Genomic DNA, 461373 nt, shown 5'->3' on the forward strand with positions numbered 1-461373 from the left:
GGATTCCGGTGCGCTGCTTGTGCAGCCACTCGCGCAACCCTCCGCCGGCCACCGCCTCGCTGAGCACGCCCGCGCTCACCGTGACACCGGATTCGCCGAGCCTGGCCGCTCCCCCGGCCGCCACCGGGTTGGGATCGGCGACCGCGTACACGACCGCCGAAACCCCCGCGGCCAGAAGGGCATCCACACACGGCGCGGTCCGCCCGTGGTGGTTGCAGGGCTCTAGTGTGACGACCGCGGTGCCGCCCGCCGCCCTGCTGCCGGCGCGGCGCAGCGCCACCACCTCCGCGTGCGGGCCGCCCGGGGGTTGCGTCGACCCGACACCGGCGACTTGCCCGTCGGTATCCAGGATGACCGCGCCCACAGGCGGATTCGGGTAGGTGGCGCCCTTGACCTGCTCGGCCTGATCGATGGCCAGCCGCATGGCGGCCTCGGGGGTCAGCAAGACAGATGCTTGGACGCAGAAGCGGCCTGGCTGCGCAGCGAACGCACCGCCGCGGCCGGATCCTCGGCGCTGTACACGGCGGAACCCGCGACGAAGCAGTCGACGCCGGCCTCCGCCGCGGCGACGATGGTGTCTTCGTTGATACCGCCGTCGATCTCGACCAGCACCGTCAACTCACCGGCGTCGACGAGGCGACGCACGATACCCACCTTCGCCAGCACCTCGGGGATGAACTTCTGCCCGCCGAAACCCGGTTCGACGGACATTACGAGCAAGGTGTCGAACTCCCGCAGGATCTCCAGATAGGGGTCGATCGGGGTGCCGGGCTTCACCGACAACCCGGCTTTGGCGCCTGCCGCACGGATGTCGCGGGCGACGGCGATCGGATCATGGGTCGCTTCGGCGTGGAATGTCACGTTGTGGGCCCCCGCCTCGGCGTACGGCGGCGCCCACCGCTCGGGGTTCTCGATCATCAGGTGGCAGTCCATCGGGATGTCGGTGACCTTCAGCAGGGATTCCACGACGGGCAACCCGAGGGTGAGATTGGGCACGAAGTGGTTGTCCATGACGTCGACGTGCAGCCAGTCCGCGCCGGTGACCGCGGCGGTCTCCTCCGCGAGCCGGGCGAAGTCGGCGGCCAGGATCGACGGTGCGATGAGGGGTTGCGCCATGGTGATCAGGTTACTTGCAGCGCTGCGGCGAACATCGCGTCCGTACCGTGCCGGTGCGGCCAGAGCTGAACGTAGGGACCGTCACCGAGATCGTCGACGGGATCGAACATCGCCCGGGTGTCCAGTGCCGTGACCGGGTGGCGGCGCAGCGCATCGGCGACCACGCCGACGGTCTCGGCCAGATGCGGCGAACACGTCGCGTACAGCACGACACCGCCGGGGCGGGTGAGCCGGATCGCCGACGCCAGCAGTTCGCGCTGCAACCGGGCCAGCACCGGTACGTCACCGGGCTGGCGGCGCCACCGCGCTTCGGGCCGTCGCCGCAGCGCGCCGAGGCCGGTACACGGCGCGTCGACGAGCACCCGGTCGAAGCCGGGTTCCACACCGGGATCGCGGCCGTCGACCCGGAGCACCGTCACGTCGAGGCCGCGGGTGTTCTGCTCGACCAGTTCGGCCCGCCGGGGCGCCGGTTCGATCGCGGTGATCGGGCCAGGGGCGAGTGCGGCCAGCAGCGCCGTCTTGCCGCCCGGACCCGCGCACAGGTCGAGCCAGCGCCCGCCGTCGCCGTCGACGGGAGCCAGGGTCAGCGCGCGGGCCACCAGTTGACTCCCCTCGTCCTGCACCAGGGCACGGCCGTCGCGGACCGGGTCGAGGCGGCCCGGGTCACCGCCGGGCAGGTACACCGCATACGGCGAGTAGCGGCCCACGGTGCCGCCGACCTCGTCGGCGAGTTGCTCGGCGGTGAGCGCACCCGGGCGGGCCGCGAGGTGCACGACGGGGCGCGCGTCGTCGCTGGTGAGCAGTGCGTCGAGTTCACCGGCGCGGGCGCCGAGCGCATCAGTGAACGCCTGCGCGATCCAGCGCGGGTGCGCGTGGGTGAACGCGATGTGCCCGACCGGATCGGTGTCCGCGGGCGGCGCCAGCTCGGCCACCCACGACGCCTCGTCGCGGCCGGCGATCTTGCGCAGCACCCCGTTGACGAATCCTGCTCGCACAGAATCGAATTCGATTCCCGCCTGTTCGACGGTGGTCGACACCGCGGCGTGCGGTTCGACACGGGTGCGCAGCAACTGATAGGCCCCGAGTCGCAGCAGATCGAGCAGCACCGGATCGATCCGGTCCACCGGCCGTCCGGCGGCGCTCGCGATGACTGCGTCGAGCAGACCGCGGCTGCGGCAGGCGCCGTAGGTGAGTTCGGTGGCGAACGCGGCGTCGCGTCCGTCGAGGCCGCGCTCGCTGAGAAGTGCGGGCAGCGCCAGGTTGGCGTAGGCGTCGCGTTCGGATACCGCGCGCAATACGTCGAACGCTGCGCGCCGCGCCGGATCGAGCGGTTTGCGCCGCGGACGATTGCGCTGCGGGCGTTGCGGCGGGCGGGTCACTGCGCGCGCACCGATGCGTCGAGCCGGGCGCCGCGCGCCCAGTCGGCGGCGTTCATGGGTTTCTTACCCGGCGGCTGGACGGTACCGAGACGCACCGGCGCCGAGGCGGTGCCAACGTGCACGGCGTCCTTGGTGGCCCGTATCTCGCCCGGCGCGAGGGGGTCCGCGGGCTCGACGGTGACCGGTCCCACCTTCACCCGCACCTCCCCGACGAACGTCCATGCACCCGGATTCGGGGTGACGGCGCGGATCCGGCGGTCCACCACATGGGCGGGCAGATCCCAGCGGACCCGGGCCTCCTCGACGGTGATCTTCGGTGCGACGGTCACGCCGTCGGCCGGTTGCGGGACCGCCTGCAGGCGGCCGTCGGCGATACCGTCGAGGGTGCTCTCGAGCAGATGCGCGCCGGAATCGGCGAGCCGGGTGAGCAGTTCGCCGGCGGTGTCGGCCGGGCGGATTGTCTCGGTGACGACCCCGTACACCGGACCGGAATCCAGTGCCGGCTCGATGAGGAACGTGGTCGCGCCGGTCACCGAGTCACCCGCGGCGATCGCGGCCTGCACCGGGGCGGCACCCCGCCAGGCGGGCAGCAGCGAGAAGTGCAGGTTGATCCAACCGTGGGCCGGCACGGCCAGCAGTCGTTCCGACAGCAGTGCCCCGTATGCGACGACGGCACAGCAGTCCGGCGCGAGTTCGCGCAGTTCGGCGACGAACTCCTCGGAGTTGGGCTTCGGCGGCCGCAGCACCGGAATGTCGTGGTCGAGCGCCACCTGCGCGACCGGCGACGGCGTGGGCTTGCCGCGCCGGCCGGCCGCCGCATCGGGGCGGGTCAGCACCGCAACCACCTCGTGGCGGGGAGACGCGATCAACCGCTGCAGCGAGGGCAGGGCGGGCTCGGGGGTGCCTGCGAAGACGAGACGCACCGAGACAGTCTAGGGAGCGCTCATCGCGCCGTCTGGTAGTGCTCACGCTCCGACACCCCGGCGGGTCCCGCGGCGAACATCCACGGGATGCTCGCGACGAGCCGGTTCAGGGTGGCGACCGCGTCGTTGTAGTACTGGCGGGCGAAGGCCAACTGTTCTCGGTGTCGGCGAGATTGCGCTACAGGTCTAGGGCGAAGCACGGCCCTCGTCGATATCGGCTCGGCCCGTGGAAGCCCCCGCTCTGCCATACGCATATCGCATGGTTGCGATGCAAAACCGTCAGTTGTGCGCATGAATCGTTAGGGCCATCTTGGAGATGTTCCCGCCGCAAACACAAAGGAGAAATCCAGTGACCCCGTCAGCAGAAGGCGCCATCGGACCCGCGGACGGCGACCTGCATCCCGACCGGAGGCCTGACCACGCCGGGCCCGGCTCGGGACCGGTCTGCCTGGTCACTCAGTTCGCCGCCGTCGACGACTCGGCAGCCCGAAGGCTCCAAAACGAGCTGCGTGCTCTCGCGGCGTCGGTCGTGACCGAGCCCGGTCACCTCAGCTACGAGGTCTTTGCTGACCAGGACGACCCCAAGAACCTCTACGTGATCGAGACCTGGGCCCGCGCCTCAAGCGCACGGCGGCACGAGGACCTCGTGCTCAACAACGGCACCGTGGAGCGGGTGGCCCCGCTTCTGACAGGTGCGCTACAGACGCTGACCCTCCGGCCCATCGCGACCGCCAACCCGACACGAGAGCTGGCATCCGACACAGGTCATGCCGGACTCAACGACGCCGGATTCAACGACGCCGGATTCAACGGCAAGGAAGCTGAATACAAATGAAGACGACAGGACGCACGGTACTGATCACAGGTGCGGGCACCGGCATGGGCCTGGAAGCCGCCAAGCGATTCAGCGCCTTGGGCAGCCACGTCATCATGGTCGCCCGCAACGCGGAGCGCCTGCGCACCGAAGCGGCGCGCCTCCCGGGCGCCGTCACCCTCCCCTGCGACATCTCCGACGCGGGGCAGATCGCGCGCCTGGTGAAGACCGTCGCCGCGGAACACCCGGACCTCGACACGGTGCTGCTGAACGCCGGGGTGACCCACACCTACAAGCTGTTCGGCACCGAGGACGCGGCTGCCCATGCAGAAGTCGAGATGCGGACGAACTACCTTTCGGCCGTCCGTCTGATCGACGGCTTGGTTCCGCTGCTGCGGCAGCAGGCCGCCCCTGCGCTGATCATCACCACCTCCGGAGTCGCCTTCGCCCCGGACATCACCAACCCGACCTATAGCGCAACCAAGGCCGCGCTGCACTCTCTGACCCAGTCGGTCCGTCTACAGCTCGAACGCGACGGTTCGCCGGTCAGCGTTTTCGAGTTCATGGCCCCGCTTGTCGACTCGCCCTTCTCGGCCGGTGTCATCTCGGACCAGAAGGTGTCCGCCTCCGACGCGGTCGCCGAGCTGTTCGACGCATTGGAGCGCGACGAGTTCGAAGTCCACGCCGGTCTGACGAAGGACATCTACGAGGCGCTGCGCACCTCCCCCGACGCAGCAGTGCGCGCCGTGAACGCCGCGACCGGCGGCTGACACCAGCCACTCACTGACACCGGCAATCCTTGCCGACACCCACCACAACCCATCCGGGAGAAGAACATGACCACCTGGCTCATCACTGGAGCATCCCGCGGCATCGGCCGTGAAATAGCCGAGCAGGCCCTGACACGCGGTGACCATGTCGCCGCCACACTGCGCCGCCCCGAGCAGCTCGACGACCTCGCCGACAAGTTCGGCAACCGGCTGTGGCGCGCGCGCCTGGACGTGACGGACAACGCCCAGATCGAGGACGTGATGGCGCAGGCGTTCGCCGAGCACGAGCGCATAGACGTAGTCGTCTCGAACGCCGGTCTCGGTGTCTTCGGCGCCGCAGAGGACCTCACTGACGCGCAGGTCGAGGGCGCGATCGCCACGAACCTGACCGGATCCATCCAGCTCGCCCGCCGTGCGGTTCCGCACCTCCGTGAACAGGGCGGGGGCGTTTTCGTCCAGATGTCGAGCATGGGCGGCCACATCACATTCCCCGGCTTCGCGATCTACCACGCCACCAAGTGGGGAGTGGAGGGGTACTTCGAGGCGCTGGCGGCCGAGATCGAGCCGTTCGGGATCAAGACGGTGCTCGTGGAACCCGGGATGGTGCGGACGGGCTTCTACGACGAGGCCGCGCGGGTCCCGCTCAGCGAGCCCTACCGTGGCGGTCCGGCCGACACTCCCCCGGCCCCGATCGAGGACATGGTCGCCAGCCAGTCCGGTGTCGCCCACGCCGTGATCGAGGCAGCTCTCTCCGGCAACCCACCGTTGCGCCTGCTGCTGAACTCCGACGCCTACGAAACCGTCACCGCCACGGTCCGTGACCGACTCGCGTCCCTGGAGGGTCGGCGGGAGGCCGCCTACGCGGCGGACGCCGAGTACACAGCGCAGCTCAACGTCTGAAACGCCGCCCGCCGGCAGGCCCACGACTGCGTCGGGTTCACCGGTGGCCGTGGCGAACCGGCGGTCGGCGCCGGTGGGCCTCACCCTATGTGCAACGGGTCGATCTGGACACGGGCCGGCTCGGAGTCGTGGCGGGCGCTCAGCACACCGGTCCCCCGCCGCAGGGCCGCCGCCAACGCCAGGCCGCGATCCCGCGGCACCCGCACCAGCATTCGGCTCACCGGGGTGTCGGCCGGAGTGCCGGGCGGTCGCCGGGCACCGACGGGCAGATCGACCGGCCCCAGCGACTCCGCGTCGTCCGGCAGGTCCGCGGTCTCGAGCAGCGCAGTCACCGCGGCGAAGGCGCCGTCCACGGCGGCGATGTGCACGGCCGGCGGCAGTCCCACTTCGGATCTCGAGTCGAGTTCGGATTCGGCGTGCCCGACCGGATCCCACCGGATCAGCGCCTGCACGGTCGGGATCGCCGATTCGGCGACCACGGTGACCACGCCGCCGTCCGCGCGGGAGCGCACCAGCGCGGTGGCCGCCATCCACCGGCGCAGGGTGTCCTCGGCCGCCCGCAGATCCTCACGGCCGAGCAGGGCCCAGCCGTCGAGCAGCAGCGCGGCGCCGTACCCGGCGGCGGGCTCGGGTTCGGCGCCAGGGGTGGCGACCACCAGTGCGGGCTCATCGGCGACGGCTCCCACCATCGCTTCACCACTGGAGGTGATGACTGGTGTCCCCGCGAAGGCACGCCCCAGCTCTTCGGCGGTCCGGCGCGCGCCCACCACCACCGCCCGAACCGACTCCGATCCACAACGGCTGCAACGTAATCCGAGCTCCTCGCGGCCACACCACCGGCACATCGCCGCGCCGTCGCGCTCGAGCAGCGACAAAGGTCCGGTGCAGTGTCTGCAGCGGGCGATGGCCCGGCACCGGGCACACGACAGCGCGGGCAGGTACCCCCGCCGGGGCACCTGCACCAGCACCGGCCGGCCCGCCTGCAGGGCGGTGCGGGCAGCACGCAGCGCCACCGAGGGCAGCCGCGCGGTGCGTGCGGCCGGATCGCGCTCCTGCTCGAAACCGCTGTCCTCCAGGGCGATCACGCGCGGTGCCGCCGCCCGCACCGCCGCGCGAGGGGCGACGAGGTCGTGTGCCCACCGGCTGCGGACCAGCGCCTGGGCTTCCGCGGTGCGCGAGTAGCCCCCGATCAGCGCCGCGCAGCGCAACTGGTGCGCCCGCAGCATGGCCACCTCGCGCGCGTGCGGATACGGGGCGCGCGGTTCGGCGAGGCTGTCGTCACCGTCGTCCCACACGATCACCAGCCCGAGGTCGCACACCGGGGCGAACACCGCACTGCGGGTGCCGATCACGAAGCGCGCGCCGCCGCGCAGCACCGAAAGCCAGCGCCGGTATCGCTGCGACGGGCCGAGCCCGGCGGACAGGGCCACCACCCGCTCGTCGCCGAGGAGTGCGACGGCGGCGGCGTGCAGCACGTCGACGTCACGCTGGTCCGGGACGATCGCCAGCACGCCACGCCCGCTGCCCACCGTGAGCGCCGCGGCCTCTGCGAGCCGATCCGCCCACCGTTCGCCGGGCCGCGCCTGCCACACCGCGCGGGCGGCGCGCCCCTCACCCACCGCGCCGAGGAACTGTTCGGCGCGCGGGTAGGCACGCCAGGCGGTGAGGTCGATCGGCGGCACGCCGACCAGGGGCAGGTCATCGGCAGGTTTCTTCTCCACGCTCGCATGCCGCGGCGGTACCGCCAGACGCAGCACGTCGGGCCGGGTGCCGGCGTAGCGGGCGGCCACTGCGTCGACGAGGCGGCGCACGTCAGGGGTCAGCACCTGCTGTGGCGAGACCACGCGGTCCAGCCAGCCCAGCTTTCCCGGATGGTCGGTCTCGGAGCGCCGCTCGAGCACGAAGGCGTCGACCAACCGGCCGTGGAAGCGCACGCGCACGCGCACGCCGGGCTGCGCGTCATCAGAGCATTCGGCGGGCACCAGGTAGTCGAATTCGCGGTCGAGATGGGGCACCGACAGCATCGGCAGCACGCGCGCGATCGGCTCGTGTTCGGCCGGCTGCCGGGTTTTCGTCACCCGACACCTCTAGCAGACGGCCCGGACACCCGAGCGAAGGGCCGCCAGCGATCAGGACGCGAAGTGCTCCTTGTAGATCTGTCCGTGCACGCCGACGGTGCGGTCGACCACCTGGGAGATGGTGAAGTCGCCCGCGGCGGACAGATAGGCGTAGGCGGTGGCGCGGTCCATCCCGCGGTCGTGCTGCAGATAGTCCAGGGCGTTGACGACCGCGCGGCGCATCGCGACGTCGAGATCGCTGCCCTGCCCGCCGACACCACCGTCCGGATCGGACAGCCCGATCGGTATCCAGGCCTGTTCGGTCTCGGCGAAGGGGTACGTGTAGGCCACGCTCGGCGCGTCGCCGGATCCGGGTTTGCACACGGTGAGCCGGAAGGTGCCGCGAAGCGAGCCCTCCATCGCCGTCAGCGCCACCTCCCCGTCACCCATCGCCATGTGGGGGTCGCCGACGTAGAACAGCGCACCCGGCGCGAACACGGGCAGGTAGAACGTCGACCCGACGCCGAGCAGTTTGATGTCGATGTTGCCGCCGCCGATCGTCGGCGGGATCGAGTTGGCGTTGGGCGCATCGAGGCCGTGGTCCTGCGCGAACGCGACGCCCATCATCCCCATGAACGGGTTGAGCGGGAAGCGCACCGAACCGCCGGTGCCGACGGGCATCACCCCGCGGCCCTGCTCCACCGGGGTGAACACCGAGACGTCACCCCACGTGGTGGGGTCGGGGCGGGACCGCCCGTCGGTGTCCGGCGGGGGCATCACCTCGGCGAGCGATATCCCCGCGGGCGCCGCCTTGTCGGCCGTCATGCCCAGTGCCCCCTTGCCATGGCGGCTCGACACCACGCCGTAGGGCACCCGCGGCGTCGTCTCGAGTGTCTCGATCTTCAGCACGTCACCCGGTTCGGCACCCTCCACGAAGACCGGGCCCGTCACGACGTGCGGGCCGTCCTTGGCGAAGTTGCGGGGAGTTCGGTTGTATTCGGCGGCAATGGCTTTCGCGTCCTCCAGAACATCGGGCTCGCGTACGCCCAGGCCGCCGAAGTACTCGACGGGGTTGCGGCCCTGGTCTTCGAGGATGCCCTCGTGCGACAGCGCGTCGATCGTGATGGTCTGCCCGGACCGCATCCGCAGCACCGGCGTGGCGTGCACGGTCGGCACGAAACCCCACAGCACCTGATCGGGCAACGACGACAGGTAGTGGTCACCGCTGCGGTCACCTTGGCCCGGCTGCAGCACCGGGATCGACGAGTACGGCAGCTCGGCGGTCTCGGCCGACGACGTGTTCCTGGTGCAGGCCGCGACGGCTGCGGCCGCCCCCACACCGACCACTGCCGTCTGGAGAAATCCCCTGCGCCCGAATCCGGATGTTCCGCTCATAGCGCGACGCTAGTGACGCCACGTTTCGGGGTTGTTAGCTCAGGTTTCCCGGCGGTTTACTGCGCGGCCGTTCCGCGCCCGGCAATGCCGTCGCGAGTCGGGCTGGCGGGCCCGGCAAATATCTGTCCACGCGGTCGCGCGGGTGCGGTTACGATCTCTGCAGCCGATCAATGGGCCTTGCCGCCGGAAGGAAGTGGGTTGCTGTGACCGGGAACGATGATTCGATCCGGTTCGGCGGCGCGAACCCACTCGGCCCGGGCGGCCCCGGCCGTCGACAAGAGTCGGAATCCGAGCGGGAGAAGCCGGCGCCACCGCGGCCGACTTTGCCGCAGGAGCAGGCGTGGCCGCCGCCGCACGCGTCCCCTCCTGGAGGCCCGCAACCGTCCTTCAGCGCCAATCAGGCTTCCGCCCCCTCTCTGCTCCACGGCCATTTCCCCGGCCATCCGCCGCCTGTCATCGCTCCGAGGTCGACATCGCCGCGACGCAGTCGCAAACGGATGATCTTGGTCCTCGGAGCGGCGGCCGCTGTGGTGCTGTTGGTGATAGCAGGAATCGTGGTCTTCGCCGCAGGGGAGGACTCCGCTGGCGGTTCCCCCACGGCTGGCGCTGCCGTGCGCGGCTACCTCGAGGCACTGGCGCGAGGCGACGCCGCAGCAGCACTGTCGTTCTCCGACGCCACCGTTCCGGACAGGGCGTTGCTGACAGACGACATCCTCAAGAAACAAATCGAGAAGTATCCGATCACAGACATCAGAATCCTGAGCGACATCGGCAACACTGTTCACGTGGTGGCAGAGTTCGGCGGCAAAAAATCCGATCAGAAGATGACGCTTCCCCAACCGGCGGAAGGCGACGGCTGGAAGCTGGAGTCGGCCGCAATGACGGTCGACTTCGGCAAGAACGAGCTCACCAGCGACACGATGTTGCCGTTCGTGACGGTGTTCGGACACCCCGTCCCGAAAACCGGCAAGGCGTACGCCTTTCCCGGTTGGCTCGACCTCGGTTCCTCCAATCCGAATTTTGACGTCAAGCCGGTCAATGAAGAGCCGCCGTCGCTCGAGCAGATCTGGAGGATGAGTGACGTCGCGGGAGTGCACTTCGACGTCAGCACCGCCGGCGTGGAAGCGGTTCGCAACGCGCTGAAGGTCATGTTCGACAAGTGCGCAGAGTCAAAGCAGCTGGCGCCACCGGATTGCCCGCAGGACACGGGGTCGCGCGCGGACCTCGTCGACGGGACGGCGCAGTGGACCGCACCCACCGACTACGCCGACATCAGCACCGGCTTCCTCGATTCCGCCACCGGCATCGCCTCATTCGACGGCGAGGTGGAGTTCACCGTATCCGTGCAGACCACCTCCGGCCAGCCAGACCACGGACAGATCGGCGAATACGTGTACGGAGATGTCGACCTCACGCAGGCCCCGCCCACGATCAAGCTCGAAAACTAGCGCCGGCCGCCGCACCGAGATGGACGTCGAATGACTCACCCGCCGTACTGGTCCGGGCCCGACCCCGACCGCACTCCTTCGCCGTTCAGGAACCCGGGCTCCGGGGCGCCGTACCCACCACACCATCCCGGGCCTCGATACGGTCCGGCACCGGGCTACCCGGCGGGCGACGGGTTCGGCGGCCCGTATTCGCCGGGTCCGCAACCGCCGCCTCCGACGAAGAGCCGCAGGCCGTTGATCATCACCGCATCCGCAGCCACCGCGGTGGTGCTGGTCATCGTGGTCGTCGCAGCGGTGCTGCTCAACGCCGGCGACGACGAGGGAGGCGCCCCCACGGGCACCCCCGGCGAGGTTGCACGGGCGTATCTGGAGGCGCTCTCACGCGGCGATGCGGAGGCCGCCCTCGCCATGGGCGCCTCCGAGCCCGCGACCTCAGATCTGCTGACCGACGAGATCCTCGAGAGACAACTCGAAATGGCCGCGCTGCGAGATATCGAGATCCTGAGCGAGACGCCCCACAAACAGGGCGACGGAGTCGGGGTGAGGGTCAGCGCGAAGATCGGCGATCAGCGAACCGAGGGACAGATCAATGTGACCCCCGTGAACGGCGAGTGGAAGCTGGAGAGCTCTTTCGTCAACGCACAACCGATGGGTGTCATCGACGACGAGTGGTCGGTCGGTCACGTTATGCGGATATTCGACAAGCCGCTCGACGAGTCCGGCCACTTCTACGCCTTTCCCGGCGCGCTCAGCGTCAGCACCACCAGCCCGTACATCGACGTGAACAAGCCCGCGCCACTCGGATTGGATCTCGGCGGAGTCTTCGGACAGCATCCGGAGTTCAAGTTCTCCTTGAACGAGAAGGGTCGCCCTGCCGCAGAGGAAGCGATGCGCGCGTGGATCAGCAAGTGCTACAGCCCGGTCCCGAAGACACCGGGATGCGCCAAGCTGACGAACTTCGAACCTGAATTTGACTCGGCCACGACCCAATTGACTGGTCCACTGGATCTCCGCGGACTGAAGTACGACTACAACGGCGCCTTCACCTACGTGATGGTCACCGGTACGGTCCCGGACGTACCGTTCTCCATCCGCCAGAACAGTGACGGTCAGACGGTGCCGCTCATCGTGGATCTGTCGGTGGTGAACCGAATCGACATCTCCAAAGAGCCGGCCGTCGTCAACGAGCCACCTCAATGAACGCTCCCGAGAAGAGGAGAACGCCGTGACGAGCACCGGCGGAGACAGCAGGTTCGGCGGGTCCAACCCGATCGGCGGCGGACCCCCGCCGGCTCACCCGGCACCCCATGGCGGAGTTCCGCGGCCGTCGGCACATCCTTCCGGGTTCGAGGCGCCCACCCCCGGCCAGCCCAACTTTGGGTGGTCCCACAGCAGCTACCCTCCTGCCGGTCCTCCGCCGCCACCGCCCTATCCGGCAGTGTCTCCCAAACGGAGGAGAGTATGGCTGACAGTCGGTTTGGTGACCGCGGGCATCGTCGCGCTCGTGGCGACACTGGTCGTCGTATTCTCTCGCGAATCGAGCTCGACCACGGCCGGCGACGCGGTCCGGGGCTACCTCGAGGCGTTGAGCCGGGGCGACGCCGAAGGAGCGTTGTCCTACGCCATCAACCAACCGGCCGACAGAACCTTCCTGACCGACGAGGTGCTGAAGAAGCAGATCGAAGCCAACCCGATCAGCGATGTGCAGATCATCGACTCCACGCCCGAAGGCGATGTCCACGTGCTGGCGACCTTCGGCGACGAGGCGATCGACGAGCAATTGCGTCTCAAGCAGTCCGCGGACGGCACCTGGAAGCTCGAATACGCCACGTATGCCATCGATTTCGAACGGGACAAGGTGAGCTCGGGTACATCGTTGATCGACACCACGACCTTGTTCGGCAAGCCGCTTCCCGAGTCGGGGCGTGCGAACCTGTTCCCCGGGATCGTCGACATCGGCAACTCCAATCCCAACGTCGATACGGAGTTGATCGGAGCAGTGCCCCTTCTCGGCAGCACCATGCAGAACGGTTCCGCCGTAGTCGACTACGGCTTCGAATTCACTGACGCCGGACTCAAAGAGGCGGAGAAGCCGATCCTGGCGTTGATGGCCGAGTGCTCGAAATCCCGACAGCTCGCACCCCCTGACTGTCCCCAGAGCTACATGCACAACCCGTTCCTCATCGACGGGACGGCGACGTGGACACCACCCACGAACACCGACGAGGTGATCGCCAGCGACCTCGGGCCCGACGGCACCTTCACCGTCAGCGGCAGTGTGGACTTCCGCCTGTCAGCGCAGGCGACGAACCCGAGGCTGAGCGTCCAGGATCAGACCGTCACCGTACCGATCCAGGGTGTGGGCAACCTCGCTGTGACACCGGCGACATTCGAACTCAAGAAGGGCTGACCATTGACTGCACCCCACTACGACGACGAAACCGTCATGACGGCAGCCAGCAGGCCGCCGGTGAACAACCGGGCACAGCCCAACGGCTCGGACATGGAGAACGCGCACCGCGCGGTGACCGCCATCGCAGCGGCCTTCGCCACCAAGGTCGTCGGGCAGGAGGATCTACGCGAAACGCTTCTCATCGGCCTGCTGACCGGTGGCCACATCCTCCTCGAAGGGGTACCCGGACTGGCCAAGACGACCGCGGCCCGAGTGATGGCAGACGCGGTCTCCGCTCGATTCAACCGCATCCAGTGCACGCCGGACCTGCTTCCCAGCGACATCCTGGGGACCCAGATCTACGACTCCGACAGCAACTCCTTCGTCGTACAGCTCGGGCCCGTACACGCCAACATCGTGCTGCTCGACGAAATCAACCGTTCCAGCGCGAAGACCCAGAGCGCGATGCTCGAAGCCATGGAGGAGCGCCAGACCACCATCGCCGGCGAAAGCCATCCCATTCCACAGCCGTTCCTGGTCATCGCCACACAGAATCCGGTCGACCAGGAAGGGACCTATCCCTTGTCGGAAGCCCAGACCGACCGGTTCATGCTCAAGGAAGTCCTCCGTTACCCCACACCCAGTGAGGAAGCCGAAGTCATCTTCCGACTCGATGCAGGCCTGTTTGATCGCTCCGAGCCGGAACGGCCGGTGCTCAGCCTTGAGACGATGAAGATACTGCAGCGCCTGACGAAGAATGTGCACCTCGATCCTGTTCTCGTGCACTACATCAGCGAGGTGGTGCACGCGACACGTAACCCTTCCCAGTACCTGCCGCAACACCTCGCCCGGCTCATCGAATACGGCGCAAGCCCGCGCGCGACAATCGCTTTCAGCCGGGCGACTCGCGCAGCCGCTCTGTTGGCGGGCCGAAACCACGTCTTGCCGGATGATATTCGCGATCTCGCCCACAGGGTCCTGCGACATCGGCTGATTCTCGGCTTCGAAGCCGTCAGCGCCGGAGTCAGCACCGATGACATCGTCGACGCCGTCATGCAGTCGGTACGGGTGCCCTGACTCACGCCATGGGCAGACACCTCAACCGCGCCCGAGAGCACTTCGGCGACGACACTCGCGGCATGCTCGAAGGTGGGCACTACGCGATGCTGCACACACGCAGCCTCGAACTCGACGACCTCCGACCGTATGTGCCTGGCGACGAGATCCGCGACATCGACTGGCGCGCATCCGCTCGGTCCGGTGAGGTCCTGGTCAAGAGGTTCGTCACCGAGAAGCACCACAAGATCCTGCTGGTGTGCAACGCCGGACGGGACATGGCAGCGCTGACACCGAGCGGGGAGGTCAAGCGCGATGTCGCCACCGCCGTGATGGGAGCCATCGGCCTGATCGCGATGCGCCGCACCGACGAGATAGGCATGGTCTACGGGGATTCCCGCGGCAGCGTCACCGTACGAAGCCGCCGCGGCGAGAATCACATCGAGGGCATGCTCGAGCAGTTCTATGTGCGTAGCCGAGGCGATGTCGCCACCAGCGGGATCGTCGCCCAGCTCGGCCATGTCGCCACAAGCCATCGCCGTCGGCTGCTCCTGGCTGTCGTCTCCGATGAACCCGACCTCACCCCCGAACTCGATGCCATCGTGAGGAGTTTGACCGGGATCCACGAGATGGTGTGGCTTGCCGTCACCGACATGCCCGCCATAGGGGCTCCGCTCGGCGAACAGGAGGCCTACGACGTCGCGACCGGACGCTTCGTGCCTGACGGCGCCACGCTGGGCCCGCGGGTCATGGCGGCATACCGGGCGGCGGAAAGCCGGCGGGCTGCCGATGTGGATGACTTCTTCCTCACGCGTGGCATCCCCTTCGTCCGGATTGCGGCAAGCACCGAGATTCGCGGCGCCGTAGCGCGACTGGCGGAGGCGTACCGACATGCCGGGAGATGACCTGCTGCGGTTCATCGGAGGTCCACTGCAGCCGTCGTGGTGGTGGATCGCCCTAGCTGCGGTCATCGTCATCACCGCCGGGGCATGGGTGTCGGGGGTGCTCGTGTGGACACTGCCCGTGGAGCGTTTGCGTTCACTGCCCGGCCTGCGCGGAGTACATTCCCGTCTCACCCGCCGGCGCTTCGCCAGGGCGGTCGCGGTCACCACCCAGGCACATCGAGATCGGACGATTTCGGCGGAGCAGGCCGTCGCCCAGTACAGCCGGACGCTGCGCACGTTCCTGTCGATGCGCACCGGCATCAACGCCAGGAAGCTTCACCTCGGAGATCTCGCTGACGGTGAGCTGGCACGGGCCATCCCACTTCTGCGCGCCTTCCACGATGCCCAGTTCAACGGCGACTCCCGTCTCGATGTCACGGCGCTGGGCCGATCGGCGGAGGAGTTGATTCGCACATGGAGCTGAGATGGTGGCCGATCGCCGTCGTCGCCGCCCTACTTCTGGTCGCTGGTGGCGCGGCGGCGTGGCTGATGCCCGTACAACGGTTGCAGCGCCGGCTTCGCCCACTAGCGCACGTCGACCGTCTGACACGGCTGCCCGAATTCGCCCGCGTACACCGCGTTTACCTGGTCTCGATGGCCGTTACGGCCAGCCTGCTGCTGGTGGCGTTGATCGCCGCAGTAGTCGCCGCGGCGCGTCCACAACATCTCGCCGCAGACGATGTCGGTTACGAGGCGGCCCATCCGCTGGACGTGATGCTCTGCATCGGCCAGCCGGTGACCGATCCGACCACCGCCGATCTGTTGCGCTTTTACGCATCGCGGACGGGCTCGTTCACCAGCCAGCAGATCGGTGTCACCTCAACTGACCTGCGGGCAATGCCGATGACACGCGATCGCACCTATGCCGAGCAGCGCCTGCGGTACTTCGCGGATCTGGCGCAGATTCAACAGGATCTCGACACGGGCGGCGATGTCTCCGTCGATGCGCGTCTGGAGCTGGCCAGAGGCATCGAGGCATTCGCCCGCCCCGTCGAGTACGTCGACTATGCCCCCACTCTCGAAGACGTTCTGGCCCTGTGCCTCACCGGGTTCCCCAAGTCGGACGTGCCCAGCGACCACCGTCGACAGCTCGTGTATCTCGGCTACACACAGTTGCGCAGTGCCGACGACAAGCGGCCCTCGCTCTACGACAAGAACCAGGTGAAGGCGATGGCGCAGCGCGGCGGCATCCAACTCAACGCGATATCCCGGGCCGATGTCGCTCAGACCAGTCAGGCGGGGAACGACGCCCTCAGGGACCTCACCGACTCGTCGGGCGGGTTGTTCACGTTGTACAACCCAGCCGGAACGGCGACGACTGACGGTGGCACCGGTCGAGTTCTGGAGGCCGACCTCGACGAGATCGCCGCCAATACACCGCCTGCCGCTGTAGTCGGAGAGTCGACAACCCGCTACCTCGACTTTCCGCAGACCGCAGTGTCTGTCGCCTTGGTCTCGGTCCTCCTCCTGTCGGTGTCGCTGTTGGGGTTGCGGCGATGACCTTCCTTCCTGTTCTGCCCGCAGGCGTGCTCGCTCTGTTCATCGGAATCATCGTCGTGGTGCGGGTCGCCAATCTCTACCGCCTTCTGACTCGCACGGCACCGGGGCGCTACCGGTACGTCGTGCTTCGGTGGTCAGGGTTGACATTCGCCGCGCTGCTGTTGGCGCTCGCTGCGTTTTGTCCCGGCCTCCCGGGAGACGGCGACCAACGACCGGCAACCGCGGAGTCCGCAGAGTACGTTTCGGACATCAACCTCTTCCTTGTGGTCGACCGGTCGGTCACCTCACGCATCCCAGACTATGGTGACGGCGAGCCGAGGATGGCCGGCATCCGCGATGACATCGCCGCTCTGCTCGAGGAGTACCGGGGCGCCCGAGTCGGGCTCATCGGGTTCGCCACCGAGGCGTCGGTGAATTGGCCGCTGTCCCAGGACGAGTGGAGCTTTCAGGCCTATCTCAAGAGCCTCTCGGCGTACGCGCTGACCCCTTACGACGCGTTCTCGTTCATCGATCCGACGGCGGCAGCGGGGGTACTGAGCCAGCAGCTCGAAGTGGCGAAAGCCAACTATCCGAAAGCGAAGAACCTGGTGTTCTACTTCGGTGACGGCGCCGCCGGAACGGAGGTGGAGCCGCGGCCGTTCGACGTACCCACCGATCTCTTCGCCGGTGGCGCCGTGCTGGGCTACGGCACGGTCGCCGGCGGCCCCATTCCGCACAGCTTCGCCAACGGGCGTAAGAACTATCTGGGAGACCCCGCAACTGGCGCGATCGTCCGGTCAGGACTCGACGAGCCGCGACTGCGCAGCATCGCCGAGGCGATGGACGTGCCGTACTTCCGCCGCGAGGCGCGACAGTCGATCACTCCGGTGCTGCCCGCGGTGAACTCGTCGTTCATGTCGGACACCACCGAGCCGACCGGCAGCGATCCGCTGATCGGGCGCACGGAACTGTATTGGGTGTTCGCCCTCATCGCCGCCGGACTGCTGCTTGTGGAAGCCATCCTCACGGTTCGCGAGTACCGGCGTAACCGGATGTCGCGCACCGATTTCACCGCCCGGGACGCACTGCGATGATGTTGCGCAAAGAGCCGATGAGCAGGGTTGTCCCCCGCATTCGTCGTCGCATCGCCGCGTGGTGGAGCCCACCCAGCACCCGGGTACGCACCCGTCGTCGCCTCCTGATCCTGTCCACCCCCATCTTGATCCTTGCCGTGCTCGCGGTGACAGTCATCATCAGGTTCGTCGTCGTGGGACAGGCGGCCGTCGACGCGTTCAACGACCACGACATCGCCGCGCTCCGGGAGAACGTGGAGAAGCTCAGCTTGTTCGGCATCATGGACCCCGCCGCCGTCCGATTCGCCGAAGGGGACACGCTCGTTCTGGAGGGCAGGCTCGTCGAGGCCGAAGTCCGATTCGCCGACGCACTGAATCACAGCGACACCGAATCCTCCTGCGCTATCCGGGTGAATCTCGAACTCGTCCGGGAAACGCTCGCAGACCTCGCCGTAGGCACGGGTCGCCGCGGCGAGGCCGAAGCCCTGTACACCAGTGCTGCAACCGTCGTTGATGACGCACCACAGGGTTGCTTCGCGGATAGCCGTGACCCCATCGAGGAACGCCGCGCGGTCCTGGCCGACACCCGGAACCGGTTGGATCGAAAGATGGCCGCAGTGCGCCAACCGCCACCACCGCCACCTTCGGCGGTCGCCACCGCAACACCCGAACCGCCGCCCGCACCGGGTGCGCCGCCGGCGCCAGGCGTTTTCGCGCCCCAACCACCGCAGCTGCCTCCGATCGGTCAACAGAGCTCCCCCGCGCAAGGAGAGAATCCGCAGCCTCCACTCCCGACGCTGCCCGGCGAGAATCTGCCCGCGCCACCACCGCCTCCCCCATCACCCCCGCCCCCGGACCCGCGTGGCGGAGAGCCGCTGCCAGTGGCTGAACCCGCCACGCCGAATCCACCACGCATCCTCGGACCGGTCGGCCCCGACGGCCTGCCGCTGGGCGACCCCGATGTAGCCGGGCCAGACTTGACCCTTAATCCCGAAGAAGGCGCGCCGATCGACCGGTTGCGCGCACTGCTGGAAAATGCCAACTCATTCGGCGGGCAGCGCGAGTGATCGGGTTTCCCGGCGGTTTACCGCGCGGCCGAAGAAGAAGCCCGCGGTGATCAGCAGCAGCGACGCGGCGTACGCCCACCAGATCGGCACCGCGAGCACCTCGGAGCCGAGCACGAACCGGCCGATGCCGATCATCGCGTCCGACCCCGCGAAGCACACCGCGCCCAGCGCCATCCACGGCGTGGGCAGATCCGCCAGCAGCGCCGCGCACACCATGGCGCCGAGCACGGTGATGTACGCCGTCACCGGGACGGCCATCCCGTCCTCGACCAGCCGCGGCCAGAACCACACCAGCAGCGCCACACACGCTACGACGGTGATCGCGACGGCCACCAGTCTCGGAGTCGACCGGGTGGCTAGCGGGACCAGGGCGGCGAGGAAGCACAGGTGGGCGAGGAGGAACGACGCCAGACCCAGCACGAACGACGGCTCCCACCACGGCATCGCCAGCAGGAAGTCGCCGCCGGCGGAGAACACCAGCGCGGGCACCAGCCAGCGGCGTTCCCGGCGGAACGGATGCCCGGCCGCCGCGACCGCCAACAGCACCGCGGCCAGTGCCTTCACCGCGGGCTGGGCGGCGAACCGGCCGGTCAGCTCCGCCCCCGACGGCAGCCCCAGCGCGGTGGCGATCAGGAACACCCCGTAAGCGGCCGCGACGACCGCCGCGGCAATCCACAACCACACGGTCCGCCGGTGTGCGTACGGTGAGGTCGTGTCTGTCGCTGACGAGAAACCTCCGATCGACGCCATCCTGAGAAAGGTACTGGACGTCGTGCCGTTCCAGCTCTCTGTCGACGAGGGCGTCGACGTGGCTCGCCGGCGGTTCCGGGACCTGCCCCGCCGAGAGATCCTCCCCGAGGTGCGGACGCAGGACCGGCGGATTCCGGGCCCGGCCGGCGACATCCCGATCCGGGTGTACCGGCCTGACACCGACGAGGCCGCACCGCCGGTCGTGGTCTTCTTCCACGGCGGCGGGTTCGCCATGGGCGACCTCGACACCCACGACGGTGAGTGCCGGCGACACGCCGCGACGGCCGGCGCCGTGGTGGTTGCAGTCGACTACCGCCTGGCGCCCGAGCACCCGTATCCCGCGGCGGTCGAGGATGCGTGGGCGGCGCTGACGTGGGTAGCCGGGCACGGCGCCGACCTCGCCGCCGACACGAGCCGGCTGGCGGTGGCCGGCGACTCCGCCGGCGGCAACCTGGCGGCGGTGATGACCCAGCGCGCCCGTGAGCGCGGCGGACCGCCGATCGTCTTCCAGCTGCTGTGGTACCCGGTGACGATGCAGGACCTCTCGCTTCCGTCGGTGCTCGAGAACGCCCACGCGCCGATTCTCGGCCGCGCCGCGATGGTCGGCCTGTCCCGCTGGTATGCCGGCGAGCTGACGGAGCCGGTGCCCGAGTTGGCGCCGGGCCGCGCCACCGATTTCACCGGGTTGCCGCCGGCCTACATCGCCGTGGCGGGCCACGACCCGCTCCGCGACGATGGCATCCGTTACGGCGAATTGCTCACCGCCGCAGGGGTTTCCGTTGAGCTGCACAACGCCGAGACCCTGGTGCACGGCTACCTCGGGTACGCCGGTGTGGTGCCCGAGGCGACGGCTGCGGCCGAACGGGGGTTGGCGGCGCTGCAGCGGGCCCTGCGGGAGGCGACGTGAAGCCCGACCACCACACCTTCATCGTCGGCGCCGGGTTCGCCGGAATCGGCGCGGCGATCGCGCTGGACCGGGCGGGCCTCGGCGACTACCGCATCATCGAGGCGGGTGACGGGCCGGGAGGCACCTGGTACTGGAACACCTATCCGGGCATCGGCGTCGACATCCCGTCGTTCTCCTACCAGTTCTCGTTCGAACAGAGTCCGGACTGGTCTCGCACCTATGCACTGGGCCACGAGTTGCGGTCCTATGCCGAACACTGCGTCGCCAAGTACGGCCTGCGGGACAGGATCCGGTTCGGCACCGAGGTGCACATCGCGACGTTCGACGACGCCGAGGATGTGTGGCGGCTGCGACTGGACTCCGGTGACGAGGTGACCTCGCGGTTTCTGATCAATGCCACCGGTGTGCTGACCGTCCCGAACCTGCCTGACATCGCCGGTGTCGACGCCTTCGCCGGCGCCACGATGCACACCTCGCGGTGGGACCCGCGGGTGGACCTGCGCGGCAGACGGGTCGCAGTCATCGGCACCGGCGCATCGGCCGTCCAGATGATCCCGGAGATCGCGCCGCTCGTCGACCGGCTCCACGTCTTCCAGCGCACGCCGATCTGGTGTTTCCCCAAATTCGACGTCCCGCTGCCCCCGGCACTGCGGGTCACGATGCGCCTGCCCGGCGGAAAAGCGGTGCAGCGGTTACTGAGTCAGGTCTACGTCGAGTTCACCTTCCCCCTCGCCGCGCAGTACTTCACCGTCAACCCGCTCGCCAAACGGATGGACAGGATGGGCCGGGCCTACCTGCGCAAGCAGGTGCGCGATCCGGTCACCCGCGAGAAGCTGACGCCGAACTATGCGGTGGGCTGCAAACGGCCCGGCTTCCACAACACCTACCTGGCGACGTTCAACCGCGACAACGTCCGGCTGGTCACCGCACCGATCGAGAAGATCACCGGCTCAGGGGTCGACACCGTCGACGGCGTGAGCCACGACGTCGACGTGCTGATCCTGGCCACCGGGTTCAAGGTGGCCGACACCGAAGCCCAGACGTTCGCGATCCACGGCACCGACGGCCGATCCCTGGCGCGGTTCTGGGAGACCAACCGGCTGCAGGCCTACGAAGGGGTCAGCGTGCCGGGATTCCCCAACCTGTTCTCGGTGAGCGGACCGTACGGATACGTCGGCTCGTCGTATTTCGCCCTGATCGAGACCCAGACCCGCCACATCATGCGGTGCCTGCGCGAAGCCCGCGACCGCTCGGCCGACCGGGTCGAGGTCGGTCAGGCCGCCAACGACCGCTATTTCGCCGAGATGATGCGCAAGCGGCACCGCCAGATCTTCTGGCAGGACAGCTGCCGCGACGCCAGGAGCTACTACTTCGACCGCAACGGGGACGTGCCGCTACGGCCGGCCAGCACGCTCGAGGCGTACTGGCGCAGCCGGCGGTTCCCTCTCGACGACTATGAGTTCTCGGCCTGACTTCCTCGGCGAGCAGGTAGTGGTGCGGCCTAGATGGCCGTCTTGAGCGCGTCGGCCTTGTCGGTGCGCTCCCACGGCAGGTCGACGTCGGTGCGGCCGAAGTGGCCGTACGCAGCGGTCGGCGCGTAGATCGGGCGCAGCAGATCGAGGTCGCGCACGATGGCGCCCGGCCGCAGGTCGAACACCTCGGTGATGGCCTTCTCGATCTTCGCCGGGTCGACGGTCTCGCTGCCGAAGGTCTCGACGAACAGACCGACCGGGGCGGCCTTGCCGATGGCGTAGGCCACCTGGACCTCGACGCGGTCCGCGAGGCCGGCTGCGACGACGTTCTTTGCCACCCAGCGCATCGCGTACGCGGCCGAGCGGTCCACCTTGGACGGATCCTTGCCGGAGAACGCGCCGCCGCCGTGGCGGGCCCAGCCGCCGTAGGTGTCGACGATGATCTTGCGGCCGGTCAGGCCGGCGTCGCCCATCGGGCCGCCGAGCACGAACTTGCCGGTCGGATTCACCAGCAGCCGGAAGTCGGAGGTGTCCATGGTGTCGTGGTTGAGGTCGCTCAGCACGGTGTTGACGACCTTCTCCCGGATGTCCGGGGTGAGGGTGCCCTCGAGGTCGATGCCCTCGGCGTGCTGCGTGGACAGCACGACGGTGTCCAACCGCACCGGTGTGACGCCGTCGTACTGCACGGTGACCTGCGTCTTGCCGTCGGGCCGCAGGTAGCCGAGCACACCGCTCTTGCGCACCTCGGTGAGCCGGCGGGCCAACCGGTGCGCCAGTGCGATCGGCAGCGGCATCAGCTCGGGTGTGTCCTTGATCGCATAGCCGAACATCAGGCCCTGGTCGCCCGCACCCTGCAGGTCCAGCGGGTCTCCCGCACCCTCGACGCGGGTCTCGTGCGCGGTGTCGACGCCCTGGGCGATATCGGGCGACTGTGCGCCGATGCCGATGTTCACCCCGCAGGTGGTGCCGTCGAAACCCTTGTCCGAGGAGTCGTAGCCGACCTCGAGGATGCGGTGGCGCACGGTGTTGGTGATATCGGCGAACGCCTCTTTCGCCGTGGTGGTCACCTCACCGACGACGTGCACCTGACCGGTGGTGACGAGCGTCTCGACCGCCACACGCGACCGCGGATCCTGTGCCAGCAGCGAGTCGAGCACAGAGTCGCTGATGGCGTCACAGATCTTGTCGGGATGCCCTTCGGTGACCGACTCACTGGTAAACAGCCGACCTTTACTCACGTCTGATCCTCACTCGTATTGGGACTGGCACTGAATTTCCGCATGTTTAGTTAGCCTGTCAAATCGTATCGGCACCCTGTTGCACCCAAGCGCGTGCCGCAGCCGTACGCAACCCTTTGATGCAGCCGAATCCCCCGCCGGTCACCCGTTGCTGTTGTGCAGGAAGGCGACAATCGCGTCAACGATACGGCTGGCCATCAGAGTTTTCGAGCCGTGCTCCAGCGCAGTCTCGGTTCCGTCGGCCGCCAGCAACCAGCCGTCGTTGTTGTCGACCTCGAACGCGCGGTTCTCCCCCACGGCGTTGACCACCAGGAGGTCGGATCCCTTGCGCCGGAACTTCGCGCGGGCGTGGAACAGCACGTCGCCGTTGGCGTCGCCGGTCTCGGCCGCGAATCCGACGATCGCGCGCATGTTCGGCAGCTGACCGTCGGTCCGCAACCGCACCGCGCCGGCGAGGATGTCGTCGGTACGGGTGAGGTCGATGGTGGGCGCGTCCACGTCGGGATCGCTGGACTTCTTGATCTTGTTCGTCGCGACGTGCACCGGCCGGAAGTCGGCGACCGCGGCGGCCATCACCAGGACGTGCGCGCCGGGTGCGTGTTTGGACACCGCGTCGCGCAGCTGGGCAGCCGAGCCGATGTGCACCACATCGACACCGGCAGGGTCGACCAGGCCGACGGTGTTGCCGGCGATCAACGTGACGTCGGCGCCGCGCTGCGCCAGCACCCGCGCCATCGCGTAGCCCTGCTTACCGGAACTGCGGTTGCCGATGAACCGCACCGGATCGATGGATTCCCGGGTTCCGCCCGCGGTGACGAGGACCTTCACGCCGGCCATGTCGTAGGGCAGCGCGTCACCTCGCACCAGCATCAATTGAGCGAGGGTGCTGATCTCCTCGGCCTCGGGCAGCCGGCCCGCGCCGCTGTCGGCGCCGGTGAGCCGTCCGGAGGCGGGTTCGAGCACCACCGCACCGCGGCGCCGCAACGTCGCGACGTTCTCGACGGTCGCGGGGTGGAACCACATCTCGGTGTGCATGGCCGGGGCGAACATCACCGGACAGCGCGCGGTCAGCAGCGTCGCGGTCAGCAGATCGTCGGCCCGCCCGGCGACGGCGCGGGCGAGCAGGTCAGCGGTCGCCGGAGCGACGACCACCAGATCGGCGTCCTGACCGATGCGCACATGCGGCACCTCGTGGACGTCATCCCAGACGCCGGTGTGGACAGGATGGCCGGACAACGCCTCGAAGGTCGCGGCGCCGACGAAGCGCAGCGCCGACTCGGTGGGCAGGACGCGGACGTCGTGACCGGCCTCGGTCAACTGGCGAACCACCGTGCACGCCTTGTACGCGGCGATGCCCCCGGCGACACCGACGATGATCCGCTTGCGGTCCACTCCGCGGCCTGAGCTACTCGCCCTCGGTGTGCTCGAGCAGGTCTTCGTGGATCTCGCGCAGGGAGATCGACAGCGGCTTCTCCTGGAGTCCCGGCTCGACCAGCGGGCCGACGTACTCGAGGATGCCGTCACCGAGCTGGTTGTAGTAATCGTTGATCTGGCGCGCGCGCTTGGCGGCGTAGATCACCAGTGCGTACTTGCTGGACACGCGGTTCAGCAACTCGTCGATGGGTGGGTTGGTGATGCCCAGCGGCGTGTCGTAGGCGCCGGCGGCGGCCGCATCGATGGTCTGGTCCACAGCGGCCAGCTGCGCGTCGGCGTGCGGGGTGCTCACGTAAGAAATCTCCTGGCGATGTGCTCGAGGTGAGAGGTTCACCTCGGCTTGGGGCAGATCAGGCCGGATTCGTGCCGGCAGATGTGTGGCCCACCAGCAAGGATACCAACTCTGAGCAGGCAGATTCCAACTGGCTGTTCACGACGACCACATCGAAGTCGCTCTGAGCAGCCAACTCGGTGCGCGCGGTGGCCAGCCGCCGCGCCATCACCTCCGGCGTTTCGGTGCCGCGACCTACCAGCCGGCCTTCCAGCACCTCCCAACTGGGCGGTGCGAGGAACACCGAGATGACCTCCGGCATGGCCTGCTTGACCGCCTGCGCACCGGCCAGATCGACCTCGATCAGCACCGGCCGTCCCGCCGCGGTGGCCTCGCGCACCGGCTGGGCTGGGGTGCCCGAGCGGTGCAGACCACCGTGGATGTCGGCCCATTCCAGCAGCGCGCCGTCGTCGATGAGCTGCTGGAAGGTCTCGGGGGTGACGAAGGAGTAGTCGACTCCGTCCACCTCACCGGGCCGCGGGGCCCTGGTGGTGGCGGAGACGCTGAAGTACAGGTCGGGGATCCGCTCGCGCAGACAGCGCACGACAGTGGACTTGCCGACGGCGGAGGGGCCGGACAGGACTACGACCCGTCCGACCCCTCGGCCGGTGTTCAACGTGTACGCCCTAGGACTGGTCGAACTTCTCGAGCAGAGCCTTGCGCTGACGATCGCCGAGACCACGCAGGCGGCGGGTCGGGGCGATCTCGAGTTCGGTCATGATCTCCTGCGCCTTGACCTTGCCGACCTTCGGCAACGCCTCCAGCAGCGCGGAGACCTTCATCTTGCCCAAGACCTCATCGGTCTCGGCATCCTTGAGCACCTGCTTGAGATTGGTGCCGCCGCGCTTGAGCCGATCCTTGAGCTCGGCACGGGCTCGACGTGCGGCAGCAGCCTTCTCCAACGCTGCCGCGCGCTGTTCGTCGGTCAACTGGGGAAGGGCCACGGGGTTCCTCCGTCTCTGGCGATTTCTCTGACCATCTTTTTCTGTCTCGGCTGGTAGAACCAGCCAGCGACGACGACCGTACCCACGCATCCTGACGAAAGCTAACCCCACCCCCCGCTTTCACGATCAAAAGCCCAGCGTGTAGTGCTGCGAGTCGATGCTCCGCACGGGCGCGTCGCCGGCCGCCGAATCGGTCGGGAAGCGCCGATCTGCCTGCACAGCAGGGCTTTTGCCGATCCGCGGCGCCGGAAAGCCGCGGCCCCCGGGTCTGAAGTGCGGGTCGAGGGTTCGGCGGAAGCAGTCCGGATCTTAAATTTTCGCTGGTCACGGCGTGTCGGGCGTGTCGAGGCGCGGGCGGACGACATCACCGTGCGACGCGCTGGGCCCACACAGCGCCCGCACACGCTCCCCACACGGCTGGCCCACATCCCGGCCATCGCCTCACCCGGGTGGGGCGACTGTGCAGCGACGGCGCCGGGCGGTCACGCGAGATAATTCAGATCGTCGCGCAACCGCTCGGCGGCGGCGCGCAGCGCGGCGACGTCCGGGCCTGCGCGCAGCACCTCGCGCGACACCGTCGGCAGCAGTTGGCCGGGACGGGCGCCCCCGAGCCCACCGAGCGCCTCCGGCCGCCCTCCCTGGGCGCCGACTCCCGGTACCAGGACGGGCCCGCCCAGAGCGCTCACGTCGGGCGGTGCGGTGACCGTGGCGCCGACGACCACTCCGACCGAGCCGGGGCCGTCGGCAGCGCGGTTGACCGCTGCCGCCGCGTCGACGATCGACTGTGCGACGCTGCGGCCGTCCCGTTCGGCGCGCTGGACGCTCGCGCCCTCCGGATTCGATGTGGCGGCGAGTACGAAGACCCCGCGCCCGTGCGCGGCGGCCGTGTCGAGCAGCGGTTGCAGCGCACCGAAGCCCAGATACGGCGAAGCGGTCACCCCGTCGGCGGCAAGCGGTGAGTCACCCGCCCACGCCTGGGCGTAGGCCGCCATCGTGGAGCCGATGTCCCCGCGCTTGGCGTCGGCCAGCACCAGCACCCCCTCGGCGCGCAGGGCGCCGATGGTGCGTTCAAGCACCGCGAACCCGGCCGAGCCGTACGCCTCGAAGAAGGCCACCTGCGGTTTGACGATCGCAAAGCCCGCGAACGCGCTCACACAGACATCGCAGAACCGGCTCAGACCGTCGACGTCGGCGGACAGCCCCCACGACGTCAGCAGTTCGGGATGCGGGTCGATGCCGGGGCACAGCGGACCGCGGGCCGACACCGCCTCGGACAGCCTCCGGCCAAATCCAGCTCCCGCCCGGCCCACCCCGACGCCCTCCATCGGCTAGTGCTCCAGCTCGCTGTGCAACTCCTGGAGGCTCATCACCCCGATGTCGCCGCGGATGCCCGACTCGATGCCCTGCACCGCGGCCGAGGCGCCCTGCACGGTGGTGATGCACGGGATGTTCATCGACACCGCGGCCGAGCGGATCTCGTAGCCGTCGATGCGGGGTCCGGAGTTTCCGTACGGCGTGTTGATCACCATCGCGACCTCACCGGCGCGGATGGCCTCGACCGCCGACTTCGCCGGCCTGCCCTCACCCGGCTCCTCGAAGTGCTTCCGCACCTCGTCACAGGGGATCCCGTTGCGGCGCAGCATCTCCGCGGTACCTTCGGTGGCGATCACCCGGAAGCCGAGGTCGGCCAGCCGCTTGACGGGGAACACCAGCGACCGCTTGTCGCGGTTGGCCACCGAGACGAAGACGGTGCCCTCCGAGGGCAGCGAACCGTAGGCGGCGGTCTGGCTCTTCGCGAACGCGCTGCCGAAGTCGTGGTCGATGCCCATGACCTCGCCGGTCGACTTCATCTCCGGACCGAGCAGCGAATCGATCTGCGACCCGTCGGCTTTGCGGAACCGGTGGAAGGGCAGGACGGCTTCCTTCACCGCGACGGGAGCGTTGCGCGCGGTGGTCGCGCCGTCACCGGTCGCGTTGAGCACTCCCTCCTCGCGCAGTTGGGCGATGGTGGCGCCCAGCATGATCCGCGCGCACGCCTTGGCCAGCGGCACTGCTGTGGCCTTCGACACGAACGGCACGGTCCGGCTCGCCCGTGGGTTCGCCTCCAGCACGTAGAGCACATCGTCCTTGAGCGCGTACTGCACGTTGAGCAGTCCCACCACCCCGACGCCGTGGGCGATCGCCTCGGTGGCGCGCCGCACCGACTCGATGTCACTGCGGCCCAGTGTCACCGGCGGCAGTGCGCACGCCGAATCGCCGGAGTGGATACCGGCCTCCTCGATGTGCTCCATGATCCCGCCGATGTAGACCTCTGTGCCGTCGCAGAGTGCGTCCACGTCGATCTCGATGGCGTCCTCGAGGAACCGGTCCACCAGGACCGGGTGCTCGGGTGAGAGCTGGGTGGCCCTGGTGATGTAGCCCTCCAGGGTCTGCTCGTCGTAGACGATCTCCATCCCGCGCCCGCCCAGCACGTACGAGGGCCGCACCAGTACGGGGTAGCCGATGTCGGCGGCGATTCGGCGCGCCTGGTCGAACGTGGTGGCCAGACCGAACCGCGGGGCGGGCAGCCCTGCGATGGTGAGCACCTCACCGAACGCGCCGCGGTCCTCGGCCAGGTCGATGGCCTTCGGGCTGGTGCCGACGATGGGTACACCGGCCTTCTCCAGCCGTTCGGCCAGGCCGAGCGGGGTCTGGCCGCCGAGTTGCACGATCGCCCCCGCCACACCGGGTCCGCCTGCGCCGGAGGCGGATTCGGCGTAGTAGATCTCGAGGACGTCTTCGAACGTGAGCGGTTCGAAGTACAACCGGTCGGCGGTGTCGTAGTCGGTGGACACCGTCTCCGGGTTGCAGTTGATCATCACCGTCTCGAAGCCGGCCTCGCTCAGCGTGGTCGCGGCATGGACACAGCTGTAGTCGAATTCGATGCCCTGGCCGATCCGGTTCGGCCCGGAACCCAGGATCAGCACCTTGGGCCGCTCTACCTGCGGCGCGACCTCGGACTCGGCTGCGGGGTCGAGTTCGTAGCTGCTGTAGTGGTAGGGCGTCTTTGCCTCGAACTCGGCGGCGCAGGTGTCGACCGTCTTGAACACCGGGTGGATGCCCAGGCGCTGGCGCAGCGCCCGCACCCCGACCTCACCGGCGAGTTCGGGTCGCAGGGCGGCGATCTGGCGGTCGGACAGCCCGTGGTACTTGGCCCGGCGCAGCAGCGTGCCGTCGAGGACCGGGGCTTCGAGGAGTTCGGCGCGCAGTCCCACCAGCCCGGCGATCTGGTCGACGAACCACGGGTCGACGCCGGATGCTTCCGCGACCTGCTCGACCGACGCCCCGAGCCGCAGCGCGAGTTCGATGTCGTAGAGCCGCCCGTCGGTCGGGGTGCGCAGGCCGTCGAGCACCTCGTCGACGGTGGCGACGGGATCGGGGGCGGTCCAGAAACCGGCGCGGCCGGTCTCCAGCGAGCGCATCACCTTGCCCAGGGCCTCGATGAAGTTGCGGCCCAGCGCCATCGCCTCGCCCACCGACTTCATCGTGGTGGTCAGGGTGTCGTCCGCACCGGGGAACTTCTCGAACGCGAACCGCGGCGCCTTGACGACGACGTAATCCAGTGTCGGCTCGAAGCACGCCGGGGTTTCCTTGGTGATGTCGTTGAGGATCTCGTCGAGGGTGTAGCCGATGGCCAGTTTCGCCGCGATCTTGGCGATCGGGAAGCCTGTCGCCTTGGACGCCAGCGCACTCGAACGCGACACCCGCGGGTTCATCTCGATGACGACGAGGCGGCCGTCGGCCGGGTTCACCGCGAACTGGATGTTGCAGCCGCCGGTGGCCACGCCGACCTCGCGCAGGATCGCGATGCCCAGGTCGCGCATGATCTGGTACTCGCGGTCGGTCAGCGTCATGGCCGGGGCGACGGTCACCGAGTCGCCGGTGTGCACGCCCATCGGGTCGAAGTTCTCGATCGAACACACCACCACCACGTTGTCGTGGCGGTCGCGCATGAGCTCGAGTTCGTATTCCTTCCAACCGAAGATCGATTCCTCGATCAGCACGTTCGCCGACGGAGAAGCCGTGAGCCCGTCGCCTGCCATCCGTTCGACGTCCTCGGCCGAGTACGCCATACCGGATCCGAGACCGCCCATCGTGAACGACGGCCGCACGACGACGGGCAGGCCCAGCTCCTCGACGGTGTCGCGCACCTCGTCCATCGTGAAACACACGCGGGACTTCGCCGACTCCCCGCCCACTTTGGCGACGATGTCCTTGAACCGCTGCCGATCCTCACCGCGCTGGATCGCCTCGAAGTCGGCGCCGATCAGCTCGACGTCGTAGCGTTCGAGCACCCCGTTCTCCGACAGGGCGACCGCGGCGTTGAGTGCGGTCTGCCCGCCGAGGGTGGCCAGCAGCGCGTCGATCTTGTTGCCGCGCTCGGCCTGCTGGGCGATCACCCGCTCGACGAACGCCGGGGTGATCGGTTCGATGTAGGTGAAGTCGGCGTATTCGGGATCGGTCATGATCGTCGCCGGGTTGGAGTTGATCAGTGTGACCGTGAGGCCTTCGGCGCGCAGCACGCGGCAGGCCTGGGTTCCCGAGTAGTCGAATTCGGCGGCCTGTCCGATCAGGATGGGCCCGGAGCCGATGACCAGGATGTGGCGGAGGTCAGTCCGACGCGGCATTACTTCTCCTCACCGCGAGCGCGCGGATTTGTACAGGATTGCGCGGCGTGTCGTGTACAGACACGCACGCTCGCGGGATGAAGGGGGGCGGTCACTTGTCCCCCGCCATCTGGTCGACGAACTGGTCGAACAGGTAGTTGGCATCGTGCGGACCTGCTGCGGCCTCGGGGTGGTACTGCACCGAGAAGGCGCTCCCGTCAACGAGTTTCACGCCTTCGACCACACCGTCGTTGGCACAGGTGTGGCTGACCACGGCCCGGCCGAACGGGGTGTCGAACTCCTCCCCCGCTTCCCCTTCGAGGGCGAACCCGTGGTTCTGCGCGGTGATCGCGACGCGGCCGGTGGAGTGGTCCATCACCGGCACGTTGATGCCGCGGTGCCCGAACACCATCTTGTAGGTGTCCCGGCCCAGCGCCCGGCCAAGGATCTGATTGCCGAAACAGATGCCGAACAACGGGATCCCGGCACCGAGCACCTCGCGGGTGACCGCGACGACATGGTCGGCGGCGGCCGGGTCGCCCGGCCCGTTGGACAGGAACACACCGTCCGGCTTCAGGTCGGCGATCTGCTCGAAGGTGGCCGTGGCCGGCATCACATGGCTGCGGATGCCGCGGCGGGCGAAGTTGCGCGGCGTGTTGGTCTTGATGCCGAGGTCGATCGCCGCGACGGTGAACCGTTGTCCGCCATCGGGTTCCACGACGTACACCGCGTCGGTGCTGACCTGGTCGGCCAGGCTCGCGCCCAGCATGCCCGGTTGGCTGCGAACCCGTTCGAGCAGGTCCGCGGTGTCGGCGAGTGCGTCACCGGAGAAGATCCCCGCCTTCATCGAGCCGCGGGTGCGCAGATGGCGCACCAGCGCGCGGGTGTCGATACCGGCGATGCCCACGATGCCCTGGCGGAGCAGTTCGTCGTCGAGCGTGCCGGTGGCGCGCCAGTTCGACGCACGCGGCGACGGATCACGTACCGCGTACCCGGCGACCCAGATCCTGTTGTCCCGGCTCTCGGCGTCCTCGTGATTCCAGCCCGTGTTACCGATCTGCGGTGCGGTCGCCACCACGATCTGTCCGTAGTAACTCGGGTCGGTGAGAGTCTCCTGGTATCCCGACATCCCGGTCGAGAACACCGCCTCGCCGAGCGTCTGCCCGACGGCGCCGTAGGGCACCCCGGTGAAGACCCGTCCGTCCTCCAGGACGAGCAGGGCCATGCTTGTGTCGATGCGCGATCCGCTTCGCATCTCACTGCCACTCACGCTATTTCCTCCAGCCAGCGGTCGTACTTGGTGCGGTCATCGCCGCGGAATCCGGTGTCGATCTCGGTGCCCGACGGCAGCCGCCATCTGATGGCCAGGATCCCCTCATGGGTAAGGGCCTTACCCACCATGCCACGTTCGGTGCGGATGGCCGTCACTGAAGCCGCCGGGATCCAGATCGGGGTTGCGGCGCTGCGCTGCACCATGATTCCCTCCGGATAGCGGGTCAGTACGGCCTTGGTGCGGAAACCGAGATCACCGACGACGATGCGGTCGTGCCAGTTCGGCGCGAGGGTGCTGCCCACATAGACGCCCTTCATCCCGGGGATGACGGGCTGGCCGACGGTGTCGGGCAGCGGCGGCAGCTGGCCGACGATCTCGACCTGCCGTTCCGCGCGTCTGCGCCATCCGCGCATCATCGCCCGGATCAGCAGCCCGATCACCACGACCACCAGTGCCGCCATGACGAGTGAGGTGACGAGCGTTCCGGTGTTCACGGTGCCGATCCCCCGGTCGCTCCGCTCCTGCCCGCCGGTGCCGATCCCCCGGTCGCTCCGCTCCTGCCCGCCGGTGCCGGGCTCTTCCCGTCGCGGGCAGTGACCTTGCCCCGCAACATCGTCAACGTGACGGCCGCAGGCAGCGTCATCTCCTCGAAGGGCGTGTTGTCCGAACGGCTGGCCAGCTCGGCGCCGCTGACGGTCCAGGTGGCGTCGGGGTCGACGACGGTCAGGTTGGCCGGCTCCCCGACCTCGAGCGGACGGCCCTGATCCGGCAGCCCGACGATGCGTGCCGGGGCCTCGCTCATCACCCGCGCCACGTCGCGCCAGGTCATCAGGCCGGGCTCGACCATCGTCCGCACCACCACCGACAGCGCTGTCTGAAGCCCCAGCATGCCGGGACGGGCGGCAGCGAATTCGCACATCTTCTCGTGGTCGGCGTGCGGGGCGTGGTCGGTGGCCACGCAGTCGATCACCCCGTCGGCCAGCGCCTGACGCAGCGCCTCGGCGTCACCGGCCTCGCGCAGCGGCGGGTTGACCCGGTTGCGGCCGTCGTAGGTGGCCAGCCGGCTGTCGTCGAGCAGCAGGTGGTGCGGGGTGACCTCGGCCGTGATCGCGATGCCGTGTTCCTTGGCCCACCGCAGCAATTCGACGGTGCCCGCGGTGGAGGCGTGGCAGATGTGCACGCGGGCGCCGGCGTCCCGCGCCAGCAGGGCGTCGCGGATGACGATCGACTCTTCGGCCGCCCGCGGCCAGCCCGCCAGCCCGAGGCGTGCCGCGTGGGGACCCTCGTGGGCCACGGCGCCGACGGTCAGCCGGGGTTCCTCGGCATGCTGGGCGATCAGCACGCCCAAACCGGAGGCGTACTCGAGCGCGCGCCGCATGACCAGCGGATCGTCCACGCAGACACCGTCGTCGGAGAACATCCGCACCTGCCCCACACCCGCGGCCATCATGCCCATCTCGGTGAGCTGTCTGCCTCCGAGCCCCATGGTGACGGCGCCGACCGGGTGCACGTCGACCAGCCCGACCTGCTGGCCGCGGTGCCACACGTGGTCGGTGACGACGGGGCTGTCAGCCACCGGTGTGGTGTTGGCCATCGCGAAGACGGCGGTGTAGCCGCCGAGAGCTGCTGCGGCCGAACCGGTTTCGATGTCCTCGGCGTACTCGCGGCCGGGCTCACGCAGGTGGGTGTGCAAATCCACGAACCCGGGCAGCAGGATCTGCCCACCGGCGTCCACCACGTCGGCGTCCTCGGGCACCTCGAGCCCCTCACCCATGCCGGCGATCTGACCGTCCTCGACGAGCACATCGACGGGTTCACCTTCGCCGTAGGGACGCACGCCCCGCAACAGAACACTCATGCGCTGATCGCCTCCTCTTCCGCGCCGACCAGCAGATGGAAGAGCACCGCCATGCGGACGTGCACGCCGTTGGAGACCTGTTGCAGCACCGCGGATTGCGAGGAGTCCGCCACCGACGAGGAGATCTCCATACCGCGCAGCATCGGCCCGGGGTGCAGCACCACCGCGGAGTCCGACAGCTGCGCCTGGCGCTTCTCCGACAGCCCGTACCGCACCGAGTATTCGCGCGCCGACGGGAAGAATCCGCCGTTCATGCGCTCGGCCTGTACCCGCAGCATGAGCACCACATCGGCGGCGGGCAGTTCGGCGTCCAACTCGTGAGACACCGTCACGGGCCACTGGTGCACGCCGACCGGAAGCAGCGTCGGCGGTGCCACCAGCACCACCTCCGCGCCCAATGTGTGCAGCAGCAGCACGTTCGAGCGGGCGACGCGGCTGTGCAGCACGTCACCGACGATCACCACGCGCCGACCCTCGATACCGCCGAGCCGCTGCCGGATGGTCAACGCGTCGAGCAGCGCCTGGGTGGGGTGCTCGTGAGTTCCGTCACCGGCGTTGATCACCGACGGGCCGCCGTGTTCTGTGGCCGTCCAGTCCGCGAGCTGTTGGGCGGCACCTGAGGCCGGATGCCGGATGATCAGCGCATCGGCGCCGGCGGCGCGCAGGGTCAGCGCGGTGTCACGCAACGACTCGCCCTTGGCGACAGAGGAACCCGATGCGCTGACGTTGATCACGTCGGCGCTCATCCACTTGCCCGCGACCTCGAACGACACCCGGGTGCGCGTCGAGTTCTCGTAGAACATCGTGATCACCGTGCGCCCACGCAGTGTCGGGAGCTTCTTGACCTCGCGGCCCAGCAGCGCCTGACTGAACCGGTCGGCGTCGTCGAGGATCGCGGTGGCCTCGTCGCGGCCGAGGTCGGCGGCGGTCAGAAGATGTCGCGTCATCGTTGGGGCCCTCCGTGGGGTGCGATCCAGATGCCGTCGACCTGATCGGTTTCGGCCAGGCGCACCTTGACGTTCTCGGTGCGCGAGGTGGGCACGTTCTTCCCGACGTAGTCGGCGCGCAGCGGCAGCTCGCGGTGGCCGCGGTCGACGAGCACCGCGAGTTGCACGGCGTTCGGGCGGCCCACGTCGCGCAGGGCGTCCAGGGCGGCCCGCACCGAGCGCCCGGTGTAGAGGACGTCGTCGACGAGCACCACCAGCGCGTTGTCGATCCCGCCCGTGGGGATGGAGGTGTCCTCCAGTGGCCGGGGCGGCTTGGAGTCCAGATCGTCGCGGTAAAGCGTGATGTCGAGGGCCCCGTGCCCAACGGTGACGCCGGAGAAGGTCTTGATCTTGTCGGCCAGCCGGGCCGCCAGGGTGACACCGCGCGTCGGAATACCGAGCAGCACCACCCGGGGCGCCGCGGGCCCGCCGTCGAGGGCGGTCTTCTCGATGATCTGGTGCGCGATACGGGAAATGGTGCGGCCCACGTCCGCCGCCGTCATCAGTTCCCGGTCAGGGTTGTCAGGACTGCCCACGCGCGATCCAGACCTCCTTCTCCGCCTCGCCGGACGGATCGTTAAAGGATGTCAAACTGCCGGAAGACTACCACCGCGGCGGCACCGTCTCCGCGCTGGCTAGCCTGGGCAGGTGAATCCGGTAGCGAATTTGGCTGGCAACCAGGCGTCCATCCGTGAAGCGATCGACGCCGGGCTGCTGTCCGGCGCCGTCACGCTGGCGTGGCAGGCAGGCCGGGTGGTGCAGGTGAACGAACTCGGCCACCGCGACGTCAGCGCGCAGCTGCCGATGCAGCGCGACACCATCTTCCGCATCGCCTCCATGACCAAACCGGTCACGGTGGCGGCGGCCATGAGCCTGGTCGAGCAGGGCCGGTTGGCCCTGACCGACTCGGTGACCACGTGGCTGCCTGAGCTGGCCGATATGCAGGTGCTCGACACCCCGGGTGGCCCGCTCGACAGAACCCACCCGGCGCGCAGGCAGATCACCGTCGACGATCTGATGACCCACCGCAGCGGACTGGCCTACTTCTTCTCCGTCACCGGGCCGCTGGCGCGCGCGTACGGCAGGATCTCGGCCAAGCAGAACCCTGATGCGTGGCTCGCCGAGATCGGCGCCCTGCCCCTGCAGCACCAGCCGGGCGAAATGATGACCTACAGCAACGCCACCGATGTGCTCGGCATCCTGCTGGAGCGCATCGAGGGCAAGCCGCTGCAGGAGGTGCTCAGCGAACGCGTCCTCGGGCCGCTGGGAATGGCCGACACCGCATTCTTCGTGGCACCGCAGAACCGCGCGCGGGTCGCGACGATGTACAAGCTCACCAGCGACGACACGCTCAGCCACGATGCCATGGGGCCGCCGCCCACCACCCCGCCGCCGTTCTGCATGGGCGGGGCCAACCTGTTCTCCACCGCCGACGACTATCTGCGCTTCGCCCGGATGCTGCTCGCCGGCGGCGAGACCGACGGGACGCGGGTGCTCTCCGAGGAATCCGTGCAGTTGATGCGCACCGACCGGTTGACCGCCGAGCAGAAGAAGCAGCCGTTCCTGGGCATGCCGTTCTGGCTGGGGCGGGGTTTCGGGCTGAACCTGTCCGTCGTCACCGACCCGGCCAAGTCGCGCCAGCTGTTCGGGCCGGGCGGGCTCGGCACCTTCAGTTGGCCCGGCGCGTACGGCACGTGGTGGCAGGCCGATCCCAGCGCGGACCTGATCCTGGTCTACCTCATCCAGAACCTGCCCAATTTCGGTGCCGACGCGGCCGCGGCGGTCGCGGGCAACACGTCGCTGATGAAACTGCAGTCGGTGCAACCGAAGTTCGTGCGACGCACCTATTCCGCGCTCGGGCTGTGACGGCCACGCCGACCGTCCTGGTCAGCGGCGCCGGGTCACCCGTCCGCGCCGGCCTGCGCGCCGCCGCCGACGGTTCCCCGCACCGCCTGGTCGGCGGCCCGGATCTGCGGCGTCACCAACATCACCTGACCGAGCACGCCGTTGACGAAACCGGGGGAATCGTCGGTGGACAGCTGTTTGGCCAGTTCGACGGCCTCGTCGACCGCGACCGGTTCGGGAACATCGTCGGCGTGCAACAGCTCCCACACCGCCACCCGCAGGATGGCGCGATCCACCGCGGGCAGTCGGTCGAGCGTCCATCCGTGCAGATGCGCCGAGATCAGGTCGTCGATGTGGGCGCGGTGTTCGGTGACGCCGCGTGCGACGGTGACGGTATAGGGGTTCAGCGCTGTCACATCGGGCTGCGTACCCGCCAGCTTGTTGCGCGAGGTGGCGACCTCGGCGGCGGTCAACCCGCGCGCCTCCGCCTCGAACAGGAGGTCGACGGCGCGTTTGCGGGCCTGATGGCGGCCCCGGTCCGGTTTGCGATCAGACATGACTAGGAGTTGACGCGACCCAGGTAGCTGCCGTCGCGGGAGTCGACCTTGAGCTTGTCGCCGGTGTTGATGAACAGCGGGACCTGGATCTCGGCGCCCGTCTCCAGCGTCGCCGGCTTGGTGCCCGCGCTGGAGCGGTCACCCTGCAGGCCCGGCTCTGTCGAGGCCACCAGGAGTTCGACGGTCACCGGCAGTTCCAGGTACAGCGGGGTGCCGTCGTGGAAGGCGATCTGCACCGGCATGCTCTCCAGGAGGAAGCCGGCGAGCCGGCCGACCAGCGACTCCGGCAGCGGGTGCTGTTCGAAATCCTCGGAGTCCATGAACACGAAGTCGGAGCCGTCGCGGTACAGGTAGGTCGCGTCGCGCCGGTCGACGGTTGCGGTCTCCACCTTCACACCGGCGTTGTAGGTCTTGTCGACGACCTTGCCCGACACCACGTTCTTGAGCTTGGTGCGCACGAAGGCCGGGCCCTTACCGGGTTTGACGTGCTGGAACTCGGTGATCTGCCACAGTTGGCCGTCGATTTGCAGGACGAGCCCGTTCTTGAAGTCGGCGGTCGATGCCACGTTGGGTGAATCTCCTAATCGATGATGACCAGTTCCTTGGGGAACCGGGTGAGCAAGTCGGGGGTGTCTGTTCCCGTGCCCGTTTGCCGGTCCCTTTCAGGGCCGACGACCAGCGTGTCCTCGATGCGGACGCCGCCCCGGTCGGGCAGATAGACACCGGGCTCCACGGTCACCACGGAGCCAGCAAGCAGTGTACCGGCGGCCGCGGCGTTGATTCCCGGCGCTTCGTGGATCTGCAGTCCCACCCCGTGCCCGAGGCCGTGACCGAAGTTCTCGGCGTATCCGGCGTCGGCGATGACCTGCCGCGACGCGGCGTCCACTCCCGACAGCGTGACCCCGGCCGCCAGCGCCTCCGTGCCGGCACGCTGTGCGGTGGCGACCAGGTCGTAGATCTCGCGCTGCCAGTCCTGCGCGTGGCCGAGCACGAAGGTACGCGTCATATCCGAGTGATAGCCGCTGACCAGCGCCCCGAAGTCGATCTTCACGAAATCGCCGGTGTTGAGCACGGCATCGGTGGGCCGGTGGTGCGGGATCGCGGAGTTGGCCCCGGCCGCGACGATCGTCTCGAACGACGGGCCGTCGGCGCCGTGGTCGAGCATCAGCGCCTCCAGATCGCGGCGCACCTGCTTCTCGGTCCGGCCCGGCCGCAGGCCGCCGGTGGCGAGCAGATCCGCCAGGGCCGCATCGGCGGCCTCGCACGCCAGCCGCAGGAGCGCGACCTCGCCGGCGTCCTTGATCTCGCGTAACCCCTCGACGGTGCCGGGTGCGCGGACGAGTTCGGTGTCGCCTGCGGCCTTGAGCAGTCCGCGATGGCCGTCGACGGTGACGACGTGGCTCTCGAAGCCGAGACGACGCGCCCCGTCGGCGGCGGCGCGGCCCGCCAGGTAGGAAGCGCAGGCCCGCTCGATGACCACTTCGGCGCCGGGTGACTGGCTGGCAGCCTGGGTTCGGTAGCGGCCGTCGGTGGCCAGCACCGGGGTGGTTTCGGACACGCGGATGAGCAGCGCCGCGTTCGAACCGGTGAACCCGGACAGATATCGGACGTTGACCAGGTCTGTGACCAGCATCGCATCGAGTTCGGCGGCGGCCAGTCGGTCCCGCAGTCGGTCTCTCCGCTGAGAAAGAGTCACAGCCGCTGACGCTACTCGCTACGCTGTTGCGCCATGAGCAAGTGGTTACTGCGCGGACTGGTGTTCGCAGCCCTGATGGTGGTCGTCCGGTTGCTGCAGGGAGCGATGATCAACGCGTGGGAGACCAAGGCGGGGACGATCAGCATCATTCTCGTGGCCGCCTACGCAATCGTGGCGTTCCTGTGGGGGTTCATCGACGGCCGTCAGGACGCCCGGCGCAACCCCGACCCCGACCGCCGCTCGGATCTGGCGATGACATGGCTGTTGGCCGGTCTGTTCGCGGGGATCGTCAGCGGACTGGTCGCCTGGTTCATCGGCATGTTCTACAAGAACCTCTACGTCGAGGGCCTGCTCAACGAGATCACCACGTTCGCGGCGTTCACCGCGCTGCTGACGTTCCTGCTCGCGCTCGCGGGGGTGGCGCTGGGCCGCTGGCTCGTCGACCGCAAGACGCCTGAGCAGGCGCGCCGTCGGGAGGGTGAGGACGACGACCGCACCGACACCGATGTGTTCGCCGCGGTGCGCCCCGGCGGATCGGACGATTCCCCGACCGCCCAGCAGCAGACGTCGCCGGTGGCGACCGAAGCGCCGCCGGAGCAGCGCGCCTAACCCGCGGCGAGGTAGCGCAGCGCCAGCAGGTAGCCCTGCACGCCCAGGCCGACGATCACGCCGGTCGCGACCCCGCTCAGGTACGAGTGGTGCCGGAACTCCTCACGACGGTGCACGTTGGAGATGTGCACTTCGATCAGGGGTGCGCGCAGCTCTGCACAGGCGTCGCGCAGGGCGATCGACGTGTGGGTCAGCGCACCGGCGTTGAGGATGACCGGTTCGCCCGCATCGACCGCCGCATGGATCCAGCCGATCAGTTCGGCTTCGCTGTCGCTCTGGCGCACCGACACCGTCAGTCCGAGCCCGGCCGCCTCCTGCTCGATCATCGACACCAGGTCGGCGTGGGTGGTGCTGCCGTACACGTCGGGTTCGCGACGGCCCAGCCGGCCGAGGTTGGGACCGTTGATCACCCGGACGGCCGGCGCGGCGCTCATCGGTCGCCTCCGATCACCGAGTAGGCCGCGGCAAGCAGCGCCGGGTCGGGCCCCTCGAGCCGGCCCGGTTTCGCCAGGCCGTCGAGCACCACGAACCGCAGCACACCCGAGCGGTTCTTCTTGTCGCCGGCCATGTACTCCAGCAGCTGAGGTAGGGCGTCGGGGTCGTAGCCGACCGGCAGGCCGAGTGCGGTGAGCACCGACCGGTGCCGGTCTGCGGTGTCGTCGTCGAGACGCCCGGCGAGGCGGCCGAGTTCGGCGGCGAACACCAGGCCGACCGACACCGCCGCACCGTGGCGCCACCGGTAGCGCTCGCGGCGCTCGATCGCGTGGGCCAGGGTGTGACCGTAGTTGAGGATCTCGCGCAGCGCCGACTCTTTCTCGTCGGCGGCCACCACCTCGGCCTTGACCGCGATGGCACGCCGGATCAGTTCCGGCAGAACGTCTTTCGCAGGATCGAGGGCGGCTTCGGGGTCGGCCTCGATCAGGTCGAGGATGTGCGGGTCGGCGATGAAGCCGGCTTTGACGATCTCGGCCATTCCGGCGACGATCTCGTTGCGCGGCAACGTGTCCAGGGTTGCGAGATCGATCAGCACCGCCGCGGGCTGATGGAATGCGCCGACGAGGTTCTTGCCCGCATCGGTGTTGATGCCGGTCTTGCCGCCCACCGCGGCGTCGACCATGCCGAGCAGCGTCGTCGGGACGTGGACGATGTCGACGCCGCGCAGCCACGTCGCCGCGACGAATCCGGCAACGTCGGTGGCGGCTCCCCCGCCGAGGCTCACGATCGCGTCCTTGCGCCCCACGCCGATGCGGCCGAGCACCTCCCAGATGAAGCCCACCACCGGCAGGTCCTTACCCGCTTCGGCGTCGGGGATCTCGATGCGATGGGCGTCGATTCCCTTGTCCGCCAGGTGACTTCGAATCGCTTCGGCGGTCACCGCGAGCGTCGGCTGGTGCAGGATCGCCACCTTGTGCCGGCCCTCGAGCAGTCGGCCGAGTTCGCCGAGCAGGCCGGTGCCGATGATCACCGGGTAGGGCGGGTCGACGAGGACGTCGACGGTGACCGGCTCTGTCACGTGTTCTTCTCCATGGTCGTTTCGCTGTCGGCATCCGGCACCCGCTCCGCTCTACGGGCGGCCATCACCGCGGGCGTGGGTGGACCGTCGAACTGCTGCTGTTCTGTGGCTTGTTCTCTCGGCGCACCCTTACGCCACGGCGGGCGGCGACGGCGCCGCGGCCGGTTGGACGGGGCGGCGGGTGTGGCGGGCTCGCCGGGCTTCTCCAGCCGGGTGACGATGAGGCGCACCACCGCGCCGGGGTTGCGCCGGTTGGTGTTGATCCGCATGGTGGCCACCCGCCGGTACAGCGGAACGCGCGCATCCATCAGCGCCTTGTACTTCTCTGCGCGGTCGGGGCCGGCCAGCAGCGGGCGCACGGTGCTGCCGCTCGTCCTGCGCACTCCTTCGGCGGCGCTGATCTCCAGATAGATCACGGTGTGCCCGGCCAGCGCTTCGCGCACACCGGGGGTGGTGACGGCGCCACCGCCGAGCGACAGCACGCCGTCGTGGGTCCCCAACGCCGAGCGGATCACCTCTTCCTCGATGCGGCGGAACTCCTGCTCTCCGTCGTTGGCGAAGATGTCGGCGATGGCGCGCCCGGTGGTCTCCTCGATGGCCGCATCGGTGTCGAGCAGGCTCACGCCCAACGCCTTCGCGAGGCGGCGGCCGATGGTGGACTTGCCCGAACCGGGCAGGCCCACCAGTACCGCCCGCGGCGCCATCAGCCCGACGCCTGCGCCCGCTGCGCCGAGGCGGGCTCCCGCTCGGCCACGGCCCGCAGGTAGGACGCCACGTTGGCGCGGGTCTCGGGCAGCGAGTCGCCCCCGAACTTCTGCAGGGCCGCCCGGGCCACCACCAGCGCCACCATCGTCTCGACGACGACACCCGCGGCGGGCACCGCGCAGACATCGGAGCGCTGGTGGATCGCAACGGCTTCGTCGCCGGTGGCCATGTCGACGGTCGCCAGCGCGCGCGGCACCGTGGAGATGGGTTTCATCGCCGCACGCACGCGCAGCGGTTGACCATTGGTCATCCCGCCCTCGAGTCCGCCCGCGCGGTTCGTCGACCGCATGATGCCGTCGGGTCCCGGGTAGATCTCGTCGTGCGCGACGCTGCCGCGGCGCCGTGCGGTCTCGAAACCGTCGCCGATCTCCACGCCCTTGATGGCCTGGATGCCCATCGCCGCGGCGGCCAGCTGGCTGTCGAGGCGGTCGTCGCCGCTGGTGAAGGAGCCGAGGCCGACCGGCAACCCGGACACCACCACCTCGACCACACCGCCGAGTGTGTCGCCGTCGCGCTTGGCGGCCTCGATCTCGTCGATCATCGACTTCTCTGCCGCCGCGCCGAATGCCCGGACCGGGCTGTCGTCGATCGCGGCCAGGTCGGCCGGTTGCGGCGGCGGGCCGTCGTACGGCGTGGACGCCCCGATGGAGATGACATGCGAGAGCACCTCGACGCCGAGAGCCTGCCGCAGGAAGGACCGAGCCACGGTGCCCGCGGCGACGCGTGCGGCGGTCTCACGGGCGCTCGCCCGCTCGAGCACCGGGCGGGCGTCGTCGAAGCCGTATTTGAGCATTCCGGCGTAGTCGGCGTGGCCGGGCCGGGGTCGGGTCAGCGGCGCGTTTCGGGCGATCTCGGCGAGTTCGGCGGGGTCCACGGGGTCGGCGGCCATCACCGTCTCCCACTTGGGCCACTCGGTGTTGCCGATCTCGATCGCGATGGGGCCGCCGAGCGTGAGGCCGTGCCGGACACCGCCGAGCATCGTGATCTCGTCCTGCTCGAACTTCATCCGGGCGCCGCGGCCGTAACCCAGGCGGCGACGTCTCAGCTGCGCGCCGATGTCCTCGGTCGTCAGAGAGACGCCCGCGACCATGCCCTCGAGCACAGCCACGAGCGCGCGGCCATGGGATTCCCCGGCAGTCGTCCAGCGCAACACGCGTCCCATCTTCCCATGGCCCGCTGTCGGCGACTAAATCCGGCGACCCGGGCGGAACATCGTGCGCGCCGCGCCGGTTGTGCGACCCGTGAAGGCGATCACCTACTCCCGAACGGGAGACAGTTCCGTACTGCAGCTACAAGACCGTCCGGTCCCCGACCCCGGCGCCGGGGAGGTGCGGGTCCGCATCGTGGTCTCCGGCGTCAATCCCACCGACTGGAAACACCGCAAGGGTGCGCCACCCAGCGACGAGCTCGAATTCCCCGAGGTGGTCCCGCATCACGACGGCGCCGGAGTGGTCGACGCCGTCGGCACCGGTGTCTCGGAACTGTCCGTCGGCGACCGGGTGTGGGTGTTCATGGCGCAGCTTCAGCGCCCGGACGGCACGGCACAGGAGTACGTGGTGCTGCCCGTCGCCTCGGTGGTGCCACTGCCCGACGACGTCGGCTTCGACGTGGGTGCAAGCCTCGGAGTCCCCGCGATCACCGCGCACAGGGCTCTCACGGTGGCGGAAGGCTGGCCGTCGCGGCTACGACCCGGAGCGCTGCAGGGAGCAACGGTGCTCGTCGCCGGCGGCGCGGGAGCCGTCGGCCATGCCGCCATCCAACTGGCCCGGTGGGCCGGCGCCCGCGTGATCACGACCGTGAGCACGCCGGAAAAGGAGGCGTTGGCGGCCGCGGCCGGCGCGCACCAGATCGTGAACTACAAGGCGGGCGACACCGCGAAGGCGATCCGGGAGGTGGCCCCCGACGGCGTCGACATCGTCGTGGAGGTGGCGCCGGCACAGAACGCCGCGCTGGATGCGGCGGTGATGTCGAACCGGGCGACGATCGCGATCTACGCCAACGACGGCGGGGACAGCGTCGAACTCGACATCATTCCGAACATGTGGGTCAACGCCCGCTACCAGTTCCTGGTCCTCTACACCGTCGGCGCCGACGCATTGGCCAACGGACGCGACGATGTCGCCTCAGCGGTGCGGGACGGAGCGATGGGCGTCGGCGAGAGCGCGGGGTTGCCGCTGCACTACTTCCCGCTCGAAGAGACCGCGGCCGCCCACGATGCAGTCGAGAGCGGGGTGACCGGCAAGGTGCTCGTTCAGGTGAGCGAATAACGTTCGCGCGCAGCGCCGTTCAGACCACCACCAAGGCGACCGCGACCGCGCTCGCCGCGCACATCGACGGGCCGTGGGGCACCGTGCCCCCGCGCCGCGTCAGCGCCACCAGCGCGCACCCGGCGGTGAGCACGGGCGCCGCCATGGCAGCCAGCAGCCAGACATCGGGACCGAAGGCGCCGGTCAGCCCGCCGACCCCGAGTGCGAGCTTCGCATCACCCGCCCCCATTGCGGCCGGAGCGAGAAGATGCACCGCCGCGTAGAGCACGAACAACGCCGCCGCACCGGCCGCGGCAGGTCCGCCGCAGCCCGCGAAAGCCGCGGCACCCAGCACGACCGCGGCGCCGGGCAGCGTCAGCCAGTTCGGCAGGCGTCGCCGCCGCAGGTCGTACACGCTCAGCGCGACGAGCCAGGCGGCCACTGCACCGAACGCCAACTCCCCCACCGATCGAGGCTAAGCGGTCTGCAGCGCCGCCCTCATCGCCTCTTTGGGTGCGGGCCGGCCGGTGAACTGCTCGACCTGCGCGAAGGCCTGATGCAGCAGCATCTGCAGACCGCAGATCACCCGTCCCCCGGCGGCCTGCACCGCCGCCGCCAACGGCGTGGGCCACGGATCGTAGATCGCATCGAGCAGCACCGGTGCGCCCGCGAGCGTTCCCGCATACCGCTCGGCGACGTCGGCGGGGACGGTGCTGACGACGGTGCCCGCATCTGCAGCCACCCCGGCGAGTTCCGCGGCGTCCAGATGGCACCACTGCGCGGGAACGCCGAGGCGCTCCGCCAGGTCGACCAACGGCGCCGCCCTGGCCTGGCTACGGGCCGCGATCGTGAGCCGGGAGGTGCCGAGTTCGGTCAGCGCGACGACGGCGGCGGGGGCGGTGCCGCCCGAGCCGACCACGAGCGCCGGACCGCTCACCGCGCCGAGCGCGCCTGTGACGCCGTCGACGTCGGTGTTGTCGGCGCGCCACCCTTCGGCGGTGCGCACCAGAGTGTTGGCCGATCCGACCAATTCGGCACGGGCGGTGCGTTCGTCGGCGAAGCGCAGCGCGGCGAACTTGCCCGGCATCGTCACCGACACCCCGACCCACTCCGGGCCGAACCCGCTCACCAGCGCGGGCAGCTGTTCGGCCGTGCACTCGATGCGGTCGTACGTCCAGTCCCAAAGCCCCAGGGCCCGGTAGGCCGCGAGGTGCAGCTGGGGTGAGCGGGAGTGGGCGATCGGCGAACCGAGAACGGCTGCCCTGCGAGCCCTACCTTGCACTGTCGAGGACGCCGTTGCGCTGCGCCAGTTCGATATTGGCCAGGTGCTGGTTGTAGTCCCGGGTGAACACGGTGGTGCCCTGAAGGTCGATGGTGACGAAGTACAGCCAGTCGCCGGCCGCGGGCGTCTCCGCCGCAATGAGCGCCGGCTGGCTCGGCGAGCAGATCGGGGTGGCGGGCAGCCCGGGCCGCACATAGGTGTTCCACGGGGTCAGCTGTGCGCGGTCACCGTCGGTGGTGGCGATCTCGATGCGGTCCAGCGGATAGTTGACCGTCGAGTCGAATTCGAGCGTGCGGTTCTCGGCCAGCCGGTTGTAGATGACGCGGGCGACCTTCGTGAAATCCTCCGGATTGGACTCGCGCTGCACCAGCGACGCGACCGTGAGTACCTGATACGGCGACATGTTCATCGCCGTCGCCGTCTCGAGCAGACCGCCTTGCGCGTACTGGTTTCCGCTCGACCGGATCAGCGTTGCGAGGATGTCCTGCGGCGTCGCCGACGGGTCGATGTTCCACGCGCCCGGGGCGATCAGCCCCTCGATGCGGCGGTGGTCGTCGCCCATTGCCTCGACGGGTTGGACGGCCCACTCGGGCACGGCAAGCGATGCGGGCGTCGCTGTCCCGGCGACCTGCTTGAGTTGGTCGGCCGGCACGCACCGCTGCTGGCCGTCGAGATCCACGCAGGTCGCCTGGGAGATCAGCGTGAAGATCCCTTCGGTGACGGCGTTGGTCTTGACGTCGGAGATGTCGTCGAGCTGTCGCCCTTCGGGGATGACCAGCCTGCCGACCCGGCTCTGCGGATCGGTCAGCCGGTCGACTGCGCTCGCCGCGGGTATCTCGGTGCGCACCTTGTAGAAACCGGGCTGGATCGCGGTCATCCCGGAGTTGCCCGACGCCGCGTCGACGAACGCCTTGACCGTCGCCACGACGTTGTTGTCGTGCAACGTCTGGCCGATGGCCGTCGTCGAGTCGCCGTCGTGCACCTGGATCACCACGTCGCTCACGCCGTCACCGGCGAAGTCGTTGCTGTTGCCGCCGAACATGTTGTGCCACAGCTTCGATCCGAGGAAGACCGCGCCGACCACGACCACGATGAGCAGCCCGAGGGACAGCACACCGGCCGTGCGGCGCTTCTTGCGGCTGCGCTCCAGACGCATCCGGTCCGAACGGCTCATCCCGCGCCGGGGCGGTCCCACCGCCACCGGTTCCGCTCGGTCGTGACGCCAGTCCTCAGCCATGCCCGCCCTCTCCGGGCGCGGCGAGTGCCGCGCGCCGCTGATCCAGCCAGCTCTGCAAAATGCCCACCGCCGCGACCTGGTCGATCATCGCCCGCTGCCCCTTGGCGCGGACGCCGGCCTCGCGCAGCGAACGCTGCGCGGACACGGTGGTGAGTCGTTCGTCGGCCATCCGCACCGGAACCGGTGCGATCCGCCGAGCCAGCGCCTCGGCGACGTCGATGGCGTCGTGGGCCGCAGGCCCGGTGCGATCGGCCAGGGTGCGCGGCAACCCCACGATCACCTCGACCGCCTCGAGGTCGTCCACCAACTGAACCAGTCGGCGGAGGTGGCGGTCCGATCGTTCCCGGCGCACGGTCTCCACCGGGGTGGCCAGCACGCCGTCGGGGTCGCTGCTGGCGACGCCGATCCGTACGCTGCCGACGTCGATCCCGAGGCGCCGTCCGCGGCCCGGGTCGCCCTCTCCGGGGCGGTCCGGGAGGCGGTGATCGTTATCGGTCACGGGAGGTTAGCTCCTGTCGATCTCGGCACGCAGCGCAGCCAATGCCGCGTCGATGCCCGCCGCCCCCTTACCGGAACCCTGCGCCAGATCCGCCTTGCCGCCCCCACGGCCGTTGACCACCGCGCCGAACGGCTTGACCAGTTCGTTCGCCCGCAGCCCGAGGTCCTGGGCGGCCGCGTTGACCGCCACCACGAACGGCACGGTGTCGTTCTCGCCCTCGGCGATCAGCGCGACGACCGCCGGTTCGCTGCCCAGCTTGCCGCGGATGTCGCCGACGAGCGTCCGCAGATCGCCCGCCGACATCCCGCCGGCCATCCGCTGCGCCACGAGTCGGACCTTACCGACATGCTCGGCTCCGGCGACGGCGTTGACCGCCGCCGCGCGCGCATTCGCCAGCCGCATCCTGTCGAGTTCCTTCTCCGCGGCGCGCAGGCGCTCGACGAGGCCGGCCACCCGGGCGGGGACCTCTTCGGACGGCACTTTCAGCGTCGAGGCGAGCCCGGCCATCAGTGCACGCTCCTTGGCCAGGTGCCGGAACGAGTCCAGACCGACGTAGGCCTCGACGCGGCGCACGCCGGAACCGACCGACGACTCACCGAGAATCGTCACCGGGCCGATCTGCGCGGAGTTGCGCACGTGGGTGCCGCCGCACAGTTCCAGCGAGAACGGGCCGCCGATCTCGACCACCCGCACCTCGTCGGGATAGGCCTCGCCGAACAGCGCCATCGCGCCCATCGACTTGGCTTTCTCCAGGTCGGTGGTGAAGCTGTGCACCTCGAAGTCGGCCTCGACGGCCTGGTTGGTCACCTCTTCGATCTGTGAACGCTGGTCTTCGTTCAGCGCGCCCTGCCAGTTGAAATCGAAGCGCAGGTAGCCGGGCCGGTTGAGCGAACCGGCCTGGACCGCGTTCGGGCCGAGGACCTGCCGCAGCGCGGCGTGCACCATGTGGGTGCCGGAGTGGCCCTGGGTGGCGCCGTGGCGCCAGCGCGGGTCGACCGCCGCCACCACGGTGTCGCCTTCGACGAACTCGCCGGATTCGACGGTGGCCCGGTGCACCCACAGCGTCTTGGCGATCTTCTGGACGTCGGAGACCGCGGCCTTGGCGGTTTGCGAGGCCCCGGTTCCGGTGATCGTGCCCTCGTCGGCGATCTGGCCGCCGGATTCTGCGTAGAACGGGCTGCGGTCGAGGACGAGTTCGATGCGGTGCTGGGCGGTGGCGGTGTCGTGGCCGACGACGGGCACCCGCCTGCCGTCGACGAAGATCCCGAGGATCCGCGCCTCGGTGGTCAACTCGTCGAAGCCGGTGAACTGGGTGGGGTGGGTGTCGACCAGATCGCGGTAGGCGGTGAGGTCGGTGTGCGCCTGTTTGCGGGCGGCGGCGTCGGCCTTGGCACGCTGCCGCTGCTCGGCCATCAACCCGCGGAAGCCTTCTTCGTCGACGCTCAGCCCGGCCTCGGCGGCCATCTCGAGGGTGAGTTCGAAGGGGAAGCCGTACGTGTCGTGCAGCGTGAACGCGTCGGTCCCCGACAGCACGGTGGCCCCGGAGGACTTCGTGGTGCGGGCGGCGTCGTCGAACAGCCGCGACCCCGACGCCAGCGTCCGGTTGAACGCGGTCTCCTCGGCGACCGCGATGCGCTGGATGCGGTCGAAGTCCCTGCCCAGCTCGGGATACGACGGACTCATCGCGTCGCGCACGGTCACCATCAGCTCGGCCATGATCGGCTGTTCGACACCGAGCAGCTTGGCGGCCCGGATGATGCGGCGCAGCAGGCGGCGCAGCACGTAGCCGCGTCCCTCGTTACCGGGGCTGACGCCGTCGCCGATGATGATCGCCGCGGTGCGGCTGTGATCGGCGATGATCCGGTAGCGCACGTCGTCGGAGTGGTTGCCGCGCCCGTACCCGCGCGGAGCGATACCGGCGACCAGGTCGATCGCGGGGCGCAGCAGGTCGGTCTCGTAGACGTTGTCCACGTCCTGGAGCAGGCAGGCGACCCGCTCGACACCCATGCCGGTGTCGATGTTCTTGCGGGGCAACGGCCCGAGGATCTCGAAGTCCGATTTCGAGGTGCCCTCACCGCGCTCGTTCTGCATGAACACGAGATTCCAGATCTCGATGTAGCGGTCCTCGTTGGCCTCGGGTCCGCCGTCGATGCCGTATTCCGGTCCGCGGTCGTAGTAGATCTCCGACGACGGGCCGCACGGTCCGGGGATCCCCATCGACCAGTAGTTGTCGGCCATTCCGCGGCGCTGGATGCGCTCCAGCGGCAACCCGGCCACTTCCTGCCAGAGGCTGATGGCTTCGTCGTCGTCGAGATAGACCGTCGCCCAGATCTTTTCGGGATCGAAGCCGTAGCCGCCCTGGTCCTGCGGATTGGTCAGCAGGGTCCAGGCGAATTCGATGGCGCCCTTCTTGAAGTAGTCGCCGAAGGAGAAGTTGCCCGCCATCTGGAAGAACGTGTTGTGCCGGGTGGTGATGCCGACCTCGTCGATGTCGGGCGTCCGGATGCACTTCTGCACGCTGACCGCGCGGTCCCACGGCGGTGTGCGCTGGCCCAGGAAGTAGGGGACGAACTGCACCATGCCGGCGTTGACGAACAGCAGGTTGGGGTCGTCGAGGATCACCGAGGCGCTCGGCACCTCGGTGTGGCCCGCTTTCACGAAGTGATCGAGGAAGCGCTTCCTGATCTCGTGTGTCTGCACGTCTGAGGCATCCTTATCAAGGTCGGGTAATTCGACCGATCTACAGTACCCGCCGCCGTCGTCGCGCCGTAGCGCCGACGACCGTGCTCACGCCGTCAGGAAGCTCAACCGCACCGTACGGCGCGGATTGTCCCGGTTGAGGTCGACGAGCACCACGCTCTGCCACGTCCCCAGCAGCGGTTCGCCGGCCTGCACCGGAACTGTCACCGACGGCGACACCAGTGCGGGGAGCACGTGGTCGGCGCCGTGCCCCGCCGAACCGTGTGAGTGCCGATAGCGGTCGTCGCGCGGGAGCAACCGCTCGAGCGTGTCGAGGAGGTCGTCGTCGGATCCCGACCCGGTCTCGATGAGCGCCACCCCCGCGGTGGCGTGCGGCACGAACACGTTGCACAGGCCGTCCCGGCGCTGCGCGCAGAACGACCGAACGGCATCGGTCAGATCGACGATGCGGTGGCGGGAGGTGTCGACATCGATCACATCGGTGTCCATGGCGCCCAGCGTACGAGCCGCCCCCGCACGCCATTGCCCCGCCCGATCCGGCGGAGGACAGTGAGGGGTGAACCGGTGGCGCCACCGGGGCGCTGCCCGTCACCCGAAAGGGGGTGAGGCTGTGTTCGCACGCACAACCACAATCGAGGCACGGCCGGGCGCCGTGGACGCGGGCATCGCCCACATACGCAACGCCGTGATGCCCGCCCTGCGAGACATGGACGGCTGTGTCGGACTGTCCCTGTTGGTGGATCGTGAATCGCACCGCTGCATCGCGACCACCGCCTGGGAGTCGGCCGAGGCGATGCGCGACGCCGCGGAGCGGGTGCGACCGGTGCGCGAGCGTGCCGCCGAGGTCTTCGGTGGCGCGGCGCTGGTCGAGGAGTGGGAGATCGCGGTGCTGCACCGCGCACACCGGGCGGGTGCCGGGGCCGGGGTGCGGGCGACGTGGCTCAAGGCCCGTCCCGAGCAGTTCGACCAGGCGGTCGCGTTCTACCGTTCCGAGGTGCTGCCCTCGATCGAGGAACTCGCGGGGTTCTGCAGCGCCAGCCTGATGATCGACCGCACGTCCGGGCGGGCCGTTTCCTCGGCGTCGTTCGACACCATGGGGGCGATGAACCGCAACCGGGACCAGGCCCGCTCGCTACGCACCGCCCGCTTGCGCGACCTCGGCGCCGACCAACTCGACGTCGGCGAGTTCGAGCTGGCCATCGCGAGCCTGCGCGTTCCCGAAATGGCCTGACGCCCATGCGATTGACGCGACCGTTTATTGCGGTTCGCGGCCGGGTACCTCCGCTGCACCCACACCTCCTGGAGGAGCCATGACAGTCACCGGCATTATCAGCGCAATCATCATCGGCATCGTCGTCGGTGCCCTCGCACGTCTGTTCCTGCCAGGCAGGCAGAGCATCGGCATGATCGTGACCATCCTGGTCGGCATCGTGTCGGCCCTGATCGGCACAGCGGTCGCCCGCGCCATCGGCATCCCGACCGCGACCCGCGGCGTCGACTGGCTGGAGTTGTTGGTCCAGATCGTCGTCGCCATGGTCGGTGTGGCCCTCGTGGCTGCGCTCATGGGTCGCCGCCGCGGCGGTGCGGTGGGCGGCGGCCGGCGCTCCGGCATGATGCGCTGATCGAGCCCCCGCGAGCCCGGCCGACGCCTGTCGGCCGGGCTTCGCATTGTCGGCGCTTCCCCACAATGCGCTGATTCGGCCGTCCGCTATGACCTCCGCCACCTGGGCGACGAGTCAGGATAGCCTTACTTACCGCCGCGTTGTACTGTGCCTGCGTGACGCCGAGGACTACCCCGACCGCTTCCCGTGAGCACACCCACTGCACATCCAGCGAATGTCTCCAGATTAGCTGCCGACCGTCAGCCAGGATTCGGCGATGAACTCTCTGGCATCGGCGCTGACCGATTCCATGACCGGCGCCGGTACCGATCTCGTGCTGCTCGACCGCGAGAGCGGAGCCTGGCAGCGGTACCCGTGGCCCGAGGTGCACGCGCGGTCGACGAACGTCGCAGCGCGTATCGGCGACACAGACGCGTCGGCCGTCGGCGTCGTCGGCGAACCGACCGTCGAGTTCGTCGCGTCGATCATCGGAGCCTTCCTCGCCGGCCGGGGCGTCTCTGTGCTCCCGGGTCCGGTCCGCGGCGCCGCGGCCGACCAGTGGGCGCACAGCACGCTGGCCCGCTTCGCCGGCGCAGGCGTCAGCCACGTGCTGAGCCAGGGCACCTACCTCGAGCAGCTGCGCGCGGCCGACGCCGTGGCGGTGGTCGACGACATGACGGGGTGGGCCGGGCAGGCACGATCGGGACCGTTCGAGGCGCCGACGCCGTCCGGTGACGTCGCGATCCTGCAGGGAACCGCGGGTTCCACCGGCACGCCTCGCACGGTGCGGTTGTCACCGGATGCCGTGCTGGCGAACCTCACCGGCATCAATGCCCGCACCGAAGTGCGACCGGGCGACGTCGGGTGTTCGTGGCTGCCGCTGTATCACGACATGGGGTTGAGCTTCCTGCTGTCCGGGGCGCTCGCGGGCGTCGAGACCTGGCAGGCCCCCACGACGGCGTTCCAGGCGTCGCCGTTCCGCTGGCTGACCTGGCTCAGCGACAGCCGGGCGAGCATCACCGCGGCACCCAACATGGCGTTCGGCATGATCGGCAAGTACGCGCGCCGCGTCACGGGCGTCGACCTGTCGCACCTTCGCGTCGCGCTCAACGGCGGCGAGCCGGTCGACTGCGAGTTGACCGCACTGTTCGCCACCGAGATGGCGCGCTTCGGCTTCTCCACCGGCGCGTTGGCGCCGTCGTACGGTCTGGCCGAGTCGACATGTGCGGTCACGGTTCCGGCGACCGGCGCCGGGTTGCTCACCGACGAGGTGGCGGTCGTCACCGGCAACGGGCGGTCGGTCCGCAGGCATGCGGTGCTGGGCCACGCGATTGCGGGCATGCAGGTCCGCATCTCGCCCCGCGATGGGGAATCCGGCGTGTCCGGTCGGGACGTCGGCGAGGTCGAGATCCGAGGATCCTCGATGATGTCCGGTTACGTTGGCGACGACCCGCTCGATCCCCGGAGCTGGTTCCCCACCGGCGATCTCGGTTACTTCACCGACGGCGGCCTGGTGGTGTGTGGCCGGGCCAAGGAGCTCATCACAGTGGCCGGACGCAACATCTTCCCCGCCGAGGTGGAGCGCGTGGCCGCCCAGGTGCCGGGGGTACGCGAAGGTGCGGTCGTCGCGGTCGGTACCGGCGAAGGGTCGATCCGGCCGGGTCTGGTGATCACCGCGGAGTTCCGCGGCCCCGACGAGGCCGGCGCGCGCACCGAACTGGTACAGCAGGTGGCGTCTCAGTGCGGTGTGGTGCCCTCGGATGTGGTGTTCGTCAAACCGGGCTCGCTGCCGCGCACGTCGTCGGGCAAGCTGCGCCGCCTGGCGGTCAAGCAGACCCTGGAAGGCGGGTCGTCTCGCTGATCCCGATCCTGTCGTGTAAGCGCGCCAACGGTTTCGGCGACCACCAGTTCCACCGCCCCAGAACCCGCATGAACGCGGGCACCAGCACCATCCGCACCAGCGTGGCGTCGGCGAGCACCGCCAGGCTCAAGCCCAGTCCGAACATCCTCATGAACGACACGTTCGCGGCGATGAGTGCGGCGAAGCTGATCGACATCACCAGCGCGGCCGCGGTGACGACCCGGCCGGTGCGTGCCAACCCGAGCGCGACACTCTCGGTCACGTCGGCCGCGGTGCGCGCGGACGCCAGCCAGAACTCGCGGATCCGCGACATCAGGAACACCTCGTAGTCCATCGACAGCCCGAACGCGATGCAGAACAGCAACACCGGGATGTTGGCGACGAGTGTCCCGGTGGACGTCGTGCCCAGCCCGCCGAGGTGGCCCTCCTGGAAGATCCAGACCATGGCCCCGAACGCCGCGCTGAGCGAGAGCACGTTGAGTGCCAGCGCTTTGAGCGGGAGCACCACGCTGCCCGTCAACAGGAACAGCAGGCAGAACGTGGACAGGGCGATCAGCCCGAGCACGAGCGGCAGGCGCGAGGTGATGGCGGCGACGCTGTCGCGGTTGCTCGGTGCGACGCCGGCCAACTCGACCGACCGGCCGTCGGGTCCGGCCACCGCGTGCAGGGCATCGAGTTGCGCTTCGGACCGATCCGAGAACAGCGGCGCATCGGTGGACACCGTGACGAATGCGCTCCCTTCGCGCACGCCGGTGGCCGCCGTCGGCGGACCGGTCCGCAGTCCGTCCGCATAGGTGCCCGACGGCGCCGACACCGACGACACATCCGCCACGCGTGACAGGTCGGCGGCGTAGCGACTGAGCGCGCTGTCGCTCACCCCGCCCGCGTCGGGGATCACCACGCTGACCGCCGTGGCCGGGTCGCCGGCGAACTCCGTGCGCAACTGGTCACCGACCTCGTGCGCCGACGCCGAGTGCGGCAGGACGCGGTCGTCGGGCAGGCCCCACCGCACCCCGAGGAACGGCACGCCGAGCAGCACCAGCAGCGCGATGCCGGTCAATCCGATCGGCACGGCGCGCCGCATCACGAATTTCGTTGAGCGGTACCAACATTGGCGATCCACCGGCACGGGCGTCGGCTCGGGCCGGCGTAGCAGCCGCCGACCGAACCGCCGCACGTCGAGGGCATCGATGCGATCGCCGAGCACCGCGATCGCCGCCGGGGTGAGCACCAGGGCGGCCAGCGCCGCGAAGACGACCGTCGCCACCCCGGCGTACGCGAACGACTTGAGGAAGTACATCGGGAACAGCACCATCGTGAGCATCGGCAGCGCGACCGTGGTCGCGGAGAACACGACGGTCCGGCCCGCGGTCGCCATCATGCGGGTCAGCGCGGCGTCGCGCCCGGCGCCGGCGGCCAGCTCGTCGCGATAACGGCTCACCATCAACAGCGTGTAGTCGATCGCCAGGGCGAGCCCCATGGCCATGCACAGATTCAGCGCGAAGATCGACACGTCGGTGAAGAACGTGATGAGGTGCAGCACCGCGAGCGATCCGACGATCCCGATCACGCCGACACCCACCGGGACCGCGGCGGCCAGCAGTCCCCCGAACACCCAGACCAGGACCAGGAAGCTGAACGGGATCGCGATCGACTCCATCACCAGCAGGTCTCGCCGGGTCTGGGCGGTGATCTGGTTGTTGACCATCGCGACGCCGCCGGCCCGCACCGTCACGCCGTCGCGGTCGACCCGCTCCCCTCCGATGGCGTCGACGAGTTGTTCGGCGTAGCGGTCGCTATTCGCCTCACCTCCGGTGACTCCGGCGACCACCAGGCCCGTGCGGCCGTCCTCGCTGAACAACTCCCGCGCGGCGGGACCGGTCGCGGTCCACGCGGACGTCACCGACGCGACGTGCGGTGAGCTGCGCAGCGTGTCCACGATCTCGGTGCCCACCGCGCGGGCGGCGTCCGCGGTCGCTCCCCTCGGTGAGGTGACCGTGATGAGCAGCTGGGCGTCCCCCTGGTCGAACCGCTCGGCGAGCAGCGCTGCGGCACGGGAGGATTCGGCCGCAGGGTCCTCGAAACCGCCGGCCGCCAGTTTCCCGGCGACCGGGACCCCGAACACCGCCGCGGCCACCGCTGCCAGCAGTGCGGCCGCGATGATGCGCCGCGGTGCTGCCAGGGAGACGGCGGCGATCCGGGCCAACACGCCACGCTGGGGCACGGCGACATCGTGCCTCATCCCGGCTTCGCATGGTGGCCTACCGACTGTTCCGTCACAGCCGTCGCGTATCCCAGCGCGACGTTCTCGGCGCGGATGCGGACGTTGAGCACCAACACGTTGGCGATGCTGAACACGATCGCGGTGACCCACGCCGAGTGAATCAGCGGTAGCGCCGCCACCTCCGCGACGACCGCGGCGTAGTTGGGATGATGCACCCACCGGTAGGGGCCGCGCCGAACCAACTCGGCGCCGGGGATGACGATCAGCCGCGGGTTCCAGTGCTTGCCGAGCACCGACACACACCACCAGCGGACACCGGTGCTGGCCACCACGACGGCCACCATCGTCCAGCCCAGCCAGGGGATGAAGGGCCGGTGCGCGCCCCAGACCTCGACGATGCACGACACCAGCAGCAGTGTGTGCATGGCCACCATGACCGGATAGTGACCACGCCCGAATTCTCTGCCGCCGTTGGCCATCGACCACTTCGCATTCCGGCGGGCCACCACGAGCTCCAGCAGCCGCTCGACACCGACGGCGAGGATGAACAGGTAATACATGGGCGTTCCTCACCAACTCAGCAGGAGCAGTTCGAAGCTGAACCCGGGACCCATCGCCAGCATGAGCCCCAACGATCCCTCGGCCGGTCGTTCGGCGAGGGTGCGGCCCAGCACGTCGAGCACCGACGCCGACGAGATGTTCCCGTAGTCGCGCAGGGAATCCCAGCTGTGCCGCAGCGCCTCGGCGGGCATGCCGACCGCACCCTGGATCGCTTCGAGCACCTTGGGTCCGCCCGGGTGGCAGACCCACGTGGAGATGTCGGCGGTGGTGAGGCCGTGGTCGGCGAGGAACCGGTCGACCTCGTCGCTGAGGTGATCATCGGCCATCTTCGGCACGTCGCGCGACAGTACGAGTTGGAATCCGCTGGAGCTGATGTTCCAGCCCATGACGTCGGCCGTGCCGGGGAACAGCCTGCTCCGGGTGGCGAGTACGCGCGGTGCGCGATGTCCGTCCGACGAGGCCCGGTCGGCTCCGGTCGCCACGACCGCGGCGGCGCCGTCACCGAACAGACACAGCCCGATCAACGCGGGGATGGACATGTCGTCACGCTGCAGGGTGAGCGAGCACAGTTCCACCGAGAGCAGGACGGCGACGTGGTCGGGGTAGCCCCGCAGATAGTCGTGGACGCGTGCCAGTCCGGCCGCGCCGGCCACGCATCCCAGCCCGAACAGCGGTATGCGTTTCACGTCGGGACGGAATCCCAGGCGGGAACAGATGGTGGCGTCGATGGTCGGCACGGCCACACCGGTGCTCGACACCGCGATGATCGCATCGACCTGGTCGGGTCTGATGCCTGCCGCGTCGAGGGCCGACCGGACGGCGCGTTCACCCAGTTGGTCCGCCACCTCGACGTAGGCAGCGTTGGCTTCGGTGAAGCCGGTCAGCGTCGGATAGCGGTGCAGTGGCAGCGCCAGGCTTCGGTACTCGACGCCGCTGGTGCGGGCGAAGCGGGCGAAGGCGGGGTCGGCGAACTCGGTGAGTTCACGTGCCACCTCCTCCTGGGTGTGTCGGTTGGAGGTGAAGGCCATGGCCGTCCCAGCGATCCGGGGGGCACCCCGGTGGGCTGTGGCGGTGGAACTCACCGGGGCGAAAACTGCGGTATCTGTCATACCCGATCAAACGGCCGCGCTTCGATTTGGATACCCCGTCAACCGCCATCGTGAAATATGAGACAACGGCGGGAAATCAACCTACAGAAGGCGTATAACACCAGTTCACAGATGGTTTCTGGCAGAATTCTTCGAATCTGACAATGGAATTCGCAATGTCACAGAAATGGTGGATTAGCTGAATTGTCACTGCGGACTCGATGGCAGGGAACTGTGCGCTCACGCCTTTCAGTGGGAAATCGACGGCAGCAATGTGTCGAGCCGTTCGTAGCCCTCCGTCATGCCACCTTCCATGCCCGAGCTCAGCAGCGCGTCGCGTGCGTCGGTGTTCGGGCAGATCGAGCGGCCCCGCAGCCTGCTGCGCCGATCACCGAGGTCCTCGAACCACATGAACTCGATGTTGACCATGTCCGGTGCGCCCTCGAACTCGAAGGTCTGGATCACCAGATCGTCGCGCACCGTGTGGAAGACGCCGTTGAACGCATACGTGCCGTTGTCGTCGGAGTGCAGATAGCGGTAGCCGCCGCCGGTGCGGAAATCCCACCGCTCGATGGACATCTCGAGACCGTACGGACCGAGCCACTGCCGGACCAGATCCGGTTCGGCATGCGCGCGAAACAGCGCTGCCACAGGGGCGTCGAAGTCCCGGGTGTAGTCCATGGCCAGTGTGTCCACCGGCGCGACGAGATCGAGTGCCTTGTTCATGTGCGTCCTTCCTGTTGGGTGTCGGCCGTGCCCGCCAGCAGGGCGTCCAGCCGGCGGTAGTTACGTTCGGCGTCGAGGCGGTACCGGTCGATCCACCCGGTCAGCCGCTCGAGGGCGGCGGCGTCGAGATGCACCGGGCGGCGCTGTGCGTCGCGGGTCCGCGTGACCAGACCCGCCTGCTCGAGGACCGAGATATGCCGCGACACCGCTTGTTTGGTGATGGCGAACGGTTCGGCGAGTTCGTTGACCGTGGCAGGCCCCCGCGCCAGCCGGGCGACGATGGCCCGCCGCACCGGATCGGCGAGCGCCATGAAGGCTCGATCCAACCGCTCGTCGACTTCCATAAGTCAACTATATCCTTGATAAACGCTTTTGTTGACTACGACGGTAAGACTCCGCCGCACCCGTGTCAAGGGAACGTCAGCGCCGCTTGCGGATGATGGCGCGCAGCCGTTCGAGGCGACTGCTGATCTCGCGTTCGGCGCCACGGCCGGTGGGCCGGTAGTAATCCACCCCCACGAGTTCGTCAGGTGAATACTGCTGCCGCACAACACCGTCGGGGTGGTCATGGGAGTAGACGTAGCCGACGGCGTTGCCGAGCTTGGCGGCACCGGAATAGTGGCCGTCTCGCAGGTGCGCGGGCACCTGCCCCGCTTTTCCGTTGCGGACGTCGTTCATCGCCGCGCCCAGGGCCGTGGTGACCGCGTTGGACTTCGCGGCGGTGGCCAGATGAACGGTGGCGTGCGCCAAGGTCAGCTGCGCCTCGGGCAATCCGATCAGCTGCACCGTCTGGGCCGCGGCGACCGCGGTGGGCAACGCGGTCGGATCGGCCATGCCGATGTCCTCGCTGGCGAGGATCATCAGTCGGCGCGCGATGAACCGGGGGTCCTCCCCCGCCACCAGCATCCGCGCGAGGTAGTGCAGCGCCGCATCGACGTCCGAACCGCGGACCGATTTGATGAACGCGCTGACGACGTCGTAGTGCTGGTCGCCGTCGCGGTCATAGCGCACGGCGGCCTTGTCGAGGGACTGTTCGACGATGTCCACGGTCACGCGCCCGTCGGCCGCCGCGGCCGACTCGGCCGCGACCTCCAGCGCCGTCAGCGCCCGGCGCGCGTCACCGGCCGACAACTGGACGATGAGATCGACCGCATCGTCGCTGACCTCGACAGTGTCGCCGAGCCCGCGCGGATCGGCGACCGCGCGGCGCACCACCGCGGCGATGTCGTCCGGGGTCAGCGGCTGCAACTGCAGGATCAGCGACCGCGAGAGCAGTGGCGCCACCACCGAGAACGACGGATTCTCGGTGGTCGCCGCGACCAGCAGGACGATGCGGTTCTCCACCGCCGCCAGCAGCGCGTCCTGCTGCGTCTTGGAGAAGCGGTGCACCTCGTCGATGAACAGGACGGTCTGATGGCCCCTGAGGACGCCTTGACGAGCGCTCTCTATGACGGCGCGGACTTCTTTCACCCCCGCCGACAGCGCCGAGAGCGCCTCGAAGCGGCGACCGGTCGCGTGTGAGATCAGCGAGGCCAGCGTGGTCTTGCCGGTGCCGGGCGGACCGTAGAGGATCACCGAGGCGGCCCCGGAGCCCTCCACCAGGCGGCGCAGCGGCGAATTGGGCTTCAGCAGGTGTTCCTGGCCGACCACCTCGTCGAGGCCGGCGGGGCGCATGCGCACCGCCAGCGGTGCGGACGCCGGTGCGCCGGACGCCGGCCCGTCACCCTCACCGGGCAGATCGAAGAGCGAGTCGGACACGTCTTGTGCTTACCACGTCACCGCGACGCGGGCGCCGTCACGAAATCGATGAGCTCCTCGACGCGGCCGATCAGTTCGGGCTCAAGATCCGTCCAGTCGCGGACGCTGCCGCGGATGCGCTGCCACGCCCGGGCGATGTCGGCCTGACTGTCGTGCGGCCAGCCCAGCGCCGCGCACACCCCGTGCTTCCAGTCCACGCCGCGGGGCACCGACGGCCACGCCGCCATGTTCAGCCGGGCCGGTTTCACCGCCTGCCAGATGTCGATGAAGGGGTGCCCGACCACCAGCGTGTGCGCCCCGTACGGGCCGCGGCGCACCGCTTCGGCGATACGCGACTCCTTGGAGCCGGTGACCAGGTGGTCGACCAACACACCGAGCCGGCGACCTGGTCCGGGACGAAACTCTTCGACGATCGCGGTCAGATCGTCCACGCCGCCGAGGTATTCGACGACGACCCCCTCGATGCGCAGGTCGTCACCCCAGACCTGTTCGACGAGTTCGGCGTCGTGGCGACCTTCGACGTAGATGCGGCTCGCCAGCGCCACCTTCGCGCGCGCACCCGCCACGGCGACCGAACCCGAGGCGGTGCGCGCGGCCGCTGCGGGTGCGCGCCGCGGTGCGGTGAGGATCACCGGACGGCCGTCGAGGAGGAAGCCGGGGCCCAGCGGGAACGCCCGAACGCGGCCGTGGCGGTCCTCCAGTTCGACCCGGCCCGTCTCCACGCGCACCACCGCGCCGACGTAACCGGATTGCGCGTCTTCGACCACCATGCCCGCCTCGACGGGTTGCTCGGTGGAGCGCACGCGTTTCGGCGCATGGGGATTGCGGGCCAGCACGTCCCGGCCATAGCGATCGGTCACCGGGTGATCCTAAAGCGTGTCGGTGACGGCGTTCCGGGCCGAAGGTCTCCCCCGCGTGTTGCCCCGGCGCTACCCCTGCTGTTGCTGCTGGGACGCGGTGGAGCTGGCGAGCTTGGTCGGGTCGGCGGTCACCTCGTCGATGACGTTGTGGATGAAGCGCATCTTCTCCAGCACCGGCGGCGGAAGCACGAACGGGTAGAGGTCGTCCCTGCCCATCGACCGGTTCACCATGTTCAACGCCCACGACATCGGCAGCCACATCTCGATGATCGTGTCGAATCCGCTGGGGCCCAGGACCCGTCGCTCGAAGGTGGCTCCTGCCGGGGCGAAACTGAACGCCGCGGCCGTGTCGAGTGTGTCGCGGATGTGCAGATAGTGGGCGAACGTCTCGGCCCAGTCCTCGGCGGGATGCATGGTGGCATACGACGAGACGAAGTTCTCCTCCCACCCGGCGGGGGCACCCTCGCTGTAGTGGCGGTCCAGCGCCTCCTGGTAGTCGAGGTCGGGATCGCCGAACAGGCCGTTGAAGTCCTCGAGATACGTCGGGTTCGGACCGACCAGGCGATAGAAGTAGTAGTGCCCGATCTCGTGGCGGAAGTGGCCGAGCAATGTTCGGTACGGCTCCTCCATCGCGATCCGCAACTGCTCGCGGTGCACGTCGTCGCCCTCGGCGAGGTCGAGCGTGATCACCCCGTTGGCGTGGCCGGTGAACACCTTCTCGTTCTCGCTGGACAGCAGATCGAAGGCCAACCCGTAGTCGGGGTCCTCGTCGCGCCCGATGATCGGCAGTTTGAGCTCGTGCAGTTCGGCGATCAACCGGCGCTTGGCCCGTTCGGCGACGGCGAACGCCCCCAGCGCCTTGGTGTCCGCGTCGTTGGGACGGGTGCGGGTCAGCCCGCAGGCTTCGCACAGCAGCGCGATCGGACCGCGCTCCACGAGCCAGTTGCACTCTGCGAGATGCATGTTCGCGCACAGCTGGTACTGCCGTGCCGACACCGCACCGGACTGGTCGCTGTCCTTGGGCGGAGCGATCACCAGCAGCGCCATATCGTCGAGCGAAAAGCCCAGCGCGCTACCACAATTGAGGCACAGTGAGTTCTCGAACGCCAGCCGCTGCCCACAGTTGGGGCAGTTGAAGTCCCGCATTACCGCACACTCCCCGGCGCCGATTCCAGCGGCGCCACGTCGACGGACACCTCGATCTTGCTGCTCTCGGAATCGGTGTAGATGATGCCGCGCAGTGGCGGGACGTCGGCGTAGTCGCGGCCGATGCCCACCACGACGTACCGCTCGTTCTCCATCTGATCGTTCGTGGGATCCAGCCCGAGCCATTGGTTCTGCGGTGTCCACACCGAGGCCCAGGCATGCGTCGCGTCAATGCCTACCATGCGTTCCTTTCCGGGAGGGGGATCCGTCGCCAGGTAACCCGAGACATAACTGGCGGCCAGACCATTCGCGCGCAGGCAGGCGATCGCCAACCGAGCGAAGTCCTGGCATACCCCTTCGCGCGCCGCCAAAACCTCACTCACCTTGGTCGACACCGTGGTGGAGCCCGAACGGTAGGTGAAGTCACGATGAATGCGCGAGGTCAGGTCGCGCAGTACCTCGATCAGCGGGCGGCCGGGCACGAAACTCGGTGCGGCGTAGTCCCGTACGGCCGGGGTGATCTCCGGCGGCTGCAGGTCGAGGGTGAACTCGGTGGCCAGCGCGCCGTCGGCGCCGACCGGCCGGGAGATCTCCCACGGCGCTCTCGCGGACCCCCCGCCATACACCGTGGCGGGCGGCGGGTCGACTTCGACCACCGATCTGCTGGTGATGCTCAGCGTGCGATGGCGTTCGGTGACATGGAAATACGAGCTGAGGTTGCCGTACGCGTCGCGACTGGTCGAGCTGTCGGCGGCGTCGGGTTCGATCAGCAGTTCGTGGGATAGGCAGCGCTGCCGCGGCGACTCCCGCGGGGTGAGAAAGCCACGGCCGTAGGAGCTGGTGACCACATCGGAATAGCGGTAGACCGTGCGGTGGGTGATCCGGTAGGCGCGGGTCCCCGCCGCGGGCGGCGGATCTGTCATGGCACCATCCGCCGCTCGGCCGGCCCCCACAGCGGCTGCATGCCACCGGGCAGCGACAGATGCGTCGTGGTGATGACGCCCGACAGCGCGCGCAGATCGCGGTGCATCCCGTCGAGCAGGTCGGCCAGTTCCGCCCGGCGACCGTCGGCGGCGACGTCCTCGAGGTCGGCGGGGTCGACCCGGCGCAACCGGGTCGTGAGGTCGTCGACCAGCCGCTCCGGACGCGACGAGCCCGAGGAGCCCGGCAGTGCCCGCAGCCCCTCCCGCAGCCGGTCGAACTGGTAGACCAGCGAGCGCGGATTCCCCGCGTCGAACAACAGCAGTTCCGCCACGGCGGCCACCCGGACCGTGCCCAGCATCCGGCGCCGGTAGATGACCGACGACTCACACGCCACCAGCGTGGATTCGGTGATCGTCTGCTCGGCATCCCGGCTACGCGCCTCCACGAGCGTGGTCCGCAGCAGCCGGGTCAGCCCGAGTCCGCGCTCGATGCGTTTGCCGATGCTCATCATCGTCCAGCCGGCGTCCCGGATCATCGATTCGGCGGCGACACCGGACAGGGCGAGCATCCCGGCCAGCGTCGTGCTGTGCGCCGCCGCCAGGTACGCATCCCCTTCGGTTTTCGACTCCGGTGGGGCGGTCGAGGACCGCAGCACCGCGCGTTCGACGGCGGCCAGCACCATCCAGGTGTCGTTCGACATCTGGTCGCGCACCGACCGCGCCGCCAGCCCGAGCCGTTCGATGGACTGCGCCAGCGACCCGGCGCGGTGGCGGTCCGCGGTGACCGCCCACAGTGTGGTCGGCGCGATCGCGATCATCTCCGCGTAGTCGCCGCCCGCGCCGGTGTCGGTTCCGGTGAGTTCCCCGATGGCGGTGAGCAGGACGGGGACGCATGCACTGCCGTCCATCTCCTGCCGGTAGCGGTACTCGTGATGGCGCTCGCGGGTGACGTTGAGCAGACGTGCGGTGTACTCAGCGCGTTCGGCGTAGCGGCCCAGCCAGAACAGGTCCGACAGCACGCGCGGGGAGCTGACCTCCCGGGTGGGGCTGCCGGTGACCGGTGGCGACAGCGTGGCGACGTCCGGCTCGGGAGCGGTGCGCTCCGCGGTGACCCGTGCGGGTGTACGGATCCAGATGTCCTTGGCGGCAACATTGTTCAGCTTGTACGCGGCGTGTCCCGGCGCCAGGAGGTACCCGAGGCCGCCGATCATCGGGGCGTACCCGCCGCGCTGGGCGACGGTGAACAACCGCATCCCGACGCTGGCCGCCGAGAGACCGTCCCTGCGGTGCACGGTCGGCGCCGAGGAGAACTGCGGCAGCTCCTGGCCCACCCACTGCCATGGGGCCGCGTCGATCCGCGCGACCAGTTCGTCGCGCTGATCTCGCGACAGCGCGGGGCCGACGATGGTGTCCCCGCCCGTCACCGGTTTGACGAGGAGCGAGGCCACGTTGCTCAGCAGATGTGCCCGCTCCAGGTCGATCCCGCTCCAGTAGACCGGCGCGGTCGCGAGTGACGGGGTCTCCCCGAGCAGTTCCCGGGCGAGTTCGGGCAGGAAGCGCAGCAGCCCTGGGCTTTCGAGGATGCCGCTGCCCAGGCTGTTGACCACCGTGACCGCGCCGCGGCGCAGCACCTCGACGAGACCGACCACCCCGAGGCGGGAATCGGCGCGCAGGTCGAGCGGGTCGGCATAGACGGCGTCGACCCGGCGCAGCACCACATCGACCCGTTTGAGCGTGCCGAGCGAACGCATCCACAGCTTGCCGTCGCGCACCACCAGGTCCGGGCTCTCCACCAGCGGGAAGCCCAGCATGCTGGCCAGGTACGCCTGGTCGAACGCGGTTTCGGAGTGGATGCCCGGGCTGAGCACCACCACGACGGGCTCCTCGGCCGATTCGGGCGCCGCGTCGATCAGCGCCAGGCGCAGCGCCTGCGCCCAGGGGGACGCCGGTCGCGGTCCGAGCTGTTCGTAGAGGTCGGGAATCGCGTGGGCGACCACCCGGCGGTCGGCCAGCGCGTAGCCGGCGCCCGACGGCGCCTGGGTCCAGTCCGCGTTGACGCGGAACTCGCCGTCCGCGGTGCGGCTGACATCGCACCCGTGCAGGAAGAGCTGGCGGCGGCCGGGGATCTCGATGCCGCGTGCTGCGCGCAGGTAGCCCGGGTGCGCGAACACCAGTTGCGGCGGCAGCACACCGCTGGTGATCGAGCGCTGGGGCCCGTACAGATCGGTCAGTACCGCGTCCAGCAGCCGGGAGCGTTGCACCAGACCCGATTCCAGCCCGTCCCAATCGTCGGCGGAGACCACCAACGGCAACCCGTCGAGGTGCCACGGACCGGGCGTGGCGCCGTCGTCCTCTCGGGTGACGGCCTCGCCGTGCTGGTCGACGTGGATGTAGGTGATGCCGTCGTTGTCGACGAGGCCGCGCACGACCGCGCGCAACCGGTCCAATCCGCCGCGACCGCGTTCGGCGACACACTGCGCCAGCTCGCGCCACGCGGGCCTGATGTCACCCGCCGGGTCGACGAATTCGTCGTATCCGGTGCCCGCCCCGCCCCGCACGTCGAACAGCGCCTGCTGTGCGCGGGCAGCCCGGTACGCGGCGAGCACGCCGTCGACGTCGAGGGAGGTGGGTTGGGGCGAACCTTCGGTGGACAGGACCATCACCGCAGCACGGTACGCACCCGACGCAGGTCGAGGATGCCCGGTGCGCCGACGTCGGTCGATTGCCGGGCCTGCTTCTCGCGCAGATCCGACAAGTCGATGCGGCCGGTGGTGAATCCGGTGGACTCGAAGCGGCGCCCGCGTCGCGACTCGGCTTCGACGGCGTTGATGGGCGGGGTGTCGTAGGTCCGGCCACCGGGGTGTGCGACGTGGTAGGTGCATCCACCCCGGGATACTCCGGCGGCGGTGTCGACGAGTTCGAACCGCAGGGGTCCGTCGACGGTGATCGTCGGGTGCAGGGCGCTCGGCGGTTGCCAGGCGCGGTAGCGCACCCCACCGACCTGCACATCGGGATTGTCGGTGGCCAGCATGGGGATGGGGTGACCGTTGCAGGTCACCAGGTAGCGGTGCCGGTCGGCCCCGATCAATCGCACCTGGAGCCGCTCGATCGACGAGTCGACGTAGCGGGCGGTGCCGCCGGCGGTGGCCTGTTCGCCGAGGACGTTCCACGGTTCGATGGCGCCCCGCAGTTCGATCTCGACACCGTCGAACACCGCGGCGCCGATCCGGGGGAACCGGAATTCGGTGAATGGGTTCAGCCAGCTGGTGTCGAAGTGGACGTCGTGTGCGCGCAGGTCGGCGGCGACGTCGGCGATGTCGTGAATGAGGAAGTGCGGCAATAGGTATCGGCCGTGCAGGTTGGCGCCGTGACGGATCAGCGGCGCCCGCAGCGGCTCGTCCCAGAACCACGCGACCAGTGATCGCACCAGCAGTGACTGCACCATCGCCATCTGGTAGTGCGGCGGCATCTCGAAACCGCGCAGTTCCAGCAGCCCCAGCCGGCCGCGGGCGCTGTCGGGGCTGTAGAGCTTGTCGATGCAGAACTCGGCGCGGTGGGTGTTGCCCGTGATGTCGGTGAGCAGGTGGCGCAGGGCTCGGTCGGTGACCCACGGAGCGGAGCTTGCGGAGCGACCATGTCCCGGTTGCGCTGCCCCGCCCCCGCAGAGCCGGGCGATCTCGGCGAAGGCGATCTCGAGTTCGTAGAGCGCCTCCGAGCGGCCCTCGTCGACGCGCGGCGCCTGCGAGGTGGTCCCGATGAACCGGCCGGCGAACAGATACGACAGGGCGGGGTGGCGCTGCCAGTAGGTGAGCATCGACACCAGCAGATCGGGACGCCGCAGCATCGGCGAATCCGCCGGGGTCGCGCCGCCGAGCGTGATGTGGTTGCCGCCGCCGGTGCCGCCGTGGGTGCCGTCGACGGCGAACTGTTCGGTGGTCAGCCGGGCCAGCCGGGCCTGCTCGTAGAGCGTCTCCAGTTGGGCGCGCTGTTCGGCGAAACTGCCGGTCGGCGCGACGTTGACCTCGATGACACCGGGGTCGGGCGTGACGGTCATCGTGTGCAGTCGAGGGTCCGTCGGTGGGCCGTAACCCTCGATGACCAGGGGGCAGCCGATCGCCGACGCCGCCGCTTCGATGCGGCCGATGAGGTCGACGAAGTGGTCGAGTTCGTCGGTGGGCGGCAGGAAGACGTAGAGGACGCCGTCGCGCACCTCGGCGACCATGGCCGTCGTCGGCAGCGTTCCGTCGTCCTCGACGGCGGCGTCGGCTTCGTCGGCCTGCGCGAGCGGCCCGCGCCGGGCCAGCGGATCGGCATCGTGGGTGGGTCGAGGCGGTTGCCAGCTGATCGCGTCGAGTGGGAGCCGCAGCCCCGCGGGCGAATCGCCGCCGAGCAGCACGATGCGGCCGCGGCGGAGCCGCCAGTCGGCGCTGGCCCACGCGGCGTCGTCTTCGCGGCGGTGCAGTGGCAGCACGTACGCGGCGGGGTCGGCGACGCTGCGGTCGAGCCTGGCCAGCAGCGCGGCACGGCCCTGCGCGGTGTCGTCGGCCAGATCGTCGTCGGGGTCGACGGCGGGTCCGGCGGGCCGGCGCACCGCGGACGCCAGGCTGCTCAACGGATCCTCGAAGGCCGGGCGCACCTGGGAGCCCGGCAACCCGAGACCGTCGGCGACGGCGTCGAGCAGCTGGCGCGCGGCGCCGGGCTCGGCGGTGTGTGGCCCCGCTGCCCACGGGTCGGCCAGCAGCGACTCGTCGGCCCACAGCGGTTGCCCGTCGGTGCGCCAGTACAGGCCGATCTGCCAGCGCGGCAGCGGTTCTCCGGGGTACCACTTGCCCTGGCTGCGCTGCACCAATCCCTGCGGCGCCCAGACGGATTTCAGCCGGGCGGCCAGCACGGACGCCCGCTCCCGCTTGTCCGGGCCGTCGGCAGCGGTGGTCCACTCGGGGTCGGTGCGGTTGTCGACGGAGACGAAGGTCGGTTCGCCGCCGACGGTCAGGCGGACGTCGGCCTTGGCCAGCCGGTCGTCGACCCGGGCGCCGAGCGCGCAGATCGCGCTCCACGCCGACTCGGTGTAGGGCAGCGTGACGCGCGGATCCTCGTGGACCCGGGTGACGAGGTTCGCGAAATCCAGCGTGGTCTCGCACCGTTCGGTGGCGCCGGTGATCGGCGCGGCGGACTCGGGGTGCGGGGTCGCGGAGAGGGGGATGTGCCCCTCCCCGGCGAACAACCCGGAGGTGGGGTCCAGGCCGATCCATCCGGCGCCGGGGATGTAGACCTCGGTCCAGGCGTGCAGATCGGTGAAGTCGGCGGTCGGTCCGGATGGCCCGTCGAGCGCTTTGACGTCGGAGGTCAGCTGGACGAGGTAGCCGGAGACGAAGCGGGCGGCCAGACCGAGTTGACGCAGGATCGACACCAGCAGCCACGCCGAATCCCGGCACGATCCGAGGCCGCCGCGCAGCGTGTGATCGGGGGTGTGCACGCCTGGTTCGAGGCGCAGGCTGTATCCGACGTCGCCGTTGATCGCCCGGTTGAGCGCGACGAGGAATTGGATGGTGCTGGTGCCGGGTGCGACGGAGAAGTTCTTCACCCACGCCTGCACGAGGTCACCCGGGCCGGTTCCGTCCCCGTATTCGTCGACCGGTTTCAAATACGGTTTGAGGTCCTCGGCCAGCGCCTTGGGGTACTCGAAGCCGACCCGCTCGGCGTAGTCCTCGATGAAGAAGTCGAACGGGTTGATCACCTTCAGGTCGGCGATCAAGCCGACGGTGATCGTCAGCTGCCGGGTGCGATTCGGGAACACCACGCGGGCGACGAAATTGCCGAACGCGTCCTGCTGCCAGTTGATGAAGTGGTCGCTGGGCTCCACCGTCAGCGAGTACGCCTCGATGGGGGTACGGGAGTGCGGCGCCGGACGCAGCCGGATGACGTGCGGATGTACCTCTACCAAACGGTCGAACGTGTAGCTGGTGCGATGCTCCAGCGCCACCTTGATGCCCATCGGATGATCCCATCACACGGCGTACCGGTGCGCACTCCCGCCTGTGCCGGCCGGTCATGTCTGGGCGACGCGCGGGATGAGCGTTCCCCTCGGCCGCAGCACCAGGACCAGAACGCCCGCGATCACGATCCCGACGAGGTTGACGAGCAGCTGCAGCGCCGATTTTCCGGCCACGTCCCACTGGCCGACGGTCGCGGCGACGACGGCGAAACCTGCGGCGGTCACGGTGTAGACCGAGATGAACACCCCGACCAGGCCGGTGGCCTTCGCCGAGACCAGCGAAAGCATGCCCGCCGCGCCGGCCAGCAGCGCGACCGCGAACGAGAGTGGGCCGACGTGGAAGATGAAGTCGACCTCGTCGATGTGCGCGACGGCATCCACGGTCAACCAGCCCACCGCCTTGGCGGCCAGGGTGCACAGCGCGGTGATGCCCATCGCGATCGGGAACCCGACGATCAGCGCCAGCGCGGCGCGCCGTGCGAGGCTGCTTCTGCGCTGCACCACCGCGACCGCCAGCGCCGCCAGGGGGCCGAACTCCGGACCGAGCACCATGGCGCCGACGACGGTGACCGTCGAGTCGGTGACCACGCCGATCGCGGTGAGCAGACACGCCAACGTCAGGAACGTGACGAACGTGACGCTGAGCGCCGCCTCTTCCCGTGTGCGTCCGATCAATTCGTCCCAGATGACGGCGTCGGCCGGATCGCCCTCGGCGTCGTCCTCGGCGCGGTGTGCCCGCGTCGAGAGCACGGTGTCGAGGATCTCGAGGGTGACCGCCCCGCGGCGGTGCACGTCGAGTTCCTTGAGCCGCTTGATGACGTCGTTCGCGCATTCGCGGGCGATGTCGGCGGTGATCTCGTCGCCGGACGGCTCCAGTGACACGCCCGGGTAGAGCAGGATGTTGGCTACGCCGACTTCGCTGCGGAGCACCTCGAGCACCGGTTCCCGCAAATCCTCCGGCGCGACGACCCGCAGATGTAGCACCGCCCGAGACTAACGCCCCCGCGCCAGTCGCATCCCGAGTTCGTCGGGGGGCACCTCATGACCGGCCGCGCAACGGATCTCCACCGTCGCCTCCTCGCCACAACCCTGGTGGGTCAGCCGCAGCCGGCTGTCGTCGATGTGGCGTCGGCCCCACTCGAACAGGGCCCACACCACGGGCATGAAGTCTCGTCCGGCGTCGGTGAGCACGTACTCGTCGCGGCGCCGCTGACCGGGCTCCTGGTAGGGCCTGCGCTCGAGCAGGCCGGCCTCGACCAGTTCGGACAGCCGCGCCGCGGCGGCGGCCTTGGTGACCCCGACCCGCCGCCAGAAGTCGTCGAAGCGGGTGGTGCCGTAGAAGGCCTCGCGCATGAGCAGCATCGTCGTCTTGGTACCCAGCAGCGACATGGTCTTCTCTATCGGGCACTGCCCCACCGCCGACCAGGCGTCACGGTCGGCCAGCGGCCCTTGCAGCACGGCCACGGAATCATCCGCCTTTCTGAGTTGTTCTCACTATACCTAGGTGGTACACAGGTCTAGGTAGAGACAACAATACTCAGAGTGGAGTGGTCATGAGCGGATTCCAAGGTCGCGACGCCGTCATCGTCGGGGCGGTCCGGACACCGATCGGCAAGGGTAAGCCGGGTGGCGGTTTGCACGGAGTGCTGCCGGCCGACCTGCTCGCCCACAGCCTGCGGGAGCTGGTCGCCCGCACCGGGGTCGACCCCGCGCAGATCGACGACGTCATCGCCGGCGCCGTCACCCAGGTCGGCGACCAGGCGGTGAACATCGCGCGCAACGCCCTTCTCGGCGCGGGCTTCCCGGAATCGGTGCCCGGGACCACCGTCGACCGCCAGTGCGGCAGCAGCCAGCAGGCCATCAGCTTCGCCGCGCAGGGCGTGGTCTCCGGTGCGTACGACATCGTGATCGCCGCGGGTGTCGAGTCGATGAGCCGGGTGCCGATGGGCTCGTCGGTGCTGCCGGGCAGCAACCCGTTCGGTGACGACTTCGCCCGCCGCTACCCTGATGGGCTTGTGCCGCAGGGCATTTCGGCTGAGTTGATCGCCGCGAAGTGGGGGCTGTCCCGCACCGCGCTCGACGACTTCTCCGCGGGCAGCCACGAGAAGGCCGCTGCGGCGACGAAGGCGGGCGCCTTCGACAACGAACTCGCCCCGATCGCCGGGCTCACCACCGACGAGATCATCCGCCCCGGCACCACGGTCGACACCCTGGCGGGTCTGAAGCCGGCGTTCTACAACCCCGCCTACGAACAGCGGTTCCCGCAGATCAACTGGGAAATCACCGCGGGCAACTCCTCACCGCTGTCCGACGGCAGCGCCGCGGTGCTGATCACCACGACCGAGGCCGCGCACCGCCTGGGGCTTCGGCCGCTGGCGCGCATCCACACCGCGGTAGCCGTCGGCTCAGATCCGCTCTACATGCTGACCGGAGTCATCCCCGCGACCGAGAAGGTGCTGACCAAGGCGCGTCTGACGCTGGCGGACATCGACCTGTTCGAGGTCAACGAGGCGTTCGCGCCGGTGGTGCTGAGCTGGGCATCTGATATCGGTGGCGGACAACCGGCTTCGATCCTCGCCAAGACCAACGTCAACGGCGGCGCGATCGCGATCGGGCATCCGTTGGGCGCCAGCGGTGTTCGGATCATGACCACGTTGGTCAACGCCCTGGAGCAGCGCGGCGGCCGCTACGGGCTGCAGACGATGTGTGAGGCCGGCGGAATGGCCAACGCCACGATCATCGAGCGGCTTCAGTCGTAGATGACCGCAAGCCCACGGCGCTCCAGATCCGCCAGACCGTCCCGCATGGCTTGGAGTTGCTCGGGGGTGTGCCCGGCCCAGTCGGTGATCTCCCCGACCACCGTGACGGGCTCGCGGGTGCGGTAGGAGCGCGTCGGGTTGCCGGGCAGCTTCTTGTCCGTGACGTTCGGATCGTCCTCGAGCGTGCCTTGCGGTTCGACGACGTAGATGCGCCCGCGCCCGTGGCCTTTTGCGAGCTCCGCGCCCCACACCGCGGCGTCGAGCGTCTGCGTCACGTACACGTGGTTCGAGACGCGTCCTTCTTCGAAGTTCGACGGCCGTCCCGGTGTGAGCAGATCGCCCACCGCAAGGTCGGCCTTGGTCCCGTGCAGGTACGCACCCGACTCGTGCACCTCGAAAGGTTTCGGCACATCAACCCCCATCCGTAGTAGCGGCGTTGACTCCGCGCTCACGGCGCACACCTCTCGCACGTCCTCGCCGTAGGCGCAGAGTCAACCGGTGCGTCCGACCAGACTGACGCATGCGCGCCACCGAATTCACACGCGGGCGAGCTCGAACAGCGGGATGACTCGGTCGGTCTTGGCCTGGTATTCGCCGAACTGCGGCGCCATGTCGACGACGCGTCGGTACAGCGCGTTGCGTTCCTCGAGCGGCAACTCAATCGCTTCGGCGTCGTAGGCCTCGGTGCCGATCTCAACCCGCACCCGCGGCGTCGCGCGCAGGTTGTGCACCCACGCGGGCGCCTTGGGGGCACCGCCGAAAGACCCGGCGATCAGAATCCGGCCGTCGATCTCGAAGTACACCAGCGGCGACACGCGCGGCTGCCCGGACCTGGCGCCGACGGTAGTCAGCAAGACGATGTTATCGTCCTCGAAGAATCCTCCGACCTTGCCGCCGTTGGCCCGGAACTCCTCCACCACCTGGCGGTTCATGTCGTCGAGCGCATTCCGATCGGCCAGCAGTTCATCTGAATTGAATTCGGTCACGACCAGTTCAGACTGCGTCGGCTCGGCTTGTATTCCCGAGCGCGGCGACTGATGTCACACCCGGGTGAGCTCGAACAGCGGGATCTTCCGCGTCGTCTTCTTCTGATACTCGGCGAATGTCGGCGCCAACTCGATGATCTTCGCGTAGGCGGCGTCACGCTCCTCGGGCAACAGCTCGCGCACGTCGACGTCGTAGGCCTCGGTGCCGATCTCGATGTGCGCCTTCGGGTTAGCCCGCACGTTGTGCACCCACGCCGGGTTCTTCGGCCCGCCGGCGTAGGAGCCGACGATGAGCATCCTGCCGTCAACGGTGAGGCAGGCCAGCGGGGACAGCCGCGGCTGACCGGACTTCGCGCCCACGGTGTGCAACAGCAACAGCGTGGCACCCTCGAACGGGCCGCCCACCACCCCGCCGTTGGCCCGGAACTCCTCGACGATGGCCTTGTTGAAGTCGTTGAGCGAGTTCACGTCGGCGATCATCGTGTTCTTGTCCGGTTCTGTCATGCTTCCTCCGACTTCTTGGGCTTCGCGTCGATTCCCGACTCCCGGCGCTGCTGCGGCGTGATCGGCGCGGGCGCACCGGTCAGCGGGTCGACACCGCCGCCGGACTTGGGGAACGCGATGACCTCGCGGATGGAGTCCATCCCGGCCAGCAACGCGGTGATGCGGTCCCAGCCGAACGCGATCCCGCCGTGCGGCGGCGCGCCGAATGTGAAGGCGTCCAACAGGAATCCGAACTTGTCCTGCGCCTCCTCGTGGTCGATGCCCATCATCGCGAACACCCGCTCCTGCACGTCACGGCGATGGATACGGATGGACCCCCCGCCGATCTCGTTGCCGTTGCACACGATGTCGTAGGCGTCGGCCAGCGCACTGCCCGGATCGGTGTCGAACGTCTGCTCCGACTGCGGTTGCGGCGCGGTGAACGCGTGGTGCACCGCGGTCCACGACCCCGAGCCGACCGCGACGTCTCCGGAGGCCGTCGCCTCCTCGGCGGGTTCGAACAGCGGCCAGTCGACCACCCAGGTGAACGCCCACGCGTCCGGATCGATCATGTCGAGGCGTTTGGCGATCTCGATGCGCGCGGCGCCCAGCAGCGCGCGCGACGACTTCGGCGGGCCCGCCGCGAAGAAAATGCAGTCGCCGGGGTTGGCGCCGACGTGCGCGGCCAGCCCGTCGCGTTCTGTGTCGGTGAGGTTCTTGGCGACGGGACCGCCCAGCGTGCCGTCCTCGCCGACCAGCACATAGGCCAGCCCCTTGGCGCCGCGCTGCTTGGCCCACTCCTGCCAGCCGTCGAGTGTGCGCCGCGGCTGGGACGCCCCGCCGGGCATCACGACGGCGCCCACATACGGCGACTGGAACACGCGGAAGGTGGTGTCGGCGAAGAACTCCTGGCACTCGACGAGTTCGAGCCCGAACCGCAGATCGGGCTTGTCCGAACCGAACCGCCGCATGGCCTCGGCGTAGGTGATGCGCGGCAGCGGCGTGGGCAGGTCGTGGCCGATCAGCGCCCACAGCGCCGTGAGGACCTCCTCGGACACGGCCATCACGTCGTCGGCGTCGACGAAGCTCATCTCCATGTCCAGCTGGGTGAACTCGGGCTGGCGGTCGGCGCGGAAATCCTCGTCCCGGTAGCAGCGCGCGATCTGGTAGTACCGCTCCATCCCGGCCACCATGAGCAGCTGCTTGAACAGCTGCGGGCTCTGCGGGAGCGCGTAGAACGACCCGGGCTGCAGGCGCGCGGGCACGAGGAAGTCACGCGCACCCTCGGGGGTGGACCGCGTCATCGTCGGCGTCTCGATCTCGACGAAGTCGTGACGGGCCAGCACGTCGCGGGCGGCGGCGTTCACCTTCGACCGCAGCCGGATCGCGTTGCCCGGGCCTTCGCGGCGCAGGTCGAGGTAGCGGTAGCGCAGCCGCGCTTCCTCGCCGGCTTCCTCGTCGAGCTGGAACGGCAGCGGCGCGCTCTCCCCCAGCACGGTCAGTGTGGTGGCGTTCACCTCGACGCCGCCGGTCGGGATCTCGGGGTTCTCGTTGCCCTCGGGACGGACCTCGACGACACCGTGGACGAGGACACAGAACTCGGCGCGCAGCCGGTGGGCCGCCTCGAGCGCCGCGCCCTCGCGGAACACCACCTGCGAAACCCCGGAGGCGTCACGCAGGTCGATGAAGATGACGCCACCGTGATCGCGCCGGCGCGCCACCCATCCGGCCAGCGTCACGTTCTGACCGGCGTCGGCGGGTCGCAACGATCCGGCGGCATGACTGCGCAGCACAAAAACTCCTGAGAATGGGTGGGGCGGGACAACGGCCACAGTGTAGTGGGGGGTCGCCGGAGGTAGCTTGGGCGGAATGCCCACCCGCATCGCACTCGTCGGGCCCGGCGCGATCGGCGCCACGATCGCCGCCCTGCTGCACGAGGCCGGCCGGCCGGTACTGCTCTGCGGCCGCACCGCCCGCACCTCGCTCGACGTCCGGCCCGACGACCGGGAGCCCATTGTGGTCCCCGGCCCGGTGCACACCGATCCGTCCGATGTGGACGGTCCTGTCGACGTGGTGCTGCTGGCCGTCAAGGACACCCAGAACGAGGCGGTCGCACCCTGGCTGAGCCGGCTGTGTGACGAGCGCACGGTCGTGTGCGCGCTGCAGAACGGCGTCGAGCAGGTCGAACGGGTGGGCCGCTTCTGCCCGGGAGTGACGGTGGTGCCCGCCGCGGTGTGGGTGTCCGCGGAGACGGATCCACAAGGGTTCGTGCACATCCGCACCGGCGTCCGCTTGGTGTTGCCCGACACCGACGCGGCCGCGATGCTCGCCGACGTGCTCAGCACCGACCACCTGACCGTCGAGTGCGAGCCCGACTTCATCACCGAGGCGTGGCGCAAGTTGTTGATGAACGCCGTGGTGGGCCTGATGGTGCTGACCGGCCGCCGGTCGGGGATGTTCCGTCGCGACGACGTCGCCGCCCTGGGTCGCCGATATCTCGGCGAGTGCCTGGCGGTCGCGCGGGCGGACGGGGCCGACCTGGGCGACGAGGTCGTCGAGCAGATCCTCACGATTCTGGTCACCGGGCCACCCGACATCACGACGTCGATGCTCACCGACCGGGAGGCGGGCCGCGCCCTGGAGTGGGACATCCGCAACGGCGTGATCGCCCGCAAGGGCGCCGCGTACGGCATCGCCACACCCGTCAGCGACATCGTCGTGCCGCTGCTCGCCGCGGCAGGCGAGGGGCCCGGCTAGACACCATGGGCTAGCGTGTATGGCCATGCACGCCTGCGAGCGCGTCGACCTGTCCTTCGTCGACTCGGCGCCGTACCGATTCGTCAGCACCGTCGACCTCGCGATCACCCCGGAGCAGGTGTTCGAGGTGCTCGCCGACGCCGAATCGTGGCCGCACTGGGCGACGGTGATCACCAAGGTGACCTGGACGAGCGCCGAACCGCGCGGCATCGGCACGACGCGGACCGTGCACATGCGCGGCGGCATCGTGGGCGACGAAGAATTCCTGGCCTGGGAACCATTCCGGCACATGGCGTTTCGTTTCAACGAGGCGTCGACAGGCAGCATCGCCGCATTCGCCGAGGACTACCGCGTGGTCAAGACCCCTGGCGGCTGTCACCTCACCTGGGTGATGGCGATCAAGCCCAACGGGGTCGCGGCCCGGCTGGGCATGACGCTGGGCCGGCCGGTGATGGGCTGGCTCTTCCAGCGCTTCCTGCACAACCTGCGCCGGTACACCGATCAGCGGTTCGCCCGCTAGTAGATTCCCCTCCAGGCCTGCCGCCGCAGCGCGTCCGGGTCGTCGACCGATTCGTCGCGCAGCGAGCGGATCACCCGGGTGCGCCGGCGAACGGCGTCGTATCGCGGCCAGTCGTCGCGCCACAGCTCGCCGGGCTCCCAGCCCCGCGTCGCGAAATCCAGCCAGGTGCGCTGCATCCTCCGCCCCACCGACGGCAGCACGCGCCGGCCCAGGGGATGCAGTTTGCGGCCGAGATAGGACGCGTAACTGTGCTGGATGTGCACGATCTCGCTGCCGTGGGTGGCGCCCAGGCCCAGGGCGCGCAGCGGCACCGCGGTGTGGTCGAAGCGGTAGACGTGGGTCGCCGCGTGGGCGCTGTAGGCGTCGGCGAACGCCCACGTGGGGGCGCCGAACATGACGTCGGAGCCGATGGCGACGAGGGCTTGGCGCCGTGGATGGCCCGGATATGCGGCGAGGATCCGCTCGCGGGCCCGCGGCGCGCACCTCTCGAACCACGACTCCACACCGGCGGGGGTGGTCGGCAGCATCGGCGGTTTACCCCACGCGAACATGGACGCCTCGTGACTGTTGGTGCCGATGATCAGCGGTACCCGCTGAACGGCCCCGGCGCGCGCCGCCGCGATCGGATGACTCGGCAGCAGGTCGACACCGTGGGTCAGACCGTAGGCGAGCGTTGGCGTTTCGGCGACGCTCTCCAACTGCAGTTGACCGGCGGCCCGGCGCAGCGAACGCTGCGGTGCGGACTTCACCTGATCGATGTCCAGGCCCAGCAGGTCGAGAAAGCGCTGTGCCCTCTCCGCTCGGGTGTTGCGGTCGGCGATGAGGGGAAGCGCCGGGCTCTGTGCGATCGCCCGCGCGAACAACCCGTCCGCGGCGGGGCTGGCGAGCAACGCCAGCACCGACGTCGCACCCGCCGACTCACCGAACACCGTGACGCGGTCGGGGTCGCCGCCGAACGCAGCGATGTTCTTCCGCACCCAGCGCAACGCGGCGAGTTGATCCCGCATTGCGAGGTTGTCGTCGAATCCGTCGCCCAGTGCGCCGAGGTCCAGCCCGCCGAACACTCCGATGCGATAGGTCACGTTGACTACCACGACGTTGCCGTTCGTCGCCAACCGCGATCCGTTGTAGAGCTGGAAGTGGCCCGCCCCGTAGACGAACGCCCCGCCCGGGATCCACACCATCACCGGCAACGCGGCGGTGGTGTCCGGCGACCACACGGTCAGCGTCAGGCACGCCTCGTCGCGGTGCTTCGGATCGTCTCGGCCGCCGCCGACGAACGATTTACCCTGCGGTGGGATCGGTCCGTGTTCGAGCGCGTCGCGCACCCCGGTCCACGGTTCGGCCGGCACAGGCGCAGCGAACCGCAGGTCACCCAGCGGCTGGCGGGCATAGGGGACGCCGCGCCACACCCCGACGCCGCCCTCGCGCGTGCCGCACAACCGCCCGAGCGCGGTGCTCACGACGGTCGAGAACTCAGCGACGGCGGGCACGCCCGAATCGTAGTGTGGGAGGGTGAACACCGGCGCTGGGTCGGCGCCTCACCGAGTGCGGATGGAGCGTGCGATGACCTTCAACGAGGGCATGCAGATCGACACCAGCACCACCTCGAGCAGCGGCGGTCGGCGCGGTGGCGGTCGCGGCATCGCTGTCGGCGGCGGCGTCGGCGGTCTTCTCATCGTGGTCATCGCGCTGTTCCTCGGAGTGGATCCGGGCACCGTGCTACCCCAGCAGCAGGAGATCGGCACCGAGGGTGTCGAGACGCCCGGATTCGACCTGAGTCAGTGCAAGACCGGCGCCGACGCGAACGAGTTCGTGCAGTGCCGGGTGGTGGCGACGGGCAACTCGTTGGACGCCGTGTGGTCTCAGCTGAAGCCGGACTACACCCGCCCCCGGGTGGAGATCTTCAGCGGGAGCGTGGACACCCGCTGCGGGCCGGCCACCAGCGCGGTGGGCCCGTTCTACTGCCCCGCCGATCAGACCGCGTACTTCGACACCGACTTCTTCGACGTGCTCAAGACAGAATTCGGTTCCAGCGGAGGGCCGTTCGCGCAGGAGTACGTGGTGGCGCACGAGTTCGGCCACCATGTCCAGGATCTGCAGGGCACGCTCGCCCGGGCGCAGCAGGATCCGGAGGGCGCCACCGGCGGCGGGGTGCGCACCGAGCTGCAGGCGGACTGCTACGCCGGTGTGTGGGCGCACTACGCCGCGGTCACCACGCAGGAGAGCACCGGAGTCCCGTTTCTGGAACCGTTGACCGACAAGGACATCGCCGACGCGCTGTCGGCCGCTTCGGCCGTCGGCGACGACCGGATCCAGGAAGCCGCCACCGGCCGTGTCAACCCTGAATCGTGGACGCACGGTTCGTCCGAACAGCGGCAGAAGTGGTTCACCGTCGGCTACCAGACCGGCGATCCGACGAAGTGCGACACGTTCGCCACCAACGACCTTGGTTAGGCAGGCCACGGCGGTCGATGCCGTCGCCGAACGCTACCTCGACGCTCTCGCCGCGCTGGATCCCTGCACCGCAACCGAACTCGGCATCTCGGGCGGAGACCGCAACTACGACGAGGACATCACCGACTACTCCCCCGACGCCGTCTCCGCCCGCATGGAAGCCGCGCGGTCGGCGCTCAAGGAACTCGACGCCGTCGTCGCGATGGACGAGTGCGATGCCGTGACCGCCGCCGCGATGCGCGAGCGGCTCGGCGTGCAGATCGAGATCCACGAAGCCGGCCTGGACATCGGTGAACTCAACGTGATCGCCTCGCCCTTGCAGACCATGCGCGACGTGTTCGACCTGATGGCCGCCGACACCGCCGACGACTGGGTGGTGATCGACCGGCGGCTGGCGAAGCTGCCCGACCGGGTCCCTGCCTATGCACAGGCACTGCGTACCGCGGTGGCCGAGGGTCATCCACCGGCGATCAGGCAGGTGCAGCGAGGCGTCGAACAGGCCGCGCAGATCGAGCAGTTGTTCGTCGACATGGTGGCCGGGGCCGCCCCCGACGTGCCGGCGCTGCAGGCCGACCTCGACCGCCACGCCTCCGCCGCCGCGGCGGCCTACCGCGAGCTGGGCCGGGTGCTGCGCGAGGACATCGCCCCGTACGCCCGCGAGCGCGACGCGTTCGGCCGGGACGCCTACCGTCTGATGTCGCGGTCGTTCCTCGGCAGCGCCGTCGACCTCGACGAGACCTACGAGTGGGGCCTCGAACGTCTCAACACCGTTGTGGCCGAACAGGAGACCGTCGCCGAACGGCTGTACCCCGGCGCGGGCGTTGCCGAGACCCTGCGGCGCCTCGACGACGAACCCCGCTATCAGGTGCACGGTACGGACGCACTGCAGGCGTGGATGCAGGATCTTTCGGACCGTGTGGTGGACGCATTGGCCGGCACCCACTTCGACATCGCGCCCGCGCTGCGGAACCTGGAGTGCCGCATCGCCCCGACCCATACCGGCGGCATCTACTACACCGGCCCGTCGGAAGACCTCACCCGTCCGGGCCGGATGTGGTGGTCGGTGCCCGCGGGCACCGACACGTTCCACACCTGGCAGGAGACGACGACGGTGTTCCACGAGGGGGTGCCCGGCCACCACCTCCAGATCGGGCGCGCCGTCGCCCTGGCCGACCAACTCAACCGGTGGCGCCGGCTGGGTTGCTGGGTGTCGGGCCACGGTGAGGGCTGGGCCCTCTACGCCGAGCGGTTGATGGCCGAGCTGGGCTGGCTGGACGACGACGGCACCCGGATGGGCATGCTCGACGCCCAGGGGTTCCGCGCTGCGCGAGTGGCCATCGACATCGGCGTGCACTGTGAACTCACGACTCCTGACGGTGGGATGTGGGACGCCGGGCGGGCGTGGGAGTTTTTGCGCACCCACTGCGCGCAGTCGGAGAAGACCCTGCGTTTCGAACTCGACCGCTACCTCGGCTGGCCGGGGCAGGCCCCGTCGTATGCGGTCGGACAACGCATCTGGCAGCAGTTGCGGGAGACGATGCTCTCGCGGAGCATGCCGCTCCAGGAGTTTCACAGCCGCGCACTGGATCTCGGCGGGCTCCCCCTCGAGGTCCTGAGCGCGGCGCTGCTCGGCGAGTTGCGGTGACCTTGTGAACGGCGACGAGATCGAACCGGACACCAAGGACTGGACCTGGGTGCTGGCGCAGCCCTGTCCGGAGTGCGGTTTCGATGCGGCGTCCGTGGATCCCAGCGAGGTCGAGTCGGCGATCCGCCGAGATGCCGACGAGTGGATCCGCCGGCTCGGGGCGCCGCACGTGACGACCCGCCTCCGTCCGGGGGTGTGGTCGACGCTCGAGTACGGCTGCCACGTGCGCGATGTGCACCGCATCTTCAACGAGCGGGTGACCTCGATGCTCACCCAACACGAACCGCTGTTCGCGAACTGGGACCAGGATCAGGCCGCGCGCGACGGCGACTACGCGGCTCAGGAGCCGGGTGTGGTGGCCGGTGAGCTATTCGATGCCGCGGTCACGGTCGCCGACACGTATGCCTCGGTGCCGGGGGATGCCTGGATGCGACGCGGATTGCGCAGTAACGGCAGTGAATTCACCGTCGCCTCGATCGCGCTGTACCACCTGCACGACATCGTCCACCATGCATGGGACGTCGACGAGCATTGACCACATTGAACACATGTCGCTAATGTGTTCAAATGCGTGCCGATGACCGTCCGGTCTCCCCGGCGCTGCTGGCCGCCACCACCACCACGCTTCGTCGCCTCGGTCCGCGCCAGTTCAGCCTGACCGCGGTCGCCGACGAAGCTGGGGTGTCGCGCGGCACCGTCCACAACGCGCTCGGCAGCCGCGACAACGCGATCCGCACCGCGCTGGACCACCTGGCGTCCGTGTTCATCGAGGCCATGGCCGCGCAGGTCGACCGGCAACAAACTCTTGCCGGCCAGGTGGCTGCCGCGGCGTTGTTGATCTGCGAACACCGGCAGCGCTCGGATTCGGTGACGGCGCGCGGCATCAACGAGAGCATCCTGGTACTGCTGTTGCGCAACACCGGTGACGACCTGATGGCGCGATCGCTGGATCTGTGGCAGCCACTGGTACGCGCCGCGCAGGCTCGCGGCGAGGTGCGCTCAGCCGCCGACCCTGCTCGCGCCAGCGAATGGATCGTGCGGATGCTGCTGAGCTTCGAACTGCTCCCACCGATCGGTGTCAATCTCGACAACCCCCGCGCGGTGCGGAAATTCATCTGCGACCACATCGTCGCCGGACTGGGAGGCCCACCATGAGCGAGCCCGATCACGAAGTCGTCGTCATCGGCGCCGGTCCCGGCGGCATCGCCTCGGCACATCTGTTGCAACAGAACGGGATCGACGACTTCGTCATCCTCGAGCGCAGCCACGACTTCGGCGGCACGTGGCGCGACAACCACTACCCCGGCCTGGCGGTCGACATTCCGACGCTCTGGTACCAGTTGTCGTTCGCCGTCAACCCCGACTGGTCGCGGCTGTTCGCGCCCGGCCCGGAGATCTACGCCTACCTGCGCGACACGGCACAGCGTCTCGGCCTTTACCCGCACCTGCGGTCCCACAGCGATGTGACCCGTCAACAGTGGGACGACACCGCGGGGCTGTGGCGGCTGACGCTGGCGAACGGTGAGGAGGTGACGGCGCGATTCCTGATCAGTTCCGTCGGCGGCTACGTCAACGCCAAACCCCGCGTCGACATCGACGGCATCGACGACTTCGCCGGCACCATCCTGCGCCCGAACGCATGGGATGACGGCTACGACACCCGCGGCAAGCGGGTGGCCGTCATCGGGACCGGGTCGAGTGGCGTTCAGATCGCCGCGGCCCTGTCCGGGCAGGTGGCGAATCTCGATGTCTTCCAGCGCACCCCGGCGTGGGTGCTGCCGAAGGTCGACTTCGACATCTCCGCTTTCATGCGTCGGGTGCTGCGTGTCCCGGGTGTGGTGTCCGCGGTGAACGTCGCCGGTCGGTGCCTGATGGATGCGTTCATGGTGGCGCCGATCGTGCACCTGTTCTCCCGCTTGCCCGACCGGGTGCTGGTACGCGCGATGCCGCTCTACGACGCCTACTGCCGTGCGCTGTACCGGCTGCTGCTGCGCGCGGTGGTACGTGACCCGGCCACCCGCCGGGCGCTGGTGCCGCGCTACGGGATACTGGCCAAGCGGCCCGTCATCTCCAGCAGTTTCCTGCCCGCGCTCAACGATCCCGACACCCACCTGATCACCACGCCGATCGAACGCATCACCTCCGGCGGTGTGCGCACCGTCGACGGAATCGAGCGTCCGGCCGATCTGCTCGTACTGGCCACCGGCTACGAGCTCTGGACCGATCCGGAGACGTACAGGCCGGGGACGGTACTGGGCGGCAACGGGTTCGACCTCGCACAGTACTACCGTGCCCACGGGCTGAGTGCCTATGCGGGCAGTGCGCATCCGCGGCTACCCAATCGGTGGGAGATCGTCGGGCCGCTGGGCTTCGTCGGTTTCGCCTGGCCCGACTTCGTCGAGACCATGGCCGCCCATGCGGTGCGGATGATCGCCGAAGCACGACGCCGGGCCAAGCCGGTCGTCGCGGTCAGCGACGACGCGTTCAACCGGTGGAACGAACGCATGCGCCGCGACGGCCGCGTCGCCCACCTGTACTTCACCGCCTGCAACCCCGGTCTGAACACGTATTTCGTGAACTCTCAGCGCGACACCGTGTACCACCGGCCGCAGACCATCGCCGGTTCTCGACGTTTCGCCCGCCACTCCCCGCTGTCCGATTACGAGTTCGCCGCCCGCCCCGCCTTCGCCGAGGAGCTCACCGCATGACCGCTTCTGACCTTCCTCTCGCCGGCCGCGTGGCGTATGTGACCGGGGCCGCCCGCGGTCAGGGCCGGTCGCACTGCGTCCGACTGGCGCGCGCGGGGGCGGACATCGTCGCGATCGACGCCTGCGCTCCGGTCTGCGACGCCAACGGCTATCCGCCTGCCGATCCGGAGGATCTCACCGAGACCGTGCGCCTGGTCGAAGGCGAGGGCCGCAAGATCCTGGCGCAGCAGATCGACGTGCGCGACGCCGAGGGCCAGCAGCGCGTGGTGGCGGAGGCCGTCGAACAGTTCGGCCGTCTCGACATCGTCGTCGCCAACGCGGGAGTGCTCAACTGGGGCCGGCTCTGGGAGATCTCGCCGCAGCAGTGGCAGGACACCCTCGACGTCAACCTCACCGGGGTGTGGAACACCGTGCGCGCGGTGGTTCCACCGATGATCGCGGCGGGCAACGGCGGATCGATCATCACCATCAGTTCGGCGGCGGGCATCAAGGCCGTGCCGGGTTGCGGTCACTACTGTGCGAGCAAGTTCGGTGTGGTGGGCCTGACCAACTCGCTCGCAATTGAGCTGGGTGAGTTCGGGATTCGCGTGAACTCCGTACACCCGTACGGCACCGACACTCCGATGGGCAACGACACGTCGATGTACCAGGTGTTCGCGGATCACCCCACCTACATCCACAGCTTCTCGCCCGGCGCGCTGCCGACGGACTCGCTGGCGGCGCCGGATCTGATCTCCGACATCGTGGTGTGGCTCGCGAGTGATGCCTCCTCGCTGGTGACCGCAGCCCAGATCCCGGCGGAGAAGGGGTACCTCAAGATCTGAGGTTATCCCCAGCGGCGAATTCGTCCACAGGCTCCGGGTTTTCGCTTCGAGGCGTGTCACACCCCGTCGCTAGAATCGCCAGTATGTTCGATGGTTCGTTACCCGAGATTGGGGCCTTTTCCGCGTTGAGTGACGCGGAGTTGGTGGCGGCCTCTGCCGGGTGGGGACGCGTTGAATCCGCGGCCGCCGCCCGCAAGCTCGCCGCGATGGCCGAAGTGTTCCGCCGCCGCACCGGCATCGAGGACGCCGAAGAGCGGGAGAACTGGTTCATCGACGCCGAAACCTCGGTCCTGAGTGAACTGGCCGCCGCCCACCACATCACCGACCGACTCGCCTCAACCCAAACCCACCGCGGAGTCCTGCTCGCCAACCGATTCCCCAAAGTCGCCGCACTCTTTGAAGCCGGCCTGATCAGCGACCTGTTGATCCGCGCCATCGTCTACCGCACCTACCTGATCACCGACCCCGACGCGATGGCCGCCGTGGATGCCGCCCTGGCCGAGCAGCTCACCTGCTGGGGACCCAAATCGCAGGCCAAGACCGAAGAAGCCATCGACGCCCTGGTCGAAATCCACGACCCCGCCGCCCTGCGCCGCCGCGAACCCGCCACCCACACCCGCGACCTGCAATTCGGCACCATCACCGATGCTGCCGGGATGATGACCGTCTACGCCCGCATGTACAGCCCCGACGGTGTCGCCCTCGAACAACACGTCGAAGACCTGGCCCACACCGTATGCCCCGATGACCCCCGCACCCTCAAAGAACGCCGCAACGACGCCTTCGCCGCCCTGTCCACCGGACAGCCGCTGCGCTGCGAATGCGACAACCCCGACTGCCCCGCCACCACCCCCGACCGCCCCACCCCCACCGTCATCCTCCACCTCATCACCACCGAACAAGCACTCGCCCAAGCGAAACACCACAACGCTGCACAAGAAGACAATGGCGAGCAGCCCGCTGCCGGGTCGGATGGCACTGAGACAGAACCGGCACCTGTCGAGCCGGATAACGCTGCGCGGGAGCAAGAGCGCACTGATGACGGGCCCGTGGAGTCCGCATCGGAAACCTCCCCAGAGTCGGACCCTGTGGAGCCGGGGAACGCCGCTCCCGATCCCGAGGAGTCCGACGTCGCGCCGCAACAGGACTTCTCGGCCGAGTGCAAGCCGGTCGACCTCGAGCCTGCGCCCACACCAAAGCCGTCTCCCACTCCCGCATCGGCGTTCGTCATCGGCGGCGGTGTACTCAGCCCGGTGATCCTGCCCGCGTTCCTCGACCGCGCCAGGATCCGCCAACTCACCCATCCCGGCGACGCTCCCCCCGAACCCCGCTACGAACCCTCCACAGCACTCCAGGACTTCGTGCGCTGCCGCGATCTGACCTGCCGCTTCCCCGGCTGCGACAAACCCGCCTACCTGACCGACATCGACCACACCGTGCCCTATCCCGCCGGCCCGACATGCGCATCCAATCTCAAATGTTTATGCCGAAAACACCACTTACTCAAGACTTTCTGGACCGGCAAAACCGGTTGGCGCGACGAGCAACTGCCCGACGGCACTGTCATCTGGACCGCACCGAGCGGCCAGACCCACATCACCCAACCCGGCAGCGCACTGCTCTTCCCCACCCTGTGCACACCCACCGCGCCAATCCCCAAAACGACCAGCGCGAAAGTGCACACCCCAAACAGCGGCCTCAAGATGCCCAAACGCAGCCGCACCCGCGCCAAAGACCGCGCCTACCGCATCGAACTCGAACGCCGACTCAACGACGCCTTCGTCGCCGAACGCAACAAACCCCCACCGTTCTGACGAAAGCTCGAGATTCACAGCCGGCTCTGCGTGGCGATCGTGTTGTCCGTGGTGCGCAGCGGCCGGATCAACCCGTCCTGGCCGAATGAGGCGATCAGCTCACCGTCTTCGGTGTGCACCGCACCGCGCACGTACGACATGCCCGCCCCCACCTGCGTGCTCTCGTGGGTGTAGAGCAGCCAGCCGTCCCAGCGCACCGGCTCATGGAAACTCACGCTGATCGTCATCGGCGCCGTCGACACCGTCAGGTGCGCCTGCGCGGTCCCGATCCCCTCATGAGCCCGCATCGTCGTCGAAATACCCAGGTGTCCAGTGAAATACGCGATCAGCGCCTTCGCCAGGTCATCGCGCTGCGGGATCGGGTCGTAATGCAGCCAGGCGTGCAGCTCAGGCGGACCGACCTCGTCGGGGCTGTTCACGTCGACGACGTCGACCAACCGCACCTGCCGGCCCACCATCGGCATCTCGGCCTGATGGGCCTCGGCCGGCGGCACCACCGCGGGCCGCGGCAGATGATGACGGATCACATCGCCCGACGGCACGTCGGTGAACACCGTGACGGTGATGCACCGTTTGCCGTTCTGCGACGCCGACACGACCGCGGTGGCCGTCGACCGACCCTCGGAGACGACGTCGATCTCCAGCTCGACCGGCGGGCCGACCACCACCACCCGAGAGAACACCGCATACGCCGAGCGCACCGACTTGTCCGGGAACCGCTTGCCCACCGCCACGATCGCCTGGGCGAGTACTTGGGTGCCCTCGACCACCTGGCGCTCGTCGGCAGCCGCGACGCCGGTCTGCGCGGTGAACCGGTTGTCGCCGGCAGGCTGCGCATCGAACAGGTCGAGCAACATCTCGACCGTCCATGGTCCCTGCGCGGTCTCTTGTTTGGATTCGGTGGTCATATCGTCACGCCCCTGTCCGTGGTCTTCGGTGCACCCTATCGAGAAGCTACATAGCCTTCTGCGAAAGCGGTAACGTCATTCTCATCAAGGGTTGGTCCGACGCGAAAGAGGCCCCATGGCGAAGCCGAACGGGCCGCGTGAGCCGTGCCCGACGACGTCACGTCCCTCGCGCCGGCCCGCTGACCCCCTGCCGAGGCCTCTTCGCCGATGGTAATGTCATTACCGCTGAGCGTTAACGTCACTTCCAGGAGCCGGATATGCCCACCCGCGATCTGTCCTTTCCGGTGTTCGACGCGGACGATCACTTCTGCGAGCCCCACGAGGCGCTGACGCAGTTCCTGCCCGAGCGTCGCAAGGGCGTCATCGACGACATCCCCAACCACACCTTCGAGGTGGTCGCCGGCCACGGTGCGCAGCAGGACTACGTCACACACGCCAGCGGCGGCATCGCCTGACCAGATTCCTTTACGGAAACAGAGAAGAGAACCGCCTCATGACGGAGGTCACTTCCCCGGAGAGCCTGCTGTTCGCCTCGACGGCGCAGGCATTCCTCGAGAAAGAGGCGTCGCTGGCGCGGGTGCGCGAATTGCATTCCACCGGAAAGTCGTTCGAGCCGCAATGGTGGCAGCGCGCCGCCGAACTGGGTTGGGCCAGCCTGCTGGTGCCCGAAGAACTCGGCGGCGGCAGCGTCTCCGGTAACGGGGTCGCCGACCTCGCACTCGTCGCCGAGCAGATCGGCAAGACCGTCGCACCGGGTCCCCTGCACCCGGTGTCGACCGTGTTGGCCGGCCTCGTGGATGCGGACGAACCCGAACGCCACGCCGAACTGATCGAATCGCTCGTCAGCGGTGAGTCGGTGGCCTCGTGGGCGGTCTACCAACCCGGCCACGGATGGTCACCGCACCACCCGGGTGTCACCGCGTCCGCCACCGGATCGGGCTTCCGCCTCGATGGTGTCGCCGACCGCGTGGAGGCCGGAGAGCAGAGTGCTGCAGTGTTGGTGGTGACCCTCTGCGACGGTGCGTTGCGTCAGTTCATCGTCCCGACGGACGCACCGGGTGTGACGGTCGAACCGCAGCGCTCTATCGACCTCGTCAAACGCTACGCCCGCGTGCAGTTCTCCGGTGTCGAGGTCGAGGAGTCGGCGGCGGTGGGAACCGCGGAGCAGACCGCTGTGCTGATCGACAGGCAGAGCCAGATCGCCCAGGTGCTGCAGTGCGCCGAAGTGGTGGGCATCCTCGGCACGGTCGTCGACCTGACCGTGCGATGGGCGTTCGACCGGCATTCGTTCGGCCGGCCACTGGCGTCCTATCAAGCGCTCAAACACCGGTTCGCCGACCTGAAGATCGGCGTGGAGGCGTGCCGGGCGACCACCCGCGCCGCTGTGGCCTCGGTGGCGAACCGGGCACCCGACGCCAACTTCAACGTCAGCGCCGCGAAATCGTATGTCGGCGAACATGCGTCGCCCATGATCCAGGACTGCGTGCAGCTGCACGGCGGCATCGGCGTCACCTGGGAGCACGATCTGCACCTCTACCTTCGGCGCGCGGCGCTGTATCGGTCGATGTCCGGCACCCCCGAGGACCACAATCTGCGCGTCTACGCGCTCACTGAAGAGCTGGAGTCCGCCTCATGACCGAGACGCCCACCCGTGACCAGTTGGCGCCCACCGAGGCCGCCGAGTCGGTCGAGGAGTTCCAGGCCAGGGCCAGGACGTGGCTCGCCGACACCATGCCGCTTATCGACCCGGCCAACCCGCCGGACGCCGATCGCGGCGAGGAAGGGCCGTGGCTGCGCGCCCGGGAGCTGCAGAAGAAGCTGCACGAGGGCGGATTCGCAGGCATCTGTTTCCCCAGGGAGTACGGCGGCCTGGGCCTGTCCATCGCCTATCAGCGGGCATTCGACCAGGAGTCCAAGCCCTACGAATTGCCGATCATCCTGAACACGCCGACGTTCACGATCTGCGCGGCCACCATCCTCGACACCGGCAGCGAGGCGCAGAAACAGCAGCACATCGGCGGCGTGATCCGCGGCGACGAGATCCTGGTGCAGCTGCTTTCGGAGCCCAGCGGCGGCTCGGACCTGGCCGGGGTGATCACGCGGGCGGACCGCCGCGGCGACACGTGGGTGATCAACGGTGCGAAGACCTGGAGCACAAGCGCTTTCGCCGCCGACTACGGGCTCCTGCTGGCGCGCACCGATTGGGATGTGCCCAAACACGAGGGCCTGACGATGTTCCTGGTGCCGCTCGACGCTCCGGGAATCACCATGCGCCGCATCAAACAGGTCGACGGCGGCAACGAATTCTGCGAGGAGTTCTTCGACGATCTGGAGCTGGGTGACGACGCCGTGGTCGGCGAGGTCAACAAGGGCTGGGAAGTAGCGTCACGCCAGCTTTACCACGAGCGGCGCGCGGTCGGTGGCGGCTCCGAATTCGCCAGTGGCATCGGGCCGGAAGGGATGACCGACCAGCCGGTCGACTACGTCGCCCTGCTGGCGGCGACCGGGCAGTCCGACAGCGAGCGCATCCGCGAGATGGCCGGGCGGGCACTGGTCCGGCGCAAAGTGCAGGAGCAACTGATCGACCACGTGTATCACGGTGTGCTCGACGGCACCCTGCCCCCGGCGGCCGGGTCGATCATCCGGATCACCCATGCCGAGTCGATCCAGTTCGAGATCGACACAGCGCTTTCGATCTCCGAGAGTTCGGCGGTGGTGGACGGCGGCGACGGGCTCATCCGATTCGGCGAGCGTTTTCTGTCGCGGCAGACCGCATCCCTGGGCGGCGGCACCACCGAGATCGCCCGCAACATCATCGGCGAACGCGTGCTGGGCTTCCCCCGCGAGCATGCGGCCGACCGCGGCGTGCCGTTCAAGGACGTCAAGCGCAACCATGCCTGACGGAGTCGTCAGAAGAGCGTGGGCTGCACCGGCGCCGCCGCGATCGTGGCCGCCCCGACGAGAGGCTCCGTGCGACGGCGCCCACCGGTGAGCCCGTGTTTCTTCAGCAGGGGCGCAGCGCGGGCGGCCAGCATGTCGCGGTAGTCCGCGGGCAGATAGGCACCACGCCGGTAAAGCGCCCGGTAATCCCCGACCAGCTCGGGATGGGCGCCGGCCAGCCACGACATGAACCAGCCGCGGGTCGAACCGCGCAGGTGGAGCGCGAACACCGTCGCGCTCCGGGCACCGGCCGCGGCGATGTCACCCAGCAGGCTGTCGAGATGTTCCACCGAATCCGTCAGCCGCGGCAGCACCGGCGCCACCATCACGTGACAGTCCAGGCCGGCCTCCCGGATGGCGGCGATCAGGGCGAGCCGCGCCTGCGGTGAGGGGGTGCCCGGTTCGATGTCGCGGTGCAGGTCCGGGTCACCGATCGCGAGCGAGACGGCCACGCTCACCGGCACCCGTTCGGCCGCCTCGGTGATCAAGGGCAGATCCCGGCGCAGCAGTGTGCCTTTGGTCAGGATCGAGAACGGCGTGTGCGAATCCCTCAGCGCGGCGAGGATTCCCGGCATCAGGCCGTAGCGGCCCTCGGCGCGCTGGTAGGGGTCGGTGTTGGTGCCGAGGGCGACGGTCTCCCTGCTCCACGACGGCCGGCGCAACTCCCGACGCAGGACGTCGACGACGTTCGTCTTGACCACGACCTGGGTGTCGAAATCGGTGCCGTTGTCGAAGTCGAGGTATTCGTGGGTGGGGCGGGCGAAGCAGTAGCGGCAGGCGTGCGAGCAGCCTCGGTAGGCGTTGACCGTGTACTGGAAGGGCAGCATCGCCGCGTTCGGCACCTTGTTGAGCGCGGACTTGCACAGCACCTCGTGGAATGTCATCCCCTCGAACTGCGGCGTCCGCACACTGCGCACGAAACCGATGCGCTGCAGGCCGGGCAGCGCTCCGTCGTCGACCTCGACACTCTGACCGGCCCAGCGCATAGCCATATTCGAACGTAGGTTCGAAGTCCTGTCAAGGCCGGGTACGGCCTCGGTTGACGGGTGACCCGCCAACCGTGCTAGCCTGAACGCAGAATGCTCTCTGCATTCGTAGGTAAGTCGAAAGTAATAAAGATGACACAGGGAACCGTTAAATGGTTCAATAGCGAAAAAGGCTTCGGCTTCATCGCTCCCGACGGCGGCTCTGATGACGTCTTCGTCCACTACTCTGAGATCCAAGGCGGCGGTTTCCGCTCGCTCGAGGAGAATCAGCGGGTCGAATTCGAAATCGGACAAGGTGCAAAGGGTCCGCAGGCTACCTCGGTGACCGCGATCTAGCAGATCTCAACGAATTGTGGGCCGCCGGATTTTTCCGGCGGCCCACAGTCGTTTTCAGGAGTCGATCGTCACCGCTTCTTCTCGTCTGGTGCGTCCGAGAATTCCGGATTCTGCACGGGCGGAGACGATTCCTGCGCCGGACTCGGCTCGTTGACCACGGGATGCGAAAAAAGATCGCCGTTATTCATTGGTGAAAACCCTTCAAGAGTTTCTACGGAGCGGCCGTCTTTTCGGCCGGAAAACACCGCTGACGTGAGCGGGTCACCCTCCACCATACCCTCCTCCTCCATCTCGGCGCGGCCGGATCACCGAGCGCGAGCGCGCACCGCGTACCGCTGCCCCCGTCCGACCGCGGGACCACGACACTGTCCAAGGCCCGAGTTGCCAGATATCGAGCTGCGCGTTGACTTTGCCTGCGCACCACCGAGTAGGTGACCAGGTGAGAGCCGCGCTCCGTGGCCGGATCGGCGCTCGCCACGGCCGAACCGGCTCGGATACCCCGTTGAAGCCGCGTCCAGACGCGAGCCGTGCAGGTTAATTTGTTCGTCACACACAGTCATTTGCCAGAAACACCGGCGTCTTAACGTGCCGGTGCGGCACTGCCTCGGTGCCTGCGCGTGCCCGCGCTGTTGACTGACCGAAAGGCCCTCCATGCGACAACCAGGACGCTCCCCGTTCCACAGATCCGCACTTGCTGCGGGAAGTCTGGTGGCCGTGACCGCCATGTTGCTGGCCGGCTGCGGTAGCAAGGCCACCGACACCGATGCGGCGAGCGCCGCGTCCTGCGTGGACACCTCCGGCGCGAACGTCAAGGTGGGTTCGCTCAACTCGCTGTCGGGCACGATGGCGATCTCGGAGGTCACCGTTCGCGACGCCATCAAACTGGCCGTCGACGAGATCAACGGTGCCGGTGGGGTGATGGGCAAGCAGATCCAGCTCATCGGCGAGGACGGCGCTTCCGAGCCGACCGTGTTCGCCGAGAAGGCCGAGAAGCTGATCAGCAGCGACTGTGTCGCCGCCGTGTTCGGCGGCTGGACCTCGTCGAGCCGAAAGGCCATGCTGCCGGTTTTCGAGAGCGCCAATTCGCTGCTCTACTACCCGGTGCAGTACGAGGGACTCGAAGCGTCGAAGAACATCTTCTACACCGGCGCCACCACCAACCAGCAGATCGTGCCTGCGCTGGACTACCTCAAGGAGAAGGGCACAAAATCGCTGTACCTGGTCGGCAGCGACTACGTCTTCCCGCAGACCGCCAACCGCATCATCAAGGCCTACGCCGAGGCCAACGGCATCGAGATCAAGGGCGAGGACTACACGCCGCTGGGCTCGACCGACTTCTCCACCATCGTCAACAAGGTCCGCACGGCCGACGCCGACGCGGTGTTCAACACGCTCAACGGCGATTCCAACGTCGCGTTCTTCCGTGAGTACCGCAACGTGGGCCTCACCCCGCAGGCCATGCCGGTGGTGTCGGTGTCCATCGCCGAAGAAGAGGTCGGCGGCATCGGCGTGCAGAACGTCACCGGTCAGCTGACGGCCTGGAACTACTACCAGACCATCGACACGCCGGTGAACAACGCGTTCGTCGCCGCCTACAAGAAGGCCTACGGCGCCAACAAGCCGACCTCGGATCCGATGGAGGCCGCGTACGTGTCGGTCTACCTGTGGAAGAACACCGTCGAGAAGGCGAAGTCGTTCGACGTCAAGGCCATCCAGGACAACGCAGGCGGCGTGTCGTTCGACGCACCCGAAGGCAAGGTCACGATCGACGGCGAGAATCACCACATCACCAAGACCGCCCGCATCGGTGAGATCCGCCCCGACGGACTGATCTACACCATCTGGGAATCCCCCGGGCCGATCGAGCCGGACCCGTACCTGAAGTCCTACCCGTGGGCCGCCGGACTCTCCAGCTGAGCACGTGGACGTCCTGATCGGGCAGCTGGCAACGGGATTGAGCCTCGGCTCCATCCTGTTGCTGGCTGCGCTCGGACTCTCGCTGACCTTCGGTCAGATGGGAGTCATCAACATGGCCCACGGTGAGTTCATCATGGCCGGCTGCTACACCGCTTATGTGGTGCAGCAGGTGATCTCCAGCGCCGGTGCGTCACTGCTCATCTCGCTGGTGGTCGGGTTCTTCGTCGGCGGCGCGATGGGCGCCTTGCTCGAGGTGACGCTGATCCAGCGGATGTATCACCGCCCGCTCGATACGCTGCTGGTCACCTTCGGTGTCGGCCTGATCCTGCAGCAGATCGCCAGGGACATCTTCGGCGCTCCCGCGGTGAACGTCGTTGCGCCGTCGTGGCTTTCCGGCGGCGTGGAGATCCTCGGCGCGGTGGTGCCCAAGACCCGCATCTTCATCCTGGTGCTCGCCGTCGTGTGCGTCGCGGTGCTGGCCACCGTGCTCAAGACCAGCCCGATGGGCCGACGCATCCGCGCGGTCGTGCAGAACCGCGATCTCGCCGAGACCAGCGGAATCTCGTCGCGCAAGACCGACATCACCACGTTCTTCATCGGGTCGGGTCTGGCCGCGGTGGCCGGGGTCGCGCTGACCCTGATCGGGTCGACCAGCCCGACCACCGGTCAGAGCTTCCTGATCGATGCGTTCCTGGTGGTGGTCGTGGGCGGCCTCGGGCAGATCAAGGGCACCGTCATCGCGGCGCTGGCGCTGGGCTTCCTGAACTCGTTCATCGAGTACAACACCACCGCGTCGCTGGCCAAGGTGATCGTCTTCGTGATCATCGTGATCTTCCTGCAGGTTCGTCCGCAGGGCCTGTTCACCGTTCGGACAAGGAGTCTCGTGTGAGGACACTTCTCGGGCGTTGGCAGACCTGGGCCGGGTTCGCAGTCGCGGCGGTGCTGTTGTTCGCGGTGGCGCCGGCGATCCTGTCGGACTTCCGGCTGGGCCTGCTGGCCAAGTTCCTCTGCTTCGCGATCGTCGCGGTCGGCATCGGCCTGGCCTGGGGTCGCGGCGGCATGCTGGTCCTCGGCCAAGGGGTGTTCTTCGGCCTCGGCGGCTACATGATGGGCATGCACCTCAAGATCTCCGACGCGCAACTGCGCGGAGACGACGTGCCGGACTTCATGCAGATCGCCGGCGTGCGTGAATTGCCCGGCTACTGGGCGCCGTTCACCTCCCCCGCCTTCACGCTGCTGGCGATCGTGCTGATTCCCACCGGCATCGCCGCGGTCCTGGGCTTCGGGGTGTTCAAGCGCCGGGTCAAGGGCGCCTACTTCGCGATCCTGTCGCAGGCTCTCGCCGCGGCGTTGGCGATCCTGCTGGTCGGCCAGACCGGGCTCGGCGGCAGCAACGGGCTGACGAACTTCCGGACCTTCTTCGGGTTCGCCCTCAACGATCCGGTCAACAAGCAGATGCTCTACTTCATCGCCGCGGCCGTGCTGCTGGTCGTGGTCGCGGTGGTGCGGCAGCTGATGCAGAGCCGCTACGGCGAACTGCTGGTCGCGGTGCGTGACGGTGAGGAACGGGTGCGCTTCCTCGGCTACGACCCGGCCAACATCAAGGTGGTGGCCTACACCGTCGCCGCGTTGTTCGCCAGCATCGCCGGTGCGCTGTTCGCACCGATCGTCGGGTTCATGGCGCCGTCACAGGTGGGCATCCTGCCGTCCATCGCGTTCCTCATCGGTGTCGCGATCGGCGGCCGGACCACCCTGCTCGGGCCGGTACTGGGTGCCATCGGCGTCGCGTGGGCGCAGACGCTGTTCTCCGAACGGTTTCCATCGGAGTGGATTTACGCCCAGGGTCTGCTGTTCATCGTCGTCGTCGGCTTCTTCCCCGCCGGCCTGGCCGGGCTCGGCGTCCTGCTCAAGCGACGGCGTGGGCGTAAACCCGAACCGGCAGAACCGGACCCGGACCTGCAGTCAGACCCCGATCCGGACACCCAAAAGGTGGGAGCGCCCACATGACCACCACCCCCGATCTCGAACCGGTCGCCGGCGGCAACGCGGGGATGGGTGCGGAGTATCTCGAAGTGCGCGGTCTCACCGTGGATTTCGACGGCTTCAAGGCGGTCAGCGATGTGGACCTGACACTGTTCCAGGGTGATCTCCGGTTCCTCATCGGGCCCAATGGCGCCGGTAAGACCACGGTCATCGACGCCATCACCGGTCTGGTCGGCGCCGCCGGCTCGGTCAACAAGTCCGGTGTGGAACTGCTCGGCAAGAAGGTGCACCAGATCGCCAAGCTGGGGGTGGGACGGACCTTCCAGACGGCGAGCGTCTTCGAACAGCTCAGCGTGTTGCAGAACCTCGACATCGCCGCCGGTGCCCACCGATCGGCCTGGACCCTGTTGCGCCGCCGGCGTGGGGTGTCGCCGGCGATCGAGGAGGCACTCGAGACCGTCGGGCTCACCGAGATGGCCGACAAACCCGCAGGCGTCCTCGCCCACGGACAGAAGCAGTGGCTGGAGATCGGCATGCTGCTGGTGCAGAACGCCGACGTGCTGCTGCTCGACGAACCCGTTGCGGGGATGAGCACCGAGGAACGCGAAGAGACCGGAAACCTGTTGCGCCGCATCGGTAGTGAGCGCACGGTGGTCGTCGTCGAACACGATATGGACTTCATGCGTGCCTTCGCGACGTCGGTGACCGTGCTCGCCCGCGGACAGGTGATCGCCGAAGGGTCGGTCGCCGAGGTGCAGGCCAACCCCAAGGTGCAAGAGGTGTACCTGGGCACCGCCGCCGCGGGTGCCGACGGCATCGCGGACGAACTCGTCGGAAAAGATGACTGATGCTGGAACTCGTCGACGTTCGCACTGGGTACGGGCGGTCCGAAGTCCTCCACGGCGCGAGCATCGAGGTGCCTCCAGACGGGGTGGCCGCGGTGATGGGCCACAACGGCGCCGGTAAGACCACGCTGCTGCGGGCGGCGGTGGGGTTGCTCAAATGCACTGGCGGACAGGTGAAGTTCGAAGGTGAGAACATCACCAGACTCCGGCCCAGCGCGCGGGTGGCCCGCGGGCTGGCCTATGTGCCGCAGGGTCAGCAGTCGTTCGGTCAGCTGACCACCGCGGAGAACCTCCAGGTGGTCGCCGATGGCCGCAAGAACGGCAAACAGCTGATCGACGAGCAGCTCGATCTGTTCCCCGCGCTCAAGGAACTGCTGACCCGCCGCGCCGGCCTGCTCTCCGGTGGTCAGCGCCAGCAGCTCGCGATCGCCCGCGCACTCATCACCAGCCCGAAATGCCTGATCCTCGACGAACCCACCGAGGGCATTCAGCCGTCCGTTGTCGCCGAGATCGAGGCGGCCATCACCGCTCTGACCGCACGCGGCAACCTCGGCGTCCTGCTCGTCGAACAGCACATCGGCTTCGCGCTGGAATCCGCGCAGCGGTACTACATCCTCGAAGCCGGGCGCATCACGTCGAGCGGCACCGGCGGTTCGGCGTCGGAGGCCGACGTGCGCGCCGCCATGGCCATCTGACTGGGCCCTCGCCTCTCAGAGTTCGAGCGTGACTCCCGCCCCCACTTCGAGCGCCGCTTCATGAATGGCCGACGCGACCGCCATGTCGCACACGGCCATTCCGATGTTGCTGTTGACGATCAGCTGGTCGGGGCTGGTGCGGCCGGGATGGAGACCGGCCAGGACCTCCCCGGTCTCGGCGGTGATCGCGGGGCTACCTCCGGGGTAGTAGCCCATCTCGACGAACAGATCATGCTCATCGGTCGAGTCGACGATGTAGGCGTCCGCGCGATGCGAGATCTCCGGCGCCCAGAACGTGTTCAGGTCACACGGGATGATCGTCTGGCCGGCCGACACCCAAGAGTCCTTTACATGTGACTGCGGCTCGCGCACGACGACCGTGGCCGAGCTGAGCACTTCGCACTCCTTGACGATCTGCTCGATCGACTCCCCGACCCGGATGGGGACAGGGACCTCGCTCTGGATCTCGGCGACCATCTTCTCGGCGACTTCCGGGAATCTGTCGTAGACCACGATCTCTTCCAGCTTGTCCAGGTAGTGGCCGGCGAACAGCACGTGCTCGCGGCCCTGAACGCCCGCGCCGAACATGCCGAACCGGGTTGCGTCCGGGTGCAGCTTCTTGGCCATCAGCACGGTGACGGCCGGCGTCCGCACCGCGGTCAGCCAGCTGCAGTCCATGACGCACACCGGCACCCCGGTCTCGACGTCGTTGACGCACAACAGGCCGGTCGTCTGCGGAAGGTTGAACTCCCGCGGATTCCGCGGATAGCACTCGATCCATTTGGCCCCCACCAGGTTCATCTCCGGCAGATAGGCCGGCATCGCGTGGAAGAACACGTCCTCATACGGATGCACGCCGATCTTGGCCGGCATCTCGTAGCGCTTGTTGCCGTGCTCGACGAGCGACTGGAGAACCTTGTCGAGAATCGACTGCCGGGAGAGGCCGAGCCCGATGACGTCGGACTTGGACAGGTAGAGCAGGTTCTTTCCCTTGACGATGCCGGTCATCTACTTCGGTCCCTTCTCATGGCGAGCTGAGGTCACTTGATTACGGCTTTGCTGGTCTCGGGAGCCCACGCGAGCGAGGCGAGGAAGCCGATCAACGGGAACAGCGCGAGGGATAGCAACGCCAGGTTGATTCCGATGCCGGCGATCAACACCGGCAGCAGGTACGTCGCGATCGCGGCGCCGACGCGGCTCATCGATGCCGAGAAGCCCACCCCTGTAGTGCGGAGTCGGGTCGGGAACATCTCCGACGGGTAGACGAACTGCAGGTTGGACGCGCCGGATGCGACGAACAGATAGACCCCGGTCGCGATGGCGAGCACCGCCAGCGGCGCAGCGGGGAAGATGCCGAGCACCAGCAGGGCCGCGAGCGTGACTCCGAACGTCCAGACGGCCAGGGAGCGCCGCTTGGTCACGGCGACCACCCAGATGAAGATGGCGGCGCCGGCGAGCTGCAGCATGTTCATGATGAAGTCACGTTCGAACCCGGACGGTAGGCCGAGATTGTCCAGAACCGGCGTGATGAAGGTGAAGATCGCAAACAGCGGGCCGACCTGGCACGCCCAGAACAGGCCGCCGTAGGTCGTATTGCGCCAGTGCTCCTTGCTGAACAGCTCGGAGAACTTGCCGGAGGTGACTGCGGGCTCGATCTCGGGCAGCGTCGTCCCGGGCGGAAAGTGCTTGTCGACGATCGTCTGCGCCTCGGCGACGCGGCCCTGCGATTGCAGCCACCGGGGTGATTCGGGCAGCCAGATTCGTGCGACCGCGACGAGGATGGCGGGGATCGCGCTGCTCGCAAGGACCAGCCGCCAGTTGTCCTCGGCCCACGCCAGGCCGACAAAGTTCGCGCCGACGAAGCCGACGAACCAGGTGGTCTGCAGGGTGGACAGCAGCGCCGCGCGGGTGCGTGCGGGCACGAATTCCGATAGCAGCGCCGCACCTACGGCGTACTCGACGCCGATCGCGACGCCGATCAGGATGCGGTAGAGGGTCAGGTCCCATGTGCTGACCGCGACCAGCTGAAGCAGCGACAGGACGATGAAGGCGACGAGGTTCCAGCGGAAGACGACTCGTCGTCCCCAGCGATCGGCGGCCTGTCCCAGGAAGAGGCCGCCGATGAAGATGCCGATCAGGGCGCTGGCGCCCACCAGACCCTGGCTGACCGGTGAGAAGCGCATTTCATCGGTGGCCGCAGTGATCGAACCGCCGACCACACCGAGGATGTACCCGTCGAGCGCTGTCCCGCCCAGGGTGCAGAACGCCGCCAGCGTGTGAAGGCGATTCCATTTGGCGTTGTCCATCGACGTCGCCTCGGCCGCCGTGGGGCTCGAGTCCGAAATCCCCAGGGGGCGCTTCGACATGTGACTCCTTATCGGCGCAAGCCAGTGGTGGCGTCCGCCGTACGACGGGGCTCTGGTGTTGTCCGTCGAGTTTGAGCTGAGTCACACCGTGGAGTCACGCGGCATGCGGAGGAACGTCACACGGTGCCGTACGACACTTGTTGAAACGCGCAGTTCGGGGTGGTGAAAAACCGAATACAGCGGTCCGCGAGGATGGATCCGTGGACGTGAACCTGGTCGACGAGGCACAGGAATTGGTGGACCGTCTTGCGGACCGGCTCAGGCAGTCCGTCGCCGTCGACGATCTCCACGGGAACCTGATCGTGGTCAGCCGCCACTTCGGTGATGCCGACCCCTACCGCGTTCGCTTGATGCTGGACCGCCGTATCCCCCGTGAATACCGCGACTACTTCACCTCCTACACTCGCGACGCCTCGACATCACCGGTCCGGGTTCCCGCCAGGCCGGATCTGTCCCTGACGGCACGGATCGGCTTCCCCATTCGCGGTGAGGCCGGCAACGTCGCGTTCCTGTGGTTGGTGGACCTCGACAAACCCGTGCCGCAGGACCTCATCGAGCGGTATTGCTCGAGACTGGCTCACGTGCTCTCCGCCCGGCGTCGCGACGACGTATCGCTGCCGAACGCGGTTGCGTTGGAACGCCACATTCGTGCGCTGCTGGCCGGAGAGCGTCCTTTCGACCTCCCACCGGAGACCGGCGCCGCCGCCAGGAGCTCCCGATACGTCGCAGTCGCCCATTACGCCGAGACCGCGACGGCGTCGGAACGTCCCGTCATGAGCGCGTTCCGCGACGTCGCGCGGTCGACGGCCGATCTAGGAGTCAGCCTGGTCTGTACGGCGGAACTCGATGGGTGCTCCGTGGCCGTGTACCGGGCCGACGAGCCGGGGGCTGCCGGCTCCGATGCCCGGGAATGGCTACTCGACGAGTGCAGGCGGTCCCTCGGCGGCGCTCCCGGCCGGTTCGGCTGCGGAATCAGCAGGTTCGGCGAATTAGACAGCGTGCGAGAGCTTTTCGCCCGCGCTGCCCAGGCGGCTTTCATCTGCCTGCACCTGTACCACAAGGAGGATGTCGTCGCCTGGGACCAGGTTGCGCCGCTCGCGTCGTTGACCACGCACGACCCGTCGAGCCTCGACGGACGGACCGAGTCGCTGGACTCGTTGCTGCGCGATCCGGAGAGTTTCGCCTTCGTCACGGTGGGTGCGCTGCTGCGATCGGGGCGGAGCCGAAGCCCCGCGGAGATCCTCCACGTACACCGGACAACGCTGCATTACCGTCTGCAACAGATCACCGAGCTGACAGGTTTGGACATGGCCGTTCCGGCTGACCGATTCCTCGGGTTCGCCGTGTGGCTACGCGTCGCCATGCATGCCTCGCCGTTGGAAGAACTGGTGAAGACCCCTGTGTCAGGAAAACAGGTCTGACCGGACCAGGGTGCATACTGCCCGCATGCAAAAGGCGCACTCGTGAAGGCCGTCAGCTGCGAACACGGCACCCTGTCGGTGGTCGACCTGCCCGCCCCGCAGCCGGCGAAAGGCCAGTTGCTGCTCGACGTGCGGCGGTGCGGGATCTGCGGATCCGACCTGCACGCCAAGGACCACTCCGACGAGTTGACCGAAGTCATGAACGGTGTCGGCTATCCGGACTTCATGCGCAGTGACACACCGGTCGTCATGGGCCACGAGTTCTGCGGTGAGGTGGCCGAGCGCGGAAAGGGCGCCGGCAAGGAGTTCAAAGTCGGCGCGCCGGTGGTCTCGTTCCCGCTGGTGCGCGCAGCCGGTGGTGTTCACCTGACCGGGCTCTCCCCCCTGGCGCCCGGCGGCTTCGCCGAGCAGGTGCTCGCCGAGGCCGCGATGAGCTTCGTCATCCCCAACGGGCTCGACCTCGACACCGCCGCGCTGACCGAACCGATGGCCGTAGCCCTGCATGCGGTACGGCGCAGCGAGATCGGAAAGCGCGACGTCGCGATCGTGATCGGCTGCGGCCCCGTCGGCCTCGCGGTGATCTGTCACCTCAAAGCGCTCGGAGTGGGCACGATCGTCGCCAGCGACTTCTCCGCCACCCGGCGGTCCTTGGCGACGCGCTGCGGTGCCCACGTCGTCGTCGACCCGGCCGTCGGATCACCCTACGAGGCGAGTGGTCAGCGAGGCACGATCACCGAGGCTCCGCAACTGTACGAACTCGGCGTCGGCTCCATGGAGAAGCTGCGCCGCGTACCGGGCTGGACACGCCTCTACCGGGCTGCCGAGGCGCTGGGCGCCGCGGGCCCGAAACGGCCGGTCGTGTTCGAGTGCGTGGGCGTGCCCGGCATGATCGACGGCATCGTCGGCGCCGCCCCGCTGCAGTCCCGCGTCATCGTGGTCGGGGTGTGCATGGGCGAGGACCGCCTGCGGCCGGCCATGGCGATCGGCAAGGAGCTCGACCTGCGCTTCGTATTCGGCTACACCCCGCTGGAGTTCCGCGATTCGCTGCACATGCTGGCCGAGGGCAAGGTCGACGCGTCGGCGCTCGTCACGGGCACCGTCGGGCTCGACGGGGTGGCGAACGCCTTTGAGGTGCTGGGCGCCGCCAAGGCACACGCCAAGGTGCTGATCGACCCGCGCAGCACCGCCGCCGCGCTCTAACCCAAGCGCGATACCACCTCTGCGACAACGGCTTCGCGCTCGACTTCGGTCTGCTCGCCGTTCGCGAGGTTCTTCACCTTCACCGCGGCGCCACCCGGGTCGGCGATCAGTGCGATCGACGCCCCCGTCCGGTCGGCCGACTTGAGCGCCGCCTTGAGGCTGCGGTCCCCGTAGGCCACGTCGGCGCGGACGCCGGCCCGGCGCAGATCCGCGGCCAGCACGGCGATGTCGACCTTCGCGTCGGGACCGGACGGGATGCAGTACACGTCGCAGCTGGCCGTCTCCCCCGCGGTCTTGCCTTCGGCCCGCAGCGCCAGCAGTGTGCGGTCGACGCCCAGACCGAAGCCGATGCCGGACACGTCCTGACCGCCCAGTCGGCGCATCAGGCCGTCGTAGCGTCCGCCGCCGCCGATGCCGGATTGCGCGCCGAGTCCGTCGTGCACGAATTCGAATGTGGTCTTCGTGTAGTAGTCCAGACCGCGCACCATGCGCGGGTTGATCACGAACGGCACGCCGAGCGCCTGCAGGTGCACCTGCACCGCCTCGAAATGCGCTTTTGCGCTGTCGGACAGGTGGTCGAGCATCACCGGCGCATCGGCGGTCATCTCCCGCACATGCGGGCGCTTGTCGTCGAGCACACGCAGCGGGTTGATGGTGGCCCGGGTCCGCGTTTCTTCGTCCAGGTCCAACCTGAACAGGAAGTCCTGCAACAGTTCCCGGTACTGCGGCCGGCAGGTGTCATCCCCGAGCGAGGTGAGTTCGAGCCGGAAACCGTCGAGTCCGAGTGACCGGAACCCGGCGTCGGCGATCGCGATCACCTCGGCGTCGAGCGCCGGATCGTCCACGCCGATGGCCTCGATGCCGACCTGCTGCAGTTGGCGGTACCGGCCTGCCTGGGGCCGCTCGTAGCGGAAGAACGGACCGGAGTAGCAGAGCTTGACGGGCAGCGCACCCCGGTCGAGGCGGTGCTGGATCACCGCGCGGATCACCCCGGCGGTGCCTTCGGGGCGCAGCGTGACCGAGCGGTCGCCGCGGTCGGCGAAGGTGTACATCTCCTTTGACACCACGTCCGTCGACTCCCCCACGCCGCGGGCGAACAGCGCGGTGTCCTCGAAGATCGGCAGTTCCACGTCGCCGTATCCGGCCCGGCGCGCGGCCGCCAGCAGCGCGTCGCGGACAGCGACGAACTGCGCCGACTCCGGCGGAAGGTAGTCCGGGACACCTTTGGGCGCCTGGAACGCGGTCTCGGTCACGGAATCAGCCCTTCGAGGAACGGGTTGGTGCGGCGTTCGGTGCCGATCGTGGACTTCGGCCCGTGTCCGGGCAGGACCACGGTGTCGTCGTCGAGCACCAACAGTTTGGTCAGGATCGAGCCGAGAAGATCGCGTCCGCTGCCGCCGGGCAGATCGGTGCGACCGACCGAACTCCGGAACAAGGTGTCCCCGGTCAGCGCGACCGGCGACGTGTCCCCCGCCAGCCGGAACACCACCGACCCGCGGGTGTGGCCCGGCGTGTGGTCGACGGTGACCACCATGCCGCCGAGATCGAGCGTGTCGCCGTCGCGGTCGAGTTCGATCAGCTGGCGCGGCTCCCGGAACAGCGCCCCCAGCAGCATCTGCCCGATTCTGGGGCCGAAGCCCTTGATCGGGTCGGTCAGCATGGGCCGGTCCTCGGGATGGATGTAGGCGGGGCAGCCGTAGGTGTCGGCGACCTTCTGCGCCGACCAGATGTGATCGATGTGTCCGTGGGTCAGCAGCACCGCCGCCGGGGTCAGTCGGTGTTCGTCGAGGACACGGCGCAGCGGCGCCATCGCCCGCTGACCCGGGTCGACGACGATGGCGTCGGACCCCGGTCGCTGGGCCAGCACGTAGCAGTTGCACGCCAACATGCCCGCCGGGAATCCGGTGATCAACACGTATGCCAGTTTCCCATGCCGGTCGCGGTGGCCTTTTCCAGCGGGTCGTTCACCCCACCCTCAGCAAGTTTTGGCACACTCGGTGCCGACCGGACGCGGGTATGACCGCGCAGACGAGGAGGACAGCGGCGGTGCCGACCAACGAACAACGACGCGAGACGGCCAAACGCAAACTCGAACGGCAGCTCGAGCGCCAGGCCGCGCAGGCCCGCAAGCGACGGATCGCGACGATCGTCGGATCCGCCGTAGCCGCGGTCCTCGTGATCGGCGCCATCGTGGCGACCGTCGTCATCAACCGCGACTCGTCGGACACCACGGCGTCGGCGCAGACCCCCACCCCGACCACATCGGGCCCCGCCCAGCCGGCCGCCAACGGTCAGCTGCCCGCGTTCGCACCGCCGGCGGGTCTGGGCGCGGACTGCCAGTACCCGGCGTCCGGCGAGGCGAGCAAGAAGGTCAATGCGCCGCGTACCGGCCAGGTGCCCACCGAACCCGCCGAGGTCAGTGTCAGCATGTCCACCAACCAGGGCAACCTGGGTCTGCTGCTCGACAACGCCAAGGCCCCCTGCACCGTCAACAGCTTCGCCAGCCTGGCTCAGCAGGGTTACTTCAACGACACGCCGTGTCACCGGTTGACCACCAGCCCGACCCTGTCGGTGCTGCAGTGCGGTGACCCGACCGGCAAGGGCACCGGCGGGCCGGGTTACGAGTTCGCCAACGAGTACCCGACGAACCAGTACCAGCAGGACAACCCCGCGCTCCAGGAAGCGGTCCTCTATCCGCGCGGCACCATAGCGATGGCCAATGCCGGGCCGGACACCAACGGCAGCCAGTTCTTCCTGGTCTACCAGGACTCGCAGCTGCCGCCGGGCTACACCGTGTTCGGCAAGATCGACGAGACCGGTCTGGCCACCCTGGACAAGATCGCGCAGGCCGGCGTCGACGGCGGCGGTCAGGACGGTGCGCCGGCCGAGGAGGTCCAGGTCAAGTCGATCCTGCTCGACTGATGAGCTACCCGACGGGGCCCTATCCGCCGCCGCCGGGGTACCCACCCGGATACCCCGGTGCCTATCCGCCGCCACGTTCGACGAACGCGTGGGCCGTCGCGGCGCTCGTGTGCGGATTCCTCTTCGCCCCATTGGGCATCGTGTTCGGCCACCTGTCGCTGTCTCAGATCAAGCGCACCGGCGAGGACGGCCGCGGTCTCGCGCTCGCCGGCCTGATCATCGGCTACGTCATGACGGCGCTGACCATCGTGGTCGTCGTCTTCGGGCTGCTGTTCCTGGTCGCTCTCGCCCAGAGCGTCAGCCAATTGCCCGACGATTCGACCCGGGTCACCGCGGCGCCCGGAGACGCCGGCCGGCTGCCCGCGTTCGTCGCGCCGCGCAATCTGGGCGCGAACTGCCAGTACCCGAAGGGTGACCTCCCTGCCAGCACGCCGGTCACCCCACCGCGCAGCGGGCGCGTGCCGACAGATCCGGCGCAGATCAGCGCCAGCATGTCGACCAGCCAGGGTGACGTCGGACTGCAACTCGACAACGGTAAGTCGCCGTGCACGGTGAACAACTTCGCCAGCCTGGCCCAGCAGGGCTTCTTCGACAACACCACCTGCCACCGGCTCACCACCGCCCGCGCCATGAAGGTGCTGCAGTGCGGCGACCCGACCGGCACCGGCGCGGGCGGACCGGGCTACCGCTTCCCGAACGAATACCCCACGAGCCAGTACCGGTTGTCCGATCCGGGGCTGCGGCGTCCGATCGTCTATCCACGGGGCACGCTGGTGATGGCCAACAACGGCCCCGGCACCAACGGCAGCCAGTTCATGCTCGTCTACGGCGACACGCTCCTGCCGCCGACGTACACGGTGTTCGGGACCGTCGACGCGACCGGCCTGGCGACCATCGACAAGATCGCCGCACGCGGGGTCCCCGGTGGCGGTGACGACGGTGAACCGGCCGCCGAGGTGAGGATCGAATCGCTTCGACTGGACTGAGCGGCGCGGCGCTCGAACTGACGCTGTTGGTGCCGATCCGAATCCGCCACACGCGAATTCGGCGTAATAGTCCGCTATCTCGTCGGCGGCCTGCGTGGCTTCGTCATACGATCCCTCCTCCGGACGGTCCGGCTGCGGGCGCGGCGGTTTCTATCGCGAGTTGGGTGGGCTTTTGCCCGTTGATGCCGTTGAGGTCCATCGGACACGCCGACACCACCACGGCGCAGTCCAGCGCCGCCTCGAACACGACGGCATCGCCGGGCTTGGTCGCCGCCGGTAGCCAGGCCAGCGCACCGCCGTTCCCCACCGGGATGTTCATGAAGATGTTCACCGGCTGCGGTACCTCGGATAACTCGATCTGAAGCGTTTCCAGTGCTTTTCGTAAGTTGTCCGCGCACGATGGATGTCCCGTCAGCCCGTAGCCCCGGTAGCGTTCCGCGTCGCACGCGGCGATCAGCATGTCGTGGATACCGGGTGAGGTGTCCTCCACGAACGCCAGAATGGGTCGGCGTTGGTTGGTGACGAAATGTTCACCGACAGCGGGAAACAGCCGGCTGGTGGCCGTACGGGTGTGCGAGGCGCTCAGATGTTCGGCCGGATCGTCCGCGACGAAGGCGAATACGTCGCCCACCTGACCGCCTTCTACGTCGATCACCCGTATACGGTCGCCCCGTCGCAGGGTCACCGCCCAGCCGGTGCCGGCGGGCACCACCGTTCGTCTCGTCGTGTTCATGGACTCCATGACAGCTATTCAAGCCGCACGGACCGTGGGCGGCCAATGGAAACGCTGACCGCGGTCCGACCCCGCGTCAGTCCAGGATGCGGCGGGCGACGTTGGTGGTGACCAGGTCGAGGAGCTCGTCGCCGCGGCCGGCGAGGATGGTGCGGATGGCGTAGACCGTGAAGCCCTTCGCCTGTTCGGCCGAGATCGCCGGCGGAATCGTCAGTTCCTGACGGGCCACCACGACATCCACCAGCGCCGGGCCGTCGTGGGCCAGGGCGTCGGCGACCGCCTGTTCGAGGTCGCCGGGGTGCTCGACGCGGCGCCCGAACATGCCGAGCGCTTCGGCGACCGCGGCGAAGTCCGGGTTCTTCAGGTCTGTGGCGTAGTTGACGACGCCGGCCGATTTCATCTCCAGTTCGACGAAGTTCAGCGACGAGTTGTTGAACACGATCATCGTGACCGGAAGGTCGTTCTGCAACAGCGTCATGAGCTCGCCGAACAGCATCGCCAGCCCGCCGTCACCGGCCAGCGCGATCACCTGCCTGCCCCGGTCGGCGGTCTGCGCGCCGATCGCGTGGGGTAACGCGCACGCCATCGTCCCGTGGGTGAACGAACCGCTCAGCCGCCGCCGGCCGTTCATCGTCAGATACCGCGCCGCCCAGATCGTCGGGGACCCGACATCGAAGGTGAACACGGCGTCGTCGGCGGCCAACCGGTTCACCACGCCGGCGACGTACTCCGGGCGGATCGGTGTGCGGTCGCGGTCGTTGACCGCCAGCCCGTCCAGCGATCGGCGGGTACGCCGGTAGTGGTTGAGCGACCGGTCAAGATGGGTGCGGTCGGATTTCCCGGCCACCAGCGGCAGCAGCGCCTCAACGGTGTCCTTGACGGTGCCGACGAGCCCCAGATCGACAGGGGTGCGCCGGCCCAGATGACTCCCGCGGATGTCGACCTGAATGACCGTGGCGTCCTCGGGATAGAACTGCGAATACGGGAAGTCCGTGCCCAGCATCAGCAGCAGATCCGCTTCCTTGATCGCCTTGTAGCCCGAGGCGTAGCCGAGCAGCCCGGTCATCCCGACGTCGTACGGATTGTCGTACTCGAGGTGCTCCTTACCGCGGAAGGCGTGCACGATCGGCGACTGCAGGGCCGCGGCGAGCCGCACCACCTCGTCGTGCGCGCCGGCGGTCCCCGCCCCGCCGAGGATCGTCACCCGTGTCGCGGCGTCGAGCAGGTCCGCCGCGCGCCGCAGCGACGCGTCGTCGGGACGGATGACCGAACGGCTGGCCACCACCGGCCGGTTGGTCCACCGCCCCGCCGACAGCCGACTCTGGAAGACCTCACCGGGGACCACCACGACGGCCACCCCGGACTCCTCGACCGCGGCGCGAATGGCCATCTCGAAGATGCGGGGCGCCGATTCGGCGTTGCTGACCAGTTCGCAGTACACGCTGCACTCGCGGAACAGCTCCTGCGGATGCGTCTCCTGGAAGTAGCCGGACCCGATCTCCCCGATCGGGATGTGGGCGGCGACCGCGAGCACGGGCACCCGCGTGCGCTGCGCGTCGTACAGACCGTTGATCAGATGCAGGTTTCCGGGCCCGCAACTCCCCGCGCAGACCGCGAGCTGACCCGTCAGCGCGGCGTCGGCGGTCGCGGCAAACGCCGCGGCCTCCTCGTGGCGTACGTGCTCCCACGTGATGGCCGCGGACCGCCGGATCGCATCGGTGAAGCCGTTGAGGCTGTCGCCGGGCAGGCCGTAGACCCGGCGCACCCCGCTGGCCTCGAGGGTCGAGATGAGGTGCTGCGCGACGGTTGCCACCGGTCAGGCTGCTGAGGTGACGCGGTAGACGTCGAAGACGCCTTCGACGTTGCGCACCACCCGCAGCAGGTAACCCAGGTGTTTGGGGTCGCCCATCTCGAAGGTGAACCGGCTGATCGCCACCCGGTCGTTGGACGTGGTCACCGACGCCGACAGGATGTTGACCTTCTCGTCGGCGAGCACCCGGGTGACGTCGGAGAGCAGCCGGTGCCGGTCGAGCGCCTCGACCTGGATGGCCACCAGGAACACCGACGACGGGGACGGCGCCCACTCCACGTCGATGATGCGTTCGGCCTGATCCTGCAGGGATTCGGCGTTGGTGCAGTCGGTGCGGTGCACGCTGACCCCGCCACCCCGGGTGACGAAGCCCATGATCTGGTCGCCCGGCACCGGCGTGCAGCACTTGGCCAGTTTGGTCAGCACCCCCGGCGCCCCGGGCACCGAGACGCCGGTGTCGTCGGTGCTGCGCTGGCGGACCGGCATGGTGGCCGGGGTGGACCGTTCGGCGAGCTCGTCCTCGGCCGCGTCGTCGCCGCCGAACTGGGCGAGCAGCCGCTGCACGACGTGCCGCGCCGAGACGTGACCCTCGCCCACCGCGGTGTAGAGCGCCGAGACGTCGGCGTAGCGCAGTTCGCGGGCCAGTGCCGCCATCGACTCGCCGTTCATCAAGCGCTGCAACGGAAGTCCGCCCCGGCGCACCTCCCGCCCGATGGCGTCCTTACCGGCTTCGAGCGCCTCCTCGCGGCGTTCCTTGGCGAACCACTGCCGGATCTTGGCCTTCGCACGCGGGGACACCACGAAGCCCTGCCAGTCGCGCGACGGCCCGGCGCCTTGCGCCTTGGAGGTGAAGATCTCGACGACTTCGCCGTTTTCGAGTTTGCGCTCCAAGGCCACCAGCCGGCCGTTGACGCGTGCGCCGATGCAGCGGTGCCCGACCTCGGTGTGCACGGCATAGGCGAAGTCGACCGGCGTCGACCCGGCGGGGAGCGTGATCACGTCACCCTTGGGGGTGAAGACGAAGATCTCCTGAACGGCGAGGTCGTAGCGCAGCGACTCCAGGAACTCGCCGGGGTCGGCGGCCTCCCGCTGCCAGTCGAGGAGTTGGCGCATCCACGCCATGTCGTCGATCTCGGCCGCGGTGTGACCGGCCGGTGAACTGTTGCGGCCCTTGGCTTCTTTGTAGCGCCAGTGCGCGGCGATGCCGTACTCGGCGGTGCGGTGCATATCGCGGGTGCGGAGCTGCACCTCCAGCGGTTTGCCCTCCGGCCCGACGACGGTGGTGTGCAGCGACTGGTAGACGCCGTAGCGGGGCTGGGCGATGTAGTCCTTGAACCGCCCCGCCATGGGTTGCCACAGCGAGTGCACGACGCCGACCGCGGCGTAGCAGTCGCGGATCTCGTCGCACAGGATCCGCACACCCACCAGGTCGTGGATGTCGTCGAAGTCGCGGCCTTTGACGATCATCTTCTGATAGATCGACCAGTAGTGCTTGGGCCTGCCCTCGACAACGGCGTTGATCTTGGACTTGCTCAGCGTGGCGTTGATCTCCGCGCGCACCTTGGCCAGATAGGTGTCGCGCGAGGGGGCCCGGTCGGCGACCAGGCGCACGATCTCGTCGTACTTCTTCGGGTGCAGGATCGCGAAGGACAGGTCTTCGAGTTCCCACTTGACCGTGGCCATACCCAGCCGATGAGCAAGGGGGGCAATGACTTCCAGCGTCTCACGGGCTTTGCGGGCCTGCTTCTCCGGCGGCAGGAACCGCATGGTGCGCATGTTGTGCAGCCGGTCGGCGACCTTGATCACCAGGACGCGCGGATCGCGTGCCATCGCGATGATCATCTTGCGAATGGTCTCGCCCTCGGCGGCGGTGCCCAGCGCCACCTTGTCGAGTTTGGTGACGCCGTCGACCAGATGGCCTACCTCGGCGCCGAATTCTGCGGTCAGCGCGTCGAGGGTGTAGCCGGTGTCCTCGACGGTGTCGTGCAGCAATGCGGCGATCAGCGTGGTGGTGTCCATCCCCAGTTCCGCGAGGATGTTGGCCACCGCCAGCGGATGGGTGATGTACGGGTCACCGGATCGGCGCATCTGATCGGCATGCCGCTGCTCGGCGACCTCGTAGGCGCGCTGCAACAGCGTCAGGTCGGCCTTGGGATAGAACTCCTTGTGCACCGCCACCAGCGGCTCGAGCACGGGGTTGACCGTGCCGCGCTGTGCGGTCATCCGGCGGGCCAGGCGTGCCCGTACGCGCCGCGACGCGCTCGACGATGCCTTCGGAGCGTCGGCCTTCGGAGCGTCGGCCTTCGGAGCGTCGGCCTTGGGAGCGTCCGGCGTCGCGGGTTCGGGGACGTCGACGATCGGCAGCGGTGCGGTGACCGGTCCGGCCGTGGTCGTGTCGTCAGCCATCAGTACACCTCCTCGTCCCCGTGCAGACCTCGAGGATATCCCTCACACCGTGTAGAGGCTGGTGACCGGCAGCGGCTGCACCACGTCACGCCCCCGCAGGGCGGTCAGCTCCAGCACCACCGCGGCGTTGCGCACCGTCGCGCCGCCGCTGGTGAGAAGTCGATGCGTGGCGGCCACCGTACCGCCGGTCGCCAGCACGTCGTCGATGATCACGACGGTGCGCCCGGAGATGTCGAGGCCGTCGGCCGGGATCTCCAGCGTGGCCGAGCCGTATTCGAGGTCGTAGGTCTGCGAGTGCACCGGCGGCGGGAGCTTGCCACCCTTGCGCACCGCCAGGACTCCGGTGCCCAGCCGCAGGGCGACCGCAGCGCCCAGCAGGAAGCCCCGGGCGTCGATGCCGGCCACCAGGTCGACGCCCTCAGCCGTCTCGGCGAGTGCGTCGGTGACCGCCGACAAACCCTCGGCGTCGGCGAGCAGCGGGGTCAGATCCTTGAACTGGACGCCGGGGTGGGGGAAGTCGGCCACCTCGCGCATCAGCGACTCGATCACCTTGCTGATGTCGGTGCCTGTCCCCCGGTCACTTCGTTCCTGCCCGCCGGTCACTGCGACAACCTCCATCGGTCCATGTTCCAGCCTGCACCCCAACGCGTCGGATTGCTGCTCACCGCATACATCTTCGACGAGGTGAGCAGTGTGCGCTGCTGACGGTACAGCGGAAGGGTCGGCATATCCGCCCACAGCATGGGTGCGCCCTCCCCCAGCAGCCGGGCGAGTTCCTTCGGATCCGACGTGACCGCCAGCGCCCCGATGATGCCGTCGATGCGCGGGTTGGAGTATCCGCTCAAGTTGTTGCCGTTCCCGGTGTGCAACGCATAGGCGTCCAACGCCGAGGACCCGGTGGAACCGCTGCCCGGCGCCCCGCCCGTGCTGGCCAGCAGAACGTCGATTTCGTTGGCGCGCAATGTCTGTGGGCTGACGGCCGGACCAGCGGCGTCCACCACGGTGATACCGGCGGGCGTACAGGCCTTGGCGATGGCGCCGACTGTCGCGGCGAGTCTGGCATTGGGGCTCTGGTAGCCGATCCGCACGGTCAGTGGCCGGTTCGCCAGTGCACCCCGGGCGGCAGCGGGATTGGAGACGCCGAACTGGCCGACCTCGGGCGTGGACTCCGCGGCGCTGAAGGCATCCTCGTCGGCCGGGTTGAGCCGTGAGTTCGCGATCGGGACCTCGGCGTTGCGGGCGATGACGTCGCGCGGTGTGCAGAAGGCCAGCGCGCGGCGGGCCGGCGGGGCGGCGAGCGGTCCACGCGGCGCGAAGATCAGTTGTTCGACACCCGCGGACGCGCTGTCGGCGCGGACGTAGTCCTCGGGGAGGTTGAGGATGCCCGACGATCCGGCGGCGATGTCGACCACGTCGTAGGCGCCCTCGTTGACGCGTTCCTGGATGTCGGCACCGCGCGGCCACACCGTGATCCGGTTGGTCACCGGCGGGGTGCCCCACCATTTGTCGTTGGCGACCAACGTGACGGCGCCCTCGCCGGTCACCGAGTCCAGCTTGTACGGGCCCGACGACGGGAACTTCTTCACGTCGACGTCCGGGGTCAGGTTCCAGGTGGTGTTCCAGGCCTCCGCGATGCGCTCGACGGTCGGCTGGTCGCCGGACTGCAGGGCCCCGGTGACGTCGACGCCGAGCTCGTCGGCGAGGATGTGGGAGGGCATGAGCGCTGTGGCGCTGAACAGCTGCCCGAAGTCGACGAGGCCGCGGTCCGGCGCGAACGACACCCGGGCCCGCTTCTGCCCGGGTGCGCAGTCGACCGACGCGATATCGCGGTAGCCACCACGGTTCGCGGCGTCGAACCGCGGAAAACGCCCGGACTGCGACGCCCACGCCAGCACGAGATCGTCACAGGTCACCGGTTTGCCGTCGGAGTAGACCGCCTTGTCGCTGATCTGGTAGTCGAGCACCAGCGGTGCGCGCCCGACGACCGCGATGGTGCCGAAGTCGTGATCGCCGACGATCTGTCCTTCGGGTCCGTGGTAGTTGAACCCTGTCAGCACGCGCGCGAAGGCCTGCGGGCCGCCGGAGGCCGCACCGGCCACGGTGTTGGTGTTGTAGCTGACCAGCGCGCCGTCCACGGCGTAGTCCACCGCGTCGGCGGCGCTGCCCCCGCAGGACGACACCACGGCCGCCGCCAACGACGCGACTACCGCCGCCGCCGCGGCCCGCCGGATCCGAGCAGGCATGCCGCCTACCGGCCCCGGGGGTTGCGCTTACCCGTGGGGCGGCTGGGCCTGCCGGCGGCGGGCCGGGAGGGTTTCGCACCGGGCGCCGGTTTCTCGGCGACGGGGGTGGTCGTCACGGTCGACGCGGTTGAAGCGTTCGACGCGGTCGAGACCTTCTCCGGTTCGTCGTCCTCGAGCGTCTCGGGCGACGCGGCCACGGGAGCGGACCTGCCGCCGGGCTTGCGCCGGTTGAGCACCCGGCGGGTGTGGTCACGCACGAGTGGGGTGCGTTCGCGCAGCGAGACCAGCAGCGGCGTGGCGAAGAAGATCGACGAGTAGGTGCCGACGATGACGCCGACCAGCTGGACGAGCGCGAGGTCCATCAGCGTGCCGACGCCCAACAGCCATACCGCGATGACCATCAGCGCGATGATCGGCAGCACCGAGATCAGGCTGGTGTTGATCGACCGCATGAACGTCTGGTTGACCGCGAGGTTGGCCTGTTCGGCGAATGTTCGACGGGTCGTGTGTTCGAAGCCCTGCGTGTTCTCCTCGACCTTGTCGAACACGATCACCGTGTCGTACAGCGAGAAACCGAGGATGGTGAGCAGACCGATCACCGTGGCGGGGCTCACCTCGAAGCCGACGAGTGAGTACACCCCCGCGGTCACGATCAAGTCGAAGAACAGCGTGACCATCGCCGAGAGCGCCATCCACCGCTCGTACCGAAAGCCGATGTAGAGCGAGGCCAGTACCAGGAACACCCCGAGCGCGATCAGCGCCTTGTCGGTGATCTGCCCGCCCCACGTCTCCGACACCGCCGAATCGCTGATCGCCTGCTCGCTGGGCTGCCCGTTCTCACCCTTGGGCTGGAAGCGGTCGAACAGCGCGGTGCGCAGCTTCGCGGCCTCCTCGTTGGTCAGCGTCTCGGACCGGATCTGAACGGTCGCGGTGTCGCCGCTGCCGACGGTGACCACCGACTCCGGCGCCTTGCCGAGGGTGTCGCTGAAGACGGTCTCCACCTGGGTGACGTCGGCGTTGCCGTTGGCTCCCGCCACGGGCATCGAGACCTTGGTGCCGCCTTCGAAGTCGATCCCGAAGGTGAAGCCGCGAATCAGGATGCTGGCGAGCGCGATCAGGACGATCACGCCGCTGACCGCGTACCACATCTTGCGGCGCCCGATGACCTCGAACGCGCCGGTGCCGGTGTAGAGGCGGACGAAGAATCCGTGCTTGGGCGCCGTCGTCGAGGTCGCTGTCGTCGAGGTCGATGTTGTCGACGGCGCCGTCGTCGAGGTTCCGGTCGCCGGGGTGTGCGATTTGGCCGCCATTGCTATCCCTGTCCCGCGGTCGCGTGCGCGGCCGCCCGTCGTTCGCGCGCGATCTGCTGGACCGCCCCGAGGCCGTTGTACTTCGGCTTGGCCAGCCATGTGGTCTTCGACGCGAGGTACACCAGCGGCCACGTCACCAGGAACACCACGACGACGTCGAGAATGGTCGTGAGCCCGAGAGTGAACGCGAAGCCCTTCACCTGGCCGACGGCCAGGAAGTAGAGCACCGCGGCGGCCAGGAACGTCACGGCATTACCGGACACGATCGTCTTACGCGCTCTGGCCCAACCGCGTGGCACCGCCGACCGGAACGACCGTCCCTCGCGGATCTCGTCCTTGATGCGTTCGAAGAACACGACGAAGGAGTCCGCGGTGGTGCCGATACCGATGATCAGACCGGCGATGCCGGCGAGGTCGAGGGTGTAGTTGATGTAGCGGCCGAGCAGCACGAGGATCGCGAACACCATGGCCCCGGAGGCCACCAGCGACAGGGCGATCAGCGCGCCGAGCATGCGGTAGTAGAGAAGCGAGTACAGCAGCACCGCCGCCAGACCGATGGCACCGGCGATCAGGCCTGCCTTCAGCGATGCGAGTCCCAGTGTGGCCGAGACTGTTTCGGCTTCGGATGATTCGAAGGACAACGGCAGCGAGCCGTACTTGAGGACGTTGGCCAGTTCACGCGCCGAGTCCGCGGTGAACCGCCCGTTGATCTGCGTCCGGCCGCCCGGGATGGCCTCCTGGATCTCGGGGGCGCTCACCACGCGGGAGTCCATCGTGAACGCGGTCTGTGTGCCGACGTTGGCGGCAGTGAAATCGGCCCAGATCTGGGCGGCGTCGCTCTTGAACTCGAGGTCGACGATGTACTCGCCGCGCTGGTTGTCCAGACCCGACGACGCGTTGGCGATCTGCTCACCGTTGATGATCGACTTGTTCAGCAGGTACACCGTCTGCCCGTCGGTCGAGCAGGTGATCAGCGGCAGGTTGGGATCGTCGTTGCCCGCGAGCACGTCGTCCTCACCGCAGCGGGTGGCCTGGAACTGCAGGGCAAGCAGCTGAATCGACGGGTCGTTGCTCTGCCGCAACTGCTTCTCGTCGGCGATGCGCTGCGCGAGGTCGGCACGCTCGTTGGGCAGGCCCGGTGCCGGTGTGGGTGCGGCCGGTCCGCCCGGAGCCGGTGGCGCGGGGGTGGGCGCCGGTGCGGGGTCGGTCGGCGACGGGGCCGGCTGCTGCGGATAGGGCCGGGGTTGCGGGGCGGGCTGCGGGGCCGGCTGGGTGCCGGCCGGCGGTGCCTCGGGCGGGCCCGGCTGGGGCACCATGTCGGGCACCCCCGGCACCCCCGGCACACCGGGTGCGCCGTCCGGCGCCTGCTGCGGCTGTCCGGGGGCCCCTTGTTCGCCGCCCTGCTGCGCGGCCGGTTGCGCCTGCATGGCGTGCACGACCGGCCGGATGTAGAGCCGCGCGGTCTGACCGAGGTTGCGGGCCTCGTTGCCGTCGTTACCCGGAACGGTGATCACGAGGTTGTCGCCGTCGACGACCACCTCGGAACCCGACACCCCGAGCCCGTCGACACGCGCGCTGATGATCTGCTGGGCCTGCGCCAGCGACTCCCGGCTCGGCGGGGAGCCGTCGGGTGTACGCGCGGTCAGGGTGACGCGGGTACCGCCCTGCAGGTCGATTCCGAGCTTCGGGTCAGCCTTCTTGTCACCGGTCAGGAAGACCAGGAGGAAGGCGCCGACCAGAAGCACCAGGAAGAGCGACAGATAGCGGGCAGGATGTACCGGCGCCGAAGACGATGCCACGTTGCTTGGGTCCCCTCGGAGTTCAGTTCGTCAGCACCGCAAAGGCTACGTGCAGCTGCTGAGTGCTTCTGTCAGTCGTCGTGTGGTCAGTCTCGCTTGGAGCGGTCCGGATCGGAGGCCGTCTCCGTGATGGGGCTGTCGAAGATCTCGGTGGGCGTCGAGTCGTCGGCCTCGGGCTCGTCGACGGCCTCGATGCGATCGCGTACGGCCAGCTTCATCCAGGTGGTGACGACGCCGGGGGCGATCTCGAGCAGGACGTCGTCGTCGGTGATGCCGGTGACGGTGCCCTGCAGGCCGGAGGTGGTGTGGACACGGTCACCGATCTGCAGCGATTCGTGCAGATCGATGGTGGCCTGCATGGCCTTCTTCTGGCGGCGCGACGCGAAGAACATGAACGCGCCGAGAATGATGAGAAGGGGAAGGAATACGACCAAGTCCATAACGGCAAGCGCTTTCGTGTCGAGGTATTCGCGGTCACGGCGCCTGGTGATCCCCCCGGAAACAGGCGCCTCGTAGTTGACCAGTGTGCCATTGCCCGGCCCTCGCCCCGGATGCACCGTCGCCTCCGCGGCAGTTAGGCCAGCTCAGCGGAGCCGGTGACCGGGTACGACGCTGCTTCGGCGAGCCCCCGCGCACGGCTGCCCGGACCAGGAGATCGACGCAAATCGCACAAATCGGGTGACGTGGCTGCGCAATCCATAGCTTGACGCGCCTCCCACGGTCGTATCCGGCCGCATGGTGCGGCCCTGCCGACTAGGCTCGTGCGTGCAAGCGCCGCCGCCCCACCATGACGCAGGAGTCCTGACGTGACCACCCTCGAGCAGAGCCGCCACCTCGCCACCGCCATCCCGGGTCCGAAGTCGCAGCAGCTGATCGACCGCAAGGCGGCCGCCGTCTCGCGGGGTGTCGGCACCACCATGCCGGTGTACGCGGCGCGCGCCCAGGGTGGAATCGTCGAGGACGTCGACGGCAACCGGTTCATCGATCTGGGCTCGGGCATCGCGGTCACCACGATCGGCAACGCGGCGCCCCGCGTCGTCGAGGCGGTCGGCGCCCAGGCCGCGCAGTTCACCCACACCTGCTTCATGGTCACGCCATACGAGGGATATGTGGCCGTCGCCGAGGCCCTCAACCGGCTCACACCGGGTAGCGGCGAGAAGCGCACGGCGTTGTTCAACTCGGGTTCCGAGGCGGTCGAGAACGCGATCAAGATCGCGCGGTCCTACACCAAGAAATCGGCCGTGGTGTCCTTCGACCACGCCTACCACGGCCGCACCAACCTGACGATGGCGCTGACCGCCAAGGTGATGCCTTATAAGCACGGGTTCGGGCCGTTCGCCCCGGAGATCTACCGCGCCCCGCTCTCCTACCCGTTCCGCGACGCCGAATTCGGCAAGGAGCTGGCCACCGACGGCGAACTCGCGGCCCGCCGGGCCATCGACGTGATCGACAAGCAGGTGGGCGCGGGCAACCTGGCCGCGGTGATCATCGAGCCGATCCAGGGCGAGGGCGGCTTCATCGTGCCTGCCGACGGGTTCCTGCCCACCCTGCTCGACTGGTGCCGCCGCAACGACGTGGTGTTCATCGCCGACGAGGTGCAGACCGGTTTCGCCCGCACCGGCCGCATGTTCGCATGTGAGCACGAAGGCATCGAGCCGGACCTCATCGTGACCGCCAAGGGCATCGCCGACGGGATGCCGCTGTCGGCGGTGACGGGCCGGGTCGAGATCATGGACTCCCCGCACGTATCCGGCCTCGGCGGCACCTACGGCGGCAATCCCGTCGCGTGCGCGGCGGCGCTGGCCACCATCGAGACCATCGAGTCCGACAACATGGTCGAGCGCGCGGCCGCCATCGAGGCGCTGATGAAGGACCGGCTGGGGCGGCTGCAGGCGGAGGACGACCGCATCGGCGACGTCCGCGGTCGCGGCGCCATGGTGGCCGTCGAGCTCGTGAAGCCGGGCACCACCGAACCGGATGCCGACCTCGCCAAGGCGCTGGCCTCCGGCGCGCACGCCGCCGGCGTCATCGTGCTGACGTGCGGCACGTACGGCAACGTGCTGCGCTTCCTGCCCCCGCTCGCCATCAGCGATGAGCTGCTCATCGAGGGGCTCGACGTGCTGGCCCTTCTGTTGCGGGACCTCTGACTGCGCGCCCTGACTACGCGACCCTGACTACGACTAGGAGCATGCATGACAACGGTCAAGAACTTCATCGGCGGCGAACTCGTCGATTCCGTCGGTGGGGCCACCATGCCGCTGGTCGATCCCAGCACCGGCGAGAAGTACGGCACCGCGCCGGTGTCCAACGAGGCCGACATCGACAACGCCTACGCCGCGGCGTCGACGGCGTTCAAGGACTGGAAGCGCACGACGCCTGCGCAGCGGCAGAAGGCGCTGCTCGACTTCGCCGACGAGGTCGAAAGGAACGCGGAAGGCCTCGTTGCCGCCGAAGGCCGTAACACCGGTAAGCCCAACCACGTGACCATGGCCGAGGAGATCCCGCCCATGGTCGACCAGATCCGGTTCTTCGCCGGGGCGGCCCGCGTCCTCGAGGGCAAGTCGGCCGGTGAGTACATGGAGAACCACACGTCGTGGATCCGCCGGGAACCGGTCGGTGTCATCGGCCAGGTGGCGCCGTGGAACTACCCGATGATGATGGCGATCTGGAAGATCTGCCCGGCCATCGCGGCGGGCAACACTGTCGTCATCAAGCCCAGCGACACCACCCCGGTCACCACGGTGATGCTGGCCGAACTCGCGGCCAAGCATTTGCCACCCGGTGTGCTCAACGTCGTCACCGGGGACCGCGTGACCGGCGCCAACCTGGTCGCCCACCCGACCCCACAGATGGTCGCGATCACCGGGTCGGTCGCCGCCGGCCGGGCTGTCGCGGTCAGCGCGGGCGGCCACCTCAAGCGCACACACCTCGAACTCGGGGGCAAGGCACCGGTGATCGTGTTCGACGACGCAGACATCGCCGCGGCCGCCGAGGGTATCGCCGCGGCGGGCTACTTCAACGCCGGCCAGGACTGCACGGCCGCCACCCGGGTGCTCGCGCCGGCACGGATCGCCTCCGACCTGACCGAAGCCCTTGCCGAACAGGCCAGGGCGGCGACGACGACGTTCGGCAAACCGGCCGACGACGAGGACGCCTGGGTGCCGCCCGTGAACAACGCCAACCAACTCGACCGGGTGTTGGGGTTCTTCGAGGACGTGCCGTCCCACGCCACCGTCGCTGCCGGCGGAAATCGCCAGGGCGACAAGGGTTTCTACGTCACACCGACGGTGGTGGGCGGACTGCTGCAGGACGACCGGATGATCCAGCAGGAAATTTTCGGCCCGGTGATCACGGTGCAGAGCTTCTCCGATGAGGACGAGGCGGTCGCGTGGGCCAACGGCGTCGAGTACGGGCTGGCCTCGTCGGTGTGGACGAAGGACGTCTCGCGGGCGCTACGGGTGTCGGCGGCGCTGGACTTCGGCTGCGTGTGGATCAACACCCACATCCCGCTGGTGGCCGAGATGCCGCACGGCGGGTTCAAATCGTCCGGACACGGTAAGGACCTCTCGATGTACGGCCTGGAGGACTACACCCGCATCAAGCACGTGATGGCCTACATCGGCTGAGACAGCAGAGATCCCGGTCGTCACCCCTCGGGTTTCCCGACGACCGGGATCTCTCTACGACCGCGTCAGTGGTTGGCCATGGGACGGTTACGCCCGCCGCGGAACCGGTCGAGCAGTCCCTGCTTGCGCGTCCGGCCCGGGCCAGGCTGGACGACCTCGGTGGGTGCGCCACCCATCTGCTGCGGACCGGTCTGCGCCACCGACTGCGGGCCGGTCTGCGTCGTCGTCCGTGCACCCATGTGGTGCTCATCGGTGACCAGGGGCCGCTGCGCGTACTGGTCGTGATCGGTCAGCGGTCGCTGTGCGTACTCGACGTCGCGGACACTGCGGACCGACAGGCGGCCGAGTGCGAGCGCGCCGAGGAACACGATCAGCGCACCGAGGCCGTAGAAGTAGGTGAGCTCTAGCCATACCCGCTTGGTGTCGGTCCCGGCCACCGGGGTGCCGGGGTTACCCAGCCCGAGCGGACCGGCCAGTGCGCGACCCACCACGAACCACGCACCCGCGGCGACGGCCAGCCAGCCACCGAGCATGGCGGTGGCACGGTTACGCGAGGTCAGCATCAGCAGACCGCCCGCGACGGCAACCGCGCCGGGCAGCACTTCCAGCCAGCCTCTGGCGTTCGTCCAGGTCCAGGGCTGGTCGGGGGTGAACGCGAAATCGAAGGACGGCCCGAGGAACGGAATGAGCGCACCCCACAGGCCGAGCACGATGAGCAAGAACCCGCTGGCCGCACCGCGGCTGCGCGGGATCCGCATGCGGCCGCCCCGGGGACGGGCCGGACGCTCAGATCCGATCATGTTGCCTCCTCTGTTGTGCGCAACGAGTACCCGACGGCGGGTCCGCGTAATCCGCAGGCGACTCGCCGCCGTTCTCCCAGCGGATTGACAACCGCCCGCCAGCCGGGAATAAGATTAGTTCGGCTAACGTAGTTTTTGGTGTGCGCAGTGTTGCGCCGCCGGTATTCCTGATCGCCCGTTGTGAGGATTCGTCATGTCCACCGAAACCCGTGAAGCGCGCCAACAGCGCCGCATCGCGCAGTTGTACGCCACCGACCCTCAGTTCGCCGCCGCCCGACCCGACCCCCAGGTCAATGCCGCCGCCGACCGGGACGGTGCCCGCCTGCCCGAGGTCATCTCCGCGCTCATGACCGGCTACGCGGATCGACCGGCACTCGGACAGCGCGCCACCGAATTCGTCACCGATCCACAGACCGGCCGCACCGCGATGCGGCTGCTCCCCCGCTTCGACACCATCACCTACCGCGACCTGCACGACCGCGCGAAGGCGCTCACCAACGCCTGGCACGACGATCCCATACGGCCCGGTGACCGTGTCGCCGTGCTGGGCTTCACCAGCGTGGACTACACCACCATCGACATCGCCCTGATCGGGCTCGGTGCGGTGGCGGTGCCGTTGCAGACCAGCGCCGCCGTCGAGTCGCTGCGCCCGATCGTGGCCGAGACCGAGCCCACCCTGATCGCGACCAGCATCGACTATGTCGACGACGCCGCCGAACTGGCGCTCACCGGTCACCGGCCCGCGCGGGTGGTGGTGTTCGACTACCACGAACAAGTCGATGACCAGCGCGAAGCGCTCCAGGCTGCGACGGCGCGGCTGGCCGGCGTGGTCCCGGTCGAGACGCTCGACGACACACTGCGGCGCGGTGTGGAACTGCCCGCCGTCGCACCGCAGGCGGTCGACGAGGCCGATCCGTTGCGGCTGTTGATCTACACGTCGGGCAGCACCGGGGCGCCGAAGGGTGCGATGTATCCCGAGAGCAAGGTCGCCGACATGTGGCGGGTCGCGGCGCGCGCCACCTGGGACGACAACCAGGCGGCGCTGCCGTCGATCAGCCTCAGCTTCATGCCGATGAGCCATGTCATGGGCCGCGGACTGCTGTGCGGTTCGCTCGGCGCCGGCGGCACCGTCTACTTCGCCGCCCGCAGCGATCTGTCCACCTTGCTCGACGATCTGCGCCTGGTGCGCCCCACCCAGCTCGGCTTCGTGCCCAGGATCTGGGACATGCTCTTCCAGGAGTTCGCCGGCGAGGTCGACCGGCGGCTGGCCGAGGGTGGGGACCGCCCCGCCGGCCGCGACGACGTGGAAGCCGCCGTCCTCGCCGAACTGCGCGAGGAACAGCTCGGCGGCCGGTTCGTCTCCGCGATCACCGGTTCCGCGCCGATCTCGCCCGAGATGAAGACGTGGGTCGAGCGCTTGATCGACATGCATCTGATCGAGGGTTACGGCTCCACGGAGGCCGGTTCGGTGTTCGTCGACGGCCACATCCAGCGCCCGCCGGTGCTCGAGTACAAACTCGTCGACGTTCCCGACCTAGGCTACTTCAGCACCGACCGCCCGCACCCGCGCGGTGAGCTGCTCGTCCGGTCCACCCAGATGTTCCCCGGTTACTACAAGCGTCCCGACGTCACCGCCGAGGTGTTCGACGAGGACGGCTTCTACCGCACCGGTGACATCGTCGCCGAACTCGGCCCGGACCAGGTCGAATACCTCGACCGCCGCAACAACGTGCTCAAGCTCGCCCAGGGCGAGTTCGTCGCGGTCTCCAAGCTGGAGGCCGTGTTCGCGGGGTCGCCCCTGGTCCGCCAGATCTACGTGTACGGCAACAGCGCCCGCTCCTACCTGCTGGCCGTCGTGGTGCCGACCGACGACGCGCTCGCCGACCACGACGCCGCATCGCTCAAGAGCGCCATCAGCGCCTCGCTGCAGAACGCCGCGAAGACCGCGGGACTGCAGTCCTACGAGCTCCCGCGCGACTTCCTCGTCGAGACCGAACCGTTCACGCTGGAGAACGGATTGCTCACCGGCATCCGCAAACTGGCGCGCCCGAAGCTGAAGGCGCGCTACGGCGAACGCCTCGAACAGCTCTACGTCGAGCTCGCCGAGGGCCAGGCCGACGAACTGCGCACCCTGCGGCGGGACGGAGACACGCGACCGGTCGCCGAGACGGTCGCCCGCGCCGCGGCCGCGCTGCTCGGCGCCACCGCCGCCGACGTGCACCCGGATTCTCATTTCACCGATCTCGGTGGAGATTCTCTGTCCGCGTTGACCTTCGGCAACCTGCTGCACGAGATCTTCGGCGTCGACGTGCCGGTCGGGGTCATCGTCAGCCCTGCGTCGGACCTGGCGTCGATCGCGGCATACGTCGAGACCGAACGCGCGTCGGCGGGTAAGCGGCCCACGTATGCGTCGGTGCACGGCCGCGAGGCCACCGAGGTCCACGCCCGCGACCTCACGCTGGACAAGTTCATCGATGCCGAAACCCTATCCGCCGCACCGCAACTGGAAGGTCCAGCCGGTGAGGTGCGAACCGTGCTGCTGACGGGCGCCACCGGATTCCTCGGCCGCTACCTCGCCCTGGACTGGCTCGAGCGGATGTCGCTGGTCGGCGGCAAGGTAATCTGCCTGGTGCGCGCCAAGAACGACGAGGCTGCCCGGCAGCGCCTCGACGACACCTTCGACAGCGGCGACCCGAAGCTGCTGGAGCACTACCGGAAGCTGGCCGCCGAGCACCTCGAGGTGCTGGCCGGCGACAAGGGTGAAGCGGATCTCGGTCTTTCGCAACAGGTTTGGCAGCGGCTCGCCGACACCGTCGATCTCATCGTCGACCCGGCGGCCCTGGTCAACCACGTGCTGCCCTACAGCCAACTGTTCGGGCCCAACGCGGTGGGCACCGCGGAGCTGATCCGGCTCGCGCTCACCACCCGCATCAAACCGTTCACCTACGTGTCGACCATCGGCGTCGGCGCCGGTATCGAACCGGGCCGCTTCACCGAGGAGGACGACATCCGGGTGATCAGCCCGACGCGCGTGGTCGACGACAGCTACGCCAACGGCTACGGCAACAGCAAGTGGGCGGGCGAGGTGCTGCTAAGGGAGGCGCACGACCTGTGCGGGCTTCCGGTGGCGGTGTTCCGCTGCGACATGATCCTGGCCGACACCACCTATGCCGGTCAGCTCAACCTGCCCGACATGTTCACCCGCATGATGCTGAGCCTGGTGGCCACCGGTATCGCGCCGAAGTCGTTCTACGTACTCGACGCGGACGGCAACCGCCGGCGGGCCCACTACGACGGGCTGCCCGTCGAGTTCATCGCCGAGGCGATCTCGACGCTCGGCGCGCAGGCGGTGAACGAGTCGGGTAAGGGTTTCGCCACCTACCACGTGATGAACCCCTACGACGACGGCATCGGGCTCGACGAGTTCGTCGACTGGCTCGTCGACGCCGGCTACCGCATCGACCGCATCGACGACTACGCGTCGTGGCTGCAGCGGTTCGAGACCGCGGTGCGGGCGCTGCCCGAGCGCACACGGCAGTACTCGCTGCTACCGCTGCTGCACAACTATCAGCAGCCGGGCTACCCGCTCAATGGCGCGATGGCGCCGACCGACCGGTTCCGCACCGCCGTGCAGGACGCGAAAATCGGCCCGGACAAGGACATCCCGCATGTGAGTCCTGCCGTGATCGTCAAGTACGCCACGGATCTGCAGTTGCTCGGTCTGGTCTGACCCGTGGCGGCGAGGGCGCGACGAAGCGCCGGCGCCGGCACGTCAGTCGAACAACGGAGGTAACACCCGCCTCGGCTCCGACGATGACACTTTCGTGCGGTCCTCACGGGTGGCGGGATCAGGCGTGGCGCTGGCGTTGATGCTCATCGTCGGGACACTGAACAGCGCCTCCACTGCGACAGCGGTGCCATCGGCGTTCCCCGATCTGGACACCTACCCGTCGGTCGACGCGAGCCCCTACCAGGTGTTCGGAGCGCACCCGAGCATGTCGGGCTGGGTGTTCAGCACCCCTTCCGGATTGCGTTGTCAGGCCAGCCTCATCGCGGACCTCGGCGTGTTCTGTACCGGCCCCGTCCCCGGGACGCGCGGCGACGTCGACTACGTGGCCGCCTCACTGACACGGCCAGGAGTGCTCACGCGGTCAGACATCGGCGACCTCGCCGGGGACCCGTTTCCTCTTCTCCCGACCGGGGCGAAAATCGCCGCCGGCAACGGCGTCGAGTGCGCGGTGATCAGCGACGACGGACTCGCGTGCCTGGCGAAGAAACCCGACTCGTGGTCCCCGGACACCCCAGCCCCGCCGGACCGTGAATACGGCGAACACGGATTCGTGGTGCGGGCACAGGGCAGCTGGACCTTCTGACCCACGCCGCGCAGGCGCCGGGTCTCAGTCGAACAGTTCGGCCTGGCCCCGCGCGGTGACACCACTGGGCGGGGTCAGCCCGAGGTGCGTCCAGGCCAACGCGGTGGCGACCCGGCCCCGCGGGGTGCGGGCGATCATGCCGGCGCGCACCAGGAACGGTTCGCACACCTCCTCGACGGTGGTGGCTTCCTCGCCCACCGCGACCGCGAGTGTCGAGACGCCGACCGGACCCCCACCGAAGCTGCGGGTCAACGCCGAGAGCACCGCGCGGTCGAGCCGGTCGAGGCCGAGTTCGTCGACGTCGTAGACCGCCAGGGCCGCCTTGGCGATATCGCGGGTGATGACACCGTCGGCGCGGACCTCGGCGTAGTCGCGGACCCGGCGCAGCAGCCGGTTGGCGATGCGGGGCGTACCGCGGGAGCGACGCGCGATCTCCGCGCCGGCCTCGGTGCCGAGGTGGATCCCGAGGATGCCAGCCGAACGGGTGAGCACCCGTTCCAGTTCGGCCGGCTCGTAGAAGTCCATGTGGGCGGTGAAGCCGAACCGGTCGCGCAGCGGACCGGTGAGTGCACCGGACCGGGTGGTGGCGCCCACCAGGGTGAACGGCGCGACCTCGAGCGGAATCGACGTCGCCCCAGGGCCTTTCCCCACGACGACGTCCACGCGGAAGTCCTCCATCGCGAGGTAGAGCATCTCCTCGGCGGGCCGGGCGATCCGGTGGATCTCGTCGATGAACAGCACATCGCCCTCGACGAGATTCGACAGCATCGCCGCCAGGTCACCGGCGCGCTCCAGCGCCGGACCCGAGGTGACCCGCAGCGAGGTCGACAGTTCGGCGGCGATGATCATCGCCAACGACGTCTTGCCCAGCCCGGGCGGGCCGGACAGCAGGATGTGATCGGGGGTGCCACCGCGGTTCTTGGCGCCCTCGAGCACCAACTGCAGCTGTTCGCGCACCCGCGGTTGGCCGATGAACTCGCCCAGCGACCGGGGCCGCAGGCTGGCGTCGACATCGCCCTCGCCGACGGTCAGTGCGGGCGAGACGTCGCGGTCCTCGGGTTCGGCGGGCTCTTCTGCCCCGGTGTCGTCGAAGCGGCCCATGTCAGCTCTGCTCTTCGCGCAAGCGGCACATCGCTACTTCTTCCCCAGCATCGACAACGCCGCCCGCAGGGCGCTCGCCGTGGTGGCGTCCGGATCACCGGCGAGCACCTTGTCGCACGCCTCCTCGGCCTGTTTGGCCGCAAAGCCCAGGCCCACAAGGGCTTCCACCACCGGGCCGCGCACCGCGTGACCACTGACCGCGGTCACCCCGGCGCCGGCGGTGACCGGGCCGATCTTGTCGCGCAGTTCGAGCACCATGCGTTCGGCGCCGCGCTTGCCGATGCCGGGCACGCGGGTCAGCGCCGTGACGTCGCCGTCGGCGAGCGCCAGGCGCAATGCCGGTGCGTCGTAGACCGCCAGCGTGGCCAACGCGATCTTGGGCCCCACGCCGGACACTCCGAGCAGCGTGCCGAACAGGTCGCGGGCGTCGGCGTCGGCGAACCCGTAGAGCGTCATCGAGTCCTCGCGCACGATCATCGCCGTGACGAGCCGGGACTCCTCCCCGCGGCGCAGCGTGGCCAGCGTCGTCGGCGTCGCCATCACCTTGTATCCGACACCGGCCGCCTCGATGACGGCGTGGTCGAGCGCGATGTCGATGACCTCACCGCGCACCGAGGCGATCACCTCGCCGCCTTGAGCTTGGCCTGGTACTTGCGGCGCTGTTCGGCTGCCATCGCCTCCGCGGCGGCCATCCGGGCGATCATCGGTGCGCGCCAGCAGTGGCAGATCGCCAATGCCAGCGCGTCAGCGGCATCGGCGGGTGTGGGTTTTGATTGCAGCGCAAGGATTCTCGTGACCATCTCGGTAACCTGCGCCTTGTCGGCGCGGCCGTTGCCGGTGACGGCGGCCTTGACCTCGCTGGGCGTGTGGAAGTGCACGTCGATATCGCGTTTGGCCGCCGCGAGTGCGATGACGCCACCGGCCTGGGCGGTGCCCATCGCGGTGGAGGCGTTCTGGTTGGAGAACACCCTCTCGATCGCGACGACGTCGGGGAGGTGGGTGTCCATCCAGTGCTCGACGGTGTCGCTGATGATCAGCAGCCGCCGATGCAACTGCTCGTCGGCCGGGGTGCGCACCACGTCGACGTCGAGCGCGATCACCTTCCGACCCTGCCCGCTTTCGATGACCGACAGCCCGCAGCGCGTCAACCCGGGATCAACTCCCATCACCCGCACGCACAACCCCTTCGTGAGAACACCTGTTCGACACAATAGCGGGCGATCGGCGCGGATATCCGCGGACACACCGCTCAGGAGTACGGGCGCAGGTCCTGCGGCGGCGACCCCGGCGCCGGCACACCGTCGGCATCCTCGAGTTCAGGCACGTTGGCTCAGATCACGGCGAGCGGCGGTCAGCGGCACGCCGCGGAACCGCGAGCCCAGCACCCGCCCGGCCGCCGTCAGCGGTTCGACGTCGCGCAGCGCTCGCGCCAGGATGAAGGCGCCCTCCAGTGCGGCGACGAGGGTGAGCGTCACCTCACGCGCCGTCTTGGGCGCCAGCCCCCGTGCGGTGAAGTAGGCGGTGCCGCCGTCGAGCCATCCGCTGAACACGCCGGCGGTGGTGACGCGCAACTCCTCGACGGTGTCGACCACCTCGGCCGCGACGGAGGCGATCGGGCACATGTTGGCGAAGCCCGTGGCCGCCATGTCGTCGGCGGCCTGGGTGAAGACTCCGTCGAGAGCGTCACCCAGATCGGTGTAGGCATCGACCACCGACGGGATGAGCAGCGCGTAGGCGGCGCCCGCGTTGATGAGCGCGTCCCGGGCGATCTGCACCTTGCCGCCGCGGAAGTGGTGGTACAGCGAACCGACCGGCGCGCCCGACGCCGCCGCGATGTCCTTCATGCTCACCGCCGCGTAGCCGCGCTGACGCATGAGTTCCGCCGTGGCGGTCAGGATCGATTCCCTCGTGGACCTTGCCATCGTCGCCTCCTGCCCTCAGACTAGAGCATACGTTCTAGAATGATTGTTCTAATCGCTGGAGGGCATCGTGAAGACCGTCGACGTGACCGAAGGGACGATCGAATACCGCGACGAGGGCGATCCGGCGGGAGCACCGGTCGTGCTGCTGCACGGGGTGCTGATGAACGACGCGCAATGGAACCGGACGCTGCCGCTGCTGCCGCAGGGCTTCCGCTACCTACTGCCGGTCCTCCCCCTCGGCGGGCACCGCATCCCGATGCCCACTGACGCGGACCTGTCGCTGACCGGGATGGCCGGCATCGTCGCGGACTTCCTCGACGCGCTCGACCTCGTCGACGTCACGCTGGTCGTCACCGACTGGGGCGGTCCGCTGATGCTGACCGACATGGGCCGCGACAAGCGCGTCACGCGGCTGGTCATCTGCCCGTCCGAGGCCTTCGGGAACTTCCCGCCCGGCTTCCCGGGCAAGGTGACGTGGTTGGCCAGCCGCACCACCGGAACCGTCGCGCTCGCCATGCGGCAGATGCGTCTCAGGTGGCTACGCGACCGGTTCTTCATGTTCGGCATGATGGCCGCGAAGTCCATCCCTCAGGACGTCATGGACGCATGGACCGGCGCCGGCATCGCCGACGTCCGAATCCGTCGCGATCTGCTCGAGTACACGCGCACGAAATTCGACAAGATCGAACTGACCCGCGCCACCAACCGGCTCGCCGACTTCCAGGGTGACGTGCTGGTGCTGTGGAGCGAGCAACGGGTCATGCCCGTCGCACATGCAAAAGCCCTGGCGGAGCTGACCGGAGGCACACTGCGGATGATCGACGACGCGAAGGTGCTGCTCATGCTGGACCAGCCCGAGCAGACCGCCCGCGAGATCGGCGCGTTCATCTCGAGCTGACGTGTGAGTGCGGCGAGATCCGCGTTGTGTAGGCGACTCCCGAGTGGGTGTCTACAGAACGTGGATCTCACCGTCACCCAACATCAGAACGCCGCGTGCGGCGCTCCCATCCCGGGGTCGATCGTCACCGGACCGGCCGCCGACGGCGCGACCGGGAAGTCGAAGATCGCGGTCGGGATGTACACGGTGGCACAGGCGTTCGGGATGTCGACCACACCGGAGAGCCGTCCCTCGATCGGCGCGGCGCCCAACAGCAGATAGGCCTGTTCGGGGCTGTAGCCGAACTTCGTCAGGTAGTCGATCGCATGCAGGCACGCCCGCTGATAGGCCAGATGCGAGTCGAGGTAACGCTGTTCGCCGTCGAGGGTGACCGACGTACCGGAGAACGCCAGCCATTCGGAGTACTGCGGATCGGTGTTGCCCGGCATGAAGATCGCGTTCTCGCTGACCCCGTAGGTCTCCATGCCACCGGAGATGACGTCGACGCGCAGATCGATGAAGCCACCCATCTCGATCGCTCCGCAGAAGGTGATCTCGCCGTCACCCTGGGAGAAGTGCAGGTCGCCCACCGAGAGGTTCGCCCCGTCGACGAACACCGGGTAGAAGATCCGGCTGCCCTTGATGAGGTTCTTGATGTCCTGGTTGCCGCCGTTCTCGCGCGGCGGCGCGGTGCGGGCCGCCTCGGCGGCGGCCTTCGCGAACGCGTCACCGGTGAGGCTGCCGAGGATCGCGTCCTGCGGTTCGGGCGGCAACGCCAACGGTGGCACCCGGTCGGGATCGGTGGCGATCAGCGCGGCCTCGCGGGTGTTCCAGCGCGCCAGCAGGTCCGCCGACGGCGCCGTCCCCATCAGACCCGGGTGGACGATGCCGGTGAACTCCACCCCCGGCACGTGCCGCGAGGTCGCCTTCTGGCCGGAGAAATCCCAGATCGCCTTGTACGCGTCCGGGAATTGCTCGGTGAGGAAACCGCCGCCGTTCTGCGTCGGGAAGATGCCGGTGTAGCCCCAGCCCTGGCCGGCGAGCGGGCCGGAATCCTCCTGCGGGATGGGACCGACGTCGAGGATGTCCACGATGAGCAGGTCACCGGGCTTGGCGCCCTCGACGGCGATCGGACCGGAGAGCGTGTGCACGGTGGTCAACGGCGCGTTGAGGATGTCGTCGGCCGAATCGTCGTTGTGAATGGCGCCGTCAAACCATTCGCGGCAGTGCACCCTGAACGAGTCGCCCTTCTTGACCGTCACCGCCGCCGGGATGTCGGGATGCCAGCGGTTGTGGCCGACCTTCTCCTGATCGGTGAACTTCTTCGTGGAGTCGAGCGGAAAGACGACGTCGGGCATGGGGTCTCCTTCTATGGTCGCGGGAGGGTCTGGTGCAGCGGGTTGGTGGTGATCTTCTGACTGCGTCCCGCGGGTGCAGGCCGGCCCACCACCGCGGGACGGTCAGCCGTGGCGCGGGTGGCGTCCTGCAACGCCATCGCCGTGCTGCCGGCACGTCCGAGGTGGGGCGACCCGATCATCCGTGGCGCCGGACGGCCGCAGGCCGGGCATTCGACGGCATCGGGACGCTCGGCCATCGGGTGCATCTGCTTCGTTGCGCCGCAGCCAGACTCACAGCGAAATGTGTAGAGAATCAACGGCATTCCTCACTACGTCTGGTCGTTACACCGGAGGCAGCCACTACATTACCGAGGAGTGCCCGACCTGGCGCGGCACTTGGAGGACTCCACAACGCATCCGCACCGGGGGTGTGCGTCCCTACACGGGCGGCACTACCGCGCGGGCGACGGCCGCGCACCACCGATCGATGACCGCCCGGGGTGCGTAATCGCTTGGTGCGCAGTGGGTTCAGGGTGATTCTGAGCCTCGGCGCCCTCGCGCATACCCATGTTCAGCGCTGCCCACAGTGCAATGCGGAAGTTGATCCGGTCGGTCTCGTCGAGCGGGTTCGCGCCCGTGAGTTCGGCGATCTTGGCCAGCCGGTTGCGCAGAGTGTTGACGTGCACGTACAGCTGGTTGGCGGCGGTGGTGATGTCGTGCTCGGGGGCGAGGAACGCCTCGAGCGACGCGACGAGATGCGAGTTGTTGACCTTGTCGTGGTCCACCAGCGGGACCAGAAGCCGGTGCACGAACGGCACCAACCGCACCTTGGGGACGGCGGCGAGCAGGCCGTCGAGCGTGGCGATCTCGTCGATGTGCACGGTGCGCCGCCAGCGGGTCGCCTCGTGCAGCGCCTCGGAGGCCTCGGGGATCGCGTACGCCATCGCCTGGGCGTCCCGGGCGATCGCCACTCCGCAGACCAGTTCCGACGAGGCCAGCTCGGAGCTGAACTCCTCGGAGTGCGCGCACAGTGCCACGATGCGGTCCTCGAGGATCGCGACCGTGCCGGAGTGCCGGTCCACCAGGCCGTGCACCCGACCGTGGTCCTCGGGCGCGAACGCACACACCACGACGGGCGCCGCGGCCAGCCCGTGTCCGGCGAGCGCATTCTGCACCGGTCCGACGCCCAGTGTGCCCGCGACGAACCAGCGCAGTATCGACCCGAGATCGCGTTCCCGCGCGCCCTGTTCGCGGTCGGCGGTCCGCATGCTGTCGACCCAGTCGACGATGCGGCGGAACGGCACCGTCGCGGAAAGAGCGAGCAGGGGCAGGTCGGCGTCCCGGCACGCCGCGAGCAGTGCTGCGGGCGGCTCCTCGAACAGGTCACCGAGGCCGACGACCAGTGCCGTGACACCCCTGCGGGAGAGGGTGGCGACGTAGCGGCGGATCGCCTGCTCGGACTGGTCGACCACGGGCACCCCGATGCTCAGGATCAGTTCCTCACCGGAGAGGTACGGCGTCGGGTCGGCCAGTTCGGTGGGATACACGTAGCGGATCGGTCGGTCGAGGTCACCGATCGGCGTGAGCGCGTCGACGTGCAGGCTCGCCTCGGCCAGGAGATCCCCGAGCCGGACGGTGCCGTCGTGCGGTGTTGCGTCGCTCGCTGTCCGGCTCCCTTCCACCATCGGCCCCGAACTCGACGGGAGGTTCGCTGCCGGTGCGCTCATGGCTGCGCAGTCTAGGGCGGTTGTCCCGTCGCTACAGGTCGAGGACGAGCCTTCCGCCGCCCCGCGCCCGCGATACGCAGATCATCATCGTGGAGTTCGCCCGCCGCTCGTCCTCGGTGAGCAGATCATCGCGATGGTCGACGTCGCCGGACACCACCTTCGTCTCGCACGTACCGCAGAAGCCCCCGGTGCACGAGAACGGGGTGTCCGGAGCCACCTCGAGCACGGCGTCGAGCACGGTCGTGCCGGGGCCGACCGTGACGGTGACTCCGCTGCGGACCAGTTCCACGTCGAACGCTCCGTCGTCCGACGGTGGGACCTCGCGCACACCGGCGGTGAACCGCTCGAAGTGCAGCGGCAGATCGGGGCGTCCTTCGCCGGCACCCTGGACCGCCGCCAGCATCGCCGGTGGTCCGCAGCAGTAGACGTGCGTGCCCGCCGGCGCGTCGGCGATGGCGCCGGCGAGGTCGGGCAGGCCTACCTCGTCCTCGGGCACCACGTCGATGCCGTCGAGCGGTCCGAGCCGGTCGAGGAACGGCATCGAGGTTCGGCTGCGCCCGCCGTATATCAGTCGCACGGGAGGCGGACCAGACTGCGCCACAACCCGTTCCATCATCGTCAGGATCGGGGTGATGCCGATCCCACCCGCCAGGAAGAGGTACCGTGTCGCCTGTTCGAGGGCGAAGTCGTTGCGCGGATCGCCGACCTCGAGCACCTCCCCCACCCGCAGGTTCTGATGGATCTCCCGGGAGCCACCGCGACCGTCGGCGACCAGGAGCACCGCGATGGTGTAGCGGCGCCGGTCTCCGGGGAGCCCGCACAGCGAGTACTGCCGCACCAACCCCGAGGGCAGCGTGACCGCTACGTGCGCGCCGGGCTCCCACTCGGGCAGAAGATCTCCCGAGATGGGTTCCAGCACCACCGAGACGACGGCCGTGGCCTCGAGCCGCAACTGGGTGACGCGTAGCTTCACGACACTCAGACCAGCACGCGGCCGGGTTCGACAGCAGCCTCCTCGGTCAATCCACGGGCCTGCTGAATGGCCTGAACCGCGTACTGGGTCGCGCGCCGGTAGTTCAGCGTGTAGATGTCCGCCGGTGCCGACACCTCGAACGCCTGGCCGGCCAGCGGAACCTCCTTGGGCTCGAGCCCTCCGAGGATCGGGGTGTCCTCGTCGAAGACCTTGGTCTCGACGGCCAGGATCTCGTCGACGGTGCCGCCGCGGAAGTCGCGGTCGGTGGCGACGCCCCAGAAGATGATGCACTTGTCGTAACTGACCGGCGACGGGAAGTCGACCAGGTAGCGCTTGCCGGTCTGCTCACCGAAGTCGTAGAGGATCGTCGCGATGCCGGGCGCATACGAGTGGTAGTGCATCCAGGCGTCGCCGACGTCGGAGAAGTCGGAATCGGGGACCTGCTGGTAGAAGTAGTCCGACCAGACCTCGCGTCCCTCGCGACGCACGTTGATGTCGCCGACGACGGGGTTCACGTTGCCCATCGAGGGTTCGTGCACGAACGGGAAGTGCGCCATGTCGCGGAAGTTCTCGGTTGCGGCCATGAAGCCGCAGTCGGCGTGGATCGGTTTCGCCGCGCGCCATTCCAGCTCGAGACTCTCGATCTCGGGCGGGTTCGGCAGGTCGAACACCGGGTCGCCCAGACATGTCCACACGTGCTCGAACCGTTCGATGACGAGATAGGCCTTGATCTCGGCCTTCGGGGGTATGCGACCGCCCTGGGGCAGCGAGGGGATGTGGCCGCACCGGCCGGTCTGGCCGTCGAACCGCCACCCGTGGTACGGGCACGCGATGCTGTCGCCCCGGACCACGCCGTCGGCGAGGTTGCCCCCGCGGTGGATGCACCGCCGGTCGGTGACCCGCGCCGCACCGGTGGCGTCGCGGAACACCACCAGCTTCTGGTCGAGCAACTGCGCGGCCTGCGGGGTGTCGATGTCTTGGGATCTGGCCACCACGAACCAGTTGTGCCGGTAGGCCTCGCGGAGTTTCTCCGGGGTCAACGCGTCGCGCTTCATCGCTGGGCTCCCTTCACTGTCGGGCTGAATTCGGGCCGTGTCAGGGTGCGCGGTTCGAGCTGCTGTTCGCGGACGTGCGAGGCGATCTGCTCCATGCTGGCCACCCAGACGTCGTCCATCGCGCACACCTCGGCGATGAACTCCCGCAGGGCTGCGGCCCGGCCGGGGCGTCCAGAGAGGAAGGGGTGGTTGGTGAGGATCCAGGCGCCACCCACGTCACGCATGGCGTCGAGTTCACTGCGGTAGAGCTCGATGGCCTTGGCGGGGGTTTCGATCAGGCCGGTGCCCGAGAAGTCGGGGACGAAGCAGTACTGCTGCCAGTCGTCGAGCGCCCAGCTGACCGGCAGCTCGACCAGCGATGTGCCGTCGCCGACCGCGAGTTCGTAGGGATGATCGGAGTCCATCAGCGTGGAGTCGTAGACGAAGCCGAACTCGGCGAGCAGTTTGGGTGTGTGCCAGTTCATCTCCCACATCGGGGCGCGGTATCCGACCGGTCGCACTCCGGCGACCTCCTCGAGAGCCTCGATGCCGCGGGCGAGGATCGCGCGTTCGGTGTCCTCGTCGGCTCCGACAAGCGACTCGTGAAGGTAGCCGTGGTGGGCGATCTCGTGCCCGGCGCGCACGATCGACCGGATCGGCTCGGGGTGGCGGTGTGCGGTGTACCCGGGAACGAAGAACGTTGCGGGGACGTCGAACTCGTCGAGGATGCCGAGCAGGCGTGGAACGCCTACCAGCGGTCCGTAGGCCTGGTGCGACATCGCGCCCATCCGGTCGGCGAAGGCCGGGTCGGCGGTCAGCAGCGGTGATTCGGCGTCGACGTCGAAGGTGAACGCAACCGCGCAGGTCTTTCCGTTCGGCCACGGCACGGGGCCGGCGGGGACCAGATTCATCGTTGGACCTTTCTTCCAAAGACGGACAGGAACTCCCAGGCGACGTTCGCCGCGGCGATCGCGGTGATCTCGGCGTGGTCGTAGGCCGGGGACACCTCCACGACGTCGACGCCGACCAGGTTCACCGCGTCCAGTCCGCGCACCACCTCGAGCAGCTCGCGAGACGACATGCCGCCGGCCTCGGGGGTTCCGGTACCCGGTGCGTGCGCGGGGTCCAGGACGTCGATGTCGACCGACACATAGACCGGAACGTCACCGACGCGTTCGATGATGCGCTCGAGGATGCCGTCTGAGCCAAGGGAGCTGATGTCGCGGCAGGTGATGACCGAGAAGCCGAAGCCGGCATCCTCGACCAGATCCTTGCGGTCGTAGATCGAGCCACGCACACCGACGTGCACGTTGCGGTCGAGCAGCAGGCCCTCCTCGAACGCCCGCCGGAACGGCGACCCGTGGGTGATGTCGGCGCCGTAGACGCCGTCCCAGGTGTCGAGGTGAGCGTCGAAGTGCACCAACGCCATCGGTCCGTGCACGGCGTGCGCTGCGCGCAGTGACGGCAGCGCGACGGAGTGGTCGCCGCCGAGGATGATCGCCCGTGTCCCGTTCGAGAGCAGCTCGGTCAGCTGCGCGGCGATCTGGTCGACCGCCTGCCCGATGTCGAAGGGGTTGCACGCGAGGTCGCCCGCGTCGGCGACCTGGCAGACCTCGAACGGGCTGATGTCCAGCTCGGGGTTGTAACCGCGGATGAGACGGGAACCCTGTCGAATCGCGTTGGGCCCGAACCGCGCTCCCGGCCGGTAGGTGACGGCGCTGTCGAAAGGCACGCCCACCACGACGACGTCAGCCTGGGCCACGTCCTCGAGTCGGGGCAGCCGGGCGAAAGTCGTCCAACCGGCGTAACGGGGCTGCACCTGCGGGTCGACCGCCCCGACGATGGCGCGGGTGTTGTCGATGTTCATTGATTGCCTCTCCTATACGCGGTTTCGCGACGATCCGCCGTCGACGTTCACGATCTGTCCCACTGCCGCGCCGAGCCGGCGCTGGCACAGGAGGCCGATGACGCGGGCCACCTGCTCGACGCTGCCGAACTGCCCGATGGGCGGCACACCACCGGGGAGGCCCCCGGCCGCATCGCACACCGACCACTCGGAGTCGACGGCACCGACCGCGACGGCGTTGACGCCGATTCCGAAACCCCCGAAGTCACGCGTCAGGGACTTGGTCAGCGCGACGATGCCTCCGGCGGCGGTGGCCACCGCCGACAGGTCCGTGCCGCCGATGTGCCAGCGCGACGTGGTCAGCACGATCCGGCCCCCGGTGGCGTTGTGCCGCATGTGTTCCGCGGCGGCCTGCGCGTAGAGGAAGCTACCGGTCAAGGTGGCGTCTACGTGGTCCCAGAACGTGTCCATCGACTGGTCGGTGAACCCCGCGACACAGGGCAGGCCGTGTGCGACCACGAGGGCGTCGATTCCGCCCATCGCGTCTGCCGCCCGCGCCACCGCGCCGCGGATGTCCGCGGCGTCGGTGGGGCCGACGTCCGCCCCGGCAGTCACGGCGCCGCGACCGGTGAGGTGAGCGTTGACGGCGGCGCCCAGGGCGGTGTCGATACCGGTGATCAGCACGCGGCTGCGGTCCCTCATCGTCATATCACCGTTCCGCTGTTGACCGACAACACTTCTCCGCAGAGGAACAGGTCCTCCTCCAAGAGGGCCCGCACCAGTTCGGCGACCTCGCGCGGCTGCGCGATGCGCCGTGCGGGCAGGCCGGCGGTGAACTCATCGGCCCGTTCCCAGGAGTCGGGTGGCAGCAGTGGCGTGTCGCACGGACCGGGAGCCACCGCGTTGACGACGACGCCGTCCCCGGCCACCTCGACGGCGATGCTGCGGAGCAGGCTCAGCGCCGCGCCCTTCGCCGCGGCGTAGTGCGCGTCGTTGCTGCCACCGCCGATGGCGCGTTCGGAGGCGATGCCGACGATGCGCCCGCTGCGTCGCCTGCGCATCTGCGGCAGTACCGCCCGGCACACGTGGGCCAGCCCGCCGACGTGCACACGCAGCATCCGCTCCCAGGTGGGCTGCGAGATGTCGAGTGCGGCAATCTCCTCGTAGTGTCCGGCGCAGACCACCGCGGCGTCGATGTGCCCGAAAGCCTCTTCGATCTCGGCGATGGCATCGCTGACCTCGCGCTCCGAGGCGACGTCCGCGATCAGCCACTTGTCCATGGCAGGGACGGGCTCGCGGGAGATCGAGGCGACCTTCCAGCCGCCCGCCTGCAGCAGTTGGGCGATCTCGGCTCCGATGCCGCTGCCCGCGCCGGTGACGACGACGACGCGCTCGGTCATACCGGCTCGCTCACGGGTTCTCCCGTGGATTCGGTGGGCTCGGCGGCGGTTTCCGGGCGGGGCTGACCGACCTTGCGCACCTTGATGATCACCGCGCCGAGCGCCAAGATCGCACCCATCGCGACGAAGAAGGCCCAGTTCATCACCCACGACTCGGAGATGGTGCGCGGCCAGACGATATTGGTGAACTCGAAGCCGACCCACACCACCGCGAGGACAGCCACCGGGGTGCCGAATCGGCCCAGATTCCACGGCCCGGGCACCCACCTGCCACGCAGACGCGCCACCAGGCCGGTCACCAACGGGAACAGGAATGCCAGGTAGTAGCCGCCCGCGGTGAAGGTGACCAGCACGGAGTACACGTCCGTGGCGCTGATCAGAAAGACGAAGGCGCCGATGACCGTGGTGACGAGGATGGCGGGGATCGGCTGCGCCTCGGAGTTCGACAGCTTGGACAGCACCGCGGACCCGGGGAGCACCTTGTCGCGGGCGAAGGACCAGATGATCCGGGAGCCCGACGCCTGGAGTGCCAGGAAGCTCGCCAGGAAGCCGATCACGAACGCCAACAGGATCGGTTTGACGGCCGCCTCCCCCAGTGCGCTGCCCAGCACGTAGGCCACCGGGTCGGGCTCCTCACCGGAGCGCACCAGATCGAAGTCGGGCACCGCGAGGGTCACCGCCAGCGAGGCGTAGGCGATCACGAGCGCGATGAAGGCGATGGAGAAGAGCATCGCCTTGGGCACGTTGCGTCGCGGTTCCTTCACCTCTTCGGCGATCGCGCCCGCGCTTTCGAAGCCGAGGATCGACCAACCGGTGAAGGCGAGCGCGGCCAGGAACGGACCGGAGACGTACGCCCACGACCATCCGCTGGACAGATCGACACCGTGCAGCACCGCGTCGAATCCATGGTGGCGGTGGAAGATCAGCAGATAGGTGCCCAGACCCACCGAGGCGACGATCTCGGCGATGATGCTGCCGACCATCAGCGCCTTCAGGAACCCGCGCCCGAGGATGTTCGCACCGGTGCCTGCGAGCAGGATCAGCAGCGCGACGACGCTCTGCTGTACCGCGGTCGGCTGCTCGATTCCGATCAGCTGAGCCAGGAACCCGGCGCCACCGTAGGCGACGGTGGCCATGATGATCACCAGCGCCCACATGTAGACCCAGCCGGCCAGCCACCCGGCCACGTCACCGGCGAGTCGCTTGGTCCACTGGTAGATCGAGCCCTCGTACGGCCACCGGGACACGAGTTCGGCGAAGGCGAGCGCCACGATGCACTGTCCTACGCCCACGATGATGAACGTCCACCAGAACCCGGGACCCGCGGTCGCCAGCGACAAACCGTAGATCCCATACATCGCCACGATCGGGGAGATGAACGCGAACGCAAACGCGAACGCCGACCACAGGGAGAATTCACGCCTCAATTCCGTTGGCGCCGAGCCCATTTGCTCGCCAGACGTCATTTCGTCTTCCTTTCGCTGCCCCGTGGACACGCAAGTATGGGCATGGGGCGCCGAGGACGGCACTCCAGACAGCGATGTGCGGTTTGGCTGCACAGTCACCGGGCACGTGACTGTAGGGATCTACAGCGTTGCCGTCTCACCCGGTCGCGGGGTGTGCCGGCACGCGAACGTCACCCCATACACTCGCCCCGCCCCCATCAGAGAGTGAGGATGTCGTGCCCGACACCGACCAGACGGAATTCCTGTCGGCCCTCGAGGGCCACCTGCGCGCCGTCGTCACCGACGCCGTCGCCGAGCCGCTGCTCTCGGTCGACCGGAACCTCGTCGCCGTCGCGGCCGTGTGCGAATCGGCGGTGCAGTCCGGTGGCAAACGCCTGCGCCCCCGGTTCGCCTACTGGGCCTGGCGGGTGGGCGCGTCGGCCGATGCGGCACCGCAGCCCCTGGTGGGCCTCGCCGCCGCGCTGGAATTGCTGCACGCGGCGATCCTGGTCCACGACGACGTGATCGACAGTTCCGAGGTGCGCCGCGGCCGGCCGTCGGTACGGGCGGCACTGGCCGCACGCCACCGTGCCGGCGCCCGGTGGGGAGACCCCACGGAGTACGGCGATCACATGGCCCTGCTGGTCGGGGATCTGCTGTGGTCGGCGGCGCACGACACCTTCGACGACGCGGTGGCGGACCTGCCTGCTGACATCGCCCGGCGCACCTCGCGGGTGTTCCGGTCCATGCGTCTGGAGGTGCTGGCCGGCCAGCTGCTCGAGCTGCAGGCTCAGGCCGAGCGCGACTACGACGCCGCGACGGCGGACAAGATCCTGCGCTACAAGACCAGCGCCTACACCGTCGAACGTCCCGTCGAACTCGGCCTGACCCTCACGGGGACCGCGTCAGCCGCCACGGCGGCCACACTCGGCGAGTACGCCCGCGCTGTCGGCCAGGCGTTCCAGCTGCGCGATGATCTGGCCGACCTGTTCGGCACGACCAAGACGAGCGGCAAACAGACCGGCGATGACATCCGAGCGGGCAAACCCACCGAACTGCTCGGCGCCGCCTACGACCTGGCCGACGGTGAGGACATTCGCACGCTGACCGCCATTGTCGGCGACGCCTCGGCCGATCCGGCGGCCATCGCGGAGGTGCAGCGAATCGCGCTGCAGTGCGGCGCCGCGGACCGGGTCGGGCGGCGGATCGCCGATCTGGTCGTCATCGCGCATCAGGCGGTCGCCGAGCTGGCCTCGACCGCGGATGTGACCACACTCGCGGGGCTCTCCGAGATGCTCGCCGAGTGCACCGAACTGTCGTTCCTGCCGACGGCCTGAACACCGCTACGCGTCAAGCTGGGCGAGGACCTCGTCGGGGATGTCGGCGTTGGTGTAGACGTCCTGCACGTCGTCGCTCTCCTCGAGGGCGTCGACGAGTTTCATCACCTTGCGGGCGCCTTCGGCGTCGAGCGGCACGCTGACCGACGGCTGGAAGCTGGCGTCGGCGGAGTCGTAGTCGATGCCGGCGTCCTGCAGCGCCGTGCGCACCGCGACCAGATCGGTCGGTTCGGAGATCACCTCGAAGCTGTCGCCAAGGTCGTTGACCTCTTCGGCGCCGGCTTCGAGGACGGCCGTCAACACGTCGTCCTCAGAGAGCCCGTTCTTCTCCAGCGTCACCACACCCTTGCGCGAGAAGAGGTAGGACACCGAACCCGGATCGGCCATGTTGCCGCCGTTGCGGGTCATCGCGACGCGCACCTCACCGGCAGCACGATTGCGGTTGTCGGTGAGGCATTCAATAAGTACCGCGACGCCGTTGGGGCCGTACCCCTCGTAGGTGATGGTCTGCCAGTCGGCCCCGCCGGCCTCTTCACCCGCGCCGCGCTTGCGGGCGCGTTCGATGTTGTCGTTGGGCACCGAGCTCTTCTTCGCCTTCTGGATGGCGTCGAAGAGCGTGGGGTTGCCGCCGGGGTCACCACCACCGGTTCGGGCGGCGACCTCGATGTTCTTGATCAGTTTGGCGAAGTTCTTACCCCTACGGGCGTCGATGACCGCCTTCTTGTGCTTCGTGGTGGCCCACTTGGAATGGCCGCTCATCAGCAAGAACCTTCTTTCCTGTCACTTCTCGCCTGCCGAGTCTACGTGGGCCACTCGTACGTCTCGCCGGAACACGACCGTCACGTTCACGAAACACCTCGGTCCTAGCTTTGCCAGATGACCCAGGACGTCAGCAGGGAATCGGGCGCCGAGATCGACAGGTCGGCGGCCACCAAGGAGACCCTCGAGGACTACACGCTCCGCTTTGCCCCGCGCAGCTACCGCAAATGGTCCACCGGCGTGGTGGGCGTCTCGGCCCTCGGCGGGATCGCCTATCTGGCGGACTTCGCGATCGGCGCGAACATCGGCATCGCCTACGGCACCACCAACGCGCTGTGGGGCATCCTGATCTTCGCCGTCGTCATCTTCCTGTCCGGATTCCCGCTCGCCTACTACGCGGCGCGCTACAACATGGATCTCGACCTCATCACCCGCGGCAGCGGCTTCGGCTACTACGGGTCCGTGGTCACGAACGTCATCATGGCGACGTTCACGTTCATCTTCTTCGCGCTCGAGGGCTCGATCATGGCCCAGGGGCTCGAACTCGGCCTGGGCGTCCCCCTGTGGCTGGGGTACGCGGTCTCGACCATCATCATCTTCCCGCTGGTGATCTACGGCATGAAAGTGCTGTCGACGCTGCAGGTGTGGACGACTCCGCTGTGGCTGGTGTTGATGGTGGCACCGTTCGTCTACCTCGTGGTGAGCCATCCGGAGTCGGTCGGACAGTTCTTCGCCTACCAGGGCGAGGAGGGCGCAGGCGGGTTCGACATCGGCTCCACACTGCTGGCCGCCGGCGTGTGTCTGTCGTTGATCGCCCAGATCGCCGAGCAGATCGACTATCTGCGCTTCATGCCGCCGAAAACGCCTGCGAACAAGCGCAGTTGGTGGACGTGGATGATCCTGGCGGGACCGGGCTGGGTGTTCTTCGGCGCGATCAAGCAGATCGTCGGCCTGTTCCTGGCGGTCTACCTGATCGCCAACGTCGCCGACAGTGCGGGGATCGCGAACCAGCCCGCGCACCAGTTCCTCGAGATCTACGAGAACTTCCTGCCCGGCTGGCTCGCGATGACGCTGGCCGTCGTGCTCGTCGTCATCAGCCAGATCAAGATCAACGTCACCAACGCCTACTCCGGGTCGCTGGCGTGGACGAATTCGTACACCCGTGTCACCAAGCACTATCCCGGTCGGCTGGTGTTCCTCGCGTTCAACCTCCTCATCGCGCTGATCCTGATGGAAGCCAACATGTTCGACTTCCTCAACACGATCCTGGGGTTCTACGCGAACTGCGGTATGGCATGGGTGGTCGTGGTGGCCTCCGACATCGTCATCAACAAACACCTGCTCAAGATCTCGCCGAAGGCACCGGAGTTCCGCCGAGGCATGCTGTACGCGTTCAACCCGGTGGGCTTCGGCTCCATGCTGATCGCCGCCGGGGTGTCGATCGTGGCGTTCTTCGGCGGGCTGGGCGAAGCCATCCGGCCGTACTCCCCCCTGGTCGCCATCGGACTGGGCCTGGTGCTGCCGCCGATCTTCGCGATCGCCACGAAGGGCCGCTACTACCTGCGCCGCACCGATGACGGCATCGACCTGCCGATGTACGACGAATTCGGCAACCCGTCCGGCGAACACCTCACATGCCATGTCTGCCAACATGATTACGAGCGGCCCGACATGATGAAGTGCGCCACCCACGATGCGTTCGTCTGCTCGCTGTGCCTGTCCACCGACCGGGTGGCCGACCACGTGCTGCCCGCCCAGACCTGAATACCACTGCGGGGGCGGCATGCACCATTAGTCTCATCGGGGCCCTGGTCAGTCTCATCAGTGCCCTCGTCGAAGGAGACCTTTGAGCACCACCACAGACGTCCTCGTCGTGGGCGCCGGCCCCGTAGGCCTGGTCGCGGCCTGCGAGCTGGCCCGCCGCGGCGTGACGGTCCGCATCGTCGACAAGCTCCCCGCACCGACCGACGAGTCCCGCGCGATCGCCGTGCACGCCCGCAGCCTGGACATGTTCGCCCGGATGGGCATCGTCGACGAACTCGTCGCGACCGGGGTCACCTCGACCGGGATGACGATGCTCAGCAACGGCACCGAGTTGTTCCACGTGCAGTTCGGCGGCGTGGACAGCGCGTATCCGTTCTCGCTGCTCACCCCGCAGACCGAGACCGAGCGGGTGCTCACCGACCGACTCACCGGACTCGGCGTGACCGTCGACCGCGGCGCCGAACTGCTGGCACTGACCCAGAGCGAGGAGTCGGTGCGGGCGACCCTGGGCCGCGCCGACGGCACCGAGGAAACCGTCGAGGCGAGGTGGGTGGTGGGCGCCGACGGCGCCCACAGCACGGTGCGCCACCTCGTCGGGACGCGCCTGCAGGGATCGTTTCAGGGCGAGCGGTTCATCCTCGGCGACTGCGACGCCGACAGTGATTTCGGCACCGAGTCGATGTTCACGATCTTCGCACCGCAGGGCCCGGTGATCACGATGCCGATGCGCAACGGTCGCCACCGGTTGATGGCCCAGGTCCACGACGCCGAGGGCACCCCGCTGAACCTGCACCCCACGCAGGAGAATCTGCAGCGCATCCTCGACGAACGGGTCGGCGGAATTCGAATCATCAAGAGCCACTGGCTGACCTGTTTTGAGATCCATCACGGGCAGGTTCCGCAGTACCGGCACGGCCGCGTGTTCCTGGCGGGCGACGCCGCTCACATCCACAGCCCAGCGGGCGGGCAGGGGATGAACACCGGCATGCAGGACGCGTTCAACCTGGCATGGAAACTCGCCACGGCCCTCCGCGGCGACGGCGGCCCGGCCCTGCTCGACAGCTATCACGCCGAACGGCATCCGGTCGCCGAGAAGGTCATCGGGTTCAGTGGCTTGCTGACCAAGGCGGGCACGCTCAGTGGCGGCCCCCGGGTGGTGCGCAACGTGCTCATGCGGGCGCTCGGGAACATCCCCGCCGTCGGCGCCAGGATGGCCTCGGTGGTCGAGGAGATCGGCGTCGGCTACCCCGACAGTCCGGCCGTGCTCGACGGCCGGCCCCGGCGCAGCAAGATCGTTGCCGGACAACATTTTCCGCATGTCGACGACGCCGCGCTCCAGAAGCAGCTGATCGAATTCTGCGGCGGCGAGAACACCGGTCACTGCATCCTGACAGTGACCGCGGAACACCCCGCGCCGGCCGCCGGACCGGCCGGTCCGCTGCAGGTGCTGATCACCGCCGACGACACCCCGGTCGGCGGCTACGACACCGTCGTCGCCGACCCGCGGGGCCTGGTGGCCACGAGATTGGGTCTGCGCGACGGAGGCCGCGTCGTGGTGCGCCCCGACGGCTATGTCGGCGCGGTCACCGCCCTCGACGATCGGGTCGCCGACTACTTCGCGATGATCGCCCGCTGACGGCGATTTCGGCGTGCGTAGTCGCGCCCAGCGCGACTACGCACGCCCAAATCACTCCTCGGTGACCATGTCGACGAAGAGTTTGTGCACCCGCCGGTCGCCGGTCACCTCGGGGTGAAACGAGGTTGCGAGCATGCGGCCCTGCCGGACCGCGACGATGTGCTCACCGGCGCGGCCCAGCACCTCGACATCCGGGCCGACACGCTCCACCCACGGCGCTCGGATGAACACGGCATGCACCGGAGAGTCCAGACCCTCGAAGGGAATGTCGCCTTCGAACGAGTCGACCTGGCGCCCGAACGCGTTGCGCCGCACCGACATGTCGATCCCCTTCAAGGGGGTGGCCTCGCGCCCTGCGACTCCGGCGTCGAGAATCTCGCTGGCCAGCAGGATCATCCCGGCACACGAACCGTAGGCCGGCATGCCTTCGGCGAGGCGGGCGCGCAACGGCTCGAGCAGTTCGAATTCGCGCAGCAGATGGCTCATCGCCGTCGACTCCCCGCCGGGGATCACCAGCGCGTCGACGGCCTCGAGCTCGGACAGGCGGCGCACCGTCACCGCCTGGGCACCCGCCTCGGTCAGCGCGGCGAGGTGTTCGCGAGTGTCACCCTGCAGCGCAAGGACACCGACACGCGGGCTCATTCCCGGCCCGGGGTGAAGTCACGCGCGTAGCGGGTCAGCCCCTCCTGCATCACCGCCGCGACCATCTCGCCGTAGCGGTTGTAGATCTTGCCCTGGGTCAGCGACCGGCCCCCGCACGCCGACGGCGACGACTGGTCGTAGAGCAGCCACTCGTCGGCGCGGAACGGCCGCATGAACCACATCGCGTGGTCCAGCGACGCCACCATCAGATGCTTGCGCTCTTCGGGGTGGTTGACCTGCGCCGAACCCAGCAGGGTGAGGTCGCTCATGTAGGCCAGCGCGCAGATGTGCAGCACGTGGTCGTCGGGCAGTGGATCGCGGTGGCGGAACCACACCTGTTGCTGGGAGGCTTTGCCCTCACGCACGCCGAGGCGGTCGCGTGGCACGATCCGCACGTCCCACTCGTCGAACTGCCGGAAGCTGGCGTCGTCGAACACCTTGCTGGCCGATTTGAAGTCGGGGATGTCGTCCGGCGGCGGCGCCAGCGGCATCGCGTCCTGATGCTCGATCCCGCTCTGATCGGTCTGGAACGACGCCGACATCGAGAAGATCGTCTCCCCGTGCTGGATCGCGCTGACCCGTCTGGTGCAGAACGAGCCGCCGTCGCGGATGCGCTCGACGGTGAAGACCGACGGCGCGCGGGCGTCACCGGGCCGCAGGAAGTACCCGTGCAGCGAGTGCACGAGATACTTCGGGTCCACCGTGCGCACCGCCGACACCAGCGACTGCCCGGCGACATGACCGCCGAATGTGCGCTGCAGGAAACCGGATTCGGGGCTGAACACGCCACCGCGGTAGATGTTGACCTCGAGTTGCTCGAGATCGAGGATCTGCTCGATCGCCATCCGCGTCAGTACTACCAGCCGCGTTCGGCGAGCCGGTGCGGCTGGGCGATGTCCTCCACGTTGATGCCCACCATCGCCTCCCCGAGCCCGCGCGACACCTTGGCCAGCACATCGGGGTCGTCGTAGAACGTGGTGGCCTTCACGATCGCCGCGGCGCGTTCGGCCGGGTTGCCGGACTTGAAGATGCCCGATCCGACGAACACGCCCTCCGCGCCGAGCTGCATCATCATCGCCGCGTCGGCCGGGGTCGCGATGCCACCGGCGGTGAACAGCGTCACCGGCAGCGTGCCGGCCCGCGCCACCTCGACCACCAGATCGTAGGGCGCCTGCAGTTCCTTGGCCGCCACGTACAACTCATCCTCGGACAGCGACGTCAGCCGGCGGATCTCGCCGCCGATCTTGCGCATGTGGGTGGTGGCGTTGGACACGTCACCGGTACCGGCCTCGCCCTTCGAGCGGATCATCGCCGCACCCTCGGTGATGCGGCGCAGCGCCTCACCCAGGTTGGTCGCACCGCACACGAACGGGACGGTGAACTTCCACTTGTCGATGTGGTTCGCGTAGTCGGCCGGGGTGAGCACCTCGGATTCGTCGACGTAGTCCACGCCGAGGCTCTGCAGGATCTGCGCCTCGACGAAATGCCCGATCCGCGCCTTGGCCATCACCGGGATGGTGACCGCGGAGATGATGCCCTCGACCATGTCGGGGTCGCTCATCCGCGACACGCCGCCCTGGGCGCGGATGTCGGCGGGCACGCGCTCGAGCGCCATCACCGCGACGGCTCCGGCGCCCTCGGCGATGCGGGCCTGCTCGGGGGTGACGACGTCCATGATCACGCCGCCCTTGAGCATTTCGGCCATGCCGCGCTTCACCCGGGCGGTGCCCGTCTGGTGTGCTGAGCCGTTCTGCGTGACGCCGTTGCTCCGGTCGTGACGCTGCCCTTCGAGATCCACTGTCAACTCCTCCAGTCGCTACCGATCCAGTGTAGTAGCGACATCAAATCAATCGATTCCGCAACTCAGCGGATCGTTTCCACAGGTCGCGTGTCCTGCGGCACGGGCTCGTCGGCCAGTTCGTTCGCCCGGGCCAACAACTCGCCCAGCTGCTGCGGATAAACGGTCTCTCCGCCGGCGACCAGTTCGGCGATCATTGTCGCATCACACCAGCGGTGCCCGTGAATGTAGTGACGCTCCAGCGCCGTCTGCCCCGTCGTCGAGAGAGCGAACCGCCGGGTGCGGTGCACGAAGAACATCTCCTGACTCCGCAACACCGACCCGTTGAACTCGAACACCGCGTCGCGGCGCCACACCGGTCCGATCAGCGCCTCCGGCGCGACGTGCAGTCCGGTCTCTTCCGCGACCTCCCGCACGGCGCTCTGCGCCAACGTCTCCCCCGTCTGCACCGCCCCGCCGACGGTGAACCACCAGCGTGGCGCGTCGCCGTCGGCCGCCGGGTCCGAACCGCACAGCAGCAGCACCGCGCCCGTCTCGTCGAGCAGCACCACCCGCGCCGAGACCCGCCTGCCCAGCGGTTCGATGTCGCGTGAGGAGACCTCGGCGATCTCGAAGTAGGTCGGCAGCGCCGCGGTCCCGCCGAGGCGCAGTAACCGCACCGGCGTGCGTTCGCGCAGCGCCAGGGTGTCGCGGACCGCGTCGTTGTGGAACCGGCGGGCCAGCAGGACCCGGGCCTCGGCGTCGGCCAGTTCGGCGACCAGAGCGACCGGCAGGGACGCCGGGTCCACGAGCGCCAGCGCCGCCGACAGCTCGTTCTCCGCGGCCTCACGGGCACTGCGCGGCGCCCGTTCGGCGGCGCCTGCGAGCGCTGCGAGCCGTTTGCCCTGTGGTCCCCCGGCGTACGCGTCGACGGCGACCGCCCGGGCGACCACCGCCCGGCGGGCCAGCGCCCCGTCCAGCGCCTGCCAGCTCAGGTCGTAGCGCACGTGCAGCCGGTCGAGCCGGTGCGCGGTCTGATACGCCCACGTGCCGACGAGCAGCACGATCGCGAGCAGGACCGCCAGCAGGGCGATCACGAGCCATGTCACGGCGCGACCTGGACCTTGACTCCCGATCCGGCGACGGTCTCGTAGACGCGCAGGATCTGGACCGCCACCACCGACCAGTCGTAGCGGCCGACCGCATCGGATGCGGCCTCGATGTAGCGCAGCCGCGCCGCCACCTGCGCGGGACTGTCACCGAGCATCTCGATCAGGCCCTCGGCCAGCGCGTCGGCGTCGTCGACGGTGATCAGCCGGCCCGCCGCGCCGTCCTGCAGTACCCGCCGGAACGCGTCCAGATCGCTGGCGACCACGGCGGTCCGGGCGGCCATCGCCTCGACCAGCACGATGCCGAAGCTCTCCCCGCCGGTGTTGGGCGCGCAGTACACGTCGGCGCTGCGCATCGCCGAGGCTTTCGTGGCGTCGTCCACCTGGCCCAGGAAGCACAGGTGTCCGCCGAGTTTTCCTGCCTGCTCACGCAGTTCCGCCTCGTCCCCGCGCCCGACGATGAGCACCTCCACGTCCGGATAGCGCGCCACCAGCGCGGGCAGCGCGCCCAACAGCACGGCCATCCCCTTGCGCGGCTCGTCGTAGCGGCCCAGGAACAGCACGGTGCGACCCGGCCTCGGATAGCCGGGCAGGCGCGGCGCGTCAGCGAAGAAGCCGACGTCGACGCCGTTGGGGATCTCGACAGCGTCGGACCCCAGCGCCTCCATCTGCCAGCGCCGGGCGAGATCGGACACGGCGATACGGCCGACGATCTTCTCGTGGTACGGGCGCAGGATGCCCTGGAAGACCGACAAGGTCAGCGATTTCGTGGTCGACGTGTGGAACGTCGCGACGATCGGACCCTCAGCGGCCTGCAGTGCCAGCATCGACAGGCTCGGCGCGTTCGGTTCGTGCAGGTGCAACACGTCGAAGTCGCCGTTGACCAACCATTTCTTGACCAGGCGGTGGGTGGCGGGGCCGAATCGCAGCCGCGCCACCGAACCGTTGTAGGGAATCGGCACCGCGCGCCCGCCGGAGACGACGTAGTCGGGCAGATCGACGTGCGGCGAGGACGGCGCCAGCACGCTCACCTCGTGTCCGCGACCCCGCATGACCTCTGCCAGCTGCAGGACGTGGGACTGCACCCCGCCCGGCACGTCGAACGAGTACGGGCACACCATCCCGATGCGCATCGCTAACCGGCTCCGGCCAGTTTGGCGCGGCGCGCGTCGGACAGGTCGGCCAGCCACTGCGGTTGCAGCATGTGCCAATCCTCGGGGTGCTTGGCGATGTTGATCGCGAACTGGTCGGCCAGCGCCTGGGTGATCGCCCCGACGTCGCCGCCTGAGGTGTCGAGCGGTGCGAAGACCTGCATGCCCCAGCCGTCGTCGTCGAACCAGCAGTGCACCGGCAGCAGCGCCGCCCCGGTCTCACACGCCAGCTTCGCCGGTCCCGCGGGCATCCGGGTGGGCTCGCCGAAGAAGTCGACCGCGACGCCGTGACGGGTCAGGTCGCGTTCGGCCATCAGGCACACCACCCGGTTGGCGCGCAACCGGTCTCGCAGCAGCTGATACGGCGGGCGCTCACCCCCGGACAGCGGGATCACCTCGAAGCCGAGGCTTTCGCGGTAGGCGACGAAGCGGTTGAACAGCGACTCGGGCCGCAGCCGTTCGGCCACCGTGGTGAACGTGCCGTGGTTCTGCACCAGCCACACCCCGGCCATATCCCAGTTGCCGCTGTGCGGCAGTGCCACGACGGCGCCGCGGCCGGCCTCGAGTGCATCCCAGACGTGTTGGATGCCATCGACGGTGAGCTCCCGTCCCAGCTCGCGGTGGTCCATCGCCGGCAGCCGGAACGCTTCGCGCCAGTACCGGGCGTACGACGCGAGCGATGCGCGCATCAACTCGTCGGGCACGTCGGCCGGCGCGACGCCCGTGACCCTGGCGAGGTTCTTGCGCAGCTGCTCGGGGCCGCCGTTGCGCGCCGAGTACCTGGCCCCGGCGTCGAACATGGTGCGCACCGCGGTATCCGGTAGGGCTCGGACCACCCGCCAGCCGGCGGCGTACCCCCAGTCCTTCAGCTTGTCGGTGCCGGGCGGCCGGCCGCCGAGTGCGGTCACTGTTGGTCCGCCGCCGGCTTCTCCCCGCCCGGGGGCTGGAGCCGGTCCATCGCACCGGGCGAGGTCCGCACCGTGTGCACGCGCTGGAGCACGGTGACCACGCTCGCCACGGCGAGGAGCCACATCGCCACCGGCAGCAGCCACGGGATGTGCAGGAACCACACCCCGGATAGGCCGGCGCCGGTGATCACGATCACCAGCCGCTCGGGGCGCTCGATGAAGCCGCCGTCCCCGCGCAGCCCGCTGGCCTCGGCGCGCGCCTTGATGTAGGAGATGACCTGCGAGGTGATCAGGCAGATCAAGGTCGCCACCACCAGCGACGGGCTGTCCATGCCGAAGGCCGCCCACCACAGCAGGCCCGCGAAGATCGCACCGTCGGCGATTCGGTCGCAGGTGGCGTCGAGCACCGCCCCGAATGGGGTTCCGCCCCCACTGAGCCGCGCCATGGCGCCGTCGAGCATGTCGGCGAGCACGAACACCGCAACGGCGAAGGCGCCCCACCACAGCTGCCCGATCGGGAAGAGCGTCAAGGCGGCCAACACCGTGCCCGCAGTGCCCAGGATCGTGATGCTGTCCGGGGTGAACCCCACGCGCAGGGCCGCTTTGGCGACCGGCCGGGACAGCTTCGTGTATGCGGCCCTGGTCATCAGATAAAAGTTGCTCAGTGCTCGACCTCCCGTCGATGCGCTCCCCCGTACTGGCGCGCCCACTCCGCCGCGAGCAGTTCGCGCGTCTCACGCAGCAGCTGTGGGATGATCTTGGACCCGCCGATGATCGTGATGAAGTTGGCGTCCCCACCCCACCGCGGTACGACGTGCATGTGCAGGTGTTCGGCCAGCGAACCGCCCGCCGACTGCCCCAGGTTGAGCCCGACATTGAAGCCGTGCGGACGGGACACCGCCTTGATGACGCGAATCGCCTTCTGGGTGAACCCCATGAGCTCGATGCTCTCGGCCTCGGTGAGGTCTTCGAGTTCGGACACCCGCCGGTACGGCACGACCATGAGGTGTCCGGGGTTGTACGGGTACAGGTTGAGCACCGCGTACACCTGGTCACCGCGCGCCACCACCAGCCCGTCCTCGTCGGCCATGTTGGGGATGTCGGTGAACGGCTCCGACGACTGGGACGAGCCCGAACCCTTCTTCATGGGCGACTCTGCGATGTAGCTCATGCGGTGCGGCGTCCACAACCGTTGCAGGTTGTCCGGATCGCCGACCCCGTGATCGATGATCGTCTGCTCTTCGCGCAAGCGCTCATCGCCGATCGTCTGCTCTTCGCGCAAGCGCTCATCGATGATCGTCTGGTCGTCCGGTTCGGTCACGTCCCCACTCACGTTCCGGCGCCCACCTTGACCAGATCGGCCGTGGGCACCGCGTTGCGGCGGTCGGCGATCCAGCTCACGATCGCCTCGACCGCCTCGTCGCGCGGCACCCCGTTGATCTGCGTGCGGTCACCGAAGCGGAAGCTCACCGCACCGGCGTCCACGTCCTTGTCCCCCGCCAGCACCATGAAGGGCACCCGCTGGTTGGTGTGGTTGACGATCTTCTTGGCCATCCGATCGTCGCTGGCATCCACCTCGACGCGCACGCCACGCGAACGGAGTTGCGCCGCAACATCGTTGAGGTACTCCACATGCCCGTCGGCGACCGGGATGCCGACCACCTGCACCGGCGCCAGCCACGCCGGGAACGCCCCGGCGTAGTGCTCGGTGAGCACCCCGAAGAACCGTTCGATCGAACCGAACAGCGCCCGGTGGATGAGCACCGGCCGCTGCCGGCTGCCGTCGGCCGCGGTGTACTCCAGCTCGAACCGTTCGGGCATGTTGAAGTCCAGCTGGATCGTCGACATCTGCCAGTTGCGCCCCAGCGCGTCCTTGACCTGAACGGAGATCTTCGGACCGTAGAAGGCGGCGCCGCCGGGATCCGGCACGAGATCGAGGCCCGAGGCCTCGGCCACCTCGCGCAGCGTCTCGGTGGCCTCCTCCCAGATCTCGTCGGAGCCGACGTACTTCTCCGGATCCTTCGTCGACAGCTCCAGGTAGTACTCGTCGAGGCCGTAATCGGCCAGCAGGTCGAGCACGAACTGCAGCAGCGAGGTCAACTCGTCGCGCATCTGTTCACGGGAGACGTAGATGTGCGCGTCGTCCTGCGTCATCCCGCGCACCCGGGTCAGACCGTGCACCACACCGGACTTCTCGTAGCGGTACACCGAACCGAATTCGAAGAGCCGCAAAGGCAATTCGCGGTACGACCGGCCCCGCGAGCGGTAGATCAGGTGGTGCATCGGGCAGTTCATCGGCTTGAGGTAGTAGTTCTGCCCGGGCTTGCGCACCGCGCCGTCCGCGTCGTACTCGGCGTCGATGTGCATCGCCGGGAACATCCCGTCGGCGTACCACTCGAGATGCCCGGACGTCACGTAGAGGTGTTCTTTGGTGATGTGCGGGGTGTTGACGAACTCGTAGCCGGCCTCCAGGTGCTTGGCCCGCGAGTAATCCTCGAGTTCCTTGCGGATGATGCCGCCCTTGGGGTGGAAGACCGGCAGACCCGAACCGAGTTCGTCGGGGAAGCTGAACAGGTCGAGCTCCACGCCGAGCTTGCGGTGGTCGCGGCGCTGCGCCTCCTCGATGAGCTCGAGGTGGCGGTCGAGCGCCTCCTGCGACTCCCAGGCGGTGCCGTAGATGCGCTGCAGGCTCGCGTTGGCCTGATCGCCGCGCCAGTACGCGGCCGAACTGCGGGTCAGCTTGAATGCCGGGATGTACTTGGTGGTCGGGATGTGCGGACCGCGGCACAGGTCACCCCAGACGCGCTCCCGGGTACGGGGGTTGAGGTTGTCGTAGGCCGTCAGCTCGTCGCCACCGACCTCCATCACCTCGGGATCGCCGGATTTGTCGTCGACGAGTTCGAGTTTGTAGGGCTCGTGCTGGAGTTCCGTGCGGGCCGCGTCCTTGGACTCGTAGACCCGCCGGGAGAACAGCTGACCGTCCTTGACGATCTGGCGCATCTTCTTCTCGAGCGCCTCGAGGTCCTCGGGCGTGAACGCCTGCGCTACGTCGAAGTCGTAGTAGAAACCGTCGGTGATGGGCGGGCCGATCCCCAGCTTGGCCTCGGGGAACAGGTCCTGCACCGCCTGCGCGAGGACGTGCGCGGCCGAATGGCGGATCACGCTGCGGCCCTCGTCGGTGTCGGCGGACACCGGCGTCACCTCGGCGTCGGACTCCGGCGCCCACGACAGGTCACGCAACCGGCCGTCGGCATCGCGCACCACGACGATCGCATCGGGGGCGCCGCGACCCGGCAGACCCGCCTCGCGGACCGCCGCCCCGGCGGTGGTCCCGGCAGCGACCCGGATCAGGGCTGCTGGGGCTGGGCTGGCGGCGGCGCTCATCGGTGTGTCTCCATAGCGGGTCGGGGATGGTCGATCGCGACCATGCTATCGGTGTGGGCCGCCGAACCCCGAGCGTGACCGAACGTCAGGGAGAGCCCACCCCGAGGGGGCTGTTGAGCCACCCGTGCTCGACCCCGAAGAGCTCCCCCGCCCAGTCGACCGCACCCATCAGCCACAGCGTCGTGAACACCACCACCGCGGTGAGCAGACCACCCAGGATCTGCACGATCGCGGGCTGGCCGTGGAACCAGTCCATCGCCTTGTCGTAGCGCTCCCGCACTTTCGCCAGAAGGCTTTGGGCCCAGTCGAACTCGGTGGCCAGGATGCCCAGGCCGATGAACACGATCGCCCACCCGGGTCCCGGGTACGGGATCGCGAGGATGCCGAGGCCCAGCACCACCACGCCGACGACCCCGACCGCGATGCGGTAGAAGAACTTGACCCGGGGCCGACGGTGCAGTCCGTCCCGCCACCGTTTCCACCGGTCTTTGACCCCCGACCAGCGCGACGGTTGCTCGGTTTCGTTCTCGGTCACGGTTGCCCCGGTTTCAGTCGGACGAACAACGCCTCGGCGTCGGCGAGCACGGTGTCCCCGTCGAGAAGCCGGCCCTCGACGAAGATCTTGCGGCCTTCGATCCGGTTGATGCCGGCCTCGACGCGCAGTGTCTTCTCCACCGGTGCGATGTTGCGGTAGTTCAGGTGCAGGAAGGCGGTGCGCTGATACCGGCTCTGGGTGAGTTTGTAGGCGGTGTAGCCGAGTACCGAGTCGAACAGCAGGGCTACCGCGCCGCCGTGTGCGGCGCCGTTGCGGCCGAGATAGAACCGCCGGAACGTGGCCTCGCCGGCGATGCGGCCGTCGTCGGTCTTGGCCAGCACCGTCGGCACCTGCAGGATGTTCCCCCGGTTGGGTAGGTCCAGCCGGCGCCCGGACGGCGAATGCCACTCGTCGGAGTGGTAAGGCGCCAGCAGGCCGCTGACCTTCTCGATCAGCCCTGCGGCCTCGGTGATCACCTCGTCGGGGGCGTCGGCAGCGCGGGCGAGGTCCTGCAGATCGCGGACCGCCTCGACGAACCGGCCGTAATCGGGCCCGCCGCGGGTGGTCGGTTCCGGCGGGTTGAACCCGCCACCGTCCTGCCCCCGGCTCGATTCGCTGACCACACCGCCCACCGTATGGGGGCGCGCGCGATGAGAGGGTGGCGGGGTGAAGCTCAGCGACCTCGCCGCTCTGCCGTTGACCTATTCCGAGGTCGGCGCGACCGGCGGACCGATGCCCGCCGGCTACCACCATGTGCAGGAGTCGGCGGTGATCGGATCTGGTCGCGCGCGCTTCGACCGGGCCGGCGCCGAGGTGATGCGCTGGGGCATGCTCCGCGGCGCCGGCCTGCACGTGCGCGCCACGACGGAGGTCGCCGAGGTGGGCTCCGAGGTGATCGTGGGCCTGGGCCCGGTGCGGGTCCCGTGCCGCGTCGTCTATGTCATCGACGAACCCGACCGCCGCGGATTCGCCTACGGCACGCTGCCCGGGCACGCCGAGACCGGCGAGGAACTGTTCGCGGTGCGCTACGACCCGGCGACCGATCAGGTGTATGCGGAGGTGGCGGCGTTCTCCCGGCACGGCACGTGGTGGAGTCGGCTCGCGGGCCCGGTCACCTCACTGCTGCAACGCGTGGTCACCCGGCGCTATCTGCGGGCGCTCTGAGGTGTCGGTCCGGACAGGGTGCCGGACCGCCACGTCGATCTGATAGGTCAACACCGCCAGCGTGAACAGCCCGATCGACAGGCTGATCAGTGCGGCGAAGCCCTCGGTCGCGAAGTCGACGAACGCGTTGAGGAACGTGAACAGCAGCGCGGCGTTACGCAGCCAGCGCAGCGGCCACAGCCGGGTGGTGTGGCGCCGCGCGATCATCGCCGGCACCGCGATCGCCGAGGTCACCGCGGCGGTGATGATCAGGATGACCGACGCCGGGTTCATTCCGTCCAACCGCAGGGTGATGTCGTCGTGCTGGTAGAAGTAGCCGCCCAGCGCGATACCGAGCAGCCCGAAGAGCATGCCGCCGACGGCACCGATCACCAGCAGCCACCCGACCACCGGCACCCAGCGCGGACTGCGGAAGAACCCGGGAATCAGGCGCGGCGCCCACCGCTGCAGGCGGTAGAGCCGGTCACTGGTGGGGTCCGCGGCCACCAGCAGGGCCCGCACGCGGCCGACGTCGTCCCGATCCGCCCCCGCTTCCTCGGCCTGCACCAGCAGTGCCAACCCGATCTCCCGGCGGTGGTGGGCCAGCCCGCGCGCGACCCCGTCGGCGGCGATCGACGTCGCCGAGGCCAGACATTCCCGCGCCGTCAGTGGCCGGAAGTCCCGGACCACCCGGGCGCCGACGAGGATGAGGACGACGAGGATGTACATGATCTCGGCGGCCGGCCCGTAGAAGTAGTCGTTGGTCTTGGTGACGAACTTGCCGACCTCGTCGAGGAACAGTCCGAATCCGACCCCACCCATGATCACCGCGGCCACCCGCGCGCCCGCACCGATCAGCAGCCAGCCGATCAGCAGCGCGAGCATCATCAGCGCACCACCCCACAGGGCGTGCGCGATGTGCAGGTCTCCGCTGCCGACCTGCGGATATCCGGTCAGCTCGAGATAGAGACGGGTGATGAGGATAGTGGCGATCGCGATGAGCACGAACGCTTCGGCCGACGCCGAACCGGTGGCGTCGCGGGTCATCGCACCTCGACGGCTTCGACGGCTGTTGTTCATGCATCCTCCGGCAGATGGAGCGCGTAGCCTTAAGCAACTTATCGGAGGGACACGATCAAGATGGTGCTGGTGAACGAACCTGCCGGCCTCGACGGAGTGCACCGGCGAATCGCCGAACTGGTGCAACAGTTGCACGGACAATTCGAGGCAGACCCCGACGCGGTGATCGCCGAACTGGTCGAGCACGCCGCGGTCGAGATCCCGGGCGCCCAATACGCCGGTGTGACCGTCACCCGCAATGCCAAGAAGATCGAGACACCGGCGGCGTCGCACAAGTGGCCGATCCTGCTCGACGAAATCCAGGAGCGCCACCGCGAAGGGCCCTGCCTCACCGCGGCCTGGGAGGAGCGCACCGTCCACGTCGCCGACCTGGAGCACGACGACCGTTTCCCGCATTACCGGCGCGATGTCCTCGACCACACACCGATCCGCTCGGTGATGGCGTTCCAGTTGTTCATCGCCGATCAGACGATGGGCGCGATCAACGTGTACGCCGAGACACCCCACGCGTTCGGGCCGGCGACCCGTGAGATCGGGTTGATCTTCGCCGCCCACTCCTCGGTGGCCTGGAACTCGGCGCGCCGCGACGAGCAGTTCCGGCAGGCGCTCGCCAGCCGCGACATCATCGGTCAGGCCAAGGGCATGATCATGGAGCGGTACACCGTCGACGCGGTGCAGGCGTTCGCGCTGCTGCGCAAGCTGTCGCAGGACTCCAATGTCCCCCTACTCCAAATCGCGACAGAACTGACGAAAAACGCGAGTTCGGCCGGGATCTGACGCACGGGGTTTCATCGCGCCGGACCCGGGGCACCACAGTCCTCACATAGCAAGCAGAGGGTTGGTGCGTGATGAGTCTCGAATCGAAGCCGGGCGCCGATGCGTCGCTGGGCGAATTGATGAGTCAGCTGTCCGCCCAGACGTCGCGTCTGGTGCGCGACGAGTTGCGGTTGGCGCAGAAGGAATTCCAGGAATCGGCGAAGCATGCCGGCATCGGTGCCGGATTGCTCAGCGTCGCTGGGCTTTTCGCATTCCTTGGGCTCGCGACGGTGATCGCCGCCGCGGTGGCGGCGCTGTCGCTGGTTTTGCCCGTATGGGCGGCGGCGCTGATCGTCGCGCTGGTGCTGTTCATCATCGCCGGGGTCGCGGCACTGGTCAGCAAGAAGCAGGCCGAGGAAATCACCCCGGCGGCTCCCCGAACCGTCGAAACGGTTAAGGCCGACATCCAAGAGGTAAAGGACCGAGCGTCATGACCGCACCCGACCGCCCCGAACCCGGCCCGGAGGCCGGCGTCGAAGACATCGAGGCTGACATCGAGGCCACCCGCCAGCAACTCGGCGAGACGGTCGAAGCGCTGTCGGCCAAGCTGGACGTCAAGCAGCAGGCCAAGGACAAGGTCGACGAGACCAAGCAGCGCGTCGCCTATACAGCGCAAACCGCCCAGCACGCCGTGACCGACAATCCGCAGAAGGCGATCCCGGTGGCGGCGGCGGTCGTCGCCCTGCTGTTGGTGATCATCGTGTGGCGCAGGCGCCACTGAGGGCCCACAGTTAGCACGGCCCCTTCAGGGGATCCGGTAGCCGCCCTAAAATTCATTTGCTCGACTTTCGAGCATTTACTTCTTTATCAGGTTCCTTTAAGGTACGTTTCTCGTCATCCGGCGTGGTCGGGGGGACGATTGATAACCGAGAAGGGGGCCAAGATGTCGGGCGACACCAAAAAATCCTGCGAATCTGAGTTTGCGCGGAGCGAGGCCGGCCTTGGCCGGTCGCCCCGGATCGGTGGTCGGCATCGTCGTGCGAAAGCTGCAACGACCGCTCTCGCCGTCGGCACGGGCCCCGGCGTGCACATCTCGCACGCGGCGGACGCACCAGCAAACTCCGCACCGCGCCGGGTACGGCGCCGGCGCGGTTCGTTGCGCCCCGCCATCACCGGCGGTCTCGCCGTCCTGGGCGCCACCGCGCTGGTCGGAACCTTCGTCACGCCGGCCCCCGCGGAGGCCCGCACCACCGCGTACGCGGTGAGCGCGCCGACGCCGACGCCACTTCTGGCCGCCCTGGCTCTGCCCTTCGATGCCGTGGAACTCGAGGCCGCGGCGCGAGCGGCGATCGATCTCGATTTCGACGCCGTCTTCCGCTTCAACAGCGACCTCGTGGACCTGATGGCACGGCTGGGAGCCAGCCTGCGCCTCGACGTCGACGTCGACCTCGACGCCGAGGCGATCACCGCGGCCTTCGCGGATCTGATCAACGCACTCGCCTTCGACGTCAACGGTGCGATCACGGCGGCCAACGGTGCGTTCGACCTCGGTGCCGCACTAGTGGTCGAGATCGCGACGGCTGCCGCCCTCGCGGGCGCCGACGGGGTGGACGCGATCGCCGGCGCGCTGGTGAGCCTGCTCGCCGCACTCACGCCCGAAGGCGGCGTGGCTGCCGACCTGTCCGCCGCCATCGGCCTGGCCATCGGCGATATCGGCGACCTGATCGGGACCGGGATCGTCGGCGCGGGTGCGGCGGTTGCCTGGAAGGCCACGCTGGATGACTTGCTGGTCGACCTGGTGGCGACGGGCGGTATCGCGCTGACCAACGGTGTGGCCGGCAGCCTGGTCGCCCTCCTGGGCGGCACGGCCGACCTGCCGGACATCGGCGGCGAGGACGTGGTGCTGGCTCTGGGCAACCTGGTGGAGCTCTTCGCCGACGGCATCAACGGTGGGCTGCTCACCGCGGGCGGCGCGGTCGAATTGGGCGTGTCGGTGATCGCCGACCTCGCGAGGGCGCTGGCCGAGGCCGGCGTCGGCGTGCGGGCTGACATCACCGGTGCGCTCCTGGGCGTGCTGGGGGCGCCCGAAGCCCTCGTCGAACTGGTCGGCGACATCTCCGTAGGGATCGACGGCGGGATCCGCGGTGTCGGAGAGGCGATCGCGTGGAAGTTCACGCTCGACGACGTGCTGGTGGACGTGGGGGTCGCGGGCGGCGTCTCGTTGGTCAACGGACTGACCGCGGCGCTGTTCGGGGGGGCCGGCCTACCGGTGCCCGACCTGCCGGATGTCGACTTCGCCGCATCGGTGCGCGCTCTGGTCAATCACTTCGCGGTCGCGTTGGGAATCGACCTCGACCTCGAGGTGGACGCCGGCGTCGGCATCGAAGAGGAAATCGAGGGTGAGGGCGACGCGGACATCTTCTCGGCCGGGGCGGACACGCAGCGGACGGGCGTCACGAACGAAGAGACGGATTCCGAGGGCGATCTGACGCCGATCGGTGAGCTGGACCCGTCCGAAGACGGCGACGACGACCAGCTGCCGGGCAACGATACGACCGGCGACTCGGGTGACCAGGATCTCGGCGACGAAGACCTCGACGAGGTCGAGCAGCTTCCGGAGGACGACGGCACAGGTGACGTGGTGGACGAGACCGGTGACGAGGCAGACGAGGCAGACGAGGCCGAGGACACCGACGACACAGGTGATGCCGGTGACCCCGGAGCCGACACAGGTGGCGACACCGGCGAGACGGGTGGCGACACCGCGACCGAGTGATCACCGCGTCGCGTAGCGGATCGCGGTAGCGCAGGATCGGTTGTGGTACAGCATCATTGGGTGCTGTACCACAACCGATGCACGTGTCATGGGCGCAACAGCGCGCGAGATTTGGTCTCGAATCAGCGGCCTTCCGTGTGTGAGATAGCTTGCGGCTCAGGTGGTTTCGTTGTAGCAGTCAGTGCGCTGGAAGTTCTGCCGCGTGGATTCTGCGACTCGTCCCGTGTCGCAGCCTTGCCGCAAAGTCTGAGTCAGTGGATTGGCCATTCATCGAACGTGTGTTCTAATCAATGCGCTCACCGCCAGCCCGCTCACCGCGGGCGATGTTCACTAGGAGATCGCGTAATGATGACCGTAGACACTCTGGCAGCGGAAGCGCCGTCCACCGAATCCAGCACTCCCGACGTCGGCAATCCTGCTTTCGAGAGCACCTCGCCTGGTAGCACGCCGCCGCCCGATGCGCTCGCCACTGAAACTTCCGCCGAGACGCCAAAGAAGTCCCCGGCCAGGAAGGCGGTCGGCAAGAAGACCAAGACTCTCGAGCTGACCCTCACCGTCATCGGCACTGCCGACGGGGAATGGCGCGCCGAACTCAAGCAGGGCACCACCCACTTGGCCCGTGACCTCGCAGTCCCGGCCGCCGCCGTATCCCGGGCCGCAAGGGAGCTGCACGAAGACCTCTCCACGCCGCTCGACAAGGTCATCGAAGAAGCCCGCTCCCAGCAGGCCGCCAGGGTCGCCGCGCTCGAAGCCGAACTAGAGGCCGCCCGCCGGGCCCTCGCCGACTTGGACTGAGCTCCCTGAGCCGACGCGCTCGTCCGCGCCTGATCCGCTTGCGCAGCCTCGTCCGGCTGATCGGGCTGGGCTGACGATCTACTCCCCAATGCCGGCGGGCAAGGTGTAGAAGTACTCCTACGCGGCCACCATGGAGCCGGGCAGAACGGTGAGCTCTCCGCCGGAGCCGCCTACACCGTGATGAATCGGGGTCACCACTCGTCGTCGTCCTCGCGCGGTGGATGTGGCTTGCGCATCACCACCACAGCCCAGATCGCGCCACCGATCAACGCTGCGACGATCGCGAGAAACACCAGCTGTCCCGCCATGTAGGCCATCGTCATTCCCCCTCGAATTCGCCCAGGAAGTCGGCGACCTGATTCTTCACGGCGGCGATCGCCTTGTCGATCCGTTCCCGGGGCCACGTCTCAGAGCCCCCGAATGCCTGCATGACGAGAGCTCCCGCAGCTCCCCGATCACGTAGGAAAACTGCGGCAGCTTCAACGGCGCCGCGTAGGCATCCGACCGAACCTGGTCCACCAGCAGGCCATTGAGTCGATTCCTCATCGCGTCGTGCGGTCTTCGAAGACCGCTGGCGGAGGTTGCTCGCATGAGCGGTGAGGCCCCGACAGGCAAGTGCCGAAAGATCCCGCCCGCCACGTCTACGCTCCATCGAGACCGACGAGGTCCCGGTGCCAGACGAGTTCGAGGACGAAGCTGACGGCGCGAACGGCTACCCTCTGAGCATTGCTTTTAGGTGGTCCCGGCTGGTTTCGAACCAGCGACCTTCCGCGTGTGAGGCGGACGCTCTCCCACTGAGCTACGGGACCTGGTGGGATCAGCCCGAACGAGCGGGCCGAACGACGTCGAAGACTAGCACGTGGCCTCGGGCCGGCAGGAATCCGCTGCTCACTTCCGGCACGTCCGTCGACTTCTGCACCATGGTTGCGCGCGCGATGCGGCAACGACCCTGGCGTCGAAATCGGCATATCGAGCGGGTTGGAGACCAGTGCGGCCGAAGGGATTTGTGTGGCCAGGCATGCGTGGACTATCGTTCTGCATCGCAACGGGCGACGATCTCGCCCCGAGCACGCGGATGTAGCGCAGTTGGTAGCGCATCACCTTGCCAAGGTGAGGGTCGCGGGTTCGAATCCCGTCATCCGCTCGAGGTGCAAGAGGCATCAACCCCAGCGGTGGAGTGGCCGAGTGGTGAGGCAACGGCCTGCAAAGCCGTGCACACGGGTTCGATTCCCGTCTCCACCTCCGATGTAGGACCCCGGCGCGATTAGCTCAGCGGGAGAGCGCTTCCCTGACACGGAAGAGGTCACTGGTTCAATCCCAGTATCGCGCACCACGTTTTTGCAGGTCAGGCCCGGTAACTCCGGGCCTTTCTTGTTTCTGTGCCCAATACGTGCCCAACACGGTCGCGTCGGGGCGTCTGCCCTCGCCAGATAGCGTTGCGACATGTCACTCGACTTCTTCCCGCGATTCGCGACAGGGCCGGTCTACTTCGCTCCGTCTGGCGGGACGTGGGAGTTCAGTGGCACAGGTGCCATGTACCTGCGCTCGTACGTGATATTGACGGCGGCGCACTGTGTGCCCGATGTCGCGGATGCCATGTTCGCGTTCCGGTCGCCGATGGAGTCGTTCGCCCGAGTGGTCGAACAGGTGATACGCCACCCGGCGATCGATCTTGCAGCGCTCGTCATATCCAAAGAGACCGCCGCGCACCCGAATGGGGTCTACTCGGAAATCGGTCATCAGCTGTCCGATGGCGGCGATTTCATCGCGTTCGGCTACCCAGCCGAAGAGGACACCAACGTCCCGCGACTGTTCAAGGGCCACTACCAACGGCACTTCCAATATCAGGCTCCCGACGGCCGGGCGTATCTCGCAGCCGAGTTGAGCGTCCCTGCACCGGCCGGATTGAGCGGCGGACCAGTGTCAAATGCGCACAGGCCACAAGTTCTAGACGCGATCGTCACAGCAAATCACGATTCGTCGCTGGTCATCGATTCCTTCGAGGAGGAGGAACGCGACGGGAAGGTTTGGCGGGGCAAGATCACGCGGGTCGTGTCATATGGCATCGCGGCGATGTTGGTGCCTACTGACGTCCAGGAGTGGGTAAACACCGTCGTTGCCCTTGCCGACGCAGACACACCCGATATCGCCTCATCGCTGAGCCAGCTGCTGGCGGAAAAAGCGCAATCGTGACACCACACCGGCCCGCGGTTCGCGGCGAGCGCGGCCCGGCCTGATTGAACCCCACCGGCATTGCGCACACGCTCAACGTCGCCGCGAACGTGTTGGACGTGTCGCCAGCCGGTCGCTCGTAATTGTGTCGGCGGGACCGGCCAGACGTCCTGCTCTGGCTGCTGATTCGGGCCGGCGGATCAGATCGCCGACAGCCACGGCCTCATTGCGATCGTCGGGTCGACGGCCACCAACCCCGGCGCTATCGTCCAGGGCCTCGACGTCCCCGCGGCCGCGCGGACAGAACCGCAGGGAGAGACGGGCGAGCTGGTGCGCGGAAGAGCCCGCCTGCCCGCCTTCACGCAAGCTGCGTTAGACCCGACGCGATCGACTCCGAACTGAGGTTGGTCGGCAGCGGTGCGTCGCAACTGATTCGAACCGTGCGGCCCGACGGCACTCGACCCGCGTCCCTGCTAAGAAATCCGACACGCCGGACGCAGTGTCAGCATCTACGCGCAGCCGTCCGCGGCGGCGGTAGAATTCCACAGATGTGTTCACGGCGGAAGGCTCGCGGTCGATGAGTAACCGCGAAGACGCGTTGGCCATCTAGGACGATCCAATCGCGATGCCCACCGGAACGGACGCCGGGCTGCTGGAAAAGCCCCGACCACAGTCAGTCTTCAAGCACGCGATTCTTGAGCAGTACGTCATCAGATTTGCCACGATGACCGCAAGCAAGCTCGACCCGAAGCGGTCAGTACTGTTCGATGGATTCGCCGGCCGTGGCCGCTTCGACACCGGCGAAGCAGGATCTGCCGAACACATGATGCTCGCCGCCCAGAAGGTAAAGGGAGCCACCCAGATCGACCTTCTTCTCGTCGAGAGGAACTCGAAGGACTACGAGTCCCTCAACGCGGTGGCCGACGAGTATCGCTCCCGAGGTATCCGCATCGACAGCTACATGGGGGATTGCGGCGACCACATCGGCGACGCCTTGCAGCTGGCCGAGGGAGCAAGTCTGTTTGTTTTTCTTGACCCCTGCGGCGCCGTGCTCCCGATGGACTCCATCAAGGGCATCCTCCGTGCACGGAGACGTTGGCCTCGGACCGAGGTGCTGCTGAATTTCAGCGCCGACCTAATCAGGCGAGCTGGTGGCCAGTACAAGAAGGGCCTAGTCAATCTGGGCGGAGTCGCCAAGACAGACGCCGTGTGCGGCGGCGAGTGGTGGCGGGATGTGGCGTTGCAGTCTCATCTGACATCCGGAGGGGAAGACTGGGAGTCAGCTGCGAAGGACGTGGCGATCGAATACGCCAGGCGACTCACCCAGGGGACCGGGTACGGATTCGTCGTCGCTCCGGTACGGCGTCAGATACATCACCAGCCCGTTTACTACTTGATCTTCCTAACCATGGACACGCACGGTCACTGGATGTTCGGCGACGCCGGGGCAAGGGCCCGCGAGAAGTGGATCGATTTCCTCGGGCCAGACCCTGACGAGCGAGAGGGAATGCTGTTCGACACAGTGACAGCGCAGTTCGATAGGGAGCACGCCGACGCCATCGCCCACATCACTGAGAACCTGCGACGGCTGACGGAGGACGGGGAACCGAAGATTGTTGTCCGCCACGTCAAGGGCGTTTTCGGAGACCTCTACGGCGAAGCCAAGCAGACTGCATACACCTCAGCTCTTCGCGCACTGGTGGCGTCGGGCGAGATCGAATTCGTGACAAAGGGCCAAAGGCCGCACCAACACGTCATCCGGAAAGCAATCCGTTAAACCGCAGCGGCCCAAGGCATCTCGTCCCAGCGCCGGCCGTCGAGTTCCCGACCTTCGGCCTTGGGCGTGCGGCCACCCCATTGCTTGAAGAAGAACGCGACGCCGGCGTCCTGGCACACGTCGCGGATCCCACGCACCCATTCGCCGTCGAGCGGGCGATGATTCGCGCCGGACTCGCCGCCGGCGATCACCCAGTGGATGCCGTCGAGGTTCAGCCCGTCGAGCGGTCCGATCAGCGGCTCACACGACAAGAATCGAACGGCCGCGGGAACTTCGCGAAGATGGTCGACCCGAGGCAACGCGTCGGAGTTCTCGACGGACACGCCCATCCATAAATTACTAGGCCAGTCGAGAGTTTCGCCGAGCCGGCGCAGTCGCAAGCTCCGTTTGGTGAGCACCTGGTAGGTGTGCTGCGGCGTCTCCCGGCAGACGTCGAAAACGTCTCGGATGAAGCTCACCGGCACGCGCGCGTGGAACAGATCGGACATCGAGTTCACGAACACGACGCGCGGCTGGCGCCAGCGGCGCGGCTCATCGAGCGTCTGCGGATGAAGAGTGACGCCGAAGCCTGGTCCCGACGTGCGCGGGTCACCGTCGTTCTGATACTTCTCCGAGCCCATGGCTTTCAACCGCTTCGCCAATGTCATTGCGTAGCAGTGGTCGCAGCCCGAAGACACGCGATCGCAACCGGTGACGGGGTTCCAGGTGGCTTCGGTCCATTCGATCGCCGATCGGTCAGCCATGCCCACCTCTACAAGTCCGTTGCAATTCACCCTAGGTGACTGCGATTGATCATCACATCAGGACCACCGACCGTGTTGTTGCAGATCGCGGCAACGCTGTTCGACCGCGAAGATATCGGCGGGGTCCGACACCCAAGCACGGCGAGCACGCGGCGCCTTAGTCGTCCGGCCGGGGTTCGGTCGCGGCACACGCGGCGCGGTATGCCTGCATCGCCGGCCCGGTCTCGATCCGTACCCGCACCATCCGCCGATACCCGCTCATCCACAGCTTCGGCAGCACCAGCGATTCGCCGTCGGCGTACGGGTTGCGGTCCCCTGGCTCAGCGACCGAACCCGAGTAGAGCGCGAATATGTACTCGGCGCGCTTCGACACCGGCCAAGCATGTACGCGCGCGCTGCCAGATCGTTGGACCCACGCCGAGCGCCAGGACCAGGACCACGACGTCGAGGCCGGCCGACGCTCAGTCCGTCGGCTAGTTCGGCGCCGCGCCGATCGCGTCCTGTGTCTTTCGGCGGTACTTCGACCGCAAGCCGGTTCCTGTGCGCTCTCGGTATTCGGCCCGATACTCGCGCGCCTCATTCGCGGCCCACATGCGGCACTCGTCGCACGTACAGCCCTCGCGCCGGCGGTAGCCCGTCCGGGTGCCGAGCTCCCACCGCTCGGTAGCGGCCCTCACGCACGCCCCGCAACGCCGGCGATCGGCCGGCGCACTGTCCCGATAGGTCGGCACCAGCCGGCCACAAACGACACACGGCACGTCGGATCTGCGCGGCACGTTCGCTCCTATCCAGCAATCGTTTTTTTGGGGGAAACGAGGAGGGGGCAGTGCCTAAGCCTCGGGGGGCGCCGTGGGGTACCCCGATGGGCACCCCGCCCTGGGTGGGCGTGAGCACGTAGACGGGCCCGCTGGACGCCAGGAGGCACGGCAGGACGTCGGATAGGTCGATGTGGGTTGCGGTGTGGTCTACGAGCAGAGCGTCCAGCACGCGGCCACGCGCGGCGGTGTCGACAGTTCGTGCTGGGATCGCGACGACCTTGCGGTGGTCCATGCCGAGTTGATTGATCAGGTCGCGGATGCGGTCGTGGTTGGCGGCGACGATGCCGATCATCTCGCGACGTCCTGGTCCTCGACGTCGCTCGACTGTCTGGTCGTCGCCGTGGTGGTGCAGTTGCAGATGCCGCCGAGCGGACCGAGCGGCCGTGCGGGGCAGGTGTCGACATGGCTTCTGCTGATGCTCACGGCCTGGTCGTCGTCGTTGTGGTGGGCCTGACGGCCGGCGCGCCAGGAAGGTAACCGGGACTTCCGTCCTGCGCCGGCCATCAGGTGATCGTGGGTCGTTTACCTGTTGAAGCCGGCGGCGTTCGCGCGTGCAGCGTGGTTCCGGGCCTCGGCTTGCGCGTCCGCCTTCATCTGCGCCGCGCGCGCTTTGAACTCGTCGAGAGTGGCGAGCTTCAACGGAAGGCCACTGCGCGCAAGAATCCACACGCCTACCTCGCGGGCGCGCTCGTCTCGCGCCATCTCGTACGCGGGAGCCAGCTCGGCGAGACGCGCCGGCGTGAGGACGGTCGCCGAGTCCGCGTTGATCCTGACGCCGGCGACGGCAGCCAGCGCGTAGAAGCCGTTCGCGGCTGCGGTCCACGCCCTGACTCCGACCTGCGCGTTGTGCAGGTGGGTCATCATGGCGCCGCCGCGGGCGACCGCGCCGGCGGCATCGTTCAGGTTCACGCCGGCGTTCGCGGCGGCGGCGAGCTTCGCCGAGTGCTCGTCGAGCGCGTCGGCCCACCTGTCGAGGATGTCGTCTGCGTGGTCGCTGAGTGCGGCCAACATCAGCTGCTCGCTGCGGCTGCGTGCGGCGGCGAGGATGTTCCCCTCGGTGAGTTGCGCATTGAGCGCCATCGCCTGAATCCCTCTGTCCGAGAGATAGTCGCGGCCCTCCTGGATGGCGTCGAGGACGGCGCGGTGCAGGGATTCTCTCTGGCAGACGGTTTGGCTGGCCGCTGCGGTGAACGCTTCCGCGTCGGCGAACTGTTCGACGTAGGCGGGGGGCAGCGCGACGTGGAGCGTGTCGGCGGCGTTGGTGACGGCTTGGGCCCTGGTGTGAGCCGAAATTCTGAACATGAGGGGGTGTCCTTTCGGGGTGGGTGACGGTCAGCTGTAACGGAAGTCGCGGTGCGAGCTGGGATCGCGCTTCGGCGGTGTCGTGCGGAAGGCGTTCCGGCCGTTCGAGAGGCCGGCGAAGCCGTCGTTCTCGTCGTCGAGGGTGGCGAAAAGGTCTCGCGCCCATTGCCTCTGTTCGTCGGTGTACTCGCCGGCGTCCTGGTCGTCGTCGTCCTGGTCGCCGGCGTCGTTCGATCCGGTGAACAGGTTCTTCGCGAACCGCTTGTCGCCGTCGCGCGCGCCGGGGTCTTCCAGGCGTCCGCGGAGTTGGCGAAGCTCGTCGTCGGTCAGGCTCGCGATGAAGCGGGCGCGCTCTTGCTTGTTCACTGCTGCTTCCCTTCCAGGTGTTGGCGTAGCGCCAGTTCGTCGACGAACCAGCGGCCGGCGATCATCCGACCCCCGAGCTTCGGAGCCACCCGTCGGGCCTGCCTGACCGAGATGCGGAGGCGGGCAGCGGCTTCGGCGATCGGCACGGTCGGTTGTTCGTCCACGCCGGCAGCCTTTCTGACAGCCGGTGATCCATTGACCGATTGACCGGCTGCGGCCATCGTTTCGTTGAGTTCGCAGGCCAGGGCTTCGTAGGCTTGGTACGGAACGCCGGACATTTTGCGGTGTTTGACGGCGATCAGGGCGCAGTCCCGCGCCGCTCGAAGCGCCTGCCCGGAGAGGACCACGACGCCGCCGACGCGCGTCAGGCCGGACTCGCTCATGATTCCGCCGCGGAGGCGGTGAGCGTGGCCGGCGTCCTGGTCTTCGCCGGCGTTCCGCCGGCTGTGATCACCAGGCCGGCGATGACGCCGGCTGGACGTCGTGCGGCCGGCAGGGCGGTGAGCCACGCGCGGCAGCGGGTCTGGGCCTCGCAGGCGCCGCAGAGCCGTAGTGCCTCGCGGCGGGCGTCGTCGACTTCGGTCTTGGTGAGCCGGCCGGTCATGCGGTGCTCGCCGACGGTCCGCTCGTAGAGAGCAGATCGGCCTTTGCACCGCGCACCCGGCAGCGCGGGAATGGCGCCCAGCAGCGCCCGCGTCGTGTCCCAGTCGCTCATGCGACGGCCTCTCGCCAACTGCGCCGACTGCACGGTGTGCAGGACGGGCGCACGTTCTCCAACGTGTGCGGCCCGCGGTGGCGGACCGGCACCGGGTAATGGTCGAGTTCGTCGAACGGGCCTCCGCAGTGAGCGCACGCGTCGCCATAACGGGCGATGACGTCGGCGCGCGTGAACGTCTCGATAACTGGCTCGAAGCCGGACTGGCGGGCGCGCTGGCGGTACATCGACTCCCAGCCGATGTGTGGGTTGGCGGCGGGGTAGGCACGGTGATACTTCGCGCGAGTCTCACGGATGGCGTCATGCACCTTGCGGCACGCTTTGCACTGGGCCTGGCGCCCGTCGCCCCTGCCATTGCGTCGGTGGAATGCGTCCAGCGGCAGGGTCTGGCCGCAACTACTGCACGTCTTGTTCATGGGTCCTGGTCCTGGTCGTTGTCGTGGTCGGTATCGGTCGCGTCATGCAGCGGCTCGCTGAACGAGCGGGTCGGGCGGGTCGCCGCGGCCTGGTGCTCGACGTCGGTCGGGCTCGGGCTCGGCGGGCAGCGGCGGACGCACGGCACCCGTCGCCGGCGCGGGCCATGGCAGTCGTCTTCGACGAGGCAGAACTCGCCCGGTTCCGCGCTGCACGTCGGGCACGGCACGTCGATGGCGCCGCGGTACGCCTCAGGAATCGGGCGGCTCACGCGGACTCCCTGGCAGCGATCGCGGCGTCATCGCATCGAGTGCAGTCGGAGGGCGGCACCTTGAGATGGCCGTGGCGTGGGCAGCGCGGCCCGTAGGTTCCTCGAATCCACGACGGCGGCGGCGGCTTGGGTGCTGGTGCTGGTCGCTCAACCCGCGGTGACTCGGCGACGCTCGACAAGAGCCGCAGCAGTGCGGTTTCCTTCTGGCGCTGCTGCCATGCCTCGATCTCGTCGTTGTCTCGCTTGCATGCGCGGCATGGTTCGCCGACGTCGCCGTCGGGGTGCCGCTTGCACTTCGGCTCGGGCCGGCGGTCGAAGTCGGGCTCCACGATCTCCCCGTCGACAACCGTCCCGCCGTCCGGGCTTTCGACGCGTTGGGTCACCAGCTCGCGGCCGGCCGGTTCGGCAGATTCGACGTCGTGTGGCTGTTGTTCGTCCTCGGACAAATCTTCCGGGGGGTGGGCGTCTCCTGTGTCGGGGACGGTCTCGACGTCGAGCGGTTCGGGCCTGTCTGGCGCCGCGCCTCCCTCTAGACCTCCATATAAACCTTCATAGAGAACTACAGGAACGCCATTCTCGCTGGCAGAGGGCGAATCCGCGGCCTGAGTCGTCACCACTTCTGGGCCTGAATCGTCACCACTTATGGCACCGCGCGTCACCACTTCTGGGCTTGAGTCGTCACCACTTCCGTAAGTGGTGACGCAATAGTCACCACTTCCGACCTGCGGAAACCGCAACCGCCACGTGTCGCCGCTGAGATAGCCACGACCCCGTTTTCCTGCTGCTAACCACTCGATGTAACCCGCGGCTTTCAGCGCGGCGTATGCCCGCTTGATAGATCGCACATCGCGACCCATCCGCTCAGCGACGGTCTTCTGACGAACACAGAACGTGCCGTCGTCGACCGACGTCGAAGTGCTGAGGTCCATCGCCACGCGGGCGTAGGAGTCGTCGAGCGCCTTGTCCCGAGCAACGGCGCGTAACCATTGGTGCTTGGGAAAGGTCATGGGACACCGCGGTTCTGCTGCTGTGGTGTCCAATGCCGGTCGGGGTGGCATCCGAAGCAGCCCCAAGCGCCGGCCTGGTGGTGCATGATCTGCCCGCAGCCGTCACACCGGGGCTTGCGGTGAACCTCGCAGACATCGCCCTGGCAGGCAACCTTCATTCGACACGGCCGTCCTGCTGTGGTCGGCTCACCGCAACGCGGATCGCCGTGGATGCGTCGGCGCCAAACTGCCGGCAGTGGACCGATCTGTTCGTGTGATTGATCGCCGCTCCCGCACCGGGGGTGCTCGGCGTTCAGCTCCGCGTCGTCGATCATCCACAGCGTGTCGCGGCCGTCGTCGGTGACTGCGACTGCGATCGAGTGGCCTGGTGCGCCGACATCACAAAGACAGGCCGATCGTTCCCAGTCGACCAGGGCGAACCGGTCCACATCTCCGCCTGCCATCACGCACCACCGGCGACACGACTCCGCGTCATCCGTCGGTGTGCGGCGCGGATATTAAGCTGGTGGGAGTCCGACGCCGTGGACTCTGATAGAGCCGTCTCGTTGCCCGCGAGGCGGCTTTTTCGTTGGCCGGTCATCAGGCCGCGCCGCGTCGGAGGATCGCGACGATCCGATCGCGCTGCTCATCAGTCAGCGGACTCGTCGAGCGCTCTATCTCGCACATGGCAGAGGCGGCGCTGATCCTCGCGACCAGGAGTTCACTCGAAGTGCCGTCCGGAGGGTCTACGTATAGCGCCCGCGCCTGTTGCCATACCGGATCGTTGACGTAGGTCGCGCGAGTCGCCATTACGCGCCACCGCCGAAGGGCTGCATCACAACGTCGTCGATCTCGTTGAGGTCGACGCGGATAAGGCGAGGGCCGTTGCGGTAGCCGGTGATTCGCCCGTCTGCGATCATCTGGCGGATCGTTCTCGACGTCACGCCGATGTACTCGGCTGCGTCCGCGATTGATCCGTACCGGCGCCGATTGGGAGTGTTCTGCACAAGGGGTTCCCTTCTGAACAGGAACAGCCGAGCGACAGATAGACCATTTGGGTCTGTTCTGTGCTCGGCTGCCGGTTCAGCAAGTCCCAGTTTGGGACTCAGCGGGTGACCCCGGTTCGGGGTGTGCGCCGTTCGTCTCAGCTTCTACGATCTCGGCGGTCCGGGGTTCCCGGTTGGTGGTGCGCCGCCGAATCCCGCCTGTGTAGCGGGTGTGTCGCCTGTAAGCCTCAATTAGCGTCGGTGTTCGGTTGTGGTTCCGAAGGTTAACAGAATGCCGCGACACGTCGCGTAAGGCAGCGACTCCGCGTCTCCCTTATCCATTCGCCGCCAGCTTCGACAGCAGTGCGGCGATCTCGCGATCGCGCCCCTGCGCGGCGTGCTGATACCGCATCGCGGCTTGCGGTGTCGAGTGTCCAAGACGCGCCATCAGTTCTGCCAAGCTGGCGCCGGTTGCCGCGGCCAGGACGGCGCCGGAATGCCGCAGATCGTGCCACCGCAGATCGTCGCGGCCCGCCTCTGCGCGCGCCTTATACCAGTGCCGGTAAAGCGTTGACGGCTGTAGATGCTCGCCAGCTTCGTTCGGAAATATGAGCGAATCTGCTTTCTTCTCAACGTACTTCGACAGATGATCTTCGATCTGCGGGATGATGTGCGGCGGGATCGCGACGTCGCGGATACCGGCGTCCGACTTCGGGGTCGTGACTGCGAACGTGCCGCCTTGCGTGCGGACCGCGGCGCGGCGAATACGGATCACTTCGTCGCCCAGGTCGATGTCCCCACGGCGCAGCTCGACAGTCTCGCCGAAACGCATCGCGCACCAGGACGCGAGGATGACCATCAGTTGCAGCCGCTCGGGCATCGCGGCCGTGACGGTCGCGAGTTCGTCGATCGACGCCGGCCGAATCTTGTGAACGCGCTTGGCGCGGCCCGCGCCGGTGATCCGGCAGGGGTTCGAGTCGATCAGTTCATCGTTGACGGCGCTCGTCATGATCGTCCGGATCAGGCTGTAGGCGTGGCTGCGCATCGTGGGCCGGTCGACGAGCGCGCCGGCGTGCCACTCACGGACGTCCTTCGGGGTAATCGCGGCGATCTGGCGGGCGCCGAACTCCGGTAGCAGATGGTCTTCGAGGATCGCGTAGTAGTGCTCGCGGGTGCGGTCCTTGATCGGACGTCCGGCGACCTGTCGGCCTTCCACCCATGCGGCGGCGTAGGCGCCGAACGTGATCGCCTCCCGCTTCCTCTCGGCCGTCGCGTCCCAGACTCCCCGGTCGATCTCGCGGCGCTTGGCGACGACGAATGCCTCGGCGTCGATCCGGGCGCCGAACGTCGCCGGCGCGGTGTGACGCGCGCCGTCCGGGCCGGTGTAGCGGACCTGGAAACGTCCCGACGGTAGCTTGCGAATGGTGGCGAAGGACCGCTTCTCGCGGGTGCGTGGCATGGCTCTCCGTGGTGGTCAGTATCGCGGCAGCGTGCCCAATACGTGCCCAATGAACCTACATCAGGTTCCATTTGGCTCCACTTGGCTCACGCGATACTGTCCGTCGTGTCGCCTGGTCAGGTGCCCTTTTGGCAGGTCACGACGCTGACCCGAAAATTGCGACTGGCCTACTTCAATCCCAGTATCGCGCACCAGCATTACCGCAGTTCAAATCTGGTTTCAGTCCTCTGGGGCTCGTGCCCGTTGCATGCTCAATGAGGCGTTAGTGTGAGTCCTGCACAGTGTCGGGGTCGGGCAGCGCGATCGAGCTACAAGCGCAGCAAGGCATTGGAGTGCACAGCGCCCGCTCCGTGGAGATCCCTGCAGATGTCGGTGACCGCCTACGCGCGCCCCCTACGCGCCTGCAGATATGCCTGCATCGCCGGCCCTGTATGGATACGGACGTGCACCATGCGTAGGTAGCCGCGCATCCAGAGTTTCGCGAGGACCACGGACCGCCCGGCATACGGGTTTGCGTCGCCGACGTCTGCTAGCGAGCCCTCAAGCAGCGCCCGCGTCGCTTCCTGCCGCAGTGTCATCGAGCAAGCATGCAGCCGTGCTGGCCGGAGCGACGGACCCCACGCCGACGACTTGGACCAGGCCGACCGGCGCGTCGACCCTCAGGTCTGCAACTCGCCGCAAAACAACTTCGGCGCCCGCTTCCGCAGAGGCCTCGGCCGGCGCCACTTATGCCGTACCGCCGAAATTTCACGACCCGCGGCTTCCGCCATACGAGCGCGCCGGCGGCCCCCGCCGGCCGCGCGCTGACACGGTGCCGAGCAGAAGTTCGGAACCTGCCCACGAACCGCCGGCCGGACCGGGATACCAGCCAAGCGGCGGTGCCGGTGGTGTTGGCACGGGATAGTCGTAGTGGCGCCTGCAGCGCCTCTGGGGCTTCGCCAACCTTGCGCAGTGGGTGAGGCACCCGCCGGGCCCTCTATGGACCGCCAACGCTGTTCTTCGGCACGCTCACAATCCGGCGCCGTATCCGCCCAACGCGAATAGGCCGCAGGGAGATCACATCTCGGCGTCGCCTGGCAAATACCTGTTTCATCCGACGCGTGCCCGGGCATGCGGTCCCTAGGTCACGTGGGGTTCAGAAGCGAAGCCTGGCGGGACCGCACTTGGCGGCAGAACGCATGGGACGGACACGCCGCACGCTCAGACGGCATAAAAAACGCCGCCGCGCACGAAGCGCGGCGGCGTTCTGGAGATCACCAGCTGGCCATACCCGGTCCGTTGCGAGCCGGCCCCGTCCCGATGTAGGTGCCGATCCCACGGGTGATCGGTGGCACCGCACGGACGCTGTCCTTCACCTGACCGCCCGACGGCGGCAACGGCTCCCCCTTCGACGAGCGGCGGACATCGGACGTGCCGGCATTCGCCACCCCCTTGCCGCTGGTGCGAACCCCGCCTTCCGGAGCCGGGTTCGCGTCAAAGACCGGATTGGGCTTACCGCCGATGTCGATCACGTCGGCATTCGCGGTGCCGGCGCCCAAGGCGAGGAATGCCCCGGCCGCGGCCAGCGCACCGGCCCCCACGAGAGCCAACTTCTTCGCTTGGCTTGCAACAGCATCGGTGCGTCCCACCGTCGGCCTCCCTTTCCTCCGGCGGGATCAAAATCCCCGACCTTGATTGCTTGTGCGCGGAACCTTATCAGCGGCATGCCATGTCGCAGGCACGCTCGTACCAAATCGACAACTCACCTCCGTGCGCAAATTCAAGACCTGCTTTGGGCGCGAATTAGCCAGAATTGCACTGACAGCTCATCTTTCAACGCTGCCGTGCACAAATGCCCGAGCGTTGGTTCGCGAAACTCTCCCTCACCCAGCGCCGGCAACCGCGGTCATACGTGCAAACCGCATGGGGCTAAGTGCCATAGCGAGGCTCACGGTCACCGTGCTGCCGGTTGGTCCGCAGCGTGGCGCTCGGCTGCGTGCCGAACACCCGTCGGTACGCGACGCTGAACCGGCCCGCGTGGGAGAACCCCCACCGGCCCGCGATCGAATTGACGGTGTCGACTGTCGGATCGGCGGCCTGCAGATCGCGATGGGCCAGGTCCAACCTCACACCGCGCAGGTACTCCAGCGGCGTCACGCCCAAGTGCCTGCGATACATGTACTGCACCGCCCGCGGCGTCAAATTGGCCGCGGCCGCGATTTCACTGAGACCGATGTCACTGTCGGCGTTCTCATGGATGAACGCTACCGAGCGACGCAGACCCGGCGGTCGATGGCCACCGGTCGGCAGTTCGTGAAGGTTCGTCATACCAGTGACGCGTACCCCACGGCAAACTTTCAAAACCCGTTCGCCGGAACGCCGGTGCTGACACGATCGTCGTCATGACCGAACGCATCGAAGTCCAGCGCGTGATCCCCGCCTCCCCAGAAGCGATCTTCGACGTGCTCTGCGATCCGCAGGGCCACGTGGCCATCGACGCCTCGGGCATGCTGCAGGGTGCCGACGGAAATCCGGTGTCCGCGGCCGGCGACAGCTTCGTCGTGCACATGGACCGGGAAGCGCTCAACGATTTCCCGATGGGGAAATACGAAGTGACCGTGGAAATCCGCGAATTCGAGCCCAATCGGCGCATCGCCTGGACGATCCTGGGCCAGATCCGTCCCCAGATCGGACATGTCTACGGCTACACCCTCGAACCCTCGGCGGACGGCACCGTCGTCACCTCGTTCTACGACTGGTCGCAGATCGACGACAAATGGCGCGAAGCCGGCATCTTCCCCGTGATCTCCGAAAGCGCGCTGCGCGCAACCCTCGGAATTCTCGACCGCGCGGTGCGGCGCGGCTATGTCCGCAGCTAAAGGCGGCTAGCCGTCAACCCGGGGTTGACGATTATCGGTGGGTCAACCTACAGTTGACGCATGGCCGACCGCATCACCCACCCCGTCCGACTCGACGACCTCATCGACGTCATCAAGACCGTCCACAGTGAACCGCTTGACCAGCTCACCGACGCCGTCCTCGCCGCGGAGGCCCTCGGCGACGTCGCCGACCACCTCATCGGCCACTTCGTCGACCAGGCCCGGCGCTCCGGGGCGTCGTGGACCGACATCGGCCAGTGCATGGGGGTCACCAAACAGGCCGTCCAGAAACGGTTCGTCCCCAAGGCAGAACCTCTCGACCCGAATCAGGGATTCGCCCGGTTCACCCCGCGAGCGCGCGCCGCGGTGGTGCACGCGCAGAACACCGCCCGCGACGCCCGGCAGTCCGAGATCTCCCCCGACCACCTACTGCTCGGCTTGCTTGTCGACACCGAATCGCTGGGTGTGGCGCTCCTCGCCGCGCAGGGTGTCACCCCCGACGCGCTGCGCACGGCCGTCGCGCTGACCACCGCCGCAGACGGTGAAGCGCTCGACCTCATCCCGTTCAGCGGACCCGCCAAGAAGGTGCTGGAGCTGACGTTCCGTGAGGCATTGCGCCTAGGACACAATTACATCGGCACCGAGCACCTGCTGCTGGCGCTGCTGGAGTCCGAGGACGCCGACGGCCCACTGCACCGCCTCGGCGTCGACAAGCAGCGCGCCCAGACCGATCTGATCGGTCTGCTCGACTCCCTCACCACCCCCGAAAAAGACTGATCTCACGGCGCATGGTGTCGCGGCGTCTACAAGATGTGACGATGCGACCGTTCGAAGACGTGGTGGCTCAACACGGACCGACCGTGCTGCGGGTGTGCCGTGCCGTCGTCGGCGCCCTCGACGCCGAGGACGCGTGGTCGGAGACGTTCCTGTCGGCCATGCGGGCCTATCCGGACCTGCCGGCCGACGCCAACGTCGAAGCCTGGCTGGTGACGATCGCGCATCGCCGTGCACTCGACGTCGGCCGCGCCAACTCCCGACGACCCGTACCGACCGACCCCGTGCCCGATCACCCGGCCACCCGCGCCGACCCCGCCGCCGGCCATCCCGACCTGTGGGCCGCCCTCGAAACGCTGCCCACCAAGCAGCGCCAGGCCGTCGCGTATCACCACATCGCGGGGCTGCCGTTCGCCGAGATCGCCGACCTGCTCGGCAACTCCCCCGACGCCGCCCGCCGCGCCTGCGCCGACGGCCTCAAGACACTGCGCTCGATCTACCGTGAGGACGCCATCTCATGACCACCGACATGTTCGACTCGCTCGCCGACGACGCGACGCTGGCACGGCTGCACACCCGGCTGAGCACCGACGCCGACGCCGCCGGCGTGCTCGACGTCGCCTACCGGACCGTCGACACCCCGGTCGGGACGCTGCTGCTGGCCGCCACCGCAGCAGGCCTCGTGCGCGTCGCCTACGACGTCGAGGACCACACCGCCGTGCTGGCCACGCTCGCCACCAGGATCAGCCCACGCATCCTGCGGGTTCCGCGGCGGCTGGACACCGTGGCCCGCCAACTCGACGAGTACTTCGCCAAACAGCGCATCACGTTCGACGTGCCGATCGACCTGCGGCTGGCCGACGGCTTCCGACGCAGCGTCGTCGAGCAGCTGCGCGGCATCGGCTACGGCGACCGGGCCAGTTACGCCGCGGTGGCCGCCGCGGTCGGCAACCCCAGGGCGGTGCGGGCCGTCGGCAGCGCCTGCGCCCACAACCCCCTCCCGGTCGTGATCCCCTGCCACCGCGTCGTGCGTTCGGACGGCACCGCGGGCCAGTACGTCGGCGGGGCAGCCGCCAAGGCGGCGCTGCTGCGGCTGGAGGCCGCCTGACCGTCGAACCCGTGTGGCCCCGGTGTCGGGTGTGCCATCATGCGAGGCACACCTAGGGAGGGAAACCATGCGACGGCTTCTGATGCTGCTGACCGCCCTGACCGTCGCGGCGGGGCTCACAGCGGCCCCCGCCGCCGCGGTGGAATCACCCATCGGCCGCATCGGTCAACCGCTTCGGGTGAACTTCGAGGGCCTGGTCGCCGACGTCACCGTGGTCAGCGTCGAACCGTCGCCGATCCCCCCGGGCTTCGGCTATCCGCCCCGCCCGCCGCGTAACCAGGTGTGGCGTGCCAACGTCGTGGTCCAGCCGATCAAGGTGCCGGTGCCCTACGCGATGGCGATCACGTTCCAGTTCCGCGGAGTCACCCCGACCGGCGACGCCTACGAGCCGCGCAACACCGACGCACCCGATTCTCTGCAGGCCGCGCTGGCGAACGCCCCGGCCGGGTCGACGGTCACCGGCGGCGTGTGGTGGGACTGCTACCGCGACCTGGTGTCGAACGTGGTGCTGATCGACAAGCTCACCGGCGAGCACCTCGCACAGTGGAACCTGTAGGGCCGCAGGTACTTCCGGCGACCCGGGCCGACCTTCCCGAACTCGCCGCCGTCGCCGCCAGCACGTTCCCGCTGGCGTGTCCGACGTCGGTGACAGCCGAGAACATCGCGGCATTCGTCGCCGAGAACCTGTCGGAACACCGGTTCGCCGACTACCTCACCGATCCGGACCGCGTTCTGCTCGTCGCCCGCGACGGTGCCCGAATGGTGGGCTACGCCATGCTGATCCGGGGTGTGCCCGATGACGACGACGTGCAGCAGGCCGTCACGCTGCGCCCGGCCATCGAGGTGTCGAAGATGTACGTGGTCCCCGAAAGCCACGGTGCCGGCGCATCGTCGGCGCTGATGGCCGAGGCGCTCACGGTGGCCAGGGACACCGGGTACCGCTGCGCCTGGCTGGGCGTCAACCAGGAGAACCGGCGCGCGCAGAGCTTCTACTCCAAACACGGGTTCGCCGTGACGGGCACGAAGAGCTTCCGCCTCGGCGCCGCCGTCGAGAACGACTTCGTGATGGTCCGCCCGCTCGCCGACCCCTAGGTCTCCTGGCCTGCGGCGGTCAGCGCCAGCAGCCGCGACGTCGCCCGCAGGTACTTCTTGCGGAATCCGCCGGCGAGCATGTCCTCGCTGAAGATGGTGTCCAGCTTGGCACCCGAGGCCACCACCGGGATGCCCGCGTCGTAGAGCCGGTCGGTCAGCGACACCAGGCGCAGCGCGACGCTCTGATCGTCGAGTGCGTGCACCCCGGTGATGAACACCTGCGAGACCCCCTCGATCAGCGACAGGTACCGCGACGGATGCATGGTCGCCAGGTGCTTGCACAGGGAGTCGAAGTCGTCGAGTGTCGCGTCCGGGGTCTTTTCGGCGCGGTCGGTGACCTCCGCGTCGGTCAGTGGTTCCGGTGCAGGCGGTAGGTCGCGGTGACGGTAGTCGGGACCCTCGATCCGCACAGTGGTGAAAATCGAAGCGAGCGTGTTGATTTCGCGAAGGAAGTCGTGCGCGGCGAAGCGGCCCTCCCCCAGCTGTTCGGGCAGCGTGTTCGACGTGGCCGCGATCGACACGCCCCGCTCGACCAGCTGTGAGAGCAGCCGGGAGATCAGCGTCGTGTTACCCGGGTCGTCGAGTTCGAACTCGTCGATGCAGACCACCACGTAGTCACTGAGTAACTCCACGCTCTCCACGAACCCGAAGACACCGGCGAGCTGGGTGAGTTCGCCGAACGTCGCGAACGCTTTCGGCTCGGGCAGCTCGTAGTACGACGACGCCAGCAGATGCGTCTTGCCCACACCGAACCCGCCGTCGAGGTACACCCCGACGCCGGGCAGCACTTCGCGCTTGCCGAACAGCTTCTTCTTCCCGGCGCGCCGCGTCGCCGCCTCGGCGCAGAAGGCCCGGCAGGCGTCCACGGCCGCGGCCTGAGACGGCTCGGCGGGATCGGGCCGGTAATTGTCGAAGCTGACGTGGGTGAACGTCGGCGGTGGCACCAGCTGGGCGACGAGGCGCTCGGGAGTGACGCTGGGATGCCGGTCGACGAGATGGCCCGGTTGATTCGTCGCACCACTGGACCCATGCATGGGGGCAGCGTAGCGACGCGCAGCAATCGTTCCCATGCCCGACGCGGCGGCTGGGACGCAGTTCACAGTGCTGGGACTGTCGAGGCGGTCGCCGACCGCCGCGCCGCTACTGTGGTCAGCATGCGTCGGCACCCCCCGCTGCTCCGGGCCGTGAGCCTGTCGACGGTCGCGCTGGTGCTGGCCGGCTGCGCGCCCGGGCTGGCAGCCAACCCGCGGTACGCCACCGACAACGGGGCGCGGCCGCAGGGCCAGCCCGAAACCACCCAACCGCAGGCCGGCCCGCCCGCGGTCGAGGTGCCGAAGAACGACCTGTCATGGCGCAACTGCACCGACCAGGTGTTCGGCGACGCGGCCGTCGATCCGGTGCCGGGTGTGACGCTGGACTGCGCGACCTACGACGCCGACCTCGACCCGATCGACGGCGCGAGCGGCACGGTCACCATCGGCGTCGTGCGGGCCACCTCGGCTCGCACGCCCCCCGACGCCGGCCCGGTGGTGATGACGACCGGTTCGGACCTACCGTCCTCGGTGCAGCTCCCGGTCTGGCTGGAGCGTTCGCAGGCGCTGCTCGACAAACACCCCGTGGTCGCGGTGGACCGCCGCGGCATCGGGATGTCCGGGGCACTGGAATGCCGCGACCTCTACGACCGCCAGGAGATGATCGAGCAGGCGCAGTTCTCCTACGGTGACGATCCGGTCGCCAACCTCAGCGCGATCACGATGACGGCCACGACCAGTTGCACCGACACCATCGCCCCCGGCGACTCCGCCTACAACAACGCCCACGCCGCCGAGGACCTCGAGCGGTTGCGCAGCACCTGGGATGTGCCGACCCTGGCGTTGCTCGGCATCGGTAACGGCGCCCAGGTGGCATTGGCCTACGCCGGCTCCCACCCCAACAAGGTGGCCCGCCTGGCGCTCGACTCGCCCCTGCCGCTGGCGATCGGCGCCGAGGCCGCCGCCGAACAGCGCGTCAAGGGGGAACAGGCCGCGCTCGACGCCTGGGCCGCACAGTGTGTGGCGATCGGCTGCCCGGCCGCACCCGATCCGAAGGGTGTCGTGGACGGACTGCTGGCCGAGGCGCGCGCGGGTAACGGCCCCGGCGGGGCGTCGGTGGCCGCGGTCACCGACGCCATCTCCACGGCGCTGGCGTTCCCGAAGGGCGACGGTGTCGCCGCCACCAACGATCTCGGCGCCGCGCTGGCCGGCGCAGCCGACGGGGACAGCGCCCGGCTCACCGCTCTGATCACCGAATCCGAGGCGCTGCGCCAGACCGACGGGCAGTTCGTCAACTCCTGCAGCGACGCGCTGAACCGCCCGACCCCCGACCGGGTGCGCGAGCTGGTGGTCGCGTGGGGCAAGCAGTACCCGCAGTTCGGCGTCGTCGGCGCGCTTGACCTCGTCACGTGCCTCAACTGGCCGAGCGGATCGGCGCCTCCCGAACCGAAGGACCTGCCGGTGCCCGTGTTGCTGCTCGGCGTCCAGAACGACCCGATCGTGGGCAACGAAGGCGTCGCCGCGGTCGCGGCCACGATCCTCAACGCCGGGGCCTCCAACAAGCGCGTGATGTGGCAGGGAATCGGCCACGGAGCGAGCGTCTATTCGGCATGCGCACTGGCGCCGGTGGTGGGTTACATCGACAACGGCACGCCACCGGACACCGACACGTACTGTCCGGCCTGACGTCTGGCGCCGTGAGCGCCGGTGTACGGTTCGCTCGTGGCGGCAGTAGACACCCTTCGCACCGGCCTCCTCAACGCCTTCCGACCACGCACGTCCCCGCCGAATACGGCGACGGTGCTGCGCTCGGTCCTGTGGCCGTTGGCGATCATGTCGGTCATCCATCGATGCTTCGTCCTGGCCACCAACGGCTACGTCACCGACGACTTCGGGCCGGTGTACCGGGCGGTCATCAACTTCAAGCTCGGCTGGGACATCTACAACGAGCACTTCGACCACGTCGACCCGCACTACCTGTATCCGCCCGGCGGGACGCTTCTGCTCGCGCCGTTCGGCTACCTGCCCGTCGACGCGTCGCGCTACTGGTTCATCTTCTTCAACACCGTCGCGATCCTGCTCGCCGCCTACCTCCTGCTGAGGTTGTTCGACTTCACGTTGACCTCCGTCGCGGCGCCCGCGCTGCTGCTGGCGATGTTCTGCACCGAATCGGTCACCAACACACTGGTTTTCACCAACATCAACGGGTGCCTGCTGCTGATGGAGGTGTTGTTCTTCCGTTGGCTGCTCGACGGGAGGACGAGCCGCCAGTGGTGGGCCGGCGTGGCCATCGGACTCACGCTGGTGGTCAAGCCCTCGCTGGCGCCGCTGTTGCTGTTGCCACTGCTCAACCGCCAGTGGCGCCCGCTGGTCACCGCGATCGGTGTTCCGTTGGCGTTCAACATCGTCGCCTGGCCGCTGGTGAGCGATCCGATGAGCTTCGTCCGGCGCACGATCCCCTACATCCTGTCGACGCGCGACTATTTCAACAGCTCGATCGAGGGCAACGGCATCTACTACGGGTTGCCGATGTGGTTGATCCTCCTGCTGCGTCTGGCCTTCGTCGTCCTGGCGATCGGCAGCTTGGTACTGCTGTACCGCTACTACCGCGTCCGCGATCCACGGTTCTGGATGCTGACGTCCTCGGGCGTGCTGCTGACCACGTCGTTCCTCGTGCTCTCGCTGGGCCAGGGCTACTACTCGATGATGCTGTTCCCGTTCCTGATGACGGTGGTGCTGCCCAACTCGGTGCTGCGCAACTGGCCGGCCTGGCTGGCGATCTACGGATTCATGGCCATCGACAAATGGTTGCTGACGCACTGGGTGACCACCGGACGGTTCCTCGAGTACATGCGATTCACCGCCGGCTGGGGGCTGCTGATGGTCGTCGTGTTCACGGTGTTGTACTTCCGCTACCTGGACGCCAAGGCCGACGGCCGCCTCGACCGGGGTATCGACCCGCCGTGGATGACGGGTCCCGCCGAGGCCCCCGCACGGGCCGAGCGGACCGCGCCGACGGCGTAGTAACTTGGGAGACATGACTGCTCCGAAGGTGCAACTGACCGACGACGAGTGGCGCAGCAAGCTCACCGCCGAGGAATTCTCGGTCCTGCGCCGGGCCGGCACCGAGCGGCCGTTCACCGGCGAATACACCGACACCAAGACCGAGGGCATCTACCAGTGCCGCGCGTGCGGCGCCGAACTGTTCCGCAGCACCGAGAAGTTCGAATCTCATTGCGGCTGGCCGTCGTTCTTCGACCCCGCCGATTCGGACGCGGTGATCCTGCGGACCGACGATTCCCTCGGGATGCGACGGGTCGAGGTGGTGTGCGCCAACTGCCACAGCCACCTGGGCCACGTATTCGAGGGCGAGGGCTACCCGACCCCGACCGATCAGCGGTACTGCATCAATTCCATCTCACTGCGGCTGGTGCCGGCGGCCGGATAGTCTCCCCGCGCAGCAGCGTCGCGATGGCGGGCGGGCTCAGCGGCGGGCTGTAGTGGAAGCCCTGCGCCACATCGCAGTTGTAGGCGCGCAAACGCGCGGCGGTCTCCGCGTTCTCCACACCCTCGGCCACTGTCGTCAGCCCGAGGGTCTGCGCGAGTCCGACCACCGCGCGCACCACCTCACCGGCCCGGGGGTCCCAGATGATCGGCCCGATGAACCGGCGGTCCAGCTTCACCTCGTCGATCGGCAGCTCGCGCAGATAGCTCAGCGCCGAATACCCGCTGCCGAAGTCGTCGATCGCCACCCGTACCCCGTGCGTGCGCAGCGCGCTGAGCACTGCGCAGGACCGTTTGATGTCGGGCAGGATCACATCCTCGGTGATCTCGATGGTCAGACACTGCGGCGGCAGCCCGCGGGCCTCGAGCGCCGAGACGATCCGGTCGGGCAGCCTGGTGTCGGCCATGGTCGCGGCGAACAGGTTGACGGCGATGGGGACGGGGGTGCCGCGCGCCGACCATTCCGCGGCATCGTCGAGCGCCTTGTCGAGCACCAGATCGGTGACCGCCCCCATCAGTCCGTGCCTGCGGACCAGCGGCAGGAAGTCGTCCGGGCTGAGCACTCCGCGGGAGGAATGCGGCCAGCGCACCAGCGCCTCCAGGCCCGCCAGCTCCGAGGTCGCGAGGTGGTACTTCGGCTGGTACACCACCGTCAGCTCGAGGCGGTCGATGGCCTGGCGCAGTTCGCCGAGCAGCTGAACGGCCGCCACACCCCCGCCCTTGACGTCCGGACCTGCCCCCTGCAGCAGACCCGACTGCTCCGGGTACGCCAGCGTCATCTCCGGGGTGAACACGTGCACGCCGTCTGCGCGGGACCGCTTGGCGGCGTACATCGCCGCGTCTGCGCGTTTGAACAGCTGCTCGCCGAAGGGGTCGGATTCGTCGTCCGGCGCCGCGGCGGCCAGCCCGACGCTGGGCCGCATCAGCAATCGCTGTCCGTCGACGACGAACGGTGAGTCGAAGGACTCCACGATACGGTGGGCGATCTCCAGCGAGCGGTCGACGGGGTCTTCGATGAGAACGGCGAACTCATCGCCACCGAGTCTCGCGACGGTGTCACCGGGCCGCACACACCTCACCAGACGGTCGCCGACCTGCGTGAGCAGTTGGTTGCCCGCCGCGTGCCCCAGGCTGTCGTTGACGACCTTGAAGTCGTTGAGGTCCAGGGAGAGAACGGCGACGGCGCGCGGATCCCGTTCCCGCACCTGCATGGCGTGCGCCAGCCGGTCGTTGAACAGGGCGAGATTGGCCAGTCCGGTCAGCGGACAACGCAGCGCCTGGTCGGCCACCACGCGCAGAAGCCTGCGGTTCTCCCACGAGGCCAGGAACTGCCGCAGGCAGATGGCGACGATCACCACGATCACGGTCACTCGCAGCACACCGTCCAGGACCACGACCGTCGCGACGGTACCGCCGAGCAGAAGGGGCACAAACGGCAACCACAGCGACATGCTGGTGGGCATCTGCGTGGTGCTTTCCGGTGTGACGGGCAGGCCGCGGCTGAGCAGGGCTGCAGCGCCGAAGAGGGCCGAGCCGCACACCCAGCCCAGGTCGATGGGATGGCCCGGGGAGTAATCCCCGCGTGCGGTGAGCCAGGCGAAGGCGCTGTCGGACAGGGTGAACAAGACGAGCGCCATGGTGATCAGCGCCAACGGACGCCGCTGACGGGTATGGGCCCGGACCAGGACCAGGCCCGCGACGGCGAGGATCATCAGGTCGGCTACCGGGTAGGCCAGGGCCAGCCCGACGGTGAACCGGTCCTCCCGGTAGGTCTCGTACACGCTGCGCAGTACCAGCACCCACGACATCAGGAACAACGACAGGGCGAAGATCAGACCGTCGAGCACGAGGCGCAGCCGGGACTGCCCGACGGCCCCGATGGGCCACTGCACCAGCGCCACACAGCCGAATATCGGGAACAGGATGTACCCGAAGTCGCCGGGCGACGGGAACGTCGCGCTGTCCAGTACCGAGTCCAGATAACCCCAGACCACGGCCCCGGCGGTCCAGCCGCCGAACGCGATGGCGAAACAGACCCAGACGGTGCGGAACCGTCCCGTGGCGGCGCGGGCGGCCAGCATGGCGCACACCACCGCATACCCCGCGAAGACCGCGACGCCGATGTTGTCGGCGACGACGGCGCCGGGCAGACCACCGAGCACCCAGACCGCCAGGATCACGGCCGCGAACGCGGAAGCGGCGATCGCGCTCGCTGCCCGGGGTCTCGCGCGCATGCTCGACGCCCCCTCCCGGCCGCTTCACGTGGGGCGCCCGAGCCTCCCCGACGCGGGCGTCCGTCCGCAGGCTAGCAAATGGCCTCTTGACCGTCGACGCTAATTGAGAACGGAAATATGACGGTGGGCAACGCGCTACGGCAGCCGCGTGACGAGCTCCTCGACGCTCACCCGCGGGCCGGTGAAGAACGGGGTTTCCTCGCGGACGTGGCGCCGGGCGTCGGTGGCACGAAGATCACGCATGAGGTCGACGATGCGGTGCAGTTCGGGCGCTTCGAAGGCGAGGATCCACTCGTAGTCGCCGAGTGCGAACGCCGGCACGGTGTTGGCGCGGACGTCCTTGTATCCGCGCGCCGCCATCCCGTGTTCGCTCAGCATCCGCCTGCGCTCGTCGTCGGGCAGCAGGTACCAGTCCAGCGACCGGACGAACGGGTACACGCAGATGTAGTTGCCCGGATCCTCACCGGCGAGGAAGGCGGGGATGTGGCTCTTGTTGAACTCGGCGGGCCGGTGGAGCGCGACGTTGCTCCACACCGGTGTGCTGGCCCGGCCGAGCGCGGTGGTGCGGCGGAAATCGGCGTACGTGGCCTGCAGCGCCTCGACGTTGGCGGCGTGGGTCCACATCATGAAATCGGCATCGGCCCGCATGCCCGCGATGTCGTAGACGCCGCGGACCACGACGCCGCCTTCCTCCTGCTGTTTGAGGAAGGTGGCGGTCTCGTCGACGATCGCCACACGCGCCTGCTCGTCGTAACCCAACTCCCCCGGGCGTACCGAGAACACCGAGAACATCAGGTAGCGGATGGTGGAGTTGAGTGCGTCGAAGTCGAGCTTGGCCATGGTTCCTATCGTGCCACGCCGGCGGTGGCCAACGATGCCACCGCCCTGTTCGCCGACGCCACACACGCGGGTACGCCGATCCCGTCCAGATAGCCGCCCGCGACCACGACCTCACGCGGCAGGCCGGCCCGCAGTTCGGCGACCAGTTCGGCGTGGCCGGGGCCGTACTGCGGCATCGCGTCGAGCCAGCGCTGCACATGGCTGTCGACCGGCTCGACGTCGATGCCGAACACCGTCGCCAGATCGGCGGCGGCCCACGCCAGCAGATCCTCGTCCCCGGCCCTGCGGGCCAGATCGTCCCCGAAGCGACCATAGGACAGCCGCACCAGTTCGACGTTCCCCCGCTGGCCCCACTTCCGTGACGACAGGGTGATCGCCTTGGCACGCAGTCGATTTCGGGCTCCGTGCTCCGCGGTGGCGACCAGCACCCCGGAGTGCTGCGGCAGCGGCGTGCCGCCGGGCAGCGCCAGCGCGACCACCGCCGCGGAAGCCACCGCGATGCGACGCGCGGCGGCCGCGGTGCGCGGGGCGATGTCCTCGACCAACCGCGGCAGCCGCGGCGCGGGCACCGCCAGCACCACGGCGTCAGCCGGCCACCGATGGCCCTCGTCGTCGAGGATCTCGACACCGCGGGCGGTGCGGTCGACCCGCTCGACACCGATCTGGGCCCAGTCGATCCCGGCCTGACCGCGCAGCGCGTCCAGCAGGACGGCGTACCCGCCGTCGACCGCCCCGAAGACCGATCCGGGCGACGGCGGCGGCAACGCCTCGCGCACGGCCTCGGTAAGGCTTCGCGCGCCGCGATCCAGCGCCGCGGCCAGGGTCGGCGCCGCCGCGCGCACCCCGATGGTGGCGGCAGAACCGGCATAGACGCCGCCGAGGAGCGGATCCACCGAACGGCTGACCACCTGTGTCCCGAACCGGTCGGCGACCAGGTCGGCCACCGTCGGATCAGCGCCACGCATCCAGCGCAGCGGGCGCAGGGGTTCGTCGGTGATCCGGGCGATCGTCGCCTCGTCGACCAGCCCCACCAGCGACGAAGCCTGGGACGGGATGCCCTGCAGGGTGCCCTGCGGCATCGGGTGCAGCCGGTCCTGGCTGTAGATGAGCGGGCGCGCGCCGGTGGTGCCGAGCCGGCGGTCGGCCAGGCCGAGTTCGGCCAGCAGTGCGGGCACCTCGGGACGGCGGGCCACGAAAGCCTCGGCGCCGACGTCGAGCCATTGGCCGCCCACGCGTTCGGTGCGCAGCACGCCGCCGAGTCGGTCCGCCGGGTCCAGCACGGTGATCGTGGCGTTCGGCCCGCCGGTCACGCGCAGCCGGTATGCCGCGGCCAGACCCGAGATACCGCCTCCCACAACGCAGTACGTCGCGCTCACAACGAATGCACCAGCTCCACGGTGGCCGTCACGATCCCCGGATCGGTCGCGGGCAGCACGCCGTGACCGAGGTTGAACACATGCCCCGCCGCCCCGGCGTCGACGGCGCGCCTGCCGTCTTCGACCACCGCACGCACCGCGGGTTCGACCACCGGCCACCCGGCCAGCAGGACGACCGGATCGAGGTTGCCCTGCAGCGCGCTGCCGCGCTCGACCCGGCTCGCGGCGTCGGTCAGCGAGGTCCGCCAGTCCACGCCCACCACACCGGGCGCCCCCGACGACGCGATCGCCTCGGACATGGCGCCGAGCAGTTCTGCCGTGCCCACACCGAAGTGGGTCATCGGCACACCGGCCGGTGCGAGCGCCGCGAAGACCCGGGCGCTGTGGGGCAGCACGTAGGTGCGGTAGTCGGCGAGCGACAGGGTGCCCGCCCACGAATCGAACACCTGCAGCGCGTCGACACCCGCCTCGACCTGCCCCTGCAGAAATGCGATCGTCACGTCGGTCAGCGCCGACATGAGCGCATGCCAGGTGTCGGGCGCACCGAGCATCATCGCCTTGGTGTGTTCGTGGTGCTTACTAGGACCGCCCTCCACCAGATAGGACGCCAGCGTGAACGGCGCCCCGGCGAACCCGATCAGGGGGACGTCGCCGAGTGCCTCGGTGAGCATCCCCACGGCCTGTTCGACGGGGGCGATCGTCTCGCGTTCGAGCGGCCTGATCGCGGCCACGTCGGCGGCGGTGCGCACCGGATGCTCGATCACCGGGCCGACGTCGGGCACGATGTCGAGCCCGATGCCCGACGCACGCAACGGCACGACGATGTCGGAGAACAGGATCGCGGCGTCCACCCCGTGCCTGCGCACCGGCTGCAGCGTGATCTCGGTGATCAACTCGGCGTCGAAGCAGGCCTGCATCATGGTGTTGCGCGCCCGAAGCGCCCGGTACTCGGGCAGCGACCGGCCCGCCTGACGCATGAACCACACCGGGAGCCGGGCGGGTTTGCGGCCGCGGGCGGCGGCGAGATACGGCGAGTCGGGCAGTTCACGGCGGGTGTTCATCGCCGTCAATGCTGCCACGCCGGCGCCGTCGCCCGCGAACACCGCCGGCGGCCGGCGCGAGGTGCCCGCATCACCATCACGAGTCGGTTCGGCGCGCCTGCGTGGCTGCGCGGCCGAATGGTCTAGCGTCACCGGCGTGACCACCGCCGAACCGGCTCAGTTCCGTGCTGCGGTGGCGGCGATGAATGCCACCACCGTACGGCCCGAGATCGAGCTCGGCCCGATTCGCCCCCCGCAGCGGCTGGCGCCCTACAGCTACGCACTGGGCGCCGAGATCCGGCATCCGGAGACCGCGATCGTCCCCGAGCGCTCCGACGGTGACGCCTTCGGGCGGCTGATCCTCCTGCACGACCCCGAAGGCGCCGAGGCCTGGGACGGCACCATGCGACTGGTCGCCTACATCCAGGCCGATCTCGACTCCACCGAGGCCGTCGACCCGCTGCTGCCCGAGGTCGCGTGGAGCTGGCTGGTGGAGGCGCTGGAGTCCAAGAGCGAGCAGGTGACCGCGCTGGGTGGCACGGTCACCGCCACCACCTCCGTCCGGTACGGCGACATCTCCGGTCCTCCGCGCGCCCACCAGCTGGAACTGCGGGCGTCGTGGACCGCCATCACACTCGAACTCGGCCCCCACGTGCAGGCCTTCTGCGAGGTGCTCGAACACGCCGCGGGCCTGCCGCCCACCGGGGTGACCGACCTCGGTTCCCGCACTCGCGCGTGAGATGAGCGAAACGCCGAACACGGACCCCCAGGTCGAGGACGCCGATCAGCCGGGGAATGACCAGGGGAATGACAACGAGCCGTCGACCATCCCGCTGCTCACGCCGGCCGACGGGGTGCCCGACCTCGCGGTCACGACCGACGAGATCCTCGCCGCGGCCGAGCTGCTCGCCGCCGGGCACGGTCCCTTCGCCATCGACGCCGAGCGCGCGTCGGGATTCCGTTACTCCAACCGCGCCTACCTGGTGCAGATCCGGCGCGAGGGTGCGGGCACGGTGCTCATCGACCCGGTCAACCACGGCGAGGACCCGACCATGGTGATGGCGCCGCTGGCCGATGTCCTCGACACCGACGAGTGGGTGCTGCACGCCGCCGACCAGGATCTTCCTTGCCTGGCCGAGCTGGGCATGCGCCCGCCGACGTTGTACGACACCGAACTCGCCGGCCGGCTGGCCGGACTCGCGCGGGTGAACCTCGCCACGATGGTGTCCGAACTGCTCGGCCTGCAGTTGATGAAGGGCCACGGCGCCGCCGACTGGTCCATGCGCCCGCTGCCCGACGACTGGCTCAACTACGCCGCACTCGATGTCGAGGTGCTGCTCGAGTTGCGCGACGCCGTCGCCGCCGTACTCGACGACCAGGGCAAAACCGATTGGGCGGCACAGGAATTCGAGCACCTACGAACCTATGAGGCGGCACCCACCCGACGCGACCGGTGGCGGCGCACCTCAGGGATCCACAAGGTGCGCGATCCCCGTGCGCTGTCGGCGGTGCGCGAGTTGTGGACCACCCGCGACCACATCGCCCGCAGGCGCGACATCGCACCCGGCCGCATCCTGCCCGACGCCGCGATCATCAATGCCGCCACCACCGATCCGGACACCGTCGAGAAACTGACCGCGCTGCCGGTGTTCGGCGGCGCCCGCCAGCGCCGCAGTGCGCAGGTGTGGCTCGAGGCGCTGGACCGCGCACGGCACAATCCCGATCCGCCCGATTCGGCCGAGCCGGCGAACGGTCCCCCGCCGCCGTCGCGGTGGTCGCGCCGCAAACCCGAGGCGGCCGCGCGTCTGGAAGCCGCCCGCGCGGGCCTGTCCGCGCTGTCGGAGCGGGTGTCGGTGCCGGCGGAGAACCTCGTGACCCCGGACGTGGTGCGCCGGCTGTGCTGGGACTGGCAACCCGTCCCCGACATCGCCGCTGCGGTCGAGGATTTCCTCGTCGCCGCCGAGGTCCGCCCATGGCAGCGCGATCTGGTGGTGCCGGTGCTGACCGCGGCACTCGCGCCCACCTCCGTCGAGTGACGCACGTCGCGTTTGAGTGATTGACCAACAGGGAACCGCCCATGGGTGGTTAGCACGATGACACCGACGAATTCCGGGGACGAGACGACAAGCCTGATCCTGGGGCCGGCCCTGAGGCACGTCGGCGAAACGACCGCCGTGGTCTGGGTCCAGACCGACCGTCCCGCGAAGGTGACCGTACTCGGTTGCAGCGCAGAAACTTTCCAGGTGCAGGAACACCATTACGCGTTGGTCACCGTCACCGGGCTGTCACCGGATTCGGCGACCGAATACCAGGTGCACATCGACGGCGAACTGGTGTGGCCGTTGCCCGCGAGCCCGTTCCCACCCAGTGTGATCCGCACCCGCGGACCGGTGAGCACCGAGCGGTTGCGGGCGGTATTCGGCTCCTGCCGCTACCCCAAGACCGGTGTCGAGGAGATCGACGACAAACTCGGTGCGGACGCGCTGGACCGCTATGCGGACCGGATGGCACGGCTGCCGGTCAGCGAATGGCCGGACCTGCTGATCCTGCTGGGTGATCAGGTCTACGCCGACGAATTGACCCCAGAGGCCCGGCGCCATATGACGGGTCGGCGGCACCGGCGCGCCAAACACGGGCAGCGCCCGCCGGACGAGGTGGTCAGCTTCGCCGAGTACGAGGGGCTCTACCGGCATTCGTGGTCGGACCCGGAGATCCGCTGGATCATGTCGACGGTGCCCACGGCGATGATCTTCGACGATCACGACATCCGCGACGACTGGAACACGTCGGCGTCCTGGCGCGCCGACATGGACAAAGAGCCGTGGTGGCGTGACCGCATTCGGGCCGGATTGGCGTCGTACTGGGTCTATCAGCACATGGGCAACCTCAGCCCCGACGAACTGGCCTCCGACGAGGATTACCAGAAGATGCGCGGCGTCGACGGGGACGTGTGGCCGGTGCTCGTCGAGATGGCCGACCGCGCGGACGCCGAGGTCGACGCGAACAAAGGGGTGCGGTTCAGCTACCGGTGGGACTTCGGCCGCAAACGTTTCATCATGATGGACACGCGCAACGGACGCATCCTCGACTCTGGTGAGCGCATGATGATCGGCGAGCGCGAGTTCGCCTGGCTCGAGCAGCAGGCCTCCGACGGGATCGACCAGGTGGACCACCTGGTGCTCGGTTCCTCGGTGCCGTGGCTGATGCCGCCGGTGCTGTCGGACCTGCAGACCGTCAACGAGATCTCGGCCGATCGCCCGGGGTGGCGCGGTGTGCCCGCCGAGAAACTACGCCAGGCCGCCGATCTCGAGCACTGGCCGGCGTTCGTCAAATCGTTCCTGCGGTTGACCACGATGATCCGCCGGGCCGCGAGCCACCCGGACGGGCCGGCGACCATCACGGTGCTCTCCGGCGACGTGCACCACAGCTACGCCGCGAAAGCGTCCCTGGACGGCGTCGCCGACGATGCGGCCACCGTCCACCAGTTGGTGTGTTCACCGGTGCACAACCACGTGCCGTCGTATGTGAAGCCGGCGTTCAAGCTGGGCTGGTCGCGGCGGCTCGCGCCGATCATGCGGCGGTGGGCACTGCGGCACGGGTCACCGGAGCTGACTGTCGGCTGGACCAACACGGCCGGCCCGGTGTTCGGCAACACCATTGCGACACTGCTGCTTTCGGGCCGAGACGCCGAGGTGCTGTTCGAGCAGCCCGACGCCTCCACCGAACTGCACGAGGTTGCGCGGATCCCGCTCGGCGGGCGCACGCCGACCGTCAGTCCAGTTGCTCGCTGACTTCCGCCTCCGCCTGTGAGGCGCCGAGGGCGGCCACCCAGCCGGTGATCTGGCGGGAGATGTTGCGGTCGGTGAGTCCGACGTCGGCGAGCACCTCGCCCCGCGAGGCGTGGTCGAAGAACTGCTGCGGCAGACCGAGGTCGCGGCACGGCGTGTCGACCTCGGCGCGACGCAGCGCCGCCGAGACCGACGAACCGACTCCGCCGTGCAGGCCGTTGTCCTCGACGGTGACCACCAGCTTGTGGGCAGCGGCCAACTCGGTGAGGACGGCCGGCACCGGCACCACCCAGCGCGGGTCGACGACGGTGACACCGATGCCCTGGTTGCGCAGGCGTTCGGCGACGGCCAGCGCCATCGACGCGAACGGTCCGACCGCCACCAGCAGCACGTCGTCGGACAGGCCGTCGGCGGGCTCGACCAGCACATCGACGCCGCGGTGGCGGCGCAGAGCCGGAATATCCTCGCCCACATCGCCTTTGGGGAAACGGATCGCGGTGGGGCCGTCGTTGACGTCGAGAGCCTCGCCGAGTTCCTCCCGCAGCCGTGCCCCGTCGCGGGGTGCCGCCACCCGAATACCGGGCACCATGCCCAGCAACGACAGATCCCACATGCCGTTGTGGCTCGCCCCGTCCGGCCCCGTGACACCGGACCGGTCGAGCACGAGCGTGACCGGCAGCTTGTGCAGCGCGACGTCCATCATCACCTGGTCGAACGCGCGGTTGAGGAATGTCGAGTAGATGGCCACCACGGGGTGCAGGCCGCCCATGGCCAGACCCGCCGCGGACGTCATCGCATGCTGTTCGGCGATGCCGACGTCGAAGAAGCGGTCCGGGAACCGGTCGCGGAACGCGGAGAGGCCGGTCGGCCCCGGCATGGCAGCGGTGATCGCCACGACGTCGCGGCGTTTGGCGCCGTAGTCGACGAGCGCCTCGGCGAACGACGACGTCCAGCCCGGCGCCGCCACCTTGGTCGCGCGTCCGGTCGCGACATCGATGACTCCACACGCGTGCATCTGTTCGGCTTCGTCGTTCTCGGCGGGGGCATAGCCGTTGCCCTTGCGGGTGACGACGTGCACGATCACCGGCGCATTGAACCCGCGAGCGTGCCGCAGCGCCGATTCGACGGCGTGTTCGTCGTGGCCCTCGATGGGGCCGACGTACTTCAGTCCGAGGTCGGTGAACATCACCTGCGGCGACAGCGCATCCTTGATGCCCGCTTTGACGCTGTGCATGCACTGATAGCAGAACTCGCCGATCATCGGCAGCCCGCGGACCGCTTTGCGGCCCTCCTCGAGTACCCGCTCGTAGCCGGGCTGCAGGCGCAGCGCGGCCAGGTGGTCGGCGAACCCGCCGATGGTCGGCGCGTAACTGCGGCCGTTGTCGTTGACGACGATCACCACGGGGCGGCGGGTGGCGGCGATGTTGTTCAGCGCCTCCCAGCACATTCCGCCCGTCAGCGCGCCGTCACCGACGACCGCGACCACGTGGCGGTTACGGTGCCCGGTCAGCTCGAAGGCCTTTGCCAGCCCGTCGGCGTAGGACAGCGCGGCGCTGGCGTGGCTGGACTCCACCCAGTCGTGCTCGCTCTCGGTGCGCGACGGATAGCCCGACAGCCCGCCCTTCTTGCGCAGCGAGTCGAACTCGTGGGCACGGCCGGTGAGCATCTTGTGCACATAGGCCTGGTGGCCGGTGTCGAAGATCAACGGGTCGTGCGGCGAGTCGAAGACCCGGTGCAGGGCAAGCGTCAACTCGACGACGCCGAGATTCGGGCCGAGATGCCCGCCGGTGGCAGCAACCTTGTGGATCAGGAACTGCCGGATCTCTCCGGCCAGTTCTGACAACTGAGACTGCGAAAGGTGCTGCAGATCGGCGGGACCGCGGATCTGTTCAAGCATTCCGTCAGTCTACGCACGACCCCCGGGTTCAGTCGCGGCGAGACTGGTACACGTCGGGCACTCCGTCGCGGTCCGTATCGGCCGTCTCCTGCTCCCAAACGGCCCGGTAGTGACGGTTGCGGACCCTCAGCAGCACGGCGGCGAGCAACGCCGCGACCAGGGACCCGGTGAGGACCCCGACCTTCACAAAATCGTCACGATCGGACCCGAGGCCGTAGGCGAGGTCGCCGACGAGCAGCGACACCGTGAAACCGATCCCGGCCAGCATCGCGACCCCGAACACGTCGACCCACCGCAGCGCCTCGTCGAGGCTCGCGCGTGTCACCGCCGCCAGGATCCGGGTGGTGAGAAAGATCCCAACGGGTTTGCCGATCACCAGCCCGCACACGATGCCCAGGGTGACGGGGTCCGAGATCGCCCGGGTGAAGCCGTCCGGGCCGCCGATGGCCACCCCGGCGGCGAAGAACGCGAACACGGGCACCGCCACACCGGCCGAGATCGGGCGCAGGCGGCGTTCGAAGTGCTCGGCCAGCCCAGGACCCGCCTCCGGTCCCCCGGCGGCCGCGGTGCGCACCACGGGCACCGTGAAACCGAGCAGCACGCCGGCGACGGTCGCGTGCACGCCGGACTCGTGCATCAGCACCCAGGTCGCGACGGCCAGCGGGATCAGCAGCCACCACGAGCGGATCCGGCGTTGCACACAGAACGCGAACACCGCCAGCGGGACGACCGCGAGCCCCAGGGCGACGAGGTTGATCTCCTCGGTGTAGAACACCGCGATGACGGTCACCGCCAGGAGATCGTCGACGACCGCGAGGGTCAGCAGGAAGGTCCGCAGCGCGGTGGGCAGGTGCGTCGAGAGCACCGCGAGCACGGCGACCGCGAACGCGATGTCGGTCGCGGTCGGGATGGCCCACCCGCGGAGCGCGCCGTCGCCGGCGGAAGCGGCGAACGCCACGAAGACCAGCGCGGGCACCACCATCCCGCCGACCGCGGCGGCGATCGGCAGCGCCGCCCGGGCGGGATCGCGCAGATCACCGGCGACGAACTCGCGTTTGAGTTCCAGACCCACCACGAAGAAGAAGATGGCCAGCAGCCCGTCGGCCGCCCAGGTGCCCACGCTCACGTCCAGGTGCAGCCCGAACGGCTCGGCACCGATGTGCGCGTCGCGCAGCGAGAAGTAGGCGGCCGACCACGGCGAGTTCGCCCACACCAGCGCAACGGTCGCCGCGGCGAGCAGCACCGCCCCGCCGACGGTCTCCCTGCGCAGGATCTCGGCGATCCTGCTGGACTCCGCCCAGGTGCCCCGCTCGAGCAGGGCGCGGCGGGTGCGGCGGAAGGGTGCAGATGCCAATGGGAGGCCTCGACAATCGGTTGCGTGTTCACCTCAGGGTTGCCACCCCGGCCGACCAGACTTCCCGGCTCACCGGGACTACACCCTACGTCGGATTCGAGGCGCGTTCACCGTGGGCGTGCGCCAGGCGGTCGAGGACGCACGTCACGTACAGCGCGGTCGCCAGCCCCGGTTCGGTCAGCGACCGGTCCAGGGTGCGGGCCACCTTCTCCAGGCGGTAGATCAGGGTGTTGCGATGCACGTGCAGGCGATCGGCGGCCCTGGTGGCATTGAACGCGCTGTCCCCCCAGGCGATCAGCGTGTCCCGCAGCGCGTCCCAGTCCCGGTCGGCGAGCAGCGGCCCGAGCAGACCTTCCGTGAGACGGCGCCGGGAGTCGATCGGGACCACCGACAGTGCCTGGTGCAACCGCACCTCGTCGATCGGGTGGATCCGGACGCCGGGTTGCGCGCCGGGACCGACCTGCATCGCGTCGTAGGCGTCCCGCGCCGAGATGTTCAGCGCGGCGATGCCGGACGCGGGCGACCCGATCGCTGCCCGCAGCAGCAGCCCGCGGTCCGCGGCGGCGGTCAGCAGCTCACCGCAGCGACCGCGCAGCGAGGGGCTGGCTGGACCGTCGGGGGTGGCCAGCGCGACCACGGTCCGCGAAAGCGGGGCGACGAGGTCGTCGTCCGAGTCGAACACGCGCCGGATCAGACGGCTGATGTCGTCGGAGCCGATCTCGCGGTGCCACGCGTCCTGGTCGTCCCACTGGATCAGCACGACCCGGCGCGGCAGTGTCAGGTCGTGCCCGAGAGTGCGGCCGCGGCGCAGCAGCCGAGCCGTCGGCACGCGGGAGTGGTGCCACTCGCAGATCTCGGCGAGCAGTTCGGTGGTGGCGCGTTCGCGGGTCATCCGCAGGCCGATGCGCGCCGCCTCCTGCATCAGGATCTCGGTCTGGCGCTTCACCAGGAGCCCGAACTGCTCGACCTCGTCGGGTGGCCCGGACAGCCCGATCGTGCCGACCACGCGGTCGTCGGTCACCAGCGGAATCGTCACGCCCGGCAGGGTCCCGACGAGTCCGCGGACATCGTCGCTGGAGTGTGCGATCGTGCGCCGGCTGCGGATCACCTCGACCGATGCCTCGTGGAACTGCCCGACCCGGGATCCGTCGCCGCTGCCCAGGACGATGCCGTTCTCGTCGGTGATCAGCACGTTGCGGCCGATCACGTCGGTGATGTCGTCGGCGATCTGCTGCGCCAGCGCGTTCCCGAGCATCCGCATCCCCTTTTTGGGCATTGTGCCTATCTCAGCCCTGCCTGGTGGGTGAAGACTAGCGTCTTTGCCTAGTGACCACCGTCACGACCGCTCCATACGATGAGGTGGTCGTCGAAAGGACACCCCCATGACACCCCTCGACTGGGTCCTGCTCGCGGGCTACTTCGCGCTGCTGATCCTCATCGGCGTCCAGACCATGCGCCGGGTGAAGAACCCCGACGACTTCGCCGTCGCGGGCAACCGGATCGTCTGGCCCGTCTTCTTCGGCAGCCTCGCCGCGGCGTTCCTCGGCGGCGGCGCGTCGATCGGCATCGCCGGCGCCACGATGCGCGACGGCTACGTCTACATGTTCGCGTTCTGCGCGTTCGGGATCCAGACCCTGCTCGTGGGGTGGTTCATCGCGCCCCGCCTCAAGCACTACCGCGGTGCCCACACCGTCGGTGACGTGATGGCCGAGCATTACGGCAAGCCCACCCGGATCGTGACCGGGGTGCTGTCGGTCGCACTGTGCGCGGGCATCCTCGGGGCCCAGGCCCTGGCGATCGGCACGATCGTCAACGCGACCCTCGACGTCCCCACGGTGCCCGCGGTGATCATCGGTATGGGCATCGTGGTGCTGTACTCGGCGTTCGGCGGCGCCTGGGCGGTGATCCAGACCGACATGCTGCAGTTCGTCTTCCTCGGCGTGTTCCTCCCGGTGGCACTGTTGATCGGGTTGAACGCCGTGGGCGGGCCCGGCTCGCTGCTCGACCGGGTCCCCGCCGATCACCTCTCCCTGCTCGGTGACTACACCCCGCTGACGTTCCTCACCCTGTTCGTCGCCTTTCTGCTCGGCGAGACGCTGGTGCCGCCGTACGCCCAGCGCACGTTCTCCACACCCGACTCCCGCCACGCCCGAATCGGTTTCACCATGGCCGGGATCTTCTCGTTCTGCTTCTACTTCGTCGCGGCGTCGATCGGCCTGATCGCGCTGGTGCTCTACCCCGACATCGAGACCGACCAGGCGCTGCCCACCGTCGTGATGAACCTGATGCCCATCGGCATCCTGGGTCTGGTGGTCGCCGCCCTGCTCGCGGTGGTGATGTCCACGGCGAGTTCGTATCTCAACTCGACGGCGGTCGTGCTGACCAAGGACGTCTACCAACCGTTGCGGAAAACGCCGGTCACGCCCGCGCGGCGACTGACCATCGAACGCGTCACCAGCGTCGTGGTGGGTGCGGCGGCCACGACCTTCGCGCTGAGCGTGCCGTCGATCGTCGACGCCCTGCTCTACAGCTACACCCTGTGGGCGCCCACGATCATCGTGCCGCTGATCGGGGCGGTGATGTTCGGGGTGCGGTCCGCCCCGGCGGCGCTGGCCGCGATCGCGGTGGGCGCTCTGGTCACCGCCGTCTGGCAGTGGGGACTCGACGCGCCGTTCGGCCTCGAGGACGGGCTGATCCCCGGTGTACTGGCCAACCTCGTGGTGTTCGTCGGCGTCGCCGCGGCCACCGCACACCGCTACCCCCGGCGGCGCCAACCCGCCCTCGTCGCGCAAGGAGAGCCCGCATGATCGCCACCCTTCTCTACTACGGAGTGCCGACCGCGGTCATCGCGGTCACCCTGTGGACCGGCTTCCTCGGCTGGCGGTTCTACGTCAAAGAGGTGTTGCACGACAACGATGCCGACACCCCCGGAGATGCCCGATGAGGGTCGCCGTCATCGGGGCCGGCGTCGTCGGCGTGGCCACCGCGCACGCGCTGGCCGAACGCGGACACGAGGTCGCCGTCTACGACCGCCGCACCGAGATCGCATCGGACACGTCGGCATCCACCGGTGGTCTCATCGCCCCCGGGCACTCCTACGCCTGGGCCTCCCCGAGCGCACCGGTCATGCTGATGCGCTCCCTGCTGGGCGCCGACACGTCGATCCGGGTCAGACCGCGCGCCGACGCCGCGTTGATCCGGTGGGGCCTGCGCTTCCTGCGGGAGTGCACACCGGCGCGGTCGCGAACCAATACGCTCGCCAAGTTCGCGCTCGCCGAGTACAGCCAGCGCCTGACCGACGAGGTCGCCGCCCGCGAGGGCATCGAGTTCTGCCACACCGACCGCGGCGTGCTGTACCTGTACCGCGACGAATCGGAATTGGCTGCCGCCGAACGCAAATCAGCGCTACTGCGGGAGCACGGCCGGGTACAGAAGACCCTGACGCCCGACGAAATCGCCGCGGTGGAACCCGCATTGGCACACGGCCGCAACGGATTCGCCGGGGCCATCCACGACGTGACGGACGCCAGCGGTGACCCGCAACGCTTCGCCGCCGGGCTCGCCGAGGCGTGCCGCCGGCTCGGCGTCGAATTCCACCTGGGCACCGACGTCACCGGCATGGTCACCGACGGCTCCAGGGTCACCCATGTCAGCACGCCCGACGGGGACATCCGTGCCGACGCGATCGTGGTGGCCGCCGGTGCCGCCAGCCCGCTGCTGACCCGCACCATGGGCGTGTCGATCCCGGTCTATCCAGCGAAGGGATACTCGATCACCGCCCCCGTCAAGGATCCGGCCCGTGCCCCGCGACTCGGAGGCATCGACGAACGCACGCTCGTCGCGTGGTCGCCCTTCGGCGACGAGATCCGGATGTCGGCCACCGCCGAATTCGTGGGCTACGACCGCAGTTTCACCCCGGCCGACTTCGCGGGCATCCTCGCTGCCGGCGAAGAGCTGTTCCCCGGTGTCGTCGACTGGGACAACGCCCACTACCGCACCGGGTTGCGCCCGATGACCCCGGACGGGCCGCCGCTGATCGGCCCGGGAACCCACGAGAACCTCTACTTCAACACGGGGCACGGCCACATCGGCTGGACGATGGCCTGCGGGTCGGCGCGCATGCTCGCCGATCTGATGGAGGGCCGCCGCCCCGACATCGATCCCACTCCGTATGCCCCCGTGACGCACCGCCGCCACCCCCGCTGAGGATCGCTCAGCGGGTCAGCACCGCCACACATTCCACGTGGTGGGTGAGCGGGAACGAGTCGAAGACCCGTACCTCCTCGACCGTGTAGCCGGCCCGCAGGTACAGCCCGACGTCGCGCGCGAAAGACGCGGCTTCGCAGCCGATGTGGATTATTCGCGGCACACCCGCGGTGCTGATCAGGTCGATGATCTCGCGGCCGGCGCCCGCGCGCGGCGGGTCGAGCACCGCCACGTCGGCGGCGCGACGCTCGGCCGACAATGCCCGGCGCACCGAATCGGTGACGACGGAGACCTGACTCAGGTCGGCCAGCGCGGCGCGCGCCGACCGGCCCGCCGCCCGCGAGGTGTCCACCGTCAACACCCGGCCACCGTCGCCTACCTGCTCGGCCAGCGCCGCCGCGAAAACGCCTGCGCCCCCGTACAGATCCCACGCCGTCTGCCCCGGCTGCAGCGCGGCCCAGTGGGCGACCAGCTCGCTGTAGCGGCGCGCGGCGTCGCGATGGGCCTGCCAGAACGCGGTCACCGGCACCCGCCACGTCCGTTGCCCGATGCGCTGGGTCGCCTCGTAGCTGCCCGACACCACCGTCGTCGGTGCGCCCCGGCCCGTGCGCGGGCCACTCTGCACCACGTGGCGGGCGCCGTCGTCGTCGAGCACGACGTGGACATGGGCACCCGGCGGGAATCGCCACAGATCCACTTCGTCGAGCAGCCCGGGCGGCAGCTGCGCACAGCGCAGATCGGTGACCAGGTCCGCGCTGTGATAGCGGTGGAAGCCGGCCGCGCCGTCGGCACCGGTGTCCAGCCGGACCCGGGTACGCCAACCCGTCGCCGCACCGTCGCCGATGGCTTCGGCGCTCGCCTGGTCCTCGTCACACCACTGGTATCCGCCCAGTCGGGCCAGCTGATTGGCGACCACGGCGCCCTTGAGCCGCCGCGCTCCCTCCGGGGTGACGAATGCCAGATCGCAGCAGCCGGCCCCGTCGACACCGGCGATCGGGCACAGCGAGGCGATGCGGTCGGCGGATGGCTCGAGCACCTCGATCACGTCGGCGTGCCAGTAGGAGCCGCGGTCGGACTGCACCCGCACCCGCACCGTCTCCCCCGGCAGCGCATGGCGGACGAACACCACACGGCCGTCGTGGCGCGCCACGCAACTGCCGCCGTTGGCGGGTGGGCCGGCCTGCAGAGTGAGTTCCTGGGGCGTATCGGATTCGCTCACTCCAGGAAACCCCTTCGGGCGTCGCCCGGTGCCGACTGCGGTTCCAGGGTCTTGAGCCGCTCGGAGGAATTCAGCTGCCACGGCACCGAAGTCACCATCACGTTCGGCATGAAGAGCAACCTGCCCTTGAGCCGCAGCGCGCTCTGGTTGTGCAACAACTGTTCCCACCAGTGGCCGACGACGTATTCCGGGATGAACACGGTGACGACCGTACGCGGGGATTCCTTGGTGACCCGCTTCACGTAATCGAGCACCGGACGGGTGATCTCGCGGTAGGGCGAGGCGATCACCTTCAGCGGCACGGTGACGTCGCTGTCCTCCCACTGGTGCACCAGCGCACGCGTATCGGCGTCGTCGACGCTGACGGTGATGGCCTCGAGCACATCGGGCCGGGTGGCGCGCGCGTAGGCCAGCGCCCGCATGGTCGGCAGATGCAGTCTGGACACCAGCACCACCGCGTGGTTGCGGCTCGGCAGCACGATGTCCTCGCCCTCTTCGGCCTCTTGCTGTTCGAGTTCGCGCGAGACCGTGTCGTAGTGCTTGCGGATCGCTTTCATCAGCGCGAACAGACCCGCCATGGCCAGGATCGCGATCCACGCGCCCGCGACGAACTTCGTCACCACCACGATGATCAACACGGTTCCGGTGCACGACAACCCGATGCCGTTGATCACCCGGGACCGGACCATTCTGCTGCGCACCATCGGATCGGTCTCGGTGCGCAACAACCTGGTCCAGTGCCTCACCATGCCGACCTGGCTCAACGTGAACGAGACGAACACCCCCACGATGTAGAGCTGGATCAGCGCGGTGACCTGCGCCTGGAAGGCCACGACGAATGCGACCGCGGCCAGCGCCAGGAACAGGATGCCGTTGGAGAAGGCCAACCGGTCACCGCGCGTGTGCAGTGCGCGCGGCAGGTAGCGGTCCTGGGCGAGAATCGAACCGAGCACGGGGAACCCGTTGTACGCCGTGTTGGCGGCGAGAACCAGGATGAGCGCGGTGACCCCGGCGATCAGGTAGAGCCCCAGCGGGAAGTTGTGGAAGACGGCGTCGGCGAGCTGGGCGATCAGCGTCTTCTGCTCGTAGTCCGCCGGCGCCCCGACGAGCTGTTCGGCCGGGCGATCGGCGATCTTCACCCCGGTTTCCTTGGCCAGCATGATGATTCCCATGAACAGCGACACCGCGACCACCCCCAGCAGGAGCAGCGTGGTTGCGGCGTTGCGGGACTTGGGTTTGCGGAACGCCGGCACGCCGTTGCTGATGGCCTCCACACCGGTCAGCGCCGCGCAGCCGGAGGAGAATGCGCGCGCGATCAGGAACACCATCGCGAAGCCGAGCACGTCCCCGTGCTCGGAGTTGACGGTGAAGTCGGCGGATTCCGCGCGCAGCGGCTCGCCGAGGACGTAGATCTGGAACATCCCCCAGCCCAGCATGATGTACATGCCGATCATGAAGGCGTAGGTCGGAATCGCGAACGCGGTACCGGATTCGCGGATGCCGCGCAGGTTGATCGACGCGAGCAGCAGGATCGCGGCCACCGCGAAGAGCACCTTGTGCTGTCCGATGAACGGCACCGCCGAGCCGATGTTCGACATCGCCGACGACATCGACACCGCCACGGTCAGTACGTAGTCCACGAGCAGGGCGCTGGCCACCGTGAGGCCGGCGGTGTTGCCCAGGTTGGTGGTGACCACCTCGTAGTCACCGCCGCCCGAGGGATAGGCGTGCACGTTCTGCCGGTAGCTCGCGATCACGATGAGCATCACCCCGGCCACCGCGAGGCCGATCCACGGCGTCATCGTGATCGCCGACATACCGGCGATCGACAGCACGAGGAAGATCTCCTCCGGCGCGTACGCCACCGATGACAGCGCATCGGAGGCGAAGACCGGCAGCGCCACCCGCTTGGGCAGAAGCGTGTGGGACAACCGGTCGCTGCGGAACGGCCGCCCGAGCACGAGCCGCCGTGCCGCGGTTGAAAGCTTGGACACGAGGTCCAAGGGTATGCCCAGTGGCGTATGGCTGTAGCGTTCCGGTTGCGGAGATTCGCTACTGGCTTGACAGCGGCACTGCCGAAAGGAACCGCACGTGCGTGTAGTGGTGATGGGGTGCGGTCGGGTGGGGGCATCCCTGTCCGACAGCCTGTCGCGGATCGGCCATGACGTGGCGGTCATCGACCGGGACAGCACGGCCTTCCACCGGCTCAGTCCCGAGTTCGCGGGCGAGCGGGTGTTGGGCATGGGGTTCGACCGCGACGTGCTGTTGCGCGCCGGTATCGAAGAGGCGAGCGCGTTCGCGGCGGTGTCCTCGGGCGACAACTCGAACATCATCTCCGCGCGTGTCGCACGCGAGACGTTCGGCGTGGAGCGCGTGGTGGCCCGCATCTACGATGCGAAACGCGCCGCCGTCTACGAACGTCTCGGCATCCCGACCGTCGCCACCGTGCCGTGGACCACCGACCGGTTGCTCAACGTGCTGACTCGGGAGACCGAGACCACCAAGTGGCGGGACCCGTCGGGCAACGTCGGGGTGGCCGAGCTTCCGCTGCACGAGGATTGGGCCGGCCACCGGGTCACCGAACTCGAGGCGGCCACCGGCGGGCGGGTGGCGTTCCTCATCCGCTTCGGCAGCGGGTTGCTGCCGGACCCCAAGACCGTCATCCAGGCCGGCGACCAGGTGTACATCGCCGCCGTGGCCGGTCACATCGCGGAGGCGATGGCGATCAGTGCGTTGCCGCCCAGTGAGGACGACTCGTGAAAGTAGCCGCTTCGTGAAGGTAGCAATCGCCGGGGCCGGTGCCGTCGGCCGATCGATCGCGCGCGAACTCCTCGAGAGCAATCACGAGGTGACCCTGCTCGAACGCAATCCCGACCATGTCGACATCGACGCCATTCCGGCCGCGCACTGGCGGCTCGGAGACGCCTGCGAGATCTCGGTGCTCGAATCGGTGCACCTCGAGGAGTTCGACGTCGTCATCGGCGCCACCGGCGACGACAAGGTCAACGTGGTGGTCAGCCTGCTCGCCAAGTCCGAGTTCGGGGTCGCCCGGGTGGTCGCCCGCGTCAACGATCCGCGAAACGAGTGGCTGTTCGACGAGAACTGGGGCGTCGACGTCGCGGTGTCGACCCCGCGGATGCTGGCCTCCCTGGTCGAGGAAGCCGTCGCCGTCGGTGATCTGGTGCGGCTCATGGAGTTTCGCAAGGGTCAGGCCAGCCTCGTGGAGATCACGCTGCCCGACGACACACCATGGGGCGGAAAGCCCGTCAAACGCCTCGAACTGCCGCGGGATTCAGCGCTGGTGACGATCCTGCGCGGCTCACGGGTGATCGTGCCCGAGGCCGACGAACCACTCGAAGGGGGCGACGAGCTGTTGTTCGTGGCGTCCACCGACGTCGAGGACGAGCTGAGTCGCCTGCTGTTGCATCCCAAACAGCGTTGAGCGCTGCCGGCGTCAGTCGGTTCTGGTGTCGGTGGTGGTCGGCTGCTGCGTCGGCGCGGCGGCCTGCGCGCCCTGCAGGGCGCGCTGGACGCTCCGGATGGCGAAGTACGTGACGACGGCCGCGACAGCGGTCAGGGGCCACCCCATCGCGATGCGGGCGAAGCCCAGCCAGCCGGTCTGGTCGGCGTCGTAGAGGTGCTGTTGCACGACGAACCGCGACAGGAACACAGCCACCCACGTCACCGTGGCGATGTCGAACGCCCGCACAGCGCCGCGCATCCGGCGCCAGTCGTCGCTGTGGCCGTTGAGCCAGCCCCAGATGTAGCCCACCACGGGACGCCGGATCAGCACCGACAGCGCGAACACACTGGCCCAGAACAGCGACATCCAGATGCCGAGCAGGAAGTAGCCCTTGGACTCGCCGACGAGATAGGCGATGACCGCGCTGATTCCGACGCCGATGAACCCCGATATGGCGGGCTGGATGGTGTCTTTGCGCACCAGTCGCCACACCAGGATGAGCGCAGCCACACCGAGAGCGGCGGCGATCGCGGGGACCAGGCCCGCGATGGAGGAGACGGGGACGAACACCAGGACGGGCAGCGAGGAGTAGATCAGGCCGCTGACGCCGCCCATCTGCGCGAGGATCGCCTGCGCGCCGTTCGGCTTCTCGTCCTCGGCGGTCTTCTCGGGTTCGAGGCCCGTCACTTCTGGATTTCGTAGTGCGGGTTGTAGATCGCCTTCGTCCCGTTCTCGAGCTTGCCGACCCGGCCGTGCACCCGCAGCGTCCGTCCGGACTCGATGCCGGCGATACGGCGCTGACCGAGCCACACCAGCATCACCGAATCGGTGCCGTCGAACAGTTCGGCGCGGACCCCGCCCGCACAGGTCTTCGAATTCGTCTCCACGCTGCGCAGGGTGCCGACCATCGTGACTTCCTGCCCGCGCCGGCAGTCGATTGCCTTCTGGGCGCCGGAGTGGGCGGCTTCGTCGCTCAGCTCCTCGACGTCGAGTTGCTGTGGGTCCTCCGTCAGACGCCGGGTGAGTCGACGCAGATACCCTTCGGCCGTGGCCATGGCCTCTCCTGACATTTCGCAGATCCACCGTGGACCCGCTGTTTAACCAACGCCACGGTAGACCTGTTGGTTCCCTAATGCCATGCGGGGTGACCGTGCCGCGCCGATCTAATCCTGCCCTGTTTGACGGGCAGTGCACGATCGTGTGATGGCGGTCGATCTGCGCGGTGTGACGACGGTGCTGTTGCCCGGTACGGGTTCCGACGACGACTACGTCTACCGGGCGTTCTCGCCGACCCTGCACGAGGTCGGCGCGGTCGTCGTCACCCCGCGCCCGCAACCGCAGCGCCTCATCGCCGGATACCGCGACGCGCTCGACGAGGCCGCCGCGGGGGGACCCGTCGCGGTCGGTGGGGTGTCGATCGGCGCGGCGGTCGCGGTCGAATGGGTGTTGGCCCATCCGGGCGGCGCGGTCGCGGTGCTCGCGGCGTTGCCCGCGTGGACCGGACCACCGGTGACGGCGCCTGCGGCGATGACGGCGCGCCACTCGGCACACGTGCTGCGCCGCGACGGGCTGGTGGCCGCGACGGCGCAGATGCGTGGGTCGAGCCCGCGCTGGCTCGGCGACGAGCTGACCCGGTCCTGGGTGGCACAGTGGCCGGCGCTGCCCGACGCCATGGACGAGGCGGCCGGATACGCCGCGCCGACGTGCGCCGAACTCGAGACGCTGACGGCCCCGATGGGCGTGGCGGCCGCGACCGACGACCCGGTCCATCCGCTGGAAGTCGGGATGGAATGGGTGTCGGCGGCCCCGCGCGCCGCGCTGCGGACGGTCACCCTCGCCGACATGGGTGCCGATCCCGCGGTGCTGGGGGCGGCATGCCTCGCGGCCCTGGCCGAGGCCGGCGAGCGGGTGCTCTAGCCGCCGGTGATGGTGCGGAGCTGCTGCATCGCCGACCCCTGCGCGCTGCGACGGGCCGCGGGCTCCGGAGGTGCTGGCGGCGCCTGCTGCTGGTCCGGCTGCTGGCCCTGTTGTGCGGCCGCTGCCGACCGCAGCTGGGCCGCCATCGGCTCCGGCAGCTCGACCGGCAGCGGGGTGCGCACAGGCAGCGGGGTATCGCCGCGGCGGACCACGGTGTCCCGCAGGGCTTCTCGCGCTTCGCGTGTGAGGGCGTCGATGCTGTCGGCGACGCCGTTGACCACGCAGCGGATCATCCAGCGGTACCCGTCGATACCGATGAACCGGACCATCCCCGATGCCGTGCCGACCACCTCGCGGCCCCACGGGCCGTCCTGGATGCTCACCGATGCGCCGTCTTTGCGCAGCGAGTCGGCCAGCTCGCCGGCCACCTCGCGCCACAGCCCGGCGGATTTGGGCGCCGCATAGGCCGCGACGGTGAACCGCCCGTTCGGGGTGACGACCCACACCGCGCTGGGCACACCCGTCTCGTTGAGTTCGACCTGCACCTGCCCGGCCGCCGGCATGGGCACCAGCACCGAGCCGAGATCCAGCCGGCCCTGAGCGGCCACCGCCGGATCGTCGAAGTCGTCGATGTCGAACGGGCCGTCGAGTTCCACCTCGCCGGGCTGCTCGACAGTGGTGCCGGCGACCGGCTCCTGGGCCGGCTCACCGATCTCGCCGTTGCTCTTACGTTTTCCGAATGCCATCACAAACTCGCATGTCCGCCGGAGGAACCGTGGCCGCCATCGCCACGGGTGGTCTCGGCCAGTCCGGCTTCGTCGAACGACGTCACCTCGACCAGCTCGGGTAGTTCGACCCGCTGCACGAGCAGCTGGGCGATGCGGTCCCCGCGACGGATGACAATAGGCGCGCGCGGATCGAGGTTGATCAGTGACACCTTGATCTCCCCCCGATAGCCGGCATCAATCGTCCCCGGGCTGTTGACGATCGAAAGCCCCACGCGCGCAGCCAAACCCGACCGCGGATGAACCAGGCCCACCATGCCGTACGGAATCGCCACGGCTATCCCCGTCGGCACCAACGCCCGCTCCCCCGGAGCCAGTTCGACATCGCAGGCGCTGAACAGGTCGACGCCGGCGTCACCGTCGTGGGCCCTGGCGGGCATCGGTAGCTCGCGGTCCAGACGCAGGACCGCCAGAGAGGTGGACACGACGTCACAGATTACTCTGAGGCGCGTGTCCGATACGCGCGCAACCACCCAAACGGTGCGCTACCGCGAACGGCTCTCGGTGCCGTGGTGGTGGTGGCTGCCCGGACTCGGGCTGGCGGCACTGATCGCCTACGAGGTCAACATGGGTATCGAGGGCCTGCCCGACTGGGCGCCGTACGCGGTGCTGCTTCCGGTCGCGGCGGTCGTCCTGGCGTGGTTCGGCAGAGCCGAGATCCGCGTGGTCGCCGGCCCGGAGGGCGAAACCGAACTGTGGGTCGGCGCCGCGCACCTTCCGGTCAGCGTCGTGGCCAAATCGGCGGAAGTACCCAGGACGGCGAAATCCGCGGCGCTGGGCCGCCAACTGGACCCGGCGGCTTATGTCGTGCACCGGGCCTGGGTGGGCCCGATGATCTTGCTGGTCCTCGACGATCCCGAGGATCCCACGCCCTACTGGCTGGTCAGCACCCGTCATCCCGAACGGGTGCTGTCCGCGCTCGGCCGCTGACCCTCAGGCCGCGCAGTCCGAGCAGATCAACATGCCGTTCTTCTCGCTGGCGAGCCGGCTGCGGTGGTGCACCAGGAAGCAACTCGAGCAAGTGAACTCGTCGGCCTGCTTGGGGACCACCCGGACGGACAGTTCCTCCCCGGACAGATCCGCGCCGGGCAGTTCGAAATTCTCGGCGGTGTCCGACTCGTCGACGTCGACGACCGCCGACTGCGCCTCGTTCCGCCGTGCCTTGAGTTCCTCGAGCGAATCCTCGGAGACATCGTCGGTCTCCGTACGCCGCGGGGCGTCGTAGTCGGTAGCCATCGTGTTGTCCCCTCCGTGTGCCTGTGCAGCAGTGCTTTGTACCAGCGTCGAACGCATTCCCCAAATGATTCGTGCCCGTTGCTCGCTCCGAGCGTCTGTGATTTGCATCACATTCGTGGGTTTCGCAGGTGCGCACCGCGGACGACGAGTGCCGCGGCGGGCTCTAGAGTGCATGCGTGGTCTCCACCATCACCGAAGGCACCGCGTTCGACAGACACGGTCGCCCCTTCCGCCGGCGCAACTTCGTGCCCGGCCTCCTCGCCATCGGCGCCCTCGCCGTCGTCGCGATGGTGGTGTGGGTGATCGCGCTGAATCAGCCGGTCGACGTCCGCGAGGCCGCGGTGTGCAACCCACCGCCCCCGGCCCCCGCCACCGAACCGCCCCCTCCGGTGCTGGGCGAGCAGGTGACGCGCACCGACATGATCGACGTCACGCCGGCGAAGCTGGCCGACACCAGGATCCGGGTGCTCAACGCGAGCGGTCAGGGCGGTCAGGCCGGTGAGATCGCCGGGGAGCTGCGTGACCTCGGGTTCGCTGCGCCGGAGGCGGCCAACGACCCGATCTACGTGACCGCCCGGCTCGAGTGCCAGGGTCAGATCCGGTTCGGCCCGTCGGGACGCGCCGCCGCCGCAGCGGTGTGGCTGGTGGCGCCGTGCACGGAACTGTTCGAAGACCAGCGTCCCGATCCGACCGTCGACCTGGCGATCGGCACGGAGTTCTCCGAACTGCAGGCCAGCGACGCCATCGACGCGGTGCTGGCGAGTCTGCGCCCGGACGCCACCGCCCCGGCCGATCCCGAGCTGCTCAAGCGGATCCACACCGGCACCTGCTGACGGGTCAGCCGCGCACCCCGGCGCGCCTCAGCGCCTCGTCGAGTGCGTCGGCGATCCCCGGGGCGGCCGCCACGACGAGTCCGGCGCCTCCGACCGGTCCCGCGGTGGGCGGCAGCGACACCGTCGCCCCGGCTTCCGCGGCGACCAGTGCCCCGGCCGCCCAGTCCCACACGTTGACGCCGTCCTCGTAGTAGGCGTCCAGCAGCCCGGCGCCCACCATGCACAGGTCCAGGGCGCAGGAGCCGATCCGGCGCACATCGCGCACGTGGGGCATCAGCTCGACGAGCAGTTCGGCTTGGCGGCGTCGCCGTTCCGGCGCGTAGGCGAACCCGGTGCCCAGCAGGGCCATCGCGAGCCGGTCGGGTGCATTGGCGCGCAGCCGGCGCACCGTGCCGTGGCGGCGCAGCTGTGCGCCGTGTCCGCGGGCGGCGGAGTAGACCGCGTCCGCGGCCACATCGGCGACCGCACCCGCCACCGATTCGCCGTCGCGCTGGACCGCCACCGACACGGCGTAGGCCTCGATGCCGTAGACGAAGTTCACCGTGCCGTCGATCGGGTCGAGCACCCAGGTGAGCTGGCCGGCACCCGCGTCGGCGGCGCCGCCCTCTTCCTCCCCGAGGATCTGCTCACCCGGCCGCCGTTCGGCGAGTCTGTCGCGCAGCAGCCGTTCGGTCTCGGTGTCGACGACGGTCACCGGGTCGGTCGGTGTGCTCTTCGCGCTCACCGCACCGGCCCCGGCATCGCCGGAGGCGCTGAACACTTCGCCGCGCCGCTTCCGCACGAATGCGGCTGCCTCCGCGGCCAACTGCTCGGCCACCTCACGCAACACCACCGGGTCGTCTCTTTGTTCAGCGGCGTCCATGCCGATATCGCATCATGCCGGCGCGGAAATGTCCTCGCCGGTTGCCGACAGCCGCCCGCACTGCACGGGTAGCCACTAGTGTGTGGGGCGCGTACCGCCGGGCCGCCACCGTGAGGAGCTTTGATGACCGCCACCGATTCGCCCGTCGCAGACCCGGGCACCACCGGCGCGTCGGTGCGCCGTGGTTTCGGCATCGACGTCGGAGGCAGCGGCGTCAAGGGCGGCGTGGTCGACCTGGACACCGGGCAACTCATCGGCGATCGTTTCAAGCTGCCCACCCCGCAGCCGGCCACCCCGGACGCCGTCGCCAAGACGATCGCCGCTGTGGTGCGCGAATTCGGCTGGACCGAGAAGCTGGGCGTCACCTACCCCGGCGTCGTCACCAGCGGGGTCGTGCACACCGCCGCCAACGTCGACAAGTCGTGGCTGGGCGTGAACGCCCAGGAGGTCTACACCGCCGCCCTCGACGGGCAGCCGGTCACGGTGCTCAACGACGCCGACGCGGCGGGCCTGGCCGAGGAGCGGTTCGGTGCGGGCAGGGACAACACCGGCGTCATCGTGTTGCTGACCTTCGGCACCGGCATCGGCTCGGCGGTCATCCACAACGGCATCCTGCTGCCCAATACCGAATTCGGTCATCTGGAGGTGGGCGGGCGCGAAGCCGAACACCGTGCCGCGTCGTCGGTCAAGGAACGCAAGGATTGGAGTTACGCCCGCTGGACCGAAGAGGTCACCAGCGTGCTCGTCGCGATCGAGAACGCGATCTGGCCGGATCTGTTCATCGCAGGCGGCGGCATCAGCCGCAAGGCCGACAAGTGGATTCCGTTACTGAAGAACCGCACGCCGGTGGTCGCTGCGGCCCTGCAGAACACCGCCGGGATCGTCGGCGCGGCGATGGCCGCTGCGATGGACGTCACAGCTACCAACCGGTAACCACACCGCCCCGGCTCGCCCGGGGAGCGCGATTTTGCCGCTCGGCACGGCGTGGCCCCGCAGTGTCGTTACAATGGCTGTCGGCGGCCGCCAACCGAATAGCGGCAGATATCCAAGCTGAGATCACGCCGACATTCGACATAGCCGACGTTTCGTTGGCGCCTGATCCCCTGCATGCCTGGGGATCCGGGTGCCCACGGGATCCGTAAGACCGAAAGGGTGTACGTGGCAGCGACAAAAGCAAGCCCGGCGACCGATGAGCCGGTGAAGCGCACCGCTACCAAGACTCCCGCGAAGAAGACCCCCGCGGCCAAGGCAGCGAACGGAACCGCACCCGTCAAACGGGCCGCCAAGGGCACCGCGGCGAAAACCCGCGCCCCGAAGACCGACGGCCCCGCCACCCGCGGCCGCGGCAAGAAGTCCACCGCACCCGAGGCCGGTGCCGCCGACGCCCTCGATGGCGACGATCTGGACGGCGCCGACACCCTCGAGGCCGAACCGGAGATCGACGTCGACGAGGCCGATCTGGAACTCGACGACCTCGACACCGACGATGAGGCCGAACCCGCCGAGGCCGAGGGCGCCACCCCCGCCGTCGTGAAGGGCGGCGCAGTGCCGGCCGCACCGGCCACCGAGGACGAAGAGATCTCCGAGCCTTCCGAGAAGGACAAGGCCTCCGGCGACTTCGTCTGGGACGAGGAGGAGTCCGAGGCGCTGCGCCAGGCCCGCAAGGACGCCGAGCTCACCGCCTCGGCCGACTCGGTCCGCGCCTACCTCAAGCAGATCGGCAAGGTGGCGCTGCTCAACGCCGAGGAAGAAGTCGAGCTCGCCAAGCGCATCGAGGCCGGGCTGTTCGCCACGCAGAAGCTGGCCGAGCTCGTCGAGAAGGGCGAGAAGCTGCCCGTGCAGCAGCGCCGCGACATGCAGTGGATCTGCCGCGACGGCGACCGCGCCAAGAACCATCTGCTCGAGGCGAACCTGCGCCTGGTGGTGTCGCTGGCCAAGCGCTACACCGGCCGCGGCATGGCGTTCCTGGACCTCATCCAGGAGGGCAACCTCGGTCTGATCCGCGCGGTCGAGAAGTTCGACTACACCAAGGGTTACAAGTTCTCGACCTACGCCACGTGGTGGATCCGCCAGGCCATCACCCGCGCCATGGCCGATCAGGCCCGCACCATCCGCATCCCGGTGCACATGGTCGAGGTCATCAACAAGCTCGGCCGCATCCAGCGCGAGCTGCTCCAGGACCTGGGCCGCGAGCCCACGCCCGAAGAGCTGGCCAAAGAGATGGACATCACGCCGGAGAAGGTGCTGGAGATCCAGCAGTACGCGCGTGAGCCGATCTCCCTGGACCAGACGATCGGCGACGAGGGCGACAGCCAGCTCGGCGACTTCATCGAGGACTCCGAGGCCGTGGTGGCCGTCGACGCGGTGAGCTTCACCCTGCTGCAGGATCAGCTGCAGTCGGTGCTGGAGACGCTGTCCGAGCGTGAGGCCGGCGTCGTCCGGCTGCGGTTCGGCCTGACCGACGGCCAGCCGCGCACGCTCGACGAGATCGGCCAGGTCTACGGGGTCACCCGCGAGCGGATCCGTCAGATCGAGTCGAAGACGATGAGCAAGCTGCGCCACCCCAGCCGCTCGCAGGTGCTGCGCGACTACCTGGACTGATCCGTGCCGAAGCGTCCGAAGGTGCCGCCGCAGCGGGTGGTGCGCGCGGTCGATCGGATCCGCGCCGGCCTGCAGCAGCTGCACCGCTCGTCGGCGCCGGGCAATATCGCCCTGCTCGAACTGGCGACCGGCGCCTGGACGACCGCGGCGCTCTACACGGCCGCCAGGCTCGGAATCGCCGACCAGCTGGCGGCGGGTCCGAAGCGTGCCAACGACGTCGCCGCCCGGATCGGTGCGAACCCGGACGGGGTGTACCGGCTGATGCGCGCGCTGGCCAGCCGCGGCGTGCTCACGCAACGCGCCGACGGTTCGTTCGCGCTGACCCGCGTCGGTGAGGCCCTGCGCTCGGACGCCGACGGCTCACTTCGCGACATGGTGCTCTTCATCGGGCATCCGATTCGCTGGGCGGACTGGGGCAATCTCGAACACTCCGTGCGCACCGGCAGCACCGCGTTCTCAGAACTGCACGGCCGGCCGTTCTTCGATTATCTCGAGACCGACCCGGAGTTCGCGGCGGTGTTCAACAACGCGATGACCGCGAGCAGCGGCCTTGCCGACGAGGTGGCACTGGGCGCCTACGACTTCTCGGGGTTCGGTCTCGTGGTCGACGTGGGTGGCGGGCACGGCTCGGTGCTGAGCACGATCCTTCGCAGCGCTCCCGGGGCGCGCGGCGTGCTCTACGACCTGCCCGCGGTGGTGGCGAACGCCGGTCCGACATTCGACGCGGCCGGCGTCGCCGACCGGGCCTCGGCCACCGGGGGTTCATTCATGGACTCGGTGCCCGACGGCGGCGACGCGTATGTGATGAAGAACATCATCCACGACTGGCTCGACGACGACGCGGTGCGGATCCTGCGCAACATCCGGACCGCCATGGCAGCCAACGGCAAACTCCTGCTACTCGAGATGGTGCTGCCCGAGCGCGCCGACGCATTCATCGGACTGCTGCTCGATCTCGAGATGCTCGTCACCGCGGGCGGCCGGGAACGCACCCGCGGCGAGTACGCAAACCTGTTAGCACGGACTGGTTTCCGGCTCACCCGGGTGATCGACACGGTGACTCCCCTGTCGATCATCGAAGCCGAGCCCGTCTGATGGGCGGCGACCGGGCCCATTTCGGATCCGGGTCTGAATTCGAAGCGCTGGTGGGCTATTCGCGCGCGGTGCGTATCGGCGACCAGGTGCTGGTGGCCGGCACCACCGGCGCGGGCGACGACATCGTCACGCAGACGCGAGACGCGTTGACGCGCATCGAAAGTGCGCTCACACAGGCCGGCGCCTCGTTGTCAGATGTGGTGCGCACCCGCATGTTCGTCACCGACATCTCGCGCTGGCGCGACGTCGGGGCCGTGCACGCGGAGGTGTTCGGCGCCGTCCGTCCGGTGTCGACGATGGTCGAGGTCGCGGCGCTGATCTCCCCCGGCCTGTATGTCGAGATCGAGGTCGACGCTCACATCGTGAACGGCGCGAACGTGCCGTCGGGTCCCGGCCGATAGGGTGTGACAGCTCTCACGGCCGCCGCGGGCAGCGGTCCGTACAGGTGCGGGAACTTCATCGCCTCGGGATCCGTTGGAACACCAGGTTCCCAGCGCACCGGGTCAAACAGGCGGTCCGGATCGATGTGGAGCAGCACCAGATCGGTTCGGCCGGCGAAGAGTCGGTTGGCCGGAAGGTGAACCTGCTGGAGTGTCGACAGATGGACGAAACCGGCACTCGCGAGCGAGTCGGGACAGTGTTCGCCGTCGGCTGAAATCGCCTTCCAGTCGTCTGCACTGCACAAGTGCACGAGGACAGGTGGTTTCGGGGTCGAATGTGGGTACATACGTCTAGCCTGCAGGGCCGGCAACCGGAGTTCGCGTGAGACACGACACACCGGTGAACCCCTAGGGAACAAGGCCGGAACCGAATGTGTCTGACAGAGTGAACAGTGAGAGGGCGAACCGCCCGCTCGCAGAAGAGGAAACGGAGGAGCCATGACCGCAACTCTGACCAGCCCCGAACTCACCCGGGCTGATCGCTGCGATCGCTGCGGTGCCGCGGCGCGCGTGCGTGCGAAGCTGCCCTCCGGCGCGGAACTGCTGTTCTGCCAGCACCATGCCAACGAGCACGAAGCCAAGCTGGTCGCGTTGGCCGCGGTCCTCGAAGTGAGCCCCGCCGACGCCTAGTCCACCACGACGATCAGCCATTCTGGGCGTTCACGCCTGTCGTCAGTAATGCTGGTCTGGTCATGACCGACCAGCGCCCGCCGGTAAAGCCGTCCCGCCACCACGTTCGCCATATCGTTGTCCGCACTCTGTCGAAGAGTTGGGACGACTCGATCTTCTCTGAGTCGGCCCAGGCGGCGTTCTGGTGCGCGCTGTCGTTGCCGCCGCTGTTGCTGGGCATGCTCGGCAGCCTGGCCTACATCGCGCCGGTGTTCGGTCCGGATGTCCTGCCGGCGATCGAGAACCAGCTGATCAAGACGGCGGACAGCTTCTTCTCGTCGAACGTCGTCAACGAGATCATCGAGCCGACGGTGCGCGACATCGTCAAGGGTGCGCGCGGCGAGGTGGTGTCGCTGGGCTTCGTGATCTCGCTGTGGGCGGGCTCGTCGGCGATCTCGGCGTTCGTCGACTCGATCGTGGAGGCCCACGACCAGACGCCCCTGCGGCATCCGGTGCGGCAGCGCTTCTACGCGCTGGGGCTGTACGTGATCATGCTGGTGCTCGCGATCGCGACTGCGCCGCTGCTCGTGCTGGGCCCCCGCAAGATCGCCGAGTTCATCCCCGACGACTGGGACGGCGTGCTGGGGTTCGGCTACTGGCCCACGCTCTTCGTCGGCCTGATGGTCGCGATGAACATCCTCTACCGGGTGTCACTGCCCAAACCACTGCCGACACACCGCCTGATCCTGGGGTCGGTGCTGGCGACGGTGGTCTTCCTGGTCACCACGCTGGGGCTGCGGGTGTACCTCACATGGATCACCAGCACCGGCTACACCTACGGCGCGCTGGCGACGCCTATCGCGTTCCTGTTGTTCGCGTTCTTCCTCGGCTTCGCGATCATGATCGGCGCCGAACTCAACGCCGCCATCGAAGAACAGTGGCCGGCGCCGAGCACCCACGCCCGGCGGGTGAGGGGGTGGCTGGAGGGCAAAGCCGCCTCCGGCCCGGGCTCCACGTCCGCCGCGGCGCCGGGCACATCGGACGAGCCGGCTACGTCTTGAGCGCTTCGAATATCCGCTTGCAGTCGGGGCAGACCGGAGAACCAGGCTTGGCCGACTTCGTCACCGGGAACACCTCACCGCACAGCGCGACGACGTGCGTTCCCATCACGGCGCTTTCGGCGATCTTGTCCTTCTTGACGTAGTGGAAGAACTTGGGAGTGTCGTTGTCCGTCCCGTCATCGACACGTTCGTCGGTGTCGGTGCGCTCGATCGTCTGCGTCTGCATGCATACATTGTGCCCGGCAATCAGTCGGTAAGAAATGCGGCGGGCACACCGGACCCGAGGTGTGGAACAGTGGAGGTATGAAACACGGCCCCGAGCTGAGTTTCGACGACGAGGGTCAGCCAGTTCTGATCACCCGTGCTGCTCCGGCGTACGAGGAGCAGCACCGTGCCCGCGTCCGGAAGTACCTGACGCTGATGTCGTTTCGCATTCCCGCCCTCATCCTGGCGGCGGTTGCCTACAGCATCTGGGAGAACGGTCTCCTCTCGCTGGGAATCATCGTGTTGTCGATTCCGTTGCCGTGGATGGCCGTCCTGATCGCCAACGACCGGCCTCCCCGGCGCGCCGAGGAGCCCCGGCGTTTCGACCGCAATCGGCGAATCCCGCTGTTCCCCACCGCAGAACGTCCCGCGCTCGAGTACCCCGTCCGGCCCGCACCGCAACCGGACATCGAGGGCGAGGACGTCGACCCTCCACGCTGACCGTCGCGATCGGCCATTCTCAGCACATTCTCAGGTCGTCACCGAAAAAGCGCTGATCAAGACGTGTGAGACAGGCGATACGTGGGAACTACTCACGGCACTTGAACGTTGAAGCTCATGACAGACCGAGCTGATCAGGAGGCCGTCATGGCAAATGCCACCACAAGCCGTTTCGATAGCGATCTGGACGCTCAGAGCCCGGCCGCTGACCTGGTGCGCGTGTACCTAAACGGCATCGGCAAAACGGCCCTGCTGAACGCCGCGGACGAAGTCGAGCTGGCCAAGCGCATCGAGGCGGGGCTCTACGCCCAGCACCTGTTGAGCACCAAGAAGCGGCTCGGCGAGGCCCGCAAGCGCGATCTGGCTTCGGTGGTACGTGACGGTGAGGCCGCGCGGCGTCATCTGCTGGAGGCCAACCTGCGCCTGGTGGTGTCGCTGGCCAAGCGGTACACGGGTCGCGGAATGCCACTGCTGGACCTGATCCAGGAGGGGAACCTGGGTCTGATCCGCGCGATGGAGAAGTTCGACTACACCAAGGGCTTCAAGTTCTCGACGTACGCGACGTGGTGGATCCGTCAGGCCATCACCCGCGGGATGGCCGACCAGAGCCGCACCATCCGGCTCCCGGTCCACCTCGTCGAACAGGTCAACAAGCTGGCCCGGATCAAGCGCGAGATGCACCAGAACCTCGGCCGCGAGGCCACCGACGAGGAACTTGCCGAGGAGTCGGGCATCCCCGCCGAGAAGATCGCCGATCTGCTCGAGCACAGCCGGGACCCGGTGAGCCTGGACATGCCCGTCGGTAGCGACGAAGAGGCGCCCCTCGGGGACTTCATCGAGGACGCCGAGGCGATGTCCGCCGAGAACGCGGTCATCTCGGAGCTGCTGCACACCGACATCCGGCACGTGCTCGCCACCCTCGACGAGCGTGAGCAGCAGGTGATCCGGCTCCGCTTCGGTCTCGACGACGGCCAGCCCCGCACGCTCGACCAGATCGGCAAGCTCTTCGGGCTGTCGCGCGAGCGGGTCCGCCAGATCGAGCGCGAAGTGATGTCCAAGCTGCGCAATGGCGAACGCGCCGACCGGTTGCGCTCCTACGCGAGCTGAACCACACCCCATCGAACAGTCAATGTGCCCGCCGGGTCACCCCGGCGGGCACATTGTCGTCAACCCCACAACGGGTGAGTGTGTCGTCACCGATGAAGCCCGCGGATGAAGCGGCTCAACCGGTAGACTCGACCACGACAGAGGTCTTGAGAGGCGCCGAATGAACGATCTGGTCGATACCACTGAGATGTACCTGCGCACCATTTACGACCTCGAGGAAGAGGGCGTGGTGCCGCTGCGTGCGCGCATCGCCGAGCGCCTCGACCAAAGCGGTCCGACGGTGAGCCAGACGGTGTCGCGCATGGAGCGCGACGGGCTGCTCCAGGTTGCCGGTGACCGGCATCTGGAGTTGACCGAAAAGGGTCGTGCGCTGGCCATTGCCGTCATGCGTAAGCACCGGCTCGCCGAGCGCCTGCTGGTCGACGTGATCGGCCTGCCGTGGGAGGAAGTACACGCCGAAGCCTGCCGCTGGGAGCACGTGATGAGCGAGGACGTCGAACGGCGTCTCGTCCAGGTGCTCGACAATCCGACCACCTCCCCCTTCGGCAACCCGATCCCCGGTCTGTCCGAACTCGGCCTCGACCGGTCGGAGTCGCGGACCGAAGCGGTCAACCTCGTGCGGCTCACCGAACTGCCGGCCGGCATGCCCGTCGCGGTCGTGGTCCGCCAGCTGACCGAACACGTGCAGGGCGACGCCGACCTCATCGCCCGGCTCAAGGATGCCGGTGTCGTGCCCAACGCACGCGTCACCGTCGAGTCCGCCCACCACGGCGGCGTGAACATCGTCATCCCGGGCCACGAACAGGTCGAGTTGCCGCACCACATGGCCCACGCGGTCAAGGTCGAGAAGGTCTAACCCGCGCGTCGCCGTATCTGCCGGCGCCGCGGCAACCGCACACCCAACTGCTCGGCCAGCCGGTAACCGGTGACGGCCAGTTCCCGGATCTGCTCCGGACGCATCCCCGACTGCAGCGCCTGATCCAGCATGCTCGCCATCCGGTGGACCGGATCGATGCGCAGGGCGGCGTCCAGCGACACCCCGGCCAGCGGACCATCTCCACGCGCGTAGGCGGAGTACGCCAGCAGCACCAGCGCCTCCGTGCGCCACGGCGCGGGCAGGATGCGGGCCAGCGACACCCACAGCGCCTCGGCCCGGTCGGCGTCCTCCCCCACTGCGAGCGCGAACAGCGTGTCGCGCACGCGTACGTCCCGCAGGGCGCAGCCCACCCGCACCGCGACCTCGTCGGCCAGCTGCCCCCCGTCGGCGACATGCGCTGCCGCGGCCCGCGCCTCGCCGATCGCCGCGCAGGCCTCGGCGTCCGACATCGGCGAGCAGCGCTGGGCGGTCGCCGCGACCGCGTCCGCCAACGCCGCACTGCGCAGCGGGTCGGCCGCGATCACCGCCTGGAGTTCGGCACGGCCGGTGTAGAGCCGGCGCCCGTCGAGTACCGCGGCCACCGCCAGCGGCGACGCCGAGGGATCCTCGATCACACCGCCACGGCCGCACCCGTCCGCGCAGTGCCAGCGCCCGCCCGCCGCGACACGGTCGACGACGTGGGCGCCGAGCAGGTCGATGCCCCAGGAGGCCAGTTCCTCCATCAGCAGTTCGGCGAGCTCGCGGTAGTCGTCGTTGCAGGGGTGGCAGCCCGCACCGTGTTCGTCGACGACCACGGCGACCGCGCCCTCGGGTTGCGCGGCAGCGGCCACTTCGGCGAGGTGGGCGACCTGCTCGGACATGTCCTCGGACAGATCGATCCGCAGGACACATCCGAGATCGCCACGGTCCATGGTGAGCAGTACCAGGGACATCTCGGGCACGAAGCCCAGGACGGCGGGCACGGCAGCGATCAGCGAGCCCGGGCGGTCGAGTTCGAATCCGGAGTAATGCGATGTCGTCATGCCTCGAACAGTGGCCGCACACCCCGTCAGCCCGACCGCTGTTACGCCTCCGCAGACCTCATCTGGGGATGAATTCCCCGCTGGGGAGACCGCCTGTCACCGCGCGCCACGGCGCACACTGCTCAGCGCGTCGGTGAACAGGACGTCGAGCGCCGAGGTGTCCGGAGCCGAGCCGCCGTCGTTGTTGAGCCACGCGGCGGTCAGCCGCACATCGTCGATCTGGGCGCTCAGGGTGAGCACCCGCACCGGCGGCTCGGTGGACCGGCGGATCGTGGCCTCGCTGGCCAGGGAGTCGTCGGCATCAACCGGCGGGGCGGGCAGCAGGACGGTCTCGACGCTGGTCATCACCTCGCCGGCCGTGGCGGTGACCGACGGGCAGCGGTCGAGCTGGGCGCGACGATCGGCCAGCGCCGTTCCGGTGCGGGTGAGGATCACGGTCAGCGCGGCACCGGTGTCGGAGTCGACCCCCTGTGCGGCGACCGCGTTGCGGGGTCCCGTGCCCACCGGCGACGGTGCGCATCCGGCCGGGCCGACCACAGCGCCCGGCGGGACCCCGTCGACACCGGCGACGGCCTCACCGGTCGCCTGCGGATCGAGCACCGCCGCGCGGTACGGCGCGGGGAACCGGGACGGTTCGACCAGCACGTCGGCCAGCTCCACGGGCATCCCGCTGTCCACCGCCGCCGTCCCGTCGGTCGTGCGCACACAGCCGCACAGCAACGCGCACGCAAGCATCACGGCACCTGGTGCGACACCTCGCACGAGCACGCCGTTCATCGCGGTCATCGTCTCACCGGGGCGCCATCGCGACGCTCAGGCGCGCGGTGCTGGAGTGTTCACGAACTGTTGACGCGGGCCGGCATGCGGGAACGCCCGTTGCGGCGTAGACCTTGTTGCCATGGGTTCCATGCAGGAATACGACCTCGTCGTGATCGGATCGGGGCCGGGCGGGCAGAAGGCGGCGATTGCCGCGGCCAAGCTCGGCAAGTCGGTCGCGGTGATCGAACGGGGCCGGATGCTCGGCGGCGTGTGCGTCAACACCGGCACGATTCCATCGAAAACTTTGCGCGAAGCGGTGGTCTACCTGACCGGCCTGAGCCAGCGGGAACTGTACGGATCCAGCTACCGCGTCAAGGACAAGATCACGCCCGCCGACCTGCTGGCGCGCACCCAGCACGTGATCGGCAAGGAGATCGACGTGGTGCGCTCGCAGCTGATGCGCAACCGCATCGAGCTCTACACCGGGCACGCGCGCTTCGTCGACGAGCACACGCTGCTGGTGGATGATCCCAACCGCGCCGAGCGCATCACCGTCAGCGGCCGCTACGTCGTGATCGCGACCGGCACCAAACCGGCCCGTCCCGCCGGCATCGAGTTCGACGAGGACCGGGTGCTGGACTCAGACGGGATCCTGGACCTGAAGATCATCCCGTCGTCGATGGTGGTGGTGGGTGCCGGGGTGATCGGCATCGAGTACGCGTCGATGTTCGCCGCCCTGGGCACGAAGGTGACCGTGGTCGAGAAGCGCGACGCGATGCTCGACTTCTGCGATCCCGAGGTCGTCGAGGCGCTGCGGTTCCATCTGCGCGACCTGGCCGTCACGTTCCGCTTCGGCGAGGAGGTCACCGCTGTGGACGTCGGCTCGGCAGGCACGGTCACCACGCTGGCCAGCGGCAAGCAGATCCCCGCCGAGACCGTCATGTACTCGGCGGGCCGGCAGGGCCAGACCGATCACCTCGACCTGGAGAACGCCGGTCTGGAGGCCGACAACCGCGGCCGGATCTTCGTCGACGACAACTACCGCACCAAGGTCGACCACATCTACGCCGTCGGCGACGTGATCGGGTTCCCGGCGCTGGCCGCGACGTCGATGGATCAGGGCCGGCTCGCGGCCTACCACGCGTTCGGCGAACCGGCCAAGGGGATGACCGAGATCCAGCCGATCGGCATCTACTCCATTCCGGAGGTGTCCTACGTCGGAGCGACGGAGGTCGAACTGACCAAGGCCTCCGTGCCCTACGAGGTGGGGGTGTCGCGATACCGCGAACTGGCCCGGGGGCAGATCGCCGGCGACTCCTACGGCATGCTCAAGCTGCTGGTGTCCACCGAGGATCTGCGTTTGCTCGGCGTACACATCTTCGGGACCAACGCCACCGAGATGGTGCACATCGGACAGGCCGTGATGGGATGCGGCGGCACGGTCGAGTACCTCGTCGACGCCGTCTTCAACTACCCGACCTTTTCGGAGGCCTACAAGGTCGCCGCGCTCGACGTGATGAACAAGCTTCGGGCGCTGAGCCAGTTCCGCTCCTGAAGGTTCGGTTCGCCCCGGCGCCGACGGGGCATGCTGCGTGGAATGCCACGTGGAATGCCGCGTGGAATGCGGCGCCACCCGGGTCGTGTTGACCCGGGGTGCGGTACCCGTGACGGCGGGCATCTCGAAATGCGCGACACTTATGGCCACGGCGCGACGTTGAAGAGGCGTTGACACCGCGGCGAGGAGGCGAACCGACATGGCAGCACCAGAGCACCCGAGCACCCCCGAGCACCCGGACATCCCGCTCCCCGACACCCCCGAACAGCTGTATCAGCCCGAGCAGACCGGGATGTACGAGCTGGAGTTCCCCGCTCCGCAGCTGTCGGCGGCGGACGGCCGCGGGCCGGTGATGATCCATGCACTGGAAGGCTTCTCGGACGCGGGCCATGTCGTCCGGCTGGCGACCGCGCATCTCAAGAACAGCCTCGACACCGAACTGGTCGCGTCGTTCGCCATCGACGAACTCCTCGACTACCGGTCGCGACGGCCGCTGATGACGTTCAAGACCGACCACTTCTCGGCCTACGAGGAGCCCGAGCTCAACCTGTACGCCATGCACGACACCGTCGGGACGCCGTTCCTGCTGCTGGCGGGCATGGAGCCGGATCTGCGCTGGGAGCGGTTCATCACCGCGGTGCGGCTGCTGGCCGAGCGCCTCGGTGTCCGCCAGACCATCGGGCTCGGCTCCATTCCGATGGCGGTGCCCCACACCCGGCCGGTCACGATGACCGCGCACTCCAACAACAAAGAGCTGATCGCCGAGCACACCCCGTGGGTGGGCGAGGTGCAGGTGCCGGCGAGCGTGTCCAATCTGCTGGAGTTCCGGATGGCCCAGCACGGCCACGAGGTGGTCGGCTACACCGCGTACGTGCCGCACTATCTGTCCCAGACGGCCTATCCCCCGGCGGCCGAAGCGCTGCTCGCGGAGGTCGCCAAGACCGCCGCACTGCAGATCCCGCTGGCCGCGCTCGGCGAGGCCGGTGCCGAGGTGTACACCAAGATCAACGAACAGGTCGAGGGCAGCGTCGAAGTTGCTCAGGTGGTGACCGCACTGGAGCGCCAGTACGATGCGTTCGTCGCCGCTCAGGAGAACCGGTCGCTGCTCGCGCACGACGAAGACCTCCCCAGCGGTGACGAACTCGGCGCCGAATTCGAACGGTTCCTCGCTCAGCAGGCGAGCGAGAAGGACAAAGAGGACAGGTACCGGGACGGTTTCTCCGACGGCGAGGACCGTAGCTGACAGACCGCACGCCGCCGGCAGACCCCGGCCCGAGAGGACGAGGTTGGCGACATGACAGAGCGGACGCCCAACCTGCGCCCGGTGCGGGATGTGACGCCGACGCTGCACTACCGCACCATCCACGGCTACCGGCGGGCCTTCCGCATCGCCGGTGAGGGTCCGGCGATCCTGTTGATCCACGGCATCGGCGACAACTCCACAACGTGGAGCACCGTCCAGACCACACTCGCCCAGCGGTTCACCGTCATCGCACCCGACCTGCTCGGACACGGTAAGTCGGACAAACCCCGCGCCGACTACTCGGTCGCCGCCTACGCGAACGGGATGCGCGACCTGCTCAGCGTGCTCGACATCGACCGGGTGACTGTGGTCGGCCACTCCCTGGGCGGTGGGGTCGCCATGCAATTCGCCTACCAGTTCCCCCAATTCGTCGACCGGCTCATCCTCGTCGGCGCCGGTGGTGTCACCAAGGACGTCAACATCGCGTTGCGCGCCGCCTCGCTGCCGATGGGCACCGAGGCCCTCGCGCTGCTGCGGCTGCCGATGGTGTTGCCTGCGCTGCAGGTCGCCGGCCGCGTCGCGGGCACCATGCTGGGCACCACCAAGATGGGGCGCGACCTCGCCGAGATGATGCGCATCCTCGCCGATCTGCCCGAACCGACCGCGTCGTCGGCGTTCGCGCGGACCCTGCGCGCGGTGGTCGACTGGCGCGGCCAGGTGGTGACGATGCTGGACCGCTGTTACCTCACCGAATCCGTGCCGGTGCAGCTGATCTGGGGCAGCCACGATTCGGTGATCCCGGTGAGTCACGGCCGGCTGGCGCACGCCGCCATGCCCGGATCGCGGCTGGAGGTCTTCGAGGGCGCCGGGCACTTCCCCTTCCATGACGATCCGGACCAGTTCGTCGAGACCGTGCAGCGGTTCATCGATTCCACCGAACCCGCGACGCACGATCAGGAACTCCTGCGCCAGTTGCTGCGCACCGGACTGAGCGAATCGGCGATCACCGGATCCGTCGACACCCGCGTCGCGGTACTCGACGCGATGGGCAGCGACGAGCGCAGCGCGACCTGACCGCCGACGGCCGCCGAGCACGTAGCATCGGCGCCATGGCCATCGACGTCGAGGTGCTGCGCGTGTTCACCGACTCCGACGGGAATTTCGGCAACCCGCTGGGCGTCGTGGACGCCGCCACAGTCGATTCGGGCGACCGGCAGCGTATCGCCAACGAATTAGGTTACAGCGAAACGATTTTCGTCGACATACCGCGGAGCGGCGCGACGACCGCGCACATCAGGATCTACACGCCCGCCACCGAGCTACCGTTCGCCGGTCATCCCACGGTCGGCGCGGCGTGGTGGCTGCGCGAGAACGGACTTCCGGTGCGCACGCTGCAGGTTCCGGCGGGAATCGTGCAAGTCGGCTACGAGGGGGATGTGACCGTCGTGAGTGCGCGCTCCGACTGGGCGCCGGAGTTCGCGATCCACGATCTGGACTCCATCGAGGCGTTGGCCGCCGCCGATCCGGCCGACTATCCCGACGACACCCAGCACTATCTGTGGACCTGGACCGATCGCGAGGCCGGACACATCAGGGCCCGCATGTTCGCCGCCCATCTCGGGGTGCCCGAGGACGAGGCGACCGGCGCCGCCGCTGTGCGCATCACCGATTACCTGAGCCGTGACCTGACGATTGTGCAGGGCAAGGGGTCGGTGATCCACACGGTCTGGAGCCCCGAGGGTTGGGTGCGAATCGCCGGCCGCGTGGTCAGCGACGGCCGGCACCGCCACGGCTGAACCGCGGTCAGCCCGACGTCGTGACGTCGCGGTGTGCCCGCAGCGCTTCGATCTCGCGCTCGAAATCGGCTGCGGATTCGAAGGATCGATACACCGAGGCGAACCGGAGATACGCCACCTCGTCGAGGTCGCGTAATGGTCCGAGGATCGCCAGCCCGACCTCGTGACTGGGCACCTCGGGGGAACCCGTGGCACGCACCGCGTCCTCGACCTGCTGGGCGAGCAGGTTGAGGGCATCGGCGTCGACCTGGCGGCCCTGACAGGCCCGGCGCACGCCCTTGATGACCTTCTCGCGGCTGAACGGCTCCGTGACACCGCTGCGCTTGACCACTGCCAGCACGGCCGTCTCCACCGTGGTGAACCGTCGGCCGCACTCCGGGCAGGACCTGCGGCGTCGAATCGCCTGGCCTTCGTCGGTCTCCCGGGAATCGACGACACGGGAATCGGGATGGCGACAGAACGGACAGTGCATCACCGCTCCTTCGCCAGACCGTCGGGTACGCCCTTCGAACCTCTCCGAGCCTACCCGGGCGGCTGTGCCACCGCCGACGGCCGGGGCCCACGCCCAGCCCACACTCGGCGAGAGGAGCAGCACCGGTGCACCGCACCACGATTCACTGCCCACGATGCACGTCAGCCAACCGGGGCGATCAGCGTCTGGCCCGCGTCCAGCGCCGCGGAGTCCAGCCGGTTGAGCTCCCGGATCCGCTCGACGACCGCGCTCACCGGGGCGTCGGGAGCGACCCGCTGTGCCACCTGATGCAAACTCTCACCGGTCTGTACCTGCACCACCGCCAGTTCGGCGGGCACCGACTCCTGCTGTCCCGCCAGACCACCCAGGTTCGCCACCAGACCCAGCCAGACCGTGATGCCGCCGGCCAGCAGGGCCAGCAGCACCGTCGTGGCGGGTGTGATGGGCCGGCGCCGGTGCGAGGCGCGTGACATCAGCACTCCGTTGCCCCGGTGCCGAAGGGGCGCCCCGGAGGGCCGCCCGGCCCGCGGCCGCCGGGCATCAGACGTCCGGCGGACGCCGCCGGCAGCCGGATTCTGCTGGGTCTCCCTCACGTCGAGGATCGTCATGTGCGTGCCCTTTCTTCAGGTGGCGTTCGCCTGTGTGTTCGAAATATAGTCGATCAGGTGTTCGATGGATAGAACGTGTGATCGAACTGTTGCAGACGGTAAATGAGGGGTCCGACAAGTCGATTTCGACGAGTTCCTCCGACGAGTTCCCCGACAAGTCCCCGGACGACCACCTGCCCGTCCCGACCGCGACACGCCTCGAACACATGTTTGATCATCGGGCGGGAGGCGACTACATTCGGCCCCATGAGCGACGACAGCAGCGACACCCGGGTAGGCGGCGGGCGCCGGAGCACAGACGCCGGCCTGACCGAACGACAACGCACCATCCTCGAGGTCATCCGGTCCTCGGTGACCAGTCGCGGATACCCCCCGAGCATCCGGGAGATCGGCGATGCCGTCGGCCTGACGTCGACCTCGTCGGTCGCCCACCAGCTGCGCACCCTGGAGCGCAAGGGCTACCTGCGGCGTGACCCGAACCGGCCGCGTGCCGTCGACGTCCGGCTGTCCGACGAGCCGGCGACGCCCGTGGTCACCACCGACGTGGCGGGCAGCGACGCGCTACCCGAACCGACGTACGTGCCAGTGCTCGGGCGCATCGCGGCCGGCGGGCCGATCCTGGCGGAGGAAGCGGTCGAGGACGTGTTCCCCCTGCCGCGTGAGCTCGTCGGCGAGGGCTCGCTGTTCCTGCTCAAGGTCGTGGGTGACTCGATGGTCGACGCGGCGATCTGCGACGGCGACTGGGTCGTCGTGCGTCAGCAGAACGTCGCCGACAACGGCGACATCGTCGCGGCCATGATCGACGGCGAAGCCACGGTCAAGACCTTCAAGCGCACCCGCGGTCAGGTGTGGCTGATGCCGCACAACCCGGCGTTCGAACCCATTCCCGGCAACGACGCCGCCGTGCTGGGCAAGGTCGTCACCGTCATCCGCAAGATCTGACGCCCGCTCAGTCGCCGCGTACGAACCCGTTGGTCCGCGCGAATTCCTCACTGGCGAAGTAGATCTCGGCGACCACTTCGTCATAGCCACGGCTGCCGGGCGCCCAATACAGACCCGTCCGGGTGTCCGCCTTCACCGGGTAGCCGGCCGGCGCCGCACCCGAGTCGTCGACGGGCAGATGAATCGCGGTGCGGCCGGGGGTCGGCTCGTCGATCTCGATGGCCGCGTGCCGACCGCTGGGCGCGTCGTCGATGAAGACCCCCCCGACGAACGCCTCCGATGCGGGAGGCTCCGGTTCGAACGCGTCCGGTTCGAACGCGTCCGGTGCCAACGGTTCCGACAGCGCGGGCGCCGGCAACGAGGGCTCTTCCAGCGTCGACTGCGGATGCGGGTCATCCTCACCGTGCGGACTCTCGATGCGCGTCGGAGCGGTGTCGACCGAGTCGGGATCGTCCTGTCCGCCGAAGAGATCGTCGGCGCCCGCCGCCGAGCGCTGCTCCTCCGAGGCCGATTCGTCGGCCGATTCGTCCCGCAGGTCCCAGGGGCTGCCGGTCACCGGGGGGTCCGGCGGCGAATCGTGGAAGCCGACGGAGGTCACCGGCTCACCGTAGTTGTCGGGATAACGACGATGCTCATCTTCGGCGCCGCCCGGATCGGGCCGGTCCGTCTGCTGGTACAGCGCCCGGTCGAAGACATCCTCGTCGTCGCGGAAGCGGTCGTCCCCGCGCCCACGACGTCGCCTCCACAGCGCCGCACCCGCCAGCAGCCCGACGATGAGCAGCACCGGGATCAGGGCCAGCAGCCACCACCAGTTCCACTGCCAGCTGAGCCACTCGCCGCTGTCGTCGTCGGCCGAGGCCTGCGGATCTGCGGGCGCCTTCGGCACCTCTTCCCCGGGGACCTCGAGACCGGCGAGCTGAACGGCCAGATTCGCGGGCTCGGTGGTGAAGCGGCCGGTGGACCGGTCGTAGGACAGCACGCCGTCGCTGAATCGCTGGGTGACGACGTCACCGTTCTCGGTCTGATCGGCCACGGGTGCGCCGAGCGGGCCATTGGCGCCGTCGAGCTTGGACCACCCGGCATTCATCGCGCCGCGGACGATGACGGCACCGTAGTCCGGAGTCCAGAAGATGACCGGCTGGTCCTCCGCCGCGAAGGTGCTGATCCGGCTGTTGGACCCCAGTCCGCCGTCGGCTTCGCTGTTGGTCGGAAAGCCCAGGTCGCCTTCCGGTCCGCCCACGCTCTCGTACTTCTCGAGGACCTGACCGGTGACGACGTTCGCGCCGGTCTGCGGGGTGTAGAAGATCTTGCCGCCGGCGTAGTTCTGGCCTGCCCCGTCATCGCCGATCGGGTATTGCGACCCGTCCTTGGCGCCCAGCGGCCCGAGCGCACCTCCCGCGGCGCGCCGGGCGGCCGCGATCACCGACGTCGGGTCCTCCGGGATGGTCACATCCTTGAGTTGGTCGACGAGCTCCGGCGGAACCGTCGTGAACGTCTTGTCCCTGCGGTTCCAGGACAGCTGCCCTCCGGTGAACTTCTGTGAGACCACGTCGCCGCGGTACACCTCGTCCTCCGCGGGGACGCCCAGCACTCCCGCCGACCCGCCGAGCCGGTCCCACGCCGCGTTGAGCGCACCGCGCACGACCCGCGCACCCGTCGCCGGGGTCCAGAAGATCACCGGCTTGTCGGCGGCGGAGAAGGTCGCGTTGCGGCTGTCCGGCCCGACCCGTCCCGGGCCTTCGTCGATGGTCGGAAAGCCCAGGTCACTGTCGGCCGGGCCGCCGAGCGACTCGTACTTCTCGAGGACGGCGCCCTGCATCCAGTGGGCGCCAGTGGCCGGGGTGAAGAACATCTTGCCCGCCGCGAAGTTCTGGCCGAATCCGTCGCCGGCGGGGTACACACCGCCTTCGCGCACGCCGAGCGGGCCGGTGGGACCGCCGCTGCCGTCATAGGCCGCTGTGATCGCGTCATTGGCCTCGGTGGCCGGATCGGCCGCCGCCACGGGCGCGAACAACAGACCCGCCGCCACCACCACCGCCAGACCGACCGTCACGCGCGCCAGCGCCGTGTGCAGCAGGGTTCGCCGCCCGCTCATCGAACCTCCCGTATTCGGCGCGAAAGTGTCTCGAAAGTATCGCGCCAGCCAATCTTGTGTCAGTCGACGTCTATTTCGCGGACACGACAGGCAATTCTGGGGAAAATACTCACAAATCGGCCACGAGGTGGACGCATATCCCCTGTTTCGAGGATGCGTCGCGGTATCGCGACGCGATCCGCTGCCCGCTTCGCGGACCGGAGTGTGACGTCGTGCGGCCCTAGACTTTCCGCCATGGCCCCCGTTCCGACCAGCCTCACCCACTGGGGAGGCTTCTCCGCCGAGGTCGTTTCCGGCGACATCGCCTCCGCCGCGCCGCTGCCAGGGGACCACGATCCCTCCCCATTGCTGGGCAATCTGCCCGGCTCGATCAGGCACCGCGCGCGCATCACGGGCCCCGCGATCCGGCGGGGCTGGCTCGACGACGGTCCCGGACCGAGCCGGCGGCGCGGGGCCGACGAATTCGTCGCCGTCTCGTGGGATGAGTTGACCGAGTTGCTCGCCGCGGAGCTCCGCCGGGTGGTCGACACTCACGGAAACGAGGCCATCTACGGAGGTTCGTACGGGTGGGCCAGCGCCGGCCGGTTCCACCACGCGCAGAGCCAGGTGCACCGATTCTTGAAACTGCTTGGCGGATACACGTTTTCGCGGCACTCCTACAGCCTCGGCGCGACGGGTGTGATCATGCCTCGCGTCGTGGGCACTCACGACGATCTGTTCAAGCGCTCCACGGACTGGGACGTCATCGTCTCCCACACCGACCTCCTGGTGTGCTTCGGCGGGTTGGCCCTGAAGAACACCGGCACCAATCACGGTGGGACTACGGCGCACCCGGCCCGCGATGCGCTGCGCCGGTTCCGTGACCGCGGTGGCCGTATCGTCTCGTTCTCCCCGTTGCGCGACGACGTCGACGGCGAGTGCGAATGGCACGCACCGGTTCCGGGGACCGATGTGGCGATCATGCTGGCACTGGCCTATGTGCTGGCCACCGAGGGCCTGGCGGACCGCGACTTCCTCGAGGCCTACTGCGTCGGTTACGACCGGTTCGAGCGCTACCTGCTCGGCGCCGACGACGGCGTCGCGAAGACCCCGCAGTGGGCATCGACGATCTGCGGCCTACCCGCCGCCGAGATCGCCGCACTGGCACGGCGGATGGCCGCCCGGCGCACCATCGTCACCGTCAGTTGGTCACTTCAGCGCGTCCGGCACGGCGAGCAGGCGCCGTGGATGGGGTTGACCCTGGCGGCGATGCTGGGGCAGATCGGCCTTCCCGGAGGTGGTTTCGGCCACGGGTACGGGTCGATGAACGAACCGGGTCTCCCCCCGCTGCGGTGCGGGCTACCCCGACTGCCGCAGGGCCTCAACCCGGTGGGCACGTTCATCCCCGTCGCCGCGGTCAGCGATATGCTGCTGCACCCCGGTGAGCCGTTCGACTTCAACGGGATGCGGCTGACCTACCCCGATATCCGCTGCGTGTACTGGGCGGGCGGCAACCCCTTCCACCACCACCAGAACATCCCCCGGTTGCGGCGGGCGCTCTCGCGGGTGGAGACCGTGGTGGTGCACGATCCGTACTGGACCGCGATGGCCAAACACGCCGACATCGTGGTGCCGTCCACGACCGCGTTCGAACGCGACGACTACTCGGGGTCGAAGAACGATCCGATGCTGATGGCCATGCCGAAACTCGTCGAACCGTATGCCGACAGCCGTGACGACTACACGACGTTCGCGGCTCTGGCCAAGAGACTTGGCTTCGGCGACCAGTTCACCGAGGGCCGTACCGCCTGGCAGTGGTTGGCGCACCTCTACGAGAAATGGTCCGCCGAACTGGATTTCACGGTGCCGGTGTTCGAGGAGTTCTGGCGCCACGGCAGCCTTCGGCTTCCCACCGAACCGGGTCTGACCCTGCTGGGCGATTTCCGCGCCGACCCGGTGACCCACCGGCTCGGGACCCCGAGCGGCCGGATCGAGATCTTCTCCCGTGACATCGCCGGTTTCGGCTACGCCGACTGCGCGGGGCATCCCGCGTGGTTCGAACCCACCGAATGGCTCGGCGGCGAGCGCGCCGCCACCTATCCGCTGCACCTGATCGCCAACCAGCCCACGACCCGGCTGCACGGCCAGCTCGACGGCGGCGCGACCAGTCAGGCCGCCAAAGTTGCTGGGCGGGAAGCGATCCGGATGCATCCGCGGGATGCCGCCGTGCGCGGTGTGGTCGACGGCGACGTGGTGCGCGTGTTCAACGACCGCGGCGCGTGCCTGGCCGGTGTGGTGGTCGACGACCGCGTCCGGCCCGATGTCGTGCACCTGCCGACGGGCGCCTGGTTCGATCCGGCGGACCCCGCGGACTACGACGCGATGTGCGTGCACGGCAATCCCAACGTGCTCACCGACGACGTGGGCACCTCGTCGCTGGCGCGCGGCAGCACCGGGGCACACGTGCTGGTGGCTGTGGAGAAGTTCACCGGCCCGTTGCCGCCGGTGCGGGCACACCAACCGCCGGTGATCCGGCAGCGCTGAACGCAAACGGTTGAGCACCGCCCCGAATGGGACGGTGCTCAACCTGTGGTGTGTCTAGCGTGCGGCTTGCGGCCGCCGGCGCGGGCCACGCGAGCGGGATGCGGCGTCGCCGCCCTGAGCCCGCCCCTGTCGCTCGCCGTGGCCCTGCGGTGCGGGGCGCCGGCGACGGGGCCGGTCACCACCAGCGACGCGGGGCTGCTCGACGGTCTGCGGTGCGGGCGCCTTGAACGGCGCAACCTCACCGACCAGCGCGGTCACCGACTCCGACGTCGCGGCGACCTGCTGGGGGGCGACGTTGATGCCGGCGCGGCGCAGCAGCGCAGCGGTGTCCCTGCGCTCCTCCGGCAGCACGACGGTCACCACGTCACCGGCACTGCCGGCGCGTGCGGTGCGACCCGACCGGTGCAGGTAGGCCTTGTGCTCGACCGGCGGGTCCACGTGCACGACGAGTTCGACCTCGTCGACGTGCACACCACGGGCGGCGATGTCGGTCGCCACCAGCACCCTGGCGCTGCCTGAGGAGAACGCGGCGAGGTTGCGCTCGCGGGCGTTCTGCGAGAGATTGCCGTGCAGATCGACCGAGGGCACACCGTTCTCGGTGAGCTGACGGGCCAGCTTGCGGGCCTGATGCTTGGTGCGCATGAACAGGATCCGGCGCCCGGTGCCCGCAGCCAGGGTGTGCACCAGCGCCTTCTTCTCCGACGCACCGGCCACGTGGAAGACGTGGTGGGTCATCGCAGGCGGCGGTGCGTTGGCCTCGTCGACTGAGTGGGTGACGGGCTCACGCAGGAACCGGTTGACCAGCTTGTCGACGCCGTTGTCGAGCGTCGCCGAGAACAGCAGGCGCTGGCCGCCGGCGGGGGTGGCCGCCAGGATCCGGGTGACGCCGGGCAGGAACCCGAGGTCGGCCATGTGATCGGCTTCGTCGAGCACGGTGATCTCGACCCCGTCCAGATGGATGATCCGCTGGCGCATCAGGTCTTCCAGCCGTCCCGGGCAGGCGACGACGATGTCGACCCCGGCCCGCAACGCGGCGGCCTGCGGATTCTGCGAAACGCCACCGAAGATGGTGGCGACCTTCAAATCGTATGCGGCGGCGAGAGGTTCGAGCACCGCGGTGATCTGGCTGGCGAGCTCACGTGTCGGCGCGAGAACCAGGCCCGAGGGCCGCGACGAGCGGCGCTTGGAGTCGGCAAGCCGGCTCACCAGGGGCAGGGAGAACGCCAGCGTCTTACCGCTGCCGGTCTTTCCGCGGCCGAGCACGTCACGGCCGGCCAGGCTGTCGGGCAGTGTCGCGGCCTGGATCGGGAACGGGCTGTCGATGCCGCGGTTCTCCAGAACACGTCGCAACGGGCCACGTACACCGAGGTCGGCGAATGAGGGTGCAGTCGTCATGCAGATGATGCCTTTCAGGGCAGTATCAGTGTGCCGCGGCCGCAACGCGACGAGTGGCACACCGCCGGGGCGGTGTGTGGGCACACAGGTGGGCGAGATTGCCGGTCAGCAATATCGATCGCCGCGAGAAGAGCTTGAGCCGGACGCGATGGTAAGCGTTCCACGACGAGCCGTGGTCATCGATGACGATGGGTACGGCCTTCTCGATCAGTCTAGCGCATCAGTACGTCGCGAACTCGCGCAGGCCCGCCGCGAGCGCGACGGGCACCCGCGCCTTGATCCGCGTTCCGTCCGTGGTGTGTTCGGTGGCGTCGATGCGCCCCTCGCTGTGCACGCGTGCCACGAGATCGCCGCGGTCGTAAGGGATGGTGACGTCGACGGTGGTGTCGGTGGACTCCACCAGTTCCGACATCCGGGCCGAAAGCCGGTCGAGGCCTTGGCCGGTGCGCGCCGAGACGAAAACCGCATCGGGCAGGGCGCCGCGCAGGTGCGCCAGCGCCACCCCGTCGGCGGCGTCGATCTTGTTGACCACCAACAATTCCGGGGCGGGCTTGCCCTTCTGGTCGGCGATCACCTCGTTGATCACCTGACGGACCGCGCTGATCTGGGCCAGCGGGTTGGCATCCGAACCGTCGACGACGTGCACGAGCAGGTCGGCGTCGCCGACCTCCTCGAGTGTCGAGCGGAACGCCTCGACCAACTGTGTGGGCAGGTGACGCACGAACCCGACGGTGTCAGTCAGCACGAAGGGCCGCCCGTCGTCGAATTCGCCGCGGCGCGTTGTGGGTTCGAGTGTGGCGAACAACGCGTTCTCGACCAGCACACCCGCGCCGGTGAGCGCATTGAGCAGGCTCGACTTCCCGGCGTTGGTGTAGCCGACGATCGCCACCGACGGAACCTCGGTGCGCCGCCGCCCACTGCGCTGAGTGTCGCGGATCTTCTTCATGTCCTTGATCTCGCGGCGCAGCTTGCTCATCCGCTCGCGGATGCGGCGGCGGTCGGTTTCGATCTTCGTCTCGCCGGGACCACGCGTGCCGACACCGCCACCGGCCCCGCCGGCACGGCCGCCCGCCTGTCGCGACATCGATTCACCCCAGCCTCGCAGCCGGGGCAGCATGTACTCCATCTGCGCCAGGGACACCTGGGCTTTGCCCTCGCGGCTGGTGGCGTGCTGGGCGAAGATGTCGAGGATCAGTGCGGTCCGGTCGATGACCTTGACTTTGACGATCTTCTCCAGGGCATTCAGCTGAGCGGGGCTCAATTCACCGTCGCAGATCACCGTGTCGGCGCCGGTGGCGAGCACGATCTCGCGCAGTTCGGCCGCCTTGCCGGAGCCGATGTAGGTCGAGGCGTCGGGCTTGTCGCGGCGCTGGACGACGCCTTCGAGCACCTCGGAGCCCGCGGTCTCGGCCAGGGCGGCGAGTTCGGCGAGGCCGGCTTCCGCGTCGGCCGCGCTGCCGTCGGTCCACACGCCCACCAGCACGACTCGTTCGAGGCGGAGTTGGCGGTACTCGACTTCGGTGACGTCGGCGAGTTCGGTGGACAACCCGGCGACACGGCGCAGGGCGGTGCGGTCGTCGAGCGCGAGTTCGCCCGCGCTGGGAGTGTCGTGTGAAGGGAATTCTGGATACGTCATGAGCGAACCAAGGTTCGCACGGAGATCACTTTTCATGCACCTCGATTAACGCTGATGAGACTGCCACCATTCCCCCGCGAGTTCTCCGCTGGCGACGAGTTCCGACGGGCCCCGCAGGAAACTGCTGGTCTCGGTGACCGTGACCGTGACCACGCCACCGGGGATCCGGACGTCGAGCGTGCCCGCCGCCACTCCGTCATGGGCGAGTGCCGCAACGGCGGCTGCCACTGTTCCCGTCCCGCACGAGCGCGTTTCACCGACACCCCGTTCATGTACCCGCATCGACACCGCGCCATCCCGCGCAGCCGTGAGCACTTCCACATTGACTCCGTCGGGGAACTGTTCGGTGTCGAACCGGACGGGCGCGGCCACGTCGAGCGCCGTTAGCTCCGCCTCGGTCAGCGTTGCATCGACGCAGGCCAGGTGGGGGTTGCCGACGTCGACGCCGAGTCCGGTGAACGTTCGGCCGCCGACGACCGCCGACCCGGCGCCGAGCTGGTTGACCTTGCCCATCTCGACCGTCACGTCGGCCCGGGAGCGGTGTGCCGGGTCGAAACCGTGCAGGACGACCGGGCGCGGCCCGGCCAGCGAGCCCACCACGAACTCGTCGCGGGACTCCAGACCGGCCGCGCGCAGGTAGTGCGCGAACACCCGCACACCGTTACCGCACATCTGGGCGATCGATCCGTCGGCGTTGCGGTAGTCCATGTACCAGTCGCGGGCCTCGACGCCCTCGGGCAGCCGCTCGAACACCCCGGCCGCCTGGGCCGCGCCGGCGGTGGTGATCCTCAGCACACCGTCGGCGCCGAGTCCGCGGCGACGGTCGCACAGCGCGGAGACTGCGGCCGGCGTCAGCGCCACCTGCGCATCGAGGTCGGGCAGCAGGACGAAATCGTTCTGCGTCCCGTGTCCCTTGGCGAACTGCACCAGGTCAGGATACGGCGCGCCAGGTGCGCAGCGTGTGATCGACGTTGTCCGGCGACGCGCCGTCCAGCCAGCGCACGCGGTGGTCGCGGCGGAACCAGGACCGCTGCCTGCGCACGTAGCGGCGGGTGCCGATGAACGTGGGTTCCCGCGCTGCCGACCCGTCGCCGCCGGCGTCCAGGTCGGCGAGCACCTGGGCATACCCCAGCGCCCGCGATGCGGTCACCCCTTCACGCAGGCCCTGGGGCAGCAGGCCCTGCACCTCCGCGACCAGCCCCTCGGCGAACATCGTGTCGGTTCGTGCCGCCAACCGCTCATCGAGAATCGCCGTCTCCCAGTCCAATCCGATGATCGAGGTGTCCCAGCGCGGCGCGCCGATCGTGGGCGCCGACGCCGCGAAGGGCCGGCCGGTCAACTCCACCACCTCCATCGCGCGCACGATGCGACGGCCGTCGGTCGGCAGGATGGACGCCGCCGCGTCCGGGTCCACCACGGCCAGTTCGCCGTGCAGTGCCGCCACCCCGACCTCGGCCAGGCGCCGCTCCCATCTGCCCCGCACGGCGGGATCGGTGGCGGGAAACGCCCAGTCGTCGAGCAGCGCCTGGACGTACATCATCGACCCGCCGACGATGATCGGCACCGCGCCGCGGGCGGCGATGGACTCGACGTCGCGGGCGGCGTCGGCCTGGTAGTGCGCGACGGACGCGGTCTCGGTGACGTCGAGCACGTCGAGCTGGTGATGCGGCACGCCACGGCGCTGTGCGTGCGGCAGCTTCGCGGTGCCGATGTCCATTCCGCGGTAGAGCTGCATGGCGTCGGCGTTGACGATCTCGCCGCCCACCCGTTCGGCCACCTCCAGGGCCAGCGCCGACTTCCCCGTCCCGGTCGGCCCGATGATCGCCAGCGGTCTCATGGCGTCCAGCGACCGGCGAAATAGCCGACGCCGTACGGCGCGCCGCGGTAGTACTCCTGGGCGCCGGCGGGTGCGGGTTCGGTCAGCCCGGCCAGCACCTGATAGGCGACCCGCCCGACGACCGAACGCGGCAGCCGGCCGAGCGCGGCGGCGGCACCGGTGGCCAGCGCATCGTCGAGAGCCGCCTGGACGGGGACGGATTCGGGGTCGTAGCCGCCCGGCGCCGGCGGGGTCAGGGTGTGGCAGCCGTCGGCGACCACGAGTACGCCGATGTCGCCGTCGGCCTCGTCGATCAGGGCGCGCAGCCGCCTGCCGTGGGCCAGCGCAGTATCGGGGTCGTGTTCGGCGGAGAACACGCGCACCTCGGCCGCGGCGTGTGCGGCGAACCTTCCGCGCACCCACCCGGCGGCCAGCGCGCACAGCGGCATCTCGACGGGGTCGCCCGCGCCGTCCGGCGACAGGTCGTCGGGTGAGAGCGCCACCCGCACGTCGACGCCGTAGCCGGCGAACGTGCCCACCCGCGGTGGGGTGAGCATCTCGTCGGACGGGCCGACGCCGACCGCGACCCACCGATCCGGCAGTCCGTGCACACAGCGCGCCACCGCCGCACGCAGATCCGCCAGCTCGTCAGCCGCGCCGCCGGCCAGTTCGGGCACCATCACCGGCGCGGACGGTACGAGGGCGATCGCGGTGAGCACGCCACCAAACTAGTGGCCGGCACTAATGCGCGAGAGAGGCCCGGGCTTCGGCGCCGGCCGCTTCACCACGGGCCAGCGCGGCGGTGGCCAGCACCATCACCGCGGCCGCGACGATCAGCGTCATCCAGCCGGCCTCACCGGGGCGCATCGTCTCGCCGAGCACAAAGACACCGAGTGCCGAGCCGACCACCGGTTCAGCCACCGTCATCGTCGGCAGCGACGCGGTCAGCGCACCGGACCGGAACGACGCCTGCTGCCACGCCGTGCCCGCGATGGCGACCACCGCGAGTGCGTAGAGCTCCGGCATCTGCAGCACCGCCCACAGCCCGTCGCCGAGCCGGTCCACGACCCCCTTGGTGAGGACGGCGAACACCCCCCACAGGGCACCCGACACGAGCGCCAGCAGCACCGCACTGGTCGTACCCGAGGCGATCCGTGCGCCGACGACGCCCACCACCAGGAGTGGGACCAGCACCGCGATCACCACCGTCCACGTCTCCCAGGACGCCCGTGCATGTCCTGCGGTCGGATTGCCCACGGTGACGATCACGGCGACCGCACCGGCCAGCAGGGCGGCCCACAGCCACTCCCAGTGCGTCACCCGGCGCCCGGTCAGGCGGGCGTTGATCGGCAGCGCGAAAAGCAGCGACGTCACGAGCAGGGCCTGCACCAGCAGCACCGAGCCCAACCCGAGCGCCGCGGCCTGCAGACCGAAGCCCGCCGCGGCGACGATGCTGCCCAGCCACCACTGCCGGTCGCGCAACAGCCGGACGAACAGCTCGAGGTGGCCGACCGCTTCGTCGGTGACCTCGTGCGCGGAACGTTGGTGGATGACGTCGCCGATCGCGATGAAGAAGGCCGCGCCCAGCGCCAGCAGCGCGGCGATATCCGCCCTGGCCATGGCATCTCCTCGTCGTCGTAGCGGACACGAGCGTGCCCGCACGGCATGCGCTCCGCAAACCGGAGCACCGAACGTGTGCGCACACCCCCGGCGGACCTGTTTCAATAGCTTCGACAGCCAGGCAGACCGATCCATGCCGATAGCAAGGGCGCCGCGTTGCGCGGCAGTGCGCGGTCCACCGCGCGGAGGGTGCGAGGAACAGAACATGACGACCAGCGAGCCGGGTGCTACCTCCGAGGTCAACGACGAGATGACACCGAGTCCGGTGCCGGGGCCGGCGCCCCGACCGGGGCCCTCGCCCCGACCGGGACCACCGCGCCCGGTCCCCCGCCCCGGGCGCCCGACGCCTGCCCCCGCGTTGGCGGTACCGCCCGCCAGCGACCCCCACCGGTTCGGGCGGGTCGATCCCGACGGCACCGTCTGGCTGATCACCGCATCCGGTGAGCGTGTCATCGGGTCGTGGCAGGCCGGTGAGCCCGAGGCTGCCTACACCCACTACGGGCGCCGCTTCGACGACCTGCAGACCGAGGTGGTGCTGCTCGAACAGCGGCTGCTCACCCATGTCGGCGACGCCCGCAAGATCAAGGCCGCCGCCGCCACGCTGGCCGAGACCCTGCCGGACGCGCATGTGCTCGGTGACGTGGACTCGCTGGCGGCGCGACTCGCCGCGATCGCCGAACACGCGAACGAGGAGGCCCAGGCCGAACGCGCCCGCCGTGACGAGCAGCGCGCCGCGCAGTTGGCCCGCAAGGAAGCGCTGGCCGTCGAGGCCGAGGACCTCGCCTCGAACTCCACGCAGTGGAAGGCCGCGGGCGATCGGCTCCGCGAGATCCTCGACGAGTGGCGCACGATCACCGGACTGGACCGCAAGACCGACGACGCGCTGTGGAAGCGCTACTCGGCGGCACGGGAGACCTTCAATCGGCGCCGCGGCTCGCACTTCGCCGACCTGGACCGGGGCCGCGCGGGCGCGCGCCAGGCCAAGGAGGCGCTGTGCGAACGTGCCGAGGCGCTCTCCGGGTCCACCGACTGGGGTGGGACCAGCGCGGTGTTCCGTGACCTGCTGGCGGAGTGGAAGGCCGCCGGCCGGGCGGCCAAGGACGTGGACGACGCCCTGTGGCAGCGGTTCAAGGCCGCCCAGGATGCGTTCTTCTCGGCCCGCAACGCGGCGACCGCCGAACGCGACAGCGAATTCAAGGCCAATGCCGCTGCCAAGGAGGCGCTGCTGGCCCAGGCTGAACGCCTCGACGTCTCCAACGCCGAGGCGGCCCGTGGCGCGTTCCGTGCGATCGGTGACAAGTGGGACGCGATCGGCAAGGTGCCCCGGGAGCGGGCCCCCGAATTCGAGCGGCGACTGCGCGCGGTGGAGAAGAGGGTCCGTGACGCGGCGTCGTCGAACTCAATCGATCCCGGAGCGCAGGCCCGCGCCGATCAGTTCCGGGTGCGTGCCGAGCAGTTCGAGCGCCAGGCGGAGAAGGCCGCGGCCGCGGGCCGGACCAAGGACGCCGAGCAGGCACGTGCGAGCGCCGAACAATGGCGGCAGTGGGCCGACGCGGCCGCCCAAGCGGTGGGTAAGCGGCGCTAAGCGCCGGCGGTCCCGTCTCCGCGCCGGTCGTCGCGCCGGTTGTCTTCGTTGTCGAAGGAGTCCAGCAGACCCTTCTGGTGGGTCTCCGCGGCGCGGCGGCGACGCTCCTCCTCGGCGGCCAACTGCACCGCGGTGCGCGTCCACACCAGCCGCGCCCAGTGGAACGTGAGCACGATCACCGCGAGCCAGCCGATCACCAGTCCGACGCCGGGCCCCGGATACGGTTCGGCGGCGGTCTGCCGCGACCACACGGCGAGCATCCCGATCGCGCTGGCCACTGCCGATCCCGCCAACGCCACCCAGGCGACGGCCCACCGGCGGGTGAGCAGCGCCAGGATCGAGAACCCGACGGAGAACACGATCGCCAGCACGGCAAACACCCGCGACGGCAGCGACACGCCTTCGCGGCCCGCGGCGTCGGTGGCCACCAGCACGTCGAAACCCCTGGCACCGCCGGTGTGCGGCAGCACGAACGACAGCAGCACGACGAACACCAGGATGGCGACCACCAAAGCGCGTGCGCCGGGGTCGAATTCGCGTGCCACCCGCCGCTCGACGTCTTCGATGTCGCCCCGGTAGGAGTCGAAACCCTCCGGTCCGCCCGAGGTGCTCACAGCGCACATCCGCTCGTCGCGGGGACCGGTGCGGGCACCCCGACACCCGGCATGCCCAGGCCCACCCCGGTACGGGGCCGGCGTCCCTGCGCGTGAGCGTCACCGGCAGGGGTGCGGCGGTGACTGTGCAGGGTGGCGTCGGCGATCAGATGGTGCGGTGCCGCGCCGGTCACCGTGGTGGTGACGACGTCGCCGGGCCGGATGTCGGCGCCGGCGGGGGCGAAGTGCACGAGCCGGCCGTCGCGCGCGCGACCGGACATCCGCGCCGTGGCCGCATCCTTTCGACCCTCACCCGTGGCCACCAGCAGTTCGACCGTGCGTCCCACCTGGGCCAGGTTCTCGTCCAGCGAAATCTTCTCCTGCAACTCGATGAGGCGTTGATAACGTTCGCTGACAACGGCTTTGGGAAGCTGTCCGGGCATGTCGGCCGCCGGTGTGCCAGGCCTCTTGGAGTACTGGAACGTGAAGGCGCTCGCGAACCGCGAGGCGGCCACCACGTCGAGCGTGGCCTGGAAGTCCTCTTCCGTCTCGCCGGGGAAGCCGACGATCAGGTCGGTGGTGATCGCCGCGTCGGGGATCGCCGCGCGTACCCGGTCGATGATCGACAGGTACTTCTCGGCGCGGTAGGACCGGCGCATGGCCCGAAGGATCCGGTCGGAGCCGGACTGCAGCGGCATGTGCAGGGTCGGGCACACATTCGCCGTATCCGCCATCGCCTCGATCACGTCGTCGGTGAACTCCGCGGGATGCGGCGAGGTGAACCGCACCCGCTCCAGCCCGTCGATACGTCCGCACGCGCGCAGCAGCTTCGCGAATGCGCCACGGTCCCGGCGCGATTCGGACCACATCGTCGGGTCCTCGCGCAAGCGCTCGTCCGTGGCGAACGACACGCCGTAGGCATTGACGTTCTGGCCCAGCAGCGTGACCTCGAGCACACCCTGATCGACCAGGGTCTGGATCTCGCCGAGGATGTCGCCGGGACGACGGTCGACCTCTTTACCGCGCAGCGCGGGGACGATGCAGAACGTGCAGGTGTTGTTGCAGCCCACCGAGATCGACACCCACCCCGCATACGCGGATTCGCGCGCGGCGGGAAGTGTCGACGGGAACTCCTGAAGAGCTTCGGCGATCTCCACCTGAGCGACGCGGTTGTGGCGAGCGCGTTCCAGCAGGGTCGGCAGCGCACCGATGTTGTGCGTGCCGAACACCACGTCCACCCAGGGCGCCTTGCGCAGCACCGCGTCCCGGTCCTTCTGGGCCAGGCAACCGCCGACGGCGATCTGCATCTGCGGTTCGGACTGTTTGCGCGGCGCGAGGTGGGACAGGTTGCCGTAGAGCTTGTTGTCGGCGTTCTCGCGCACCGCACACGTGTTGAAGACCACCACGTCGGCGTCGGAGCCGTCGGCTGCGCGCCGGTAACCAGCGGCTTCCAGGAGGCCGGCCAGCCGCTCGGAGTCGTGCACGTTCATCTGACAGCCGTAGGTGCGAACCTGGTAGGTGCGCGCCACCGGCGGCAGCGCACCGGCCGCCTGCTGCGTCACCGTCGAAGTCACGGCCCCATGGTACGGGGGCGCCGGATTGATCACTTCCGGGCACATCAGGCATTACCTGGGTAAGGTCAGCACCCATGGAAACGGCCGGACACGCCAGTCAGGCGGTCCCGATGATCTCGATGCAGGAGGTCAACAAGCACTTCGGCGACCTGCACGTGCTCAAGGACATCAACCTGACGGTCCACCGCGGTCAGGTCGTGGTGGTGCTCGGCCCGTCGGGTTCGGGCAAATCCACGCTGTGCCGCACCATCAACCGACTCGAGACCATCGACTCGGGCACCATCGCGATCGACGGCGACGCGCTGCCCGCCGAAGGCCGCAAACTCGCCCAACTGCGCTCCGACGTCGGCATGGTGTTCCAGTCGTTCAACCTGTTCGCGCACAAGACGATTCTCGACAACATCACCCTCGCGCCGATGAAGGTGCGCGGACTGGGTAAGGATGCAGCGCGCGAGGCCGCGATGACACTGCTGGAGCGCGTCGGGGTGGCCAATCAGGCCGACAAGTACCCCGCCCAGTTGTCCGGCGGTCAGCAGCAGCGCGTCGCGATCGCCCGCTCGCTGGCGATGAACCCCAAGGTCATGCTCTTCGACGAGCCCACCAGCGCGCTCGACCCCGAAATGATCAACGAGGTGCTGGCGGTGATGGCATCGCTGGCGGGTGACGGGATGACCATGCTCGTGGTGACGCACGAGATGGGATTCGCCCGGCGCGCCTCGGACCGCGTGGTGTTCATGTCCGACGGCGCCATCGTCGAGGACGCCGAACCCGCGCAGTTCTTCGACAATCCGCAGACCGACCGCGCCAAGGATTTCCTCGGCAAGATTCTCCATCACTAACGCTCGGCGAAAGGAAACCCCACCCATGCCGTTCTTCTCGATGCTGTCTCGCAAGCGCGCCGCGGCCGCTGTCGCGCTGGCCGTCGCGGTGCCGTTGGCTCTCACCGCGTGCGGAGGGGGTGGCGGCGGCGGCGACGAGAACAAGATCGTCATCGGCACGAAGTTCGACCAGCCGGGTCTGGGGCTGCGCAACCCGGACGGCACGATGAGCGGTTTCGACGTCGACGTCGCCACCTACGTCGCCCAGGAGCTGGGTTACAGCCCCGAACAGATCGAATGGAAAGAGTCGCCGTCCGGACAGCGCGAAACGCTGATCCAGAACGACCAGGTCGACTACATCGTCGCCACCTACTCGATCACCGACTCCCGCAAGGAGAAGGTGGACTTCGCCGGGCCCTACCTGCTCACCGGCCAGAGCCTGCTGGTCCGCAACGACAACACCGACATCACCGGCGCCGCATCGCTGGCCAACAACAAGCGGCTGTGCTCGGTGTCGGGTTCGACTCCCGCGCAGAAGATCAAAGACGAGTACCCGAGTGTGCAGCTACAGCAGTACGACACCTACTCGGCGTGCATCGAGGCCCTGAAGAACGGCGCCATCGACGCGGTCACCACCGACGAGGTGATCCTGGCCGGGTACGCCGCGCAGACTCCCGGGGCCTTCAAGATCGTCGGCGACACGTTCTCCGAGGAGCGCTACGGCATCGGTCTGAAGAAGGACGACTCCGAACAGCGCACCAAGATCAATGATGCGCTCGAGAAGATGGAGTCGAGCGGCGCCTGGAAGGAAGCCTTCGACAAGAATCTCGGCCCGGCGGGCATCACGGCGCCTGCGCCGCCGCAAATCGACCGCTACTGATTCGGGGGTCTGGCTCCGGCCGTGGAGATTTTCACCGAGTACCGCGCGCAGATCTTCGAGGCTTTCTGGACCACCATCCAGCTCACGGTCTACTCCGCGGTCGGAGCGCTCATCCTGGGGACGGTGCTGGCCGGGATGCGGTTGTCGCCGGTGCCGATGCTGGCCTGGCTCGGCACCACCTACGTCAACATCGTCCGCAACACACCGCTGACGCTGATCATCCTGTTCTGCTCGTTCGGGGTGTCCCAGACCCTCGGGATCACGCTCGCCGACCCGCAGTCGAGCACCTCGATCGAGGACAGCAACTTCCGGTTGGCGGTGCTCGGGTTGACCGTGTACACCGCGTCGTTCGTGTGCGAGACGGTGCGTTCGGGGGTCAACACGGTGCCGCTGGGTCAGGCCGAGGCGGCACGCTCGCTCGGTCTGACGTTCAGCCAGAACCTGCGGATGATCCTGCTGCCGCAAGCTTTTCGCGCGGTCGTCATTCCGCTGGGGTCGGTGTTGATCGCGCTGACCAAGAACACGACGATCGCGTCGGCGATCGGGGTCGCCGAGGCGGCGCTGCTGATGAAGGAAATGATCGAGAACACGGCGGCGCTGCTCGTGGTCGGCTCGATCTTCGCCCTGGGGTTCATCATCCTGACGTTGCCGCTGGGACTGCTGTTCGGCTGGCTCGGAAAGCGATTGGCGGTGGCCAGGTGATCGGCCCGGTGAACGTCCCGGCGATCGGGCGGGGAGGCCGGTCATGAGCGGCACCGTGCTGTTCGACGCACCGGGACCGCGCGCCCGGATCCGCAATCTCGTCATCACCGGCATCACGTTGGCGATCACCGCGGTGATCGCGTGGGTGGTGTACTCGCGGCTCGAGGCGAAAGGTCAGCTCACCGCGGCGAAGTGGGAGCCGTTCCTGACCTCGAACCTGTGGACCACCTACGTGCTCCCCGGCGTTCAGGGCACGTTGACGGCGGCTGCGGTGTCGATCGTGCTCGCGCTCGCCCTGGGGTTCGTCCTCGGAGTGGGGCGGATGTCCACCATCACCCCGATCCGGTGGGTGTGCGCGGTCATCGTGGAGTTCTTCCGCGCGGTCCCCGTGCTGATCATGATGATCTTCGCGTACTTCCTGTACGCCTTCTACGACGTGTTCCCCTCCCAACATCTTGCGCTGGCCGGCGTCATCACCGGGCTCACGCTCTACAACGGCGCCGTCATCGCCGAGATCGTCCGCGCCGGGGTGAACGCGCTGCCGCGCGGCCAAGCCGAAGCCGCATCAGCGTTGGGCCTGCGGTGGGGTCAGACCATGCGCTCGATCCTGTTGCCGCAAGCCATCACCTCGATGCTGCCGGTGTTGATCTCCCAACTCGTGGTGGTGTTGAAGGACACCGCGATCGGCTACCAGATCACCTTCGTCGAGATGGTGCGCCAGGGCACCGTCGTCGGATCGTCCTACGGCAACTACATCCCCGCGCTCATCGTCATCGCCGCGCTGATGATCAGCGTGAACTTCGCGCTGTCGGCGCTGGCGACCAGGCTCGAACGCCGGATGCGCCAATCCCGGCGCGGACCGGCACCGCTGGAGGTCGAGGCCGTCGAGCAGGAAGGCGCGCCCGGGGCGAAAGTGGTGTGACCGGCGGGTTAGACCCGCCGGCGCTCCCGCTCGCCAGCCAGTTCGGCGGTGACCACGTCGAGCGCCATCGACTGGCTGTATCCGCGGCGGGCCAACATGCCGGCCAGCCGCCGCTTCACCTTGAGGTCCGAGCCCGGTTCGTCGTCGAGCTTCTCGCGCCGTAACCGGTCGCGGACCAGCTGTTCGGCCCGGTCGCGTTCAGCCCCGGCGTCGATGTCGGCAAGCGAGGAAGTGATCACCTCGTTGTCGACACCCTTGCGGCGCAGCTCGGCGGCCAACGCACGCTTGCCTTTTCCGGCGTACAGGTGCCGGGACCTCACCCACTGCTCGGCGAAGTCCTCGTCGTCGACGAGCCCGACCTTCGCCAACCGGTCGAGCACCCGCTGCGCGACCGGTTCGGCGTAACCCCGCTGCGTCAGCTTGCCCGCCAGCTCCGCTCGAGTGCGCGCCCGCACGGTGAGCAGGCGCAGACAATATGCGTGCGCCTGCTCCTCGCGGTTCGGATCGTCCCGGTTCGGATCGTCGCAGTTCGGATCGTCGCCGGGCTCGGACTCAGAAGTCGACAGGCGCGGGAAGGACGTCATCAGCGGTCAACACGGCGCCGATACCGAGCTTCTCCTTGATCTTCTTCTCGATCTCGTTGGCCACCTCGGCGTTCTGCAGCAGGAAGTTGCGGGCGTTCTCCTTACCCTGACCCAGTTGCTCGCCCTCATAGGTGAACCAGGACCCGGACTTGCGGACGAAGCCGTGCTCGACCCCCATGTCGATGAGCGAGCCCTCCTTGGAAATGCCCTTGCCGTACAGGATGTCGAACTCAGCCTGCTTGAACGGTGGCGCCATCTTGTTCTTGACGATCTTGCAGCGCGTGCGGTTACCGACCGCGTCGGTGCCGTCTTTGAGCGTCTCGATGCGCCGCACGTCGAGGCGGATCGAGGCGTAGAACTTCAACGCCTTGCCGCCCGTCGTGGTCTCGGGAGACCCGAACATCACGCCGATCTTCTCGCGGAGCTGGTTGATGAAGATCGCGGTGGTATTGGAGTTGCTCAAGGCGCCGGTGATCTTGCGCAACGCCTGGCTCATCAACCGGGCCTGCAGGCCGACGTGGCTGTCGCCCATCTCGCCCTCGATCTCGGCGCGCGGCACCAGCGCCGCAACCGAGTCGATGACGAGGATGTCCAGCGCACCGGAGCGGATCAGCATGTCGGCGATCTCGAGGGCCTGCTCACCGGTGTCGGGCTGGGAGACCAGCAGCGAGTCGGTGTCCACGCCGAGCTTCTTGGCGTAGTCGGGATCCAGCGCGTGCTCGGCGTCGATGAACGCCGCGATACCGCCGGCGGCCTGCGCGTTGGCCACCGCGTGCAGCGCCACGGTGGTCTTACCCGAGGACTCCGGACCGTAGATCTCGACGACACGGCCGCGCGGCAGGCCGCCGATGCCCAGCGCCACGTCCAGGGCGATCGAGCCGGTCGGGATGACCGAGATCGGCGCGCGGACATCGTCGCCGAGCCGCATCACCGAGCCTTTACCGTGATTCTTCTCGATCTGTGCGAGTGCGAGTTCGAGGGCCTTCTCGCGATCGGGTGCCTGCGGTGCCATGTCTGTCTCCATCCTCGTGGGTGTTCGTTGACCGGTGTCGATCAGTTGGCCGTGACGCTAGAGGGACCCACCGACAAGTCACCGATACGTCGGTGGGGAGCAGCATCTAGCCGTCGAACTTCCCCCACCATAGACGAACACCTGTTCGACTCAAGTGGACACGCCGACGGGATCATGACGACTGCGCGGCCGAGCACCGATTTCGGGTCCACCCGGCCGCGCAGGAGGCCTATCGTGAGGACATCCCCACCGGGACGGCACCGATGCACGAGATGGCGATCACCCAGAGTGTTGTCGACGCGGTCTGCGACCACGCCGCCGGGCGCCGCGTGCACAGTGTCCGCGTGGAGGTCGGGGCGCTGTGCGCGATCGTGCCCGACGCCATGCTGTTCTGCTTCGACCTGGCCGCTGAGGGCACCGTCGCCGACGGCGCCCGTCTCGATCTCGACGTGCGCCCCGGGCTCGCGCGGTGCCGGACCTGCGGCGCCGAGTTCGCCCTGTCGGACGTGATCCTGTTGTGCCCCTGCGGAAGTGCCGATGTCGAGGTACTGGCCGGCCGGGACATGCGCATCCTGTCGATGGAAGTGAGTTGATCATGTGTGCCACCTGCGGCTGCGGCTCCACGACCGGCGCCGACGGCGCCGTGATCACCCTCGCCGGCGAGCCCCGTCCGCATGACCACCCACACCCGCATGACCACCCACACCCGCACGGCCACCCCTACCCACACGACCACCTCGAGACCGTCACCCTCGAACAGAAGGTCCTGCACAAGAACGACCTCATCGCCGAGCAGAACCGCAACCGCCTCGCCGAACTCGAGGTCATCGCACTCAACATGACCAGCTCCCCCGGCGCGGGTAAGACGACCCTGCTCGAACGCACCGTCCGGGACCTGAGCCCCACCCGGGCGGTCACCGTCATCGAAGGTGACCAGGAAACGGTGCTCGACGCCGAACGCATCCACGCCGCCGGAGCGCGTGCGGTGCAGGTCAACACCGGCGCCGGCTGCCACCTCGATGCGGATATGGTGCGGCGCGCGCTGGACGCACTCAACCCGGATCCCGGCTCGCTGCTGTTCATCGAGAACGTCGGCAACCTGGTCTGCCCGGCGCTGTTCGACCTCGGCGAACACAGCAAAGTCGTGATCATCTCGGTCACCGAGGGGATCGACAAACCACGCAAGTACCCGCACATGTTTGCTGCCGCAGACCTCGTGGTGCTCAACAAGATCGACCTGCTGCCCCACGTCGACTTCGACGTCGACCAGTTCGCCGCCCACACCCGCGCGGTCAACCCGGACGTCGTGCTCCTGCCGTTGTCGGCGACCCGCGGGGACGGGCTCGACGAGTGGTACGCCTGGATCGACGCCACGGCTGCCGGAGTTTTCGTTCACGGGATCCAGTGAGAAGCGACGAGCCGTTGACAAGACATTGTCGCCGGAGTAGACCCAGAACTTAGCGCCGCGCAAGTGGGCCGAGGGTCGACTCCGGCGGCACGAGGGGTCGCCAGCCCCGGCCCCGGGAAGCTGTGGCAATGCCAAGTGAGGCTGCAGTCAAAGCGGAAGAGGCATTGATCCACGTGTTGTGGATCAACGCCGGATTGAGTTGTGACGGCGATTCTGTGGCGCTGACTGCCGCCACCCAACCCAGCATCGAGGAGATCGCGCTCGGCGCCCTCCCCGGCCTGCCGAAGATCGCCGTCCACTGGCCCCTGATCGACTTCGAATGCGGACCGAACGGGGGCGCCGACGACTTCCTCGAATGGTTCTTCAAAGCGGACAGAGGCGAGCTCGAACCGTTCGTGCTGGTGGTCGAGGGGTCCATCCCCAACGAAGCGATCAAGAGCGAGGGGTACTGGTGCGGGTTCGGCAACAACCCGGCCACCGGGCAGCCGATGACCACCAGCGAGTGGCTCGATCGGCTGGCCCCCAAGGCGACCGCCATCGTCGCGGCGGGCACCTGCGCCACCTACGGCGGCATCCACGCCATGTCGGGCAACCCCACCGGGGCGATGGGGGTGCCGGACTACCTCGGCTGGGACTGGAAGAGCAAGGCCGGTATCCCGATCGTCTGTGTCCCCGGCTGCCCGATCCACCCCGACAACCTCTCGGAGACCCTGACCTATCTGCTCTACATGGCTACCGACCAGGCGCCGATGATCCCGCTGGACGACGCGCTGCGCCCTCAGTGGCTGTTCGGCCAGTCCGTGCACGAAGGGTGTGATCGTGCCGGGTACTACGAGCAGGGCGACTTCGCCACCGAGTACGGATCCCCGAAATGCATTGTCAAACTGGGGTGTTGGGGACCGGTGGTGAAGTGCAACGTGCCCAAGCGCGGGTGGATCAACGGGATCGGCGGCTGCCCCAACGTCGGCGGGATCTGCATCGGCTGCACCATGCCCGGATTCCCGGACAAGTTCATGCCGTTCATGGACGAGCCGCCGGGGGGCAAGGTGTCCACGACCGCATCCACGATGTACGGCTCGGTCATCCGCAGCCTGCGTCACGTCACCGGCCGCACGGTCGACAAAGAACCGAAGTGGCGCCATCCCGGCACCACGCTCGAGACGGGGGCGGTGCGCACCTGGTAGTAGGTGCGCACCGCCGACGGGCGCGCGCTCAATCGTGTGGATCACGCTCCGGCGCAGCCTGATTACGAGAGAAGTAACCGATGACCACGATCACCCCCAAGCCGTCGCACGTCACCCGGGAGCCCGGTCAACTGGTGGAGATGGCCTGGGACCCCGTCACCCGTATCGTCGGCAGCCTCGGCATTTACACCAAGGTCGACTTCGACAACCGCGAGGTCGTCGAATGCCACAGCACGTCGTCGATCTTCCGCGGCTACTCGATCTTCATGAAGGGCAAGGATCCCCGCGACGCTCACTTCATCACCAGCCGCATCTGCGGTATCTGTGGCGACAACCACGCCACCTGCTCGTGCTACGCGCAGAACATGGCCTATGGCGTGCAGCCACCGCACGTGGCCGAGTGGCTGGTCAACCTGGGCGAGGCCGCGGAGTACATGTTCGACCACAACATCTTTCAGGAGAACCTGGTCGGGGTGGACTACTGCGAGAAGATGGTCGCCGAGACCAACCCGTCGGTGCTGGCCAAAGCGGAGAACGTCCAGGCGCCCCACGCCGATATGCACGGTTATCGCACGGTCGCCGACATCATGCGTGCGCTCAACCCGTTCACCGGCGAGTTCTACCGCGAGGCACTGCAGGTCAGCAGGTGGACACGGGAGATGTTCTGCCTCATGGAGGGTCGGCACGTGCACCCGTCGACGCTCTATCCGGGCGGCATCGGGGTGAGCGCGACCGTGCAGCTGATGACCGACTACATGACCCGGTTGATGCGCTACGTCGAGTTCATGAAGAAGGTCGTGCCGATGCACGACGACCTGTTCGACTTCTTCTACGAGGCTCTGCCCGGTTACGACGAGGTCGGGTTGCGCCGCACCGTACTCGGCTGCTGGGGCTCGTTCCAGGACCCCGAACACTGCAACTTCGCCTACAAGGACATGGAGGACTGGGGCCGCAAGATGTTCGTCACGCCCGGTGTGGTCGTCGACGGAAAACTTGTCACCACCTCACTGGTCGACATCAACCTCGGCATTCGGATCCTGTTGGGGCACAGTTATTACGACGACTGGACCGACCAGGAGATGTTCGTCAAGACCGATCCACTGGGCAATCCGGTGGACCGCAGGCACCCCTGGAACCAGCACACCAACCCCAAACCGCAGAAGCGCGACCTCGACGAGAACTACAGCTGGGTGATGTCACCCCGCTGGTTCGACGGCCGCGACCACCTCGCGCTCGACACGGGCGGTGGGCCGCTGGCCCGGCTGTGGTCCACCGCGCTGGCCAACCTCGTCGACATCGGCTACGTGAAGGCCACCGGGCACAGCGTGCAGATCAACCTGCCGAAGACCGCGCTGAAGGGGCCGGTCGAATTGGAGTGGACGATACCGCAACACGGCAGCAACACCCTCGAGCGCAACCGCGCCCGCACCTACTTCCAGGCTTACGCGGCGGCGTGCGCGCTGCACTTCGCCGACAAGGCGCTGACCGAGATCCGGGCCGGACGTACGAAGACGTGGGAGCCGTTCGAGGTGCCCGACGAGGGCATCGGCTGCGGCTTCACCGAGGCGGTGCGCGGTGTGCTGAGCCACCACATGGTCATCCGCGACGGCAAGATCGCGAACTACCACCCCTATCCGCCGACTCCCTGGAACGCCAGTCCACGCGACAGCTACGGCACGCCGGGACCCTACGAGGATGCCGTCCAGGGTCAGCCGATCTTCGAGGAGAACGACCGGGAACACTTCAAGGGCATCGACATCATGCGCACCGTGCGCAGCTTCGACCCGTGCCTGCCCTGCGGGGTGCACATGTACCTCGGTGGCGGGAAGTCGTTGGAGCGGTTGCACTCCCCCACCCAGTCGGTCACCGGGGAATAGGACATGAGCCCGCCGAGCGACCAGGACGCGCGATGGGCAGGAGCGGGTGAGCGCATCCAGACGCTCCTGGACGCCAGCCCGGCCGGCGGCGCAGCCGCGCGCGAACGCGCCGAACAGCTGGTCGGCGAGGTCACCGACCTCTACGGCGCGGCGCTGGCCCGACTGCTGCGGCTCACCCTGACCGCAGAGCCGTCGTTGGCCGAGGCGGTCGCCGCCGATCCGCTGGTCGCCAGCCTGCTGCTGGTGCACGGCCTGCATCCGCACAGCGTCGAACGGCGGATCACCGACGCACTCGACACCGTGCGGCCTTACCTCGGCTCCCACGGCGGCGACGTCCACCTCCTCGATGTCGACGGTGCGACGGTGCGGTTGCGCTTCTCCGGCAGCTGCCGCAGCTGCCCGTCGTCCGCGGCAACCCTCGAACTGGCCGTCGAGGACGCCGTGCGCGCCGCCGCCCCGGAGATCGACACCATCGAAGTGGTTGCCGCCGAAGCGCCTTCGACGGTGATCCCCGCCGAATCGCTGTTGGTCCGGGTGCACGGCCCCGCGAGGTGGCTGCCGGTGCCGGCGGTGGACGAGCTGGCGCCCGGGGAGGTCGGCGGTTTCGTGGTGGCGGGCACCGTGGTGCTCGCCTGCCGGCTCGGCGACGTGGTCTATGCCTACCGCGACCGTTGCCCCTCGTGCGGGCGGTCGCTGGCCGGCGCGCACCTGGACGGCGTGGACCTGGGTTGCCCCGGTTGCGGAGCCGAGTTCGATGTGGTGGCCGCCGGCGCGGGCGTCGGAGTCCCCCAGCGCCTCGACCCCGTGCCGGTCCTCAACCGGGCCGGTGTGTGGTCGATGGCGATCGCCGAAGGGGCGGCGTGATGACCACCTCCGGCTACGACGTCCTGGCCCGCATCCGGGCCGCCCGGACCGCGCCCCGACCCGTCGGGGAGCGCTGCGAGATGTGCACCGAGCCGATCGCCGACGAACACCAGCACGTGGTGAATGTCGAAGACCGTCAGCTGATGTGCGTCTGCCGCGGGTGCTACCTGCTGTTCACCGACACCCACGCCCAGTTACGGTTCCGCGCGGTACCGGACCGCTACCTGGTGCTGGAGGGCTTCGGCCTCGACCGGCGTTGCTGGGAGGCGCTGCAGATCCCCGTCGGGCTGGCATTCTTCTTCCGCAACTCGGCGCTCGGACGCACCGTCGCGTTCTACCCGGGACCCGCGGGGGCGACCGAATCCGAACTCGACCTCGCGGCCTGGCAAGACGTCCGGGAGGGCGACCCGCGCGTCGACCTGCCGGCCGCCGACACCGAGGCGTTGCTGGTGCGAATGCCCGCCGAATCCAGCAGTGCCACCGGCTATCTGCTGCCGATCGACGCCTGTTACGAGCTCGTCGGCCGGTTGCGCATGCTCTGGCGCGGATTCGACGGCGGCGGGGAGGTCCGCGACTACCTCACCGGCTTCTTCGCGGCGGTCGAGGCGCGCAGCAAGGTCGTGACGCGATGAGCAGCGACGGGACGTTCACGGTGCTCGACGTGACACCCGAACCGTATGCGGTGACCCCGATCCTGAGTGCGAGCATCGGGATCACCGACGCCGGCGCGGATCCCGTGCACGCGATCGCGCTGCGCTGCCAGGTCCGCATCGACCCGCCGCGACGGTCCTACACCGACGCCGAGTCCGAGGGGCTGACCGACCTCTTCGGTCCGCGCGAGCGGTGGGGCGCGACCCAGCACACCTTCCTCTGGCAGCACGCCGCGACCATGGTGCCCGGGTTCGCCGGCACCACCCGCATCGACCTTCCCCTCGCGTGCACCTACGACGTCGAGGTGGCCTCCGCCAAGTACCTCCACGCGCTGCAGGGCGGCGTGATCCCCCTGCAGTTCCTGTTCAGCGGGACCGTGTTCCGCCGCGGCGAGCACGGCTTCACCGTCGCGCAGATTCCGTGGGACCGCGAAGACCGCTACGACCTGCCGGTCGCGGTGTGGCGCGACCTCATCGCCCAGCACTACCCCGGCACCGGCTGGCTGCGGCTGCGACACGAGACCATCGCGGCGCTCGCCGCCTACCGGTCGGCCAACGGGTTGCTGTCCTGCGACGATGCGCTCACGTCGTTGATGAGGCGAGCACTGCAGGAGGTGCCATGACCGCCGACTGGAACCGGGCGCGCGCCGTCGCCGATGCCGTGCTCTACGAGGGCTACCTGCTCTACCCCTACCGGGCCACGTCGCGGAAGAATCAGGCGCGCTGGCAGTTCGGTGTGCTGGGTCCTCCGGGGGCGGCTGCGGCGGGCATCGGTGAAGACGACTCACTGTCGGCGCAGCTACTCGTCGAGCCGGCGGGTCGACCGACGCTGTCGTTGGCGGTGCGCTTCCTGCAGTTGCAGCGCCGCCAGGCCGAGAAAGCGTCTCCCTCAGGTGAGTTCACCCCGGTCGACGAACTCGCCACCGCCGGCGGCTCGTGGATGACGTGGGATGAAGCCGTGACCCGGGACGTGCCGGTGGACCCCGTTCCGCTGGAGACGATGACACTGCGCCTGGCGATCCACACCGGATCCGGTTGCGACATCGAGACGGTCGACGGCGGGCAGCTCGTGCGCACCCGATGCGACCTGCATGCCGAGCTGACCGTCCGCGCCCAGTCCGACGGCCCGCTGATCCGGGTGACGGTCAGCGTCCGCAACACGGGCCCGGCCGCCGACGGCAAGGACGACGCCATCGCCCGATCACTCATCGGCACCCACGTCATCGCCGAAGTCCGCGACGGCGCCTTCGTCTCACTGCTGGAACCACCCGACGCCGTGACCGACGCCGCGGCCCGGTGTGCGCAGCACCGCTGCTACCCGGTGCTGGCCGGGCCCCCCGGTGCGCGCGACCTCGTCCTGATGTCGCCGATCATCCTCTACGACCACCCCGAGATCGCCGCGCAGAGCGAAGGGGCGCTCTACGATTCGACCGAGATCGACGAGATCCTCACGCTGCGCGTCATGACGATGACCGAGCAGGAGAAGGCCCAGGCCCGCGCCACCGACCCGCTCGCCGCCGCGATCATCGATCGTTGCGACGCGATGTCGCCGGAGGCGATGCTCAACCTGCACGGGGTGCTGCGCGAACCGCACGCTGGCGACCCACCGCTGATCCCCGAGATACCCGACGGGGTCGACTGGTGGGACCCGCTCGCCGACACCGCCGTGGCACCCGAACGGGACGCCGTGCTGGTCGGCGGGGTCCGCGTCTGCCGCGGCAGCCCGGTGCGCCTGCACCCGTCGCGGCGCGCCGATGCCCAGGACCTGTTCTACGCCGACCGGCTCGCCCACGTCGCCTCGGTGCACGAGACGGTCGACGGCGACGCGCAGATCGGCGTCGTCCTCGACGACGATCCCGGCGCCGACCTGCACGACGTATACGGGCGCTATCTCTACTTCGCACCCGACGAACTCGAACCGATCAACGAAGGGAGCCCGTCATGGAGGTAGTCGGCTGGATCGCCGTGGTCCTCACGGCGATCATCTTGCTGTTCGCGGTCATTCTGGGGCTGCGTTCCGTACCGGATGCCAGGCGCTATCTGAAGATCCGCCGGATGTGAGCGAAGGTGACGTCACGTCCGGCATCCTGATCGCCGGTATCGGCAACATCTTCCTCGGCGACGACGGGTTCGGTCCCGAGGTGATCCGCCATGCCGCGCCCGGAATCACCGATCCGCGGGCCCGCGCAGTGGATTACGGCATCCGCGGTATGCACCTGGCCTACGATCTGCTCGACGGCTGGGGGCTGCTCGTACTCGTCGACGCCGTGCCGAGCCGCGGCGCGCCGGGTACGGTGCACGTTTTCGAGGCGGACATCGAAAACACCGGTCGCGCTGTCGGTGTCGACGCCCACGCGATGGACCCTGCGGCCGTCTTCGCCAGCCTCGCCGCGCTCGGCGGACGCCCACCGCACACGGTGGTGGTCGGCTGTGAGGTCGCCAGCGTGACGGAGGGCATCGGGTTGAGCGTCCCGGTCGCCGCGGCCGTACCCATCGCAGTGCAGGCGGTCGAGACCGTGGTGGCGGGCCGGTTGGCCCCGACGGGACCGGGGTGAGGTCGATGTGCCTCGGGATCCCCGGCCGGGTGGTGCGGATGGTGGAGGGCTACGGCGACCAGCTCGCCCTCGTCGATGTCGCCGGGGAGCACCGCAAGGTGAACGTGGGCATGTTGCCGGAGGAGACGTTCGTATCCGGCGACTGGGTGATCATCCACATGGGGTTCGTCGTCGAGAAGACCGATCACGCCGGTGCGGCCGCGGCGCTGGCCGGGCTCGAGCTCATGGCCCACGGTACGGTGCCGGATGCGGGGCCCGCACCGTGACGCGCCGGCGGATGCGGATGTGCGTGCACGGCGTGGTGCAGGGCGTCGGCTTCCGGCCGTTCGTGTACACCACGGCCACCGCGCTGGGGCTGTCCGGTTCGGTGCGCAACGACAGCGCGGGCGCCGTCATCGAGGTGGAGGGTGCCGCGGATGCGCTGGCCACTTTCCACGACCGGGTGCGCGACCAGCCGCCGCCGCTCGCCGTCATCGAGCGCATCGAGACCGCCGAGGTGCCGGCGGCCGGGGGAACCGGGTTCTTCATCGCCGACACGTCACGCGGCGGCGGGCGCACGCTGGCCTCGCCCGACGTGGCGATGTGCGCGCAATGCGCTTCCGAGCAACGGGATCCGCGGAACCGCCGCTATCGTCACCCGTTCGTCAACTGCACGAACTGCGGGCCGCGGTTCACCATCATCTCCTCGCTCCCCTACGACCGCGCTGCCACCTCGATGGCCGGGTTCGCCATGTGCCCCGACTGCGCCCGCGAATACGCAGACCCCACCGACCGCAGGTTCCACGCACAGCCCGTGTGCTGCCCCTCGTGCGGGCCCACGCTGTCGTTCCGGTCGGCGGGCGCACCCGTCAGCACCGGTGAGGACGCGCTGGCCGGGGCGCGGCGACTGCTGCGCGACGGCGGGGTGCTGGCGGTCAAGGGGATCGGCGGCTACCACCTGGCGTGTGACGCCGCAGACCGGGCGGCGGTCGCCGAACTGCGCCGCCGCAAGCGCCGCGGTGACAAACCGTTCGCCGTCATGGCAGCCGACCTCGACACCGCTGGACGGATCATCGTCCTCGACGAACCGACGCGCCATTTGCTCGCCGGGCCGCAACGACCGATCGTGCTGGCGGCGCGCCGGACCGGGGCGCAGGTGGCGGCGAACGTGGCACCGGCCAACCCCGATCTTGGTGTGCTGCTGGCTTATTCGCCGCTGCACACCCTGCTGTTCGGGCTGCCCGGCGATGAGCCCGGCCCGCAGGTGTTGATCATGACGTCGGGCAACCTCGCCGGCGAGCCGCTGTGCTACCGCGACGACGACGCGCTCGACCGGTTGTCGGGAATCGCCGACGGGTGGCTGCTGCACGACCGGCCGATCCTCGTGCCGTGCGACGACTCCGTGGTGCGGGTGCTCGACGGCAGGGAACTGCCCGTCCGGCGGTCCCGGGGCTACGCCCCCCTGCCGGTCGCGCTGCCCGTCGCGGTCTCGCCGACGCTGGCCGTCGGGGCGGATCTGAAGAACACGATGGCGCTCGCCGACGGCCGGTACGCCTGGCTGAGCCAGCACATCGGCGATATGGACGACTTGACGACGCTGTCGGCCTTCACCGCGGCCGAACAGCATCTGCGCCAGCTCACCGGCGTCACCCCCGTGGTGGTGGCAGCCGATGCCCACCCGCGGTACCGCTCGACGGCCTGGGCGCACCGGCACGCCGGTGGGCGACCGGTGCGGGCGGTACAGCACCACCACGCCCACATCGCAGCGGTGATGGCCGAGCACGGCCTCGACGGCTCGCAGCCGGTCCTCGGGTTCGCCTTCGACGGAACGGGTTTCGGGCCCGACGGTGCGGTCTGGGGCGGCGAGGTGCTGGTGGCCGATTACAAGGGTTACCGCAGGGTCGCCGCGCTGCGATACGTGCCGCTGCCCGGCGGCGACGTCAGTGTGCGGCGCCCCTACCGGATGGCGCTGGCCCATCTGTGGGCGGCGGGATTGCCCTGGGATGAGGGTCTGGCTCCCGTACAGGCGTGCCCGGACGACGAGCGCCGGGTGCTGCGCCACCAGCTCGACACCGGACTGCACTGTGCGCCGACGTCGAGCATGGGCCGGCTGTTCGACGGGGTCGCCGCGCTCGCCGGCGTGCGGCAGACCGTCGACTACGAGGCCCAGGCGGCGATCGAGTTCGAGGGGCTCGCGCGCACGGCAGCCGGTGCCACGGCGCCGTACTGGTTCACCGTCGACGACCGCGCGGCGCCGGCGGTCATCGACCCCACCCCGGTGCTGCGCGCGGTCGTCGGCGATGCGCTGCACGGGGTGCCGGCCGCGCTGATCGGGTGGCGGTTCCACCGCGCCTTGGCCGACCTCGTCGTGCGGTTGGCCGACGGCACCGAATCGGTCGTGGCGCTTTCCGGCGGGGTGTTCCAGAACTCACTGCTGCTGCGAATGGTGCTGGGCGGGTTGGCAGCTCGCGGCATACGGGTGATCACCCACCACCGGGTGCCGCCGAACGACGGCGGTATCGCGCTGGGTCAGTTGATGGTCGCCAATGCCGGGTGACGGGTCGGGACCTTGAGAAAGGAGGACGCCGATGTGTCTGGCGGTTCCGGGAAAGATCGTGAGCGTGTGCGACCGCGACGGCACGTTGATGGCCGTCGTCGATTTCGGCGGCATCAGGAAAGACGTGTGCCTGCAGTACATCCCGGACGCGCAGCCCGGGCAGTACGTCGTTGTACACGTCGGGTTCGCGATTCAGCGCCTCGACGAGGAGTCGGCGATGCGCACGCTGCGCGAGTTCGAACATCTCGGCGTGCTCGCCGAGGAGTTCGGTGACGGGTTCGAGCTGGCCGCCCGGCAGGCCGGTGTGGCCAACCCCGACAGCGGGAGGTGACAGGAGTGAAGTACCTGGACGAGTTCAGCGACCCCCACCTGGCGGCCAAACTCGTGACACAGATCAAGGCGGTCACCACGCGGCGCTGGGCGATCATGGAAGTGTGTGGCGGACAGACTCATTCGATCATCCGCCATGGTATCGACCAGCTGCTGCCGGACCAGATCGAGATGATCCACGGCCCGGGGTGTCCGGTGTGCGTCACTCCGCTGGAGATCATCGACAAGGCGCTGGAGATCGCGTCCCGCCCGGAGGTGATCTTCTGCTCGTTCGGCGACATGCTGCGGGTGCCGGGCAGTGCGAAGGATCTGTTCCGGGTCAAGAGCGAGGGCGGCGACGTGCGGGTGGTGTACTCACCTCTGGACGCGCTGGGGTTGGCGCGAGCGAATCCGGACCGGCAGGTGGTGTTCTTCGGCATCGGATTCGAGACCACCGCTCCGGCCAACGCCATGACCGTGTACGAGGCCAAGCGCCTCGGCATCGCCAACTTCTCCCTGCTGGTGTCGCATGTGCTGGTGCCGCCGGCGATCTCGGCGATCATGGAGTCCCCCAGCTGCCGCGTGCAGGCGTTCCTCGCCGCCGGCCACGTCTGCTCGGTGATGGGCACCGGTGAGTATCCGTCGCTGTGCGACAGGTACGCCATCCCCATCGTCGTGACCGGGTTCGAGCCGCTCGACATCCTGGAAGGCATCCGGCGCACGGTCATCCAGCTCGAGTCGGGCCGCCACGAGCTCGAGAACGCCTATCCGCGCGCCGTGCGCGACGACGGCAATCCGGCGGCCAAGGCGATGCTCGCCGACGTCTTCGAGATCACCGACCGCAGCTGGCGCGGCATCGGGATGATCCCGGGCAGCGGCTGGCGGCTCGCCCCCGCCTACCGCGAGTTCGACGCCGAGCGCCGCTTCGCGGTGACCGGCATCCACACCGAGGAGTCGGCGCTGTGCCGGTCGGGTGAAGTGCTGCAGGGCCTCCTCAAACCGCACGAGTGCGCGGCGTTCGGCACGGTGTGCACCCCTCGCAATCCCCTCGGCGCGACGATGGTGTCGTCGGAGGGCGCCTGTGCGGCCTACTACCTGTACCGCCGCCTCGAGGTGAGCCATGCCTGAGATGCGCGCCATGGACACGCCGCCGACGGCGGCCATCGACATCGAGAGCTGGGTGTGCCCGGCCCCCCTGCGGGATTCCCCGAACATCGTCATGGGTCACGGCGGCGGGGGCGCCATGTCGGGTGAGCTGATCGAGCACCTGTTCCTGCCCGCGTTCGGCCCGGCCGCCGACGCCGCGATGGGCGACTCGGCCGTCGTCGAATTCAACGGCACCCGGTTGGCGTTCTCCACCGACTCGTTCGTCGTCAAACCGATGGTGTTCCCCGGCGGCACAATCGGTGACCTGGCGGTCAACGGCACGGTCAACGACCTCGCCATGGCGGGCGCGGTGCCCGCGGTGCTCTCGACGGCGTTCATCCTCGAGGAGGGCACCGCACTCGACGAGTTGGCCCGGGTCGCCCAGGCGGTCGGCACCGCGGCGCTGGCCGCGGGGGTCAAGCTGGTCACCGGCGACACCAAGGTCGTCGACTCCGGGCACGGCGACGGGATCTACCTCAACACCAGCGGTATCGGGATGATCGACCCGCGTGCCGACATCCGGCCGCAACGCGCGGCCGCAGGTGACGCCGTCATCGTCAGCGGTGACATCGGCGTGCACGGGGTGGCGGTGATGAGCTGTCGCGAAGGCCTCGAGTTCGGCACCAGCATCGCCAGCGACACCGCGCCACTGCACGGACTCGTCGCGGCGATGATCGACACCGGCGCCGACATCCATGCGCTGCGTGACCCCACCCGCGGCGGAGTGGCCGCCACGCTCAACGAGATCGCGCAGGCCGCCGGGGTCGGCGTCGCCCTCGACGAACGGGCCCTGCCGATACCACCCGAGGTTCGCGACGCCTGCGGTCTGCTCGGCCTGGACCCGATGTACGTGGCGAACGAGGGCAAGCTGGTGGCGTTCGTTCCGGCCGCGGACGCCGATCGGGTGGTCGAGGCGATGCGGGGCCATCCGCTGGGCGCCCGGGCCGTCGTCGTCGGCGCCTGCGTCGCCGACCATGCCGGGATCGTGGTGGCCCGGACCGCGCTCGGCGGAACCCGAGTGGTGGATCTGCCTATCGGCGAACAGCTTCCGCGGATCTGCTGACATGCCCCTCCCGACCCGGCACGGCGGCCACACCCTCTTCTCCCAGTACGCCTTCCCGCCCAACGAACTCGGGTACTGCGGACCCCCGGGCACCGTGATACCCGGGGCGGGTACCGCGCTGGCGGGCCAGGCCCGCGAATTCGATGGCGCCTGGCCGTATCTGGCCGCGCTCGCCGCGGCGGCCGGTGGTGCCGACGTTCTCGACGAAGAGGTGGTGCACAGCTACTGGGTCGGTGGCGCGCTGCTGGCCGCCGTCGACCCGGGCGATCTCCTGACCCGGGTGCGACGGGCATTCGCGGGGCAGACCACCGGCCTGCTGGACGCGGTGACCTCACGGAATATACTGGCGCACCATAGTTTTCATGTATTCGTGGTGTATCCGTGGGTCCGCTTCCTGGACCGCGACCCGGTCACGCCGCTACGGATCATGCAGAGCTGCCGCATCCGGTGGGGCACCGTCGACTCGGTCGACGGCGACCACGCCGTGATGCGGACGCGTCCGCTGACGTCGGAGAGCGAAACCCTGACACTCGGCGCGCCCATCGGCGAGCGGGTGCGGTGGCGCAGAAACGGCGCATCGCTGATCGCGGCGCCGCACCCGGGAGACCGGGTCGCCGCGCACTGGGACTGGGTCTGCGGCGCCCTGACCGACGACGATGTCACCGCGCTCGCGGCCGCGACCCGCGCGACGCTCGACCTCGTCAACGAAATCCGCACCACCGTGGGCGCACCAGCGCGCACGGGCAGCCGATGACCGGCGGCAGCGGTGCTGCGGCCGCCGGAGAGGAGTTGACATGAGCACCTCAGATGAACACGTGTCGGAGGAGCCGCAGGAGCAGCGGGGCGCACCGGGCTCACGTGACACCGGGGCCGATGTGGCGTCGGGAGGGCCGACCGACCGGCCGTCGGGCACCTATCGCGGGGACGAGTCGGTGCCCGCGCATTCCGATCAGGGCGGATCCGCGCACACCGGAAGCGAGAAGACCGAGGCGCCACCGTCGGATGCGCAACCCGCCGTACCGCCCTACGAGGGCCGCCAGACCACCGCGAAGCCGGACACCGGCGACTCAGGCGGCGACGACGTCCGCACGGGCGGTGCGGTGAAACCTGTCGGCGACGCCGGCTGACCCGCGCTCACCACTGATCGCGCGGGACGTCGAAGTCCGCGCACAGCGCCCGCCACACGTCGCGCGGTTCGACGCCATCCTCGATGGCCTGGGCCCCGGTGCGCCCGCCGAGTTCACTCAGGACGTGGTCGACGAGCAGCGACCGGCCACGGATGGAGCCGAACTGGCCATCGACGAGTTCGCGGAATTCGGTCAGTCGCACGACACCAAATTACGCGAGCGCACGGTGGCACACCTGTACCGGATCGGTGACCTGCCCCGCGGTCGCCGCCGCCCGGCGGGCTGCCGTCCGGTAACTCGGCGTGCCGAGCACCTCGCGGACCGCCGTCCCCAACGCCTCCGCGCTCAGCGGTCGCACGAGTTGTGCACTACCTTGTCGCACAACTCGATTGGCGATCTCCCACTGGTCTCCACCACCGGGCACCACCACCATCGGCACACCGGCCAGCAGCGTCTTGGAAACCATGCCGTGCCCGCCGCCGCAGATCACCACGTCGGCATGGGTGAGCAGTTCGTCCTGACGGCCCAGCCCGACGACGGCCCACGGCGGCACCGGCCCGTCGGCACCCGAGAGCCGCGAGACCACGACCCGCGCCCCGGCGGGCAGCACGTCACCCGGCGTCAACGCGTCCAGCGCCACCTCGACGACCCCCTGCTCCCCCGTACTCGCCGTCGACGGGGCGACCAGCACCACCGGTCCGTCACCGGGCGGCACCGGCAGCACCTGCGAGGTCGGCTCGAAGTGCAGCGGGCCGACCAGCACCGCCTCGGCGGGCCAGTCCGGACGCGGCACCTCCAGCGCAGGCAGTGTGGCGATCAGCCGGCGCAACGGGCCGGGGTCGTCGGCGGGCAGCCCGATACCCGCCCGCGCCTGCGCGCGCTGACGCAGGCCCTCCCGCCACGACCGTGCCGTCAGCGCCCGCATCACGGTGTCGCGCGCCCTGCCGCGCAGCCCCACCCCCGGGCCGAGTCCGCTGCCCAGCGGCGGCAGGCCCTTCGACGGGCGGTACAGCGGATGGGGGTTGAGCTCGACCCAGGGCCGGCCGAGCAGTTCGGCCGCCAGGCCGCCACACGCGGTGATGACGTCGGACACCACCAGGTCGGGGGCCAACGCCTCGATCACCGGGATGTTGAGCACCGCCATCCGCGCGGCCCGCTGGTGGATCTTGGCGCCTGCGTCGGTGTCGTCGTCCGCCTCGGTCGGGTCGAGGCCGACGAGCTCCTCGGCGGCCACCCCCGCCGCCCGCGCGGTGTCGAGCCATTCGACCCCGGTCAGCAACGTCGGCTCGTCACCGGCGACCGCGAATTTCCGGCACAGCGCGATGGCGGGGAAAGCGTGGCCGGGGTCGGGACCGGCGACGACGGCGACACGCACCCGCCCACCCTGCCACAGCCGTTCCGGGTCGGGGACGGACAGGCGGAGGACTACCCTTGACCGGCATGACCGACTCGAGCAACGGCGCCACCTCAGCCCTGCAGAGCACCACCAACGCGCGCACGGTCGAAACGTTCCTCTACGCCCTTCAGGACGAGGACTTCGACACCACCGATTCCCTGATGGCCGACCACATCGCCTGGCACAACGTCGGCTTCCCGATCATCCGGGGTCGTGAGCGGATCTCCGGGCTGTTCCGGCGCGGCCAGGGCAAGTTCGGCTTCGAGGTGAAGATCCACCGGATCGCCGCCGACGGAGACACGGTGCTCACCGAACGGACCGACGTGCTGGTGTTCGGGCCGGTGCGGTTGCAGTTCTGGGTGTGCGGGGTGTTCGAGGTCCATGCCGGGCAGATCACGCTGTGGCGGGACTACTTCGACATGTTCGACTTCGTCAAGGCGACGGTGCGCGGCCTGCTCGGCGCCGCGGTTCCCGCGCTGCGGCCCACGCTGTAGCTAGGCGCCGCGGCGCAGCTGCCCCAGCTCGTCGAACGCCTGCGCCCAGCCCTGCAGCCGATCGGTGGCATTGACCAGCTCGTCGCGGTAGCGCCGACCGTACATCGTTGAATGGGACAGCGGCGAACTCGACATCGGTCCGCTGTTGGCCGCCGACACGAGTCGTGCTGCCGCGTCGACCATCTCGTGGTACTGCCGCACGCCCTGATCCATCTGTGCGGTGAATGCCCGGACCGTCGGCGCGAGGTGCGCCCGCGCCGGCGGCGTCGAAGACATCGCACGTTCCATCGACACCACCTCGGCGGCCGTGGCGGCCATGGTCGCCGCGCTCTGCTGCGCCGCCGCGCTCAGCTCACGCAGTTCGTCCTGGGGCAGCATCCGGCCACGCTCCATGACCCCGAGCAACGAGAACATCCCCCGCTCGGCGGAGATCAACGCGGCCATCGGTGCCCGGGCGGCCGAATTCCACGGTGGCAGCCGGCGTGACGCCCGCGCCCTGGCCGGCGGCAGCGGTTCCGCCCGCAGCCAGCGGTAGCGCAGCAGCAGCAGGGTGGCGGGGAACATCGCGCCCGCGGCGATCGCCCCGGTGATGATGAACACCCAGAACGGAGTACTCCACGCCGCGAGCACCGCGGTGACCACGATCCAGAACACGCTCGTGACGGTGAAGAACAGCCCGAGCCGCAATGCCCAGCGCCGCTTGCGCAGCAGCTTGGCCCTCGGATCCGCGGCGGCGTGCAGCTTGTCGGCCACCACATCGGACAGTTCGGCCGCGGTGTCCACCCCGCGCTGCAGCATCGAACGCCACGCCGTCGGGGCCGGTCTGGTCTGCGTCTTCACTGCCTCACCTCGCGAACCTATTGGGACAAGGGGTTTTCCGGCGCCGGCTGAGCCGGATTGGCGGCCGGGGTGGCGGGGTTGACCGCCGGGGTCGCACCGCCGGACGGCAGCGCGTCACCACGCATCGACGCGCGGATCTGCTCGAGCCGCGAATGGCCGGCCATCTGCACGCTGGCCTGCTGCACCTCGAGCATCCGGCCCTGCACGGAGTTCTGCGCGAGTTCGGCCTCGCCCATCGCGTTGGCGTAGCGCCGCTCGATCTTCTGACGCACCTCGTCGAGGCTGGGCGTGGTGCCCGGGGCCGCCATGTCGCTCATCGACCGCAGCGAGGAGCTGACCTGCTCCTGCATCTTGGCCTGCTCGAGCTGGCTGAGCAGCTTGGTGCGCTCGGCGATCTTCTGCTGCAGCATCATCGCGTTCTGCTCGACGGCCTTCTTGGCCTGGCCGGCGGCCTGCAGCGCCTGGTCGTGCAGACCCTTGAGGTCTTCGACGCTCTGCTCGGCGGTCACCAGCTGGGCGGCGAACGCCTCGGCGGCGTTGTTGTACTCGGTGGCCTTGGCGGCGTCACCGTTGGCCACAGCCTGGTCGGCGAGGGTGAGCGCCTGGCGGACGTTGACCTGCAGCTTCTCGATGTCGGCCAGCTGCCGGTTCAGCCGCATCTCCAGCTGACGCTGGTTGCCGATGACCTGCGCGGCCTGTTGTGTCAGGGCTTGGTGCTGGCGCTGCGCGTCTTCGATCGCCTGCTGGATCTGCACCTTGGGGTCGGCGTACTCGTCGACCTTGGAGCTGAACAGCGCCATCATGTACTTCCACGCCTTGACGAACGGGTTGGCCATCGCGTTCACTCCGCCTTCGGGTCTTGTCGACTGGGTACTGCCAACTTATCGGTTCTGCACACGTCACCACACCCCCGCCGGGATTTCGGACGACGGGTCGGGCCGGGGTGCAGGCTCCTGGTCAGGCAACGGCCATCGAGACAGCCTGCGGAATCACGACCTTCGTGGTCGCGTCGATGTTCGAGACCGGAGCCGCGGCGTGCTCCTGGTGGGCCAGTTCCGCACCGGCGTCGGAGAGCACCTGCGACAGCGGGACGTCGAGCGCGCCACAGATGGCGCCCAACAGCTCGCTGGAGGCCTCCTTGCGGCCGCGTTCCACCTCGGAGAGATAACCCAGGCTGACCCGGGCGGTGTCGGAGACTTCCCGCAGGGTGCGGCCCTGTGAGGTGCGGGCACGGCGCAGCACGTCGCCGATCACCTCGCGCAGCAATGCCGCCATGGTGCCCCTCCTTCGTTGGCTGTTCGCTACCTGGACAACGCGGTGGGCGCCGACGCGGTTCCCGCAATCGAAAGAGTTTCAGATCACTGATGTGCCACGAGCGTCCGCAGTCGGGCGATCGCCTCGTCGACCGCCGCCTTGCGGATGTCCCAGCGCGACCCGGCCAGCCGCAGTTCGACCACCTCGGTGTCGACCGGCCCGGCCAGGCCCAGGAACACCGTGCCCACCGGATGACCGCCGTGCGGCTCGGGTCCGGCCACCCCGGTCAGCCCCACACCCCAGGTCGCCGCGCAGCGCTGGCGTGCACCGACCGCGAGCGCGCGCGCCGTGGGAGCGGCGACGGGTCCGACGGCCTCGAGGACCTGCGGCGCCACGCCTGCCAGTGCGATCTTGGTGTCCTCGGTGTAGGTGATCAGGCCACCGCGGAGTACCGCGCTGGAGCCGGGCACGCCCGCGAGCGTCGCGGTCAACAGGCCCGCGGTCAGCGATTCGGCGGTCGCCACGCTCTGATGCCGCACGGTCAGGTCGGCGACCAGCGCGCGGGCGTCGTCAGTGAGCAGCGGGTCGATCACGGGAATCCCGAATCGCCGACACCACGTAGTCCAGCCCCGTGAGCAGGGTCAGCACCACCGCGGCCACCATGGTCACCCAGGCCACCACCAGCCATTGCCCGGGCCAGGACGCCAGCGGCAGCACGAACAGCCCGATCGCGACCGCCTGCACCAGCGTCTTGACCTTGCCGCCGCGGCTGGCCGGGATCACGCCGTGGCGCAGCACCGCGAACCGCAGCACGGTGACACCGAGTTCGCGGGCGAGTATGACGATGGTCACCCACCAGGGCAGGTCACCCAGCACCGAGAGGCCGACGAGCGCGGCACCGATGAGCGCCTTGTCGGCGATCGGGTCGGCGAGCGTGCCGAACTCGGTGACCATGCCGTAGCTTCGCGCCAGCGCACCGTCGAAGCGATCGGTGATCACCGCCACCGCAAAGACCACGAAAGCAACGACGCGCCAGTACGTTTCATGCCCGTCGCCGACGAACAACGCCGCGAGGAACACCGGCACCAGCACGAACCGCACGCCGGTGAGGACATTGGCGATATTCGCCACTCGGGCGCGCGGCACCACCGGATCAGTAGGAGACGGGCCCGACACCGACACAGAATATCGGTTGGCTCAGCCGATATTCTCGCACCTGTGAGCGCAGCGGATCAGAACCCGGTCGACGAGGTCACCGAGCAGGTCACCGTGCGCCGTGCGCGCACCTCCGACGTTCCCGCGATCAAGGGTCTCGTCGACATCTACGCCGGCAAGATCCTGCTGGAGAAGAACCTCGTCAACATCTACGAGGCCGTGCAGGAGTTCTGGGTCGCCGAACTCGACGGTGAGCTGATCGGCTGCGGCGCCCTGCACGTGCTGTGGGCCGACCTCGGCGAGGTCCGCACGGTGGCGGTGCACCCCAAGGTCAGGGGTCGCGGTGTCGGGCATCTCATCGTGGAGCGGCTGCTCGACGTCGCCCGCGAGCTGCGCCTGGAGCGCATCTTCGTGCTCACGTTCGAGGTCGAGTTCTTCGCCCGCCACGGCTTCGCCGAGATCGACGGCACACCGGTCACCGCCGAGGTGTACGAGGAGATGTGCCGCTCGTACGACACCGGTGTCGCGGAGTTCCTCGACCTGTCCTACGTGAAGCCGAACATCCTCGGCAACACCAGGATGCTCGCCACCCTATAGCGATTTGTGCACGTCAACGAGCGCCCACCGCTCGCGAACGTGCACAAATCACTCGTCGTCGGCGCCGTTCGCGTCGCTCCCGCCGCGGATCAGCATCAGCGTGCCGGCCAATTCGTCGGGTTTGACCAGGACCTCGCGCGCCTTGGACCCTTCCGACGGGCCGACGATGCCGCGGTTCTCCATCAGGTCCATCAACCGGCCGGCCTTGGCGAACCCGACCCGCAGCTTGCGCTGCAGCATCGAGGTGGAGCCGAACTGCGACGACACCACGAGCTCGACAGCCTGCAGGAAAACGTCCATGTCGTCGCCGATGTCGGGGTCGACGTCCTTGCGTTCGCCGGCCTTGACCGCGGTGACGCCCTCGACGAACTCGGGCTCGGCCTGGTCCTTGCTCGCCGAGACGACGGCCTGGATCTCCTCGTCGGTGATGAACGCACCCTGCAATCGGATCGGCTTACCCGCGCCCATCGGCAGGAACAGCCCGTCGCCCATACCGATCAGCTTCTCGGCGCCCGGCTGGTCCAGGATGACGCGGCTGTCGGTCAGCGACGACGTGGCGAACGCCAGCCGCGACGGCACGTTGGTCTTGATCAGACCGGTGACGACGTCGACCGACGGCCGCTGGGTGGCCAGCACCAGGTGGATGCCGGCCGCGCGCGCCTTCTGCGTGATGCGCACGATTGCCTCTTCGACGTCGCGGGGCGCGGTCATCATCAGGTCGGCGAGTTCGTCGACGATCGCGAGGATGTAGGGATACGGCTTGTAGACACGCTCGCTGCCCAGCGGTGCGGTGATCTCCCCCGACCGCACCTTCTCGTTGAACACGTCGATGTGACGCACCCGGGAGGCCTGCATGTCCTGGTAGCGCTGTTCCATCTCCTCGACCAGCCAGGACAGCGCGGCCGCGGCTTTCTTGGGTTCGGTGATGATCGGCGTGATGAGGTGCGGGATGCCTTCGTAGGGCGTGAGCTCGACCATCTTCGGGTCGATCAGGATCATCCTGACCTCGTCCGGCGTGGCGCGGGCCAGCAGCGACACCAGCATCGAGTTGACGAAGCTGGACTTGCCCGAACCCGTCGACCCCGCGACCAGGAGGTGGGGCATCTTGGCGAGATTGGCCGAGATGAAGTCGCCCTCGATGTCCTTGCCGAGCCCGATCACCAGCGGGTGGTGGTCGCGCCGGGTCGACGGCGCGGTGAGGACGTCGGCCAGACGCACCATCTCGCGGTCGGTGTTGGGCACCTCGATACCGACGGCCGATTTGCCCGGGATGGGCGCCAGCATGCGGACGCTCTCGGTGGCCACCGCGTAGGCGATGTTGCGCTGCAGCGCGGTGATCTTCTCGACCTTCACGCCGGGTCCGAGTTCGACCTCGTAGCGGGTGACGGTGGGCCCACGGGTGCAGCCCGTGACGGCGGCGTCGACCTTGAACTGCTGCAGCACCGAGTTGATCGAGTCGATCATGCGGTCGTTGGCCGAACTGCGCAGCTTCGGCGGGTCACCGGCGATCAGCAGGTCCAGCGCCGGAAGCGTGTAGGGGCCTTCGACGATGCGGTCGAGTGACAGCGTGTCCTGGTCCTCGACAGGCTTCTTCTCGACGGCCGGCTTCTTGCGCTTCGGCTTCACCTCGGGCGCGGCAGGCAGTGCGGCGATCTCGGGGAGCGTGGGCGGCTCCTCGACGTCAGGCGGATCGAGCGGATAGTTCTCCATCGGCGATCCCGACGGCCAGAGCTGCTCGTCCCGGGATACCGCGGGGTCGTCGTAGTAGCCGTCCGAGAAGTCTTCGGCCGCAGCGCTTTCCGGCTCGTCATAACCGTCGTCTTCGTCGCGGTACTCGCCGTACTCGTCGTAGTCGTCGTAGTCGTATCCGCGGGTCGAGAACATCGCCCGAACCGTCTCCGGCACTTCCCGGATCGTCGTCCCGGTGATCAGCAGCACCCCGAACAGCACCCCGATGAACAGCAGCGGCGCGGCGATCCACGCGGTCAGCCCGTCGGCGAGCGGGCCCCCGATGGCGAAACCGGTGAACCCGGCTGCCTCCTGGCGCTCCCCCGGGGCCTGCGGCGACCCCGACCACAGGTGCCACAGACCCAGCGCGGGAAGCGTGATCATCGTCGCGCCGAGGAGGAGTCGCGGGCGGGCCTCCGGATCCGGTTCGCTGCGCATGAGCGCGACGGCGACGGCCGCGAGCACCACGGGAACGAGGACGACGGCGTCGCCGACGAGCGTGCGCAGCACGGTGTCGATCCACTCGCCGACTGGGCGGGCGGCGTCGAACCACGACCCGGCGGCCACCACGACCGCGATCCCCAGCAGCGCCAGAGCCACCCCGTCGCGGCGGTGCCCGGGCTCGATCTCGCGGGCGCGGCCGACCGAGCGGGCCGTCGATCCGGCCCCCTTCGCCAGCATCAGCCACCCGGCGCGGGCTCCCCGGCCCACGGCGGCACCGGCGGCACCGACCGGGGACGGATGGCGCCGCGGCGCCGGTTTGCGCCGGGGTGCGGACGACTTGGCGGGCCGACTGGGCCGTGCACCACTCCCCGTTCCGGGCTTTGACCTGCTCGTACGGGCGCCGGAGCGGGCGACGGTCTTACCAGCCATGGGTGTCAGCCTAGTCGCTTACGCCCCACATGCACCATCAGCCACACGGGTCACAGAATGGTTTCACCTGCGTCTCGGTGGCGTCGCCGTGAGTAGGGTGGACACCTGTCCGATCCGGCCGTCACTTGTCGAGGAGTTCACCGCCCATGCCCGTAGTCGTCGTCGCCACCATGACCGCCAAGCCCGAGTCGGTCGAGACCGTGCGAGAGGCATGCAAGAAGGCCATCGCGACAGTGCACTCCGAGCCGGGCTGTGACCTCTACTCGCTGCACGAGGCGAACGGCACGTTCGTGTTCGTCGAGCAGTGGGCCGACGCGGATGCGCTCAAGACCCACGGCACCGCGCCGGGCATCGCCACCCTGTTCGCCGAGGTCGGCGAACATCTGGACGGCGCCCCCGACATCAAGATGCTCGAACCGGTTCCGGCCGGCGATCCGGCCAAGGGCCTACTGCGGCCCTGACCGGGAGATTCTGATGCGTCCACTCGAGGGCAAGGTCGCCTTCATCACCGGGGCGGCGCGAGGGCAGGGTCGCGCGCATGCGCTGCGGCTGGCGTCCGACGGCGCCGACATCATCGCGGTCGATCTGTGCGACCAGATCGCGTCGGTGCCGTATCCGTTGGCGACACCGGATGACCTGGCGGGCACGGTCAAACTGGTCGAGGACACCGGTGCGCGGATCGTCGCCTCGCAGGCCGATGTCCGCGACCGCGCCGCGTTGAAGACCGCCCTGACCGACGGCGTCGAACGGCTCGGCGGACGGCTCGACGTGGTCGTCGCCAATGCCGGCATCGCCCCGATGGCAGGCGAGGACGCCTGGCAGGACGTCATCGACGTCAACCTCACCGGTGTCTTCCACACGGTCGACGTCGCCAAGAGGCCGATGATCAAGGCAGGCAACGGCGGATCGATCATTTTGACCAGTTCGGTGGCCGGCCTCGTCGGCCTCGCGTCACCGATGGCCGGTTCGATCGGGTACGCCGCCGCCAAGCACGGGATCGTCGGCATCATGCGGGTGTACGCGAACATCCTTGCCACACACAGCATCCGGGTGAACTCGGTACATCCCGCCGGGGTGAACACGCCGATGATCGACAACGATTTCACCCGTAGCTGGCTCGAGGGTCTGGCGCAGGAGAGTCAGGGCAGGGGCGACATGGCGCCGAACATGACAAATGCGCTACCGGTGCAGGCGCTCGAGGTCGAGGACATCGCCGCCGCCGTCGCCTTCCTCGCCTCCGACGAAGCGCGCTACATCACGGGTATCACGCTGCCGGTGGACGCCGGATACGTCAACAAACGCTGACCCGGTCAGAGGTGGTCCATCATGCGTGACATCGCCGCGCCCTCGAGGTACACGCACCGGGACGGGTAATAGTGGGACCGGTTGTCCGGCAGGGTGTGCGGCGCCGGAAGCGTGAACACATGATGAGCGGTCCACCAGTGCCGGGCGCGCGGGGCCTGGGTGGCCGCGGCGGTGGACAGCATCACCTGGTCGACGGTGATGAACTCCTGCGGCGCCGGTTCCGCGGCCGTCCCGGGGTCGACGGTCACGACGACGTCGGAGCGCCGGTGCGCGCCCGACCAGGTCGTCGCCAGCTGCCAGGGGTGGATGAGTTGGTGAGCGTGCATGGTGATCCTCCTCCGCTCAGCGCCGTCACCACGGGTGGTCTGGACGCTGTGGTCCCACCAAACCACCGCGGGCCGAGCGGTACCTCGTCCGAACGGGTGAATTTCCGCCGACGGGCGGCGTCAGATCCCGGGCGCCAGCGTCAGATCTCGATGACCGTCGGCACGATCATCGGCTGGCGTCGGTAGGTCTCGCCCACCCACTTGCCGACGGTGCGCCGGACCGCCTGGGCGATGCGCCCCGGATCGGTGACCACATCGGTGGCGAGCCTCTCGAGCTCGTCGGCGACCTTGCGCGCCACCGGTTCGAGTGCCTTGGGATCCTCGGAGAACCCGCGCGACATCAGCTGCGCCGGGCTCGCGAGCTTCCCGGTCCCCCGGTGCACGACGACGGTGATCGCGATGAAGCCCGAGGAGAGGACGAGGCGCTCACCGAGAGTGGTCTCACCGACGTCACCGGTGACGAGCCCGTCGACGAACATCTTGCCGACGTCGACGGCGCCGGCGATGCTCGTCTTCCCGGCGACCAGGTCGACACTGACACCGTTCTCCGCCATCATGATCGCCTCCGCCGGAACTCCCGTGCTCTCGGCGAGCGCGGCGTTTGCGCGCAGGTGACGCCACGTTCCGTGCACCGGCATCACGTTGCGCGGTTTGACGCCGTTGTAGAGGAACAGTAGCTCGCCGGCGTAGGCATGGCCCGAAACATGAACGCGCGCATGGGCGTTCGTGACTACGCGGGCGCCGATCTTGGCCAGCGAGTCGATGACGCCGTAGACGGCTTCCTCGTTACCCGGGATCAGCGACGACGACAGGATGATCAGGTCGCCCGCGGTCAGCGTGATGCTGCGGTGCTCACCGCGCGACATCCGCGACAGCGCCGCCATCGGCTCGCCCTGCGTGCCGGTCGTGATGAGCACGACCTGGTCGGCCGGCATCATCTCCGCGGCGGCGATGTCGACCACGTCGGAGTCGTCGACCGTCAGGTAGCCCAGTTCGCGCGCGATGCCCATGTTGCGCACCATGGAGCGGCCGACGAACGCGACGCGCCGCCCGAGAAGCACTGCGGCGTCGATGATCTGCTGGACGCGATCGACGTTGGAGGCGAAGCAGGCGACGATCACCCGGCCGTCGGCGCCGCGCATCAACCGGTGCAGCGTCGGGCCGATCTCACTCTCCGACGGCCCGACACCGGGCCGGTCGGCGTTCGTGGAGTCGCACAGGAACAGGTCGACACCGGAGTCGCCGAGTCGCGACATGCCCGGCAGGTCGGTGGGTCTGCCGTCGAGCGGGAGTTGGTCGAGCTTGATGTCGCCGGTGTGCAGGACGGTGCCCGCGCCGGTGTGCAAGGCCACCGCCAGACAGCCCGGCACCGAGTGGTTGACCGCGAAGTACTCGCACTCGAACACCCCGTGCCTGCTGCTCTGACCCTCGGCCACCTCGACGAACGTCGGCTTGATGCGGTGCTCCCGACACTTCTCACGGATCAGCGCGAGCGTGAACTTCGAGCCCACGACCGGGATGTCGGGCCGCAGCTTGAGCAGGAAGGGGATCGCGCCGATGTGGTCCTCGTGCCCGTGGGTGACGACCAGCGCCTCGATGAGGTCGAGCCGGTCCTCGATGTGGCGCAGGTCAGGCAGGATCAGGTCGACGCCGGGTTCGTCGTGTCCCGGGAACAGCACGCCACAGTCGATGACGAGCAGCCGGCCCAGGTGTTCGAAGACGGTCATGTTGCGACCGATCTCGCTGATCCCGCCCAGCGCGGTCACACGAAGTCCGCCGACTGCGAGCGGGCCCGGCGCGCGGAGGTCCTTGTTCACGGCGTCACCGCAGCACCGCCGCGGCGCGCATGTCCTCTGCGAGCGCGGCGAGTTCGTCGGACGTGGGCGGGATCTGCGGCAGCCGTGGCGGGCCCACCTCGAACCCCTGCAGGCCCAGGCCGGCCTTCGCCATCGTGACGCCACCGAGACGGGACTGGGCGTCGCTGAGCCGGCCGAGCGCCACGCTGATCTTGCGGGCGGTGGCGACGTCGCCGGAGTTGAACGCCGAGAGCATCTCTCGCAGCTGACTGGCCGCGAGGTGTCCCCACACGCTGATGACGCCGACGGCGCCCATGGCGAGCCAGGGCAGGTTCAGCGCATCGTCGCCGGAGTAGTACGCCAGACCGGTCTCGGCGATGATCTGACCACCGCCGTGCAGGTCACCCTTGGCGTCCTTGATCGCGACGATGTTGGGGTGTTCGGCGAGCGTGCGGATGGTGTCCCAGGCGATCGGAACGACCGAGCGCGGCGGGATGTCGTAGAGCACGACGGGCAGGTCGGTGGCGTCGGCCACGGTGGTGAAGTGCGCGACGAGCCCGGCCTGCGGCGGGCGGGAGTAGTACGGGGTGACGATGAGCAGCCCGTGCGCGCCCTCGGCGGCACACGCCTTCGCCAGGTGGACGCTGTGCGCGGTGTCGTACGTGCCGGCGCCGGCGACGACGCGGGCCCGGTCGCCGACCGCCTCGAGCACGGCGCGCAACAACGTCAGCTTCTCAGCGTCGGTGGTGGTCGGCGACTCGCCGGTGGTGCCTGAGAGCACCAGGCCGTCGCAGCCCGAGTCGATGAGGTGGTTCGCCAACCGCGCGGCCATGTCCGTGTCGACGGAGCCGTCGGGCTTGAACGGGGTGACCATCGCGGTGAGCACGGTGCCCAGCCGGGCTGTCACGTCGAATCCGCTGATGCTCACGGACACCAAGATTACCCGCTGGGCCTCACGCCTCGGTGACGAGCGGGGTGGTCGCCACTTCGGTGCCGTCCGACAGCGAGTAGATCTCGAAGTCCGCGAACACCGCGGGCGCGACGGCGACCAGTTCGCGCAGGCAGGCGATCGCCAGCCGGCGGATCTCGAGGTCGGCGTGCTCACTGGCCCGCATCGCGATGAAATGCCGCCATGCGCGGTAGTTGCCGGTGACGACGATGCGGGTCTCGGTCGCGTTGGGCAGCACCGATCGCGCCGCCTGCCTGGCCTGTTTGCGGCGCAGTGTCGCGTTGGGCATGTCGGCGAGCTTGGCTTCCAGCTTCGCCAGCAGCTCGGTGTAGACGGCGCGGCTGGCGTCGGCGGCCGCGGTGAAGATCTCCTCGAGCTCGGCGTCGCCCTCGATGCCCGGGGGAACGACGACCTCCGAGTCGTTCTCCGGAACGTATCGCTGGGACAGCTGCGAGTACGAGAAGTGCCGGTGCCGGATCAGCTCGTGGGTGCACGACCGCGAGATGCCGGTGATGTAGAACGACGCCGAGGCGTGCTCGAGTACGGACAGATGCCCCACGTCGATGATGTGGCGCAGGTACGACGCGTTGGTGGCCGTCCGCGGGTTCGGTTTGGACCAGCTCTGGTAGCAGGCCCGCCCGGCGAACTCGATGAGCGCGGAGCCGCCCTCGGCGTCGGTGTCCCACGGCACGTCGGGGGGTGCCACGAACTCTGTCCTGGCGATCAGTTGCACGCGCAGCGGCGCGGTCTCGGCCACGGCGTCACCTTAGTCAGTCAGCACGCCGGCGCGGCGCATGGCCGTGGCGATGACCTCGAAGTCGATCGCCACGTGGGCGCGGGCGATCGCGTCGGCCTCGTCGGGGCGGCCTGCGACGATGGCATCGACGAGATGTTCGTGGTCGTACAGCGCCCGCCGCTCCATAGCGGCCATCGTGTCGTGCCCACCCCACGGATGCGCCGGTGCGGCGATGCTGACCGACGACTCCAGGTCGAGCAGCAGCTTCTTGAGCACCGGGTTGTGCGCGGCGTCCATGATCGTCAGGTGCAGCCGGCTGTCGGCCTGCTGGGCGTCGACACCGCTGCGGGCGGCGCGGAAAGCCGCAAGTGCCTCGCGCAATGCCGTCGCGTCGGCGTCGGTGCGCGATTCCGCGGCCGCGCGGCAGATGGCGCCGTGCAGCCGGCACACCGCGTCGCACCGATCGCGCAGTTCACCCAGCCGCACCGCCAGCGTCCGGCTGACGGCCCCGGTGGAGGACTCCCGCCACTGTTCCAACACGTAGGAGCCCCCGCCGCGACCCCGCCGGGTTTCCAGTAGCCCGCGCTCCACCAGCCGGGCCAGAGCCGCACGGACGGTCATCCGCCCCACCCCGAGCGAGGCGGCGAGTTCACGCTCGACGGGAAGGCGGGTACCGGGCAGGTATTCGCCGACCGCGATCGCGGTGACCAACCGGTCGGTGATCTCGTCGACGCGTGACGGCATGTCGAGCTGCTGGTTTAGCAGACCCGGCGTCGCCGCCGCGCCGTTCTCAGCCATCTCCCAGCCCTCTCCATGGATACGGGCATGGTAATGACCATCATTGGTCTTGCAACGAGACCATTGACGGTTCATTCTGGTCGCCATGTCTGTCGACACCCGCACCGTGCCGTTCCGTGATTACGAAACCTGGGTGAGGATCGCCGATCCCGACGAGCCTCGCGACGGCTTGTTGCCGCTGGTCGTCCTGCACGGCGGCCCGGGTATGGCACACAACTACCTGCGCAACATCGCCGAGTTGGCCGACGAGACCGGCCGGCGGGTCGTCCACTACGACCAGATCGGCTGCGGGAACAGCACTCACCTGCCCGATGCCCCCGCGGACTTCTGGACCCCGGAGTTGTTCGTCGAGGAGTTCCACGCGGTGCGGTCGGCCCTCGGGATCGAGCACTATCACCTGCTCGGCCAGTCATGGGGCGGCATGCTGGGCGCGGAGATCGCAGTCCTGCAGCCCCCTGGTCTGGCGTCGCTGTCGATCTGCAACTCCCCCGCGTCGATGGAACTGTGGATGGCCGGGGCGGCCGAACTGCGCGCGCAGCTGCCGCCGGAGATCCAGGAGGCGCTGGACCGGCACGAGAAGGCCGGGACGGTCACCGACCCCGAGTACCTGGCCGCCACCGAGGAGTTCTACGTGCGCCACGTGTGCCGGGTGGTGCCGCCGCCGAAGGACTTCGTCGAGACTGTGGAGCAGATGGAGGCCGAGCCGACCGTCTATCACACGATGAACGGGCCCAACGAGTTTCACGTCCTGGGCACGTTGCGGGACTGGAGCATCATCGACCGGCTCGGCGCCATCGCGGCGCCGACCCTGGTGGTCGCCGGGGAGTTCGACGAGGCCACACCGGCGACGTGGGCGCCGTACGTGGAGAACATCGCCGACGTGTGCAGCCATGTCTTTCCCGGTGCCAGCCACTGCAGCCACCTCGAGAAGCCCGAGGAGTTCCGGGCCGTCGTCGCCGAATTCCTCGCCGCGAACGACCCCACCGCGTAACTCTCCGACAGGAACCGCCCATGGCCACTTCTGACACCAACGCCTCTGCAGCTGCGGCCCCCGACGGCCAGCGCACGCTGGAATCCTTCGGCTACAAGCAGGAACTCAACCGCTCGGTGGCCACGGTGGACCTGGTGGTCTACGGGCTCGTGTTCATGGTGCCGATCGCGCCGTGGGCGATCTTCGGGACCGTCTACAACAGCGCGTCCGGGATGGTGCCGCTGGTCTATCTGGTCGGCCTGGTGGCGATGGTCTTCACCGCGCTGGCCTATTCGCAGATGGCCAAGTCGTTCCCTCTGGCCGGATCGGTCTTCTCCTACGTGGGTCGCGGAATCCACCCCGCTGCAGGGTTTTTCGCGGGCTGGGCCATCCTACTGGACTACCTCCTGGTGCCGACGCTGCTCTACGTGTTCGCGGCCGAGTCGATGATCGGTCTGTTCCCCGACACGCCACGCTGGCTGTGGGCGATCGTTTTCGTCCTGGTCAACACCGTCATCAACCTGGCCGGGGTCGGCTCGCTGAAGTTGGCCAACCGCGTCTTTCTGGTCATCGAGTTGGTGTTCGTCGCGATTTTCATCGTGATCGCGGTGCGCGCGATCAACGGCCAGTCGCTGCCCGACGTCGGCTGGAGCCTCTCCCCGATCTGGGACCCCAGCGTGATGAGCGCACCGCTGCTGGCGACGGCGTTGTCCATCGCCGTACTCAGTTTCCTTGGGTTCGACGGCATTTCGACGCTGGCCGAGGAGTCGACGGGCCAACGCAACCCCGCCGGGCGGGCCATGCTCATCGCCCTGTTCGTCGTGGCGACCCTGTTCGTAGTGCAGACATGGCTGGCGAGCCTGTTGGCCGGGGGGCGAGAGTCGTTCAGTGAGGACGACGCCGGTAACGCGTTCTTCACGCTGGTGCAGGCTGCCGCGAACACCGGGTGGATGAACGCGTTCTTCGCGGTCAACGTGCTGGCCGTCGGTTTCGCCAACGCCATGGCGGCCCAGGCCGCGACCAGCCGGTTGCTGTACTCGATGAGCCGCGACCGCCAACTGCCCCACTATCTGTCGCGGATCAGCAGCCGGCAAGTGCCGATGCTGGCGCTGCTGACGGTCAGCGCGCTGAGCCTGGTGCTGGTGCTGTTCTTCGTCGGCCAGATCGGACTGATCTCGTCGCTGGTGAACTTCGGTGCGCTGTTCGGATTCTGCCTGCTGCATCTGTCGGTGCTCTGGTACTACCTGGTGCGCAGGAAGTCGCGGAACTACCTGCTGCACCTCGTCGTGCCCACGCTCGGCTTCCTGATCATCGCCTACGTGCTGTTCAACGCCGATCCGCTGGCCAAGATCGGCGGCGCCGTGTGGCTGGTGATCGGCGCGATCATCTTCGCGATCAACATCTTTCGCGGGCGCGGGGTCCCCGAGCTGGCGACGGAGCAGGAAGTCGGCACCATCGGCGAGGGTTCGGTCGGGGGGATCACCGGGCCGAGGTAGTTCCGTCGGGCTCGAGGAAGCGCTGTTCGCGCCCCGCCTAATCGAGATGCCGGTGGTGAATCTGGTCTCCGCCTGCGCGCTTCGCGCGGTACATCGCAGCATCCGCCACCTCGATGAGGCGGTCGACGAACCGGGGGTGGTCCCGCGCCGAGCCCGGGTCGGCCGTCACGGTGCACGTGCCGAAACTTGCGGTGACGCCGAACGGCACGGTGACGATCTCGCGCCGCAGACGCTCGACGGTGGCCGCATGCTTGGCAGGTCCATCGGTGTCCGCGATCACGAACTCCTCCCCGCCGAGCCGGCACAGCACCGCATCGGCGCGGCACGTGTGGCGCAGCACCACAGCGACATTCACGAGCACGTCGTCGCCGGCGGCATGGCCGTGGGTGTCATTCACCTTCTTGAAGTCATCGAGGTCGAGCATCGTGACGTTCAGGCAAATACCGTCTGGACGGTTGACGGCCAGCTCGTGCACGGCGTGGTAGAAGCCGCGGCGGTCGAGCAGCCCGGTGAGCGGATCGCGATCCGAGTTCCGTAGATCTGTACGCAAGGTGTGCACCAGCGACTCGATGCCGAACGGCACGCCGACGTTGAGCGCCACCACCGTCAGCAGCGCCGCGACGGTCAGCGACACGTCGCCGCTTTCGCCCAGTAAGCGGGCCGCGGTGATCGCCGAGCACAGCATCGCGACGAGGAGGTTGACCAGCATGTGGCTGAGGGCGTGGAAATAGGCGAGAAAGCCGCCGACGGCCGCGAACAGCGTGCAGCCCATCAATCCGTTGTAGGGATTCGACATCGCCAGGCACATCGCGGCGATGCTCAGCGAGCAGACAGCGTTGAAGATCATCGACTGATTGCGCGTCGGCCACCGCCGCAGCCACAGCACCGATGCGCCCGCCCCGGTCGCCGCGGAGGTGACCGCTACCGCTCGCGTCAGCGTGTGGTCGGGCCCGACCGGACTGCCCAGCAGCACGATCGGCAGTGCCGCGAGTACCGCGGTGAAGCCGAAGGTGGCCAAACGCCACTGCCGCTGGAGCCCACGGTCGCGCAGGTAAACCGTGAACCAATCGAACTGGTCGCTCTGGCGCCACCATCGTCGAACCGACCCGCCCATGCCCCGGGCCCGACGGGCCGGGTCCGCCAACTCTTCTGTGTGCCTGTCGGACATCCGATTTTCATACCCTGTCGGTCATGCCAATGCATGCTCCAGCGCCCCGACCAGGTCGCCACGCTCCCCGACCGTCACGTCGCTCAGCCCCAACCACCCCGCCATGCTCCGCAGCTCCTGGGCAAGGGCCGCCGCGACGTATGCCGGGTCCTCCCCCGGCTCGGTGAACGCGCCGACCACGTGCAGCGCGTCGCGAGTCCGCTCGGCCTTGAGGTCGACCCGCCCCACCAGTCGGCCGTCGAGCAGGAACGGCCACACGTAGTAGCCGTACTGTCGCTTGGCCGCAGGCGTGTAGATCTCGATGCGGTAGTGGAAACTGAACAACCGCTCGACGCGCGGGCGAAAGAAGATCAGCGGATCGAACGGGCACAGCAGTGCGGTCCCCCGGTCGGCGCGCGGAACGGTCTGTCCGGCCCGCAGATACGCCGGCGCCGCCCACCCGTCGACCTCGACCGGTTCCAGTTCCCCCTTCGCGACCAGGTCGGCGATCGTCGGCTTCACCTGCTTGGCCGCAAGCCGGAAGTAGTCGCGAAGGTCGGCCTCGGTGGCCACGCCCAGCGCTCCCGCCGCCCGCAGGCACAGTTCCCGGACCGCCTCGTCGTCATCGACCACCCGGGCCACGACCTCGGCGGGTAGCACCCGTTCGGTGAGGTCGTAGTGGCGGGCGAACCCCACCCGCGTCGCGGTGGTGAGCACACCGGAGGCGAACAGCGCCTCGGTCACCCATTTGGTGTCGCTGCGGTCCCACCACGGGCCTTTGCGGCCGCGCTGTTCGGCACCGAGGTACTCCTCGATCTGCCCCGCGGTGGCCGGACCCAGTTCGGTGACCGCGGCGACGACGTCGTCGACGAGTTGCGGATTGCCCTTGACGATGTGCGTGCCCCACCGGCCGTGGGTGTATTCGCGCATCCGCCACCGCAACAACGGCCAGTCGTCGACGGCCACCAGCGCCGCCTCGTGCGCCCAGTACTCGACCAGCAAGCGGGGGGCGCGCGCAGAATGCGACCACGCGGCGCTGTCGAGGACGCCGCGGTCATAGGGTCCCAGCCTGCTGAAAACCGGGGCGTAATGCGCCCGCACCGCCACCGACACCGAATCCAGTTGAAGGACCTGGATGCGGTTGATCAGCCTGCGCAGGTGCGCCCGGGTCACCGGGCCACGAGGCTTCGGCTCGGCGAAACCCTGCGCTGCGACGGCGATCCGGCGAGCCTGGGCGCCGGTGAGGGAAGCAGCCATCAGGCCATCATCGCCTACCGCACCGACAGGATGCGGTCGAAGACGAGCGCGGTCACGTTGTCGACGGGGGCGCTGTCACCGACGGCCTTCGCCCGAAGCGCCGCACCTTCCCATGCGTCGACGATCAACTGTGCCGCGGCATCGGCGTCGACGTCGGCGGTGATGTCCCCCGCCCGCTGACCCTCGCGGATGGTCTCGGCGAGCAGGGCGCGCCACCTCCCGAGCGCGGCGGTCACCGCGGCAGTCACCGCGGGGGCGGCGGCGGGTGCCTCGGCGGCGAAGTTGCCGAACATGCATCCACGCCGGTACCCGTACGCGGCGAGGTCCTCGCCGAGGTGGTCGAGGTGGTTGCGGATACGTTGCAGCGGAGGCACTCCGGGCGCGGTGAGCAGATCGAGCCGACGCCGCTGGCCGTAGCGGGCGAGCACCTCGACGGCGAGCGCCTCCTTGCTGTGGAAGTGGTTGTAGAAGGACCCTTTCGGCGCCCGGGCGGCCGACGCGATCGCCGCCACCCCGGTGGCCGAGTACCCACCGGCGTGGAGCGCCTCGAATCCGGCGTCAAGCAGCGCATCTCGGAGACTGGGCTTGGGCATCGGCTACCTCAGCTGATTCGGACGTCGTCGATGTCGACGGATACGGTGACGATCCCACGGATCGGGGTGCCGTCGTCGTCGCGGGGGTGGACGACGCGCGTGACCGGCAGCACGATGCCGTCGAACTCGCGGTGGTGGTCCATGTAGTGCGCCGCCGGCGAACCGCCCGCGATGTCGACCTGGTAGTCGCGCCGTCGCAGCAGCCCGTCTCCGTCGACATAGAGCATCTGGTCGGCGCTGTGCGTGGCGATGCTGTCCGGATAGCGCACGCCGAGCCGCCGCCACGTCTGACCGTTCTCGTGCCACGTGCCGAGTTCCTCGATCTGTACGCCGGGGAATGTCAGGTGATACGGCTCGGTGAGATACGTCCACATCGCGTAGCCGGAGAAATATGCCAGTTGCGTTGGTGTCCAAGCTGTCTCGAGGGTGTGTCCGGCGAACGACGCGCGCGGGTCGCGCAGCGTTTCGACCGGCTCGTGGGCGCCGTCGTCGTGCTCGATCACCACGGCTCGGGGGGTGTAGTGCGACCGCAGACCCGCAGTCGGCAGCGGCCGGTGCCACGCCTGCTGGTCCTGAACCCGGATCTGCACGGTCGAGTCGTCGAGGATGCCGCCGACACCCTTGAGCGGCCACAGCACGCCACCGACGGTCTGGTGAATCGCGATGGTGTCGATCTGCCGCCACCGGTCGGCTCCGCCGTATGCGGCGAGCACCTCGTCGAGAAGGTTCATATCGGTCTCCTGGTCCGGTCGACCGCTCTATATGACCGGTCGTCTTACTCGACGAACACGAAAGATCTCCCCGGCATTCCGAGGACCTGTCAGCTGATCCGCTGGTAGCTGTGGAACCGGTACCGCAACCCGGAGGTACTGGTCAGCCAATCCCCGGTGGTGCCGGCCCAGGCCTCGCCGAGGACAGGCGCGATGGCGTCCGCGTCCTGGCGGTGCAACTCGATCTCGACCTCGGTGACCTCGCACCGCGTCGCACGGGAAAGCGTCTGCGTGTAGACGCGCTCACCGCCGATCACCCATGTCTCGTCGTCGCCCAGCGCGTCGTCGAGGGCCGTCACGACCTCCGCTCCGTCAGCCAGGTAGTCGGCCTGCCGGGTGAGGACGATGTTTTTCCGTCCCGGCAGTGGCCGCACCTTCGGTGGGAGCGACTCCCAGGTGCGCCGCCCCATCACCACGGGATGGCCGAGGGTGATCTCCTTGAACCGGGCCAGGTCCTCGGGAAGGTGCCACGGGATGCCGCCGTCGCGTCCGATCACCCCCGAAGTGGACTGCGCCCAGATGAGTCCGACGGTCATGATCGACGCTCGGTCCTGCAAGCAGACCTCATACCGCCACCGGCGCTTTGATCGCCGGGTGCGGGTCATAGTTCTTGACGACGATGTCCTCATAGGTGTAGTCGAATATTGAATCCCGCTGCGCGAGAACGAGTTCCGGATAGGGCCGCGGGTCGCGGCCGAGCTGCTCGGTCACCTGCTCGACATGGTTGTCGTAGATGTGGCAGTCCCCGCCCGTCCACACGAACTCACCCACACCGAGCCCGGCCTGGGCGGCCATCATGTGCGTGAGCAGTGCGTAGCTCGCGATGTTGAACGGCACTCCGAGGAACAGGTCGGCGCTGCGCTGATAGAGCTGGCACGACAACCGTCCGTCGGCGACATAGAACTGGAAGAACGCGTGGCACGGCGGCAGAGCCATCTGCGGTATCTCCCCGACGTTCCACGCCGAGACGATGTTGCGCCGTGAGTCCGGATCGCTCCTGAGCAGGTCGAGGGCCGCGCTGATCTGGTCGACGTGGCCGCCCGACGGCGTCGGCCACGACCGCCACTGCACGCCGTAGACGGGGCCGAGGTCACCGGCGTCGTCCGCCCACTCGTCCCAGATGGTGACACCGTGCTCGTGCAACCAGCGCACATTCGAATCGCCGCGCAGAAACCACAGCAGCTCGTAGACCACCGACTTCAGGTGCACCTTCTTGGTGGTGATCACCGGGAAACCGGCGCCGAGGTCGTACCGCAGCTGGTGGCCGAAGAGACTGCGGGTTCCGGTGCCGGTGCGGTCGGCTTTGGGTGTGCCGCGCTCGAGGACGAGGCGCAACAGGTCCTCGTACGGCGTGGGAATGGGCACGTCGGTCAGCTTACTTCCAGACGCCCGAGTAGAACGGATGGCATGCCGAGCATCTCTGCGACCATCACGACGCCTGACGGCGCCTGCCCCGTGACCCTTCACACGCCGAACGGCCCCGGTCCGTGGTCGGGGGTGGTGATGTACCCCGATGCCGGTGGCGTCCGGCCCACATTCCACGAGATGGCCGACCGGCTGGCCGCCTTCGGCCACGCCGTGCTGCTTCCCGACGTGTATTACCGCAGCGGCGACTGGCAGCCGTTCGACATGGGCACCGTCTTCGGCGACCAGGCCGAACGTCAGCGCCTGTTCACGATGATCAGTTCCGTCTCCCCTGAAGCAATGGCCTCCGACGCCGCCGCGTTCTTCGACTTCCTCGCCCAGCGGCCCGAGGTGCGCGGCGACCGGTTCGGGGTGTGCGGTTACTGCATGGGCGGACGGACCTCGGTGATCGTGGCGGGGCTGGTCCCGGAGCGGGTCGCCGCGGCGGGTTCCTTCCACGGCGGCGGCCTGGTCACCGACGATCCGTCGAGCCCGCACCTGCTCGCGGAGAAGATGACGGCGACGGTCTATGTGGCAGGCGCGCAGAACGACAACTCGTTCACGACCGAACAGGCCGAGACACTCGACAAGGCACTCACCGCAGCGGGGGTGCAGCACACCGTCGAGATCTACCCCGCCGGCCACGGTTTCGCGGTTCCGGACAACGGGCCGTACGACGAGGAGGCCGCGCAGCGGCACTGGATCGCGCTGCAGGAGTTGTTCGCGAGTTCGCTGCCGAGCTAGGCGGCCGCCCGGTTTCGCTTGACCTTGCCCAGCGCGCGCAGGATCCCCCGCGCGGCGTAGATCCCGGCGACGACCGTCAGCAGGATCAGCACGATGAACATCACCAGCCAGTTGGTGCGGTCGTGGCTGACGTTCCACCACACGACCGTGAACAGCACCGCGCAGACGAATCCCACGATGTCGCGCCAGTTGCCCTCGTACGACATGGCCGCCATGCGGATCTCGCGGCTGCGCTCGGTGGTGGTGATGAGGTCGTCGATGCGCTGGTCGATGCTGCGCTTGAGGCGCTCGCGCAGTTCGGCCTGCTCGGGCGGGATGCGTTCGAGCAACTCCATGTCCTTGGCGATCATCCCGCGGACGTCGGGGCCTTTCATGCCGCCGGCTGCGATGCCGAGCAGTGCGCCGCCTGCGATGGGAGCCGCGCCCAGGGCGATCTCTGCGATACCCGGCATCTGTTCGTCCCTTCAGTCCATCAACATGGCCGAGAGCTCCAGTACGTCGGCCGCCTTCTCGAGCCCTAGACCCGTCGCCAGCTTGTCTACCGCGTACACCGCACCTACCGCGGCGTTATTGCCGTGCACCCACAGTCCGTAAGGCGCCCCGCGACGTGTACCCGAGTTGGCTGGGTCACCATACGGCCTCGGCGTGCTGTGAGGAGTGTTCATGGTGAACCGCCTGGCTGAAATTTCCCACTGCCCTTAGCATCGTGCCCATGACGGTGAATTCGCCTCCAGGGCTGGCACAACTGCTCGGAGACTTGGCGATCGACCTGCAGCATGAAAGCGGCACCGAGGCCACGTTGCAGGCGATCACCGAGGGCGCGGTCACCCTCGTACCCGGGGCTTGGGGGTGCGGCATCTCGATGGTCCAGGGCCGCAAGGTCACCCCGGAGGCGCCCACCAATCCGGTCGTTGCCGAACTCGATCAGTTGCAGTCCTCGTTGGACGAGGGTCCCTGCCTGAGCGCGCTACGCGAGCAGCACACCGTGCAGCTCGAGGACATGGCCACCGAAACACGGTGGCCGCGGTTCGCCCGCGCCGCGCTGGATCGCGGCGTGGGCAGCATGCTGTCGTTTCAACTGTTCGTCATCGACGACACCCTGGGCGCGCTCAACCTCTTCGGCGATCACAGCGGAGCATTCAATGAGGAATCGCTGCTCGTCGGTGGGGTGCTGGCCCAGCACGCTTCGATAGCGATGATCGGCGCGGCGGCCGAAGCGCACTTCGGCGCTGCGTTGGCCAGCCGCGATATCATCGGCCAAGCCAAAGGTCTCCTCATGCACCGCGAAAACCTCACCGGCTTGCAGGCCTTCGCGCTGATGGTCAAAACCTCGCAGAACGCCAACATCAAGCTCGTCGAAATCGCGCGGTGGGTCGTCGAACAGCACGAGTCGAGACTCAACCGCACCTAGGAGTCCGCTGAATTAGCAGGCTCGGGGGCGGGCTGCAGCCGGTGGGCATCACCGAACATCTCCTCAGTGCACAGGTCCAAACTCAATCCACTAGCTGAGCGGCGACCGTCGCGCCGAGGTTCCAGCATGCCTCGACGTCGGCCTTGGTCGGCTTGCCCGCCACCACGACGGTCTTAGTAGCCTGCACCCAGCCCAGCCCGGCGGTGATGCGCGCGAGCGCGCGTTCCGCTCCTTCGGTGCCCTCGTTACCGTGGAGGTACACGCCGAACGGACGTCCACGGGTGGAATCGAGCAGCTGGTAATACGACTGGTCGAAGGCATGCTTGAGGGCACCGCTGAGGTAGCCGAGGTTCACCGGGGTGCCCAACAGATAGCCGTCGGCCTCGAGCATCTCGACCGACGAGACCGTGAGCGCCGGACGCCTAATGACCTCCACGCCCTCAATCTCAGGGTCTGTCGCCCCCGCCACCACCGCCTCGAACATCTCCTGGCAGTGCGGCGACGGTGTGTGGTGGACGATCAGCAGGGTCGCGCTCACGCGCCCTCCTGGAGGTCGACGGCCCTGCGCATGGCGGCGCGGGCCCGGCCGCGATCACCGGCGTAGTCGTACGCCCGGGCGAGGCGGTACCAGCGCACCCAGTTGTCCGGATCCTCCTGCAGTTCGTTGCGCACCACGTCGAACAGCGCGTCGGCGGCGTCGCGTTCGATACGGCCCGACGGGCGGCGTGGCAGATCGCTGACGTTCAGGTCCAGGTTCTGCTCACGGGCCAGCCGCGCCAACCGCTGATGGGCGAAGCCGGCCTGCAACGTGCTGACCATCACCCAGATCCCGATCAGCGGCAGCGCCAGCAGTGCAATGCCCAGACCGATCGCCGCAAGCTCACCGGAGCTGATGAACGCGAACGCAATCCGGCCGAGCAGGAGGAAGTACACGACCAGCGCCACGCACATGAAGGCGATGAGCACCTGGGTACGCAGGGCGCGCCGGTCGTCGGTCATGTCAGGTCGAGAAGCGGTTCGATACCGACGGTGAGGCCGGGCCGCTCGGACACCTTGCGCACCGCCAGCAGGACGCCCGGGACGAAAGAGGTGCGGTCGATGCTGTCGTGCCGGATGGTCAGCGTCTCCCCTTCGGTGCCGAAGAGAACCTCCTGGTGCGCGACGAGCCCGGCCAGTCGCACCGAGTGCACGGGGATGCCGTCGACGTCCGCGCCGCGCGCCCCGTCCAGTCCGGTGCTGGTCGCATCGGGGTTGGGCGGCAGGTCTTTTCGCGCAGCGGCGATGAGCTTCGCGGTGCGCGCCGCGGTGCCCGACGGGGCGTCCGCCTTGTGCGGATGGTGCAATTCGATCACTTCGACCGATTCGAAGAACCGCGCCGCCTGCTGCGCGAAGTGCATGGACAGCACGGCACCGATGGCGAAGTTGGGGGCGATGAGCACCGCCGACTCAGGCTTGTCCGCCAGCCAAGCCAGCACCTGGGAAATGCGCTCGTCGGTGAAGCCGGTGGTGCCGACGACAGCGTGAATACCGTTGTCGATCAGGAACTTCAGGTTGTCCATCACCACGCTGGGGTGGGTGAAGTCGATGACGACCGCGGTCTGCGTGTCGACGAGTGCGCTCAACGGATCGCCGGCGTCGATTCCGGCCGTGAACGTGAGGTCGTCGGCGGCCTCGACCGCCTTCACCATCGTCGCCCCGACCTTGCCTTTCGCACCCAGCACGCCTACTCGCATGGGCTCACCCTAGTAGCCGACCGTCAGCGTGCCGCCGGCACTTGTGCCATCTCGGCTCCCACCCCCTTCCGGGCGGTCTTCGCTCCACAAAAAGCCGGCTCAAACCACATGCGCCACCATGGTTCCACCGTCACATTCCCGGCGGATTTGTCAGACCATCGCACTAGTGTTCGAGTCACGGATGGAGAGCCGTCGTCGCAGCGCTCACGCAGTCCGAAGCTGCCCGCGCCGCGCTGACCGCCCTCCCCGTCGACTCCCTGACCGTCGACCAGATCCTCGCGGTCACCGAGATGCGTGAACGCGGCCGCCGCAGCGAACTCACCATCGACCACGCCCTGACCATCCACCTCATCCACACCGCAACCCCGAACGACATGGGCGCCACCTCGCTCAAAGAGCTCGGCCAACCGGCTCCACATCACCGCCAAAGACGCCGTCCCTGCCCTGGCGATCCATAGAGGTTCGTCAGCTCAACGGATCGCCAGGGGTCACGGTGCCATGGTCGTTCAGAATGAACGCGGTGAGCTTGCCTTCGTGCACCGCCTTGTCGATGCGCAATGCCACCAGAGTCTTTTGGTAGTTCCACGAGCTGAGCTCCAGCGTGAGTTGGACGACCTGGTCCCGCGTGAAATGTTGGAAGAGATCGGCTTTGATGGCGTCAGTGATGTTCGCAGGGTCGGTCATGTACACGTCGGCGTAGCGCAGTGCGGCTTTGGTGGCCGCCGACAGGTCAGCGCCCTCGAAGTCCGACTGCATCACAAGTCGGTCCGTCGCACCATCGACCACAGGAACCCCATCCTCGACCAAGCGCAAAGAATTGCACAGATCGCAGTGGTGATACCACCCGGCCCGCAACCGGACAATCTCGCGGACGAATGCACTCAGCTCAGCATCGGGCTTCACCGTCCCCGGCGCCAGAATGGTGTCGTGCCAAAGATTATTCGCCCGAATGGGAGTCAAGACTTTGCGATCTGCCGGCCATTCCGGAAAGTCCGCGGAGAACTCAGCGTCTCCGAAGAGCCGGCGGTGCGCTACCCGAAGCCGCGTGGTCTGGTCAACGGTGTAGATGGCCTCGATGAAGCTCCGCAGGCCGGTCTTGCCGAGCTGGTCGAGAACCGGGGCCAACAGCTCTGCATCGACATCGGGAACGTAGTCGACAAATTGCTCCACGACCGCGCTCGCAGCCGCCAGGTGCCCGCCACTCACCTCAGTGCTCGTACTGGTTGCGCCCTCGGGGTCGAGTAGGGCTTCGACTTGCTGGACGATCAGTGCGAACAACTCGCTGTCAAGCGATGACGCTGATGCCCGCCAGGCCCCTTCCAGCGCAAGATATGCAGCAGGACTGACCGCCGCGATGGCAGGCAGATGAAATCGCTCTATGAGGTCGGAATTCAACGACACAGGTAACTCTCCTTCAGATGGGGCTCGTTTGGTGTTCGGGAGCTGGATCGGCGCACCATGCTGATCAATTCGGGGCAGGGCAACTCGCTCATCAAAAAAACTACTGCGGTCGACCACACTCGTCAACACCCTGCAGAAAACTTTTCCGCTTGCGGGTCTGTCATGCTCGCGCGGTGAATCCGGCATCCACTGTCATCTCCAAGCCGGTGACGTACCGCGCGGCATCCGAGGCCAAGAACAGCACCGCGTTACTGACGTCCTCGGGCTGCACTAGGTCAACTGGGAGCAGATTTCCGTCGAGATTCACCGCAGCCTTGGGGTAGGCCTGAAAAAAGGCAGGTAACTCAGGGTTTTCGACCATCTGCGTCGCGACGCCGGTCGGGTGCACCGTGTTCACCCGGATCGAGTGCTCCGCTAGTTCGTTAGCAAAGGCGCGGCACAATCCAACCACACCGTGCTTGGCGGCCACGTAGTCAGCCATCGAGCGCAGGCCCCTAATCCCGGCGGTGGAACTCGTGGCGATGATGGATCCGCCGCGCTCGCCGGAGATCATCGCGGGTACAGCAGCCTTGATGGTGTTGAAGACGCCGGTGAGATTGGTGTCGATGCAGTCCCGCCAACGCTGGAGGTCGATGTCCTGGCTCTCGAAGGGGCCAGCTCCTCCTGCTCCGCCGAGTCCGTTCGTTCCCGCATTGGCGACCACGATGTCGATTCGCCCGAACGCAGCAAATGCTTCGTCGACCGTCGCCTGAACCTGTTCGAAGTCACGGACATCACCCTGCTTGGCGATGATTTTTCGTCCGGTGGACTCGACCAGCTGGACGGTTTCTGCCAGATCCTCCGGTGTCGACATTGAGTACGGCACGGTGTCGATCTGGCCGCACAGATCGATGGCAACGATGTTCGCACCGTGTTGGGCGAGTGTGATGGCATGCCGGCGTCCTTGCCCGCGGGCGGCGCCTGTGACGAATGCTGTTCGGCCGTCGAGGTCGAAGTTCACGATTTCTCCTTAACTACATGGTTATTGGATTGCTGATGGCTAGTCGGGCAGTACGAATGTCACAGGGTTCTGATCGTTCCTCCGTCGAGAATGTGTTCGGCCCCGATGATCGACGGCGCGCGGTCCGACACCAGGAACGCCACCAGCTCGGCAACCTCGACCGGCATCGCGACGCGGCCCAGTGGAACTCCGCCGTGGCGATCCATCAGTTCCTGCTTTCCGGATTCGAGGTCTGCGCCTCGCGCATCGGCCAGTTCACGGGCGAAGTCGACGGCCATGTCGGTTTCGACGATCCCGGGAGCGACGCTGTTTACCCGCACATTGTGTTTGGCGACGTCGGTCGCCAACGCCTTGCTGTATGCCGTAAGTGCCGCTTTGCTGCACGCGTACGGCACCGACGATGACAGTGGAAGACGACGCTGGATAGAACTGATGTGTACGACCGCTCCCCTGCCCCGCTGAATCATGGCTGGTATGAAGGCACGATCGAGCCGGGCCGCGGATAGCAGATTCGTGTGCAAGGCGAAAGTCCAGTCCTCGTCGCTCATTGCAAGCACACCACCATCGGAGAGGGTGGCGCCGCCGGCCGAATGAATGAGTGTGTCGACCTCACCGAGCCTCTCGTCCACCTGCGCCTGCAACTGCTCGGCGAAACTGACTGAGGTCACATCCCCGAGGAAGACTTCTACACCGTCGAGTTGTGTTGCGGGAAGGGATCGTCCGATCACGCCGACTGCTGCACCACTGCGAGCGAATCGCGCTGCCACACTGGCGCCGATTCCCCGCGTGCCCCCGGTGACCAGAACCGTCCGTCCGGCGAACTCGTTTTCGTCGTTACTCTGCATTGACCGCACCTACCGTTCGGATGAGTTCTGCTGTTGATTTGCCGCGCCGACCGTCCAGGGTGATGGCGCCGTCGTGCACGAAGGTGATGGCTTCCCGTACGGGGTACACGTGCACCGCGCTGAACAGCTCTGCTTGAGCCGTCACAGTGGTGCTGAGTTCGTCGGTGTCCAGGAGCCGACGCCACGCCAGCATGTTCTCGCAGGAGACATGCAACGCTGCGTGATGCTGCCGTTCCGCCGGTATCCGGTTGTCCAGAGCGTCTGGTTCCCATTGGGATTCGTGATCGTCGTAGGGCTCCAACAGGTGCCCCGATACGGTGTTCACGAAACCACTGCCGAGGAACGTGTTCACCAGCGTGTCGCGGATGAAGGACCTGAATGGGCCGGTCTCGGCGTGCGCTCGCCGACGGATGAGCACCAGCACCGACTGGCCATCGGCCGGACCGGGTGCGTCCGCCCCTACGTGTCCGGCTGAGCCCAGAGCGTAGTAGCCGTAGGTGCCGTCGAAGCAGTTGCGCTCGTCGTCTGCCAGAGCGTCGGTTCCTGTCAACCAGCGATCGAAGTCTTCGCGACTGACGAACGCGCACTGTGCCGCACCGTCGATACGCTCGTCGTCGGGCACCGTGGTGTTCACTGAGGGTGCAGTGGTCCAGTCGTGTGATCGCGGGCTATCGAGGTGAAACTGCCGGTAGAGGTCAATTCCGGGAATCGCTGCACACATCGGCCCGTGCACGTCGGCCCAGTATCTGCTGAACAGTGAGCCGTCCAATCCTGCGCGCCTCACCACAGGGACCAGCCGGGTGAGGTCGTGCCGGGTCTGATCACCGGGCACTTTCGGCCATCACCTCTGCTGCCTGGAAGTCGAACCCGGCGGTGAGACCACCATCGGCGAGGACGGTGGTGGCGAAGAGTGCTGAGGACTCCGGAGAGAGCAGATACATTGCTGCATTGGCGATCTCGGTGGCCTCCAAGATGCGTCCGAGCGGGTGCCGGGCTTCGCGGGCCTGGAGGAACGAGTCCGGATCCTTGGTCGATGACAGGTGACGCTCGAACAACCCTGCCTTCGTGGGGCCGGGAGCCAGCATGTTGAACCGGATCCCACTGCGGGCGTAGTCCAACGCAATGGTGCGGATGGCGCCTGTGAGCGCCGATTTCGATGACGAATATGCTGCCAGTTGCTGGTCGGCGAAGTGTGCAACGACGCTGGTCAGCGCCACCACCGCCGCATACTCCGCGGAATGGAGCGCAGGTAGCAGCTTCTTAAGACCCAGTACCGTCCCCAAGACATTGATCTCCCAAATTCGGCGCCACGTCGCCAAATCGTCATTCTCGAGCAGACCCGCCTCCAATACTCCGGCGACACTGAGGAATCCCAGGGCTCCGGTCTTGTCGCGGAGCTCGGCGACGACTCGATCCCACGTGTCCTCCACGGTGACACTGCCTTTTACATGGATATAGTTGGCGAGGCCGGCCAAATCAGCCGGCGAGGCCTGTGCATCGACGCCGATGACGTGGACTCCCTGCTGTGTCAACGACACTGCGCACTGGAGTCCGATTCCACTCGAGGTTCCGGTCACGACGACCGTATCGGGCAGGTTAGTCGTCCAAGAAATCATGTGTCATCCTTTAGTTTGGTGTTTCAAGAAGCGATGTCGAGCTTGGGTCAGTGCAGCGTGTATCCGCCGTCCATGACGAGATCGGTACCAGTGACCTGACTTGACTCATCGCTGGCGAGAAATACTGCGCCATAGCCGATTTCGTACGGTTCAGCGAGCCCGAGTGGCGTCTGGGCAACTACACCCGCGGTGACATCCGGCTGCCTCTCGGTGAGCGGGGTGCGAACAATCCCGGGAATGATGCTGTTGACCCGGATCCGATCCGGGGCGTACGTCATGGCGGCATTACGGGTGATCATCCGTACAGCACCCTTACTGGCGTGGTAGCTGGCGATGCCCGCCACCGCGACGATGCCCCAGCTGGACGCGATGTTGACGATGGACCCTTTCCCGCGAGCACGCAGGTGCGGCACTGATTCCCGGATGCCGAGCATGGGGCCGGTGACATTGACCCTCATGGTTCGCTCCCAGTCTTCGACCACGACCTCGTCCAGGGCCTGGTAGTCGATCACCGCGGCGTTGTTGACGAGGACGTCCAGCCCGCCGCCGTCGCGCACCACTCCATTCACGGTGTCGGCCCAGGACTCTTCGGAGGTGACGTCGAGGGTCGAGAACGACTGTCGCGCCAGAAGCGGGACGCTGGGATCCTTCACGTCGGTGAGCCGGACCATCGCACCTGCCTGGCTGAGAGCGTCCGCGATCCCGCGGCCGATGCCGTCGGCTGCCCCGGTCACGATCGCAACCTTGCCTGCAAGCCGTTCGCTTTCAACAGTTGTGGTCATACTGCGGTCTCCTTCTGTCGACTTCCGGTAAAGGGTGGGGCGGCCTCACCTGCACTGCCGGCATCACCGCGACGCTGCGCTCGGCGGATGCTCACCCGGCGCAGCAGAGGCATCGACACCGCGACCAGCAGTACCGCGGCCTGGATGAGGAGCTGCACGGAGTTGGGGGCACCGGTGCTGAGAACGAGCTGATCCAGCTGGGTGAGGAACAACGCAGCTGCGGCAATCGACCACACCTTCAGATCGCCACCAGTCAGCGCGTTGCCGGCAAGCACCACCGCAGCAACCGACGGAAGCAGTTGATCGGCACCCAGGTCCAGCCCCGGAGTCTGCAGGTAAGCAGTCAAAAGTACGGCGGCGACCCCGTAGAAGATTGCCGAGATGACATACGAACCACAGGTGATTCCCGGTACGTTGCCGCCGATCACTTTCAACGCAGCCGGGCTCTTGCCGGCCTGTGTAAGGCGCCGGCCAATCATGGTCCGGCGATTCACGATTGCGACGAAGGCCAGGATCGCCAACGCCAGGAGAAAGACGTTGGGCAGTCCGACCGTATTGCTGAGGGCGAACTGAGTCAGGCCCGCGGGCGCACTGGATGCGATTCCGCCCGAATAGAATTGGACGACACCGAGGAGCAGGGCGTTGACGGCCAGGGTGGCGACGATGGGCGTGATGTGCAGTTTGGTGACCACCAACCCGTTGGCCAGCCCGCCGAGTGCTGCCGCGCCGATGGCGAACACGATCGCGAGGATGATGCCGTGCTGCGCTGCGAACTGAGTTAGAACCAGCCCCGATAGAGACATGATCCCTGGAATGGACAGATCGATGCCCCGCTGCTGGATCACCAGGCCCTGGCCGACGGCGATCAGCGCCAATACCCCGGCGAGGGGCAGCATGGTCATCAGTGCGGGTCCGTCCAGACTGCGCGCAGCGATCAGCGGACTGATCGCGAATAGCGCGATGGTCGCAGGCCAGACGAGGCCCATTCGAGTCGCTGAGTGCCAGAGCGTGGACGGAGTACCTTTCACCGAGTTCATAGTCTGAGTTCCTGGTTCGTTGTCGACGAGATGCTTTGTCACAGCTGGTTCCTGCCCATCTGCGAGTAGATGCCGACGGCGGTGATGGTCAGCAGTCCCATGAGCCAGTACTGCCACGCCGAGCTGAGGTTGAGGAAGGCGGTGACGTTGCCGATCTGGGCGACCCCGATGGCTCCGAGCAGCGCGCCGACGAATGAGCCCTTCCCGCCGTAGATACTGGCTCCACCGAGGATTACCGCGGTGATACTCGCGAAGGTGAAGGTGGTTCCCGAGCCAGGGTCACCGATTCCTGTTTGGGCTGCCAGCAACAGTCCCGCGATGCCGGTGAAGAGTCCGGCGAGGAGATACCCGCCCAAACGGCACCACCAGACGTTGACTCCGAGAAGTCGGGCATTGTCGGGGTTAGAGCCCGTGGCGCGAAGCCGGGCTCCCCAGCCTGTCCGGTGCAGTGCGATCTCCAGAGCAACAGCGAGGACCACCGCGAACAGCGCGGCCGCGGGAATGATGCCGACCTTGGCCTGGATGATGTTCAGAACGGTGTCGGGGATCGCGCCCTCGGGCCGGGGCCTGATCAGTTGGCCCAGTCCCAGTGCTGCCATGTAGGTGCCCAGGGTTGCGATCACCGGGGATATGCCGAGCTTTGCGATGAGGAATCCGTTGACCAGCCCTGCCGCGAGACCGACTGCGACGGCGGTGGCGAGGGCGACCGCAACGCCGGTGAGGCCTCCACCGGCCGGCACAGTGAAGGAGATGACGGCGACAGTCAGGCCCATGACCGGCCCCACCGACAAATCAATTCCGGCAAGGACCATGACCACCATCTGCGCGAGCGCGACGAAGGCCAGCGGGGCAAACATCGTCAGCAGATTGGTCATGTTCAGACCGCTGGCATAGCGATCGTTGGCCGAGGTTGCGATGAGGCCGAGGACGATCACCGCGATGGCGACGACACCAGCGGGCAACCAGCGGTTCATGGCTCCCGAAAGGAACCTGGACTGGCCTCGCTTGACTCCGGAATGCCGCATCGCCGTTGACGTCAGCGCCGTTTCGGTGATTCGCTGCGCCGAAAGGTGCTCGCCGGCCAACTCTTCGATCGCATTCCCTCGCGAGAAGACAACGACTCGATCGCACAGCCCGGCCAGCTCGACGGCGTCGGAGGAAACGACCACGGCAGCCGATCCGTCATCACACAGCTCTCGGAGGGTGCTGAAGATCTGCACGCGCGCGCCGGCGTCGACGCCTTGGGTTGGTTCGTCGGCCAGCAGCACCTTGGGTTGTTCGATGGCTGAGCGGGCGATCAGGGCCTTTTGTTGATTACCTCCCGACAGGGTGCCGACAACGGTCTCGACGCTTGGTGTCTTGATGTCGTACTCGGTGACTGCCTGGGCGGCAACAACACGAACAGCCGAGGTGTTGACAAATCCGAACTTGGTGTAGCGGTCAGCGGACCCTGCCGCGATGTTCTCTGCGACGCTCTCCGAAAGGAAGAGACCTGCGGAATGACGATCGTCTGTGATGAGACTGGTTCCACATTGCCGGGAGGACTTCACCGACCCGAGTTTTACCGGTCGGCCGTCGACGGTGACTCGGCCGGTTGCCGGCTCCATACCGGCGATCGCGCGCAGTACGTCGCGCTGACCGCTGCCCTCGATTCCGGCCAAGCCCAGGATTTCACCCGCTCGCACTGTCAGGTCGACATCATGAAATCCTCTGCCGGACAGCTTTTCAACCACAAGCATCGACGCTGCATCAGCATCCAGCGTGGGTTTGTCCGGAAAGGTCTGACTCAGCGATCGGCCCAGCGCGAGTTGGACGATGCCGCGTTCGGTGGTGCCGGCGGTGTCAAACGTCCCTTGGATCTGACCATCGCGCAGGACGGTGAGACGACTGCAGAAGCGCTGGACCTCCCGGATGCGATGGGAGATGTAAACGATTCCGGTGCCTTGGGCTCGCAGATCCTCCACTAGGTCGTAAAGCTTGTCGACCTCATTGGCGGCCAGGTGCTCGGTCGGCTCGTCCAGAAGCAGCACGCAAGGTTGGGTCAGCGTTGCCTTCGTGATTTCGATGACGAATTGCTGCGCCAACGGGATATCGGACAGGGTGCTGGCCGGGTTGATGTCCATTCCCCATCGCGCCATGGCGTCGCGGGCCCAAGGGTTGATGTCTGATTCCATCAATCGCCGGTCGGGGTCTACACCGAGGGCCAAGTTCTCTGCCACCGTCAGGTGCGGAATCAAGGCGGGATGCTGACGGACGATTCGAAGCCCGAGCGATCGGGCTGAGTTCGGATCTCCCTGCCTAAGAACGCTTCCGCCGATGTGTACCGATCCCGCGTCGGGAATCAGCGACCCCGCAGAGGCAGCAAGCAATGTCGACTTGCCCGCACCGTTCTCGCCTACCAGTCCGTGGATCTCACCGGGCAAGACTGTGAAGTCGACATTGTCGAGGGCGGTGACGCCGGGAAACGTCTTGGTGATGGCGCGCATGGTGAGCGCGGGGGTTGATGGTGTCATGAGGCGCCTCGGGTGAATAGTTCGCTGAGTTGGGCTTCGGTGAGGAAGGTCGACAGACTGGCGTCAGGAGGGAGATCTGGATTGCACTGCGGGGCAAGCTCGCCGCCGGCGATCGAATCCTCGAAGAACGGGAGGTTGACGATGGTCGGCTCCGTATCGGGAATACCCTGCGCGGCTGCAAGACCGTGCCTGAGCGCCACTCGCGTCATCCAGGGGCGCAGCGACTGGGTGGCGATCTGGAACTGCGGTTGCGACGGCGCGATTTGTTCCCAGAGACAAGAGAATTCGTTTGCGTCGCTGGTGGCCCATACCGGTAGTGGCCGTCCGGCTCCCAGGAACGCGCGGATGCCGCCGACCGATCCGCCACCGTAGGTCGAGATGACTCCGTCGATATTCGGGTACTTGGTCAAAGCGCCGGCGACAGCCTGTTGCGTCTTGCCGACTTCCCAGTCGGTCACCAGGTAGTCGTCCCCGAGGAGCGTCATGTCGGGATACTTGGCCAGTGCCTGCTGCACGGCCAAATAGGTCTGATGGCTGTACGCGTTTCCGGCTGGACCGCCGAGGACGATTACCGAGCCCTTGTCGCCAAGGGCGCCCGCCACCCAGTCGGTGAGAGTCTTGCCGAACTCGTCGACGTTCTCCGCGACGAAGGCCGTGTAGTCCCGGCCAGGAACACCACCGGGATCGGAAATGAAGGGCACCACCTGCACACCGGCTGCCGTAGCGCGCCGCACCGCCGGGAGGTCGGCAGGCCCGAGGTCCTGGGCGATGATGATGTCAACGCCCTGTGCCACGAGGCTGTCGATGTTGGCCCGCATGCGCTGCGGGTCGTTCTGGGAGTCGACGTAAAGCGTCTTCGTGATATTGGGACATCTGCGTGCTTCGTCATCGAACTCGGCGCGCTGAATCATCCGAGCCGCGTTGTTCGCTGAAATAACCAGGTAGGCGACAGTTACATCCTTGTCGCCGCACAACTCCCGAATATCGGTGAAGTCCTCGATCTCCCCCACTCGGGGCGGCTCTACGGCCCCGGTGTTCTCCGACACCGCGGGAGTGATGGTGCAACCTGCGACCGCGATGGCCGAGACCATCGCCCCCAACACGTTCAACGCGCCTCTAGACCATCGCAATGGAATCTCCCATGAAGTGAATGCGGCGCATCGCCGCTGATTGGGGCGGGATGCAACTCGCTCGTGGTGACCGAGCTCTCCGCTGGCCGGTCGGTGTGACCTAGATCATCCTGCTCGGCGAGACCGAACTTACAGACCCATTCGACGACACGTCAAGTGACTAACAGAAATGTTTTCCGCAGGATCGCGACGGCAGCGGAAAAGTTTTCCAAACTCTGATTGACTCCGACTTCCGAACGTGTCTAACATCACGCCAAGGCGTATCCACCAAGGACCGGGTTATGCATGAAGCGACGACTGAAAGATGAGGGATGGGCACTCAGGCGACAGACCGCGACGCTCGTCGGGCAGTGGCAATCGACTACTTCCGCCGGCTCGACGCCGGTCGAGAGATGATTGACCTGTTCGGCGAACACGCCGAGATCCACTTCCCAAAGTGGGGAATCGCAAGGGGCCACAAAGAAATTCAACAGATGTGGTCCGAAGTCGGGGTGCTCTATCGGTCGATCAGCCACTTCACCGAGTTCCTGAACTACGCGTTCGACGACAGTCTCGTGTTCGTCGAAGGCCTCAGCGACGGTGTAGCCGGTGACGGAACACCTTGGATCGGGGGCCAGACCTGGGCGGGACGCTGGTGCGACGTCATGGAGATTCGCGACGGCAAGATCGAACGACTGTACATTTACCTCGACCCCGACTACGCCGGCGCAGACACCCAGCGATACCCGTGGATCACCGATGGCCTGCCGCCTGCCGCGCGGGCGCTGCCCGCCCCGGCACAGAGGAAACACCAGCCCATGACCGATCACGACCGAGCCGCGGTGGTGCGCGACTACTTCCAGCGACTGGACTCCGGGGCACCCGTCGAGGAACTCTTCGCCGAACACGCCACCTCCTATTACCCGAAATGGGGGGTAGCGCACGGAGCGGCCGCGGTGGGACAGCAGCACCGTGATGTGGCAACCGCGTACACGCAGATATCGCACGTCAGCGAATACCTGAACATCGTCGTCGACGGCGAAGTCGTCGCGGCAGAGGGGTTGACCGTCGGAACCACCACAGACGGCACGACTTGGAGAGCCGGACAATCTCTTTCGGGACGCTTTTGCGCAATTTTCGAGGTGCGTGAATTTGCCATCGAGCGGTGTTTCACGTACCTCGACCCGGACCTCACCGATGCGGACTCCGCCCGCTACCCGTGGCTTGTGTCGAACTGAAGGACTGACATGACATCACCGATCACTTCCGCGGACAATCTCATTGACGGCAAGCTGATCTCTTCCGAAGTCCTCACGTCCTCAGTGAGCCCCGCAAACGGCACCGTTCTGGGTACGTTCTCCGAAGCCACACCAACAAGCTCCCAGGAGGCAATTGCTGCCGCCCGCCGCGCGTTCGACGAGTTGGACTGGTCTCGCGATCGGCGACAACGGCACCGCGCGCTGACAGCGCTGGCTGACGAAATCGACAGGCACAGCGAAACTCTCGTGGCTATGCTGGCCCGCGAAAACGGCAAAACGGCCGGAGAGGCCGGTTTTGAGCTGAGCCTCACCGCACCGAAGCTGCGTTACTACGCCGCACTGGCGCTGACCGAGAGCGGGCGCGCCGCCGAAGTGTCCCCCGGCATACACATGAGTTCAGTGCCGGAAGCCGTTGGAGTGGTCGGGATCATCACGCCCTGGAACTCCCCCGTTGTGCTGTCCGTACGCTCGCTGGCACCCGCCCTGGCTGCCGGGTGCACCGCCGTGGTGAAGATGCCCGGTCAAACCGGGCTAGTGAATGGGCTGCTCCACGAGATCATTCAGTCGGTCGCGGCGATTCCCGCCGGGGTGGTCAACTCGCTCACCGAGTCCGGCGACCACCTGGCGCGGCTCCTCGTCGAATCACCCGACGTCGACGCTATCAGCTACACGGGTAGCACCCGGGTGGGGCGCCAGATTCTGGCCACCGGCGCCAAGACTCTGAAGCGGGTCTCCCTGGAACTCGGCGGCAAGACTCCTATGATCGTTCTCGACGACGCCGACCTCGACGCTGCCGTCCCCGTATTAGTCAAGGCCATCACCACTTTCAGCGGCCAGTTCTGCATGACCGGCAGCCGCATCCTCGCCCAGCGGTCTGTCGCCGCCGAGCTGCGGACCCGTCTCATTGAGGCTCTGACTGCGGTGCGAATCGGACCCGGTGAGGACCCAGCCAGCGACATGGGACCGATGATCGATGCCGCGAACGCTGAGCGCGTCCATCGGGAGGTGGAAGCGGCGTCGGCCTATGCGACAGTCCTCGTGCGCGGTGGTGTCCGGCCGGGAACTGCCTACTACGAACCGTCTCTGCTCGAGGTCGACGATCCCGGGAAGCCAATCGTCCAGGAAGAAACCTTCGGCCCCGTCGCCACCTTCGAGGTGTTCGACACCGACGACGACGCGGTCCGCTGGGCCAACAGCACCGATTACGGTCTGGCGGCGTCCATTTGGTCCAGGGACATCGATCGGCCGCGACGGATCGGCCGCGCTCTGCGCGCCGGCACCGTATGGACGAACACCTGGGCCCTGGTTGCCGATCAATTTGAAGAGGGCGGCTTCAAGCAGAGCGGGGTCGGTCGCTTGAATGGTCTGCGGGGGCTCGAAGAATTCCAGGAATACAAGACCTATGTCCAGGTCACGGGCTAGCGCTCACGCTTCGAAGGTGTAAGTGTGGATACCGAGCAAGGGGATGGCGACGATGGCGAACGCGACAGACGGGCCGGTCAAATCGGTCAAGTATCCGGTCGAGTCCGTGGCCAACGCCGCACGGATCCTGTTGATGCTGTCCTCCGACACCCAGTTGAAGCTCTCAGATGTCGCCGATCATCTCGGCACTTCGCCCTCGACCGCGCATCGCCTGCTGACCACGCTCGAGGCGTCTGGTTTTCTGCACCAGCATGAGACAACTCGGTGTTATGAGCCCGGCGACGCGCTGCGGACGTTGGCTGCAGCAATCGCCCCAGAGCGATCGCGGTGGGACTTTGCGCTGCCGTACCTGCAGGAACTCAGCGAACGAGTGGACGAAACGGTCAATTTGCAGGTGCTTCACGGTAGCGACATCGCCTTCGTGGAGTCCGCAGAATCCACCGCGGCGTTGCGGGTGGGCTCCCGGCGCGGAGCCATCATGCCCGCGCATGCGACCTCGGGCGGCAAAATTTTACTCGCTCAGCTTGATAGCGAGCAGCTCGAGGCGCTATTGGCCCAGAACGAACTGACACGGCTCACTGACGACACCATCAGCGACACCACCACGTTTCTCAACGAGCTCAAACGTGTCCGCAAGCGTGGCTATGCCACCAATCTCGGAGAGAGCGAGCCGGGAATCGGCGGCGTAGCGGTGGCCGTCCCCACTGACGGCCGGCCAGCGCGCTATGCATTGGCAGTGTCGGTTCCCACCTCGCGGCTCTCGCGGTCACGAATTCCGGCACTGGTCTCCGAATTGATGAAAACCGCTGCCCTGTTGAGCGAGAGCGATCCCGACGGGCGCTGATTCACCGGTTCACACCAATACCCACCATGATTGGAGAACATCCATGCGCGTGAGCGCAGCCGTTGTAGAACGAACCGGCGCACCCTTCACCATCGTCGACGTCGATCTCGCTGACCCCCGCGATCACGAGATCGTCGTTCGAATCGTCGCTACCGGGCTGTGTCACACCGATCTCAGTGCTCGCGGCGGGACAACGCCGTTTCCATTGCCCGCCGTGCTGGGCCACGAAGGTGCCGGGGTGGTCGAGCGAGTCGGTCCCAAGGTGAGCGCCCTCGCCGTCGGCGACCACGTCCTGATCAGCTTCACCTCCTGCGGTCACTGCCGAGCGTGCCAGGAAGGACACCCCGTCTACTGCCGGGACTGGGTGCCGCTGAATCTCCTCGGCGGTTCGCGTCTCGATGGCTCCGCGACCATCACCCGTGAGGATGGTCCCGCACTTCACGGACACTTCTTCGGACAGTCCTCGTTCGCAACCCGCGCATTGGTCAACGAGTCCGCTGCAGTGAAGGTCCCCCGCGATCTGGACCTGGCCACCCTGGCCCCGCTCGGGTGCAGTGTGCAAACGGGTGTTGGTGCCGTGCTTAATGTCGCACGCCCCGAACCCGGCAGCACCCTTGTTGTATTCGGGGTCGGCGGAGTCGGTTTGGCGGCGATCATGGGAGCCGTTCTGACTCCAGCCGCACAGATCGTCGCTGTCGATGTAAAGGCCTCCCGGCTCGCACTTGCTGCAGAGTTGGGAGCGACGCACACCATCGATTCCAGTTCCACCGACCCAGCAGAGGCTATCGCTGAGCTGACCGGCGGCGCCGGGGCGAACTACGCACTCGAGACCAGCGGCCGACTCGACGTGCTCGGAGCCGCTGTCTCAGTGCTGGCATCCGCGGGAACCTGCGTCGTCATCGGCGCCCCCGCCCTCGGTTCGACGCTGCCCGTAGACGTCACCAACCTGTTGGGCCGGGGCATTCGCCTGCTCGGGTCCAATCAAGGCAATAGCAACCCCGCCCGCCTCCTTCCGCAGTTGGTCGCGCTACACCGAGCAGGCAGGCTGCCATTCGATCGGCTGATCCGGACATATCCGTTTGCGGACATTAATACTGCAGTCGCTGACGCGACCAGCGGTGAGACGGTGAAACCGGTTCTGCTCATGCCGCAGCATTGACCACGCCGGCAGTCTGTGTCGTGACGCACCCGAAGAAGGTCACCGAACGACCCGCCTATGTAGTGGAGTCTGTCGACAATGCGTTGCGCTTGCTGCAGATTCTGCGCGATGTCGGCGCCCTCCGAATCAAAGATGCCGCCGCCGAACTGCACATCGCACCGTCGACCGCCCACCGACTGCTATCCATGCTCGTTTACCGCGGCTTCGCCGTTCAGGATACGCAGCGGGTTTACCACCCCGGGTCAGCGCTGGAAGCAGGACCTGCCGCCAACGATTGGACCCTGCAGCTCACAGCTCGCTGCAGGCCCCACATGGAGGCGCTGGTCTCCGAATGCAACGAGACGGTCAACCTCGTCATTCGCGTAGGTGACCAGGTCAGATTTCTATGGTCTGAGTTGTCTACGGAGCTCTTGCGGGTCGGCGACCGCCGCGGGCAGGTCTTCGATGCCGAGTTGACGGCCGCCGGCCGAATTCTGTTGGCAGAACTGCCACCTGACGCCCTGGAGCATCTCTATCTCCAGCGCGACGAACCGCGCGGACCTGAACCACGGTGGCGTGACCGACGCATGCCGGCCGGAGAATTCGAACGGCTCCGGGCCGATCTCGCGGCGGTTCGCGCGGCCGGATTCGCTGTCAATGTGGGCCGAACCGAAGAAGGCGTCGCGGTTTTCGGCGCGGCTATCCGTAGCCCTGCTGGCAAAGCCGTCGCAGCCCTGGCGGTCGCCGTGCCCGTCACGCGTTTTCAACGCCATGTCGAGGGCACACTCGTATCCCGTGTGCGACGCACCGCACACCTGATTACTGCCGATATCGATGACCTGGTGACCTGAGTCCGCATTCTGTAGCGCAGAATCCTCTTTGACTGGATTACTTTGCACCGTAACGTTATTCGTATGGCAGTAGTCGAAAACAGCGAAGCCGACGATGCGTTGCAGCAGTTGTACGACGACTTTTCGAACGAGAATCTCAATCCCCTGTGGACTCAAGTCGGCAGCTTGATGCCGAAGACTCCGAGTCCACAGGCTATTCCTTTCGTGTGGCGATGGTCGACTCTGATGCCATTGGCTCAGAGGGCCGGAGATCTCGTCCCGGTCGGCCGGGGCGGGGAGCGGCGCGCGATTGCGCTCGCCAATCCCGGGCTCGGTGGAGCGCCGTACGTGACACCGACCCTGTGGGCCGCCATCCAGTACCTTGGCCCCAAGGAAACCGCTCCAGAACACCGTCACTCTCAGAATGCCTTTCGCTTCGTCGTCGAGGGTGAGGGCGTCTGGACCGTCGTCAACGGCGACCCTGTTGCGATGAACCGGGGTGACTTCCTGCTGACACCCGGGTGGGCCTTTCACGGCCATCACAACGAGACCGACCACCCGATGGCGTGGATCGACGGTCTCGACATCCCGTTCGCGCACTACACCGATACGGGGTTCTTCGAGTTCGGGTCCGACGAGGTCACCGATGATTCGCTGCCCGAGCGCTCGCGTTCCGAACGGCTCTGGGCTCATCCCGGTTTACGTCCCTTGGCTGGTTTGGGCCAACGGGCTTCGTCGCCCATCGCAGCCTATCGTTGGGTACACACCGATAAAGCTCTTCGAGAACAACTTTCACTTGAAGACGAGGGCCATGCCGCCACGATCGAACCGGGTCACGCAGGCGTGCGGTACACCAACCCAACCACTGGTGGCGATGTCATGCCGACAATCCGAGCCGAGTTCCACCGCCTCCGCGCCGGCGCACGTACCCGTCGCCGCCGAGACGTCGGTTCGACGGTGTATCAGGTTTTCGACGGCACCGGACGCATCGACCTCGGCGAACGGACGTACCACATCTCGACCGGTGATCTGATCGTCGTGCCCTCATGGACCCCATGGTCCATCCACGCTGATACCGAACTCGACCTCTTCGCCTTCTCCGATGCCCCGATCATGGAGAAACTCCACCTCAACCGCACCCTCATCACGGATGGACCCTGACAATGAAACTCGCCACCTTGCGGCAACCAGACGGAACGACTTTCAGCGTCCGAGTCGACAACGACCAAATCGCCACCACCATAGAGGGATTCTCGGACCTGGGATACCTACTGCAGCGAGCCGACTGGGCCGCGCTGGCCGCCGACGCCAGCGGCCAGCAAGTCGAGCTGGCCACCGCCGACTTCGCGCCGGTGATCCCCCGCCCCGGGAAGATTATCTGCGTCGGGCTTAACTACGGTACCCATATCACCGAAATGGGGCGCGAACTTCCCGAGTATCCAACACTTTTCGCGAAGTTTGCAGAAGCCCTGACGGGACCGTACGACGATGTGGTGGTACCGCGGTACGCCGCCGAGGCCCTCGACTGGGAAGCTGAACTGGCATTCGTGATGGGCCGCGCCGCCTATCAGGTGAGCGCAGCCGAGGCCGCCAACCACATTGCCGGGTACTCCGTCATCAATGACTACACGATGCGCGATTACCAGTACCGCACCCTCCAATGGGACCAAGGCAAGACATTCGAGAAGACCAGCGGCTTCGGCCCATTCCTGGACACCGACTACACCCTGGGAACAAGAATCGAAGCGAGGTTGGATGGCGAGACCATGCAATCTGCGACCACCGACGACCTCGTATTCACTCCCGACATGCTGGTGGAGTACATCTCACACATCGTGACCCTGCAGCCCGGAGATGTCGTCATCACCGGCACCACCGGCGGCGTCGGACATGCCCGTAAGCCACCTCGCTACATTGCCGATGGCCAGACCGTGGAGGTCACCATCGAAGGTCTCGGTACCGTCAAAAACAAGACCGTGGTCAAATGAACCAATCCGCGACGGATTCCCCCGCCGTCTCAGGATTTCAAAACCTCGACGTCATCGAGCGCCTACAGATCGCCCGTCGTGGAAGTTCCTATTTCGCGCAACAACTCGCCGAACTGTCCGACGCCGACCTCGACGAAGCAACCCTGTTGCCAGGCTGGACCCGGCGCCACCTCATCGCCCACGTGGGCTACAACGCCGCGGCACTCGGCCGTCTGCTCGACTGGGCCCTCACCGGCACCGAGACTCCCATGTACGCCTCACCGGAGCATCGGAACCAGGAGATCAACGAGGGCGCCACCCTCAACGGCGGTGCATTGCGCAATCTGTATGACCACACTGCAGCCAGACTGGACCACAAGTGGCGCAACTTCCCGCCCGAAGCGTGGCTCTCCGAGGTGCGCACCGCGCAGGGTCGCACCGTGCCGGCTTCGGAGACACTGTGGGTGCGTACTCGCGAGGTATGGATTCACACGGTCGACCTCAACGGCAACCGCCGATTCGGCGACTTCCCGGGAATAGTTATCGACACCCTTCTGTCCGACATCGTGTCACTGTGGAGGAAGAAGGCTGTTGGCCACGGACTGGTCCTCGAAGTCAGTGGCTGTGCACCGATCGCAGTAGACCCCGACAGACCTACACACACCACAGTCACCGGAACTGCTGCGGCGGTGGTGAGATGGGCCAGCGGGCGCGGCGCTTGTCGCCTTGCCATCGAGGGCCCGGCAGACACCCCACCGCGTTGGCTGTGAATAACGAAGCGCGTGCGCGGTAGACATCAGGGGCGCTACTTTCGCCACCCGCACGCCGATCCGATCCAACAATCGGCGCGGGCCGACATAACCCAGGGCTCGGATTTCCTGACCTGAGCACGGCGATCGGCCATGTGTCGTCCGACCGGCTGAAGTCGTCGATCTTCGCGCATCGGTGCGCTTGGGAACTGACCTCAGACGGTACGCTGACCAGCGTCCCAAGCCCCGTTTGAGTGTGGTCACCTGAACTTGGTCCCACTTTGGACTCACCGGCGTCCCCGCCACCATCGTGGCCACGACGACGGTCAGCGAGCTCGAACGTGCGGCGGGGTGGGCCCACACCGGCGGCGGCAACCGCATCCCCATCCGGGACCTGATCCGCATGGCCGGCGAGTCACGGCACTACCTGGCGATCTTCGACGACCACACCGATGGTGACGACGAGCCCGAATAGCGTTGCGTACCAACTAAAGCGGCGACGCACCACGCAGATGTTCGAAGATCAACGACGTCTGCGTCCCCGCCACGTCCGCGTCGGCGTTGAGGTTCTCGACGACGAAGGCACGCAGGTCTTCGGTGTCCCGCGCCGCGACGTGCAGGATGAAATCGTCGGCGCCGGCGAGAAAGTACACGTCCATCACCTGCTGCTTACTCCGGATGTGCTGGATGAAGTTGCGGATCTTGCCGCGGGCATTGGACTGCAGAGTCACCGAGATCATCGCCTGCAGAGCCAGGCCGATCGCGGCGGGATCGATGTCGGTGTAGAAGCCGCGGATCACGCCGAGTTCCTGGAGTCGCCGGACGCGACCGTGACAGGTCGACGGCGCGATGCCGATCGACTCGGCGAGTGCGCTGTTGGAGATCCGTGCGTCGGCGTGCAGGGCGGTCAGGATGCGACGGTCGACCTCGTCGATGTCCGCGGGCCGAACATCCTTCGATGCGCGCGCCGACGAGACCACGCTGTTGGTCGATTCTTCTCTCACGACCGCACTCTAACGAATCTTCCTCACATGGATTGTGTGGACGTCGAACTTTCTTCACAATTTCATGAGCAATCCAACTCGAGGAGCATCATGCGCGTCGGAATCCCGACCGAGATCAAGAACAACGAATACCGCGTCGCGATCACGCCGGCCGGCGTGGCGGAACTGGCCAGCCGTGGCCACGACGTCCTGGTCCAATCCGGCGCCGGGGACGGTTCCGCCATCTCCGACGCCGACTTCAAGGCGGCGGGTGCTCAGCTGATCGCCGGGGCCGAGAAGGTGTGGGCCGAGGCCGACCTGCTGTTGAAGGTCAAGGAGCCGATCGAAGCCGAGTACTCCCGCATGCGGGAGGGGCAGACGCTGTTCACCTATCTGCACCTGGCCGCGTCCAAGCCGTGCACCGATGCACTGCTCGCCTCCGGCACCACGTCGATCGCGTACGAGACCGTGCAGACTGCTGACGGCGCACTGCCACTGCTCGCCCCGATGAGCGAGGTCGCCGGCAGGCTCTCCGCCCAGGTCGGGGCCTACCACCTGATGCGCACCCAGGGCGGCCGTGGCGCGCTGATGGGCGGAGTGCCCGGTGTCGCGCCGGCGAACGTCGTCGTCATCGGTGGCGGCACCGCCGGTTACAACGCTGCCCGGGTGGCCGCGGGCATGGGCGCACACGTCACGATCTTCGACGTCAACATCAACAAGCTGCGCGAGGTCGACGCCGAGTTCGGCGGCCGAATCCACACCCGCTATTCGTCGACGCTCGAGCTCGACCAGGCCGTCAAAGCCGCCGATCTGGTGATCGGCGCGGTGCTGATCCCCGGCGCGAAGGCGCCCAAGCTGGTCACCAATGCCACCGTGGCGCACATGAACCCGGGCGCGGTACTGGTCGACATCGCGATCGACCAGGGTGGCTGCTTCGAGGATTCGCGGCCCACCACGCACGACGACCCGACGTTCACCGTGCACGACACGGTGTTCTACTGCGTGGCCAACATGCCAGGAGCGGTCCCCCGCACGTCGACGTTCGCGCTGACCAACGCCACCATGCCCTACGTGCTCAAGCTCGCCGACAAGGGTTGGCAGGCCGCATGCAACGCCGACCCCGCCCTGGCCAAGGGCCTGTCCACACATGCCGGCGGGCTGCTCAACGAGCAGGTGGCGGCCGACCTGGAGCTGCCCTTCACCGATCCGGCGACCGTGCTGGCGTGACGGTTCAGTCGACGTCACCGTCCACGTAGAACCAGCGCCGTGCCCGAACGGCGAACCGGGACCGCTCGTGGAGCGTCCCGGTTCGCCGGTCCCGACGGTAATGCGCCACGAACTCGACCTCCCCGGTGTCGTCGTCACACCCGCCCGCGGCCACGCCGACGATCTCCAGCCCGAGCCACTCCGACCCCGTATCCGGGGTCAGCGCGTCAGGCCTGGTGCGCGGATGCCAGGTTCGCCAGACGTAGTCGAGATCGCCGACGGCGTAGGCGCTGTACCGCGATCGCATCAACTCCTCGGCCGTCGCGGCCAGCCGCTCACCCGTGTGCAGGGGCCGGCAGCACCGCGCGTACGAGTCGCCGGTGCCGCACGGACACGCGTCGCTGTCATTCACGTCCAACGACTCACCGGCCCAGCACCTCCGGGAACACCGCCGCGGTCACCTCTCCGACCAACGGCCGGTTGTTCTCGGCGTCCGGATTGTCGGTGGCCGACCTCGTCATCACCGCCAGCAGCACCCGCTGCCCCTTCGGCCCGTAGGCGATGCCGACGTCGTTGGTGGTGCCGTAGTCGCCGCTACCTGTCTTGTCAGCGGTGGTCCATCCGACCGGCAGTCCCGCCCGCATGCTCGACGTCTCGTTGGCCCGCATCCAGTCCCCGAGGAGTTGACGCTGCGGCTCCGCGAGCGCATCACCGGTGAGGATCGCCCGGAATCCGCCGGCCAGCGCCTCCGGTGTGCTGGTGTCCCGGGGATCACCCGGCACGGCGGAGTTCAGCTCGATCTCGAAACGGTCCAGGCGCGAACGTGGGTCACCGATGCTGCGGGCGAATGCGGTGACCGCCGGCGGACCGCCGACGTTGCCGAGCAGAATGTTCGCCGCGGCATTGTCACTGACCTGCAGAATCGCCTGGCACAGTTCGGCCATCGTCATGTCGCCGCCGACCCGGGGCTCGGTGCGCGGGGAGTTCGGCAGGATGTCGGCCGACCTCACGGGCAACCGTTGGTCGAGCGAGCGCTCACCCCGTCCGATGAGTTGCAGGACATGCGCCGCGAGGTAGGCCTTGAACGTCGAGCACATGGCGAACGATTTCTGCGCCCGATGGATCGCCGTGCGCCCGGTGTCCAGGTTCACCGCGAAGACACCGATCACCGCGTTGTTGGCGCGTTCCAGTGCGTCGATGCCACCAACGGCAGGCTGGGCGTACGCCGGCCGGCCGGCGTACGTGGCGAACGCAGCGGCGCCCCCCAGTGCGGCGGTGGCGGACAACAGTCTTCTGCGGGATACGGAATGGGTCATACCCCGATGTCATCACGGCTGCCGTCTCCGGCGCAACGGGTTACCGGCCGACGGACTGAAGTGGTTTCGGCAGTGACGCTTTCGAGCGGTGCGGTCCCAGCACGGCCGCACCGTAGGGACGTGTGAGCAGCTGCCGGGCAACGGCGTTCACCTGGTCGAGGGTGACTCCGCCGATCTGCTCCAGCGTATGGTCGATGCTGCGGTGCTTGCCGTAATTCAGCTCGCTGCGGCCGATCCGGTGCATCCGTGACCCGGAATCCTCCAGTCCGAGCACCAGGCCACCGCGCAACGACCCTTTGGCGATGCGACATTCCGATTCCGTGATGCCGTCACGGGCCACGTCTTCGAGCACCGCGGTCGTCACCCGGACCACCTCGTCGAACCGCTCCGGCTGACATGCGGCGTAGATCGACAGCGCCCCGCTGTCGGAGAACGTATCGACCGTCGAGTACACCGAGTACGCGAGGCCGCGGGTCTCCCGGATCTCCTGGAACAACCGGGAACTCAGCCCGCCGCCCAGAGCGGTGTTCAGAACGGCCAACGCCCACCGATGGTCCCAATGTCTGCCCGGTGTCCGCACACCCATCGACAGATGGGTCTGCTCGGCGTCGCGGTTGATCAGCTGCAGCGTCGGGTTTCCCGGCACGCGTCCGGTGCCCTTACGCGGCGGTACCGCGGAGTGGCCACGAATCAGCTTGGGGCCGAAGTACTCCCGCGCCAGCTTCACGACGTCGTCGTGCTCCACGTTGCCCGCAACCGCGAGCACCATGCGTTCGGGAACGTAGCGCCGGACGTGGAACGAGTGCAGTTGGTTTCGCGTCATCGCCTCGATGGACTCGACGCTGCCGATCACCGGCCGGCCCACCGGGTGGGATCCGAACATCGCCGACAGGAAGATGTCGCCGAGCGTGTCCTCGGGGTCGTCGTCGCGCATCGCGATCTCTTCGAGCACCACGTCGCGTTCGATCTCGACGTCGTCGGTCGCGCACCGCCCGCGCAGCACCACGTCGGCGACCAGGTCGACCGCCAGCTCGAGATCGGTGTCGAGCACGTGCGCGTAGTAGCAGGTGTGCTCACGGGCGGTGAACGCGTTCAGCTCACCACCGACGGCGTCGACCGCCTGGGCGATGTCCACCGCACTGCGGGTCGGCGTCGACTTGAACAGCAGATGCTCGAGGAAGTGTGCGGCGCCCGCCACCGTCGGTCCCTCGTCACGCGAACCGACGTTGACCCACACCCCGACCGACGCGGAACGCACCGAGGGAATCCGTTCGGTGACGACCCGAAGGCCGCCGGGCAGCGTGGTGCGGCGCACCGTGGTGTCATCCACGGTGGCCGCATCCACACTTCCCGCGCTGCGCCGCAGCGACTGCCGACTAATTGCTGGCCGTGGCGGCATCGGTGGCGGGCGCTTCGGCCTCGCCCGAAGCACCGTCCGAGGGGGCGCCCGAACCGTTGTCCGCTGCCTCGTCTTCTGCCACCAGCACCAACGAGATCTTGCCGCGGTTGTCGATGTCGGCGATCTCGACGCGAAGCTTGTCGCCCACCTTGGCGACATCCTCGACCTTGGCGATCCGCTTGCCGCGGCCCAGCTTCGAGATGTGCACCAGACCGTCGCGGCCCGGGAGCAGCGAGACGAAGGCGCCGAAATCGGTCGTCTTCACCACGGTGCCGAGGAACCGCTCACCGATCTTGGGTAACTGCGGGTTGGCGATCGCATTGATCATGTCGATCGCCGCCTGCGCCGCCTCGCCGTTGGACGCGCCGACGAACACGGTGCCGTCGTCCTCGATGGAGATCGACGCACCCGTCTGCTCGGTGATCGAGTTGATCATCTTGCCCTTGGGCCCGATGACCTCGCCGATCTTGTCGACGGGCACCTTGATCGTGGTGATCCGCGGTGCGTACGGGCTCATCTCGTCGGGCTCGTCGATGGCCTCGGCCATCACCTCGAGGATGGTGATCCGGGCGTCTTTGGCCTGCGCCAGCGCGCCGGCCAGCACCTGCGAGGGAATGCCGTCGAGCTTGGTGTCCAACTGCAGCGCGGTGACGAAGTCCTTCGTCCCGGCACACTTGAAGTCCATGTCGCCGAAGGCGTCCTCGGCACCGAGGATGTCGGTCAGCGTGACGAAGCGGCGCTCGGTCTTTCCGTCAACTTCAACGTCATCGGACACCAGTCCCATCGCGATGCCGGCGACGGGGGCCTTGAGCGGCACACCGGCGTTCAGCAGCGACAGCGTCGAGGCACATACGGAGCCCATCGACGTCGAACCGTTGGAGCTCAGCGCTTCCGACACCTGACGGATCGCGTACGGGAACTCCTCGATGCTCGGCAGCACCGGCATCAGAGCCCGCTCGGCCAGCGCGCCGTGGCCGATCTCGCGGCGCTTGGGCGAGCCGACGCGGCCGGTCTCACCGGTCGAATACGGCGGGAAGTTGTAGTGGTGCATGTAGCGCTTGCTGGTCTCCGGCCCGAGCGAGTCGATCTGCTGGGCCATCTTCACCATGTCCAGCGTCGTGACGCCCATGATCTGGGTCTCACCACGCTCGAACAGCGCACTGCCGTGCGCACGCGGCACGATGGCGACCTCGGCCGACAGCGCACGGATGTCGGTGACACCGCGGCCGTCGATGCGGAAGTGGTCGGTAAGGATGCGCTGGCGCACCAGCTTCTTGGTCAGCGAGCGGAACGCCGCGCCGATCTCCTTCTCGCGGCCGGCGTACGTCTCGCCGAGACGGTCGAGGACCTCGCCCTTGATCTCGTTGGTGCGCTCGTCACGCTCTTCCTTGCCGGCGATGGTCAGCGCCTCGGACAGCGCGTCGGTCGCGACCGAGGACACCGCGTAGAACACGTCGTCCTGGTAGTCGGGGAAGACCGGGTAGTCGGCGGTCGGTTTGGCGGCACTGTCGGCCAGCGCCTGCTGCGCATCGCACAGCGCGGCGATGAACGGCTTGGCGGCCTCGAGGCCCTCGGCGACGACGCTCTCCGTCGGCGCTCCGGCCCCACCGGCGATGAGCTCGATGACGTTGTCGGTGGCCTCGGCCTCGACCATCATGATCGCCACATCGTCGCCGGCTTTACGCCCGGCCACGACCATGTCGAATACGGCACGCTCGAGCTGCTCGACCGTCGGGAACGCGACCCACTGGCCGTCGATCAGCGCGACGCGCACGCCGCCGACGGGACCTGAGAACGGAATCCCCGAGATCTGCGTCGACGCGGACGCGGCGTTGATCGCCAGCACGTCGTACAGGTCCTTGGGATCCAGGCTCAGGATGGTGACGACAACCTGGATCTCGTTGCGCAGACCCGAGATGAACGTCGGGCGCAGCGGCCGGTCGATCAGGCGGCAGGTCAGGATGGCGTCCGTGGAGGGACGGCCCTCGCGCCGGAAGAACGAGCCGGGGATGCGACCCGCGGCGTACATGCGCTCTTCCACGTCGATCGTGAGGGGGAAGAAGTCGAAGTGGTCCTTCGGGGTCTTGCTGGCCGTGGTGGCCGAAAGGAGCATGGTCTCGTCGTCGAGGTAGGCGACGACGGCGCCGGCGGCCTGCCTGGCCAGCCGGCCGGTCTCGAAACGGATGGTGCGGGCGCCGAAGCTCCCGTTGTCGATGACGGCGGTCGATTCGTACACACCGTCTTCAATTTCAACTACAGACATTGACGTCCGTACAGCCTCTCTGATTCATACAGCTGTTTCGCGTCGTCACGCCGGAACACTCACAGCGGATGAACCACCGACCTTGATGCGGCTACGGCCGTCGATCGAAGCGGCCGGGGACCTCGCAGGTCACCGGCAGCCACTACCGAAGACCGCCCGATCAAAGCGGGTCCTGGCATGACACACGGGAACGAAGCCGGCGGTACTGCGCGTTTCGCACCCATATTGCGTTCGAGCCGATCGTCGAACACATCTATGTTACATGGCGGGGGTCCCCGGCCGGAGCCGCGGGACGGCCGACCGGGTGACAATTCGCCCCGCGGCCGGTACACCGACATGAAAAACCGCGGCCGACCCGTCGCGTGGACGGGCCGGCCGCGGCCGAGTCGAGTGGATCGGCGTCAGCGACGCAGGCCCAGCCGCTCGATCAGCGAGCGGTAGCGCGCGACGTCGACCTGCGCGATGTACTTCAGCAGCCGGCGACGACGGCCGACCAGCAGCAGCAGCCCGCGACGCGAGTGGTGATCGTGCTTGTGCTGCTTGAGGTGCTCGGTCAGGTCCGAGATGCGCTTGGTCAGCATCGCGACCTGCGCCTCGGGAGAGCCGGTGTCGCTCTCATGCAGGCCGTACTGGCCCAGGATCTCTTTTTTCTGCTCTGTGGTTAGCGCCACGAAATTTCACTCCATCCATCGGTCCGCGTGACAAAAGACAGTCCCTAACAAAAAGGGGCGACGCGGCCGCCGCGAACTGCAGCACACGTCGTTGACGTCGAGGAGTCTATCAGCGACCTGGTGCTCAGAGAGAATTGCGCAGAATCGCGCGTGCGCGCTCGGTGTCGCCGTTCATCGCTGTGATCAGGTCGTCGATCGAGGCGAACTTCTCCTGCCCTCGGATCCTCGCCACGAAATCCACGGCGACGTGCTGGCCGTACAGATCGGCGGAGGTGTCGAGAACGAACGCCTCGACGGTGCGGGTGCGTCCCGAGAACGTCGGGTTGGTGCCGACGGACACCGCCGCCTGGTAGCGCTCGCCCGGCACCACCGTGCCCATCGTCGGTCCGTGCCCGAGGACGGTGAACCAGGCCGCGTACACGCCGTCGGCGGGGATCGCCGAGTACATCGGCGGGGCCACGTTCGCCGTCGGGAACCCCAGCCCGCGCCCTCGCCCGTCACCGCGGACGACGACACCTTCGACGCGGTGCGGCCGGCCGAGCGCCTCCGCCGCGGCCACGACGTCACCGGCGTCGACGCATGAGCGGATGTAGGTCGACGAGAAGGTGACGGTCTCGTCGCGGCCGGGGTCGGCCGCCTCGGAAACCAAAGACAGACTCTCGACGGCGAAACCGAACCGCTCCCCCGCCTTGCGCAGCATTCCGACGTTGCCTGCGGCCTTCTTGCCGAACGTGAAGTTCTCGCCGACCACGACCTCGACCACGTGCAACCGCTCGACGAGCAGCTCGTGCACGTAGCGCTCCGGGGTCAGCTTCATGAAGTCCGCGGTGAACGGAATCACCAGGAAGACATCGATGCCCATCTCCTCGACCAGTTCCGCACGGCGGGTCAGCGTGGTCAGCTGGGCTGGGTGGCTACCCGGGAAGACGACCTCCATGGGGTGCGGGTCGAACGTCATCAGCACCGTCGGCACCCCGCGGGAGCGTCCGGCCTTGACGGCGTTGTCGATCAACTCCGCATGTCCACGGTGGACGCCGTCGAACACTCCGATGGTGACGACGCATCTTCCCCAGTCCGTGGGGATGTCGTCCTGACCCCGCCAGCGCTGCACGACCGCCAGCCTACGGCGCGCCACGCGAGTGGGCTCCGCTAGATCACCTGTTGAGGCATTGATTGCCTAAACTTTGTCATTGTGAGTCCTGACAGCAACTCCCGCGACCTGACGACGGTCGCTCAGGACTACCTCAAGACCATCTGGACCGCCCAGGAGTGGTCGCACGAGAAGGTCAGCACGAAACTGCTGGCCGAACGGATCGGCGTGTCCGCGTCGACCGCGTCGGAGTCGATCCGCAAACTCGCCGACCAGGGCCTGGTCAACCACGAGAAGTACGGCGCCGTGACGCTGACCGACGCCGGCAGGCAGGCGGCCCTGCAGATGGTGCGCAGACACCGGCTGATGGAGACGTTTCTCGTCAACGAGCTGGGCTACAGCTGGGACGAGGTCCACGACGAGGCCGAGGTGCTCGAACACGCGGTGTCCGATCTGATGCTGATGCGCATCGACGCCAAGCTCGGCCACCCCACCCGCGATCCGCACGGGGATCCGATCCCGGCCGCCGACGGCCAGGTGCCGACTCCGCCCGCCCGGCAGCTCTCGGAATGCGAGAACGGCGATGCCGGCACGGTGGCGCGGATCTCCGACGCAGACCCCGAGATGCTGCGGTACTTCGACAGCGTGGGAATCAGCCTGGACTCCCGCCTGCGGGTGCTGGCCCGTCGCGACTTCGCCGGCCTGATCTCGGTGGCCGTCGAAATCGCCGACGGCGCTGAGGCCACCGTGGAGCTGGGCAGCCCCGCCGCCGAGGCTATCTGGGTCGTCGCCGGCTGAGCTACAGCGTCGCGGGGCGCAGTACCACCACGGACTTCGTCCGCTGCCGCCCGTCTTCCAGTAGCGCGAGCACCGAACCGTCCGGCGCGGCGGCCGCGTAGACCCCGTCGATGCCCGCCGGTTCCAGCGGCCGTCCGTGCCGGGTGGACTCCGCCTCGGCGGGCGTGAGATCGCGGCGCGGGAACACCAGCAGACACGCCTCGTCCAGTGAATGGCTCAGCCGCGGTTCGTCGGCCAGCGCGTCGAGTGTGAACGCCTCGGCCAGGCCGAAACCGCCGACCCGCGTGCGCCGCAGCGCCGTCAGATGGCCGCCGACCGCGAGCGTCACGCCGACATCGCGCGCCAGCGCCCTGATGTAGGTGCCGCTGGAGCAGTCGACCGCGACGTCGACGTCGACGAACCCGTCGACCCGCCGGATCGCGAGCACGTCGAATCGGTCGATGCGCACCCGGCGGGCGGCCAGTTCGACGGTCTGCCCCTCGCGCACCAGCTTGTAGGCGCGCTGTCCGCCCACCTTGATGGCGCTCACCGCAGACGGCACCTGCTCGATCTCCCCGCGCAGTGCCGTCACCGCCTCGGCGATCCGCTCGTCGGTGACCCCGGCCGTCGGTGTCGTCTCGACGACCTCGCCCTCGGCGTCCTCGGTCGTGGTGGTCTGCCCCAACCGGATGGTCGCCGCGTAGGACTTGTCCGTCGCGGTGAGCAGACCGAGCAGTTTGGTGGCGCGATCGATGCCGACGACGAGGACTCCGGTCGCCATCGGGTCGAGTGTGCCCGCGTGGCCGACCTTGCGCGTGCCGAAGATCCGTCGGCACCGCCCGACCACGTCGTGGCTGGTCATACCGGCGGGCTTGTCCACGACGACGATCCCGGCGCCGAGCGCGGAACCGCTCACAGGACGATGGCCGTCAACGCCAGACCGTCCCGCACCGACCACCGGCCCTCCAGTGTGGTCAACGGCGGACCGGATTCGGCGGCCGGATCGATCAGCACCTTCGAGACGAACCGCCCGGTCTGCCCCGTCGAGTCGACGTCGAAGGTGATGTGGGCGTCTTCGAACCCGAGCCACCGGTGCGTCAGCGGGAACCATGCCTTGTACGTGGCCTCTTTGGCGCAGAACAGGATCCGGTCCCAGTGCAGTCCCGGGGGCAGCGCCGCCAGCGCGGTGCGTTCCTCGGGCAGGCTGATGGCGTCGAGCACACCCTTGGGCAGGACACCGTGGGGTTCGGCGTCGATTCCGATCGAGCGGACGTCGCCGCGGCGGGCGACCGCGGCGCCGCGAAAACCCTCACAGTGGGTGAGGCTGCCCACCACTCCGTCGGGCCAGCACGGTTCGCCCTTGTCCCCCTTGAGGATCGGCGCCGGGGGCAGACCCAGTTCGCTCAGCGCTTCGCGCGCGCAGTAGCGGACCGTGACGAACTCGTTGCGCCGCTTGGCCACTGACCGCGCGATCAGCGGTTCCTCTTCGGGCAGCGGCGCGATGCCGGGCGGGTCGTCGTAGCGTTCGGCGGAGATCACCTTCTCCCCCAACACTTCCGGCAGTAGTGCGATCTGCGGGGTCATTCGCGCCTCGCCCTGATCCGCTCCTGCATCTTCTCCGCGTTCTCCCGCATCTCCTGGGTGATCTGGAAGTGACCACCGAATTCGTTGAGATATCCGGGGGCGTAGTGCGGTTCGGGCAGGATCTGGCGCAGCCACCGATACGGCTTGCGGCGGCGCCACTCCCGCGGGTAACCGACCGAGACCTCTTCGAAGCGCACGCCGTCGTACCAGGTGGTGCGCGGAATGTGCAGGTGGCCGTACACCGAACACACCGCGTTGTAGCGGGTGTGCCAGTCCGCCGTCGCGGTCGTGCCGCACCACAGCGAGAACTCCGGGTAGAACATCGCCTCGCAGGGTTCGCGCACCATCGGGAAGTGGTTGACCTGGATCGTCGGCGTCATCCAGTCGAGGTCCTCGAGGCGCTTGCGGGTGTAGTCGACGCGGTCGCGGCACCACGCGTCCCGGGTCGCGTAGGGCTCGGCCGACAGCAGGAACTCATCGGTGCCGACGACGTTGCGCTCGCGCGCGATGGCCAGTCCCTCGGCCTTGGTGGCCGCACCCTGGGGCAGGAAGCTGTAGTCGTACAGCAGGAACATCGGCACGATCGTCGCGGGACCGCCCTCTTCGGTCCACACCGGATACGGGTGCTCAGGGGTGACGATGCCCATCTCGTCGCACATGGTGACCAGGTAGTCGTAGCGCGACCGGCCGAAGATCTGCATCGGGTCCTTGGTCGTCGTCCAGAGTTCGTGGTTGCCCGGTATCCAGATGACCTTCGCGAACCGCTTGCGCAGCAGGTCCAGCGCCCAGCGGATCTCGTCGGTGCGTTCGCCGACGTCGCCGGCGACGATCAGCCAGTCGTCGGGTGAGGACGGATAGAGCGACTCGGTGACCGGCTTGTTGCCGGTGTGGCCGGTGTGCAGGTCGCTGATCGCCCACAGCACCGGTCGCCGGTCGCGTGATGTCTGGTGTGTCGCCACAGCCCATCAGCCTACTGATGCGTGCCCGCGCGGCCGTCCGAGCAACTAGAACGTGTTCTCATTTCGGGTTCAACGAGCGCTGCGCGACGGCTACACTCCCCCAAGGGTCGGGCCCGATACGGCGGCTTGCCGCCCGGACAACAGGGGGTGAGATGGCCGCCAAGCTGAGAGTGTTCTCGGCGTTGTGTGCGCTGTTCGCGGCAGTCATGGTGGTGTTCGCGACCAACCCGATGGGCGGATCGGCCACTGGCCGCGTCGACCTGCGCTCGACGTTCCTGCCGCTGACCGGATCGACGACCATCAAATGGCCAGTGGTCGACACCATCGACCCCTCTCCGTTCGACCCCTGCCGCGACATTCCGCTCGACGTCGTCCAGCGCGCCGGCCTGGCCTACACACCCCCGGCCCCCGAAGATGCGCTGCGCTGCAAATACGACGCCGGCAACTACCAGATGACCGTCGAGGCGTTCGTCTGGCGGACCTACGAGGAGACCCTGCCGCCCGACGCGGTCGAACTCGACGTCGCCGGTCACCGCGCCGCGCAGTACTGGATCATGAAGCCCACCGACTGGAACAACCGGTGGTGGATCACGTGTGCGCTGGCGTTCAAGACCGACTACGGCGTCATCCAGCAGGTGCTGTTCTATTCGCCGATCTACTCGCAACCCGACGTCGACTGCATGCAGACCAATCTGCAGAAGGCCCAAGAACTGGCGCCGCACTACATCTACTAGATCTCCTAGCACCGGCACCTGGTTACCCTTGGCCGGATGACGCCCACCGCTCTTGCAGGACTCCGTCGTAGTTCCGGTGATGCGGTCGGCCGGTTACTCGGTCTCCCCCCACGCACCGGCGGTTTCACCGTGGACCGCGGGGTGCGGGTACCGATGCGCGACGGTGTCGACCTGATCGCCGACCACTACATGCCCGACACTCCCACGCCTGCGGGCACCCTGCTCGTGCGCGGCCCGTATGGCCGCGGTTGGCCGTTCTCGCTGCTGTTCGCGGTGGTGTACGCCAGGCGGGGGTACCACGTGGTGGTGCAGAGCGTCCGGGGCACCTTCGGCTCGGGCGGCGAGTTCACGCCGATGGCGCACGAGAAGGACGACGGCGCCGACACCGTGGTCTGGCTGCGTGAACAACCGTGGTTCACCGGGTCTTTCGCCACCGTCGGGTTGTCCTATCTCGGGTTCACCCAGTGGGCGTTGCTGACCGATCCGCCACCGGAGCTCAAGGCCGCCGTGATCGCCGTCGGGCCGCACGACTTCCGCGAATCGTCGTGGGGCACCGGCTCGTTCTCACTCAACGACTTCCTGGGCTGGAGCGACATGGTCGCCCATCAGGAGGACGTACGGGGTGTCGCGGCGCTGGTCCGGCAGGTCCGTGCACCGCGGGCGCTGGCCCGTGCGACCGCGGACCTCCCGCTCGGCGAGGCCGGGCGCCGGCTGCTCGGCTCGGGCGCGGGCTGGTACGAGTCGTGGATCGAGCGCGCCGAGGACGCCGCGTTCTGGGACAGCCTGCGCGCCAACGAGGCGCTCGACGCGGTGAACGTCCCGATCCTGTTGTTCGGCGGCTGGCAGGACCTGTTCCTCGAGCAGACCCTTGCCCAGTACACCCACCTGCGCGACAGGGGTGTGCCCGCGGCGTTGACGGTCGGGGCCTGGACCCACTCCCAGCTGATGACGAAGGGCGCACCCACTGTGGTGCGCGAGACGCTGGACTGGCTGGGCACCCATCTCGGCGGGCGCCCGGACGCGCGACGCTCCCCGGTGCGCATCGAAATTCACAACGACGGCTGGCACGACCTCCCGGACTGGCCACCGGTGATGCCGGAACAGCAGCTGTTCCTGCACGCCACCGGTGAGTTGTCGGCGACGCCGCCGGATCCGACGGCGCCGCCGTCGACGTTCACATTCGACCCGACCGACCCAACCCCCACCATCGGCGGCCGGCTGCTGTCCCCGCAGGGCGGTTACCGCGCCGACACCCGGCTGGCCGACCGCGACGACGTGCTCACCTTCACCGGCGCCCCGTTGCCTGCGGACCTCTACGTGGTCGGAACGCCCGCCGTCGAACTCGCGCACTCATGTGACAACCCGCACCGCGACCTGTTCGTCCGCCTGTCCGAAGTCGATCGAAAAGGCCGCTCCCGCAACGTCACCGACGGATTCCGCCGACTCACCGGAGAGGACGGCACCGTGCGGCTCGAGCTGGACGCGGTCGCCCACCGGTTCCGCGCCGGCTCCCGGTTGCGCATCCTGGTGGCCGGTGGCTCGCATCCGCGGTTCGCCCGCAATCTCGGGACCGGCGAACCGCCGATCACCGGCCGCGCGACGGCACCGGCCACCCACACGGTGCATCACGGGCTGGGCGGGGTCTCACGTCTGGTACTGCCCGCGGGCGACGGTCCGCCGTCAGCCCACTGATCGGCGCACGGAGTCGGCGACCGCGGCGAGCGCGGCGTCGTCGTGCACGGGCTGCGCCCACTCCGGATCCACGGGCAGGTCGACCCAGCTGGTGCAGCCCCCGTACTGCGGGGTGCGGTCGATGCGCAGCGGTTGCGTCAGCGCGCTGACCTGGACGACCAGCACGGTCAACCGGTGTTTCGGCCGGAAGTCGAGCCGGTCGGCCTGCACCGAGTCAGCCGTCCAGATGTGCATCGGCTCGAGCTCCCCGATCGCCTCCGGACGCGTCACCTCAACGGCCGCAACCACTTTCGCTCCGGCGCGCAGCGTCAGCGCGTCTTCGGTGCTGTCGGCGGCCGCCGGTGTGAGCAGGTCCCGGTGTTCGACCCGCACCCGGTCGGTGTGGCTGTGCGCGACCGTCGGGAAGAGCAGGAACCGCCGGGCCTGAACGTGAGCGGGGACCCGGAATCGCTTCTCGCCGATACCGCCCTTGCGCAGGAGGACGGTCTGTCTGCCGTCGAGCATGGCGTGCACGGCGGCACTCCACTCCTTGAGCGCCGGGGTGCTCACGCGAGGTTGAGCCGCGCCCGCACCTCGGGACGGCGCAGCGGCGGGACGCTCTTGGGCGGTTGGCGTCGCGGCGGCAGCTGGGACAGCAGCCGGGTGGTGGTCGCGGTGACCTCGGCGACGGCCGCCTCGAACGCGTCCGCATTGGCCGTCGTGGGGCGCGTGACGCCACTGACCTTGCGGATGTACTGCCGGGCCGCGGCCTCGATCTCTTCAGCCGTCGCCGCCGGCTCGAGGCCCCGCAGCTCGGTGATGTTTCGGCACATACCGCCACGATAGGCGCGAGGGCTAGCGTCTAGCACCATGAGCAACGCCGACGTTCTGGCCATCGAGACGACCGATCGCGTCCGCACCCTCACGCTGAACCGCCCGCAGGCCCGCAACGCGCTGTCCGCGGCGCTGCGCAGTGCGTTCTTCGCCGCACTGCGGCAGGCCGAGTCCGACGACTCCGTCGACGTGGTGATCGTGACGGGCGCCGACCCGGTGTTCTGCGCGGGGCTGGATCTCAAAGAGCTCGGTGACACCACCGAACTTCCCGACATCTCCCCGAAGTGGCCGTCGATGAGCACACCGGTGATCGGCGCGATCAACGGCGCGGCGGTGACCGGCGGTCTGGAGCTCGCGCTGTACTGCGACATCCTGATCGCCTCCGAGCACGCCCGGTTCGCCGACACCCACGCGCGGGTGGGGCTGCTGCCCACCTGGGGTCTGTCGGTGCGGCTACCACAGAAGGTCGGCGTCGGGATGGCCCGGAGGATGAGCCTGACCGGCGACTACCTGTCGGCGAGCGACGCGTTGCGGGCCGGGCTGGTCACCGAGGTGGTCCCCCACGCCGATCTGCTGCCCACCGCCCGGGCGATCGCCGCGTCGATCGTCGGCAACAATCAGCGCGCGGTGCGGTCGCTGCTGGAGTCCTACCACCGCATCGACGAGTCGCAAACCGGCGGGGCGCTGTGGCTGGAGGCCGACGCGGCACGGCGGTGGATGGCCGCGACCACCGGCGACGACATCGCCGAGAGCCGGGCCGCGGTGTTCGAGCGGGGACGCGCACAGGTCCGCTAACCCGCCAGCGCGGGCAGCACGAGGTCACGGTAGCGCTGCTTCATCACCTCGAGGACGGTGTAACCGTCTGTCGCCCAGACCTTTTCGTTGAATATCTCGACCTCGATGTCGCCGGTGTAGCCGGCGTCGCGCACCAGCGCCGTGATCGAGCCGAAGTCGATGACGCCGTCGCCCATCATGCCGCGCGACACCAGCGGATCCGGTGTCATCGGCACCAGCCAGTCGCAGATCTGGAACGCGCTGATCCGGCCCGCGGCCCCCGCGGCGGCGATGCCCTCGGCGAGATGCGGGTCCCACCAGACGTGGAAGGTGTCGACGACGACGCCGACGGTCCGCGCGGGGTGCGGCGCGGCGAGGTCGAGGGCCTGGGCGAGGGTGGAGACGACCGCGCGGTCCGCGCAGAACATCGGGTGCAGCGGTTCCAGCGCCAACCGCACGTCTCGTTCGGCCGCGTACGGCACGAGACGGGCGAGCCGATCGGCCAGTCGCGCCCGTGCGCCCGGTAGGTCGCGGTCGGGGATTCCTCCCGCCACGATCACCAGTTCCGGCGCACCGAGGGCGGCAGCCTCGTCGATGGCGCGACGGTTGTCGTCGAGCGCGGCCGACTCGTCGCCGACTCCGGTCAGGAAGCCGCCGCGGCACAGGCTGGATACCCGTAACCCGTTGTCGCGCAAGATCTTCGCGGCGGTGTCGACGCCAACCTCGGCGACCCGGTCCCGCCACGGGCCGATGGCGGGCAGTCCGGCCGCCGCCGAGGCCTCGACAGCTTCGCGCAGCGTCCACCCCTTCGCGGTCATCGTGTTGAGAGAGAGCCGCGCGAACTGGTCACTCATCATCCGACTCCGTTCACCGCGAGGAAGGTGCGCATCCGGTGGGCGGCCAGATGCGGATCGGTGAGCAGTCTCGCCCGGTCGGCCAGCACGAACACCTCGCACAGGTGAGTGACCGAGCGGCCGGAGGCCAGGCCGCCGACCATCGTGAACCCGCGCTGGCGGCCGTTGAGCCAGGACAGGAAGGCAATGCCCGTCTTGTAGTAGTACGTCGGCGCCGCGAAGATGTGTCGGCCCAGCGCCCGGGTGGACTCCAGGATCTCCCTGGCGCGGACCGCGTCCCCGGCGTCGAGGTGTTGCAGGGCGGTCGACGCGGCCGGGTAGATCGCCGCGAAGATGCCGAGCAGCGCATCGGAGTGATCCCTGCCCGCGAAGTCGTCGCCGACGATCAGCTCGGGATAGTTGAAGTCGTCCCCGGTGTAGAGCCGCACTCCCGGCGGCAGCGCGCGGCGCAGCGCCACCTCGTGGTCGGCGTCGAGTAGCGAGACCTTCACGCCGTCGATCTTGTCGGCGTGGGTGTCGATCAGTTCGCGGAACGTCGCTGTGGCGCGGCCGATATCGGGGTCACCCCAGTACCCCTGCAGCGCGGGATCGAACATCTCCCCCAGCCAGTGCAGGATCAGAGGGCGGTCGGCCTCGGCGAGCAGGGTGCCGTACACCGACAGGTAGTCCGCCGGTGAGGTCGCCACCTGCGCCAGCGCCCGCGATGCCATGAGGATGACGTTCGCGCCGGCGTCGCGCACCACCTCGATCTGTTCGCGGTAGGCGTCGGTGATCACTGCGAGTCCGCGCGCACCCCCGGGAACGTCCGCCGGATTGATCTGATCGGTTCCGGCCCCACAGGCCAGCCTGCCGCCGACGGCCGCTGCCTCGCGGCCGCTGCGCCGGATCAGTTCCCGGGTGGCGGGCCAGTCCAGCCCCATCCCCCGCTGCGCGGTGTCCATCGCGTCGGCCACCCCGAGCCCGTAGGACCACAGTTCGTGGCGGTAGGCCAGTGTGGTGTCCCAGTCGATATCGGCCGGGGCACCGGGGCTGGTATCACCGAGCGCTCTCGGTACCACATGTGCTGCCGCATAGGCGATCCGCGACTCGATCGGCCGCTGCGGCCTGTGCCAGGGCCCCGGCTCACCCAGCCGGTAGGTGCGGACGTCGCCGTCGGTGGGCAGGAGCACCGACGCACCGGTCAGCGTCCCGGAGGTCGTGGTCACAGCGCGATCTCCGGCACCTCGAGGCGACGGCCCTCGGCGGAGCTGCGGAGACCGAGTTCGGCGAGCTGCACCCCGCGCGCGGCCGACAACAGGCCGAACCGGTGCGGCCGTCCGGCCACCGCGTCACGCAGGAACTCTTCCCACTGCAGCTTGAACCCGTTGTCGAGGTCGGCGTTGGCCGGCACGTCCAACCACTGGTCACGGAACTTCTCGGTAACCGGGAGATCGGGATTCCACACCGGTTTCGGTGTGTGCGCGCGCTGCTGCGCCACGCAGCGGCGCAGACCGGCGACCGCTGATCCGTGGGTGCCGTCGATCTGGAACTCGACCAGTTCGTCGCGGTAGACCCGCACCGCCCACGACGAGTTGATCTGCGCGATGATGCCGCCCTCGATCTCGAAGATGCCGTATGCCGCGTCGTCGGCCGTGGCGTCGTAGGGCTGGTGCGCCTCGTCCCAGCGGGTGGGGATGTGGGTGACGGACCGCGCGGTGACTGCCTGCACCGGCCCGAGCAGCGCCTCCATCACGTAGTTCCAGTGGCAGAACATGTCGACGGTGATCCCGCCGCCGTCTTCCGCGCGATAGTTCCAGCTGGGCCGCTGAGCGGGTTGCGAGTCACCCTCGAAAACCCAGTAACCGAATTCGCCACGCATCGACAGGATGCGTCCGAAGAAGCCTTCGTCGACGAGGCGGCGCAACTTGACCAGCCCGGGCAGGTACAACTTGTCATGAACGACGCCGGCGACGATGCCCGCATTCTCCGCCATGCGGGCCAACTCGACTGCCTCGCTGAGCGTTTCGGCGGTCGGCTTCTCGGTGTAGACGTGTTTACCTGCCTTGATCGCCGACGACAGCGCCTCCACGCGGCGCGAGGTCACCTGGGCGTCGAAGTAGACGTCGATGGTCGGATCTGCGATCACCGCGGCGGTGTCCGTCGTCCACTGCGCGACGTCGTGCTCGGCGGCAAGGTCGGCCAGCTTGTCCGCGTTGCGCCCGACCAGGATCGGTTCGACGTCGACGCGGGTGCCGTCCTCGAGTACCAGGCCGGTGTCGCGCAGCGGCAGGATCGAGCGGACCAGATGCTGGCGGTAACCCATGCGACCGGTCACGCCGTTCATCGCGATACGCAGGGTTCTGCGGCCTGAGCCAGATGCCATCGGGGGATTCCTTGTCTGTGGGCCGGCGCCCCGATGTGGGCGCACCGGCGAGTGCTGTCGTTGATCGGCACCGGTGCGGAACCCGATTCGGGGACCCGCGCGGTGTCAGCACTTCGGAATGCGCTTTCCACGGTAAGCTGTGGCGCACCGTCCGGTCAACCCCGGTCTGACCCCCCGGGCTCGTCGGGTGGACGACAAGAAAGAGACGGCGATGGTTGCGGTGAGACTGCAAGATGTGGCCGCCAGGGCGGGCGTGTCGCAGGCGACGGCTTCGCGCGTGCTCAACGGGTCGTCGAGGATTCCCGGGGAGGGTGTGGCCGACCGCGTCCGCGCCGCCGCACGCGAACTCGGCTACGTCCCCAACGCGCAGGCGCAAGCACTGGCGCGGGCGTCGACCGGGTTGTTGGGCCTGGTCGTGCACGACATCGCCGATCCCTACTTCTCGTCGATCGCGCGCGGCGTGCAGGCGGCCGCCAGAATCGCCCGCAAACAGATGCTGCTGGCCAGCACCGACCGCGACTTCGACATCGAACACGAGGCGGTCAGCACGTTCATCGCCCACCGGGCGGACGCGATCGTGCTGGCGGGATCGCGCCAGAGCGGCGACCTGGACCGAGACCTGGAGGCGGAGTTCAGCCGCTACCGGGACAACGGCGGCCGCGTCGTCGTGATCGGGCAACCGCTGGCGTGCGGCGGAGCGGTGGAGCCCGAGAATTACCAGGGTGCAGCGCAATTGGCCAACGCACTCGTTGACGCTGGGCACACCGAGTTCGCGGTGATCGGCGGTCCGGGCAGCATCCGCACTGCGGTCGACCGCCGCAACGGATTCGTCGAGGCGCTCGGCCGGCGGGGCCACACCCCACAGGTCGAGGTCTCGGGGGACTTCACCCGTGACGGCGGCTACCACTCGGCGCGTCGACTGGCCGCCGCACTGGAACTGGAACCGGGCGGCGGGGCGTCACCGGCCTGCGTGTTCGCAGTCACCGACGTCATGGCGATCGGCGCCATCGCAGCGTGGCGGGAGCTGGGATTGTCGGTGCCGCGTGACGTCTGTGTCGCCGGCTTCGACGACATCCCGACGCTGCGGGATCACACACCGAGCCTGTCCACCGTGGCGCTCCCCCTCGAGCACATCGGAGCGCGCGCTGTCGAACTGGCGCTGTGCGTCGACTCCGGCGCTGACGACCTTCGCGAACGCGTCCCCGGCGCCGTGGTGTTGCGCGACAGCACGCGCCTGCCCTGACATCGGCGTCTGACCTGCGCGAAGCGAGGGACAACGTAGGGACGTTGACACTGTGTGCTGGGTCACGTTAAAGTCGGAATCGCTTCGGAAAGCGCATTCCCACTCGGGCCCCGGGTCCGGGTCACTGCGAACTAAGGACATTCATGGCGGTAGCGGCATCAGCTGGCGTGCGCCCCACCGGGGGCAACGGCTCACCACCGGATCCCCCATCGGCTTCCCCTGGGCTCGCGCGCCTGCGGCGTCCGAGCTTCAACCCCCGACGCACCGCGGCCGGCCTCTGGCGGCCGGTGGTACTCGTCCTCGCGCTGGTGGCGGGCTGGTACGCCGTCACGGCAGCCGAGCTCGTCGCGCCCTACATCCTGCCCTCGCCGGCCGACACCTGGCGTACGGCACAGGAGAACGCCGCCTATCTGGCGCAGAACACCTGGGTGACAACGTGGGAGACGGTGATCGGTTTCGTGATCGCCGCCGTCGTCGGTGAGTTCGTCGCCGTGATGATGATCTACTCGGCGAGCCTCGAGAAGACGGTGTACCCGCTGATCCTGTTCGCCCAGGTGGTACCGAAGATCGCCATCGCCCCGCTGTTCGTCGTGTGGCTGGGTTTCGGGCCCTCGCCCAAGATCCTCGTCGCCGTGTTGATGGCGTTCTTTCCGATCGTCATCTCGGGTCTCGCCGGGCTGCGTTCGGTGGACCCCGAGATCCTCGAGCTCACCTCCACGATGGGTGCGAGCAAGTTCAAGACCTTCATGAAGATCCGCTTCCCCGCGTCGCTGCCCCAGTTGATGTCCGGTCTGAAGGTGGCGGCCACCCTCGCGGTCACCGGCGCAGTGGTCGGTGAATTCGTCGGCGCCAACGAGGGTCTGGGCTACGTGATCCTACAGGCCAACGGAAATGTCGACACCGCAATGCTTTTCGCTGCCCTGATCATCATGTCGGCGCTGGGCATCGTGTTGTTCGCGATCATCGAGATCGCCGAGAAGCTGCTCATCCCGTGGCATTCGTCGCGCCGCATCGTCAACTCCGCCAGCACCGCCGTCTGACCGTCACTCAACGAGGAGATCGACCCATGACATCTTTCCGCCGCCGCGCCACCGTCGCGGCCGCCGCCACCACCGCCGCGCTGACCCTGGCCGCCTGCGGCGGGGGCGGCGACAGCGAAAACACGCCTGCCGCAGACGGTTCGGCGAACTCCGCCACCCTCATGCTCAACTGGTACCCGTACGGCGAGCACGCACCGTTCTACTACGGCGTGCAGGAGGGCATCTTCGACAAGCACGGCATCGACCTGCAGATCGACCCCGGCCAGGGCTCCACGAAGACCGTGCAGGCCGTCGGGTCGCGGCAGGTCGACTTCGGCTGGGCCGACACCCCCGCGGTGCTGAGCAACATCGACAAGGGTGTCGAGGTCAGGAGCACCGGCGTGTTCCTGCAGACCACCCCCTCGGCGGTGCAGGTGTTCGCCGACTCCGGCATCAACACCCCGCAGGACCTCGCCGGTCGCACCATCGCCGTGTCGGCCGGTGACGCGCCCACCACCACCTTCCCGATCTACCTCGACAAGGTCGGCGTGCCGCAGAACCAGGTGACCCAGCAGAGCCTCGACGCGGCGGGCAAGATGGCCGCGATGCTGTCGGGCCGCGTCGACGGCCTCATCGGGTTCGCCCACGACCAGGGGCCGACGATCGCGAACAAGAGCGGCCGAGAGGTGCGCTACCTCAAGTACTCCGATGCCGGGCTGAACTTCTACAGCAACGGACTGATCGCCAACGAGTCGACGATCGCCGACAATCCGGAGCTGGTGCAGAAGATGGTCGACGCCACCAGTGAGGCATTCGCCGCCGCCACCCAGGACCCGGAGGCCGCTGTCGACGCGATGGCGGGCAAGGACCCGCAGATGCCGCCGCGCGAGGTGCTGCTGCAGCAGTGGCAGCAGACCATCCCGCTCTTGACCACCGCCGCCACCGAAGGTCAGGTGCCGGGCAGCAACGCGAAAGAGGACTGGACGACCACCATCGCCACCCTCACCGACGCGGGGTTGCTCGAGACGGCGAAGGACCCGGCGGAATACTGGGATTCGTCGTTCGCTCCCCAGGCCGAGCAGTAGGGAACGAGACGATGTCCACCGCGACCTTCACAGCACCCAAGACCACAGTGACCGAAGACGCCATCTCGATCGAGAACCTGACCGTGACGTTCTCGTCGAAACGCGCGACGGTGACCGCGCTCGAGGACATCGATCTGCGCGTCGCCGATGGTGAGTTCGTGTCGATCGCCGGCCCCTCGGGTTGCGGCAAGTCCACCCTGCTGAAGGTGGTGGCCGGGCTCACCGACTCCACCTCGGGTGAGGTGCGGCTGCGCGGCAAGTCCGTGCGCGGACCGCAGCGCGAGATCGGCTACGTGTTCCAGCGCGCTGCGCTGCTCGAGTGGCGTTCGGTGCGCCGCAACATCCTGCTGCAGGCGGAGATGCGCGGCATGTCCCGCCGGGACGCCGCACGCCGCTGTGATCACCTGATCGAGATGACGGGGCTCACCGGCTTCGAGAATGCGCTGCCCCACGAGCTGTCCGGCGGGATGCAGCAACGGGTTTCGTTGTGCCGAGCATTGCTGCACGAGCCGGGAGTGCTGCTGATGGACGAGCCGTTCGGTGCGCTCGACGCGCTGACGCGCGAGAAGATGAACGTCGAACTGCATCGCATCTGGCGCGAGACCGGCACGACGGTGGTGCTGGTGACCCACTCGGTCGCCGAGGCGGTGTACCTCGCCAACCGGGTCGTGGTGATGAGCCCACGGCCTGGCCGCATCGTCGAGACACTCGACGTCGACCTGCCCGCCGAGCGCGATTACGCCGAGACGATGGAGCGCCCGGAGTTCATCCGCGTCGCCAACCGGGTGCGTGACCTGCTCGGCAGTTCCACCGCCGCAGACTGAGGCGGGTTCCTAGGTGTGTTCGGCAGCGAGCTGCTCGACGCTCATCCCGTCGACGAGACGGTCCAGCGCGCCTGTCATTCTCGGACACTCCCGGGCGGGGTGGTCGGTCGCGCACCCCAGCGCATGGGTGAGGAACTGCTGGGCACCCCGTGCCCGGGCGATCACCCGGTCCAGCTCGGCGATCTGGTCACGCACCGTCTGCCGCCACTGCTCACTCGGTGCGTCGAGCACCGCCGCCGCGGTGTCCAGCGGCAGACCGAGCCCGTGAACGATCTTGAGCAACGCCAGCCGGCGCAGCTCGTCGGGCCCGTACATCCGCCGCCCAGACCGCCGTGACTGCGGGCGCACCAGACCACGGTCGTCGTAGTAGCGCAGCGCCGACGTCGTCATCCCCAGCCGGGTTGCCGCCTCGCCGATCGGAATCGCCTCCATCCGGCCATTTGACTTCAACCGGACTTGAACCGGCAAGGTCGAATTCATGACCGAACCCACCACCGTGGTCAACCACCATGCCGGCCATCCCGGCTTCGCCGGCCTCACCGGCGTCCTGTTCGCCATCGTGTTCCTGCTCACCGGACGCGGCAACGCCCGTCTCGCCGCCGACGTCGCCGCCGTGTCGGTGGACGACCGTGTCGTCGACGTCGGGTGCGGTCCGGGGACCGCCGCCCGCGTCGCGGCCCGCCGGGGCGCCCGGGTCACCGGTGTCGACCCATCGGAATCCATGTTGCGGGTGGCGCGGGCGGTGACCCGCCGTCGCACCGCGGTGACGTGGGTGCGGGGCGGCGCCGAGGCGCTGCCCGTGCCCGATGCGTCCGCGACGGTCGTGTGGGCGCTGGCGACGGTGCACCACTGGCCCGATGTCGGCGCGGCGCTGACCGAGATACACCGCGTGTTGTCTCCGGGCGGGCGGCTCCTCGTCGTGGAACGTCACGTGCAGCCCGGCGCCACGGGGCTCGCCAGCCACGGCTGGACGGCGCAGCAGGCCGAAACGTTTGCCGCACTGTGCAGGTCCGCCGGCCTGACCGATGTGCGCGTGACCGGACACCGGCGTCGGCGCCGGCGCTCCTGGACCGTGCGCGGCGTTCGCCCCCAAGGGCTATGACGTCCCCGGCACCAGCCACCGCCCCGACAGCGCCCGCCAGCCGACGAACACCAGACGCAGCACCATGAACGCCGACAGTCCCGCCCAGATCCCGAGCAACCCCCACCCGAACGCCAACGAGAGCCAGATCAGGGGCAGGAATCCGATCAGCCCGCTGATCAGCGTGGCGTTGCGCATGAAGGTCGCGTCTCCCGCGCCCAGCAGCACTCCGTCGAGCGCGAACACCACACCCGCGACGGGTAACTGCGCGACCAGGAACCACCACGGCACGCCGATCTCGTCGAGCACCGAGCGGTCGTCGGTGAACACCCCCGGCAGCACCGAGGATCCGGCGGCGAACACCAGCGCCAACAGCCCGGCGGCGACGCTCGAGAACACGGTCACCCGCCACGCCACCGACTTCGCGTGCGGGAGGTGTCCCGCCCCCAGCGCCGCCCCGACCAGCGACTGCGCCGCTATGGCCAGTGAATCGAGCACCAGCGCAAGGAAATTCCACAACTGGAGCACGACCTGGTGGGCGGCGACGGCGGCCGCCCCGAACCGGGCGGCCACCGCACCGGCCGACACGAAACAGGCCTGGAACGCCAGCGTGCGCAACACCAGATCGCGCCCCATCACCACCTGGGCGCGCAGCACCGACGGCTGCGGGCGCAGCGGAACCTTCTCCACGATCAGCGCGCGGCAGAACATGGCCGCGGCCAACCACTGCCCAACGACGTTGGCCACCGCCGACCCCGCGAGACCCATCCTGGGCGCGCCCAGCCACCCGTACACCAGCAGTGGGCAGAGCACCGCGGACACCGCGAACCCCACGACGACGTAGCGCAGCGGGCGCATCGTGTCCTGGACTCCGCGCATCCACCCGTTACCCGCCGCGGCGATCAGGATCGCCGGTACGGCCAGGCTGGCGATGCGCACCCACGGGAGCGCGGCGTCGGCCACCGCCCCACCGCCTGACAGCACGGACACCAGCGGTACGGCCGTCGCCTGAACGGCCACCACGATCGTCGTGCCGATGGCCAGGGCCAGCCACGTGGCCTGGACACCCTCGCCCACCGCGGTCGGCCGGTCGCCTGCGCCGTAGAAGCGGGCCGCACGCGCCGTCGTGCCATAGGACAGGAAGGTCAGTTGTGCGCTGAGTACCCCCATGACCAGCGCGCCGATCGCGAGACCGGCGAGGCTGAGCGCACCCAGCCGCCCGACGACCGCGAGGTCGAACAGGAGGTATACGGGTTCGGCGGCGAGTACACCGAGTGCGGGAAACGCCAACGCCGCGATACGCCGGCTGGTCGCCGGTTCGACGGGCGAAACGCCGTCGGGCTCAGCCAAGTGCCGCGCGCAGGGCCGCCACCACGTCGTCGGCCGGTCCGCTGGCCGAATAGCCCGCGGCCAGCCGGTGTCCACCACCGCCGAACGCCCCGGCCACCGACGTGAGGTCGATCGACTTGGCGCGCATGGACACCGACCACTGCTGGGGTTCGAGTTCCTTGAACACCGCTGCCACCTCGGCCTGCCGGGTGGTGCGCACGATGTCGACGATGCACTCCACTTCTTCGGGCCGCGCGCCGGCCAGCTCGTCATGGGCCACCACCGCGTACACCAGGCCGCGGCCGTCCACGGCATCGGGAAGCAGGCGGGCCGAGGCCAGCACGCGCGAGAGCATCGGCAGCCATGCGAACGGGTGGGTGTCGAGCAGTGTCCGGCTGATCGAGGCGTTGTCCACACCGAGGTCGACCAACCGGGCGGCCAGCCGGTGGGCGCGGGCGCTGGCCCAGCGGAACGAGCCGGTGTCGGTGGTCAGGCCGGCGTAGAGACAGTGCGCGACGCCGAGGTCGATCGGTTTGTTCCACGCGTCGAGGAGTTCGGCCACCAGCATCGTGGTGGAGTCCGCCGACGGGTCGACATAGTTCGCGGTGCCGAACAGCTCATTGGACGCGTGGTGGTCGATCACCAGGACCCGCCGCCCGGACATGGCCAGGTCACGCAGCGCGCCCAGCCGGTTGAGGCTGGGGATGTCCACGGTGACCACCAGGTCGGCGTCTGCGCGCATCGCCTCCGGCGCCACCAGCAGATGCCCACCGGGCAAGGACTGCAACGACTCCGGCAAGTCGGCGGGTGCCGCGAAACTGACCTCGACACTCTTACCGGCGTGGTCGAGGACCAGCGCCAGTGCCAGGCCGGCGCCGATGGTGTCGGCGTCCGGATACACATGACAGATGACGCTGACAGTCGTGGCCGCGGCCAACATGTCGGCCGCCCGGTAAGCGTCTACGCGCGCGCCGGCAGGTACGTCAGTCGTCTTGTCTATTGCGGTCACCGGTGTCCTCAGCGTCGAGCGCGGCCTGAACTTCTCCAGACCCCCCGGATTCCTCCTCCGCCCCACTCACACGGTACGGGTCAGCCTCACCGGCGTGCTTGGCACCCTGACGAACTCTCGCCAAATCCTCATCTGCGGCGCGCGCACGGGCCAGCAATTCCTCCATCCGATGCGCGGTGTCGGGCACGGTGTCGCGAGTGAACGCCAGGGTCGGGGTGAACCGGACTCCGAGGCTTGCACCCACCTTGGACCGCAACACACCCCTGGCGCTCTCCAGCGCGGCCGCCGCCCCGACGAGGTCAGGTTCCTCGTCGAGGCTGCGACCGATCACCGTGTAGAACAGCGTCGCATCGTGCAGATCATTGGTCACCTTGGCGTCGGTGATCGTCACACCGGTCAGCCGCGGATCCTTGATCTCGTACTCGATCGCCGAGGCGACGATGGTGGAGATGCGCTTGGCCAACCGTTTCGCTCGTGCGGGGTCAGCCATGTGTTAAGTCCTCGCCTTCTCCACCAGTTCGTACGTCTCGATGACGTCGCCTTCTTTGATATCCGAGTAGGTCAGCGTCAAACCGCACTCGTACCCGTCGCGCACCTCGGTGACGTCTTCCTTCTCCCGCTTGAGCGACGACACAGTGAGGTTCTCGGCCACGACCACGTTGTCACGCAGCAGCCGCGCTTTCGCGTTGCGGCGCATGATGCCCGACTGGACGAGGCAACCGGCGATGTTGCCGACCTTCGACGACCGGAAGATCGCGCGGATCTCGGCGCGGCCGAGTTCCTTCTCCTCGTAGATCGGCTTGAGCATGCCCTTGAGCGCGCTCTCGATCTCGTCGATGGCCTGGTAGATCACCGAGTAGTAGCGGATCTCGACACCCTCGCGGTTGGCCAGCTCGGTGGCCTTGCCCTCCGCGCGGACGTTGAAGCCGATGATGATCGCATCCGAGGCCGACGCAAGGTTGACGTTGGTCTCGGTGACACCGCCGACACCGCGGTCGATGACACGCAGTTCGACCTCGTCGTCGATCTGGATGCCCAGCAGGGCCTCCTCGAGCGCCTCGACCGTACCGGCGTTGTCGCCCTTCAGGATCAGGTTCAGCTGGCTGGTTTCCTTCAGCGCCGAATCCAGGTCCTCGAGGCTGATGCGCTTGCGGCTGCGCGCGGCCAACGCGTTGCGCTTGCGGGCGCTGCGCCGGTCGGCGATCTGCCGGGCGATGCGGTCCTCGTCGACGACCAACAGGTTGTCGCCGGCACCTGGCACCGATGTGAAGCCGATGACCTGCACCGGCCGCGACGGCAGCGCCTCCACGACATCCTCGCCGTGCTCATCGACCATGCGGCGCACACGCCCGTAGGCGTCGCCCGCGACGATCGAGTCGCCGACCCGCAGCGTGCCGCGCTGGATGAGCACGGTCGCCACCGGGCCACGGCCACGGTCGAGGTGCGCCTCGATCGCCACGCCCTGGGCCTCCATGTCGGGGTTCGCCCGCAGGTCCAGTGCCGCGTCGGCGGTCAGCAGGACCGCCTCGAGCAGCGCGTCGATGTTGGTGCCCTGCTTGGCCGAGATGTCGACGAACATGGTGTCGCCACCGAAGTCCTCCGCCACCAGGCCGTATTCGGTGAGCTGACCGCGGATCTTCGCCGGGTCGGCGCCTTCCTTGTCGATCTTGTTGACCGCCACGACGATCGGCACGTCAGCGGCCTGCGCGTGGTTGATGGCCTCCACCGTCTGCGGCATGACGCCGTCGTCGGCGGCGACCACGAGGATCGCGATGTCGGTGGCCTTGGCACCGCGGGCACGCATGGCGGTGAACGCCTCGTGGCCCGGGGTGTCGATGAAGGTCACCAGTCGCTCATTGCCGTCCAGCTCGGTCAGGACCTGGTAGGCGCCGATGTGCTGGGTGATACCGCCGGCCTCGCCCTCGCGAACGGTGGCGTTGCGGATCGTGTCCAGCAGGCGGGTCTTGCCGTGGTCGACGTGGCCCATGACGGTGACCACCGGTGGACGGAACTCGAGGTCGTCCTCGCCGCCCTCGTCCTCGCCGTAGGTGAGGTCGAATGACTGAAGCAGCTCGCGGTCCTCGTCCTCGGGCGAGACGACCTGCACGACGTAGTTCATCTCGCTGCCGAGCAGCTCGAGCGTCTCGTCGTTCACCGACTGCGTCGCGGTGACCATCTCACCGAGGTTGAACAGCGCCTGGACCAGCGAAGCCGGGTTGGCGTTGATCTTCTCGGCGAAGTCGGACAGCGATGCGCCGCGGGCCAACCGGATGGTCTCGCCGTTGCCGTGCGGCAACCGCACGCCACCGACGACCGGCGCCTGCATGTTCTCGTACTCGGCGCGTTTCGCCCGCTTCGACTTGCGACCACGGCGAACGGCACCGCCGGGGCGACCGAACGCACCCGCTGCACCGCCACGCTGACCGGGGCGACCTCCGCCGCCACCGCCTGGCCTGCCGCGGAAACCGCCTGCAGCCGCTCCACCGGCACCGGCACCGCCGCCACCGGGACCGCCCGCGCCGCCGCCGCGGTAGTTACCGCCGCCGCCTGCACCACCGGGACCGCCGGGACGGCCGCCACCTGCACCGGGGCCACGGCCACCGGGGCCGGGGCGCGCACCGCCGGGACGTCCCGCGGGGGCACCCGGACGGGGGCCGGCGGGACGGGGCGGCATGTTGTTGGGCGACATACCCGGACGCGGCGTGCCGGGCCGGGGGGCGCCTGGCCGGGCCTGCGGCCGTGGGATCGGCCGCTCCACCGGCTGCTGCGTGGAGAACGGGTTGTTGCCGACCCGCGGGGTGCGCGGGGCGGGTTTGGGCGCCGGGCCGGGACGCGGTCCGGGTGTGGGCCCGGGACGTGACGGAGCGGGCGCGGGAGCGGACGCCGCGGGCTGGGCCGGGGCAGGCGCCGCAGGCTGGGCCGGGGCGGTCACCACAGGCTGAGCCGGAGCGGGTGGTGGCACCGGGGCCGCCGGCGCGGGCGCCGCAGGCTTGGGGGCCGCGGGCTTCGCGGGAGCCGGCGCGGCCGGTACCGGTGCGGCCGCAGCGGCAGCCGCTGCGGGCGTCGCGGGGGTGGCCGACGGCGCGGCGGGCGCACCGTTACCTGCGCTCTTGGCCTTGTCCGGGGTGGACCTGCTACCGCCGAACTTCTCGCGCAACCGGCGCGCTACGGGTGCTTCAACGGTCGAAGAAGCTGATTTGACGAACTCGCCCTGCTCTTTCAGCGTTGCGAGCAAGTCTTTGCTGGTGACACCGAGTTCCTTCGCCAACTCGTGTACGCGGGCCTTACCTGCCACTACATCTCCATCTCTAGAGGCGACAGCGGTGGTAGGCCGCGCCTCGGGTTAGCTATGACGCATTGTCATCGGAACTTCACGGTGTGCTCATGTTCTTCGCTACCTGTTCTCTTGCCGGGTGAGGCGAACCCGCCGAGAAATTCTCGACGTGCTCGATCACCGCGGATAAGTCCGGTGAACCGGTGATTCGCAACGCTCGGACGAACGCTCGCCGCCGGATTGCCGCGTGTAGGCACTGCTCGCGCGGATGCAACCAGGCACCCCGCCCGGGCAGATTACCCGCTGTGTCAACGATCGCGGCGCACTCACCGTTCCCGTCGACCACAGCGGCCACTCGAAGCAATTCGGCGGCCAGCTCTCGCTTCCGGCATCCCACGCATGTCCGCACCGGCCCCGGGGGGTGGTCTTTCGTGCTTCGACGCGGCGATACCGAAGTCTCGCGCTGGCTCACGGATGAGTCTACCGCCCCGGCCCCCGCGAACTGAAACGGCCGTCGCACTACCGATCACGTACCGCGGGATGCGGCGCACCGGAATCGGGCTTTTGCTCGTCGGCCGGCGCCGCATCGCTGCGGATGTCGATCCGCCAGCCGGTCAGCCGAGCCGCCAGCCTGGCGTTCTGCCCCTCCTTGCCGATGGCCAGCGACAACTGGAAGTCGGGCACGACCACGCGGGCGGCCCGGGTCTGCTCGTCGATGACGCTGACCGAGACGACCTTCGCCGGCGACAGCGCGTTGGCGACGAACCGCGCCGGATCCTCGTCGTGGTCGATGATGTCGATCTTCTCGCCGGACAGTTCGCTCATCACGTTGCGGACCCGCTGGCCCATCGGGCCGATGCAGGCACCCTTGGCGTTGAGCCCGGGTACGCGTGAGGCGACCGCGATCTTCGACCGGTGCCCGGCCTCGCGAGCCACGGCGACGATGTCGACCGAACCCTCGTTGATCTCCGGGACCTCAAGGCTGAACAGCTTGCGCACCAGGTTCGGATGGGTGCGCGACAGGGTGATCAACGGTTCCCTGGCCCCGCGGGTCACCCCGACGACGTAGCAGCGCAACCGGTCGCCGTGCTCGTAGCGTTCGCCGGGCACCTGCTCCGCGGCCGGGATGACGCCTTCGTTGCCCTTGGTCTCACTGCCCATCCGCACCACCACCAGGCCGCGCGCGTTGGCACGGGCGTCGCGCTGGATCACACCGGCGACGATGTCGCCCTCCCGGGCGGCGAACTCGCCGTAGTTCTTCTCGTTCTCCGCATCGCGCAGGCGCTGCAGGATGACCTGGCGCGCCGTGGTGGCGGCGATGCGGCCGAATCCCTCCGGAGTGTCGTCCCACTCCTGGATGAGGTTGCCGTCGGCGTCGGTCTCGCGGGCCATCACCTTCACCGAACCGCTCTTGCGGTCGATGTCGATCCGCGCGTCCGGCTGATGGCCGTCGGTGTGGCGATAGGCGGTCAGCAGCGCCGACTTGATGGTGTCGACGACGACGTCGACGGTGATGCCCTTGTCCGCCTCGATGGCGTGTAGGGCCGCCATGTCGATGTTCATTCTCCGGCCTCCTCTGCCGATTGGCCGGTCAACTCCAGCTCACGCTGGCTTGGTGGTGAGAACTCCACCTGGACAACGGCTTTGACGATTCCCTCGAGCGGAAGCTCGCGCACCGTGAAGTTGGCACGCGCGCCTTCGCGCACCACCAGCGACACCGACGTCCCGCCATCGGTGAGCGCGCCCAGCCGGCCGGTCAGCTGCGATCCGTCGGACAGGCTGAGCTCCACCTTGCGTCCGCGCGCACGCCGGAAGTGCTTCTCGGTGGTCAGCGGCCGGTCGACTCCCGGCGAGGTGACCTCGAGAACGTACACGGCGGCGTCAGCGGTCGAACCAGGGACCGACTCGTCGACGCGGTCGAGTTCTTCGGAGGCTGAGCGCGAGAGGCTGGCGATGGTGTCCAGGTCGAGCGGGCGGTCGCCGTCGACGACCACGGTGATGCGCGGTGGGCGCGCGCCGCCGTCGATGACGACGCTTTCGATCTCGAATCCGGCGCGCGCGAACTCGCCGTCGAGTAGCTCCTTCACCTGCTCCTGCGACGGCAACCCCGCCGGTCGCAAACTTGGCTCCGGTGCCACGGCGAGCTCCTCATCTTGAGTTTTATTGACGCATTGCCCGACGGCGGGCGAAGGTGGCCGCCGGAATCGACTATCCACGATACGCCAGGCCCGGGAGGGTAGACACCGAACGCAACAGCGCCGAAGCGGCGCTACGGACACCCGCGGTGGCAATGGCAGGATGTTGCTCGTGCCGCGCGCCTTCGCCCCCGACACCGGGAACGTCAGCAGGCGGAACCTGCTGGCCGGCGCGGCGGTCCTCGCGGTCCTGGCTGCGTCCGCCGCCGCGTGCGGCTCCCCACCGCCACCACCGGAGGTCGACGAGCTGGCCGCCCAACTCGACCGGGCCCGCGCCGACAGTCGACTGGCCGCCGACGCCGCCGCCACGGCCCGCCCGCCACTGGCGCAGACGCTGACCGCGGTGGCCGCCGAACGCGCGGCGCACGCACAGGCGCTCACCGACGAGCTCACCCGGCTCGCCGGCACCGACGCCCCGACGACCACGCCGTCGACCAGCACCGCGGCTCCGGTCAGACCTCCGACCGCCCGAGACGTCGTCGCCGCGCTGCGTCAGTCCGCCGAGAGCGCCACGGACCTCGCGGTGCAGATGTCGGGGTATCGCGCCGGTCTGCTGGGGTCGATCGCCGCGGCCTGTACCGCGGCCTGGCAGGTCGCGCTGGCGCCACCACCGAAGGACGCGCCGTGACCTCTGTCGAGCCGACTGAGGCCGATCCGCCCCGCCCCACCGACGCCTCCGACGGGGCGCTCTACGACGCGATCGCCACCGAACACGCCACGATCTACGGGTACGGCCTGGTCTCGGCGCACTCCGCGCCGGAGGTGAACTGGCTGGTGTCGGCGTCGATCGCCGAACACCGCGAACGCCGGGAGGCCGCGATCGCCCTGCTGGAGCAGCGACAGGTGGCGCCGCCGCTGCCCGCCGTCGGCTACCAGGTGCCGATGCGGGTGGACGATCCGTCCGACGCCGCGAAGCTCGCGGTGCGCATGGAGGAGGACGGCGCGACGGCGTGGCGGGCCGTCGTGGAGCAGGCCGCGGACACCGAGTACCGGAGCTTCGGGCTCACCGCGCTGACGCAGTCGGCGGTCGCGGCGGCGCGCTGGACCCAGATCGTGGGCACCGACCCGGTCACCGTCGCCTTCCCCGGCGGTGCCGAGTAGCGCCTACCGCACTACAACGAGTGGCGCTACCGCACCGCGCCGAGGATCTCCGTCGCGGCGTCGTCGACGGCGATCTCCCGCTTCTCACCGCTGAACCGGTCGCGCAGTTCGACCACGCCGTCGGCCCAGCCGCGGCCGACCACGACGATCCAGGGCACGCCGAGCAATTCGGCGTCCTTGAACTTCACCCCCGGTGAGGACTTGCGGTCGTCGAGCATCACTTCGAGCCCCAGCCGGTCCAGCTCGCCGGCCAGTTCCGTCGCTCCGGTGCGCGCGCCCTCGTCCTTGTTGGCGATCACGACGTGCACGTCGAACGGGGAGACCGCGGCGGGCCACCGCAGTCCCAGCTCGTCGTGTTGCTGTTCGGCGATCACCGCCACCAGCCGGGACACTCCGATGCCGTAGGAGCCCATGGTCAGCCGCACCGGTTTGCCGTCCTCGCCGAGGACGTCGGCGTTGAAGGCCTCGGTGTATTTGCGGCCCAACTGGAAGATGTGGCCGATCTCGATGCCGCGCGCGCTGACCAGCGGTCCGGCGCCGTCCGGTGAGGGGTCGCCGTCGCGCACGTTGGCGGCTTCGATCGTGCCGTCGGCGCGGAAATCGCGGCCCGCGACCAGCCCGACGACGTGCTTGTTCGGCTCGTCGGCACCGGTGATCCACGCCGTGCCGTCCACGATCCGCGGATCGACCAGATAGCGGACACCGTTGGCCAGCAACGCTTTCGGACCGACATACCCCTTGACCAGGAAGGGGTGCTTGGCGAAGTCGGCGTCGTCGAGCATGGCGTACTCCGCCGGATCCAGTGCGGCGCCGAGCCGTTTGTCGTCGACCTCACGATCACCCGGGACGCCGACGGCGAGCAGCTCCCACTCCCCGCCGGGCTCGCGCACCTTGAGCAGCACGTTTTTCAGCGTGTCGGCCGCGGTGACCGCACGGCCGGCGAAGCTGGGCAGGTCCGCGCTGTTGGCCCAGTCGACCAGCGTCGCGATCGTCGGGGCGTCCGGCGTGTCGTACACCACCGCCTCCGGCTGCCCTTCGATCGGCGGCGATTCGGGCACCTGGGTCAGCACCGCCTCGACGTTGGCGGCGTAGCCGGACTCCACGCAGCGCACGAACGTGTCCTCGCCGACCTCGCTCTCGGCGAGGAACTCCTCGGACGCGCTGCCGCCCATCGCCCCGGACACCGCCGAGACGATCACGTACTTCACCCCGAGCCGGGCGAAGATCTGCTGGTAAGCCGCGCGGTGCAGGTGGTAGGCGGCCTTGAGGCCGTCGTCGTCGACGTCGAAGGAGTACGAGTCCTTCATCACGAACTCGCGGCCGCGGAGGATGCCGGCGCGGGGGCGGGCCTCGTCGCGGTACTTCGTCTGGATCTGGAACAGGATCAGCGGGAAGTCCTTGTAGGAGCTGTACTCCCCCTTGACCGTGAGCGTGAACAGTTCCTCGTGGGTCGGACCCAGCAGGTAGTCGTTGTCGCGGCGGTCCTTGAGCCGGAACAGGGTGTCGCCGTATTCCGTCCACCGGTTGGTGGTCTCGTACGGCGCGCGCGGCAGCAGCGCGGGGAACAGGATCTCCTGGCCGCCGATCGCGGTCATCTCGTCGCGGACGATCTGCTCGATTTTGCGGAACACACGAAGCCCCAGCGGCAGCCATGTGTAGAGGCCCGGTCCGACAGGGCGGACGTACCCGGCCCGGATGAGCAGCTTGTGGCTGGGCACCTCGGCGTCGGCGGGATCGTCACGCAGGGTGCGCAGGAACAGCTCGGACATGCGGGTGATCACAGCGGGCCAGCTTAGCCGCCGGGCAGAGCCTCGGAGCTCGCCGGCTCCGGAGCGTCGAGCGCGCCTAGATCACAACTCGCCGGCGTCGATCGCGTCCTTGACCTCCTGGGCGTGCGCGACCTGTTCGGAGGTGTAGCCGATCAACAGCGCCGCACCGCCGACGAGGACCGCGACCGCGGCCACCCACAGCAGCCCGTAGGTGTAGCCGGCGTCGAGCGCGCCCAACTGGGTGGTGTCCATGTTCTTCACCGGCCCGGTGGTGCCGCCGAGGTAGAGCGTGCGAGAGGTGATCACGGCCTGGACGATGGCCAGCACGACGGGGCCGCCGAGGTTCTGCAGCATCAGCGTGATCGCCGACACCGGGCCGATCTGGTCGAAACCGACACCGGCGATGGCTGACAGCATCAGCGCGACGAAGATGATGCCGATCCCGACGCCGCCGACCACGAGCGGGATCACCAGGTTCGGGAAATAGGGGATGCCGCTGTTGAGCGTCGAGCCGTAGATCATCGCCCCCAGCACCAGAACACCACCGGAGATCACCAGGATTCGCGGCGGGACAATCGGAACCAGTTGCGAGGAGAGGGCCAACCCGATACCCATCGCGATGGCGAAGGGGATGAAACCGATACCGGCGCGCAGCGGGCTGTAGCCCAGGATGTCCTGCACGTAGAGGCCGATCAGCACCGACAGGGTGAACATGACGCCGCCGGCCAGGAAGACGGCCGCGAACGTGGCCAGCCGGTTGCGGTCCTTGAACAGCTCGAAGGGCACCACCGGGTTCTCCGCGAAGCGCTCAACGAAGATGAAGGCGAGCAGGAAGACGCCGGCGGCGACGATCGAGGTGATGGTGACCGGCGACAGCCAGCCCTTCTCCGGACCCATCGAGAAACCGAATACGGCGGCGGTGCAGCCCAGCGTCGCGAGCAGCGCGCCCGTCGCGTCGAGTTTGAGCCGCTCTTTGTGCGTCTCACGGAGCGCGGTGTGAGCCAGGTAGAGAATCAACAAGCCGATCGGGGCGTTGACCAGGAACGCCAGCCGCCACGACACCTCGGTGAGCGCGCCGCCGACGACCAGGCCCATCACCGAGCCGACGCCGGTCATCGCGGCGAACACTGCGGTGGCCGCGTTACGCGCCGGGCCCTTCGGGAAAGTCGTGGCGACGAGCGCCAGAGCGGTCGGCGAGGCGATCGCGGCACCGACGCCCTGCAGCAGCCGGGCGATCACCAGCGTGGCCTCGTCCCATGCGATGCCACACAGGATCGAGGCGATGGTGAACAGCGCGACGCCCACGATGAAGGTGCGCTTGCGCCCGATGGTGTCGCCGAGGCGGCCACCGAGGAGCATCAGACCGCCGAAGGTCAACACGTAGGCCGTGATGACCCAGCTGCGGCCGGCGTCGGACAGATTGAGCGCGTCCTGGATCTTGGGGAGCGCGACGATGGCGATCGTGCCGTCCATCGTGGCCATGAGCTGCATGCCGGCGATCGCGATCACGGCGGCGAAGAATCTGCGCGACGGCAACCAGGTCGGTGCCTTGTTGGTTTGTGCCGCGGGTGTTTGCTCCGCGCTCATCGGCTGTGCCCGCTTCGCTCGGCCTTCCGCGTCGCGGATCATGGCTGCGCGCTCGGCGTCGTTGAGAGCCGTCATAACAGGTTACCTTACAGTAATCTTAGGAATCCTTTACCCACCGAAGGCGGCGACCGGCCCGATCACAATGATCGCGGGAGGTCGAATACCCTCGGCGCTCATCCGTTCCGGCGCGTCAGCCAGCGTAGCTCGCAACGTCCGCTGTGCGCTCGTGGTGCCGTGCTGCACCACGAGAACCGGAGTTTCCGCAGGTCGTCCGCCGTCGAGCAACGCCTTGGTGAACAGTTCGATCCTTTCGACCGCCATCAGCAAAACAATCGTCCCGGTCAGCGCTGCGAGCGCATCCCAATTCACCAACGATTCGGGGTGGTCCGGCGCGACATGTCCGCTGACCACCACGAATTCATGTGTGACGTGACGATGGGTGACAGGTACCCCGGCCAGCGCCGGAACACCTATGGCGCTGGTCACACCCGGTACGACGGTGACAGGGATCCCGGCCTCGGCGCAGGCCAGCACCTCTTCGTAGCCGCGCGCGAAGACGAACGGGTCACCGCCCTTGAGGCGGACGACGAACTTGCCCGCCGAGGCGCGGTCGATGAGCACCTGGTTGATGGCGTCCTGCGCCATGGCCCGGCCGTAGGGGATCTTGGCGGCGTCGATGACCTCGACGTGCGGCGGGAGTTCGGCGAGCAGTTCCTGGGGCGCCAGCCGGTCGGCGACCACGACGTCGGCCTGGGCGAGCAGCCGGCGCCCGCGCACGGTGATGAGTTCCGGGTCCCCGGGCCCTCCGCCGACCAGCGCGACGCCGGTGGTCACGGTGTCGGGGTCGTCGCCGGCGATCAGTCCGCTCGCGAGAGCCTCGTGGATCGCTGACCGGATGGCCGCCGAACGGCGGTGCTCACCGCCGGCGAGGACACCGACCGACAGGCCCTCGTACTCGAAGGACGCCGGCGTGACGGCGGTCCCCTCCCGGGCGACGTCGGCGCGCACGCAGAAGATGTGGCGGCGCTCGGCTTCGGCGACGACGGCCGCGTTGACGTCGGGATCGTCGGTCGCGGCGATCACGTACCAGGCACCGTCGAGGTCGCCGACGCGGAAGTCGCGCAGCGTCAGTGTGATTCCCGCCATAGCCTCGACGGCGGGCGTGGCGGCGCGGGCGATGACGTGCACGTCGGCGCCGTTCGCGATCAGCAGCGGCAGCCGGCGTTGTGCGACCGTTCCCCCACCGACGATGACGACCTTCCTGCCGGTGAGGCGTAGGCCGACGAGGTACGCGTTATCGGTCACCCGGCGAGCTTAGAGCGTGCGGCCGACGCCACGAAGCGGGCGATCGCCTGCGGGTGGGCGGCCGGGTGGGTGTGCAGGTAGCCGGCGTGGACTCCGCGATGCACCGCCCCGTCGGCAACCGGCCCGCCGGCCCGGCCCGCGAATTGCCACGCCGGCTCGTACCGGTCGGTGAATGTGACCGCGGTGCGGTGGAACTCGTGCCCGATGACGCGCTCCCCGGCGCGGTGCAGCGTGGAGTCGGCGGCCGCGACGGCCTGGCGGTAACCCAGTGTGAGGCGTTCGGTGAACCGGGCCGAACCCGACAGCACCCCGCACATGGGGCGGCCGTCGAGGTCGTCGACCAGGTAGGTCAGGCCCGCGCATTCCGCGTGGACCGGGGCGCCCGCCGCGGCCAGGTGCGCGATCTGTTGGCGCACAGCGGTGTTCGCGGACAGGTCGGCGGCGTGCTGTTCGGGGAACCCGCCCGGTATCACCAGTGCCGAGGTGTCCGGGGGCAGGCGGTCGGTCATCGGGTCGAACTCGACCACCTCGGCACCGGCCGCGCGCAGCAGTTCGCTGTGCTCGGCATAGCCGAAGGTGAAGGCTTTCCCGGCGGCCAGCGCGACGGTCACACCCGATTCGGTGGATTCGGCGACGTGCGGGCTCCACGGTGTGCCGGCGACGGTCGCGCGCGCGCAGCCGACGACGACGTCGAGATCGACGTGGCGGGCGACGAGCTCGGTCATCGCGGTGACCGCGTCTCGGGCGGCCCGGCCATGCTCGGCCGCGGTGATCAGCCCGAGGTGGCGGGACGGGACGGCCAGCGCCTCGGTCCGCGGGATGGACCCGAACACCGTCAGCCCGGCGTGTTCACACGCCTGTCGCAGCACCTCGTCGTGGCGCGGTGAGCCCACCCGGTTGAGCACGACTCCGGCGATACGGGTGTGCGGGTCGAAGGTGGAGAACCCGTGCAGCAGAGCGGCGATGCTGTGGCTCTGCCCGCGGGCATCGACGACCAGCACGACGGGGGCGCCGAGCAGGCCTGCCACCTGCGCGGTGGAACCCGTTGCGGGCCCGGTCATCCGGTCTCCGATACGCCCGTCGAACAGACCCATGACACCTTCGACGACGGCGATGTCACTGCCTGCGGCGCCGTGCGCGTACAGCGGTCCGATCAGATCCTCGCCGACGAGGACGGGGTCGAGGTTGCGTCCCGGACGTCCGGTCGCCAGGGCGTGGTAGCCGGGGTCGATGAAGTCCGGGCCAACCTTGAACGGCGCCACCCGCTGACCGGCGCGGCGTAGCGCCCCCATCAAACCCGTTGCCACGGTGGTCTTCCCGCTACCCGAGGCGGGCGCGGCGATCACGACGGCGGGCGTCACCACTCGATGCCCTTCTGACCTTTGCGTCCGGCATCCATCGGGTGTTTGACCTTGGTCATCTCGGTCACCAGATCGGCGGCGTCGACAAGGGCCTGCGGTGCGTCGCGGCCGGTGATGACGACGTGCTGCCTGCCCGGCCGCGACCGGAGCACCTCGACCACGTCGTCGACGTCTACCCACCCCCACTTGAGGGGGTAGGTGAATTCGTCGAGCACATAGAAGTCGTGGCGCTCCTCGGCGAGCCGGCGGGCGATCTCGGCCCACCCGTCGGCTGCGGCCGCGGCATGGTCGTCGTCGCTGCCGGGCCGCCGCGACCAGGACCAGCCCGAGCCCATCTTGTGCCACTCCACGGCCCCGCCCGCACCGTGTTCGTCGTGCAGGCGGCCCAGCTCACCGAACACCGCCTCCTCGCCGACCTTCCATTTCGCGCTCTTGACGAACTGGAACACCGCGATGTCGAAACCCTGGTTCCACGCGCGCAGCGCCATCCCGAACGCGGCCGTCGACTTGCCCTTACCCGCCCCGGTGTGCACGGCCAGCAGTGGCGCGTTACGCCGGGCGCGCGTGGTGAGCCCGTCGTCGGGAACGGTCAGAGGTCGGCCCTGCGGCATGGATTCCTCCGTTAGGCGGCGTTGCGGTCGGTCTGGGTGACCAGCCGGGTGAGATCGTCGGCGCGCAGGTGGGCCAGGCGGACGGCGGGTCCGCGCAGCGCGGTGGCGAGTTCCTCGGCGAGGCCGAGCCGCACCAGCGAGGTCTCGCAGTCGACGACGACGGCGGCAGCGCCCTCGGCCACCAGGCGGGCGGCGGCCTGACGGGTGCGGCCCAACGGGTCCGGTCCCCCGGTGGCGCGGCCGTCAGTCAGCACGACGACCAGGCAGCGACGGGCGCGGTCGCGGGCCTTCTCCCGCACGACGACGTCGCGGGCGGCCAGCAGACCCTCCGCCAGCGGGGTCTTCCCACCGGTGTCGAATCGCGACAGCCGGCGGCTGGCGATGTACACCGACGTCGTGGGCGGCAGCAGCAGCGTGGCCTGTCGCTGACGGAACGTGATCACGGCGACTTTGTCGCGGCGCTGGTAGGCGTCGCGCAGCAGTGACAGGGTGGCGCCGCCGACCGCCGCCATCCGGTCGCGTGCGGCCATCGAGCCCGAGGCGTCGACGACGAAGACCACGAGGTTGCCCTCGTGACCTTCGCGCACGGCGCGGCGCACGTCCTGCACCCGCGGCCGGGGGCGGCCCGGCACGCGCTGGTTCTCCGCGGCCGCGAGCAGCGTGCCGAAGACGTGCAGCCCGTGTCCGGTCTCGGCGTCCGGGGTCGACGCCACGACGGTGCCGGTGCGGTTGCGGGCCCGTGAGCGCCGTCCCGGTGCGCCCTCCCCCACCCCGGGCACCACCAGCGTCTTGGTCTTGAACGCCGCCGACGGTGCACCGCTGTCGCGGGTCTGGGTCGACGGTTTCTTCTGCGGCACAGCGGACCCCGAGGATTCGGTGGCGTTCCCACCACCGGGTGGGTCGGGGTGAGAGTCGGGGTCGGGTTCTGGATCGGTGTCCGGGGGATTCGCGGATTCGTCGGCCTGGGCCATCGCTTCGTCGAGCCGTTCCGGATCCAGGCCGGGATCGTCGAACGGGTCCCGTCGGCGCCGGTGGGGCAGTGCGAGTTCGGCGGCCACCCGGATGTCGTCTTCGCCGACGGTGATATCCCCTGTCGCTGCGCTCGCCCCGGCGACCGCGCCCCGCCATGCCGCGTGGGCGACCGCAGTGCGCGCCACCACCAGATCGGCGCGCATACCGTCGACGTCGAAAGCCGCACACAGCGCCGCGATACGCCGTAACTCGTTGTCGGGCAACGATACCGACGGAACCCGCGCACGCGCATCGGCGACCCGGCGGGCCAGGTCGGTGTCGTGGTGCGCATAGCTGTCGGCGAATGCGTCCGGATCGGCCTCGAACGCCATGCGCTGACGAATCACCTCGACGCGGACGTCGACGTCGCGGCTCGCCGCCACGTCCACCGTGAGACCGAAGCGGTCGAGCAACTGCGGGCGTAGTTCGCCCTCTTCGGGATTCATGGTGCCGATCAGCACGAACCGCGCCTCGTGGCTGTGGGAGATGCCGTCGCGTTCGATGTGCACGCGACCCATCGCCGCCGCGTCGAGCAGCACGTCGACCAGGTGGTCGTGCAGCAGGTTGACCTCGTCGACGTAGAGCACCCCGCCGTGCGCCCGGGCCAGCAGACCCGGCGAGAACGCATGCTCACCGTCGCGCAGCACCTTCTGAAGGTCGAGCGAACCGACCACCCGGTCCTCGGTGGCACCGATCGGCAATTCGACCAGGGCACCACCGTCGACCTGGGCGAGTACCTGTGCCAGTCCGCGTACCGCGGTCGACTTCGCGGTCCCCTTCTCGCCGCGGATCAGCACACCACCGATCTCGGGTCGCACCGCGCACAGCAGCAGGGCGAGGAGCAACCGGTCGTGCCCGACGATCGCGCTGAACGGATACGCGGGCGTCACTGGTGCGCCGTCCCGGATCCCGGGCGCAGCATAGGGACGTGCGAAATGCCGTCTTCGACGAATTCGTCTCCGGCGCGGACGAATCCGTGCCGGGCGTACATCGCTTCGAGATAGGTCTGCGCGTCGATGCGGCACGGGTGGTCGCCCACGTCGGCGAGCGCCGCCTGCATCAGTCGGGCGGTGTGCCCGTGCCCGCGGGCGTCGCGCCTGGTGCACACACGACCGATCCGGAATCCCTTGTTACCGCCGGGATGTTCCTCCATCAGCCGCAACGTGGAGATCACTTCGCCGTCGGGGCCCTCGAGCCAGAAGTGGCGTGTCTCGGCCAGCAGGTCCCGACCGTCGAGTTCGGGATAGGGGCAGGCCTGTTCGACGACGAACACCTCCACGCGCAGTTTGAGTAATTCGTACAGGGTTGCCGCGTCGAGGTCCTTGGCCCAGTTGCGGCGCAGCGCGACCGTCATCGCCCCACCACGTCAGGCAGTGACCGCGGTTGTGCGCGCGGCGTCGGGCTCCCGGTGCTCGGTGTCCGGACCGGCGATCGGGAGACCCTCCGCCGGGCGGTCGAGTTTGAGCACCTTGGTGCCGTGCGCCCACACCTCTTCGAACAGCTTGGGTTCGGTGGACAGCGGAGTTCCGAGCGAAGGCACGATCTCGCGAAGCCTGGGTAGCCAGCCGCGGTAGCGGTCGGCGAAGCAGCGCTCCATGATGTCGAGCATCGCGGGCACCGCCGTCGAGGCACCGGGCGACGCACCGAGCAGCCCGGCGATGCTGCCGTCCTCGGCGGACAGCACGGTCGTGCCGAATTCCAGCACCCCCCCGCGTCCTTTACGCCGGACGACCTGCACGCGCTGGCCGGCCACATCGAGCTCCCAGTCGGAATCGACTGCGCCAGGAGCGAATTCGCGCAACGCGTCGACGCGGTCGGCCGCGCTGAGCCTCAGCTGGCCGATGAGGTACTTGAGCAATCCCATCTCGGTGAGCCCGACACCGAGCATGGAGGTCAGGTTGTTCGGCTTGACCGAGAACGGCAGATCGGTGACCTTGCCCTGTTTGAGGAATTTGGGCGACCAGCCGGCGAACGGGCCGAACAGCAGCCACGACCTGCTGTTGATCACGCGGGTGTCCAGGTGTGGCACCGACATCGGGGGCGCGCCGAGCGGCGGCAACCCGTAGACCTTGGCCTGGTGCCCGGCGGTCAGCGACTGGTTGTTCGTGCGCAGGAACGCTCCGCCGACGGGAAAGCCGCCGAAGCCCTTGGCCTCCTCGATGCCTGCCTTCTGCAGCAGCGGCAACGCCCCGCCGCCGGCGCCGACGAAGACGAACTTGGCGTTGAGCTTGCGCTTGGCCCCGGTGCGGCGGTTGACCACCTTCACCGACCAGCTGCCGTCGGACTGCTTGTCCAGATCGCGCACTTCGTGTCCGAACAGGGTGGTCATCCCGCGCTGCGCCGAGTAGCCGAAAAGCTGGCGCGACAGCGAGCCGAAATCGACGTCGGTGCCGTCCTGCGTCCAGTTCAGCCCGACCGGTTCGGAGAAGTCTCGCTTATCGGCCATCAGCGGCAACCGCCGGGCGAATTCGCCGGGATCGTCGATGAACTCCATCGACCCGAAGAGCGGGTTGGTGACGAGCGCGTTGTAGCGGGCGCGCAGATACTTCACGTTCTCGGCGCCCTGGACGAAGCTGACGTGCGGGATGGGGTTGATGAAGTTGCGGACGTCGGGCAGCACCTCGTTCTCGACGGCGTAGGACCAGAACTGCCGCGAGACCTGGAACTGTTCGTTGACGTGCACCGCTTTGGTGATGTCGATGCCGCCGTTGGCGGTCTGCGGGGTGTAGTTGAGCTCGCACAGCGCGGAGTGTCCGGTGCCCGCGTTGTTCCACGGGTCGCTACTCTCGGCCGCCGCGCCGTCGAGCCGCTCGACCAGGGTGATCGACCAGTTCGGCTCGAGCAGCTTCAGCAGGACACTCAGCGTGGCGCTCATGATGCCGGCACCTACGAGCACGACGTCGGTTTTGGCTACCTGTGTTTCGGACACCAGCTCATCGGTCCTTTTCGTCGCGGCTTTGTGACGGCTTACCTCGTCCCAGGTTATCCCGCTGCAGTGCCCGCCAATCGTGCGGCCGACTGTGCCATCGCTCACCGCCGTGACCTGCGGGCTCACCGGGCAGCCTAAGGTGACATCCGTGAGTTCCCGGGTGCGCAGCTGGGACACCGACGTGCTGCCGGACTACCAGCGGCACACCCTTGCGCTGGGACGCGATCCCGACGGTGAGGGCGACCTCGTCGCGACGATCGTGCGCCGGGGCCGGCCGCAGCCCGATGCGCGCCACGCGGTGTTGCTGGTGCACGGGTTCACCGACTACTTCTTCCACACCGAACTCGCCGATCACCTGGCCACCCGGGGCCTCGCGTTCTACGCGCTGGACCTGCACAAATGCGGCCGGTCGCGGCGGGGCGCGCAGACGCCGCACTTCACGACCGACCTGACCCGCTACGACCGCGAACTCGAGCAGGCTCTGGAGATCATCGGTGAGGAGACCGACGGCGCCGCTGTCGTGGTGGTCGGGCATTCCGCGGGCGGGCTGATCGTGTCGCTGTGGCTGGACCGGCTGCGACGGCGAGGGATGACCGAGCGACTCGGCGTGGCCGGCCTGGTGCTCAACAGCCCCTGGCTGGATCTGCAGGGACCGGCGCTGCTGCGCTCCCCGGCCACCTCGGCCGCACTCGGCGCAGTCTCACGGCTGGGCAAACGCCGGATCGTGCGGTCGCCGAACCCGGGTGGCGGTTACGGCGCCACACTGCACCGGGACTTCGGGGGCGAGTTCGACTACGACCTCGAGTGGAAACCGGTCGGCGGTTTCCCCGTGACGGCGGGGTGGATCCGCGCGATCCGCCGCGGGCACGCCCGGCTGCACCGCGGACTGGACGTCGGCGTCCCCAACCTGATCCTGCGCTCGGACCACAGCGTGCGCGAGGCGCCCGATCCGGCGACGATGCAGCGCGGCGACGCGGTCCTCGACGTCGCACACATCGCCCGCTGGGCGGGCTGCATCGGTAATCGCAGCACCATCGTGCCGATCGCCGACGCGAAACACGACGTGTTCCTTTCGCTGGCCGAGCCGCGTCGTGCGGCCTACGGTGAACTGGATCGCTGGCTGGACTGGTATCTGGCCGAACATCCGGCTACCACGCAACGATCCGAACGGGGATGACGGACATGGGGCGAGCGAAGCGACGGGGGATGTGGATGGGGCGAGCGAAGCGACGGGGGATGTGGATGGGGCGAGCGAAGCGACGGGAAATGTAGATGGCGCATTTCGATATCGCGATCATCGGAACCGGTTCGGGCAACTCGATTCTCGACGAGCGCTACGTCGACAAGAAGGTCGCCGTCTGCGAGGAGGGGATGTTCGGCGGCACCTGCCTCAATGTCGGGTGCATCCCCACCAAGATGTTCGTCTACTCGGCCGGGGTGACCCAGAATGTCCGTGACGCAGCACGCTTCGGCATCGACGCCCATGTCGACGGGGTGCGCTGGAGTGACATCGTGTCGCGGGTCTTCGGCCGGATCGACCCGCTGGCCAGCGGCGGTGAGCACTACCGGCGTTCCACGCCCAACGTCGAGGTGTTCGCCAGCCACACCCGTTTCGCCGACGCGCTTCCCGACGGCCGGTACCGGCTACGCACCGACGACGGTGACGAATTCACCGCCGACCAGGTGGTGATCGCGGCGGGCTCGCGCGCGACCGTACCGCCGGCCATCGCCGACTGCGGGGTCGCCCATCACACCAGTGACACGATCATGCGGCTGGCCGAGTTGCCCGAGCACATCATCATCGCCGGGGGCGGTTTCGTGGCCGCCGAATTCGCGCACATCTTCTCCTCCCTCGGATCGCGGGTCACGATCGTCATCCGGGGCACGGCCATGCTCGGCCACGCCGACGACACGATCTGTGAGCGCTTCACCGACATCGCGGGCAAGAAGTGGGAGATCCACAGTCGCCGCAACATCATCGGCGGCTCCACCGACGAGTCGGGGGTCACGCTCAGTCTCGACGACGGGTCCGAACTGCACGGCGACGTGTTGCTCGTGGCCACCGGCCGGGTTCCCAACGGCGACCTGCTCGACGCGCATGTCGCCGGCGTGGCGGTCGAGGGCGGCCTGGTGACCGTCGACGAGTTCCAACGGACCACTGCACGCAACGTGTTCGCGCTCGGCGACGTCTGCTCGCCCTATCAGCTCAAGCACGTGGCCAATCACGAAGCCCGGGTGGTCAGGAACAACCTGCTCATCGACTGGGACGACACCGATGCGCTGATGCCGTCCAATCACCGCAATGTGCCGTCCGCGGTGTTCACCGAACCCCAGATCGCCTCCGTCGGTCTCACCGAGAACGAGGCGCGGGCACAGGGTTACCGCATCAGGAGCAAGGTCCAGGATTACAGCGACGTCGCGTACGGCTGGGCGATGGAGGACACCTCGGGTTTCGCGAAACTCATCGTCGACGACGACACCGGGCTGCTGCTCGGCGCGCACATCATGGGCCACCAGGCGTCGTCGATCATCCAGCCGCTCGTGCAGGCCATGGCGTTCGACCTGCCTGCGCAGGATATGGCGCGCGGCCAGTACTGGATTCATCCCGCGCTGCCCGAGGTGGTGGAGAACGCCCTGCTCTCCCTGTGCGGTGAGCCGCCGTGGCCCCCGGCCCGACGGCACTGAACCTCATGCCGCGCAGCCGCCGTCGTGCAGATATCCGCGCGTCGTCGCGACCTCGGTGAGCAGTGCGCGCAGACGGGTGCGCCCGCGGTGCAGCCGCGACATGACGGTGCCCAGCGGGATGTCGAGGATCGCGGCGATCTCCTTGTAGCGCATACCTTCCACGTCGGCATAGAAGACCACCAGCCGTTGGTCGACGGGCAGTTCGGCGAGGGCCGCGCGCACCTCGTCGTCACCCATCGCCTCGAGTGCGGCGAGTTCGGCGGAGGGCAGCCCGGTCGACGTGTGCGCTGCGACGGCGGCGAGTTGGGCGTCGGTGACGTCGGCGCTGACCTCGTCGGGGCGGCGCTGCGCGGTGCGGTACGAGGAGATCCAGATGTTGGTCATGATCCGCAGCAGCCACGCCCGCAGGTTGGTTCCGTCGGTGTAGGACCGAAAGCCCGCGTACGCCTTGGTCAGCGTCTCCTGCACCAGGTCCTCCGCGTCGGCGGTGCTGACCGTGTAGCGGCGGGCGGCGCGGTAGAGGGTGTCGATCAGGGGCGGCACGTCTCGGGTGAAACGTGCGGCGAGGTCGTCTGTCGCTTCATCGATCGTCGTGCCCACACCGGCAGACTGACACCTCAACCGGAGTTGAGGTCAAGCGAATTTGTCGGGGACGGTGAACCCCCACGGCAGTTCGAGCCGGTGAGCGGCCAGCAGCGCGGTGTCGGCGAGCAGGTCGGCGATCGGCCCGTCGGCCACCACCACGCCGGCGTCGACGATGACCGCGCGCTCGCACAACTGCGCGGCGTAGGGCAGGTCGTGGGTGACGATGATGGTCGTGGCGTCGATGGCGAGCAGGGTCTCGGCCAGTTCGCGGCGGGCGACCGGGTCGAGATTGGCCGATGGTTCGTCGAGTACGAGGATCTCGGGGTCGCACGCCAGCACCGTCGCCAGCGCGGCACGCCTGCGCTGCCCCGCCGAGAGGTGGGTGGGACTGCGCCCGGCCTCGTCGCTGAGGGACACGGTGGCCAGTGCGCGATCCACCCGCGCGGCCAGTTCCTCGCCGCGCACCCCGAAGTTGGCCGGCCCGAACGCCACGTCCTGGGCAACCGTCGGCATGAACAGCTGGTCGTCGGGGTCCTGGAACACCAGGCCGACGCGCCTGCGGATGTCGGCGAGCGTCGCCCGGCGCACCGGTGTCCCGCCGATGTGCACACTGCCGGCCGTCGCTTCGAGCACCCCGTTGAGATGCAGCATTAGCGTCGTCTTGCCCGCCCCGTTCGGTCCGAGCACGGCGACTCGCTCGCCTGCGCCGATCGTCAGGTCCACGCCCGCGAGCGCTACATGGCCGTCGGGGTAGACGTGCCGTAACTGCTCGATGCGCACGGCCGGTGCGGTCACGAGACCACCCACGCCACCACGGCCACGGCGGCCGCCCCGGCCGCCGGCGACAGGGCGACCGCCCACTGCGCCCTGCCGGCCGGTGGCGGCGCGCCGACCGCGGCCAGATCCGGTGTGCGGCCGTCGAAACCCCTCGACAGCATCGCGAGGTGGACCCGTTCCCCGCGCTCGTAGGACCGCAGGAACAGCGCGCCGACACCCTTGGCGACGGCACCGGCCTGGTGCAGTGCCCGCGGCGAATCCCCGCGCGAGATGCGGGCGATGCGCATGCGGTCGGCCTCGGCGGCCAGGAGGTCGATGTAGCGGATCATCAGCACGAGCACCGAGGTCATCACGGCCGGGACGCGCAGTCGGCTCAGCGCGGCAGGCAGTTCGGCCGCCGGGGTGGTCGCGGCGACGGTCAGCGCGGCGGCGACACCGAGGGTGCCCTTGGCGACGATCCCCCAGGCGGCGTAGAGGCCGGTGATCGACAGGGAGACGCCCCCGACCTCGGTGCGCTCACCGCCCTCGGCGAACGGCAGCAGCACCGCGAGCACCACGAACGGCGCCTCGATCAGCATCCTCGGTAGCGCCCAGCGCGGCGGGATGCGCGCGGCCCACCACATCGCGGCGACGATCGCCCCGTAGGCGACGTAGGGCCACACCAGTTCACGCGGGGTGGCCACGACGGACAGGACGAACGCCACCAGGCAGACGATCTTCGTCTCGGCCGGCATGCGGTGCACGACGGAGTCACCGTGGCGGTAGAGCGGATGCGCGCCCGCACCCACGGCTATCTCCTGCTGCGACGGCTACGGGCGATGAGCCAGAACAGCGCAGCCCCGAGGGCGGCGGTCACGATCACGCCGACCACACCCGCGACGCCGTTGGTTCCGGACCGGCCGCCGACGGTGTAGTCGGCCAGCGGTGAGTCGGCCAGCGCGTGCTCCTCGGCGTGCTGGGCGATGCAGTCCCCGGTCAGCGACTCACCGTCGACGGTCTCGACGACCTCACATCCGCGCAACGTGGCGGCGTCCAACCCGTCCGGGCTGGCGCTCGCGACATACGACAGACCGCCGGCGACGACGAGGGTGACCGCGGCGAAGGCGACCCAGAAGAGTCGGCGGCCGCTCATGCCGGCACCGTCTCGCGCGCGCGACGCAGCAGGTAGACCAGGTCGGGGCGGACCCGTGCGACGGCCACCACCGTGATGGCGGTGATGGCGCCCTCCCCCACCCCGATCAGGGCGTGCGTACCGCCCATGTAGGCGAGGACGGCGCCCAGCGATGCCGGCGCCGCGCCGCCCATCGCATACTCGAGCACGAAACCCATTGCCGCACAGACGGTGCCGACGAGCGCGGCGACGAACGCGATCGCACCGATCACCGTCACCGTCACAGTGCCCCTGCGGCGGATGATCGCGAACAGCAACGCGGCGGTGCCGTACCCGGCGGCGACGCCGATCACCGCCATGTTCGTGATGTTCGTGCCGAGTGCGGTGACACCGCCGTCGGCGAACAACAACGACTGCACCGTGAGCACCAGCGCAATGCACAGGGCACCGGTGTAGGGGCCGACGAGGATCGCCGCCAACGCTCCGCCGAGGAGATGGCCGCTGACCCCGGGCAGGATCGGGAAGTTGACCATCTGCACGGCGAACACGAACGCCGCAACCAGCCCGGCCAGCGGAACCGCGCGTTCGTCGAGCTCGGCCCTCGCACGCAGAACGCAGAACCCAAGGGCCGCAACAGCAATGACACCGAACAGCAGCGACGTGGGCGCGTTGACGATGCCGTCGCTCATATGCATGGCGACGTGGTCGAGGGTCACCAACCGAGCCTAGGACCGCACTTCACATCTGTCCAGATGAACAGATGTTCAGGAGTACTCAGCCGTGCCTGGCGCCGATCCAGTGCAGGAGGTCGTGGACGATGTCGTCGTCGAGGCGGTAGCTGACCGCCCGGCCCAGGCGGGTCGAACTCACCCAACCCTGCTGGCGCAACACTCGTAGCGCCTGCGACACCGCGTTCTCCGAACGGCCGAGGGCGGCGGCCAGATCGCTGACGCAGATGCCGGGCGCACGGTGCAGGCAGAGCAGGATCTCCAGCCGATGCGGGTCGGACAGCAGGTCGAAACGCTGCGTCCAGCCACCGGTGTCGACGTCGGCCAGCGCCGAGGTCGCCCGCTCGACCTGCTTGTGATCACCGGGTCGCTCCACTGCTGTCAACTTAATCCACCACGTCGTCCGCCGGTGCCCTCGCGGGACCTGGCGTCAGTCCAGGAAGCCGTGCAGCAGCGCGGCCGACCCGGCGACATGGGCCCGCATCGCCGACTCCGCCGCATCGGCGTCCCCGGCCAGGATGGCGATGACGATGTGGTGGTGCTGCTCGTCGGAGTGGGCGATGTTGGTCTTCAACAGCGGGATCTGGTCGAGCATGGCGTTGAGTCGCATCCGGTTCTCGGCAACCAGCGGGACCAGCGACGCTGACCCCGCCACCTCGGCGATGGCCAGGTGCAACCGGGAGTCGAGCCTGCGGTAGTCGTCGGGCGCGGCGCCGCGGACGTCGGACAGCCGGGTCCACAACTCCTCGCGCTGCGCCGCGGTCAGCGTGCGGCCGGCCGCCATCCGGGCGGCGCCGACCTCGAGGATCTCGCGCAACCGCAACGCATCGTCGATCTCGTCGCCGGACAGCCCACGGTCCTCGCGCGGGTGCCGGGGCAGTTCGTCGGCGAGGAAGGTGCCGCCGTAGCGACCGCGGCGCGACACCAGGTATCCGGCGTCTGCCAGGGATTTGATGGCCTCCCGCACCGTGTCGCGGCTGACCCCGAGACGTGCGGCCAGTTCGCGCTCCGGCGGCAGCGACTCACCCGGGCCGAGCATGCCCAGCCGGATCGTCTCCAACAACCGGCCGACGGTGTCCTCGAACGCGTTGCCGAGCCGCACCGGGCGCAGCAGGACCTCAGCCGCCGGCTCCGCGGCGGGGCGTTCGCCGGCGGGCTGAGGTTCCGGTGCGGGGACCATGACCGTGACGGCTACAGCGGTGTCACGTACGCCGAGCTGATGCCGCCGTCGACGAGGAACGACGACCCGGTGATGAACGACGAGTCGTCACTGGCCAGGAACGCGACCGCCGCTGCGAGTTCATCCGGTTCGGCGAAGCGCCCGAGCGGGATGTGCACGAGCCGGCGAGCGGCCCGCTCCGGATCCTTGGCGAACAGCTCCTGCAGCAGCGGGGTGTTCACCGGTCCGGGGCACAGCGCGTTGACCCGGATGCCCTGGCGGGCGTACTGCACGCCGAGTTCGCGGGACATTGCCAGCACGCCGCCTTTGGAGGCGGTGTAGGAGATCTGCGAGGTGGCCGAACCCATGACCGCGACGAACGACGCGGTGTTGATGATCGACCCCTTCTGCTGGGGCACCATGTGGCGCAACGCGGCCTTGCAACAGAAGAACACCGACTTGAGGTTGATGTCCTGCACCCGCTGCCAGGCGTCGATGCCGGTGTTCTCGATGAGGTCGTCCTCGGGCGGGCTGATGCCGGCGTTGTTGAACGCGACGTCCACCGAACCGTAGGTTTCGGCGGCGGTGTCGAACAGGGTGTCGACGGCCGCCTGATCCGAGACGTCGACGGGGACGAAGATCCCGTTGAGGTCGTCGGCGACGGATTTGCCGGTGGCCGGGTCGATGTCACCGATGACGATCCTGGCGCCCTCGGCCTTCATCCGCTTGGCCGTGGCCAGGCCGATGCCGCTGGCACCGCCCGTGATCACGGCGACCTTGCCGGCCATCCGCTGGGTCAGGTCCACCTGGGTCATGCATTCTCTCCGATCGCATCTGTGACTGCTATGAACACGTTCTTGGTTTCGGTGAAGGACAGCGGGGCGTCGGGTCCGAGTTCGCGGCCCAGTCCCGACTGCTTGAAGCCCCCGAAGGGTGTGGTGTACCGGACAGAGGAATGCGAATTCACCGACAGGTTCCCGGCTTCCAATGCCCGCGAGACGCGCAGCGCGCGCGACACGTTGTCGGTCCAGATGGAACCGGACAGTCCGTACGGGGTGTCGTTGGCGAAGGCGATCGCGTCCGCCTCGTCGTCGAACGGCAGCACCGTCACCACCGGTCCGAAGATCTCCTCGGCGACGGCGCGGTCGGTGCGCTGCGGGGTGAGCACCGTCGGTGCGAACCAGTACCCGCGACCCGCGGGCGCCTCGCCACGGAAGGCGACCGGTGCGTCGTCGGGTACGTAGGACGCGACGGACTCCCAGTGTTTCTTGCTGACCAGCGGGCCCATCTCGGTGTCGCGCGATGTCGGGTCGCCGACCACCACACCCTTGACGGCCGGTTCGAGCAGTTCCATGAACCGGTCGTAGACGTTGCGCTGCACGAGGATCCGGCTGCGCGCGCAGCAATCCTGCCCGGCGTTGTCGAACACCCCGTAGGGCGCGGTGGCGGCGGCCTTCTCCAGATCGCAGTCGTCGAAGACGATGTTGGCGCTCTTGCCGCCCAACTCCAGCGTGACCCGCTTGACCTGTGCGGCAGCCCCGGCCATCACCCGGGTGCCCACTTCGGTCGACCCGGTGAACACGATCTTGCGGACATCGGGATGGGTGACGAACCGCTCGCCGACCACCGGCCCTTCACCGGGCAGCACGCAGAACAGACCCTCGGGCAGACCCGCCTCGACCGCGAGCTCGCCGAGCCGGATCGATGTCAACGGCGTCCACTCCGCGGGTTTGAGGACCACCGCGTTCCCCGCGGCGAGCGCCGGCGCGAAACCCCACGCCGCGATCGTCATCGGGAAGTTCCACGGAGTGATCACACCCACCACACCGAGCGGCTCGTTGAACGTCACGTCCAGCCCGCCGGCCACGGGAATCTGTTTGCCGCACAGCCGTTCCGGGGAAGCCGCGTAGTACTGCAACACGTCGCGGACGTGCCCGGCCTCCCATTCGGCGCTGCCGATCGGATGACCGGAGTTGGCGACCTCCAGGGCGGCCAACTCGTCGATGTGCGCGTCGACCACGGCCGCGAAGGAGCGCAGCGCCGCCGCACGTTCGGCCGGCGCCAACCGCGCCCACGTCCGCTGCGCCGACTTCGCCCGCGCCACCGCATCGTCGACGCCCTCGACGTCGACGAGTTCGATCGACCGCAGCACCTCCTCGGTCGCCGGGTTGATCACCTCACAGGAGGTCACGTTCGTACCCTTTCCATCGCATAGTGATTCGCGGCCGCCACGGCCGCGGCGAACAACCGCAGATCGTCGAGTCGTTCTTCGGGATGCCATTGCACTGCCACGACCCAGTGGCCCGGATGGCTCCGACGGTCCAGTTCGACCGCCTCGATCACCCCGTCGTCGTCGCGGGCGCTGACGATCAGGCCGTCACCGACGCGGTCGATCGCCTGGTGGTGGTAGCACTGGGCGTCCGAGGACTCCCCGATCAGCTCCGCCAGCCGGGTGCCGGGTTCGGTCCACACCGCCGACGTGCCGAACTCCGCGGCACCCTTCTGGTGGTGGGTGTGGCCGATCACGTCGGGCAGATGCTGGATCAGTGTGCCGCCCAGCGCGACGTTGAGCACCTGTGCCCCGCGGCAGATCCCCAGGACCGGGACACTGCGCCGCAGCGCCTCGTCGAGCAGCGCGAACTCCCACGCGTCGCGGGTCCGGTCGGGCTCGTCGGTGGTGGGGTGCGGATCCTGGCCGTAACGGGCCGGGTCGACATCCTTGCCGCCGGTGATGATCAATCCGTCGAGGCCGTCGAGTACCCGCGCCGCCGCACCGGAGTCCACCGGTTGTGGCGGCAACAGCACGACGACGCCGCCGGCGAGGTTCACCCCCTGGAAGTAGATCGCGGGCAGGAAGCTGGCGTTCACGTCCCACACGCCGGTCTGCGCCTGTTGCAGATAGGTGGTCATGCCCAGCACGGGGCGCCGGGATAGATCAGAGCCGCTCAAAGCCACGCACCCGTTCCCAGTCGGTCACCGCGGCGTTGTAGGCCTTGAGTTCCACGCGCGCATAGTTGAGGTAGTGCTCGACGACGTCGTCGCCGAAGGCCGCACGGGCCACCTCGGAGCGCTCGAACAACTCGGCCGCCTCGCCCAGCGTGGTCGGCAGCCGTTCGGCGCCACTGGTGTAGGCGTTGCCTGACACCGGTTCCGGCAGTTCGAGTTCGTTCTCGATGCCGTAGAGGCCGCCGGCAATCAACGCCGACACCGCGAGGTACTGGTTGACGTCTCCGCCAGGCGCGCGGTTCTCCAGGCGCATCCCGGCGCCGTGGCCGACGACGCGCAACGAGCACGTCCGGTTGTCGAACCCCCACGCGACCGCGGTGGGCGCGAAGCTCCCTTCGGCGAACCGCTTGTAGGAGTTGATGTTCGGCGCGTAGCACAGGGACAGCTCACGCATGGTGGCGAGCTGGCCGGCGATGAAGCTGCGGAACAGCGGCGACATCCCGTCCTCGGCGCTGTCGTCGGCGAACACCGCACTGCCGTCCTCACCGCGCAGCGAGATGTGGATGTGGCAGCTGTTGCCTTCCCGCTCATCGAATTTCGCCATGAACGTGAGGCTCTTGCCGTGCTGGTCGGCGATTTCTTTGGCGCCGTTCTTGTAAATGGTGTGGTTGTCGCAGGTGATCCGCGCGTGGTCGTAGCGGAACCCGATCTCCTGCTGGCCGAAGTTGCACTCCCCCTTGACGCCTTCGCAGTACATGCCGGCACCGTCCATACCGAGCCGGATGTCGCGTAGCAGTGGTTCCATGCGCGTCGAGGCCAACATCGCGTAGTCGATGTTGTAGTCCGTGGCGGGCGTGAGGCCCTTGTACCCCGCGGCCCATGCCGAGCGGAAGGAATCGTCGAACACGATGAACTCGAGTTCGGTGGCGGCGTAGGGCACCAGGCCCTTCTCCGCCAGCCGCTCGATCTGGCGGTTGAGGATGCTGCGCGGTGCCTGGGTGACCGGCCGGCCGTCGGTCCACGACAGGTCGGCCATCACCAGCGCGGTGGCCGGCAGCCACGGAATCACCCGCAGGGTGTCGAAATCGGGCGTCATCACCATGTCGCCGTAGCCGGTCTCCCAGCTGGACATGGTGTAGCCGTCGACGGTGTTGTTCTCCACGTCGACGGCCAGCAGGTAGTTGCAGCACTCCGCCCCGTGGGCGGCGATGTCCTCGACGAACAACCGGGCGGACACCCGCTTCCCGGTGAGCCTGCCCTGCATATCGGTGAACGCGACGATGACCGTGTCGATCTCGCGTTCGGACACCATGCGTTCGAGGTCGGCCTGCGCCAACATGCCGGTTACGGCCCCCATGCGTGCACCTTTCCGACGGGCTTCACTTCTGAACGTGAAGCCGACCATTACCCAGCGTTCTGCCGGATGTTCACCAAGAGATTTACACGATCGCTATTTTGCAAAGGTAGGACACCAGACCTTTGGGATCTTATGCTGCCTACTGCGGCGGATGCAGACCGCCCTACTCGAGGTTCGAAGGAGGACCAGAGTGCCCGAGGGTCATGAACATCTCGACGACGACGAGCAACACCTCGCGAGGCTCGGTTACGTCCAGGAGCTGCAACGCTCCTGGTCGGGCTTCTCCAACTTCGCCATCTCGTTCTCGATCATCTCGATCCTGGCCGGCTGTTTCACCTCATTCGGCCTGGGCTGGAACAACGGTGGCCCCGCCGCGATCGCGTGGGGCTGGCCGATCGTCTCGGCTTTCATCCTCATCATCGGCCTCTGCATGTCCGAGCTCGTTTCGGCATTCCCCACCTCCGGCGGAATCTATTGGTGGGCAGCCAAACTGGGCGGACCGAAGGCCGGCTTCTACACCGGGTGGCTGAACCTGATCGGGCTCATCGCCATCCTGGCGTCGGTGTCGTACGGCTGTGCCACGTTCCTCGACCTGACGCTGGGCACCTTCAGCGAGGGCTGGCTGGCCGGCTACAGCCTCACCCGAACGTTCATCATGTTCGTGATGATCCTGGCGGCCTCGGCGACCATCAACATCTTCTCGAGCCATCTGCTGGCGGTCATCAACAACATCTCCGTCTGGTGGCATGTCGCGGGCGCGGTCGCCGTGGTGGCGATCCTGTGGCTGATCCCCGAACAGCACGCCACCTTCGGCGAGGTCTTCGCCCGCACGGTGAACAACAGCGGCATGTTCGGCGGCGAGACGTCCGGCATCGGCTGGCTGCTGTTCGTGCTGCCGATCTCGGCGATCCTCACTCAGTACACGATCACCGGATACGACGCGTCGGCTCACCTGTCAGAGGAGACCAAGAGCGCGGCCGACGGCGCCGCCAAGGGCATCTGGCGGTCCATCTTCTACTCCGCGATCGGCGGCTGGATCCTGCTGCTGACCTTCCTGTTCGCGGTGCAGGACGCCGACGAGGTGTCCGCGGGCGGCGGCGCGGTGGTGACGATCTTCAACCAGGCGATGGACTCCAAGTGGGTCGCGATCGTGCTGCTGATCTCCACCGCGGGACAGTTCTTCTGCACGACCGCGTGCCAGACCAGCGCCTCGCGGATGTTGTTCGCGTTCAGCCGCGACCGCGCGGTGCCCGGCCACCAGCTGTGGTCGAAGGTGAGCGCCAAACGCGTCCCGGCCAACGGGGTGGTCGTGACCGCGGTGCTGGCGGCCGTCATCACCCTGCCCGCGCTGGTCGAGGTGGACATCAACGGCGCACCGGTGCCGGTCGCGTTCTTCGCGGTGGTGTCGATCGGTGTCGTCGGGCTCTACCTGTGTTTCGCGGTCCCGATCTACTACCGGTGGAAGCTCGGCGACCGGTTCGAGGTGGGGCGGTGGAACCTGCGTGGCCATTACAAGTGGATGGCTCCGGTCGCGATCGTCGAGATCGTCATCACCGCGGTGATCGCGATGTTCCCGACGTCGCTGGGCGGTATGCCGTGGGATCCGAGCTTCGAGTGGAAGTTCGTCAACTACACCCCGCTGCTGGTCGGTGGCGTGCTGCTCCTGCTCTTCATCTACTGGCACCTGTCGGTCAAGAAGTGGTTCACCGGCCCGATCAAGCAGGTCGACGAGACTGGTGGGCGGCTCGAGGAGGTCTCCTGATCTCTGCGCGGCGCGTGACGAATGTGAGGTAGACCATTCGGAGCGCATACCGCAGCGCCAGGTGGGTACGCCACTGCGGTGTCCGTCAAACGAAAGTGCGATGTCCCGATTGACGCAGCTGTCAGGCACCCCCGACGCGGTCGCGGTAGGGTCTAGGCGATGTGTGGAGCCACCGGCGAGGTACGCCTCGACGGCAAAACCCCTGATCTAGCCGCCGTCTCGGCGATGGCCGAGACGTTGACCCGCCGCGGTCCGGACGGTTCCGGCGCCTGGTCGCAGGGCCGGGTCGCGCTCGGACACCGTCGCCTCAAGATCATCGACCTGTCCGAGGCCGGTTCGCAGCCCATGGTCGATGCCGACCTCGGGCTGACGATCGCCTGGAACGGCTGCATCTACAACTATCAGCAGCTGCGCACCGAACTCAGCGGCCACGGCTACCGGTTCTTCTCGACCAGCGATACCGAGGTGCTGCTCAAGGCCTACCACCACTGGGGTGACCGGTTCGTCGACCGCCTCTACGGGATGTTCGCGTTCGCGATCGTCGAACGAGACAGCGGACGCGTCCTGCTGGGCCGCGACCGGCTGGGGATCAAACCGCTCTACATCTCCGAGGACGCGAACCGGATCCGATTCGCCTCGACGCTGCCCGCGCTGGTCGCCGGCGGCGGCGTCGACACCCGCATCGACCCGGTCGCTCTGCACCACTACCTGTCCTTCCACTCCGTCGTGCCGCCGCCACTGACCATCCTGCGCGGGGTGAAGAAGGTGCCGCCCGCCTCGCTGGTGGCCATCGAACCCGACGGCCGGCGCACCACCACCACGTACTGGACCCCGGACTTCACGCGGCACGGCGACCGCGCCGACTGGTCAGAGCGCGACTGGGAGGACGCGGTGCTGACCGCGCTGCGACGCGCCGTCGAGCGGCGGCTGGTCTCCGACGTGCCCGTGGGCTGCCTGCTGTCCGGCGGCGTCGACTCCAGCCTGATCGTCGGCCTGCTCGCGGAGGCGGGTCAGGCCGGCCTGCAGACGTTCTCGATCGGATTCGAGTCGGTCAACGGGGTGGCGGGCGACGAGTTCAAGTACTCCGACATCGTCGCGCAGCGCTTCGGGACCGACCACCACCAGATCCGTATCGACACCGCACGCATGCTGCCCGCACTCGACGGTGCGATCGGCGCCATGAGCGAGCCGATGGTCAGCCACGACTGCGTGGCCTTCTACCTGCTCAGCCAGGAGGTGGCCAAGTACGTCAAGGTGGTCCAGTCCGGGCAGGGCGCCGACGAGGTCTTCGCCGGGTACCACTGGTATCCGCCGATGGCCGAACCCGGCGCAGCGTCGCTCGGGGGTTCGGTCGCCAGCTACCGGGCGGCGTTCTTCGACCGCGACCCGGACGCCGTCGGCGCACTCATCAATCCCCCGTATTTCGCCGCAGGCGACCCCAGCGGCCGCTTCGTCACCGAGCACTTCGCGCGCGAGGGCGCCGCGACCGGCGTGGACCGGGCGCTCCGCCTCGACACCACCGTGATGCTGGTCGACGACCCGGTCAAACGCGTCGACAACATGACGATGGCCTGGGGTCTGGAGGGCCGGGTTCCGTTCCTCGACCACGAGCTGGTCGAACTGGCCGCCACCTGCCCCCCGGAGTACAAGACCGCACAGGGCGGTAAGGGTGTGCTGAAGGAGGCCGCGCGCCGGGTCGTTCCGGCGGAGGTCATCGACCGGCCTAAGGGTTACTTCCCGGTGCCCGCGCTCACCCACCTCGAAGGCCCCTACCTCGAACTCCTGCGCGACGCCCTGTCCGCACCGGCGGCCAAGGAACGCGACCTGTTCCGGCCCGAGGCGGTCGACCGTCTACTGGCCGACCCGAACGGCCGCCTGACCCCGCTGCGCGGCAACGAGCTGTGGCAGATCGGACTGCTGGAGTTGTGGTTGCAGCGGCACGGGATCACGGGTCCGGCCGCATGACCAACCTCGGCTCCCACCTGGACCCGGACAGCGATCACACCGAGGCCATCACACTCGGGTTGCACGATGCTTCGCCGCAGCACCTGGTGGACGCGATGGCCGACGACGTCGTGCTCGAATTGGGTTGGGGCCGATTGATTTTCGGTCAGACTTTCGCCGATCCGGAGAAGCTGGCCAAGGTGCTGCAGCACGAGGGCCCGGGCCGGCGCGACATCTGCATCTACGCGCGCGAATCGCACGTGCTGGTGGCGCGCTCACCCTCGGAGCTGTTCATCGATCCGAGCCACACCTACCGGTTGCGCTTTCCCGAGCACGAGGACACCGCCGCAGGTAAACCCGTGGGATTCACCGTCCGGTCGCTGCGCGAACCGTCCGACGCCGATGCGATGAACCGGGTGTACGTGCAGTGCGGGATGGTGCCCGCACCGACCGCCATCATCTGGGACAACCACAACAACGCCGACGCGGTCGACTACCTGGTGGCGGTGCGCGACGACGACGGCAGCGTCATCGGCACGGTGACCGGCGTGGACCACAAGCGGCTGTTCAACGATCCGGAGGACGGGTCGAGCCTGTGGACGCTTGCCGTCGACCCGACGTCGAGCCTCCCGGGCGTGGGCGCCGCACTCACCCGCGCGCTCGCCCAGCTGTTCCGTGACCGCGGACGCTCCTATATGGATCTGTCGGTGGCGCACAACAACACCGCGGCAATCGCGCTCTACGAGAAGCTCGGCTTCCAGCGCGTGCCGGTGCTGGCGGTCAAGCGCAAGAACGCGATCAACGAACCGTTGTTCACCCACTCCCCCGAGACGATCGACGACCTCAACCCGTACGCACGCATCATCGCCGACGAGGCGATCCGGCGAGGTATCTGGGTCGAGGTGCTCGATGCGGGTGCAGGCGAGATGCGGCTGAGCCACGGTGGACGAAGTGTCATCACCCGGGAGTCACTGTCGGAGTTCACCTCCGCGGTGGCGATGGCGCGCTGCGACGACAAGCGTCAGACCCGGCGGCTCGTCTCGGAGGCGGGTATCACCGTCCCCAGGGGACGGCTCGCGACATTCGACGAGGAGGACCACACGTTCCTCGCCGAGGTCGGTGACGTGGTGGTCAAACCCACCCGAGGGGAGCAGGGCAAGGGCATCACCGTCGGTATCGACGGCCCCGAGGAGCTCGACGCGGCACTGGCGCGCGCCCGCGAACAACATCCCGACGTGTTGATCGAACAACGTGCGCCGGGCGACGATCTGCGCCTGGTGGTGATCGACCGCAAGGTGGTCGCGGCTGCGTTGCGAATGCCGCCGGAGGTCCTGGGCACCGGCACGCACACCATCCGCGAACTCACCGAGACCCAGAGCCGGCGGCGGGCGGCCGCGACGGGGGGCGAATCGCAGATCCCGATGGACAAGATCACCGAGAGCACCGTCAAGGAAGCCGGCTGGTCACTGGACGACGTACTGCCCGAGGGACAGCGGCTGCGCGTACGCCGGACGGCCAACCTGCATCAGGGTGGCACCATCCACGATGTGACCGCGGAGGTGAACCCGGCGCTGTGCCGCGTGGCGGTCGCCGCCGCGGAGGCGATCGGCATCCCCGTGACCGGGATCGATCTGTTGGTGCCCGAGGTCACCGGTGTCGACTACGTCTTCATCGAAGCCAACGAACGGCCGGGGCTGGCAAATCACGAACCACAGCCCACAGCAGCGGCTTTCGTGGATTTCCTGTTTCCCATGCAGCCGGGTCTGCCGCAGGCGTGGACGCCGGAGGAGACGCCCGCCTAAGTCACCAGGTGCTGGTGCGCATCACGATCTCGGCAGCGAGCTGCGCGGTGGAGTCGGCGGCGTTGCGCCGGCCCAGCAGGTCGACGAGGCGGTAGTCCGCGTATACGAAGCGCTGGCTGGCTTTCGCCACCGACCGGGATGCCGGGGTGCTGACCAGCGCCGTGGTGTTCATCTCCACCGGTGGGCAGTGTTCGTCGCGGACCGCCCCGGTCGGATCGGGCACCCGCGGATGCCCCCGGTCGATCACGACCAGCCCGATGAACCGGTCCAGCCGCGTGGCGGCCAGCTCCCAGGCCAGTTCGCCGCCGTGTCGGTCGCCCACGAGCAGGGCCCACCGGACATCGAGCGCGTCGAGGATGCCGACGACGGCCTTACCCGTGAGCCGGGCATCGGCGCCGATCACCACGGTGCGCAACGACGCGGTGTGCAACCGCTGGCAGATTCCGTCGTACGCCGCGGGCGAGTGCTGGGCGGCCCCGAGCAACACCACCGCCGAGCCCTTCTCGGGACCTGACACGTCCACCGGCACGGGGAAACCGTCGACGGTGACCATGGAGGAGAGCATTCGGCCACGCTACCGGCAACGCTGCGCCGGCGGGTGGAGTTTTTGGTGTTGCGCCGGTCTCAATCGGCGTCGATGCGCTCGGCCTGGCGGGTGGCGGTGTCCAGAAACGTCTGCGGCAGGGCACCTTTGGCGGTGATCTCAGGATTCGGTGTGGGAAAGGCGATCCCGAACACCGCCATGGTGCCGATGTTCTCGAAGCTGAAGTACACACTGTTGTCGACGCCGGAGAGTGTCATGGTCTGCCGGTACACCAGGGCGTCGGGCCGCGTGCCGTCGATGCGGGTGGTGGTCATCGGGATGCCCGCATCGGTCAGGTCGAAGAACGTCTCATAGCGGGCGCACCGTTCGGCGGCGGCGGCGAGCTGGTCGACGTCGAGCCGCCACGTCAGCACCGTCATCACTGAGCGCGCCCCGTCGTAGGCGGCGACGTACTTCGCCGCGCTGCCCGGTCCGCGTTGCGCCGAACTCTCGATCACCCGGGTCAGCCCGTCGGAGCACCCCTCGGGGCGCGAGAGCATCGGCGGTGGACCGCTCGCCGCGCCGGACTCGGCGGGCTCCTCGACGATGCGGTCGTACTGCACCCCGTCCGGGAAATCCGCGGCGGTGAGCACCACCTTCTCCAGGCGGGCACCCGGCCAGGTCGGTGTGCCCGTCACCGTGGTGGTGCACGCGGCGAGCACTCCGCACAGCAGCAGTGCACACGGCACCGCACGCCACCCGGTCATGGCGTCAGGCTACCGGCGCGACGACCTGCCGGTCAGGCAGCGTTGTCACCGACGAGGGACACGACGTTGTCGTCGGACACCCCGGCTGGAGCGGCCGACCGGACGGGATTCTGCATCGGCGGCTGGCCGTAGTCCACCTCGCGATGCGGCAACCGCTGGGTGATCGCGCTGACGGCGACCAACCACACCGCCACCGGGCCGAGATCCCACAGCGGAAATCTCTCGGTGATGTGCTCCAGGAGGATCTGGACGCCGGCTCCGAGGACCGCCGCACCGGCGATGGCACAGGCCGACCACGTCTTGTCGGCCCACCCCCACAGCGACACGGCGGTGAGTGCGGCGGTCCCCACACCGGCCGCCAGAAGGCTCGACCGTGGGCCATCGGCCGCCGGCGACGCGAGGAACGAGACCACGATGGGCACCATCGGCACCACGGCGACTGCGACGCCGACCGCCAGCGTCACGATCCACATCGCGATGCGACTTCTGCTCTGCACCGCCGACTTCGAGTCGACGATCCGAAGCGCGCGTTGGTTGAGCCAGTGCTGCACTCCCAGGATGACGGCGACGATCGCGAGGATCGATTCGGCCGCCGCGAACGGAGCCAGTGGCGTGGGGCGGGCCGCCGCCATGCCGAACACCGTCGCCAGGCTCACGCAGCAGGCGACCAGGACCCACGACGCCGCCCGCCACCGCCCGGTGTGGGCGCCCCGAAGAAGCGACGCCCAGCCGGCCTCGACATCGAGCTGCGGATACTGTCGGCCGATCGAATCGAGTTTCCGGCCCAGGGTTCGCCAGTTCTTGCCGGCCCGCCATGTCCGGGCGGCGATCAAGATGCCGAGGGCCGACAGCACCACCGCCGAGAATCCATGGATGAACCCGCCGGTGACGCTGACGCCCAGAGCGCCTGCGGTCGCCAGCACGGTGATCACGGCGATGGCGAGCCGCAAGGGGTCCGCGACCAGTGGCAGGGCGACGGCGACGGGGCGGATGGCGATGTTTCCCATGCGGCTCAAGGCGCCGCCGACCGAATACGGCGAACTGTTGCCCGGCCACAGTGCGCGGTACACCAGGGGCACCACGCGCGAGGCCAACGCGAACCGGTAACGCGGACCGACCACACTCAGTGATTCACCGCCCACCGTCGTCACCAGTGGTGGTGGTGGTGTGGAATCCGCCCGTCCGGGCTGCTTCACGATGAATTGCGCTTGTTGTTCGGCGGACTCCGCGAGGATGTCGTCCTGTAGTTCCTTGGTCTTCAGTTCGATGTACTCACGCCGCAGATCGGTGGTGGCGTTGACCGCGGCCTGCAACTGTCCGACGCCGGCTGCGGGCAAGCCGCCCTCGAACTTGCTGCGGTTGGCGAGGAGGCGCACGATACCTGCCGCGGCATCCAAACGGCCCCAGTGCCAATCGTTTTCGCGCCAGTGCCACAGGAAGAATCCACCGAAGCGGTTCAGCGCATTACCGGCCAGCTTCGCGTCCGCGGTGAGCAGGCCGTCGGTGTCCTTGAACACCTCGACCATGCGCGCCTCCCCCGGCGTCTTCCGTACCCACTGGCCGAGATACTTCGCCTTGGCCGCCTTCTCGAGGTGGGGAACATCGATACGCGGTCGTTCGTCGCCGGTGATGGTGTCGAATCGGATGACGTGTGCCGTGTCCGGAACACCCGTCGACGCGAAGATCTTGGCGATCTGCTCGATGCCGAAGGTGGCCAACGGCGGCAGATAGAAATGCGGATAGACCGACTCCGCCCAATACGCCAACCACTCGGGTGTCTGCGCCGGCGGCCGCGGGTCGTTGCGCGGGTCGTAGAGCCCTCTGACGGCCTCACCTGACCGTTCGCGGATCTGCTCGAGCATCGCGTTGAGGCCGGCCCGGACGCTCGTGACGAGCGACTCACCGCTCGGATACCGAAACTGGTTGGGCGCTGACAGGAGTCGGTACATGTCGGCATCGAGGTCTTCCGGTGTTCCCTCGGGTTCGCACAACAACTTGCGCAGTTGCGGAGTGATGCTCAGGCTCATCTGAGCACCGCGGCTCTCCTGCAGGCTGGTGATGAGGGGATACTTGTCGTCCGGGGTTCTGTTCTCGCTACGCAGCGGACGGGCCAAGACCTCGTCGACGGCACGGTGTTTGGCTTCACCGAGTACGGTCAGCCACCGGTACAACGCCGCCTTCCAGCACATGAGGTCGGACAGGAGCGCCCCGCGTTTGTGGTCGTCGACGAGTTCGGCGGGTAGCGGTGGAACCACCTCGTCCTCGGGTAGCGTGTAGTCGACGATGAGGTCTTCGAGCGCTCGGACCCACGCGATGAGGACACGAACCCAATCGAGCAGGGCCACCACGTCAGTGGACAACTGCCATTTGATGCTTGTGTCGTTGTAGGCAAGCGCCACTTCGTTTTTGATGCGGATCGCCGCCCTGTGCGGCAACGGGACGTAGTCCACAGCCTCACGCGGCGGGTAGCACAACTCCGCCCAGGGCTCGGTGAGCAGGCCCGCGATGCGCGGGGCGTCCATGGCGATGCGGCACTGGGTGTAGGACTCGTCGCGGACGAGTTCGGTGACGAAAGTGGCTGTCCTGCTCTCCGGGTCGCCCGCGGATTGCCGCAGTGCCCGCATGATGGCGGCCAGCGCCTCCAGCCTGCCGCGGGTTTGCAGCACCCGGTCGTTGTATTCGCGGATCAAAGACAACTCGTCGCCGGCGGTCTCCTGCCGTTGCTTCAACGCCAGGGAGCTCCGGATGACGGGCACCCAACTGGCGGCACTCGTCTTCTCCGGGGCGTCGGGCGCCGGGCCCCGGCTCACCGGCGGCTCCGGGTCGAGGTAGACCAACGATCGATCCGACGGTTCAGACGCCGACGCCCGCTGGATCGCCCGGATCGCCCGGTCGATCGGGATGTTGTCGAAGATGCCGCCGTCGACGACGCCGAACGGCTCATTCCGGCCGGCCGAGTAAAGGAACGCGCGGGCCATGTTGACCGTCACCTGCTCGGTGGTCGCGTAATCGGACGGCAACGGCGCCGATTCTCCCTGCGCGGCGGATCCGGAGCGCATCGCATAGATGCGCGCAGGTTCGAACGCGCCGGGGAACGACGAGGTGGCCCTGGCGGCGAGGGCCATGCGGTCGAGCGCCATCTGGCGGCGCCATCTCGCGGTATCGGCGACCTTGTCGGTCTTCTCACCCACATCGACTTCGTCAGGCACCCGGTCGGCGGGCGCCGGAATGGTCGAGTAGGTGGAATCGAGCGTGCCGCCGGTCTTGGAGAACGAGAATCGCGCACGGTTCTGACGCTCCGGGTGTCGCGGATCGTCGAGCAGAGTCGCGGCCAGTTCAACGGCGATCCGAGGCGTCGGCGAATCGCCGTTGGGGATGAGTTGTTCCGGGTACTGGGCCACGGTCGCCGGATCGAGGTCACCGGCGATCTGTCCCAATGCTTTGCGCACGACCTCGAAGAGCCGCCCGTCCCCGCGCAGGATCGACTCGACCCGGCCGGAACCGGGCTCCCGCAACAGCTCCCAGATTCCGCCGTCCTCGATCCAAGTCCGCCGTACGACGTCGTCCATGACGGTGTCGCACGCCTGGGCCAGGCCGAACAGCACCGCGTTCAATCCGCCGGCGCTGGCTCCGGCGAGGATGTCGATCTCGACCTTGTTGTATTGGCCCGTGCGCTGGAGCAGTTTCCGGTATACATCGGCACGGATCTCCCGGTGGTTGTGCGGATCTGGCCCGAGGTGTTCGTTGTTGCACGCCCGGCGGAACAGGTCGAGCTCGGCAACGGCGCCCCCGATCCACACCGCCAGGCTGACTCCGCCGCGCATCGCCAAGGCGAGTCGCATGGTGCGATAGGGCTTGCCGTCGGTCACTTGTCCCCCTCGATTTGCTCCGTCGAGCGATTGTGACGCCGGCCGACCGGCGGCACCTGCGTATGGCACTACTCGACCGGCGAGAAAACCTGTGGTCCTTGCGATGTCAATCGAAGTGCCCTCAGAGCCGGTACATCTCCCGCGCCATCCGCGAGTACTCGGTGAAATCACGCCGCGACTGCGGGTGGAGCCGTGGCTCGTGCCGCAGGCTCACGAACCAGGCGACGACCGTCCTGCGTCGGTGCGTCTCGCGGTGGGGGGCCGCCAGCGCCGCCGCCGAACCGAGCATCACCTCGTGCTCGGTGACGACCACTTTCGTCCGCGTCTTCGTCAGCGGAAGCGCCTGTGTGTAAAGGGTGTTCATGACAATCGCTCCTGGATGCGGGGCCGGTCTTCTCCGGCTCGATCACAGGGAACGTAAGGCGCTACCCGGCGAGGGTCGCGAGTAGTGCGCTACCCGTTCTTCGCCTACCGACGCAGCCCGGTCGTGACGGTCGGTCGTGACGGCGGCCCGGCGTCGAGGAGGTTCACGACGGCGTCCACGTCGAGGTGGCTCTGCAGCAGATCAGCCATGACGTCCAGTTGGGCGTCGCGGCGCGCGGAGACGTCGACGTCCCCGGCGACCACGAAGCCGGACCGACCTGCCGCGGCGGCCGCCTCGGTGAGCCAGGCCCGCCGGAACGCGTCGTTGTCGAACAGTCCGTGCCAGTGGGTGCCGAACACCGCGCCGCGGCGCACGCCGATGCCGGCCCAGTCGTCGGCGTCGGCGCGGACGACCTGACCGTGGTGGATCTCGTATCCGTGCAACGGTGTCGTCCAGTGCCGCAACGTCTTTTCGTCGGCGAACGCGATGTCCGCATCCACCAGCCCGAGCCCGTCCACCTCACCGGCCCGCGATTCGACGGAATCATCGATGCGGCGGCAGAGCATCTGGAAGCCACCGCAGATACCCAGGACGGGACGGCCGGAGCGGGCGTGTGCGGCGATCGGTTCGGCCAACCCGTTGGCGTGCAACCATTCCAGGTCGGCGACGGTGGCCTTCGTGCCCGGCAACACGACGACGTCCGCATCCGCCACGTCGGCCGGGTCGCTCACCCACCGCACCGCCACGCCCGGCTCGCACGCCAGCGCCTCGATGTCGGTCGAGTTGGAGATCCGCGGCAGCCGCAGTACCGCCACATGCAGCCCCTCGGTGCCGCGCGGCGGCGCCGGCCTGCCGATGACCCGGCCCGCCACGACGGACACGGAATCCTCGGTGTCCATCCAGAGGTCGTCGCTGTACGGGATCACTCCGTAGGTCGGGCGGCCCGTCAGGTCGCGCAGTTGGTCGAGGCCGGGTGCGAGCAGCGCCGGGTCACCGCGGAACTTGTTGACCACGAACCCGGCGATCAGCGCCTGGTCGTCGGGATGCAGGACCGCGACGGTGCCGAACAGATGAGCCAGCACCCCGCCCCGGTCGATGTCACCGACCACGAGGACCGGCAGGTGGGCCCGCCGGGCCAGTCCCATGTTGGCCAGATCGGTGCCCCGCAGGTTGATCTCCGCCGGCGAGCCGGCACCCTCACAGAGGACGACGTCGAATTCCTCGCGCAGAGAACGGAGTTCGTCGGCCACCACCTCGGCAAGCCGGTCGCGGTGCGTGATGTAGTCCTTCGCGCTGACGGTACCGGTCACGCGCCCGCGCACGACGAGCTGGGAGGTGCGGTCGCTGCCCGGTTTGAGCAGGACCGGGTTGAATCGCACGCTCGGGGCCAGGCCTGCGGCGCGGGCCTGCATCGCTTGCGCCCGCCCGATCTCACCACCCTCGACGGTGACCGCCGAATTGTTCGACATGTTCTGCGCCTTGAACGGCGCGACGCGCACACCTTCGCGCGCCAGCAGCCGGCACAGTCCGGCCACCATCATGGATTTCCCGGCGTCGGAAGTGGTGCCGGCAACGAGCAGCGCCCCGGTCACCTTCTCCGCGCGAGCAGACGTGAAACTGCTCATTTTCGCGGCATTTCGGGCAGTTTTACGTCTGCTCGCGAGGTCACGGCAGGGTGAGGATCTCGGCGCCCGTCTCGGTGACCACCAGGGTGTGCTCGAACTGGGCGGTCCACTTGCGGTCCTTGGTGACCACGGTCCAGCCGTCGTTCCAGATCTCGTAATCCAACCCGCCTAGGTTGATCATCGGTTCGATGGTGAAGGTCATACCGGGTTCCATGACGGTCTCGACGCTGGGCTGGTCGTAGTGCAGCACCACCAGCCCGTTGTGGAATGTCGTGCCGATGCCGTGGCCGGTGAAGTCGCGAACGACGTTGTATCCGAACCGGTTCGCGTACGCCTCGATGACCCGGCCGACCACCGAGAGCGCGCGGCCCGGCTTGACCGCCTTGATCGCCCGCATCGTCGCCTCGTGGGTGCGTTCGACGAGCAGCCGGTGCTCCTCGGCGACGTTGCCGGCAAGGAAGGTGGCGTTGGTGTCCCCGTGGACGCCGTCGATGTACGCGGTGACGTCGATGTTGACGATGTCTCCGTCCTCGACGACGGTCGAGTCCGGAATGCCGTGGCAGATGACCTCGTTCAGCGACGTGCAGCAGGATTTCGGAAAGCCCTTGTAGCCCAGAGTGGACGGGTAGGCGCCGTGGTCGACCATGTAGTCGTGGGCGATGCGGTCCAGGTGGTCGGTGGTGACGCCGGGCGCGACGGCCCTGCCCGCCTCCGCCAGGGCGCCCGCGGCGATGCGACCGGCGATGCGCATCTTCTCGATCACCTCGGGCGTCTGTACCCAGGGTTCGTTGCCCTCGTCGACGGTCGGCCGCCACGCGTACTCGGGGCGCGCGATCGATTTGGGCACCGGCAGCGTCGGGGAGAGCTCGCCGGGGCGGAGGGCGGTGCGCACAGACATGACCCCAGGATAGCCAGGAGAACGAGCCTCTCCTATCGGGAGAATGATGCTACGTTTCCCTGATGCTCGGCGAGTCCACCCCGATGAAGACCACCCCTGACCACCTGCTCGGCCAGTTGGGTATCCACGATCTGCTGGAGACCGACGAGCGCATGGTCGTCGAGATGGAGAACCGGCCGAACCTGGCCAACACCCGCGGCGCGTTGCAGGGCGGCCTCGTCGCGACCCTGATCGACATCGCCGGCGGCCGCTTGGCCGACCGGCTGGTCGCCGACGGACAGAGCGTCACGACGGCGGATATGACCGTGCACTTCCTGGCACCGGTCGTCGTGGGTCCCGCCCGCGCCGAGGCGACGGTCGTGCGCGCGGGCAAGCGCATCATCGTGACCGCGGTCGACGTCACCGATGTGGGACGTGACCGCCTCGCCGCACGCGCCACGCTGAGTTTCGCGGTCCTCGACCCCCGCTGATCGAACTCCCGTGTCAGCCGCGCTCGCCGAGGAATCTCGGCCGGCGCAGCCACCCCGTCTGGGGGCCGCGGATGTCGACCGAGCCCCACACCACCCTGCCGGTGAGCACCACGTGCGGCCTGCCCTCCGCGGGAACGTCCCTGCGGTGGTCGGATGCGCTCCCGACGATCACCTCGACGTCGTCGATCGAAGCACTCGCGCCGTCGGGCAGCCGCAGGTCGAGCCCGCCGAACTTCAGGTCGAGTTCGATGACGACCATCGGTCCGGCGAACCGCGCGCGGGTGAGGTCGAGATCGATCGACCCCATGCGACGGTGCAGCGCCAGCCGCGTCGGCACGATCCACTCCCCCTGGCGCTTCAGCGAACCGAACACCCCGCGCAGCTCGACGCGGTCGGTGGCGGACGTGACGATCGCCCCGGGTCCCGGGAGGTCGGTGACCAACGCGTCGAGATCGGAACGCATCCGTGCCTGCGAGACGAGGGCCGAGCGTTCCTCGAACTCGTCGATGTCGATGAGGCCGAGCGCGACGGCATTGTGTAATCGCCGCAGAGTGCCGTTGCGGTCGGCGTCGGAGATCCGCATCGGCATGGGGTCGGGACGGGCGTCACCGTTGTGGGCCGGGGTCGTCATAGCCCCTCCAGGCTACTCAGGCCAGGTAGCCGGCGGGCAGTCCGTCGAGCATGCCGCGCAGCATCTGCACCGCGTACTCCGAGCTGCCGCCGCCGACGATGAGCGCGGCGAAGGCGAGGTCACCGCGGTAACCGGCGAACCACGAGTGGGAACCGCCGGCGAACTCGGCCTCCCCGGTCTTCCCGCGTACGTCACCGGCGTCGGCCAGATCCTTGGCGGTGCCGTTGGTCACCACCAGCCGCATCATCGGGCGCAGGGAGTCGACCACTTTGGGGCTCACGGGTCCGTGTTCGCCGGTGATGACGGTGTCGCGGCCTTCGATCAGCCGGGGCACCGGGGTCTGTCCCGCGGCGACGGTCGCGGCGACCAGCGCCATCCCGAACGGGCTGACCACCACCTTGCCCTGCCCGAAACCGTCCTCGGTGCGCTCGGCGAGGTTGACGGTCGGCGGCACCGACCCGGACACCGTGGGGATGCCCTCGATCTGATAGTCGGGGCCGATGCCGTATTGGGCGGCCGCGGTGGTCAACCCCCGCGGCGGCATGCGGCTGGCGAGTTCGGCGAAGGTGGTGTTGCAGGAACTCGCGAAGGCCCGCGACATCGGCACCGTGCCGAGATCGAAACCGCCGTAGTTGGGCACCGTGCGATGGCCGATGTCCATGTGCCCCGGGCAGCCGAGCAGCGTGTTCGGGGTGGCCATATCGCGTTCGATCGCGGCACCGGCGGTGACGATCTTGAAGGTCGACCCCGGCGGGTACAGCCCCATGGTGGCCAGCGGGCCCTCCGCGTCGGCGGCGGCGTTCTGCGCGACGGCGAGTATCTCGCCGGTGGAGGCCTTGATCGCGACGATCATCGCCTGCTTGCCGGTGAAGTTCACCGCGTTCTGCGCGGCGGTCTGCACGGCACGGTCGAGGCTGATGGTCACCGAGGGTGCCGGATCCCCCGGAACCTCGTTGAGGACGTCGACGTCGACACCGTTCTGGTTGACGGTGACCACCCGCCATCCGGAGCGGCCGTCGAGTTCGTCGGCGACCTCCTTCTTGACCTCGTTGACGATGGCCGGCGCGAAACGCTCGTCGGTGGGCAGCATGTCGGCCTGCGGGGTGATGACCACCCCCGGCCGCGGGCCGAGCAGGCCGGCCACCCGGTCGTGGTCGGCCTGGTTGAGCATCGTCAGGCTCATCGGTTCGGCCATCGAGCTCGCCTGTTCGGCCAGGCGCTGCGCATCGACGGTGGGGTTGAAGGGTCGCAGCGCGTCGGCGACCACTCGAGCGGTCGACATCAGCTCGGCGCCGGCCGCTTTCGCGTCCAGGGCGAAGTGGTAGCGATAGCCGGGCACCAGCACGTCGCTGCCGCCGCGCTCGTTGACCGAGGCTCGCGGCGGTGGGTCGGCGCGCAGCGCGAACGACTGGTTCTCTCCCAGCCGGGGATGCAGACCCGTTGTGGCCCAACGGACTTCCCAGCGCCCCTCGTCACGCACCATGTTGAGCTGACCGTCGTAGGTCCACGTGCGGTTCTTGGGCAGGTGCCACGTGTAGCGGTAGGTGATGGCCCCGGTGTCCTCGGAGTATTTCGAACCGAGGATCTGCGCGTCGAGGTGCGTCGCCTGCAGTCCCGCCCAGGCTTCGTTGAGCGCGGCGCGGGCATCGGCGGGCCGGTCGGCGAGTTCGGCTGCGGCGGCGGTGTCGCCGGTCGCCAGGGCGGTGAAGAACTCCTCCGCCGTGGGTTCGGGACCGTTCGGCTTGGGGGTGCAGCCGGCCAAGCCCAGGCTGCCCAGAACTGTGGCCACCGTGAGCAGACAGGTGACCCTTGTTGCTGCTGAGGTTTTAGTTGCCATTGAGGCAGATGTTAGGGATGTGACGACGCGTTTCGGTGGAGGCGCACCGTGACACGACTGTGATGAGTCCGCGTTCGCGGCGTCACAGCGACCGACCCGGGGAATCCCGGTTCAGGCTCCCGCCGCCGGTGCCCGCACCACCAGGGGCACCGCCGGGAAGTAGGCCGCCATCTCTGACCGCGAGGCTCGCAGCACTGCGGTCCCGTAGCCCCGCTTGCGGTGCTCCGGGCGGATCCAGATGCGCACGTTCACTTCACCGCCGGCCAGTTCGCCGAACACCATGCCAACCTTCTGGCCCCCGGCGATCGCGACCAGCCAGACCGCCTCCTCGGCGTCCACACGGTCGACGGCAGCGCTGATCTCGTCGTCGAGCGCACCGGCCGGCGCGCCCGAACCGTCACCGGCGGAAGGGACATCCGTGGTACGCGCGGCGAAGACGTCGCGATCGTCGGCGGCGGAAAAGGGCCGCAGCGCAACAGGTTCGGGGTGTGACGACCGCTCGCCCCTGGTGAAGCTGAGCTGATTGTCGAGGTCTTCGAGTTCGGCGGCGATCCGGCGCCGCGACACCTTCGTCAACCGGTCGAAGGACAGCCCCAGCACTGCTTCACCGCCGACCGCCGATGTCCCGAGCAGCGCGGCGACCGCTTCGACGGCCGCGTCGTGGTCCTCGGAGGCAACGATCGCGTCGAGCAACTCGTGCCGGCGTTCCAGCGCCCGCACCAATGCGTCGGCGATCTCCCGGCGGGCGGCGCTGCTGTCAAGGACGACATCGTCGGCATCAGTCATGGCCGTCAGCGTAGCCGTCGCGATCAGTCGAGCAGCACGGTGGCGAAGGTGCCGACCTCACGGAAGCCGATGCGGGCGTATGTCGCCCGGGCCACCGTGTTGTAGCTGTTGACGTAGAGGCTGGCGATCCGCCCACCGCGGACGACGGCGGCCGCCAGCGCCGCGGTGCCTGCGGTACCCAACCCGTGGCCGCGCCAGTCGGGATGGACCCAGACGCCCTGGATCTGGCCGACAGCAGGCGATTGCGATCCGACCTCCGCCTTGAACACGACCTGGCCGCGCTCGAAGCGCGCCCACGCGCGGCCCGCCGCGATCAGGCCCGCGACACGGCGTCGGTAGCCGCGGCCACCGTCGCCCGCACGGGGGTCGACGCCCACTTCACCGATGAACATGTCGATGGCCGCCACCAGGTAGGCGTCGAGTTCGTCGATGCGGACCGGCCGCACCGCCGGATCGACGGGAGTGGTGGGCAGGGTGTCGAGCGCCATCAGCGGCTGATGGTCGCGGACATCGCGAGCCGGACCCCACGCCCGTTCCAGGCGCCCCCACATCGGGAGCACGAGCTCGGCGCGGCCCACCAGCGAAGAACACCGTCTGGCGCTGCTGGTGGCCTTGTCGGCAAAGGCATGCATATCGGCGGGCTCACCGCGCAGCGGGATGAGGTTCGCCCCGGCGTAGCACAGCGATTCGGTGGCGTGGCGGCGCGTCCACAGTTCGCCGCCGATCGCGCCGGGCTCGACGCCGTGATCGGCCACCCGCGAGGCGACCATGCAGCTGCCGACCGGATCGTCGTCGAGCACCCGCTGGACCGCTGCCACGTCGCGCACCACCGAGACTCGACGGTCGTCGGCGAGGCGGAAGAGCGGCGGAGCCGACATCGATACTGCTTTCTGCTGGACCGAGGCGGTGACACCACTCACCGCGTCGACGTTCAGCTTACGGTCACCACAGGCGAACCGCTGGCACTTCCCTCCGGGCTGTCGCCGCTGACCGATTCGATCTCGGCGGCGATGCGCATGGCCTCCTCGATCAGCGTCTCGACGATCTGCGCTTCGGGCACGGTCTTGATGACCTCGCCCTTGACGAAGATCTGGCCCTTCCCGTTGCCGGAGGCCACCCCGAGGTCGGCTTCGCGCGCCTCGCCGGGACCGTTGACCACACAGCCCATCACGGCGACCCGCAGCGGCACCTCCATGCCCTCCAGCCCCGCGGACACCTCGTTGGCCAGCGTGTACACGTCGACCTGGGCACGCCCGCACGACGGGCACGACACGATCTCCAGCTTGCGGGGCCGCAGGTTGAGCGACTCGAGGATCTGGTTGCCGACCTTGATCTCTTCGACCGGCGGCGCGGACAGCGACACCCGGATCGTGTCCCCGATCCCCCGCGACAGCAACGCACCGAACGCGACCGCGGACTTGATGGTGCCCTGGAACGCCGGCCCGGCCTCGGTCACCCCGAGGTGCAGCGGGTAGTCGCACTGCGCGGCGAGTTGTTCGTAGGCGGCCACCATCACGACCGGATCGTTGTGCTTGACGCTGATCTTGATGTTGCCGAACCCGTGTTCCTCGAACAGCGAGGCTTCCCACAGCGCCGACTCCACCAGCGCCTCGGGTGTGGCCTTGCCGTACTTCTGCATGAAGCGCTTGTCCAGCGACCCGGCGTTGACGCCGATGCGGATGGGGATGCCCGCGTCACCGGCCGCCCTGGCGACTTCGCCGACCCGGCCGTCGAATTCCTTGATGTTGCCGGGGTTCACGCGCACCGCCGCACATCCGGCGTCGATCGCGGCGAAGATGTACTTCGGCTGGAAGTGGATGTCGGCGATCACCGGGATCTTGGACTTCTTGGCGATCACCGACAGTGCGTCGGCGTCTTCCTGCCGCGGGCACGCCACCCGCACGATGTCGCAGCCCGACGCCGTCAGTTCGGCGATCTGCTGCAGGGTGGCGTTGATGTCGTGGGTCTTGGTGGTGCACATCGACTGGACCGATACCCGATAGTCGCTGCCCACGCCGACGTCGCGCACCATCAGTTGGCGCGTCTTTCGCCGCGGCGCCAGCACCGGCGGCGGTGCGGGCGGCATACCAAGCCCGATGGCGGGGCCGGAAGTCATGAGGTCTCCTATTGGAACAACCTGATCGGGTTGACCAGGTCAGCGGTCACGGTCAGCAGCATGTAGCCGACCACCACCACCAACACTACGTAGGTGGCGGGCATGAGCTTGAGGTAGTTCACCGGCCCCGCGGCCACCATGCCGCGCGCCGACCGGATCATGTTGCGGATCTTCTCGAACACGGCGATGGCGATGTGGCCGCCGTCGAACGGCAGCAGCGGCAGCAGGTTCACCGCGCCGAGGACGAAGTTGAGCTGGGCCAGGAAGAACCAGAAGGCCACCCACAGCCCGGCTTCGACGGTGTCGCCGCCGATGATGCTGGCACCGACCACGCTGATCGGCGTTTCCGGATCACGCTCGCCGCCGCCGATGGACTCCACCAGCGCACCCACCTTCGTGGGGATCTTGGCCAGCGATTTGCCCAGTTCGACGGCCAGGTCGCCGGTGAAGGCGAACGTCGCGGGCACCGCCGACAGCGCGTTGTGCTGGGTGGGCCCGAACTGCGCGGCACCGATACCGATGGCGCCGACCGTCGACGGCTGGTCGCCCTCGCCGGTGAAACGTTGGGTCTGCGTGACGTCGACGACCTTGGTGAGTTTCTCACCGTCGCGCTCGATCACGATCGGGGTCGGACCGGAGGCCTTCTGCAGCGTCACCCGGGCATCGTCGAAGGTCGCCACATCGGTGTCGCCGACCTTGACGATCACGTCGCCCGCACGGATGCCGGCCTCGGCGGCCGGGCCCGGCCCGGTGCACTCGCCCACCTGATCCTTGCTGACCTGCGGTGCCACACAACCGGTTTGACCGACGATGGCGGCGGTCGGCGGGTTCAGATTCGGCAGGCCCCAGATCACGGCGATCGCGTAGATGAGCACCAGACCGATGACGAAGTTCATCCCGGGCCCGGCGAACAGCACCGCGACGCGCTTCCACACCTTCTGCCGGTACATGGCGTACGGCCGGTCCTCCGGTGCGAGTTCCTCGACCGACGTCATCCCGGCGATGTCACAGAACCCGCCGAGCGGTACGGCCTTGAGGCCGTACTCGGTGCTGCCGAGGCGGTTGGGCCGCCGGGTCGACCACACGGTCGGACCGAACCCGACGAAATACCGCCGAACCTTCATCCCGGTGGCCCGCGCGACCCACATGTGCCCGCACTCGTGCAGCGCCACCGACACCAGGATGGCCAGCGCGAAGAGCACGATGCCGAGAGCAAACATCATCTGGTGACTAACCCTTTACTCGAAGGTGTTGCGGCCCGCTCGACGGCGCGTCCCGCGCGGTCCCGAGCCCAGCGCTGCGCGTCGAGGACCTCCTCCACGGTAGCGGGTTCGGCCGCCCACTGGTCGGCAGCGCGCACGACGTCGGCAACGGTGTCGACGATCTCGGGGAACCGGATGCGGCCCGCGAGGAACGCCGCCGCCGCCTCTTCGTTGGCGGCGTTGTAGACGGCGGTGAGGCTGCCGCCCCGCCGGCCGGCCTCCCTGGCCAGCTGCACCGCCGGGAACACCTCGTCGTCGAGCGGAAGGAATTCCCAGGTCGAGGCGGTGGAGAAGTCGCATGCGGATGCCGCGCCGGGAACCCGGTCGGGCCAGCCGAGCGCCAGCGCGATGGGCAGTTTCATATCCGGCGGGCTGGCCTGGGCCAGCGTTGACCCGTCGGTGAAGGTGGCCATCGAGTGCACGATCGACTGGGGGTGCACGACGACCTGGATGCGCTCGTAGTCGATGCCGAACAGCAGGTGCGTCTCGATGAGCTCGAGACCCTTGTTGACCAGGGTCGCCGAGTTCAACGTGTTCATCGGCCCCATCGACCAGGTCGGGTGCTTACCCGCCTGCTCGGGGGTCACCGAGAGCAGGTCTTGGGCCGACCAGCCGAGAAACGGCCCGCCGGATGCGGTGAGCACCAGCTTGGCCACTTCGCCGGCGGTGCCACCGCGCAGGCACTGCGCCATCGCGGAGTGTTCGGAGTCGACGGACACGATCTGGCCCGGCGCGGCGGCCCGCAACACCAACGGCCCCCCGGCGACCAACGATTCCTTGTTGGCCAGCGCCAGCCGCGCGCCGGTGGCCAGTGCGGCCAGCGTCGGCTCGAGCCCGAGCGCCCCGACGAGTGCGTTGAGCACCACGTCGGCGCCGGTGTTCTCCACCAACCGGGTCACCGCATCGGGTCCGGTGTAGGTGACGTCGCCGATCTGTTCGGCTGCCTTGGGGTCGGTGACGGCGACGTCGGTGACCCCCGTCTCGGCTCGCTGGCGAGCCAGCAGATCGGGGTTCGCACCGCCGGCGGCGAGTCCGACCACCTCGAAGCGGTCGGGATTGGCGGCGATCACGTCCAGTGCCTGGGTGCCGATCGACCCGGTGCTGCCCAGGATCAGCACCCGGAGTCTTGTGCCCACGCGCCCCATTGTGCCGCCTGGCGGGCCCTCGCCCGCAGCCGCCGAGGATGTGACGCGAATCTGACCGCTCGCCGGACCAGCCATCCGCATCCGGGCCGCGCCCGAATCCCCCGCGTCAGACGTCGAGGGGGCACCTGCCGCTTCGCACGAGATAGGCGCGGCGCACCGCCGCACTGAGCAAAGGGGACAGTGTCGATGAAGAACCCGTCGTTGAAGAACCCGTCGTCGAGTAACACGTCGTTGAAGCCACGCACGACCACTCACACGCACCGCAGGACCCTGGCCGCGGCGGGGCTCAGCGCTCTGGCGATCTTCGGCGTCGCGGCGTGTTCGAGTGAGGAGGCCGAGAGCACCGCCTCGTCGGCGTCGAGCGCCGCATCGTCGGCTGTCGAGTCCGCCACCGCCACTGCTCCCACCTCGGGTGCGGCCGCGGATCCCGCCGCGAACCTGGTCGGTTCGGGCTGCGCGGCCTACGCAGAACAGGTGCCCAGCGGACCGGGTTCGGTCGCCGGCATGGCAGTCGAGCCCGTGACGGTGGCCGCGTCGAACAACCCGATGCTCACGACGCTGACGCAGGCGCTCTCCGGTCAGCTGAACCCGAACGTCAACCTGGTCGACACCCTCAACGGCGGCGAATTCACCGTCTTCGCCCCCACCGATGAGGCGTTCGCCAAGCTGGACCCGGCGACCGTCGAGACGTTGAAGACGGATTCTGATCTGCTCACCAGCATCCTCACCTATCACGTGGTGCCGGGACAGGCCGCTCCCGATCAGGTGCCGGGCGACCACAAGACCGTCCAGGGCGCCAACGTCACCGTGACCGGTGACGGAGAAGCCCTGAAGGTCAACGAGGCCGGGCTGGTGTGCGGCGGCGTGCAGACCGCCAACGCCACGGTCTACATGATCGACACGGTCCTGATGCCGCCGGCCAACTGACCCATCCCCTTCCACCTCTCCCGCGAGCAGACGCAAACATGCCTGTTCCGGGGCCTTTTTCGGACAGTTTTGCGTCTGCTCGCGCAGAAAATGAACACCCAACCAAGGAGTGAATACTGATGACTGTCAACAAGAATCGCGTTCTGAACGCCGGCTTCGCGGCAATCGCCGCCGCCGGGTTGTCGCTGGGCGCGGCCGCCACGGCACAGGCACAGCCCGCGGCCGGACTGGTGGGGCCGGGCTGCGCTGCCTATGCGCAGCAGGTGCCGACCGGCCCCGGTTCGGTCATGGGCATGGCCATGGATCCGGTCGCGACGGCCGCAGCCAACAACCCGATGCTGACCACGCTCACGAAAGCTGTGTCGGGACAGCTCAATCCGCAGGTGAACCTGGTCGACACCCTCAACGGGGGCCAGTTCACGGTGTTCGCGCCGACCGATGAGGCGTTCGCAAAGATCGATCCCGCCACGATCGAGCGGCTCAAGACCGATGCGCCGCTGCTGACCAGCATCCTGACCTACCACGTGGTGCCCGGCCAGGCGGCTCCCGACGCCGTCGTCGGCACGCACAAGACCGTGCAGGGGGCCGATGTCACCGTGACCGGTAACGGCGCTGACCTGAAGGTCGACGACGCGTCGGTGGTGTGCGGCGGCGTCAAGACGGCGAACGCGACGGTGTACCTCATCGACACGGTGCTGATGCCGCCGGCCGCCTAGGCCCAGGACCGGTCAACCGGCGGGTGGGAAGCGCTCGATCCAGTGCTGGGCGATATCCACCCGCCGGGTGATCCACACCTTGTCGTGGGACTGCACGTGGTCGAGGAAACGCTCCAGCGCCGCGGTGCGGGCGGGGCGTCCGACCAGCCGGCAGTGCAGGCCGATCGACAACATCTTCGGGCTGCCCGCCACCCCTTCGGCGTAGAGCACGTCGAACGCATCGCGCAGGTGGGTGAAGAACTCCGTGCCGCTGGGGAATCCGCCTGCGACGGCGAAGCGCATGTCGTTGGTGTCCAGGGTGTAAGGCACCACCAGGTGATCGTGTCCGTCGACCGCTGTCCAGTACGGCAGGTCATCGGCGTAGGAGTCGGAGTCGTAGAGAAAGCCGCCGTGCTCGACGACCAGCTTGCGCGTCTGCGGTGAGTCACGGCCGGTGTACCAGCCCACCGGTGCGCTGCCGGTCAGCTCGGTCAGCAGTGCGACCGCCTCGGCCATGTGCGCCCGCTCGACGTCGGGCTCGACGAGCTGGTAGCTGATCCAACGCAGACCGTGGCACGCGATCTCGTCACCGCGCTCGGTGAACGCGGCGACCGCCTCGGGATTGCGGGCCAGCGCGAGCGCCACCCCGAACACGGTCAACGGCAGCCCGCGACGCTCGAAGACCCGCAGCACCCGCCACAGCCCCGCCCGTGAGCCGTACTCGTAGAGCGATTCCATGCTCATGTGACGGTCCGGAAAGGCCTGTGCGCCAATGATCTCGGACAGGAACGTCTCCGACGCGGGATCACCGTGCAGGACGCTGTTCTCGGCACCCTCCTCGTAATTGAGGACGAACTGCACCGCGATGCGCGCGTCGCCGGGCCACCGAGGGTCCGGAGGATGCGAGCCGTAGCCCACCATGTCGCGCGGATAGTCGGCGGCGCTGGCACTCATGGAGGGGATTCTGGCAGGCGGCCGGACGATGCGCCGAGTCCGTCGCCGGTCATGATTGCGTCACCGCGCACCGGGTTTCCGCGGCCGGGCACCGGGGCAGGTTCACGTCATGCCCACGGTGATGTGGTTCCGCCGCGATCTTCGACTACGCGACCTGCCTGCCCTCGTCGATGCGGCGCAGGCCGACGGCGAGGTGCTCGCCTGCTACGTCCTCGACCCGCGGCTGCACACGTCGTCAGGTCCGCGGCGGCTGCAGTACCTGCACGACGCGCTGCGGGATCTCCGCGAACAACTCGACGGCCGCCTGCTCGTCACCCGCGGACGCCCGGAGACGCAGATCCCCGCCGTCGCGACACGCATCGGCGCGTCCGCGGTGCACGTCTCGGACGATTTCACGCCGTTCGGGCGGCGCCGCGACGACGCCGTCCGCCGAGCGCTGGGCGAGATCACGCTGGATGCGTCCGGGTCCCCCTATCTGGTGTCGCCGGGCAGGATCACCAAAGGCGACGGAACCCCGTACAAGGTGTTCAGCCCGTTCTTCGACGCGTGGCGCAGGCACGGGTGGCGGGCGCCGGCACTGAGCGCTGCGACCACGGCAAGGTGGATCGATCCGGCGGATCTGGGGGGCGGCGGGGACCTGCGGACCGAGATCCCCCACGACGGCGTCGCGTTGGACATCCCCGCGGGTGAACGCGCCGCGCTTCAGCACTGGGAGGACTTCGTCGAAAGCGAACTCGACGGTTACGCCGACAACCGCAACCGCCCGGATCTCGACGTCACCAGCCGGATGTCGGCGCATCTGAAGTTCGGCACCATCCATCCCCGCACGATGGCCGGCGACCTCGGAGGCGGCAACGGCGCGCAGACCTATCTGCGCGAGCTCGCCTTCCGCGATTTCTACGCCGGGGTTCTCTACGAATGGCCCCACAGTGTGTGGTGGAACTGGAACACCGGTTTCGACGACATCAGAGTGGACGACGGCCCGGCGGCCGAGGAGCTGTTCGAGGCGTGGAAGCAGGGGCGCACCGGGTTCCCGATCGTCGACGCCGGGATGCGACAACTCGCCGAGATCGGGTGGATGCACAACCGGGTGCGGATGATCGTGGCGTCGTTCCTGGTCAAGGATCTGCACCTGCCGTGGCAATGGGGTGCGCGGTGGTTCCTCGAGCAGTTGGCGGACGGCGATATGGCCAACAACCAGCACGGTTGGCAGTGGACGGCGGGGTGCGGCACCGATGCGGCGCCGTTCTTCCGGGTGTTCAACCCGTCGACGCAGGGGGCGAAGTTCGATCCGGACGGCACGTATGTGCGGCGTTGGGTGTCCGAGCTGAGCGGGGTGGCCGATGTGCACCAGATGGGCGACGATCGCCCCGCGGACTATCCCGCGCCGATCGTCGACCACGCGAGGGAACGGGCCGAGGCGCTGCGCCGCTACGCCGAGATCGGCTAGGGCACGCCGTATACGACACACCGTCGTATGCCAGAATGACGGCAGTTCGGTTTCGACTGTGAGGAGCACCCTGTGGCCAACACCGAGGTGGAACGACACACCGGCGTCGACGTCGAGGACGTGCCGTCCGCGCAGTGGGGCTGGAGCAAGGAGAACCCCCGGGTCATCCACATCTCACTGCTGCTGGGCGCCGCCTTCATCCTGCTGATGATGCGGGGTAACCACGTGGGTCACGTCGAGGACGCGTTCCTCATCGGATTCGCCGCACTCCTGGTCGGCTGGGTCGCCCGCGACTGGTGGATGCGCCGGCGCGGCTGGACCCGCTGATATAGCTAGCCGCCTGACGCGATCAGGTCGGAGTCAACGGGGCGGTAGCCCCCGCACACCAACAGCTCGGTGTCGTCCGCGGCGGCGTGCGGGCAGTCGGCCGCCGACAGCGCGTGACGTTTGAAGATCCGGGCGGCCGCGCTGAGCCGGTACCGCACCGGTTCGGCCCGACCGCCCAACTGATCGGGCCACCGCCCACCCCACAGCACCACCTCCGTGCGACCGGACATCAGCGCGGTGCGCACCTCGTCGCGCAGGCACCCGGCGGAAGCCACCAGATCGGCCGAGACCGCCAGGCCCACGGGGATCGCCTCGCCGGTTCCCTCGCCGCCGGGTCGGAGCACCCGGCCCTGCACGCCCAGGATCTGCAGCGGGCGTAGGTCACCGGCGTCGAGCAGCCAGGCGTTGACCCGCCATCCGGCCATCGCCCGGTCGAACATCCAGCCACCCGCGCACCGCACCACATCGGCGACGTCCGCGCCCAGCACGTCGAGCCGGTACTCCAGCCGGGTCGCCGCCGCACCGGCGATGCGCGCGGGGCGGTTCACGTCGTCGATGGGAAGGGACCGGGTCGCCACAGGCAGCTCCATTCACCGTCGGATGGTCGACCCAGCGTGACACTATCGAACTGACCTGTAAAGTCTCGATTCAGGACGTCGGGTCCGCGCTCACGTTTGCGGGACCGACGATCAGGCCAACCGCTACCGGGCGGCACCGGCAAGCGGCAGCGCGGCGGGCACCTCGGTGAGTGGACCGGCGATACCTGCCGCAGCGCGGATTTCGGCGAACGACCGCACCATCGCATCGGTCGCCTCGTGCGGATCGTCGAGGGTCTGGTCGTCGGTGAGCACCGAGACGCTCAACTGGTCGACGTAGCTCCACACGGTGATGTTCATCCCGCTGCCGACGACCAACGGCCCGACGGAGTAGATCTCGTCGACGGACGCGCCGGCGACCAGTCCCAGCTCGCGCGGGCCCGGCACGTTCGAGATGGTCAGGTTCATGATCATGCTCGACTCGCGACTCCGCGATTGCCACCGGAAGACCGGCGGGACCAGTTTGGGCGGTAGATAGTTCAGCCACGAGGCGATGAGCGTCGGGCCGAGGAGGTGGTGATTCTCCTTGGCGATCTGCGTGGCCACGGCCGTCAGCCGCACCCGCTCGAGCGGATCGGCGACGTGCACGGCCAACGACGGTGTCATGTACGAGAATTCGTTGCCCGACAACCGCTCTGGCGAAGTGTTGAAGGCGATCGGCACTCCCGCGATGAGCGGTGCGTCGGCGCGGCCGTCGTACCGCAGCAGCAGTTCGCGCAGCGCGCCGGCCGCGGTGGCCAGCACGATGTCGTTGAGGGTGACGCCGAGGGTGCGGGCGACGAGTTTGGCGTCGGCAAGCGCCAGGGGCGCAGTGGCGAAGCGGCGCACCGGGCTGACGACATGGTTGAGGAACGAGCGCGGCGGCGCGAAGTTGCGGGCCAGGTCGGGATGGGCGCCGCGCTCCCTGCCCCTGCGGTACACCTGGGACACCCCGGCCGCGGTGTCGCGCAGCAGAGCGGGCAGTCGACGGATCTGCCGGAAGTGGTCGCCGCCCGCCGCGCGCAGCAGTTGGACGGGAGTCTGCCCTGGGTGCACGGACGGGTCGTTCCCGTCCGCGACCGGTCCCTGCGGCGAGATGGCCCGCGACATCTGGTTCGCCGACGCCACGCCGTCGGCCAGGACGTGGTGCACCTTGTGCACGATCGCGATGCGGTCGCCCACCAGTCCTTCGACGATGTACATCTCCCACAATGGTTTCGACCGGTCGAGTGGGGTGCTCGCGATCCGCCCGATCAGTTCGTCGAGTTCACGCCGCCCGCCCGGAGCGGGTACCTCGAGGTGGCGCAGGTGGTAGTCGAAGTCGATGGTCGCGTTCTGCGCCCACATCGGATGGTGCATGCCCCCGGGGATCTCGACGAGTTGGCGCCGCAGCGGAGGCAGCGCCAACAGCCGCGGTGCGGCCACGCTGCGGACGAGCTCACGGCTGTAACCGCCCGCGATATCGGAGATGTCGAGCACGCCGACCTTCAACGTGTGCATGTGGATCTCCGGTGTCTCGCTGTAGAGCATCAACGCATCGACACCGTTGAGTCGCTTCACACTTCACCCCGTCCGTCGTCGTCACCCACCCTGCGCCCCCGGCTCGTGTGTTCCACACACTGTGACACGTCCCCCGGCGGGCCGCCTCGGACGGCACCGGCCCGGCACCCGAGTGCGTGACAGTCAGGCGGTATTTTGTCACCCATCGACCACCAGGAGCGCACATGACACTGACCGCCGGACGTGGTCCGCTCAGCGCCGACCCCGCCGGCTGGTTCACGCCTGCGCTCGCGGACGGCGCGGTGTTCGCCGAACCGCACCCCCGCCGCGTCGTGGCGGTGCAGGCCGGGCGCACCGTCATCGACACCGAGGACGTGGTCATGGTGCACCGACGCGGCCACCCGCTGCGCTACGCCTTCCGGCCTGACGCCGTCGGCGATCTGCGCGGCACCCCGGTGGCCGAGGCGCCCGGATACGTGCACGTGCCGTGGGATGCGGTGGACACGTGGTTCGAGGAGGGCCGCGAGCTGGTGCACTATCCCCCGAATCCGTATCACCGGGTGGACTGCCGGCCGACCGACCGCGGGCTGCGCGTCACCGTCGCGGGCACCGTGCTGGTCGATACGACGCGCACGGTCGTGGTGTTCGAGACGGCACTGGCCCCGGTGCTCTACGTCGACCCGGCGCATGTCCGCGTCGACCTGCTCCGCCCGAGCGCGACCACCAGCTACTGCAACTACAAGGGGTGGGCGACGTACTGGTCGGCGGTCACCGACGATGCCGTCACCGACGACGTCGCCTGGTCGTATCCGGATCCCCTGCCCGAATCCCGGGCCATCGCAGGCTTTCTCAGCTTCGACCCGGCCCGCGCCGAGGTACTCGCCGAACTGCCCGCGGCGGCGGTGGGCGCGGATTGCGGGTGTGAGACGTGACGTCGCTCAGCAGTTCTTGGCGACCAGCGTGCCGAACCGCTCGATGGTCTCCCGCGCGTGGGCGAGAGTGTCACCGGGAATCGTGACCTGGATCCACGTGACGCCGAGCCGCTCGAGTGCGGCGACTCCCTCGAGGTAGCGGTCGGCGTCGAAGTCGTCACTGCCGGGATCACCGCCGCCGAGGTTGGTGAACGTGACATCGACCGTGGCGGGATCGCGGGCCTGCGCATCGCACCGGCGGCGAAGATCCTCGATCGCCTCGCCGAGCCGGTGCACCGAGTCGAGTGGGGCGGTGCGGGCGGTCTGCGCCAGCATGGCGGGCGCCGGGAAGGACACCACCCGTCTCCGAAGGTCACGACGCGGGCGCGGGCGGCGGCGGTGTTCCCTCCGATCCAGATCGGTGGGTGGGGGTTGCTGAGGGGACGCGGATGGGCGGTGATGCCGCCGGCGGTGAAATGCCGGCCCTCGAACGACACCTCGTCAGAGGTCCACACCGCGCGGATCACCGACAGCGCCTCGGTGAAGAGGTCGGCGCGTTCGTCGTAGTCGACACCGAGTGCGGCGAATTCGCGTTTGAGATAGCCCACCCCCACGGCGAGGGTGAACCGTCCACCGGAGAGCAGATCCAGTGTCGCACCGGATTTGGCCACCACGAACGGGTTGCGGTACGGCAGCACCACGATGTTCGGGATCAGCCGCAGGGTGCTGGTGTGCGCCGCCGCGAAGCTCATCGCGACGAAGGGATCGAGCGCGTCGTGGCCTCCGGCGTCGAGCCAGCGCTGCGTGGGCGCCGGATGGTCGGTGAAGCCGAAGCCGGAGAAGCCGGCCGCCTCTGCCGCCACCGCAACCGCCGCCACCCCGTCGCCGGTCACCAGTTCCGGGTTGTACGGATGGGTGTGCATCGGGTGGGTGATGGTGAAATGCATACCGCGTTCCTCGCTTCTGCGTGCGACGCCGCCCTCGTTGTGCCGGGCCCGTCGATGAGAATACGATTCTCCGCGACGGCGAAGCCCACTTTCGCCGAGGTGGGAGCGGCCACATGGTGGATCTCGACGTCGGCGTCTACGTACCGCAGATCGGGTTCACCTATCCGGACATGCTGCACCGGGCCACCCGCTGTGAAGCGCTCGGCATCGGATCCCTGTGGCTCTACGACCACCTCTACGGACCCGGCGCGCCGGACTACCCGTCGATGGAGGCCTGGACCCTGGCGACGGCGCTGCTGTGCGGCACCGAGCGGCTGCGGGTGGGACACATGGTGTTGTGCAACCAGTTCCGGCATCCGGCGGTGCTGGCCAAGATGGCGACCACCCTCGACCACATCGCCGGCGGGAGGCTGCAGTTCGGGATCGGCAGCGGGTCCATCGAGGACGAGCACCGGCGCGCGGGCCTGGACTGGGGTTCGTTCGCCGAACGGTCCGAGCGCCTGGCCGAGACACTGGAGATCCTCACGCAGGCGTTCACCACCGGGCGGGTCGACATGGCGGGCAGGCACTACCGCGTGCACGACGTGCCGATCACCCCGCGACCGCAGGACGGCACCCGGCCGCCGATCGTCGTGGGCGGGGTCGGGGAGCGGTACACGTTGCCGTTGGTCGCGCGGTACGCCGACGTATGGAACGTGCCGACCTATGCGCTGGCCGATCTGCGGCACAAGGTCGAGGTGTTGCGCGGCATCTGCGCCGACGTGGGCCGCGATCCCGACACGATCGTGATGTCGGTCGAGGCGGTGATGGCACTCGCCCCGGACGACGCGTCGCTGCCCGACGTGCGCCGATTGGCCGAGAAGCGTTTCGGCGGGCCAGGATTCGGGCTCGCCGACGGAGGTCTGGTCGGCACCGCACCTGCGATCGTCGACCGGCTGCACGAGCTCGCGAACATCGGATTCCGGCAGGTGGTGCTGTTCACCCACGACCGGGCCTCCGATCAGACCCTCGACCTGCTCGCCGGGCAGGTCCTCGCACGCCTGTGAGGTCAGCGCGGCGGCGAGTAGTCGGGCCGGCCGAGACCCAGTGCGTGTTGCGCGATCATGTTGCGGAACACCTCGAGCGTTCCGCCGTAGATGCCGGTCGGCCCGGCGAGACGGAACACGTACTCCGCTCCCCCGTCGTCGGCCGCGCCGACCGTGCCGATGGGTAGTGCCGCGGCCGCGCCGAGGATGTCCATCAGGTCCGGCGAGACTTCACGCATCGTCTGGGCGATCGCCACGCGCCCGAACATCCCCGGTGTGCTCATCGCCGCCTCCATCCGCGCGATGCCGTGGCCCAGCCGGTATGCCACCGAACCGTCGTCGATGCGCCTGCGGCCGGCGGCATCCGGCGTGGCGACGATCGCCGCGATGCGGTCCACCGCGTCGGCCATCACCGTGATGTGTTCGGTCATGACCGCGATCTTCTGCAGACCGTCGTCGGCGCGTTCACCGGTGCCGTGTTCGGCGTCGAGAGCCCCGCGAAGCACCGACCATCCGGCGTTGACGTCACCGACGCGGTAGCGATCGCTGATCCGGACGTCGCTGTAGTACGTGATGTTCGTGCGGTCGCCGTCGATGGTGCGCAGCGGTTGGATCTCGACTCCCGGCGCATCGAGCGGCACCAGGAACATGGTGAGGCTCTTGTGTTTCGGCGCCGCCGGATCGGTGTTGGTGATCAGGAAGACGTAGTGCGCGTTCTGGGCGTTCGAGGTGAACATCTTGGAGCCATTGATAATCCAAGTCGATCCATCCGCTTCCCGCACCGCCCTGGTCTTGCACGTCGCCACGTCGGATCCGCCTTCGGGTTCGGTGTAGCCCAGGCACAGGCGCAGCCGACCGGACATGACACCGGGCAGCACGTCGTCGACGAGGTCCGGCGAGGCGAAGTGTTCGACCGTGTGAGCGACCATCGCCGTGGTCCCCCAGTGGAACCATGGGGTGTGCGCCCGGCCGATCTCGAGGTCCCAGATGCGCCGGCGCACCGCGGAGAATCCGCCGTCGGCCGCGCGGCGGTAGTCGGCGGCGAGGTAACCCGCATCGCCGAGCGCCACGTGCACACGCTCATCGAAGTTCTCGCCGGTCTCCCGGTCGCGCGCGATCACCTCCTCGGTCACCACCGTGCGCAGGAATTCCCGGAGTTCGTGCTGGAAGACCCGATCCTCCTCGGACAGGTCGACGACGGAGAAGTCCATCCGATGAGCGTGACATTGCTGCCACGGTCTGTAAAGGTGGGGATGTCGCGCCGGAGTCGGGCGCCACGCAGGAAGGCAGGCCGTTGGGCATCGTCACGACCAGTTCGGACACCGCGTTCGCCTATGCGCCCGAGGCGATCTACGACTTCGTCACCAATCCCGCGAACATCGATCGCTACCATGCCGCGGTCGCCCGCGAACTCGACGCGCAGCGCGTCACCGCCTGACCACCACTCAGTCGTGCAGTGCCCGCCGCAAGGCCGCCGACTGCAGCGCGAACAGCTGCCTGCTGACCTCCCAATCCGGCAGCAGAGAGTCGAACCCGTGGCAGGTGCCGGGGAACACGTGCAGTTCCGTCGCCACCCCGGCGCCGAGCAGTCGCCGCGCGTAGTCGAGCGCTTCGTCACGCAGCGGGTCGAGTTCGGAGCAGCTGATGAATGTGGGCGGCAACCCGGTCACGTCGGCGCGGCGCGCCGGTGCGGTGGAACGGGCCGGTTCGGTGGGGTGAGCGCCAGGGAGGTAGTACCGCCACATCTGCTCGACGGCAGGGCCGTCGAAGCCCGGGGTGTTGGTGAACTCCCGCTGCGAGGGAGTGGACCGGTCGTCGAGGACCGGTTGATGGAGTAGCTGAAACACCACGGGTGGCGCCGACCTCGCCGCGGCCGCCTGCGCCAGCAGAGCGGCCAACGCTCCGCCCGCGCTGTTGCCCGCGACCGCGATACGCGACGAATTTAATTGCAGCTCAACCGATTTCGCGACCGCCCAGCGCAGCGCGGTCAGCGCATCGTCGACGGCCGCCGGATGTGGGTGTTCGGGCGCCAACCGGTAGCCGACCGAGATCACGGTGCACTCCGCACGCCTGGCGAACTCCACGCACTGCAGGTGATCGGTGTCCAGGTTGCCCAGGACGAAGGCGCCCGAGTGGCAGTACACCACCGCGGGTGCCGGCGAGGGGCGACCGCGGTACACGCGGACGGCAACCGATCTCCCCTCGAATTCTGCTGTCTCGTCCGAGATCTCGACACCCCCCGGGTCGAGCGCCGCGGCGCTCTCACGGCGCCGGCTGTCGAGGGATCTGCGCACGACGTCGAGGTTCTCCGGTGACAGGTCGGTGCGGGCAGCGGCGAACTGCCGCAATGCGGGGTGTAGCCGCGACCCCGTGCCGGACTCCGTCACACCACGGTCCTCAACGTCCCTTCTTCGGTCCGGCGCCGGTCAGCGCGTACGCCGCGGCCGCACCGAACATCGACGCGGTGACCGCGGTGGTGATCCGGGCCTGCCGGTCCAGGGCCGGTGCGCGCAGACCGGTGAGCACCTCCACCGCGGTGAGACCCACCGTGGCTCCCAGCGCCGGCCGAGCGCCCCCACCGCTGAGCAGGATGGCCCCCAGGGCGGCTTCGCGCATGGCGTACATCTGGGTCAGATGGTGACGCTCGGCCACCGCGCCCGATGCGGACGTATTGGTCAGGCGTTTCGGCGTCACCGTGCCGACGACTCCGACGAGCAACATGAGCGCACCCATGACGCCTTGGATGCGGCGCGAGGTGCGGGGACTGGCGATCATGGTCATCGTGGTGAACTCCTCGGGTAGGCGGTCATCGGTCTGCCATCGTGTGCGTGTGCACCTCGATGGTGGGGAGGTGCGCCGGCGCATCGAAGGTGTAGTCGGCGGCACGGAAGTGCCGTGTCATCGACCAGAAGGCGCGGGCGCTGCGCGGCCACTGGGTGACCACGCGGCCGTTGGGGGCCCGAAAGTAGTTGCTGCACCGGGTGGTCCACACGGTGCCCGCCATCCAGGCGTCGATCTTGGCGATGAATTCCACCATCGTCTGCGGCCGCACGGCGATGTAGGACTTGCGCCTGCGGCGCATGTACTCGAGGGCCCGCACGAGGTAGTGGGCCTGCGCCTCGAGGATGAAGATCACGCTGTTGGACCCGACATTGGTGTTGGGCCCGTAGAGCATGAAGAAGTTCGGGAACCCGGGCACCGCCATCCCCAGATAGGCGTACGCGCCGTCACGCCACTTGTCGCGCAGGGCCCCGTCTTCGCCGACCACGTCGATCTGGCCGAGATAGTCGGCCGCCGCGTAGCCGGTCGCGCACAGCACCACGTCGACATCCAGTTCCGTACCGTCGTCGGTGACCAGCGACCGGGCCCGTAGCGACCGGGCGGCGCTCGACACGACCTCGACGTGCGGCTGGTTCAGCGCCTGCAGGTAATCGGTCGCGAACACCAACCGCTTGCATCCGAGCGGATGCGTGGGTGTCAGCTTGTGCCGCAGTGCGTCGTCGCGCACCGTCGCCTCCAGGGCCCGGGTGGCGATGCTCGTGAATTCCTGGGTCTTGTCGCTGCCGTTCTCGATCACCGAGATGTTGCGCTCGCTGCGCAGCCAGAGCCTCGTGCGGTAGACCCGCTTGGCCAGCGGGATGTGGGCGAACATCCACTTCTCGCGATCGGTGTACGGGCGATCCGGCTTGGGCAGGATCCAGGTCGGTGACCGCTGTACGGAGTACACCTTCGCGGCGACCTTCGCCACCTCCGGAAGCAGCTGCGCCGCTGTCGAACCCGTGCCCAGAACCGCCACCCGAGCACCGCCCAGATCCGCAGAGGGGTCCCACCGGGCGGTGTGCATCACGACCCCGGTGAACGCTCCCTCCTCCACCAGATCCGGCATGACCGGGCGGGTGAACATGCCCACCGCGGAGACGACCACGTCGAACCGGTAGGTGTCCCCGCCGGCGGTGCGCAGTTCCCAGTCGCGCGAGGCGCCGTCCCAGCGGGCGGAGACGATCTCGGTGCGCAGCGTCAGGTGAGCGCCCAGGTCGTGACGGCGCGCGCACGTCTCGAAGTACTCGAGGATCTCCGGTTGCGCCGACCACAACCGCGACCAGCCGGCGTTGAGGTCGAAGGAGTACGAGTAGAGGTGCGATTTCACGTCGCAGGCCAGGCCCGGGTAGGTGTTGATCCGCCAGGTGCCGCCGACGCCGTCCTCGCGGTCGAAGATGGTGAAGTCGTCGAAGCCGGCCTTCTTCAGGAAGATTCCCAGCGCGAGCCCACCCGGGCCGGCGCCGATGACCCCGACCGACAGGGTTTTTCGCACCGACGATCTCGTCACGCTACTCATCCGATCTGCAGGGTCTGGCCGCCGTCGACGACGAGTTCGGAACCGGTGATGAACGCCGCCTGCTCCGACACCAGGAACGCGACGGCGTCGGCGATCTCGACCGGTTTGCCGATGCGGCCCAGGGTCGCCCTGGCTGCCAGTCGGCCCTGTGTCTGCGGATCGAGCATCGGGGTCTCGACCGGACCGGGGAACACGGCGTTGACCCGGATTCCGGACGGGGCGAGTTCAGCCGCGGCCACCTGCGTCAGACCGCGCAGCGCCCACTTCGAGGACCCGTAGGCCGCGTGGTGCGGGAACGGCCGGATCGCACCCGTGCTGCAGGTGTTCACGATCGCCGCGCCGTCGGCCGCCCTCAGGTGCGCGACCACCGCCTGAATGCCGAGGAACGGCCCGAGACAGTTCACCCGCCAGCTGCTTTCGAAGCCGGCCGGGGTCTCGTCGACGAGCGCGGCTCGGTGCAGGATGCCGGCGTTGTTCACCAGCGTGGTGAGCGCCCCGAACCGGTCGACGGTTTCGGCGACCGCGGCCGACCACTGCTGCGCCGATGTGACGTCCAGACCGATCGGTGTCACGCCGTCACCGAAATGCGCCACACTGTCGTGCAATTCGTCGATGAGCACATCGCACGCCGCCACCAGGAAGCCGTCGGCGTGCAGCCGCGCCGTGATCGCCGCACCCTGCCCCCGTGCCGCACCCGTGACCAGCGCCACCCGCTTCACCGGTAACCCCCGGTCGCGTGTGATTCCGGCGGTTCGGCGGCCCTGGCCTCAGCCAGATGCGCGGCCGCGCCGCGCCGCAACGCCTGTGACTCCGAGGCGAGGGTGATCACGCGAAAGCCCATGCGGGCGGCGTCGTTTCCGAGTGCGCCGGTGCCGGCGTGCACCCCTGCGACCAGACCGGCGGCGGTCGCGGCCTGGGCGATGTCGGCCATGACGTCGCGCACCTCCTGCCTGCGCCACGCCGATGTGGGGTCATAGCCCATCGAGATGGCCAGATCGGCGGGCCCGACGTACACGCCGCTCAGACCCGGCACCTCGCAGATGGAGGCCAACGCCGACACTCCCCTGGTGGTCTCGACCATCGCGAACACGCTCACCCGCTCTTCCAGGTCGGACGGCACGTACCCCAGACTCGACCGCAGCGGGCCGAAGCTGCGCACGCCCGCGGGGGGATACCGGGTGGCGGCGACGGCGTCCGCCGCCTCGTCCGCGGACTCGACCATCGCGATGACCACCGCGTCGGCGCCGGCGTCGAGCACCCGGCCGATCGGCGCGGGGTCCGCGGTGGGTAGTCGCACCATGGTGGCGATCGGCATGTGCTCCAACCGGCGCAGCATCGACGCCGCATCGGCGTCGTCGAGATAGCCGTGCTGCAGGTCGATGCCGACGTAGTCGTAGCCGGCGGTCGCGAACTCCTCGGGCCCCAGCACTGTCGGGCCCACCACCCACCCGCCGAAGAGCGCTGCGCCCGAATCCAGGCCGCTCTGGAGCCTGCTGCGGGCGGTCATCCGGTGATCGCGATCTTGACCCGGCCGGGCGTCGGCCGGCAGGCCAGTTCGAACGCCGCCTGGACGTCGTCGACGTCGAACGTGTGGGTCACGTATGCGGGCAGCAGGTCGGGGTGCTCGCGGGCGAAGTCGTCGGCGAGCGCGAGCATCCGCCGCCGCTGCAGGGTCACACCGGATTTCAGGGTGAGGTTGTTGCGCAGCATCAGCCGCATGCTGATCGGATACGTGTCGTCGTCGGCGACACCGAAGTAGAAGACGGTGCCGCCGAACGCCGCCGCTTCGATCGCGTGGTTCAGGGTCGCCACCTGATGCCCGACGGCTTCGATCACCACGTCGGGCCGGTGATCGGCGCCCAGGTGGCTGAGCCAGCGGTCGCTGGTGGCGCGCACCACCGTGTCGACGCCGAACACGGGTCCCACGACGGTGCGGTCGAGCGGATCGATGCCTGTCACATGCTGTGCACCTGCGGCTTTCACGACACGGGAGAACAGCAGACCGATCGACCCCTGGCCGATGACTGCGACATGGCGGCCGGTGAGGTCGGGAAGTTGTTCGGTCGCATAGAGCACGCACGCCAGCGGTTGCAGCGCGACGGCCTGATGCGGTGGCAGCGCCGGATCGTATGCGGCGAGCCCTTCACCGTCGGCGACGACGAACTCCATCAGACCGTCGAAACCCGACGCCCACCCGACCACGAGGTCGCCCCGCTGGTGCGCCGGGTGCCGGCTCGCCAGGACCTCACCGGCGATCTCGTGGATCGGGAATCCGGTCATCTCGGCCGCGCTGACGCCGGTGTCTCCGGGCAGTCGTCCCTTGGCGCCACGGAAACCCGGCAGATCGCTTCCGCAGATCCCGCCCGATCCGAAGCGCAGCAGTACCTGTCCGTCACGGAGATCGTCCCCAGACGGCGCGGGCAGGTGCAGCTTCTCGAAGGTGTACGGCGCCACCAGCCGATACGCCCACACGGTCAGACCTCCACGTCGACGGGAACGCGGTTCCAGCCCCACTGGAAGCTCGACGGGGGCCGTGAGGCGTGGTCGGCGTCGACCGCGAAATCCGGTACCCTTCTGAGCCATTCGGTCACCATGATGCTGATCTCCAGGCGTGCGAGATGGACGCCGAGGCAGAAGTGCTGTCCGCGGCCGAAGGCCAGCAGCCGCTCGATTCGCCTGTCCCAGATGAATTCGTCCGGTTCGGGGTACTCCCGCTCGTCGCGGTTGGCCGATGCCAGCAGGGTGATGATGCGCTGGCCGGGTTCGACGGTCGTACCGTGAATGGTGAACGGCGTGCGCACCGTTCGCGCGAACCACTGCGCCGGTGCACAGTACCGGATCATCTCTTCGCGGGCGACAGGCACGGTGGCCGCCGGATCGGCCCGTACCTGCTCCAGCTGCGCGGGCCGCTGCCCGAGTTCCCACAGTCCGTGCGCCACGATCTTGGGCACCGTCTCCGTCCCGCCGATGAACACGCCGAGCAGCTGCACGGCGGCCTCGGCATCGCTGAGCGGGGTCCCGTCGGGCTTGCGGTAGGCGAGCAGCGAGTCGACGATCGCCGTGCCCGCGGCGGACGGATCGGCGCGCCGGCGCGCCACGATCGGGATCAGGTACTCCAGGTAGCCGGGCCGGGCGTTCGCCACCTCGACGCCGCTGCCGGGCTGGGCCAGGCTGCCCGCGTTCACGGTGGCAAGTACGTCGGGGGCGAGTTCGGTTGGCAGCCCGATCAGTTCGCAGACCATCGATGCGGCGACCATTCCGCCGTAGTCCTGGGTGAGGTCGAACCGGCCCTGGGGCAGCAGTTCATCGAGGCGTTCGTTGGCCAACTCGCGGATCCGGTCAGTCAGCCCGCTCACCGACCTCGGGCGGAACGGACCCGAGGTGCAGCGCCGCACGTCGGTGTAGATCGGGGCATCGAAGTTGGCGTGGAACGGCATGGGCGACAGCGGCGGATCGGGCACCGGACCGGTGTTGTGGGTGGCCAGTACGGCGGTCGACGGCAGGGTGCCCTCCGAGGCGACGAAGGTCCCGTCGTTGACCTCGAGGACATGCCAGATGTCTTCGAACCGCGAGAGCGCGTAGGTATCCCACTTCTCGACGTAGTAGAGCGGGCGCTCGTCGCGCAGGGTGCGGTAGAACGGCAGCGGGTCGGCCATCACGGCCGTGTCGAACGGATCGTAGGAGAACGGTTGCACCACTGAGCCCTTCCCGACGCCGGTCACTGCAGCGGGGACGGTGGTAGCGCCTGCAGGATCGAGTCCTCCCAGCCGTCCCGCAGCGCGGGGGCCACGCTCATCCAGGTCACGATCTCCGCCGGCGGGCTGTCCTTCCACGACGGGTAGTGCTCGGCGAAACAGTCCCACTCTCCGTCGAGCGCCCAGTAGTGGATGACCTCGTTGAACCGGAACGTCGTGACGAACGATCCCAGCCACCGCTTGCCGGTGCGCTCCGACCACGGCACGTAGAGCCGCTCCAGTTCGCGGATGTAGTCGTCCTGGCGCCCCGGTTTGGTCTGCATGATCTCCTGGATCACCAGGCCGGCACCGAATTTCGCGTCCTGCAGTTCTGCGAGTGTGCGGTTGCTGCGTCCGGCGTACATGATCCGTCCCTCGCCGGTGGCGCCCGTCTCCGCCAGGAACCGCGACCACGCGACCGCGGCGTCGGCGTGGCTGCCGCCCGGGCGCTGCGCCTTGCCGATGCGGGCGTAGTCGGCGAATGCGTCGATCTCCCAGATGATCGTGACCTGGGGCCAGTGCCCGTTGTACGGGGTGCTCTCCCAGATCGCGAACAACCGGGCCCCGAGGTCGGCCATCATCGGGTGATAGTCGGCGTTGAATCGTTCGGTGAACTGCTCAGCGCGCCCCGAGCCCAACGCGATCGTCTCGTGGAGGTAGAGCAGCGTGTGGCTGTAGTACTTCTTCATGGCGCGCCAACGCCGCAGGTGGTTGACAGTGGCACCTAGGGAGCGTGACACTTGTTACGTGTTTTGTAAAGGTGTGATGTGACGGCACGTGAAATGGCCGATGGAGCGGGGCTCCTGGCGCCCGCGATCCTTGCGGAGGGGTTCTGTTTCGGGGAGGGGCCCCGGTGGTTCGAAGGCCTGCTGTGGTTCTCCGACATGCTGGGCGAGGCCGTGCACACCGTCGACCTCAGCGGGTCGGTGACCACCGTCGCGGTACCCGGCCACGCGCCCTCGGGGCTGGGTTTCCGTCCGGACGGATCGCTGCTCATCACGTCCACCGAACGCAGGCAGGTGCTGCGTTACGACGGTGACAGCATCGCGGTCATCGCCGATCTCGGCGACCTGGTCACCGCGAATCTCGGTGACATGGTGGTCGACGACGCAGGTCGCGCGTTCATCGGATCGCAGGCGCGGGAGAACGGGACGATCATCCGCCTCGACCCCGCTCACGGCGACGACGGCGCCGCAACGGTGGTCGCCGACGGACTCGACTTCCCCAACGGTATGGCGATCACCGAGGACCGGACGACGCTGATCGTCGCCGAATCCACCGGCCGGCGGCTCACGGCTTTCACCCTCGACGCCGACGGCGGCCTGCATGACCGCCGGATCTTCGCCGACGGGCTCGACGGGCCGCCCGACGGTATCGCGATCGACGCCGACGGAGGGGTCTGGACCGCGATGACGCTGGCCCACGAGTTCCAGCGGGTGACCGATGGTGGCGCGGTGACCGATCGCATCGACATCGGTGACCGCACCGCCATCGCCTGCGCGCTGGGCGGACCCGAACGCCGCATCCTGTTCCTCGTCTCGACCACCGATGCCTATCCGGAACGCCTTGTCGGCACGCGACTTTCGCGTATCGACACGACGATCGTCGACATCCCCGGGGCAGGGTTGCCCTGATGTCGGATTCGTACTACGAATTCGTCGGCTGCGATTCTCACGGCGAGAAGTTCGTCGCGACCGATCTGGTGCGCAGCACCTGGTCTGCCGCGATCCAGCACGCCGCGCCGGTGTCGGCGCTCCTGGTGCGCGCACTGCAACGCTGTGAGCCACGCGAGGACACCCGCTTGAGCCGCGTGATGGTCGATCTGCTGGGCCCGGTCCCGGCCGACGGCGAACTGCGGGTCAGCGCACAGCGCGAGCGGGCCGGAAGCCAGATCGAACTGGTCAGCGCGCAGATGTCGGCGCCAGGACCCGACGGCACACCACGGCCGGTGGCCCGGGCGAGTGGATGGCGACTGCAGCAGCGCGACACCGCCGGCGTGGTGCACGCAAGCGCGCCTGCGCTGCGCCCGGTGTCGGAGGCCCGCAGCCGCGACATGGCCAAGGACTGGGACCGCAACTACATCCACAGCCTGGACTGGCGCTGGCTCACCACACCGCTCAACGACGGACCCGGCGAATCGTGGATCACGCCGACCGTCGACCTGGTCAAGGGTGAGACGATGACACCGCTGGAGCGGTTGTTCACGGTGGCCGACGACGCCAACGGCATCGGCGCGAAACTCGACATCCGCAGGTGGACCTTCCTCAATACCGACCTTGTCGTGCACGTGCACCGGATCCCCGACGGTCACTGGATCGGCATCCGGGCCGAAACCAGCTACGGGCCGGACGGAATCGGCGTGACCAGCGGGACGCTGTTCGACGAGGCCGGACCGGTCGGCGCGATACAGCAGTCGGTCCTGGTGCGGCCACGACCCACCCGTTAACGCCTACGCTGGCGGGGTGCGGTGGATCGTCGACGGGATGAACGTCATCGGCTCCCGCCCGGACGGGTGGTGGCGTGACCGGCGGAGCGCCATGGTGAGTCTCGTCGAACATCTCGAGCGCTGGGCGCGCGCCGAAGGCGCCGATGTGACGGTGGTCTTCGAGAAGCCGTTGTCCCCGCCGCTGGCCTCCGAGACGATCACCGTCACCAATGCGCCCGTTTCAGCGGCGAATTCGGCAGACGACGAGATCGTCCGGTTGGTGTGCGCGGCCCGGGATCCGGGCGCCATCCGCGTCGCGACGTCAGACCGCGCACTCGTCGAACGGGTTCGCGCCGCCGGTGCGGCCACCTATCCGGCCGACCGCCTGCGCAACGACATCGACCCCCGCTGAACGGCAGTCAATCGGTCAATCGTAGTGCGGCGGCCGGACACTGGGGCACCGCCTGGCGCATCCGCTCGTGGCCGGTGCACGTGGCGAGGTCCACTTCTACCCGCATCATCCCCTCACCGCACGACGGCAGGAAGCCGTTTGATGCCGTGCACGAACGTGCTGTGCAGCAGGTCCGGTTCGCCGAACTCGACGTGGCTCAGCCGAGTCAGGAGTTCCCGGAACAGGTGACGCAGTTCGGCTTTCGCGAGCTGGTTGCCCAGACAGAAATGCGGTCCGCCGCCGCCGAAACCGAGATGCGGATTCGGGGAGCGGCTCAGGTCGAAGGCATGCGGATCACCGAAGACCGCCTCGTCGCGGTTGGCCGAGCAGTAGAACAGCCCGACCTTGTCACCGGTGCTGACCGGAGCACCGTTGATCTCCGTGTCGGTGGTGGCGAACCGCGCGAACTGCAGTACCGGCGTTGACCACCGGATGAATTCCTCGACCGCGGTGCCGATCCGGCCCTCGAAGTCGGCCGTCAGCCACTCCCGCTGGCCGGGATACTCAGCGAGCGCGAGCATCGCGTGCGTCGTCGTCTGCTTCGTGGTGTCGTTACCCGCGGACGCGAGGAGGATGAGGAAGGCGCCGATCTCCTCGTCGGTCAGTCGTTTCCCGTCGACCTCGGCGTTGACGATGCTGGTCATCAGATCGTCACCGGGGTGGCTGCGCCGGAACTTGGCCAGTTCGACGCCGGTGGCCGACAGCAGCATGATCTCGTTGACCGTGTCGGCGGCGCGCTCCTCGAGCGTGCTGTACTCATCGTCGCTCATCGAGAACAGCTTCTCGGCGGCGTTGGCCACGGCGGGTTGATCGGCCGCAGGCACACCCAGCATCTCCATGATGGTCAGCATCGGCAGCCGCGCCGAACATGCTGCCACAAAATCGATTTCGCCCGCTCCGACCAGCTCGTCGACCACGGCGACGGCGTTGTCGTGGATCTGCTGTTCGATGCGCCGGACATTGCGCGGGGTGAATGCAGAGCTGATCAGCCGCCGGTACACGGTGTGTTCGGGCGGGTCCATCGTGAGGAAGAACGATGCGAACCGCTGCACTTCGGCCGGCATCGGGTCAAGCGCGACCCCCCGGGCGGAGGTGAACAGTTCGGGGTGCTGGCTGACGAACACCATGTCGGCGCGCCGGGTGAGCGCCCAGAAGCCGTCCTCCTCCATCGGGAACAGAGACGACAGCGGCTGGTGCCACGTGAGCCCGTCACCGGCGCGCAACTGCGCGAACACCGTGTCGCGTTGTGCGAACGGTTGCTGCCAGAACGACGCCGAGGTGATGTCGACCGAGCTGTACTCGCGGGCCGTCGCTGATGTGGACGTCACCGGATCAGCGTGACAGTCGCCACAAAATTTGTAAAGCTATGGCGGTGACCCCGGTGTCGAGTGAGGAGAATCCGACCCGTGAGCGGATCCTGGCCGCCACGGCGGAGGTGCTCGGCCGCAACGGGATGACGAAACTGAGCCTGTCACAGGTCGCGGCGCAGGCCAGGGTGTCGCGCCCCACCCTCTACCGCTGGTTTCCGTCGAAGCAGGACCTGCTGGCGGCCTTCGTGGTCTGGGAGCGCTCGCTCTACGAGCGGGCCGTCGCCGAGGTCGCCGGGGACCTGCCTGCCGCCGAGCGCCTGGATGCCGCGCTGCGCATCATCGCCGAATACCAGCAGTCCTACCCGGGCCTGCGCATGGTCGACATCGAGCCCGCGCAGGTCATCGCCCGCCTCTCCCACATTCTGCCGCGCATGCGTGACCGGCTGCAGCGGGGTATGCCCGGCCCTGATGCCGCGGTCGCCGCGTCGACGGCTGTGCGGGTGGCGATTTCGCACTACCTGGTGCGCAGCGACGACGGTGACGAGTTCCTCGCGCAGTTACGCCACGCCGCGGGCCTCACCTGAGGTCGCCGGTGGTCGAGTGCCCGGCCTATCCGTTGACGGTTGTCGTCATATTCGCCCCGTCAGCCGGCCGACGCGAGGTCAGCTGCGGTGCTGATGATTCCGAGCTCACGGCCGAGGTAGCGGTAGAACTCCCACAGTGGCCGCTCCAGAAGCGCCAGCCGACCCGTGCTCGTCACCCCGGAGCGGATGGCCTTCTGCACCGCCGCGCACACGTCGAGATCCTCACGGTGGATATCGCAGATCGACTTCACCAGCTGACTGCGCCGCTCATCGAGGTCTGGTGCGGCGAGCGCCGCCGGAGACATCGCGATGTCCAAGTGGATCTCGACCCTGCCCGCGCCTACCGGCAACGTCTTGAGCCAGTACATGAACCCGGGACCGAGCGAGATCTGCAAGAGCGGATAGGCGATGAAGATCAGCAATTTGTGACTGTGCTCGGGGGTCAGTGTCGGTGCGCCGGGCGCCAGGAACGGGACCTCGGCAGGGTATCCCTCGGCCTGCTGCGACCACATGGTGGTGAAGTACCGTCCGACATCGCCGGTATAGCTGAGCTTGGCCGGGAACTCGTCTTCCAGACTGCCGCGGTGCGGCCCCATGTGGTGGTAACACTCCATGAAGTTGTCCACCATGATCTTCCAATCCCAGTCGCACACCCCCCAGTCAGTGGTCTCGACGATCTGGTAGTTCTCGAAATCGTACGGATCGACGAGCGGTTCCAGTCCCGCGAACTGCTCGGCGACCGGTGTCGCCTGGCCGTCGAAATTGACGAAGACGAATCCTTTCCACACGTCATGACGGAACGCTTTGAGACCCCAGTCTTTTCGGTCGAAGCCCGGGGAGTTCTTCATCTCCGGCGCTCCGGCGAGGTGTCCGTCCAGGCCGAACGACCATAGGTGATACGGGCACTGCAGCACATTAGCTTGCCCTGCGCCGCTGCAGATCTCCATCCAGCGGTGGGTGCAGTTACGCGAAAGTACCCGGATGTCGTTCGTGCGGTCTCGGGTAACCACCAGCGGGGTGCCCAGGATATCGATGCTGTAGTAGCTGCCCGGTCCCTCGAGTTGTTCCACGCGGCACACCGGAATCCATCCGCGTTTGAAGATCTTGTCCACTTCTGCTGCGTAGAGTTCGTCACTGCCGTAGGCCTCTGGCGGCAGCGTTATGGCGTGTCCGGGGGATTCCACTGCGCAGGTGGCGGCCAGTCTGTTGTAGTCGAAGCTCATAGTTCGTGTCCCTTTGACATGAGATCAGCTCGGGCGGTGGGGAATTCGTCCGGTAAAAAGAAGCTCCTGAGGCGCCAGTGCCAGGATCTCCAGATTGAGCTCGGTTGATCAAGAATGGTCACGAGAACTGTGACAAACAGAAGGCTAGACAGCGTGTGTTGCCTGACTGTTTCCGAACAGTGAATGACCTATTGGAGCGTGTAACGAGGAATGCGCGGGCAACACCGGTCGTGCCGTAGCCGGTGATCAGCCCGTAGACCAGGCGGGGAGTCCCGGCGGCGACCGCCTTGAAGTCCAGCCCGAGGCGGCGTCGTGCGGCCGGGCGCACGTTCGTCACCAAAACGTCTGCGGTGCCGAGGAGTCGCGTGCGGTCCCCCACCTCCGGTCGGAGGTGAGGTCCACCACCACACTGCGTTTGGACCGGTTGTCCATCTCGAACGGCGGATTCTCGTCATCGATCCCGAGCATCCCCCCGAGCGCGGCGACCCATACGCCCCATACGCCCAGTTCGACGACCCGGATGCCGTCCAACGGACCGGACATGGCCCTCCTCTTTGAAGTGCGAACGAAACTGGTTTACAGTCTGAAGCTTATTTGTAACCCCCCATGATGGTGGCCGAGGAGGCTCGCAACGGTGACGAAGATGTCCGGCATTTCGCCCATTGTCGGCTTGGCCGCCCACCTGGGCCGCGGCGTGCAACGGGTGGCGACCGACGCCGTCGTCCGCGGGATGCGGCCGTTCCCCCGCACCGCGGCCGACCTCGACGTGCGGACGGTGGCACGTCTGACGAATCTGCCGGTGACCTCGGTGTCGGTGATCGGCGGCGACGCCGGCACATCGTCACGAATCCGGTTGGCGCTCACCGGTGAGAACGTGCCCGAGACGGTGTTCGTCAAACTCCCCGCCCAGACGGCCGCGACGCGGCTGATGGGTGAACTCGGTCGACTCGGTGACACCGAAGTGCGCTTCTACCGGCAGCTGCGCCCCGAGCTGACCGCCGCGCCCGAGGTGTACGGCTCGGCGTTCGACCCCGTCACAGGTCGCTACGTGGTGATACTGGAAGACCTGCCGGCCGACGAATGTCGATTCCCCGACATCCTTCACCCGTTGGGCCGCGATGAGGCGGCCCTCGTCCTCGAAGCCCTGGCGCTCCTGCACGCCACGTTCTGGGGGCGGCTGTCGGCACCCGGACAGAAGGGACCCCTGGACTGGGTGTACTCCCCGTCGGCCGACCACACGTCGATGCTCACCGGCAGGCTGCTGAAGACCTCGGCCCGCCGGATGGCCGAACGCAGCGACATCCCGGTCCAGGTGGGCAGCTTCATCGACGAGAACTACCGTGCGGCAGCACAATTGATCGACAGGCCGCCGCACACGATCATGCACGGCGACGCGCACCCCGGAAACGTCTACTTCCGCAACGGCACCGCCGGACTGCTCGACTGGCAGGTCGTGCGCCGCGGCCATCCCAGTCGCGAGTTGGCCTACACGGTGGTCACCAGCATGACGCCCGAGGACCGGCAGGAGTCCCAGCGTGACCTGCTCGACGTCTACCGCCATGCGCTCGCCGCCGGTGGCGGACCCGACCTCGACCGCGACGTCCTCTGGCACCGTTACCGTCAGGGGGCGCTCTACGCCTATGTCGCCGCCCTCATCACAGCCGGGATGGGCGGCATGCAGAACGACGACATCGCGTGCGAGGGATTGCGCCGGGGCGTCGCGGCCCTGCAGGAGCTCGACACCGTCGCACTGCTGAAGAAATCGCTGTGATTCCCGGCGCCGGCGGTGCGGATTGCCCGACGTGGCGTTACAGGCTCTACCATTTGTGAAACACCCCGTCACTTGAGGCCCTGGATGTGAACGAACCACTGACCGCCCGGCGCGACGCTGCCGGATTCGACGATTCGTCGACCCAACACCGCATCCTGGCGGCCACCGCCGAGGTGCTCGGGCGTAGCGGCCAGACGAAGCTGAGCCTGTCGGAGGTCGCGCTGCAGGCAGGCGTGTCCCGGCCTACCCTCTACCGCTGGTTCGCCTCCAAACAGGAACTCCTCGACGCCTTCGGACGGTACGAGCGGATGACGTTCGATCAGGGCATCAGCAAAGCGACCCAGGGGTTGCGGGGAACCGAAAAGCTCGACGCCGCTTTGCGTTTCATCGTGTCCTACCAGCAGTCCTACTCAGGTGTCCGACTGGTCGACATCGAACCCGAAGTGGTCATCGCGCAGCTGTCCCGGATCATCCCGCTCATGCGGGCCCGACTGGAGAAACTCCTGTCCGGCCCCAACGCCGGAGTCAAGGCGGCCACCGCCATCCGCGTCGCGGTGTGCCACTACATCGTGCGCAGCGACGACGGCGACGAATTCCTCGCCCAGTTGCGTCACGCGGTCGGTATCAAGAACCAGGACCAGGTGTGAAGGCTTCCGGTTGTGAAACCGCGTGGCCAGCGACAGCGACTGTCAGCTCCGCGCGGTCACCCGGACCGGGATGTTGCCTTGCCGCGGCATCCCGGTGATCGGGTCGTAGTCCACGTCGGTCGGGACGAGGCGGCCGACGTTGCTGCCCCGCTCACGGACCTCGTCGTCTTCGGCCGGCAGGCCACCGAACGCGTGGTGCATGGCGACCACGTCACGGCGCAGGCTGTCGTCGCCCTCGACCACGCTCGGGATGCTGTCGTGCGGTGAGGTGACCGTGACCAGCGATCCGTCCGGCAGGCCGAGCGCTGCCATCGCGTCGGGATGCATGTACACCGGGTTGTAGGGCCTGCCGCGGTTCAGCGTCGCCAGATTGGTGCCCGACGAGTTCATGAAGTTGTTGTGCCGCCGCGGGATCAGCCGGAACGGGAAGCCGGATTCGGTTCTCGCCGAGGCGAAGTCCTCGGCCACGAATTGAGCCAGCTCGGTCAGCAGATACCCGTTGCCGACGTCGAGCCTGGCCGTGCAGTCGGGATCCCGCGGGGCGACCACCGCGTCGACGTCGAAGATCTTTCCGTGCGGATGGCTTGCCACCTCGTCGAACGGGATGCGCGACGTCGAACACATCTGCGCGAACAGTTCCTCGGTGGTGAGGTCGGTGTCGCCGTTCATGTTGAGCACAACCGGCGCGGACTCCATGAACCTGCCGCCGCCCCCGCCGAAGAAATTCACGAACCACAGGTCCAAGCCCATTCGCCCAGCTAGCCCGAGGAAGAACTGCCACTCCTCGGTCAGATCGGAACCGGGGGGCGGCTCGAGGAGGCGGGGCGCGTACTGCGCATAGGCGGCGGGGATCCCGGTGCCGCTCGCGTAGTACTTGATCAGCTCACTGCCCATCGTCATCGCCGGCGTCTCCATCTGCATCATCGGCGCGATCACGTAGTCGGCCAGCCGCGACGTCAGCGACATCTCGGTGTCCAGGGTGACAAGCAGGTCGAGGCTCTGCAGTGCGCGTAGCGTCTTTCGCTGGTCGGGCCAGGCCGCCATCGGGTTGCCGCCGATGCAGATCAATGCCTTCACCTGCCCCTCGCCCGGTAACAGGATCTCGTCGGCCAGCGCCGCCGTCGGCATCCCGCTGACCGTGTCCGTCAGACCCCGCACCCGCAGCCGCTCGCCGTACCCCCAACCCTCGTACGGCGGATGAGGCTGCGCCTTGGCCGTGAACGCCGGCATCAGAGTGTTGGGCCGCACCACCCGCTCCCCGGCACGTTGCCACCGGCCGCAGATGGTGGTCAGACACAGGCACAGGTATTCGAGCAGGTTGCCGTGCATTGCGAAGTTGGCCCCGGTGCCCGCGTTCACCATGCCCGGGCGGGTCCCGTGCGTCGCGAACAGTCGCGCCGCGTCGACCAACTGCTGCACCGGGATGTCGGCCCGTTGCGCCACGTACTCCGGGGTGAAACCGGAAACCGCCTCGGCCAGGGCGTCGAAACCCTCGACATTCTCGTCGAGAAATGCCCAGTCACACAGCTTTTCGCGGATGATCAGGTTGATCATGCCCGCGACGATCGTGACGTCCTCGCCGGGCCGCGGCTGGATGTGGATCGCCGCGCGTGCCGCCGTCTGCGAGCGGCGCGGGTCGATCACGATGAGTTGCATGCCCCGGCTGATCGCCGCGCGCAGGCCCTGCCCGGGATTCTGGCCCGGGATACCGATCGCCTTGGACACCAGCGGGTTGGTGCCGATCAGCATCCAGCTGTCGGCCTCGTGGAAGTCGATGTCACCGCCGAGCCAATGCCCGTGTGCGGCCAGCGCGATCTGCTTGCCCGGCTGGTCGATCGTGTTGGCGGTGAAGAACATCGGCGATTCGATCGCCCTGATGAACGCGTTCGCCATCAACGCCGACGCGGGATAGGGCAGCCCGTTCGTGCCGAGGTACAGGGCCACCGATCGTGGCCCGTGGGTGTCGATCAGACTCTGCAGCTTCGTCGCGATCTCGTCCATCGCGCGGCCGGCCTCGATCGCCGTGTACGAGCCGTCGGCTCCACGTTTCTGACTGTGCAACAGGCGGCGGGGGTTGTTGTGGATGTCGGGGAGCGCTCGGCCCTTGGCGCAGGTGTATCCCTTGAACATCGGGTTGTCGGGGTCACCGGTGACCTTCGTGAGCGTGCCGTCGGTGACCGTCGCCAGCACACCGCAGTGCGCTGAGCAGATCCGGCAGATGCCGGGACGCGTCGTCGTCTGTGACATTGCCGCGATGCTAAGCGGTCGCCCAGCATTGCGGACCGAATCGCCGACGACGTCAGAAATCGGTGTCGACCGCCTCCGCCGCGGCGCACGATGGCGGCCAGCTCGACCCGGATCCGCGATGCACGCAGGGCACTGCCGTGGGAGGCAACCCGATTGGCAGCACCCGCTGTTCGGCCGGCGACGCTGACGTGGGGAACACATTAGGAGAACTGTCCCACCGGATTAGGAGAACGATATTTCCGTCATTCTGCTGACGTTTCGGGCGTTGTTTGTAACGCTAGGCCCATGACGACTGTGGAGACCGAATCCGGCGTGCTGGCCGGTGACGAACGGATGCTGATCGACGGCGAACTACAGCTGACGAGCAGCGGAGCCATGTTCGATGTGATCCATCCGGCCAACGAGGAGGTGGCCGGGCAGGCCACCGACGGCACCGTCGAGGACATGGCCCGCGCGGTGGCCGCCGCGCGCCGCGCGTTCGACGAGACGGACTGGTCGCGCGACCTCGACTTCCGCTACCACTGCCTGACCCAGTTGCATGAGGCGCTGGAGCGGAACAAGGAACGTCTGCGTCGCATCCTGATCACCGAGGTCGGCTGCCCGGTGACCGTGAGCGGCAGCCAGATCGAGAGCCCCATCGAGGAGGTCGAACACTGGGCCGAGCATGGGAAGAACTTCGACTACCTGGTCGACACGGGTGTGCACCCCACCCAGCTCGGGCCGGCGCGGCGCAAGATCCACTACGAAGCGGTCGGCGTCGTCGGGGCGATCACCCCGTGGAATGTGCCGTTCTACCTCAACATCGCCGAGACGGTGCCGGCGCTGATGGCCGGTAACACCGTGGTCCTCAAACCCGCCCAGCTGACGCCGTGGTCGGGCAGCGAATACGGCCGCATCGTGGCCGAGGAGACCGACATCCCGGCGGGGGTGTTCAACGTGGTGGTGTCGAATGCCAACGAGGTGGGAGCGGCGTTGAGCGCTGATCCGCGGGTCGACATGATCACCTTCACCGGGTCCACCGCGACCGGGCGGGCGATTCTGGCCGCGGGTGCGCCGACGGTGAAGAAGACGCTGCTCGAACTCGGCGGCAAATCCGCCCACATCGTCCTCGATGACGCTGACTTCAATTCCGCGTTGCCGTTGGCGGCGATGATGGCGTGCGTCATGAGCGGCCAGTCCTGCATCCTGCCGTCGCGGATCCTGTTGCCGCGCAGCCGTTACGACGAAGGTGTGGAGATCCTCAAGGCCATGATGGAGGGGTTCCCGGTCGGCGACCCGTGGACGCCGGGAATCATGCAGGGCCCACAGATCAGCCAGACACAGCGCCAGAAGGTGCTGGGTCTGATCCGCTCGGGTATCGACTCCGGAGCCCGCCTGGTCACCGGCGGCGGGATCCCCGAGAATCTGCCGGTCGGCTACTACACCCAACCCACCCTGCTCGCCGACGTCGACCCCGATTCCCCAGTGGCCCAGGAAGAGATCTTCGGTCCGGTGCTGACCGTCACCCCCTATGACACCGACGACGACGCCGTCGCGATCGCCAACAACACCATCTACGGCCTGTCCGGTGAGGTGTCCGGCGGCGACGTCGACCGGGCGTTCGCCGTCGCGTGCCGGATGCGCACCGGCAATGTGACGATCAACGGCAAGAGCCACTTCGGCATCACCAGCCCGTTCGGCGGCACCAAACAGTCCGGGCTGGGCTACCGCAACGGTGACGAGGGCTACAAGGAGTACCTGGAGGCCAAGACCATCGGTATGCCCGAGTGAGCGAGCGTGCGAGCGAACCACAGATGATGAGCGATTCGGCCGAGATCGCCGCGCTGCTCTGCCGGTACGCCCGCGCCGTGGACACCAAGGACTGGGAGCTCTACCGGTCGGTGTTCACCGACGACGCCCACATCGATTACTCCTCGGCCGGCGCCATCGCCGGTGGCCGCGACGAGGTCGTCGACTGGTTCGCCGCCAACTTCGGGGTGCTCCCGTGGAGCATGCACTACATCACCAACATCGAAATCCTCGAGCGCTCCGATGACGGCGCTCGGGTGCGGGCCATGTTCTACAACCCCATGCAACTGCCCGGCATGCCCGACATCAGCTCCTGCGGCGGCTACTACCACCACGAACTGGTGCGCACCCCCCACGGCTGGCGCAGCAGACACCTGCGCGAAGAGAACATCTGGTTCACCAACGCGCCCGCGCGCACCGGCTGACGACACCGCCGCCGAAACTGCGGCCAGATCACCAAAACCCCGCCGAGCGTGATCTCCCAGCAGTCTCGGGGGAGGCGGATCAACCTTCGGCGGCCAATTGCCCACAGGCCGCGGCGATCTCGCGGCCGCGGGTGTCACGCACCGTGCAGGAGACACCACGCTCGCGGACGCGCCGGACGAACTCGCGCTCGACGGGCTTGGGGCTCGCATCCCACTGACTTCCCGGCGTGGGGTTGAGCGGGATCAGGTTGACGTGGACGAGCGGGCCGAGCGCGCCGTGGAGGCGCTTGCCGAGCAGATCGGCACGCCAGGGCTGATCGTTGACGTCGCGGATCAGTGCGTACTCGATCGACACCCGGCGTCCGGTGACATCCGCGTAGTACCGCGCGGCCTCGAGTGCTTCGCTGACCTTCCAGCGGTTGTTCACCGGGACCAGCGTGTCCCGCAGTTCGTCGTCCGGGGCGTGCAGCGACAACGCGAGTGTGACGTTGAGCCGTTCGTCGGCGAGTTTGCGGATCGCCGGCGCGAGGCCGACCGTCGACACCGTCACCGACCGTGCCGAGATGCCGAACCCGTTGGGCGACGGCGCGACGATGCGCCGCACCGCGGCGATCACCCGGTTGTAGTTGGCCAGCGGTTCGCCCATCCCCATGAACACGATGTTCGACAGGCGTCCGCCGTGCTGATTCCCCGCGTCACTTCGTTCCTGCCCGCCGGAGCGTGCGGTCCCTTCCCCGTCGCGGTCGCGCAGTTCGGCCGCTGCCGAGCGCACCTGCTCGAGGATCTCGGCGGCCGACAGGTTGCGCATCAACCCGCCCTGCCCGGTCGCACAGAACGGACATGCCATGCCGCAGCCCGCCTGTGAGGAGATACAGACGGTGTTGCGGTCCGCGTAGCGCATGAGCACGGACTCGAACGTCGCGCCATCCTTGGCGCGCCACAACGTCTTTCGCGTCTCCCCCGCGTCGCACTCGACGGCGCGCACCACCGACAGCAGATCGGGGAACAGCGCCTGCGCCATCGTGGCGCGCACAGCGGCGGGCAGGTCGGTCATCGACTCCGGATCGGCGATGAGCCGGCCGTAGTACTGATTGGCCAGCTGCTTCGCGCGGAACGCCGGCATGCCGAGTTCGGCGACGGCGGCGGCGCGGCCTTCGGCGTCGAGGTCGGCGAAGTGCCGCGGCGGCATTCCCCGTCGCGGTGCTTCGAAGACCAGGTTCTGTTTCATGATCCGTCCAGTATCAGGCTTGTTCGGTCAGTACGTCGCGCACCGCCTGCTCGGCGGCGGCCAGGATGTCCGGGTCGACGCCGTGGCGTCCCCGCACGAACACCGAGGCGCGGCTGGTGGGTGCCAGCCCCTCGGCGAGGCACAGGCCGTCGGCCAACCGCCCGATCACCGGCAGCAGCGCCACCCCGAGCCCGGATCGCACGGCCGCCAGCAGACCGGACAGGTCCGAACTCTCGGCGGCGATGAAATACGGCACCCCGATGCGGTCGAGCGCGACGAAGGTCGGCTCACGCAGCGTGCACGGTTCGGAATACATCACGACCGCCAGCGGGTCGGTGGCCGATCCCGCGAAGGTGCGCGCCGAGATCCACTTCAACGGCACCATCCCCGCCGCGTTCGCGGGGTCCAGGCCGGAACCGTCGAGCATCACCGCGAGATCGACCGCGCCGTGTTCGATGGCGTCGGCGAGCATGACGTTGCGATCGAGCCGGAACCGCAGGCGCCAGCCGGGCAGCCGCTCCCCCAGCGCCGCCGTCAACCCGGGCAGCAACACGTCGGCGCCGTGTTCGGTGGCGCCGATCAGCAGCACCCGCTCTTCGGCGGCACCCAGATCGGTGAGTGCGGCGTCGTGGGCGGCCAGGATGGTGCGGGCGTGGGCGAGCACGCGGTAACCCAGCTCGGTGAAGGCGACACCGCGCCCCGCACGCTCGACGATCGGCGCGCCGACGACCGCTTCGACGCGGCGGACGTGCTGGCTGACCGCCGACTGCGTGAGATGCAGGACGGCCGCTGCGCGGTGAAATCCGCCACAGTCGGCGACCGCCACGACGCTGCGCAGCGGTGCGATGTCGAGCACCTGTGCCATAGGGTCAAGGTACTCCGATCAGCAGTGACGATCAAAAAACCCGTCGCCGCAACAGAACTTCAGCGCCAAGGGTCCAACCGATCATGAGACGTGATCGGTCTCGATCGTCGATAATCGTTGGACCGCGTCGCCCGTCGCCGCCCACCATGGCACCATGACGCCCACCCGCATGCCGCTGCGCACCGCATCGGCGGTGACCGTGACGTTCGCCCTCGGCTATCCGATCGGCAACCTCGCGGTGCACGCCATGACACCGATGGCCGTCTTGTCGATCCGCTTCGGGCTCGCGTCGCTCATCCTCGGCGCGTGGGCGGCCGTCCTCAGGGTGGGCTTCCCCACCGGCCGCACGTTGGGGCACGTCGCCGTCACCGCTCTGTTGATGCAGGCCGTGCAGTTCTGCGCGCTGTACTACGCGATCCAGCGGGGCGCCCCGGCGGTGTTGTGCGCGGTGGTCATCGCGATGAACCCGGTCGTGACCGCCCTGCTCGCCGCGGGGTTCCTGCGCGACCGTCTGCACGCCGGGCGGATCGTCGCGCTGGTGCTGGGCGTGGCGGCGGTGCTCGCCGCGTGCGCTAACCGGCTCGTGGCTGAACGCGGGGTCGATCCGATGGTGCTGCTCCTGCTCGTCGCGCTGTTCGGACTGGCCGCCGGCGGGGTGTACCAACAGCGATTCTGCGCCGACGTCGACTTTCGCGCTTCCTCCGCCGTGCAGAACGCCGTCGCGTTCCTGCCTGCGCTCGCGCTGACGCTCACCACCCCGTTCGAGGTGCATGACGCCACCAGGGCGGGGTTCGCCGTGGCCGCCGTCGTCCTGCTCAACGCCACGCTCGGCCTGTCGCTGTACGTGCGGGCGATCAACCTGCACGGCGCGTCGTCGGTCGCGATGCTGTTCTGCGTCATCCCTGCTGTCGCGGGCGTCATGTCGTACTTCATGCTGGGCGAGCGCATCGACATCGGCATCGGCGTCGGGTTGGTGCTCGGCGCGTTGGCCTGCTGGCTCAATGCGCGCTCCTCCCGGCGCCACGGCGTCAGGCCAGCAGCGTCAGCACGATCCAGGTCGCGACAGCTGACGGCAGCATTCCGTCCATCCGGTCCATCATCCCGCCGTGACCCGGCAGCAGATTGCTCATGTCCTTGATCCCGAGGTCGCGTTTGAACTGGGACTCGATCAGGTCGCCGAGTGTGCCGGTGATCACCAGCATCACCCCGAGCGCGACACCGGCCCACCACGGCTTGTCCAGCAGATAGACCACCGCGAGCACCGAGGCGGTCCCGCCGAACAGCAGCGATCCGGCCAGTCCCTCCCAGGACTTCTTCGGGCTGATCGCCGGCGCCATCGTGTGCCTGCCGAACAGCACCCCCGCCACGTAGCCACCGATGTCGGAGAACACCACGCCGAGCATCAGACAGAACACCCGGTTGGCGCCGTCTTCCGGATAGATCAGCAGGGCACCGAAACTCGCGAACAGCGGCACCCACGTCGCCAGGAACACGGCCGCGGCGATGTCACGCGAATAGTTCTGCGGCGTGTGGTTGAGACCTTGACCGATCAGTCGCCAGATCATGCAGACGACGACGGTGGCCGCGAATCCGCCGAGCGCGCCGGCCGGGCCGAACGGCCAGGTCAACCACAGCGTGGCCTGACCGCCCACGAGCAGCGGGATCATCGGTATGCGGTAGCCGGCCTCCGTCAGCCGACTGCTCACCTCGTAGGTGCTGATCGCCACGGCCAGCGCCACCAGCACCAGCCACAGGTACGGCGCGAAGAGCAGGATGGCGATCAACCCGAAGCCGAGCGCACAACCCACCGCGATGGCGGCGGGAAGATTGCGCCCCGCACGCGACGATTTCTTGTGCGGTTCGTCGACCGGTGTTTCCGACACAGGACTCGCTTGCTGCTGAAAGGCCACTAGACCTCCAGCAACTCGCCCTCTTTGTGCTTCACCAGCTCGTCGATCTGGCTGGTGTAGGTGTGCGTGGTCTTGTCGAGGTCCTTCTCCGCGCGGCCGACCTCGTCCTCGCCCGCCTCACCGTCTTTCTTGATGCGCGCCAGCTCTTCCATCGCCTTGCGGCGGATGTTGCGCACCGACACCTTGGCATCCTCACCCTTGCCCTTGGCCTGCTTGACCAGGTCGCGGCGACGCTCTTCGGTCAGCTGCGGGATGGACACCCGGATGATGTTGCCGTCATTGGTGGGGTTGACCCCGAGGTCGGAGTTGCGGATCGCATCCTCGATGTTGCGCAGCTGATTGGCCTCGTAGGGCTTGATGACCACCATGCGCGCCTCGGGCACGTTGATGCTCGACAGCTGGGTGATCGGAGTGGAGGACCCGTAGTAGTCGACGTGGATCCGGGAGAACATGCCCGGGTTCGCGCGGCCGGTGCGGATCGACGCCAGGTCGTCGCGCGCCACCGACACCGCTTTCTCCATCTTCTCTTCGGCATCGAAGAGGGTTTCGTCGATCACGGCTTCTCCTTTTATGTGCGTGCTCGCGTGCCTGGCGCCGAGTCAGGTGGTGACGAGTGTTCCGATCTTCTCACCCGCGACCGCGCGGGCGATATTCCCGTCGGTCAGCAGGTTGAAGACCAGGATCGGCATGCCGTTGTCCATGCACAGCGAGAACGCGGTGGCGTCGGCCACCGCCAGGCCCCGATCGATGACCTCCCGATGGCTGATCGCGGTGAGCAGCTGGGCGTTCGGGTCCTTGCGGGGATCGGCGGTGTAGACGCCGTCGACCGCCTTGGCCATCAACACCACTTCCGCACCAATCTCCAGCGCGCGCTGAGCCGCTGTGGTGTCGGTGGAGAAGTACGGCAGACCCATCCCGGCGCCGAAGATGACCACGCGGCCCTTCTCGAGGTGGCGCACCGCACGCAGCGGGATATAGGGCTCCGCCACCTGGCCCATCGTGATGGCCGTCTGCACGCGGGTGTCGATGCCTTCCTTCTCGAGGAAGTCCTGCAGCGCGAGGCTGTTCATCACCGTGCCGAGCATGCCCATGTAGTCGCTGCGCGTGCGTTCCATACCGCGCTGCTGCAACTGCGCGCCGCGGAAGAAGTTGCCGCCGCCGATGACGACGGCCACCTGGACACCGCTGCGCACCACCTCGGCGATCTGACGTGCCACGAGGTGCACGACGTCTGGATCGAGGCCGACGGCCCCGCCACCGAACATCTCGCCGCCCAGTTTGAGCAGCACTCGGCTGTACAGCGGCCGGATCTCGCCGACTGCCGCGCCGTCGCCGTGGTTGTTGTTCGGCTCGGACATCGGTCTTTCGGCCTCCTCGCTGCGACGTACCGGGCGCTCCCCCAGGGGCACACCCATCCTGCCTCATGCGGGGTTCCCGATGTGGCCGGGGCAGCGGAATCCGCCCGGCAACCGGTCAGGCGAGGTGGGCGGAAAGCAGCCAAGCCGGCACCGATTTGCGGCCGTTGGGCTCGTCTCGCATGCCGGATCCGCCGAATTCGTCCGCGCCAGGGAAGCTGGCCGGCATGTTGGCATGGATACGGGCCGGCCGGACCTCGTCGACCTCCCAGTACCCGGAGACCGCATCACGCAATTCCTGCTCGGTGACGGGATTCACGGGGCTGTCGGCCGGCATGCCCGCCGCGTCGAACACCAGGACGAAATACGAGGCGCCCGGGGCCGCGGCGCGCACGATGGAGCGCTGATACCCCTCGCGCAGTTCGACCGGCATCGAATGGAACAGCGTGCTGTCGACGATCGTGCCGAACCGGCCGTCATATCCGCCGAAGTCGCTGATGTCGGCGACGTCGAAGGTGGCGTTGGTCAGGCCGCGGCGGGCCGCCTCGGCGCGCGCCATGGCGATGGCGGTCGGCGCGGCGTCCAGCCCGACAGTCGTGAAACCGCGCTCGGCGAGGTACAGCGCGGTGGCCGCTTCCCCGCAGCCGGCGTCGAGCACGTCGCCGTGGAATTTCCCCGCCTCGATGAGCGCCGCGATCTCGGGCTGTGGTTCGCCGATGCTCCACGGCGGGCGGAACCCCACGAATTCCGGGGCATCGCCACGGTAAGCGGATTCGAACATCTCGTGCGGTGTGGTCATACACCCGTTGATATCAACCACGTTGATACATGTCAATATCGTTGACATGTCCGATTTCCTCGAGGACCAGCCACTGGGCTTTCTGCTGCACCGAGTGGCCGCCGCGTTGCGCGGCGACGTGACCGCCACCGTGCTGGAGCCCCTGGGGCTGACCTTCCCGCAGTACATCTGCCTGCGGATGGTGTCGAGGCGGCCGGGCCGGTCCAACGCCGAACTGGCCCGTGACACCGGCGTCTCGCCACAGGCCATGAACATGGTGGTGCGGACACTGCAGGAACGCGGCCTGGTCGACCGCCCGGATACCGTCGCCTCCGGCCGCTCCCTGCCTGCGGAACTCACCGAACGGGGCCGAGACCTGTTGGCGCGCACCGACACCGGTGTGCGAGCCGCGGACCGGCGGCTGATGACCGATCTCACCGAGGCCCAGCGGCGGGAGTTCAAGCGGATCCTGGTCGCCCTGGGTTCGGACTAGAGTCGGACGTCATGACGACCCCAGCCGGGCACGTGTACGTGTCGCGACTGCTCACCGACGGCGCCATGGAGCGGCTCCGCGAGCTGAGCCGGCCCGTCCGGATCGGGGACGACAACCCGCCAACGCGCGACGCACTCGAAGCCGGCATCGCGGGCGCGAGCGCCGCAGTGGTGACGCTGACCGAACGGGTGGACGCCGACCTGCTCGCCGTGGCCGGCGACGGGCTGCGGGTGGTCGCCAACGTGGCCGTCGGTTACGACAACATCGACGTCGGGGCTGCCCGCGCCGCCGGGGTGACGGTGACCAACACCCCGGGCGTGCTCGACAACGCCACCGCCGACCACACGTTCGCGTTGATCCTCGCCGTCACGCGGCGGGTCATCGACGGTGACCGGTTCCTGCGCTCACGTCAGCCCTGGATCTGGGGACCGCGCATGCTCGTCGGCCTCGACGTCAGCGCGGGTGCCACACTCGGCATCCTCGGCTACGGCCGCATCGGCAAGGCGGTCGCGAAACGGGCCCGCGCATTCGACATGACGGTGTTGGCCACCTCGCGCAGTCGCACCTCCGGAGTCGACGACGGCGTCCGGTTCGTCGACAACGACACGCTGCTGGCCGAGAGCGACGTGGTGTGCGTGCTGACCCCGCTCACCCCCGAAACCCGCCATCTCATCGACGCCGCGGCGTTCGCTCGCATGAAGCCGACCGCGTACCTGGTCAACACCGCGCGCGGCGGGGTCGTCGACGAGACGGCTCTCATCGACGCACTCACCGCCGGGCGTATCGGTGGCGCCGCGCTGGATGTGTTCGAGAATGAACCCCATGTCAATCCCGCGCTGCTCGACGCCCCGAACCTCGTCCTCACCCCGCACATCGCCAGCGCCGGCGAGGCGACCCGCGACGCCATGGGAATCCTGGCCGTCGACAACGTCGCGGCCGTACTGGCCGGCCGGCCCGCGCTGACCCCGGTCTCGTGAAAATCGTTCTGGCGCCGGACTCCTTCAAGGAGTCCATGAGCGCGGCCGAGGCCATCAGCGCCATGCGTGACGGCGTGCTCGCCGCCCTGCCCGACACCGAATGCGTCGGGGTCCCGATGGCCGACGGCGGTGAGGGCACCGTCGACGCGGTGGTCGACGCGCTCGACGGCGAGATCGTCACCGTCGAGGTTGCCGATGCCCTCGGGCGCGCTATCCCCGCCCGCTACGGTTACGTCCCGGGCCGCCGCCTGGCGGTGATCGAAATGGCCGCCGCGGCGGGGTTGGAGCTCATCGCCCCCGACGAGCGAGATGTGTTGCGCGCCAGCACCTTCGGGGTCGGGCAGTTGATCGCACACGCACTCGACCGCGGGGCCGGAGAATTCCTGGTCGGGCTCGGCGGGTCGGCCACCAACGACGCAGGCGTCGGCATGCTCACCGCCCTGGGCGCCTCGCTCACCGACGCGGCGGGCGCACCGCTGCCGCCGGGCGGAGCCGCGCTGGCCGACCTGCACCGCATCGACCTGAGCGGCCTCGATCCGCGCCTTGCGCATGTGCGCATCCAACTGGCCTGTGACGTCACCGCACCGCTGCTGGGACCCGGCGGCGCCAGCGCGGTGTTCGGCCCGCAGAAGGGTGCGACACCCGACGACGTCGCCCGGTTGGAGGCCGCATTGACCCGGTTCGCCGCGGTGGCCGACGCTGCGCACACCGACACACCCGGTGCGGGCGCGGCCGGTGGGCTCGGCTTCGCCCTGCTCGAATTCCTGGGCGCCACAAGCCGTCCCGGCGTCGAGGTGGTGGCCGAGACGGTCGGACTGGAGCAGGCGCTGCGGGGTGCGCAGTGGGTGTTCACCGGCGAGGGCGGCGTCGACGCGCAGACCCTGCTCGGCAAGACACCGTTCGGGGTCGCCCGCGTCGCCGCCCGCACCGGGACCCGGGTGGTCATCTTCGCCGGCCGGGTCGCCGACGACGCGTCGGTCCTGCTCGACCACGGCGTCGACGAGATCGTCGGCATCACCGCACCCGGAACCCCGCTCGCCGAGGCGCTGCGCACCGGCCCGCAGTCGCTGGCCCGGGCCGCCGCCGACTTCCTGCGCCGACACTACGGTTGTTGACGGAATTCGCGGGCGGTCTCAGGGGGTCGTTGCAACACCCTTTTGAATGAGGAGTGTTGCGATGGCTCGTGTGCCATTTCAGTCTCGGAAGCCGGCGTACTGGAATCACATTCGGCGGGGGCTCAGTCCGGCTGATGCTGGGGTCGCCGTCGGCGTGTCGGCGGGGTGCGGGTGGCGGTGGTTCCGTGAGGCTGGCGGGGTGAAACCAGCGAAGCCAGCTGTGACGTCATCCGGGCCGCGACGACGTCTGACCCTTGAGGAACGCATCGAGATCCAAGCGGGGGTGCATGCCGGTGAATCGTTGCGCTCGATGGCGCGACGCCTGGGTCGAGCGCCCTCGACGATCAAGCGCGAAATCGACAACAACGGCGACCGGCCCAATCGCTCGACCTCGCCCACGTCGGGTTATCGCCGCAAGCACGCCTTCGGTGCCCGGCAGAGCGGACGCACCGCTGTGGTGCGCTATCAGGCCAGCGCAGCCCACGACCGCTGCGCGTTCAACGCTCGGCGTCCCAAGGATCGGCGACTGGCCACTGAGCTGCGTTTACGCCGGGAAGTGCAAACTCGGTTGAAGCTGCGTCACAGCCCCGCGCAGATCGCCCGGCGGCTGCGCGTCGAGTTCCCCGACGAACCGGAGATGTGGGTGTCACACGAGGCGATCTACCAGGCCATTTACCTGCAGGGCCGCGGATCGCTGCGCCGCGAACTGGCCACGTGTCTACGGACCAAACGTGCGGTGCGCCGGCCACGCACTCGACCCGGAGAACGGCGCGGACGCATCCCGAACATGGTCATGATCAGCGAACGACCCCCCGAGGTCGCCGACCGCGCCGTGCCCGGCCACTGGGAAGGCGACCTCATTCTGGGCAGCACCGAATCGGCATCGGCGATCGGCACGCTCGTCGAACGCACCACACGGTTCGTGATGCTGCTGCACCTACCCCACAACCACGGAGCCCTCGCCGTGCAGGACGCCATCGTGGCCAAGATGGCCGAACTGCCCGAGCATCTCCGCCGCTCATTGACCTGGGACCAAGGCAAAGAGATGGCCAACCACCTTGCCATCGCCGCGGCCACCGAGTTGGACATCTACTTCTGCGATCCACACTCACCATGGCAACGCGGCAGCAACGCAAACACCAACGGCCTACTGCGCCAGTACTTCCCCAAAGGCACCGATCTATCAGTCCACGGGCCGGGCATCCTCGACAACGTCGCCGCCGAACTCAACGGACGACCACGCCAAACCCTGAACTGGAAAACCCCGGCCGAAGCCCTCAACGAACTACTCTCAAAACCGCCCACTGTTGCAACGACAGCCTGAAACCGCCGCGCGAATTCCGTCAACAACCGTAGTGTCGCGGCCCCGCTTTACGACTCCCGGGCGACGTCGGCGACCGGCAGGCCCGCCGCGTGGTGCGCGTGGCACGCCTTCGGCGGCGACGGCGGCAGGTCGAGCGCCGGGTTGCCATCGAAGAAGCCGACCGGCTTGAGGTGGAATCCGGTGTAGGCGCACGGCATCACCGGCCAGTCCTCGGGCCGGACCACGTGATGCGCGCCGACGGTGTACCAAAGCACGACGTCGGTGTCCTCCAGCGGAGCGTCGTCGGCGATGTACACCGGCAGGCCCTGCACATCGGCCGACTGGTACATGTAATCGCCTGCGGCATACAACTCGGCGGGGTCGTAGCGCGTCACCCACAGGTTGTGCTGGACGAACCGTGCACGGTCGTAGATGTGGGAGCCCTCCTGCACCATCACCGGCACGACGTCCTTGGGCGTCAGCTTGTAGGCCACGGGTGCGCCGAGTTCGTTGCGCTTCGACGGGTTGGCGACCTTCCAGTACCTGCCGGTCGACCAGTCCCAGTCGCGTGCGCCCTCGGCCTCCGACGCGACCAGCGTGTCGCGGGTGATCCACGCGTTGTGGTGTGGGTTGAGCGCCGGATCGGGTTCGGGGATCGAATCCACCTCGTAGACACTGTTTCCGGGACCGTCGATGCTCATGTCGAGCCGGAAGCTGAAGAAGTGCTGGTGGTTCGGGCCGTAGATCCCCGGCGCCACCATCTTCCCCCAGCGCGGCTCCTCCCCGTCGGGTACGGCTCCGGTGGTCAGCACCCCCGACAGTTTGACCTCGACCTCCATCGAGGCGTCGTTGTAGAAGTACCAGAAGAAGCCGTACTCGTAGTTGCCGACGGTGCAGATCATCGACACGACGAGCCGTCGCGACCGCCGCACCTCGACCTCACCGGTGCGGAAGTCGGTGTGCTTCCACGAGATTCCGTAGTCCTCCTCGTGCATGCAGATGGCGTTCGGGATGGTCACCGCGTTTCCGGCCGAGTCGTTGACCGTCCCGTCGAAGTAGAAGATCTCGCCGAGACAGTCGCACCCCAGGGTCAGCGGGTTCGCCGAGAACCCCATTCCGACCTCGCCCATGTCGAAGACGTTCTTGTTCCAGTGCGTCGGAGCGGTGTCGCCGTAGGGCACCACCATTTCCGACAGCGACGCCCGGTACACGATCGGGCGGGTCTCGCCTCGATCGGTGTAGGTGACCTCGTGCAGCACAATGCCTTCGCGGGGGTTGAACCCGACCCGCATCGACCATTTCTGCCACTGCACCTTCCAGCCGTCGACGGTGAAGCTCGGACCGTCGGGCTGGGTGATCTCGATGGGTTTGACATCGTCGCGGAATTCCGTGAACGCCGGCCGGTTGTTCGGGTCGAACATGAACTGCTCGCTGTAGTTGCCGGCGGTCGGCGGCAACGGCACCACGCCGTGGTCCTCGACGTCGATCACCTTCATCGCGTCGAGATCGAACGTGACGATCAATCCCTCGACAGGCCGGGCGTATCCGTGTTCGGACGGGGCGGCCCGCATGAACGTCAGGGGACGGCAGATCAGCGGTGAGTTGTCGTAGTGGTCCTGCTGACCGTAGTAACCGGCGGGCCACGGATCGATCATCGCCAGGCTGAAGTCGGTGACGCCGCGTTTGCGCATCGCCTCCTGCCAGCGCGGATCCTGCCGCACCACCTCCTCGACGCCGGTCATGTGCTCGACGAGGTAGGACGGGAAGCGGCCGGGTACGGCCTTCCAGGAGTCGATGACACGGGCCCCGAGGTCGACGATCGCCTCGTAGACGAGTTTGGCCCCGCCGTCGTACATGGTGGCGAACGCCCGGCGGGATACGCCGTCGAGACCTTCGAAGGTCAACTCGGGGGTCTTGGCCGGCTCAGCGAGCGAGATCATCACGAATTTCAGTGTCGGCGTCGCGTATTCGGAGTCGATGATGATCGCCGCCGCCGCCTCGATCTCCGCGCCACTGAGCGGATCGAGTGGGTAGGCGACCGCACCATCGGTGGTGTCTGCCTGCAGGACGTTGCTGTTGACGGTCATATGGGTGTCAACCTCTTTCCGGGTTGGGCGATTCGGTTTTGTTCAGATCGAGGACCGCCAGGTGGGCCAGCGCGTCGTCCTGGTTCGTCTTGTGGGCCGAGCGGCGGCCGAAGACGTACACGACCAGACCGAGGGCGAACATACCCAGGCTGATCCCGCCCACCCACGTCATCCACGTGGCTTGCGGCACATCGATCCACGGTGTCACGAAGGAGTAGTAGATGCCGCCGACGGTTCCCAATGAGCCGACGATGACCACGAGCCACACGCCGACCATCCCGCCGGGGATCCGCCAGAATGTCTCGTTCTCGTAGCGATCGGCGTACTTCTTGCGCGCGACGATCAACGGGATCAGGAAGAAGAACCCGGACAGCAGCCAGACCGTCGACAGTCCGCCCTGCAGGTAGATGGTGACGTTGGCCATGCTGCTCTGGGAGTACAAACCGACCAGGATCAGCGACGAGATGACGCCCTGAATGAGGATGGCCGACACCGGATTACGGGTGCGGGGGTTGAGGTGGGTGAAGATGCGCGGTAGGTGACGCTCCAGCCCGGAGACGAAGATCAGGCGCGAGTACGCCACCTGATAGGTCATCAGCGCCACGATGATGATGCCGGCCAAGACGACCGCGCATATCTCCATGAGGCCCGGGAAGCCGGCGACGTCGAGCATTCCGATGATTCCGGTGACCGGATCGATCTCGTCACCGGGGAGCGCCATCATGGTGCCGAGCGTAGTCATCAGATAGATCACGACGAGCGCCGTCGAACCCCACAGGATCATGCGCGGCCCACTGCGCCGAACGGACAGGAATTCCGCGCCCATGTTGTACGGCGTCTCGACCCCGAGCAGGTACAGCAGCACGGTGCCATAGAGGAAGCCGGCGACAGCGAAGTTCGGAATGGTCGCCTCGGCCCAACTGAAGGGCGTGGCCGAGCCGTTCTCGACGGCGAAGAGCAGACCGCAGACGAAGATTGTCAGCGTCAGCACGCCGTAGACGACGAACACCACGTTCATGATGCGTTGGTTCGCTGCGAGTTTCGCCAACGCCAGTCCGATGACGGTCCAGAGAATCACCAGCTGCAGGATGATGCTGATGGTCAGGCCGAGTTCGGCGTGGAAGGCCAGCAGCAGGAACTGCAGCACCACCGCCGGTGACGAGGCGGCGTTGAGGATCACCGGCACCCACGACAGGTAACCGCCGACGAACCCCCAGGTCTCGCCCATCGTCCGGTAGGCCCAGATGTACACCCCGCCCTGACCCGGCCACAGGTTGCCGAGTTCCACCACGGCCATTCCGGCGGGAATCAGGAAGGTGAGGATGCCGAGCACCCACATCGGGATGGCCGTCCACCCCCCGCCGGCCATCACCGACGATCCGGTGACCCAGCAGATGATGAAAACGTAGGCGGCCGTAAGCCCGAACGTGCTCATCACCTTGGGCAGGATCTGCTCAGGGACGAGCTCGGTGGTCATCAGCGCATCGCGCCCCTTGGGTGGGGGCGCCGAGAGTTCGGCGGTCATGGTTCTCCCGAAAGATGTTGAGGGGTAGGGGTCAGGTGACGATCTGTCCGTCTTTCATGCGGACGACACGGCTCGCTTCTTCGGCCACCGTGGGATCGTGGGTGCTCGCGACGACCGTGACGCCCAGCGTCGAACACAGGTCGCGCAGCATGCGCACCACCGTCTCCCCCGTGCGGTGGTCGAGGTTGGCCGTCGGCTCGTCGGCGAGCACGAGCGTCGGATTGCTGATCAACGAGCGCGCGATCGCCGTGCGCTGCTGTTCGCCGCCGGACATCTTGGTCGGCTGGTGGTGGATGCGGTGGCCGAGGCCGACCAGTTCGAGAAGCTCGATCGCTCTGGTGCGCAACGCTTTGCGGTCGTAGGGTTCGAACATCAACGGCAGCTCGACGTTCTCGACCGCCGAGAGGAACGGGATGAGGTTGTAGCTCTGGAAGATGAACCCGATGGTGTCGTGGCGCAGCGCGGCTAACTGGCTCTCGGTCAGGGTGCGGGTGTCGCGCCCGGCGACGGTCACCGAACCCTTGGTCGGCCTGTCCAGCCCGCCGATGATGTTGAGCAGGGTGGATTTTCCGCTGCCGCTGGGGCCCATGAGGCAGACGAACTCGCCGGGCATGATCGTCAGGTCGGCGGCGACGAGTGCGCGAACGACCTCGTCACCGAGTTTGTGCAGCTTCCAGACGTCGGCGATCTCGATGACCGGCTGCGGCGGTGGCGTGGTCGCGTCGGGGTCCCGGCGTTCTTCGATGGCGGTCATTGTCAGCCTCCTGCGGTCAGGGAGCGGATCGGCGGACGCGACGCGGCCGCCCAGGTGGGAAGGACGCTGGTGGCCAGTGCCGCGACGATGCTGACGCCGACGGCGATGACGGCGCCGGCCACCACCCCGCTGACCGCGACGCCGCTGGCTGCCAACCCGGTGACGCCGAGGACGACGCCGGCCAGCGCCGCCAAAGCGGCCCCGGCCAGGGATCCGAGGACCGCGGCGACGACGGGTTCGACGAGCAGTGCGGCGACGACCGGCAAGCGCGGAATCCCGTTGGCCGCCAGCACGCCCAGCTCGCGGGTGCGGTTCGCCACGGTCCGGGTGGTGGCCACCGCCACCTCGACGACGCCGACCAGCAGCACGCTGACGGCGATGAGGATGACGGCGCGGTTGAGCTCGTCGGCGTGTCCGAGTGACGCGGATTGGTCCCGGATGCCTTCGGACATGCCGAACACGATCACCACCAGGAACGCGCCGGTCGCCGTGGTGACGACGGGCAGCACCATCTCGCCGATACGGCGGCGGGCCGACAGCCAGCCGTAGGACAGTCCTCTGCGTAACACTAGCGAGCCCCCAGGAGGTCGACCGGACGTTGTTGCAGCAACCGGTGCACGGGGACGAGCGCACCGACGATCGCCATCGCGGGGATGAACGCCGCGACCATGCCCGCGGCCTGCGCCCACGCGACCGGTGTCGCGATATCCGTAATCACCAGTGCCACCGCGGCGCCGGCGCCCAGCACCCCGACCAGATAGGCGACGAAGAACACGAGCGCCGATTCGACGAGGAAGAAGTACAGCACCTCGTCGGCGAGGCCGATGCTCGACATGATGCCGAATTCGCGCTTGCGTTCGGAGACCGCAGCCAGGAACGACGACACCGCGATCACGAACCCCAACGCCAGCCCGATGGTCGAGATCAGCCCGAGCGTCGAACTCGTCACCTTCCCCGAGAACAGCGCCGAGAACTTCTGCTCGAACGACAGCGGTCCGGTACCTCCGACGGTGTCGTAGATCAGGCCGTCACCTCCGGGATCCGGCGCGAGTGACGGGTCGGCGGTCGACTTCAGCCCGGTGGCCGCGCTGAACTGCTGGGCGAGATCGCGCCGCTTCTCCTGTCCCGCAGGCGCATTGACGATCCACCAGCCGTCGTCGCCGACCACGGCCCGGGCGACCGAGGAGGCCACCGTGACCGACTGACCGGTACCGGTCACGGAGGCGACGAGATCGTGCCCGTCGACGTCGACGTGGTCGCCTGGGGACACGGCAAGACGTTCGGCCACTGCGGAACCGAAAACAGCTTCGCCAGACGGCGTTTCGTCGGTCCCGCGCAGCGACACCGGAACCCCGTTGGCCTCTGCGCGGCCCGACAGGGTGCGGGTGGCGGTCCACCCCGGGGGAACCTCGATCTCCGGGGCGGCGCCACCGGCGATGAGCGCCTGCGTGTCGGCGTCGTACTGCACACCGGCGGCGGGCACCACCCACAGCTGCGCGTCACCGAGCACGTCGGCGACCGAATCAGCGCCTGTGATGGCGAAACTCGACGAGATCGTACGCACGACCGTCACACAGGCGATCGCCAGCGCGATCCCGAGAACCGACAGCACGAATCGCTCGGGGCGTCGGCGGATGTTGGCCAGCGCGAACCGGACGAGGCACCCGAAGGTGTTCCCGGAGGAGGAAGCGATCATCGGTGATCGAACGGACGTGGTTGCGTTGTTGACCTTACTGGTCTCCACAGTCAGCGATGGTGGGATCGAGTTGTTTCACCCACCGCTGCGCGCGGTGTCGCGGAGGTTAACTCCGTCCGGACGTGGTTACGTCGACGTGTCCGCGCACAACGGATTTCGTCGTCGACGCCCGGTCGTCGCGCCCGCAAAGACCGGTCAGGAGGCTTCCTGGAGACGCCGCCAGGGCCGCGCCTGCTCGAGTTCGTATGCCAGTTCCAGTAGCCGGGGCTCCTGACCCACCGTCGATGCGAACATCATCCCGATGGGCAGCCCGGTGCCGGATTCACCGAGGGGCAACGAGATCGCCGGGTCGCCGGTCGCGTTCTGTAGCGGGGTGAACGCCACCCAGTCGACCAGCCGATCGATGATCTGCTCGTAGTCCGCCGTCGGGTCGAGGTGTCCGATCCGCGGTGGCGGCTCGGCCACCGTCGGGGTGAGCACCACCTCGTAGTTCCGGGCCAGCGCGGCGGTGACGCGGCGGGTGCGCGCCAACCGGGCGATGGCGACCGGCAAACGGCGCAGATTGCGGGCGGCGTGGGCCTCCAACCCGAGGGTGAGGTTGTCCAGACGCGTGCGGTCGAAGCTCGCGCCGAACGTCCGGCGGCCGCCGCGGACGAGGGCGAACGACAGGAACGCCCAGTACAGCAGGAAGTCCCCCATGAAGCGCTCGGGTATCGGGTTGTCGATCGGCGTGACGCGGTGACCCAACTCCTCTAGCAGCGCAGCGGTTTTCGTTGTGGCCTCGCGGACCTCGGCACCGGCTTCCCGGGCGATCGAGTGTGTGCACACCGCGATCCGCAGCCGCTTCTGCCCCGGGCCGGTGACGTCTCCGATCGGCGGCAGCGTGGGATTGCGGTAGACCCGCTCCATCTCGCGGTAGAACGCGGCGGTGTCACGCACCGACCGGGTCACGACGCCGTTGGCGACGATGCGCAGCGGCATCTGCCGCATATCGCGGTCCAGCGGGAGCCGGCCGCGCGACGGTTTGAGCCCGACCAGTCCGTTGCAGGACGCGGGAATCCGGATCGAGCCGCCACCGTCGTTGGTGTGGTCGGGGTGCGACGGATTCCGCACGACGCCGAGCAGACGTAAAAGTGCCCCGGAACGCGCGTTCCGGGGCACTTTTACGTCTGGTCGCGGGTCAGGCCTGACCGACCTCGAACCGGACGAACCGGGTCACGGTCACGCCGGCGTCGTCCAGCAACGCCTTGACCGTCTTCTTGCTGTCGGACACCGACGGCTGATCGAGCAGCACGACGTCCTTGTAGAAACCGGTGACCCGGCCCTCGACGATCTTCGCCAGTGCCTGCTCGGGCTTGCCCTCGTTGCGGGCCGTCTCCTCGGCGATGCGACGCTCGTTGGCGACGACGTCCTCGGGCACGTCCTCACGGGTGAGGTACTTGGCCTTGAGCGCGGCGATCTGCAGGGCGGCCGCGTGCGCCGCCCCCTTGTCGTCGCCCTCATACTCCACCAGCACACCCACGGCCGGCGGCAGATCCGCGGCGCGCTTGTGCAGGTAGGTCTCGACGTTGCCGTCGAAGTAGGCGACGCGGCGCAGTTCGAGCTTCTCGCCGATCTTGGCGCTCAGGTCCGCGATGACCTGCTCGACGGTGGTGTCACCCGATTTCGCAGCCTTGAGGGCGTCGACATCGGTGGCCTTGGCGGCGGCGGCCGCGGCGACGATCTGATCGGCCACCGACTGGAACTCCGCGTTCTTGGCGACGAAGTCGGTCTCGGAGTTCAGCTCGATCAGTGCGCCGTCCTTGGCGGCGACCAGGCCCTCGGCGGTCGCGCGCTCAGCGCGCTTGCCGACGTCCTTGGCGCCCTTGATGCGCAGCAGTTCGACGGCCTTGTCGAAGTCGCCGTCGGCTTCGACGAGCGCATTCTTCGAAGCCATCATGCCGGCGCCGGTCAGCTCCCGAAGCCGCTTGACGTCGGCAGCGGTGTAGTTCGCCATATAAGCCTTCCCTACGGGTTCTGGGCGATGGTGGGTTCGGTCTGGATGTCCGCCTCGGGCGTACCGGGCGCGGCACCGGCCGCGGTCGGCGACGCCGTCGCGCCGGCGAGCAGTTCCTGCTCCCACTCGGCGAGCGGCTCGGCGACCAGCCCGTCCTGGCCGGCCTCCGGCTTGTTGCCGTTACCGCCGCCGGCCCGGGCCTGCAGACCCTCGGCGACCGCGGAGGCCACCACCTTGGTCAGCAGCGCAGCGGAGCGGATGGCGTCGTCGTTGCCCGGAATCGGGTAGTCGACCACGTCGGGATCGCAGTTGGTGTCGAGGATCGCGATGATCGGGATGTTCAGCTTGCGAGCTTCCGCGACCGCGAGGTGCTCCTTGTTGGTGTCGACGATCCAGACGGCCGAGGGCACCTTCTGCATGTCGCGGATACCGCCCAGCGACCGCTCGAGCTTGTTCTTCTCGCGGGTCAGCATCAGGATTTCCTTCTTGGTGCGACCCTCGAAGCCACCGGTCTGCTCCATGGCCTCGAGCTCCTTCATGCGCTGAAGACGCTTGTGCACGGTGGAGAAGTTGGTGAGCATGCCGCCCAGCCAGCGCTGGTTCACGTAGGGCATGCCGACGCGAGTCGCCTCTTGGGCGATGGACTCCTGCGCCTGCTTCTTGGTGCCGACGAACATGATCGAACCGCCGTGCGCGACCGTCTCCTTGACGAATTCGTACGCCTTGTCGATATAGGTCAGCGTCTGCTGCAGATCGATGATGTAGATGCCGTTGCGGTCGGTGAAGATGAACCGCTTCATCTTGGGATTCCAACGACGGGTCTGATGCCCGAAATGAGCGCCGCTGTCGAGCAGCTGCTTCATGGTTACGACGGCCATAGTCAGCCATGTCCTTATGTTGTCGGTTGTCGCCCAGCGTCGGGTGATGCCGGGCCCTGGTGCCTGCTGGAGTGCCGGACCCGCTTTCAGACGGGACCGCCGGCATCCGGTACGACGTGGAAGTCGAGATGCAGACACGCGAAGTCAGTCCGCTCGATGCGAACTGCACGTTGGAGTTTACACCGTCGGAACAGGTGCTTTGTCCACAGCGGACGCCCCCTCCACAGGCCGGCGGCGCACCTCTGGCGATTCCGCGGACAACCACCTGAACTGTGACGATGCGGATGGTTGCGGTGCTGATGTTCCTGGCCCTGCTGATGACCCCCGCGGTGGCGGCCCCGGCGCGCGCCGACGACGACGGCCGTTTGGACTGGCCGCTGCGGCCGCGGCCCGCGGTGGTGCGGACGTTCGACGCTCCCACACCGAATTGGCAGCGCGGGCACCGTGGGGTCGATCTGGCCGTCGCGCCGGGCCAGTCGGTGTACGCCGCACAGGCCGGCACGGTGGTCTTCGCCGGCAACCTGGCCGGACGGCCGCTGGTCTCGATCGCTCATCCCGGCGGCCTGCGCACCAGCTATGAGCCCGTGGCGCCGTCGGTGCGGTCCGGGCAACGCGTGCACACCGGCACGGTCATCGGTGAGGCCGAGGTCGGTCACCCGGGGTGCGCGGCCGCCGCGTGCCTGCACTGGGGCGCGATGTGGGGTCCGGCGTCGCGGGCGGACTACGTCGACCCGCTGGGCCTGTTGGGGACCACGCCGGTTCGGCTGCTGCCGCTGCGGTAGGTGCGGCGGGACAATCGAGTGATGATCGCCGGCGTGCGCGACGCCGCAGGCGACCGGTTCGACCAGATCGAGCTCAACGCGCTGATCCAGGCGGTGGTGGTGACCGACGACCGGGAGGCCGCCGCGGCCGATCTCGCCGGCACCGCTTCGGGGTGAGCTATCGGACGGTGTTCGACGCGGACGTGACCCACTGGCGCGAAACAGCATTCCCGGCTGTCAAGACGACGCCTTCGTAGCCGGGAATGCTGTTTCGCGCGGCAGGCGGGCCGGGCGTCACGACCTGCCAGACCGCCAACCCACATAGATCAGTCCGATACCCAACGCTGCGATGACCGGACCGGCAATCGACCACGTCGTGGTGCCGCTCATCGGGCTGCCCCCGACGAACCCGAACCCCTGCAGCGCGAAGAGCCCGCCCGCCAGCGCCACCAGAACTCCGAGCACGACCAGCACGACGCTTCTCATCCGGCCACACTAACCGCAGACGGTGGCCGTTCGTGGCAGGGCGTTTCGCGGGGCGGGAGGCTACGCGCGGGGGTGGGCCTGGTCGTGGACAGCGCGCAGGCGCGCGACGGTGACGTGGGTGTACAGCTGGGTGGTCGCGAGCGTCGAGTGGCCCAGCAGTTCCTGCACGATGCGCAGGTCCGCGCCGCCCTCGAGCAGGTGGGTGGCGGCGCTGTGCCGCAGGCCGTGCGGGCCGATGTCGGGTGCGCCGGCCACCGCGCCGACGGTCTGGTGCACGACGGTGCGGGCCTGACGCGGGTCGAGGCGCCGCCCGCGGGCCCCGAGCAGCAGCGCGGGTCCGGACTCGGGGGTGGCCAACGCCGGGCGGCCACCGGTCAGCCACGCCCGCAGTGCCTGCTCGGCCGGTTCGCCGAACGGGACAGTGCGCTGTTTATCGCCTTTGCCGAGCACCCGCAACAGCCGCCGCGCGGTGTCGACGTCGTCGATGTCCAGCCCGCACAGTTCGCTCACCCGGATCCCGGTCGCGTACAGCATCTCGACGATCAGATGGTCCCGAAGGGCGAGCGGATCCCCTTGCTGGGCACCGGAATTCGCGGCGTCGAGCGCGTCGAGCGCCTGATCCTGGCGCAATACGGCCGGTAGGGTCCGTCGCGCCTTGGGCATCTGCAACCGGGTGGACGGATCGCTGGACATCAGTCCGCGGCGTACCGCCCACGCGGAGAACGTCTTCACCGCCGACGTCCGCCGGGCCAGTGTGGTGCGTGCGGTTCCGGCCGACGCCTGCGCGGAGAGCCATGCACGCAGCAGCGGCAGGGTCAGGGCCGAAAGGTCGGCGCCGGGTGCCCGTTCGTCGGCGAATGCGAACAGCGACCGCAGATCGCCCCGATACGCACGCCGGGTGTGGTCGGAGCGGCCCCGCTCCAGCGCGAGGTACTGGTCGAACTCGTCGAGGACGGACTCCACGCCCCTACCGTGGCAGAGCTGCCGCGGGTGTCTAGCCGACGCGCCGCAGCGTGTCCGGGGTGAGATCGGCCAAGGTCGGATAGCCGTCGACGGCCATGGTCAGGTCGGCTTCGGCGAGCAGCGAGCGCAGCACGTGGACGACACCGTCGACGCCGCCGAGCGCCAACCCGTAGGCGTACGGCCGCCCGATGCCCACCGCGGTGGCACCGAGCGCGAGCGCCTTGACGATGTCCGCACCGCCGCGGATGCCCGAGTCGAAGAGCACCGGCAGCCCGTCGGCCGCCTCCACGACACCCGGCAGGCAGTCGATGGCGGGCAGGCCGCCGTTGGCCTGCCGCCCACCATGGTTGGAGCAGTAGATTCCGTCGACGCCCTCGTCTTTGGCGCGCCGGGCGTCGTCGGCGTGGCAGATGCCCTTGACGATGAGCGGCAGCGTGGTCAGCGACCGCAGCCACGGCAGGTCGTCCCACGTCAGGGGATTGCCGAACAGGGACACCCACTTGAACACCGCGGCCTGCGGGTTCTCCTCGGGCGACTGGGCCAGCCCGGCCCGGAACACCGGGTCGCTGGTGTAGTTGGCCAGGCAGCGGCCGCGCAGCTGCGGAAAGTTCGACGTCGACAGGTCGCGGGGCCGCCACCCCGGCACCCACGTGTCGAGCGTGACGATGATGCCCTTGTATCCGGCCGCCTCCGCGCGTTGCACCAGGCTCGCGGCCAACTCCCTGTCGGTCGGGGTGTAGAGCTGGAAGAAGCCGGGCGTATCGCCGAACTCGGCGGCGACGTCTTCGAGCGGGTCTTCGGTCAGCGTGGAGACCACCATCGGCACCCCGGTGCGTGCGGCGGCGCGGGCCGTGGCGAGGTCGCCGTGCCCGTCCTGCGCGCAGATACCGATGACACCGATGGGCGCCATGAAAACCGGTGCGGGCAAGGACAATCCGAAGAGTTCGACCGACAGGTCGCGCTCGCGGGTGGCGCGGAACATCCGCGGCACCAGACCCCAGTTGTCGAATGCGGTGCGGTTCACCCGCTGGGTCCGCTCGTCACCCGCCCCGCCCGCGACGTAGGAGTACACCGACGGCGGCATCGCGGACTGCGCCTTGGCCTCCCACTCCGCGAACGTCATCGACAGGTTCGGCATGATGCCGGACAGTCCCTGCAGGTAGATCTCGAGTTGGTAGTCGCCGAATGCCATGCCTGTCAGCGTGCCAGCCCGCACACCGGGGGCGTCGTAGACTCGCGTGTCTCAGCCCGCGGCTTCGGCTTTCGCCAGCTCCGCCTTCCACTGCCGGAACGTCTCCTCGGTGCGGCCCCGCCGCCAGTAGCCCGAGATCGACGACGCCCACTTGGCCTCGACGCCGCGTTCCTTGCGGATGTAGGACCGCAGGTTGTGCATGACGGCCTGAGCCTCGCCGTGGATGAAGACCTGCACCTGCCCGGGCAGCCACAACGCCTCCTTGACCGCCGCGACCAGCGGGGCGTGGTCACCGGCAGCTTCCTCGGGAACCAGGTCGGCGCGTCCGCCGCGGTAGATCCAGCTGACCGACACACCCTCCGGCGCGGACAGAGGAAGCACGTCGTCGGGACCGGCGACCTCGATGAACACCTTGCCGACGGCGTCGGCCGGCAGCGCCTCGAGCACCGCGCTGATGGCGGGCAAGGCCGCCTCGTCCCCGGCGAGCAGATGCCAGTCGGCCGCCGGGTCGGGGCTGTAGGCCCCCGAGGGCCCCATGAGGTAGGCGGGTTGGCCCGGCTGCGCCGAGGCGGCCCACGGGCCGGCCACACCGTGCTCGCCGTGGACGACGAAGTCGATGGTGACCTCCCCGCGGTCTGGGTCGACCTTGCGCACGGTGTAGGTCCGCACCACCGGCCGCTTCTCGGGCGGGAGCACTGTGAAGCTGTCGAGGGTCAGCGGCCGCTCGAGGGCCGACACGTCGATCCCGTTCTGGACGATGACGAGTTTCACGTAGGCATCGGCGAAGTCGCTGGGGGTGAAGGTGTCGAAACCGGGCCCCGATCCGTTGCCGCCGAGCACCACGCGGACCATATGGGGTGCCAACTGCTCGGTGCGCACCACTTCGAACGTGTGGACCGGTCGTCCAGCCACGAATGCCTCCCAATGTCTGTGCTGATCTTCTTCGACGATACGAGCGGGGCGGGCCGCACGGTCGGCTACCGCTTCCTGGCCAGTCTCCAGCGGCCACCGTCATGCCCCACCAACCCTGCCATCTCCAGCATCGCGAGCGGTCCCAGGACCTGGTAGGCCGGGATGCCCGCGGCGACGGCCACCTCGTCCGCGCTGCGCGCCCCCCGCTTCGGCAGGGCGTCGTACACCCGCCGCTCGGTGTCGGTGAGCGCGTCGAGCGGTGAGGCGGGCCGTTCGTCGGCCGGCGCCAGTTCCCCCATCCGACCGACCAGCTCGACGACCTCCTCGGCCCGGGTGACGACCAGGGCGCCGTCGCGCAACAGCCGGTGACACCCCACCGACGCCGCGGAGGTGACCGGCCCGGGCACTGCGCACACGTTGGTGCCGAGAGCGCCGGCCCACCCCGCGGTGTTGGCCGCACCACTGCGGGCGCCGGCCTCGACCACCACCGTGGCGCCCGACAACGCCGCAACGAGCCGGTTGCGGGTCAGAAAGCGGGTCCGGGTCGGGCGGGAGCCCGGCGGATACTCACTGAGCACCAGACCGTCGTCGGCGATCCTGCGCAGCAGCCCGGCGTGGCCCGCCGGGTAGGGCACGTCGATGCCCCCTGCGACCACCGCGACGGTCACCCCCTCACCGGCGAGTGCCGCCCGATGCGCGGCGCCGTCGATGCCGAACGCGCCGCCCGACACCACGGCGACATCACGCATCGCCAGACCGGCGGCCAGATCCGCCGCCACGTGCTCGCCGTATGCGGTGGCGGCACGAGTCCCGACGATCGCCGCGGCGCGAGAGGCCACCTCGCCCATACGCGCCGGACCGACCGCCCACAGCACCAACGGTGGATGGCCCTGCGGCCGCTGGCTGACCTCAGCGTTGGTGAACTTCAGGAAGTTCACCAGCGGCCACTCGTCGTCGAAGGCGGTGACCAGCCGCCCACCCATGCGGGCCAGCACATCGAGATCCCCTTGTGCACAGTCTTGTTCGCGACGTGCTTCGGTCTTCCGCTTGAGCGCCTCGTCCTTCAGGTCACCACGTCGGATCTTCTCGGCCGCCACCACCGGCCCGTCGCGCGCCACCAACGTGGCGAGTTCCGGACACGGCGGTTCGGCGACCCGAGACAGGTACGCCCAGGCGCGTTCCACCTCGGTGCTCATCGCCCGCCCTCCACCTGACGGAAGCTCAGCGCTATCCCGACGTCGTCCTTGGTCGGGGACGACCGCCCGGCGAGGTCGGCCAGAGTCCACGCGACGCGCATCGACCTGTCCACTCCCCGGATGCTCAGCACGCCGCGGTCCAACGCGGTCTGCAGCGGCTCCATCGCGTCGGTGGACAGGCGGAACTTCCTGCGCAGCAGAGGTCCGCTGACTTCGGCGTTGGTGCGGATGCCGTACGGCCGCCACCGTTGCGCGGCCGCCGCGCGGGCTGCTGCGACCCGTTCACGCACCACGGATGTGGGCTCGCCCGTTTCCGGGGTGAACGCACCGGCCCGCACCGGGTGCAGCTCCACCCGGAGGTCGACACGGTCGAGCAGTGGGCCCGACAGCTTGCCGAGGTAGCGACGCTTGACGCCACCCGGGCAGATGCAGTCCCTGGGATTGGGCGGTGCGCAGGGGCACGGATTGGCGGCCAGCACCAGTTGGAAGCGCGCGGGGTAATGGGCGACACCGTCTCGGCGGGCGAGCCGGATCTCGCCGTCTTCCAACGGGGTTCGCAGTGCCTCCAACGCGCTGACCCGGAGCTCGGCGCATTCGTCGAGGAAGAGTACGCCGCGGTGGGCGCGGCTGACGGCACCGGGCCGCGCGAGTCCGGACCCGCCACCGACCAGTGCTGCGACGCTCGACGTGTGATGCGGGGCGACGAAGGGCGGACGGGTGATCAACGGCGTGGCACCGGTCAGTAGACCCGCCACCGAATGGATCGCCGTCACCTCGAGGGACTCCCCTTCCGACAGCGGCGGTAACAAACCCGGAAGCCGTTGCGCCAGCATCGTTTTGCCCACCCCCGGCGGACCGGTCAGCATCAGGTGGTGTGCGCCGGCGGCGGCCACCTCGACGGCGAAGCGGGCGTGTGCCTGGCCGACGACGTCGGCGAGGTCGGCGGTCTCGTCGGCCTCGACCGGCGGTGCGGCGATGCGGGCTTCCAGGTCGGCTTTGCCAGCCAGCCACCCGTGGAACTGTCCGAGTGTCCGCACACCCCACACCTCGACGCCGTCGACGAGGCTCGCCTCGGCGAGGTTGTCGCGTGGCACGACCACGGCCGGCCACCCTTCGCGCTTGGCGGCCAGTACCGCCGGCAGTACCCCTTTGACGGCACGGACGCGGCCGTCGAGCGCCAATTCGCCGAGTAGAACGGTCTTGTCCAGCCGGCCCCACTCCTTCTTGCCGTGCGCAGACATCACCGCGGCAGCCAACGCCAGGTCGTACACCGACCCCATCTTCGGCAGAGTGGCGGGCGAGAGCGCCAGCGTCAGCCGGGACATGGGCCATTCGGCGCCACAGTTGGTGATCGCCGCACGCACCCGGTCACGCGACTCCTGCAGCGCCGCATCGGGCAACCCGACCAGATGCACCCCAGGCAGCCCGTTGGAGATGTCGGCCTCGATCTCGACGATGACTCCGTCCAGGCCGAGCACCGCGACCGAGAACGCACGTCCCAGCGCCATCACGCCACCCCCGTCAGATGGGTGATCTCCGGGGTGGCTTGCCGCCCGATCCGCACGCCGATGACGTCGATGCGCACCACCGCCCAGTGCTCGTCCTGACCGGCCAGCCACAACCCGGCCAGCCGGCGCAGCCGCCGCACCTTCTGCGGGGTGACCGCTTGGGCCACCCCGCCGAAACCGTCACCCGTGCGGGTCTTGACTTCGACGAACACCACCGCCCGCGCCGCGGGATCAGTGACGATGACGTCGAGTTCGCCGTAGCGGCACCGCCAATTGCGTTCCAGCACTTGCATACCGAGATCGCGCAAGTGCTCGACGGCCAAGTCTTCCCCCAGCGCGCCGATCGCCGCGCGTGTCCACGAAGTCATGCCACGAGATTGCGCAGCGACACCGACACCGAGGGCACCGCGAGACCGAGTTATCCCCAGGCGCCGATTCATCCACAGCCCGGGCGTCGCGGCAGTGTCAGCCGGCTCGTTCCCCGATGGTGACGGTCATCTGCTGCTGGGCACTTCCGCGATGAACGGATATTGGCACCTGGGCACCGGGTCGCGTGCGGCGCAGCGCACTCAACAGATCCTCCACACCGCGGACCGCGTTACCGTCCAGCTCGGTGATCACGTCGCCGGATTGCACCCCGGCCGTCGCCGCGGGCGATCCGCGGTCCACCCCCGTGACGAGCGCTCCATCTTCGACGGACACACCCAGACCGCGCCGGACAGCCGGCGTCAACTGCGTGATCGACACCCCCAGATACGGGTGCGCCGCGCGCCCGCTCTCGAGCAACTGGTCGGACACGTCGATCGCGGTGGCGGACGGAATGGCAAAACCGAGCGACACCGCGCCGGCCGCCGGTGGGATGTAGGCCTCGTTGATTCCGACCACCCGGCCCTCGGCGTCCAGCAGCGCTCCCCCGGAATTGCCCGGCGATATCGGCGCGTCGGTCTGGATGAGATCGACAAGTGACTGACTCTGCGCCGCCGAACCGGGGATGTCGCGGTGCAGCCCGGAGATCACGCCGGCCGTCACCGAGTTCTGAAAGCCCAGCGGACTGCCGATCGCCACCGCCCAGTCGCCGGGCCGCGGCAGCTCGACGCGGTACTCCGGCACCGGCAGGCCGGTTCTCGAGCTGCGAACCACCGCCAGATCGGTGACCGTATCGGTGGCGAGCACGACACCGTTGGCCTGCTCGCCGTCGGCGAATTCGAGCGCGACGTCCCGCGCAGTCCCGACCACGTGGGCGTTGGTGACGATCACATCGGGTCGCAGCACCACTCCGCTGCCCACACCGTTGTCGATGCGCACGGTCACCACGCTCGGGCTGACCCGCTCCACCACGTCGGCGAACCCGGCCACCTGGGGCGAGCCGGCGGTCTGTGGATTCGGTGTGGGTGATTCCGCACTCGTTTGGCCACTCGTCTGCGCATTGTCCTGCTGGCTGCCGGAACCGCAGCCCGGCACCAGTGCCAGCACCGCCACGACTCCGAACGCCGTCACTCTCCTCCGTGTCCTCACGCCTGCCCCTCACCCACCGATGCGATCTGTCCGCCACCTGTCCTCGTAGGTTACGACCAGCCCGAACCCGCCGCGGCGACACCGCCAATTGCGTTCCGGCACTTGCCTATCGCCCGAATCCATGAGGCCGTCCCTCCGATGCGGGTAGCTTCGGCACCAGGGCATGGTTTCGGCGGAGGCGGGGCGAGGATGCGCACCATCGCTTTGGAAGAGCACTTCATCACCGGTGATCTCGCGCATTACAGCGACGCCACCCGTTCGCTGGCCCAGCCGCAGGTGTGGCAGGAAGCCAGCAGACGCCTCACCGACCTGGCCGAACAGCGGCTGGCCGATATGGACGCCGCCGGGGTCGATGTCGCGGTCCTTTCGCTGACCGCGCCGGGCATCCAGGCAGAGCCCGATCCGCAGCTCGCAGTAGCGCGGGCCGCCGAGGCCAACGACTTCCTGGCCGGTCTGATCGCCGCGAACCCCACCCGGTACCGGGGGTTCGCCGCGTTACCCCTGCAGAACGGCGACGCCGCGGCCAGAGAACTGCAGCGCTCAGTCGAGCAACTCGGAATGTGCGGCGCCCTGGTCAACGCGCACACCCAGGGGGTGTATCTCGATGCGCCACCGCTGCGGGCGGTGTGGGAGCGCGCCGAAAGCCTCGACGTCCCGCTGTACCTGCACCCGGCCAACGGGTTCGACACCCCGCACGTCATCACCGGGCACCCCGAGCTGATCGGCCCGATGTGGAGTTGGGGCACCGACACCGCCACGCATGCGCTGCGGCTGATCTTCGCAGGGGTGTTCGACGACTTCCCCGGCGCCAAACTACTGCTCGGCCACATGGGCGAGAGCCTGCCGTACTCACTGTGGCGCCTGGATTCCCGCTGGGACTGGCACCGCCACCACGGCATCGAACTCCAACTCGACCACCCCTCGGAGTACCTGCGGCGCAATGTCTACGTGACCACCAGCGGGGTGTGCGACGATCCGCCGCTGTTGTGCGCGCTGGCCGCCCTGGGCTCCGAGCACGTGCTCTTCGCCACCGACTATCCGTACGAGGACATCACCACGGCGACCGCGTTTCTGGCCGGTGCCGCGATCAGCGACGACGACCGGGCCAGGATCAGCCACGGCAACGCCGAGCGGCTGCTGCACATCGACCCATGATCCGCACGGCCCGACGTCGGAGTTTCACGCTCGTCGAAAAGGGGGACTCGTAGCCGTTCCATTCTGGGCTGCACCGACGCAGGAGGTTTTTCACACATGAGCGCCAGACCCGGCTACGGCAACGTGCACGGCGCCGTCAACAAAGCCACCGACAACAACGCCTTCGAGTACGCGGCGCGCGCCGGGTTCGCCGCAAGCGGTGTCCTTCACCTGCTGGTCGGCTACATCATCCTGCGGATCGCCCTGGGCAGCGGCGGTAACGCCGATCAGTCGGGGGCGCTGGCGGCGCTGGCGGGCCAGACCGGCGGCAAGATCGTGCTGTGGGTCGCCACCATCGGCCTCTTCGCGCTGGGGCTCTGGCGGCTCGCGGAGGCGTTCGTCGGTTCCAAGCCCGGTGAGCGCTCCAGCGGGGAGGACAACCCCGCCTGGAAGCGCGCCAAATCGGTGGGCCTCGCGATCGCCAACTTCGCCATCGCGTTCTCGGCGATGCAGTTCGCCACCGGCGGCGGACAGTCCAGCGGCCAGCAGAACTCCGGCATCTCGGCCCAGCTCATGCAGTCAGGCTGGGGGAAGCTGCTCTTGATACTGATCGGCCTCGGCGTCATCGGCGTCGGCGGCTACCACGTGTACAAGGGGGCCACGAAGAAGTTCTTCAAGGATCTGCGGGTGTCGAGCGGAACGGGGATCACCGCGGTCGGCGTCGCCGGCTACGTCGCGAAGGGCCTCGTCCTCGCCGGCGCAGGCATCCTGGTCATCGTCGCAACCCTGCAGGCCGATCCGGCCAAGGCTTCCGGTCTCGACGCCGCGGTCAAGACCCTGGGTCAGGCTCCGTTCGGGAAGTTCCTCCTGATTGTCGCCGCGATCGGCATCGCCGCCTTCGGTGCGTACAGCTTCGTGCGCAGCCGCTACGGCCGCATGTAGCCACCCTGGAGACGAGACCGCCGCCGCAGCGTCGCTGCGGCGGCGGTATCGCGTCAGGACTTATTCGGCGAGCGCGTCGAACAGCATCGCCAACTGGCCGGGCTGCACGGTGACCCCGCACTGGTTGCGCTGATCGATCAGCGGCCGTGCGATGTTGCGCAGGTCGAGGAACTCGTTCGGGTTCGCGGTGAAGTACGCCCGAACCGTGGCCTCCCCGTCACCGGCCGGCTGCGATGCCGCCCGGGTCAGGGCGTCGTTGGCGCCCGGATGGGTGCTGAGGTAACCGCCAGCGGCGCTGAGCACGCCGCCCGCCGTCGTGGCGAAGCCGCTGGCATTGCACGCCGCCGGCTGGGCGGCCGCCGTCGGCAACGCGATGGCGGCGGCAGCGACACCGCCGAGAGCGCAGGCGGCAAATGCGCCGGCGATGCCGCGGCGCGCAGTCTGTGAGGACATGGTCATGTCTCGTCTTCCTCGTCTGTATTAGGGAACGGTCGCGTTCCACGGCGACCACGAGCCAACGTACCCGCCGAAACCGACGTCGATCCGGGGCGAAAAACGCCCTGGTCAGATTGCGAAAAGCGTTACAGATCGCGGCGTGACGTCGGCCTCAATCCGCGCCGATTTCCTGAGCCTTCGTTAAGGGTGAGCCGCTGCGGTTAAGAACCGAGAAGGCCCTCTCAAGAAGTTGTGACCGCACTGTGACAGCTACCAAGCGCCGATTTCCGCTCCGGGGAACCCACGGCATCAGACTGCGCCAAGCACGGTCGGCCGCGGGCGAGCGAAGGGTATCTTCACTTAGGTCAGCCTCAGGTGATGGCGCCGGTGGCGGAAAGGACGTCCCGGATGCGACCTCGCTGGAGCCGGATCGCTGGAGCCATATCAGTCGTCGCGGTGGCGGTCGGCCTGACCGCCTGCTCGAGTTCCGGCGACTCCGACGAGCTGCTGATCTACAACGCACAGCACGAGTCGCTCACCAAGGAATGGATCGACGCCTTCACCAAGGAGACCGGCATCAAGGTCTCCTACCGCCAAGGCGGCGACACCGAACTGGGCAACCAGCTGGTCGCCGAGGGTGACGCCTCTCCCGCCGACGTCTTCCTCACCGAGAACTCCCCCGCCATGGCCGCCGTCGAGCGCGCCGGGCTGTTCGCCGATCTCGCCCCGGACACGATCCAACAGGTTCCGGCGCAGTACCGTCCGGCCACCGGCAAGTGGACCGGCGTCGCCGCACGCTCAACGGTGTTCGTGTACAACAGGGCTCGCCTGCAGCCCGACCAGCTGCCCACGTCTCTGGTGGACCTGCAGCGGCCGGAATGGAAGGGACGCTGGGGCGCACCGCCGGCGAAGGCGGACTTCCAGGCGATCGTCGCGGCGCTGCTGCAGCTGAATGGCGAGCCCGCGACGGCGGAGTGGCTGGCCGGGATGAAGGCCAACGCGGTCATCTACAACGACAACATCGCAACCCTCAAGGCCGTCAACGCCGGAGAGGTCGACGGCGGCGTGATCTACCACTACTACTGGTTCCGCGATCAGTCGAAGACCAAGGAGATCAGCGGCAACACGGCCCTTCACTACTTCAAGAACCAAGACCCCGGCGCGTTCGTCAGCCTCTCCGGCGGCGGCGTGCTCGAGTCCGCCGACAAGAAGGACCAGGCGCAGCAGTTCATCGCGTTCATCACCGGCAAGGCCGGTCAGGAGGTGCTCGAGAAGGGCACGTCGTTCGAGTACCCGGTGGCCAGCGGCGTGCCGGCGAATCCGGCTCTGCCCCCATTGGATTCGCTGCAGGCGCCGGCAGTCGACCCCTCGACCCTGGACGCCCAGAAGGTGACCGACCTGATGACGAAGGCTGGCTTGTTGTAGGTGGTCGCGACCGCTCCCCCCGTCACTGCGCCCGTCGCGCCGACCAGCCGGTCGGAGCCGACAGCGCGGCCCGGGCCGCTGGTCGCGGCGACGGTGATGATCCTCGTCGCCGCAACGCTGATCCCGCTGGGATATGTGGCCTGGGGCGCGATCTCGATCGGCGGGCACCGGGCGTACGAGCTGGTGGTGCGGCCGCGCGTCGGTGAACTGCTGATCAACACCGTGGCCCTGGTCGCGGTCACCGTCCCGTTGTGCGTGGTGCTCGGGGTCGGTGTGGCGTGGCTGGTCGAACGCACCGATCTGCCCGGCCGGGCGTTCTGGCGTCCGGTGTTCGTCGCACCGCTTGCGGTCCCTGCCTTCGTCAACAGCTACGCCTGGGTCGGGATCATCCCGTCGCTGCACGGGTTGTGGGCGGGGGTGCTGGTCACCACGCTGTCCTACTTCCCGTTCGTGTACCTGCCCGCCGCCGCAACGCTGCGCCGCCTCGACCCCGCTGTCGAGGAGTCGGCGCGCGCACTGGGATCCGATTCCATCGGCGTGTTCTTCCGGGTGGTACTGCCGCAGCTGCGGTTGGCGATCCTCGGCGGTGGACTGCTCATCGCGGTGCATCTGCTCGCGGAGTTCGGTGCGTTCGCGATGGTGCGGTTCGACACCTTCACCGTCGCGATCTTCCAGCAGTTCCAGGTCACGTTCGACGGGGCGGCGGGCAGTATGCTCGCCGGCGTCCTGGTGCTGCTGTGCTTGATGCTGCTCGTCGCCGAGGCCGGGGCGCGCGGCCATGTGCGATACGCCCGGATCGGCTCCGGTGCACCACGCGCCTCCACTCCGATACATCTGGGCCACAACGCTGTACCCGCGCAGGCCGCGCTCGCCGGTCTGGCGGTGCTCGCTCTCGGCGTGCCGGTGTGGACGATCCTGCGCTGGTTGTGGATCGGTGGCGCGCAGGTGTGGAATCTCGCCGATATCGGCGCGGCACTCGGCCAGACCGTCGCGCTGGCCGCGACGGCAGCCGCACTCACGACAGTGCTCGCCTTCCCCGTTGCCTGGGTTGCGGTGCGCTCCAGCGGATTCCTGGCCCGCGCGGTGGAAGGCGCCAATTACATCACCAGTTCGCTGCCCGGGATCGTCACCGCGCTCGCGCTGGTCACCGTGACCATCCACCTCGCCCGTCCCCTCTATCAGAGCGTGGCGCTGATCGTCTTCGCCTACGTGTTGCTGTTCATGCCGCGCGCCCTGGTGAACGTGCGCGCCGGGCTCGCCCAGGTCCCACCCAGCCTCGAGGAGGCGTCCCGGTCCCTTGGCCGCTCGCCGACCGCGACGTTCCTGCGCGTCACACTGCGCCTGACCGCACCCGCGGCCGCGGCCGGCGCATCGATGGTGTTCGTCGCCGTGGCCACCGAACTGACCGCGACGCTGCTGCTCGCCCCCACCGGCACCCGGACGCTGTCGATGCTGTTCTGGTCCTACGCCGGCGAACTCGACTACGCGGCCGCCGCACCGTACGCCCTGATGCTGGTTCTACTCGCCTTCCCGGTGACCCTGGTCCTGCTCAAACAGTCGACGAAGGTGGCCGCCCGGTGATTCTCGAAACCCGCGGGCTCGCAAAGTCGTTCCATGGCGCCACAGTGCTCGACCACATCGACCTCGACCTGGCGCCGGGCACCCTCACCGCGATCGTCGGATCCTCCGGGTGCGGTAAGACCACCCTGCTGCGGCTCATCGCCGGCTTCGAAAACCCTGACGCGGGAACGATCGCCATCGCCGGGCGTGAGGTGGCGAGCGCGTCCGCCGCGGTGCCGCCCCACCGTCGCAGCGTCGGCTACGTCGCGCAGGACGGTGCACTGTTCCCCCATCTGACCGTCGGGCAGAACATCGCCTACGGCCTGCCCGGCGCGGCCCGCAGCGCCGCGGTGCGTGCCCGGGTGTCCGAACTCCTCGAAACCGTCGCGCTGGACGGCGATTACGCGTCTCGCCGCCCGCACCAGCTCTCGGGTGGGCAGCAACAGCGTGTCGCGCTGGCCCGCGCGTTGGCCCGAGAACCCGACCTCATGCTGCTCGACGAACCGTTCAGCGCGCTGGACACCGGGCTGCGGGCTGCCACGCGAAAGGCCGTCGCCGGGCTTCTCGCCCAAGCCGGTGTGACCACGCTGCTGGTGACCCACGACCAGGAGGAGGCGCTGTCGATCGCCGATCAGGTGGCGGTCATGCGCGACGGCCGCTTCACCCAGGTGGGCACGCCCGAGCAGGTGTACCGGCGGCCGGCGGACCGGTTCACCGCGGAATTCCTCGGCGACTGCATCGCCCTGCCGTGCACCGTGACGGCCGGCGTCGCGGACACCGCTCTGGGGCGCATCCGGGTCGCGGCAGCCGCAGACGGTCCCGCCACACTCCTGCTCCGGCCGGAACAGCTCGTGGCGACCGTCGTCTCCGACAGCGAGCAACTCGACGGCGTCGGGACCGTCGTCGCCACCGAATTCCTCGGCCACGACGTGCTTTTGACGATCGAGCCCGCCGCCGGTTCCGATCCGATCATCGTGCGGCAGCACAGCCTCGACCCACCGCCGGTCGACGCCAAGGTGCGCATCCAGGTGGTCGGTAGCGGAGTGGTTCTGCCATGAGGGATCTGCTTGAACATCTTCGCGGGCACGGCGACCGGGTCGCGGTGCTGACCGACACGCAGCAGATGTCCTACGGCGGCCTCGCCGACCGGGTGTCGGAGGCCGCCGACCGGCTCGGGGACACCCGTCGCCTGGTGATGCTCGAAACCCGCAACGACATCCCCACTCTGGTGCACTATCTGGCCGCGCTCGCCAGCGGTCACGTGGTGCTGCCGGTCCCGGCCGGACGTGACCACAGCGAGTTGCTGGCCACTTACGACCCCGATGTCGTGATCGACGCCGCCGGGATGTGTCACCGGCGTCCCGGCAGCGCCCACACCCTGCACGAGAACCTGACGCTGTTGCTCTCCACATCCGGCAGCACCGGTTCACCGAAGTCGGTCCGGCTGTCGCGGCGGAACCTGCTCAGCAACGCCACCGCGATCGCCGACTATCTCGACATCCGCGAAAACGACCGCGCCGCAACTACTCTGCCGATGTCCTACTGCTACGGGCTCTCGGTCATCCACAGCCATCTGCTTCGCGGTGCGGCGCTGATCCTCAGCGAGGACTCCGTGGTCGACGACGAATTCTGGACGCTGTTCCGCCACCACGGCGGCACCACCTTCGCCGGTGTGCCCTACACGTTCGACCTCCTCGACCGCGTCGGCTTCGACACCATGGATCTGCCGGACCTGCGCTACCTCACCCAGGCCGGCGGCCGGCTGGCACCCGAGCGGGTGCGGCGCTACGCCGAACTGGGCGCGGCGCGCGGCTGGCAGCTGTTCGTGATGTACGGCGCCACCGAGGCCACCGCCCGCATGGCCTACCTGCCACCCGAACTCGCCGCCGAGCATCCGGGCTGCATCGGGCGGCCCATCCCGGGTGGGTCGTTCACGATCGAACCGCTCGACGGCTGGCCGGCCGACGATACCGCGGGCGAACTCGTCTACCGCGGCCCCAACGTGATGATGGGATACGCGCACGGATCCGCCGACCTCGCCCGTGGTGACGAGGTCGATGCGTTGCACACCGGTGACATCGCGCGGCGCCGGCCGGACGGGCTCTACGAGGTGATCGGCCGCAGCAGCCGGTTCGTCAAGATGTACGGCCTGCGCATCGATCTGCAACGCGTCGAGACGGCGCTGCGCGATCGTGGGGTGACCGCGTTGTGCACAGACCTCGACGAGCGTCTGGTCGTCGCAGCGACCGCGCCTCGCGACCGCGACGAGGTGGCGCGCCTGGCCGCCGACACCGCGGGTATCCCGTCGACTGCCGTACACGCCGTGGTGGTGTCCGAGCTGCCGGTGCTGCCGACGGGCAAACCGGACTACCCCGCGGTGCGTGCCTTGGTCGATGCACTCGACGACACCGCGCTCGACGACACCGCGCCGCAGGCCTCGGACCTCGCGACGGTGGTCGCCGACGTCCTGCACATCGACAGGAATCAGGTCGATCCGGACGCCAGCTTCATCGACCTGGGCGGCAACTCGCTGACGTATGTGGCGATGTCGGTCCGCCTCGAGCGCGCCCTGGGCCGGCTGCCCGCCGACTGGCAGCGCCTTCCACTGCGCGAGCTGCAGCGCCGAGCGGTCCCCCGGCGGCGCTGGACCGCCACGCTGGAGACCAGCGTCGCGCTGCGCGCCATCGCGATCGTGCTGATCGTCGGTTCGCACGCCACGCTGTTCGAGATGTGGGGCGGTGCGCACGTGCTGCTGGGAATCGCCGGCTACAACTTCGGCCGGTTCTGCCTGACGCCCGCCCCCCGCGGGCACCGGGTACGCCACCTGCGCACGACGATCGCCTGGATCGCGATTCCCTCGATCGTGTGGGTGGCGGTCGCGCTGGTGATGACCGACGACTACCACCTCTCGAATCTGTTGCTGGCGAACAAGATTCTCGGTCCGCACGACAGTATGACGGCCGGGCGGTTGTGGTTTGTCGAGGTCCTGGTCTGGATTCTGGTGGCGCTGGCCGCCCTGTGCCTGCTGCCCGCCGCGGATCGCGCCGAGCGGCGGTGGCCGTTCGCGTTCGCCGCGACGTTCCTCGCGGTCGGCTTGGCGCTGCGCTACGACGTTCTCGGGCTGAACCTCGGCCGGGAGGCCTGGTTCACGATGCTGGCCTTCTGGTTCTTCGCGGCCGGTTGGGCGGCGGCGAAGGCGACCACCGCGTGGCAACGTGTCGCGGTCACGGTCGCGCTCGTGGTGGGCCTCTACGGCTACTTCGGCAACACCCACCGCGAATTGCTGGTGTTGACGGGCTTCGTGCTGCTGATCTGGCTACCCGCCATACGCTGTCCGGCCGGTCTCACGGTGGCGGCCGGCGTGGTCGCCGAGGCGTCGCTGTACACCTACCTCACGCACTTCCAGGTCTATGCGCTCTTCGAGGGCCACCCCGCGCTCGGCGCCGCCGGGTCGATCGTGGTCGGCGTGCTGCTCACCCAGGCGGTCACGCTGGTGCGCCGGCGGATGCGCGAGCGCCGGCCGACCCTCAGCGCTCCCGCGGTTCCCGCTCGGCGATGAGCCCCTCCTGCACCAGGGTCGCCGCGATCACGCCGTCCGCGCGCACGAGGCTCGCGGTGATCACCCCGCGGCCGCGCGCGGCGGCGGGCGAGGTGGACTCCAGCAGGTTCCATTCGTCGGCACGCACCGGCTGGTGAAACCACACCGCCGAATCGGTGGTGCCGCTGCGATGGGTCCGCGCTCTCATCGAGTGTTCGTGCACCTGCAGCGCGGGGTCGATCATGTAGAGGTCGGTGACGTACACCGCGACCAGGGTGTGCACCAGGGGATCCTCGGGCAACGCCACCGTGGCACGCCACCACAGCCGGCGGACGAAATGTCCGTCGGAGCGGTCGTCGGTGACGCGGATGTCGAGTTCGTCGAGCGGCACCGACGGCGCGGGCCCCGGTGGGCCGGTCCGGTCGAGGGCGTCCGGGCCCGTCGCCGGCAGCCGGTGCCGGCCGTGTTCGGGACCCGCCATCGGCGCCGCGAACGACACCGTCGCGGTGGTCAGCAACCGCCCGTCCTGGCGGGAATCCACCCGGCGCGCGGCCGTGGTGCGGCCGTCGGACACCGCGGTGACGTCGTAGTCGACGGGGTCCCCCGCCTCGCCGCCCCGCAGGAACTGCAGATGCATATGGGTCGGGAGCCGGTCGGCGCCGACGGTGTGCGCGGCCGCGGCCAGGCTCTGCGCGGCGAACTGACCGCCGTACGCCCGTTTGCCCGCAGGGCCACTAGGGCGCCCGATCCACGTGTCCGCACTTTGCCCTGCCGCCACGCCGACGAGCTCGAGCAGTCGGCTCACGAGTCGCGCGATCCCGTTGCGACGCAACCGGATCCGGTCAGCCGGCCGATCTCGTCATCCGACAGGCCGAGCCACTCGGAGAGCACCGAAGCGGTGTCGTCGCCGAGCGCTGGGGCCGCGACGGCAGGCGGGTAGGTGCCGTCGAACGCGATGGGCAACCCGGGGGCCAGATGGCGGCCGACCCGCGGCTGGTCGAGTTCGGTGAACAGGGGGTTGGCGGTGACCCGGTCACTGGCGGCGACCTCCGCGAAGCTGCGGTAGCGCTCCCACAGCACCGAGGTGCCGGACAGGGCCATTGTGACCTCGTCGGCGGTGTGCCCGCTGAACCAGACGGTGAACAACCCGGTCAGCGCGTCGCGGTGCCGGTAGCGTTCCCCCTCGTCGGTGAGGTCGGCGCCCAGTGCATCGCCCAGCGCGGCAACGGCATTGGTCGTTCCGGTGAGTTCGGTGAGGTCGCGGAAGTGCCGGTTGGTCAGCGCGACCACCATGAACGCCGCGCCGTCGCTGCTGACGAAGTTCTGGCCGTAGGTGCCGTACAGCGAATTGCCCACGCGAGGACGGGTTTCGCCGGTCACCATCGCCTCGGTGAGCAGCGCGAGGTTGCCCGCGGTGGCCAAAGCCACGTTCTCCAGGGGAATGCTGATCCGGGCGCCGGCGCCGGTGGCGTCCCGGTGCCGCAGGGCGGCGGTGACCGCCAGCGCGACGTACAGCCCGCAGGACACATCCCACGCCGGAAGCACGTGGTTGACCGGTGTCGCCAGATCCGGCGGGCCCGTCACCAACGGGAAACCCGTTGCGGCGTTGACGGTGTAGTCGACCGCGGTGCCGCCGTCGGCGCGGCCCGACACCTCGACGTGGATCAGATCCGGCCGGCGCTCGACCAGTACGTTGTACGAATGCCATTGTCGCCCCGCCACATTCGTGATCAGCACACCGGCGTCGGCGATCAGGCGCGCCACCAGCTCCTGACCTTCGGCAGTCCGCATGTCCACCGCGACCGAACGCTTGCCCTTGTTCAGCCCGGCCCAGTAGATGCTGTCCCCGGCGTCGGTGACCGGCCATCGCCGATAGTCCGCGGCCCCGCCGACCGGGTCGACGCGGATGACCTCGGCACCCAGTTGCGTCAACGTCATCCCCGCCAGCGGTACCGCGACGAAGCTGGAGATCTCGACGATGCGCACCCCGGCGAGCGGCGGGACCCGATCCGTTGGAGGCATCCGCTCAAGTTAGCAAGCGGTCAGGCGCTCGCCGTGCGGGCCAGCTTGATGGCGGCCGCCTCGATGGTGTCCTCGCTCAGCAGGACCTGCAGCGCGGCGTCACCGAGCGGGATGAAGCTGTCGCGGCCGGCGACGCGGTCGACCCGGCCGGTGTAGCCGTGGGCGAGCAGCGCGGCGAGCACGCCTTCGCCCACGCCGCCGGTCTCGCGGGTCTCGTCGACGATGAGCACCCGGCCGGTGGCCCGCGCCTCGCGCAGCATGTCCTCGACCGGCAGCGGTGCCAGCCAGCGCAGGTCGACGACGCGGGTGGCGATGTGCATGCCTGCGAGCCGGTCGGCTGTCCGGAGGCTCATCCACAGCCCGTTGCCGAACGTGAGGATCGTCAGGTCGGCGCCGTCGCCGTAGGTGCGCGCGCGGCCGATCGGGGCGGTCGCGCCGGACAGCGGCGCCAGCCACTGCTCGTCGCCGTCGGTGTGCAGATCTTTGGTGTGGTACAGCGCGATCGGCTCCAGGAAAAGGCACACCGCGCCGGCCGTCTTCGCGGCGGCCACGCACGCCTGCATCATCGCCGCGGCGTCGTCCGGGCGCGCCGGGGAGGCGATCACGACACCGGGGATGTCGCGCATCGCCGCGATCGAGTTGTCGTTGTGGAAATGCCCGCCGAAGCCCTTCTGGTATCCGTAGCCGGCGACGCGCACCACCATCGGGTTGCGGTACTGCCGGTCGGCGAAGAACTGCAGGGTGGCGGCCTCACCGCGGATCTGGTCGGCGGCGTTGTGGAAGTACGCCAGGTACTGGATCTCCGGGATCGGCAGTAGGCCCGACACTCCCGCGCCGAGGGCGAGGCCGAGGATGGCCTGCTCGTCGAGCAGCGTGTCGAACACCCGTGCCTGGCCGGCCTTCTGCTGCAGACCGCGGGTGACGCCGTACACGCCGCCTTTGCGGGCCACGTCCTCACCGAAGATCAGCGTCTCGGGGTGGCGGGCCAGCGCGTCGGCGAGGGCGCGGTTGATCGCTTGGGCCACCGTCATCGGTGCGCCGTCCGTCGCGGGATACGGTGCGGCCGAGGCGGCCACCGCCTCGTCGAGGCTGTCCCGCAGCGGGCGCAGCACCGCGTCGGGGCTGTCGAGCTGGGGCAGGTCGGCGACGTCGCGGGCCATGTCGAGCACCTCGCGGCGGCTGGACTCGTAGCGCTCCAGCACCTCCTCGGCGGACAGGATTCCTTCGGCCACAAGTATTTTCGCGGTGTTCAGCACCGGGTCGCGCTCGAAGTCGGCGAGGATCTCGTCGGGGCGGCGGTAGGCCGGTTCGTAGTCGGAGCCGGCGTGGCCCATCAGCCGCACCGTGGACAGGTGCAGGAAGGCGGGACGGCGTTGCGTACGCACCCAGGCCGCCGCCGCGCGGGCCGTCTCCAGGGGGGCGACCAGGTCCGACCCGTCGGCGGCGAAGTACTCGAGGCCTTCCCGGTGGCCGTAGGTGCGGGCGATCCAGCCGCGCGGGGTCCTGGTGGAGATGCCGATGCCGTTGTCCTCGCAGACGAACAGCAGCGGCATCGGCATGCCCTGGTAGGCGGTGTGCATCGCGGTGTTGAGCGCTCCGACCGCGGTGGAGTGGTTGGCCGAGGCGTCGCCGAAACTGCACACCGTGACCGCGTCGTCGGGCCATAGGCAGGGCACGTCGAGTTTACGGGCGCGGCCCGTCGAGAAGGCCACCCCGACCGCGCGCGGCAGATGCGAGGCGATGGTGCTGGTCTGCGGGATGATGTTGAGGTCCGCCCGGCCGAACACCTTGTGCCTGCCACCGGAGATCGGTTCCTCGGTGGCCGCGACGAGGCCGAGGAGCACGTCGCGCAGCCCCGCGGACAGTCCGTCGTCGACCTGCTGGGCGCGGGCGAGGAAGAACCCGCCGGACCGGTAATGCAGCAGCGCCGGGTCGGTCGGTCGCAGCGCCGCCGCCACCGCGGCATTGCTCTCATGCCCTGAGGACCCGATCGTGTAGTAACCGCGGCCGCGGGACCGCAGCCACCGGGCGGCCAGGTCGAGGTGGCGGCTGCCGAGCGCGGCGCCGAACACCGCAAGCGCCTCGCGGACCGTCACCGTGGATCCGTCGCGCACGGGATCGTCGTCGCCGCGGCGCGGCGCGGGAATCTCGCCGCGCCGCGACGGGGCGGTGCGTGACAGGGCCGAGATCGTCGTCGTGAAGTGTTCGTCGACGGCTTCACGTTTCGTGCTGGCCACCGGGCCTCCTGAACTAGCGGCGTGCCGTCAGCGGAACGCGGACAGTCCCGTCAACGCCTGGCCGATGATGAGAGTATGCATCTCGCTGGTGCCCTCGTAGGTCAGCACCGATTCGAGATTGTTGGCATGGCGCATCACCGGATACTCCGAGGTGATGCCGCTGGCGCCGAGGATGGTGCGGGCCGTGCGGGCGATGGTCAGCGCCTCGCGGACGCTGTTGAGCTTGCCGAGGCTCACCTGGTGCCCGGCGATGTCGCCGGCGTCCTTGAGCCGGCCGAGGTGCAGCGCGAGCAGCACGCCCTTGCCGTATTCGAGCGTCATGTCGGCGAGCTTCTGCTGGGTGAGCTGGAATCCCGCGATGGCCCGATCGAACTGACGCCGTGAGCGCGAGTAGTCCAGCGCGGTCTCCAGGCAGTCGCGGGCGGCGCCGAGCGCGCCGAACACGATGCCGAACCGGGCCTCGTTCAGACAGCTCAGCGGGGCCCGCAGGCTGGTGGCGCCGGGCAGCCGCGCGCTGTCGGGCAGCCGGACGTCCTCGAGTACCAGTTCGCTGGTCACCGACGCCCGCAGCGACATCTTGGACTTGATGGTGTGGGCGCTGAAGCCGGGGGTGTCGGTGGGGACGGCGAAGCCGCGGACGCCGTCCTCGCTGCGCGCCCATATGACCGCGACGTCGGCGACCGACCCGTTGGTGATCCACATCTTCGCGCCGTTGAGGATCCAGTCGTCCCCGTCGCGGGCCGCACGGGTCCGCATGCCGGCCGGGTCGGAGCCGTGGTCGGGTTCGGTCAGGCCGAAGCAGCCGATGGCTGCGCCTGCCGCCATCCGGGGCAGCCACTGCTGCTTCTGCTCTTCGCTGCCGTAGGCGTGGATGGCGTACATCGCCAGCGAGCCCTGCACGCTGACCAGTGACCGGATGCCGGAGTCGCCGGCTTCCAGCTCGAGGCAGGCCAGACCGTAGGCCACGGCCGAGGTGCCCGCGCAGCCGTAGCCCTCGAGGTGCATCCCGAGCAGGCCGAGATCGCCGAGCTCGCGGGCCAGTTCGCGGGCGGGCAGCTCACCGTTCTCGTACCAGGTGGCGATCTCCGGGGCGATCCGGCGCTTGACGAGCGACCGCACGGTATCGCGGATCTGGCGCTCCTCGTCGTTGAGCAGCGCGTCGATCCCGACCAGTGCGTCGGGCGACATGGGTTCGGTCACGGTGCGGGACAAGGGATCTCCTCGGGTGTCAGCAGCAACCGGTGCTGCGGGTGGCGGGGGCGGGCAGCCGCGGCTGCGCGGCGGGGCGTGTCCACGTGACCGCACGGCTCGGCGGGGGTGTCTGCTGGCTGCGGGTCTCGACCAGCGCGACACCGTCGACGAGGACCGTCGCGATGCCGGGAAGGTCACCGAGCGCGAAGCATTCGAGCGCGTCGGTGGCCACCGATCCGGTGATCGGGCCGAGCACGAGGAGATCGGCGGGCCGGCCCTCGGCCACCACCCCGGTGTCCAGTCCGTGGGCGCGGGCGGTCTGGCCGGTCGCGGCGGCCACCGCGTCGACCGGATCGAGCCCGCACACCGAGGCGAGATAGCAGATGTTGCGCAGCATGCCGCGCGGGATGACGCCGGTGCCGCCGGGGGTGTCGGTGCCGAGGGTGAGGCGGTGCACCTGGTCGCGCTCCGTCAGTTGTTCGGCGACGAACTTGGTGGCGCGGTAGTTGTTCGAGCTGCACACCTCCACGTACGCCGACGGCAGGTCGGCGATGATCGCGGCGATGTCGGCGTCGGGCGCGGGAATCGGTCCACCCGAGATGTGGCCGACGATGTCGGGCTGTACGGCCAGCACGACGTCGCTGCCCGCCACCCGACTCGACCCCGACCGCGAGACGCCGCCCGAGTGCATCTTGACCGTCATACCTCGGTCGTGGGCCCACTGCATATAGCGCTGAGCTTCCCCGTCCCCCAAGCGATTCCAGTCGTAGAAGATGAACTTGAGCTGGTCGATGCCCTCGGCGTGGGCCCGGTCGAAGTGCTCTTCGGTCATGCCCGGCACCAGCAGTACCGTGCCGGCGTTCACCTTGACGCCCGAGGGCCGCATCCGGCCGGTGGTGTGCTTCGACGTGATCGCGATCGAGAGCACCAATTCCGGGGTGAGGGCGTCGAACGCCAGGCCCGGGATGTGCAGTTCGCCCGCGGAGACCATCGACGTGGTGCCGCCGTGCAGGTAGTTGCCGATCCACCCGATCGCGTCCTGCGCCGGTGTCCACTCCCCGAACGTCGGGTGGACGTGGCCGTCGACGAGGCCCGGCATCACGGTGAGGCCGCCGGCCGACAGCACCTGGTCGGGAGCGGGATGGTCGGTACCGATGCCGGTGATCACCCCGTCCTCGATGACCACGGTGGTGTCGCGCAGCGGGGCGACGTCGGGGTCGCCGTGGATCAGCAGCCCGATGTCCTGCACGAGCAGTGTCGTCACGGCCCCTCCTTGCATTGGATTTTGTATACATTATCGGATCGGGGCGGGACGAGGGAAGGCCGCCCACGCCTTCGGCACGATGAAAACGACGGCCACGACGATCGCGGCGCCGGCGAGGTTCATCCCCAGGCGCACCCCGCCCTCGTACCACGGGAACCAGTGCGGGTACTCGCTGACCACGAGCAGCACGGGCGGGCCCGTGATCGCCCACCACGTGTAGTTCACCGGCCGCAGCGCGACCGCCAGCAGGAACAGCAGCACTGTCACCGCGACCGCGACCGGCGCCGCCGGATGGGCGCCGAGCAGGGCCGCGGCGAGCGTGGCCCCGGCGGTGTTGCCGCACAGCCGTTGCACCAGGCGCGTCCGGGTCGCCGACCGGCCCGGCTGGATGGTGAGCAGCACGCTCGTCACCAGCCAGTGCCCGCCCACCGCATCGTCGGGCAGCCACCCCGCCACCACGACCGCCACCGCCACCACGGTGGCCACCCGGGCGGCGTGCGCGCGGTCGAGTGACCGCGCGGCCGGCTCCTCTGCATCATGCGGCCGATTTCTCAGCGCCGCAGTCGTATTGGCGCTGAACCACCACACCGCCCACGCGGCGGACACCGCGCCCGCCCCGATCGCGTATGCCGACAGGTCGGCGAGAGACGGGTGCGGACCGGCGTCGACGGCGATCAGCACGACTGCCAGGCCGGCGGTGGCGCCGACTCGGTCGATGAGCGCGCCGGATACCGCGGCGACCACGGTCGCCACGGCCAGGGCGGCGGGATGGCCGCCACAGGCGACGACGAGGGCGCCGGCAACGAGCACGGCGGCCGCACGGGCCGCAATGGTCGTCAGCGCCGCGGGCCACGTCGTGGGAAGCGACGGCACGGCGGTGAGGACGAAGCCCAGCGCAAGCGCCGAGCCGAACGCCGGCCTGCCCTGTAGCTGCGGAACGATCAGCAGCAGGCCGAGCGCGCAGGCGAGCGCGGCCGCCATCCCCCACCTGCTGCGCCCCACCGGCTGCAGGAGCGCCGGCAGCGCGGCACGGGGCCGCATTACTCCGGCGGGGTCGCCGCGTCGAGCACCGCCTGCACGATGCCCTGGTAACCGGTGCAGCGGCAGATGTTGCCGGACAACGCTTCCCGCACCGATTCCTCCGAGAGTGGCTTGTCGGCGTCGGTGTCGCGCAACAACTCGACCGCGGTGACCAGAAAACCCGGTGTGCAGAAGCCGCACTGGAGACCACCGCGTTCGCTGAACGCCTCGCGCAGCCGGGCCGTCTCCTCGAAAACCTCCAGCCCCTCGACGGTGTCGACGCGCGCGCCGTCCACCTGCGCCGTCAGCGTCAGACAGGCCCGCGCGCTGCGACCGTCGACGAATACGGTGCAGGCTCCGCACACCCCGTGCTCACAGCCCAGATGCGTACCCGTGAGGCCGAGTTCGTCGCGCAGGAAGTCGGCCAGGGTGAGCCTCGGCGGCACCGAGCGGGACACCGGTCGGCCGTTGACGGTGACCGACACCGCGACGGCCGCGGGACTCTCAGACATGGGCGGCCTCCTGTTCTCGCGCCGCACGCGCGGTGGCGGCGGTGAGTGCCTCGACGAGCGCTTCGGCACACAGTCGCCGGATGTAGTCGGTGTCCTCGGCCGCCGGGTCTGTACGTGCCGACCACGCCTGCGCGAGATCGCGCCACAGTGCCTGTGTGGGCCGCGATCCAGCGGCCTCGTCGCCGAGGAACAGCAACGGCCGGTCAGCGGCGCTGAGCAGGGCCGCGCGCACCCCGTCCACGGTCCCGTCGGGACGCAGCGTGAGCAGGCAGCCGGCACCGGCCAGACCGTAATCACCGTGCTGCGGGGCGTATTCGACGAAGCCCCACCCCTGGCCCGGCCGGATCGTGGGCACCGATATCCAGGTCAGCATCTCGTGGGATTCCAGCCCGTTGGTGTAGAACGACACGAACATGTCCTCGGCGGCGACGGTTCTCCGCCCGGACAGCGCCGACTCCACGTGGAAGGTCGCGTCGAGAACCAGTGTCACCAGGGGCATCTCGGCCGCGGGGTCGGCGTGGGCGATGGACCCGCCGATGGTGCCGCGGTTGCGGATGCCGACGTGGCCGATGTAGCGGGCCGCATCCGCGAGCAGCGGTGCGCGCGCGGCGATTTGCGGATCGACTTCGACAGTGCGGTGGGTGACGAGCGCGCCGAGGATCAGATCGTCGGTGTCGTCGAAGATCCGGGTGAGCTCGGCGAGTCGGCCGATGTCGATGACCGCCGATGGCCGGGCCAGCCGCAGGTTCATCAGGGTCAGCAGCGACTGACCGCCCGCCAGCAGCTTCGCATCGGGGTGGGCCGCCAGCAGGTTGAGCGCCTCGGCGACCGATGCCGGCCGGTGATAGGCGAATTCGGCGGGCTTCACGAGGCTGCCCCGGCCAGTGCTCGGCACAGGTCGCCTGGGCGGATCGGTGTGCTGTCGACGTGGACGGCGCCGTCGAGCGCGTCGTCGACCGCACTCGCCACGGCGGCGTAGACCGCGATCGTGCCGCTCTCCCCCGCGCCCCGCACCCCGATCGGGTTGACCGGGGTGTCGACGTGACGGTGTTCGACAGCCACCCGAGGCACGTCGGTCGAGAGGGGAAGATGATAGGCCGCGAACGTCGTCGACAGGGGTTGGCCGGCGTCGGAGTACCGCCACTGCTCGAACAGCGCGCCGCCGAGCCCCTGCGCGACCCCACCGATGATCTGGCCTTCGACGATGCGGGGGTTGATTTCTCGACCGCCCTCGTGGGACACCGCGTAGCGCAGCACCTTCACCAGGCCGGTGCGCCGGTGCACGCCGACGATCGCGGCGTGCACGCCCATCGTCCACGTCACGGTCTCCACCCGGAACACGGCGGTGACGTCGAGGGCCTGCCCGCTCTCGGCGTCCCCGCCGACGGTTTGGGCGCGGGCGATCTCCAGCCAGCTCAGCGCGCGGGGCCCGGCGCGGAACACGCCGTGCGCGTAGTCGATCGGGCCGTCCACGCCGAGCAGTCTCCGCACGTGTTCCACCGCGACCCCGACCAGTTTCCCGGCCGCCTCGTGCACCGCGGAGCCGGCCAGGATCGCCGAGCGGCTCGCGAACGTGCCCACCCCTTCGGGCAGCCGCTCGGTGTCCGACGGCACGTACCGTACGCACTCCATCGGCACGCCCAGCGCCTCGGCCGCCACCTGCGCGAAAACGGTCTCGTGGCCCTGCCCTGCGGCGGCGGCGCCGGCGGTGACCTCGAATCCGCCGTCGGCGAGCAGGCGGATGCGCGCGGTTTCATGCGGTCCGCGCCCGGTGGCCTCGAGGTACGAGGACAGCCCGTAACCGATGCGGTGGTCTGGATGTTCGGCGGCACACCGATCAACCTCGTTGCGCGGCAGCAGATTCGACACCGACTCCAGGCAGGCGAGGTAGTCGCCGCCGTCGAAGGAGATAGGCACGCCGTCGCGGTACGGCAGCGGACGGGAGTAGGGCAGGTCGGCGGCGGTGAGCAGATTGCGTCGCCGGATCTCCTCGGCGCTCAACCCGAGCCGGCGGGCGGCGGCGTCGAGGCTCCGTTCGAGGGCGAAGGTGGCCTCGGGTCGGCCCGCCCCGCGGTACTGCGCGGTGAGCGTCTTGTTGGTCAGCGCCGCCCGTCCCGTGATGTGGGCGGCGGGGATCCGGTACGGGCCGAGCAGGTGGATCGCGGTGTTCGCCACGATTCCCGCCACCCATAGGCTGCCTGCGCCGATGTCGGCGACGAACGAGTCCTCCCACGCCAGGATGTGGCCGTCGGCGTCGAGTGCCATGCGGGTGTGGTGGATCTGGTCGCGCCCCTGGGCGCTGGCAACGAGGTGTTCCTGACGGTCTTCGACCCAGATGACCGGGACGCCGGTGTGGCGGGCCAGCACAGCCAAGGCGATCTCTTCGGCGTAGACATTGGCCTTGGTGCCGAAACCGCCACCGACATCGGGTACCGCCACCGTGATGTCCTGCGGGGTCCAGCCCGTCACGGCGCAGATCGCGTCGCGCACGGTGTGGGGGATCTGGGTGGAGGTCAACAGCTCGACCCGCTGCCGCTGGGCGTCGAATGCCGCGCGCACCCCCCGGCCTTCGAGCGGGATCGCCCCGTGGCGGTTCATCCGGTAGGTGCCCTCGACGACGTGCTCGGCACCGGAGAAAGCCAGTTCGGGCGCACCGAATGAGAACTCCAGGCGGGCCGCCTCATTCGAGCCCAGATGTCCGAAGAGCACGGCGCTGTCGGGGCCCAGGGCGTACGCCGGATCGGTGACCACGGGCAGCGGGGTGTAGTCGATGTCGATCGCTTCCAGCGCGTCCTCGGCGCGGTAACGGTCCTCGGCGATCAGCACCGCGATCGGCTGGCCGATGTAGTGCACCGTGTCGGCGGCGAGCACCGGCAGGCGCTGGTCGGCCAAGAAGCAGTTCGTCGCCGCGGTGAAAGCGGGGTTGGGGGTGGTCAGGGCGGGGATCGCCACGCCTGTCAGCCCGAGGTCGGCCGCGGTGTAGACCCCGAGGACACCGGGCATCCGGGCCGCGGCGGCGGTGTCGATGTGGTTGATGCGGGCGTGCGCCTCACTGGACCGCACGAAGACCGCGTGGTGGGCGCCCGCCGCGCGGTCGGCGAGAAACCGGCCGTGCCCCGCGAGCATCCGGTCGTCCTCGCGGCGCCGCACCGACGTGCCGATGTAGCTCAATGTAGCCGTTTCTCCCACTGCCACAACGCCACCGAGATCGCGAACGAGATGGTGATCAGCAGCATGATCGTCGCCACCATCGATGGATAGTCCCCGTGGCTGTAGGACTGCAGCACCACCCGGCCGAGCCCGCGGCGCGTGGCGAAGAACTCGGAGAGCACCACACCTACGACGGCCAGGCTGACGGCCAGCCGGATACCGGTGAGCAGCGGCCGCCGGATCGCCGGGAAGATGATGTGTACCAACGTCTGCCATGCGTTCGCCCGCACCGAGCGCGCCAATTTCCAGTACACCCGCGGGATCTCCTGCACACCGGTGGAGACGTTGATCAACACCGGGAAGAGCGCGAACAACACGCCCATCACGACTTTCGATCCGCTCAGGCTGAAGATGGGCAGCAGCACCGGGTACAAGACGATCTTCGGAATGCCGTTGAGCATGATGATCAGCGGCTCGAGCAGCCGGCGCATCAACGATGACAGACCCAGCAACAGACCGATGCCGCCGCCGACGGCGGTGCCGATCACGAACGCCAGGAACACCGCCTGCGCGGTCACCCGCAGATCGAACAGATAGCTGGGGTCCGACAGGTTCTCGACGAGCACCGTGAGGGTCTGCACCGGAGACGGGATGACGAAGGTGAGGCTGGACATGATCTCCCAGCCGATCGCCACCACGACGGCCAGCGCGACCGCGCCGACGAACTGATTGCCCAGCAGCGAGCGGGCCCGCCGGGACTTCGGTGCGGCCTCGCTGCGCGGCAGTGTGGCGGTCATGCCTTCCTCCCCCGCAGCAGGACCCGCTCGACGAGCGCGAGCAGCACTGTCAGGATCATCGACAGCGCCAGCACCACGGCGATGTAGGCGAACATCAGTGTGTTGTCGAAGATTTCGTACAGGTATCGGATGCGGTAGCCGAGCCCGGCCTGGGCGGTGGTGAACTCCATCGCGATCGTGCCGATCAGCGCGTACACCACGGCCAGGCGCAGCCCGGCGACGATGAACGGCCCGGCCGCCGGGACCGCGATGGCGAACAGGGTCTGGCGCGGGGAGGCATTGAGCGATCGGGCCAGCTTCATGTACACCGGCGGCATCGTGTTCAGGCCGACGGCGGTGTTGAGCGCCATCGGGATGGCGGCCATGATGGTCGCCAGGATGATCACCGACATCGCATTGATGCCGACGAGCACGATCATCACCGGATAGAACAGCACCATCGGCACCGCGTAGAACGACACCAGGTAGGGCTCGAACACCCGGCCCACCAACGGCAGCTTCCAGAACGTCAGACCCGCGGCGAAGCCCAGCAGGCTGCCCGCCACGATCGAGACGGCGACCTCCATACCGGTGCGGCGGGCGTCCAACCAGAACTGGGAATCGCCGAACAGCACGGGCAGTTCGCCGAAGATGGTCGACGGCGCAGGCAGCACCCGCTCGCTCCACCAACCCGCTGCCGCCCCGATCTCGGCGAACACGATGAACAGTGCGATCAGCGCAACGGTGGACAGGACGCTGACCAGCGCGTCGCCCATCTTCCGCGGACGGCGGGCGGGGCCGGGCCCGGTGGAATGTGGTGGCATGGTCTCGGTGGGCAGATCGTCTTCGGCCAGGGACGACGCCGTCATGT

453 protein-coding genes, 4 tRNA genes and 9 pseudogenes (2 of these 466 only partly in view) are annotated in these 461373 nt (G+C 68.4%); 183 read left to right on the plus strand and 283 right to left on the minus strand.

The annotated features are described in order from the left end of the window. The 5 genes and pseudogenes from ribD to I7X18_RS15845 all read right to left on the minus strand — a co-directional run. Positions 1–442, minus strand: the 5' portion of a protein-coding gene (ribD, locus tag I7X18_RS15825; protein WP_193043941.1) for a bifunctional diaminohydroxyphosphoribosylaminopyrimidine deaminase/5-amino-6-(5-phosphoribosylamino)uracil reductase RibD. It extends 560 nt beyond the left edge of the window; 442 of the gene's 1002 nt are visible here — the first part of the coding sequence; it begins with the start codon at positions 440–442; its stop codon lies off the left edge, out of view. Then, a complete protein-coding gene (gene rpe / locus I7X18_RS15830) occupies positions 439–1116 on the minus strand; it encodes a ribulose-phosphate 3-epimerase (protein WP_193043027.1) in 678 nt (225 codons plus the stop codon). Before rpe ends, ribD begins: the two co-directional genes overlap by 4 nt. A 5-nt stretch (positions 1117–1121) precedes the next feature. Continuing rightward, a complete protein-coding gene (locus I7X18_RS15835) occupies positions 1122–2495 on the minus strand; it encodes an RsmB/NOP family class I SAM-dependent RNA methyltransferase (protein ID WP_193043028.1) in 1374 nt (457 codons plus the stop codon). Continuing rightward, positions 2492–3418, minus strand: a complete 927-nt coding sequence (gene fmt, locus I7X18_RS15840) for a methionyl-tRNA formyltransferase (RefSeq protein ID WP_193043029.1) — start codon at positions 3416–3418, stop codon at positions 2492–2494. The genes I7X18_RS15835 and fmt overlap by 4 nt, the downstream gene beginning before the upstream one ends. 20 nt (positions 3419–3438) lie before the next feature. After that, positions 3439–3596 (minus strand): annotated as a pseudogene (locus tag I7X18_RS15845) (LemA family protein); the annotation flags it as partial. A 171-nt stretch (positions 3597–3767) separates the two neighbouring features. Here I7X18_RS15845 and I7X18_RS15850 point away from each other — a divergent pair. The 3 genes from I7X18_RS15850 to I7X18_RS15860 all read left to right on the plus strand — a co-directional run bounded on the left by I7X18_RS15850 (position 3768) and on the right by I7X18_RS15860 (position 5902). Continuing rightward, positions 3768–4253, plus strand: a complete 486-nt coding sequence (locus tag I7X18_RS15850) for a putative quinol monooxygenase (RefSeq protein ID WP_193043030.1) — start codon at positions 3768–3770, stop codon at positions 4251–4253. Next, positions 4250–5002 (plus strand): SDR family oxidoreductase, encoded by a 753-nt coding sequence (locus I7X18_RS15855; RefSeq protein WP_193043031.1) that lies wholly within the window; start codon positions 4250–4252, stop codon positions 5000–5002. Before I7X18_RS15850 ends, I7X18_RS15855 begins: the two co-directional genes overlap by 4 nt. A gap of 66 nt (positions 5003–5068) precedes the next feature. Further along, entirely contained in the window at positions 5069–5902 is an 834-nt protein-coding gene (locus I7X18_RS15860) for an SDR family oxidoreductase (protein ID WP_193043032.1), read from the plus strand. A gap of 80 nt (positions 5903–5982) precedes the next feature. On the opposite strand, the gene I7X18_RS15865 is transcribed toward I7X18_RS15860, so the two are convergent. Together I7X18_RS15865 and I7X18_RS15870 are read right to left on the minus strand one after the other, a co-directional pair. Next, positions 5983–7980 carry a primosomal protein N' gene (locus I7X18_RS15865; protein WP_193043033.1) on the minus strand — a complete coding sequence of 666 codons (1998 nt, stop codon included), beginning with the start codon at positions 7978–7980 and terminating at the stop codon, positions 5983–5985. A gap of 51 nt (positions 7981–8031) precedes the next feature. Continuing rightward, on the minus strand, positions 8032–9354 hold the full coding sequence (locus tag I7X18_RS15870; protein ID WP_226862571.1) for an acetamidase/formamidase family protein: 1323 nt from the start codon (positions 9352–9354) through the stop codon (positions 8032–8034). Positions 9355–9851: 497 nt separating this feature from the next. Between I7X18_RS15870 and I7X18_RS15875 the strand changes: the two genes are divergently transcribed. From I7X18_RS15875 to I7X18_RS15915, 9 genes are all read left to right on the plus strand, one after another. Then, positions 9852–10802 (plus strand): hypothetical protein, encoded by a 951-nt coding sequence (locus I7X18_RS15875; protein ID WP_193043034.1) that lies wholly within the window; start codon positions 9852–9854, stop codon positions 10800–10802. 30 nt (positions 10803–10832) lie between these two features. Beyond that, a complete protein-coding gene (locus I7X18_RS15880) occupies positions 10833–12002 on the plus strand; it encodes a DUF4878 domain-containing protein (protein WP_193043035.1) in 1170 nt (389 codons plus the stop codon). Between the two features lie 280 nt (positions 12003–12282). Beyond that, the gene (locus I7X18_RS15885) at positions 12283–13212 is read left to right on the plus strand and encodes a DUF4878 domain-containing protein (RefSeq protein WP_193043036.1); all 930 of its coding nucleotides are present in this window, start codon (positions 12283–12285) and stop codon (positions 13210–13212) included. A gap of 36 nt (positions 13213–13248) precedes the next feature. Then, a complete protein-coding gene (locus I7X18_RS15890; RefSeq protein WP_193043037.1) occupies positions 13249–14271 on the plus strand; it encodes an AAA family ATPase in 1023 nt (340 codons plus the stop codon). Positions 14272–14279: 8 nt separating this feature from the next. Then, complete coding sequence (locus tag I7X18_RS15895) at positions 14280–15155, plus strand: DUF58 domain-containing protein (RefSeq protein ID WP_193043038.1); 876 nt, start codon at positions 14280–14282, stop codon at positions 15153–15155. Continuing rightward, positions 15142–15618, plus strand: coding sequence for a hypothetical protein (locus I7X18_RS15900; RefSeq protein ID WP_193043039.1), 477 nt, complete (start codon positions 15142–15144; stop codon positions 15616–15618). Before I7X18_RS15895 ends, I7X18_RS15900 begins: the two co-directional genes overlap by 14 nt. Next, a complete protein-coding gene (locus I7X18_RS15905; RefSeq protein ID WP_193043040.1) occupies positions 15609–16694 on the plus strand; it encodes a hypothetical protein in 1086 nt (361 codons plus the stop codon). Before I7X18_RS15900 ends, I7X18_RS15905 begins: the two co-directional genes overlap by 10 nt. Further along, the gene (locus I7X18_RS15910; RefSeq protein ID WP_193043041.1) at positions 16691–17767 is read left to right on the plus strand and encodes a vWA domain-containing protein; all 1077 of its coding nucleotides are present in this window, start codon (positions 16691–16693) and stop codon (positions 17765–17767) included. Before I7X18_RS15905 ends, I7X18_RS15910 begins: the two co-directional genes overlap by 4 nt. A gap of 17 nt (positions 17768–17784) precedes the next feature. Continuing rightward, positions 17785–18813: a hypothetical protein gene (locus tag I7X18_RS15915; protein WP_193043042.1), complete on the plus strand. Its 1029-nt coding sequence runs from the start codon at positions 17785–17787 to the stop codon at positions 18811–18813. Here I7X18_RS15915 and I7X18_RS15920 read toward each other — a convergent pair. After that, entirely contained in the window at positions 18790–19563 is a 774-nt protein-coding gene (locus I7X18_RS15920; RefSeq protein ID WP_193043043.1) for a lysoplasmalogenase, read from the minus strand. The two genes, I7X18_RS15915 and I7X18_RS15920, sit on opposite strands and share 24 nt — an antisense overlap. Between I7X18_RS15920 and I7X18_RS15925 the strand changes: the two genes are divergently transcribed. After that, positions 19526–20470: an alpha/beta hydrolase gene (locus I7X18_RS15925; protein WP_193043044.1), complete on the plus strand. Its 945-nt coding sequence runs from the start codon at positions 19526–19528 to the stop codon at positions 20468–20470. The genes I7X18_RS15920 and I7X18_RS15925 overlap by 38 nt on opposite strands. After that, a complete protein-coding gene (locus tag I7X18_RS15930; protein ID WP_193043045.1) occupies positions 20467–21942 on the plus strand; it encodes a flavin-containing monooxygenase in 1476 nt (491 codons plus the stop codon). The genes I7X18_RS15925 and I7X18_RS15930 overlap by 4 nt, the downstream gene beginning before the upstream one ends. A gap of 29 nt (positions 21943–21971) precedes the next feature. Here I7X18_RS15930 and metK read toward each other — a convergent pair whose 3' ends face one another. The 12 genes from metK to pyrR all read right to left on the minus strand — a co-directional run bounded on the left by metK (position 21972) and on the right by pyrR (position 35155). Further along, entirely contained in the window at positions 21972–23180 is a 1209-nt protein-coding gene (gene metK, locus I7X18_RS15935; protein WP_193043046.1) for a methionine adenosyltransferase, read from the minus strand. A 141-nt stretch (positions 23181–23321) separates the two neighbouring features. Next, complete coding sequence (coaBC, locus tag I7X18_RS15940; RefSeq protein WP_193043047.1) at positions 23322–24572, minus strand: bifunctional phosphopantothenoylcysteine decarboxylase/phosphopantothenate--cysteine ligase CoaBC; 1251 nt, start codon at positions 24570–24572, stop codon at positions 23322–23324. A 13-nt stretch (positions 24573–24585) separates the two neighbouring features. Continuing rightward, complete coding sequence (rpoZ, locus tag I7X18_RS15945) at positions 24586–24906, minus strand: DNA-directed RNA polymerase subunit omega (RefSeq protein WP_193043048.1); 321 nt, start codon at positions 24904–24906, stop codon at positions 24586–24588. Between the two features lie 58 nt (positions 24907–24964). Further along, positions 24965–25561, minus strand: coding sequence for a guanylate kinase (gene gmk / locus I7X18_RS15950; RefSeq protein WP_193043049.1), 597 nt, complete (start codon positions 25559–25561; stop codon positions 24965–24967). A gap of 10 nt (positions 25562–25571) precedes the next feature. Next, the gene (gene mihF / locus I7X18_RS15955) at positions 25572–25889 is read right to left on the minus strand and encodes an integration host factor, actinobacterial type (protein WP_003889986.1); all 318 of its coding nucleotides are present in this window, start codon (positions 25887–25889) and stop codon (positions 25572–25574) included. A 482-nt stretch (positions 25890–26371) separates the two neighbouring features. Further along, the gene (pyrF, locus tag I7X18_RS15960) at positions 26372–27214 is read right to left on the minus strand and encodes an orotidine-5'-phosphate decarboxylase (protein ID WP_193043050.1); all 843 of its coding nucleotides are present in this window, start codon (positions 27212–27214) and stop codon (positions 26372–26374) included. Between the two features lie 3 nt (positions 27215–27217). Then, positions 27218–30556 carry a carbamoyl-phosphate synthase large subunit gene (gene carB, locus I7X18_RS15965; protein WP_193043051.1) on the minus strand — a complete coding sequence of 1113 codons (3339 nt, stop codon included), beginning with the start codon at positions 30554–30556 and terminating at the stop codon, positions 27218–27220. Positions 30557–30647: 91 nt separating this feature from the next. Then, positions 30648–31760: a glutamine-hydrolyzing carbamoyl-phosphate synthase small subunit gene (gene carA / locus I7X18_RS15970; protein WP_193043943.1), complete on the minus strand. Its 1113-nt coding sequence runs from the start codon at positions 31758–31760 to the stop codon at positions 30648–30650. Between the two features lie 41 nt (positions 31761–31801). After that, entirely contained in the window at positions 31802–32302 is a 501-nt protein-coding gene (locus I7X18_RS15975) for a PH-like domain-containing protein (protein WP_193043052.1), read from the minus strand. After that, positions 32299–33666: a dihydroorotase gene (locus I7X18_RS15980; RefSeq protein ID WP_193043053.1), complete on the minus strand. Its 1368-nt coding sequence runs from the start codon at positions 33664–33666 to the stop codon at positions 32299–32301. Before I7X18_RS15980 ends, I7X18_RS15975 begins: the two co-directional genes overlap by 4 nt. Beyond that, positions 33663–34613, minus strand: a complete 951-nt coding sequence (locus I7X18_RS15985) for an aspartate carbamoyltransferase catalytic subunit (RefSeq protein ID WP_193043054.1) — start codon at positions 34611–34613, stop codon at positions 33663–33665. The genes I7X18_RS15980 and I7X18_RS15985 overlap by 4 nt, the downstream gene beginning before the upstream one ends. Continuing rightward, complete coding sequence (gene pyrR / locus I7X18_RS15990; protein ID WP_232375508.1) at positions 34610–35155, minus strand: bifunctional pyr operon transcriptional regulator/uracil phosphoribosyltransferase PyrR; 546 nt, start codon at positions 35153–35155, stop codon at positions 34610–34612. The genes I7X18_RS15985 and pyrR overlap by 4 nt, the downstream gene beginning before the upstream one ends. 145 nt (positions 35156–35300) lie before the next feature. Between pyrR and I7X18_RS15995 the strand changes: the two genes are divergently transcribed. Next, complete coding sequence (locus I7X18_RS15995) at positions 35301–36518, plus strand: serine hydrolase domain-containing protein (protein WP_193043056.1); 1218 nt, start codon at positions 35301–35303, stop codon at positions 36516–36518. Positions 36519–36553: 35 nt separating this feature from the next. Here I7X18_RS15995 and nusB read toward each other — a convergent pair whose 3' ends face one another. From nusB to I7X18_RS16010, 3 genes are read right to left on the minus strand one after another with little or no spacing between them, the layout of a single operon-like run. Further along, on the minus strand, positions 36554–37054 hold the full coding sequence (gene nusB, locus I7X18_RS16000) for a transcription antitermination factor NusB (protein ID WP_193043057.1): 501 nt from the start codon (positions 37052–37054) through the stop codon (positions 36554–36556). Positions 37055–37056: 2 nt separating this feature from the next. Further along, complete coding sequence (efp, locus tag I7X18_RS16005) at positions 37057–37620, minus strand: elongation factor P (RefSeq protein WP_193043058.1); 564 nt, start codon at positions 37618–37620, stop codon at positions 37057–37059. 14 nt (positions 37621–37634) lie between these two features. Continuing rightward, positions 37635–38750: an aminopeptidase P family protein gene (locus I7X18_RS16010; RefSeq protein ID WP_193043059.1), complete on the minus strand. Its 1116-nt coding sequence runs from the start codon at positions 38748–38750 to the stop codon at positions 37635–37637. 33 nt (positions 38751–38783) lie between these two features. Here I7X18_RS16010 and I7X18_RS16015 point away from each other — a divergent pair, with 33 nt between their 5' ends. After that, positions 38784–39359, plus strand: coding sequence for a B-4DMT family transporter (locus tag I7X18_RS16015; protein ID WP_193043060.1), 576 nt, complete (start codon positions 38784–38786; stop codon positions 39357–39359). On the opposite strand, the gene aroQ is transcribed toward I7X18_RS16015, so the two are convergent. The 4 genes from aroQ to aroC are packed head-to-tail and all read right to left on the minus strand — an operon-like array spanning position 39356 to position 42790. Continuing rightward, a complete protein-coding gene (gene aroQ / locus I7X18_RS16020) occupies positions 39356–39793 on the minus strand; it encodes a type II 3-dehydroquinate dehydratase (protein WP_193043061.1) in 438 nt (145 codons plus the stop codon). The genes I7X18_RS16015 and aroQ overlap by 4 nt on opposite strands. Beyond that, positions 39790–40872 (minus strand): 3-dehydroquinate synthase, encoded by a 1083-nt coding sequence (aroB, locus tag I7X18_RS16025; RefSeq protein WP_193043062.1) that lies wholly within the window; start codon positions 40870–40872, stop codon positions 39790–39792. Before aroB ends, aroQ begins: the two co-directional genes overlap by 4 nt. After that, entirely contained in the window at positions 40869–41576 is a 708-nt protein-coding gene (locus I7X18_RS16030; protein ID WP_193043063.1) for a shikimate kinase, read from the minus strand. The genes aroB and I7X18_RS16030 overlap by 4 nt, the downstream gene beginning before the upstream one ends. After that, on the minus strand, positions 41576–42790 hold the full coding sequence (gene aroC, locus I7X18_RS16035; protein WP_193043064.1) for a chorismate synthase: 1215 nt from the start codon (positions 42788–42790) through the stop codon (positions 41576–41578). The genes I7X18_RS16030 and aroC overlap by 1 nt, the downstream gene beginning before the upstream one ends. A gap of 88 nt (positions 42791–42878) precedes the next feature. Here aroC and I7X18_RS16040 point away from each other — a divergent pair, with 88 nt between their 5' ends. After that, positions 42879–43904 (plus strand): NADPH:quinone reductase, encoded by a 1026-nt coding sequence (locus tag I7X18_RS16040; RefSeq protein WP_193043065.1) that lies wholly within the window; start codon positions 42879–42881, stop codon positions 43902–43904. A 19-nt stretch (positions 43905–43923) separates the two neighbouring features. Here I7X18_RS16040 and I7X18_RS16045 read toward each other — a convergent pair whose 3' ends face one another. The 6 genes from I7X18_RS16045 to I7X18_RS16070 form a co-directional block, all read right to left on the minus strand. Continuing rightward, on the minus strand, positions 43924–44349 hold the full coding sequence (locus tag I7X18_RS16045) for a prepilin peptidase (protein WP_232375254.1): 426 nt from the start codon (positions 44347–44349) through the stop codon (positions 43924–43926). A 9-nt stretch (positions 44350–44358) separates the two neighbouring features. After that, on the minus strand, positions 44359–45165 hold the full coding sequence (locus I7X18_RS16050; protein WP_193043066.1) for a shikimate dehydrogenase: 807 nt from the start codon (positions 45163–45165) through the stop codon (positions 44359–44361). Continuing rightward, positions 45155–46402, minus strand: a complete 1248-nt coding sequence (locus tag I7X18_RS16055; protein ID WP_193043067.1) for an endolytic transglycosylase MltG — start codon at positions 46400–46402, stop codon at positions 45155–45157. The genes I7X18_RS16050 and I7X18_RS16055 overlap by 11 nt, the downstream gene beginning before the upstream one ends. After that, positions 46395–46901 (minus strand): Holliday junction resolvase RuvX, encoded by a 507-nt coding sequence (ruvX, locus tag I7X18_RS16060; RefSeq protein ID WP_193043068.1) that lies wholly within the window; start codon positions 46899–46901, stop codon positions 46395–46397. Before ruvX ends, I7X18_RS16055 begins: the two co-directional genes overlap by 8 nt. A gap of 6 nt (positions 46902–46907) precedes the next feature. Beyond that, positions 46908–49601: an alanine--tRNA ligase gene (alaS, locus tag I7X18_RS16065; protein ID WP_193043069.1), complete on the minus strand. Its 2694-nt coding sequence runs from the start codon at positions 49599–49601 to the stop codon at positions 46908–46910. 87 nt (positions 49602–49688) lie between these two features. Further along, a complete protein-coding gene (locus tag I7X18_RS16070; protein ID WP_193043070.1) occupies positions 49689–50090 on the minus strand; it encodes a secondary thiamine-phosphate synthase enzyme YjbQ in 402 nt (133 codons plus the stop codon). A 121-nt stretch (positions 50091–50211) separates the two neighbouring features. Here I7X18_RS16070 and I7X18_RS16075 point away from each other — a divergent pair, with 121 nt between their 5' ends. From I7X18_RS16075 to mbtM, 3 genes are all read left to right on the plus strand, one after another. Continuing rightward, complete coding sequence (locus I7X18_RS16075; protein WP_193043071.1) at positions 50212–50832, plus strand: antibiotic biosynthesis monooxygenase; 621 nt, start codon at positions 50212–50214, stop codon at positions 50830–50832. A 79-nt stretch (positions 50833–50911) separates the two neighbouring features. Next, a complete protein-coding gene (locus tag I7X18_RS16080) occupies positions 50912–51223 on the plus strand; it encodes a GlsB/YeaQ/YmgE family stress response membrane protein (protein ID WP_193043072.1) in 312 nt (103 codons plus the stop codon). Positions 51224–51479: 256 nt separating this feature from the next. Next, positions 51480–53063 carry a long-chain-fatty acid--ACP ligase MbtM gene (gene mbtM, locus I7X18_RS16085; RefSeq protein ID WP_193043073.1) on the plus strand — a complete coding sequence of 528 codons (1584 nt, stop codon included), beginning with the start codon at positions 51480–51482 and terminating at the stop codon, positions 53061–53063. Here mbtM and I7X18_RS16090 read toward each other — a convergent pair. The 13 genes from I7X18_RS16090 to I7X18_RS16150 form a co-directional block, all read right to left on the minus strand. Further along, entirely contained in the window at positions 53029–55272 is a 2244-nt protein-coding gene (locus tag I7X18_RS16090; RefSeq protein ID WP_193043945.1) for an MMPL family transporter, read from the minus strand. The two genes, mbtM and I7X18_RS16090, sit on opposite strands and share 35 nt — an antisense overlap. Positions 55273–55301: 29 nt before the next feature. Further along, complete coding sequence (locus I7X18_RS16095; RefSeq protein WP_193043074.1) at positions 55302–55847, minus strand: isoprenylcysteine carboxyl methyltransferase family protein; 546 nt, start codon at positions 55845–55847, stop codon at positions 55302–55304. A gap of 9 nt (positions 55848–55856) precedes the next feature. Beyond that, entirely contained in the window at positions 55857–56957 is a 1101-nt protein-coding gene (locus I7X18_RS16100; RefSeq protein ID WP_193043075.1) for a type III polyketide synthase, read from the minus strand. 228 nt (positions 56958–57185) lie between these two features. Continuing rightward, a complete protein-coding gene (locus I7X18_RS16105) occupies positions 57186–57662 on the minus strand; it encodes an SRPBCC family protein (protein ID WP_193043076.1) in 477 nt (158 codons plus the stop codon). Then, the gene (locus tag I7X18_RS16110; protein ID WP_193043077.1) at positions 57659–58006 is read right to left on the minus strand and encodes an ArsR/SmtB family transcription factor; all 348 of its coding nucleotides are present in this window, start codon (positions 58004–58006) and stop codon (positions 57659–57661) included. The genes I7X18_RS16105 and I7X18_RS16110 overlap by 4 nt, the downstream gene beginning before the upstream one ends. 76 nt (positions 58007–58082) lie before the next feature. Then, positions 58083–59420 (minus strand): replication-associated recombination protein A, encoded by a 1338-nt coding sequence (locus I7X18_RS16115; RefSeq protein ID WP_193043078.1) that lies wholly within the window; start codon positions 59418–59420, stop codon positions 58083–58085. Positions 59421–59437: 17 nt separating this feature from the next. After that, positions 59438–60280 carry a DUF3097 domain-containing protein gene (locus I7X18_RS16120; RefSeq protein ID WP_193043079.1) on the minus strand — a complete coding sequence of 281 codons (843 nt, stop codon included), beginning with the start codon at positions 60278–60280 and terminating at the stop codon, positions 59438–59440. 69 nt (positions 60281–60349) lie between these two features. Beyond that, complete coding sequence (locus I7X18_RS16125) at positions 60350–61426, minus strand: zinc-binding metallopeptidase family protein (protein ID WP_193043080.1); 1077 nt, start codon at positions 61424–61426, stop codon at positions 60350–60352. Next, complete coding sequence (locus I7X18_RS16130; RefSeq protein WP_193043081.1) at positions 61426–62349, minus strand: transglutaminase family protein; 924 nt, start codon at positions 62347–62349, stop codon at positions 61426–61428. The genes I7X18_RS16125 and I7X18_RS16130 overlap by 1 nt, the downstream gene beginning before the upstream one ends. Then, the gene (locus I7X18_RS16135; protein ID WP_193043946.1) at positions 62346–65009 is read right to left on the minus strand and encodes a circularly permuted type 2 ATP-grasp protein; all 2664 of its coding nucleotides are present in this window, start codon (positions 65007–65009) and stop codon (positions 62346–62348) included. Before I7X18_RS16135 ends, I7X18_RS16130 begins: the two co-directional genes overlap by 4 nt. Continuing rightward, entirely contained in the window at positions 65009–68344 is a 3336-nt protein-coding gene (locus I7X18_RS16140) for a transglutaminase family protein (protein WP_193043082.1), read from the minus strand. Before I7X18_RS16140 ends, I7X18_RS16135 begins: the two co-directional genes overlap by 1 nt. Before the next feature lie 54 nt (positions 68345–68398). Further along, complete coding sequence (locus tag I7X18_RS16145; RefSeq protein ID WP_193043083.1) at positions 68399–69328, minus strand: DUF389 domain-containing protein; 930 nt, start codon at positions 69326–69328, stop codon at positions 68399–68401. A 9-nt stretch (positions 69329–69337) separates the two neighbouring features. Next, positions 69338–69808 (minus strand): winged helix-turn-helix transcriptional regulator, encoded by a 471-nt coding sequence (locus I7X18_RS16150; protein ID WP_193043084.1) that lies wholly within the window; start codon positions 69806–69808, stop codon positions 69338–69340. Between the two features lie 89 nt (positions 69809–69897). Here I7X18_RS16150 and I7X18_RS16155 point away from each other — a divergent pair, with 89 nt between their 5' ends. After that, complete coding sequence (locus I7X18_RS16155) at positions 69898–71103, plus strand: acetyl-CoA C-acyltransferase (RefSeq protein WP_193043085.1); 1206 nt, start codon at positions 69898–69900, stop codon at positions 71101–71103. On the opposite strand, the gene arr is transcribed toward I7X18_RS16155, so the two are convergent. From arr to aspS, 4 genes are all read right to left on the minus strand, one after another. Continuing rightward, a complete protein-coding gene (gene arr, locus I7X18_RS16160) occupies positions 71094–71525 on the minus strand; it encodes an NAD(+)--rifampin ADP-ribosyltransferase (RefSeq protein ID WP_193043947.1) in 432 nt (143 codons plus the stop codon). The genes I7X18_RS16155 and arr overlap by 10 nt on opposite strands. 114 nt (positions 71526–71639) lie before the next feature. After that, positions 71640–72035 (minus strand): nitroreductase family deazaflavin-dependent oxidoreductase, encoded by a 396-nt coding sequence (locus tag I7X18_RS16165; protein WP_193043948.1) that lies wholly within the window; start codon positions 72033–72035, stop codon positions 71640–71642. 108 nt (positions 72036–72143) lie between these two features. Next, positions 72144–72593, minus strand: a complete 450-nt coding sequence (locus tag I7X18_RS16170) for a nitroreductase family deazaflavin-dependent oxidoreductase (protein ID WP_193043086.1) — start codon at positions 72591–72593, stop codon at positions 72144–72146. Continuing rightward, a complete protein-coding gene (aspS, locus tag I7X18_RS16175) occupies positions 72590–74365 on the minus strand; it encodes an aspartate--tRNA ligase (protein ID WP_193043087.1) in 1776 nt (591 codons plus the stop codon). Before aspS ends, I7X18_RS16170 begins: the two co-directional genes overlap by 4 nt. 76 nt (positions 74366–74441) lie before the next feature. On the opposite strand from aspS, the gene I7X18_RS16180 reads away from it, so the two are divergent. Both I7X18_RS16180 and I7X18_RS16185 read left to right on the plus strand, forming a co-directional pair. Further along, positions 74442–75329 (plus strand): oxidoreductase, encoded by an 888-nt coding sequence (locus tag I7X18_RS16180; protein WP_193043088.1) that lies wholly within the window; start codon positions 74442–74444, stop codon positions 75327–75329. 19 nt (positions 75330–75348) lie between these two features. Next, positions 75349–75849, plus strand: a complete 501-nt coding sequence (locus I7X18_RS16185; protein ID WP_193043089.1) for an SRPBCC family protein — start codon at positions 75349–75351, stop codon at positions 75847–75849. Here the strand turns inward: I7X18_RS16185 and I7X18_RS16190 are convergent. Then, on the minus strand, positions 75846–77342 hold the full coding sequence (locus tag I7X18_RS16190) for a carboxylesterase/lipase family protein (protein WP_193043090.1): 1497 nt from the start codon (positions 77340–77342) through the stop codon (positions 75846–75848). The genes I7X18_RS16185 and I7X18_RS16190 overlap by 4 nt on opposite strands. 73 nt (positions 77343–77415) lie before the next feature. Between I7X18_RS16190 and ypfJ the strand changes: the two genes are divergently transcribed. The 7 genes from ypfJ (at position 77416) to I7X18_RS16225 (ending at position 85297) form a co-directional block, all read left to right on the plus strand. Then, positions 77416–78306 carry a KPN_02809 family neutral zinc metallopeptidase gene (gene ypfJ, locus I7X18_RS16195; protein WP_193043091.1) on the plus strand — a complete coding sequence of 297 codons (891 nt, stop codon included), beginning with the start codon at positions 77416–77418 and terminating at the stop codon, positions 78304–78306. After that, entirely contained in the window at positions 78299–79951 is a 1653-nt protein-coding gene (locus tag I7X18_RS16200) for a DUF885 domain-containing protein (RefSeq protein WP_193043092.1), read from the plus strand. The genes ypfJ and I7X18_RS16200 overlap by 8 nt, the downstream gene beginning before the upstream one ends. 4 nt (positions 79952–79955) lie before the next feature. Beyond that, positions 79956–80486, plus strand: coding sequence for a DinB family protein (locus I7X18_RS16205; protein ID WP_193043093.1), 531 nt, complete (start codon positions 79956–79958; stop codon positions 80484–80486). Positions 80487–80518: 32 nt separating this feature from the next. Beyond that, complete coding sequence (locus I7X18_RS16210; RefSeq protein ID WP_193043094.1) at positions 80519–81106, plus strand: TetR/AcrR family transcriptional regulator; 588 nt, start codon at positions 80519–80521, stop codon at positions 81104–81106. Next, positions 81103–82659 (plus strand): flavin-containing monooxygenase, encoded by a 1557-nt coding sequence (locus I7X18_RS16215; protein WP_193043095.1) that lies wholly within the window; start codon positions 81103–81105, stop codon positions 82657–82659. The genes I7X18_RS16210 and I7X18_RS16215 overlap by 4 nt, the downstream gene beginning before the upstream one ends. Continuing rightward, on the plus strand, positions 82656–83483 hold the full coding sequence (locus I7X18_RS16220) for a mycofactocin-coupled SDR family oxidoreductase (RefSeq protein WP_193043096.1): 828 nt from the start codon (positions 82656–82658) through the stop codon (positions 83481–83483). The genes I7X18_RS16215 and I7X18_RS16220 overlap by 4 nt, the downstream gene beginning before the upstream one ends. Before the next feature lie 83 nt (positions 83484–83566). Continuing rightward, a complete protein-coding gene (locus I7X18_RS16225) occupies positions 83567–85297 on the plus strand; it encodes an HNH endonuclease signature motif containing protein (protein WP_193043097.1) in 1731 nt (576 codons plus the stop codon). Between the two features lie 14 nt (positions 85298–85311). On the opposite strand, the gene I7X18_RS16230 is transcribed toward I7X18_RS16225, so the two are convergent. Continuing rightward, positions 85312–86205, minus strand: coding sequence for an acyl-CoA thioesterase (locus I7X18_RS16230; protein ID WP_193043098.1), 894 nt, complete (start codon positions 86203–86205; stop codon positions 85312–85314). A 257-nt stretch (positions 86206–86462) separates the two neighbouring features. On the opposite strand from I7X18_RS16230, the pseudogene I7X18_RS16235 reads away from it, so the two are divergent. The 3 genes and pseudogenes from I7X18_RS16235 to I7X18_RS16245 all read left to right on the plus strand — a co-directional run. Then, a pseudogene (locus I7X18_RS16235) lies at positions 86463–86651 on the plus strand (amidohydrolase family protein); the annotation flags it as partial. A gap of 47 nt (positions 86652–86698) precedes the next feature. Next, complete coding sequence (locus I7X18_RS16240) at positions 86699–87841, plus strand: acyl-CoA dehydrogenase family protein (protein WP_193043099.1); 1143 nt, start codon at positions 86699–86701, stop codon at positions 87839–87841. Continuing rightward, a complete protein-coding gene (locus I7X18_RS16245) occupies positions 87838–89106 on the plus strand; it encodes an acyl-CoA dehydrogenase family protein (protein ID WP_193043100.1) in 1269 nt (422 codons plus the stop codon). The genes I7X18_RS16240 and I7X18_RS16245 overlap by 4 nt, the downstream gene beginning before the upstream one ends. A gap of 8 nt (positions 89107–89114) precedes the next feature. Here the strand turns inward: I7X18_RS16245 and I7X18_RS16250 are convergent, their stop codons facing one another. Continuing rightward, entirely contained in the window at positions 89115–90131 is a 1017-nt protein-coding gene (locus I7X18_RS16250; RefSeq protein ID WP_193043949.1) for an Rv2578c family radical SAM protein, read from the minus strand. Positions 90132–90263: 132 nt separating this feature from the next. Here I7X18_RS16250 and I7X18_RS16255 point away from each other — a divergent pair, with 132 nt between their 5' ends. Continuing rightward, positions 90264–90467 (plus strand): cold-shock protein, encoded by a 204-nt coding sequence (locus tag I7X18_RS16255; protein ID WP_011559693.1) that lies wholly within the window; start codon positions 90264–90266, stop codon positions 90465–90467. 68 nt (positions 90468–90535) lie between these two features. Here I7X18_RS16255 and I7X18_RS16260 read toward each other — a convergent pair whose 3' ends face one another. Beyond that, positions 90536–90742, minus strand: coding sequence for a hypothetical protein (locus I7X18_RS16260; RefSeq protein ID WP_193043101.1), 207 nt, complete (start codon positions 90740–90742; stop codon positions 90536–90538). Between the two features lie 376 nt (positions 90743–91118). Between I7X18_RS16260 and urtA the strand changes: the two genes are divergently transcribed. Genes urtA through urtE form a run of 5 tightly spaced genes read left to right on the plus strand, consistent with a single transcriptional unit; the run spans position 91119 to position 95907 of the window. Beyond that, positions 91119–92384 carry an urea ABC transporter substrate-binding protein gene (gene urtA, locus I7X18_RS16265; RefSeq protein WP_193043102.1) on the plus strand — a complete coding sequence of 422 codons (1266 nt, stop codon included), beginning with the start codon at positions 91119–91121 and terminating at the stop codon, positions 92382–92384. 4 nt (positions 92385–92388) lie between these two features. Beyond that, on the plus strand, positions 92389–93273 hold the full coding sequence (gene urtB / locus I7X18_RS16270) for an urea ABC transporter permease subunit UrtB (RefSeq protein ID WP_193043103.1): 885 nt from the start codon (positions 92389–92391) through the stop codon (positions 93271–93273). Next, on the plus strand, positions 93270–94391 hold the full coding sequence (urtC, locus tag I7X18_RS16275) for an urea ABC transporter permease subunit UrtC (protein ID WP_193043104.1): 1122 nt from the start codon (positions 93270–93272) through the stop codon (positions 94389–94391). The genes urtB and urtC overlap by 4 nt, the downstream gene beginning before the upstream one ends. After that, positions 94388–95215 carry an urea ABC transporter ATP-binding protein UrtD gene (urtD, locus tag I7X18_RS16280; RefSeq protein WP_193043105.1) on the plus strand — a complete coding sequence of 276 codons (828 nt, stop codon included), beginning with the start codon at positions 94388–94390 and terminating at the stop codon, positions 95213–95215. Before urtC ends, urtD begins: the two co-directional genes overlap by 4 nt. Beyond that, entirely contained in the window at positions 95215–95907 is a 693-nt protein-coding gene (gene urtE / locus I7X18_RS16285) for an urea ABC transporter ATP-binding subunit UrtE (protein WP_193043106.1), read from the plus strand. Before urtD ends, urtE begins: the two co-directional genes overlap by 1 nt. A 15-nt stretch (positions 95908–95922) precedes the next feature. Here the strand turns inward: urtE and I7X18_RS16290 are convergent, their stop codons facing one another. Beyond that, entirely contained in the window at positions 95923–96915 is a 993-nt protein-coding gene (locus I7X18_RS16290) for an ornithine cyclodeaminase family protein (protein ID WP_193043107.1), read from the minus strand. Positions 96916–96947: 32 nt separating this feature from the next. Further along, a complete protein-coding gene (locus tag I7X18_RS16295; protein WP_193043108.1) occupies positions 96948–98273 on the minus strand; it encodes an MFS transporter in 1326 nt (441 codons plus the stop codon). Between the two features lie 200 nt (positions 98274–98473). Between I7X18_RS16295 and I7X18_RS16300 the strand changes: the two genes are divergently transcribed. Both I7X18_RS16300 and I7X18_RS16305 read left to right on the plus strand, forming a co-directional pair. After that, positions 98474–99694, plus strand: a complete 1221-nt coding sequence (locus I7X18_RS16300) for a helix-turn-helix domain-containing protein (protein ID WP_193043109.1) — start codon at positions 98474–98476, stop codon at positions 99692–99694. A gap of 42 nt (positions 99695–99736) precedes the next feature. Then, positions 99737–100894 (plus strand): zinc-binding dehydrogenase, encoded by a 1158-nt coding sequence (locus tag I7X18_RS16305; RefSeq protein WP_193043110.1) that lies wholly within the window; start codon positions 99737–99739, stop codon positions 100892–100894. On the opposite strand, the gene hisS is transcribed toward I7X18_RS16305, so the two are convergent. Further along, a complete protein-coding gene (hisS, locus tag I7X18_RS16310; protein ID WP_193043111.1) occupies positions 100891–102147 on the minus strand; it encodes a histidine--tRNA ligase in 1257 nt (418 codons plus the stop codon). The two genes, I7X18_RS16305 and hisS, sit on opposite strands and share 4 nt — an antisense overlap. Beyond that, positions 102144–102809, minus strand: a complete 666-nt coding sequence (locus I7X18_RS16315) for an MBL fold metallo-hydrolase (protein ID WP_193043112.1) — start codon at positions 102807–102809, stop codon at positions 102144–102146. Before I7X18_RS16315 ends, hisS begins: the two co-directional genes overlap by 4 nt. Positions 102810–102940: 131 nt before the next feature. On the opposite strand from I7X18_RS16315, the gene I7X18_RS16320 reads away from it, so the two are divergent. Both I7X18_RS16320 and I7X18_RS16325 read left to right on the plus strand, forming a co-directional pair. Next, positions 102941–103816 carry a peptidylprolyl isomerase gene (locus I7X18_RS16320; RefSeq protein ID WP_193043113.1) on the plus strand — a complete coding sequence of 292 codons (876 nt, stop codon included), beginning with the start codon at positions 102941–102943 and terminating at the stop codon, positions 103814–103816. Then, entirely contained in the window at positions 103816–104802 is a 987-nt protein-coding gene (locus tag I7X18_RS16325) for a peptidylprolyl isomerase (RefSeq protein ID WP_193043114.1), read from the plus strand. Before I7X18_RS16320 ends, I7X18_RS16325 begins: the two co-directional genes overlap by 1 nt. A 103-nt stretch (positions 104803–104905) precedes the next feature. Here the strand turns inward: I7X18_RS16325 and I7X18_RS16330 are convergent, their stop codons facing one another. The 8 genes from I7X18_RS16330 to yajC form a co-directional block, all read right to left on the minus strand. Next, positions 104906–105535 carry a DUF1989 domain-containing protein gene (locus tag I7X18_RS16330; protein ID WP_232375255.1) on the minus strand — a complete coding sequence of 210 codons (630 nt, stop codon included), beginning with the start codon at positions 105533–105535 and terminating at the stop codon, positions 104906–104908. Between the two features lie 76 nt (positions 105536–105611). Next, entirely contained in the window at positions 105612–107348 is a 1737-nt protein-coding gene (gene poxB / locus I7X18_RS16335; protein ID WP_193043116.1) for a ubiquinone-dependent pyruvate dehydrogenase, read from the minus strand. A gap of 3 nt (positions 107349–107351) precedes the next feature. Continuing rightward, the gene (locus I7X18_RS16340; RefSeq protein WP_193043117.1) at positions 107352–109751 is read right to left on the minus strand and encodes a RelA/SpoT family protein; all 2400 of its coding nucleotides are present in this window, start codon (positions 109749–109751) and stop codon (positions 107352–107354) included. A 42-nt stretch (positions 109752–109793) separates the two neighbouring features. Next, entirely contained in the window at positions 109794–110369 is a 576-nt protein-coding gene (locus I7X18_RS16345; protein WP_193043118.1) for an adenine phosphoribosyltransferase, read from the minus strand. Then, positions 110351–111994, minus strand: a complete 1644-nt coding sequence (locus I7X18_RS16350) for an ABC transporter substrate-binding protein (protein ID WP_193043119.1) — start codon at positions 111992–111994, stop codon at positions 110351–110353. Before I7X18_RS16350 ends, I7X18_RS16345 begins: the two co-directional genes overlap by 19 nt. Before the next feature lie 5 nt (positions 111995–111999). Next, positions 112000–113304 (minus strand): protein translocase subunit SecF, encoded by a 1305-nt coding sequence (secF, locus tag I7X18_RS16355; RefSeq protein ID WP_193043120.1) that lies wholly within the window; start codon positions 113302–113304, stop codon positions 112000–112002. A 2-nt stretch (positions 113305–113306) separates the two neighbouring features. Next, positions 113307–115103 carry a protein translocase subunit SecD gene (gene secD / locus I7X18_RS16360; RefSeq protein WP_193043121.1) on the minus strand — a complete coding sequence of 599 codons (1797 nt, stop codon included), beginning with the start codon at positions 115101–115103 and terminating at the stop codon, positions 113307–113309. A gap of 86 nt (positions 115104–115189) precedes the next feature. Then, a complete protein-coding gene (gene yajC, locus I7X18_RS16365) occupies positions 115190–115543 on the minus strand; it encodes a preprotein translocase subunit YajC (RefSeq protein WP_193043950.1) in 354 nt (117 codons plus the stop codon). Between the two features lie 366 nt (positions 115544–115909). On the opposite strand from yajC, the gene gabT reads away from it, so the two are divergent. Both gabT and I7X18_RS16375 read left to right on the plus strand, forming a co-directional pair. Beyond that, on the plus strand, positions 115910–117250 hold the full coding sequence (gene gabT, locus I7X18_RS16370) for a 4-aminobutyrate--2-oxoglutarate transaminase (RefSeq protein ID WP_193043122.1): 1341 nt from the start codon (positions 115910–115912) through the stop codon (positions 117248–117250). A gap of 45 nt (positions 117251–117295) precedes the next feature. After that, positions 117296–118729, plus strand: coding sequence for a gamma-aminobutyraldehyde dehydrogenase (locus I7X18_RS16375; RefSeq protein ID WP_193043123.1), 1434 nt, complete (start codon positions 117296–117298; stop codon positions 118727–118729). A gap of 65 nt (positions 118730–118794) precedes the next feature. On the opposite strand, the gene I7X18_RS16380 is transcribed toward I7X18_RS16375, so the two are convergent. After that, a complete protein-coding gene (locus I7X18_RS16380) occupies positions 118795–119529 on the minus strand; it encodes a hypothetical protein (protein WP_193043124.1) in 735 nt (244 codons plus the stop codon). Between the two features lie 193 nt (positions 119530–119722). Between I7X18_RS16380 and car the strand changes: the two genes are divergently transcribed. Together car and I7X18_RS16390 are read left to right on the plus strand one after the other, a co-directional pair. Beyond that, positions 119723–123259, plus strand: coding sequence for a carboxylic acid reductase (gene car, locus I7X18_RS16385; RefSeq protein WP_193043125.1), 3537 nt, complete (start codon positions 119723–119725; stop codon positions 123257–123259). A 205-nt stretch (positions 123260–123464) separates the two neighbouring features. Continuing rightward, the gene (locus tag I7X18_RS16390; RefSeq protein WP_193043951.1) at positions 123465–123902 is read left to right on the plus strand and encodes a hypothetical protein; all 438 of its coding nucleotides are present in this window, start codon (positions 123465–123467) and stop codon (positions 123900–123902) included. 24 nt (positions 123903–123926) lie between these two features. Here the strand turns inward: I7X18_RS16390 and ruvB are convergent, their stop codons facing one another. From ruvB to I7X18_RS16410, 4 genes are all read right to left on the minus strand, one after another. Continuing rightward, complete coding sequence (gene ruvB, locus I7X18_RS16395; protein ID WP_193043126.1) at positions 123927–125003, minus strand: Holliday junction branch migration DNA helicase RuvB; 1077 nt, start codon at positions 125001–125003, stop codon at positions 123927–123929. A gap of 33 nt (positions 125004–125036) precedes the next feature. Further along, positions 125037–125627 carry a Holliday junction branch migration protein RuvA gene (gene ruvA / locus I7X18_RS16400; protein ID WP_193043127.1) on the minus strand — a complete coding sequence of 197 codons (591 nt, stop codon included), beginning with the start codon at positions 125625–125627 and terminating at the stop codon, positions 125037–125039. Further along, entirely contained in the window at positions 125624–126178 is a 555-nt protein-coding gene (gene ruvC, locus I7X18_RS16405) for a crossover junction endodeoxyribonuclease RuvC (RefSeq protein WP_193043128.1), read from the minus strand. The genes ruvA and ruvC overlap by 4 nt, the downstream gene beginning before the upstream one ends. Before the next feature lie 141 nt (positions 126179–126319). After that, positions 126320–126925: a TetR/AcrR family transcriptional regulator gene (locus I7X18_RS16410; protein WP_193043129.1), complete on the minus strand. Its 606-nt coding sequence runs from the start codon at positions 126923–126925 to the stop codon at positions 126320–126322. A 67-nt stretch (positions 126926–126992) separates the two neighbouring features. Here I7X18_RS16410 and I7X18_RS16415 point away from each other — a divergent pair, with 67 nt between their 5' ends. Further along, positions 126993–127823: an alpha/beta fold hydrolase gene (locus tag I7X18_RS16415; RefSeq protein WP_193043130.1), complete on the plus strand. Its 831-nt coding sequence runs from the start codon at positions 126993–126995 to the stop codon at positions 127821–127823. An 83-nt stretch (positions 127824–127906) separates the two neighbouring features. Here I7X18_RS16415 and fmdA read toward each other — a convergent pair whose 3' ends face one another. From fmdA to I7X18_RS16465, 10 genes are all read right to left on the minus strand, one after another. Further along, complete coding sequence (gene fmdA / locus I7X18_RS16420) at positions 127907–129160, minus strand: formamidase (RefSeq protein ID WP_193043131.1); 1254 nt, start codon at positions 129158–129160, stop codon at positions 127907–127909. Between the two features lie 11 nt (positions 129161–129171). Then, positions 129172–129396, minus strand: coding sequence for an FmdB family zinc ribbon protein (locus I7X18_RS16425; RefSeq protein ID WP_319017950.1), 225 nt, complete (start codon positions 129394–129396; stop codon positions 129172–129174). Between the two features lie 195 nt (positions 129397–129591). Further along, positions 129592–130866 carry a PucR family transcriptional regulator gene (locus tag I7X18_RS16430; RefSeq protein ID WP_226862576.1) on the minus strand — a complete coding sequence of 425 codons (1275 nt, stop codon included), beginning with the start codon at positions 130864–130866 and terminating at the stop codon, positions 129592–129594. Positions 130867–130897: 31 nt separating this feature from the next. After that, the gene (locus I7X18_RS16435) at positions 130898–131839 is read right to left on the minus strand and encodes a PDR/VanB family oxidoreductase (RefSeq protein WP_193043132.1); all 942 of its coding nucleotides are present in this window, start codon (positions 131837–131839) and stop codon (positions 130898–130900) included. 5 nt (positions 131840–131844) lie between these two features. Beyond that, a complete protein-coding gene (locus I7X18_RS16440) occupies positions 131845–132894 on the minus strand; it encodes a Rieske 2Fe-2S domain-containing protein (protein ID WP_193043133.1) in 1050 nt (349 codons plus the stop codon). After that, on the minus strand, positions 132891–133784 hold the full coding sequence (locus I7X18_RS16445; RefSeq protein WP_193043134.1) for a polysaccharide deacetylase family protein: 894 nt from the start codon (positions 133782–133784) through the stop codon (positions 132891–132893). The genes I7X18_RS16440 and I7X18_RS16445 overlap by 4 nt, the downstream gene beginning before the upstream one ends. Beyond that, positions 133781–134740, minus strand: coding sequence for an agmatinase (gene speB / locus I7X18_RS16450; RefSeq protein ID WP_193043135.1), 960 nt, complete (start codon positions 134738–134740; stop codon positions 133781–133783). Before speB ends, I7X18_RS16445 begins: the two co-directional genes overlap by 4 nt. 12 nt (positions 134741–134752) lie before the next feature. Then, entirely contained in the window at positions 134753–135421 is a 669-nt protein-coding gene (locus I7X18_RS16455) for an SDR family NAD(P)-dependent oxidoreductase (protein ID WP_193043136.1), read from the minus strand. 2 nt (positions 135422–135423) lie between these two features. Next, positions 135424–136119, minus strand: coding sequence for an SDR family NAD(P)-dependent oxidoreductase (locus I7X18_RS16460; protein ID WP_193043137.1), 696 nt, complete (start codon positions 136117–136119; stop codon positions 135424–135426). Then, positions 136116–137585 carry an APC family permease gene (locus tag I7X18_RS16465; protein ID WP_193043138.1) on the minus strand — a complete coding sequence of 490 codons (1470 nt, stop codon included), beginning with the start codon at positions 137583–137585 and terminating at the stop codon, positions 136116–136118. Before I7X18_RS16465 ends, I7X18_RS16460 begins: the two co-directional genes overlap by 4 nt. 215 nt (positions 137586–137800) lie before the next feature. Here I7X18_RS16465 and I7X18_RS16470 point away from each other — a divergent pair, with 215 nt between their 5' ends. Then, positions 137801–138901: a polyprenyl synthetase family protein gene (locus tag I7X18_RS16470; protein WP_232375256.1), complete on the plus strand. Its 1101-nt coding sequence runs from the start codon at positions 137801–137803 to the stop codon at positions 138899–138901. 6 nt (positions 138902–138907) lie between these two features. Here the strand turns inward: I7X18_RS16470 and I7X18_RS16475 are convergent, their stop codons facing one another. Further along, positions 138908–139660: a YebC/PmpR family DNA-binding transcriptional regulator gene (locus tag I7X18_RS16475; protein WP_193043139.1), complete on the minus strand. Its 753-nt coding sequence runs from the start codon at positions 139658–139660 to the stop codon at positions 138908–138910. Positions 139661–139777: 117 nt separating this feature from the next. Here I7X18_RS16475 and I7X18_RS16480 point away from each other — a divergent pair, with 117 nt between their 5' ends. Next, positions 139778–141424 carry a purine-cytosine permease family protein gene (locus I7X18_RS16480; protein ID WP_193043140.1) on the plus strand — a complete coding sequence of 549 codons (1647 nt, stop codon included), beginning with the start codon at positions 139778–139780 and terminating at the stop codon, positions 141422–141424. 82 nt (positions 141425–141506) lie between these two features. Further along, positions 141507–143060, plus strand: a complete 1554-nt coding sequence (locus tag I7X18_RS16485; RefSeq protein ID WP_193043141.1) for an FAD-dependent monooxygenase — start codon at positions 141507–141509, stop codon at positions 143058–143060. Positions 143061–143111: 51 nt separating this feature from the next. Here the strand turns inward: I7X18_RS16485 and pdxT are convergent, their stop codons facing one another. The 11 genes from pdxT to I7X18_RS16540 form a co-directional block, all read right to left on the minus strand. Further along, positions 143112–143702 (minus strand): pyridoxal 5'-phosphate synthase glutaminase subunit PdxT, encoded by a 591-nt coding sequence (pdxT, locus tag I7X18_RS16490; protein ID WP_193043142.1) that lies wholly within the window; start codon positions 143700–143702, stop codon positions 143112–143114. After that, positions 143699–144547, minus strand: coding sequence for an acyl-CoA thioesterase II (tesB, locus tag I7X18_RS16495; protein ID WP_193043143.1), 849 nt, complete (start codon positions 144545–144547; stop codon positions 143699–143701). The genes pdxT and tesB overlap by 4 nt, the downstream gene beginning before the upstream one ends. 11 nt (positions 144548–144558) lie before the next feature. Beyond that, positions 144559–145407 (minus strand): pyridoxal 5'-phosphate synthase lyase subunit PdxS, encoded by an 849-nt coding sequence (gene pdxS, locus I7X18_RS16500; RefSeq protein ID WP_232375509.1) that lies wholly within the window; start codon positions 145405–145407, stop codon positions 144559–144561. A 158-nt stretch (positions 145408–145565) separates the two neighbouring features. Next, positions 145566–146588, minus strand: coding sequence for an NUDIX hydrolase (locus tag I7X18_RS16505; protein WP_193043145.1), 1023 nt, complete (start codon positions 146586–146588; stop codon positions 145566–145568). After that, complete coding sequence (locus I7X18_RS16510) at positions 146585–147721, minus strand: glycosyltransferase family 4 protein (RefSeq protein WP_193043146.1); 1137 nt, start codon at positions 147719–147721, stop codon at positions 146585–146587. Before I7X18_RS16510 ends, I7X18_RS16505 begins: the two co-directional genes overlap by 4 nt. Positions 147722–147723: 2 nt before the next feature. Beyond that, positions 147724–148647: a phosphatidylinositol mannoside acyltransferase gene (locus I7X18_RS16515; protein WP_193043147.1), complete on the minus strand. Its 924-nt coding sequence runs from the start codon at positions 148645–148647 to the stop codon at positions 147724–147726. Beyond that, positions 148644–149312 (minus strand): phosphatidylinositol phosphate synthase, encoded by a 669-nt coding sequence (gene pgsA, locus I7X18_RS16520; protein ID WP_269751322.1) that lies wholly within the window; start codon positions 149310–149312, stop codon positions 148644–148646. Before pgsA (I7X18_RS16520) ends, I7X18_RS16515 begins: the two co-directional genes overlap by 4 nt. Further along, positions 149309–149911, minus strand: coding sequence for an ATP adenylyltransferase (locus I7X18_RS16525; protein WP_193043954.1), 603 nt, complete (start codon positions 149909–149911; stop codon positions 149309–149311). The genes pgsA (I7X18_RS16520) and I7X18_RS16525 overlap by 4 nt, the downstream gene beginning before the upstream one ends. A gap of 65 nt (positions 149912–149976) precedes the next feature. Then, positions 149977–152031, minus strand: a complete 2055-nt coding sequence (gene thrS / locus I7X18_RS16530) for a threonine--tRNA ligase (RefSeq protein WP_193043149.1) — start codon at positions 152029–152031, stop codon at positions 149977–149979. An 85-nt stretch (positions 152032–152116) separates the two neighbouring features. Further along, on the minus strand, positions 152117–152566 hold the full coding sequence (locus I7X18_RS16535; RefSeq protein WP_193043150.1) for a TIGR02611 family protein: 450 nt from the start codon (positions 152564–152566) through the stop codon (positions 152117–152119). Further along, positions 152563–153189 (minus strand): PaaI family thioesterase, encoded by a 627-nt coding sequence (locus I7X18_RS16540; RefSeq protein ID WP_193043151.1) that lies wholly within the window; start codon positions 153187–153189, stop codon positions 152563–152565. Before I7X18_RS16540 ends, I7X18_RS16535 begins: the two co-directional genes overlap by 4 nt. 43 nt (positions 153190–153232) lie before the next feature. Between I7X18_RS16540 and I7X18_RS16545 the strand changes: the two genes are divergently transcribed. Beyond that, positions 153233–153730 (plus strand): DUF1990 domain-containing protein, encoded by a 498-nt coding sequence (locus I7X18_RS16545; RefSeq protein WP_193043152.1) that lies wholly within the window; start codon positions 153233–153235, stop codon positions 153728–153730. On the opposite strand, the gene I7X18_RS16550 is transcribed toward I7X18_RS16545, so the two are convergent. After that, positions 153683–154789, minus strand: coding sequence for a hypothetical protein (locus I7X18_RS16550; RefSeq protein WP_193043153.1), 1107 nt, complete (start codon positions 154787–154789; stop codon positions 153683–153685). The two genes, I7X18_RS16545 and I7X18_RS16550, sit on opposite strands and share 48 nt — an antisense overlap. A gap of 60 nt (positions 154790–154849) precedes the next feature. Between I7X18_RS16550 and I7X18_RS16555 the strand changes: the two genes are divergently transcribed. The 5 genes from I7X18_RS16555 (at position 154850) to I7X18_RS16575 (ending at position 159116) form a co-directional block, all read left to right on the plus strand. Next, entirely contained in the window at positions 154850–155566 is a 717-nt protein-coding gene (locus tag I7X18_RS16555) for a GAF and ANTAR domain-containing protein (protein ID WP_226862578.1), read from the plus strand. Between the two features lie 71 nt (positions 155567–155637). Next, positions 155638–156039, plus strand: a complete 402-nt coding sequence (locus I7X18_RS16560) for a phage holin family protein (protein WP_193043155.1) — start codon at positions 155638–155640, stop codon at positions 156037–156039. Continuing rightward, a complete protein-coding gene (locus tag I7X18_RS16565; RefSeq protein WP_193043156.1) occupies positions 156036–156326 on the plus strand; it encodes a DUF3618 domain-containing protein in 291 nt (96 codons plus the stop codon). Before I7X18_RS16560 ends, I7X18_RS16565 begins: the two co-directional genes overlap by 4 nt. 303 nt (positions 156327–156629) lie before the next feature. After that, complete coding sequence (locus I7X18_RS16570; protein ID WP_232375257.1) at positions 156630–158321, plus strand: ICP22 family protein; 1692 nt, start codon at positions 156630–156632, stop codon at positions 158319–158321. Positions 158322–158669: 348 nt separating this feature from the next. After that, positions 158670–159116 (plus strand): DUF6319 family protein, encoded by a 447-nt coding sequence (locus I7X18_RS16575; protein ID WP_193043158.1) that lies wholly within the window; start codon positions 158670–158672, stop codon positions 159114–159116. A 737-nt stretch (positions 159117–159853) separates the two neighbouring features. On the opposite strand, the gene I7X18_RS16585 is transcribed toward I7X18_RS16575, so the two are convergent. Continuing rightward, positions 159854–159925, minus strand: a tRNA-Val gene (locus I7X18_RS16585). Positions 159926–160187: 262 nt separating this feature from the next. Between I7X18_RS16585 and I7X18_RS16590 the strand changes: the two genes are divergently transcribed. The 5 genes from I7X18_RS16590 (at position 160188) to tcmP (ending at position 163065) form a co-directional block, all read left to right on the plus strand. Next, positions 160188–160260 (plus strand) — tRNA-Gly (locus I7X18_RS16590). Between the two features lie 27 nt (positions 160261–160287). Beyond that, positions 160288–160358, plus strand: a tRNA-Cys gene (locus I7X18_RS16595). A gap of 16 nt (positions 160359–160374) precedes the next feature. Further along, positions 160375–160449: transfer RNA gene (locus I7X18_RS16600), tRNA-Val, on the plus strand. A gap of 110 nt (positions 160450–160559) precedes the next feature. Beyond that, entirely contained in the window at positions 160560–161309 is a 750-nt protein-coding gene (locus tag I7X18_RS16605; protein WP_193043159.1) for a trypsin-like peptidase domain-containing protein, read from the plus strand. 604 nt (positions 161310–161913) lie between these two features. Then, positions 161914–163065, plus strand: coding sequence for a three-Cys-motif partner protein TcmP (gene tcmP / locus I7X18_RS16610; protein ID WP_193043160.1), 1152 nt, complete (start codon positions 161914–161916; stop codon positions 163063–163065). Here tcmP and I7X18_RS16615 read toward each other — a convergent pair. Together I7X18_RS16615 and I7X18_RS16620 are read right to left on the minus strand one after the other, a co-directional pair. After that, on the minus strand, positions 163062–163808 hold the full coding sequence (locus I7X18_RS16615) for a DUF5131 family protein (protein ID WP_193043161.1): 747 nt from the start codon (positions 163806–163808) through the stop codon (positions 163062–163064). The two genes, tcmP and I7X18_RS16615, sit on opposite strands and share 4 nt — an antisense overlap. A gap of 157 nt (positions 163809–163965) precedes the next feature. After that, positions 163966–164181 (minus strand): ribosome modulation factor, encoded by a 216-nt coding sequence (locus tag I7X18_RS16620; RefSeq protein ID WP_193043162.1) that lies wholly within the window; start codon positions 164179–164181, stop codon positions 163966–163968. A 587-nt stretch (positions 164182–164768) separates the two neighbouring features. On the opposite strand from I7X18_RS16620, the gene I7X18_RS16625 reads away from it, so the two are divergent. Next, positions 164769–165080: a hypothetical protein gene (locus I7X18_RS16625; protein ID WP_193043163.1), complete on the plus strand. Its 312-nt coding sequence runs from the start codon at positions 164769–164771 to the stop codon at positions 165078–165080. Between the two features lie 68 nt (positions 165081–165148). Here the strand turns inward: I7X18_RS16625 and I7X18_RS16630 are convergent, their stop codons facing one another. From I7X18_RS16630 to I7X18_RS16680, 12 genes are all read right to left on the minus strand, one after another. After that, the gene (locus tag I7X18_RS16630; RefSeq protein WP_193043164.1) at positions 165149–165928 is read right to left on the minus strand and encodes an aldehyde dehydrogenase; all 780 of its coding nucleotides are present in this window, start codon (positions 165926–165928) and stop codon (positions 165149–165151) included. Positions 165929–165958: 30 nt separating this feature from the next. Further along, entirely contained in the window at positions 165959–166294 is a 336-nt protein-coding gene (locus I7X18_RS16635) for an RNA polymerase subunit sigma (RefSeq protein WP_193043165.1), read from the minus strand. Beyond that, positions 166291–166677, minus strand: coding sequence for a hypothetical protein (locus I7X18_RS16640; RefSeq protein WP_193043166.1), 387 nt, complete (start codon positions 166675–166677; stop codon positions 166291–166293). The genes I7X18_RS16635 and I7X18_RS16640 overlap by 4 nt, the downstream gene beginning before the upstream one ends. After that, entirely contained in the window at positions 166674–167009 is a 336-nt protein-coding gene (locus I7X18_RS16645) for a hypothetical protein (RefSeq protein ID WP_193043167.1), read from the minus strand. The genes I7X18_RS16640 and I7X18_RS16645 overlap by 4 nt, the downstream gene beginning before the upstream one ends. After that, a complete protein-coding gene (locus I7X18_RS16650; protein WP_193043168.1) occupies positions 167006–167317 on the minus strand; it encodes an HNH endonuclease in 312 nt (103 codons plus the stop codon). The genes I7X18_RS16645 and I7X18_RS16650 overlap by 4 nt, the downstream gene beginning before the upstream one ends. A 104-nt stretch (positions 167318–167421) precedes the next feature. Then, positions 167422–167694, minus strand: a complete 273-nt coding sequence (locus tag I7X18_RS16655) for a hypothetical protein (protein ID WP_193043169.1) — start codon at positions 167692–167694, stop codon at positions 167422–167424. Further along, positions 167691–168701, minus strand: a complete 1011-nt coding sequence (locus I7X18_RS16660) for a helix-turn-helix domain-containing protein (protein WP_193043170.1) — start codon at positions 168699–168701, stop codon at positions 167691–167693. The genes I7X18_RS16655 and I7X18_RS16660 overlap by 4 nt, the downstream gene beginning before the upstream one ends. Before the next feature lie 788 nt (positions 168702–169489). Then, positions 169490–169687: an excisionase family DNA-binding protein gene (locus I7X18_RS16665; RefSeq protein WP_193043171.1), complete on the minus strand. Its 198-nt coding sequence runs from the start codon at positions 169685–169687 to the stop codon at positions 169490–169492. 313 nt (positions 169688–170000) lie between these two features. After that, the gene (locus tag I7X18_RS16670; protein ID WP_193043172.1) at positions 170001–171125 is read right to left on the minus strand and encodes a tyrosine-type recombinase/integrase; all 1125 of its coding nucleotides are present in this window, start codon (positions 171123–171125) and stop codon (positions 170001–170003) included. Between the two features lie 380 nt (positions 171126–171505). Further along, entirely contained in the window at positions 171506–171703 is a 198-nt protein-coding gene (locus I7X18_RS30225; RefSeq protein ID WP_455429776.1) for a ribosome modulation factor, read from the minus strand. Between the two features lie 675 nt (positions 171704–172378). Next, positions 172379–172753, minus strand: coding sequence for a hypothetical protein (locus tag I7X18_RS16675; RefSeq protein WP_193043173.1), 375 nt, complete (start codon positions 172751–172753; stop codon positions 172379–172381). A 280-nt stretch (positions 172754–173033) separates the two neighbouring features. Further along, on the minus strand, positions 173034–173432 hold the full coding sequence (locus I7X18_RS16680) for a helix-turn-helix domain-containing protein (RefSeq protein ID WP_193043174.1): 399 nt from the start codon (positions 173430–173432) through the stop codon (positions 173034–173036). 74 nt (positions 173433–173506) lie between these two features. Between I7X18_RS16680 and I7X18_RS16685 the strand changes: the two genes are divergently transcribed. From I7X18_RS16685 to I7X18_RS16710, 6 genes are all read left to right on the plus strand, one after another. Then, positions 173507–173983, plus strand: coding sequence for an SRPBCC family protein (locus I7X18_RS16685; RefSeq protein ID WP_193043175.1), 477 nt, complete (start codon positions 173507–173509; stop codon positions 173981–173983). 60 nt (positions 173984–174043) lie between these two features. Beyond that, entirely contained in the window at positions 174044–174760 is a 717-nt protein-coding gene (locus tag I7X18_RS16690; RefSeq protein WP_193043176.1) for a Clp protease N-terminal domain-containing protein, read from the plus strand. A gap of 41 nt (positions 174761–174801) precedes the next feature. Further along, the gene (locus tag I7X18_RS16695; RefSeq protein WP_193043177.1) at positions 174802–175278 is read left to right on the plus strand and encodes an RNA polymerase sigma factor; all 477 of its coding nucleotides are present in this window, start codon (positions 174802–174804) and stop codon (positions 175276–175278) included. Beyond that, positions 175275–175865 (plus strand): methylated-DNA--[protein]-cysteine S-methyltransferase, encoded by a 591-nt coding sequence (locus I7X18_RS16700; protein ID WP_193043178.1) that lies wholly within the window; start codon positions 175275–175277, stop codon positions 175863–175865. Before I7X18_RS16695 ends, I7X18_RS16700 begins: the two co-directional genes overlap by 4 nt. A gap of 67 nt (positions 175866–175932) precedes the next feature. Next, entirely contained in the window at positions 175933–176421 is a 489-nt protein-coding gene (locus I7X18_RS16705; protein WP_193043179.1) for a hypothetical protein, read from the plus strand. Continuing rightward, positions 176409–176957 (plus strand): GNAT family N-acetyltransferase, encoded by a 549-nt coding sequence (locus I7X18_RS16710; protein ID WP_193043180.1) that lies wholly within the window; start codon positions 176409–176411, stop codon positions 176955–176957. Before I7X18_RS16705 ends, I7X18_RS16710 begins: the two co-directional genes overlap by 13 nt. On the opposite strand, the gene zapE is transcribed toward I7X18_RS16710, so the two are convergent. Then, positions 176954–178027 carry a cell division protein ZapE gene (gene zapE / locus I7X18_RS16715; RefSeq protein ID WP_193043181.1) on the minus strand — a complete coding sequence of 358 codons (1074 nt, stop codon included), beginning with the start codon at positions 178025–178027 and terminating at the stop codon, positions 176954–176956. The genes I7X18_RS16710 and zapE overlap by 4 nt on opposite strands. An 84-nt stretch (positions 178028–178111) precedes the next feature. Between zapE and I7X18_RS16720 the strand changes: the two genes are divergently transcribed. The 3 genes from I7X18_RS16720 to msrB are packed head-to-tail and all read left to right on the plus strand — an operon-like array spanning position 178112 to position 181436. Further along, on the plus strand, positions 178112–179674 hold the full coding sequence (locus I7X18_RS16720; protein ID WP_193043182.1) for an alpha/beta hydrolase: 1563 nt from the start codon (positions 178112–178114) through the stop codon (positions 179672–179674). A 21-nt stretch (positions 179675–179695) separates the two neighbouring features. Then, on the plus strand, positions 179696–181012 hold the full coding sequence (gene aftC / locus I7X18_RS16725; RefSeq protein ID WP_193043183.1) for an arabinofuranan 3-O-arabinosyltransferase: 1317 nt from the start codon (positions 179696–179698) through the stop codon (positions 181010–181012). A 13-nt stretch (positions 181013–181025) separates the two neighbouring features. Continuing rightward, entirely contained in the window at positions 181026–181436 is a 411-nt protein-coding gene (msrB, locus tag I7X18_RS16730) for a peptide-methionine (R)-S-oxide reductase MsrB (RefSeq protein ID WP_193043184.1), read from the plus strand. On the opposite strand, the gene I7X18_RS16735 is transcribed toward msrB, so the two are convergent. The 4 genes from I7X18_RS16735 to hemE all read right to left on the minus strand — a co-directional run bounded on the left by I7X18_RS16735 (position 181396) and on the right by hemE (position 187003). Then, the gene (locus I7X18_RS16735; protein ID WP_193043185.1) at positions 181396–183726 is read right to left on the minus strand and encodes a putative bifunctional diguanylate cyclase/phosphodiesterase; all 2331 of its coding nucleotides are present in this window, start codon (positions 183724–183726) and stop codon (positions 181396–181398) included. The genes msrB and I7X18_RS16735 overlap by 41 nt on opposite strands. Positions 183727–183861: 135 nt before the next feature. Continuing rightward, entirely contained in the window at positions 183862–184566 is a 705-nt protein-coding gene (gene hemQ, locus I7X18_RS16740; RefSeq protein WP_193043186.1) for a hydrogen peroxide-dependent heme synthase, read from the minus strand. Positions 184567–184571: 5 nt separating this feature from the next. Beyond that, positions 184572–185942 carry a protoporphyrinogen oxidase gene (locus I7X18_RS16745; RefSeq protein WP_193043187.1) on the minus strand — a complete coding sequence of 457 codons (1371 nt, stop codon included), beginning with the start codon at positions 185940–185942 and terminating at the stop codon, positions 184572–184574. Further along, complete coding sequence (hemE, locus tag I7X18_RS16750) at positions 185939–187003, minus strand: uroporphyrinogen decarboxylase (protein WP_193043955.1); 1065 nt, start codon at positions 187001–187003, stop codon at positions 185939–185941. The genes I7X18_RS16745 and hemE overlap by 4 nt, the downstream gene beginning before the upstream one ends. 136 nt (positions 187004–187139) lie before the next feature. On the opposite strand from hemE, the gene I7X18_RS16755 reads away from it, so the two are divergent. From I7X18_RS16755 to I7X18_RS16765, 3 genes are read left to right on the plus strand one after another with little or no spacing between them, the layout of a single operon-like run. Then, positions 187140–187721: a DUF3000 domain-containing protein gene (locus tag I7X18_RS16755; protein WP_193043188.1), complete on the plus strand. Its 582-nt coding sequence runs from the start codon at positions 187140–187142 to the stop codon at positions 187719–187721. A gap of 1 nt (position 187722) precedes the next feature. Next, positions 187723–189018, plus strand: a complete 1296-nt coding sequence (locus tag I7X18_RS16760) for an HRDC domain-containing protein (RefSeq protein WP_193043189.1) — start codon at positions 187723–187725, stop codon at positions 189016–189018. 57 nt (positions 189019–189075) lie between these two features. Continuing rightward, positions 189076–190773, plus strand: a complete 1698-nt coding sequence (locus I7X18_RS16765) for an alkaline phosphatase D family protein (protein ID WP_193043190.1) — start codon at positions 189076–189078, stop codon at positions 190771–190773. Here I7X18_RS16765 and dxs read toward each other — a convergent pair. From dxs to I7X18_RS16780, 3 genes are all read right to left on the minus strand, one after another. Next, positions 190754–192667 (minus strand): 1-deoxy-D-xylulose-5-phosphate synthase, encoded by a 1914-nt coding sequence (dxs, locus tag I7X18_RS16770; RefSeq protein ID WP_193043191.1) that lies wholly within the window; start codon positions 192665–192667, stop codon positions 190754–190756. The genes I7X18_RS16765 and dxs overlap by 20 nt on opposite strands. A gap of 28 nt (positions 192668–192695) precedes the next feature. Further along, positions 192696–194021: a Na+/H+ antiporter NhaA gene (nhaA, locus tag I7X18_RS16775; protein ID WP_193043192.1), complete on the minus strand. Its 1326-nt coding sequence runs from the start codon at positions 194019–194021 to the stop codon at positions 192696–192698. An 85-nt stretch (positions 194022–194106) separates the two neighbouring features. Then, positions 194107–195297, minus strand: coding sequence for a CdaR family transcriptional regulator (locus I7X18_RS16780; protein ID WP_226862579.1), 1191 nt, complete (start codon positions 195295–195297; stop codon positions 194107–194109). 106 nt (positions 195298–195403) lie between these two features. Between I7X18_RS16780 and I7X18_RS16785 the strand changes: the two genes are divergently transcribed. The 3 genes from I7X18_RS16785 to I7X18_RS16795 are packed head-to-tail and all read left to right on the plus strand — an operon-like array spanning position 195404 to position 198227. Next, the gene (locus I7X18_RS16785; RefSeq protein ID WP_193043193.1) at positions 195404–196828 is read left to right on the plus strand and encodes a sodium:solute symporter family protein; all 1425 of its coding nucleotides are present in this window, start codon (positions 195404–195406) and stop codon (positions 196826–196828) included. Then, entirely contained in the window at positions 196825–196965 is a 141-nt protein-coding gene (locus tag I7X18_RS16790) for a hypothetical protein (RefSeq protein ID WP_193043194.1), read from the plus strand. Before I7X18_RS16785 ends, I7X18_RS16790 begins: the two co-directional genes overlap by 4 nt. Beyond that, a complete protein-coding gene (locus tag I7X18_RS16795) occupies positions 196962–198227 on the plus strand; it encodes a D-amino acid dehydrogenase (protein ID WP_193043195.1) in 1266 nt (421 codons plus the stop codon). The genes I7X18_RS16790 and I7X18_RS16795 overlap by 4 nt, the downstream gene beginning before the upstream one ends. A gap of 7 nt (positions 198228–198234) precedes the next feature. Here the strand turns inward: I7X18_RS16795 and I7X18_RS16800 are convergent, their stop codons facing one another. Continuing rightward, the gene (locus I7X18_RS16800) at positions 198235–199446 is read right to left on the minus strand and encodes a class I SAM-dependent RNA methyltransferase (protein ID WP_193043196.1); all 1212 of its coding nucleotides are present in this window, start codon (positions 199444–199446) and stop codon (positions 198235–198237) included. Next, positions 199443–201449, minus strand: a complete 2007-nt coding sequence (locus tag I7X18_RS16805; RefSeq protein WP_193043197.1) for an APC family permease — start codon at positions 201447–201449, stop codon at positions 199443–199445. The genes I7X18_RS16800 and I7X18_RS16805 overlap by 4 nt, the downstream gene beginning before the upstream one ends. An 88-nt stretch (positions 201450–201537) precedes the next feature. Here I7X18_RS16805 and I7X18_RS16810 point away from each other — a divergent pair, with 88 nt between their 5' ends. Both I7X18_RS16810 and I7X18_RS16815 read left to right on the plus strand, forming a co-directional pair. After that, the gene (locus tag I7X18_RS16810) at positions 201538–202206 is read left to right on the plus strand and encodes a potassium channel family protein (RefSeq protein WP_193043198.1); all 669 of its coding nucleotides are present in this window, start codon (positions 201538–201540) and stop codon (positions 202204–202206) included. A 13-nt stretch (positions 202207–202219) separates the two neighbouring features. Beyond that, on the plus strand, positions 202220–202888 hold the full coding sequence (locus I7X18_RS16815) for a potassium channel family protein (protein WP_193043199.1): 669 nt from the start codon (positions 202220–202222) through the stop codon (positions 202886–202888). A 12-nt stretch (positions 202889–202900) separates the two neighbouring features. Here I7X18_RS16815 and I7X18_RS16820 read toward each other — a convergent pair whose 3' ends face one another. Further along, on the minus strand, positions 202901–203524 hold the full coding sequence (locus tag I7X18_RS16820; RefSeq protein ID WP_193043957.1) for a DUF3159 domain-containing protein: 624 nt from the start codon (positions 203522–203524) through the stop codon (positions 202901–202903). Positions 203525–203592: 68 nt separating this feature from the next. Continuing rightward, on the minus strand, positions 203593–203964 hold the full coding sequence (locus I7X18_RS16825) for an OB-fold nucleic acid binding domain-containing protein (protein WP_193043200.1): 372 nt from the start codon (positions 203962–203964) through the stop codon (positions 203593–203595). A gap of 148 nt (positions 203965–204112) precedes the next feature. Here I7X18_RS16825 and I7X18_RS16830 point away from each other — a divergent pair, with 148 nt between their 5' ends. Next, entirely contained in the window at positions 204113–204826 is a 714-nt protein-coding gene (locus tag I7X18_RS16830) for an alpha/beta hydrolase (RefSeq protein WP_193043201.1), read from the plus strand. Here I7X18_RS16830 and I7X18_RS16835 read toward each other — a convergent pair. After that, complete coding sequence (locus tag I7X18_RS16835) at positions 204823–205572, minus strand: DUF3710 domain-containing protein (protein ID WP_193043202.1); 750 nt, start codon at positions 205570–205572, stop codon at positions 204823–204825. The genes I7X18_RS16830 and I7X18_RS16835 overlap by 4 nt on opposite strands. Beyond that, positions 205572–206036, minus strand: coding sequence for a dUTP diphosphatase (gene dut / locus I7X18_RS16840; RefSeq protein ID WP_193043203.1), 465 nt, complete (start codon positions 206034–206036; stop codon positions 205572–205574). Before dut ends, I7X18_RS16835 begins: the two co-directional genes overlap by 1 nt. A 25-nt stretch (positions 206037–206061) precedes the next feature. Here dut and I7X18_RS16845 point away from each other — a divergent pair, with 25 nt between their 5' ends. Further along, positions 206062–206541, plus strand: coding sequence for a DUF3093 domain-containing protein (locus tag I7X18_RS16845; protein ID WP_193043204.1), 480 nt, complete (start codon positions 206062–206064; stop codon positions 206539–206541). Positions 206542–206544: 3 nt separating this feature from the next. Here I7X18_RS16845 and I7X18_RS16850 read toward each other — a convergent pair whose 3' ends face one another. Next, positions 206545–206847: a DUF4193 domain-containing protein gene (locus I7X18_RS16850; RefSeq protein WP_193043205.1), complete on the minus strand. Its 303-nt coding sequence runs from the start codon at positions 206845–206847 to the stop codon at positions 206545–206547. A gap of 176 nt (positions 206848–207023) precedes the next feature. On the opposite strand from I7X18_RS16850, the gene cei reads away from it, so the two are divergent. Then, positions 207024–207680: an envelope integrity protein Cei gene (cei, locus tag I7X18_RS16855; protein WP_193043206.1), complete on the plus strand. Its 657-nt coding sequence runs from the start codon at positions 207024–207026 to the stop codon at positions 207678–207680. A 4-nt stretch (positions 207681–207684) separates the two neighbouring features. On the opposite strand, the gene I7X18_RS16860 is transcribed toward cei, so the two are convergent. Further along, positions 207685–208542 (minus strand): inositol monophosphatase family protein, encoded by an 858-nt coding sequence (locus I7X18_RS16860; protein WP_193043207.1) that lies wholly within the window; start codon positions 208540–208542, stop codon positions 207685–207687. 123 nt (positions 208543–208665) lie between these two features. On the opposite strand from I7X18_RS16860, the gene ppgK reads away from it, so the two are divergent. The 4 genes from ppgK (at position 208666) to I7X18_RS16880 (ending at position 212639) form a co-directional block, all read left to right on the plus strand. Further along, on the plus strand, positions 208666–209475 hold the full coding sequence (ppgK, locus tag I7X18_RS16865; protein WP_193043208.1) for a polyphosphate--glucose phosphotransferase: 810 nt from the start codon (positions 208666–208668) through the stop codon (positions 209473–209475). A gap of 225 nt (positions 209476–209700) precedes the next feature. Further along, positions 209701–211143 carry an RNA polymerase sigma factor gene (locus tag I7X18_RS16870; RefSeq protein ID WP_232375258.1) on the plus strand — a complete coding sequence of 481 codons (1443 nt, stop codon included), beginning with the start codon at positions 209701–209703 and terminating at the stop codon, positions 211141–211143. A 3-nt stretch (positions 211144–211146) separates the two neighbouring features. After that, positions 211147–212238, plus strand: a complete 1092-nt coding sequence (locus tag I7X18_RS16875; RefSeq protein WP_193043210.1) for a methyltransferase — start codon at positions 211147–211149, stop codon at positions 212236–212238. Next, positions 212238–212639 (plus strand): RidA family protein, encoded by a 402-nt coding sequence (locus I7X18_RS16880; protein WP_193043211.1) that lies wholly within the window; start codon positions 212238–212240, stop codon positions 212637–212639. The genes I7X18_RS16875 and I7X18_RS16880 overlap by 1 nt, the downstream gene beginning before the upstream one ends. Here I7X18_RS16880 and I7X18_RS16885 read toward each other — a convergent pair. Continuing rightward, positions 212594–212965, minus strand: coding sequence for a DUF952 domain-containing protein (locus tag I7X18_RS16885; protein WP_193043212.1), 372 nt, complete (start codon positions 212963–212965; stop codon positions 212594–212596). The genes I7X18_RS16880 and I7X18_RS16885 overlap by 46 nt on opposite strands. Positions 212966–213116: 151 nt before the next feature. Here I7X18_RS16885 and I7X18_RS16890 point away from each other — a divergent pair, with 151 nt between their 5' ends. Both I7X18_RS16890 and I7X18_RS16895 read left to right on the plus strand, forming a co-directional pair. After that, positions 213117–213308 carry a DUF7455 domain-containing protein gene (locus tag I7X18_RS16890; RefSeq protein WP_193043213.1) on the plus strand — a complete coding sequence of 64 codons (192 nt, stop codon included), beginning with the start codon at positions 213117–213119 and terminating at the stop codon, positions 213306–213308. A gap of 62 nt (positions 213309–213370) precedes the next feature. Beyond that, positions 213371–214348, plus strand: coding sequence for a YihY/virulence factor BrkB family protein (locus tag I7X18_RS16895; protein ID WP_193043214.1), 978 nt, complete (start codon positions 213371–213373; stop codon positions 214346–214348). Here I7X18_RS16895 and I7X18_RS16900 read toward each other — a convergent pair. Further along, complete coding sequence (locus I7X18_RS16900; RefSeq protein ID WP_193043215.1) at positions 214338–214574, minus strand: DUF3039 domain-containing protein; 237 nt, start codon at positions 214572–214574, stop codon at positions 214338–214340. The two genes, I7X18_RS16895 and I7X18_RS16900, sit on opposite strands and share 11 nt — an antisense overlap. A 77-nt stretch (positions 214575–214651) precedes the next feature. On the opposite strand from I7X18_RS16900, the gene I7X18_RS16905 reads away from it, so the two are divergent. The 3 genes from I7X18_RS16905 to I7X18_RS16915 all read left to right on the plus strand — a co-directional run bounded on the left by I7X18_RS16905 (position 214652) and on the right by I7X18_RS16915 (position 217016). Continuing rightward, on the plus strand, positions 214652–215053 hold the full coding sequence (locus tag I7X18_RS16905) for a DUF3099 domain-containing protein (RefSeq protein WP_193043216.1): 402 nt from the start codon (positions 214652–214654) through the stop codon (positions 215051–215053). 147 nt (positions 215054–215200) lie between these two features. Next, the gene (gene sigB / locus I7X18_RS16910; protein WP_193043217.1) at positions 215201–216160 is read left to right on the plus strand and encodes a sigma-70 family RNA polymerase sigma factor SigB; all 960 of its coding nucleotides are present in this window, start codon (positions 215201–215203) and stop codon (positions 216158–216160) included. Positions 216161–216320: 160 nt separating this feature from the next. After that, positions 216321–217016, plus strand: coding sequence for an iron-dependent transcriptional repressor DtxR (locus tag I7X18_RS16915; protein WP_193043218.1), 696 nt, complete (start codon positions 216321–216323; stop codon positions 217014–217016). Here the strand turns inward: I7X18_RS16915 and I7X18_RS16920 are convergent. Together I7X18_RS16920 and I7X18_RS16925 are read right to left on the minus strand one after the other, a co-directional pair. After that, a complete protein-coding gene (locus I7X18_RS16920) occupies positions 217013–218059 on the minus strand; it encodes a DUF4192 domain-containing protein (protein WP_193043219.1) in 1047 nt (348 codons plus the stop codon). The genes I7X18_RS16915 and I7X18_RS16920 overlap by 4 nt on opposite strands. Before the next feature lie 96 nt (positions 218060–218155). After that, positions 218156–218836, minus strand: a complete 681-nt coding sequence (locus I7X18_RS16925) for a hypothetical protein (protein ID WP_226862580.1) — start codon at positions 218834–218836, stop codon at positions 218156–218158. 130 nt (positions 218837–218966) lie between these two features. Here I7X18_RS16925 and sthA point away from each other — a divergent pair, with 130 nt between their 5' ends. The 4 genes from sthA (at position 218967) to I7X18_RS16945 (ending at position 223412) form a co-directional block, all read left to right on the plus strand. Then, a complete protein-coding gene (sthA, locus tag I7X18_RS16930) occupies positions 218967–220373 on the plus strand; it encodes a Si-specific NAD(P)(+) transhydrogenase (RefSeq protein ID WP_193043958.1) in 1407 nt (468 codons plus the stop codon). A 199-nt stretch (positions 220374–220572) separates the two neighbouring features. After that, complete coding sequence (locus I7X18_RS16935) at positions 220573–221616, plus strand: proteasome assembly chaperone family protein (protein ID WP_193043221.1); 1044 nt, start codon at positions 220573–220575, stop codon at positions 221614–221616. Between the two features lie 51 nt (positions 221617–221667). Continuing rightward, positions 221668–222690, plus strand: a complete 1023-nt coding sequence (locus I7X18_RS16940) for an alpha/beta fold hydrolase (protein WP_193043222.1) — start codon at positions 221668–221670, stop codon at positions 222688–222690. 35 nt (positions 222691–222725) lie between these two features. After that, the gene (locus I7X18_RS16945) at positions 222726–223412 is read left to right on the plus strand and encodes a PhzF family protein (protein WP_193043223.1); all 687 of its coding nucleotides are present in this window, start codon (positions 222726–222728) and stop codon (positions 223410–223412) included. A 7-nt stretch (positions 223413–223419) separates the two neighbouring features. On the opposite strand, the gene nrdR is transcribed toward I7X18_RS16945, so the two are convergent. After that, positions 223420–223884: a transcriptional regulator NrdR gene (nrdR, locus tag I7X18_RS16950; RefSeq protein ID WP_193043224.1), complete on the minus strand. Its 465-nt coding sequence runs from the start codon at positions 223882–223884 to the stop codon at positions 223420–223422. A gap of 161 nt (positions 223885–224045) precedes the next feature. Next, positions 224046–224492: a LysM peptidoglycan-binding domain-containing protein gene (locus I7X18_RS16955; RefSeq protein ID WP_193043225.1), complete on the minus strand. Its 447-nt coding sequence runs from the start codon at positions 224490–224492 to the stop codon at positions 224046–224048. 246 nt (positions 224493–224738) lie between these two features. Between I7X18_RS16955 and lexA the strand changes: the two genes are divergently transcribed. Beyond that, positions 224739–225434: a transcriptional repressor LexA gene (lexA, locus tag I7X18_RS16960; RefSeq protein WP_193043226.1), complete on the plus strand. Its 696-nt coding sequence runs from the start codon at positions 224739–224741 to the stop codon at positions 225432–225434. 7 nt (positions 225435–225441) lie between these two features. Here lexA and I7X18_RS16965 read toward each other — a convergent pair whose 3' ends face one another. Continuing rightward, positions 225442–227529 carry an LGFP repeat-containing protein gene (locus tag I7X18_RS16965; protein WP_193043227.1) on the minus strand — a complete coding sequence of 696 codons (2088 nt, stop codon included), beginning with the start codon at positions 227527–227529 and terminating at the stop codon, positions 225442–225444. Between the two features lie 234 nt (positions 227530–227763). On the opposite strand from I7X18_RS16965, the gene I7X18_RS16970 reads away from it, so the two are divergent. Further along, positions 227764–230052 (plus strand): molybdopterin-dependent oxidoreductase, encoded by a 2289-nt coding sequence (locus I7X18_RS16970; protein WP_193043228.1) that lies wholly within the window; start codon positions 227764–227766, stop codon positions 230050–230052. Positions 230053–230106: 54 nt separating this feature from the next. On the opposite strand, the gene I7X18_RS16975 is transcribed toward I7X18_RS16970, so the two are convergent. The 6 genes from I7X18_RS16975 to I7X18_RS17000 form a co-directional block, all read right to left on the minus strand. Then, positions 230107–231447 carry a DEAD/DEAH box helicase gene (locus tag I7X18_RS16975; RefSeq protein WP_193043229.1) on the minus strand — a complete coding sequence of 447 codons (1341 nt, stop codon included), beginning with the start codon at positions 231445–231447 and terminating at the stop codon, positions 230107–230109. A 220-nt stretch (positions 231448–231667) separates the two neighbouring features. Continuing rightward, complete coding sequence (gene hflX / locus I7X18_RS16980; RefSeq protein WP_197373595.1) at positions 231668–233083, minus strand: GTPase HflX; 1416 nt, start codon at positions 233081–233083, stop codon at positions 231668–231670. 45 nt (positions 233084–233128) lie between these two features. Then, positions 233129–234010, minus strand: a complete 882-nt coding sequence (gene dapF / locus I7X18_RS16985) for a diaminopimelate epimerase (RefSeq protein WP_193043231.1) — start codon at positions 234008–234010, stop codon at positions 233129–233131. 4 nt (positions 234011–234014) lie between these two features. Next, positions 234015–234920, minus strand: a complete 906-nt coding sequence (gene miaA / locus I7X18_RS16990) for a tRNA (adenosine(37)-N6)-dimethylallyltransferase MiaA (protein ID WP_193043232.1) — start codon at positions 234918–234920, stop codon at positions 234015–234017. After that, positions 234917–235618: a class III extradiol ring-cleavage dioxygenase family protein gene (locus I7X18_RS16995; protein ID WP_193043233.1), complete on the minus strand. Its 702-nt coding sequence runs from the start codon at positions 235616–235618 to the stop codon at positions 234917–234919. Before I7X18_RS16995 ends, miaA begins: the two co-directional genes overlap by 4 nt. Before the next feature lie 22 nt (positions 235619–235640). Continuing rightward, the gene (locus I7X18_RS17000; RefSeq protein ID WP_193043234.1) at positions 235641–236519 is read right to left on the minus strand and encodes a DMT family transporter; all 879 of its coding nucleotides are present in this window, start codon (positions 236517–236519) and stop codon (positions 235641–235643) included. 205 nt (positions 236520–236724) lie between these two features. Between I7X18_RS17000 and I7X18_RS17005 the strand changes: the two genes are divergently transcribed. Beyond that, on the plus strand, positions 236725–238104 hold the full coding sequence (locus I7X18_RS17005) for a DUF349 domain-containing protein (protein WP_193043235.1): 1380 nt from the start codon (positions 236725–236727) through the stop codon (positions 238102–238104). On the opposite strand, the gene I7X18_RS17010 is transcribed toward I7X18_RS17005, so the two are convergent. Continuing rightward, a complete protein-coding gene (locus tag I7X18_RS17010) occupies positions 238101–238727 on the minus strand; it encodes an Rv2732c family membrane protein (protein WP_193043236.1) in 627 nt (208 codons plus the stop codon). The two genes, I7X18_RS17005 and I7X18_RS17010, sit on opposite strands and share 4 nt — an antisense overlap. After that, the gene (gene miaB / locus I7X18_RS17015; protein ID WP_404822694.1) at positions 238715–240316 is read right to left on the minus strand and encodes a tRNA (N6-isopentenyl adenosine(37)-C2)-methylthiotransferase MiaB; all 1602 of its coding nucleotides are present in this window, start codon (positions 240314–240316) and stop codon (positions 238715–238717) included. The genes I7X18_RS17010 and miaB overlap by 13 nt, the downstream gene beginning before the upstream one ends. A 65-nt stretch (positions 240317–240381) precedes the next feature. Between miaB and I7X18_RS17020 the strand changes: the two genes are divergently transcribed. From I7X18_RS17020 to I7X18_RS17035, 4 genes are read left to right on the plus strand one after another with little or no spacing between them, the layout of a single operon-like run. Then, positions 240382–241110, plus strand: a complete 729-nt coding sequence (locus I7X18_RS17020) for an amino acid ABC transporter ATP-binding protein (RefSeq protein WP_193043961.1) — start codon at positions 240382–240384, stop codon at positions 241108–241110. Positions 241111–241135: 25 nt separating this feature from the next. After that, positions 241136–241969 carry a glutamate ABC transporter substrate-binding protein gene (locus I7X18_RS17025; RefSeq protein WP_193043237.1) on the plus strand — a complete coding sequence of 278 codons (834 nt, stop codon included), beginning with the start codon at positions 241136–241138 and terminating at the stop codon, positions 241967–241969. 21 nt (positions 241970–241990) lie between these two features. Beyond that, positions 241991–242671 (plus strand): amino acid ABC transporter permease, encoded by a 681-nt coding sequence (locus I7X18_RS17030; RefSeq protein WP_193043238.1) that lies wholly within the window; start codon positions 241991–241993, stop codon positions 242669–242671. A gap of 43 nt (positions 242672–242714) precedes the next feature. Next, positions 242715–243593 carry an amino acid ABC transporter permease gene (locus I7X18_RS17035; RefSeq protein ID WP_193043239.1) on the plus strand — a complete coding sequence of 293 codons (879 nt, stop codon included), beginning with the start codon at positions 242715–242717 and terminating at the stop codon, positions 243591–243593. Positions 243594–243601: 8 nt separating this feature from the next. Here the strand turns inward: I7X18_RS17035 and recX are convergent, their stop codons facing one another. Next, on the minus strand, positions 243602–244177 hold the full coding sequence (gene recX, locus I7X18_RS17040) for a recombination regulator RecX (protein WP_193043240.1): 576 nt from the start codon (positions 244175–244177) through the stop codon (positions 243602–243604). Then, positions 244146–245189, minus strand: coding sequence for a recombinase RecA (gene recA / locus I7X18_RS17045; protein ID WP_193043241.1), 1044 nt, complete (start codon positions 245187–245189; stop codon positions 244146–244148). Before recA ends, recX begins: the two co-directional genes overlap by 32 nt. Positions 245190–245452: 263 nt before the next feature. Here recA and I7X18_RS17050 point away from each other — a divergent pair, with 263 nt between their 5' ends. From I7X18_RS17050 to I7X18_RS17125, 17 genes are all read left to right on the plus strand, one after another. Further along, on the plus strand, positions 245453–245782 hold the full coding sequence (locus tag I7X18_RS17050) for a hydrogenase maturation nickel metallochaperone HypA/HybF (RefSeq protein WP_193043242.1): 330 nt from the start codon (positions 245453–245455) through the stop codon (positions 245780–245782). A 2-nt stretch (positions 245783–245784) separates the two neighbouring features. Continuing rightward, positions 245785–246597, plus strand: coding sequence for a hydrogenase nickel incorporation protein HypB (gene hypB, locus I7X18_RS17055; protein ID WP_193043243.1), 813 nt, complete (start codon positions 245785–245787; stop codon positions 246595–246597). Positions 246598–246725: 128 nt separating this feature from the next. Continuing rightward, entirely contained in the window at positions 246726–247781 is a 1056-nt protein-coding gene (locus tag I7X18_RS17060) for an NADH-quinone oxidoreductase subunit B family protein (protein WP_193043244.1), read from the plus strand. Positions 247782–247861: 80 nt separating this feature from the next. Further along, positions 247862–249658, plus strand: a complete 1797-nt coding sequence (locus I7X18_RS17065) for a nickel-dependent hydrogenase large subunit (RefSeq protein WP_193043245.1) — start codon at positions 247862–247864, stop codon at positions 249656–249658. Positions 249659–249661: 3 nt separating this feature from the next. Continuing rightward, positions 249662–250522, plus strand: coding sequence for a NifU family protein (locus tag I7X18_RS17070; protein ID WP_193043246.1), 861 nt, complete (start codon positions 249662–249664; stop codon positions 250520–250522). After that, positions 250522–251154 (plus strand): DUF5947 family protein, encoded by a 633-nt coding sequence (locus I7X18_RS17075; RefSeq protein WP_193043247.1) that lies wholly within the window; start codon positions 250522–250524, stop codon positions 251152–251154. The genes I7X18_RS17070 and I7X18_RS17075 overlap by 1 nt, the downstream gene beginning before the upstream one ends. Continuing rightward, positions 251151–251795: a DUF6084 family protein gene (locus I7X18_RS17080; protein WP_193043248.1), complete on the plus strand. Its 645-nt coding sequence runs from the start codon at positions 251151–251153 to the stop codon at positions 251793–251795. Before I7X18_RS17075 ends, I7X18_RS17080 begins: the two co-directional genes overlap by 4 nt. Next, positions 251792–253123 (plus strand): hypothetical protein, encoded by a 1332-nt coding sequence (locus I7X18_RS17085; RefSeq protein WP_193043249.1) that lies wholly within the window; start codon positions 251792–251794, stop codon positions 253121–253123. The genes I7X18_RS17080 and I7X18_RS17085 overlap by 4 nt, the downstream gene beginning before the upstream one ends. Continuing rightward, on the plus strand, positions 253114–253233 hold the full coding sequence (locus tag I7X18_RS30120; protein WP_372442887.1) for a DUF6893 family small protein: 120 nt from the start codon (positions 253114–253116) through the stop codon (positions 253231–253233). The genes I7X18_RS17085 and I7X18_RS30120 overlap by 10 nt, the downstream gene beginning before the upstream one ends. Continuing rightward, positions 253230–253727 (plus strand): hydrogenase maturation protease, encoded by a 498-nt coding sequence (locus tag I7X18_RS17090; protein ID WP_232375260.1) that lies wholly within the window; start codon positions 253230–253232, stop codon positions 253725–253727. The genes I7X18_RS30120 and I7X18_RS17090 overlap by 4 nt, the downstream gene beginning before the upstream one ends. A gap of 5 nt (positions 253728–253732) precedes the next feature. After that, complete coding sequence (locus I7X18_RS17095; RefSeq protein WP_193043250.1) at positions 253733–253993, plus strand: HypC/HybG/HupF family hydrogenase formation chaperone; 261 nt, start codon at positions 253733–253735, stop codon at positions 253991–253993. A gap of 11 nt (positions 253994–254004) precedes the next feature. Continuing rightward, positions 254005–256263 (plus strand): carbamoyltransferase HypF, encoded by a 2259-nt coding sequence (hypF, locus tag I7X18_RS17100; RefSeq protein ID WP_193043963.1) that lies wholly within the window; start codon positions 254005–254007, stop codon positions 256261–256263. A gap of 31 nt (positions 256264–256294) precedes the next feature. Further along, complete coding sequence (locus I7X18_RS17105) at positions 256295–256594, plus strand: HypC/HybG/HupF family hydrogenase formation chaperone (protein WP_193043251.1); 300 nt, start codon at positions 256295–256297, stop codon at positions 256592–256594. A 5-nt stretch (positions 256595–256599) separates the two neighbouring features. After that, entirely contained in the window at positions 256600–257700 is a 1101-nt protein-coding gene (gene hypD, locus I7X18_RS17110; protein ID WP_193043252.1) for a hydrogenase formation protein HypD, read from the plus strand. After that, a complete protein-coding gene (gene hypE, locus I7X18_RS17115; RefSeq protein ID WP_269751274.1) occupies positions 257693–258781 on the plus strand; it encodes a hydrogenase expression/formation protein HypE in 1089 nt (362 codons plus the stop codon). The genes hypD and hypE overlap by 8 nt, the downstream gene beginning before the upstream one ends. Position 258782: 1 nt before the next feature. After that, positions 258783–259535, plus strand: coding sequence for a DUF6390 family protein (locus I7X18_RS17120; protein WP_193043253.1), 753 nt, complete (start codon positions 258783–258785; stop codon positions 259533–259535). Between the two features lie 40 nt (positions 259536–259575). Continuing rightward, positions 259576–259908 carry a hypothetical protein gene (locus I7X18_RS17125; protein WP_193043254.1) on the plus strand — a complete coding sequence of 111 codons (333 nt, stop codon included), beginning with the start codon at positions 259576–259578 and terminating at the stop codon, positions 259906–259908. Positions 259909–259915: 7 nt separating this feature from the next. On the opposite strand, the gene I7X18_RS17130 is transcribed toward I7X18_RS17125, so the two are convergent. After that, a complete protein-coding gene (locus I7X18_RS17130) occupies positions 259916–260110 on the minus strand; it encodes a DUF3046 domain-containing protein (RefSeq protein ID WP_193043255.1) in 195 nt (64 codons plus the stop codon). Between the two features lie 9 nt (positions 260111–260119). Further along, positions 260120–261283, minus strand: coding sequence for a glycosyltransferase (locus I7X18_RS17135; RefSeq protein ID WP_193043256.1), 1164 nt, complete (start codon positions 261281–261283; stop codon positions 260120–260122). Between the two features lie 65 nt (positions 261284–261348). Here I7X18_RS17135 and I7X18_RS17140 point away from each other — a divergent pair, with 65 nt between their 5' ends. After that, positions 261349–261798, plus strand: a complete 450-nt coding sequence (locus I7X18_RS17140) for a limonene-1,2-epoxide hydrolase family protein (protein ID WP_193043257.1) — start codon at positions 261349–261351, stop codon at positions 261796–261798. Here the strand turns inward: I7X18_RS17140 and pspM are convergent, their stop codons facing one another. From pspM to pgsA (I7X18_RS17165), 5 genes are all read right to left on the minus strand, one after another. Continuing rightward, positions 261799–262638 (minus strand): phage shock envelope stress response protein PspM, encoded by an 840-nt coding sequence (pspM, locus tag I7X18_RS17145; RefSeq protein WP_193043258.1) that lies wholly within the window; start codon positions 262636–262638, stop codon positions 261799–261801. A gap of 17 nt (positions 262639–262655) precedes the next feature. Next, positions 262656–263474, minus strand: coding sequence for a phage shock protein PspA (gene pspA / locus I7X18_RS17150; protein WP_193043259.1), 819 nt, complete (start codon positions 263472–263474; stop codon positions 262656–262658). Positions 263475–263595: 121 nt separating this feature from the next. Further along, positions 263596–263913 carry a transcriptional regulator ClgR gene (gene clgR / locus I7X18_RS17155; RefSeq protein WP_193043260.1) on the minus strand — a complete coding sequence of 106 codons (318 nt, stop codon included), beginning with the start codon at positions 263911–263913 and terminating at the stop codon, positions 263596–263598. An 83-nt stretch (positions 263914–263996) separates the two neighbouring features. Continuing rightward, on the minus strand, positions 263997–264485 hold the full coding sequence (locus I7X18_RS17160; RefSeq protein WP_193043261.1) for a CinA family protein: 489 nt from the start codon (positions 264483–264485) through the stop codon (positions 263997–263999). Further along, positions 264463–265068, minus strand: coding sequence for a CDP-diacylglycerol--glycerol-3-phosphate 3-phosphatidyltransferase (pgsA, locus tag I7X18_RS17165; RefSeq protein WP_232375261.1), 606 nt, complete (start codon positions 265066–265068; stop codon positions 264463–264465). Before pgsA (I7X18_RS17165) ends, I7X18_RS17160 begins: the two co-directional genes overlap by 23 nt. Before the next feature lie 93 nt (positions 265069–265161). Between pgsA (I7X18_RS17165) and I7X18_RS17170 the strand changes: the two genes are divergently transcribed. Further along, on the plus strand, positions 265162–265644 hold the full coding sequence (locus I7X18_RS17170) for an amino-acid N-acetyltransferase (RefSeq protein WP_232375510.1): 483 nt from the start codon (positions 265162–265164) through the stop codon (positions 265642–265644). Between the two features lie 48 nt (positions 265645–265692). Here I7X18_RS17170 and I7X18_RS17175 read toward each other — a convergent pair whose 3' ends face one another. Further along, positions 265693–268245, minus strand: coding sequence for a DNA translocase FtsK (locus I7X18_RS17175; RefSeq protein WP_193043264.1), 2553 nt, complete (start codon positions 268243–268245; stop codon positions 265693–265695). A 146-nt stretch (positions 268246–268391) separates the two neighbouring features. Between I7X18_RS17175 and I7X18_RS17180 the strand changes: the two genes are divergently transcribed. Then, the gene (locus tag I7X18_RS17180) at positions 268392–268706 is read left to right on the plus strand and encodes a putative quinol monooxygenase (protein ID WP_193043265.1); all 315 of its coding nucleotides are present in this window, start codon (positions 268392–268394) and stop codon (positions 268704–268706) included. 13 nt (positions 268707–268719) lie between these two features. Then, positions 268720–269550 (plus strand): mycofactocin-coupled SDR family oxidoreductase, encoded by an 831-nt coding sequence (locus tag I7X18_RS17185; protein ID WP_226862581.1) that lies wholly within the window; start codon positions 268720–268722, stop codon positions 269548–269550. Between the two features lie 5 nt (positions 269551–269555). Here I7X18_RS17185 and I7X18_RS17190 read toward each other — a convergent pair whose 3' ends face one another. The 5 genes from I7X18_RS17190 to I7X18_RS17210 all read right to left on the minus strand — a co-directional run bounded on the left by I7X18_RS17190 (position 269556) and on the right by I7X18_RS17210 (position 274155). Next, positions 269556–269876: a hypothetical protein gene (locus I7X18_RS17190; RefSeq protein ID WP_193043266.1), complete on the minus strand. Its 321-nt coding sequence runs from the start codon at positions 269874–269876 to the stop codon at positions 269556–269558. A gap of 140 nt (positions 269877–270016) precedes the next feature. Continuing rightward, the gene (locus I7X18_RS17195) at positions 270017–271693 is read right to left on the minus strand and encodes a ribonuclease J (RefSeq protein WP_193043267.1); all 1677 of its coding nucleotides are present in this window, start codon (positions 271691–271693) and stop codon (positions 270017–270019) included. Positions 271694–271697: 4 nt separating this feature from the next. Then, the gene (dapA, locus tag I7X18_RS17200; protein ID WP_193043268.1) at positions 271698–272606 is read right to left on the minus strand and encodes a 4-hydroxy-tetrahydrodipicolinate synthase; all 909 of its coding nucleotides are present in this window, start codon (positions 272604–272606) and stop codon (positions 271698–271700) included. Between the two features lie 19 nt (positions 272607–272625). Continuing rightward, positions 272626–273378: an FAD-dependent thymidylate synthase gene (gene thyX, locus I7X18_RS17205; protein WP_193043269.1), complete on the minus strand. Its 753-nt coding sequence runs from the start codon at positions 273376–273378 to the stop codon at positions 272626–272628. A gap of 9 nt (positions 273379–273387) precedes the next feature. Further along, positions 273388–274155, minus strand: coding sequence for a FadR/GntR family transcriptional regulator (locus I7X18_RS17210; RefSeq protein ID WP_193043270.1), 768 nt, complete (start codon positions 274153–274155; stop codon positions 273388–273390). A gap of 85 nt (positions 274156–274240) precedes the next feature. Here I7X18_RS17210 and I7X18_RS17215 point away from each other — a divergent pair, with 85 nt between their 5' ends. Together I7X18_RS17215 and I7X18_RS17220 are read left to right on the plus strand one after the other, a co-directional pair. Then, a complete protein-coding gene (locus I7X18_RS17215) occupies positions 274241–275146 on the plus strand; it encodes a proline iminopeptidase-family hydrolase (protein WP_193043271.1) in 906 nt (301 codons plus the stop codon). Between the two features lie 20 nt (positions 275147–275166). Then, complete coding sequence (locus I7X18_RS17220) at positions 275167–276621, plus strand: APC family permease (RefSeq protein ID WP_193043272.1); 1455 nt, start codon at positions 275167–275169, stop codon at positions 276619–276621. 37 nt (positions 276622–276658) lie between these two features. Here the strand turns inward: I7X18_RS17220 and I7X18_RS17225 are convergent, their stop codons facing one another. From I7X18_RS17225 to I7X18_RS17250, 6 genes are all read right to left on the minus strand, one after another. Further along, positions 276659–277789 (minus strand): GGDEF domain-containing protein, encoded by a 1131-nt coding sequence (locus I7X18_RS17225; protein WP_226862583.1) that lies wholly within the window; start codon positions 277787–277789, stop codon positions 276659–276661. Positions 277790–277810: 21 nt separating this feature from the next. Next, positions 277811–279025: a winged helix-turn-helix domain-containing protein gene (locus tag I7X18_RS17230; RefSeq protein WP_193043273.1), complete on the minus strand. Its 1215-nt coding sequence runs from the start codon at positions 279023–279025 to the stop codon at positions 277811–277813. A 14-nt stretch (positions 279026–279039) separates the two neighbouring features. Further along, on the minus strand, positions 279040–279618 hold the full coding sequence (locus tag I7X18_RS17235) for a TetR/AcrR family transcriptional regulator (protein ID WP_193043274.1): 579 nt from the start codon (positions 279616–279618) through the stop codon (positions 279040–279042). A gap of 8 nt (positions 279619–279626) precedes the next feature. Next, complete coding sequence (locus tag I7X18_RS17240; protein ID WP_193043275.1) at positions 279627–280349, minus strand: hypothetical protein; 723 nt, start codon at positions 280347–280349, stop codon at positions 279627–279629. Between the two features lie 89 nt (positions 280350–280438). Beyond that, complete coding sequence (locus I7X18_RS17245; RefSeq protein WP_269751323.1) at positions 280439–280927, minus strand: dihydrofolate reductase; 489 nt, start codon at positions 280925–280927, stop codon at positions 280439–280441. Between the two features lie 25 nt (positions 280928–280952). Further along, positions 280953–281753: a thymidylate synthase gene (locus I7X18_RS17250; RefSeq protein WP_193043277.1), complete on the minus strand. Its 801-nt coding sequence runs from the start codon at positions 281751–281753 to the stop codon at positions 280953–280955. 42 nt (positions 281754–281795) lie between these two features. Between I7X18_RS17250 and I7X18_RS17255 the strand changes: the two genes are divergently transcribed. Continuing rightward, positions 281796–282536: a dienelactone hydrolase family protein gene (locus tag I7X18_RS17255; protein WP_193043278.1), complete on the plus strand. Its 741-nt coding sequence runs from the start codon at positions 281796–281798 to the stop codon at positions 282534–282536. Here the strand turns inward: I7X18_RS17255 and I7X18_RS17260 are convergent. Next, positions 282533–282988, minus strand: a complete 456-nt coding sequence (locus I7X18_RS17260; protein ID WP_193043279.1) for a hypothetical protein — start codon at positions 282986–282988, stop codon at positions 282533–282535. The genes I7X18_RS17255 and I7X18_RS17260 overlap by 4 nt on opposite strands. Before the next feature lie 33 nt (positions 282989–283021). Continuing rightward, positions 283022–283132: pseudogene (locus tag I7X18_RS17265) on the minus strand (flavodoxin); the annotation flags it as partial. 116 nt (positions 283133–283248) lie between these two features. Between I7X18_RS17265 and I7X18_RS17270 the strand changes: the two are divergent. Then, entirely contained in the window at positions 283249–283947 is a 699-nt protein-coding gene (locus tag I7X18_RS17270; protein WP_193043280.1) for a GAF and ANTAR domain-containing protein, read from the plus strand. Between the two features lie 82 nt (positions 283948–284029). On the opposite strand, the gene I7X18_RS17275 is transcribed toward I7X18_RS17270, so the two are convergent. From I7X18_RS17275 to I7X18_RS17335, 13 genes are all read right to left on the minus strand, one after another. Next, positions 284030–284485, minus strand: coding sequence for a flavodoxin family protein (locus I7X18_RS17275; RefSeq protein ID WP_193043281.1), 456 nt, complete (start codon positions 284483–284485; stop codon positions 284030–284032). After that, complete coding sequence (locus I7X18_RS17280; RefSeq protein ID WP_193043282.1) at positions 284482–284946, minus strand: hypothetical protein; 465 nt, start codon at positions 284944–284946, stop codon at positions 284482–284484. The genes I7X18_RS17275 and I7X18_RS17280 overlap by 4 nt, the downstream gene beginning before the upstream one ends. After that, positions 284943–285680, minus strand: a complete 738-nt coding sequence (gene dapB / locus I7X18_RS17285; RefSeq protein ID WP_193043283.1) for a 4-hydroxy-tetrahydrodipicolinate reductase — start codon at positions 285678–285680, stop codon at positions 284943–284945. Before dapB ends, I7X18_RS17280 begins: the two co-directional genes overlap by 4 nt. Positions 285681–285703: 23 nt before the next feature. Next, positions 285704–286036 (minus strand): hypothetical protein, encoded by a 333-nt coding sequence (locus tag I7X18_RS17290; RefSeq protein WP_193043284.1) that lies wholly within the window; start codon positions 286034–286036, stop codon positions 285704–285706. Positions 286037–286145: 109 nt separating this feature from the next. Continuing rightward, on the minus strand, positions 286146–287198 hold the full coding sequence (locus I7X18_RS17295; RefSeq protein WP_193043285.1) for a carboxymuconolactone decarboxylase family protein: 1053 nt from the start codon (positions 287196–287198) through the stop codon (positions 286146–286148). A 43-nt stretch (positions 287199–287241) separates the two neighbouring features. After that, positions 287242–288081, minus strand: coding sequence for a mycofactocin-coupled SDR family oxidoreductase (locus tag I7X18_RS17300; RefSeq protein ID WP_269751276.1), 840 nt, complete (start codon positions 288079–288081; stop codon positions 287242–287244). A gap of 59 nt (positions 288082–288140) precedes the next feature. After that, positions 288141–288926 (minus strand): SDR family oxidoreductase, encoded by a 786-nt coding sequence (locus I7X18_RS17305; RefSeq protein WP_193043286.1) that lies wholly within the window; start codon positions 288924–288926, stop codon positions 288141–288143. Continuing rightward, positions 288916–289647 carry a hypothetical protein gene (locus tag I7X18_RS17310; protein WP_232375511.1) on the minus strand — a complete coding sequence of 244 codons (732 nt, stop codon included), beginning with the start codon at positions 289645–289647 and terminating at the stop codon, positions 288916–288918. Before I7X18_RS17310 ends, I7X18_RS17305 begins: the two co-directional genes overlap by 11 nt. Before the next feature lie 100 nt (positions 289648–289747). Continuing rightward, the gene (locus tag I7X18_RS17315) at positions 289748–290458 is read right to left on the minus strand and encodes an SDR family NAD(P)-dependent oxidoreductase (protein WP_193043288.1); all 711 of its coding nucleotides are present in this window, start codon (positions 290456–290458) and stop codon (positions 289748–289750) included. A 131-nt stretch (positions 290459–290589) separates the two neighbouring features. After that, positions 290590–291324 carry an SDR family NAD(P)-dependent oxidoreductase gene (locus I7X18_RS17320; RefSeq protein WP_193043289.1) on the minus strand — a complete coding sequence of 245 codons (735 nt, stop codon included), beginning with the start codon at positions 291322–291324 and terminating at the stop codon, positions 290590–290592. Beyond that, positions 291321–292310, minus strand: coding sequence for an ABC transporter permease (locus I7X18_RS17325; RefSeq protein ID WP_193043290.1), 990 nt, complete (start codon positions 292308–292310; stop codon positions 291321–291323). Before I7X18_RS17325 ends, I7X18_RS17320 begins: the two co-directional genes overlap by 4 nt. 89 nt (positions 292311–292399) lie before the next feature. Further along, positions 292400–294874: an ATP-binding cassette domain-containing protein gene (locus tag I7X18_RS17330; protein ID WP_193043291.1), complete on the minus strand. Its 2475-nt coding sequence runs from the start codon at positions 294872–294874 to the stop codon at positions 292400–292402. Continuing rightward, entirely contained in the window at positions 294871–295965 is a 1095-nt protein-coding gene (locus I7X18_RS17335; protein ID WP_193043292.1) for a substrate-binding domain-containing protein, read from the minus strand. Before I7X18_RS17335 ends, I7X18_RS17330 begins: the two co-directional genes overlap by 4 nt. A 350-nt stretch (positions 295966–296315) precedes the next feature. Here I7X18_RS17335 and I7X18_RS17340 point away from each other — a divergent pair, with 350 nt between their 5' ends. The 9 genes and pseudogenes from I7X18_RS17340 to I7X18_RS17380 form a co-directional block, all read left to right on the plus strand. Further along, on the plus strand, positions 296316–297221 hold the full coding sequence (locus I7X18_RS17340) for a nuclear transport factor 2 family protein (protein WP_193043293.1): 906 nt from the start codon (positions 296316–296318) through the stop codon (positions 297219–297221). Between the two features lie 9 nt (positions 297222–297230). After that, positions 297231–298664: an aldehyde dehydrogenase family protein gene (locus tag I7X18_RS17345; RefSeq protein ID WP_193043294.1), complete on the plus strand. Its 1434-nt coding sequence runs from the start codon at positions 297231–297233 to the stop codon at positions 298662–298664. Positions 298665–298707: 43 nt separating this feature from the next. Then, positions 298708–299508 carry an IclR family transcriptional regulator gene (locus I7X18_RS17350; protein WP_193043295.1) on the plus strand — a complete coding sequence of 267 codons (801 nt, stop codon included), beginning with the start codon at positions 298708–298710 and terminating at the stop codon, positions 299506–299508. A gap of 49 nt (positions 299509–299557) precedes the next feature. Then, the gene (locus tag I7X18_RS17355; protein ID WP_232375262.1) at positions 299558–300667 is read left to right on the plus strand and encodes an NAD(P)-dependent alcohol dehydrogenase; all 1110 of its coding nucleotides are present in this window, start codon (positions 299558–299560) and stop codon (positions 300665–300667) included. Between the two features lie 20 nt (positions 300668–300687). Next, a complete protein-coding gene (locus I7X18_RS17360; protein WP_193043297.1) occupies positions 300688–301497 on the plus strand; it encodes an IclR family transcriptional regulator in 810 nt (269 codons plus the stop codon). A gap of 63 nt (positions 301498–301560) precedes the next feature. Then, a complete protein-coding gene (locus I7X18_RS17365; RefSeq protein ID WP_193043298.1) occupies positions 301561–302637 on the plus strand; it encodes a cupin domain-containing protein in 1077 nt (358 codons plus the stop codon). Positions 302638–302639: 2 nt separating this feature from the next. Next, positions 302640–303464 (plus strand): fumarylacetoacetate hydrolase family protein, encoded by an 825-nt coding sequence (locus I7X18_RS17370; protein ID WP_193043299.1) that lies wholly within the window; start codon positions 302640–302642, stop codon positions 303462–303464. Beyond that, positions 303461–304213, plus strand: a complete 753-nt coding sequence (locus tag I7X18_RS17375; protein WP_193043300.1) for a maleylpyruvate isomerase family mycothiol-dependent enzyme — start codon at positions 303461–303463, stop codon at positions 304211–304213. Before I7X18_RS17370 ends, I7X18_RS17375 begins: the two co-directional genes overlap by 4 nt. A 265-nt stretch (positions 304214–304478) precedes the next feature. After that, positions 304479–304646, plus strand: a pseudogene (locus I7X18_RS17380) (DUF222 domain-containing protein); the annotation flags it as partial. 34 nt (positions 304647–304680) lie between these two features. On the opposite strand, the gene I7X18_RS17385 reads toward I7X18_RS17380, so the two are convergent. Further along, positions 304681–305196: an HTH-type transcriptional regulator AldR gene (locus I7X18_RS17385; protein WP_193043301.1), complete on the minus strand. Its 516-nt coding sequence runs from the start codon at positions 305194–305196 to the stop codon at positions 304681–304683. Positions 305197–305286: 90 nt separating this feature from the next. Between I7X18_RS17385 and ald the strand changes: the two genes are divergently transcribed. Further along, positions 305287–306402 (plus strand): alanine dehydrogenase, encoded by a 1116-nt coding sequence (ald, locus tag I7X18_RS17390; RefSeq protein WP_193043302.1) that lies wholly within the window; start codon positions 305287–305289, stop codon positions 306400–306402. 4 nt (positions 306403–306406) lie between these two features. On the opposite strand, the gene I7X18_RS17395 is transcribed toward ald, so the two are convergent. From I7X18_RS17395 to I7X18_RS17420, 6 genes are all read right to left on the minus strand, one after another. After that, a complete protein-coding gene (locus I7X18_RS17395; RefSeq protein ID WP_193043303.1) occupies positions 306407–306793 on the minus strand; it encodes a YchJ family protein in 387 nt (128 codons plus the stop codon). 10 nt (positions 306794–306803) lie between these two features. Further along, on the minus strand, positions 306804–307697 hold the full coding sequence (gene bla / locus I7X18_RS17400; RefSeq protein WP_193043304.1) for a class A beta-lactamase: 894 nt from the start codon (positions 307695–307697) through the stop codon (positions 306804–306806). Between the two features lie 40 nt (positions 307698–307737). Further along, positions 307738–309096 carry a M16 family metallopeptidase gene (locus I7X18_RS17405; protein ID WP_226862585.1) on the minus strand — a complete coding sequence of 453 codons (1359 nt, stop codon included), beginning with the start codon at positions 309094–309096 and terminating at the stop codon, positions 307738–307740. Then, complete coding sequence (locus I7X18_RS17410) at positions 309074–311359, minus strand: polyribonucleotide nucleotidyltransferase (RefSeq protein WP_193043306.1); 2286 nt, start codon at positions 311357–311359, stop codon at positions 309074–309076. The genes I7X18_RS17405 and I7X18_RS17410 overlap by 23 nt, the downstream gene beginning before the upstream one ends. A gap of 401 nt (positions 311360–311760) precedes the next feature. Then, positions 311761–312030 (minus strand): 30S ribosomal protein S15, encoded by a 270-nt coding sequence (gene rpsO / locus I7X18_RS17415; RefSeq protein WP_193043307.1) that lies wholly within the window; start codon positions 312028–312030, stop codon positions 311761–311763. Positions 312031–312154: 124 nt separating this feature from the next. After that, positions 312155–313141 (minus strand): bifunctional riboflavin kinase/FAD synthetase, encoded by a 987-nt coding sequence (locus tag I7X18_RS17420; protein WP_193043308.1) that lies wholly within the window; start codon positions 313139–313141, stop codon positions 312155–312157. 81 nt (positions 313142–313222) lie between these two features. Here I7X18_RS17420 and mntR point away from each other — a divergent pair, with 81 nt between their 5' ends. Continuing rightward, on the plus strand, positions 313223–313918 hold the full coding sequence (gene mntR / locus I7X18_RS17425; RefSeq protein WP_193043309.1) for a manganese-binding transcriptional regulator MntR: 696 nt from the start codon (positions 313223–313225) through the stop codon (positions 313916–313918). Position 313919: 1 nt separating this feature from the next. Here the strand turns inward: mntR and truB are convergent, their stop codons facing one another. Genes truB through I7X18_RS17440 form a run of 3 tightly spaced genes read right to left on the minus strand, consistent with a single transcriptional unit; the run spans position 313920 to position 316440 of the window. Continuing rightward, positions 313920–314813, minus strand: a complete 894-nt coding sequence (truB, locus tag I7X18_RS17430) for a tRNA pseudouridine(55) synthase TruB (protein WP_193043310.1) — start codon at positions 314811–314813, stop codon at positions 313920–313922. Beyond that, positions 314810–315481, minus strand: coding sequence for a 4'-phosphopantetheinyl transferase PptT (gene pptT, locus I7X18_RS17435; protein WP_193043311.1), 672 nt, complete (start codon positions 315479–315481; stop codon positions 314810–314812). The genes truB and pptT overlap by 4 nt, the downstream gene beginning before the upstream one ends. Beyond that, positions 315478–316440 (minus strand): ACP phosphodiesterase PptH, encoded by a 963-nt coding sequence (locus tag I7X18_RS17440; protein ID WP_193043312.1) that lies wholly within the window; start codon positions 316438–316440, stop codon positions 315478–315480. The genes pptT and I7X18_RS17440 overlap by 4 nt, the downstream gene beginning before the upstream one ends. A 152-nt stretch (positions 316441–316592) precedes the next feature. Between I7X18_RS17440 and I7X18_RS17445 the strand changes: the two genes are divergently transcribed. Both I7X18_RS17445 and I7X18_RS17450 read left to right on the plus strand, forming a co-directional pair. After that, the gene (locus I7X18_RS17445; protein ID WP_193043313.1) at positions 316593–317174 is read left to right on the plus strand and encodes a DUF3558 domain-containing protein; all 582 of its coding nucleotides are present in this window, start codon (positions 316593–316595) and stop codon (positions 317172–317174) included. A 36-nt stretch (positions 317175–317210) separates the two neighbouring features. Then, entirely contained in the window at positions 317211–318866 is a 1656-nt protein-coding gene (locus tag I7X18_RS17450) for a CocE/NonD family hydrolase (RefSeq protein ID WP_193043314.1), read from the plus strand. Here I7X18_RS17450 and I7X18_RS17455 read toward each other — a convergent pair. Together I7X18_RS17455 and I7X18_RS17460 are read right to left on the minus strand one after the other, a co-directional pair. Further along, positions 318855–319370 carry a DUF1802 family protein gene (locus I7X18_RS17455; protein WP_226862704.1) on the minus strand — a complete coding sequence of 172 codons (516 nt, stop codon included), beginning with the start codon at positions 319368–319370 and terminating at the stop codon, positions 318855–318857. The two genes, I7X18_RS17450 and I7X18_RS17455, sit on opposite strands and share 12 nt — an antisense overlap. A gap of 41 nt (positions 319371–319411) precedes the next feature. Beyond that, entirely contained in the window at positions 319412–319678 is a 267-nt protein-coding gene (locus I7X18_RS17460) for a DUF2277 domain-containing protein (protein WP_193043316.1), read from the minus strand. Positions 319679–319715: 37 nt separating this feature from the next. Between I7X18_RS17460 and I7X18_RS17465 the strand changes: the two genes are divergently transcribed. Beyond that, complete coding sequence (locus I7X18_RS17465) at positions 319716–320474, plus strand: enoyl-CoA hydratase (RefSeq protein WP_193043317.1); 759 nt, start codon at positions 319716–319718, stop codon at positions 320472–320474. On the opposite strand, the gene I7X18_RS17470 is transcribed toward I7X18_RS17465, so the two are convergent. Genes I7X18_RS17470 through I7X18_RS17480 form a run of 3 tightly spaced genes read right to left on the minus strand, consistent with a single transcriptional unit; the run spans position 320471 to position 323669 of the window. Next, positions 320471–321307 carry a sugar phosphate isomerase/epimerase family protein gene (locus tag I7X18_RS17470; protein ID WP_193043318.1) on the minus strand — a complete coding sequence of 279 codons (837 nt, stop codon included), beginning with the start codon at positions 321305–321307 and terminating at the stop codon, positions 320471–320473. The genes I7X18_RS17465 and I7X18_RS17470 overlap by 4 nt on opposite strands. Next, positions 321307–322491: a dihydrodipicolinate synthase family protein gene (locus I7X18_RS17475; protein ID WP_193043968.1), complete on the minus strand. Its 1185-nt coding sequence runs from the start codon at positions 322489–322491 to the stop codon at positions 321307–321309. Before I7X18_RS17475 ends, I7X18_RS17470 begins: the two co-directional genes overlap by 1 nt. Before the next feature lie 17 nt (positions 322492–322508). Next, positions 322509–323669, minus strand: a complete 1161-nt coding sequence (locus I7X18_RS17480) for a Gfo/Idh/MocA family protein (RefSeq protein WP_193043319.1) — start codon at positions 323667–323669, stop codon at positions 322509–322511. Positions 323670–323880: 211 nt separating this feature from the next. Here I7X18_RS17480 and I7X18_RS17485 point away from each other — a divergent pair, with 211 nt between their 5' ends. The 4 genes from I7X18_RS17485 to I7X18_RS17500 all read left to right on the plus strand — a co-directional run bounded on the left by I7X18_RS17485 (position 323881) and on the right by I7X18_RS17500 (position 327840). After that, positions 323881–324912: a LacI family DNA-binding transcriptional regulator gene (locus I7X18_RS17485; RefSeq protein WP_193043969.1), complete on the plus strand. Its 1032-nt coding sequence runs from the start codon at positions 323881–323883 to the stop codon at positions 324910–324912. Positions 324913–325055: 143 nt separating this feature from the next. Beyond that, a complete protein-coding gene (locus I7X18_RS17490) occupies positions 325056–325952 on the plus strand; it encodes an ABC transporter permease (RefSeq protein ID WP_193043320.1) in 897 nt (298 codons plus the stop codon). A gap of 26 nt (positions 325953–325978) precedes the next feature. After that, positions 325979–327016: an ABC transporter substrate-binding protein gene (locus I7X18_RS17495; RefSeq protein WP_193043321.1), complete on the plus strand. Its 1038-nt coding sequence runs from the start codon at positions 325979–325981 to the stop codon at positions 327014–327016. Between the two features lie 11 nt (positions 327017–327027). Continuing rightward, entirely contained in the window at positions 327028–327840 is an 813-nt protein-coding gene (locus I7X18_RS17500; protein ID WP_193043322.1) for an ABC transporter ATP-binding protein, read from the plus strand. 9 nt (positions 327841–327849) lie between these two features. On the opposite strand, the gene I7X18_RS17505 is transcribed toward I7X18_RS17500, so the two are convergent. Next, positions 327850–328272, minus strand: a complete 423-nt coding sequence (locus I7X18_RS17505) for a MerR family transcriptional regulator (RefSeq protein ID WP_193043323.1) — start codon at positions 328270–328272, stop codon at positions 327850–327852. A 46-nt stretch (positions 328273–328318) separates the two neighbouring features. Between I7X18_RS17505 and I7X18_RS17510 the strand changes: the two genes are divergently transcribed. Beyond that, entirely contained in the window at positions 328319–328942 is a 624-nt protein-coding gene (locus I7X18_RS17510) for a class I SAM-dependent methyltransferase (protein WP_193043324.1), read from the plus strand. On the opposite strand, the gene I7X18_RS17515 is transcribed toward I7X18_RS17510, so the two are convergent. From I7X18_RS17515 to rimP, 7 genes are all read right to left on the minus strand, one after another. Continuing rightward, on the minus strand, positions 328937–330271 hold the full coding sequence (locus I7X18_RS17515) for an MATE family efflux transporter (RefSeq protein WP_193043325.1): 1335 nt from the start codon (positions 330269–330271) through the stop codon (positions 328937–328939). The genes I7X18_RS17510 and I7X18_RS17515 overlap by 6 nt on opposite strands. Next, on the minus strand, positions 330264–331259 hold the full coding sequence (locus I7X18_RS17520) for a DHH family phosphoesterase (RefSeq protein ID WP_193043326.1): 996 nt from the start codon (positions 331257–331259) through the stop codon (positions 330264–330266). The genes I7X18_RS17515 and I7X18_RS17520 overlap by 8 nt, the downstream gene beginning before the upstream one ends. Beyond that, entirely contained in the window at positions 331234–331749 is a 516-nt protein-coding gene (gene rbfA / locus I7X18_RS17525; RefSeq protein ID WP_193043327.1) for a 30S ribosome-binding factor RbfA, read from the minus strand. The genes I7X18_RS17520 and rbfA overlap by 26 nt, the downstream gene beginning before the upstream one ends. Positions 331750–331752: 3 nt before the next feature. Then, the gene (gene infB, locus I7X18_RS17530) at positions 331753–334554 is read right to left on the minus strand and encodes a translation initiation factor IF-2 (protein ID WP_193043328.1); all 2802 of its coding nucleotides are present in this window, start codon (positions 334552–334554) and stop codon (positions 331753–331755) included. A 76-nt stretch (positions 334555–334630) separates the two neighbouring features. Further along, positions 334631–335053, minus strand: a complete 423-nt coding sequence (locus I7X18_RS17535; protein WP_319017953.1) for a YlxR family protein — start codon at positions 335051–335053, stop codon at positions 334631–334633. Continuing rightward, on the minus strand, positions 335053–336096 hold the full coding sequence (gene nusA / locus I7X18_RS17540; RefSeq protein ID WP_193043330.1) for a transcription termination factor NusA: 1044 nt from the start codon (positions 336094–336096) through the stop codon (positions 335053–335055). Before nusA ends, I7X18_RS17535 begins: the two co-directional genes overlap by 1 nt. Beyond that, complete coding sequence (gene rimP, locus I7X18_RS17545; protein ID WP_193043331.1) at positions 336093–336671, minus strand: ribosome maturation factor RimP; 579 nt, start codon at positions 336669–336671, stop codon at positions 336093–336095. Before rimP ends, nusA begins: the two co-directional genes overlap by 4 nt. A 160-nt stretch (positions 336672–336831) precedes the next feature. Here rimP and I7X18_RS17550 point away from each other — a divergent pair, with 160 nt between their 5' ends. Both I7X18_RS17550 and I7X18_RS17555 read left to right on the plus strand, forming a co-directional pair. After that, complete coding sequence (locus I7X18_RS17550; RefSeq protein WP_193043332.1) at positions 336832–337356, plus strand: hypothetical protein; 525 nt, start codon at positions 336832–336834, stop codon at positions 337354–337356. Continuing rightward, positions 337353–337829 carry a ferritin-like domain-containing protein gene (locus I7X18_RS17555; RefSeq protein ID WP_193043333.1) on the plus strand — a complete coding sequence of 159 codons (477 nt, stop codon included), beginning with the start codon at positions 337353–337355 and terminating at the stop codon, positions 337827–337829. Before I7X18_RS17550 ends, I7X18_RS17555 begins: the two co-directional genes overlap by 4 nt. A gap of 26 nt (positions 337830–337855) precedes the next feature. Here I7X18_RS17555 and I7X18_RS17560 read toward each other — a convergent pair whose 3' ends face one another. From I7X18_RS17560 to mqo, 8 genes are all read right to left on the minus strand, one after another. Beyond that, positions 337856–339610, minus strand: a complete 1755-nt coding sequence (locus I7X18_RS17560; protein ID WP_193043334.1) for a proline--tRNA ligase — start codon at positions 339608–339610, stop codon at positions 337856–337858. A 69-nt stretch (positions 339611–339679) separates the two neighbouring features. Further along, positions 339680–341260, minus strand: a complete 1581-nt coding sequence (locus I7X18_RS17565) for an MFS transporter (protein WP_193043335.1) — start codon at positions 341258–341260, stop codon at positions 339680–339682. 33 nt (positions 341261–341293) lie between these two features. Beyond that, on the minus strand, positions 341294–342490 hold the full coding sequence (gene cobA / locus I7X18_RS17570) for a uroporphyrinogen-III C-methyltransferase (RefSeq protein WP_193043336.1): 1197 nt from the start codon (positions 342488–342490) through the stop codon (positions 341294–341296). Next, positions 342487–343854: a cobyrinic acid a,c-diamide synthase CobB gene (locus tag I7X18_RS17575; protein WP_193043337.1), complete on the minus strand. Its 1368-nt coding sequence runs from the start codon at positions 343852–343854 to the stop codon at positions 342487–342489. The genes cobA and I7X18_RS17575 overlap by 4 nt, the downstream gene beginning before the upstream one ends. Further along, positions 343848–344462 carry a cob(I)yrinic acid a,c-diamide adenosyltransferase gene (gene cobO, locus I7X18_RS17580; RefSeq protein ID WP_193043338.1) on the minus strand — a complete coding sequence of 205 codons (615 nt, stop codon included), beginning with the start codon at positions 344460–344462 and terminating at the stop codon, positions 343848–343850. Before cobO ends, I7X18_RS17575 begins: the two co-directional genes overlap by 7 nt. 11 nt (positions 344463–344473) lie before the next feature. Then, positions 344474–346363: a magnesium chelatase subunit D family protein gene (locus I7X18_RS17585; protein ID WP_193043339.1), complete on the minus strand. Its 1890-nt coding sequence runs from the start codon at positions 346361–346363 to the stop codon at positions 344474–344476. Then, positions 346360–346827 (minus strand): GNAT family N-acetyltransferase, encoded by a 468-nt coding sequence (locus I7X18_RS17590; protein ID WP_193043340.1) that lies wholly within the window; start codon positions 346825–346827, stop codon positions 346360–346362. The genes I7X18_RS17585 and I7X18_RS17590 overlap by 4 nt, the downstream gene beginning before the upstream one ends. A 12-nt stretch (positions 346828–346839) precedes the next feature. Beyond that, entirely contained in the window at positions 346840–348348 is a 1509-nt protein-coding gene (gene mqo / locus I7X18_RS17595) for a malate dehydrogenase (quinone) (protein ID WP_232375264.1), read from the minus strand. 202 nt (positions 348349–348550) lie between these two features. Between mqo and I7X18_RS17600 the strand changes: the two genes are divergently transcribed. Both I7X18_RS17600 and mtr read left to right on the plus strand, forming a co-directional pair. Then, positions 348551–349579, plus strand: a complete 1029-nt coding sequence (locus I7X18_RS17600; RefSeq protein WP_232375265.1) for an alpha/beta hydrolase — start codon at positions 348551–348553, stop codon at positions 349577–349579. A gap of 95 nt (positions 349580–349674) precedes the next feature. Beyond that, complete coding sequence (gene mtr / locus I7X18_RS17605) at positions 349675–351087, plus strand: mycothione reductase (RefSeq protein WP_193043342.1); 1413 nt, start codon at positions 349675–349677, stop codon at positions 351085–351087. A 3-nt stretch (positions 351088–351090) separates the two neighbouring features. Here the strand turns inward: mtr and I7X18_RS17610 are convergent, their stop codons facing one another. Genes I7X18_RS17610 through I7X18_RS17660 form a run of 11 tightly spaced genes read right to left on the minus strand, consistent with a single transcriptional unit; the run spans position 351091 to position 359750 of the window. Beyond that, entirely contained in the window at positions 351091–351687 is a 597-nt protein-coding gene (locus tag I7X18_RS17610; RefSeq protein ID WP_232375266.1) for a sigma-70 family RNA polymerase sigma factor, read from the minus strand. A 33-nt stretch (positions 351688–351720) separates the two neighbouring features. Beyond that, complete coding sequence (locus I7X18_RS17615) at positions 351721–352467, minus strand: energy-coupling factor ABC transporter ATP-binding protein (RefSeq protein ID WP_193043344.1); 747 nt, start codon at positions 352465–352467, stop codon at positions 351721–351723. Next, complete coding sequence (gene cbiQ, locus I7X18_RS17620) at positions 352464–353237, minus strand: cobalt ECF transporter T component CbiQ (protein WP_193043345.1); 774 nt, start codon at positions 353235–353237, stop codon at positions 352464–352466. Before cbiQ ends, I7X18_RS17615 begins: the two co-directional genes overlap by 4 nt. Before the next feature lie 2 nt (positions 353238–353239). Beyond that, positions 353240–353581: a PDGLE domain-containing protein gene (locus I7X18_RS17625; protein ID WP_193043346.1), complete on the minus strand. Its 342-nt coding sequence runs from the start codon at positions 353579–353581 to the stop codon at positions 353240–353242. After that, a complete protein-coding gene (locus I7X18_RS17630; RefSeq protein ID WP_193043347.1) occupies positions 353578–354276 on the minus strand; it encodes an energy-coupling factor ABC transporter permease in 699 nt (232 codons plus the stop codon). The genes I7X18_RS17625 and I7X18_RS17630 overlap by 4 nt, the downstream gene beginning before the upstream one ends. Positions 354277–354334: 58 nt before the next feature. Continuing rightward, positions 354335–354673 carry an ArsR/SmtB family transcription factor gene (locus I7X18_RS17635; RefSeq protein WP_226862587.1) on the minus strand — a complete coding sequence of 113 codons (339 nt, stop codon included), beginning with the start codon at positions 354671–354673 and terminating at the stop codon, positions 354335–354337. A 45-nt stretch (positions 354674–354718) separates the two neighbouring features. Then, positions 354719–355468, minus strand: a complete 750-nt coding sequence (locus I7X18_RS17640) for a FadR/GntR family transcriptional regulator (RefSeq protein ID WP_193043349.1) — start codon at positions 355466–355468, stop codon at positions 354719–354721. An 11-nt stretch (positions 355469–355479) separates the two neighbouring features. Next, positions 355480–356262, minus strand: a complete 783-nt coding sequence (locus I7X18_RS17645) for a 3-oxoacyl-ACP reductase (RefSeq protein WP_193043350.1) — start codon at positions 356260–356262, stop codon at positions 355480–355482. After that, positions 356259–357638, minus strand: a complete 1380-nt coding sequence (locus I7X18_RS17650) for an aldehyde dehydrogenase family protein (protein WP_193043351.1) — start codon at positions 357636–357638, stop codon at positions 356259–356261. Before I7X18_RS17650 ends, I7X18_RS17645 begins: the two co-directional genes overlap by 4 nt. Beyond that, positions 357635–358396, minus strand: coding sequence for a gamma-glutamyl-gamma-aminobutyrate hydrolase family protein (locus I7X18_RS17655; RefSeq protein ID WP_193043352.1), 762 nt, complete (start codon positions 358394–358396; stop codon positions 357635–357637). Before I7X18_RS17655 ends, I7X18_RS17650 begins: the two co-directional genes overlap by 4 nt. Continuing rightward, on the minus strand, positions 358383–359750 hold the full coding sequence (locus I7X18_RS17660; protein ID WP_193043353.1) for a glutamine synthetase family protein: 1368 nt from the start codon (positions 359748–359750) through the stop codon (positions 358383–358385). Before I7X18_RS17660 ends, I7X18_RS17655 begins: the two co-directional genes overlap by 14 nt. Positions 359751–359940: 190 nt before the next feature. Between I7X18_RS17660 and I7X18_RS17665 the strand changes: the two genes are divergently transcribed. From I7X18_RS17665 to ngg, 3 genes are all read left to right on the plus strand, one after another. After that, positions 359941–361512, plus strand: a complete 1572-nt coding sequence (locus tag I7X18_RS17665) for an amino acid permease (RefSeq protein WP_193043354.1) — start codon at positions 359941–359943, stop codon at positions 361510–361512. 159 nt (positions 361513–361671) lie between these two features. Further along, on the plus strand, positions 361672–363477 hold the full coding sequence (locus I7X18_RS17670) for an N-acetylglutaminylglutamine amidotransferase (protein WP_193043355.1): 1806 nt from the start codon (positions 361672–361674) through the stop codon (positions 363475–363477). Beyond that, the gene (ngg, locus tag I7X18_RS17675) at positions 363474–365258 is read left to right on the plus strand and encodes an N-acetylglutaminylglutamine synthetase (RefSeq protein ID WP_193043356.1); all 1785 of its coding nucleotides are present in this window, start codon (positions 363474–363476) and stop codon (positions 365256–365258) included. Before I7X18_RS17670 ends, ngg begins: the two co-directional genes overlap by 4 nt. A 1-nt stretch (position 365259) precedes the next feature. On the opposite strand, the gene I7X18_RS17680 is transcribed toward ngg, so the two are convergent. The 6 genes from I7X18_RS17680 to map form a co-directional block, all read right to left on the minus strand. Next, a complete protein-coding gene (locus tag I7X18_RS17680; RefSeq protein ID WP_193043357.1) occupies positions 365260–365823 on the minus strand; it encodes an alpha/beta fold hydrolase in 564 nt (187 codons plus the stop codon). Positions 365824–365882: 59 nt separating this feature from the next. Then, positions 365883–366548: a hypothetical protein gene (locus I7X18_RS17685; RefSeq protein ID WP_193043358.1), complete on the minus strand. Its 666-nt coding sequence runs from the start codon at positions 366546–366548 to the stop codon at positions 365883–365885. A gap of 32 nt (positions 366549–366580) precedes the next feature. Further along, entirely contained in the window at positions 366581–370417 is a 3837-nt protein-coding gene (locus I7X18_RS17690) for a DUF3376 domain-containing protein (protein ID WP_193043359.1), read from the minus strand. A gap of 121 nt (positions 370418–370538) precedes the next feature. Beyond that, a complete protein-coding gene (locus I7X18_RS17695; RefSeq protein ID WP_193043360.1) occupies positions 370539–370781 on the minus strand; it encodes a hypothetical protein in 243 nt (80 codons plus the stop codon). 104 nt (positions 370782–370885) lie between these two features. Further along, positions 370886–372406 carry a cobyric acid synthase gene (locus I7X18_RS17700; RefSeq protein ID WP_193043361.1) on the minus strand — a complete coding sequence of 507 codons (1521 nt, stop codon included), beginning with the start codon at positions 372404–372406 and terminating at the stop codon, positions 370886–370888. 40 nt (positions 372407–372446) lie between these two features. After that, positions 372447–373304, minus strand: coding sequence for a type I methionyl aminopeptidase (gene map, locus I7X18_RS17705; protein WP_193043362.1), 858 nt, complete (start codon positions 373302–373304; stop codon positions 372447–372449). 83 nt (positions 373305–373387) lie between these two features. Between map and I7X18_RS17710 the strand changes: the two genes are divergently transcribed. Continuing rightward, on the plus strand, positions 373388–373774 hold the full coding sequence (locus I7X18_RS17710; RefSeq protein ID WP_193043972.1) for a PaaI family thioesterase: 387 nt from the start codon (positions 373388–373390) through the stop codon (positions 373772–373774). A gap of 13 nt (positions 373775–373787) precedes the next feature. Here I7X18_RS17710 and I7X18_RS17715 read toward each other — a convergent pair whose 3' ends face one another. The 7 genes from I7X18_RS17715 to dxr form a co-directional block, all read right to left on the minus strand. Continuing rightward, complete coding sequence (locus I7X18_RS17715; RefSeq protein WP_193043363.1) at positions 373788–374405, minus strand: DUF1707 SHOCT-like domain-containing protein; 618 nt, start codon at positions 374403–374405, stop codon at positions 373788–373790. Positions 374406–374421: 16 nt separating this feature from the next. After that, the gene (locus tag I7X18_RS17720; RefSeq protein ID WP_193043364.1) at positions 374422–376242 is read right to left on the minus strand and encodes a penicillin-binding transpeptidase domain-containing protein; all 1821 of its coding nucleotides are present in this window, start codon (positions 376240–376242) and stop codon (positions 374422–374424) included. 111 nt (positions 376243–376353) lie between these two features. Further along, positions 376354–377028, minus strand: coding sequence for a GNAT family N-acetyltransferase (locus I7X18_RS17725; RefSeq protein ID WP_193043365.1), 675 nt, complete (start codon positions 377026–377028; stop codon positions 376354–376356). A gap of 23 nt (positions 377029–377051) precedes the next feature. Next, a complete protein-coding gene (locus I7X18_RS17730; RefSeq protein WP_193043366.1) occupies positions 377052–377906 on the minus strand; it encodes a GNAT family N-acetyltransferase in 855 nt (284 codons plus the stop codon). 53 nt (positions 377907–377959) lie between these two features. Further along, positions 377960–379144 (minus strand): flavodoxin-dependent (E)-4-hydroxy-3-methylbut-2-enyl-diphosphate synthase, encoded by a 1185-nt coding sequence (gene ispG, locus I7X18_RS17735; protein WP_193043367.1) that lies wholly within the window; start codon positions 379142–379144, stop codon positions 377960–377962. Between the two features lie 8 nt (positions 379145–379152). Next, positions 379153–380367, minus strand: a complete 1215-nt coding sequence (locus I7X18_RS17740) for a M50 family metallopeptidase (RefSeq protein WP_193043368.1) — start codon at positions 380365–380367, stop codon at positions 379153–379155. Continuing rightward, positions 380364–381551, minus strand: coding sequence for a 1-deoxy-D-xylulose-5-phosphate reductoisomerase (gene dxr, locus I7X18_RS17745; RefSeq protein WP_193043369.1), 1188 nt, complete (start codon positions 381549–381551; stop codon positions 380364–380366). The genes I7X18_RS17740 and dxr overlap by 4 nt, the downstream gene beginning before the upstream one ends. Positions 381552–381737: 186 nt before the next feature. Between dxr and I7X18_RS17750 the strand changes: the two genes are divergently transcribed. Then, the gene (locus tag I7X18_RS17750; RefSeq protein ID WP_226862589.1) at positions 381738–382478 is read left to right on the plus strand and encodes a fasciclin domain-containing protein; all 741 of its coding nucleotides are present in this window, start codon (positions 381738–381740) and stop codon (positions 382476–382478) included. Positions 382479–382597: 119 nt separating this feature from the next. After that, positions 382598–383194 (plus strand): fasciclin domain-containing protein, encoded by a 597-nt coding sequence (locus tag I7X18_RS17755; protein ID WP_193043370.1) that lies wholly within the window; start codon positions 382598–382600, stop codon positions 383192–383194. Positions 383195–383206: 12 nt separating this feature from the next. Here the strand turns inward: I7X18_RS17755 and puuE are convergent, their stop codons facing one another. Next, entirely contained in the window at positions 383207–384127 is a 921-nt protein-coding gene (puuE, locus tag I7X18_RS17760; protein WP_226862590.1) for an allantoinase PuuE, read from the minus strand. A gap of 109 nt (positions 384128–384236) precedes the next feature. On the opposite strand from puuE, the gene I7X18_RS17765 reads away from it, so the two are divergent. Further along, entirely contained in the window at positions 384237–385577 is a 1341-nt protein-coding gene (locus tag I7X18_RS17765) for a cryptochrome/photolyase family protein (protein ID WP_193043371.1), read from the plus strand. 72 nt (positions 385578–385649) lie between these two features. Continuing rightward, on the plus strand, positions 385650–385904 hold the full coding sequence (locus tag I7X18_RS17770) for a DUF2631 domain-containing protein (RefSeq protein ID WP_193043372.1): 255 nt from the start codon (positions 385650–385652) through the stop codon (positions 385902–385904). 5 nt (positions 385905–385909) lie between these two features. Here I7X18_RS17770 and I7X18_RS17775 read toward each other — a convergent pair whose 3' ends face one another. Together I7X18_RS17775 and I7X18_RS17780 are read right to left on the minus strand one after the other, a co-directional pair. Next, positions 385910–386482, minus strand: a complete 573-nt coding sequence (locus tag I7X18_RS17775) for a hypothetical protein (protein WP_193043373.1) — start codon at positions 386480–386482, stop codon at positions 385910–385912. A gap of 123 nt (positions 386483–386605) precedes the next feature. Then, the gene (locus I7X18_RS17780; protein ID WP_193043374.1) at positions 386606–388039 is read right to left on the minus strand and encodes a WS/DGAT/MGAT family O-acyltransferase; all 1434 of its coding nucleotides are present in this window, start codon (positions 388037–388039) and stop codon (positions 386606–386608) included. Positions 388040–388203: 164 nt separating this feature from the next. On the opposite strand from I7X18_RS17780, the gene I7X18_RS17785 reads away from it, so the two are divergent. Then, positions 388204–388911, plus strand: coding sequence for a DUF427 domain-containing protein (locus I7X18_RS17785; protein ID WP_193043375.1), 708 nt, complete (start codon positions 388204–388206; stop codon positions 388909–388911). A 6-nt stretch (positions 388912–388917) separates the two neighbouring features. On the opposite strand, the pseudogene I7X18_RS17790 reads toward I7X18_RS17785, so the two are convergent. Further along, a pseudogene (locus I7X18_RS17790) lies at positions 388918–389837 on the minus strand (LLM class F420-dependent oxidoreductase). Between the two features lie 113 nt (positions 389838–389950). Between I7X18_RS17790 and I7X18_RS17795 the strand changes: the two are divergent. Next, a complete protein-coding gene (locus I7X18_RS17795) occupies positions 389951–390883 on the plus strand; it encodes an LLM class flavin-dependent oxidoreductase (protein WP_193043376.1) in 933 nt (310 codons plus the stop codon). 2 nt (positions 390884–390885) lie between these two features. Here the strand turns inward: I7X18_RS17795 and I7X18_RS17800 are convergent, their stop codons facing one another. Beyond that, entirely contained in the window at positions 390886–392073 is a 1188-nt protein-coding gene (locus tag I7X18_RS17800) for an acyl-CoA dehydrogenase family protein (protein ID WP_193043377.1), read from the minus strand. An 83-nt stretch (positions 392074–392156) separates the two neighbouring features. Between I7X18_RS17800 and I7X18_RS17805 the strand changes: the two are divergent. After that, positions 392157–392240, plus strand: a pseudogene (locus tag I7X18_RS17805) (SRPBCC family protein); the annotation flags it as partial. A gap of 67 nt (positions 392241–392307) precedes the next feature. On the opposite strand, the gene I7X18_RS17810 reads toward I7X18_RS17805, so the two are convergent. The 8 genes from I7X18_RS17810 to I7X18_RS17845 form a co-directional block, all read right to left on the minus strand. Continuing rightward, on the minus strand, positions 392308–393249 hold the full coding sequence (locus I7X18_RS17810; RefSeq protein WP_193043378.1) for an alpha/beta hydrolase: 942 nt from the start codon (positions 393247–393249) through the stop codon (positions 392308–392310). A gap of 10 nt (positions 393250–393259) precedes the next feature. After that, entirely contained in the window at positions 393260–393643 is a 384-nt protein-coding gene (locus I7X18_RS17815) for a hypothetical protein (RefSeq protein WP_193043379.1), read from the minus strand. Positions 393644–393668: 25 nt separating this feature from the next. Beyond that, a complete protein-coding gene (locus I7X18_RS17820; protein ID WP_193043380.1) occupies positions 393669–395198 on the minus strand; it encodes a flavin-containing monooxygenase in 1530 nt (509 codons plus the stop codon). Then, the gene (locus I7X18_RS17825) at positions 395195–395917 is read right to left on the minus strand and encodes an SDR family NAD(P)-dependent oxidoreductase (protein ID WP_193043381.1); all 723 of its coding nucleotides are present in this window, start codon (positions 395915–395917) and stop codon (positions 395195–395197) included. The genes I7X18_RS17820 and I7X18_RS17825 overlap by 4 nt, the downstream gene beginning before the upstream one ends. Then, entirely contained in the window at positions 395914–396705 is a 792-nt protein-coding gene (locus tag I7X18_RS17830; protein ID WP_193043382.1) for an HpcH/HpaI aldolase family protein, read from the minus strand. Before I7X18_RS17830 ends, I7X18_RS17825 begins: the two co-directional genes overlap by 4 nt. Then, positions 396702–397670 (minus strand): zinc-binding dehydrogenase, encoded by a 969-nt coding sequence (locus I7X18_RS17835; protein WP_193043383.1) that lies wholly within the window; start codon positions 397668–397670, stop codon positions 396702–396704. Before I7X18_RS17835 ends, I7X18_RS17830 begins: the two co-directional genes overlap by 4 nt. A gap of 2 nt (positions 397671–397672) precedes the next feature. After that, a complete protein-coding gene (locus I7X18_RS17840; RefSeq protein WP_193043976.1) occupies positions 397673–398854 on the minus strand; it encodes a cytochrome P450 in 1182 nt (393 codons plus the stop codon). 62 nt (positions 398855–398916) lie between these two features. Further along, entirely contained in the window at positions 398917–399621 is a 705-nt protein-coding gene (locus I7X18_RS17845; RefSeq protein WP_193043384.1) for an NIPSNAP family protein, read from the minus strand. 114 nt (positions 399622–399735) lie between these two features. Between I7X18_RS17845 and I7X18_RS17850 the strand changes: the two genes are divergently transcribed. Genes I7X18_RS17850 through I7X18_RS17860 form a run of 3 tightly spaced genes read left to right on the plus strand, consistent with a single transcriptional unit; the run spans position 399736 to position 401769 of the window. Then, the gene (locus I7X18_RS17850; protein ID WP_193043977.1) at positions 399736–400566 is read left to right on the plus strand and encodes an SMP-30/gluconolactonase/LRE family protein; all 831 of its coding nucleotides are present in this window, start codon (positions 399736–399738) and stop codon (positions 400564–400566) included. Then, positions 400566–401378, plus strand: a complete 813-nt coding sequence (locus I7X18_RS17855) for a thioesterase family protein (RefSeq protein WP_193043385.1) — start codon at positions 400566–400568, stop codon at positions 401376–401378. The genes I7X18_RS17850 and I7X18_RS17855 overlap by 1 nt, the downstream gene beginning before the upstream one ends. Positions 401379–401394: 16 nt before the next feature. Further along, on the plus strand, positions 401395–401769 hold the full coding sequence (locus I7X18_RS17860) for an NYN domain-containing protein (RefSeq protein WP_193043386.1): 375 nt from the start codon (positions 401395–401397) through the stop codon (positions 401767–401769). 113 nt (positions 401770–401882) lie between these two features. Here I7X18_RS17860 and I7X18_RS17865 read toward each other — a convergent pair whose 3' ends face one another. Next, a complete protein-coding gene (locus I7X18_RS17865) occupies positions 401883–403136 on the minus strand; it encodes a cytochrome P450 (RefSeq protein WP_193043387.1) in 1254 nt (417 codons plus the stop codon). A gap of 38 nt (positions 403137–403174) precedes the next feature. On the opposite strand from I7X18_RS17865, the gene I7X18_RS17870 reads away from it, so the two are divergent. Then, positions 403175–403702, plus strand: coding sequence for a TetR/AcrR family transcriptional regulator (locus I7X18_RS17870; protein ID WP_193043388.1), 528 nt, complete (start codon positions 403175–403177; stop codon positions 403700–403702). A gap of 59 nt (positions 403703–403761) precedes the next feature. Here I7X18_RS17870 and I7X18_RS17875 read toward each other — a convergent pair whose 3' ends face one another. Together I7X18_RS17875 and I7X18_RS17880 are read right to left on the minus strand one after the other, a co-directional pair. Next, complete coding sequence (locus tag I7X18_RS17875) at positions 403762–404925, minus strand: aromatic ring-hydroxylating oxygenase subunit alpha (RefSeq protein ID WP_193043389.1); 1164 nt, start codon at positions 404923–404925, stop codon at positions 403762–403764. A 223-nt stretch (positions 404926–405148) separates the two neighbouring features. Continuing rightward, a pseudogene (locus tag I7X18_RS17880) lies at positions 405149–405468 on the minus strand (CoA transferase); the annotation flags it as partial. Positions 405469–405568: 100 nt separating this feature from the next. Between I7X18_RS17880 and I7X18_RS17885 the strand changes: the two are divergent. Further along, positions 405569–406696 carry a phosphotransferase gene (locus I7X18_RS17885; protein ID WP_193043978.1) on the plus strand — a complete coding sequence of 376 codons (1128 nt, stop codon included), beginning with the start codon at positions 405569–405571 and terminating at the stop codon, positions 406694–406696. 86 nt (positions 406697–406782) lie between these two features. After that, a complete protein-coding gene (locus I7X18_RS17890) occupies positions 406783–407343 on the plus strand; it encodes a TetR/AcrR family transcriptional regulator (RefSeq protein ID WP_193043390.1) in 561 nt (186 codons plus the stop codon). 42 nt (positions 407344–407385) lie between these two features. On the opposite strand, the gene I7X18_RS17895 is transcribed toward I7X18_RS17890, so the two are convergent. Beyond that, entirely contained in the window at positions 407386–409590 is a 2205-nt protein-coding gene (locus tag I7X18_RS17895) for a molybdopterin-containing oxidoreductase family protein (RefSeq protein ID WP_193043391.1), read from the minus strand. A gap of 285 nt (positions 409591–409875) precedes the next feature. Between I7X18_RS17895 and I7X18_RS17900 the strand changes: the two genes are divergently transcribed. Both I7X18_RS17900 and I7X18_RS17905 read left to right on the plus strand, forming a co-directional pair. Next, on the plus strand, positions 409876–411360 hold the full coding sequence (locus tag I7X18_RS17900; protein WP_193043392.1) for an aldehyde dehydrogenase family protein: 1485 nt from the start codon (positions 409876–409878) through the stop codon (positions 411358–411360). 23 nt (positions 411361–411383) lie between these two features. Then, positions 411384–411803: a nuclear transport factor 2 family protein gene (locus tag I7X18_RS17905; RefSeq protein WP_193043979.1), complete on the plus strand. Its 420-nt coding sequence runs from the start codon at positions 411384–411386 to the stop codon at positions 411801–411803. Between the two features lie 79 nt (positions 411804–411882). On the opposite strand, the gene rlmN is transcribed toward I7X18_RS17905, so the two are convergent. Both rlmN and I7X18_RS17915 read right to left on the minus strand, forming a co-directional pair. Beyond that, entirely contained in the window at positions 411883–413031 is a 1149-nt protein-coding gene (gene rlmN, locus I7X18_RS17910; RefSeq protein ID WP_193043393.1) for a dual-specificity RNA methyltransferase RlmN, read from the minus strand. 13 nt (positions 413032–413044) lie between these two features. Beyond that, positions 413045–413896, minus strand: a complete 852-nt coding sequence (locus I7X18_RS17915; RefSeq protein WP_193043394.1) for a LysR family transcriptional regulator — start codon at positions 413894–413896, stop codon at positions 413045–413047. Between the two features lie 154 nt (positions 413897–414050). Here I7X18_RS17915 and I7X18_RS17920 point away from each other — a divergent pair, with 154 nt between their 5' ends. Beyond that, a complete protein-coding gene (locus I7X18_RS17920; RefSeq protein ID WP_193043395.1) occupies positions 414051–415034 on the plus strand; it encodes a DMT family transporter in 984 nt (327 codons plus the stop codon). Here the strand turns inward: I7X18_RS17920 and I7X18_RS17925 are convergent. The 4 genes from I7X18_RS17925 to I7X18_RS17940 form a co-directional block, all read right to left on the minus strand. Next, the gene (locus I7X18_RS17925) at positions 414925–415779 is read right to left on the minus strand and encodes a phosphatidate cytidylyltransferase (protein ID WP_193043396.1); all 855 of its coding nucleotides are present in this window, start codon (positions 415777–415779) and stop codon (positions 414925–414927) included. The two genes, I7X18_RS17920 and I7X18_RS17925, sit on opposite strands and share 110 nt — an antisense overlap. A gap of 26 nt (positions 415780–415805) precedes the next feature. Then, positions 415806–416363, minus strand: a complete 558-nt coding sequence (gene frr / locus I7X18_RS17930; RefSeq protein ID WP_193043397.1) for a ribosome recycling factor — start codon at positions 416361–416363, stop codon at positions 415806–415808. A 42-nt stretch (positions 416364–416405) separates the two neighbouring features. Further along, positions 416406–417164, minus strand: coding sequence for a UMP kinase (pyrH, locus tag I7X18_RS17935; RefSeq protein WP_193043398.1), 759 nt, complete (start codon positions 417162–417164; stop codon positions 416406–416408). Between the two features lie 115 nt (positions 417165–417279). After that, complete coding sequence (locus I7X18_RS17940) at positions 417280–417960, minus strand: class I SAM-dependent methyltransferase (protein WP_193043399.1); 681 nt, start codon at positions 417958–417960, stop codon at positions 417280–417282. Positions 417961–418006: 46 nt separating this feature from the next. Between I7X18_RS17940 and I7X18_RS17945 the strand changes: the two genes are divergently transcribed. From I7X18_RS17945 to I7X18_RS17960, 4 genes are all read left to right on the plus strand, one after another. Beyond that, positions 418007–418432 (plus strand): MarR family winged helix-turn-helix transcriptional regulator, encoded by a 426-nt coding sequence (locus I7X18_RS17945; protein ID WP_193043400.1) that lies wholly within the window; start codon positions 418007–418009, stop codon positions 418430–418432. Between the two features lie 11 nt (positions 418433–418443). Continuing rightward, positions 418444–419409 carry a 2-hydroxyacid dehydrogenase gene (locus I7X18_RS17950; RefSeq protein WP_193043401.1) on the plus strand — a complete coding sequence of 322 codons (966 nt, stop codon included), beginning with the start codon at positions 418444–418446 and terminating at the stop codon, positions 419407–419409. After that, complete coding sequence (locus I7X18_RS17955; RefSeq protein WP_193043402.1) at positions 419406–420524, plus strand: glycerate kinase; 1119 nt, start codon at positions 419406–419408, stop codon at positions 420522–420524. The genes I7X18_RS17950 and I7X18_RS17955 overlap by 4 nt, the downstream gene beginning before the upstream one ends. A gap of 61 nt (positions 420525–420585) precedes the next feature. After that, positions 420586–421848, plus strand: a complete 1263-nt coding sequence (locus I7X18_RS17960) for an IS30 family transposase (protein WP_193043403.1) — start codon at positions 420586–420588, stop codon at positions 421846–421848. Between the two features lie 47 nt (positions 421849–421895). Here I7X18_RS17960 and I7X18_RS17965 read toward each other — a convergent pair whose 3' ends face one another. The 8 genes and pseudogenes from I7X18_RS17965 to rpsB all read right to left on the minus strand — a co-directional run bounded on the left by I7X18_RS17965 (position 421896) and on the right by rpsB (position 430763). After that, on the minus strand, positions 421896–423914 hold the full coding sequence (locus tag I7X18_RS17965) for a primary-amine oxidase (protein ID WP_193043404.1): 2019 nt from the start codon (positions 423912–423914) through the stop codon (positions 421896–421898). Positions 423915–423921: 7 nt separating this feature from the next. Continuing rightward, positions 423922–425439, minus strand: a complete 1518-nt coding sequence (locus tag I7X18_RS17970) for an APC family permease (RefSeq protein ID WP_193043405.1) — start codon at positions 425437–425439, stop codon at positions 423922–423924. Between the two features lie 31 nt (positions 425440–425470). Next, positions 425471–426193 (minus strand): ABC transporter ATP-binding protein, encoded by a 723-nt coding sequence (locus tag I7X18_RS17975; RefSeq protein WP_193043406.1) that lies wholly within the window; start codon positions 426191–426193, stop codon positions 425471–425473. A 2-nt stretch (positions 426194–426195) separates the two neighbouring features. Next, positions 426196–426762 (minus strand): FtsX-like permease family protein, encoded by a 567-nt coding sequence (locus I7X18_RS17980; RefSeq protein ID WP_193043407.1) that lies wholly within the window; start codon positions 426760–426762, stop codon positions 426196–426198. Next, positions 426762–427937 (minus strand): ABC transporter permease, encoded by a 1176-nt coding sequence (locus tag I7X18_RS17985; RefSeq protein ID WP_193043408.1) that lies wholly within the window; start codon positions 427935–427937, stop codon positions 426762–426764. The genes I7X18_RS17980 and I7X18_RS17985 overlap by 1 nt, the downstream gene beginning before the upstream one ends. Positions 427938–428084: 147 nt before the next feature. Next, positions 428085–429011, minus strand: a pseudogene (locus tag I7X18_RS17990) (amidase); the annotation flags it as partial. A gap of 58 nt (positions 429012–429069) precedes the next feature. Further along, entirely contained in the window at positions 429070–429885 is an 816-nt protein-coding gene (tsf, locus tag I7X18_RS17995; RefSeq protein WP_193043409.1) for a translation elongation factor Ts, read from the minus strand. Positions 429886–429896: 11 nt separating this feature from the next. Beyond that, a complete protein-coding gene (gene rpsB, locus I7X18_RS18000) occupies positions 429897–430763 on the minus strand; it encodes a 30S ribosomal protein S2 (protein ID WP_193043410.1) in 867 nt (288 codons plus the stop codon). 278 nt (positions 430764–431041) lie between these two features. On the opposite strand from rpsB, the gene I7X18_RS18005 reads away from it, so the two are divergent. Next, on the plus strand, positions 431042–431545 hold the full coding sequence (locus tag I7X18_RS18005) for a M23 family metallopeptidase (protein WP_193043411.1): 504 nt from the start codon (positions 431042–431044) through the stop codon (positions 431543–431545). 24 nt (positions 431546–431569) lie between these two features. Further along, a pseudogene (locus tag I7X18_RS18010) lies at positions 431570–431698 on the plus strand (LLM class F420-dependent oxidoreductase); the annotation flags it as partial. A gap of 120 nt (positions 431699–431818) precedes the next feature. Here I7X18_RS18010 and I7X18_RS18015 read toward each other — a convergent pair. From I7X18_RS18015 to I7X18_RS18050, 8 genes are all read right to left on the minus strand, one after another. Then, positions 431819–432010: a hypothetical protein gene (locus tag I7X18_RS18015; RefSeq protein WP_193043412.1), complete on the minus strand. Its 192-nt coding sequence runs from the start codon at positions 432008–432010 to the stop codon at positions 431819–431821. Between the two features lie 60 nt (positions 432011–432070). Beyond that, positions 432071–432973, minus strand: a complete 903-nt coding sequence (locus tag I7X18_RS18020; RefSeq protein WP_193043413.1) for a tyrosine recombinase XerC — start codon at positions 432971–432973, stop codon at positions 432071–432073. 31 nt (positions 432974–433004) lie between these two features. Next, positions 433005–434165, minus strand: coding sequence for an alpha-hydroxy-acid oxidizing protein (locus tag I7X18_RS18025; RefSeq protein ID WP_193043414.1), 1161 nt, complete (start codon positions 434163–434165; stop codon positions 433005–433007). Positions 434166–434216: 51 nt separating this feature from the next. Then, entirely contained in the window at positions 434217–435077 is an 861-nt protein-coding gene (locus I7X18_RS18030; RefSeq protein ID WP_193043415.1) for a siderophore-interacting protein, read from the minus strand. Positions 435078–435142: 65 nt separating this feature from the next. Then, positions 435143–436273 carry a DNA-processing protein DprA gene (gene dprA / locus I7X18_RS18035; RefSeq protein WP_193043416.1) on the minus strand — a complete coding sequence of 377 codons (1131 nt, stop codon included), beginning with the start codon at positions 436271–436273 and terminating at the stop codon, positions 435143–435145. Beyond that, positions 436270–437781: a YifB family Mg chelatase-like AAA ATPase gene (locus tag I7X18_RS18040; protein WP_193043417.1), complete on the minus strand. Its 1512-nt coding sequence runs from the start codon at positions 437779–437781 to the stop codon at positions 436270–436272. Before I7X18_RS18040 ends, dprA begins: the two co-directional genes overlap by 4 nt. Further along, entirely contained in the window at positions 437781–438149 is a 369-nt protein-coding gene (locus I7X18_RS18045; protein ID WP_193043418.1) for a YraN family protein, read from the minus strand. Before I7X18_RS18045 ends, I7X18_RS18040 begins: the two co-directional genes overlap by 1 nt. A 97-nt stretch (positions 438150–438246) precedes the next feature. Then, positions 438247–439278, minus strand: coding sequence for a S1C family serine protease (locus I7X18_RS18050; protein WP_232375267.1), 1032 nt, complete (start codon positions 439276–439278; stop codon positions 438247–438249). A 207-nt stretch (positions 439279–439485) separates the two neighbouring features. Here I7X18_RS18050 and I7X18_RS18055 point away from each other — a divergent pair, with 207 nt between their 5' ends. Together I7X18_RS18055 and I7X18_RS18060 are read left to right on the plus strand one after the other, a co-directional pair. Next, positions 439486–440451: an amidohydrolase family protein gene (locus I7X18_RS18055; RefSeq protein ID WP_193043419.1), complete on the plus strand. Its 966-nt coding sequence runs from the start codon at positions 439486–439488 to the stop codon at positions 440449–440451. 96 nt (positions 440452–440547) lie between these two features. Continuing rightward, positions 440548–441372 (plus strand): DUF1206 domain-containing protein, encoded by an 825-nt coding sequence (locus I7X18_RS18060; RefSeq protein ID WP_193043420.1) that lies wholly within the window; start codon positions 440548–440550, stop codon positions 441370–441372. Positions 441373–441432: 60 nt separating this feature from the next. On the opposite strand, the gene I7X18_RS18065 is transcribed toward I7X18_RS18060, so the two are convergent. Then, complete coding sequence (locus tag I7X18_RS18065; protein ID WP_319017954.1) at positions 441433–441825, minus strand: hemophore-related protein; 393 nt, start codon at positions 441823–441825, stop codon at positions 441433–441435. Positions 441826–442215: 390 nt separating this feature from the next. On the opposite strand from I7X18_RS18065, the gene I7X18_RS18070 reads away from it, so the two are divergent. From I7X18_RS18070 to I7X18_RS18085, 4 genes are read left to right on the plus strand one after another with little or no spacing between them, the layout of a single operon-like run. Continuing rightward, positions 442216–443232: an iron ABC transporter substrate-binding protein gene (locus I7X18_RS18070; protein WP_193043422.1), complete on the plus strand. Its 1017-nt coding sequence runs from the start codon at positions 442216–442218 to the stop codon at positions 443230–443232. After that, positions 443233–444813 (plus strand): ABC transporter permease, encoded by a 1581-nt coding sequence (locus I7X18_RS18075; protein WP_193043423.1) that lies wholly within the window; start codon positions 443233–443235, stop codon positions 444811–444813. Continuing rightward, positions 444810–445850, plus strand: a complete 1041-nt coding sequence (locus I7X18_RS18080; RefSeq protein ID WP_193043424.1) for an ABC transporter ATP-binding protein — start codon at positions 444810–444812, stop codon at positions 445848–445850. The genes I7X18_RS18075 and I7X18_RS18080 overlap by 4 nt, the downstream gene beginning before the upstream one ends. Continuing rightward, entirely contained in the window at positions 445847–448351 is a 2505-nt protein-coding gene (locus tag I7X18_RS18085) for an AMP-binding protein (RefSeq protein WP_193043425.1), read from the plus strand. The genes I7X18_RS18080 and I7X18_RS18085 overlap by 4 nt, the downstream gene beginning before the upstream one ends. Here the strand turns inward: I7X18_RS18085 and I7X18_RS18090 are convergent. The 12 genes in view from I7X18_RS18090 to I7X18_RS18145 are tightly spaced (at most 40 nt apart) and all read right to left on the minus strand, a layout consistent with a single transcriptional unit that may run on beyond the window. Then, positions 448320–449135, minus strand: a complete 816-nt coding sequence (locus tag I7X18_RS18090) for an acyl-CoA thioesterase (RefSeq protein ID WP_193043426.1) — start codon at positions 449133–449135, stop codon at positions 448320–448322. The two genes, I7X18_RS18085 and I7X18_RS18090, sit on opposite strands and share 32 nt — an antisense overlap. Then, positions 449132–450352 (minus strand): CoA transferase, encoded by a 1221-nt coding sequence (locus I7X18_RS18095; protein WP_193043427.1) that lies wholly within the window; start codon positions 450350–450352, stop codon positions 449132–449134. The genes I7X18_RS18090 and I7X18_RS18095 overlap by 4 nt, the downstream gene beginning before the upstream one ends. A 20-nt stretch (positions 450353–450372) precedes the next feature. Further along, entirely contained in the window at positions 450373–452589 is a 2217-nt protein-coding gene (locus tag I7X18_RS18100; RefSeq protein ID WP_193043428.1) for a thiamine pyrophosphate-dependent enzyme, read from the minus strand. A gap of 27 nt (positions 452590–452616) precedes the next feature. Next, positions 452617–453777 (minus strand): acyl-CoA dehydrogenase family protein, encoded by a 1161-nt coding sequence (locus tag I7X18_RS18105; RefSeq protein WP_193043981.1) that lies wholly within the window; start codon positions 453775–453777, stop codon positions 452617–452619. Between the two features lie 40 nt (positions 453778–453817). After that, on the minus strand, positions 453818–455044 hold the full coding sequence (locus I7X18_RS18110; protein WP_193043429.1) for an amidohydrolase family protein: 1227 nt from the start codon (positions 455042–455044) through the stop codon (positions 453818–453820). A gap of 30 nt (positions 455045–455074) precedes the next feature. Continuing rightward, on the minus strand, positions 455075–456085 hold the full coding sequence (locus I7X18_RS18115; RefSeq protein ID WP_193043430.1) for an FUSC family protein: 1011 nt from the start codon (positions 456083–456085) through the stop codon (positions 455075–455077). Continuing rightward, complete coding sequence (locus tag I7X18_RS18120) at positions 456085–456576, minus strand: (2Fe-2S)-binding protein (RefSeq protein WP_193043431.1); 492 nt, start codon at positions 456574–456576, stop codon at positions 456085–456087. The genes I7X18_RS18115 and I7X18_RS18120 overlap by 1 nt, the downstream gene beginning before the upstream one ends. Then, a complete protein-coding gene (locus I7X18_RS18125) occupies positions 456569–457444 on the minus strand; it encodes an FAD binding domain-containing protein (protein ID WP_193043432.1) in 876 nt (291 codons plus the stop codon). Before I7X18_RS18125 ends, I7X18_RS18120 begins: the two co-directional genes overlap by 8 nt. Further along, positions 457441–459765, minus strand: coding sequence for a xanthine dehydrogenase family protein molybdopterin-binding subunit (locus tag I7X18_RS18130; RefSeq protein ID WP_232375268.1), 2325 nt, complete (start codon positions 459763–459765; stop codon positions 457441–457443). Before I7X18_RS18130 ends, I7X18_RS18125 begins: the two co-directional genes overlap by 4 nt. Beyond that, positions 459744–460523, minus strand: a complete 780-nt coding sequence (locus I7X18_RS18135; RefSeq protein ID WP_193043433.1) for an ABC transporter permease — start codon at positions 460521–460523, stop codon at positions 459744–459746. The genes I7X18_RS18130 and I7X18_RS18135 overlap by 22 nt, the downstream gene beginning before the upstream one ends. Beyond that, positions 460520–461371 carry an ABC transporter permease gene (locus tag I7X18_RS18140; RefSeq protein WP_193043434.1) on the minus strand — a complete coding sequence of 284 codons (852 nt, stop codon included), beginning with the start codon at positions 461369–461371 and terminating at the stop codon, positions 460520–460522. Before I7X18_RS18140 ends, I7X18_RS18135 begins: the two co-directional genes overlap by 4 nt. Further along, positions 461368–461373: the 3' portion of an ABC transporter ATP-binding protein gene (locus I7X18_RS18145; RefSeq protein ID WP_193043983.1), read on the minus strand. The gene runs 774 nt beyond the window's last position; only the last 6 of its 780 coding nucleotides appear in the window; its start codon lies beyond the right edge, outside the window; its stop codon occupies positions 461368–461370. Before I7X18_RS18145 ends, I7X18_RS18140 begins: the two co-directional genes overlap by 4 nt.

It is taken from the genome of Mycolicibacterium baixiangningiae, assembly GCF_016313185.1.
Taxonomy (GTDB): Bacteria; Actinomycetota; Actinomycetes; order Mycobacteriales; family Mycobacteriaceae; genus Mycobacterium; species Mycobacterium baixiangningiae.

Coding starts and splice junctions, on each gene's coding strand:
- I7X18_RS17975 (WP_193043406.1), bottom strand. CDS start 426,193: ATGACCGCCATCGAAGAACGCCGGGACCCCGACGCGACCACGCCACCG.
- tcmP (WP_193043160.1), top strand. CDS start 161,914: ATGCCCACCGGAACGGACGCCGGGCTGCTGGAAAAGCCCCGACCACAG.
- I7X18_RS15890 (WP_193043037.1), top strand. CDS start 13,249: ATGACGGCAGCCAGCAGGCCGCCGGTGAACAACCGGGCACAGCCCAAC.
- I7X18_RS18045 (WP_193043418.1), bottom strand. CDS start 438,149: ATGACTTCGTGGACACGCGCGGCGATCGGCGCGCTGGGGGAAGACTTG.
- I7X18_RS15895 (WP_193043038.1), top strand. CDS start 14,280: ATGGGCAGACACCTCAACCGCGCCCGAGAGCACTTCGGCGACGACACT.
- I7X18_RS17070 (WP_193043246.1), top strand. CDS start 249,662: ATGAGCCCGCCGAGCGACCAGGACGCGCGATGGGCAGGAGCGGGTGAG.
- rpe (WP_193043027.1), bottom strand. CDS start 1,116: ATGGCGCAACCCCTCATCGCACCGTCGATCCTGGCCGCCGACTTCGCC.
- I7X18_RS16970 (WP_193043228.1), top strand. CDS start 227,764: ATGGCCCCCGTTCCGACCAGCCTCACCCACTGGGGAGGCTTCTCCGCC.
- I7X18_RS16215 (WP_193043095.1), top strand. CDS start 81,103: ATGAGCGAGCCCGATCACGAAGTCGTCGTCATCGGCGCCGGTCCCGGC.
- I7X18_RS17255 (WP_193043278.1), top strand. CDS start 281,796: ATGCCGAGCATCTCTGCGACCATCACGACGCCTGACGGCGCCTGCCCC.
- I7X18_RS16695 (WP_193043177.1), top strand. CDS start 174,802: ATGCGACCGTTCGAAGACGTGGTGGCTCAACACGGACCGACCGTGCTG.
- I7X18_RS16785 (WP_193043193.1), top strand. CDS start 195,404: ATGACACCCCTCGACTGGGTCCTGCTCGCGGGCTACTTCGCGCTGCTG.
- I7X18_RS16820 (WP_193043957.1), bottom strand. CDS start 203,524: ATGGGCGGCGTCAGCGGCCTGATCTACTCCTCGCTGCCCGTCCTGGTG.
- I7X18_RS17280 (WP_193043282.1), bottom strand. CDS start 284,946: ATGACCGACGACCGGCGCGCCCTGCGTACCCAGGTGCTCATCGCCTTC.
- I7X18_RS17445 (WP_193043313.1), top strand. CDS start 316,593: ATGGCCGCCAAGCTGAGAGTGTTCTCGGCGTTGTGTGCGCTGTTCGCG.
- I7X18_RS16575 (WP_193043158.1), top strand. CDS start 158,670: ATGACCGTAGACACTCTGGCAGCGGAAGCGCCGTCCACCGAATCCAGC.
- I7X18_RS15985 (WP_193043054.1), bottom strand. CDS start 34,613: ATGACGCGACATCTTCTGACCGCCGCCGACCTCGGCCGCGACGAGGCC.
- I7X18_RS16130 (WP_193043081.1), bottom strand. CDS start 62,349: ATGACAGATCCGCCGCCCGCGGCGGGGACCCGCGCCTACCGGATCACC.
- I7X18_RS18005 (WP_193043411.1), top strand. CDS start 431,042: ATGCGGATGGTTGCGGTGCTGATGTTCCTGGCCCTGCTGATGACCCCC.
- ald (WP_193043302.1), top strand. CDS start 305,287: ATGCGCGTCGGAATCCCGACCGAGATCAAGAACAACGAATACCGCGTC.
- I7X18_RS16860 (WP_193043207.1), bottom strand. CDS start 208,542: ATGGACGCCGCTGAACAAAGAGACGACCCGGTGGTGTTGCGTGAGGTG.
- I7X18_RS17460 (WP_193043316.1), bottom strand. CDS start 319,678: ATGTGCCGAAACATCACCGAGCTGCGGGGCCTCGAGCCGGCGGCGACG.
- I7X18_RS17695 (WP_193043360.1), bottom strand. CDS start 370,781: ATGAACACCCTTTACACACAGGCGCTTCCGCTGACGAAGACGCGGACG.
- dxr (WP_193043369.1), bottom strand. CDS start 381,551: ATGGGGCGCGTGGGCACAAGACTCCGGGTGCTGATCCTGGGCAGCACC.
- I7X18_RS16290 (WP_193043107.1), bottom strand. CDS start 96,915: ATGACCGGCATCGTCAAGGGAAAGAACCTGCTCTACCTGTCCAAGTCC.
- mtr (WP_193043342.1), top strand. CDS start 349,675: ATGGCGCATTTCGATATCGCGATCATCGGAACCGGTTCGGGCAACTCG.
- I7X18_RS17950 (WP_193043401.1), top strand. CDS start 418,444: ATGACGACCCCAGCCGGGCACGTGTACGTGTCGCGACTGCTCACCGAC.
- I7X18_RS16440 (WP_193043133.1), bottom strand. CDS start 132,894: ATGAAGCGCGACGCGTTGACCCCGGAGAAACTCCGCGAGGCCTACCGG.
- I7X18_RS16345 (WP_193043118.1), bottom strand. CDS start 110,369: ATGGAGGTTGTCGCAGTGACCGGCGGGCAGGAACGAAGTGACCGGGGG.
- I7X18_RS16295 (WP_193043108.1), bottom strand. CDS start 98,273: ATGTCGAAGCGCCCCCTGGGGATTTCGGACTCGAGCCCCACGGCGGCC.
- I7X18_RS16850 (WP_193043205.1), bottom strand. CDS start 206,847: ATGGCTACCGACTACGACGCCCCGCGGCGTACGGAGACCGACGATGTC.
- I7X18_RS16445 (WP_193043134.1), bottom strand. CDS start 133,784: ATGAATCTGGTCCCCGCCGGCCCCGTGCCGTGGCCGAACGGAAAGACC.
- I7X18_RS18025 (WP_193043414.1), bottom strand. CDS start 434,165: ATGGCATTCGGCGACTACCAACTCGAGATCTACCTGCAGGGACTGTCC.
- I7X18_RS17945 (WP_193043400.1), top strand. CDS start 418,007: ATGTCCGATTTCCTCGAGGACCAGCCACTGGGCTTTCTGCTGCACCGA.
- I7X18_RS17175 (WP_193043264.1), bottom strand. CDS start 268,245: ATGGCTGGTAAGACCGTCGCCCGCTCCGGCGCCCGTACGAGCAGGTCA.
- I7X18_RS17140 (WP_193043257.1), top strand. CDS start 261,349: ATGACCGACTCGAGCAACGGCGCCACCTCAGCCCTGCAGAGCACCACC.
- I7X18_RS17085 (WP_193043249.1), top strand. CDS start 251,792: ATGACCGCCGACTGGAACCGGGCGCGCGCCGTCGCCGATGCCGTGCTC.
- I7X18_RS17050 (WP_193043242.1), top strand. CDS start 245,453: ATGCACGAGATGGCGATCACCCAGAGTGTTGTCGACGCGGTCTGCGAC.
- I7X18_RS16180 (WP_193043088.1), top strand. CDS start 74,442: ATGCCCACCCGCATCGCACTCGTCGGGCCCGGCGCGATCGGCGCCACG.
- I7X18_RS30120 (WP_372442887.1), top strand. CDS start 253,114: ATGGAGGTAGTCGGCTGGATCGCCGTGGTCCTCACGGCGATCATCTTG.
- I7X18_RS15910 (WP_193043041.1), top strand. CDS start 16,691: ATGACCTTCCTTCCTGTTCTGCCCGCAGGCGTGCTCGCTCTGTTCATC.
- I7X18_RS17120 (WP_193043253.1), top strand. CDS start 258,783: ATGCCCCTCCCGACCCGGCACGGCGGCCACACCCTCTTCTCCCAGTAC.
- carA (WP_193043943.1), bottom strand. CDS start 31,760: ATGGCCCTGCTCGTCCTGGAGGACGGACGGGTCTTCACCGGGGTGCCC.
- I7X18_RS17920 (WP_193043395.1), top strand. CDS start 414,051: ATGACGCCCACCCGCATGCCGCTGCGCACCGCATCGGCGGTGACCGTG.
- hemE (WP_193043955.1), bottom strand. CDS start 187,003: ATGAACACCCGCCGTGAACTGCCCGACTCGCCGTATCTCGCCGCCGCC.
- I7X18_RS17370 (WP_193043299.1), top strand. CDS start 302,640: ATGAAACTCGCCACCTTGCGGCAACCAGACGGAACGACTTTCAGCGTC.
- I7X18_RS16165 (WP_193043948.1), bottom strand. CDS start 72,035: ATGAACCGCCAGGTGGTGGAGGAGTTCCGGGCCAACGGCGGCAAGGTC.
- I7X18_RS17190 (WP_193043266.1), bottom strand. CDS start 269,876: ATGCACGCTCACCAACTCATCCACCCCTGGCAGCTGGCGACGACCTGG.
- I7X18_RS17510 (WP_193043324.1), top strand. CDS start 328,319: ATGACCGAACCCACCACCGTGGTCAACCACCATGCCGGCCATCCCGGC.
- I7X18_RS17820 (WP_193043380.1), bottom strand. CDS start 395,198: ATGAGTAGCGTGACGAGATCGTCGGTGCGAAAAACCCTGTCGGTCGGG.
- I7X18_RS16185 (WP_193043089.1), top strand. CDS start 75,349: ATGGCCATGCACGCCTGCGAGCGCGTCGACCTGTCCTTCGTCGACTCG.
- I7X18_RS16015 (WP_193043060.1), top strand. CDS start 38,784: ATGAGCAAGTGGTTACTGCGCGGACTGGTGTTCGCAGCCCTGATGGTG.
- I7X18_RS16410 (WP_193043129.1), bottom strand. CDS start 126,925: ATGGCAAGGTCCACGAGGGAATCGATCCTGACCGCCACGGCGGAACTC.
- I7X18_RS18065 (WP_319017954.1), bottom strand. CDS start 441,825: ATGTCCTCACAGACTGCGCGCCGCGGCATCGCCGGCGCATTTGCCGCC.
- pdxS (WP_232375509.1), bottom strand. CDS start 145,407: ATGGCCGAAATGCTCAAGGGCGGCGTGATCATGGACGTCGTCACCCCC.
- I7X18_RS17725 (WP_193043365.1), bottom strand. CDS start 377,028: ATGACTGATGCCGACGATGTCGTCCTTGACAGCAGCGCCGCCCGCCGG.
- I7X18_RS16260 (WP_193043101.1), bottom strand. CDS start 90,742: ATGGTGGAGGGTGACCCGCTCACGTCAGCGGTGTTTTCCGGCCGAAAA.
- ypfJ (WP_193043091.1), top strand. CDS start 77,416: ATGACCTTCAACGAGGGCATGCAGATCGACACCAGCACCACCTCGAGC.
- I7X18_RS16670 (WP_193043172.1), bottom strand. CDS start 171,125: ATGCCACGCACCCGCGAGAAGCGGTCCTTCGCCACCATTCGCAAGCTA.
- I7X18_RS17795 (WP_193043376.1), top strand. CDS start 389,951: ATGGTGGATCTCGACGTCGGCGTCTACGTACCGCAGATCGGGTTCACC.
- I7X18_RS16915 (WP_193043218.1), top strand. CDS start 216,321: ATGAACGATCTGGTCGATACCACTGAGATGTACCTGCGCACCATTTAC.
- I7X18_RS17305 (WP_193043286.1), bottom strand. CDS start 288,926: ATGCAGAGTAACGACGAAAACGAGTTCGCCGGACGGACGGTTCTGGTC.
- I7X18_RS17105 (WP_193043251.1), top strand. CDS start 256,295: ATGTGTCTGGCGGTTCCGGGAAAGATCGTGAGCGTGTGCGACCGCGAC.
- I7X18_RS16225 (WP_193043097.1), top strand. CDS start 83,567: ATGTTCGATGGTTCGTTACCCGAGATTGGGGCCTTTTCCGCGTTGAGT.
- I7X18_RS17185 (WP_226862581.1), top strand. CDS start 268,720: ATGCGTCCACTCGAGGGCAAGGTCGCCTTCATCACCGGGGCGGCGCGA.
- I7X18_RS17375 (WP_193043300.1), top strand. CDS start 303,461: ATGAACCAATCCGCGACGGATTCCCCCGCCGTCTCAGGATTTCAAAAC.
- I7X18_RS17125 (WP_193043254.1), top strand. CDS start 259,576: ATGAGCACCTCAGATGAACACGTGTCGGAGGAGCCGCAGGAGCAGCGG.
- I7X18_RS16135 (WP_193043946.1), bottom strand. CDS start 65,009: ATGGTCCTGTCCACCGAAGGTTCGCCCCAACCCACCTCCCTCGACGTC.
- I7X18_RS16895 (WP_193043214.1), top strand. CDS start 213,371: ATGACCGACCAGCGCCCGCCGGTAAAGCCGTCCCGCCACCACGTTCGC.
- I7X18_RS15870 (WP_226862571.1), bottom strand. CDS start 9,354: ATGAGCGGAACATCCGGATTCGGGCGCAGGGGATTTCTCCAGACGGCA.
- I7X18_RS17075 (WP_193043247.1), top strand. CDS start 250,522: ATGACCACCTCCGGCTACGACGTCCTGGCCCGCATCCGGGCCGCCCGG.
- pdxT (WP_193043142.1), bottom strand. CDS start 143,702: ATGAGCCCGCGTGTCGGTGTCCTTGCGCTGCAGGGTGACACTCGCGAA.
- I7X18_RS16340 (WP_193043117.1), bottom strand. CDS start 109,751: ATGGCTGACGACACGACCACGGCCGGACCGGTCACCGCACCGCTGCCG.
- dprA (WP_193043416.1), bottom strand. CDS start 436,273: ATGAGCACCGAGGTGGAACGCGCCTGGGCGTACCTGTCTCGGGTCGCC.
- nusB (WP_193043057.1), bottom strand. CDS start 37,054: ATGTCTGATCGCAAACCGGACCGGGGCCGCCATCAGGCCCGCAAACGC.
- I7X18_RS18120 (WP_193043431.1), bottom strand. CDS start 456,576: ATGTCTGAGAGTCCCGCGGCCGTCGCGGTGTCGGTCACCGTCAACGGC.
- I7X18_RS17025 (WP_193043237.1), top strand. CDS start 241,136: ATGCCGTTCTTCTCGATGCTGTCTCGCAAGCGCGCCGCGGCCGCTGTC.
- I7X18_RS18070 (WP_193043422.1), top strand. CDS start 442,216: ATGCGACCTCGCTGGAGCCGGATCGCTGGAGCCATATCAGTCGTCGCG.
- I7X18_RS17830 (WP_193043382.1), bottom strand. CDS start 396,705: ATGACCGCCCGCAGCAGGCTCCAGAGCGGCCTGGATTCGGGCGCAGCG.
- I7X18_RS17840 (WP_193043976.1), bottom strand. CDS start 398,854: ATGGCCGACCCGCTGCCGTTCTACCGCACCCTGCGCGACGAGCGCCCG.
- I7X18_RS17260 (WP_193043279.1), bottom strand. CDS start 282,988: ATGCCGGGTATCGCAGAGATCGCCCTGGGCGCGGCTCCCATCGCAGGC.
- I7X18_RS17900 (WP_193043392.1), top strand. CDS start 409,876: ATGACGACTGTGGAGACCGAATCCGGCGTGCTGGCCGGTGACGAACGG.
- zapE (WP_193043181.1), bottom strand. CDS start 178,027: ATGGGAACGATTGCTGCGCGTCGCTACGCTGCCCCCATGCATGGGTCC.
- I7X18_RS16965 (WP_193043227.1), bottom strand. CDS start 227,529: ATGAGCGGGCGGCGAACCCTGCTGCACACGGCGCTGGCGCGCGTGACG.
- hemQ (WP_193043186.1), bottom strand. CDS start 184,566: ATGGCCAAGCTCGACTTCGACGCACTCAACTCCACCATCCGCTACCTG.
- hflX (WP_197373595.1), bottom strand. CDS start 233,083: ATGACGTATCCAGAATTCCCTTCACACGACACTCCCAGCGCGGGCGAA.
- I7X18_RS17940 (WP_193043399.1), bottom strand. CDS start 417,960: ATGACCACACCGCACGAGATGTTCGAATCCGCTTACCGTGGCGATGCC.
- I7X18_RS17915 (WP_193043394.1), bottom strand. CDS start 413,896: ATGGCACAGGTGCTCGACATCGCACCGCTGCGCAGCGTCGTGGCGGTC.
- I7X18_RS16880 (WP_193043211.1), top strand. CDS start 212,238: ATGGGCGGCGACCGGGCCCATTTCGGATCCGGGTCTGAATTCGAAGCG.
- I7X18_RS16250 (WP_193043949.1), bottom strand. CDS start 90,131: ATGCGCTGGGCCGGTCAGAGTGTCGAGGTCGACGACGGAGCGCTGCCC.
- I7X18_RS17350 (WP_193043295.1), top strand. CDS start 298,708: ATGGCGACGATGGCGAACGCGACAGACGGGCCGGTCAAATCGGTCAAG.
- hypB (WP_193043243.1), top strand. CDS start 245,785: ATGTGTGCCACCTGCGGCTGCGGCTCCACGACCGGCGCCGACGGCGCC.
- I7X18_RS16030 (WP_193043063.1), bottom strand. CDS start 41,576: ATGGCGCCGCGGGCGGTACTGGTGGGCCTGCCCGGTTCGGGCAAGTCC.
- urtE (WP_193043106.1), top strand. CDS start 95,215: ATGCTGGAACTCGTCGACGTTCGCACTGGGTACGGGCGGTCCGAAGTC.
- I7X18_RS16230 (WP_193043098.1), bottom strand. CDS start 86,205: ATGACCACCGAATCCAAACAAGAGACCGCGCAGGGACCATGGACGGTC.
- I7X18_RS17465 (WP_193043317.1), top strand. CDS start 319,716: ATGAGCAACGCCGACGTTCTGGCCATCGAGACGACCGATCGCGTCCGC.
- I7X18_RS17225 (WP_226862583.1), bottom strand. CDS start 277,789: ATGTCCGACAGGCACACAGAAGAGTTGGCGGACCCGGCCCGTCGGGCC.
- I7X18_RS17270 (WP_193043280.1), top strand. CDS start 283,249: ATGACGGTGAATTCGCCTCCAGGGCTGGCACAACTGCTCGGAGACTTG.
- msrB (WP_193043184.1), top strand. CDS start 181,026: ATGACTGCTCCGAAGGTGCAACTGACCGACGACGAGTGGCGCAGCAAG.
- recX (WP_193043240.1), bottom strand. CDS start 244,177: ATGACGTCCTTCCCGCGCCTGTCGACTTCTGAGTCCGAGCCCGGCGAC.
- I7X18_RS17080 (WP_193043248.1), top strand. CDS start 251,151: ATGAGCAGCGACGGGACGTTCACGGTGCTCGACGTGACACCCGAACCG.
- I7X18_RS17235 (WP_193043274.1), bottom strand. CDS start 279,618: ATGCCCAAGCCCAGTCTCCGAGATGCGCTGCTTGACGCCGGATTCGAG.
- I7X18_RS17470 (WP_193043318.1), bottom strand. CDS start 321,307: ATGAGTGACCAGTTCGCGCGGCTCTCTCTCAACACGATGACCGCGAAG.
- I7X18_RS17715 (WP_193043363.1), bottom strand. CDS start 374,405: ATGACGACCCCGGCCCACAACGGTGACGCCCGTCCCGACCCCATGCCG.
- I7X18_RS16100 (WP_193043075.1), bottom strand. CDS start 56,957: ATGACAGATACCGCAGTTTTCGCCCCGGTGAGTTCCACCGCCACAGCC.
- I7X18_RS30225 (WP_455429776.1), bottom strand. CDS start 171,703: ATGACACTGCGGCAGGAAGCGACGCGGGCGCTGCTTGAGGGCTCGCTA.
- I7X18_RS16890 (WP_193043213.1), top strand. CDS start 213,117: ATGACCGCAACTCTGACCAGCCCCGAACTCACCCGGGCTGATCGCTGC.
- I7X18_RS16780 (WP_226862579.1), bottom strand. CDS start 195,297: ATGCCCAAAAAGGGGATGCGGATGCTCGGGAACGCGCTGGCGCAGCAG.
- ngg (WP_193043356.1), top strand. CDS start 363,474: ATGACCAACCTCGGCTCCCACCTGGACCCGGACAGCGATCACACCGAG.
- I7X18_RS17065 (WP_193043245.1), top strand. CDS start 247,862: ATGACCACGATCACCCCCAAGCCGTCGCACGTCACCCGGGAGCCCGGT.
- I7X18_RS17550 (WP_193043332.1), top strand. CDS start 336,832: ATGTTGCTCGTGCCGCGCGCCTTCGCCCCCGACACCGGGAACGTCAGC.
- I7X18_RS16885 (WP_193043212.1), bottom strand. CDS start 212,965: ATGTACCCACATTCGACCCCGAAACCACCTGTCCTCGTGCACTTGTGC.
- I7X18_RS17215 (WP_193043271.1), top strand. CDS start 274,241: ATGTCTGTCGACACCCGCACCGTGCCGTTCCGTGATTACGAAACCTGG.
- I7X18_RS18115 (WP_193043430.1), bottom strand. CDS start 456,085: ATGCGGCCCCGTGCCGCGCTGCCGGCGCTCCTGCAGCCGGTGGGGCGC.
- mqo (WP_232375264.1), bottom strand. CDS start 348,348: ATGAGCGCCACGCTGAGTGTCCTGCTGAAGCTGCTCGAGCCGAACTGG.
- fmdA (WP_193043131.1), bottom strand. CDS start 129,160: ATGCCCGACGTCGTCTTTCCGCTCGACTCCACGAAGAAGTTCACCGAT.
- dxs (WP_193043191.1), bottom strand. CDS start 192,667: ATGCTTGAACAGATCCGCGGTCCCGCCGATCTGCAGCACCTTTCGCAG.
- I7X18_RS17640 (WP_193043349.1), bottom strand. CDS start 355,468: ATGGTCCCCGCACCGGAACCTCAGCCCGCCGGCGAACGCCCCGCCGCG.
- I7X18_RS17180 (WP_193043265.1), top strand. CDS start 268,392: ATGCCCGTAGTCGTCGTCGCCACCATGACCGCCAAGCCCGAGTCGGTC.
- I7X18_RS16615 (WP_193043161.1), bottom strand. CDS start 163,808: ATGGCTGACCGATCGGCGATCGAATGGACCGAAGCCACCTGGAACCCC.
- pyrF (WP_193043050.1), bottom strand. CDS start 27,214: ATGGAGGGCGTCGGGGTGGGCCGGGCGGGAGCTGGATTTGGCCGGAGG.
- I7X18_RS16110 (WP_193043077.1), bottom strand. CDS start 58,006: ATGGAAGTCGACGAGCGGTTGGATCGAGCCTTCATGGCGCTCGCCGAT.
- pyrH (WP_193043398.1), bottom strand. CDS start 417,164: ATGTCCGAGCCGAACAACAACCACGGCGACGGCGCGGCAGTCGGCGAG.
- I7X18_RS17815 (WP_193043379.1), bottom strand. CDS start 393,643: ATGACCATGATCGCCAGTCCCCGCACCTCGCGCCGCATCCAAGGCGTC.
- I7X18_RS17035 (WP_193043239.1), top strand. CDS start 242,715: ATGAGCGGCACCGTGCTGTTCGACGCACCGGGACCGCGCGCCCGGATC.
- I7X18_RS18015 (WP_193043412.1), bottom strand. CDS start 432,010: ATGAGAAGCGTCGTGCTGGTCGTGCTCGGAGTTCTGGTGGCGCTGGCG.
- I7X18_RS16685 (WP_193043175.1), top strand. CDS start 173,507: ATGACCGAACGCATCGAAGTCCAGCGCGTGATCCCCGCCTCCCCAGAA.
- sthA (WP_193043958.1), top strand. CDS start 218,967: ATGCAGGAATACGACCTCGTCGTGATCGGATCGGGGCCGGGCGGGCAG.
- I7X18_RS17010 (WP_193043236.1), bottom strand. CDS start 238,727: ATGTGCGCTGTGAGCACCTCGGGCGGACCGGAGGGTTTCGACTCCTAC.
- tesB (WP_193043143.1), bottom strand. CDS start 144,547: ATGGCGATCGAGCAGATCCTCGATCTCGAGCAACTCGAGGTCAACATC.
- I7X18_RS16720 (WP_193043182.1), top strand. CDS start 178,112: ATGCGTCGGCACCCCCCGCTGCTCCGGGCCGTGAGCCTGTCGACGGTC.
- I7X18_RS16245 (WP_193043100.1), top strand. CDS start 87,838: ATGACCGAGACGCCCACCCGTGACCAGTTGGCGCCCACCGAGGCCGCC.
- I7X18_RS16900 (WP_193043215.1), bottom strand. CDS start 214,574: ATGCAGACGCAGACGATCGAGCGCACCGACACCGACGAACGTGTCGAT.
- I7X18_RS16975 (WP_193043229.1), bottom strand. CDS start 231,447: ATGACGACTGCACCCTCATTCGCCGACCTCGGTGTACGTGGCCCGTTG.
- I7X18_RS16350 (WP_193043119.1), bottom strand. CDS start 111,994: ATGCCTGCTCGGATCCGGCGGGCCGCGGCGGCGGCGGTAGTCGCGTCG.
- I7X18_RS17785 (WP_193043375.1), top strand. CDS start 388,204: ATGACACTGACCGCCGGACGTGGTCCGCTCAGCGCCGACCCCGCCGGC.
- I7X18_RS17970 (WP_193043405.1), bottom strand. CDS start 425,439: ATGACCGCCGAACTCTCGGCGCCCCCACCCAAGGGGCGCGATGCGCTG.
- aroQ (WP_193043061.1), bottom strand. CDS start 39,793: ATGAGCGCCGCGCCGGCCGTCCGGGTGATCAACGGTCCCAACCTCGGC.
- I7X18_RS16125 (WP_193043080.1), bottom strand. CDS start 61,426: ATGCGGGACTTCAACTGCCCCAACTGTGGGCAGCGGCTGGCGTTCGAG.
- I7X18_RS16660 (WP_193043170.1), bottom strand. CDS start 168,701: ATGACCTTTCCCAAGCACCAATGGTTACGCGCCGTTGCTCGGGACAAG.
- I7X18_RS15920 (WP_193043043.1), bottom strand. CDS start 19,563: ATGGCGTCGATCGGAGGTTTCTCGTCAGCGACAGACACGACCTCACCG.
- I7X18_RS17730 (WP_193043366.1), bottom strand. CDS start 377,906: ATGTCGGCTCCGCCGCTCTTCCGCCTCGCCGACGACCGTCGAGTCTCG.
- I7X18_RS17005 (WP_193043235.1), top strand. CDS start 236,725: ATGACGACCAGCGAGCCGGGTGCTACCTCCGAGGTCAACGACGAGATG.
- I7X18_RS16790 (WP_193043194.1), top strand. CDS start 196,825: ATGATCGCCACCCTTCTCTACTACGGAGTGCCGACCGCGGTCATCGCG.
- I7X18_RS17240 (WP_193043275.1), bottom strand. CDS start 280,349: ATGAACCTTCTCGACGAGGTGCTCGCCGCATACGGCGGAGCCGACCGG.
- I7X18_RS16430 (WP_226862576.1), bottom strand. CDS start 130,866: ATGAGCGCACCGGCAGCGAACCTCCCGTCGAGTTCGGGGCCGATGGTG.
- I7X18_RS16935 (WP_193043221.1), top strand. CDS start 220,573: ATGGCAGCACCAGAGCACCCGAGCACCCCCGAGCACCCGGACATCCCG.
- I7X18_RS17625 (WP_193043346.1), bottom strand. CDS start 353,581: ATGAGCGGCCGCCGACTCTTCTGGGTCGCCTTCGCCGCGGTCACCCTC.
- I7X18_RS17365 (WP_193043298.1), top strand. CDS start 301,561: ATGGCAGTAGTCGAAAACAGCGAAGCCGACGATGCGTTGCAGCAGTTG.
- I7X18_RS16240 (WP_193043099.1), top strand. CDS start 86,699: ATGACGGAGGTCACTTCCCCGGAGAGCCTGCTGTTCGCCTCGACGGCG.
- I7X18_RS17340 (WP_193043293.1), top strand. CDS start 296,316: ATGGGCACTCAGGCGACAGACCGCGACGCTCGTCGGGCAGTGGCAATC.
- I7X18_RS16680 (WP_193043174.1), bottom strand. CDS start 173,432: ATGACGAACCTTCACGAACTGCCGACCGGTGGCCATCGACCGCCGGGT.
- I7X18_RS17680 (WP_193043357.1), bottom strand. CDS start 365,823: ATGCTCTCCTCCATGGTCACCGTCGACGGTTTCCCCGTGCCGGTGGAC.
- I7X18_RS16105 (WP_193043076.1), bottom strand. CDS start 57,662: ATGAACAAGGCACTCGATCTCGTCGCGCCGGTGGACACACTGGCCATG.
- I7X18_RS15880 (WP_193043035.1), top strand. CDS start 10,833: ATGACTCACCCGCCGTACTGGTCCGGGCCCGACCCCGACCGCACTCCT.
- I7X18_RS16560 (WP_193043155.1), top strand. CDS start 155,638: ATGAGTCTCGAATCGAAGCCGGGCGCCGATGCGTCGCTGGGCGAATTG.
- speB (WP_193043135.1), bottom strand. CDS start 134,740: ATGAACATCGACAACACCCGCGCCATCGTCGGGGCGGTCGACCCGCAG.
- I7X18_RS17060 (WP_193043244.1), top strand. CDS start 246,726: ATGCCAAGTGAGGCTGCAGTCAAAGCGGAAGAGGCATTGATCCACGTG.
- I7X18_RS17310 (WP_232375511.1), bottom strand. CDS start 289,647: ATGTGTGCAGCGATTCCCGGAATTGACCTCTACCGGCAGTTTCACCTC.
- I7X18_RS16765 (WP_193043190.1), top strand. CDS start 189,076: ATGACACCGACGAATTCCGGGGACGAGACGACAAGCCTGATCCTGGGG.
- thrS (WP_193043149.1), bottom strand. CDS start 152,031: ATGAGCGCCGCCGCCAGCCCAGCCCCAGCAGCCCTGATCCGGGTCGCT.
- puuE (WP_226862590.1), bottom strand. CDS start 384,127: ATGAGTGCCAGCGCCGCCGACTATCCGCGCGACATGGTGGGCTACGGC.
- I7X18_RS17590 (WP_193043340.1), bottom strand. CDS start 346,827: ATGACGGTCGCGCTGCGCCGCAACTGGGCCAAGGACCTCGACGCGGCA.
- I7X18_RS18085 (WP_193043425.1), top strand. CDS start 445,847: ATGAGGGATCTGCTTGAACATCTTCGCGGGCACGGCGACCGGGTCGCG.
- I7X18_RS16080 (WP_193043072.1), top strand. CDS start 50,912: ATGACAGTCACCGGCATTATCAGCGCAATCATCATCGGCATCGTCGTC.
- secF (WP_193043120.1), bottom strand. CDS start 113,304: ATGGCGGCCAAATCGCACACCCCGGCGACCGGAACCTCGACGACGGCG.
- I7X18_RS16690 (WP_193043176.1), top strand. CDS start 174,044: ATGGCCGACCGCATCACCCACCCCGTCCGACTCGACGACCTCATCGAC.
- I7X18_RS17855 (WP_193043385.1), top strand. CDS start 400,566: ATGTCGGATTCGTACTACGAATTCGTCGGCTGCGATTCTCACGGCGAG.
- I7X18_RS17450 (WP_193043314.1), top strand. CDS start 317,211: ATGACGCCCACCGCTCTTGCAGGACTCCGTCGTAGTTCCGGTGATGCG.
- tsf (WP_193043409.1), bottom strand. CDS start 429,885: ATGGCGAACTACACCGCTGCCGACGTCAAGCGGCTTCGGGAGCTGACC.
- I7X18_RS16550 (WP_193043153.1), bottom strand. CDS start 154,789: ATGAACAACAGCCGTCGAAGCCGTCGAGGTGCGATGACCCGCGACGCC.
- I7X18_RS16425 (WP_319017950.1), bottom strand. CDS start 129,396: ATGGCCGAGCGTCCCGATGCCGTCGAATGCCCGGCCTGCGGCCGTCCG.
- I7X18_RS17485 (WP_193043969.1), top strand. CDS start 323,881: ATGGTTGCGGTGAGACTGCAAGATGTGGCCGCCAGGGCGGGCGTGTCG.
- dapB (WP_193043283.1), bottom strand. CDS start 285,680: ATGCGAGTAGGCGTGCTGGGTGCGAAAGGCAAGGTCGGGGCGACGATG.
- hypF (WP_193043963.1), top strand. CDS start 254,005: ATGCGGATGTGCGTGCACGGCGTGGTGCAGGGCGTCGGCTTCCGGCCG.
- I7X18_RS16380 (WP_193043124.1), bottom strand. CDS start 119,529: ATGATCGGATCTGAGCGTCCGGCCCGTCCCCGGGGCGGCCGCATGCGG.
- I7X18_RS16475 (WP_193043139.1), bottom strand. CDS start 139,660: ATGAGCGGCCATTCCAAGTGGGCCACCACGAAGCACAAGAAGGCGGTC.
- I7X18_RS16605 (WP_193043159.1), top strand. CDS start 160,560: ATGTCACTCGACTTCTTCCCGCGATTCGCGACAGGGCCGGTCTACTTC.
- I7X18_RS17405 (WP_226862585.1), bottom strand. CDS start 309,096: ATGCCGCCACGGCCAGCAATTAGTCGGCAGTCGCTGCGGCGCAGCGCG.
- I7X18_RS17495 (WP_193043321.1), top strand. CDS start 325,979: ATGACATCTTTCCGCCGCCGCGCCACCGTCGCGGCCGCCGCCACCACC.
- hypE (WP_269751274.1), top strand. CDS start 257,693: ATGCCTGAGATGCGCGCCATGGACACGCCGCCGACGGCGGCCATCGAC.
- I7X18_RS16645 (WP_193043167.1), bottom strand. CDS start 167,009: ATGAGCGACTGGGACACGACGCGGGCGCTGCTGGGCGCCATTCCCGCG.
- I7X18_RS16640 (WP_193043166.1), bottom strand. CDS start 166,677: ATGAGCGAGTCCGGCCTGACGCGCGTCGGCGGCGTCGTGGTCCTCTCC.
- carB (WP_193043051.1), bottom strand. CDS start 30,556: ATGCCGCGTCGGACTGACCTCCGCCACATCCTGGTCATCGGCTCCGGG.
- I7X18_RS18060 (WP_193043420.1), top strand. CDS start 440,548: ATGAGCGCCAGACCCGGCTACGGCAACGTGCACGGCGCCGTCAACAAA.
- arr (WP_193043947.1), bottom strand. CDS start 71,525: ATGGGGGTTGATGTGCCGAAACCTTTCGAGGTGCACGAGTCGGGTGCG.
- I7X18_RS16055 (WP_193043067.1), bottom strand. CDS start 46,402: ATGGCTGAGGACTGGCGTCACGACCGAGCGGAACCGGTGGCGGTGGGA.
- I7X18_RS16955 (WP_193043225.1), bottom strand. CDS start 224,492: ATGACGATCCTCGACGTGAGGGAGACCCAGCAGAATCCGGCTGCCGGC.
- rbfA (WP_193043327.1), bottom strand. CDS start 331,749: ATGGCTGACCCCGCACGAGCGAAACGGTTGGCCAAGCGCATCTCCACC.
- mbtM (WP_193043073.1), top strand. CDS start 51,480: ATGAACTCTCTGGCATCGGCGCTGACCGATTCCATGACCGGCGCCGGT.
- I7X18_RS17480 (WP_193043319.1), bottom strand. CDS start 323,669: ATGGCATCTGGCTCAGGCCGCAGAACCCTGCGTATCGCGATGAACGGC.
- I7X18_RS16255 (WP_011559693.1), top strand. CDS start 90,264: ATGACACAGGGAACCGTTAAATGGTTCAATAGCGAAAAAGGCTTCGGC.
- I7X18_RS17660 (WP_193043353.1), bottom strand. CDS start 359,750: ATGGGGGCCGTAACCGGCATGTTGGCGCAGGCCGACCTCGAACGCATG.
- I7X18_RS16070 (WP_193043070.1), bottom strand. CDS start 50,090: ATGGACACCGATGTGATCGATGTCGACACCTCCCGCCACCGCATCGTC.
- I7X18_RS17960 (WP_193043403.1), top strand. CDS start 420,586: ATGGCTCGTGTGCCATTTCAGTCTCGGAAGCCGGCGTACTGGAATCAC.
- I7X18_RS16945 (WP_193043223.1), top strand. CDS start 222,726: ATGGCCATCGACGTCGAGGTGCTGCGCGTGTTCACCGACTCCGACGGG.
- I7X18_RS16480 (WP_193043140.1), top strand. CDS start 139,778: ATGACCCAGGACGTCAGCAGGGAATCGGGCGCCGAGATCGACAGGTCG.
- I7X18_RS18040 (WP_193043417.1), bottom strand. CDS start 437,781: ATGGCGCTGGGACGTGCGTTCTCGGTCGCGGTGCTCGGCCTGGACGGA.
- I7X18_RS18135 (WP_193043433.1), bottom strand. CDS start 460,523: ATGACCGCCACACTGCCGCGCAGCGAGGCCGCACCGAAGTCCCGGCGG.
- I7X18_RS17710 (WP_193043972.1), top strand. CDS start 373,388: ATGAAGACCACCCCTGACCACCTGCTCGGCCAGTTGGGTATCCACGAT.
- I7X18_RS16140 (WP_193043082.1), bottom strand. CDS start 68,344: ATGGGCATCAAGGTGGCGCTGGAGCATCGCACCAGCTACACGTTCGAC.
- ppgK (WP_193043208.1), top strand. CDS start 208,666: ATGACCGCCACCGATTCGCCCGTCGCAGACCCGGGCACCACCGGCGCG.
- bla (WP_193043304.1), bottom strand. CDS start 307,697: ATGACCCATTCCGTATCCCGCAGAAGACTGTTGTCCGCCACCGCCGCA.
- I7X18_RS17020 (WP_193043961.1), top strand. CDS start 240,382: ATGATCTCGATGCAGGAGGTCAACAAGCACTTCGGCGACCTGCACGTG.
- I7X18_RS17700 (WP_193043361.1), bottom strand. CDS start 372,406: ATGAGCAGTTTCACGTCTGCTCGCGCGGAGAAGGTGACCGGGGCGCTG.
- nrdR (WP_193043224.1), bottom strand. CDS start 223,884: ATGCACTGTCCGTTCTGTCGCCATCCCGATTCCCGTGTCGTCGATTCC.
- I7X18_RS16835 (WP_193043202.1), bottom strand. CDS start 205,572: ATGGCATTCGGAAAACGTAAGAGCAACGGCGAGATCGGTGAGCCGGCC.
- I7X18_RS16460 (WP_193043137.1), bottom strand. CDS start 136,119: ATGACCGAGCGCGTCGTCGTCGTCACCGGCGCGGGCAGCGGCATCGGA.
- ispG (WP_193043367.1), bottom strand. CDS start 379,144: ATGACTTCCGGCCCCGCCATCGGGCTTGGTATGCCGCCCGCACCGCCG.
- I7X18_RS17885 (WP_193043978.1), top strand. CDS start 405,569: ATGTCCGGCATTTCGCCCATTGTCGGCTTGGCCGCCCACCTGGGCCGC.
- recA (WP_193043241.1), bottom strand. CDS start 245,189: ATGGCACCGCAGGCACCCGATCGCGAGAAGGCCCTCGAACTCGCACTC.
- urtD (WP_193043105.1), top strand. CDS start 94,388: ATGACCACCACCCCCGATCTCGAACCGGTCGCCGGCGGCAACGCGGGG.
- I7X18_RS16700 (WP_193043178.1), top strand. CDS start 175,275: ATGACCACCGACATGTTCGACTCGCTCGCCGACGACGCGACGCTGGCA.
- I7X18_RS16830 (WP_193043201.1), top strand. CDS start 204,113: ATGGCGGTCGATCTGCGCGGTGTGACGACGGTGCTGTTGCCCGGTACG.
- I7X18_RS15900 (WP_193043039.1), top strand. CDS start 15,142: ATGCCGGGAGATGACCTGCTGCGGTTCATCGGAGGTCCACTGCAGCCG.
- I7X18_RS17895 (WP_193043391.1), bottom strand. CDS start 409,590: ATGTCACAGACGACGACGCGTCCCGGCATCTGCCGGATCTGCTCAGCG.
- I7X18_RS16825 (WP_193043200.1), bottom strand. CDS start 203,964: ATGGCCACGGCCGAAGGGTATCTGCGTCGACTCACCCGGCGTCTGACG.
- I7X18_RS17720 (WP_193043364.1), bottom strand. CDS start 376,242: ATGGCAACTAAAACCTCAGCAGCAACAAGGGTCACCTGTCTGCTCACG.
- I7X18_RS17875 (WP_193043389.1), bottom strand. CDS start 404,925: ATGAGCTTCGACTACAACAGACTGGCCGCCACCTGCGCAGTGGAATCC.
- I7X18_RS17230 (WP_193043273.1), bottom strand. CDS start 279,025: ATGGCTGCTTCCCTCACCGGCGCCCAGGCTCGCCGGATCGCCGTCGCA.
- I7X18_RS17800 (WP_193043377.1), bottom strand. CDS start 392,073: ATGGACTTCTCCGTCGTCGACCTGTCCGAGGAGGATCGGGTCTTCCAG.
- pptT (WP_193043311.1), bottom strand. CDS start 315,481: ATGACCCCGCAGATCGCACTACTGCCGGAAGTGTTGGGGGAGAAGGTG.
- I7X18_RS16760 (WP_193043189.1), top strand. CDS start 187,723: ATGAGCGAAACGCCGAACACGGACCCCCAGGTCGAGGACGCCGATCAG.
- cobO (WP_193043338.1), bottom strand. CDS start 344,462: ATGCCGCAGGGCCGACCTCTGACCGTTCCCGACGACGGGCTCACCACG.
- I7X18_RS17645 (WP_193043350.1), bottom strand. CDS start 356,262: ATGACCCAGGTGGACCTGACCCAGCGGATGGCCGGCAAGGTCGCCGTG.
- I7X18_RS16220 (WP_193043096.1), top strand. CDS start 82,656: ATGACCGCTTCTGACCTTCCTCTCGCCGGCCGCGTGGCGTATGTGACC.
- miaA (WP_193043232.1), bottom strand. CDS start 234,920: ATGAGACCGCTGGCGATCATCGGGCCGACCGGGACGGGGAAGTCGGCG.
- I7X18_RS17500 (WP_193043322.1), top strand. CDS start 327,028: ATGTCCACCGCGACCTTCACAGCACCCAAGACCACAGTGACCGAAGAC.
- urtA (WP_193043102.1), top strand. CDS start 91,119: ATGCGACAACCAGGACGCTCCCCGTTCCACAGATCCGCACTTGCTGCG.
- rlmN (WP_193043393.1), bottom strand. CDS start 413,031: ATGAAACAGAACCTGGTCTTCGAAGCACCGCGACGGGGAATGCCGCCG.
- I7X18_RS17845 (WP_193043384.1), bottom strand. CDS start 399,621: ATGAAGAAGTACTACAGCCACACGCTGCTCTACCTCCACGAGACGATC.
- pyrR (WP_232375508.1), bottom strand. CDS start 35,155: ATGACGGCGGCGGACGTGGGCCGCACCATTTCCCGTATCGCGCACCAG.
- I7X18_RS16795 (WP_193043195.1), top strand. CDS start 196,962: ATGAGGGTCGCCGTCATCGGGGCCGGCGTCGTCGGCGTGGCCACCGCG.
- I7X18_RS16375 (WP_193043123.1), top strand. CDS start 117,296: ATGACAACGGTCAAGAACTTCATCGGCGGCGAACTCGTCGATTCCGTC.
- I7X18_RS17765 (WP_193043371.1), top strand. CDS start 384,237: ATGCCCACGGTGATGTGGTTCCGCCGCGATCTTCGACTACGCGACCTG.
- I7X18_RS17455 (WP_226862704.1), bottom strand. CDS start 319,370: ATGCTCGACGGCAGACAGACCGTCCTCCTGCGCAAGGGCGGTATCGGC.
- I7X18_RS17345 (WP_193043294.1), top strand. CDS start 297,231: ATGACATCACCGATCACTTCCGCGGACAATCTCATTGACGGCAAGCTG.
- I7X18_RS16920 (WP_193043219.1), bottom strand. CDS start 218,059: ATGACGACATCGCATTACTCCGGATTCGAACTCGACCGCCCGGGCTCG.
- I7X18_RS15980 (WP_193043053.1), bottom strand. CDS start 33,666: ATGAGTGTTCTGTTGCGGGGCGTGCGTCCCTACGGCGAAGGTGAACCC.
- I7X18_RS15855 (WP_193043031.1), top strand. CDS start 4,250: ATGAAGACGACAGGACGCACGGTACTGATCACAGGTGCGGGCACCGGC.
- I7X18_RS17410 (WP_193043306.1), bottom strand. CDS start 311,359: ATGTCTGTAGTTGAAATTGAAGACGGTGTGTACGAATCGACCGCCGTC.
- I7X18_RS16170 (WP_193043086.1), bottom strand. CDS start 72,593: ATGACAGAACCGGACAAGAACACGATGATCGCCGACGTGAACTCGCTC.
- I7X18_RS17330 (WP_193043291.1), bottom strand. CDS start 294,874: ATGACACCATCAACCCCCGCGCTCACCATGCGCGCCATCACCAAGACG.
- I7X18_RS17565 (WP_193043335.1), bottom strand. CDS start 341,260: ATGACGGCTCTCAACGACGCCGAGCGCGCAGCCATGATCCGCGACGCG.
- I7X18_RS15860 (WP_193043032.1), top strand. CDS start 5,069: ATGACCACCTGGCTCATCACTGGAGCATCCCGCGGCATCGGCCGTGAA.
- I7X18_RS17490 (WP_193043320.1), top strand. CDS start 325,056: ATGGCGGTAGCGGCATCAGCTGGCGTGCGCCCCACCGGGGGCAACGGC.
- I7X18_RS17905 (WP_193043979.1), top strand. CDS start 411,384: ATGATGAGCGATTCGGCCGAGATCGCCGCGCTGCTCTGCCGGTACGCC.
- pspA (WP_193043259.1), bottom strand. CDS start 263,474: ATGGCCAACCCGTTCGTCAAGGCGTGGAAGTACATGATGGCGCTGTTC.
- sigB (WP_193043217.1), top strand. CDS start 215,201: ATGGCAAATGCCACCACAAGCCGTTTCGATAGCGATCTGGACGCTCAG.
- I7X18_RS16330 (WP_232375255.1), bottom strand. CDS start 105,535: ATGAACACGACGAGACGAACGGTGGTGCCCGCCGGCACCGGCTGGGCG.
- I7X18_RS17210 (WP_193043270.1), bottom strand. CDS start 274,155: ATGGCTGAGAACGGCGCGGCGGCGACGCCGGGTCTGCTAAACCAGCAG.
- I7X18_RS16510 (WP_193043146.1), bottom strand. CDS start 147,721: ATGCGCATCGGGATGGTGTGCCCGTACTCGTTCGACGTGCCGGGCGGG.
- ruvB (WP_193043126.1), bottom strand. CDS start 125,003: ATGGGCCGCTTCGACGACACCGGGGCAGAAGAGCCCGCCGAACCCGAG.
- I7X18_RS17000 (WP_193043234.1), bottom strand. CDS start 236,519: ATGGCCAGGGCGGATATCGCCGCGCTGCTGGCGCTGGGCGCGGCCTTC.
- car (WP_193043125.1), top strand. CDS start 119,723: ATGTCCACCGAAACCCGTGAAGCGCGCCAACAGCGCCGCATCGCGCAG.
- rpsB (WP_193043410.1), bottom strand. CDS start 430,763: ATGGCCGTCGTAACCATGAAGCAGCTGCTCGACAGCGGCGCTCATTTC.
- lexA (WP_193043226.1), top strand. CDS start 224,739: ATGAGCGACGACAGCAGCGACACCCGGGTAGGCGGCGGGCGCCGGAGC.
- yajC (WP_193043950.1), bottom strand. CDS start 115,543: ATGGACTTGGTCGTATTCCTTCCCCTTCTCATCATTCTCGGCGCGTTC.
- I7X18_RS16905 (WP_193043216.1), top strand. CDS start 214,652: ATGAAACACGGCCCCGAGCTGAGTTTCGACGACGAGGGTCAGCCAGTT.
- I7X18_RS16565 (WP_193043156.1), top strand. CDS start 156,036: ATGACCGCACCCGACCGCCCCGAACCCGGCCCGGAGGCCGGCGTCGAA.
- I7X18_RS17870 (WP_193043388.1), top strand. CDS start 403,175: ATGGCGGTGACCCCGGTGTCGAGTGAGGAGAATCCGACCCGTGAGCGG.
- I7X18_RS16325 (WP_193043114.1), top strand. CDS start 103,816: ATGAGCTACCCGACGGGGCCCTATCCGCCGCCGCCGGGGTACCCACCC.
- I7X18_RS16630 (WP_193043164.1), bottom strand. CDS start 165,928: ATGTTCAGAATTTCGGCTCACACCAGGGCCCAAGCCGTCACCAACGCC.
- I7X18_RS17750 (WP_226862589.1), top strand. CDS start 381,738: ATGAAGAACCCGTCGTTGAAGAACCCGTCGTCGAGTAACACGTCGTTG.
- nusA (WP_193043330.1), bottom strand. CDS start 336,096: ATGAACATCGACATGGCGGCCCTACACGCCATCGAGGCGGACAAGGGC.
- I7X18_RS16555 (WP_226862578.1), top strand. CDS start 154,850: ATGGTGCTGGTGAACGAACCTGCCGGCCTCGACGGAGTGCACCGGCGA.
- I7X18_RS16925 (WP_226862580.1), bottom strand. CDS start 218,836: ATGAACGGCGTGCTCGTGCGAGGTGTCGCACCAGGTGCCGTGATGCTT.
- I7X18_RS17685 (WP_193043358.1), bottom strand. CDS start 366,548: ATGACCGGGTGGCGTGCGGTGCCGTGTGCACTGCTGCTGTGCGGAGTG.
- I7X18_RS17320 (WP_193043289.1), bottom strand. CDS start 291,324: ATGACCACAACTGTTGAAAGCGAACGGCTTGCAGGCAAGGTTGCGATC.
- I7X18_RS18105 (WP_193043981.1), bottom strand. CDS start 453,777: ATGTCGCCCGACGCACTGGTCGGGATCGACGCGCTGCTCAACGACGAG.
- clgR (WP_193043260.1), bottom strand. CDS start 263,913: ATGGCGGCATTGCTGCGCGAGGTGATCGGCGACGTGCTGCGCCGTGCC.
- I7X18_RS15905 (WP_193043040.1), top strand. CDS start 15,609: ATGGAGCTGAGATGGTGGCCGATCGCCGTCGTCGCCGCCCTACTTCTG.
- I7X18_RS17755 (WP_193043370.1), top strand. CDS start 382,598: ATGACTGTCAACAAGAATCGCGTTCTGAACGCCGGCTTCGCGGCAATC.
- I7X18_RS16705 (WP_193043179.1), top strand. CDS start 175,933: ATGCGACGGCTTCTGATGCTGCTGACCGCCCTGACCGTCGCGGCGGGG.
- miaB (WP_404822694.1), bottom strand. CDS start 240,316: ATGTGCCCGGAAGTGATCAATCCGGCGCCCCCGTACCATGGGGCCGTG.
- I7X18_RS16465 (WP_193043138.1), bottom strand. CDS start 137,585: ATGACGTCTGGCGAGCAAATGGGCTCGGCGCCAACGGAATTGAGGCGT.
- I7X18_RS17740 (WP_193043368.1), bottom strand. CDS start 380,367: ATGATGTTTGCTCTCGGCATCGTGCTCTTCGCGCTGGCCATCCTGGTG.
- I7X18_RS18140 (WP_193043434.1), bottom strand. CDS start 461,371: ATGACGGCGTCGTCCCTGGCCGAAGACGATCTGCCCACCGAGACCATG.
- I7X18_RS17965 (WP_193043404.1), bottom strand. CDS start 423,914: ATGACCGTCAACAGCAACGTCCTGCAGGCAGACACCACCGATGGTGCG.
- I7X18_RS17505 (WP_193043323.1), bottom strand. CDS start 328,272: ATGGAGGCGATTCCGATCGGCGAGGCGGCAACCCGGCTGGGGATGACG.
- I7X18_RS18095 (WP_193043427.1), bottom strand. CDS start 450,352: ATGCCTCCAACGGATCGGGTCCCGCCGCTCGCCGGGGTGCGCATCGTC.
- I7X18_RS17670 (WP_193043355.1), top strand. CDS start 361,672: ATGTGTGGAGCCACCGGCGAGGTACGCCTCGACGGCAAAACCCCTGAT.
- I7X18_RS16095 (WP_193043074.1), bottom strand. CDS start 55,847: ATGTATTACCTGTTCATCCTCGCCGTCGGTGTCGAGCGGCTGCTGGAG.
- I7X18_RS16455 (WP_193043136.1), bottom strand. CDS start 135,421: ATGAGGGACCGCAGCCGCGTGCTGATCACCGGTATCGACACCGCCCTG.
- I7X18_RS17325 (WP_193043290.1), bottom strand. CDS start 292,310: ATGGGCCTCGTCTGGCCTGCGACCATCGCGCTATTCGCGATCAGTCCG.
- I7X18_RS15915 (WP_193043042.1), top strand. CDS start 17,785: ATGAGCAGGGTTGTCCCCCGCATTCGTCGTCGCATCGCCGCGTGGTGG.
- I7X18_RS17095 (WP_193043250.1), top strand. CDS start 253,733: ATGTGCCTCGGGATCCCCGGCCGGGTGGTGCGGATGGTGGAGGGCTAC.
- I7X18_RS15875 (WP_193043034.1), top strand. CDS start 9,852: ATGATCTTGGTCCTCGGAGCGGCGGCCGCTGTGGTGCTGTTGGTGATA.
- I7X18_RS16940 (WP_193043222.1), top strand. CDS start 221,668: ATGACAGAGCGGACGCCCAACCTGCGCCCGGTGCGGGATGTGACGCCG.
- I7X18_RS16735 (WP_193043185.1), bottom strand. CDS start 183,726: ATGCGCGCGAGACCCCGGGCAGCGAGCGCGATCGCCGCTTCCGCGTTC.
- I7X18_RS17220 (WP_193043272.1), top strand. CDS start 275,167: ATGGCCACTTCTGACACCAACGCCTCTGCAGCTGCGGCCCCCGACGGC.
- I7X18_RS18055 (WP_193043419.1), top strand. CDS start 439,486: ATGCGCACCATCGCTTTGGAAGAGCACTTCATCACCGGTGATCTCGCG.
- I7X18_RS17335 (WP_193043292.1), bottom strand. CDS start 295,965: ATGGTCTCGGCCATCGCGGTCGCAGGTTGCACCATCACTCCCGCGGTG.
- I7X18_RS16155 (WP_193043085.1), top strand. CDS start 69,898: ATGAGCGGATTCCAAGGTCGCGACGCCGTCATCGTCGGGGCGGTCCGG.
- map (WP_193043362.1), bottom strand. CDS start 373,304: ATGTCTGTGCGCACCGCCCTCCGCCCCGGCGAGCTCTCCCCGACGCTG.
- I7X18_RS16210 (WP_193043094.1), top strand. CDS start 80,519: ATGCGTGCCGATGACCGTCCGGTCTCCCCGGCGCTGCTGGCCGCCACC.